307 protein-coding genes, 5 tRNA genes, 3 pseudogenes and 3 riboswitches are annotated in these 327,835 nt (G+C 63.1%); of the genes and pseudogenes, 163 read left to right on the top strand and 152 right to left on the bottom strand.

All coding sequences use genetic code 11. The features are described from left to right. Nucleotides 1-101: 101 nt before the first annotated feature. The 3 genes from ABID26_RS20405 to ABID26_RS20415 form a co-directional block, all read right to left on the bottom strand. The gene (locus ABID26_RS20405) at nucleotides 102-1,058 is read right to left on the bottom strand and encodes an HpcH/HpaI aldolase/citrate lyase family protein (RefSeq protein WP_292338810.1); all 957 of its coding nucleotides are present in this window, start codon (nucleotides 1,056-1,058) and stop codon (nucleotides 102-104) included. A 10-nt stretch (nucleotides 1,059-1,068) separates the two neighbouring features. Next, entirely contained in the window at nucleotides 1,069-2,259 is a 1,191-nt protein-coding gene (locus ABID26_RS20410) for an aminotransferase class V-fold PLP-dependent enzyme (RefSeq protein WP_354416182.1), read from the bottom strand. 121 nt (nucleotides 2,260-2,380) lie between these two features. Then, nucleotides 2,381-3,052 carry a response regulator transcription factor gene (locus tag ABID26_RS20415; protein ID WP_354416183.1) on the bottom strand — a complete coding sequence of 224 codons (672 nt, stop codon included), beginning with the start codon at nucleotides 3,050-3,052 and terminating at the stop codon, nucleotides 2,381-2,383. Between the two features lie 349 nt (nucleotides 3,053-3,401). Here ABID26_RS20415 and mgtE point away from each other — a divergent pair, with 349 nt between their 5' ends. After that, nucleotides 3,402-4,820 carry a magnesium transporter gene (gene mgtE, locus ABID26_RS20420; protein ID WP_126099567.1) on the top strand — a complete coding sequence of 473 codons (1,419 nt, stop codon included), beginning with the start codon at nucleotides 3,402-3,404 and terminating at the stop codon, nucleotides 4,818-4,820. 146 nt (nucleotides 4,821-4,966) lie between these two features. Next, nucleotides 4,967-5,353, top strand: a complete 387-nt coding sequence (locus ABID26_RS20425; protein ID WP_040969921.1) for a MerR family transcriptional regulator — start codon at nucleotides 4,967-4,969, stop codon at nucleotides 5,351-5,353. Nucleotides 5,354-5,368: 15 nt separating this feature from the next. Here ABID26_RS20425 and ABID26_RS20430 read toward each other — a convergent pair whose 3' ends face one another. Continuing rightward, nucleotides 5,369-5,845 (bottom strand): methyltransferase family protein, encoded by a 477-nt coding sequence (locus ABID26_RS20430; protein ID WP_126099568.1) that lies wholly within the window; start codon nucleotides 5,843-5,845, stop codon nucleotides 5,369-5,371. Further along, on the bottom strand, nucleotides 5,842-6,843 hold the full coding sequence (locus ABID26_RS20435) for a heparan-alpha-glucosaminide N-acetyltransferase (RefSeq protein ID WP_292301286.1): 1,002 nt from the start codon (nucleotides 6,841-6,843) through the stop codon (nucleotides 5,842-5,844). The genes ABID26_RS20430 and ABID26_RS20435 overlap by 4 nt, the downstream gene beginning before the upstream one ends. A 369-nt stretch (nucleotides 6,844-7,212) precedes the next feature. On the opposite strand from ABID26_RS20435, the gene ABID26_RS20440 reads away from it, so the two are divergent. The 6 genes from ABID26_RS20440 to cobO all read left to right on the top strand — a co-directional run bounded on the left by ABID26_RS20440 (nucleotide 7,213) and on the right by cobO (nucleotide 11,622). Next, entirely contained in the window at nucleotides 7,213-8,412 is a 1,200-nt protein-coding gene (locus tag ABID26_RS20440; RefSeq protein ID WP_292301284.1) for an MFS transporter, read from the top strand. 80 nt (nucleotides 8,413-8,492) lie between these two features. Further along, nucleotides 8,493-9,179, top strand: coding sequence for a gamma-glutamylcyclotransferase (locus tag ABID26_RS20445; RefSeq protein ID WP_126099571.1), 687 nt, complete (start codon nucleotides 8,493-8,495; stop codon nucleotides 9,177-9,179). 71 nt (nucleotides 9,180-9,250) lie between these two features. Beyond that, nucleotides 9,251-9,450, top strand: a riboswitch (cobalamin riboswitch). Between the two features lie 37 nt (nucleotides 9,451-9,487). Further along, nucleotides 9,488-9,667, top strand: a complete 180-nt coding sequence (locus tag ABID26_RS20450) for a CbtB domain-containing protein (RefSeq protein ID WP_095780832.1) — start codon at nucleotides 9,488-9,490, stop codon at nucleotides 9,665-9,667. A 15-nt stretch (nucleotides 9,668-9,682) separates the two neighbouring features. Further along, a complete protein-coding gene (locus ABID26_RS20455; protein ID WP_292301281.1) occupies nucleotides 9,683-10,483 on the top strand; it encodes a CbtA family protein in 801 nt (266 codons plus the stop codon). After that, nucleotides 10,476-10,997, top strand: a complete 522-nt coding sequence (gene cobU, locus ABID26_RS20460) for a bifunctional adenosylcobinamide kinase/adenosylcobinamide-phosphate guanylyltransferase (protein ID WP_292301279.1) — start codon at nucleotides 10,476-10,478, stop codon at nucleotides 10,995-10,997. The genes ABID26_RS20455 and cobU overlap by 8 nt, the downstream gene beginning before the upstream one ends. 1 nt (nucleotide 10,998) lies before the next feature. Beyond that, nucleotides 10,999-11,622, top strand: a complete 624-nt coding sequence (cobO, locus tag ABID26_RS20465) for a cob(I)yrinic acid a,c-diamide adenosyltransferase (RefSeq protein WP_292301278.1) — start codon at nucleotides 10,999-11,001, stop codon at nucleotides 11,620-11,622. A 111-nt stretch (nucleotides 11,623-11,733) separates the two neighbouring features. Here cobO and cbiB read toward each other — a convergent pair whose 3' ends face one another. Further along, entirely contained in the window at nucleotides 11,734-12,723 is a 990-nt protein-coding gene (gene cbiB / locus ABID26_RS20470) for an adenosylcobinamide-phosphate synthase CbiB (RefSeq protein ID WP_292301276.1), read from the bottom strand. Between cbiB and cobD the strand changes: the two genes are divergently transcribed. Next, nucleotides 12,722-13,777, top strand: a complete 1,056-nt coding sequence (gene cobD, locus ABID26_RS20475) for a threonine-phosphate decarboxylase CobD (RefSeq protein ID WP_292301274.1) — start codon at nucleotides 12,722-12,724, stop codon at nucleotides 13,775-13,777. The two genes, cbiB and cobD, sit on opposite strands and share 2 nt — an antisense overlap. Further along, nucleotides 13,774-14,283 carry a tyrosine phosphatase family protein gene (locus tag ABID26_RS20480; protein WP_292301272.1) on the top strand — a complete coding sequence of 170 codons (510 nt, stop codon included), beginning with the start codon at nucleotides 13,774-13,776 and terminating at the stop codon, nucleotides 14,281-14,283. Before cobD ends, ABID26_RS20480 begins: the two co-directional genes overlap by 4 nt. Here the strand turns inward: ABID26_RS20480 and ABID26_RS20485 are convergent. Beyond that, nucleotides 14,280-15,077, bottom strand: coding sequence for a creatininase family protein (locus ABID26_RS20485; protein ID WP_292301270.1), 798 nt, complete (start codon nucleotides 15,075-15,077; stop codon nucleotides 14,280-14,282). The two genes, ABID26_RS20480 and ABID26_RS20485, sit on opposite strands and share 4 nt — an antisense overlap. 61 nt (nucleotides 15,078-15,138) lie before the next feature. Then, nucleotides 15,139-15,522: a RidA family protein gene (locus ABID26_RS20490; RefSeq protein WP_126093247.1), complete on the bottom strand. Its 384-nt coding sequence runs from the start codon at nucleotides 15,520-15,522 to the stop codon at nucleotides 15,139-15,141. Nucleotides 15,523-15,775: 253 nt separating this feature from the next. Between ABID26_RS20490 and ABID26_RS20495 the strand changes: the two genes are divergently transcribed. The 7 genes from ABID26_RS20495 (at nucleotide 15,776) to ABID26_RS20525 (ending at nucleotide 22,769) form a co-directional block, all read left to right on the top strand. After that, on the top strand, nucleotides 15,776-16,780 hold the full coding sequence (locus ABID26_RS20495) for an ABC transporter substrate-binding protein (protein WP_292338823.1): 1,005 nt from the start codon (nucleotides 15,776-15,778) through the stop codon (nucleotides 16,778-16,780). A gap of 15 nt (nucleotides 16,781-16,795) precedes the next feature. Further along, complete coding sequence (locus ABID26_RS20500) at nucleotides 16,796-17,614, top strand: ABC transporter ATP-binding protein (RefSeq protein ID WP_126099581.1); 819 nt, start codon at nucleotides 16,796-16,798, stop codon at nucleotides 17,612-17,614. Continuing rightward, nucleotides 17,601-18,452: an ABC transporter permease gene (locus tag ABID26_RS20505; protein WP_354416190.1), complete on the top strand. Its 852-nt coding sequence runs from the start codon at nucleotides 17,601-17,603 to the stop codon at nucleotides 18,450-18,452. The genes ABID26_RS20500 and ABID26_RS20505 overlap by 14 nt, the downstream gene beginning before the upstream one ends. A 450-nt stretch (nucleotides 18,453-18,902) precedes the next feature. Further along, nucleotides 18,903-20,204 carry a cytosine deaminase gene (locus ABID26_RS20510; protein ID WP_292371202.1) on the top strand — a complete coding sequence of 434 codons (1,302 nt, stop codon included), beginning with the start codon at nucleotides 18,903-18,905 and terminating at the stop codon, nucleotides 20,202-20,204. After that, nucleotides 20,201-21,601, top strand: a complete 1,401-nt coding sequence (locus ABID26_RS20515) for an FAD-binding oxidoreductase (protein WP_435528593.1) — start codon at nucleotides 20,201-20,203, stop codon at nucleotides 21,599-21,601. Before ABID26_RS20510 ends, ABID26_RS20515 begins: the two co-directional genes overlap by 4 nt. Next, on the top strand, nucleotides 21,601-22,182 hold the full coding sequence (locus ABID26_RS20520; RefSeq protein WP_354416193.1) for an NAD(P)H-dependent oxidoreductase: 582 nt from the start codon (nucleotides 21,601-21,603) through the stop codon (nucleotides 22,180-22,182). Before ABID26_RS20515 ends, ABID26_RS20520 begins: the two co-directional genes overlap by 1 nt. Further along, the gene (locus ABID26_RS20525; RefSeq protein ID WP_292344141.1) at nucleotides 22,182-22,769 is read left to right on the top strand and encodes an NAD(P)H-dependent oxidoreductase; all 588 of its coding nucleotides are present in this window, start codon (nucleotides 22,182-22,184) and stop codon (nucleotides 22,767-22,769) included. Before ABID26_RS20520 ends, ABID26_RS20525 begins: the two co-directional genes overlap by 1 nt. A gap of 167 nt (nucleotides 22,770-22,936) precedes the next feature. Here ABID26_RS20525 and ABID26_RS20530 read toward each other — a convergent pair whose 3' ends face one another. The 5 genes from ABID26_RS20530 to ABID26_RS20550 form a co-directional block, all read right to left on the bottom strand. After that, the gene (locus ABID26_RS20530) at nucleotides 22,937-25,384 is read right to left on the bottom strand and encodes a GcvT family protein (RefSeq protein ID WP_292344139.1); all 2,448 of its coding nucleotides are present in this window, start codon (nucleotides 25,382-25,384) and stop codon (nucleotides 22,937-22,939) included. Then, nucleotides 25,381-26,562: a pyridoxal phosphate-dependent aminotransferase gene (locus ABID26_RS20535; RefSeq protein ID WP_292344137.1), complete on the bottom strand. Its 1,182-nt coding sequence runs from the start codon at nucleotides 26,560-26,562 to the stop codon at nucleotides 25,381-25,383. Before ABID26_RS20535 ends, ABID26_RS20530 begins: the two co-directional genes overlap by 4 nt. Beyond that, entirely contained in the window at nucleotides 26,562-27,461 is a 900-nt protein-coding gene (locus ABID26_RS20540; RefSeq protein WP_126099588.1) for a homocysteine S-methyltransferase family protein, read from the bottom strand. The genes ABID26_RS20535 and ABID26_RS20540 overlap by 1 nt, the downstream gene beginning before the upstream one ends. Beyond that, nucleotides 27,458-29,911: a GcvT family protein gene (locus tag ABID26_RS20545; RefSeq protein WP_354416196.1), complete on the bottom strand. Its 2,454-nt coding sequence runs from the start codon at nucleotides 29,909-29,911 to the stop codon at nucleotides 27,458-27,460. The genes ABID26_RS20540 and ABID26_RS20545 overlap by 4 nt, the downstream gene beginning before the upstream one ends. A 98-nt stretch (nucleotides 29,912-30,009) precedes the next feature. Next, entirely contained in the window at nucleotides 30,010-30,597 is a 588-nt protein-coding gene (locus ABID26_RS20550) for a helix-turn-helix domain-containing protein (RefSeq protein WP_126099590.1), read from the bottom strand. A gap of 250 nt (nucleotides 30,598-30,847) precedes the next feature. Between ABID26_RS20550 and ABID26_RS20555 the strand changes: the two genes are divergently transcribed. Beyond that, entirely contained in the window at nucleotides 30,848-31,552 is a 705-nt protein-coding gene (locus ABID26_RS20555) for a nitroreductase (protein WP_126099592.1), read from the top strand. Nucleotides 31,553-31,555: 3 nt separating this feature from the next. Here the strand turns inward: ABID26_RS20555 and ABID26_RS20560 are convergent, their stop codons facing one another. From ABID26_RS20560 to ABID26_RS20580, 5 genes are all read right to left on the bottom strand, one after another. Beyond that, nucleotides 31,556-32,998: an MFS transporter gene (locus ABID26_RS20560; protein WP_292344132.1), complete on the bottom strand. Its 1,443-nt coding sequence runs from the start codon at nucleotides 32,996-32,998 to the stop codon at nucleotides 31,556-31,558. 160 nt (nucleotides 32,999-33,158) lie between these two features. Beyond that, nucleotides 33,159-33,746, bottom strand: a complete 588-nt coding sequence (locus tag ABID26_RS20565; RefSeq protein WP_354416199.1) for a sarcosine oxidase subunit gamma — start codon at nucleotides 33,744-33,746, stop codon at nucleotides 33,159-33,161. Further along, nucleotides 33,739-36,732, bottom strand: a complete 2,994-nt coding sequence (locus ABID26_RS20570) for a sarcosine oxidase subunit alpha (RefSeq protein WP_292344131.1) — start codon at nucleotides 36,730-36,732, stop codon at nucleotides 33,739-33,741. The genes ABID26_RS20565 and ABID26_RS20570 overlap by 8 nt, the downstream gene beginning before the upstream one ends. Beyond that, a complete protein-coding gene (locus ABID26_RS20575) occupies nucleotides 36,729-37,022 on the bottom strand; it encodes a sarcosine oxidase subunit delta (protein WP_126099596.1) in 294 nt (97 codons plus the stop codon). The genes ABID26_RS20570 and ABID26_RS20575 overlap by 4 nt, the downstream gene beginning before the upstream one ends. 13 nt (nucleotides 37,023-37,035) lie before the next feature. Further along, nucleotides 37,036-38,295 carry a sarcosine oxidase subunit beta gene (locus ABID26_RS20580; RefSeq protein WP_126099597.1) on the bottom strand — a complete coding sequence of 420 codons (1,260 nt, stop codon included), beginning with the start codon at nucleotides 38,293-38,295 and terminating at the stop codon, nucleotides 37,036-37,038. Between the two features lie 206 nt (nucleotides 38,296-38,501). Between ABID26_RS20580 and ABID26_RS20585 the strand changes: the two genes are divergently transcribed. The 20 genes from ABID26_RS20585 to ABID26_RS20680 all read left to right on the top strand — a co-directional run bounded on the left by ABID26_RS20585 (nucleotide 38,502) and on the right by ABID26_RS20680 (nucleotide 60,937). Further along, nucleotides 38,502-40,991 carry a mechanosensitive ion channel family protein gene (locus ABID26_RS20585; RefSeq protein WP_292301242.1) on the top strand — a complete coding sequence of 830 codons (2,490 nt, stop codon included), beginning with the start codon at nucleotides 38,502-38,504 and terminating at the stop codon, nucleotides 40,989-40,991. Between the two features lie 154 nt (nucleotides 40,992-41,145). After that, the gene (locus tag ABID26_RS20590) at nucleotides 41,146-41,409 is read left to right on the top strand and encodes a hypothetical protein (RefSeq protein WP_126088656.1); all 264 of its coding nucleotides are present in this window, start codon (nucleotides 41,146-41,148) and stop codon (nucleotides 41,407-41,409) included. 201 nt (nucleotides 41,410-41,610) lie between these two features. Next, nucleotides 41,611-43,050 (top strand): UbiA family prenyltransferase, encoded by a 1,440-nt coding sequence (locus tag ABID26_RS20595; protein WP_292301240.1) that lies wholly within the window; start codon nucleotides 41,611-41,613, stop codon nucleotides 43,048-43,050. Between the two features lie 2 nt (nucleotides 43,051-43,052). Then, the gene (locus tag ABID26_RS20600) at nucleotides 43,053-44,405 is read left to right on the top strand and encodes an FAD-binding oxidoreductase (RefSeq protein WP_292301239.1); all 1,353 of its coding nucleotides are present in this window, start codon (nucleotides 43,053-43,055) and stop codon (nucleotides 44,403-44,405) included. A 122-nt stretch (nucleotides 44,406-44,527) separates the two neighbouring features. After that, nucleotides 44,528-44,962, top strand: a complete 435-nt coding sequence (locus tag ABID26_RS20605; protein ID WP_354416203.1) for an EamA family transporter — start codon at nucleotides 44,528-44,530, stop codon at nucleotides 44,960-44,962. Next, on the top strand, nucleotides 44,959-45,966 hold the full coding sequence (locus ABID26_RS20610) for an NAD-dependent epimerase/dehydratase family protein (protein ID WP_292301235.1): 1,008 nt from the start codon (nucleotides 44,959-44,961) through the stop codon (nucleotides 45,964-45,966). Before ABID26_RS20605 ends, ABID26_RS20610 begins: the two co-directional genes overlap by 4 nt. A gap of 27 nt (nucleotides 45,967-45,993) precedes the next feature. Then, complete coding sequence (locus tag ABID26_RS20615; protein ID WP_292301233.1) at nucleotides 45,994-47,463, top strand: aspartate aminotransferase family protein; 1,470 nt, start codon at nucleotides 45,994-45,996, stop codon at nucleotides 47,461-47,463. A gap of 8 nt (nucleotides 47,464-47,471) precedes the next feature. Further along, nucleotides 47,472-48,713 carry a hypothetical protein gene (locus ABID26_RS20620; RefSeq protein ID WP_292301231.1) on the top strand — a complete coding sequence of 414 codons (1,242 nt, stop codon included), beginning with the start codon at nucleotides 47,472-47,474 and terminating at the stop codon, nucleotides 48,711-48,713. Nucleotides 48,714-48,741: 28 nt separating this feature from the next. Further along, a riboswitch (TPP riboswitch) is annotated at nucleotides 48,742-48,858 on the top strand. 104 nt (nucleotides 48,859-48,962) lie between these two features. Further along, on the top strand, nucleotides 48,963-50,783 hold the full coding sequence (gene thiC / locus ABID26_RS20625; protein WP_292301229.1) for a phosphomethylpyrimidine synthase ThiC: 1,821 nt from the start codon (nucleotides 48,963-48,965) through the stop codon (nucleotides 50,781-50,783). Next, nucleotides 50,783-51,757, top strand: coding sequence for a glycine oxidase ThiO (thiO, locus tag ABID26_RS20630; RefSeq protein WP_292301227.1), 975 nt, complete (start codon nucleotides 50,783-50,785; stop codon nucleotides 51,755-51,757). Before thiC ends, thiO begins: the two co-directional genes overlap by 1 nt. Then, on the top strand, nucleotides 51,754-51,951 hold the full coding sequence (gene thiS / locus ABID26_RS20635) for a sulfur carrier protein ThiS (protein WP_126099614.1): 198 nt from the start codon (nucleotides 51,754-51,756) through the stop codon (nucleotides 51,949-51,951). Before thiO ends, thiS begins: the two co-directional genes overlap by 4 nt. Nucleotides 51,952-51,953: 2 nt before the next feature. Then, complete coding sequence (locus ABID26_RS20640; protein ID WP_126099615.1) at nucleotides 51,954-52,727, top strand: thiazole synthase; 774 nt, start codon at nucleotides 51,954-51,956, stop codon at nucleotides 52,725-52,727. Beyond that, complete coding sequence (locus ABID26_RS20645) at nucleotides 52,724-53,329, top strand: thiamine phosphate synthase (RefSeq protein WP_292301224.1); 606 nt, start codon at nucleotides 52,724-52,726, stop codon at nucleotides 53,327-53,329. Before ABID26_RS20640 ends, ABID26_RS20645 begins: the two co-directional genes overlap by 4 nt. Then, nucleotides 53,320-54,078, top strand: coding sequence for a hydroxymethylpyrimidine/phosphomethylpyrimidine kinase (locus ABID26_RS20650; protein WP_292301223.1), 759 nt, complete (start codon nucleotides 53,320-53,322; stop codon nucleotides 54,076-54,078). The genes ABID26_RS20645 and ABID26_RS20650 overlap by 10 nt, the downstream gene beginning before the upstream one ends. Nucleotides 54,079-54,221: 143 nt before the next feature. Beyond that, entirely contained in the window at nucleotides 54,222-56,783 is a 2,562-nt protein-coding gene (locus ABID26_RS20655) for a GcvT family protein (protein WP_354416207.1), read from the top strand. A gap of 89 nt (nucleotides 56,784-56,872) precedes the next feature. Then, a complete protein-coding gene (locus tag ABID26_RS20660; protein ID WP_126099619.1) occupies nucleotides 56,873-57,721 on the top strand; it encodes a DUF1194 domain-containing protein in 849 nt (282 codons plus the stop codon). A gap of 127 nt (nucleotides 57,722-57,848) precedes the next feature. Beyond that, nucleotides 57,849-58,190: a beta/gamma crystallin-related protein gene (locus tag ABID26_RS20665; RefSeq protein ID WP_126099620.1), complete on the top strand. Its 342-nt coding sequence runs from the start codon at nucleotides 57,849-57,851 to the stop codon at nucleotides 58,188-58,190. A 158-nt stretch (nucleotides 58,191-58,348) separates the two neighbouring features. Next, nucleotides 58,349-59,296: an ABC transporter substrate-binding protein gene (locus ABID26_RS20670; RefSeq protein WP_126099621.1), complete on the top strand. Its 948-nt coding sequence runs from the start codon at nucleotides 58,349-58,351 to the stop codon at nucleotides 59,294-59,296. Nucleotides 59,297-59,357: 61 nt separating this feature from the next. Further along, entirely contained in the window at nucleotides 59,358-60,134 is a 777-nt protein-coding gene (locus tag ABID26_RS20675; protein ID WP_435528594.1) for an ABC transporter permease, read from the top strand. Continuing rightward, nucleotides 60,131-60,937 carry an ABC transporter ATP-binding protein gene (locus ABID26_RS20680; protein ID WP_126099622.1) on the top strand — a complete coding sequence of 269 codons (807 nt, stop codon included), beginning with the start codon at nucleotides 60,131-60,133 and terminating at the stop codon, nucleotides 60,935-60,937. The genes ABID26_RS20675 and ABID26_RS20680 overlap by 4 nt, the downstream gene beginning before the upstream one ends. A 5-nt stretch (nucleotides 60,938-60,942) precedes the next feature. Here the strand turns inward: ABID26_RS20680 and ABID26_RS20685 are convergent, their stop codons facing one another. The 3 genes from ABID26_RS20685 to ABID26_RS20695 all read right to left on the bottom strand — a co-directional run bounded on the left by ABID26_RS20685 (nucleotide 60,943) and on the right by ABID26_RS20695 (nucleotide 62,866). Next, nucleotides 60,943-61,881: a GlxA family transcriptional regulator gene (locus ABID26_RS20685; protein WP_348628162.1), complete on the bottom strand. Its 939-nt coding sequence runs from the start codon at nucleotides 61,879-61,881 to the stop codon at nucleotides 60,943-60,945. 327 nt (nucleotides 61,882-62,208) lie between these two features. Beyond that, nucleotides 62,209-62,343 carry a hypothetical protein gene (locus ABID26_RS20690; RefSeq protein WP_095791071.1) on the bottom strand — a complete coding sequence of 45 codons (135 nt, stop codon included), beginning with the start codon at nucleotides 62,341-62,343 and terminating at the stop codon, nucleotides 62,209-62,211. A gap of 337 nt (nucleotides 62,344-62,680) precedes the next feature. Then, the gene (locus ABID26_RS20695) at nucleotides 62,681-62,866 is read right to left on the bottom strand and encodes a hypothetical protein (protein WP_040969852.1); all 186 of its coding nucleotides are present in this window, start codon (nucleotides 62,864-62,866) and stop codon (nucleotides 62,681-62,683) included. A 219-nt stretch (nucleotides 62,867-63,085) separates the two neighbouring features. Here ABID26_RS20695 and ABID26_RS20700 point away from each other — a divergent pair, with 219 nt between their 5' ends. Beyond that, nucleotides 63,086-63,985 (top strand): LysR substrate-binding domain-containing protein, encoded by a 900-nt coding sequence (locus ABID26_RS20700; protein ID WP_126099623.1) that lies wholly within the window; start codon nucleotides 63,086-63,088, stop codon nucleotides 63,983-63,985. Nucleotide 63,986: 1 nt separating this feature from the next. On the opposite strand, the gene ABID26_RS20705 is transcribed toward ABID26_RS20700, so the two are convergent. The 11 genes and pseudogenes from ABID26_RS20705 to ABID26_RS20755 all read right to left on the bottom strand — a co-directional run bounded on the left by ABID26_RS20705 (nucleotide 63,987) and on the right by ABID26_RS20755 (nucleotide 72,556). Continuing rightward, complete coding sequence (locus ABID26_RS20705; RefSeq protein WP_292301211.1) at nucleotides 63,987-64,952, bottom strand: alpha/beta hydrolase fold domain-containing protein; 966 nt, start codon at nucleotides 64,950-64,952, stop codon at nucleotides 63,987-63,989. A gap of 63 nt (nucleotides 64,953-65,015) precedes the next feature. Then, on the bottom strand, nucleotides 65,016-65,186 hold the full coding sequence (locus ABID26_RS20710) for a hypothetical protein (RefSeq protein WP_292301210.1): 171 nt from the start codon (nucleotides 65,184-65,186) through the stop codon (nucleotides 65,016-65,018). After that, nucleotides 65,186-65,371: a hypothetical protein gene (locus ABID26_RS20715; RefSeq protein WP_059187048.1), complete on the bottom strand. Its 186-nt coding sequence runs from the start codon at nucleotides 65,369-65,371 to the stop codon at nucleotides 65,186-65,188. The genes ABID26_RS20710 and ABID26_RS20715 overlap by 1 nt, the downstream gene beginning before the upstream one ends. Nucleotides 65,372-65,556: 185 nt before the next feature. Beyond that, nucleotides 65,557-67,658 (bottom strand): annotated as a pseudogene (locus ABID26_RS20720) (ASKHA domain-containing protein). Between the two features lie 10 nt (nucleotides 67,659-67,668). After that, the gene (locus ABID26_RS20725; protein WP_354416211.1) at nucleotides 67,669-68,646 is read right to left on the bottom strand and encodes a methyltetrahydrofolate cobalamin methyltransferase; all 978 of its coding nucleotides are present in this window, start codon (nucleotides 68,644-68,646) and stop codon (nucleotides 67,669-67,671) included. Between the two features lie 81 nt (nucleotides 68,647-68,727). Then, nucleotides 68,728-69,819 carry a methylenetetrahydrofolate reductase gene (locus ABID26_RS20730; RefSeq protein ID WP_292302383.1) on the bottom strand — a complete coding sequence of 364 codons (1,092 nt, stop codon included), beginning with the start codon at nucleotides 69,817-69,819 and terminating at the stop codon, nucleotides 68,728-68,730. Next, a complete protein-coding gene (locus ABID26_RS20735) occupies nucleotides 69,816-70,421 on the bottom strand; it encodes a methylenetetrahydrofolate reductase C-terminal domain-containing protein (RefSeq protein ID WP_126099628.1) in 606 nt (201 codons plus the stop codon). Before ABID26_RS20735 ends, ABID26_RS20730 begins: the two co-directional genes overlap by 4 nt. Next, on the bottom strand, nucleotides 70,414-70,716 hold the full coding sequence (locus ABID26_RS20740) for a virulence factor (protein WP_126099629.1): 303 nt from the start codon (nucleotides 70,714-70,716) through the stop codon (nucleotides 70,414-70,416). The genes ABID26_RS20735 and ABID26_RS20740 overlap by 8 nt, the downstream gene beginning before the upstream one ends. Before the next feature lie 233 nt (nucleotides 70,717-70,949). After that, the gene (locus ABID26_RS20745; protein ID WP_292302381.1) at nucleotides 70,950-71,465 is read right to left on the bottom strand and encodes a GNAT family N-acetyltransferase; all 516 of its coding nucleotides are present in this window, start codon (nucleotides 71,463-71,465) and stop codon (nucleotides 70,950-70,952) included. Then, a complete protein-coding gene (locus tag ABID26_RS20750; protein WP_126099631.1) occupies nucleotides 71,453-71,719 on the bottom strand; it encodes a type II toxin-antitoxin system TacA family antitoxin in 267 nt (88 codons plus the stop codon). Before ABID26_RS20750 ends, ABID26_RS20745 begins: the two co-directional genes overlap by 13 nt. A 54-nt stretch (nucleotides 71,720-71,773) precedes the next feature. Then, nucleotides 71,774-72,556, bottom strand: a complete 783-nt coding sequence (locus ABID26_RS20755; RefSeq protein ID WP_292302377.1) for a formyl transferase — start codon at nucleotides 72,554-72,556, stop codon at nucleotides 71,774-71,776. A 227-nt stretch (nucleotides 72,557-72,783) separates the two neighbouring features. On the opposite strand from ABID26_RS20755, the gene ABID26_RS20760 reads away from it, so the two are divergent. Further along, nucleotides 72,784-73,119, top strand: coding sequence for a hypothetical protein (locus tag ABID26_RS20760; protein ID WP_292302375.1), 336 nt, complete (start codon nucleotides 72,784-72,786; stop codon nucleotides 73,117-73,119). A 277-nt stretch (nucleotides 73,120-73,396) separates the two neighbouring features. On the opposite strand, the gene ABID26_RS20765 is transcribed toward ABID26_RS20760, so the two are convergent. The 5 genes from ABID26_RS20765 to ABID26_RS20785 form a co-directional block, all read right to left on the bottom strand. Continuing rightward, complete coding sequence (locus tag ABID26_RS20765) at nucleotides 73,397-73,972, bottom strand: DUF4893 domain-containing protein (protein ID WP_292302373.1); 576 nt, start codon at nucleotides 73,970-73,972, stop codon at nucleotides 73,397-73,399. Between the two features lie 128 nt (nucleotides 73,973-74,100). Then, nucleotides 74,101-74,538 carry a DUF302 domain-containing protein gene (locus ABID26_RS20770; protein WP_292302372.1) on the bottom strand — a complete coding sequence of 146 codons (438 nt, stop codon included), beginning with the start codon at nucleotides 74,536-74,538 and terminating at the stop codon, nucleotides 74,101-74,103. Then, nucleotides 74,538-74,888: a carboxymuconolactone decarboxylase family protein gene (locus tag ABID26_RS20775; protein WP_292302387.1), complete on the bottom strand. Its 351-nt coding sequence runs from the start codon at nucleotides 74,886-74,888 to the stop codon at nucleotides 74,538-74,540. Before ABID26_RS20775 ends, ABID26_RS20770 begins: the two co-directional genes overlap by 1 nt. A gap of 82 nt (nucleotides 74,889-74,970) precedes the next feature. Further along, complete coding sequence (locus tag ABID26_RS20780; RefSeq protein WP_292302371.1) at nucleotides 74,971-75,870, bottom strand: LysR family transcriptional regulator; 900 nt, start codon at nucleotides 75,868-75,870, stop codon at nucleotides 74,971-74,973. A 289-nt stretch (nucleotides 75,871-76,159) separates the two neighbouring features. Beyond that, nucleotides 76,160-76,789, bottom strand: a complete 630-nt coding sequence (locus ABID26_RS20785; protein WP_292302370.1) for a DUF1638 domain-containing protein — start codon at nucleotides 76,787-76,789, stop codon at nucleotides 76,160-76,162. 53 nt (nucleotides 76,790-76,842) lie between these two features. Here ABID26_RS20785 and ABID26_RS20790 point away from each other — a divergent pair, with 53 nt between their 5' ends. Beyond that, complete coding sequence (locus tag ABID26_RS20790) at nucleotides 76,843-76,977, top strand: entericidin A/B family lipoprotein (RefSeq protein WP_036258641.1); 135 nt, start codon at nucleotides 76,843-76,845, stop codon at nucleotides 76,975-76,977. Nucleotides 76,978-77,063: 86 nt separating this feature from the next. On the opposite strand, the gene ABID26_RS20795 is transcribed toward ABID26_RS20790, so the two are convergent. Beyond that, nucleotides 77,064-77,762, bottom strand: coding sequence for a corrinoid protein (locus ABID26_RS20795; RefSeq protein WP_126099636.1), 699 nt, complete (start codon nucleotides 77,760-77,762; stop codon nucleotides 77,064-77,066). Between the two features lie 271 nt (nucleotides 77,763-78,033). On the opposite strand from ABID26_RS20795, the gene ABID26_RS20800 reads away from it, so the two are divergent. From ABID26_RS20800 to ABID26_RS20825, 6 genes are all read left to right on the top strand, one after another. Continuing rightward, entirely contained in the window at nucleotides 78,034-79,608 is a 1,575-nt protein-coding gene (locus tag ABID26_RS20800; RefSeq protein WP_292302369.1) for a trimethylamine methyltransferase family protein, read from the top strand. Nucleotides 79,609-79,697: 89 nt separating this feature from the next. Next, nucleotides 79,698-80,390: a 4Fe-4S dicluster domain-containing protein gene (locus tag ABID26_RS20805; protein ID WP_292344114.1), complete on the top strand. Its 693-nt coding sequence runs from the start codon at nucleotides 79,698-79,700 to the stop codon at nucleotides 80,388-80,390. A gap of 98 nt (nucleotides 80,391-80,488) precedes the next feature. Beyond that, nucleotides 80,489-81,220 (top strand): dienelactone hydrolase family protein, encoded by a 732-nt coding sequence (locus tag ABID26_RS20810; protein ID WP_292302367.1) that lies wholly within the window; start codon nucleotides 80,489-80,491, stop codon nucleotides 81,218-81,220. Nucleotides 81,221-81,285: 65 nt separating this feature from the next. Continuing rightward, a complete protein-coding gene (locus ABID26_RS20815) occupies nucleotides 81,286-81,849 on the top strand; it encodes an RNA polymerase sigma factor (protein WP_126099640.1) in 564 nt (187 codons plus the stop codon). 2 nt (nucleotides 81,850-81,851) lie between these two features. After that, nucleotides 81,852-83,993, top strand: coding sequence for a vWA domain-containing protein (locus tag ABID26_RS20820; protein WP_354416217.1), 2,142 nt, complete (start codon nucleotides 81,852-81,854; stop codon nucleotides 83,991-83,993). A gap of 136 nt (nucleotides 83,994-84,129) precedes the next feature. Then, nucleotides 84,130-84,408: a hypothetical protein gene (locus tag ABID26_RS20825; protein WP_292338857.1), complete on the top strand. Its 279-nt coding sequence runs from the start codon at nucleotides 84,130-84,132 to the stop codon at nucleotides 84,406-84,408. Between the two features lie 13 nt (nucleotides 84,409-84,421). Here the strand turns inward: ABID26_RS20825 and bmt are convergent, their stop codons facing one another. Together bmt and ABID26_RS20835 are read right to left on the bottom strand one after the other, a co-directional pair. Further along, nucleotides 84,422-85,438, bottom strand: a complete 1,017-nt coding sequence (gene bmt, locus ABID26_RS20830; protein ID WP_354416219.1) for a betaine--homocysteine S-methyltransferase — start codon at nucleotides 85,436-85,438, stop codon at nucleotides 84,422-84,424. 106 nt (nucleotides 85,439-85,544) lie between these two features. Continuing rightward, nucleotides 85,545-86,402, bottom strand: coding sequence for a helix-turn-helix domain-containing protein (locus ABID26_RS20835; protein ID WP_292338859.1), 858 nt, complete (start codon nucleotides 86,400-86,402; stop codon nucleotides 85,545-85,547). 229 nt (nucleotides 86,403-86,631) lie between these two features. Here ABID26_RS20835 and ABID26_RS20840 point away from each other — a divergent pair, with 229 nt between their 5' ends. Further along, on the top strand, nucleotides 86,632-87,654 hold the full coding sequence (locus ABID26_RS20840; protein WP_354416221.1) for a fatty acid desaturase: 1,023 nt from the start codon (nucleotides 86,632-86,634) through the stop codon (nucleotides 87,652-87,654). A gap of 75 nt (nucleotides 87,655-87,729) precedes the next feature. Next, the gene (locus ABID26_RS20845) at nucleotides 87,730-88,575 is read left to right on the top strand and encodes a phosphate/phosphite/phosphonate ABC transporter substrate-binding protein (protein WP_354416223.1); all 846 of its coding nucleotides are present in this window, start codon (nucleotides 87,730-87,732) and stop codon (nucleotides 88,573-88,575) included. Here the strand turns inward: ABID26_RS20845 and ABID26_RS20850 are convergent. The 5 genes from ABID26_RS20850 to ABID26_RS20870 all read right to left on the bottom strand — a co-directional run bounded on the left by ABID26_RS20850 (nucleotide 88,537) and on the right by ABID26_RS20870 (nucleotide 96,274). After that, nucleotides 88,537-89,883 (bottom strand): M24 family metallopeptidase, encoded by a 1,347-nt coding sequence (locus ABID26_RS20850; protein WP_354416225.1) that lies wholly within the window; start codon nucleotides 89,881-89,883, stop codon nucleotides 88,537-88,539. The genes ABID26_RS20845 and ABID26_RS20850 overlap by 39 nt on opposite strands. An 18-nt stretch (nucleotides 89,884-89,901) precedes the next feature. After that, the gene (locus tag ABID26_RS20855) at nucleotides 89,902-91,419 is read right to left on the bottom strand and encodes an ArnT family glycosyltransferase (protein ID WP_292367305.1); all 1,518 of its coding nucleotides are present in this window, start codon (nucleotides 91,417-91,419) and stop codon (nucleotides 89,902-89,904) included. Between the two features lie 85 nt (nucleotides 91,420-91,504). Then, on the bottom strand, nucleotides 91,505-94,075 hold the full coding sequence (locus tag ABID26_RS20860) for a GcvT family protein (protein WP_354416227.1): 2,571 nt from the start codon (nucleotides 94,073-94,075) through the stop codon (nucleotides 91,505-91,507). Beyond that, on the bottom strand, nucleotides 94,072-94,533 hold the full coding sequence (locus ABID26_RS20865) for an endonuclease domain-containing protein (RefSeq protein WP_354416229.1): 462 nt from the start codon (nucleotides 94,531-94,533) through the stop codon (nucleotides 94,072-94,074). The genes ABID26_RS20860 and ABID26_RS20865 overlap by 4 nt, the downstream gene beginning before the upstream one ends. 163 nt (nucleotides 94,534-94,696) lie before the next feature. Next, on the bottom strand, nucleotides 94,697-96,274 hold the full coding sequence (locus ABID26_RS20870; RefSeq protein WP_354416230.1) for a trimethylamine methyltransferase family protein: 1,578 nt from the start codon (nucleotides 96,272-96,274) through the stop codon (nucleotides 94,697-94,699). A 204-nt stretch (nucleotides 96,275-96,478) separates the two neighbouring features. On the opposite strand from ABID26_RS20870, the gene ABID26_RS20875 reads away from it, so the two are divergent. The 6 genes from ABID26_RS20875 to ABID26_RS20900 all read left to right on the top strand — a co-directional run bounded on the left by ABID26_RS20875 (nucleotide 96,479) and on the right by ABID26_RS20900 (nucleotide 103,785). Continuing rightward, entirely contained in the window at nucleotides 96,479-98,410 is a 1,932-nt protein-coding gene (locus ABID26_RS20875) for a phospholipase D-like domain-containing protein (protein ID WP_354416232.1), read from the top strand. 95 nt (nucleotides 98,411-98,505) lie between these two features. Next, a complete protein-coding gene (locus ABID26_RS20880; RefSeq protein ID WP_435528595.1) occupies nucleotides 98,506-98,730 on the top strand; it encodes a hypothetical protein in 225 nt (74 codons plus the stop codon). Between the two features lie 93 nt (nucleotides 98,731-98,823). After that, nucleotides 98,824-99,984 (top strand): MFS transporter, encoded by a 1,161-nt coding sequence (locus tag ABID26_RS20885; protein ID WP_354416234.1) that lies wholly within the window; start codon nucleotides 98,824-98,826, stop codon nucleotides 99,982-99,984. Nucleotides 99,985-100,072: 88 nt separating this feature from the next. Continuing rightward, nucleotides 100,073-102,181 (top strand): prolyl oligopeptidase family serine peptidase, encoded by a 2,109-nt coding sequence (locus tag ABID26_RS20890; protein ID WP_292302348.1) that lies wholly within the window; start codon nucleotides 100,073-100,075, stop codon nucleotides 102,179-102,181. Between the two features lie 50 nt (nucleotides 102,182-102,231). Further along, the gene (locus ABID26_RS20895; RefSeq protein ID WP_126088701.1) at nucleotides 102,232-102,354 is read left to right on the top strand and encodes a capsid protein; all 123 of its coding nucleotides are present in this window, start codon (nucleotides 102,232-102,234) and stop codon (nucleotides 102,352-102,354) included. 51 nt (nucleotides 102,355-102,405) lie between these two features. Then, entirely contained in the window at nucleotides 102,406-103,785 is a 1,380-nt protein-coding gene (locus ABID26_RS20900; RefSeq protein ID WP_292302345.1) for an aspartate aminotransferase family protein, read from the top strand. A gap of 408 nt (nucleotides 103,786-104,193) precedes the next feature. On the opposite strand, the gene mmsB is transcribed toward ABID26_RS20900, so the two are convergent. The 3 genes from mmsB to ABID26_RS20915 form a co-directional block, all read right to left on the bottom strand. Further along, complete coding sequence (gene mmsB / locus ABID26_RS20905) at nucleotides 104,194-105,078, bottom strand: 3-hydroxyisobutyrate dehydrogenase (RefSeq protein ID WP_292302343.1); 885 nt, start codon at nucleotides 105,076-105,078, stop codon at nucleotides 104,194-104,196. Nucleotides 105,079-105,145: 67 nt separating this feature from the next. Further along, complete coding sequence (locus tag ABID26_RS20910) at nucleotides 105,146-105,514, bottom strand: four helix bundle protein (protein WP_126099656.1); 369 nt, start codon at nucleotides 105,512-105,514, stop codon at nucleotides 105,146-105,148. A gap of 27 nt (nucleotides 105,515-105,541) precedes the next feature. Next, the gene (locus ABID26_RS20915) at nucleotides 105,542-106,711 is read right to left on the bottom strand and encodes an isobutyryl-CoA dehydrogenase (RefSeq protein ID WP_354416237.1); all 1,170 of its coding nucleotides are present in this window, start codon (nucleotides 106,709-106,711) and stop codon (nucleotides 105,542-105,544) included. A gap of 138 nt (nucleotides 106,712-106,849) precedes the next feature. Here ABID26_RS20915 and ABID26_RS20920 point away from each other — a divergent pair, with 138 nt between their 5' ends. Together ABID26_RS20920 and ABID26_RS20925 are read left to right on the top strand one after the other, a co-directional pair. Next, nucleotides 106,850-107,455 (top strand): dimethylsulfonioproprionate lyase family protein, encoded by a 606-nt coding sequence (locus ABID26_RS20920; protein WP_354416239.1) that lies wholly within the window; start codon nucleotides 106,850-106,852, stop codon nucleotides 107,453-107,455. Continuing rightward, nucleotides 107,455-108,930 (top strand): cobyric acid synthase, encoded by a 1,476-nt coding sequence (locus ABID26_RS20925; RefSeq protein WP_126099659.1) that lies wholly within the window; start codon nucleotides 107,455-107,457, stop codon nucleotides 108,928-108,930. Before ABID26_RS20920 ends, ABID26_RS20925 begins: the two co-directional genes overlap by 1 nt. 260 nt (nucleotides 108,931-109,190) lie before the next feature. On the opposite strand, the gene ABID26_RS20930 is transcribed toward ABID26_RS20925, so the two are convergent. The 4 genes from ABID26_RS20930 to ABID26_RS20945 all read right to left on the bottom strand — a co-directional run bounded on the left by ABID26_RS20930 (nucleotide 109,191) and on the right by ABID26_RS20945 (nucleotide 111,725). Beyond that, entirely contained in the window at nucleotides 109,191-109,610 is a 420-nt protein-coding gene (locus ABID26_RS20930; protein ID WP_126099661.1) for a VOC family protein, read from the bottom strand. A gap of 191 nt (nucleotides 109,611-109,801) precedes the next feature. Continuing rightward, nucleotides 109,802-110,635 carry a helix-turn-helix domain-containing protein gene (locus tag ABID26_RS20935; protein ID WP_292302339.1) on the bottom strand — a complete coding sequence of 278 codons (834 nt, stop codon included), beginning with the start codon at nucleotides 110,633-110,635 and terminating at the stop codon, nucleotides 109,802-109,804. A gap of 83 nt (nucleotides 110,636-110,718) precedes the next feature. Then, nucleotides 110,719-110,889 (bottom strand): hypothetical protein, encoded by a 171-nt coding sequence (locus ABID26_RS20940; RefSeq protein ID WP_126099663.1) that lies wholly within the window; start codon nucleotides 110,887-110,889, stop codon nucleotides 110,719-110,721. 50 nt (nucleotides 110,890-110,939) lie between these two features. Then, complete coding sequence (locus ABID26_RS20945) at nucleotides 110,940-111,725, bottom strand: TSUP family transporter (protein WP_292302336.1); 786 nt, start codon at nucleotides 111,723-111,725, stop codon at nucleotides 110,940-110,942. Between the two features lie 107 nt (nucleotides 111,726-111,832). Between ABID26_RS20945 and ABID26_RS20950 the strand changes: the two genes are divergently transcribed. Further along, complete coding sequence (locus ABID26_RS20950) at nucleotides 111,833-112,264, top strand: TerB family tellurite resistance protein (RefSeq protein ID WP_126099665.1); 432 nt, start codon at nucleotides 111,833-111,835, stop codon at nucleotides 112,262-112,264. Nucleotides 112,265-112,279: 15 nt separating this feature from the next. On the opposite strand, the gene ABID26_RS20955 is transcribed toward ABID26_RS20950, so the two are convergent. The 5 genes from ABID26_RS20955 to ABID26_RS20975 all read right to left on the bottom strand — a co-directional run bounded on the left by ABID26_RS20955 (nucleotide 112,280) and on the right by ABID26_RS20975 (nucleotide 118,832). Further along, nucleotides 112,280-113,902, bottom strand: coding sequence for an ABC transporter ATP-binding protein (locus ABID26_RS20955; RefSeq protein WP_292302333.1), 1,623 nt, complete (start codon nucleotides 113,900-113,902; stop codon nucleotides 112,280-112,282). Between the two features lie 2 nt (nucleotides 113,903-113,904). Continuing rightward, nucleotides 113,905-114,768: an ABC transporter permease gene (locus tag ABID26_RS20960; protein WP_292302331.1), complete on the bottom strand. Its 864-nt coding sequence runs from the start codon at nucleotides 114,766-114,768 to the stop codon at nucleotides 113,905-113,907. Then, complete coding sequence (locus tag ABID26_RS20965) at nucleotides 114,765-115,712, bottom strand: ABC transporter permease (protein WP_292302329.1); 948 nt, start codon at nucleotides 115,710-115,712, stop codon at nucleotides 114,765-114,767. The genes ABID26_RS20960 and ABID26_RS20965 overlap by 4 nt, the downstream gene beginning before the upstream one ends. A 244-nt stretch (nucleotides 115,713-115,956) precedes the next feature. Next, nucleotides 115,957-117,435, bottom strand: coding sequence for an ABC transporter substrate-binding protein (locus tag ABID26_RS20970; RefSeq protein ID WP_292371197.1), 1,479 nt, complete (start codon nucleotides 117,433-117,435; stop codon nucleotides 115,957-115,959). 119 nt (nucleotides 117,436-117,554) lie between these two features. Next, complete coding sequence (locus ABID26_RS20975) at nucleotides 117,555-118,832, bottom strand: acetylornithine deacetylase/succinyl-diaminopimelate desuccinylase family protein (protein WP_292371196.1); 1,278 nt, start codon at nucleotides 118,830-118,832, stop codon at nucleotides 117,555-117,557. A gap of 259 nt (nucleotides 118,833-119,091) precedes the next feature. Between ABID26_RS20975 and ABID26_RS20980 the strand changes: the two genes are divergently transcribed. Both ABID26_RS20980 and ABID26_RS20985 read left to right on the top strand, forming a co-directional pair. Beyond that, a complete protein-coding gene (locus tag ABID26_RS20980; RefSeq protein ID WP_292301009.1) occupies nucleotides 119,092-119,523 on the top strand; it encodes a L,D-transpeptidase in 432 nt (143 codons plus the stop codon). Nucleotides 119,524-119,718: 195 nt separating this feature from the next. After that, nucleotides 119,719-120,561 carry a hypothetical protein gene (locus tag ABID26_RS20985; protein WP_145965080.1) on the top strand — a complete coding sequence of 281 codons (843 nt, stop codon included), beginning with the start codon at nucleotides 119,719-119,721 and terminating at the stop codon, nucleotides 120,559-120,561. A gap of 269 nt (nucleotides 120,562-120,830) precedes the next feature. Here the strand turns inward: ABID26_RS20985 and ABID26_RS20990 are convergent, their stop codons facing one another. From ABID26_RS20990 to ABID26_RS21025, 8 genes are all read right to left on the bottom strand, one after another. Continuing rightward, entirely contained in the window at nucleotides 120,831-121,817 is a 987-nt protein-coding gene (locus ABID26_RS20990; RefSeq protein WP_292301012.1) for a lipid A biosynthesis lauroyl acyltransferase, read from the bottom strand. Nucleotides 121,818-121,822: 5 nt separating this feature from the next. Then, the gene (locus tag ABID26_RS20995; RefSeq protein WP_292301014.1) at nucleotides 121,823-122,851 is read right to left on the bottom strand and encodes a zinc-binding dehydrogenase; all 1,029 of its coding nucleotides are present in this window, start codon (nucleotides 122,849-122,851) and stop codon (nucleotides 121,823-121,825) included. Nucleotides 122,852-122,889: 38 nt separating this feature from the next. Further along, nucleotides 122,890-124,161: a beta-ketoacyl-ACP synthase gene (locus tag ABID26_RS21000; RefSeq protein WP_292301016.1), complete on the bottom strand. Its 1,272-nt coding sequence runs from the start codon at nucleotides 124,159-124,161 to the stop codon at nucleotides 122,890-122,892. A 17-nt stretch (nucleotides 124,162-124,178) separates the two neighbouring features. Continuing rightward, the gene (locus ABID26_RS21005; protein ID WP_292301018.1) at nucleotides 124,179-125,366 is read right to left on the bottom strand and encodes a beta-ketoacyl-ACP synthase; all 1,188 of its coding nucleotides are present in this window, start codon (nucleotides 125,364-125,366) and stop codon (nucleotides 124,179-124,181) included. A 114-nt stretch (nucleotides 125,367-125,480) separates the two neighbouring features. Next, nucleotides 125,481-125,762, bottom strand: coding sequence for an acyl carrier protein (locus ABID26_RS21010; protein WP_027167184.1), 282 nt, complete (start codon nucleotides 125,760-125,762; stop codon nucleotides 125,481-125,483). Nucleotides 125,763-125,940: 178 nt separating this feature from the next. Continuing rightward, nucleotides 125,941-127,086 (bottom strand): slipin family protein, encoded by a 1,146-nt coding sequence (locus ABID26_RS21015; RefSeq protein ID WP_292301020.1) that lies wholly within the window; start codon nucleotides 127,084-127,086, stop codon nucleotides 125,941-125,943. 358 nt (nucleotides 127,087-127,444) lie between these two features. Next, a tRNA-Ile gene (locus ABID26_RS21020) sits at nucleotides 127,445-127,510 on the bottom strand. Between the two features lie 292 nt (nucleotides 127,511-127,802). Continuing rightward, nucleotides 127,803-128,351 (bottom strand): histidine phosphatase family protein, encoded by a 549-nt coding sequence (locus ABID26_RS21025; protein ID WP_292301022.1) that lies wholly within the window; start codon nucleotides 128,349-128,351, stop codon nucleotides 127,803-127,805. 173 nt (nucleotides 128,352-128,524) lie between these two features. Between ABID26_RS21025 and ABID26_RS21030 the strand changes: the two genes are divergently transcribed. From ABID26_RS21030 to ABID26_RS21040, 3 genes are all read left to right on the top strand, one after another. Continuing rightward, nucleotides 128,525-129,475, top strand: a complete 951-nt coding sequence (locus tag ABID26_RS21030) for an AEC family transporter (protein ID WP_126099678.1) — start codon at nucleotides 128,525-128,527, stop codon at nucleotides 129,473-129,475. Nucleotides 129,476-129,641: 166 nt separating this feature from the next. After that, nucleotides 129,642-131,099, top strand: coding sequence for an NAD-dependent succinate-semialdehyde dehydrogenase (locus ABID26_RS21035; RefSeq protein WP_292301025.1), 1,458 nt, complete (start codon nucleotides 129,642-129,644; stop codon nucleotides 131,097-131,099). Between the two features lie 102 nt (nucleotides 131,100-131,201). After that, the gene (locus tag ABID26_RS21040; RefSeq protein ID WP_126099680.1) at nucleotides 131,202-132,221 is read left to right on the top strand and encodes an aldose epimerase family protein; all 1,020 of its coding nucleotides are present in this window, start codon (nucleotides 131,202-131,204) and stop codon (nucleotides 132,219-132,221) included. Between the two features lie 45 nt (nucleotides 132,222-132,266). Here the strand turns inward: ABID26_RS21040 and ABID26_RS21045 are convergent, their stop codons facing one another. Beyond that, entirely contained in the window at nucleotides 132,267-133,187 is a 921-nt protein-coding gene (locus tag ABID26_RS21045; RefSeq protein WP_292301028.1) for a sugar kinase, read from the bottom strand. 156 nt (nucleotides 133,188-133,343) lie between these two features. Here ABID26_RS21045 and ABID26_RS21050 point away from each other — a divergent pair, with 156 nt between their 5' ends. Together ABID26_RS21050 and ABID26_RS21055 are read left to right on the top strand one after the other, a co-directional pair. Beyond that, entirely contained in the window at nucleotides 133,344-133,787 is a 444-nt protein-coding gene (locus ABID26_RS21050; RefSeq protein ID WP_292301030.1) for a FixH family protein, read from the top strand. Nucleotides 133,788-133,794: 7 nt separating this feature from the next. Beyond that, nucleotides 133,795-135,003, top strand: coding sequence for a cytochrome-c peroxidase (locus ABID26_RS21055; protein ID WP_292301032.1), 1,209 nt, complete (start codon nucleotides 133,795-133,797; stop codon nucleotides 135,001-135,003). A gap of 1 nt (nucleotide 135,004) precedes the next feature. On the opposite strand, the gene ABID26_RS21060 is transcribed toward ABID26_RS21055, so the two are convergent. Continuing rightward, nucleotides 135,005-135,457 (bottom strand): Lrp/AsnC ligand binding domain-containing protein, encoded by a 453-nt coding sequence (locus ABID26_RS21060; protein ID WP_292344084.1) that lies wholly within the window; start codon nucleotides 135,455-135,457, stop codon nucleotides 135,005-135,007. Nucleotides 135,458-135,621: 164 nt separating this feature from the next. On the opposite strand from ABID26_RS21060, the gene putA reads away from it, so the two are divergent. Next, nucleotides 135,622-139,230: a bifunctional proline dehydrogenase/L-glutamate gamma-semialdehyde dehydrogenase PutA gene (putA, locus tag ABID26_RS21065; RefSeq protein WP_292301035.1), complete on the top strand. Its 3,609-nt coding sequence runs from the start codon at nucleotides 135,622-135,624 to the stop codon at nucleotides 139,228-139,230. A 43-nt stretch (nucleotides 139,231-139,273) separates the two neighbouring features. On the opposite strand, the gene ABID26_RS21070 is transcribed toward putA, so the two are convergent. The 4 genes from ABID26_RS21070 to ABID26_RS21085 all read right to left on the bottom strand — a co-directional run bounded on the left by ABID26_RS21070 (nucleotide 139,274) and on the right by ABID26_RS21085 (nucleotide 143,382). Next, nucleotides 139,274-139,588, bottom strand: coding sequence for an antibiotic biosynthesis monooxygenase family protein (locus tag ABID26_RS21070; RefSeq protein ID WP_354416248.1), 315 nt, complete (start codon nucleotides 139,586-139,588; stop codon nucleotides 139,274-139,276). Nucleotides 139,589-139,637: 49 nt separating this feature from the next. Further along, complete coding sequence (locus ABID26_RS21075) at nucleotides 139,638-140,603, bottom strand: energy transducer TonB family protein (protein WP_292371194.1); 966 nt, start codon at nucleotides 140,601-140,603, stop codon at nucleotides 139,638-139,640. A gap of 128 nt (nucleotides 140,604-140,731) precedes the next feature. Then, nucleotides 140,732-141,169, bottom strand: a complete 438-nt coding sequence (locus ABID26_RS21080) for a hypothetical protein (protein ID WP_292344079.1) — start codon at nucleotides 141,167-141,169, stop codon at nucleotides 140,732-140,734. Between the two features lie 5 nt (nucleotides 141,170-141,174). Further along, nucleotides 141,175-143,382, bottom strand: a complete 2,208-nt coding sequence (locus tag ABID26_RS21085; protein WP_292344077.1) for a TonB-dependent hemoglobin/transferrin/lactoferrin family receptor — start codon at nucleotides 143,380-143,382, stop codon at nucleotides 141,175-141,177. A gap of 200 nt (nucleotides 143,383-143,582) precedes the next feature. Between ABID26_RS21085 and hemP the strand changes: the two genes are divergently transcribed. The 5 genes from hemP to ABID26_RS21110 are packed head-to-tail and all read left to right on the top strand — an operon-like array spanning nucleotide 143,583 to nucleotide 147,709. After that, entirely contained in the window at nucleotides 143,583-143,789 is a 207-nt protein-coding gene (gene hemP / locus ABID26_RS21090; RefSeq protein WP_292344075.1) for a hemin uptake protein HemP, read from the top strand. 50 nt (nucleotides 143,790-143,839) lie between these two features. Continuing rightward, nucleotides 143,840-144,901, top strand: a complete 1,062-nt coding sequence (locus ABID26_RS21095) for a hemin-degrading factor (RefSeq protein ID WP_292344073.1) — start codon at nucleotides 143,840-143,842, stop codon at nucleotides 144,899-144,901. An 11-nt stretch (nucleotides 144,902-144,912) separates the two neighbouring features. Continuing rightward, on the top strand, nucleotides 144,913-145,806 hold the full coding sequence (locus tag ABID26_RS21100; RefSeq protein ID WP_126099691.1) for a heme/hemin ABC transporter substrate-binding protein: 894 nt from the start codon (nucleotides 144,913-144,915) through the stop codon (nucleotides 145,804-145,806). Nucleotides 145,807-145,812: 6 nt separating this feature from the next. Next, the gene (locus ABID26_RS21105) at nucleotides 145,813-146,913 is read left to right on the top strand and encodes a FecCD family ABC transporter permease (RefSeq protein ID WP_126099692.1); all 1,101 of its coding nucleotides are present in this window, start codon (nucleotides 145,813-145,815) and stop codon (nucleotides 146,911-146,913) included. A gap of 7 nt (nucleotides 146,914-146,920) precedes the next feature. Next, nucleotides 146,921-147,709 (top strand): heme ABC transporter ATP-binding protein, encoded by a 789-nt coding sequence (locus ABID26_RS21110; RefSeq protein WP_292344069.1) that lies wholly within the window; start codon nucleotides 146,921-146,923, stop codon nucleotides 147,707-147,709. 282 nt (nucleotides 147,710-147,991) lie between these two features. Here the strand turns inward: ABID26_RS21110 and rirA are convergent, their stop codons facing one another. Continuing rightward, nucleotides 147,992-148,453, bottom strand: coding sequence for an iron-responsive transcriptional regulator RirA (gene rirA, locus ABID26_RS21115; protein ID WP_126099695.1), 462 nt, complete (start codon nucleotides 148,451-148,453; stop codon nucleotides 147,992-147,994). A gap of 211 nt (nucleotides 148,454-148,664) precedes the next feature. On the opposite strand from rirA, the gene ABID26_RS21120 reads away from it, so the two are divergent. The 3 genes from ABID26_RS21120 (at nucleotide 148,665) to ABID26_RS21130 (ending at nucleotide 151,105) form a co-directional block, all read left to right on the top strand. Then, complete coding sequence (locus ABID26_RS21120; protein ID WP_292344066.1) at nucleotides 148,665-149,960, top strand: DUF445 domain-containing protein; 1,296 nt, start codon at nucleotides 148,665-148,667, stop codon at nucleotides 149,958-149,960. Nucleotides 149,961-150,027: 67 nt separating this feature from the next. Further along, nucleotides 150,028-150,456: a phasin family protein gene (locus ABID26_RS21125; RefSeq protein WP_292344065.1), complete on the top strand. Its 429-nt coding sequence runs from the start codon at nucleotides 150,028-150,030 to the stop codon at nucleotides 150,454-150,456. A gap of 151 nt (nucleotides 150,457-150,607) precedes the next feature. Beyond that, nucleotides 150,608-151,105, top strand: a complete 498-nt coding sequence (locus tag ABID26_RS21130; RefSeq protein ID WP_127859867.1) for a MaoC family dehydratase — start codon at nucleotides 150,608-150,610, stop codon at nucleotides 151,103-151,105. 248 nt (nucleotides 151,106-151,353) lie between these two features. Here the strand turns inward: ABID26_RS21130 and ABID26_RS21135 are convergent, their stop codons facing one another. Beyond that, on the bottom strand, nucleotides 151,354-152,778 hold the full coding sequence (locus ABID26_RS21135) for an aminotransferase-like domain-containing protein (protein ID WP_292344063.1): 1,425 nt from the start codon (nucleotides 152,776-152,778) through the stop codon (nucleotides 151,354-151,356). 103 nt (nucleotides 152,779-152,881) lie between these two features. Here ABID26_RS21135 and ABID26_RS21140 point away from each other — a divergent pair, with 103 nt between their 5' ends. Further along, the gene (locus tag ABID26_RS21140) at nucleotides 152,882-153,745 is read left to right on the top strand and encodes a DMT family transporter (RefSeq protein WP_292344156.1); all 864 of its coding nucleotides are present in this window, start codon (nucleotides 152,882-152,884) and stop codon (nucleotides 153,743-153,745) included. A 16-nt stretch (nucleotides 153,746-153,761) separates the two neighbouring features. On the opposite strand, the gene ABID26_RS21145 is transcribed toward ABID26_RS21140, so the two are convergent. Genes ABID26_RS21145 through ABID26_RS21160 form a run of 4 tightly spaced genes read right to left on the bottom strand, consistent with a single transcriptional unit; the run spans nucleotide 153,762 to nucleotide 156,665 of the window. After that, nucleotides 153,762-154,805: a zinc-dependent alcohol dehydrogenase family protein gene (locus tag ABID26_RS21145; protein ID WP_292344061.1), complete on the bottom strand. Its 1,044-nt coding sequence runs from the start codon at nucleotides 154,803-154,805 to the stop codon at nucleotides 153,762-153,764. A 38-nt stretch (nucleotides 154,806-154,843) separates the two neighbouring features. Then, complete coding sequence (locus ABID26_RS21150) at nucleotides 154,844-155,323, bottom strand: DUF4262 domain-containing protein (protein ID WP_292344059.1); 480 nt, start codon at nucleotides 155,321-155,323, stop codon at nucleotides 154,844-154,846. Continuing rightward, nucleotides 155,313-155,963: a maleylacetoacetate isomerase gene (maiA, locus tag ABID26_RS21155; protein WP_292344057.1), complete on the bottom strand. Its 651-nt coding sequence runs from the start codon at nucleotides 155,961-155,963 to the stop codon at nucleotides 155,313-155,315. The genes ABID26_RS21150 and maiA overlap by 11 nt, the downstream gene beginning before the upstream one ends. Nucleotides 155,964-155,966: 3 nt before the next feature. Further along, on the bottom strand, nucleotides 155,967-156,665 hold the full coding sequence (locus tag ABID26_RS21160) for a fumarylacetoacetate hydrolase family protein (RefSeq protein ID WP_292344055.1): 699 nt from the start codon (nucleotides 156,663-156,665) through the stop codon (nucleotides 155,967-155,969). A gap of 327 nt (nucleotides 156,666-156,992) precedes the next feature. Here ABID26_RS21160 and ABID26_RS21165 point away from each other — a divergent pair, with 327 nt between their 5' ends. Next, nucleotides 156,993-157,676, top strand: coding sequence for a response regulator (locus ABID26_RS21165; RefSeq protein ID WP_126099704.1), 684 nt, complete (start codon nucleotides 156,993-156,995; stop codon nucleotides 157,674-157,676). Nucleotides 157,677-157,854: 178 nt separating this feature from the next. Here ABID26_RS21165 and ABID26_RS21170 read toward each other — a convergent pair whose 3' ends face one another. Together ABID26_RS21170 and ABID26_RS21175 are read right to left on the bottom strand one after the other, a co-directional pair. Beyond that, nucleotides 157,855-159,192, bottom strand: coding sequence for an ATP-binding response regulator (locus ABID26_RS21170; RefSeq protein WP_292301069.1), 1,338 nt, complete (start codon nucleotides 159,190-159,192; stop codon nucleotides 157,855-157,857). Nucleotides 159,193-159,198: 6 nt separating this feature from the next. Continuing rightward, nucleotides 159,199-160,386, bottom strand: coding sequence for an FIST N-terminal domain-containing protein (locus tag ABID26_RS21175; RefSeq protein ID WP_292301099.1), 1,188 nt, complete (start codon nucleotides 160,384-160,386; stop codon nucleotides 159,199-159,201). Between the two features lie 261 nt (nucleotides 160,387-160,647). On the opposite strand from ABID26_RS21175, the gene ABID26_RS21180 reads away from it, so the two are divergent. From ABID26_RS21180 to ABID26_RS21195, 4 genes are all read left to right on the top strand, one after another. Further along, nucleotides 160,648-161,148 carry a (2Fe-2S)-binding protein gene (locus ABID26_RS21180; protein WP_292301071.1) on the top strand — a complete coding sequence of 167 codons (501 nt, stop codon included), beginning with the start codon at nucleotides 160,648-160,650 and terminating at the stop codon, nucleotides 161,146-161,148. Nucleotides 161,149-161,255: 107 nt separating this feature from the next. After that, a complete protein-coding gene (locus ABID26_RS21185; protein ID WP_292344053.1) occupies nucleotides 161,256-163,604 on the top strand; it encodes a xanthine dehydrogenase family protein molybdopterin-binding subunit in 2,349 nt (782 codons plus the stop codon). 114 nt (nucleotides 163,605-163,718) lie between these two features. Beyond that, on the top strand, nucleotides 163,719-164,516 hold the full coding sequence (locus ABID26_RS21190) for an FAD binding domain-containing protein (RefSeq protein ID WP_292344051.1): 798 nt from the start codon (nucleotides 163,719-163,721) through the stop codon (nucleotides 164,514-164,516). Between the two features lie 202 nt (nucleotides 164,517-164,718). Next, the gene (locus ABID26_RS21195) at nucleotides 164,719-165,741 is read left to right on the top strand and encodes an acyltransferase family protein (protein ID WP_292344049.1); all 1,023 of its coding nucleotides are present in this window, start codon (nucleotides 164,719-164,721) and stop codon (nucleotides 165,739-165,741) included. A gap of 3 nt (nucleotides 165,742-165,744) precedes the next feature. Here ABID26_RS21195 and ABID26_RS21200 read toward each other — a convergent pair whose 3' ends face one another. The 3 genes from ABID26_RS21200 to ABID26_RS21210 form a co-directional block, all read right to left on the bottom strand. Continuing rightward, entirely contained in the window at nucleotides 165,745-166,230 is a 486-nt protein-coding gene (locus ABID26_RS21200) for an SRPBCC family protein (protein ID WP_126099710.1), read from the bottom strand. 70 nt (nucleotides 166,231-166,300) lie between these two features. Continuing rightward, nucleotides 166,301-166,810, bottom strand: a complete 510-nt coding sequence (locus ABID26_RS21205) for a GNAT family N-acetyltransferase (protein WP_245459932.1) — start codon at nucleotides 166,808-166,810, stop codon at nucleotides 166,301-166,303. After that, entirely contained in the window at nucleotides 166,810-167,607 is a 798-nt protein-coding gene (locus ABID26_RS21210; RefSeq protein WP_354416314.1) for a copper homeostasis protein CutC, read from the bottom strand. Before ABID26_RS21210 ends, ABID26_RS21205 begins: the two co-directional genes overlap by 1 nt. 238 nt (nucleotides 167,608-167,845) lie before the next feature. On the opposite strand from ABID26_RS21210, the gene ABID26_RS21215 reads away from it, so the two are divergent. After that, entirely contained in the window at nucleotides 167,846-168,301 is a 456-nt protein-coding gene (locus ABID26_RS21215) for an SRPBCC family protein (protein WP_435528596.1), read from the top strand. Between the two features lie 108 nt (nucleotides 168,302-168,409). Beyond that, complete coding sequence (locus ABID26_RS21220) at nucleotides 168,410-168,865, top strand: carboxymuconolactone decarboxylase family protein (protein WP_292344047.1); 456 nt, start codon at nucleotides 168,410-168,412, stop codon at nucleotides 168,863-168,865. Nucleotides 168,866-168,929: 64 nt separating this feature from the next. Here ABID26_RS21220 and ABID26_RS21225 read toward each other — a convergent pair whose 3' ends face one another. The 3 genes from ABID26_RS21225 to ABID26_RS21235 form a co-directional block, all read right to left on the bottom strand. Continuing rightward, nucleotides 168,930-169,361 carry a cupin domain-containing protein gene (locus ABID26_RS21225; protein WP_292344045.1) on the bottom strand — a complete coding sequence of 144 codons (432 nt, stop codon included), beginning with the start codon at nucleotides 169,359-169,361 and terminating at the stop codon, nucleotides 168,930-168,932. Nucleotides 169,362-169,488: 127 nt separating this feature from the next. Continuing rightward, on the bottom strand, nucleotides 169,489-169,722 hold the full coding sequence (locus tag ABID26_RS21230) for a hypothetical protein (protein WP_292344043.1): 234 nt from the start codon (nucleotides 169,720-169,722) through the stop codon (nucleotides 169,489-169,491). 106 nt (nucleotides 169,723-169,828) lie between these two features. After that, nucleotides 169,829-170,119 (bottom strand): hypothetical protein, encoded by a 291-nt coding sequence (locus ABID26_RS21235; RefSeq protein ID WP_126099714.1) that lies wholly within the window; start codon nucleotides 170,117-170,119, stop codon nucleotides 169,829-169,831. 204 nt (nucleotides 170,120-170,323) lie between these two features. Here ABID26_RS21235 and ABID26_RS21240 point away from each other — a divergent pair, with 204 nt between their 5' ends. The 7 genes from ABID26_RS21240 to ABID26_RS21270 all read left to right on the top strand — a co-directional run bounded on the left by ABID26_RS21240 (nucleotide 170,324) and on the right by ABID26_RS21270 (nucleotide 179,087). Then, a complete protein-coding gene (locus ABID26_RS21240; RefSeq protein ID WP_292344041.1) occupies nucleotides 170,324-171,481 on the top strand; it encodes a helix-turn-helix domain-containing protein in 1,158 nt (385 codons plus the stop codon). 495 nt (nucleotides 171,482-171,976) lie between these two features. Then, entirely contained in the window at nucleotides 171,977-172,591 is a 615-nt protein-coding gene (locus ABID26_RS21245; RefSeq protein ID WP_292344039.1) for an ATP-dependent DNA ligase, read from the top strand. A 263-nt stretch (nucleotides 172,592-172,854) separates the two neighbouring features. Further along, nucleotides 172,855-173,781: a porin PorA family protein gene (locus ABID26_RS21250; RefSeq protein WP_126099715.1), complete on the top strand. Its 927-nt coding sequence runs from the start codon at nucleotides 172,855-172,857 to the stop codon at nucleotides 173,779-173,781. After that, nucleotides 173,778-175,754 carry a sensor histidine kinase gene (locus ABID26_RS21255; protein WP_292344037.1) on the top strand — a complete coding sequence of 659 codons (1,977 nt, stop codon included), beginning with the start codon at nucleotides 173,778-173,780 and terminating at the stop codon, nucleotides 175,752-175,754. Before ABID26_RS21250 ends, ABID26_RS21255 begins: the two co-directional genes overlap by 4 nt. Beyond that, nucleotides 175,751-176,197, top strand: coding sequence for a response regulator (locus tag ABID26_RS21260; RefSeq protein ID WP_126099717.1), 447 nt, complete (start codon nucleotides 175,751-175,753; stop codon nucleotides 176,195-176,197). Before ABID26_RS21255 ends, ABID26_RS21260 begins: the two co-directional genes overlap by 4 nt. A gap of 21 nt (nucleotides 176,198-176,218) precedes the next feature. After that, nucleotides 176,219-177,109: a GGDEF domain-containing protein gene (locus tag ABID26_RS21265; RefSeq protein WP_189521155.1), complete on the top strand. Its 891-nt coding sequence runs from the start codon at nucleotides 176,219-176,221 to the stop codon at nucleotides 177,107-177,109. Nucleotides 177,110-177,767: 658 nt separating this feature from the next. Beyond that, the gene (locus ABID26_RS21270) at nucleotides 177,768-179,087 is read left to right on the top strand and encodes a tyrosine-type recombinase/integrase (RefSeq protein WP_292066384.1); all 1,320 of its coding nucleotides are present in this window, start codon (nucleotides 177,768-177,770) and stop codon (nucleotides 179,085-179,087) included. Between the two features lie 155 nt (nucleotides 179,088-179,242). Here the strand turns inward: ABID26_RS21270 and ABID26_RS21275 are convergent, their stop codons facing one another. Beyond that, nucleotides 179,243-179,647, bottom strand: a complete 405-nt coding sequence (locus ABID26_RS21275) for a helix-turn-helix domain-containing protein (RefSeq protein WP_354416257.1) — start codon at nucleotides 179,645-179,647, stop codon at nucleotides 179,243-179,245. Here ABID26_RS21275 and ABID26_RS21280 point away from each other — a divergent pair. Continuing rightward, nucleotides 179,646-180,311, top strand: a complete 666-nt coding sequence (locus ABID26_RS21280) for a hypothetical protein (protein ID WP_292066378.1) — start codon at nucleotides 179,646-179,648, stop codon at nucleotides 180,309-180,311. The two genes, ABID26_RS21275 and ABID26_RS21280, sit on opposite strands and share 2 nt — an antisense overlap. Nucleotides 180,312-180,345: 34 nt before the next feature. Here ABID26_RS21280 and ABID26_RS21285 read toward each other — a convergent pair whose 3' ends face one another. Both ABID26_RS21285 and traA read right to left on the bottom strand, forming a co-directional pair. Next, entirely contained in the window at nucleotides 180,346-180,558 is a 213-nt protein-coding gene (locus tag ABID26_RS21285) for a helix-turn-helix transcriptional regulator (protein WP_292066375.1), read from the bottom strand. A 129-nt stretch (nucleotides 180,559-180,687) separates the two neighbouring features. After that, nucleotides 180,688-183,657 carry a Ti-type conjugative transfer relaxase TraA gene (gene traA, locus ABID26_RS21290; protein WP_292066372.1) on the bottom strand — a complete coding sequence of 990 codons (2,970 nt, stop codon included), beginning with the start codon at nucleotides 183,655-183,657 and terminating at the stop codon, nucleotides 180,688-180,690. A gap of 173 nt (nucleotides 183,658-183,830) precedes the next feature. Here traA and ABID26_RS21295 point away from each other — a divergent pair, with 173 nt between their 5' ends. Next, nucleotides 183,831-184,157, top strand: a complete 327-nt coding sequence (locus ABID26_RS21295) for a conjugal transfer protein TraD (RefSeq protein ID WP_292066575.1) — start codon at nucleotides 183,831-183,833, stop codon at nucleotides 184,155-184,157. A gap of 1 nt (nucleotide 184,158) precedes the next feature. After that, entirely contained in the window at nucleotides 184,159-184,407 is a 249-nt protein-coding gene (locus ABID26_RS21300) for a conjugal transfer protein TraD (protein ID WP_292066367.1), read from the top strand. A 294-nt stretch (nucleotides 184,408-184,701) separates the two neighbouring features. On the opposite strand, the gene ABID26_RS21305 is transcribed toward ABID26_RS21300, so the two are convergent. From ABID26_RS21305 to ABID26_RS21340, 8 genes are all read right to left on the bottom strand, one after another. Then, nucleotides 184,702-185,553 carry a hypothetical protein gene (locus tag ABID26_RS21305; RefSeq protein WP_292066365.1) on the bottom strand — a complete coding sequence of 284 codons (852 nt, stop codon included), beginning with the start codon at nucleotides 185,551-185,553 and terminating at the stop codon, nucleotides 184,702-184,704. Then, nucleotides 185,550-186,692, bottom strand: coding sequence for a DUF4417 domain-containing protein (locus tag ABID26_RS21310; protein WP_292066362.1), 1,143 nt, complete (start codon nucleotides 186,690-186,692; stop codon nucleotides 185,550-185,552). The genes ABID26_RS21305 and ABID26_RS21310 overlap by 4 nt, the downstream gene beginning before the upstream one ends. Then, the gene (locus tag ABID26_RS21315) at nucleotides 186,686-187,033 is read right to left on the bottom strand and encodes a hypothetical protein (protein ID WP_292066357.1); all 348 of its coding nucleotides are present in this window, start codon (nucleotides 187,031-187,033) and stop codon (nucleotides 186,686-186,688) included. Before ABID26_RS21315 ends, ABID26_RS21310 begins: the two co-directional genes overlap by 7 nt. After that, a complete protein-coding gene (locus ABID26_RS21320) occupies nucleotides 187,033-187,620 on the bottom strand; it encodes a hypothetical protein (RefSeq protein WP_292066354.1) in 588 nt (195 codons plus the stop codon). Before ABID26_RS21320 ends, ABID26_RS21315 begins: the two co-directional genes overlap by 1 nt. A 520-nt stretch (nucleotides 187,621-188,140) precedes the next feature. After that, the gene (locus tag ABID26_RS21325; protein WP_292066352.1) at nucleotides 188,141-189,595 is read right to left on the bottom strand and encodes a class I SAM-dependent DNA methyltransferase; all 1,455 of its coding nucleotides are present in this window, start codon (nucleotides 189,593-189,595) and stop codon (nucleotides 188,141-188,143) included. Beyond that, complete coding sequence (locus tag ABID26_RS21330) at nucleotides 189,592-190,551, bottom strand: toll/interleukin-1 receptor domain-containing protein (RefSeq protein ID WP_292066350.1); 960 nt, start codon at nucleotides 190,549-190,551, stop codon at nucleotides 189,592-189,594. Before ABID26_RS21330 ends, ABID26_RS21325 begins: the two co-directional genes overlap by 4 nt. A gap of 1 nt (nucleotide 190,552) precedes the next feature. Then, the gene (locus ABID26_RS21335; RefSeq protein ID WP_354416262.1) at nucleotides 190,553-192,079 is read right to left on the bottom strand and encodes a restriction endonuclease subunit S; all 1,527 of its coding nucleotides are present in this window, start codon (nucleotides 192,077-192,079) and stop codon (nucleotides 190,553-190,555) included. Further along, nucleotides 192,079-194,817 carry a type I restriction endonuclease subunit R gene (locus tag ABID26_RS21340; RefSeq protein WP_292066345.1) on the bottom strand — a complete coding sequence of 913 codons (2,739 nt, stop codon included), beginning with the start codon at nucleotides 194,815-194,817 and terminating at the stop codon, nucleotides 192,079-192,081. The genes ABID26_RS21335 and ABID26_RS21340 overlap by 1 nt, the downstream gene beginning before the upstream one ends. A 226-nt stretch (nucleotides 194,818-195,043) precedes the next feature. On the opposite strand from ABID26_RS21340, the gene ABID26_RS21345 reads away from it, so the two are divergent. From ABID26_RS21345 to ABID26_RS21370, 6 genes are all read left to right on the top strand, one after another. Further along, nucleotides 195,044-195,739, top strand: a complete 696-nt coding sequence (locus ABID26_RS21345; RefSeq protein ID WP_292066342.1) for an HD domain-containing protein — start codon at nucleotides 195,044-195,046, stop codon at nucleotides 195,737-195,739. 177 nt (nucleotides 195,740-195,916) lie between these two features. Next, on the top strand, nucleotides 195,917-196,741 hold the full coding sequence (locus ABID26_RS21350) for a 23S rRNA (adenine(2030)-N(6))-methyltransferase RlmJ (protein ID WP_354416264.1): 825 nt from the start codon (nucleotides 195,917-195,919) through the stop codon (nucleotides 196,739-196,741). A 542-nt stretch (nucleotides 196,742-197,283) separates the two neighbouring features. After that, nucleotides 197,284-199,155, top strand: coding sequence for a ribonuclease H-like domain-containing protein (locus tag ABID26_RS21355; protein WP_354416266.1), 1,872 nt, complete (start codon nucleotides 197,284-197,286; stop codon nucleotides 199,153-199,155). Further along, nucleotides 199,140-200,189: an adenylosuccinate synthetase gene (locus tag ABID26_RS21360; protein ID WP_292066335.1), complete on the top strand. Its 1,050-nt coding sequence runs from the start codon at nucleotides 199,140-199,142 to the stop codon at nucleotides 200,187-200,189. The genes ABID26_RS21355 and ABID26_RS21360 overlap by 16 nt, the downstream gene beginning before the upstream one ends. Further along, nucleotides 200,186-201,250, top strand: coding sequence for a hypothetical protein (locus tag ABID26_RS21365; RefSeq protein WP_292066332.1), 1,065 nt, complete (start codon nucleotides 200,186-200,188; stop codon nucleotides 201,248-201,250). The genes ABID26_RS21360 and ABID26_RS21365 overlap by 4 nt, the downstream gene beginning before the upstream one ends. A 255-nt stretch (nucleotides 201,251-201,505) precedes the next feature. After that, nucleotides 201,506-202,663 (top strand): dCTP deaminase/dUTPase family protein, encoded by a 1,158-nt coding sequence (locus ABID26_RS21370; protein WP_292066329.1) that lies wholly within the window; start codon nucleotides 201,506-201,508, stop codon nucleotides 202,661-202,663. A 931-nt stretch (nucleotides 202,664-203,594) separates the two neighbouring features. Here ABID26_RS21370 and ABID26_RS21375 read toward each other — a convergent pair. Both ABID26_RS21375 and ABID26_RS21380 read right to left on the bottom strand, forming a co-directional pair. Further along, entirely contained in the window at nucleotides 203,595-204,164 is a 570-nt protein-coding gene (locus tag ABID26_RS21375) for a hypothetical protein (RefSeq protein ID WP_354416269.1), read from the bottom strand. A 325-nt stretch (nucleotides 204,165-204,489) separates the two neighbouring features. Next, a tRNA-Asn gene (locus tag ABID26_RS21380) sits at nucleotides 204,490-204,564 on the bottom strand. Nucleotides 204,565-204,782: 218 nt separating this feature from the next. Between ABID26_RS21380 and ABID26_RS21385 the strand changes: the two genes are divergently transcribed. From ABID26_RS21385 to ABID26_RS21425, 9 genes are all read left to right on the top strand, one after another. Beyond that, the gene (locus tag ABID26_RS21385) at nucleotides 204,783-205,043 is read left to right on the top strand and encodes a hypothetical protein (RefSeq protein WP_126099760.1); all 261 of its coding nucleotides are present in this window, start codon (nucleotides 204,783-204,785) and stop codon (nucleotides 205,041-205,043) included. 174 nt (nucleotides 205,044-205,217) lie between these two features. Beyond that, nucleotides 205,218-205,291, top strand: a tRNA-Cys gene (locus ABID26_RS21390). A 107-nt stretch (nucleotides 205,292-205,398) separates the two neighbouring features. Beyond that, a complete protein-coding gene (locus ABID26_RS21395; protein WP_292339036.1) occupies nucleotides 205,399-206,073 on the top strand; it encodes a protein-L-isoaspartate O-methyltransferase family protein in 675 nt (224 codons plus the stop codon). Between the two features lie 183 nt (nucleotides 206,074-206,256). Beyond that, a complete protein-coding gene (locus ABID26_RS21400; protein WP_292344036.1) occupies nucleotides 206,257-207,651 on the top strand; it encodes a TolC family outer membrane protein in 1,395 nt (464 codons plus the stop codon). A gap of 238 nt (nucleotides 207,652-207,889) precedes the next feature. Continuing rightward, entirely contained in the window at nucleotides 207,890-208,699 is an 810-nt protein-coding gene (locus ABID26_RS21405; RefSeq protein WP_292371193.1) for a PopZ family protein, read from the top strand. A 216-nt stretch (nucleotides 208,700-208,915) separates the two neighbouring features. Continuing rightward, nucleotides 208,916-211,699, top strand: coding sequence for a valine--tRNA ligase (locus ABID26_RS21410; protein WP_292344529.1), 2,784 nt, complete (start codon nucleotides 208,916-208,918; stop codon nucleotides 211,697-211,699). Nucleotides 211,700-212,060: 361 nt separating this feature from the next. Beyond that, a complete protein-coding gene (locus tag ABID26_RS21415) occupies nucleotides 212,061-213,278 on the top strand; it encodes an OmpP1/FadL family transporter (RefSeq protein WP_292304261.1) in 1,218 nt (405 codons plus the stop codon). A gap of 295 nt (nucleotides 213,279-213,573) precedes the next feature. Further along, a complete protein-coding gene (gene ilvD / locus ABID26_RS21420) occupies nucleotides 213,574-215,298 on the top strand; it encodes a dihydroxy-acid dehydratase (RefSeq protein WP_292304263.1) in 1,725 nt (574 codons plus the stop codon). Beyond that, a complete protein-coding gene (locus ABID26_RS21425; RefSeq protein ID WP_126099766.1) occupies nucleotides 215,285-216,112 on the top strand; it encodes a tetratricopeptide repeat protein in 828 nt (275 codons plus the stop codon). The genes ilvD and ABID26_RS21425 overlap by 14 nt, the downstream gene beginning before the upstream one ends. Nucleotides 216,113-216,122: 10 nt before the next feature. Here the strand turns inward: ABID26_RS21425 and ABID26_RS21430 are convergent, their stop codons facing one another. The 4 genes from ABID26_RS21430 to erpA all read right to left on the bottom strand — a co-directional run bounded on the left by ABID26_RS21430 (nucleotide 216,123) and on the right by erpA (nucleotide 218,036). Beyond that, nucleotides 216,123-216,407: a hypothetical protein gene (locus ABID26_RS21430; RefSeq protein WP_126099767.1), complete on the bottom strand. Its 285-nt coding sequence runs from the start codon at nucleotides 216,405-216,407 to the stop codon at nucleotides 216,123-216,125. 80 nt (nucleotides 216,408-216,487) lie between these two features. Beyond that, complete coding sequence (gene xth / locus ABID26_RS21435; RefSeq protein ID WP_292304265.1) at nucleotides 216,488-217,282, bottom strand: exodeoxyribonuclease III; 795 nt, start codon at nucleotides 217,280-217,282, stop codon at nucleotides 216,488-216,490. 7 nt (nucleotides 217,283-217,289) lie between these two features. Further along, nucleotides 217,290-217,682: a VOC family protein gene (locus ABID26_RS21440; protein ID WP_292304267.1), complete on the bottom strand. Its 393-nt coding sequence runs from the start codon at nucleotides 217,680-217,682 to the stop codon at nucleotides 217,290-217,292. Between the two features lie 6 nt (nucleotides 217,683-217,688). Continuing rightward, nucleotides 217,689-218,036 (bottom strand): iron-sulfur cluster insertion protein ErpA, encoded by a 348-nt coding sequence (erpA, locus tag ABID26_RS21445; RefSeq protein WP_292304269.1) that lies wholly within the window; start codon nucleotides 218,034-218,036, stop codon nucleotides 217,689-217,691. A gap of 90 nt (nucleotides 218,037-218,126) precedes the next feature. Here erpA and ABID26_RS21450 point away from each other — a divergent pair, with 90 nt between their 5' ends. The 13 genes from ABID26_RS21450 (at nucleotide 218,127) to ABID26_RS21510 (ending at nucleotide 234,452) form a co-directional block, all read left to right on the top strand. Continuing rightward, entirely contained in the window at nucleotides 218,127-219,344 is a 1,218-nt protein-coding gene (locus ABID26_RS21450; RefSeq protein WP_292304270.1) for a deoxyguanosinetriphosphate triphosphohydrolase, read from the top strand. Between the two features lie 62 nt (nucleotides 219,345-219,406). Beyond that, entirely contained in the window at nucleotides 219,407-221,164 is a 1,758-nt protein-coding gene (gene argS / locus ABID26_RS21455) for an arginine--tRNA ligase (RefSeq protein ID WP_126099772.1), read from the top strand. Nucleotides 221,165-221,267: 103 nt separating this feature from the next. Further along, nucleotides 221,268-224,984: an SPOR domain-containing protein gene (locus ABID26_RS21460; RefSeq protein ID WP_354416275.1), complete on the top strand. Its 3,717-nt coding sequence runs from the start codon at nucleotides 221,268-221,270 to the stop codon at nucleotides 224,982-224,984. A 134-nt stretch (nucleotides 224,985-225,118) separates the two neighbouring features. Then, the gene (nagZ, locus tag ABID26_RS21465) at nucleotides 225,119-226,138 is read left to right on the top strand and encodes a beta-N-acetylhexosaminidase (protein WP_292304824.1); all 1,020 of its coding nucleotides are present in this window, start codon (nucleotides 225,119-225,121) and stop codon (nucleotides 226,136-226,138) included. A 63-nt stretch (nucleotides 226,139-226,201) separates the two neighbouring features. Beyond that, nucleotides 226,202-227,002 (top strand): segregation and condensation protein A, encoded by an 801-nt coding sequence (locus tag ABID26_RS21470; RefSeq protein WP_126102672.1) that lies wholly within the window; start codon nucleotides 226,202-226,204, stop codon nucleotides 227,000-227,002. Further along, on the top strand, nucleotides 226,999-227,754 hold the full coding sequence (gene scpB / locus ABID26_RS21475; RefSeq protein ID WP_126099775.1) for an SMC-Scp complex subunit ScpB: 756 nt from the start codon (nucleotides 226,999-227,001) through the stop codon (nucleotides 227,752-227,754). The genes ABID26_RS21470 and scpB overlap by 4 nt, the downstream gene beginning before the upstream one ends. 179 nt (nucleotides 227,755-227,933) lie before the next feature. Further along, the gene (locus ABID26_RS21480; protein WP_059185404.1) at nucleotides 227,934-228,152 is read left to right on the top strand and encodes a twin-arginine translocase TatA/TatE family subunit; all 219 of its coding nucleotides are present in this window, start codon (nucleotides 227,934-227,936) and stop codon (nucleotides 228,150-228,152) included. Between the two features lie 82 nt (nucleotides 228,153-228,234). Next, nucleotides 228,235-228,939, top strand: a complete 705-nt coding sequence (tatB, locus tag ABID26_RS21485; RefSeq protein ID WP_292344526.1) for a Sec-independent protein translocase protein TatB — start codon at nucleotides 228,235-228,237, stop codon at nucleotides 228,937-228,939. Further along, entirely contained in the window at nucleotides 228,936-229,802 is an 867-nt protein-coding gene (tatC, locus tag ABID26_RS21490) for a twin-arginine translocase subunit TatC (protein WP_292300593.1), read from the top strand. Before tatB ends, tatC begins: the two co-directional genes overlap by 4 nt. Before the next feature lie 109 nt (nucleotides 229,803-229,911). Then, nucleotides 229,912-231,216: a serine--tRNA ligase gene (gene serS, locus ABID26_RS21495; protein WP_292300591.1), complete on the top strand. Its 1,305-nt coding sequence runs from the start codon at nucleotides 229,912-229,914 to the stop codon at nucleotides 231,214-231,216. A 4-nt stretch (nucleotides 231,217-231,220) separates the two neighbouring features. Continuing rightward, nucleotides 231,221-231,979, top strand: a complete 759-nt coding sequence (surE, locus tag ABID26_RS21500) for a 5'/3'-nucleotidase SurE (RefSeq protein WP_126099779.1) — start codon at nucleotides 231,221-231,223, stop codon at nucleotides 231,977-231,979. Continuing rightward, nucleotides 231,976-232,629 (top strand): protein-L-isoaspartate(D-aspartate) O-methyltransferase, encoded by a 654-nt coding sequence (locus ABID26_RS21505; protein ID WP_292338940.1) that lies wholly within the window; start codon nucleotides 231,976-231,978, stop codon nucleotides 232,627-232,629. Before surE ends, ABID26_RS21505 begins: the two co-directional genes overlap by 4 nt. Before the next feature lie 296 nt (nucleotides 232,630-232,925). Further along, entirely contained in the window at nucleotides 232,926-234,452 is a 1,527-nt protein-coding gene (locus ABID26_RS21510; protein ID WP_292300587.1) for a LysM peptidoglycan-binding domain-containing M23 family metallopeptidase, read from the top strand. Nucleotides 234,453-234,559: 107 nt separating this feature from the next. Here the strand turns inward: ABID26_RS21510 and ABID26_RS21515 are convergent, their stop codons facing one another. After that, complete coding sequence (locus ABID26_RS21515) at nucleotides 234,560-235,450, bottom strand: NAD-dependent epimerase/dehydratase family protein (protein ID WP_292300597.1); 891 nt, start codon at nucleotides 235,448-235,450, stop codon at nucleotides 234,560-234,562. A gap of 302 nt (nucleotides 235,451-235,752) precedes the next feature. Here ABID26_RS21515 and ABID26_RS21520 point away from each other — a divergent pair, with 302 nt between their 5' ends. Continuing rightward, nucleotides 235,753-236,382: a helix-turn-helix domain-containing protein gene (locus ABID26_RS21520; protein ID WP_292367296.1), complete on the top strand. Its 630-nt coding sequence runs from the start codon at nucleotides 235,753-235,755 to the stop codon at nucleotides 236,380-236,382. A gap of 10 nt (nucleotides 236,383-236,392) precedes the next feature. On the opposite strand, the gene ABID26_RS21525 is transcribed toward ABID26_RS21520, so the two are convergent. After that, entirely contained in the window at nucleotides 236,393-237,265 is an 873-nt protein-coding gene (locus tag ABID26_RS21525; RefSeq protein ID WP_292300583.1) for an ATP-binding protein, read from the bottom strand. Nucleotides 237,266-237,532: 267 nt separating this feature from the next. Between ABID26_RS21525 and yajC the strand changes: the two genes are divergently transcribed. The 6 genes from yajC to ABID26_RS21555 all read left to right on the top strand — a co-directional run bounded on the left by yajC (nucleotide 237,533) and on the right by ABID26_RS21555 (nucleotide 243,304). Next, nucleotides 237,533-237,871 carry a preprotein translocase subunit YajC gene (yajC, locus tag ABID26_RS21530; RefSeq protein WP_067000009.1) on the top strand — a complete coding sequence of 113 codons (339 nt, stop codon included), beginning with the start codon at nucleotides 237,533-237,535 and terminating at the stop codon, nucleotides 237,869-237,871. Nucleotides 237,872-237,926: 55 nt separating this feature from the next. Next, a complete protein-coding gene (secDF, locus tag ABID26_RS21535; RefSeq protein ID WP_292300581.1) occupies nucleotides 237,927-240,479 on the top strand; it encodes a protein translocase subunit SecDF in 2,553 nt (850 codons plus the stop codon). Nucleotides 240,480-240,606: 127 nt separating this feature from the next. Next, complete coding sequence (locus ABID26_RS21540; RefSeq protein ID WP_292300580.1) at nucleotides 240,607-240,996, top strand: Mth938-like domain-containing protein; 390 nt, start codon at nucleotides 240,607-240,609, stop codon at nucleotides 240,994-240,996. After that, complete coding sequence (locus tag ABID26_RS21545) at nucleotides 240,997-241,845, top strand: phytoene/squalene synthase family protein (RefSeq protein WP_292300578.1); 849 nt, start codon at nucleotides 240,997-240,999, stop codon at nucleotides 241,843-241,845. It abuts the gene before it with no gap. Between the two features lie 80 nt (nucleotides 241,846-241,925). Next, on the top strand, nucleotides 241,926-242,354 hold the full coding sequence (locus tag ABID26_RS21550; RefSeq protein WP_292300576.1) for a hypothetical protein: 429 nt from the start codon (nucleotides 241,926-241,928) through the stop codon (nucleotides 242,352-242,354). Beyond that, entirely contained in the window at nucleotides 242,354-243,304 is a 951-nt protein-coding gene (locus ABID26_RS21555) for a sterol desaturase family protein (RefSeq protein WP_292300574.1), read from the top strand. The genes ABID26_RS21550 and ABID26_RS21555 overlap by 1 nt, the downstream gene beginning before the upstream one ends. Here the strand turns inward: ABID26_RS21555 and ABID26_RS21560 are convergent. From ABID26_RS21560 to ABID26_RS21580, 5 genes are all read right to left on the bottom strand, one after another. Next, nucleotides 243,232-243,633 carry a type II toxin-antitoxin system RelE/ParE family toxin gene (locus ABID26_RS21560; protein ID WP_354416282.1) on the bottom strand — a complete coding sequence of 134 codons (402 nt, stop codon included), beginning with the start codon at nucleotides 243,631-243,633 and terminating at the stop codon, nucleotides 243,232-243,234. The genes ABID26_RS21555 and ABID26_RS21560 overlap by 73 nt on opposite strands. Further along, entirely contained in the window at nucleotides 243,605-243,907 is a 303-nt protein-coding gene (locus ABID26_RS21565) for a type II toxin-antitoxin system ParD family antitoxin (protein ID WP_292300572.1), read from the bottom strand. Before ABID26_RS21565 ends, ABID26_RS21560 begins: the two co-directional genes overlap by 29 nt. A gap of 70 nt (nucleotides 243,908-243,977) precedes the next feature. Beyond that, a complete protein-coding gene (gene trmFO / locus ABID26_RS21570; RefSeq protein WP_292300571.1) occupies nucleotides 243,978-245,387 on the bottom strand; it encodes a methylenetetrahydrofolate--tRNA-(uracil(54)-C(5))-methyltransferase (FADH(2)-oxidizing) TrmFO in 1,410 nt (469 codons plus the stop codon). A 362-nt stretch (nucleotides 245,388-245,749) separates the two neighbouring features. Then, on the bottom strand, nucleotides 245,750-245,890 hold the full coding sequence (locus ABID26_RS21575) for a DUF1127 domain-containing protein (protein WP_071096637.1): 141 nt from the start codon (nucleotides 245,888-245,890) through the stop codon (nucleotides 245,750-245,752). 49 nt (nucleotides 245,891-245,939) lie between these two features. Then, nucleotides 245,940-246,080: a DUF1127 domain-containing protein gene (locus ABID26_RS21580; RefSeq protein WP_071031999.1), complete on the bottom strand. Its 141-nt coding sequence runs from the start codon at nucleotides 246,078-246,080 to the stop codon at nucleotides 245,940-245,942. 234 nt (nucleotides 246,081-246,314) lie between these two features. Between ABID26_RS21580 and ABID26_RS21585 the strand changes: the two genes are divergently transcribed. Together ABID26_RS21585 and ABID26_RS21590 are read left to right on the top strand one after the other, a co-directional pair. Next, nucleotides 246,315-247,427: a DUF2157 domain-containing protein gene (locus ABID26_RS21585; RefSeq protein WP_354416284.1), complete on the top strand. Its 1,113-nt coding sequence runs from the start codon at nucleotides 246,315-246,317 to the stop codon at nucleotides 247,425-247,427. Beyond that, nucleotides 247,424-248,005, top strand: coding sequence for a GDYXXLXY domain-containing protein (locus ABID26_RS21590; protein WP_126099790.1), 582 nt, complete (start codon nucleotides 247,424-247,426; stop codon nucleotides 248,003-248,005). The genes ABID26_RS21585 and ABID26_RS21590 overlap by 4 nt, the downstream gene beginning before the upstream one ends. A gap of 51 nt (nucleotides 248,006-248,056) precedes the next feature. On the opposite strand, the gene ABID26_RS21595 is transcribed toward ABID26_RS21590, so the two are convergent. Together ABID26_RS21595 and ABID26_RS21600 are read right to left on the bottom strand one after the other, a co-directional pair. Beyond that, nucleotides 248,057-248,989: a COG3904 family protein gene (locus tag ABID26_RS21595; protein ID WP_126099791.1), complete on the bottom strand. Its 933-nt coding sequence runs from the start codon at nucleotides 248,987-248,989 to the stop codon at nucleotides 248,057-248,059. Nucleotides 248,990-249,318: 329 nt separating this feature from the next. Beyond that, a tRNA-Leu gene (locus ABID26_RS21600) sits at nucleotides 249,319-249,403 on the bottom strand. A gap of 344 nt (nucleotides 249,404-249,747) precedes the next feature. Here ABID26_RS21600 and tig point away from each other — a divergent pair. The 4 genes from tig (at nucleotide 249,748) to ABID26_RS21620 (ending at nucleotide 253,984) form a co-directional block, all read left to right on the top strand. Beyond that, complete coding sequence (tig, locus tag ABID26_RS21605) at nucleotides 249,748-251,247, top strand: trigger factor (protein ID WP_292300565.1); 1,500 nt, start codon at nucleotides 249,748-249,750, stop codon at nucleotides 251,245-251,247. A gap of 180 nt (nucleotides 251,248-251,427) precedes the next feature. Further along, nucleotides 251,428-251,952, top strand: a complete 525-nt coding sequence (locus ABID26_RS21610; protein ID WP_126099793.1) for a hypothetical protein — start codon at nucleotides 251,428-251,430, stop codon at nucleotides 251,950-251,952. Between the two features lie 229 nt (nucleotides 251,953-252,181). Then, nucleotides 252,182-252,562, top strand: a complete 381-nt coding sequence (locus tag ABID26_RS21615) for a c-type cytochrome (RefSeq protein WP_126099794.1) — start codon at nucleotides 252,182-252,184, stop codon at nucleotides 252,560-252,562. A gap of 603 nt (nucleotides 252,563-253,165) precedes the next feature. Then, nucleotides 253,166-253,984 carry a DUF2189 domain-containing protein gene (locus tag ABID26_RS21620; RefSeq protein WP_126099795.1) on the top strand — a complete coding sequence of 273 codons (819 nt, stop codon included), beginning with the start codon at nucleotides 253,166-253,168 and terminating at the stop codon, nucleotides 253,982-253,984. Between the two features lie 157 nt (nucleotides 253,985-254,141). On the opposite strand, the gene ABID26_RS21625 is transcribed toward ABID26_RS21620, so the two are convergent. From ABID26_RS21625 to map, 12 genes are all read right to left on the bottom strand, one after another. Next, nucleotides 254,142-254,615 (bottom strand): aminoacyl-tRNA deacylase, encoded by a 474-nt coding sequence (locus tag ABID26_RS21625; protein ID WP_126099796.1) that lies wholly within the window; start codon nucleotides 254,613-254,615, stop codon nucleotides 254,142-254,144. Between the two features lie 128 nt (nucleotides 254,616-254,743). Beyond that, on the bottom strand, nucleotides 254,744-255,136 hold the full coding sequence (locus ABID26_RS21630) for a cytochrome C oxidase subunit IV family protein (RefSeq protein WP_292300560.1): 393 nt from the start codon (nucleotides 255,134-255,136) through the stop codon (nucleotides 254,744-254,746). Between the two features lie 26 nt (nucleotides 255,137-255,162). After that, nucleotides 255,163-255,876 carry a heme-copper oxidase subunit III family protein gene (locus ABID26_RS21635; RefSeq protein WP_126099798.1) on the bottom strand — a complete coding sequence of 238 codons (714 nt, stop codon included), beginning with the start codon at nucleotides 255,874-255,876 and terminating at the stop codon, nucleotides 255,163-255,165. Nucleotides 255,877-255,886: 10 nt separating this feature from the next. Continuing rightward, nucleotides 255,887-256,591, bottom strand: a complete 705-nt coding sequence (locus ABID26_RS21640; RefSeq protein ID WP_292300558.1) for a cytochrome c oxidase subunit 3 — start codon at nucleotides 256,589-256,591, stop codon at nucleotides 255,887-255,889. Beyond that, nucleotides 256,588-258,357 (bottom strand): cytochrome c oxidase subunit I, encoded by a 1,770-nt coding sequence (gene ctaD, locus ABID26_RS21645; RefSeq protein WP_292300556.1) that lies wholly within the window; start codon nucleotides 258,355-258,357, stop codon nucleotides 256,588-256,590. Before ctaD ends, ABID26_RS21640 begins: the two co-directional genes overlap by 4 nt. Before the next feature lie 21 nt (nucleotides 258,358-258,378). Further along, the gene (locus ABID26_RS21650; protein WP_292300554.1) at nucleotides 258,379-259,257 is read right to left on the bottom strand and encodes a cytochrome c oxidase subunit II; all 879 of its coding nucleotides are present in this window, start codon (nucleotides 259,255-259,257) and stop codon (nucleotides 258,379-258,381) included. A 203-nt stretch (nucleotides 259,258-259,460) separates the two neighbouring features. Next, on the bottom strand, nucleotides 259,461-260,306 hold the full coding sequence (locus ABID26_RS21655) for a DUF3313 domain-containing protein (protein WP_292300552.1): 846 nt from the start codon (nucleotides 260,304-260,306) through the stop codon (nucleotides 259,461-259,463). Between the two features lie 336 nt (nucleotides 260,307-260,642). After that, complete coding sequence (locus ABID26_RS21660) at nucleotides 260,643-261,272, bottom strand: methyltransferase family protein (protein WP_292300550.1); 630 nt, start codon at nucleotides 261,270-261,272, stop codon at nucleotides 260,643-260,645. 103 nt (nucleotides 261,273-261,375) lie between these two features. Further along, the gene (locus ABID26_RS21665; RefSeq protein ID WP_292300548.1) at nucleotides 261,376-262,665 is read right to left on the bottom strand and encodes a HAMP domain-containing sensor histidine kinase; all 1,290 of its coding nucleotides are present in this window, start codon (nucleotides 262,663-262,665) and stop codon (nucleotides 261,376-261,378) included. 1 nt (nucleotide 262,666) lies between these two features. Further along, nucleotides 262,667-263,335, bottom strand: coding sequence for a response regulator (locus ABID26_RS21670; protein WP_354416317.1), 669 nt, complete (start codon nucleotides 263,333-263,335; stop codon nucleotides 262,667-262,669). 390 nt (nucleotides 263,336-263,725) lie between these two features. Next, nucleotides 263,726-264,487, bottom strand: coding sequence for a RadC family protein (gene radC / locus ABID26_RS21675; protein ID WP_292300544.1), 762 nt, complete (start codon nucleotides 264,485-264,487; stop codon nucleotides 263,726-263,728). 138 nt (nucleotides 264,488-264,625) lie between these two features. Then, a complete protein-coding gene (gene map / locus ABID26_RS21680) occupies nucleotides 264,626-265,453 on the bottom strand; it encodes a type I methionyl aminopeptidase (protein ID WP_292300542.1) in 828 nt (275 codons plus the stop codon). A gap of 218 nt (nucleotides 265,454-265,671) precedes the next feature. On the opposite strand from map, the gene ABID26_RS21685 reads away from it, so the two are divergent. The 3 genes from ABID26_RS21685 to ABID26_RS21695 all read left to right on the top strand — a co-directional run bounded on the left by ABID26_RS21685 (nucleotide 265,672) and on the right by ABID26_RS21695 (nucleotide 266,943). After that, nucleotides 265,672-266,067: a hypothetical protein gene (locus tag ABID26_RS21685; RefSeq protein ID WP_292300541.1), complete on the top strand. Its 396-nt coding sequence runs from the start codon at nucleotides 265,672-265,674 to the stop codon at nucleotides 266,065-266,067. Nucleotides 266,068-266,181: 114 nt separating this feature from the next. After that, complete coding sequence (locus ABID26_RS21690) at nucleotides 266,182-266,418, top strand: hypothetical protein (RefSeq protein ID WP_354416290.1); 237 nt, start codon at nucleotides 266,182-266,184, stop codon at nucleotides 266,416-266,418. Nucleotides 266,419-266,637: 219 nt separating this feature from the next. After that, nucleotides 266,638-266,943, top strand: coding sequence for a DUF982 domain-containing protein (locus ABID26_RS21695; RefSeq protein WP_292300537.1), 306 nt, complete (start codon nucleotides 266,638-266,640; stop codon nucleotides 266,941-266,943). 105 nt (nucleotides 266,944-267,048) lie between these two features. Here ABID26_RS21695 and ABID26_RS21700 read toward each other — a convergent pair whose 3' ends face one another. The 6 genes from ABID26_RS21700 to ABID26_RS21725 all read right to left on the bottom strand — a co-directional run bounded on the left by ABID26_RS21700 (nucleotide 267,049) and on the right by ABID26_RS21725 (nucleotide 275,124). Further along, nucleotides 267,049-267,735: an aspartyl/asparaginyl beta-hydroxylase domain-containing protein gene (locus ABID26_RS21700; protein WP_126099810.1), complete on the bottom strand. Its 687-nt coding sequence runs from the start codon at nucleotides 267,733-267,735 to the stop codon at nucleotides 267,049-267,051. A 100-nt stretch (nucleotides 267,736-267,835) separates the two neighbouring features. Next, nucleotides 267,836-269,323 (bottom strand): efflux transporter outer membrane subunit, encoded by a 1,488-nt coding sequence (locus ABID26_RS21705; RefSeq protein ID WP_126099811.1) that lies wholly within the window; start codon nucleotides 269,321-269,323, stop codon nucleotides 267,836-267,838. 11 nt (nucleotides 269,324-269,334) lie between these two features. Beyond that, entirely contained in the window at nucleotides 269,335-272,490 is a 3,156-nt protein-coding gene (locus ABID26_RS21710) for an efflux RND transporter permease subunit (RefSeq protein ID WP_354416292.1), read from the bottom strand. Nucleotides 272,491-272,494: 4 nt separating this feature from the next. After that, on the bottom strand, nucleotides 272,495-273,778 hold the full coding sequence (locus tag ABID26_RS21715; protein WP_354416294.1) for an efflux RND transporter periplasmic adaptor subunit: 1,284 nt from the start codon (nucleotides 273,776-273,778) through the stop codon (nucleotides 272,495-272,497). A 353-nt stretch (nucleotides 273,779-274,131) separates the two neighbouring features. Then, complete coding sequence (locus ABID26_RS21720) at nucleotides 274,132-274,311, bottom strand: hypothetical protein (RefSeq protein WP_354416296.1); 180 nt, start codon at nucleotides 274,309-274,311, stop codon at nucleotides 274,132-274,134. A 120-nt stretch (nucleotides 274,312-274,431) separates the two neighbouring features. After that, nucleotides 274,432-275,124, bottom strand: coding sequence for a hypothetical protein (locus ABID26_RS21725; RefSeq protein ID WP_354416297.1), 693 nt, complete (start codon nucleotides 275,122-275,124; stop codon nucleotides 274,432-274,434). Between the two features lie 212 nt (nucleotides 275,125-275,336). On the opposite strand from ABID26_RS21725, the gene ABID26_RS21730 reads away from it, so the two are divergent. Together ABID26_RS21730 and ABID26_RS21735 are read left to right on the top strand one after the other, a co-directional pair. Further along, nucleotides 275,337-276,062 carry a response regulator gene (locus ABID26_RS21730; RefSeq protein ID WP_126099815.1) on the top strand — a complete coding sequence of 242 codons (726 nt, stop codon included), beginning with the start codon at nucleotides 275,337-275,339 and terminating at the stop codon, nucleotides 276,060-276,062. Continuing rightward, on the top strand, nucleotides 276,059-277,306 hold the full coding sequence (locus ABID26_RS21735; protein ID WP_354416298.1) for an ATP-binding protein: 1,248 nt from the start codon (nucleotides 276,059-276,061) through the stop codon (nucleotides 277,304-277,306). The genes ABID26_RS21730 and ABID26_RS21735 overlap by 4 nt, the downstream gene beginning before the upstream one ends. Before the next feature lie 434 nt (nucleotides 277,307-277,740). Here the strand turns inward: ABID26_RS21735 and ABID26_RS21740 are convergent. The 3 genes from ABID26_RS21740 to phaC all read right to left on the bottom strand — a co-directional run bounded on the left by ABID26_RS21740 (nucleotide 277,741) and on the right by phaC (nucleotide 281,575). After that, nucleotides 277,741-277,815, bottom strand: a tRNA-Glu gene (locus tag ABID26_RS21740). Between the two features lie 431 nt (nucleotides 277,816-278,246). Next, entirely contained in the window at nucleotides 278,247-279,470 is a 1,224-nt protein-coding gene (locus ABID26_RS21745) for a YcbK family protein (RefSeq protein ID WP_354416300.1), read from the bottom strand. A gap of 269 nt (nucleotides 279,471-279,739) precedes the next feature. Continuing rightward, nucleotides 279,740-281,575 (bottom strand): class I poly(R)-hydroxyalkanoic acid synthase, encoded by a 1,836-nt coding sequence (gene phaC, locus ABID26_RS21750; RefSeq protein ID WP_292300522.1) that lies wholly within the window; start codon nucleotides 281,573-281,575, stop codon nucleotides 279,740-279,742. A 97-nt stretch (nucleotides 281,576-281,672) separates the two neighbouring features. On the opposite strand from phaC, the gene ABID26_RS21755 reads away from it, so the two are divergent. The 5 genes from ABID26_RS21755 (at nucleotide 281,673) to recJ (ending at nucleotide 287,823) form a co-directional block, all read left to right on the top strand. Next, nucleotides 281,673-282,080 carry a hypothetical protein gene (locus ABID26_RS21755; protein WP_189521177.1) on the top strand — a complete coding sequence of 136 codons (408 nt, stop codon included), beginning with the start codon at nucleotides 281,673-281,675 and terminating at the stop codon, nucleotides 282,078-282,080. Nucleotides 282,081-282,121: 41 nt separating this feature from the next. Further along, nucleotides 282,122-283,339, top strand: a complete 1,218-nt coding sequence (locus tag ABID26_RS21760; protein WP_126099819.1) for an LL-diaminopimelate aminotransferase — start codon at nucleotides 282,122-282,124, stop codon at nucleotides 283,337-283,339. A gap of 47 nt (nucleotides 283,340-283,386) precedes the next feature. Further along, on the top strand, nucleotides 283,387-284,700 hold the full coding sequence (locus ABID26_RS21765) for a homoserine dehydrogenase (protein WP_126099820.1): 1,314 nt from the start codon (nucleotides 283,387-283,389) through the stop codon (nucleotides 284,698-284,700). Between the two features lie 209 nt (nucleotides 284,701-284,909). Further along, a complete protein-coding gene (gene glpX / locus ABID26_RS21770; RefSeq protein ID WP_354416302.1) occupies nucleotides 284,910-285,893 on the top strand; it encodes a class II fructose-bisphosphatase in 984 nt (327 codons plus the stop codon). A gap of 142 nt (nucleotides 285,894-286,035) precedes the next feature. Beyond that, a complete protein-coding gene (recJ, locus tag ABID26_RS21775; protein WP_292371168.1) occupies nucleotides 286,036-287,823 on the top strand; it encodes a single-stranded-DNA-specific exonuclease RecJ in 1,788 nt (595 codons plus the stop codon). Between the two features lie 56 nt (nucleotides 287,824-287,879). Here recJ and ABID26_RS21780 read toward each other — a convergent pair whose 3' ends face one another. The 3 genes from ABID26_RS21780 to folE form a co-directional block, all read right to left on the bottom strand. Continuing rightward, nucleotides 287,880-288,851, bottom strand: a complete 972-nt coding sequence (locus tag ABID26_RS21780; RefSeq protein ID WP_292338977.1) for a patatin family protein — start codon at nucleotides 288,849-288,851, stop codon at nucleotides 287,880-287,882. Nucleotides 288,852-288,936: 85 nt separating this feature from the next. Next, nucleotides 288,937-289,395, bottom strand: a complete 459-nt coding sequence (hisI, locus tag ABID26_RS21785) for a phosphoribosyl-AMP cyclohydrolase (protein WP_126099822.1) — start codon at nucleotides 289,393-289,395, stop codon at nucleotides 288,937-288,939. Between the two features lie 184 nt (nucleotides 289,396-289,579). Next, complete coding sequence (gene folE, locus ABID26_RS21790) at nucleotides 289,580-290,206, bottom strand: GTP cyclohydrolase I FolE (RefSeq protein ID WP_127428147.1); 627 nt, start codon at nucleotides 290,204-290,206, stop codon at nucleotides 289,580-289,582. Between the two features lie 237 nt (nucleotides 290,207-290,443). On the opposite strand from folE, the gene ABID26_RS21795 reads away from it, so the two are divergent. Then, complete coding sequence (locus ABID26_RS21795; RefSeq protein ID WP_292300595.1) at nucleotides 290,444-290,890, top strand: iron-sulfur cluster assembly scaffold protein; 447 nt, start codon at nucleotides 290,444-290,446, stop codon at nucleotides 290,888-290,890. A 10-nt stretch (nucleotides 290,891-290,900) separates the two neighbouring features. On the opposite strand, the gene ABID26_RS21800 is transcribed toward ABID26_RS21795, so the two are convergent. Beyond that, the gene (locus ABID26_RS21800; protein WP_292344511.1) at nucleotides 290,901-291,806 is read right to left on the bottom strand and encodes a LysR substrate-binding domain-containing protein; all 906 of its coding nucleotides are present in this window, start codon (nucleotides 291,804-291,806) and stop codon (nucleotides 290,901-290,903) included. Between the two features lie 350 nt (nucleotides 291,807-292,156). Here ABID26_RS21800 and yidD point away from each other — a divergent pair, with 350 nt between their 5' ends. The 5 genes from yidD (at nucleotide 292,157) to ABID26_RS21825 (ending at nucleotide 297,563) form a co-directional block, all read left to right on the top strand. After that, on the top strand, nucleotides 292,157-292,510 hold the full coding sequence (gene yidD / locus ABID26_RS21805) for a membrane protein insertion efficiency factor YidD (protein WP_292300506.1): 354 nt from the start codon (nucleotides 292,157-292,159) through the stop codon (nucleotides 292,508-292,510). Between the two features lie 142 nt (nucleotides 292,511-292,652). Beyond that, nucleotides 292,653-293,462 carry a class D beta-lactamase gene (gene blaOXA / locus ABID26_RS21810; RefSeq protein WP_292300504.1) on the top strand — a complete coding sequence of 270 codons (810 nt, stop codon included), beginning with the start codon at nucleotides 292,653-292,655 and terminating at the stop codon, nucleotides 293,460-293,462. A gap of 166 nt (nucleotides 293,463-293,628) precedes the next feature. Further along, complete coding sequence (gene thrS / locus ABID26_RS21815) at nucleotides 293,629-295,602, top strand: threonine--tRNA ligase (RefSeq protein WP_292300502.1); 1,974 nt, start codon at nucleotides 293,629-293,631, stop codon at nucleotides 295,600-295,602. 83 nt (nucleotides 295,603-295,685) lie between these two features. Continuing rightward, nucleotides 295,686-296,627 (top strand): lysophospholipid acyltransferase family protein, encoded by a 942-nt coding sequence (locus ABID26_RS21820; protein WP_126099828.1) that lies wholly within the window; start codon nucleotides 295,686-295,688, stop codon nucleotides 296,625-296,627. Between the two features lie 144 nt (nucleotides 296,628-296,771). After that, the gene (locus tag ABID26_RS21825) at nucleotides 296,772-297,563 is read left to right on the top strand and encodes an outer membrane protein (RefSeq protein ID WP_292300499.1); all 792 of its coding nucleotides are present in this window, start codon (nucleotides 296,772-296,774) and stop codon (nucleotides 297,561-297,563) included. Between the two features lie 22 nt (nucleotides 297,564-297,585). Here the strand turns inward: ABID26_RS21825 and ABID26_RS21830 are convergent, their stop codons facing one another. After that, nucleotides 297,586-298,551, bottom strand: a complete 966-nt coding sequence (locus ABID26_RS21830) for a hypothetical protein (RefSeq protein ID WP_292300497.1) — start codon at nucleotides 298,549-298,551, stop codon at nucleotides 297,586-297,588. A 164-nt stretch (nucleotides 298,552-298,715) separates the two neighbouring features. Here ABID26_RS21830 and ABID26_RS21835 point away from each other — a divergent pair, with 164 nt between their 5' ends. Then, complete coding sequence (locus ABID26_RS21835) at nucleotides 298,716-299,300, top strand: nitroreductase family protein (RefSeq protein ID WP_292300495.1); 585 nt, start codon at nucleotides 298,716-298,718, stop codon at nucleotides 299,298-299,300. A 1-nt stretch (nucleotide 299,301) separates the two neighbouring features. After that, on the top strand, nucleotides 299,302-299,910 hold the full coding sequence (locus ABID26_RS21840; RefSeq protein WP_126099832.1) for a flavin reductase family protein: 609 nt from the start codon (nucleotides 299,302-299,304) through the stop codon (nucleotides 299,908-299,910). On the opposite strand, the gene ABID26_RS21845 is transcribed toward ABID26_RS21840, so the two are convergent. Then, nucleotides 299,864-300,601 (bottom strand): TetR/AcrR family transcriptional regulator, encoded by a 738-nt coding sequence (locus ABID26_RS21845; protein WP_126099833.1) that lies wholly within the window; start codon nucleotides 300,599-300,601, stop codon nucleotides 299,864-299,866. The genes ABID26_RS21840 and ABID26_RS21845 overlap by 47 nt on opposite strands. Before the next feature lie 141 nt (nucleotides 300,602-300,742). Here ABID26_RS21845 and ABID26_RS21850 point away from each other — a divergent pair, with 141 nt between their 5' ends. Next, on the top strand, nucleotides 300,743-301,417 hold the full coding sequence (locus ABID26_RS21850) for a methyltransferase family protein (protein WP_126099834.1): 675 nt from the start codon (nucleotides 300,743-300,745) through the stop codon (nucleotides 301,415-301,417). 12 nt (nucleotides 301,418-301,429) lie between these two features. On the opposite strand, the gene ABID26_RS21855 is transcribed toward ABID26_RS21850, so the two are convergent. Together ABID26_RS21855 and ABID26_RS21860 are read right to left on the bottom strand one after the other, a co-directional pair. Beyond that, the gene (locus tag ABID26_RS21855; RefSeq protein ID WP_126099835.1) at nucleotides 301,430-302,311 is read right to left on the bottom strand and encodes an HpcH/HpaI aldolase/citrate lyase family protein; all 882 of its coding nucleotides are present in this window, start codon (nucleotides 302,309-302,311) and stop codon (nucleotides 301,430-301,432) included. After that, nucleotides 302,311-302,769: pseudogene (locus ABID26_RS21860) on the bottom strand (MaoC family dehydratase); the annotation flags it as partial. The gene ABID26_RS21855 and the pseudogene ABID26_RS21860, both read right to left, overlap by 1 nt. 147 nt (nucleotides 302,770-302,916) lie before the next feature. Between ABID26_RS21860 and ABID26_RS21865 the strand changes: the two are divergent. After that, a complete protein-coding gene (locus ABID26_RS21865) occupies nucleotides 302,917-304,038 on the top strand; it encodes a DUF2336 domain-containing protein (RefSeq protein WP_126099837.1) in 1,122 nt (373 codons plus the stop codon). 3 nt (nucleotides 304,039-304,041) lie between these two features. Here ABID26_RS21865 and ABID26_RS21870 read toward each other — a convergent pair whose 3' ends face one another. Both ABID26_RS21870 and parE read right to left on the bottom strand, forming a co-directional pair. Then, complete coding sequence (locus ABID26_RS21870) at nucleotides 304,042-306,108, bottom strand: FUSC family protein (protein WP_126099838.1); 2,067 nt, start codon at nucleotides 306,106-306,108, stop codon at nucleotides 304,042-304,044. A gap of 145 nt (nucleotides 306,109-306,253) precedes the next feature. Continuing rightward, on the bottom strand, nucleotides 306,254-308,308 hold the full coding sequence (gene parE, locus ABID26_RS21875) for a DNA topoisomerase IV subunit B (protein WP_126099839.1): 2,055 nt from the start codon (nucleotides 308,306-308,308) through the stop codon (nucleotides 306,254-306,256). Between the two features lie 255 nt (nucleotides 308,309-308,563). Here parE and cpaB point away from each other — a divergent pair, with 255 nt between their 5' ends. The 9 genes from cpaB to ABID26_RS21920 all read left to right on the top strand — a co-directional run bounded on the left by cpaB (nucleotide 308,564) and on the right by ABID26_RS21920 (nucleotide 318,136). Beyond that, nucleotides 308,564-309,499, top strand: coding sequence for a Flp pilus assembly protein CpaB (gene cpaB / locus ABID26_RS21880; RefSeq protein WP_126099840.1), 936 nt, complete (start codon nucleotides 308,564-308,566; stop codon nucleotides 309,497-309,499). Nucleotides 309,500-309,584: 85 nt separating this feature from the next. Continuing rightward, a complete protein-coding gene (locus ABID26_RS21885; protein WP_292303263.1) occupies nucleotides 309,585-310,979 on the top strand; it encodes a type II and III secretion system protein family protein in 1,395 nt (464 codons plus the stop codon). 5 nt (nucleotides 310,980-310,984) lie between these two features. Next, entirely contained in the window at nucleotides 310,985-311,260 is a 276-nt protein-coding gene (locus ABID26_RS21890; protein WP_292303249.1) for a hypothetical protein, read from the top strand. 13 nt (nucleotides 311,261-311,273) lie between these two features. After that, on the top strand, nucleotides 311,274-312,488 hold the full coding sequence (locus ABID26_RS21895; protein WP_292303250.1) for an AAA family ATPase: 1,215 nt from the start codon (nucleotides 311,274-311,276) through the stop codon (nucleotides 312,486-312,488). Further along, a complete protein-coding gene (locus ABID26_RS21900) occupies nucleotides 312,485-313,903 on the top strand; it encodes a CpaF family protein (RefSeq protein WP_292303251.1) in 1,419 nt (472 codons plus the stop codon). The genes ABID26_RS21895 and ABID26_RS21900 overlap by 4 nt, the downstream gene beginning before the upstream one ends. A gap of 3 nt (nucleotides 313,904-313,906) precedes the next feature. Continuing rightward, the gene (locus ABID26_RS21905) at nucleotides 313,907-314,872 is read left to right on the top strand and encodes a type II secretion system F family protein (protein WP_126099845.1); all 966 of its coding nucleotides are present in this window, start codon (nucleotides 313,907-313,909) and stop codon (nucleotides 314,870-314,872) included. A 1-nt stretch (nucleotide 314,873) separates the two neighbouring features. After that, on the top strand, nucleotides 314,874-315,836 hold the full coding sequence (locus ABID26_RS21910; protein WP_126099846.1) for a type II secretion system F family protein: 963 nt from the start codon (nucleotides 314,874-314,876) through the stop codon (nucleotides 315,834-315,836). A 307-nt stretch (nucleotides 315,837-316,143) separates the two neighbouring features. Further along, nucleotides 316,144-316,617, top strand: coding sequence for a hypothetical protein (locus tag ABID26_RS21915; RefSeq protein WP_292303252.1), 474 nt, complete (start codon nucleotides 316,144-316,146; stop codon nucleotides 316,615-316,617). Between the two features lie 346 nt (nucleotides 316,618-316,963). Beyond that, on the top strand, nucleotides 316,964-318,136 hold the full coding sequence (locus ABID26_RS21920) for a GGDEF domain-containing protein (protein WP_292344509.1): 1,173 nt from the start codon (nucleotides 316,964-316,966) through the stop codon (nucleotides 318,134-318,136). Between the two features lie 11 nt (nucleotides 318,137-318,147). Here ABID26_RS21920 and gcvP read toward each other — a convergent pair whose 3' ends face one another. The 4 genes from gcvP to ABID26_RS21940 all read right to left on the bottom strand — a co-directional run bounded on the left by gcvP (nucleotide 318,148) and on the right by ABID26_RS21940 (nucleotide 323,612). Further along, nucleotides 318,148-320,958 carry an aminomethyl-transferring glycine dehydrogenase gene (gcvP, locus tag ABID26_RS21925; RefSeq protein WP_292344508.1) on the bottom strand — a complete coding sequence of 937 codons (2,811 nt, stop codon included), beginning with the start codon at nucleotides 320,956-320,958 and terminating at the stop codon, nucleotides 318,148-318,150. Between the two features lie 16 nt (nucleotides 320,959-320,974). Continuing rightward, nucleotides 320,975-321,343, bottom strand: a complete 369-nt coding sequence (gcvH, locus tag ABID26_RS21930) for a glycine cleavage system protein GcvH (RefSeq protein ID WP_292118198.1) — start codon at nucleotides 321,341-321,343, stop codon at nucleotides 320,975-320,977. A gap of 7 nt (nucleotides 321,344-321,350) precedes the next feature. Next, entirely contained in the window at nucleotides 321,351-322,451 is a 1,101-nt protein-coding gene (gcvT, locus tag ABID26_RS21935; RefSeq protein WP_292303255.1) for a glycine cleavage system aminomethyltransferase GcvT, read from the bottom strand. A 149-nt stretch (nucleotides 322,452-322,600) separates the two neighbouring features. Then, nucleotides 322,601-322,688: riboswitch (glycine riboswitch) on the bottom strand. 93 nt (nucleotides 322,689-322,781) lie between these two features. Next, nucleotides 322,782-323,612, bottom strand: coding sequence for a transporter substrate-binding domain-containing protein (locus tag ABID26_RS21940; RefSeq protein ID WP_292303256.1), 831 nt, complete (start codon nucleotides 323,610-323,612; stop codon nucleotides 322,782-322,784). 89 nt (nucleotides 323,613-323,701) lie between these two features. On the opposite strand from ABID26_RS21940, the gene ABID26_RS21945 reads away from it, so the two are divergent. After that, entirely contained in the window at nucleotides 323,702-324,265 is a 564-nt protein-coding gene (locus ABID26_RS21945; protein WP_354416311.1) for a DUF3011 domain-containing protein, read from the top strand. A 23-nt stretch (nucleotides 324,266-324,288) separates the two neighbouring features. Here the strand turns inward: ABID26_RS21945 and ABID26_RS21950 are convergent, their stop codons facing one another. The 6 genes and pseudogenes from ABID26_RS21950 to ABID26_RS21975 form a co-directional block, all read right to left on the bottom strand. Next, a complete protein-coding gene (locus tag ABID26_RS21950; protein WP_292303257.1) occupies nucleotides 324,289-324,717 on the bottom strand; it encodes a GNAT family N-acetyltransferase in 429 nt (142 codons plus the stop codon). Then, complete coding sequence (locus tag ABID26_RS21955; RefSeq protein ID WP_292303258.1) at nucleotides 324,717-325,526, bottom strand: molybdopterin-binding protein; 810 nt, start codon at nucleotides 325,524-325,526, stop codon at nucleotides 324,717-324,719. The genes ABID26_RS21950 and ABID26_RS21955 overlap by 1 nt, the downstream gene beginning before the upstream one ends. 1 nt (nucleotide 325,527) lies before the next feature. Then, nucleotides 325,528-326,400, bottom strand: a complete 873-nt coding sequence (locus ABID26_RS21960) for a cytochrome b/b6 domain-containing protein (protein ID WP_292303259.1) — start codon at nucleotides 326,398-326,400, stop codon at nucleotides 325,528-325,530. A gap of 100 nt (nucleotides 326,401-326,500) precedes the next feature. After that, nucleotides 326,501-327,178 carry a DUF1345 domain-containing protein gene (locus ABID26_RS21965; RefSeq protein WP_292303260.1) on the bottom strand — a complete coding sequence of 226 codons (678 nt, stop codon included), beginning with the start codon at nucleotides 327,176-327,178 and terminating at the stop codon, nucleotides 326,501-326,503. 25 nt (nucleotides 327,179-327,203) lie between these two features. Continuing rightward, nucleotides 327,204-327,671 carry a YaiI/YqxD family protein gene (locus tag ABID26_RS21970; protein ID WP_292303261.1) on the bottom strand — a complete coding sequence of 156 codons (468 nt, stop codon included), beginning with the start codon at nucleotides 327,669-327,671 and terminating at the stop codon, nucleotides 327,204-327,206. 65 nt (nucleotides 327,672-327,736) lie between these two features. After that, a pseudogene (locus ABID26_RS21975) lies at nucleotides 327,737-327,835 on the bottom strand (S-(hydroxymethyl)glutathione synthase); the annotation flags it as partial.

Here is a 327,835-nt window from a genome sequence, read left to right on the forward strand (position 1 = left end):
GGCTGTAGGCAAGGCCGCCACGCGGCACATGCACGCCGTGGCGAGCGAGCAGTTCCTTGGCCTGGTATTCGTGAATGTCCATTTTTTCCTCCCGGGGATTGTCAGTGCGCCTGCGCCTGGCCGGCGCGCTCGATCGCCTCGCTCACCACCAGCACGTTCCGCGCCATGCGCTCGGATGCCGCGTCGATCATCTTGCCGTCGAGCGCTGCCGCACCCTTGCCGAGCGCCTCCGCCTCCTTGAGCACCTCGAGGATGCGTCGGGCGCGCGTGACCTCCTTCTCCGGCGGCGAGAACACGTCGTTGGCCAAAGCGATCTGCGAAGGGTGGATCGCCCATTTGCCCTCGATGCCGAGCGCCGCGGCACGCCGGGCGGCCGCCTTGTAGCCTTCGGGATCGGAGAAATCGCCGAACGGCCCGTCGATGGCGCGCAGGCCGTAGGCGCGGCAGGCGACGGTCATGCGCGAGAGGGCGAAATGCCATTGGTCGCCGGGATAGTCGGGGTTGAGGCCACCGATGTTGACGGTGCGCGCCTTGTTGCTCGCGGCATAGTCGGCGACGCCGAAATGCATTGCTTCGAGCCTGCCGGGGGTGGCTGCGATCGCCTCGACATTGGCCATGCCGAGCGCCGTCTCGATCAGCGCTTCGAGGCCGACACGGGTCTTGAAACCCTTGGCCATCTCGATCTGGTTGACCATGGCTTCGACCATGTAGAGGTCGGCCGGCACGCCGACCTTCGGCACCAGGATCGTGTCCAGCCGATCGCCAGCTTGTTCCATCACGTCGACCACGTCGCGGTACATGTAATGGGTGTCGAGGCCGTTGATGCGCACCGAGACGGTCTTGCCCTTGGCGCGCCAGTCGATGTCGTTGAGCGCCTGGATGATGTTCTTGCGGGCGCGTTCCTTGTCGGGCGGCGCGACCGCGTCCTCGATGTCGAGGAAGACGAAGTCGGCGGCGCTGTTCGCCGCCTTGTCGATCATCTCCGGGCTGGAGCCAGGAACCGCCAGCTCGCTGCGCTGGAGCCTGAGCTTCTTGAGGTGGTTGATGGTGTGGCTCATCGTCTGCTCCTCACGCCGCCTCGGCGACCGGCACTTCGGCCGTGCGCCTGAAATGCTCGATCGCTGCCGCCACGCCGGAGCCCGGCGCAAGGCGCACGCCGCAATCGAGCAGCGCCATTTCGGCCGCCGACAGCGAAGCACAGACCATCACCTCGTTCAGCCAGCCGAGATGGCCGATGCGGAAGACCTTGCCGAACACCTTGTTGAGGCCGCCGCCGAGCGATGTCTGGTAGGTGCGATAGGCGCGCTTGACGACGTCGCCGCTGTCGATGCCTTCCGGCACCAGGATGGCGCTGACCGTGTCGGAGTGCCATTGCGGCGACTTTGCGCACAACTTCAGGCCCCAGGCGTCGACCGCCTGGCGCACGCCCTCGGCCAGGCGGTGATGGCGGGCGAAGATATTCTCCAGCCCTTCCTCGGCAATCAGGTCGAGCGAGGCGCGCAGGCCACGCAGCAATTGCGTGGCGGGCGTGTAGGGGAAGTAGCCGGCGTCGTTGGCGCGGATCATGTCCTCGAAGGAGAAGTAGCAGCGCTGGTGGGTCGCGACCCGCGACGCGGCAAGCGCCTTCTTGCTGACCGACAGGAAGCCGAGGCCGGCGGGCAGCATGAAACCTTTCTGCGAGCCGCTGACGGCGCAGTCGACGCGCCACTCCTCCTGGCGGAAGTCGATCGAGCCGATCGACGAGACACCATCGACGAAGAGCAGCGCAGGGTGGTTCGCGGCGTCGAGCGCGGCGCGACAGCCGGCGACGTCGCTGGTGACGCCGGTCGCGGTTTCGTTCTGGGTGCAGAAGACCGCCTTGATGCGGTGCGCCTTGTCGGCTCGGAGCTTCTCCGCATAGAGGTCGAGCGGAACGCCCGTTCCCCACTCGCAGTCGATGACGTCGACCTCGAAGCCGAGGCGCTCGGCCATGTCGACCCATAGATGCGAGAACTGGCCGAAGCGCGACATCAGCACCCGGTCGCCGGGGTTGAGCACATTGGTCATCGCCGCTTCCCAGGCGCCCGTGCCCGACGAAGGGTAGATGAAGACGCGGCCGGTCTCGTTCTTGAAGACCCGTCTGATGTCCTCGAACAGCGGCAGCGTGAGATTGGGGAAGGAAGCGGCGCGCATGTCCTCCATCGGCAGGTTCATGGCCTGCCGGACCTCCTCCGGAATGTTGGTAGGCCCTGGGATGAAAAGATGGGTGAACCCAGCCATGCGCGAACTCCTCCGATCGTTTGGGATGGTGGAGGAAGTTTCGTTGCGAGGGCGCCGAGCAACAACACCTTGCCGGGTAAGTTGTCGCCGCGCGTGGGTAGGGCTGACCTACCCGGTCGGCCTACCCGAATGGCGATTTGGACGTGCGGCGTTTCTCGTTCGCATAGAGCGCGACAGCCATGGCGCGGTTGCGCACGTCAAGCTTGTCGTAGAGATTCTTGAGGTGGTACTTCACCGTGTTCTCCGAGATCCCGGTCCGGGTCGCGATCTGGAGATTGGTCCAGCCATCGGACAGCACCGCAAGCAGCTCGCGCTCACGCACGGTGAGCTGCGACAGCGGCGTGTCGTTGACCTTGTTGATATCGATGTAGGGGATGCAGATCCGCCCATGCGCGACGGCCAGGATCGTCTCGAAGATGATCGGCGGATCGTCGAACTGGAAGCAGTAGCCTTGGGCGCCGAGGCGCACGCACTGCTTCAGGATGCCGATGTCATGGTCGTTGGAAAAAACCGTGATGCGCAGGTCGAGCTTGCGGTTCTGGACTTCCGCCAGGATATCCGCGCCGTCCATGTCGGCGAGTTTCCAGCCGATGACGGCGACGTCGAATTTGGTGTCCTCGGCCAATTCCAGGAATTGCTTGCCGCTCTGCACCGAACTCAAGAGCTCGAAACGCCCGTCGCATTCCAGCATCTCGCGCAGCGCCGACACAACGAGCGGGTTGCGCTCGGCGACGACAACGCGTACGCGCCGGTTGCCAATTGCTTCGTTCGTTTTCCGGGACTTGAGGTTCAAGGCCTGCCGATTGTCCTGTCGATCTTTATGCAGTTGCCGGTCCCTGCGGACCTGCATCATGACAATTCTGCCCCAATCGCAAAAGGGCGCTCTTTCCGCAGCGACATGCGCTGTCGCGCCGGCTGAAGTCGAGAATTGCCAGGCAGTCAGGTCGCGTCGAAGGCCTCACGCGGCATATTTCGCTGAATATTCCGCATGCTAGCGCAACGATTTCGCAAGACGAATCGCATCACGGCCCTATCTGCCGCATTGGCATAGGATTTCCCCGAAAAGCGGTTTCCACTTTCGGGGATCATGCTCTAGACCTTGATTTCGCACCCTTTCCGGATTCCTGTTGGCGGAGGCGCTGGTGGAAGCCCAGGACACAGAGACGACCGGCGCCAGGGCCGCCGACGAGCACCACGCCGATATCTACGGCGAGGACGGCGCCGTCCGTTCCTCCTTCCTTGCCCAGATCGGCGCGGCCATCGCCGACCGCGACACGTTGACCCTCAAGCGCGAGGTCGACGACCTGCATCAGTCCGAACTGGGCGATCTGCTGGAGGCGCTGCATCCCGAACAGCGCCGGGCCCTGGTCGAGCTGCTCGGTTCCGATTTCGACTTCTCCGCGCTGACCGAGGTCGACGAGGCTATCCGCCTCGACATCGTCGACAATTTGCCCAACGCGCAGATCGCGCAGGCGGTGCAGGAACTCGATTCCGACGACGCCGTCTACATTCTCGAGGATCTCGACCGGGAAGACCAGGAAGAGATCCTCTCGCAACTGCCCTTCACCGAGCGCATCAGGCTGAGGCGCGCGCTCGACTATCCGGAAGAGACGGCCGGCCGGCGCATGCAGACGGAGTTCGTCGCCGTGCCGCCGTTCTGGACGATCGGCCAGACCATCGACTACATGCGCGAGGACAAGAACCTTCCCGACCGCTTCAGCCAGATCTTCGTCATCGACCCGAGCTTCAAGCTGCTCGGCGCCATCGACCTCGACCAGATCCTGCGCACCAAGCGCGCGGTGAAGGTCGAGGACGTGATGCACGAGACGCGACATGCCATCCCGGCCACCATGGACCAGGAGGAAGCGGCGCGGGAGTTCGAGCAGTACGACCTGCTCTCGGCCGCGGTGGTCGACGAGAACGACCGGCTGGTCGGCGTGCTCACCATCGACGACGTGGTCGACGTCATCCAGCAGGAAGCGGAGGAAGACCTTCTGCGCATGGGCGGCGTCGGCGATGAAGAGCTGTCCGATACCGTGCTGGCCACCTCGCGTTCGCGCGTGCCTTGGCTACTCGTCAATTTGTTGACGGCATTCCTGGCGGCATCGGTGATCGGCCTGTTCGACCGAACGATCGAGCACATCGTGGCGCTGGCGGTGCTGATGCCGATCGTCGCCGGCATGGGCGGCAATGCCGGCTCGCAGACCATGACCGTCACCGTGCGGGCGTTGGCGACAAGGGATCTCGACATCTACAACGCTGCCCGCATCATCCGCCGCGAGCTGGGCGTCGGCTTCATCAACGGCATGGTGTTTGCGGTGCTGATCGGGACGGTCGCCGGGCTCTGGTTCCACGATCCCAACCTGGGCGGCATCATCGCGGCCGCAATGATCATCAACATGTTCGCCGCGGCACTGGCCGGAATTCTCATCCCACTGGTGCTTGACCGCTTCAAGATCGATCCGGCGGTGGCTTCGGCCGTCTTCGTGACCACTGTCACCGATGTTGTCGGATTCTTTGCTTTCCTTGGGTTGGCCACCTGGTGGTTTGGCGTTTCCTAAGAGAGTGCTACAATTGACTTTTACGTAAATGCCGTGCGACGTTGCCTTGGGATCATATGCCGATTCCGGCATGTGACGGGGTTTGATCGGAGGAAGGGCGACGCTTCTGCGTAGCGATGCCTGGACATTTGGGCGCGGGAGCGAGAATGCGGGAATATTACACGATCACCGAGCTGACGCGCGAGTTCGACGTGTCGACCCGGACGTTGCGATTCTATGAGGATGAAGGGCTGGTGCAGCCGATAAGGCGCGGCCGCACGCGGCTGTTCCGCCCCTCCGACCGGCATCTCATCCGCCAGATCATGCGCGGCAAGCGGCTCGGCTTCTCGATCGCCGAGATCCGGGAAATCATCCAGATGTACAAGGAACCGCCCGGCGAGGTCGGCCAGCTCAAGCTGATGATCAAGCGCATCGAGGAAAAGCGCGAGGACTTGCGCCAGAAGCGGCGCGATCTCGAGGAGACGCTTGCCGAGCTCGACCAGGCCGAGGAGTCGTGCGTGGAGCGTTTGGCGGAGTTGGGCGTCAATACCTGAGCGGGCCTTATCAGCTCAAATCCAGCGCCGTACTCTTTTGGCGTAGTCGCGATATTTCTTGCCGAACTTCGCCGCCAGCATCTTTTCCTCCTTCTCGATCGCCAGCTTCTGCGTCGCGAAGGCGGCGAGGAAGGCGAAGAGCAGGAACCAGGCGATGCCGGTGATGAAGGACACGCCGATCAAGAGCAGTGTGTTGGCGAGATACATCGGGTTGCGGGTGATGCCGAAGGGGCCCGACGTCACCAGATGGTCGGGCTCGGCATTGGGATTGAGCGTCGTCTTCGCGCGCACCATGGTGCGGATCGCCGTGACCCAGAGTGCGGCGACGCCAAAGAGCGCCACCCAGCCGGCGCCGACCAGGATGTCGCCAAAAATGTCGCCGATCCAGGGCAGCGGGTAGAGCATGCCGAGCACGACGCTGAGCGCGATCGCCACGACATAGATCACGGGCGGCCAGGGGATGATCCCATGCTTCGGCTGGGTGCCGGTCATTGTTGTCCTCCCTCCATCTTGCTTTCGGTCGCCGCGGTGCAGGTGCTCGCGAGATCCGCAAGATGCGATTTCCAGATCTCGGTCTGGTCGTTGCTGTAGAGCTTGTCGAGAGACCCTTCGCCCTTCAGCGTGGCCAGCATGCAGCCACAATAGCTGGAACAGAACGTCGTGTCCCGCTGCTGTTCGCAGGAGGCCTGGCAGGCTTTCAGGAAGCCCGCGTCCTTGTCCTGCGGCGGTGCCGGCATGACCTGCGAAAGCAGCCAGACTGAGCCGAACAGCACCGGCTGGTGGATAAGGTAGAAGGCGAGGCTGTGCCGGCCGATGAAGACAAGCGGATTGGACCAGCGGCCGGGCATCCAGGTCCCCAGGCGAGCGAGAAGGCCGGATGCTGAAGCGAGCTTGACGACCGCGACGCCTGCAAGCACCGCGCCGAACCATGGAAACAGCGGCACATAATCGTTCGAGCGCGGGTTGGTCGCCGACAGCCCGACCCACCACAGCGCCGGATGGTCGAAGAATTCCGACCTGGAAAAATAGGGCGCTGCGATCGCGGCCGCAGCGGCAATTGCAGTCAGCAGCGCCGGCAGCCTGAGAAACGCGAGGCCGAGCAGGCTTGCCAGCGCGATCTCATGCAGGATGCCGAAGAAGATGAAGCCGTCAGGCGTGGCGATATAGGTGACGGCCGAGATGGCGATCGCCGCCAGCGCGACCATGGCAAAACGCTTCCAGAAGCTCGGCCAGCGGATCTGGCGGCCATGCGCAAGGAACAGGCTGACACCGACCAGGAACAGGAAGGTGGAGGCGATGCAGCGCGCATAGAGCTTCCACCAGCCGAAGGCGGTCAGGCCGGGCGCGGTGTAGCCGAAGTTTTCGAGGTCCCAGGTGAAGTGGTAGCTCGCCATGGCGATCAGCGCGATGCCGCGCAGGATATCGATGGCGACGATGCGGCTGTGCTTCGGCGCGTCCTGAACGGCTTCGCTCGTCGTCTGAAGGCTCATGATCTCGCATCCGATTCAGTCGTGCCAAACGACTATCACGGTTCGAGCGAACAACAGAGGGTGGATCGGCGACTGCCGCTCCGGCCGTGTGGCGAGCCGCTTTAAGGTGTGTTGATATTCAGGTGATGCCGGCCTGCAAACTGCGGCCTTCTGCGCTTCCGGTGCTCACGGACCTGAATGTCCGCTCCGCTCCGGTTCTCGAAGGCCACTGTTTTCGGCTCGGCCTGACCTGAATCTCAACACACCTTAGGCCAGTAGCGGAAAGCCTTTGGCCGGCTTCGCTTTTCGGCTTCTCGGAGTCGGTTTCCTGCTACTGGCCGACCGCTGGTCCGGCCAGATTTGGCGAGCGATTCACTTTTCGGAGGGCCGATGTCCACCCATGTGCGCCATCCGATCTGGCTTCCGGCGCTGCGGCCGGCAGACGCGCGCACCTTCGCCTCGCTCTACGCGGTCGAATCCTTCGCCCGCGCCACGATCTCCAGCGTCATCCCGATCCAGGCCTACGAGATACTGCACAACGAGCAGATCGTCTCGATCCTCTACACAATCGTGTCGCTGCTCGGGCTTTCGGTGACGCTGTTCATTCCGATGCTGATCCGCCGCTTCGCGCGGCGCTGGGTCTACACGGCCGGCTGCCTGATGCTGGCGCTCGGTTCGGTTTTCTTCGTCACCCACACGCTGCCTGGGCAACTCGCCGGCATGCTTTGCCGCGTCATGGGGGCGAGCGCGCTGTCGATCACGCTCAACCTCTATATCATGGACCACATCCGCAAGACCGACTTCATGCAGGCGGAGTCGCTGCGCATGGCGTGGTCGATGTTTGCCTGGACCGGCGGGCCGACGCTCGGCATTTTCCTCTATGCGCGCTTCGGCATCTATGCCGCGCATGGCGTGGTCGTGGCCTTCGCGCTGGCATTGCTGGCGCTGTTCTGGACCTACCGGCTGGGCGACAATCCGTCGATCCGCCCCGGCAAGAGCCGGCCGGCCAATCCGCTCGCCAATATCGGCCGCTTCATCGCGCAGCCGCGCCTGCGTCTCGCCTGGCTGATCGCCTTCGGCCGCTCCTGCTTCTGGACGACCTTCTTCGTCTATGGCCCGCTGTTCATGGTGATCACCGGCGAGGGCAAGCTTGCCGGCGGGTTGCTGGTCTCGGCTGGCAATGCGCTGTTGTTCATGGCGATCTTCTGGGGCAGGGCGGGAAAGCGGTTCGGCGGCCGGCGGACCATGACCTTCGCCTATTTCGCGATGTCTGCCATGCTGCTTCTAGCGGGAGGTGTCGGCGCAGCCGCGCCGCTGCTCACCGCCGGCTTCCTGCTCTGCGGCGCGCTCTTCACCATCGCGCTCGACGCGCTGGGTTCCACCGCCTTCATGCGTTCGGTGCGCTCTTACGAAAAGGCGCAGATGGCGGCGGTCTACCGCACCTATCTCGACTTTTCCGAGTTGACGCCGCCGCTCGTCTATTCGGTGGTGCTGAGCTTCTTCGGGCTGGGCTCGGTCTTCGTCACGCTCGGACTGTTGGCCGCCTTCTGCGGCTTCGTCACCTGGCGCTATTTGCCGAAGTCGTTTTGACCGGATGGTCTTCCGCATTGTGGCGATTGTGCGGGCACCTTAAGCTCTGTTCGCATTGCCGGCTGGCCAGGGTTTCAAGCATGTCTGCAAGAACGATGTCGCTCACCGAGGAACTCGTCGCCCGCTGTTTTCGTGCGGTCGAGGATCCAGGGCCAGATCCTGATGCGCAGCATCTCTGCGACAGCGACTATGAAGCCATGCTCGACGCGTTCGAGGCTGAGCTTCCCGCGACCGAACCGCTATGGCTGTTGGGCTATGGTTCGCTGATCTGGAAGCCTGAAATCGAGCATGTCGAGGAGCGGGTCGCCGTGGCGCGCGGCTGGCATCGCTCCTTCTGTATGAAGATGACGCGCTGGCGCGGCACCAAGCAGAGCCCGGGCCTGATGATGGCGCTGGATCGCGGCGGGCAATGCAAGGGCGTCGCCTTCCGCCTGAACGGTGGTGAGCGCCGGCAAGCGCTGGACAAGCTTTTCCGGCGCGAGATGACGCTGAAGCCGACCAGCTACCACCCGCGCCTGCTGCAGCTTGCAACCGACAAAGGGCCGTTGCGGGCGCTCGCCTTCGTCATCAATCGCAAGGGCACGACCTATGCCGGCCCGCTCAGCGAAGAGGAGGTGGTCGAAAGGCTGGCGACGTCCTGCGGCCATTGGGGTTCGGGCGCCGATTATCTCTACAACACCGTCAAGAATCTCGAAGCGCGCGGCATTCACGACGCCCATTTGTGGCGATTGCAGCAGCTTGTCGCTGAAAGGATTGCCGGCTCCTAGCACGCCAGTGCGTGCCGCAATCGCGCTCTGAGGTGGCGGAATTTGGTTTGCCGGGCCCGACGATTCTGCCTATAGTCGGTCGTGTCGTCGGTTCCGTTTTTGGAGCCAAGAGGGAATGCGGTGAGGGTGGACTTTTTTGCCCAAAGCCGTGGCTGCCCCCGCAACTGTATGCGGTAGTCCTCTCCATAGACCACTGGGGATTTTTCCTCGGGAAGGTGGGGAAGGGCGCGGATCCGCGAGCCAGGAGACCTGCCGGCGACGGGAAAGTTGACTTCTATGCCCTCGGGTGGAGGGCGAAAGGACAAGACATGAATACCGCTTCCGTCTCTCTCGGCGCCTCCGTCTCCTCGCAGTCGCGCATTATGCAGCTGGCCTTGGCCGCGCTGCTCGGCATTTTCGTCGTCGGTTTCGTCGGCTTCTCGCATATCGATGCGGTCCACAACGCTGCCCACGACTATCGCCACTCGATGGCTTTTCCCTGCCACTAAGCTAGGTCCGACATCATGAACCTGTTTCGCAACGTCGTGTTTATCGCGGCGATCGCGGGGCTCGTGGCGGGCATCGCGCTCGCCTGCATGCAGGCCTACGCGACCGTGCCGCTGATCCTCAAGGCGGAAGTCTATGAAAAGGCGGGTGGCGGTCATCACCATGACCATGCCGCCGCTACCGCTACCAACAACAATGCGATGAGCTCGGCCGCTCCCGCGGACAACGCGATGAGCAGCGCTGCTCCGGCGCCGACGGAAGCGGCGGCTCCGGCCGAGGACGAGGGCTGGGCGCCCGCCGACGGCTTGGAACGCTTTGCCTTCAATGTGGTCGCCAACATCGTCACCGGCATCGGTTTCGCGCTGATCCTGGTCGCGGTCTCCGAATTCGCCGGCGGCATCGGCAACTGGCGCCAGGGCGTGTTCTGGGGCCTCGCCGGCTTTGCCGTGTTCACGCTGGCGCCCGGGCTCGGCCTGCCGCCCGAACTGCCGGCAATGCCGGCGGCCGAGCTTCTGCCGCGCCAGATCTGGTGGATTTCGACAGTGGCGGCAACGGCGGTCGGTCTTGGCCTGATCGCCTTCCGAAAGTCGCTGACGCTGGCCATACTGGCCGTCGTACTGATCGTTGCCCCGCATGTCGTCGGCGCGCCGCAGCCCGACAGCTTCGAGACGGCAATTCCGGAAGGGCTGCATCATCAGTTCGTGGTGGCGGTGACGCTCACCGACCTGGTGTTCTGGCTGGTGCTTGGTGCGGTCGTCGGCGTGGTGCGCGGCCGCTTCACCGGCACGGCGACTAGCCTGCGCGGCAGCTTTGCCTGATCGCGCCGAAGGTCGCCTGACCTTCATCATCGGCGGTGCGCGCTCCGGCAAGAGCGCGCATGCCGAAACTCTGGCGACGGCAACCCCTTCGCCCTGGGTCTACATCGCCACCGCCCAGGCCTATGACGACGAGATGCGCGAGCGCATCGCGCTGCATCGCTCGCGGCGCGGCGAAGACTGGGTCACCGTCGATGCGCCGCTCGATCTCACCGGCGCGATCGAGGCCTTGCCGGATCACCAGCCGGTGCTGATCGATTGCCTGACATTGTGGCTGACCAACCATATGCTGGCGGAACATGATATCGAGGCCGAATGCCGCCGGCTCTCGGATGTGCTGTCGCGCCCGCGTGGCCCATGGTTCGTGGTGTCGAATGAAGTCGGGCTCGGCATCGTGCCGGACAATGCGCTGGGGCGCCGGTTCCGCGACGCCGCCGGCCGGCTCAACCAGCAGGTCGCGGCAATAGCCGACAGCGTGCTGATGATGGTGGCGGGGCTGCCGCTCAAGGTGAAGTGACATGGCTGACGACAACACCACCGAAGACAGGGACGCCGAACGCCATCGCGCCAAGATGGCCAAGCGCAAGGCGGTGCAGGATGCCGAGGTGGCGGGCAAGACGATCGAGAAAGGGCTGCTGATCGTCAACACCGGACCGGGCAAGGGCAAGACCACCGCGGCCTTCGGGCTTGCGCTGAGGATGCTCGGCTACGGCAAGCGCATCGGCGTCGTCCAGTTCATCAAGGGCAAATGGCACACCGGCGAGAAGGACGCTTTCGCCGCTTTCGGCGACCGTGTCGTCTGGCATGCGATGGGCGAGGGCTTCACCTGGGAGACGCAGGACCTCAAGCGCGACATCGCCGCCGCCGAAGCCGCCTGGGCGAAGGCGCTCGAGTTGATGGCCAATCCCTCGATCAGCCTCGTGGTGCTCGACGAGCTCAACATCGCGCTGCGCTACGACTATCTTGACCTTGAAAAGGTGGTCGCGGCGCTGAAAGCGCGCCGCGAGGGCCTGCATGTCATCGTCACCGGCCGCAACGCCAAGCCTCTATTGATCGACGCGGCCGATCTCGTCACCGAGATGGGCCTGACCAAGCACCACTTCTCGGCTGGCGTGAAGGCGCAGCAGGGAATTGAATTCTGAAGCGCCATAAAGCGCGTCGCGCTGAAACGGATTCAGGCGACGCGCTTTTAAGTCTTTGTTTTGATGCATGTCGTTGTCCCAGAACCGCTGCACACTTCCGGGCGACATGCATTAACCGGCGATCGAAATGGTCAAGTAGATGATGAGGGCTGAAAGGATGCCGAACAGGCCGATCAGCAGCCAGTCGGCGACACGGTATAGCTTCAACGCCTGTCTTATGTCGGTGCTCTCGGCCTCACGGCGGCCGCCTTCGCCCATGAAGGCGTCCTCGACGATCTCGCCGCCATAGCTACGCGGCCCAGCCAAAGACAGGCCCAGCGCGCCGGCCATCGCGGCTTCCGGCCAGCCGGCATTGGGCGAGCGGTGTTTCCTGGCGTCGCGCCGCATCACCTGCCAGGCATTGCGAGGATCGGCGCCTTTGACCAGGAATGCCGCGAGCACGATCAGCAGGCCGGTAAGGCGCGATGCCGGCAGGTTGATCCTGTCATCGAACAGCGCCGCGGCACGGCCGAAAGCCTCGTGTTTCGGCGTGCGGTGGCCGATCATCGAATCGGCTGTGTTGGCGGCTTTGTAGGCGGCACCTCCCGCCAGCCCGCCGATGCCGGTCCAGAGGGCAGGTGCTACGATGCCGTCGGAGAAATTCTCGGCCAGGCTTTCGATCGCGGCGCGGGCGACGCCCGCCTTGTCGAGTTTTTCGGGATCGCGGCCGACGATGCGCGAAACGGCGATGCGGCCAAGCGTCAAGCCGCCGGTCTCCAGCGCATCGGCGACGTCCTCGACATGCTCGGCAAGGCTCTTCTGCGACAGCAGCGAGGAGCCGAGGATGGCCGCAAAGATGAGGCCGGTCGGGAAGATCAGCCAGAGCAGGACATGCAGCGTCAGTCCGATGAGGGCCGGCACCAACACTATGACCAGCAGCGCCTGGACGCCGCGGCGGCGACGCAATTCGTCGGAATCGGTGGCGCGGTTGAGACTGCGATCGAGAAAGGATATCAGCCTGCCGATCCAGGTGACGGGATGGCCGATGGCGTTGAACAGCCAGTCCGGATAGCCAAGGGTACGTTCAACGGCAAGTGACAGGAAAGCGATCAGGATCGACATGAAGCTTCTTGATGGAGCGATTGCTGCGGTGGATCACGGCGGATCCCTTGGCCGGGCGAGCGCGCTCTTCCCCCACGCGCCACGGCCTTTCGTCGATCTTTCGACAGGTATCAATCCGCACTCCTACCCGCTTTTCGAATTGCCCGCCACCGCCCTGTCGCGATTGCCCGAATCCGAGCGACTGCGCGAATTGGCCGAAATTGCGGCCAGGACCTATGGCGCGCCGTCGGCGGCGCATGTCGCGGCTGCGCCCGGCACGCAGATCCTCCTGCCGCGCGTCGCCTCGCTGGTGAGGCCGGGCAAGGCGCTGGTGCTCGGCCCGACCTATGCAGAGCATGCCAGAGCTGCCGCAATCGCGGGCCATGCGGCGGCGGAGGTGGACGATTTCGATGCCCTGGCGGATGCCGACCTTGCGGTGCTGGTCAATCCAAACAATCCGGATGGGCGAGTGGTCGAAAGGGATCGCCTGCTCGACCTTGCCGCGCGGCTTCGCGCCAAGGGCGGCCTGCTGGTCGTCGACGAAGCTTTCATGGATGTCGGGCCAACCGAGCAAAGTCTGGCTGGCCATGTCGGGCAGGGCGGCATCGTGGTGCTGCGCTCCTTCGGCAAGTTCTTCGGGCTCGCTGGCGTGAGGCTCGGTTTCGCGCTGGCCGACCGGCTGACGGTCGAGCGGCTGGATGCGCAGCTAGGGCCCTGGGCTGTCGCCGGTCCAGCGCTCGAATACGGTATCCGCGCGTTGGCGGACACCAAGTGGCTTTGCGACATGCGACGACGCCTGGCAGGCGATGCGAAGCGCCTTGACGCGCTCCTCGGCCGCTTCGGCATTCCCGTCGCTGGCGGTACAATTTTGTTCCGGTATTTGTCCTTGCCCGCCGTTCAAAGCCTGTTTTCCGCACTTGGCGAGCGTGGTGTGCTGGTCCGCCATTTTGCCGAGCGGCCGCAAGTCCTACGTATCGGTTTGCCGGGCAGCGAGGAGGAATGGCAGCGCCTCGAAGGCGCGCTTGCAGCCTGGGCCTCGCGGCGCGACGATGCGCCGAAGGAGACCGCACCATGATTCATGTCTGTTCGCTGTCGAAGGTGGGAGAGACGGTGGCGAGGACTGGCGCCGAACGGCTGCTGTCGCTGCTTGCGGCGGGCACCGAAGTGACCCGCCCGGCCTCCATACTGGCGGAAAACCATCTGCATCTGGTCATGCATGACATCGCCGTCGCGCAGGAAGGCATGACCATGCCGGGCGAGGAGCATGTGCGCGCGCTTCTCGACTTCGCCTATCGCTGGGATCGGGCAAAGCCGATGGTCGTGCACTGCTATGCCGGCATCAGCCGCTCGACCGCCTCGGCCTACATCATCGCGGCGGCACTGGCGCCCAAACGCGACGAGGCGGAACTGGCCAAGACGTTGCGCTTTCTCTCGCCGTCAGCGACGCCCAATCCGCGGCTGATCGCCGTCGCCGACACTTTGCTCGGGCGCGACGGCCGCATGATCGCGGCGATCGAAGCGATCGGGCGCGGCGCGGATGCCTTCGAAGGGACGCCGTTCGAGCTGGATATCCAGGCTTAAAGTAGCCAGTCGGCAAGCTTCGCCTTACGCACATCCCGGACGAGGTTGATAAAACCGTCGGCCTGATGCTCGGCCGTCAGCCGGCCCTTCTCGGCGGTCGCGATGCTGGCGTCGCCGACCACGCCGTTCGGATTGAGGTCGCTGGCGATCCAGGCGAAGGCGTGCGTGCCGGTGTGGCGCAGCAGGGCGAATTCCTTTTCGGCGCAGCCGACATTGGAGACGAAATTGTCGGCCTTGCCCATGTCGACGAGATCCGGCCGGAAGTGCAGCATCAGCGAGGTCTCGACATCGCCGCCGTGGATGCCGTGACGGTCCTCCAGCTCGGTATACATGCCGGCCGGGCGGCCGAAGCGCTGCCAGCTCGTCTTCACCGCCAGTATCTTTGCCTGCACGCGCAATTCGCGCGTTACGATGCCCATGATCTCCTCATTGCCGCCATGCGAGTTGACGACGATGAGTTTCCTGACGCCGGCTCGGGCGATCGACAGACCAAGCTCTGTCCATGCGTCCACCAGCGTGGTGGCCGGCAAGGTGAGCGTGCCGGGCGCGTGTAGATGCTCGTTCGACTTGCCTACCGCCTGGATCGGCAGGATGCGGATGTCGAGGTCGTCGGGCAGGCGGGCGATCACCGTTTCCAGCATGCCCGTCATGATCGAGGTGTCGGTCGAGACCGGAAGGTGAGGGCCATGCTGCTCGATCGCCGCCACCGGCAGCACCGCGATGGTCGCTTCCGCGTCGATCGAGGCGTATTCGGTCGCCCGGTAGTCGCCCCACCACACACGTCTCGTCGTCACTTTCGTCTCCCGATTGGCCTCATTGGGATGATCTAAAGCCCCTGGCGGTCGCGGGCAACCATCAGCCGGCCGCGAGCACCTCCACCTCGACCTTGAATTCCGGGCGAGCGAAGCCGGAGACGATCATAAGCGTCGAGGCCGGCGCCGGATCGGAAAACAGGCGATTGCGAACGTCCATATAGGCCTGCAGATGCGCACGATCGGTGACGAAGGCGTTGATGCGCACGACATCGTTCAGCGTCAGCCCGGCTTCGCTTAAGATTGCGGCTATGTTCTTGAAGCACAGCTCCGTCTGCGCCCCGGCATCCTCGGGGACGGCGTCGTCCGGACCGATACCCAACTGGCCCGAACACAGGACAATGCGCTTTCCCGCCGGGATTTCGACGCCGTGGCTGTAGCGGGCAAAGGGCGGCTTGATCGATTGGGGGGCGAGGTATTTGAGCATGGCATTCTCCTGTCCGCAGGCAGACTAAGGCCGGATTGACGAAACCTTCAAGATGCGGTGCATGCCACCCGGGCGATTGTGGACAGGCGTCCAAAAAATAGGCACGATGCCTCCCGTACAGCATGACCCGTCCGGTCTCGGCAATGACTGCCGCGCAAGCAGGCGGCCCAGGCGGTGGCATGTGTCTTGCTTCTTGAACAAATGGTGTCGAGCCCAGCGCGCAGCGCGCCGGAGCCAAGAGAGGGTGATGTTTATGCACGGAAAAGAAAAGATCCTGGCGGGTGCGATCGCGCTGCTTGCTGCCAGCACGCTGGGTGCCGCGGCCAACGAGAAAGTCACCTTCGGCACCAACTGGCTGGCCGAGCCGGAACATGGCGGCTACTACCAGGCGATCGCCGACGGCACCTATGCCGCCTGCGGCCTCGACGTGACCATCATGCAGGGCGGTCCGCAGGTCAGCGGCCGGCCGATGCTGCTTGCCGGCAAGATCGACTTCTACATGGGCGGCAACCTGCTCTCGGCCTTCGACGCCGTGCAGCAGGGCATTCCGATGCGCGTCGTCGCTGCCGATTTCCAGAAGGACCCGCAGGTCATCATGTCCCAGCCGGGGCAGGGGCTGGATAAGTGGGAGGATCTCAAGAACGCCGATCAGTACATCCTCGGCGACGAGGGCGCGCAGACCTTCTTCCAGTGGATGGTGACGGATCTCGGCTTCGACGCCGCCAAGCGTGTGCCCTACACCTTCAATCCGGCGCCCTTCATCGCCAACAAGAAGTCGATCCAGCAGGGCTATGTGACGTCGGAGCCCTTCGCCGTGCAGAAGCAGGGCGGTTTCATGCCGAACCAGTTTCTGCTCGCTGACAATGGCTGGGATACTTACGCCACGACCATCGAAGTGATGCAGGACACGATCGACAAGCGGCCGGAGGTGGTGCAGTGCTTCGTCGATGGTTCGGCCAAGGGCTGGTACAACTATCTCTACGGCGACAACAAAGCCGCCAACGACATGATCAAGAAGGACAATCCGGACATGACGGATGAGCAGATCGCCTTCTCGATCGAGCAGCTGAAGAAGTTCGGCATTGTCGATTCCGGCGATTCGGAAAAGCTCGGCATCGGCGCCATGACCGAAGCGCGCATCCAGAGCTTCTACGACAAGATGGTCAAAGCCAAGGTCGCGCAGCCGGACATCGACATCAAGAAGGCCTATACGCTCGCCTTCATCAACAAGGGCGTCGGGCTGGAGCTGAAGAAGTAAGGCGGCCTGCCTGACATGATCCAGGAGAAAGTGGCACGGAAGCAGGCATCGGGCGAAAGCCCGATGCTGCTTTCGCTGCGAAATGTCGGCAAGATCTTTTCCAACGGCGTGACGGCGCTGAGCAAGGTCGACCTGGCGATCCGGGAAGGCGATTTCCTCAGCCTGCTCGGCCCGTCGGGCTGCGGCAAGTCGACGGCGCTCAGGCTGATCGCCGGCCTGTCGACGCCGACCTCCGGCCAGCTCGACTGGCGCGGCTCGATCGACCGGTCGAAGATCGGCTTCGTCTTCCAGGAGCCGACGCTGCTGCCATGGGCGAGCGTCTTCGACAATGTCTGGCTGCCGCTGAGGCTCAAAGGTGTGTCGCGCGCCAGGGCCGAGCCCGCCGTCATGGAGATGCTGTCGCGCGTCCACCTTACCGGCTTTGAGAACGCGGTGCCGCGCGAGCTTTCCGGCGGCATGAAGATGCGCGTCTCGATCGCGCGGGCCATGGTGACCAGGCCGCGCATCCTTTTGATGGACGAGCCCTTCGCGGCGCTCGACGAGATCACCCGCTTCAAGCTCAACAACGACCTTCTGGAGCTTTGGCAGGACGAGCGCTTCACCGTCGTCTTCGTCACGCACAGCGTCTTCGAAAGCGTGTTCCTGTCCAGCCGCGTCGTCGTCATGGCCGCGCGGCCGGGCCGGGTTTACGGCGAGCTTGCCATTGAAGCGCCTTATCCGCGCGACGAGGTATTCCGGACCTCGCCCGACTATGCCGCGCTTTGCCGGCAGGCCTCGGACGTGCTGGTGAATGCCATCAACTCAACCGCCGGACCTCATCATGACGGCCACTGAAGACACCGCCCTCAAGCTCGATCCCGAAGAGGCGCGCCGCGTTCGCCAGGAGCGGCTGGAGCGGATCGGCAAATGGGTGCTGCCGCTTGCAATCATAGTGCTCGCGATCTGGCTGTGGGACCGCATCTGCGTCTGGAACGAGATTCCGCAATACATCCTGCCGCGTCCCGGCGTGGTGCTGCAGACGTTGCATGACGATGCCGGCCTGTTGTCCTCGTCTCTGCTGGTGACGCTTCGGATTACCTTCCTCAGCCTGCTGCTTGCCGTCATCGGCGGCGTCGGGCTGGCGGTGCTGTTCGCGCAGTCGAAATGGGTGGAGATGTCGTTCTTCCCCTTCGCCATCGTGCTGCAGGTGACGCCGATCGTCGCCATCTTCCCGCTGATCAACATCTACATCAACAACCAGACGACGAAGCTCCTGCTCTGCGCCTGGATCGTCGCCTTCTTCCCGATCCTGTCCAACACAACGCTTGGGCTGAATTCCGTCGACCGCAATCTGCGCGACTTGTTCAAGCTCAACGGCGCGACACGCTGGCAGCAATTGCGCTATCTGCGCCTGCCGGCGGCCATGCCCTATTTCCTCGGCGGGTTGAAGATCGCCGGCGGCCTGTCGCTGATCGGCGCGGTCGTCGCCGAATTCGTCGCAGGCGCGCAGGGGCAGTCGTCCGGGCTGGCGTCGCGCATCATCGAGGCCGGCTACCGGCTCAACGCGCCGCGCCTGTTCGCGGCGCTGATCCTGATCTCGCTGACCGGCATCCTGATCTTCCTGGTGCTGTCGCTGGTGTCGCATCTCATCCTGCGCCGCTGGCATGAGAGCGCGCTGAAGCAGGAGCGCTAGGATGAATGAGATGATTGAGAACAGTGAGGGGCTGCTTGGGCCAGAGATACGGCGAACAGCCGTGCGGAGACATCGCGAACAGTTTTGCACCGCCGCATTCTTCGGCGACCGTAACGGCATGGATCCTCGGGTCTGCGCGTCCGCTTCGCTCCCGCTCCGCCCGTGGATGACGAAGGACAAGAAAGCACATGCAAATCGCCAACGCTGGAGATTGGTAGGAACCCAGTTATCCCCGACGTTTGCGATTGGTGCCGGCATCCTTTCTCTTCGTCATCCTAGGGCGGAGCGGGAGCGAAGCGGACGCGCAGACCCTAGGATCCATGCCGTTCCCTTCGAGCTTAGCAGCGGTGCAAAACTGTTCGCGATGTCTCCGCACGGCCGTTCGCCGTTTCCCCGATCCCACCGCCCCCTTTGGGGAACGATGTTGCATAGGGCAGAGGGGGCTAGGCCTTGATACCAACCTCTGGTTCTTATCGCCTGGCTAACGTTCGGCTTCACCGGTCGCTCACGCTAGGCCTTGCCGCGGCTTTCGACCCGGATGGGTTTGCGCTGGTCGACATTACTATCGCCAATGGCAAGATCGCCGACCTTGCCGCGCACGACCGGGCAGTGGCCCCAGCCGACGCGATCGATCTCTCCGGCCGTATCGTGCTGCCGTGCTTCGTCGACTGCCACACCCATATCGACAAGGGCCATATCTGGCCGCGAAAACCCAATCCGGACGGTACCTTCATGGGCGCGCTCAACGCCGCAGGCGCCGACCGCGCCGCGCGCTGGAGCGCGGAGGATGTCGCGCGGCGCATGGATTTCTCGCTGCGCTCAGCCTACGCGCATGGCACCAAGGCCTTGCGCACGCATCTCGACAGCGTGCCGCCGCAGGAGGAGATCTCCTGGCCGGTGTTCGAGACGATGCGCGAGACTTGGCGCGGCAGGATCGACCTGCAGGCCGCCTGCCTGCTCGGCATCGAAGGCGTGCGCGACAAGGTCTGGTTCGAGCGACTGGCGAAGCGCGTCGCCGCGGCCAAGGGTGTGCTCGGCGTCGTCACCTACATGGTGCCCGACCTCGAGGAACTGCTCGACCGGGTTTTTGCGCAGGCGATCAAGCACGGGCTCGACCTCGACTTTCATGCTGACGAGACCGAGGACATTGCGGCGATCTCCTTGAAGAAGATCGCCGAAGCATCGCTGTGGAACGGTTTTGACGGCAACATTCTGGTCGGCCATTGCTGTTCGCTCTCGCGCCAGCCGGATCTCGAGGTGCTCGACACGCTCGACAAGGTGGCGAAGGCGGGGCTCGCCGTGGTGTCGCTGCCGATGTGCAACCTCTATCTGCAGGACCGACGCAACGACGGCACCACGCCGCGCTGGCGCGGTGTGACGCTGCTGCATGAGATGAAGGCGCGGGGCATCAAGGTTGCGGTGGCCTCCGACAACACGCGCGACCCGTTCTATGCCTATGGCGATCTCGATATGCTGGAGGTCTACCGCATGGCGACGCGCATCCTGCATTTCGACCACCCCGTCGGAGACTGGCCGCGAGCGGTGGCGGCGACGCCGGCCGAGGTGATGCGGCTGGAAGGCGTCGGCACTCTCGCCGCCGGCGGCAGTGCCGACTTCATCGTCTTCAAGGGGCGCAGCTGGACCGAATTGCTGTCGCGGCCCGAATCGAATCGCATCGTCGTGCGCGAGGGCATGGCGATTGAGCGTAAGCTGCCCGACTATGCCGAACTCGATGAACTGATGGTGGAATGATGGATATCGCAGCGCTAAAGCGCGATCTCGAAGGGCTGAAGATCGACGACCATCCGGCAATCGTCCAGCAGAAGAGCCGCGACTTCTACTGGTACAGCCCGGTGCTCAAGCAGCAGCTCGATCATGTCGCCGGCGACCTGATCGTCACGCCGAAGAACGAGGCCGAGGTGATCCGCGTGCTTGCCGCCTGTCACCGGCACGGCGTGCCGGTGACACCGCGCGGCAGTGGCACCGGCAATTACGGGCAGGCGATGCCGCTGTCGGGCGGTGTGGTGCTCAACCTCGCCGAGATGAATGAGGTCAAAACGATCGCGCCCGGACGCGTGGTGACCGGGCCGGGCGCGGTGCTGGCCGATATCGACAGAGCGACGCGGGCGCATTCCGCGCAGGAACTGCGCATGTCGCCGTCCACCTACAACACGGCCTCTATCGGCGGCTTCGTCGCCGGCGGCTCGGGCGGTGTCGGCTCGATCCGCTGGGGCGGGTTGCGCGACCTCGGCAATGTCATCCGGCTCAGGACCGTGACCATGGAGGCCGAGCCGCGCGTGATGGAGCTCACAGGCGAAGACGTGCTCAAGGTCATGCACGCCTATGGCACCAACGGCATCATCACCGAAGTCGAGATGCCGCTGACCGCCTCCTATGACTGGATCGACGTCATCGTCGGCTTCGACGATTTCATGGATGCCGCCGGCTTCGGCAACGACCTCGCCATCCAGGACGGCATATTGGCGAAGCTGATCACGCCGATCGCGGCGTCCATCCCATACGACTATTTCAAGCGGCACCAGAGATTCTTCCGGCGCGAGCAGAGCATCGTGGTCTGCATGATCGCGCCGCATGCCATGGATGCGTTCGTCGCCTTCGTCCGCAGCGGCAAGGGCGAGATCATCTTCCGGGCCGACCAGGAAGCCGATCTGAAGGGCCTGCCGCCCGCCTATGAGCTGACCTGGAACCACACGACGCTGCGCGCCATCCGCGTCGATCCGACCATCACCTATCTGCAGGCGCGCTACCCGTCGCCGGATCATCTTGCTCACGTCAAGGCGATGGTCGACCGTTTCGGCGACGAGGTGCCGGCGCATCTCGAATTCATCCGCTTCGACGGCGCGATCGGCGCGGCAGGCCTGCCGCTGGTCCGCTTCACCACGGAAGAACGACTGGATGAGATCATCCGCATCCACGAGGACAATGGCTGCTGGATCTTCAACCCGCACCGCTACACGCTGGAAGAGGGCGGCATGAAGCGGACCGACGATGTGCAACTCGCCTTCAAGCGCGAGACCGATCCACAAGGGCTGCTCAATCCTGGCAAGATGATCGCCTGGGAGAACTCGGATTACGACTACCGTTCCGGCAAGTCGTTCCTGTTCAAGGGGCTGCAAAAGGCGGGTTGATGAACGTCCTCGTGCTTTACGCTCATCCGGTGGAGACCAGCTTCAATGCCGGCCTGCACAGGCTGATCGTAGAGCGGCTCGCTGCGGCAGGGCATTCGATCGACGACTGCGATCTCTACGCCGAGGACTTCGACCCACGGCTGACGCGGACGGAGCGGCTCGGCTACCACGACCAGCGCGGGCCGACCGATGCGGCAGCCGGCTACGTCGAAAGGCTGCGCAAGGCCGAAGCGCTGGTGCTGTCGTTTCCGATCTGGAACTACGGCTATCCGGCGATCCTGAAAGGTTTTTTCGACCGCGTCTTCCTGCCCGGCGTTTCGTTCAAACTGGTCGACGGCAAGGTGCAGCCGACGCTGCATAACATCGGCAAGCTCGCCGCCGTCACCACCTATGGCGGCAGCCGCTTCCGCGCCATGCTGACGGGCGATCCACCGCGCAAGGTGGTGAAGCGCATGCTGCGAGCCACCATCAAGCCGGGCGCTTCCGTCTCCTATCTCGCGCACTACTCGATGAACCTTTCCACCGACCAGACGCGCAAAGCCTTCATGGCGAAGGTGGCAGCCAGCATGGACGTGTTCTGATGCGCGTGCTGGTGGTCTATTGCCACCCGGTGCCCGAGAGCTATTGCGCCGCGATCCGTGACACAGCCGTCGAGGTGTTGAAGGGGAGAGGCTGGGATGTGCGGTTGCTCGATCTCTATGCCGAGAACTTCAATCCGGTGATGAGCTGCGAGGAGCGGCGCTCCTACAATGACCGCGCGCCGGACGACCCAGCACTCGAGCCGCATTTCGAACATCTGCAATGGGCCGAGGCGATCCTGTTCATCTACCCGACCTGGTGGTACGGCCTGCCGGCGATGCTGAAGGGCTGGTTCGACCGTGTCTGGGCGACCGACATCGCCTTCAAGCTGCCTGCCGGCAAGGGCAGGATCACGTCGCTGATGAGGCATGTGACCAAGGTCGGCGTCATCACCACCTGCGGCGCGCCGACCTGGTGGAGCGTCGTCGTCGGCCAGCCGGGGCGCAAGACGATCCTGCGCGGCATGCGCGCGCTCTGCGCCACGCGCTGCCGGACGTTCTTCCTGGCGCACTATCTGATGGATTCCTCGACGCCGAAAAGCCGGGTGGCGTTTCTCGGCAAGGTAAGGGCGAGGCTGGAGAGGTTTTGAGTGCCGATCTTCCCTTCTCCCACTGTGGGAGAAGGTGTCGCCGAAGGCGACGGATGAGGGGTGTTCCAGGGAACGCCAACGCCTCGCTCCGCTGGAACACCCCTGATCCGTCTCGGCGCTGCGCGCCGATCCACCTTCTCCCACAAGGGGGAGAAGGAAAGCCTGCGCTACATCCTTACCCGTTCCGCCTTCGGATCGTACATTGGCTTCAGCGATGCTTCCGCCTCGAACCGTTCTCCGGCGATCTCCACCTCGTAGGATGAGGCCAGAACCTCCGCCTCGCTCTCGCCCGCGCACGGCACATAGCCCAGGCCGATCGCGCCGCCGAGATGGTGGCCGTAATTGCCCGAGGTGATCGGGCCGACGATCTTGCCGTCGCGCAGGATCGCCTCATTGTGGAAGAGCAGGGGCTCAGGGTCCTTCAGGCGGAACTGCACCAGCCGGCGTGACAGGCCGGCTTCCTTTTTCCGCAGCACCGCGTCGCGGCCGATAAAGTCGGCTTTGCTCATCTTCACGGCGAAGCCGAGGCCGGCCTCCAGCACATTGTCCTCGTCGGTGATGTCGTGGCCGAAGTGGCGGAAGGCTTTTTCGATGCGGCAGGAATCGAGCGTATGCAGGCCGCAGAGCTTCAGGCCGATATCGACGCCGGCCTCCGCGATCGCTTCGAAGACGTGGGCCGCCTGCTCGGTCGAGACATAGAGCTCCCAGCCGAGCTCGCCGACATAGGTGACGCGGTGCGCGCGGGCGAGGCCCATGCCGATCTCGATCTCCTGGAAGGTGCCGAACGGATTGGCCTCGTTGGAGAAGTCGTTCGGGCTGACCTTCTGGATCAGTTTTCGCGCATCCGGACCCATCAGGCAGATGACGGCTTCGGCGGCGGTCACGTCGGTGATGACGACGAACTCGTCGGCGACGTGCCGCCTCAGCCAGACGAGATCGCGCTGCAAGGTGGCGCCGGGCACGACCAGGAAATAGGCCGTGTCCGACAGCCGCGTCACGGTGAGGTCGCTTTCGATGCCGCCCCGGGCGTTGAGCATCTGCGTGTAGACGATCCTGCCCGGCGCGACGTCCATGTCGTTGGCGCAGAGCCGCTGCAGGACGGCACAGGCATCGCGGCCTTCGACGCGGATCTTGCCGAAAGAGGTCATGTCGAACAGGCCGACGCCGTTGCGCACGGCCAGATGCTCCTCGCACTGGTTGTCGAACCAGTTCTGTCGCTTCCAGGAATAGCGGTACTCGCGCTCCTGGCCGTCCCGGGCGAACCAGTTGGCGCGCTCCCAGCCCGCCACCTCGCCGAAGACGGCGCCGCGCGCCTTCAGATGCTCGTGCAGAGGCGAACGACGCACGCCGCGCGATGTCGCCATCTGGCGGTAGGGGAAATGGTCGGCATAGAGCAGGCCGAGCGTTTCCGAGACGCGCTCTTTCAGATAACGGCGGTTCTTCTGGAAAGGCTGAGCGCGGCGGATGTCGACCTCCCAGAGGTCGAAGGGCGCCTCGCCATCGTTGATCCACTGCGCCAGCGCCATGCCGGCGCCGCCGGAGGAGACGATGCCGATCGAATTGTAACCGGTCGCCATCCAATAGCCGGAGAGCTCCGGCGCTTCCCCGAGATAATAGCGGTCGTCCGGCGTAAAACTCTCGGGACCGTTGAAGAAGGTGTGGATGCCGGCGGTACCCAGCATAGGCATGCGGTTGACGCCCATTTCGAGGATCGGCTCGAAGTGATCCATGTCCTCAGGCAGCTGGTCGAAGCAGAAATCCTCGCGGATGCCGTCCATGCCCCAGGGTTTCGCCACCGGCTCGAAGGCGCCCAGCATCATCTTGCCGGCGTCCTCCTTGTAGTAGGCGCACTCGTCGGGCACGCGCAGCACCGGCAGGCGGGCAAGCCCTGGGATCGGCTCGGTGACGAGATAGAAATGCTCGCAGGCATGCAGCGGGATGGTGACGCCGTTCTGGCGCCCAAGCTCGCGCGCCCACATGCCGGCGCAGTTGACGACGATGTCGGTCTCGATCGTGCCCTGGTCCTCGCCTTGCGCCCAGGAGACACCGCTGACACGGCCGTTCCTGGTGTGGACCTTGGTGACCTTGACGTTTTCGATGACCGTCGCACCGCGCTGGCGCGCCCCCTTGGCCAGCGCCATGGCGATATTGGCCGGATCGCATTGCCCGTCGAGCGGCAAGTGAACCGCGCCGACGACGTCGGACACATTGAGATGCGGGTACATCTGCTTGACTTCGCTCGGCGAAATCTCGCGCACATCGACATCGAAGGCGCGAGCAAGCGAGGCCTGCCGGTAGATCTCGTGCTTGCGCTCCTCGGTCAGCGCGACGGTGATCGAGCCGACCTGGCGCATGCCGGTGCCGACGTCGGTCTCGGCCTCGAGCTTGACGTAGAGGTCGGCCGAGTATTTCGCCAGCCGGGTCATGTTCTGCGAGGCGCGCAACTGGCCGATCAGGCCAGCGGCGTGCCAGGTCGTGCCGCAGGTGAGCTGCTTGCGTTCGAGCAGCACGATGTCGGTCCAGCCGAGCTTGGCCAGATGATAGGCGACCGAGCAGCCGGAGACGCCGCCGCCGATGATGACGGCGCGGGCTTTGGATGGAACGGTTTTGGTCATGCGGCCTCGCGGCGATAGTTGGAAGCGAAGCGACGCACGCGAAGCGCTGCTTCCCGAAGGATGGGTTCAGGCTGGCAGAGGCTGATGCGGATATGACCGGCAGCGGCTTCGCCGAAGCTCGAGCCCGGCATGACGCCGACCTTTTCCTTGTCGAGCAGCGCCCAGGCGAATTTCTCATCGTCGGGCTCGACGGCCGAGATGTCGAGCATGACATACATGCCGCCTTCGGAGCCGTGCACGGTGACCTCGTTCGCGCCGCGTATGGCGTCGAGGAAAATGGCGCGGCGCGAGGCGTAGCGCTCGGCGATCTCCTTCAGGCCGTAATGGTTTTCCAGTGCCTCGGCGCAGGCGATCGAGATGAAGGCCGGCAGGCCGTAGGTCGTCACCAGGTTGAGGTCGGTCATCAGCGCGATCATCGCTTTCGGCCCGGTCAGCCAGCCCATGCGCCATCCAGTCATGCCGTGGCTTTTCGACATCGAATTGATGACCAGGGTGCGCTCGGGCATGCCGGGCAGCGAGCGCGGCGAGATATGCTCGCCGCCGCCGAGCGTCCAGTAGACCTCGTCCGACAGCAGCCAGAGGTCGTGCTCCTTGCAGATTGCGGCCAGCTGTTCGAGCCGCTCGCGCGAATAGACAGCACCCGTCGGGTTGTTCGGCGTGTTGATCAGGAGGGCGCGCGTGTTCGGTCTGAGCGCCGCGCGAATCATGTCGGCGTGCGGCTGGAAGCCGTCCTCGGACGGCGTCTCGACCACGGTGAAGCTGGCGCCGGCGGCGCTGAAGGTGTTGGGGTAGGTGGCGTAGTAAGGCGCCACGACGACGGCATGATCGCCGGGATCGAGCACGCCCTGCACGGCGGCGTAGAGCGCGCCCTGGCCACCAGCCGTGGCGATGATCTCGTCCGGTTCCGTCAAGATGCCGGTGCAGGCGGTGGAGGCCGCCGCCATCGCCTTGCGCAGGCGCGGAAGGCCGGGGAGAGGGGTGTAGTGATGGTTGCTGCCGCGGACGGCATTGACGCAGGCCTCGATCGTTTCCGAGGGCGTGTCGAAGTCATGGTCGCCGACCGAAAGCACGATGATGTCTTCGCCGGCTGCCCTGCGGGTCCAGGCGGCGAAGTGGACTTCCCAGCCATCCTTGCCCGAAGGCACGATGCCGGTAATGCGCTTTGATGGTTTTGGCATCAGGAAACTCCCGTGATCTGATGGCCGGCCTGGATGAGCCGGTCGCGCAGCGCGGCGATGTGGGCGGGGCCGACCTCGCAGCAGCCGCCGACGATGCCGGCGCCCGCGTCGACCCAGCCGACGGCCTGGGCGGCATAGGCTTGCGGGTCGAGGTCATGGCGAGCGTGCAGCACGTCGACCGTGCCGCCATGCTTGAGCGCCTCGACCGACGTGAAGCCGTTGGCATAGGCGCCAACGGGACCGCCGAGCGCGATCAGTTCGGGCAGCGCGGCTGCAATGGCCTCGGGCCGGCAGCAGTTGAGCAGCCGCGCTGCGACCGGCAGGTCGCCGAGGGCACTTGATGCTGCGGCAATGGTCTCGCCGCTGCGCAGGCGCGGTGTGCCGTGATCGGCAAGCGTCCACGACACCCACACCGGCTTGCCGCTTTCCGAGGCCGCGGTGACGGCGGCGCGCGCCTCTTCGGCAGAGGCCATTGTCTCGCACAGGAACAGTTCGACGCCGTCCGCCTGCTCGGCAACGATGCGGCGATATATGCCGAGCGTCTCCTCGAAGGAGATGGTCAGCGCCGGCGCATAGCTGCCGAACAACGGTGACAGGCAGCCGGCGATCGCGGCGTCACCTGCCTCGTCGCACGCTTGCCGGGCGAGTTCGATGCCCCGCTTCTGCAAAGGCTTGAACAGATCTTGCGCGCCTTCGCGCGCCAACCGCTCGGGCGTCGCCGAATAGGTATTGATGGTGATGACGCGGGCGCCCGCGCGGATGAATTCGGCATGCAGGTCGCGCACCAGGTCCGGCTCGTCGATCAGCACCCTGGCAGACCACAGCGGCGTCGGCTCAGACCTGCTGCGGCGCACCAGTTCCTGGCCCATGCCGCCATCGGTGAGGACAACCGACGTCATGCGCGCAACCTTTCATTCTTCGGATCCCAGAGCGGCTCGTCCTTCTGAACCACCGCCTTGAAGCGGTCGCCGAAGATCTCGACCTCGACCGCCGTGCCGGGCTCGGCGAGATCGGTGCGCAGCATGCCGAGCGCGATCGACTTGTCGACGCGATGGCCCCAACCGCCGGACGTCGTCTCGCCGACGATCACGCCGTCATGCCAGAGCGTCGACATATAGGGTGCGTCGCAATCGCCGGGGTTCTCGACGACTAGCGTGACGAAGCGCTTCTTCACGCCCTGCTGCTTTTCGCTGAGCAGCGCCGCCTTGCCGCGGAAGTCGGGCTTGTCCCATTTGACGAAGCGCTCCAGCCCGCCCTGCAAGATCGAATAATCGGTCGACAGGTCGCCTTTCCAGGCGCGGTAGCCTTTCTCCAGCCGCAGCGAATCCAGCGCATACATGCCGAACGGTTTCAGGCCGTGCTTCTGGCCGGCGGCCCAGACGGCGTCGAAGACCGTCAAAGTGTCGGCAACCTTGGTGTGGATTTCCCAGCCAAGCTCGCCGGCGAAGGAGACGCGCACCAGCTTCGCCCAGCGTCCGGCGATGGTGGTTTCCTGATGCGTCAGCCAGGGCAGCGAGAGATCCGAGTCGCAGACCTCGGCGAGGATCTTGCGCGAGTTCGGGCCGGCGAGGATTTGCGTGGAATACTCTTCCGTGCGGTCGGTCAACGTGAAGGCGGCGTCGGCCGGCATGCGCGACTTCAGCCATTCGAAATCGTGACACTGCGCCACCGCGGCGGTGATCAGCGTCATCTGATCCTCGCCATGACGCACCACCGACATTTCGGTGACGATGCGGCCCTTGTCGTCGGCGAAATAGACGAGGCCGATGCGGCCGGGTTTCGGCACGAGCCCGGTGACCTGCCGCGACAGCCACTCCGCTGCGCCCGGGCCTTCGAGGTTGAAGCGCGAGAAGCCGGGCAGGTCAAGGATGACGGCGGCGTCGCGCACGGCCAGGCATTCCTCGCGCACACGCTGCTGCCACGGTCCGTCGCGGCGGAAGGTGAGCGTCGATTCTTCCGAAATGTCGTCGCCGGGCTGAGCATACCAGGTGGCGCGTTCCCAGCCGTTATAGGCGTCGAATTGGCCGCCAAGCGCCTTGATGCGTTCGTGCAGCGGCGAATGCTTGCGGTCGCGCCCCGCCGGCCAAGCATGGCGCGGGAACTGGATGGCGTATTCGTTGCCGTAGATCTCCATGCCCTTGGCGACGCAATAGTCCGGCGCGGACGCGAATGACGTGAAGCGGCGCGGATCGCAGGACCACATGTCCCATTCGGTCTGGCCCTCGGTCACCCATTCGGCGAGCACCTTGCCGGCGCCGCCCCCTTGCGCGATGCCGAAGGTGAAGACGCAAGCCTCGAAGGCGTTCGGCACGCCGGGCATCGGTCCGATCAGCGGGTTGCCGTCCGGCGCATAAGGGATCGGCCCATTGATGACTTTCGACAGGCCGGCAGTGCCGAGGATCGGCACGCGGGCGACGGCATCGGCGAGATAATGCTCCAGCCGGTCGAGGTCGTCAGGGAACAGCTGGAAGGAAAAGTCCTCCGGCATCGGATCATTGTGGGTCGCCCAGTGCGCGCGGCAATTGCGCTCATAGGGACCGAGATTCATGCCGGTCTTTTCCTGGCGCAGATAATAGGACGTGTCGACGTCGCGCAGCAGCGGCAGTTTCTTGCCCTGTTCCTTGGTCCACGCGGCGAGCTCGGGGATTTCCTCGAACAATATGTACTGATGGCTCATCACCATCATCGGCACTTCGCGGCCGAACATTTTCCCGACTTCGGCTGCGCGGTAGCCGGCAGCGTTGACGACGATCTCGCAGCGGATCTCGCCCTGCGGTGTCGCAACCACCCATTCGCCATTCTCGCGGCGAACGCCGGTGACCGGGCAGAAGCGGATGATTTTCGCGCCCATGTCGCGCGCGCCCTTGGCGAGCGCCTGGGTCAACTGTGCCGGATCGATGTCGCCGTCGCTCGGATCGTAGAGCGCGCCCTTGAGATCATGCGTCTCGATGAAGGGGTAGCGCCGCTTGATCTCGTCGAGGCCGACGACATCGATGTCCATGCCCTGGTAACGGCCCATGCCCTTGGCGCGCTGGAACTCCTGCATGCGCTCCTTGGTGTGAGCCAATCTCAGCGAGCCGGTGACGTGGTAGTTCATCGGATAGTCTACCGCTTCGGCGAGGCCCCGGTAGAGCTCGGTCGAATAGCGCTGCATGTTCATCAGCGACCATGACGAGGAGAAGGTCGGCACGTTACCGGCGGCATGCCAGGTCGAGCCGGAAGTCAGCTCATTCTTTTCCAAGAGCACGCAGTCGGTCCAGCCCGCCTTGCAGAGGTGGTAGAGGGAGGAGGCGCCGACGACACCGCCTCCGATGATCACCACGCGTGCCGTGGTCGGCAAACCGGCCATTTTTTTCCTCCAAAGTCTCAGCGCTTCGCGCTTCGATTTTTGTTTTGGTGCATGTCGTTATCCCAAAACCGCTTCGCATTTTGGGTGACGTGCATTGTTCAATATACCGGCGGCGAAACCACCCAGATGACGACTGCCGGCTCGGCGCCAGGATTGCGCCAGCGAAACGGCTTGCCTTCGAAACGAAAGCTGTCGCCTTCACCGAGTCGGTGCCAGACGCCGCCGATCTCGATCTCGAAAACGCCCGACGCTACGTAGCCCGCTTCCTCGGTCGGACGGCGCGCTTCGGTCTTCAGCTCTGCGCCCGGCGCGAAGACCGAGCGCAACATCTCGAAGCTACCGCCGAGGTCGGGCGACAGAAGCTCCTCCACCAGGCCGGATTCGCTTGTGCCAAGCGAGCGGCGGCTGCCGGCGCGCACAACCACGCCGCGTTCCTTCTCGACAGGCACGTCATGGCTGAAGAACAGGCTGACCGGCACGCCGAAGAGTTCGGCGAAGGCCCGCAGGTCGCCGAGCGAAGGAACCGACAGCCCGCGCTCGACCTGGCTGACCCAGCCGACAGAGCGGCCGAGCTTCAGCGCGATTTCGGTGAGCGTCAGCCCGCGCGCCTTACGCAGCGCACGGATGTCGCCGGCCAGCAGCCGCTCCCCATTGTCCTGCTCCGATGTGACAGCGGTCGAGGCCAATCGTCTCTCCGTCTGAAATCTGGCGTGAAAAAATCTGAACAAATTTCATGAGACAGCAAACTCATGAAAAAATCAAGTGGATTTTCATGAACCAGAAGATTTGCTTGCGCGATTTTGGCGGTTGATGCAAAGGCTCGCCGACGAACGGCGAGTGGGGACGTCAGGTCGGGGACCAGTTAGTTATCAGTGTCTGCGGATGGTCGTTTCGGAAACCGGTTGCGGATTCCGGCCATGCGTGAAGGGACGGCCCATGCTGGAGAAGAATAGCCGGATCGCCGAGGATGCGGCGATCGTCGACGAGGCGATCGTTTCGCGCCGGTCCGTGCGCGCCTTTTTGCCCGACATGGTCGACGATGAGACGATCCGCGCCATCCTGACGGTCGCGGCGCGCGCGCCGTCGGGCACCAATATGCAGCCTTGGCGGGTCTATGTGACCAAGGGCGAGGTGAAGCAGCGCATCAGCGACGCCATCCTCAATTCCGGCATCCGCGCCGAGAAGGCGGAATGGGACGAGTACCGCTACTATCCCGACCAGTTCTTCGAGCCCTATCTCAGCCGGCGCCGCGCCAATGGTTTTGGCCTCTACGGCGCGATCGGCATCGGCCGGCGCGAAGTCGACAAGATGCGCGCGCAGCACGACCGCAACTTCGTCTTCTTCGATGCGCCGGTCGGCATGATCTTCACGGTCGACCGGCGGCTCAATAAGGGATCGTGGATCGACTACGGCATGTTCCTGCAGAACATCATGGTCGCGGCAAGGGGCAGGGGGCTGCATACCTGTCCGCAGGCGGCCTTCGCGCCTTACCACCGGCAGATCCGACCGGTGCTCGACATTCCCGACGAGGAAGTCGTCGTCTGCGGCATGGCGCTGGGCTATGAGGACCACTCGAAGCCCGAGAATGAATTCCGCACCGACCGCGCGCCGCTCGAAGATTGGGTGACGTTCGCGGAGTAACGGTTAATCCGTGCTCATATGCGCGCCATGGCCGCTGACATGGGCGCCGTCCTGCGGCGTGAGCCTGAGGTAGGCGAGCAGCGCGCAAAGCGTGATCAAGCCCTCGACAATGAACAGGATGCGATAGTCGTTGACGCCGGCCTGGCCGCCGCCGGCAAGCAGCGACAACAGCGCGGCCGCCAAGCCGACGCTGATCGCTACCGCCAACTGCCACAGGATGTAATAAAGCGCGCTGAAGCGCGCGAGCTGCTCCGGCGCGATGTCCGAATAGGCGAGATTGCCGGTCGAGGCCCACTGCACGGAGCGGAAGAGGCCGAAGACGAAGATATAGCCGAGCACGATCCACGCGGGCGTGCTTTCCTGCAGCAAGGCAAAACCGGCGACCAGCAAGGCGGCGATCGGCGTGTTGACGACCAGAACGCGCTTGAAGCCGAAGCGGTTCAAGATACGCGGCATGAAGAAACGCATCAGCAGCGACCCGATCGCGGCGACAAAGGTCAACGATCCGGCCTGCACCGCGCTCATGCCGAAACCGAGCTGGAACATCAGCGGCAACAGAAACACCACCGAGCTCAGCCCGATCGTGTCGAGCCCGCCGCCGGTGAGGAAGCTGATGCGGAAAGTGCGGATGCGCAGCAGGTTGAGATCGAGCAACGGATTGCGGGCGCGCAGGCAATAGAAGGCCGCGACGGTGAGGATGGCTATCGCCAGGACGAGTTCCAAGGCGATGCGGGCGGCCGCTGCGTCCTTGGCGGCGAGCGAGTCCATGCCGAAGACGAGCAGCGCCATGCCGCTGCCGACGAGCAGGAAGCCCGGAAAATCGAAAGGCGTGCGGACCGGCTTGGTGGTCGTGGGGAACAGCGAGGCCGCGAGCAGCGCGGCGGTCAGCGCGATCGGTATGTTGATGTAGAAGATCCAGCGCCACGAGACGTAAGTGGTCAGCGCGCCGCCGACGAGCGGCCCAACCAGCGGCCCGGACTGGCCGGCGAGCGAAATGTACATGTTGATCTTGAGCGTGCGATCGCGCGGGAAGCTCGACAGGATCACGACCTGGCCGAGCGTGCCCATCAGCGCGCCGCCGAAGCCTTGCAGCGCGCGCGAGGCGTCCAGCATCCACATGTTTTCCGACAGGCCGCAGAGCGCCGAGGCGCTGGCGAAAACCAACAAGGCAAAGCAGTAGACGTTGCGCAGGCCGAAGCGATCGGCCAACCAGCCCCCGAGCGGCATCGTGACGATGAGGCTCGCGACATAGACGGTGATCAGAAGGCCGAGTTGGCCAGGCGGGCGATCGAGGCTTTCGCCGATGCCGGGAAGCGCGGTCACCACGACATTCTGGTCGAGGCTGGTCATGAAGACGCCGCAGGCGACAGTCGCCGGCAACAGCATGGACGGCTCGCCCGCCGGAGCAAAGCGGGGCGTGGCCGTCGCCGAAATCTCTGCAGTCATGGGAGGGTATGGTCGAACTGGTTGCCTGAACGGACGCCTGCCGACAAGAGCCCGTGATTCCTACCTATCGTCTTCGCTGGCCCAAGGCTCAAGCAGCAGTTGTGGCCGTCGATAGTGCCAGACTACCCACTGGAGCAATCCCTGGTTTCCCCGGATTGCTTCAGTGCACCTCGTAGCCGACTTCATCGCTGGCGTGGCACAAGGCCTTCCAGAACGAGCGCGCGAAGGAGCGGAACACATAGATGTCGAACTGGTCGGCGCCGCTGCGCTGGATCTGGGCAAAGACATCGTGATGGGTGGTCGAACGGCCGGCTCCAAGCGGGAAAGCCGGCAAGGCGAAGTCGATGGCGAAGAATTTCGCCATCACCCATTCGGCCTTCGGCCCGGCGATGCGGATTGCGGTGCGGCCATGTGAAAGATCCGTGATCGTGCCGACGGCAGGCGTGATGACGCCAGCGAACGCTGCCGCCAGGCCCTCCGCCTCGTCGACCACGGTGAATTTTCCGGGCGCGAAGCCGAAAGCGGCGCGAAGGCCGCTGCTTACGCCGCCGCCGGCGCCGTCTGGCAAGGCAAGGCCGGTGACCTTGCGGACGGCATCGATCAGCCGCTTTTCCTCGCCTGGCCATGCCGCGAGCTGCAGGATCGAGCCAGGCCGCGTCTCGGACAGGATGACGTCGACGCCATGCTCGAAATTGCCGTGCGAGCCCGGGTGGTAGACCGGCTCGAGCGGAGATTGGCGCTCAACCATGCATGCGGCTCCCGTCTGGATCGTAGAAATGGTTGGAGACGATCTCGATCGGCCCGAACCGGTTGCGCAGCGGGTCGGAGACGAAGGCACGCGTGCCGTGGCGCGCCTTGCCATCCTTGACTAGGGCCAGCGCGATATATTTGCCGAGCGCCGGCGAATAGCAGCAGGCGGTGATATGGCCGATCGAATCGTGCGGATTGGCTTCATCCAGCTCCTCTACGATATGTCCGCCACCGTTCAGCGCCCGGTTGTCGAGCGCAATCACCCCGACCAACTCCAGCCGGTCGGGAGCGATCAGGCCTTCGCGATCCATCATGGCTGAGCCGATGAAGGGCTTCTTCTTCGACAGCATCCAGTCGAGATGCAGGTCGCGCGCAGTCGTGCGGCCGTCGATCTCGGCGCCGGTGACGTGGCCCTTCTCGATGCGCATGGTACCTAGCGCCTCGAGCCCGTAGGTGACCAGGCCGAACGGCTTGCCTGCCTCGATGAGAGCTTCCCACACCCGCGTGCCGTGGCCGGCTCCGGAATAGACCTCGAAGGCCATCTCGCCGGAGAAAGACAGGCGGCAGATCATCACCGGCACGCCGGCGATCTCACCATGGATGATGCCCATGAAGGGGAGGGTCGCATTGTCGACGGCGGTGCCGGTAACGCAAGAAGCGAGGATTGCCCTGGCTTTCGGTCCGCCGATCGCCGCACCCGCCCATTCGTCGGTGACGGAGGTGACGGTGACCTTCAACTCGGGCCAGATGACGTCGAGGAAATATTCCAGATGCTGCATCACCTTGCCGGCATTGGCGGTGGTGGTGGTCATCAGGAAGTCCTGCTCGCCGAGCCGCCAGGTGGTGCCGTCGTCGAAGGCAAGGCCGTCCTCGCGCAGCATCAGGCCGTAGCGGGCCTTGCCGACGGCTAAAGTCGAAAACATGTTGGTGTAGACGCGGTCGAGGAATTCCGCCGCATCCGGCCCTTGTACCGCAATCTTTCCGAGCGTCGAGACATCGACGATGCCTGCGCTCTCGCGCGTCGCCTTGGCCTCGCGGACATAGGCCTGCTCGACCGTCTCGCCGGCAAGGCCGTAGATCATCGGGCGATACCACAGGCCGGCCGAATACATGGTCGCGGCATTGTCGAGGTGCCAGTCATGCATCGGCGTCAGCCGCTCCGGCTTCAAGTCGCCGAAGCGCTCGGCCGCCAGCGAGCCGATGGAAACCGCCGTGTAGGGCGGGCGGAAGCGCGTCGTGCCGACTTCGGGGATCGGCTTGCCGAGCGCTTCGGCCATGATGGCGAGGCCCGGCACGTTGGAGTTCTTGCCCTGGTCGGTCGCCATGCCAAGGGTGGTGTAGCGCTTCAGATGCTCGACCGAGACGAAGCCTTCGCGATGCGCGAGCCGCACATCCTCGGCGGTCACGTCGTGCTGGAAGTCGACAAAGCTCTTGCCCTTGGCCTTGATCTCGAAGACCGGCGCCGGATCGGGATCGCCAGGGGCGGCCTCGACGACCGGCAGGGGCGCGGATGACGCTGTTCCGCCGGCGGCCTCAAGGCCGGCCGCGCGGCCCTCGGCGATGGCTTCCGCGGTCGAGAAGGCGCCGGTGAAGGCGCCGGCGCCGATCCAGCGCTGCGTCGGCCGCGGCGGTAGGAAGGCCTGCCTGCCCGGATCCCACACGGCCTTGGCGCCGGCCTGGCTGGCGAGATGGATGGTCGGCGACCAGCCGCCCGACATCAGCAGGCAGTCGGCATGGATGCTGCGCTCATCGCCACTGAGCGCTCCGCCCATCGCGTCGAACCGCTGCACCTTGAGGCCGGTGAGCGCCTTGCCGCCTTCGGTGGCGGTCACGGCATGACCGGCAAGCAGCTCGGCCTCGGCTTCGCTGGCCAGCCTGCTCATCTCGTTCGACACGTCGCTGCGGACATCGACGATGGCGACGACAGCGGCACCGGCCTTCTTCAGGGCAACGGCCGGGCGATAGGCGCTGTCGTTGTTGGTGAACAGCGCGATCCGCTGGCCGGGCAGCACGCCATATTCATTGGCGTAGCGTTCGGCCGCATGCGCCAGCATGACACCCGGACGGTCGTTGCCGGGAAACACCAGCGGACGCTCGAAGGAACCGGTGGCGAGAACCACGGTCCTGGCGCGGATCGCCCAATAGCGCTGGCGCGGCTCTCCCTTGGCCGCCACCTCCTTGTGGTCGGTTACGCGTTCGAGCGCGGCGAGCGTGTTGCCGTCGTAATAGCCCCAGACCGTCGTGCGCGGCAGCAGGCGGACATTGTCATTGCCCTCGAGCTGGCCGACGACGCGCCCCGCCCAGTCGGTGGCTGGCGCGCCGTCGATGGTTTCGTCCGACCAGTTGGCCGAGCCGCCGAAGCGCGCTTCGAGGTCGGCCAGGATCACGCGCGCACCCTGGTCGGCCGCGGCCTTCGCCGCCATCAGGCCGGCCGGGCCGGAGCCGACCACCAGCACGTCGCAAAAGGCGTTCATGCGCTCGTAGCGCGAGCTATCGGGCGCGGTGCCCGCCTTGCCGAGCCCGGCAGCGCGGCGGATGAAATGCTCGCAGAACATCCAGAAGCGCGTGCCCTTCAGCGGGCCGATCACCGGCCCCATGAAGGTCTTGTAGTAGAAGCCGGCCGACAGGATCTTGCCGCCGAGCTGGTTGAGCGCGCCGACATCCCAGGCGAGCGAGGGCGAGCGGTTCTGGCTGACGGCGACGAGCCCGTCATAGATCTCGACCATGGTGGCGGGGATGTTCGGCTCGCGAACGTCGCCGCGCAGCACCGTCACCAGCGCGTTCGGTTCCTCGACACCGGCGGCAAGCAGGCCGCGCGGGCGGTGGTATTTGAACGAGCGGCCGAACAGCGTCACGCCATTGGCGAGCAGCGCCGATGCGAGCGTGTCGCCGGCATGGCCGGTATATGGTGCGCCGTCGAAGGTGAAGCGGATGGTGCGCAGCCGGTCGATGCGGCCGCCGGTTTCCGTGCGGCGAGGGCTCACTGGTTGCCTCCCGCCTTATGGGCCGCGGATTTGTGTCCGCCACGGACGAAGGCGGTGCTCAAGATTTCATGGGTTACGGTATTGCGCACCACCCGCAGATGCGCGCGGCAGCCGCCGGAATGCTGCCAGATCTCATTGTGGTCGCCGGCCGGGTTCAGCCGGTCGTAGACATAGGCGTTCCAGGCGTCGAGGTCCTGTGAGGCCGGTTGCGGCCGCTCGCGGTTGCCGTCGCCCTGGTAGGTGAATTCGATTACGTCGCGCGGGCCGCAATAGGGACAGGTGATCAACATCTTGATTTCAACCCTAGTGCAGCCGAGGCGTCGCGCCCTGGCCTTTGTCGTCGATGATCAGGCCGCGATAGAAACGATCGAGCGTGAAGGGCGCGTTGAACTCATGCGGCTCGTCCTTGGCGATGGTCCAGGCGAAGCACCAGCCCGAGGCAGGCGTCGCCTTGAAGCCGCCATAGCACCAGCCGCAATTGAGATACATGCCGGGTAGCGGTCCGGTGGTGATGATCGGCGAGCCGTCCATCGTCATGTCGCAAAGCCCGCCCCAGGAGCGCAGCATGCGCACGCGCGCCAGCCCCGGGAACAGCGCCAGCATCTCGCTCATCACCTCGTCGACGACCGGCAGGCTGCCGCGCTGGGCATAGCTGTTGTAGCCGTCCAGATCGCCGCCATAGACAAGGCCGCCCTTGTCGGACTGCGAGATGTAGAAGTGGCCCATGCCGAAGGTGAGAACGGTGTCGACGATCGGCTTCAGCGATTCCGAGACGAAGGCCTGCAGCACGTGGCTTTCGATCGGCATATGCGAAATGCCGGCAAGCTGCATGACGCTGCCGGTGCTGCCGGCAACCGCAAGCGCTACCTTCTTGGCGCGGATCTCGCCGCGCGTCGTCGTCACGCCAATGACCCTGTCGCCGTCGCGCAGGAAGCCGGTGACCTCGCAATTTTCGATGATGTCGACGCCGCGCCGGTCGGCGCCGCGCGCATAGCCCCATGCGACCGCGTCGTGGCGCGCCGTGCCGGCGCGCGGCTGCATCAGTCCGCCGAGGACGGGAAAGCGCGCCGAACCCGAGACGTCCAGTGCTGGAACAAGCCGCTTGATCTGGTCGACACTCATCAGTTCCGCATCGACGCCGAGATGGCGCATAGCGTTGCCGCGCCTCGCATAATCGTCGAGCTGGGCCGGTGTGTGCGCGAGGTTGAGGCAGCCGCGCTGCGAGAACATGACGTTGTAGTTGAGGTCGTGCGACAGGTTCTCCCACAGCTTCATCGAATGTTCGTAGAAGCGGGTGTTCTGCGGCAAGAGGTAGTTGGAGCGCACAGCGGTGGTGTTGCGGCCGACATTGCCCGAGCCCAGCCAGCCTTTTTCCAGCACCGCGACATTGGTGATGCCGTGCTCCCTGGCAAGGTAATAGGCGGTCGAGAGGCCATGGCCGCCGCCGCCGATGACGATCACGTCATAGGACGCCTTGGGATCCGGCTTGCGCCAGGCCGGCTTCCAGTCCTTGTTGCCGGTCAGAGCGTTCTTGAGCAGCGAAAAGGCTGAATATTCCGCCATTCTTCCTGTTGTCCTTTTGGTGCGAGGCGGCAGACTATAGAGCAGGCGGGAAGCGCAAAGCCAAGATTACGCCATCGCTTTTCGACAGGCCGACTCCGATCCTCGGCATCGGTCCGCGGACGGAGACGGCTTGCCGCCCGGTATGGCGGTCTTTATCAAGGGCGGAATTTTCGAAGATTTTTCGGCCGCGAGTCGCCCGTCACGTCATGATTTTCCGACTGCTACGCCTGATCCTGGTCGCCATTGTCGTCGCCGCGGCGCAGCCGTCGTCCGGCGCGATGGCGCAGGCGATCGGCCAGGGCTCCGCGCAGCTCATCGCAGACCAGACCAAGGCTATCCAGGACCTGACGGCGAAGACCGACGGCCTGGAGAAGAAAATAGGCGCCCCCGACCAGGACGATGCCGGCCTTGTCGATATCCGCTTGCAGCTCGAGGATATTTCGCGGGCGGCGCTGAACAGCGCGCTCGCGTTCCGTTCGCGCCTCAACGACATTAACGGTCGCATCGAGGTGTTGGGGCCGCCGCCGGCGCAAGGCCAGCCGCCGGAGCCCGCGGTCGTCGCCAACGAGCGCGCAGCGCTCTCGGCCGAGAAGGCCGAGATCAATGCGGTGGTGGCCAGCGCGCAGAACCTGTCGATCCGCATCAGCGGGCTGGTCGACAAGATCGCCACCATGCGCAGCGAGCTTTTCCGCAGCGTTCTGACGAAACGCTATGAATTGACCGATGCGCTGAGCCCGCAGGCCTTTTCCGATGCGCACGACCAGTTCAGCGGCCTCTACAAAGCGGTGGCGTCCTGGCTCAGCTTCGCGTTGAAGTTCAAGTTCCAAGCCATGCTTGCGGCGACGCTGATGGCGCTGGCGCTCGCGGCGGTGCTGCTGATCGGCGGCAGGCGCCTGTTCGGCCGCATCTTCGAGGCCGATCCATCGGTCGAAGAGCCGTCCTACCTCAGCCGGCTTTCGGTGGCGTTCTGGTCGACGTTGCTGCCGACCGTGGCGCTCGGCGCATTCCTCGCCTCGACCGTGTTCTTCTTCAACTATTACAACGTGCTGCGCGGCGACATCGGCGAATTCCTCAACGCGCTGCTCGCGGTCATCGCGGTGGTGTTCTGCGTCAACCGGCTGACCAATGCGGCACTCGAGCCGCGGCTGCCGGACTGGCGGCTTATTCCGGTGGAGACCGGTCCGGCGCGCTGGCTGGTGCGGCTGACCACGGCCATGGCCGTGGTTCTCGGCTTCAATTACTTTCTGTCGGTCGTCAACGAGAAGATGGGTTCGCCGCTGTCGCTGACGATCGCGCGAAGCTTCGTCGCCACCGTCATCGTCGGCGTCATCCTGATCCTGATGGGAGTGCTGAGGCCTTTCAAAGCGCAAGACGGCTCGTGGCGACCGTGGCCGGCATGGCTTCGCCTCATTGCCATCGGGCTCGGCCTGTTCACCATCGCAGCGGCGCTGCTCGGCTATATCGGTCTTGCGCTTTTTGTCTCGATCCAGGTCGTGGTCACCGGCACCACCCTGGTCACCGCCTATATCGGCTTCCTGTCGGCGCGGGCGATCGGCGAGGAGGGCGGCTTCGCCGACACTTCGGTCGGGCGCTGGCTGTCGGCCAATTCGAGCTCTGAGGACACCGCGCTCGATCAACTCGGCCTGGTGGTCAGCATCGCCATCAACCTGATGATCGTGCTGGTGTTCCTGCCGCTGATCCTTTTGATGTGGGGCTTCCAGCCCGGCGACATCGAGGCCTGGGCCTACAAGCTGGCGACGGGCGTCACGATCGGCTCCGTCACGATCTCGTTCCTCGGCATCCTCACCGGCATCGTCGTCTTCGTCATCGGCTATTTCCTGACGCGCTGGTTCCAGGGCTGGCTCGACGGCTCGGTCATGGCGCGCGGCAAGGTCGACACCGGCGTGCGCAACTCGATCCGACTGGCGGTAGGCTATGCCGGCGTCGCGCTTGCGGCGTTGGTCGGCATATCGGCGGCGGGCATCGATCTTTCCAATCTGGCGCTGGTCGCCGGCGCGCTTTCGCTGGGTATCGGCTTCGGCCTGCAGAACGTGGTCTCGAACTTCGTCTCAGGCCTAATCCTGCTTGCCGAGCGCCCGTTCAAGGTCGGCGACTGGATCGTCGCCGGCGACATCAGCGGCACGGTCAGAAAGATCAGCGTGCGCGCGACGGAGATCGAGACGTTCCAGCGGCAGTCGGTGATCCTGCCGAACTCGAACCTCATCAACAACGCGGTCGGCAACTGGACGCATCGCAACAAGCTTGGCCGCGTCGACATCAAGGTCGGCGTCGCCTATGGCAGTGACGTCAAGCGCGTTCATGCCCTTCTGCTCGACATTGCCCGGGCCCATCCGATGGTGCTCAAGAACCCCGAGCCCTTCGTGCTCTTCGCCAATTTCGGCGCCGCTGCGCTCGAATTCGAGATACGGGTATTCGTGGCCGATGTGATGAACGGCAGCATCGTCCAGAACGACATCCGCTTCGCGATCTTCGATATCTTCGACGACGAGCACATCGAAGTCCCGTCGACGCCACGCGCCGTGGTCGAGACCAAGAAGCACGTATCGTGGCCGATCGACGACGACAAGATCGAGGCGGAATTTGCCGAGCGCGAGCGGCTGGAGGCGGAGGCCGCGGCCGAGCGCGAGCGGCTCGCCAAGACGAAGCGGAAGGGCCGCAAGCCCGATCCGGGTTAGCTTTTGTTCGCTTCCGAATCCTGCCGAAACCAATTGTGGCATGAATGCGGCATTCAGTTGCGGTTCAGGTTACATCTCATATAAGCTCTCACGCAAAGGGCGAGAATGCCTTGCGAAATTGAACAGAGGCGGTGTGGAAACACCGGAAGTTGCAATGTGGAAGTCTGTCGTTGCCGCCATCGCTTTCCTGGCCCTGGGCGGCTCGGCTTTTGCCGCCAGCGCGGTCAACAAGGACGCCCAGACACGGACGTTGATCGTGACCGAAGGCGGCGGCAAGACCGAGCTGGCGCTGGCCGCCGGCGAGACGGTGGAGTTCTGCCCGAATGGCTGCTTCGTCACTCTGCCCAATGGTGACCTCGAAGCGCTGACCGGCTCTGAAACGGTCGAGATCTCGGGCGGCATCGCCCGCATCAAGTAAGAACTCCCTTAAACACGATCGGCAAAGGCCGGGCGAATGTCCGGCCTTTTATCGTTTCCGATAGCCGCTGCTTAACGATAACACCGGAAATACCCCAGCACAGCGCGCTGCAACCGGGCGTTTTAACGTTCGCTCCGTCATCCCCCGTTATATCCGTTGCGAAGACGCCGAAATACGGCGTGGGGTGAGCAGGGCAGGGCAATGGACGCGCGGTCGGACAGGAACGCAATTCCGCTTGCGGTCGATCTCGATGGCACGCTGATTGCAACGGACCTTCTGTGGGAAGGCCTGTTCGTTCTGCTCAAGAAGAACCCGCTCTATCTTTTTCTGGTTCCGTTCTGGCTGACCGGCGGCCCGGCGCGGCTCAAGCAGGAAATCGCCCGGCGCATCGACATCGATCCGGCCTCGCTGCCCTACCGGGTTGAATTGCTGGAGCGGCTCCGCGCCGAACATGGGGACGGCCGCAAGATCGTGCTGGCGACCGGTACGCCGCGCAAATTCGCCGAGGCGATCGCCGCCTATCTCGGCATCTTCGACCGCGTGCTGGCAACGGACGGGCCGCACAATCTGACCTCGGGTAGAAAGCGGGCGTCGCTGGTCGCGGCGTATGGCGATGCCGGCTTCGACTATGCGGGCAACAGCGGCCACGATCTCAAGGTGTTCGACGCAGCGCGCAACGCCATCGTGGTGGCGCCGGACCGCAGCGCCCAGCGCTGGCAGGCGGCGCACGGCGCCGAGACCATGCCAGCGCCGAAGCCGACGCTCAAGACCTACGTCAAGATGCTGAGGGTTCATCAGTGGCTGAAGAATTCGCTGATCGCGGTGCCGATGGTGCTGTCGCATGAGTATTTCAACGTCAATATGATCTGGCAGTGCGTTCTGGCGTTCGTTTCATTCAGCGCCGTGGCCTCCGCCATCTACATCGTCAACGACTTCTTCGACCTTGCGCTCGACCGCAAGCATCCGACCAAGCGCAACAGGCCCTTTGCCAGCGGTGCGCTGTCTATCCCGTTCGGCTTCGGCGCCATCCTTGTGTTGCTCGCGATCGGCATCGCCACCGGCTGCCTGCTGCCGATCGAGTTCCTCGGCGTGCTTTGCGGCTACATGGTCGTCACCACGGCCTATTCGCTGTCTTTTAAGCGCATGTTGCTGATCGACGTGCTGACGCTCGCCGGCCTCTACACGATCCGCGTGCTGGCAGGTGCGGCGGCGACCGGCGTCGACGTTTCCTTCTGGCTGCTCGCCTTCTCGATCTTCTTCTTCCTGTCGCTGGCGCTGGTAAAGCGCTTCGTCGAGTTGCGCACGACCACCATCCCGGCCGGCGAGCGCATCGCCGGCCGCGGCTACCGCACCGAAGACCAGGAGATCGTCGCCCAGGCGGGCATGGCCTCGGCCTTCTCCTCGGCCCTGGTGCTGGCACTTTACATGGACAGCGTCGCGGTGCGCGAGCTCTATCCGCATCCGTGGGTGATGTGGCCTTTGGCGCCGATCGTGCTTTACCTGACCATGCGCGTCTGGATCCTCGCCCGCCGCGACGAGATGCATGACGATCCGGTCGTCTTCATCATCCGCGACTGGCGAAGCCAGATCGTCGTTGCCATCGGCTCGGCGCTTCTCGTTGCCGGGGGCTGGGGCTGGTGAGGATGGGCAGCGAACGCTTCGGCAGCTTCGGGCTGGCGACGCCGCCGGCACGCCGGGCGATCCCGGCCGACGAGGCCATTGCGCTGCTGAAGAGCGGCGCCGCCAAACCCGGCTCGCTCATCGGCTACGGCAATGGTCGCTCCTACGGCGACAGCTGCCAGAACGACGCCGGTATGGTCGTCGACATGCGGCCGCTCAACCGTATCCGTTCGTTCAATGCCGAGACCGGTGTGATCGAGGCCGATGCCGGGGTGCTGCTTTGCGACATCATCGTCCATGCCGCACCTTATGGCTTCTTTCCGGCCGTGGTTCCAGGCACGCAGTTCGTGACGCTCGGCGGCGCCATCGCCAACGATGTGCATGGCAAGAACCACCACCGGCGCGGCACATTTGGCTGTCATGTCGAATCCTTGACCTTGCTGCGGTCCGACGGCCGGATCCATCGCTGCTCCGACACCGAGAACGCGCGCCTATTCCGGGCGACGATCGGCGGCCTGGGACTGACCGGACTGATCCTGTCGGCGTCGATCCGGCTGATGCGGGTGCCCTCGCTCGACATCGTCGAAAAAGCGACGCGGTTTCGCGATCTGGGCGAGTTCTTCGATCTTGCCGGCGCAGCCGACCAGGCCAACGAATATGCCGTTGCCTGGATCGATCAGCTTGCGGGCGGCCACGCGCGAGGGCGGGGCCTTTTGTTCACCGGCAATCACGCCGAGCACGGCTCGCATGCCACCTTGCAGGCGGGTGGCCGGCTTTCGGTGGCCGTGCAGCCACCCTTCAACGTGCTCAACCGCCCGTTCCTGACCGTCTTCAACGCTGCCTATCGGTGGAAGAAGGGTCGCTCGTCCGATGCGCGTCATGCGGGCTACCAGGGCTTCTTCTTTCCGCTCGACGGCATTCGCGACTGGAACCGGCTCTATGGCCCGCATGGGTTCTTCCAGCACCAGAGCGTGGTTCCTGAGGCTGACGCGCGCCGCACTGTTCCGGCACTGCTCGAAGCGGCGCGGCGGGCCGGGCAGGGCTCGTTTCTCACGGTGCTGAAGCGATTTGGCGATGTCCGTTCGCCGGCGCTGCTGTCGTTCCCGCGGCCGGGCTACACGCTGACGCTCGATTTCCCCAACAGGGGGGAAAGGACATTGGAGCTGCTCGCCGAACTCGACCACATCACGGTCGAGGCCGGCGGGGCCGTCAACCCCTACAAGGACGCGCGCATGGAGCCCGAAACCTTCGCGGCATCCTTCCCGCAATGGCAGCGGCTGGAGGCGCTTCGCGATCCCGCCTTCATGTCGAGTTTCTGGGCGCGGACAGCGAAAAAGCTGAGCGTGAGGCGCGATATCGCGGAGGCAGCGGAATAGATAAAATTCGAGTAAATCTTGGTAAATGAAGCGTTAAGATCGAAGTTTACTGAAAATAGACATGTGATTTCACGAAATATTTGCAGGTTCGTAGTAGGACCGCTCAAGGGCGGGTGGCAACAATGAAATACATCGTCTTCATTCTCTTCACGGTCATGACCAATGCCGCTGCGCAGCTCATGCTGAAGCAGGGCATGATGTCGCTGGGGCCGATCTCATTCGACGGCGTCAATCCGCTCGTCAAGCTGCTGCAGATCGTCTTCAGCCCGTGGGTTTTCCTCGGGCTGTGCACCTTCGTCATCTCGATGGGCTCGCATCTCTACGTGCTGTCGCAGGTCGAGCTCAGCTTCGCCTATCCGTTCCTCAGCCTCGCCTATGTCGCGGTCGCAGTCTTTGCCTATTTCGTCTTCCGCGAGGATCTCAACGGCTGGCGCATCGCCGGCATTGCCTGCATCTGCGTCGGTACGATTCTGATCGCGCAAAGTGGACGAGGGCATGAGGACCAAACCGCTTCCATCACCTCCGACAAGGTCGGCACTAGCGAGATCCTTCGATGAGACATGTGATTTTCGGCGGCGACGGCTTCGTCGGTCGTCATCTTGCGCCCAAGCTCGCCGCCGACGGCGAGAACGTCGTCGTCGCCGACATCGTCAAGAGCGACCTGCCGCATTATCGTTCGGTGCGCTTCATCACTTGCGACGTCACCAATCCGGCGTCGGTCGCGGCGGTCGGGCTCAAGGCCGACGACATGGTCTACAATTTGTCGGCCAAGATGCTGTCGCCGATCCAGGTCCGCGCCAAGCGGCACGACTTCTTCTTCCCGGTGAATTTCCACGGCACCGGGCACATCATCCAGGCGATGGACAAGGCCGGTTCCTCGAAACTGGTCCACTACACGACCGACATGATCTACGGCCACACGGTGGTGCTGCCGATGACCGAGGATCATCCTGTCGCGCCGCTCGGCGAATACGGCCTGTCGAAGCTCAGGACCGAGGAGCTCGCCGCCGAGTGGCGCAGGCGCGGCATGTCGATCTCGCTGTTCCGGCCGCGCCTGATCATCGGCCCCGGCCGCCTCGGCATCCTGGAGAAATTGTTCAAGCTAATCGACTGGAATTTGCCGGTGCCAATGATCGGCTCGGGCAGGAATCCATACCAGTTCATCTCGGTGTTCGACTGCGCGGAAGCCGCCCGCGCGGCCTGGAAGGCCGGCGTGCCGAACGAGGCTTATAATCTCGGCTCGCTCAATCCGCCGTCGGTGAGAAAACTGCTCGGCGACCTGATCAAGCATGCCGGCTCGAGGTCGATCCTGCTGCCGACGCCGGGCTGGGCGGTGAAACGAACGCTCGACCTGCTCGATCTCATGAACATGCCGATCATGGATCCCGAGCAGTATCTGATCGCCGACGAGGAATGCGTGCTCGACGTGTCCAAGGCCGAGCGTCAGCTCGGCTGGGTGCCGCAATATCGCGACGAGGACATGCTGATCGCCGCCTACAGCGAATACCGCGCCAAGAAGGACGGCCACGCCGTCGCCACCGAACATGTGCCTGCCGAATAAAGGCGACGAAGGGGGAGATTTTTCGAGATGACGGTCATTGCCAAACCGGAACCGGGTGTGCGCGCGCTGGTCGATGCGCCGACGCTGTTGCCTGCTACCATCGCCAAGCCCGACCTGATCAGCGTCGAACAGGCCAAGGCGATGGATGTCGCCCGCATCACCGACCTGTTCAAGGCGCACCTCAACCCGGGCCAGCTACATTTCATGAAGCTGCTCGGCTTCCACAAGGTCAAGATCGAGCGTGCCGAGGGCATGTTCTACATCGACCAGAACGGCCGCGAGATCCTCGACTTCTTCGGCGGCTTCGGCTCGTTGGCCTTCGGTCACAACCATCCGCGCATCCTGGAGGCGCGCAAGAAATTCCAGGAGGAGAAGCGCCAGGAGATCGCCATCGCCTTCATGTCGCAATATGCGGCGGCACTGGCGCACAACATCGCCAAATGCTCGCCCGGCGACCTCGACATGGTGTTCCTCGGCTCATCCGGCTCGGAAGCCATGGAAGCGGCGGTGAAGCTCGCCGAGCGCGCCGCAGGCCCAAAGCGGCCCAAGGTCGTCTATGCCGAGAATTCCTTCCACGGCAAGACCAAGGGCGTGCTGGCGATCACCGACGGCCAGCTCTACCGCGCCGAGTTCAGGGTGGCGGACAATGCAGTGCGCATCCCCTTCGCCGACATCGACGCCGTCGAACGCCTGTTCAAGAGCGACCCTGCTATCGGCGTCATCGTGCTCGAAACCATCCAGGGCGGCGGCGGCATCATCCAGGCAGAGGCGCAATATTGGCGGAAGCTGCGCGCGCTTTGCGACCAGCATGGCGTGCTGTGGGTCGCGGACGAAGTCCAGTGCGGCTATGGCCGTTCCGGGCGTTTCTATGCCTTCGAGCATTACGCCGTCGTACCGGACGTGACGGCGCTGGCGAAATCGCTCGGCGGCGGCAAGGCCGCGGTCGGCGCCATGATCGCCAGGCGCGACGTCTACATGAAGGCCTATGGCACGCCAAAGACGGCGATGATCCATGCCATGGCGACGTTCGGCGGCATGGGCGAGGCCTGCATCACCGCGATCGAGGCGCTGAACGTGCTCTATGACGAGGGCTTGATCGACAACGCCGCCTCGACCGGCGAGTACCTTTTGCAGCGGCTGCGGACGCTGAAGGAAAAATATCCGAAGATCATCAAGGACGTGCGGGGCAAGGGCTTCATGATCGGGCTCGAGTTCCACGATTTCTCGCAGACACTGCCGATGGTGCTGCGTCCAGTGGTCAGCGTGCTCGACGACAAACTGAAGGGCTCGCTGTCGGGCTTCGTCGGCGCGCTCTTGTTGCGCGACTATGACGTGCTCGTCGCTTTCACCGAATACAACCGCAACGTCATTCGGCTCGAGCCGCCGCTGATCTGCCAGCGCGAGCATGTCGACCGCTTCGTCGATGCCTTCGACAGCCTGCTCTCGCGCGGCATCGTGGCCATCGTGAAGGATTTCGTGAATAGCCAGGTCCGCTGAGACAGACGATGCTGACCAGGCCGCCAGCCGCTCCCGCCAATCCGCTCGACCGGCTGACCGAAGCCGGTCTTACCTGGGGCGAGGGGGTTTACGCGAGATGGGCCGCGCCGATCGGTGCGGCCGCCTTCTCGCTCTACATCCTGCTCACTGCTGTGACGGCCTGGTTCATGCCGGACGCCAACTGGGATATGCTGCCTTATCTGGCGATCGCCGAGGAAGGCACCTATCCCGACCCGCAGGCGCTGCATGACTATGCCTACGGTGCGGTCAAGGCCGACGTGTCGGCCGGCGACTACAAGGCGCTGACCGACGATGGCGGCGGCTTTCGCAGCCACATGACCGAGAATGCCGCCGACTTCCATTCGCTGCTCGGCATGTACCGGATCAAGTTCCTCTACGCTGAAATCCTGTCGAGCCTCAGCCATGTCGTGTCGCCGGTCGAGGCGATGCGGCTGGTGCAGGTGTTTTCGGTGCTGTTGTTCGGCATCATCACGCTCGCCTGGCTGCGCTCGGAGGGCGCGCTGGCACTGGCGCCGGTCGCCGTCGCCGTCCTGATCATGGCCGATCTCGGCGACGCGGCGCGCGCATCGATGCCGGACCTGTTGTGCTCGGCGCTGTTCCTCGGCGGGCTGTTTGCCTTTGTGCGCAAACGCGAGGTGGCGACGGCGATCCTGCTTTTCCTGGCCTTCATGGCGCGTCCGGACAACATCGTTTTCCTCGCCATCTTCGCCGTGCTTTTGGTCGCCTTCCGGCAGAAGGCATGGGGCGCGCTCGCCGGTTTCGCCGCCTCGTTCATCGCCTATTTCGCCATTTCGCACTGGGCGCAGCATCCCGGCTGGTGGCCGCATCTGTGGTTCTCCAGCATTGAGCAGCACTACAACATGGACGGCTTCGAGCCGCCGTTCTCGGTGGCGGCCTATCTCAAGGCCTTTGCCGCCTCGGTGGTGCGCGCCGTCAACGTCAACACCTGGGTCGGCGTGTCGGTGCTGGCTTTAGCCGGCTGGTATGGGCTCGACCGCGCCGGCTTGCGGCTCGACCGCCGCGCCGGCATCCTGCTCGCGGCTCTCGTATTCGGCGTGCTGGCGAAGTTCACGGTCTTCCCGATCCACGATACCCGCATCTATTTTCCCAATCTTCTGCCGCCCTTCCTGCTGCTGGCCGCGCCGCTGATGGCGCTGTGGGGATCGGCAGCCAAGGGCGGTCGCCGCGCGCTGCAAGTCGAGCCGCAATCGCCGCCCGAACGCGCTTGACAAGACGGCGCGGGCCCGTTCAACTTGAAGCATTCACCAGGGGAGTCCCGGCAAGGGGCTGAGATACTGCTGGCTTTCGCGGCGCAGTGACCCGTTGAACCTGATCCAGTTCATACTGGCGTAGGGACGGTGCAAGCGCTTTGCGGGACTCCATGCCCGAAGACCTGTGTCGAGCAGGCAGACCAAAGCGTCCTACATCCTTCCGGCACAGAACTGGGTCTCCAATGCAGTTGAGCAAAGGAGCCTCAAATGAATGCCTTGACCCTCACCGTTTCGACGGGACCGCTGCCAGCCTCACGGAAGATCCACAAGACCGGCATTATCCATCCGCAGATCAGGGTGCCGATGCGCGAGATCAGCGTGCATCCGACCGCAGGCGAGCCGCCGGTGACGGTCTACGATCCATCAGGCCCGTATACCGATCCGGCGATCGAAACGAACATTGAAAAGGGACTTGTCCGGCTTCGCCGGGACTGGATCGCGGCGCGCGGCGATGTCGAAGCCTATGACGGCCGCCATGTGAGGCCGGAGGACAACGGATTTGCGACCGGCGAACGGCTGACGCCGGAATTCCCCATCCGCAACCGTCCGTTGCGGGCGAAAGCCGGCAAGGCGGTGACGCAGCTTGCCTATGCGCGCGCAGGGATCATCACGCCCGAGATGGAATTCGTGGCCATCCGCGAGAACCTTGGCCGCGAGATGCTGCGTGGCAAGCTGCAACAGGACGGGGAAGCGTTCGGTGCGTCGATCCCGGATTTCGTCACGCCGGAATTCGTGCGCGACGAGGTGGCGCGCGGCCGTGCGATCATCCCCGCCAACATCAACCATCCGGAGAGCGAGCCGATGATCATTGGCCGCAATTTCCTGGTGAAGATCAACGCCAATATCGGCAATTCCGCCGTCACCTCCTCGATGGCCGAAGAGGTCGAAAAGATGGTTTGGGCGATCCGCTGGGGCGCCGACACGGTGATGGACCTATCGACCGGCCGCAACATCCACAACATCCGCGAATGGATCGTGCGCAACGCGCCGGTGCCGATCGGCACCGTACCGCTCTACCAGGCGCTCGAGAAGGTTGGCGGCATTGCCGAGGACCTGACCTGGGAGGTCTATCGCGACACGCTGATCGAGCAGGCCGAGCAGGGCGTCGACTATTTCACCATCCACGCCGGGGTGCGGCTGCACTACATCCCTCTGACCGTCGACCGGGTCACGGGCATCGTCTCGCGCGGCGGGTCGATCATGGCCAAATGGTGCCTGCACCATCACCGGGAGAGCTTCCTTTACGAGCATTTCGAGGAAATCTGCGACATCGCCCGAGCCTATGACGTCTCCTTCTCGCTCGGCGACGGCCTCCGCCCCGGCTCGATCGCGGATGCCAACGATGCGGCGCAGTTCGCCGAGCTGGAGACGCTTGGCGAACTGACGAAGATCGCCTGGGCAAAGGACTGCCAGGTGATGATCGAAGGCCCCGGTCATGTTCCCATGCACAAGATCAAGCAGAACATGGACAAGCAGCTGGCCGTCTGCGGCGAAGCGCCGTTCTACACCCTGGGGCCGCTGACGACCGACATCGCGCCGGGCTATGACCACATCACCTCAGGCATCGGCGCCGCCATGATCGGCTGGTTCGGCACGGCAATGCTTTGCTATGTGACGCCGAAGGAACATCTTGGCCTGCCGGACCGCAACGACGTCAAGACCGGCGTCATCACCTACAAAATCGCCGCGCATGCCGCCGACCTCGCCAAGGGGCATCCGGCGGCGAAGGTCCGCGACGATGCGCTGTCGCGGGCGCGGTTCGAGTTCCGCTGGGAAGATCAGTTCAACCTGTCGCTCGATCCCGAAACGGCGCGCGAGTTCCACGACGAGACCTTGCCCAAGGAAGCGCACAAGGTGGCGCATTTCTGCTCCATGTGCGGACCGAAATTCTGCTCCATGCGCATCTCCCATGATATCCGGGCCGAGGCGCAGAAAGAGGGGATGGCGGCGATGGCGGAGAAATACCGCGCCGGCGGCGATCTCTATATGCCGGTGAGCGAAGCCGCGTCCAGCACGGCCGAGTCGTGATGAGAGTGCTGGTCAAGGGGGCCGGCGTGGCCGGCCTCACGGCGGCGTTCGAATTTGCGAACCGCGGCGCGTCGGTCACTGTTGCCGAACTCCGGCCTCAGCTGGGCGGCAATGCGTCATGGGCTGCAGGCGGCATGCTGGCGCCATGGTGCGAGCGCGAGAGCGCGGAGCAGCCGGTGCTGGATCTCGGACGCGGCGCCGCAGACTGGTGGGATGTTGTTTTGCCTGGCCAAGTGACGCGGGCGGGAACGCTCATCGTGGCTGCGCCGCGCGATGCGGGCGAGCTCGACCGCTTCGCAAGCCGCGCCTCGGGCCATCGTTGGCTCGGCGAGGAGGACATCGCAAGGCTGGAGTCCGACCTCGCCGGCCGTTTCAAGCGCGGGCTGTTCTTCCCCTGCGAAGCGCATCTCGACCCGCGCCGTGCGATGGCGGCGCTTCATGACAAGCTAGTCGCCATGGGCGTCGACTTCCGTTTCGCCACCGACGGCCAAGGCCTTCCAGGTTTCGAATGCGAGGTCGACTGCCGGGGGATCGCTGCGGACGATGCGGCGTTGCGCGGCGTTCGCGGCGAAATGCTGATCCTGCGCACGCCGGATGTCTCGCTGTCTCGCCCCGTCCGGCTGCTGCATCCGCGCTTTCCGCTCTACATGGTGCCGCGCGCCGATCACCATTTCATGGCCGGCGCGACGATGATCGAGAGCGACGAGGCCGGCCCGGTCACCGTCCGTTCCATGATGGAACTGGTCGGCGCGGCTTGTGCGCTGCATCCGGCCTTCGGCGAGGCGACGATCGTCGAAGCGAACGCCGGGGTCCGTCCAGCCTTTGCCGACAATTTGCCACGCATCGAATCGCTCGCAAACGGCGTCGCGATCAACGGCTTCTATCGCCATGGCTTCCTGCTTGCCCCCGCCATGGCGCGGCAGGCGGCCGACATCCTCTTCAATCCCGACAAACGCGTGGGAGCTTGCGCATGAGATTGATCGTCAATGGAGAAGCGCTGGACAGTGCCGCGGCAACGCTGGCGGCGCTGCTTGCCGAGCTTGACTATGAAGGCGATTGGCTGGCGACGGCCGTCAACAGCGACGTGGTGCACAAGGCCAACCGAGCAGAATTCCGATTGAACGACGGCGACCGGATCGAAATCCTTTCGCCCATGCAAGGAGGTTAGCCATGTTCGACCTTCTTGGAACCCAACTGCCTTCGCGCCTGCTTCTCGGCACTGCCCAGTATCCTTCGCCGGCCATCCTGGCCGAAGCGGTCAAGGCGTCGGGCGCCTCGGTGGTGACGGTATCGCTGCGCCGTGAAATGGCGGGCGGCAGGGGCGGCGAGAAATTCTGGTCGCTGGTTAACTCGCTCGGCGTGAGGATCCTGCCCAACACCGCCGGCTGTCATTCCGTAAAGGAAGCCGTGACGACCGCGAAGATGGCGCGCGAGGTTTTTGGCACGTCCTGGATCAAGCTCGAAGTGATCGGCAGCCATGACACGCTTCAGCCGGACGTGTTCGGCCTGGTCGAAGCCGCCCGCATCCTGTGCGAAGACGGTTTCACGGTGTTCCCGTATACCACCGACGATCTGATCGTCGCCGAGCGGCTGCTCGGCGCGGGCTGCAAGGTCCTGATGCCGTGGTGCGCGCCGATCGGTTCGGCGCTCGGGCCGGTCAACATCATGGCGCTGCGCTCGATGCGCGGACATTTCCCCGATGTTCCGCTGATTGTGGATGCGGGGCTTGGACGGCCGTCGCACGCGGCAACCGTCATGGAACTCGGCTTTGACGCTGTGCTCCTGAACACCGCGGTCGCCAAGGCGGCCGATCCGGTCGGCATGGCGCGCGCTTTCAGCAAGGCGGTCGAAGCCGGACGCGAGGCCTTCGGTTCGGGATTGATCGAGCCGCGCGATGTCGCCGTGCCATCGACGCCGACATTCGGCAGGGCGGTTTTTTCATGAAGCTCGATCCCTTCTACCTGATCGTCGACAGCGCCGCGTGGATCGAGCGGCTGGTGCCGCTTGGCGTGAGGCTGGTGCAACTCCGCATCAAGGACATGGACGAGGGCGGGCTGCGCATGGAGATCCGCAAGGCAAGAACCTTGTGCGCCCGACACAATTGCCAGCTCATCATCAATGATCATTGGCGGCTGGCGATCGAGGAGGGCTGCGACTTCGTCCATCTTGGCCAGGAGGATCTGCAAACCGCCGACCTTCCGGCGATACACGCGGCCGGTGTCAGGCTCGGACTGAGCACGCATGATGATGCCGAGCTGGAAACGGCCGTTGCGGCGGAGCCCCACTACGTTGCGCTCGGCCCTGTCTATCCCACCATCCTGAAGAAGATGAAATGGGCGTCGCAGGGGCTGGAACGGATCCGCGCATGGAAGGACCGGATCGCGCCTCTCCCGCTGGTCGCTATCGGCGGCCTCAACCCCGAGCGGCTCGATGGCGTTTTCGGGGCCGGCGCCGACAGCGCGGCCGTGGTCACGGACATAACGCTGAATTCCGATCCCGAAGCGCGCACCAGAGAATGGATCGAAAAGACGCATCAATGGCGCTGAACCGGGACCCGCATGTGCTTGTCGTCGGCGGATCGGATTCCAGCGGGGGGGCCGGTATTGCGCGCGATATCGAGACGATCTCCTCGATCGGCCTGCGGACCTGTCTCGCCGTGACCGCGGTGACGGTGCAGACACACCAAGCTGTGACGGCAATTCATCATCTGCAACCCGGCCTGGTCGCCGACCAGATGCGCGCAGCGTTGCGGACCAACGAGGTCTCGGCCATTAAAATCGGCATGCTGCCAGCCGGGCGGGTCATCCTGGCCGTTGCTGCCGTGCTGAGCGAAAATCCGCGGATACCGGCAGTGCTGGATCCAGTACTGGCGTCCTCGTCAGGCAGGCCGCTGGTGGAACCGAATGCCATCGACGTCATGAAGCGTGACCTCATGCCGCTTTGCCGTCTGGTTACGCCGAATCTTGTGGAACTGGCGGTGCTGACCGGTTCGGAATTGGCCGTGAGCGACGAAGACGTGCTGCGGCTGGGGAGGCGATTGCTTGCGGCTGGGCCGCAGGCGCTGCTCATCAAGGGCGGTCACGCGGCAGGGGCAAGATCAACCGACATCCTGTTGAGCCCCAACCGGGAACCCGTTCGCTTCGACATGCCTCGCCTTGCCGGATCGATGCGCGGAACCGGCTGCATGCTGGCCAGCGCGATCGCCGCGCATCTGGCCAAGGCGAAGTCGCTTGAGGACAGCGTGCGCGCAGCCAAGCAGCGTGTCTTCGAGAAGCTTATGGAGGCTTCCGCCTAGTTCCGGCGCAATTGCTGGCGCCTGGGGAAGCGCGTTCGTTCGTCAGGGTCGCTCGGCTCTTTCGCAATGTCGCAAACAGGCTTCAATCCTCCCACTGCTCCGCCTTATAGTCCGCCCGCTTTTTCACTTTGGAGTCGCGGGCCATGGCAGAGTTTCCGAAAAAGGCGAAGGTCGTCATCGTCGGTCTGGGTGGTATTGTCGGCGCATCGGTCGCCCATCACCTGATCGAGCGCGGCTGGAACGATATCGTCGGCATCGACAAGTCGGGCATCCCGACCGATATCGGCTCGACAGCGCATGCCTCCGACTTCTGCTACACGACCAGCCACGACTTCCTGTCCTGCTGGACGACGCTCTACTCCATCGATTTCTACGAGAAGATGGGCCACTACGCGCGTATCGGCGGCCTGGAAGTCGCGCGCGTCGGCGACGATGGCCGCATGGACGAGATCAAGCGCAAGATCGCTTCGGCCAAGGCCTTCGGCACCCGCGCGCGCCTGATCGAGCCGGCCGAGATCAAGAAGAAGTTCCCGCTGATCAAGGAGCATCTGGTGCAGGGCGGCCTGTGGGACCCGGATGCCGGCCTCGTCATCCCGCGCTCGCAGACGGTGGCCGGCAAGCTTGTCGACCAGGGTGTCGCCTCCGGCAAGCTCAATGCCTTCGCCAACACCTCGGCCAAGTCGCTGATCGTCGAGGATGGCCGCATCAAGGGCGTGGTGACCGAGCGCGGCACGATCGAGGCCGACTATGTGGTCGTCTGTACCGGCATATGGGGCCGCTTGACGGCGGCACTGGTCGGCGAGGACCTGCCGGTCATGCCGATCGACCATCCGTTGACCTTCTTCGGCCCCTACAACGAGTTCGCCGGCACCGGCAAGGAGATCGGCTGGCCGCTGCTGCGCGATCAGGGCAATTCGGCCTATATGCGCGACACCGGCGATCCCAAGACCGCCGAGGGCGGGCAGATCGAATGGGGCTATTACGAGGAGACCAATCCGCGTCTCTGCCACCCGCGCGACCTGCTCGAGAAGGACCAGGCGCGGCTGTCGCCGTCGCAGCGCGATCTCGACATGGAGCAGATCATGGCGCCGCTCGAGCGCGCCATGGAGCTGACGCCGATTCTCGGCGAGCTCGGCTACAATGAGGGCCATTCCTTCAACGGCCTGCTGCAGGTGACCACCGATGGCGGCCCGTCGATGGGCGAGAGCCAGAAGGTGAGGGGGCTGTGGTACGCGGTCGCCATCTGGGTCAAGGACGGCCCCGGCATGGGCAAGCTGATCGCCGACTGGATGACCGACGGCCGCACCTCGATCGACCATCACGCCATCGACTATTCGCGCTTCTACCCGCACCAGACGAAGGAAGAGTTCATCTGGGATCGCTGCACCGAGACGGCGATGAAGGTCTACAATCCGGCGGTTCATCCGCGCGAGCCGTTCTCCAAGGGCCGCAACGTCCGCCGCTCGCCGTTCTGGGAGCGCGAGAAGGAGCTGGGCGGCTATTTCATGGAACTGGGTGGCTGGGAGCGCGCCCACGGCTATGCCGCCAACGAGCATCTCCTGGAAAAATACGGCAACCGCGTGCCGGTGCGCGAGAACGAGTGGGACAACCGCCATTTCTGGCGCGTCTCCAACGCCGAGCATCTGGCGATGAGCGAGGATTGCGGCATCGTCAACCTGTCGCATTTCTCGATGTATGACGTCGAGGGACCCGACCATGTCGCGCTGCTCGAATGGCTGTGCGCGGCCAAGATCGGCGGCGACAACAATATCGGCAAGGGCATCTACACCCACTTCCTCGACGAGGAAGGCATGGTGCGGGCCGACTTCACGGTGATCCGCATGGCCGACCGCTGCCGGGTGATCGACGGCGCCGATGCCGGCCCGCGCGACTTCCGCTACATGCAGCGCACCGCGCAGGACAAAGGTTTTGATGTCACCGTTACCGATGTGACCGAGAAATATGTCACTATAGGTATCTGGGGCCCGAATGCGCGCACGACCCTGCAGAAGGTGGTCGAGGAACCGAACGGGCTGACGCCGGAGAACTTCCCCTTCGCCGCAATCAAGCCGATCCGCATCGCCGGCAAGGACGTCACCGCCTTCCGCATCTCCTATGTCGGCGAGCAGGGCTGGGAGCTGCATATGCGCTACGAGGACGGGCTTGCGGTCTGGGACGCGCTGCGCTCCACCGGCGTCATGCCTTTCGGCGTCGAGACCTATGCCAACACGCGTCGCATGGAAAAGAGCCTGCGGCTGCAGAACGCCGATCTCCTGACCGAATACAATCTGCTCGAAGCCGACCTCGCCCGTCCGAAGGTTAAGGAAAACGACTTCTGCGGCAAGGCCAAGCATCTGGAATACCGCGCCCGCGAGCACCAGCCGGCGATGCTCTGCACGCTGGTGATGACCGAGAACACCGATTCCAAGGGCGTCGCCCGCTATCCGGTCGGCATCATGCCCGTGCTTGATCCGGCAACCGGCGAGACGCTGGTCGACGAGCTCGGCCGCCGCTCCTTCACCACCTCGGTCGCCTACGGTCCGACGATCGGCAAGAACATCGCGCTTGCCTACCTGCCCTGGACGTATGCCCAGGAGGGTCGCAAGCTCAATGTGGAATATTTCGGCGAGACCTATCCGGTCGAGGTGGCCGGCGTCGGCTACAAGCCGCTTTACGACCCTGAGAACCTCAAGCCGCGAAGCTGAGCGCGTTCTCGTCTGAACACGCAAAAAGGCCCGGTCGACGCCGGGCCTTTTTACTTTGTTCATGCGCGATTATCGCCTACCCTTGCGTCATGTCCGCTTTCGGCCGAACAGGGCATTGGCTTTCCGGCGCCGCCGCATTGGCGCTGCTCGTTGGCCTGACAGCGCGATCAACCGCGGCCGAGCCGGTCGACGTCCAGCTGGTGCTGGCGGTCGATGTCTCGCTCTCGATGTCGCCGGCCGAACTCGAGATCCAGCGTCATGGCTATGCGGCGGCACTGACGCATGACAATGTGCTCAAGGCCATCGCCGACGGCGTCTATGGCAAGATCGCGGTCACCTATGTCGAGTGGGCCGGCACCAGATGGCAGCGGGTCGTCGTGCCATGGACGGTGATCGCCAATCGCGCCGATGCCGAACGGGTCGTCGCGCAGCTCAATGCGCATCCGCCGGACAGCGCGCGACGTACCTCAATTTCCGGCGCGCTGACATTCGGCAGCGACCTTTTCGCCGAAAGCGGTTTTCAGGGCACCAAGCGCGTCATCGACGTTTCGGGCGACGGACCCAACAACCAGGGCGCGCCGGTCGATATCACGCGCGACGAGGTGGTGAAGCAGGGCATCACCATCAACGGACTGCCGCTGATGACAAGGGGCGGTTTCAGCGGCGTCTTCGACGTCGACAATCTCGACCGCTACTACAGCGACTGCGTCATCGGCGGTCCCGGCGCCTTCATGATCCCGGTCAATGACTGGACTCAATTCCCGGAAGCGATCCGCCGCAAGCTGGTGCTCGAGCTTGCCGGTCCGGCCTCGCCGCAATGGGCGGCGGAAGAGGCGGCTCACCCGCCGGTCTTGCTCGCCGACGACAGGCCGGCCGCCGATTGCCTGGCCGGCGAAAAGATGTGGCGCAACCGCGGCTGGATGCTGGACAGCCGCTGACCGCCGGCAATGGCAGACCAGAGGGGGGCGACCAGAGTGGCGCGGACTTGCTTCCTCGCGCGGCACGATGGCAAAATATGGTGGGGCCGGCGCCATCGCGCAACGCGATCAAATGAGGAAGCATCACATGAAACGTTTGGCCATCCTGACGGCACTTGCGTCGACAATATTTGCCGGCAGCGCCAGCGCCCAATTTTACGGCGAAGCGGCCTGCGTGCTGTTCGAGAATGCAAACTTCCGCGGACGTTCGCTCGAAATGGGCCCCGACGATGCCGTCAATTTCCGGGGCGGGTTTTGGAACGATCGCGTCTCCTCGGTGCTCGTGCGCCGGGGCTGCACGCTGGTCGCCTATGAGAATTCAGAAAGGCGCGGCCGCTCGATCGAGCTCAACCGCAGGGTCCGCGATTTCGGAGGCTCCGGCTGGAACGACCGCATCTCGTCGGCCGAGTGCTATTGCGACCGATATTGAAGCCGGTGTCGTTCCTAGCGCGCGGCAGCACCGGTCCGGCGCGCAAGGCGCTTCCCCGCGCTGAGCTAGACCATGGTCCATGACCGATCCTGTTTCATTGACAAGCCTTTTGGGCTCTGTGAGACAATTTCTTCTCACCACATAAAAGGGGAACCTCAATGAACAGGACCAGCATTTTCGCGGCGGCTCTGACGGCTGTTGTCGGATCGGCGCCGGCCATGGCCGCCACGTCGCTCACCATCGGCATCAGCGGCTGGACCGGCTTCGCGCCGCTGACTTTAGCCAAGCAGGCTGGCATTTTCGAGAAACATGGGTTGAACGTCACGCTGAAGAAGGTTCCGCAGGCAAGCCGGCCGCTGGCGATTGCCAGCGGCGACCTGCAATGCGCGGCGACCACGGTCGAGACGTGGATGGTGTGGAACGCCAGCGGCGTCACCACCAAGCAGATCTTCCAGCTCGACAAATCCTACGGCGCCGACGGCATCGTCGTGCGCAACGACATCAAGACGGTCGCCGACCTCAAGGGCAAGAATGTCGCCTCGTCCGCGCCCGGCACGTCGCCCTATTTCCTGCTCGCCTGGGTGCTCAACAAGAACGGCATGTCGACCAAGGACGTGACGGTCGTCAACCTGGAGCCGGACGCGGCGGCGCAAGCCTTCCTCGCAGGCCAGAATGATGCCGCCGTCACCTACGAGCCCTTCATATCCGCTGTGCGCGGCAAGGCCGACCAGGGGCACATCCTGGCGACCACGCTCGACTATCCGATGGTTTTGGACACCGTCGGCTGCACGCCGGATTTCCTCAAGGCCAATCCCGATGCCGCCAAGGCGCTGGCCGACAGCTATTTCGACGCGCTCGACATGATCAAGAAGGAGCCGCAGAAATCCTACGAGATCATGGGCGCCGACGTGAAGCAGTCGGCCAAGGAGTTCGAGGACTCGGCCAAATACCTGAAATGGGCCGACCGCGAGGAGAACAAGCAGTTCTTCACCAAGGATTTCCAGGACTTTTCCAAGACCGCGGCGGAGCTATTGCTGCAGATGGGATTGATCAAGGAAGCGCCCGACGTGACGACGCTTGCCGACACCAGCGCGGTGGCCAACTGATCGCGCATTCCCCGATCGGCGGCGGCACGCCGCCGATCGCTCCTTTCAAGGGCTTTCCCTGATGCTGCGTCCCTTGCATCCCGTTCCGCCGGGCACTCGAACCGTGCTCGGCATCGCCTTCTTCGTGCTCTTCGTGGCGTTCTGGGCCTGGATTACGCTCGGCGGCCATGTGAACCGGATCTTCCTCGCCGACCCGCTGTCGATGTTGACGGACGGCTGGCGACTTTTGGTCGAGGACCGTTTCTGGCTCGACATCCTGATCACCATCTGGCGCGTCTTCGGCGGCTTTGTGCTGGCTTCGATCGTCGCCGTGCCGATCGGCATCGCGATGGGCGCCTGGAAGCCGGTCGAGGCATTCCTCGAGCCATTCGTGTCCTTCGCCCGCTATTTGCCGGCATCTGCCTTCATCCCGTTGCTCATCCTCTGGGCCGGCATTGGGGAACTGGAAAAGCTGCTGGTGATCTTCGTGGGCTCGGTCTTCCAGATCATCCTGATCGTCGCGGTCAAGGTCGGCAGCACAAGGCGCGACCTGGTCGAGGCGGCCTATACGCTGGGCGCGACCGACAACGGCATCGTCAAGCGCGTAATCATGCCGGCCAACGCGCCCGAGATCGCCGAGACGCTGCGGCTCGTGCTGGGTTGGGCATGGACCTATGTCATCGTCGCCGAGCTGATCGGCTCGTCATCGGGCATCGGCTACATGATCATCAACAGCCAGTCGCGGCTGGCGACCGGACAGATCATCTTCGGCATCATCGTCATCGGCCTGATCGGGCTTTTGTCCGACTTCGCCTTCAAGGCGCTCAACCGCCGGCTCTATCCATGGAGCCTGGCGTGAGCAAGCTTGTCATCGAAGGCGTCTCGCGGACCTTTGGCGGGGTGAGGGGCGGCCAGCCGGTGCAGGCGCTACAGCCTGTCGACCTCGCGGTCGCGGCCAATGATTTCATCACCATCGTCGGCCCGTCAGGCTGCGGGAAATCGACCTTGCTCAGGATCGTCGCCGGGCTGGAGGCGCCGAGCACCGGCCGCGTGCTGCTCGACGGCAAGGCCGTCACCCGGCCGGGGCCGGATCGCGGCATGGTGTTCCAGTCGTACACGCTGTTCCCCTGGCTGACGGTCGCCGAAAATATCGGCTTCGGCCTGCGCGAGCGGGGCATGCCCGAGCGCGAGCGCAACGACATCGTCGCTTCCTATGTCGATCTCGTCGGGCTGAAGGGTTTCGAGAACCATTGGCCGAAACAGCTTTCGGGCGGCATGCAGCAGCGTACGGCGATCGCGCGCGCTTTAGCCAACGACCCGGCGATCCTTTTGCTCGACGAACCGTTCGGCGCGCTGGACAACCAGACCCGCGGGCTGATGCAGGAATTGCTGCTCGGCATCTGGGAGCGGCGCAAGAAGACGGTGCTGTTCGTCACCCACGATATCGAGGAAGCGATCTTCATGGCCTCGCGCGTGATCGTGATGACGGCACGGCCCGGCCGCATCAAATCCGACGTGCCGGTCGAGCTGCCGCACCCGCGCCACTACACGCTGAAGACCAGCCCGGAATTCTCGGCGCTCAAGGCGCGGTTGACCGAAGATATCCGCATCGAGGCCATGCGGACGGCGCAGACGCAGCCCGCCCAAGCAGCCGCCACCTGACTGGCTCAAGCCGCCAGCAACTGCTTGCGGTCGACGCGTTCCTGTTGCGGCGAGCGGGCGTAGAGCTCGCGGTAGCATTTGGAGAAGTGCGAGGCCGAGACGAAGCCGCAGGCCACCGCCACCTCGACCACCGGCATCGACGATTGGATGAGCAGATGCCTGGCGCGGTCGAGCCGGATCTCGAGATAGTAGCGGGCAGGAGAACGGCCCATCTCGGTGCGGAAGAGGCGCTCGATCTGCCGCCGCGACAGATCGACGTGGTCGGCGATCTCGATCAGCGACAGCGGCTCGGAGAGGTTCGCCTCCATCAGTTCGATGATCGTCAGCACCTTGGAATTCTGCACGCCAAGGCGCGCCCGCAACGGCAGGCGCTGGCGATCGGTCGGACTGCGCACGCGGTCGGTCAGCACCTGCTCGCAGACGCGGTTGACGAGGCTTTCGTCGAAGTCGTCGCCGATCAGCTTCAGCATCATGTCAAGCGCGGCTGTGCCGCCGGCGCAGGTGTAGACGTTCTGGTCGACCTCGAAGAGGTCGGCAAAGACATTGGCCTTCGGGAAGGCCTCCGAAAAGCCCGGCAGGTTCTCCCAATGGATGGCGCAGCGCTTGTTGGACAGGAGGCCCGCAGCCGCCAGGATATGGGCGCCGGTGCACAGGCCGCCGACGGCGACGCCGCGATTGTACTCCTCGCGCAGCCAGGCGAAGGCCGACTTGTTGTGGTAGCGCTCGACATTGATGCCGCTGCAGACGATCGCCATGTTCGGCCTATCCGGCCCGGCCATCTTCCTGCGCTCTTCCTCCAGCGAGGTGTTGACGGCGCATTCGACGCCGTTCGAGGCGCGCACCGGCTTGCCGTCGATGCTGGCCAAACGCCAGCTATAGGCCTCGTAGCCGAGCATCCGGTTGGCCGAGCGGAGCGGGTCGAGCGCCGTCGCGAAGGCGATCATGGTGAAGTCGGGGATGAGGAAGAATACAAACGATCTCTTGATCGGGTGCTTTACGGCATTCACGGGAAACCTCACGCGGCCATGACGCGAACAGAATGTCGCGAACAGCATAGCGTCATCAGGAAAAACCATTCCTGTCAATCGGGTAGGCGGCTAAGTGAAGATTAAATTTGCGACACGGGTCGCAAATGGGCAATTGGTCCGAGGCCGGCGCCTCCATCCATGCAACGAAAGCCTGATGAAAATGAAAACGCCGCCTCGGCAAGGCCAGGCGGCGTTGAATTCCTTCAGCGCGACGGCAGCGAATACCGTCTGAAAGCGGCTGTCTCAGGCAACGAAGCCGAGGCGTGCAGCGGCCATGGCGCCGGTCTGGCCGGGCATGGTCTTGGCAAGACGCTGACGCTCGAGAGCGGTCGTCAGGTTCATTTCGCGGCGGGTGAACAGGCGGGCAAAGAGCTTCATCATCATCTCCATTTGGTTGCTCAGACGGGTCGCCTTCGCTTAATGGAGTGGGGCAGCTCGTTTTGGCTGGCTGTGATATAGGCTTGCTTCAGCCAAAACTAAATCGCAAAAACGAAGCGCTTGTTATGAAAAGCGACATCAATTGCGACATCTTTGGGCGACGTGCCCGAAATTTACCATTTTTTACAAAGCGTTAAGTGGGAGACCGCTGCGCTATGCGAGTGGTTCATATGCGTCATGCGCTATCGGCATGGCTGGAAAACTTGTTTGAATACAAACAAAAAGGCCTGCCGGTCTGACACCTCGGCAGGCCTTTAGTACTTGATACACACTTGATCTACTTTGCTCCGGCCCATGTTCCGACGCCGAGGCGCACACCGGTCTTGGCATCGGCGGCTTCCGGCCAGCCGATATCCTTCTGCAGTTCGATGGGCAGCGCATGGATTGCGCGTTCGGTCTGGTAGCGGGCGCGGGCCGCGCTGAATTCGGTCGCGAGCCGACCGATGGATGACAGGATAGACATTTCTTTCTCCTCTATGCGGGCTGGGAGGCCGCCCGGCAATGCGTTACGTCAGGTCTGTTTCAGCTTCATTTCATGTCGACTGCAGGTCTGTGTCTGGTCGTTTGATGGCTGCATTTGGCAGCATCCTGCATCGATCGAGTTGACTATGCGCCCGAACTGATGTTCAATCAAACGAAATGGGATGATCGTTTGCATCAGAAAAATTGAAGGCAAGCTCCAATGAACGCCCCGCTTAACCATCCTCTGCCGCTGCTCGACCTCGACGTGCTGCGCACCTTCGTGGCGATCGCCGAGACCGGCAGCTTCACCACCGCCGCCAATGCCGTGTTCCGCACCCCCTCGGCCGTCTCCATGCAGATCAAGAAGCTGGAGGACATCCTCGGCCGTTCCGTCTTTGCGCGCGACGCGCGCTCGGTGACGTTGACCACCGATGGCGAGATGCTGCTCGGCTATGCCCGGCGGCTGTTGTCGATCAACCGCGAGGTGGTGTCGAAGTTCATCATTCCCGACATTGTCGGCGTGGTGCGGCTGGGTTCCCCGGACGATTATGGCGAACGTATCCTGCCGCACGTCTTGAAGCGCTTCGCGCAGTCGCATCCGTCGATTGCCGTCGACGTCACCATCGACCAGAGCGTCAATCTGCGCCGCCGCATGGACGACCGCGCGCTCGACATCACGCTGCTCACCAATTCCTACAAGACCAGCGCGGTCGGCGCTGAGGTGCTGCTGACCGAGCCGATCGTGTGGGCCGGCGCCAAGGGTGGCTGCGCGCATCTGCGCGAACCGCTGCCGGTGTCGCTGTGGGAAGAGGGCTGCGCCTGGCGGGCCGGCGCCCTGGAAGCGCTCGGCCGCGAGGGCCGCAACTACCGCGTCGCCTATATGAGCGCCCATACGGCCGGCCAGCGCGCCGCGATCATGGCCGATCTCGCCGTGGCGCCGCTGCCGAAGTCGTTCCTCGGCGACGATATGGTGGAGCTAGGCCAGAAGGACGGCATGCCGGATATCGGCACCTACAACCTCGCCATGGTCGTGGCGCCGGACGCCAGCGCGCCGGTGAAGGCCGTCGCCGATCACATCCGCGCGACCTTCGAACTGTTCCGCGAAACCGGAAAATTCTGAGCTATTCGGCCGCGGGCGCAGGCCGCGCCGCGTAGGCAGTTCCGGTCCGGCGCGGTGCGTAGGCGCGTTGCGGTGCCGGTTCGCCTGTGAGGAAATCGACAATGCTGTCGCGTGCGCGCCGCGCTTCCGGCATCTCGATCAGCGGCCAGACGTGGAACATGCCTTCCTCATAGACCACCTCGACCTCGACGCCTGCGGCGCGCGCCCGTTCGGCGAAGATCAGATTGTCGGGGCTGAGCAAGTCATGCGAGCCGGTGAGCAGCAGCGTCTTCGGCAGCACCGAGAGATCGCCATAGAGCGGGCTGATGTGCCAGTCGGAGCGGTCGATGCCGGCGCTGTAGAGCCGGATCGCCTCGAGCCCGCCGGAAATGCCGAGCCACGGATCGCGGCGCTCCGCCTCGAACACCTCCGGATTGGACAGCGACATGTCGAGGCCGGGCGAGATCAGCACGTGGCGCGATGGGGCTGGAAGGCCTTTCTCGGCGCTCATCATGGTGAGCACCACGGCCATGTTGCCGCCGGCGGAATCGCCCATGAAGACGATGTCCTCGGCATCGGTCTGTTGAAGCATGCGCCGGTAGACCTCGCCGACCATGCCGAACATGTCATGAAAATTGTGCTCCGGCGCGATCGGATAGATCGGCACGGTGACGCCGAAGCCCAGCCGCTCCGCCATCTCGGCGATCAGCACCCAGTGATAGGACGTGATCTGAAAGACGAAGGCGCCGCCATGCAAATAGAGGATGCGCCGACGCTCGTCGGCCTTTGGCGCGATCTCATAGACGGGAAAACCGTCGACGCTGGTCTCGGCGATGCCCAGCCGTGCCTTCAGCAAGGCTGGCGGGTGATAGTCCTCGGTCTTGCGGGCGTAGGCAATCCAGCGCTGCAAATTCTCGGGGCTGGAAAAGGCCTTCTTGCGGCCGTGCCTGAGAATGAACGAGACGACGTGGCTTTTCAAACTGGGCATGCGGATACACGGACTTCGGCCGAGCCGACTAAGAGAATTCCCCTATTATCTGAAGATTGTACCTCAGTTAAAAATGTCAAGGTTCGCCGCGGGCACATCGGCGTGATGCAATGAGCGGCCGCCTCGCCGTCGACCCGGCAGCAGCGCGGCGCGCAGCTTGTTGTCGCCGGTCGCCGAGGCCGCCTGCCGGCCCCGGCGCCTGCCGAGCAGCTTGCATTTGTCGGCGAAGGTCATCAGCGCGGCGTGCCCAGAAGCAGCGCATGAAGGGCTGCCTGCGGGTCGCTCGGCGGCGAGGCCGGCCAGCCAATATCTTTCTGGACATGCGCCGGCAGGTCGTTGAGCGCGCGGATCGCCTTGTTGCGGGCGTGGGCCTGCCTGATGGTGACGCCAAAGCGGCCAAGATTATCGAACATCGACATTGTGGTTCCTCCGGAAGGTCGCGCCGGCCTGAAGACATTTCACGCCAGCCCTTCGATGGCGGCTAAATGCGCCCGACATGTTTCCAGCGGATTTCACGAAAACAGCGTTTCGGTTTCCGGATCGGGGCGATCCGGAAACATTTGCATGCAAATGAAATCGAAAGGCGTGTCGGTGAGAAGCAGGCCTACTCGCGGCCGCGGCGTGCCGCGCGTTCCTCACGCGAGCGCCGGCGTGGGGTGGCATCGCCGGCGGACCCATCCTCGCTCGCCGCCTTGCGCGGCGGCAGCTTTACCGCGGCGGCCAGCTTCGGGAACGGGTCGACCTTGTTCGGCAGCGCCATGGCGTAGACGAAGTGCTCCTGGAACTTCGGTTCCAGCGCCGTCTCGATCTTTTCGATCCTGCTCACCGTCTCCTCGATCTCGCGGCGGTAACCTCGATTGAGCAGCGCCATGCGCGCGCCGGCGCCGGCGGCGTTGCCGACGGCCGAGACCTTGTCGAGGTCACAGTCGGGGATCAGACCCAGCACCATGGCGTATTTCGGATCGATGAAGGAGCCGAAGGCGCCAGCGAAATGGATGCGGTCGACATGGTCGGTGTGCTGCTTTTCCATCAACAGCTTGGTGCCGGCATAGAGTGCTGCCTTGGCGAGCTGGATGGCGCGCACGTCGTTCTGGGTGATGGTGATCTTCGGCTCGCCCTCTTTCAGCACGTAGGAGAAGGTGCGGCCGTTGGGGACGATGCGCGGCGAGCGCAAGCTGAGCGATCCATCGACGACGCCGTCCTCGGAGATGATGCCCGACAGATACATCTCGGCGATCACTTCGATGATGCCGGAGCCGCAAATGCCGGTGACGCCCGTCGCCTGCACGCTTTCAGCGAAGCCCGGCTGATCGGACCAGAGCTCCGAGCCGATGACGCGGTAGCGCGGCTCCAGTGTTTCCGGATCGATGCGCACGCGCTCGATTGCGCCGGGCGCTGCGCGCTGGCCGCCGGAGATTTCGGCGCCCTCGAAGGCGGGACCGGTGGGGGAGGAGGCTGCAACCACGCGCGTGCTGTTGCCGAGCACGATCTCGGCATTGGTGCCGACGTCGACGATCAGCATCATCTCGTCCTGGCGGTGCGGGCCTTCCGACAACGTGACCGCGGCGGCATCGGCGCCGACATGGCCGGCGATGCAAGGTAGCATATAGAGGCGCGCGCCCTGGTTCAGCTTCAGGCCGAGGTCCGAAGCCTTGATACGCACGGCGCCGGAGACCGCCAGCGCAAACGGCGCGCCGCCGAGCTCCGTTGGGTCGATGCCGAGGAAGAGATGGTGCATGATCGGATTGCCGACGAACACCGCGTCGAGGATGTCATTGCGCTGGACGTTGCCTTCCGCGCAGACCTTGTCGACGAGGCCGGAAACGGCCTCGCGCACGGCGACCGTCATACCCTCGCGGCCGTCCGGATTCATCATCACGTAGGAGACACGGCTCATCAGATCCTCGCCGAAGCGGATCTGCGGATTGGAGGTGCCGGAGGAAGCGGCGACACGGCCCGAGAGCAGCGACACCAGATGCATGGCAATCGTGGTCGAGCCGATGTCGCAGGCGAGCCCGTAGGCCTCGTTCTTCAGGCCCGGCCACAGCGCGATGACGCGCACGATGTCGCTGTCGGCATCCTTGTGGATGGCGGCGGTGGCGGTCCAGTTGCCCTTGCGCAGGATGCCCTGCACCTGCGGAAGCAGATAAAAATCGAATTCGAGGTTTTTGAAGCCCCAGTCCTTCATCAAAGCGATCTTGAGCCGGTCGAGGTCGCCGAGCGGCTTGTGCATGTCGGGCTCTTCGATCTCGACATAGCACATGCGGATCGCGGTATCGCGGGCGATGACCCTTGTGTCGGCATCCTTGCGGATGGTCTGGGCATTGATGACCGTGTCCTGCGGCACATCGATGACGAGATCGCCGAGGATCTGCGTCGAGCAGGACAGGCGGCGGCGTTCGGGCAGGCCGCGCACACGCTCGTAGCGCTCTTCCTTGGCGCCCTTGGGCGAGATGTGGTCGTTGGACGAGACGATCTTGTGCTTGGCGAAATTGCCTTCCTGCACCTCGATCTGGCAGCGCCCGCAGGTGGCGCGGCCGCCGCACACGCTCTCGACATAGACGCCGAGCTGGCGCGCGGCGTCGAGCACCGGCGTGCCGACAGGGAACCGCCCGCGTTTGCCGGACGGCATGAACAGCACGAGCGGATCGGTTATGTTCGGGGGAGGGTTCATATGCAAATGCCTCCCTCTGTCGAAAAAGTCACAATCTCTACCTTATGCCCTCGCCATGCGGGCCTCCCGGCCACCGCGGCGGCGACCACCGGCAGCGGCGGCGCCGTCGCTGGGGGCGGTCACTGCCACCGGAGCCGCGACCGCATGGCCGCCTTCGGCCGGCTTGTAGTCCTTGTAGGTGCGAATCCAGTTGGTGCAGTTCTCGTCGGTGCCGTTCAGCACATTGGCGCCGCGCACGGCTTCCATTTCCTGCGGGCGGACCGGGTTCATGATGGCGCTCGTCATGCCGGCGCCGATCACCATCGGGATAAAGGCAGCGTTGATGCCGTGGCGGTGCGGCAGGCCGAAGGAAATGTTGGAGAGGCCGCAAGTGGTGTTGACCTTGAGCTCTTCGCGGAGCCGCCGCAGCAGCGCGAAGACCTGGCGGCCGGCATCGCCCAGCGCGCCGATCGGCATCACCAGAGGGTCGACGACGACGTCATGCGAAGGGATGCCGTGGTCGGCGCAACGCTCGACGATCTTCTTGGCGACGGCGAAGCGGACGTCCGGGTCCATCGAGATGCCGGTCTCGTCGTTGGAGATGGCGACAACCGGAACGTTGTATTTCTTGACCAGGGGCAGGATGGCCTCGAGCTTTTCTTCCTCACCGGTGACGGAGTTGACCAGCGGGCGGCCCTTGGCAACCTTCAGCGCCGCCTCGATCGCGGCGGTGACCGAACTATCGATCGACAGCGGCAGGTCGACCAGGCCCTGTACGATCTCCAGCGTCTGCACCAACAGCGCCGGCTCGGTCGCATTGGGATCGACGGCGGTGACGCCGGCATTGACGTCAAGCATGGTGGCGCCGCAGGCGGCCTGCTCAAGCGCATCCTTGATGACGGTCTCGAAATTGCCGGCCACCATCTCGGCGGCAAGCTTCTTGCGGCCGGTCGGGTTGATGCGCTCGCCGATCACGCAGAAGGGCTGGTCGAAGCCGATGACGATTTCTCGGGTCGCCGAGGCGACGATGGTGCGGGTCATGCGATCTCTCCGTCGGGATATAAAGAGTTCTTTATATCGTTATCTGATTTCGTTCAAGGCGGATGGTGATCGGCCACGCTTTCAGTGCGCGGTCTTCACCATGTCCACCTGGGTTTCGGTAATTTCGTCATGCAGTATGTGGTCGAGCCGCTCAGCGACCACCTGGTCGTCGCGGCGGATCTCCCGCTTCCAGGGCTGGCGGCCCTTCAGCACGCCCGATTCATCGACGATCTCCGCGACATACTCTTCCTGGCGGTAGGCCATCACATGGACGCCGGCGACGCCCGGAATTTCCTTCACTTCGTTGATGATGTCGATGCAGAGCTGCTTGCCTTCCTTCTTCTGGTCCTGCGCGCCTTCAAGCCGCTTGATCACCGCTTCGGGAATGTGGATGCCCGGCACGTTGGAGCGGATCCATTTCGCCGTCTTGGCGGAAGCCAGCGGCCCGACGCCGCACAGGACGAAGACTTTTTCGGTGTGGCCGAGGTCGCGCGCGCTCTGCATGAAGGTTCTGAACATCGGCACGTCGAAGCAGTATTGCGTCTGCACGAACTGCGCGCCGGCGGCTATCTTCTTGCCGAGATGGATCGGCCGGAAATCGTAAGGGGGCGCGAAGGGGTTGACGGCTGCACCCAGGAAGACCTGCGGCGGCGTGGTCAGCTTGCGGCCGGACAGGAACTTGCCGTTGTCGCGCATGATGCGGATGGTTTCGAGCAGCGACATGGAATCGAGGTCGAACACCGGCTTGGCGCCCGGCTGGTCGCCGGCCTGCACACCGTCGCCGGTGAGGCAGAGCATATTGGCGACGCCCATCGCCGCGCCGCCCAGCACGTCGCCCTGGATGGCGATGCGGTTCTTGTCGCGGCAGGCGATCTGCATGATCGGGGCATACCCCATGCGGGTGAGCAGCGCGCAGATACCCACCGACGACATGTGGCAATTGGCGCCCGATGCGTCGACCGCGTTGATCGCATCGACCCAGCCGTCGAAGATCTTGGCGCGGTTGTAGACGTCTTCGGGATTGGCGCTGTCTGGCGGATTGAGCTCGGTCGTCACCGCGAACTCGCCGCGCCGCAGCACGCGCTCCAGCCGGCCGCGCGACGTGTGGCCGGGCAGAGGATCGAGCGGCAGGTGGATGCCGGCCGGGTTCTCGTCGCGCTGGCGGGCGTTCATGCCGAAGCTCCTGGATTCTGGGTCGTTTCCCGCGCGGCGGCGGCCTGCGCGGTCACCCTGAGCCAGGCCGAGGTTTCGCGCAGCGACTGGTCGACCGGCTTCTGCACGGTGAGGATCTTGTCGCCATGCTTCATGTTGCGCGAGCCTTCCCAGGCCTTGACCCAGACGCAGGGCATGTCCGGCTCGACCTCGCAATTGCCATTGGCGCGCACGCCGCCGCAAGGGCCGTTGCGCAGTTGCTTCGGGCAGTTCATCGGGCACGACATGCCGGTCGATGACAGGATGCATTGGCCGCACATGCGACAGTCGAACATGAAGCCCTTGACGCGCTTCTCGACGAATTTCACCGGCGCCTCGACGCGGCCATAGCCGACACCTTTCCACAGCGGATGCAAGAGCAGGAAGACGTCGGCGAACCTGCTGTAGAACCATTCGAGCAATCGCGAATGGCGGATCGACCACAGACGCACCGCAAAGGTGCGCTGGACGCGCCGCTGCGGCGACACGTCGGCAGGCTTGTAGTCGGATTTCGGCGCTGCCTTCTTGACCAAAGTGGCCTGGGTAACAGCCGCCCCTTCTTTGACAGGAGTTGTCTCAGACATTTTCTTTCCCGCCAGCCTTGACCAGAGCGACCAGCCGCTCGCGGTCATATTTCGCGTCGAGTTCCTGGTAGGCCTTCTCGACCTCGGCCTCGATGTCGTCGCCGACCGGAACCGGATCGGCCTTGCGCCATTCGGCCAGGTAGTCGTCGGTGCCGCCGGCGCCGGTGCGCATGGCGCACATGTCGATCGCCTCGGTGAAGCGCAACGGCAGCTCGCGCTTGGCGTTCTGGCGGCCCCTGCGGACGATGACCTGGGCTGGGATATCGCGCCAATAGACGACGATCAAATCGGCCATGAATTCTCACTCCTCGATGTTCGGAGCATTGCCGCATGCGCCATGGGGCCGCTTGTTATGGGACGACGCGCGCGCCTTCAAAAGCGACGCTGCTTGTGCGGCAAAAGGACTGATGAATCGGCGATTGCGTTTCCTGCCAGATGATCAGACGCTGCACATACTCTCGAATGCTTTCGACCTAGGGCGGACTCGAGGTTGTTCCGGTTCGTCGAATGGGAAGCGATTTGGGTCCCTTATTCGTTTCCGAAGTCGCTTGCTCTCAAGTCGGCGATACGGACAATCATGCTTCGCTTGGGATCGAATGGAAGGTCTTCGAAATCGAAGCTGCGGTAAAAGTCTCTTACGGCGTCGTCGAGCGGATGGGTGAGGACACCGAAGCAGCCGATATCAGTGGAGTATCGAACCGCGGTTCTGAGCGCGAAGAGGAGAAGCGAGCGGCCGCAGCCCCGACCTTGATACCGACGATCCACGGCAAGTTGGCCGAGCAACACTATGGGGACCGGGTCAGGGCGATTGCGTTGCGCCGACTTTGGCAGATATGCCCGCTCAATCTGACCGGCACTCAGGGCAACGTAGGCGGCAATGAGACCGCTTGCGGAATCGCAGATGACGCTGGTGCGTGAGACGCCGTCCTGCTGATTGCGCCAGGCATGGCGGCGAAGCCAGTTGTTGAGCGACTCACGACCGCAATCGAAAGCGTCTCTGTCATCGTCCGCCGCGAGCGGTCGAGGCGGCGTCAGTCCTGCCATACGGGACGAGACGCAGCGAGCCTTCGCAAACCGGGTAGTGGTTTCGGCGGCGACTTTGCCCAGGCCTCGAACTTTTCCCAGTCGGCCGCAGGAATCGTTACTATGCGCCCGTCCAGCACCTCCATTTCGGCGGCTTCGACGGCCCTGCGGCGGATGAAGTCACTGAGATTTGTGTTGGCCTGATTTGCGGCCGCTTCAAGTATTTCGCGTTCGCCCAGCGTGACGCGCACGCTGAGGGGAGCCATATTGGACATCGTCAACCTCACCTTCTGTATGACAATAGCATACAATTCACTTGGCTAACAGGGCTACCAGACGCGCTTCGTCAGCCCGGTCCAGAGATAGAACCAGATCGTCGGGTGAAACCACTGCTTCGACGGCAGCCCCGGATCGATCGTCGCAAACTTTCCGGCCAGCGCATCGTTCACCGCCGCGACGCAGATATCGCGGGAAAATGCAGCCTGCCGCAGCGCGTAGCTGGCGATGGTGTCGCCAGGTTTTGGCTTGCCACGCGCCTGTTTCAACACGCCGCCCGTGTCGACGCCGGTATCGACCAGGTGGACAGTGGTGCCGAAATTCTCTCGATCGCCGGAAGCCAGCGTCCAGTAGCCGCCATTCATGCCGCGATACTTTGGGGCGATGCCGGCATGATAATTGAGCACCGGGCAGGGTATCTTCGCGAGTGTGTCTTTCGACAGCAGCCGGCAGCCGGCGAGCAGGACGACGCCCGGCTTGATGTTTGTAATTTCCTTGAGGCATTCCGGCCCGTTGGCCGAAGGCACATGGATGATCGCCTGGCCTGGGCGAGGCCCGGTCTCGAGTTTCTCCTCGGCAATCAGACGCGCGGCATGTCCGGCAAGGAAGCGCTTGCCGAGCCTGGTCAGCACCATGGTGCCGAGCTGGCCGATAGCGGAGATCCAGCCCTGGCGGCGGGCGCGGCCGAGCAGCAAACGCTTCTTGGACTCAGGGGTTTCGAGGATAACGCTGACGGGGCCGACGCGATCGGCGATGGCGTTGACGATCGCCCAGATATGCGGGCCGCCCTCGGTGACGACCACGATCGGTCGCGGACTGGATTCCGACGCTGCCATGGCAAGCCCCCCGCTTTCAAAGTCGGGCGCATGCTAGGGCGAGCGGGTTAATCCTTGGTGAGCCTGGAGCCGGCCAGCATGGCCCACCGACAACTCACACCGCCAGTTCCCACCCTCAAGCGATCCCATACGGGTTAGGCCACTTGAGCAGTCTGAGACTGGGAAATGACTAAATTTTAGTCATAGAACTTGAGGGATTTTCAATTAACGGATTGCATACTTTAACGATGTTCAAGTTTGCGCGGAAATATGAATTTTATAGACGCCTTGTCGGCATTCTGTATTGCCTGCTATTTGCAGGGTTCGCGATTGTACCGGGCGGCGTGAGAACGGCACATTGGTTAGAGCGCAATGCGGGACTTAAAGTCATGCTCGCATGCGGTGTAGCGTACATCGCTTTCATGTCTTTCTTGGTGTGGCTCATAAACAAGACGAATGAAGCCTACCCAACGCTGACACTTCCGCCAGCGAGCATCCTCCAGCCGCCGCCTATTGAAGAATCCGATTCGGCTACCGACGTGACCGTAGAAACTACCCTCAAATCGGCCGGGTTGGAGAAGTGACGTTTGTGCCCAATGCACCTAGCCCGGGCACATCGCATCGACCGCCCCTTTGATAGTCTGCTGGCTGCATATTGGCAGAGGACAGCCATGCAATATCTCGGCGTCACGAAACTCGCGGCCGAGCATCTCTGCCGCCTCTATCATATCGAGCGCGGCCGGTCGGCTGGGCTCCGACGCTGCCATGGCATGCCCCCCGCTCTCAAAGTCGGGCGCATGCTAGGGCGAGCGGGTTAATCCTTGGTGTGCCGCGACCTCAGTCAGACATGCAGGGTCCGGCTCAGCGCTTGAGCTCCATGATGTCGAGCTTCGATTCGTAATAGGGCGCGGGGAATTCGATCCGCCACTCGGTGGCGCTGTTGCGGAAGGCGTAGCCGATCTGGTCGCTTTCGGGGCCGCTGCCATAGGGCTTGGCCTTGTCGTCGTTGACCGAGAACGAGCCGAGATAGATGGCGCGCTTCTCGCCGTCGTCGAAGAAGCGGCCGGTGGTCCGCTGCGAGCCGCTGATCTTTCGCAGCCGCCAGCCGGAACCGTCGTCGCTCACCTTGCATTTGAACCAGCCATAGATGACGAGCGGGCTGATCCCGCCGGCCTTGATGGTGCGGCATTTCCAGTTGCCGGTCAGATCCTTGTCGGAGAAGGCGACCAGCGGCTTGGCAAGCAGCGCGTCGAGCTCTCTGACCTCGGCCGGATCGCCGGCCTTCGCTTCCTCCAGCGCGGCCTTGCGCGTCTCGCCATATTTGTCGAGCCGCGCCTTGTCGGCGGCGGTGATCAGCTTCTGCACCTCGCCGTCGGCATGGGCCGGCAGGGCGACGCCGATGAGGCAAAGGGCGGCAAGCAGCAGGCGACAGGTCATGATGCACTTCCCGGATTGGTGGCTGGAACAGTTGTTTTGTTTTCTGGCGCACAACTTACCCGTTCGCGGGCCACTGTCATCCGGCTAACCTGAAGCCACCGCCGTTTAGGCGGTGGAGCATTCACGCGTCAGCGCGGAGACTGGAGCTTGACCGCGATAGCGGCATAGATTGACGCGAACTCACGGGCAAGCTCCACAAGATCGGCGTTGCCATAGCGCTCGAACAACGCCTCCGGGATAGGCCAGCTGACACGCACGCGGTCCTTCGCCTCCAAGACCACGATCTTCAGCGGCACTTCCGGGAGCGCCGACGGATCGGCGCCCAACAGCCGTATCATATAGCGGGGGTGGAAGTAGAGGATCTGCCTCGTGCGCGCGATGCTGTAGCCGGCGCGCGCAACCAGCATCTGCGGGTCGATTTCGTGGATGATCCAGAGGTCCAACGCGGCCAGGATGGCACGAATGGTCTCAAGTGTGGCATCGAAATCCAGCGGGATTGTGATCGCGCGCTGGAACGCATGACCTGCTCCTGGCGGGCAGTGGTGCACTGTGGCACGGCCGCTCATCAGCGTGCGCCCTGCTCTTGCCTTGCCTGGACCGCATCGAGAACCCTCGCCGAATAGACTATCGCGGCACCGGCGTTGAGCGCCACCGCTACGCCGAGGGCCTCGGAAATTTCGTCCGGTGTTGCCCCATGTTTCAGGGCAGTGTCGGTATGCACCGTAATGCATCCGTCGCAACGGCTGGTGACGGCCACGGCCAGCGCAATTAGCTCGCGTATCTTCGGCGACAGATTGCCTGTGGATTCACCCGCAGCACTGAGCGTCTTGTAGCCCTTGAGCGTATCGGGCGAGAGTTTGCCAAATTCACCGATCCGGCTGACCAGGTCCCGGCGATAGGCGTTCCAGTTGATCATCATGGGTAAAACTCCGTTGCTTCGAAGTCTTAAGGTAACCGGAGTTCGCGATAGCTGAGAATTGCCGATCCCAGTTTAGGGCTTATGCATTTTCGTTTGGGACAGAGGCCCAAGGCGCCGACAGCTTGCGAATTCCTGCAGCAAGCACGCGCGCCGCCGCTTGGACGCGAGGCGTCGTGCGGGCGTCCGCATGGACACCCATCCAAATCTCGCGCTCGGGAACCGGCATCTTCAGCCGAACGAGGCCAGCCGCGCCGTCACCGACGAGGCTCGGCAGGCAAGCCAGGCCTAGACCCGCAAGTGCTGCGCGAGCCTGCGCCTCGCGGCTGTCGGTTCGCAAGACGATTTTTGCGGCATGTGCCACCTCGCCGAGCCAGGTCAGATCCGCGATCGGCCCAATCTCGGCGCGCATGGCAATGATCGCATGGCCCCTGAAGCCGCCATCGACCTCCGGTGTGCCGCATCGTTCGATGTATTCTGGCGCGGCATAGAGGCCAAAGCCCAATCCACCAAGACGGGTCTGGATCACCTCCTGCTGATCGAATCGCACGAAGCGAAAGGCCACGTCTGCCTCTCGCCGAGCGAGATTGACCGGACGCGGCTCACCGATAAGTTCCACCGAAAGGTCGGGATAGGTATCGGAAAGTTCAGTGCAGAGGGGTGCCAGCACCCTGGCGCAGAACCACTCTGCCGCCGTAATACGCACGACCCCGGTCGGACCGGCATCACGGCCCGAGACTGATCGCTCGATCGCCAGCGCTTCGATTTCGATACGCTCGAGCGCCGCGAGGATCGCCTGCCCGGGCTCTGTCAGCATGAGCGATCCGGGCAAGCGACGAAACAGCTTTACTCCCAGGCTCGACTCCAAAGCTGCAATGCGTCGCCCGACGGTCGGCTGCGTGGTCCGCAAATGACGGGCGGCCGCAGATAGCGAGCCATGCCTGGCAACTGCAAGAATGTATTTGAGATCGTCCCAGTTCAATTTTGTGCTTTGATATGGCAAGCTGCTGCTATTCTCCGATGATAGAACGGCGTGAGATTGGCTGTCACCAGTCTCACGCCGTAAAGCACCCAAGATCATCCGAGCCAGCCTGAAGACCGACGGTCGAACGGACCAAGATATAACAGAAGCGCTCAGCGAACCGCGCCTCTTTGCCAAAATTTAGAGCGTTGTTCCATCGTTCGCGGAAATGCCGGCCGCTCTATCTGTTTTGACGCAGGACGGAAAACCGTTTCACATTTTTCCTGGAATTGCTCTGGCGCAATCGCAGTCAGACGTCCGCCGCCGCCCGCGCCAGCCCGCCCGTCAAATCGCCATAGCCGGTCGAGCGACGCTCATAGGCGAGGCCGAGCAGGCGGGCGGCATGTTCGGCGACCTTGTCGAGCTCCGGATCGTCGGTCTGGGCGAGATAGACCAGCTTCTCGTAATTGCCGAAATAGTCCTTGATCAGTTCGGGATGCCGGTCGAGGCCGAGCGGCTTGATGAAGAAGGCGTCGAACTGGCGGCAGAGGAAGTCGGTCATGTAGAACGACATCATGTCGTCGTCGGCGACCTTCGCATAGGCGTCCATGCCCTGGTAGAAGGCAAAGCAGTGCGGGCCGGCCATGCGCTCGACGCCGTGCTTCTCGATGACGCGGTCGAGCAAGCCGCCGGTGCCGCAATCGGCATAGCCGACAAAAATGTGCTCGTAGCCTTCCGCCTTGGCCTTTTCGATCGCCTTGTCCATCGCCGGCGCGATTCGGTCGGGATAGAAATGGAACTCGGCCGGCAGGCAGGTCAGCTCGAGATGGTCGAGCTTTAGCTGTTGCTTGACGGCCAAAACTTCGCGCGCAATCATCCCGCAGGCGATGACGAGCAGCCTGTCTGTTTGATTCGGTTTCGTTTTTTGCGTTTTGACCAAGTCGGGCCGGCTTTCGCTGCGGGGCTTAATATCTGTCGAGGGAGACACCGTCCATGAAACTGCTACGCATCGCGCCGATGGCCATCCTTGCCTGCGCGCTTGCACTTACCGCCTGCGCCAACACCATCCGGGGCGTCGGCAAGGACGTCAAATCGACGGCAAGGGCGGTCAAAGACACTGTCAACTGATCGGCAACCTCGTCCATCATCTGGGAACAAAAAAGCCGCGCTGCAAGGCGCGGCTTTTCTTGTCGGTCCATCCTGATGCCCTGGGATCAGGCAGACGCGCGAACGTTGTGCTTGCGCTTCATGAAGTCCTTGGCGGTCTCGACCGCCACCGCGGCGTCGCGGCAATAGGCATCGGCGCCGACGGCCTTGCCGAATTCCTCGTTGAGCGGCGCGCCTCCGACCAGCACGACATAGTCGTCGCGGATGCCCTTTTCCTTCATCGTGTCGATAACGACCTTCATGTAGGGCATGGTGGTGGTGAGCAGCGCCGACATGCCGATGATGTCGGGCTGGTGCTGTTCGATCGCATCGAGATATTTCTCGACCGCGTTGTTGATGCCGAGATCGATAACGTCGAAGCCGGCGCCCTCCATCATCATGCCGACAAGGTTCTTGCCGATGTCGTGGATGTCGCCCTTGACGGTGCCGATCACCATCTTGCCCTGCTTGGGTGCACCGGTGGCGGCGAGCAGCGGGCGCAGGATCGCCATGCCGGCCTTCATGGCGTTGGCCGAGAGCAGCACTTCCGGCACGAACAGGATGCCGTCGCGAAAATCCTCGCCGACGATGCGCATGCCTTCGACCAGCGCTTCGGTCAGCACCTTGTAAGGCGCCCAATTGCGCTCGAGAAGGATGTGGGTGCCTTCCTCGATCTCTTCCTTCAGCCCGTCATAAAGGTCGTCATGCATCTGTTGCACGAGTTCCTCGTCGGAAAGCTCGGAAAGGATGATCTCGTCGTCGGACATTTTTTCTCGGGCTCCTTGCTGCTCGGAATGACTGCGGCAGCCTAAAAATCGATGCGCCAATACCTAACCCGCGAGGGCAAGCTAGCCATAGCTGATTTGCGACTTCCCGCAAAAGGAAAGCGACTGAAAAGTTGGCGCTTTTCTTGTCGATTTTGCGACAGGCGTTGGCGCTGGCGGGCCGTTTCCAATAGGGTGCATGGCTACGATCCGGCAAGAAGCGGCGCCAAAGCGGCCGCGAGCCAATTCAGGCCAATCTATAGGAAGAACGATCATGAGCGATAACGCGGCAGTCGAGCAGGAAGCGTCGGGCGGACGACGCGGACGCGGCGCCAGCGGCGGCGCGGCGGCCAGACGCGCAGCCCGTTCAGGCGGCGGTCCCGGCACCCAGCTCACCTACATCAAGCGCAAGATCAACGTCTATGAGGTCCTCAATGAGGAAGGCCTGGCGCTGATCGAGAAGAACACCGACACGGTGCTGGAAGAGATCGGCATCATCTTCCGCGACGACGCCGAGGCGCTCGCGCTGTGGAAGGAGGCCGGCGCCGACGTGAAGGGCGAGCGCGTGCATTTCCCGAAAGGGCTCTGCCGCTCGCTGCTCAAGACCGCGCCCTCGATCTACACCCAGCATGCGCGCAACCCCGAACGCTCGGTGCAGATCGGCGGCAACGCGACGGTGTTCGCGCCGGTCTACGGCCCGCCCTTCGTGCGCGACCTCGACGGCAATCGCCGTTACGCCACGATCGAGGATTTCCAGAATTTCGTGAAGCTCGCCTATATGGCGCCATCGATCCACCATTCCGGCGGCACGGTGTGCGAGCCAGTCGACGTGCCGGTCAACAAGCGGCACCTCGATATGATCTACAGCCACATCCGCTATTCGGATAAGCCGTTCATGGGCTCGGTGACGGCGCCCGAGCGGGCCGAGGACACGGTGGCTATGGCCAAGCTCGTGTTCGGCGACGACTTCGTCGAAAACAACACGGTGCTGACCAGCCTGATCAACGCCAACTCGCCGATGGTATTCGACGAGACCATGCTCGGCGCGCTGAAGGTCTATTCGCGTCACAACCAGGCCTGCATCGTCACGCCCTTCATCCTGGCCGGCGCGATGAGCCCGGTAACCGTCGCCGGCACGCTGACGCAGGTCTTGGCCGAAGTGCTCGCCGGCGCCTCGTTCACGCAGCTGATCCGCCCCGGCGCGCCAGTGCTGTTCGGCACTTTCGCGTCGTCGATCTCGATGCAGTCGGGCGCGCCGACCTTCGGCACGCCGGAGCCGTCGCTGGTGTCTTATGGCGCCGCACAGCTAGCGCGCCGGCTCGGCCTGCCGTTCCGCACCGGCGGCTCGCTCTGCGCGTCGAAGATACCGGATGCGCAGGCCGCTTATGAGAGCGCCAACACGCTGAACTCGACGATCCTTGCCGGCACCAATTTCGTGCTGCATTCGGCCGGTTGGCTCGAGGGCGGCCTCGCGTCCTGCTACGAAAAATTCATGATGGATATCGATCAGCTCGGCATGACGCAGAAGTTTTCCGAGGGCGTCGATCTGTCGGAAAACGGGCAGGCGATGGATGCCATCCGCCAGGTCGGGCCGGGCAGCCATTATCTCGGCTGCGACCACACGCAGGCGAATTTCCAGACCGCCTTCTACCGCTCCAACATCGCCGACAACAATTCCTACGAGCAGTGGCTGGCCGAAGGCGAGAAGACGGCGCCGCAGCGCGCCAACGAGCTCGCCCGCCGCTGGCTGGAAAGCTACGAGGCGCCGCATCTCGATCCGGCGATCGACGAGGCGCTGAAGGACTTCATCGCCAACAAGAAAGCCTCGATGCCCGACGCTTTCACGTGAAAGGAGCCCGAGTCAGGCCGGGCTAAAGTCGCCAACATCATTCATAAGGAAGTCTGGCGGAGCGCGTTCTCCGAACCGGAACGGAAGGGATGATTTTTTCGCGCGGCACGATTGAAGGGATCGCGGTTGCGCTCGCCGCCCATGGCCTGATTCCTCGCGGCGGTTTCCGTTTCGCGAGTGACGAAGCCGCACCTGCCGGGCTCTCCGGTGCGCCCGCCAAGTGCGCCCTCCTGGTCGGGCAGGCTGGCGCGGCACCCTGGCCGCATTTCCAGCGCTGGCTCGCGGGGCAGCCGCCGCAGGCCATCGCCAATCCGCTCGACACTTGGTCGCGCGCAGTGATCGGCGCGGTCGCGCAGGAATTCGGCGCCCGCATGGTGTCGCCTTCCGACAGGCCGTATCTGCCGTTCCAGCAATGGGCGATGCGGGCGGAGAGGCTGAAGCCGTCGCCGCTCGGCGTCCTCATGCATCCGCAGTATGGGCTCTGGCACGCTTACCGCGGCGCGCTGCTGTTCGAGGAGGAGATCTTCCTCCCCGAACCTCACCAAACGATTCATCTTTGCGACACATGCGCCGACAAGCCCTGCCTAAAATCCTGTCCGGTCGATGCCTATTCCGAGCAGCGTTTTGGCCATCATGCCTGCCTCAGCCATGTGCGCGGACCTCGCGGTGAGCCTTGCCGGGCCGGCGGATGCCTCGACCGCAATGCCTGTCCATATGGCGCTGCTTATCGCTATCCGCCGGAAGTGCAGGCTTTCCATATGGCGGCATTCGCGCGCCTGTAAGACGCCATCCGCACGAAATCTTGAACAGCGGGCTCCGGGATTGTCTTGCCGCATCGCCCCAGCCAGATATCTATCCGCGACGGCCGACGGAGAGCAGCATGGCGCGAGAAGAGATTGAGATCGAAACCAAAGACGGCAAGGCACGGGCGGGGCTTTTCCAGCCGTCCACCACGGCCAGGGCCGGTGTGATCCTCTATATGGACGCCTTCGGGCAGCGCCCGGTGCTCGATGAGATGGCGAAGCGGTTCGCCGGGCACGGCTATGCCGTGCTGGTCCCCGATCTCTTTTATCGCAATGTCCCCTATGGACCGTTCGATGCCAAGACGGCCTTCGCCGTGGAGGAAACCAAGACCAAGTTGATGGCGCTGGTGACCGGCACGACGCAGGAGATGACCATCCGCGATAGCGAAGCCTTCCTCAACGCGCTCACTGCCGAGGGCATCAGCGGGCCGGTTGGCGTCGTCGGCTATTGCATGGGCGGCGCGCGGGCGCTCAATGCAGCGGCGACTTATCCCGACCGGATCGTCGCGGCGGCGAGCTTCCACGGCGGCAATCTCGCAAGCGATGCCGCCGACAGCCCGTACCGCAAGGCGGCGTCGATCAAGGCGCGCGTCTATGTCGGCACCGCCGGCGTCGACCGCAGCTTTCCGCCGGAGCAATCGGCGCGGCTGGCCGAGGCGCTCAGGATCGCCGAGGTCGACCACACGATCGAGAATTATGTCGGCGTCGGCCACGGCTGGTGCATAAAGGACCACAGCGTCTATGACGAAGCGGGCGCCGAGCGCCACTGGAAGCGGCTGACGACGTTTTTCGGTGAAACGCTGCGATAAGTCTGCGGCAAAAAAATTCTTCCATAACCCCAAGGAATCGCCATTAGCCTTCGTCCAACGGGCAAATGACGGCGATGATGCTGGACGACAGCGAGGCCTCCGATGCCGAATTGATCGGGCGCGCGAGGGGCGGAGACAGGGGGGCTTTCGGCAAACTGCTCGAAAGGCACTATGGCTTCGTCTATCGCGCCGCCTATCGCTGGTGCGGCCGTAAGGCCGACGCCGAGGACATCGCCCAGGATGTCTGCGTGCGGCTCGGCCGCGCGATCCGCGACTATCAGGGCAACGGCGCCTTCACGACCTGGCTCTACGCCATGACGCTGAACGCGGCGCGCGACATGATGCGCAAGCGCGCACGCGATACCGCCAAGACCGAAGCCTTTGGCACCTATGCGCTGATTGCGGGAGAGGGCTCGGCGGAAAGCCAGGACCCGACCGAGGCGCTGTGGGCGGCGGTGCGCATGCTGCCGGACAAGCAGCGCGACGCGGTGCTGCTCGTCTATGGCGAGGGCCTCGGCCACGCTGCGGCCGCCGAGGTGATGGCTATCTCGGAAACGACGGTTTCCTGGCACATCCATGAAGCGAAGAAACGGCTGAAGGTGCTCATGCGTTCAGCCGGGGAAGTGTGACCATGGTCGACGACAACGAACTCGAAAGGCTGCGCGATCTCGCGGTGCCGGCGCCCGACGGCGAGGCGAAATCCCGCGCTTTCGCCGCCGCGATGCGTGCCTTCGACATGCAAGAAAATAATTCGACCGCCACCCAAGGAACGGCAGCAGGTCTTCGTCTCACGGAGCGAGCACAAAAGCTCTGGAGAGAGATCATGCAACGGAAACTCATTGCCACGCCGGCCATCACCGCGCTGGTCGCGCTGCCTATTGCCGGATATGCCGCTTTCGAGATGTTGAAGGAACAGCCGCCCGTCATCGGCGGCAACGGGAAGATCACCGAAACGGTGGCCGACAAGCCGGTGGCGCAGAAGCCAGCGGTCGAGCAGCCGGCGATCAACGAACCGCTGGCCGCGGCGCCCGCCAAGGAGAAGAAGGCCGACGCCGACAGCGAAAGGCGCGTCGAAGACGAGGCGCAGGTTGCGCCCGCATCGCCGCCGAAGCCGGCGACAGAGGTCGATAGCCTGGCCAAGCAGGAAATGGCGCCCGAGGCGATGCCGGCGCCACCGGCTGCGCCGGCAGAGAGCGGTCAACTCGCGTCCGGCGGACGCGCGAATGCTCAAGCGCCCATAGCGGCGATGCAGTCTGCCCAGGCGCCAGCCGGCGCAGCCGCCGATTCCAGGCTGATGGTGCAGCCTGCGCCGATGCCGGCCGATCAGTTGCAGCCGCAGGAGGAAAACCGCGACCGTATCGAGACCTTCAAGACCAATCCGGTGCACGAGACTACCCAGGATCCGGTCTCGACCTTCTCGATCGATGTCGACACTGCCTCCTATTCCTTCGTGCGGCGCTCGCTGAAAGAGGGCACTCTGCCTGACCCCGATACGGTTCGGGTCGAGGAGATGATCAACTACTTCCCTTACGACTGGAAGGGTCCGGACTCGGCCGCAACGCCGTTCAATTCGACCGTCACCGTCATGCCGACGCCGTGGAACGAGCGTACCAAGCTGATGCATGTCGCCATCAAGGGCTTTGACGTGAAGCCGGGCGAGCAGCCCAAGGCCAACCTGGTGTTCCTGATCGACGTGTCGGGCTCGATGGACGAGCCGGACAAGCTGCCGCTCTTGAAGTCCGCCTTCCGGCTGCTGGTCAGCAAGCTCAAAGCGGACGACACCGTCTCCATCGTCACCTATGCCGGCAATGCCGGCACGGTGCTGATGCCGACCAAGGCGGCGGAAAAGCAGAAGATCCTTTCGGCCATCGACAATCTCGAGCCGGGGGGCTCGACGGCCGGCGAGGCGGGCATCAAGGAAGCCTACAAGCTTGCGCAGCAGTCCTTCGTCAAAGACGGCGTCAACCGGGTGATGCTTGCCACCGACGGCGACTTCAATGTCGGCCAGACCGATGACGACGATCTCAAGCAACTGATCGAGAGGGAGCGCAAGACAGGCGTGTTTCTCTCGGTGTTCGGCTTCGGCCGCGGCAATCTGAACGACCAGATGATGCAGACCATCGCGCAGAACGGCAACGGGACGGCGGCCTATATCGATACGCTGGCCGAGGCCGAGAAGGTGCTGGTCGAGGATGCGTCCTCGACGCTGTTCACCATCGCCAAGGACGTGAAGATCCAGGTCGAATTCAACCCGGCCACGGTCTCGGAGTACCGACTTGTCGGCTATGAGACCCGTGCTTTAAAGCGCGAGGATTTCAACAATGACCGCGTCGATGCCGGCGATATCGGCTCCGGCCATTCGGTGACGGCGGTCTATGAGATCACGCCGAAGGGCAGCGGCGCCGAGCAGGTCGATCCGCTGCGCTACGGCCAGGCGAAGGTCGACAATGGCGGCGTTGCCAACGCGGACGAATATGCCTTCGTCAAGATCCGCTACAAGCTGCCGAACGAGAATGTCTCGAAGCTGATCACCACGCCGGTGACCGCGGCCAACGAGGTCAAGTCTTTCGACGAGGCAGGAAGCGACCAGCGCTTCTCGGTTGCGGTCGCGGCCTTCGGGCAGAAGCTGCGCGACGAGGATCAGACGGCGAATTTCGGCTACGACCGGATCCTGGAAATCGGCAACGCCGCCCGCGGCGCCGATCCGTTCGGCTACAGAGCCGAATTCCTGTCGCTGGTGCGCCTGGCGTCGTCGCTGGGAACCAACAAGTAGCGCCGCCTATTGAACAAAGGGCCGGCGGCAAATCCGCCGGCCTTTTGACAATCGTTAAATTGCACGGCTTTTCCGGAACCTCATCGCAATGCCCTCCTGTTAGTCAAAGCCGATAGAGGACTTTGAGGGGCTGGAATTGCATATCACCGGGAACGCGACACCGACGGCGGGCAACCTCCCGGCGCGAGCAGCATCCGCGCCATCCGCCGACTCCACGCGCATCAAAAGTGATGTCGACGCGGCCCGCAACACGGCGCTTTCCGCGCTCAACAACGATCGCTTCCGCGTGATGCTGGAGCAGATCATCGATCCGCGCTCGTCCGGCGCGTTGATGACGATGGGCGCCGACAGCAGCGACAGCGCCGCTACAGACCTCAATACCGCGCTGTCGCGCTACGCTGAAAACAGCGAATAAAGCAGGACCATTTTCAGGCGCGGCTGCGCCGGCGCTCGCGGCGGCCTTCGCCTGCGTCGCCTGCGCTCGCCGTCTTGTTGCGCATCGGGCCGATGCGCTCGACGATCGTCTCGACGGTCGGGCGCGCTGACTTTTCATGCGCGTCGAGCGCCTTGCGCATGGCGGCAAGGTGGGCGAACGAGGTGCCGCAGCAACCGCCGACGATCTTTGCGCCCGCATCGACCGCCAGCCGGACATAGTCGGCCATCAGTTCGGGCGTGCCGGAATAATGGATCTCGCTGCCGCGGAATTCCGGAATGCCGCAATTGCCCTTGACGATCACGGTGGCCTCCGGTTTCGCGTCGGTCATGTCGAGCAGCGAGGCCAGGATATCGGCGGCGCCGACACCGCAATTGGCGCCGACACCGAGCGGCGCTTGCGCCAGCCCGTCGGCGACACCATGGATGTCCTTCGGCAAAAGCCCCATCATGGTGCGGCCGGCGGTGTCGAAGGAACCGGTATAGGTGTAGGGCAAGCCGACGCGGATCGCCGCTTCCGCCGCGGCGCGGATCTCGTCGGGCGCCGACATGGTCTCGATCCAGGCGACTTCGGCGCCGCCGGCCTTGAGCCCTTCGATCTGCTCGGCAAAGGCATCGACCGCATCCTCGTAGGTCATGGCGCCAAGCGGCACCAGCAACTCGCCGGTCGGGCCAACGGAGCCGGCGACGATCACCTTGCGGCCAGCCTTGTCGGCGACAGACCGAGCAATCTCGGCGGCACGCTTGTTCAGTTCGCGCACCCGGTCCTGGGCGTGATGAAGCTTCAGCCGGTGGCGGGTGCCGCCGAAGGAGTTGGTCAGGATGATGTCGGCGCCGGCATCGACGAAATTCTGGTGCAGGCTGACGATGGTTTCGGGCGACGTCTCGTTGAGCAGCTCGGGCGCTTCGCCGGCCTCGAGGCCCATCGCGAACAGATTGGTGCCGGTGGCGCCGTCGGCCAGCAGCACGCCCTTTTCAGCAATCAGCGCGTCGATCGGATTGGTCGCGGTCATGGCTTTGGCTTTCGTATCCTGAATTCGGATAACGATATAAAGAAGTCTTTATATCCAGTCAACGAAATTGCGGCCGCTGCGGTGCCAACATGGTGGCCGGCGGCGCTCAGACAGAGCCTGAGGGGAAGGACATACCGGCCAGCTTCTGCGTGAAGCTCGCCGCCTCATGCGCGTTGACGTCGGCGGCGCGGATCAGATTGTCGAAATGGCTGGTCAGGGTGCGGATCGGCTGGGTGGCGCTCAGCACCAGATACATGTCGCCGACATAGATTGCTGCGCGGTAGGGCCCGAAGATCGTGTAGGGGATAGAATAGCGCATGCGGCCGTCATAGAGGAACAGGCGGAAGGTCGGGTAAAGGTCGTCGAGCAGGGTCGCCATGTGCAGCAATTGCTTGCGGCGCTCGTCCTCGGGGAAGCGGTCCCAGACGCCGAGGCCGCGCGCGAAGATCTCCAGCGTATGGCGCGGCATGCAGACTTCCATGTCGGTCTCGGGCCGCCTGTTGTAGTCGATGCGGTATTGGGTTTCGCCGGCCTGCGCCTCGCGGCTCTTGTTGGCGATGCCGGCCTCGTAGTCGACCAGCGCCTCGGTGCGCAAAAGGTCCGGAATGCCGGCGGGAACGTAGCGGATTTTCGTGCCGGCCGCCTCGGCATGCCATTTGGCGAGCAGGGTGCGGTCGAAGCCGTCGGGCGCTTCCTCGATCTCCAGGCTCTCGCGGATCTCGCCGGTGACGCCTTCGTCATGGCTCAAGCCCAGCAGCCAGTCGAGCGACACCTTGAACTCGGCGGCAATGTTGAGAAGCGTCTCGGCGCGGGGCAGGCGGGTTGAGGCGCCCGAAAGCAGTTGCGAGAGCGCCGAACGGTCGATGCCGACGGCGGTCGCGAAGGCCGACTGGTTCAAGTCGGAGCGTGTCAAGAGCAATTTCAGACGCTCCCGGAAGATCGTCGACAGATCACGCTTGTCCATCACTCTGCTCCTGGTCAAGGGAGGAAAAATTTGCGCCGGCTGGCATCACAGTTGCGGCACCAGCGGAAATGAATCCCCAAGTTTGTTTACAATGCATAACATGTGCCGTCAAAAATGCGCATTCGCAACAGTTTGTGCGCTTTGTCGCGTTGCGACAACGACAGGCTCCTGACACAATGCTGTCAGGAATCAAACTGGTTCCGGCGACTGGAAGGCAGTGGTCGATAGCATGACGAGCATAAAGACGAGCATTAATAAGAGACGCAGCAGCACACCGGCCGTGGAATGGCCGACGGTATTCCTCGCATTTTTCTGCTACGGCACATGGCTCGCCACCGGCTTGCTGCTCTGGCCCTCCCATCCGCTGCTGGCGCTCGCAGTCCTCGCCTTGATACTGGCGCTGCAATCCTCGCTGATGCACGAAGTGCTGCACGGGCACCCGACGCGCAACGCCAGGATCAATGAAGCCTTCGTCTTCCTGCCGATCGGCATGGTCTGGCCGTTCCGCCGCTTCAAGACGATCCATCTTCGCCATCATGCCGACGAGCGGCTGACCGATCCGCTCGACGACCCGGAAAGCTATTATCAGGCACTCTGGATGCATGAGGACATGCCGCCGGCGATGAAATTCCTGCTCAAGCTCAACAACACCATGGTCGGCCGCTTGATTCTCGGCCCGTGGCTGTCGTCGATCGGCTTCTTCATCGACGACGCCAGGCAGATCGCCGCCGGCGACAAGACGATCCGCAAGGCCTGGCTGCTGCATGCCGTCGGCCTGGCCGTGGTTGTGCCGATCGTGACGTTCGGCTTCGGCATCCCGCTGTGGCTCTACATATTGGTGCCGGTGTGGCTCGGCCAGTCGCTGATCTCGGTGCGCACCTATGCCGAGCATCAGTGGTCGGAACACCCGGAAGGGCGCACGATCATCGTGGAGCGGTCGCCGCTCTCCTTCCTGTTCCTCAACAACAACCTGCATTTCGTGCACCACAAGAGCCCGACGGTCGCCTGGTACAGACTGCCGAAGATGTTTCGCGATCGCCGCGAAGAATGGCTGCGGATGAACAACGGCTATGTCTATCCGAATTATTTCGCACTGATCAAATCCTTTGCCTTCAAGGCCAAGGAGCCGGTGGTGCATCCGGTGCTGCGCCGCGCGCCGGAACCCGGACGCGCCTTCAAGCCGCGCGTCAGGGCGCGTAATGTGAATGGACTTGGGATGGCTCCAGTGCCGGCTGAGCCGCCCAAGGAATAATTTCGACTTTCCGCGCCGCTTTTTTGCCGCGGGACGCAGGCGCCGATGGCCGCCTGTTTTTGGAAGCTATTTGTCATGAGTAAGTTCGTTGCGGCCCTGCCGATGTATGACTGGCCCGAGATGCGTGGCGAGGTCGACGCGCAGTGGGTGCCGCTCCGCGACGCCTTCCGGCAGAGGGGCATCGATGCGCCGGAGAGAATGGCACGCAGCAATCGCGACCTGCCGCCGGTGCCCGGTGGCATCCGCGACGGCGCCCGAAAGCTGATCGCGCCCGATCCGGCGACGCTGCCCCCGGACGAGTTCGATTTCCACCAGCTTTGGCTGAGCCCGGCGCTGCTCTTCGGGCAAACATGCTGGGGTCCGATGGAGCTTGGATTGGCCCGGCATGTGCAGGTGGTCGCCCAGCCAAGCTACGATGCAATCGAAGGCGGGCAGGGCGAGCTCTATTCCAGCGCGCTGGTGATGTTTTCGGATGGCGGCCCATCGGTTGCGTCGCCCGCGGACGGCAAGGCCGCCATTCCGCTCGATCTTATCCGCGGCAAGCGTTTCGTCTTCAACAATCCGGATTCGATGTCCGGGGTGCTCGGATTGACGCGCGACCTCGAGGCACTGGGCGAAGGTCTCGACATCTTCGGGTCGCGCAGCGAGAGCGGCGGCCACCGGTCGTCGATCGTCGCCGTCGCCGACGGCAAGGCCGACATCGCTGCCATCGATTGCCAGAGCTGGGCGCTGGCGCAGCGTTTCGAGCCGGCGGCGCGAGGCGTGAAGGTGGTCGGCTGGACGGCAAGGCGAAAAGGCCTGCCGTTCATCACCGCCAGGACAACACCGATGGACGTCGTTGCGTCCATGCGGGAAGCCATCGCCGGCCTTGGCCTGGAAGGATCAGTTGCCGAGCAGCCTTTCGTCGAGCGGGTAGGCTGAGAGCTTTTCGTTGCCGGTTTCGGTGATCAGGATCTGCTCCTCGATCTTGACGCCTTCGCGTCCGCCCAGCCGGCCGATGTAGCTTTCCGCGCACAGCACCATGCCGGCTTCGAGCACGCCGTCGGGCGTGTCGTCCGTCCAGTCGCTGGCATGCGGCAGGGTCGGGTACTCGTCCGCCAGTCCGACGCCGTGATAGAGCACGCCGTAGCGCGCCGGAAAGCAGTCGCCAGGCGGCACCGCCGAGCGCTCGGCGAGATCGCGGAAAGAGATGCCCGGTCGCATCAATTGCGTGTTGTGGGCGATCTGGTCGGCGGCGATGCGGAACAGGTCGCGCTGCTCGTTCGACGGTCTCCCGTCGCCGCAGAGCCAGGTGCGCGAGAGGTCAGCGCAAAAACCGTAGGGACCGATGAGGTCGGTATCGAAGGCGACGAGATCGCCGTCCTCGATGACACGCGAGGAGCATTCCTGGAACCAGGGGTTGGTGCGCGGGCCGGACGACAGAAGCCGGGTCTCGATCCATTCGCCGCCGCGCGCGATGTTGCCGCGATGCAGTTCCGCCCACAGTTCGTTCTCGGAAATGCCCGGCTTCAGCGCCGCTTCCATCTCGCCCATCGCCGCTTCGCAGGCGACGATGGCGCGGCGCATGGCAAGGATTTCGTCCGGCGATTTGATGAGGCGCGCATTCTCCATCACCGCCTCGCCATTGCCGACCGTGATGCCGCGGCGTGCAAGCTCGTCCACGCCTTCCGGATTGATGTGATCGACGGCGATACGCCGGTTGCCGCCGCCGTGCTCGGCAAGGAGCTCGGCGATTCCGGTCGCCCAGCGGCGGACTTTCTTGTCGGTCAGCTCGCCGCTGTAGAGATACATCCACGATACCGTGGGACGCACCTCGTCGACGATGCCGGCATGGTCCGACAGGTGCTCGCAGGAGAAATAGTCGAACAGCACCACCGGGCCTTCCGTCGCCACGTAACAGTGGCGGGTCGGATTATGCGCGACCCAGAGCTGCATGTTGGTCGAGTCGGTCGCATAGCGGATGTTGACCGGGTCGTAGAGCAGGGCGCCGGCATAGTCGCGGCGCTTGAGCTCGGCGCGGATGCGGTCGAGCCGGTAGCTTCGCATGGCCGGCAGGTCGGGAGCGGCAATGCCGGCCGCCGCCCATTCGGCTTCGGCCTGCGCGCCATAGCCCAACACGTGCTGGTTGAGCGCGGCGGCCTTCTCGCGGGAGGCCTCGCGCAGCGCGTCGACCGAACCTGGCTCGAACGGCATGATCTTGCGGTGGCGACCGAAGCGTAATTTGTCCATGCGGTCCCCCCGGGCGCTCTATTGCGCCTTGATCCTGCGAAGTCTGGTGATCGTGACCTGGCGGGTCGCCGGTGCGCTGCCAAGCAGTTGAGGCACCGCGATGCGCTGATGGACGGTGTCCATCACATAGCCGGCCTCGGCGATCCTGTCGAAAATGACAGAAGCCGGTTCTTCGTCATCCGCCAGGACAAGCACCGCAGGCTCGCGAATCGACTTGCCGAAATCGGGTATCTCGTCGTCAAGCACGATGAGATCGGGATCGACCAGGCGAAGATTGCCGATCCAGAACCAGTTTGAAACCACTGTACCGACGGGCCCGTCGGCGGTCAGCTGACGATGGAGCGAAGCGTAGTCGATCCGCACGATGCCGCCGCGGTTGTCGCCGCCATGGACGTGCATGTACCAGCTTGCCGGCAGCACCAGGATGGCGATCACGGCGCCGACGAAGACGATCGTGGCTTGCGTCTTCCGGCCTCTCTCTCCTATCACGTCCAGGCGCATGGCAAGGGCCGCCGGCAGCAGCACAAATATAGGCAGCATCCAGCGATCGCGAAACTGTGTGACGCCGCCGGCGATCACCACCGCCAACGTGATCACCACGGCAAAGCCAATCGCGCGCCAGAGCAGCTTTTCGGGCCATGGTCCAGGTCCGGATGGTGGTGCGGGTTTCTTGCGTGCCAGGAAAAACGCGACGGCAAAGACCGCCACCGGAAGCCCGGCAAAATTGAGTATCGCATTGCCCAGGCCGAGAATGCCGCGAGACAAGGTCTTCGTAGCGTTGCCACCCTCGGCGACGCCCAAGCCCCCGCTGTGGGCCAACAGGTCCCCCAGATGCGTGAGGCTCCAGTAGAATGTCGGCAGGCACACAAGGATCGCCACGACCACGCTGATCAGGAAACGACGGTCGAAGATCGCCTCCCGCGTTTCGCGAAAGGACAGAGCCGCAAAGAACAGCGCGGCAATGAAGATGACGATGTTGTATTTCGACAGCATCGCCGCGGCGGTCGCCAGGCCGAGCAGCACATAGGCGACTGCGGATCGCCGTTTCTGTACCTCGACCAACGCCAGGAGCAGCAGCGCCGAAAAACAAAAAACCGCGACCGAGTGGGTGAGTGCGTGCTGCATCTCCCACACGATCTGCGGAAAGAGCAGCAGGCCGAACATTGAGGCGGCGGCCGCGCGGTTCGAGTAGCCCAGGCGGCGCACGGCGGCGAAGCATGCGATCAACCCACCGGCCAGGAGGACGTATTTGACGATCTTGAGCGCGAGGATGTTGGTTCCGACCAGCGAAGTCGTGAGAATGCCGAGCCAGGTGTATAGAGGCGGCTGTGAGCTGCCATAGCCGGCCGCGAGGAACCGCATCGCCATCAATTGTTCGGCGTCGTCGACGCCGACACCCGTGCCGACGAAGTGGGACGAGAGCGTCATCACCACGATCTGGACGAGGCAGTATGCGAGGGCGAATGCGATCGCGGCGCTGAGAGGGCCGACCCGTTCGTCGCAGAGCCAGTCGGTCCATTTCTCTAGCAACTGCAAGGAAGTCGTCTTCTCATCTAATGCGTTGGTGGCCGGTTGCTAATATAGCCGGCCACCCACGAGATCCGAAAGAGGTGCAGGTTCCTTATGTGCGCATCTTCTCGCCGCTCGGGTCGAAGGGCGGCTCGACATTGATGCGGGCCGGGCGGCGGTGGCCGAGGATCTCGATCTCGAACAGGCCGGCGCTTTCGTCCTCGGCAAGGGCCGCGGGCACAAAGCCCTGCGCCATCGACTTCCGCACATAATGCGCGTAGCCGCCCGAGGTCACCCAGCCGACGACGCGCCACTCGCCGTCGACGATGCCGCGCACGGCGGAGGCGCCTTCGGCGGCCTTGGAGCCGCGGACTTCCTTGCCCGTCTCATCGAAGCGCGGCGCGCCATAGCCATGCGGCTTTTCCACCGTGCCGTAATCCTTGCTGACCTTGGCCCAGATCGGCTCGTCGCCCATCACGTCGGCGTCGGCCGCGTCGACGATGAAGGAGACGCGGCGCAGCTTCGGCCCCTCGGCCTGTTCCTTCGCCGACGCCTCACGGCCGATGAAGTCGTTCTTCTCGAGCTTGATGAAGCGGTCCATCGAGCCTTCGAAGGGGCCGTAGATCGGACGAAGTTCGCGGAACCAGGTCGGGAAGTTCTTTTCCAGGCGCATCGACAGCAGCGCGCGCATGCCGAAATCGACGATGCCGAACTCTTCGCCCGCGTCCTTGATCGCCTTGTACACCAGGCGCTGGTAGGCGGGCGCCATCCAGATCTCGTAGCCGAGGTCGCCGGTATAGGTGATGCGGTTGACCATGCAGGGCGCGCCGCCGACCGCCATCTCGCGGAAGTCCATGAAGCGGAAGGCCTTGGTCGAGACGTCGACATCGACCAGCTTCTGCAACAGATCGCGGGATTTCGGCCCGGCGATGGACAGGCCGACCAGCGTCTGGTCGAAGCGATGGATACGCACAGATCCGTCCTTCGGCAGGTGCTTCTCGAACCAGCGCATGTGATATTTCTGCGCCGCCGACGAGCCCCAGATCATGAAACGGTCCTCGCCGGTCTTGGCGATGGTGAAGTCGCCGATCAGCTTGCCGAACTCGTTGACCATCGGGCTTAGCACGATGCGGCCGATCTTCGGCATGCGGTTGGTCATCAGCCGGTTGAGGAAATCCTCCGCTCCGGGACCCGAGACTTCGTATTTGGCGAAGTTGGCGATCTCGGTGACGCCGACCTTCTCACGCGTGGCACGCACTTCCTCGCCGATCGGGCCGAAATCGTTGGAGCGATGGAACGAGACGATGTCCTTCGGCTCGGTGCCCTTCGGCGCGAACCAGAGCGGTGTTTCCAGGCCCCACGAGTCGCCCATGACCGCGTTGTTGGCGAGCATGGTGTCGTAGAGCGGCGTCGTCTGCGCCGGACGCGCGGCCGGCAGTTCCTCGTTCGGGAAGCGGATCGAGAATCGCCGCGAATAATTCTCGCGCACCTTGGCGTTGGTGTAGCGCAGGGTCGCCCATTCGCCGAAGCGGGCGACGTCCATGCCCCAGACGTCGAAGCCCGGATCGCCATGCACCATCCAGTTGGACAAAGCGAGGCCGACGCCGCCGCCCTGGCTGAAGCCGGCCATGACGGCGCAGGCGCACCAGAAGTTGGTCAGGCCCTGCACCGGACCGACCAGCGGGTTGCCGTCGAGCGCGAAGGTGAAGGGGCCGTTGATGATCTGCTTGATGCCGGCCTTCTCGATGCCGGGGAAATGCTTGAAGCCGATCTCCAGCGACGGCGCGATGCGGTCGATGTCGGGCTGCAACAGCTCGTGGCCGAAATCCCAGGGCGTGTTGACCGGCGACCACGGCTTGCAGGCCTTCTCATAGGTGCCGAGCAGGATGCCGTTGCGCTCCTGGCGGGTGTAGATCTCGCCCTTGAAGTCGAGCACGCCGATCATCTCGCGGCCGGTCGACTTGTTGAATGCCTCGACCTCCGGCATCGGCTCGGTCAAGAGGTACATGTGCTCCATCGCCAGCACCGGCAGCTCGACGCCGACCATGCGGCCGATCTCGCGCGCCCACAGGCCGCCGCAGTTGACGACATGCTCGGCATGAACCGTGCCCTGTTCGGTGATGACGTTCCAGGTGCCGTCGGCCTCCTGCGTCAGCTCGACGACGCGGTTGCGCAGCACGATCTCGGCGCCGAGCTTGCGCGCCGCCTTGGCATAGGCGTGGGTGGTGCCGGACGGATCGAGATGGCCCTCGACCGGGTCCCACATGGCGCCGACGAAATTCTTCTCGTCCATCAGCGGGAACATCGCCTTCGCCTCGGAAGGCGTGATCAGCTCGGTGTCCATGCCGAGATAGCGGCCCTTGGCGTGGGCCAGCCGCAGGAAATCCATGCGCTCCGGCGTATCGGCCATCATCACGCCGCCGGTGAGGTGCAGCGAGCAGGACTGGCCGGAGAGTTCCTCGATCTCCTTGTAGAGCTGGACCGTATAGGCCTGCAGCTTGGCGACGTTCGGGTCGCCGTTCAGCGTATGGAAGCCGCCCGCCGCATGCCAGGACGAGCCGGAGGTCAGCTCCGAACGCTCGATCAGCATGATGTCGGTCCATCCGGCCTTGGCGAGGTGGTAGAGCACAGAGCAGCCGACGACACCGCCGCCGATGACAACCGCTTTTACGTGGGATTTCATGAAGATAGATCCGTTTTTGAAGAGACTGAATCGAGTGAGCGGGGCGAGAAAACAAAGCGCAGATCGGGGGCGACGATGTTTTCGGCCAGCCTGCCATCAAGCGCGGCAAGGATGGTTTCACAGACGGAAGCACGATGTTTCAGGACGTCATGGCTCCAAAGGCGCAGGATCGAATTGCCTTGAGCACGCATGATGCCGTCACGACGGCGGTCGTATGAACTGTCGGCGTGTTGGTGCCCATCGAGCTCAACGACAAGCCATTTTTCGCGGCAAGCGAAGTCAGCGAAAAAGGGACCGATGGAAAACTGACGCGTAAAGCGATAGCCGCCAAGCTTGCGTGACTTCAGCTCAAGCCAAAGCAATGCTTCCGCCTGATTGCCGGCTTGCCTGAGGTTTTTTGCTCGCTGGGTCGTGCCCTGTTTGCGGCGACTACGCGTTTCACGGAGGGCTTCCCCCACTCCGTCGCCGCTTCGCGGCGCCACCTCTCCCCCCTCCGGAGGGAGAGGAAGGGCGCCAGCTGGAATCGCCTCGCGCCTTTCCTCTCCCCCGTCGACCGGGGGAGAGGTGTCGAGCGAAGCTCGACGGAGTGGGGGTCGACTGCTCATCAGGTCAAAACAATGATCAGAAATCTGTCGGCGCGCCGCCTTCGGCGCGGCGCTTCTCGACGAAGTCGTTGAGCTCCTCGCGGATCGCCGGATCCATGTAGGGCTCTTCGTAGGCGGCAAGGCGTTCCTTCCACACCTTGTTGGTCCGCTCCAGCGCCGTCGGCGAGCCCGCCTCGGTCCAGGTCTCGAAATTGCGCCAGTCGGAGACGATCGGCGAGTAGAAGGCGGTCTTGTAGCGCTCCTGCGTATGCTGGGTGCCGAAGAAATGGCCGCCCGGGCCGACAGACTGGATGGCGTCGAAGCCGAGCGCGTCCTCGGAGAGGTCCAGCGGGGTCAGGAATTCGGCCACCATCTGCAGCAAATCGATGTCGAGGATGGTCTTTTCGTAGGAGCAGCGCAGGCCGCCTTCCAGCCAGCCGGCGCCGTGCATCATCAGATTGCCGCCGCCCTGGATGGCGCCCCACAGCGAGAAGACGCTTTCATAGGCCGCCTGCGCGTCGACCGTGTTGGCGGCGCAGGTGTTGGAGGTGCGGTAGGGGATGTTGTAGCGCCGGGCGAGCTGGCCGCCGACGAGCTGCGCCTTCATATATTCGGGCGTGCCGAAGGCCGGCGCGCCGGATTTCATGTCGACATTGGAGGTGAAGCCGCCATAGCCGACCGGCGCGCCCTTCTTCACCATCTGCGCGAAGGCGATGCCGGAAAGCGCCTCGGCATTCTGCTGCACCAGCGCGCCGGCGATGGTGACCGGCGCCATGGCGCCGGAGAGCGTGAACGGCGTCACGATCACCGCCTGGCCCATGCTCGCCATCTGGATGATGCCTTCCATCATCGGCACGTCGAGCTTGAGCGGCGAATTGGTGTTGATGATGGTGAAGACCGACGGCTCCTGCATCAGCTGCTCGCGGCTGACGCCCCGTGCAATGCGGGCGATCTCGATGCCGTCGACATTGCGCTCCTTGCCGAGCGAATAGATGTGGAAGACCTTGTCGGTCAGCATGGCGAGGTCGCGGATGCATTCGAGATGCCGGACCGATGGATGGATGTCGATCGGCTCGACCGGATAGCCGCCAGTGCACTGCAAGATGTTGTGCATCTGCGTCAGGCGCAGGAAGTTGCGGTAGTCGGCCTGGTTGCCGGGCCGCCGGCCACCATCGAGGTCAGAGCAATTGGGCGCCGAGGCCATCATGGCCAAGATGACGTTGTTGCCGCCGAAGCGCAGATTGTGCGCTGGATTGCGGGCATGGAGCGTGAATTCCGGCGGGCAGTGCGAGACGAGATCGAGGATCATGTCGCTGTCGAAGCGCACGCGCTCGCTGCCTTCGCTCACGTCAGCGCCATGCGCCTTCATGATGCGGCGGGCTTCCTCATGCAGCACGTCGACGCCGATCTCCTTGAGCACGCGCAGCGAAGCGAGATGGATCGATTCCAGCTCGTCGTCGGAGACGAACTTCGTCGGCGTCAATGGGTTCTTCAACTGCCGGAAAGCAGGTTGCTCGAAGGCTGCCGACCCACCGGCGCGCTTCCCCGCACGGCCGCCGCGGCGGGCGCGATCTGTTGCCAATGCCGGTTCGGCGGGATGAAGAGCGGCGGTCATGAGAAGCCTCGTGAGGATGCGAAAGTGGCCGGCATAATGGACCGGCGGCAATCTCGCCGGTGAGGAGGCGGCGACCACTAGGGCGAGGGAAGCGACATGACGGAACGGGAGCCGGGTGCCGTCAGCACTGCAATGTGAGGGCCGTTACAGTTCTGTCTTTTACTTCTACTACACTTGTGCGTTGTGCATCCGAAGGGGGTAACGATGCCTGATGTCATCAAGGTGCGTGCGGCGACCAACAACGAGGTCGCGTTCCTGGCATGGGATATTGATGGGATAATCCCGGGCTGCCTTGGCTTCGAGATCGTCCGTATTTATCCGGATACCGGCGAGGAGCGTTGCCTGGCATCGTGGGTGCCGTTCAAGGGACAGCGCAACCCAAGATGGATTCCCCAGGACACCGGCGTGTGGCCTGTGCAGAAGACCTTTTGGCGCGATCTTACGCTGCGCCGGCGCCGCGATAGCCTCGATCTAAGACCGGAGGGTGAGAGGATCGCCTATCGAGTGCGGCCGGTCGGCGACATGAAACCGGGCCTCGATCCGGTGCCCGTGCGCCCAGACCAGGTCGTCGACGGCAAACCTGCATATGAAGGCGCACCGCGGCCGCTCGGCTATCTTGGGCAGGGCGCCACGAGCCCACCGGTCTTTCTCGGGCAGATGTTCGGCAAGGCCCGTGTCGCCTTCACCAATGGCGTGCTGTCGACGCAATGGATGTCGCATGCGCTAGCGGAAGCTGGCATCAAAGTCGGGCAGCGCGACAAGATCAGGGCGGAATTGCAGAACCCGGCGAGCAAGATACGGGCCTATCTTCATGGCGACGTGCCGAATGTGCTGACCAGCCTGCTGGAACGGGCCAAGGCCGAAGGCGGCACCGTCAGGCTTGCGCTTTATGAACTGGGCGACGACGAATTGTGCAAGGCGATCACCGACGCCAAGGATTTCGTCGAGGTCATTCTTTCCAATTCAGCCAAGGACCGGCCTTTCGATGCGCCCGAAGACGACAAATCCGAAGTCTGGGACGCCGGCAATGCCCCGTTCAGAAAGCGGCTGCGTGACGCAGGCGTGCCGCTCACCGACCGGCTGTTCAACAACAACCATATCGGCCACAACAAATTCGCCGTTTACCGCGACGCCCAAGGCAAGCCGCAAGCCGTCATGACCGGCAGTACCAACTGGACGTCGACCGGTATTTGCGGACAATCCAACAACGCTTTTGTCCGCGACGATCGGGCTATGGCGGAGGTGTTCAACGCCTATTGGGAGCGTATGAAGGCCGACGCCTTTCCGCCGCCGGTCAATGAAGGCGCGCCCGGTCATGTCGCGCAGACGCAAGGCGCGCCGTTTCGTACGGAAAACCACATACCGAACCCATTGAATGGTGCGACGGCGCCGTTGAATGGGCTTACCGTGTGGTTCTCGCCGAATGATCCCAAGCGCAACAAGAAGGACATTTCTGTCCTGCCCGTCGACCTCGGCGATGTTTTCGCCCGCATTAAGGCAGCGAAGGATGCGGTGCTGTTTCTGGTCTTCAATCCCTCGGTGCTCGGCGACAATTCGATCATCGACCACGCGGTCGCGGCAGCCAAGGCCAATCCGAAGCTAATCGTGCAGGGCGCCATCAGCGATGAAAGCGCCATGCCCAACTACGTCGCGCCGACAAAGGATCCGGTCACCCACAAGTCGAACAAGGACGGCAAGGCACCTTTCGTCTATCCGGAAAAGGTCTGGGAGTTGCCGAACGTCTCGATCGTGAGGGCGGCGAACCTGACCGCCGCCTCGATCGCCAGAGATTTCCAGGCGGAGGTACTCACTATCGGCCACGCCATTGTGCACGACAAGATTGTCATCATCGACCCGATGGCAGACAACGCCACCGTGATCACCGGCAGCCACAACCTCGGCTACAAGGCTTCCTACGAGAACGATGAGAACCTGGTGATCGTGGAGGGCGATAAGACGTTTGCGGCGGCGTATGCGGTGCACATGCTCGACATATTCGATCACTACAAATTCCGCGCCTGGCGCCGGACGATCGGAAAAGGCCCGTCGGACGACGACGGAATAGCGATCGATGACAAGTGGCTTAAACCCTATGTCGACGGCAAGAAGGGGGCGATCGCCCGGTATTTTCCATAAGGCGTGGTTGAGACGACGACGCGCTGACCTGTTGCCGCGACGCCGTTCGTCTGGCCGGTGCTCGTGGTCATGGGCGCTGTTACGGCGTCTACACCATGGCGCTGATCGAGCTCGGCAGCCGCTTTAAGGGCACGGCTTTGGTCGCCGGCAACGCCGCTTTCGCCTTGATGTGGGGCGTCGGCGGCGTCGTCGGCCCACCTGGCGCCGGCGCGCTGATGCAGGCGATCGGACCGGTCGGGCTGCCGGCGGTGATCGCCGGGCTCGACGCGCTGCTTGTGGGTTTCGGATCCTACCGCTCCTTGCAGCGCCGGCGCTCCTGACAGGTATTGGCTGGAGTATGCGCCTTCGCGAGCCGTGGGCCTTACGGCAATCGCCGACAACGGCTAAGGCTCCGAGCGATTGGAGCAGGGATGATGGCTCTGGCGAAATCAGAGACCGGCGAGAGGATGCAATGGGCGGCGATCACCGGCGTGATCGCGACGGTGTCGGTGTTCGCCATCGCGCAGGGGTTCTCCTATCCGCTGCTCAGCTTCATCCTGCAGCGGCAGGGCGTGTCGCCGGCCGTGATCGGCCTGTCGGCGGCGATGACGCCGGTCGGCTTCATCCTGTCCTCGCCGCTGATCCCGGGGCTGGCGCGCCGGTTCGGGGCAGGGCGCACCGCGCTCACTTGCGCCGTGCTGTCGGCGCTGGTGCTGGCGCTGATCGGCTGGACGCAAGACGTCTATTTGTGGTTTCCGCTGCGCTTCCTGATCGGCGTGGTGACCAATCCACTTTATGTGCTCAGCGAAATCTGGGTGATCGCACTGGCGCCGCCATCGCGGCGCGGGCGCGTCATGGGCATCTATTCGACCATCATCTCGGCGGGTTTCGCGGCCGGGCCGCTCTGCCTGCTTGCCGTCGGCACCGAGGGCTGGCCGCCCTTCCTGGTTGGTATCCTTGCCTTCCTCTTCTGCGGCGCCTGCCTGGCGGTCGTGGTCAAACGCCTGCCCAAGGTTGATCAGGCCGGCGAGAACGTTTCAGTGCTGGGCTTCATGCCGCTCGCCTGGCTGCTTCTGTCGGCGGTCGTCGTCGCAGCCGGTTTCGAGCAGTCGGTGCTGGCGCTGCTTCCCGTCTACGGCACGCATTACGGCATTCCCGAGGCACGCATGTCGGCGCTGCTGTCGGTGATGATTGCCGGCAACATCGCCATGCAGGTGCCGCTCGGCCTGCTCGCCGAAAGGCTGACGGCCCGCCTGGTGCGGTTCGGCTGCGTTTCGGTGACGATCCTCGGCTGCGTGCTGTTGCCGATGCTGATCGAGACGCCGCTGATCTGGCCTTGCGTCTTCATATGGGGCGCGGTGTCCTACGGCATCTACACGACGTCGATCATCGAGCTCGGCGAGCGTTTTGCGGGCTCGCCGCTGGTCGCCGGCAACGCCGCCTTCTCGCTGATGTGGGGTGTCGGCGGCATCGTCGTGCCGCCGCTCGCCGGTGGCGTGATGGACGTGATTGGCGCGGCGGGCCTTCCGGTGACGCTCGGCGCGATCTGCGCGGCATTGGCCGTAACGACCGTCTTTCGCAGGCGAGTGGTGTAGGCTGAGAAGCCGTCGAGCCTGCTCTTGAATGTTCGCTTGACGAACGCGATGTAGGCAGGACCTGCCAGACGAGATCCCGGAGACCTGCATGACCAGCCCGATGACGAAAACCCAGCCCGAATTGGCGGCCGAGGATCCCTTCCTCTGGCTGGAGGACCGCAACGGCAAGGAAGCGCTCGACTGGGTTCATCGCCAGAATGCGGTGACGGTCGCCGAATTGCAGGGCGACCCTTCCTATCAGGGCGCGTTCGAAACCGCGCTCGACCTGATGACCGCCGAGGACAATATCCCGGTCGGTGCGGCGCTCGCCGGCCATGTCTATAATTTCTGGCAGGACAAGACCAATGCGCTCGGCCTGTGGCGGCGCACAACGGTCGCTTCCTACAAGACCGACAAGCCCGAATGGGAGACGATCATCGATTTCGACCAGCTCTCGGCCAAGGAGGGCGTGAAATGGGTGTTCGGTGGCGCCAGCCGGCTCTATCCCGATTTCGACCTCTGCCTGCTCTCCATGTCGCCGGATGGCGGCGACGCCAGCGAGATGCGCGAGTTCGACATCGCGACGAAATCCTTCGTTGAAGACGGTTTTCGCGCTCCCGCCTCGAAGTCGGGTTTTTCCTGGCTGGACAAGGACACGGTGATCGTCTCGGCCGCGTTCGAGGAGGGCGACAAGACCCAGTCCGGCTACCCGCGCGTGATCAAGCTCTGGCGGCGCGGCACGAAGCTGGAAGACGCTACGCCGATCTTCGAAGGCGAGAAGCATCACCTTGCGGTCGGCGGCGGTGTCGAGTTCGATGGCGACAAGCGGCATGTGCTGCTTGGCAGGACCATCGACTTCTTCACCTCGCACAGCTTCCTGCGGCTGGCATCGGGCGAGAACCGGCGCGTTCCGCTGCCCGACGACGCCACCGACACGGCGGTCTTCAAGGGACAGCTCGTTTTCGGCGTGCGCAGTCCGTGGACGGCGCCCGACGGCACACCCTGCCTGCCCGACGGGCTCTACTCCGTGGATTTCGACCGCTGGATCGAAAATGGCACGTTCGGACCTTTGGAAACTCTATTGGAGCCGGCCCATCGCGTTTCGATCGCTGGGCTCGCCAGGACGCAGGACCGGCTGTTTATCAACCTGATGGACAATGTGCGCGGCAAGGTCGTCGTTTGCGATCGCACCGACAAGGGCTGGTCGCTGAAGCCGGTCGGCCTGCCCGGCAACGGCAATGTCGGCATCAGCCATGCCGAGCATTTCGGTTCCAGCGTCTCCTTCTCCTTCACCGATTTCCTGACACCGAGCTCGATCATCTGGTCGGACGACGATGGCGAGATGCTTCAAACGGTGAAATCGCAGCCGGCGCGCTTCGATGCCTCGCCTTACATTTCGGAGCAGTTCGAGGCGCGCTCGAGGGACGGTACGATGATTCCGTATTTCGTGGTGCGGCGCCGGGACCAGACGGGGCCGGCGCCGGCGCTGCTTTACGGCTATGGCGGCTTCGAAGTGCCGCTCTTGCCCGGCTATGCCGGCATCCGCGGCAGACTCTGGCTGGACAAGGGCAACGCCTATGTGCAGGCCAATATCCGCGGCGGCGGCGAGTTCGGTCCGGCCTGGCATCAGGCGGCGCTCAAGGCTAATCGCCAGAAGGCTTTCGACGATTTCGCCGCGGTGGCGGAGGATGTGGTCAGGCGCGGCATCACAACGGCGGCGCAACTCGGCATACAAGGCGGCTCGAATGGCGGCCTGCTCACCGGTGTGTCGTTGACACAGCGGCCGGACCTTTTCGGAGCCGTCATCATCGACGTGCCGCTGCTCGACATGCTGCGCTACACCGAATTGCCGCCCGGCGCCTCGTGGATTGCCGAATATGGCGACCCGTCGAAGCCGGAGGAGGCGGCTTGGCTTGGCGTCTATTCGCCCTATCAGCATGTCGCGGCGAATGCCGCCTATCCGCCCGTGCTCCTGATGACCTCGACCGCCGACGACCGCGTCCATCCCGGCCATGCGCGCAAGATGGCGGCGCGGCTGCAGGCCGCCGGTCACGGCAAGACGTTGTTCTTCGAAGAGACCGAAGGCGGACATGGCGGACGCGGCGACCGCCGCCCGCAGGCCGCGCAAACGGCGATGCGCTATGTCTTTCTGCAGCGGGCGCTGAGCACCGAACCGAAAAGTGGAAGCCGGTTTTCGGAAAATCCGGTGCTCGACTGAAAACGCGGTACAGCTTGAATTCGTGGCCATGGGCGGCTTAATGTGCTGCCATGGTTCGCATCAGCACATCAGGCGCCTTCGGGGTCGCGGTGACGCCGTCACCGCGCACGCTGCGTGCCGAGCTTTTGCGGCTGTGCGCCCGCATCGGCTATTCGCCGCCCGCCTTCCTCTGACGAATCCGCCCCGGCTGCTGCCGGATTGATTCAAGAGGAAAGATCAAACCCATGACCTATCAGAACTATTCGCTGAAGCAGCTTCAGCAGATCGATGCCGCGCATCACCTTCATCCCTTCACCGACCACAAGGAACTGCGCGAGGCAGGCTCACGCATCATCACCCGCGCCGATGGCCCGTTCATCTACGATTCGGAAGGATCGGAGATCCTCGACGGCATGGCGGGCCTGTGGTGCGTCAATGTCGGCTACGGCCGCGACGAGCTGGCGGACGCCGCTTATGCGCAGATGAAGGAACTGCCTTACTACAACTCCTTCTTCAAATGCTCGACGCCGACGCCGGTGCTGTTGTCGAAGAAGCTGGCCGAACTGGCGCCCAAGCATGTCGGCCAGGTCTTCTACGGCTCGTCCGGTTCGGAGGCCAACGACACGGCGCTGCGGCTCGTTCGCCACTATTGGGCGCTCGAAGGCAAACCGGAGAAGAACCGCATCATCTCGCGCAAGATGGGCTATCACGGCTCGACCATCGCCGGCACCTCGCTCGGCGGCATGGAGCCGATGCACAAGCAGCTCGGCGGCGCCGTGCCCAACATCGTCCATGTGATGATGCCTTATGCCTATGAGCTCGCGCTGCCCGGCGAAAGCGACCATGATTTCGGCATCCGTGCTGCCAAGGCGGTCGAGGACGCGATCCTGGAAGCCGGCGCCGACAAGGTCGCCGCCTTCATCGGCGAGCCGGTCATGGGCGCGGGCGGAGTAAAAATCCCGCCGATGAGCTACTGGCCGGAGGTACAGCGCATCTGCCGCAAATACGATGTGCTCCTGATGCTCGACGAGGTGATCACCGGCTATGGCCGCACCGGCGAATGGTTCGCCGCGCAGACGTTCGACGTGGAACCCGACACCATCACCACCGCCAAGGCGCTGACTTCAGGCTACCAGCCGCTGTCGGCACTGCTGGTCGGCGACCGTATCAGCAAGACGCTGGTCGAGAAGGGCGGCGAGTTCTATCACGGTTACACCTATTCCGGTCATCCGGTGGCCTGCGCGGTGGCGCTGAAGAACCTCGAGATCATCGAGCGGGAGGGCCTGGTCGAGCGCGTCAGGACCGACACCGGTCCCTATTTCGCGCAGGCGCTGCAGGAGCGCATCGCCGGCCACAGGCTGGTCGGCGAGGTGCGCTCGATCGGCTTGATGGGGGCGATCGAGATCGTCAAAGACAAGGCGACCAAGGAACGCTTCTTGCCGTCGGGAAGCGCCGCCGTCGTCGTGCGCGACCATGCGATCGCGCAAGGCATGATGCTGCGCGCGACCGGCGACACGATGATTCTGTCGCCGCCGCTGATCTGGACGCGCGGCACGATCGACATGGCCTGCGAGCGCATCGCCAAGGCGCTCGATCTTGCCGAGGCGGACCTACGCAAGCGCTGAGCGAGGCGACCCTGGCATCTAGGGGGCGAAGGAGCGTTGCGGAATGATATCCGTAGCGATCCTGTGCGCCCCCCTCTGTCCCGCCGGCGACTCTATGCCATCGCGGCAAACTGACCGAGGGGCGCTACCAACGATGTCTGCGAGAAGGGGCGTGTAAAGGCAAAAACCGCGCCCCAAAGGGAACGCGGCTTTGCCAGATACGCATGGCGTTTCGCTACGAGCGACTTGCGAAACTTACGGGCTCCGGTACGCGAGACCTGATCCGGAGCGCCGGGCGGTTGCGATGTCCGCCTCGCAGTCCGTTTTAAAGGCACATCGTTACCGGTGGGTTATCGAGAGCTTAAGCAAATCTAAATTTGCCGGCTTTGTGTCGAAAAAATCCGCTGATAAGCCTTTGAAAGCAGTTGTTTAGCTTTTATCGCCGCGCAGGAAATTTATGATGCCGGAAAAATCGACGCCGGCATTCCCTTGTGCATTGAACAGCGCGTAGAGCTGCGTCGCCTCGGCGCCGAGAGGCGTCACCGCGCCGGCGCTTTGCGCGGCCTCTTGCGACAGTTTCAGATCCTTCAGCATGAGGGCTGCGGCAAAGCCTGGCTTGTAGTCGCGGTTGGCGGGCGAGGCCGGAACAGGGCCGGGCACCGGGCAGTAGGTGGTGAGCGACCAGCACTGGCCGGAGGAAGTGGAGGCGACGTCGAACAGCGCCTGGTGCGACAGGCCGAGCCTTTCGGCCAGCACGAAGGCCTCGGCAACGCCGATCATCGAGATGCCGAGGATCATGTTGTTGCAGATCTTGGCGGCCTGGCCGGCGCCGTCGCCGCCGCAATGGACGATGCGGCCGGCCATCGGCTTCAGGATCGGCTCGGCGGCGGCAAAGGCCGCGTCCGAGCCGCCGGCCATGAAGGTCAGCGTGCCGGCGGCGGCGCCACCCGTGCCGCCGGAGACCGGTGCGTCGATCGACGGCAGGCCATGCCTGGCGGCAATCGCGTGCGCCTTGCGCGCCGATTCGACATCGATGGTCGAGGAGTCGATGAACAAAGCGCCTTGCTTCGCCTTGGGCGCGATGTCCTCGTAGACCGACAGCACATGCTTGCCGGCCGGCAGCATGGTGATGACGACATCGGCGTCCTTCACCGCGGCGACGGCGTTGGCCATCACCGTCACGCCGTGCTCTTTCGCGACGGTGAGGTTTTCCGGAACAAGATCGAAGCCGTTCACCGCATACCCCGCCTTTACGAGGTTGGCGGCCATCGGATTGCCCATGTTACCCAAGCCGATGAAGGCGATCGTCGTCATAGTAGTACTCCGTGATTTGGGCAGTAGGCAGTAGGCAGTAGGCAGTAGGCAGTAGGCAGTAGGGGGTCTATTCAGGTGCGAGCTTGATAATAAGCTGGCGAAGCATTTTTCCGATGGCTTCTGTGGCTGACAGCATATGATGGACCTCATTACGAGTGGCCAGGCCGATGCGTTCAGCGATCTGGAGATGCGTCTCAAGCTCCTTTAGAGAGCCTTGGGCTATCCTGAGAAACTGTTGGTAAGAGCCGGTGTTGTCTCGGCCGTAACCTTCCGCAATGTTTGCAGGGATAGACGTGGCTGAGCGGCGAACTTGGCTGGTCAGCCCATACAATTCCTCTTTTGGCCATGCCTTGGTCAAGGAGTAGGTCGCGACAGCCAAATCCATGGCCTGCTGCCAGACGATCAAATCCTTGTACGAGTTGATCTTGCCGGTCATCTTTCCCTACTGCCTACTGCCTACTGCCTACTGCCTACCAATCAGCGATCTCGCGATGATGACGCGCATGATCTCGTTGGTGCCTTCGAGAATCTGATGGACGCGCAGGTCCCGCACCAGCTTCTCGATGCCGTAGTCGTGCAGATAGCCGTAGCCGCCATGCAGTTGCAGCGCCTGGTTGGCGACGTCGAAGCCGATATCGGTGACGAAGCGCTTGGCCATGGCCGACCATTTGCCGGCATCCGGCGCCTTGCGATCGAGCTTCGCGGCGGCGGCGTAGAGGAAGATGCGGGCTGCCTGCAGCTCCGTCTCCATGTCGGCCAGCCTGAACTGCAGCGCCTGGAACTGGTTGATCTTCGATCCGAAGGCCTTGCGCTCGGCGGTGTAGGCGAGCGCCTTGTCGAGGGCCGATTGCGCGCCGCCCAGCGAGCAGGCGGCGATGTTGAGCCGGCCGCCGTCGAGCCCGGCCATGGCGATGCCGAAGCCGGCGCCTTCCGTAGCAAGCAGATTTTCCGCCGGCACCTTGCAATCCTCGAAGATGACCTGGCGGGTCGACTGCATGTGCCAGCCCATCTTGTGCTCGTTGGCTCCGAAGGAGAGGCCGGGCGCGTCCTTGGGCACGACGAAGGTCGAAATGCCCTTCGGCCCGTCGCCGCCGCTGCGCGCCATGACGACGTAGAGGTCGCTGTCGCCTGCGCCCGAGATGAACTGCTTGGCGCCGTTCAGGACATAATCGCCGTCGCTCTTCACCGCGCGCGTCTTCAGCGCGGCGGCATCCGAGCCGGAGCCGGGCTCGGTCAGGCAATAGCTCGCCAGCCATTCCATCGAGGTCAGTTTCGGCAGGAAGCGCCGGCGCTGCTCGTCGCTGCCGAAGCGGTCGATCATCGAGGCCGCCATGTTGTGGATCGAGATGAAGGAGGAAAAGGCCGGATCGGCACGCGCCAGCGCCTCGAAGATCAGCACCGCGTCGAGCCGTCCCAGCGCCGAGCCGCCGACATCGTCCTTGACATAGATGCCGCCGAGGCCGAGCGGCCCGGTCTCGCGGATCACATCGGCGGGAAAGTGCTTTGCCCGATCCCAATCGAGCGCGTTCGGCGCGACGCGGTCGGCCGCGAAAGCCTCCGCCATCTCCTGGATGGCGCGCTGTCCCTCGGTGAGTTCGAATTGGCCAGTGCCCGCATCGACTGCCGCGTCCATGGCGTGCTCCCTGTCGCTTCAGGCCTTGTGGCCTGTCGTTTTTGGCTTTGCGCAACAATCAATCTAGACCAATGATGCCGCCGCGCAACCCGGCCGCCCGCGGACCGGCTGTGCGTGGATTGATCAACGGAGCCGTGCGTGCCGACAGTTTCCGATCAGTTGCTGGACCGGTTCCACTTCTATCTCGACGGTGCCGACAGCGCGCTGGTCGCGGATGCGGTCGCGCGCATCGACTGGGACATGCCCTCCCGTCCGCTCGAACCGCGTCCGCTAAGCTGCCTCCGCCATCTCGACCGCATCGCAGAGGCTGCGCCGCAGGGCGCGCGGCTGCTGGCGCGGTTCGTGGCCGACCATCGGGAGGAATTGCGCTGGGGGCAGACTTACACTGCCACCGATTTCGGCCAGGCCTTCATCGACAATTACGGCTGGCTGGAGGTGTTCGGCACGCGCGGGTATTTCGTCAACGACGCAGTTGCGGCCGGGCTGCTGATCCTCGGGCCTGACATCGTCTATCCCGACCATCACCACACCGCCGAGGAGATCTACATTCCGCTGACCGGCAGCACCGAATGGCGCATGGGCGAAGGCTGTTTTCGGGTTCGCGAGGCCGGCGAGGTCATCCACCACGCGTCCAACGTCAGTCACGCCATGCGCACGGGCAAGGAGCCATTGATGGCGCTCTATATCTGGCGGGATGGGCCGCTGGCACAGAAGTCGATCATCGGCTCGGAGGGCAGGAGCTGATGGCCAAGGCAATCATGCTACAGGGCACAGGCTCGGATGTCGGCAAGACGGTTCTCGTGGCGGGGCTCTGCCGGGCAGCGAAAAAGCGCGGGCTGAAGGTCAGGCCGTTCAAGCCGCAGAACATGTCGAACAACGCCGCCGTCGCCGATATTCCCGGCGACAACAAAGCCGGCGGCGGCGAGATCGGCCGCGGGCAGTGGCTGCAGGCGCTTGCCTGCGGGGTGACCCCGACCGTGCATATGAACCCGGTGCTGCTCAAGCCGCAGAGCGATATCGGCTCGCAAGTCGTGGTGCAGGGCAAGGTGTTCGGCGAGGCGCGGGCGCGCGATTACCAGGCGATGAAAGCCCGGCTGATGCACGCGGTGCTGGATTCCTGGGCGAAGGTCGGGGAGGGCGCCGATCTCGTCATCGTCGAGGGCGCCGGCTCGCCCGCCGAGATCAATCTCCGCAACCGCGACATCGCCAATATGGGCTTTGCGACGCGTGCCAATGTGCCGGTGGTGCTGGTCGGCGACATCGACCGCGGCGGCGTCATCGCCTCGGTCGCCGGCACGCATCTGATCCTGCCGGAGGAAGACCGACGCATGATCGTCGGCTACCTCATCAACAAGTTCCGCGGCGATGTCTCGCTGTTCGACGAAGGCATAAGCGCAATCGAGAAATTCACCGGCTGGCACTGCTTCGGCGTGGTGCCCTGGCTGAAGGCTGCCGCGCGGCTGCCGTCCGAGGATTCGGTCGTGCTCGAACGCCTCGCCTCCGGCGAGAAGCGGGCGCTGAAGGTGGCGGTGCCGATGCTTTCGCGCATCGCCAATTTCGACGATCTCGATCCGCTCAAGGCCGAGCCGCAGGTCGAGGTGGTGTTTGTGCCGCCGGGCAATAAGCTGCCGGAGGATGCCGGGCTGGTGGTCATCCCCGGCTCCAAATCGACCATCGGCGATCTGATAAAATTCCGCGAGAATGGCTGGGATCGCGACCTCATCGCCCATCGCAAGCGCGGCGGCCATGTGGTCGGTATTTGCGGCGGTTATCAGATGCTTGGCCGGAGGGTAGCCGATCCGGACGGCATCGAAGGCGGCGTCACCGAAGCGGAAGGCCTCGGCCTGCTCGACATCGAGACGGTGATGGAGCCGGAAAAGACGGTGCGCAATTCAAGCGCGCGTTCGGTGCAGTTCGGCCTGCCGCTCGAAGGCTATGAGATCCATCTCGGCCGCACCACCGGTCCTGACACGGCGAGACCGTCGGCGATCATCAACGGCGTCGAGGACGGCGCGACCTCCGCCGACGGCAAGGTCATCGGAACCTACCTGCACGGGCTGTTTTCGGCCGACGCTTTTCGCGCCGCTTATCTTGAGAGCCTGGGGGTCAAAGGAGGTGGCATCGACTACCGCGCCGAGGTCGAGAAGGCGCTGGACGAGGTTGCGACGGAACTGGAGAGGCATCTCGACTGCGACGCGATTTTTGCGCTCGCGCGATAGACCTCTCATCAACACGTCTGAGATTGGCGAAAACGCTCATCGGGTCGTCATTCTATGGTGGAGCAAGGAGCGAAGCGACGCGCGCAGACCATAGAATCCATTCCGTGACCTTAAGGCGTTGCAACCGCGCAGAATTCTGCTCCGCTGCATTCCTCGGCGAAAGTAGCGGAATGGATCCTCGGGTCTCCGCGACGGAGCTTCGCCCGTGGATGACGAAGTTGGGATGCTTTCGCCAACCTTCAGCGTCGGTGCTGAGGGTTTCAAGCCTTCTCCCTGGCCTTCGGCCAATAGGTGCCGAAGGACCAGACATTGCCTTCCGGGTCGAGGCAGATGAACTCGCGGCTGCCGTAGTCGCGGTCGACCAATTCCTGAATGATCTGGGCGCCGGCCTTCTTCGCCTTGGCATAGGCGGCGTCGGCGTCATCGACGGCAATGTAGGTCGACTTGCCGCCACCGCCGCCAGGCTCGCCGACCATCTTGCCGTAGTCGTCGTCGCGGGCGGTGCCGAGCATGATCATCGAGGACCCGAAGGTAAGCTCGGCGTGATGGACGATGTCGCCTTCGCCGTAGCGGGCGCGCACCTCGAAGCCGAAGGCGTCGCACAGCCAGTCGATCATCTTGGCCGCGTTCCTGTAGCGCAGGGCGGGATAGATGCGAGGTGCTTCCGTTGCCGTGGGCATGACAAACTCCCTGATGACTTGATGGAAGCCAGTCTCAGGCAAAAGCATTCCGGCGTCTTGAAGAAATGTTACCTGCCGCAGCGGACGCTAAAGCGCGTCGCGATCTTTCAGATTCGCTCCGTGCGCTTTAGGTTTTTGATTTTACGCATGTCTTTGTCCCGAAACCGGTTCCCACTTTCGGGAGACATGCTTTAAGCCAGTGCGGCGAGTGCCGTCGGCGTTTCGCCGGCGAGCTGACGAAACTCGCGCACCAGATGCGCCTGGTCGGCATAGCCGCAATCGGCGGCGATGCCGGCCCAGTTGTCTTGTTGCCGCTTCGATAACGAAAGCGCACGGTTGAAGCGCACGATGCGCGACAATGTCTTTGGCCCGATGCCGATCGCTTCGGTGAAGTTTGCCGCCAGATGCTTGCGGCTCCAGCCGATCTCTCCGGCAAGCGCCGAAATCCGGGTGCGGCCGCCCGACGCGATAACAGCCCCGTAGGCCCAGGCGACTTCGGAAGAAAGCCCGTTGGCCTCCGCAAGCCGGCTGGTCACGAAACCCTCGGCAATGGCAAAGCGCGTGTCCCAATCCGGTGCTTCGCCTAGCCGTTCGCGCAATGCGATGCCCTCGAAGCCCAGCGCATCGTCGAGGCCGACCATGCGGTCCTTCAATTCGCTCATCGGCAGGCCGAAGAATCGCCTGGCGCCAAGTGGCGTGAAATTCACCTGGACGCAGCAGGAGCCGCCGAAGGATTCGATCACGACGGGGCCGGCATAGAGGCCCGCCGCGAAGCTGGCAAAACGGTCGTTGTCGCCGGGATTCCGGCCGAGCCCGATGGCGAAGGCTTCGGCAAAACTGATCACCAGCGGCACGGTGAGCGAGGCATATTCGACGATGCGGAAATGGCCGGGCCAAATCTCGCGATAGCCGCAGACATCGGTGACAATGCCCGCGAGCGAAGCGGCGGGTTTGCGCCGGACCATCTCGAAATGGAGGGCCGGGGACTGATTGTCTTGTCTATGGCGCTCTGTCTCGTCGGACATGGCTCAAGCCTAGCAGACCGTGCCCTCAAATCAAAAGCGCCCGGCAGGGCCGGGCGCTTCGAGTTGCCGGAGATTTGGTGTGCTCAGGCGCCGCGCATCAGGCAGCCGGCGGCAAGCACGATGTAGGCGATGAGCATAATCCACACCGACGCGAGAGGAATGAACGCAAGAAGGCCAAGAGCGGCAAGAAGGCCGATGATGGCGATGACCAACGAAATAATGAACACGATCTGGGTGGGTGCACTGAGATTCATGTCTGTCCCTCCAACATGATTCGCACGCACGAACTCTACCAGCAGGATCGTCACACACCAATGAGTTGGCGTAGGGGATTGGCCGGGTCGGCAAGCAGCTTCACTGCCAGCGCCACGCAGACGATCACCAGCAGCGGCTTGATCAGTTTCGCGCCGATCTTGATGGCGAGGCTAGCGCCGACGCGTGCGCCGAGGAACTGCGCCACGCCCATCATCAGGCCGATCTTCCAGTCGATAACACCGACGGCGGCGAAGACGACGAAGCCGCCGATGTTGGAGGCGAAGTTGAGCAGCTTGGTGTGGGCGGTCGCCTTGAGCACGCCGTAGCCGGCAAGGCTGACGAAGGCGAGCATATAGAAGGAGCCGGCGCCGGGGCCGAAGAGGCCGTCATAGAAGCCGACCAGCGGCGGAATGATGAGGCCGAACAGGAACGGCGAGAGGCGTTCGGCGCGGTCGACATCGTTCATGTTGGGTTTGAAGGCGAAGTAGAGCGCGATCGCGATCAACAGAACCGGCAAAAGGGCGCGCAGGAAGTCGCCGGGCACCACCGTCGCCAGCAGAGCGCCGACGGCGCCGCCGACGAGCGCCAGCAGCGCGGACGGAAGCTGGCGGCGCAGATCGACCTGGCCTTTGGCCGCATAGTGGATAGTGGCCGAACCGGAGCCGAACATGCCTTGCAGCTTGTTGGTGCCGAGGGCCGCGACGGGGGAGAAGCCCGCCAGAAGCAGCGCAGGGATGGTGATGAGGCCGCCGCCACCCGCAATCGAATCGACAAAGCCTGCCGCAAAAGCGGCGGCGGTGAGTATGAGGACGGTCTGGAGAGTAAGGTCGATCATCGGGCGGGGGGCTCTGCGAGGGAAGACGCAGCTTCCATCATGCCCGACCAGTTTGCGCAAGACCGATTCCACGCTAACAATCAGAGCGGAATCGCAAGGGGAGGCTTATGGCGATGGCGCTGCTGGACCAGATACGCTCGATCTTCGATGGCGACCCGGGCGTGCGCAAGGTGGCGGACGATCCGGTGCTGTCGGCGGAGCTTCTGATGCTGTTTCGCATGATCCTTGCCGACGGCGCGGTCTCGGAGAGCGAGATGGTCGCCTTCCGGCGCATCTGCAAGGAGGCCTTCGGCATCCCCGAAACCTCGATCGACAGTGTCATCGAATATCTCAACGATTTTGGCTACGAGACCAACGGCTCGCAGGCGATCGCCTTGTTCCGCGACCTCGACATCGAACGGCGCAAGCTGCTGGCACGCCATATGGCGGAGATCGCCAAGGCCGACGCCAAGCTTGCCGAAAGCGAGGTGAAGCTCCTGCGTCGCACGCTCGACCTGCTCGATATCAGCCCGGTCGATTTGGTGAAGCCCGCTGACTGAGAGCGAGCTAGCCGCTCAACCCTGTTCCTGCATGCGCCGCGCGATCGCGCGGTGAAGATCGGGCGCAGCCGCGACCAGCGCCTGTGCCGCTTCCGAGCGTGGATTGTCGAGCACGTCGGTGGTCCTGCCGCGCTCGACGATCTTGCCCTCATGCATGACCAGCACCTCGTCCGACATGGCACGGGCAACCGTCAGGTCATGGGTGATAAAGAGATAGGCGATGCCGAGCTTCTGGTTGAGTTCGGCGAAGAGGTCGAGGATCTGGGCGCGGATCGAGACATCCAGCGCCGAGACCGGTTCGTCGGCGACCACCAGCTTCGGGCGGGTGATGATGGCGCGGGCAATCGACAGGCGCTGGCGCTGGCCGCCGGAGAATTCATGCGGATATTTGTCCATGTCGCGCTGCCCGAGCCCGACTTGGTCGAGCGCATGCGCGACCATCTCGCGGCGCTCGGCCCGGGCCGGCTGCTTTTCCAAGAGATGCAGCGGCTCGGCCACCAGCTTCTCGACCTTCTGGCGCGGGTCGAAGGAGCCGTAGGGATCCTGGAACACCACCTGCATGTCCCGCCGCGCCGGCTTCAGCGCCGCCTCCGCCTTGCCGGTGATGGTCTCGCCGCGAAAGCGGATCGCGCCGGCCGTCGGCTTGTCCAACGCCAGGATCATGCGGGCAAGGGTGGACTTGCCGCAGCCGGAACGGCCGACGAGCGCCACCGACTGAGCGGGCTCGATGGTCAGGGAGACATTGTCGACGGCGCGGATCGGCTCTGCTGATCGGAACAACGATTTGCGCCGGCCCGAATAATCCCGGCTGACGCCTTCAACTTCGAGCAGCGGCTTTGACGAGCCGGCGAGGTGCGTCTTAGGCCGCGCCGGCACATGCATGGAAGCCAGCGCCAGCTCGCGGGTGTAGGGGTGGTGCTGTGCCGACAGCGTGGACGCAGTGTCGCCGGCTTCCATCACCTCGCCGCGGCGCAGGATGGTCAGGCGGTCGGCCATCTCGGTCACCACCGCGAGGTCGTGCGAGATGAGCAGCAGGCCCATGCGGTTTTCGCTGACCAGCTCGCGCAACAAGTCGAGGATCTGCGCCTGCAGCACCACGTCGAGCGCCGTCGTCGGCTCGTCGGCGATCAGGAGCTTGGGCTTCAGCGCGCAGGCAATCGCGATGACGACGCGCTGGCGCTGGCCACCGGACAGTTCGTGCGGGTAGCGCGACAGCGGAAAGTTTGCCTCAGGCAGGCCGACGCGGTCGAGCATTTTACGCGCGCGGTCCTCGGCCTCCGCGCGGCCTGCCTTGGTGTGCCAGCGGATACCTTCGGCGACCTGCTCGCCGATGGTCTTGACCGGATTGAGCGCCGTCATCGGCTCCTGGAAAACCATGCCGATGTCGTCGCCGCGCAGCGCGCACATCTGGTCTTCGCTCGCGCCGAGGAGGTCGATGCCGTCGAAAGTGACGCGTCCCCCGGCGCGCGCCAGATGCGGCAGCAGCCGCATGATCGTCAGTGCGGTCATAGACTTGCCGGAGCCGGATTCGCCGACAAGGCCGACCACTTCGCCAGGCGCGATGGCGAGGTCGACTTCCTTCAGGATCGGCGTCTCGCCGATCGTCAGCGACAGGTTCTCGATATGGAGCAGGCTCATCGCTACCGCCGCGATTTCGGATCGAGGATGTCGGCGATGCCGTCGCCGAGCAGGTTCAGCCCGAGCACGGTGATGACGATCGCCATGCCGGGAAAGATCGCCATCCAGGGCGCCGTCACCATGCGCGTCTGGGCGTCGAACAGCATGCGGCCCCAGCTCGGCATCGGCGGTTGCGCGCCGAGACCGACATAGGACAGCCCGGCCTCGGCCAGGATGCCGAGTGCGAACTGGATGGTGCCCTGGACAAGCAGCAGTGTCGCGATGTTAGGCAGGATGTGCTCGACAGAAATCTGCGTCATGCCCTTGCCGGCGGCGCGCGCGGCAAGAATGAACTCGCGCGGCCAGATCGCCAGCGCGCCGGCGCGGGCGACGCGGGCGAAGACCGGAATGTTGAAGATGCCGATGGCGATGATGGCGTTGACGGCGCCGGGGCCGAAGATGGCGGTGATCATGATCGCCGAAAGCAGCGCTGGAAATGCGAAGACGAGGTCATTGATGCGCATCAGCGCCTCGTCGGCAAGGCCGCCGCGCGCGGCGGCGAAGGCGCCGAGCGGAACGCCGATGCCCATGCCGATGCCCACCGCCACTAGCGCCACGGCGATCGAGTTGCGGGCGCCGACCATGATCATCGACAGGATGTCGCGGCCGAAATGATCGGTGCCGAACCAGTGCGCCGGCGAGGGCGCCTGCGTCCTGTCGGCGATCACCAATCTGGTGACGTCGTAGGGCGTCCAGACGAAGGAGAGGAGCGCAACCGCGGCCACCAGCAGCGTGATGGCGAAGCCGATCAGGAACGAGCGGTTGCGGAAGGCCTTGGCCAGAACCTCTGCAAGCGTTTCCTCGGGCAGGTCGACGCGCATGGTCATTGTCGGCCTCTCAGCCTTGGATCGACGACGGCATAGGAGAAGTCGACCAGCAGGTTGACGGCGATCACGGCGGCAACCAGGAGCATCACGACGCTCTCGACGACGATCAGGTCGCGCTGGGTGATCGCCTGGAACACCAGCCGTCCGAGGCCCGGCAGGTAGAAGACGTTCTCGATGATGATGGTGCCGGCAAGCAGGAAGGCAAATTGCAGGCCGAGGATGGTGAGCACCGGGATCATGGCGTTGCGCAGCGCGTGGCGCCAGAGCACGGCGCGGTAGGGCAGGCCCTTGGCGCGGGCGGTGCGGATATAGTCCTCGTTGAGCACCTCGATCAGTGCCGAGCGGGCAACGCGCGCCAGGATCGCCGCTTGCGGCAGGGCCAGAGCGACGGCCGGCAGCAGCAACGACTTAACCGCCGGCCAGATGCCTGCACCCCAACCTGGAAAACCGCCGGCCGGCACCAGCCGCAGCCACACGGCGAACAGATAGATCAGCATCAGCGCGAACCAGAAGTTCGGCACGGCGACGCCGAGCTGGGCGGCGCCCATGGCAAGCGCATCGCCGGCCCGGCCTTGCCGGCTGGCGGAAAATACGCCGACCGGAATGGCGATGAAGGTAGACAGCGCCAGCGCAATCAGCGCCAGCGGCAGGGAAACGACGACGCGTTCGCGCACGAGGTCGATGACGGGAACCGAATAGGTGTAGGAGCGGCCGAAATCGAGGCTGAGCAGGCCGCCCGCCCAATGCACGTAGCGCAGGACAAGCGGCGCGTTGAGCCCCATCTGGTTGCGCAGCGACTCGACCTGGTCGGCGCTGGCGTTGAAGCCCAGCATCAGGCGCGCCGGGTCGCCGGGCAGGATTTCCATCACCGCGAAAACCACCATCGAGGCCAGCACCAGCGTGATGGCCGCGATGATGAGACGTTTTACGAGGTAGGCGGTCATGGGAGGGTCGAACTTGCAGCCAGCGCGACGGACGGGTGAAGGTCGAGTTCCCGCCCACCCCCCTCTGGCCTGCCGGCCATCTCCCCCGCAAGGGGGGAGATCAGCAGTGTCCGCGTCGCCAACAACCATCCAACGTCGGCGAATGGCGAAAGCGTAAATGAAAGCTCAATCTCCCCCCTTGCGGGGGAGATGCCCGGCAGGGCAGAGGGGGGTGTGACGGAGCGCAAAGTTCGCCTTTAGGCCGTCAATCCGTCCACTTCACCTTGGTCAGATCGTTGGCCTGGATCGGTGCATTCTCCCACAGGCCTTGCAGCTTGGCGTCCCAGACGCCGACCTTCGGCAGCTCGTACAGGAAGCCGACCACGGCGTCGTCTGCCAGGATCTTCTGCGCTTCGCCGAGCAGTTGCTTGCGCTTGGCTTCGTCGGAGGTGAGGTTGAGGTCGGCGATGATCTTGTCGAAGGTCTGGTTGTCGTAGTTGAAGTAATAGTCCTTGCGCGAATAGATATCGATGTCGTTCGGCTCGGTATGCGAGACGATGGTCAGGTCATAGTCCTTCTTGGTGAAGACCTGATCCAGCCACTGCGCCCATTCGACCGGAATGATCTCCAGGTCGATGCCGACTTCGCGCAGCTCGGAGGCGATGATCTCGCCACCGAGTCGCGCATAGGAAGGCGGCGGCAGCTTCAGCGTTGCCTTGAAGCCGTTTTCGAGACCGGCTTCCTTGAGCAGTTCCTTGGCTTTGTCGACATTGTGCGGATAGAGGCCGGTGAGATCCACATAATCCTTGTTGGCGGGCGACATATGCGAGCCGATCGGCACGCCGAGGCCCGCCGAAGCGCCGTCGATGATCGCCTTGCGGTCGAGTGCGAAGGAGATCGCCTGCCTGACCTGCAGCTTGTCGAAGGGCGGCTTCTTGTTGTTGATCGAGAGGATGGTCTCGCCTTCGGTCGCGCCGATCACCACCTTGAAGCGCTGGTCGTCCTTGACCCGGGAGACGCTGTCCGGATCGAAGAAGGGAAAGGCCTGGATGTCGCCGGAGAGCAGCGCCGGCACGGCGGCGGCGGCGTCCGGAACGATGCGGAACTCGACCTTGTCGAGGAACACCGGCGCGCCCCAATAATTGTCGGCCTTCACCAGCGTGATCGACGAGCCCTTGGCCCAGTTCTGGAACTTGAAGGGGCCGGTGCCGATCGGCTTTTCCTTGTTGGCGTCGGCCGATTTCGGCGACACGATCACCGCGTCGCCCCAGCCCATATTGTAGAGGAAGGAGCCTTGCGGGTTCTTCAGCGTCACCTTGACGGTGGCCGGATCGACGACGTCGACCTTGTCGATCTGCGCGAACAAGCCCTTTTGCGCATTGACCGAATTGTCGGCGCGGGCGCGGTCGAGCGAGAATTTCACGTCGTCAGCGCTGAAGTCGCTGCCATCGTGGAATTTCACGCCGGTGTGCAGCTTGAAAGTGTAAGCCTTGCCGTCATCCGAGATGGTCCAGCTTTCGGCAAGGTCGGGTAGAACCTCGCCGTTCGGGCCGACGCGGGTGAGGCCCTCGAAGACATTGGCGTAGAGCACTTCGTCGATCGCGGCGGCGGCGCCGGCGGTCGGATCGAGATGCGGGGGTTCGAGCGGAATGCCGATGACGAGGTCGGTGCGCGCGGCAAAGGCCGACGTGGCGGCGGCAAGCGACAGCACGGCCGCGGCCAGAATGGTCTTCCACAATTTCATCGCTGAAACTCCCATGAGCTGAGATTTTGCGCAAACCCGCCGGATAGAAGCGTGATTTGCCTCGCGAGTAAATTGCGTTTCGTGCTGCCGGGCAGCGCCAAGGGAAATGTTTTTCCGGATCAGCCGGTCGTGCCGCGCAGCAGCACGTTGAGGCCGATCGCCATCACCTTGGCCGATTCCACCATGTCGGCGATGCCGACCCATTCGTCCGGCCGGTGGGCGAGATCGAGAATGCCCGGGCCGTAGGCAATGCAGTCGTAGATGTGGCCGATGCGGGCGACGTGCTTCTGGTCATAGGTGCCGGGCGAGATCACGTATTCCGGCTCGCGGTCGAAGATTTCCATGATGCCCTTCGCGACGGCCTTCACCACCGGCGCGTCGCGCTCGGTCATCAACGGCAGGACTTCCATCAGGTCGCGGATCTCGTAGTCGAATTTCTTCCGCTCGCGCTTCAACCGTTCGAGGATGCCGGTGACTTCGCCCTTGACCGTGGCCAGATCTTCCTCGAGCAGGAAGCGGCGGTCGATGGTCAGCCGGCAGGAATCCGGCACGTTGGGCGAAGGCAGTCCCGGCCGGAAATCCTCGGTCTGGCCGCCATGAATCGAATTGATGTTCATGGTCGAGCGCCTGGCGCCCTCGGGCACCACCGGCATGCGCGTCACCTTGCGGTCGAGCGCCGGGAAGAGTTCGTCCTCGAAGGCCTGCAGCACGGCACCCATATGGCGCACCGCATTGTCGCCGAGGAACGGCATCGAGCCATGCGCGATCTCGCCTTTGGTTTCTATTTCGGCCCACCAGACGCCGCGATGACCAAGGCAGATGCGGTCCTTGTTCAGCGGCTCCGGAATGATGACGTGGTCGACCTTCGGCTTCGAGAAATAGCCGAGCTTGGCCAGATGCGCGACACCGCCGAAGCCGCCGGACTCCTCGTCGACCGTGCCCGATATCTCGATGGCGCCGGGAAAGTCGGGATAGACCTCCATGAACGCTTCGGCGGCGACGACTGAAGCGGCGAGCCCGCCCTTCATGTCGCACGCGCCGCGGCCATAGACCCTGCCGTCCTTCACCAGGCCGGCGAAGGGGTCGACCGTCCAGCCTTCGCCGGCCTCGACCACATCGATATGCGAGTTGAAATGCACGCAGGCTCCGGGTGAGCGGCCTTTGAGCCGGGCGACGACGTTGACGCGCGGGTAGCGGTCGGTGTCGCCGGGCGTGCCTTCGGCGCGGATGAACTCGGTCTCGAAGCCGAGCTTCCTCAGGCGCGCGCCAAGATATTCGGCGCATGGCCGATAGGCCTCGCCGGGCGGATTGACGGTCGGAAAGCGGATCAGGTCGGCGGTCAGCGCGACCAGGTCGTCGACCCGGTCATCAATGGCCTTGAGGAGTCGTTCATTCATGCGGCGGATTGAAGGAGGAACTCGGTGCTTTTGCAAGCAACCAGTCGCTCATTGCCACACAACGGTCGCGTATGGCCCAAGACCGGCTAAACCTTCGGGCGTGCGTGTCGTGCCGGCAACTATGGCGGGAAAATCATTCAAATTCGCCGCATCGGATTGGCGGTTTCGTCAAGGAGTGTGTGGTACTTAACGCACCTGCCGGCAAAATGATGGAAAAGAACCACGTGATGGCAAGGGGCAATCGAAGGGGTTTGATCGCATGAAGAAGTCCGTTCTCATGGCAGCCGTGCTGGCAACCGCGCTGCTTGGCACATCTTTTGCCGGCCGGGCGGCCTCACTGGTCGCCAACATCGACGTTTCCACCCAGACGATGACCGTCAGCAAATATGGTCAGGTGCTCTACCGCTGGAACGTATCGACCGCGCGCAAGGGCTACTTCACACCGCGCGGCAGCTATCGTCCGCAGTGGACGGCCCGGATGTGGTACTCGCGTAAATACGAGATGTCGCCGATGCCTTATTCGGTGTTCTTCCGTGGCGGCTACGCCATCCACGGCACCGGGGCCGTGAAGTATCTCGGGCGTCCGGCCTCGCATGGCTGCGTGCGCCTGCACACCGCCAATGCCGCGACTTTCTACTCGATGGTCAAGGAAATCGGCTTCGGCAACACGCGGATCGTTGTCACCGACTGAAACGGCCGGAAAAGGCTCGCTGATGGCCGCAGGCAGCAATTGCTGCCTGCGGCCAGTCCTTTCGGGGCGTTGCAGCAATGTCTCACATGCTTCGAAAAACAACGGCTTACGCCGTCAACAGCATTGCCGAAGCTGGTTTGCATGACGCGGCGGTGGTAAATACGAAGCGTTAATTCTGGCTGCTTGGGGACTATGATGTATCGATTTCTTTTGAGCGCCGCGATCGCGGCAACGGCGACTTCGGCTTTCGCTGCGGACACTCCGGTTGTTCTGGACCAGGAACTCGCCCAACCGCATATATCAGGTTATGGCGAAGTTTATCTCGGCGGTATCTATTTCGCGACTCCCGGGGACGACGCAGACGGCACGACTGCCGGTGGCGCCGCTCGAATCAATTTCCCGATCGACGCCCGCTGGAACATCCAGACCGATGCGGTGATCGATTCGCTCTGGATCGAAGGCACGAACATCTACAGCTACGGCGGCGCGATCCATGGCTACTGGCGCGATCCGAGCTCCTATGCGCTCGGCGGCTTTGCCACGATCAACGGATATGGCGGCGATGAGTTTATTAGCGATGCGGATCTGTACACTTTCACCGTCGGTCCCGAAGCGCAGGCCTATTTCGGCAATGTGACACTCTACGGCCAGGTCTACTACGGCCAGTTGCGGGCAGGCGGCGCATCCGAGCATTTCGATAATTGGGGCGGCCGTGGCGTCGTGCGGTATTTCGCGCAGGACGATCTACGCTTCGACGGTGAACTCGGCTTCTCGCGGCTGTCCGGCTTTGGCGGGCATTTCGATACTGTCACGGCAGCGTTGCAGGCTACCTATCGGTTCTCGGGGACCCCTTGGTCAGCGTTTGGCCGCTATCAATTGGACCACCTGACATTCTCGGAAGGTTCGGGCAGCGTTAACATCCACAAATATGTGATCGGGCTGCGGGCAAGCTTCGGTTCGGATACGCTGCTCTCCGAAGACCGCAACGGCGCCACGATGGACACGTATCGACCCAACTTCACGATACCGTTCCTCTAGAGAGCATGATGCCGAAAAGTGTGGAGCGGTTTTCGGACGACATCATGCTCTATCTCTTTGATTTAGAGCCGGATTCAGATTTCAGGTCGACTCGACCTGAAATCATCCGGCTCTAGGATAGCTCAGCCAGTTCAGGTCGCCTGAAATCAGAGCCGCGAAGAGCGATCTTCGCGGCTTTTCCTTGCGCAGACACCGGCACTTTTGCCCTCGGGCTGAGTTGATCAAGTCGGGGAAACGGCGCTGAGCGTTTTGAGATACCACCCGAAGGCTCAACTGACCTCTTTGGCCCGCCCGCGTTTGCGGCGGCGTCCGCTCATCTCCCAGCGCTTGTGGAACCACATCCACTGTCCGGGATCCTCGCGCACCCAGCGTTCGACGACGTCGGCGAGCAACTGGGTGGTGGCTCGGACATCGACGCTGCCGCCTCCGGTGCGCGGCAAGGTCAGCTTGTCTTCGATCTCGAGGCGGAAGCGATTTCCCGGCAGCCTGACGCAGCGCGCCGGGTAGACATCGCAGTCATAGTGGCGGGCGAGCATGCCCAGCACCGGATTGCTCTGGCAGGAGCGGCCGAAGAAGGTCGTCTCGACGCCGTTCGTGAATTTCTGGTCGACCAGAACGCCGATATTGCCGCCGTTCTCCAGGATTGCCGCGAGGGCGAACGACGCGCCGGTCGAGGAGGGCAGCAGGCCCCCCATGGTCGAGCGGCGCGTCGAATGGATGTAGTCGGCAAGGTATGGGTTGTTCGGCGGGCGGAACAGCGCGGTGATGTTCATGCCGAAGGTGGCGGCGGCGACCGGCAGCAGCTCGAAATTGCCGAGATGGCCGGTGAACAGGATATGGGGCTTCTTCTCGCCGGCTATCTCGACGAAATGGTCGATGCCGCGAACCTCGACCCGGCCCGGCTTGGTGGCATTCGGGTCGAAATCGAAGAGGGCGTCGAGGAAGATGTATTCGGCCGCCAGCCGGGCCATATTGCCCCACATATCGGAAGCGATGGCCTCGATCTCGGCATCGCTCTTTTCCGGATAGGCTAGACGCAGATTGTTCACGGCCACCCGATGCCGCCCGACCAATGGCCCGATGCGGCGGGCGACGCGGTCGGCGAAGTTGAGCGCCCTGTCCGGCGGCAATAGGCGCAGGAGCCAGATCATCGACATGGCAAGCCGCGCCACCAGCCAGTGCTCCATCTGGCGCAGCCGCCGGCCGTAGCGGAACATGAAGTCCCGGCGGGCTTTCTTGAGCACCTTGCCGACCATCTGCCTTACGAAACGCGCAGGATGATCTTGCCGAAGACGTCGCGGCCTTCCATGCGCTTCAGCGCTGCATCGATGTCGTCGAAGCCGACTTCGGTATCGATGACCGGAGCAACGAGGCCGGCCGCCATCTTCTGCATGGCATTGGCCATGTTCTCCATGCGGCAGCCGAAGGAGCCGAGCAGCTTCAACTGCTGCTGGAAAAGCTGCATCAGGTTGATCTGCGTCGACACGCCGGATGTCGAGCCGCAGGTGACGAGACGGCCGCCGCGCTTCAAACACAGCATCGAGCCGGCGAAGGTGTCGGCGCCGACATGCTCGAAGACGACGTCGACGCCCTTCTTCTTGGTCAGCTTGCGCACCGCGCCTTCGAAACGGTCGTCGCGATAGTTGATGACATGGTCGGCGCCAAGCGCCTTCGCCTTGTCGATCTTGTCGTTCGATCCGACCGTGGTGATGACGGTGCAACCCATGCGCTTCGCCAGCTGGATCGCGGCGGTGCCGATGCCGGAGCCGCCGGCATGGACGAGAATGGTCTCGCCGGGCTCAAGCTTCGCGTTGTCGAACAACATATGCTCGACCGTGCCGAAGGTGACGGGGGCGACCGCGGCGCCGATCTCGGTGACGCCGGGCGGAGCGGACACCAGCAGGCGGGCCGGCAGGTTGATCTTTTCCTGCGCGAAGCCGTCGAGGTGGAAGCCGTGGACGCCGGAAACATGCTCGCAGAGATTGTCTCGGCCTTCGCGGCAGGCGCGGCAGAGCCCGCAGGTGCGCGCGCCGTAGATCGACACCAACTGCCCGGGCAGGAGATTGGAGACACCAGGCCCGACCGCCTCGACCTCGCCGGAGGCCTCGGCGCCGACGACCAGCGGCAGCTTGCGCTTGGCGAAGGCCATGCCGCGCCAGCCCCAGACGTCGATATGGTTGAGCGCCACCGCCCTTATGCGGAGCGTCACTTCGCCCAGCGAAGGCGGCGGGGGAGGCGGCAGGTCCACCGTTTCAAGACGGCGGTCCTCGATAAGTTGCAATGCGCGCATTTGGCCTGTCGGTGCTGTGGAAGCGGAAAAACGTCCGCTTAGACCGGTTCCCGCGCCATGACAAGGCAGGTGTTCTGGCCGCCGAAGCCGAAGGAGTTCGACAGAACCGTGCCGACTTCGGCATTGCGCTTCTTGTTCGGCACGACGTCGAGCACGATCGCCGGATCGGGATTGTCGTAGTTGATCGTCGGCGGGATGACGCTTTCGCGCATCGTCATCAGCGAGAACGCGGCTTCGACCGCGCCTGCCGCCGACAACGTATGGCCGATCATCGACTTGTTCGACGAGACCGGCACCGAGCCGATCCGCTCGCCGAATACGGTCGACAGCGACAGATGCTCCATCTTGTCGTTCTCCGGCGTCGAGGTGCCGTGCGCGTTGACGTAGTCGATCTCGTCCTCGCTGAGGCCCGCATCGGCAAGGGCGGCGCGCACCGTGGCGATCGCCGGCGAAGCGTCGGGCTTGGACCGGGTGCGGTGGAAGTCGTCGGCCTTTTCGCCGCAGCCGCGCATGATGCCGAGGATGGTCGCGCCACGGGCAAGGGCCGCTTCCAGCGATTCCAGCACCAGCGCGCCGGAGCCTTCGGCCAGCACGAAACCGTCGCGGTCCTTGGAGAAGGGTTTTGATGCCTTTTCGGGAATATCGTTGTGGGTGGAGAGCGCCGAGAGCAGCGAGAAGCGGATCAGCGCCTCGGCTGTGGCTGAACCGTCGGCGCCGATCGACAGCGCCTTGTCGCATTCGCCGCGCCGGATCGCCTCGACGCCGAGCTGGATGGCGGTGGCGCCGGAAGCGCAGGCGGTCGACAGCGTGATCGGCAGGCCGCGCGTGCCGAAACGGTCGGCGAGGCGGTCGGCGATGGAGCCGAACTGCGTGGTCTCGAAGATGTCGAGCTCCTTCAGTCCGCGAGCGACCCTCAGCAGCCTTTCGGAACCGCTTTCCTGCTTGTCGGAATTGTAGAGCGAGAAGCGATCGGCCCAATCGAGCTCAACCGGCGGCGAAGCGAGGAACAGCGGTCCGCCGAAATCTCCGGAATCGAGGCCAGCTTCCGATACTGCCTCCTGAGCCGCTGTCTCGGCCAATTCGTAGGTGAGGGGGCTGGCACCCTTGGAGCTCGAGGGCAGGAAATCGACCATGCCGGAGATGCGAGTGTTGAGGTGATCGACCGGAAAGCGGGTGATCGGATGGATGCCGGATCTGCCCGAGGTCAGCGCCGCCCAGTTGTCGGTCTTGCCGACGCCCAGCGAGGTGACGACGCCGATGCCGGTCACGGCAACGATCGGCCTGCCCATGTGATCGCGGAGATTGGCCATGTTTCTATTGCCTCGGTCTAAGCGGCTTTGATCAGCCCCAGCCCCTCGAATTGGTGATAGCCGATCGCCGTTGCAAGGACGGAACCGGGGGCGCCCTCGAATGGCCGCTCCGCTGTGGCATCGAAGACAGGGTAGGGGGTCTTGCGGTCGACGGCGAGCGCGGCAAGCGCAACCGCAAAGGGAAATTGCGCTTCCTTCATGTGGCCGGTCAGCGTCGAGAAGGCGCGCACGGCAAGCGCCGGATTCGCGTCGAACGCTTCCTTCTCGGCCGCGGTGGCGGCATGGGCGCCGGAGGTCCCGGAAATCGTCAGCAATTCGCCGGCGGGCAGCGCTGCCTGCTTCAGCAGCGCGGCGATCTCGGCATTCAGCTCGCCGCGCCGGCGCCTGGCCCGACCGGAAACCACGGGACCGAGCTCAGCGTAGATCTTGCGACCGCGGCTCACCGCGTGCTCGCGCTGTTCGAGCACCAGGAAGGCGCCGCCGGAGCCGGTCACCACGCCGCCGCCTTCCGCCCCCTGCCGCTGCCAGACCGGCCTCCAGGGACCGCGATGCAGATAGCCGGCGAGCTCGTAGCCCAGCAGCATGTCGGAATGTTCGGTCTGGAAGGCGCCGCCGACCAGGACATGCGTCGACTGGCCGGAGCGGATGCGCGCGGCGGCGGTCTCGACGGCTGAGACGCCGGCGCCTTCCTCGCCCATGAAGGTGCGGGACGAGCCGGTGACCTTGTGCACGATCGAGATGTTGCCGGCGAGCAGGTTGGAGAGCTGGGCGAGGAACAGCGTCGGCCGCAATTCCGTGGTCAGCTTCTCGTTGAGCAGCACGTCGCGGTCGTTGCGGGCCTCGGAGGCCGCGAGGATCGCGGTGTCGACAGCCTCGTCGCGCTCGCCGCCGCCGGCCGCCACCACCATGTCCATGGTAGTGCTGAGCTCGTCATTGCCCTTGATGCCGGCATCGTCCAGCGCCAAGCCGGCAACATAGGTGCCAAGCCGCTGCCAGGTTTCCATCTGGCGCTGGTCGCCTCGCTTGGCGATCTGCAGGTTCCAGTCGATCTCGGGCAGGGGATGGATGGTGTAGGGCGCAAAGCGCGTGGCGTCGAGCACCGGCTCAAGGCCCGGCTGGGTGAGCTTCTGCCAATGCGCATCCGGACCCTCTCCCAGCGAAGAGACAAGGCCGATGCCGGTGATGACGACGTCGTGGGAACTCATGAGCGGCTGTTGTGGGTCAGGTTGCTTTCGATTTTGCGGATGATCCTTTCCGAAAATCGGTGCCGATTTTCGGGGTCATGCGCCGGGCGCGTCAAGACCGCGACCGAGCCGGCATCAGGCGGCCTTGGCCGCGACCAGCGCGTCGATCTTGGCGCATAGGTTCTTCATGACGAAGTAGTCGTCGGTCGAGGCCTTGCCGTCATTGACCTCCTGCGTCCACTTCTCCAGCGGCACCTTGATGCCGAATTCCTTGTCGATGGCAAAGACGATGTCGAGGAAATCGAGGCTGTCGATGCCGAGATCATCGATGGTGTGGCTTTCGGGCGTGATGGTGTCGATATCGATCTCGCTGGTGTCGGCAATGATCTTGGCGACTTTCTCGAATGTGGTGGACAAGGGCTCTTCCTTCGGTTGCGGGCGGAATCTGTCCGCATCTTTGTTTGGGCGCTGTCTAATCGGTTTTTCCGGGCAGGAAAAGGCCTGATACGCCGGGCGCAGATGGGATGCCTGCTCTACAAACACAAGAAGGGCCACCGGGCGAACCGGTGGCCCTTCCCTTTGACGTCACGTCAGCTCAGTTCTCACGGAGCTTGACCAGGTCGTTCAGCAGCCCGCCCGTACCGTTGTGGACGGTCAGGCGCTCGACCTTGCCGGCGATGGCCTCGAGAGCCTCGAGCTCCTTCAGCCGCAGCATCACCGGGTTCTCGGCCATCACCTTGGCCGTGTTGAGGAGGGAACGCGTGGCGTTCGTCTCTTCGCGGCGGCGGATGACGTTGGCCTCGGCCTGCTTCTCGGCCGAAACCACCTGGTTGAGGATCTCGCGCATATCGCCCGGCAGGATGACATCCTTGAGCGCGATATCGCTGACCTCGACGCCGATCGCGGCCATGTCGGCACGCACCTTGGCGGCCGCCTCCTCGTCGACCATGACCTTCTTGTCGAGGATCTGGTCGAGCGTGAGCGCGCCAAGCGTCTTGCGGAAGGCGTACTGCAGGGCGCGGTAGAGGGCTTCGGAGAAGTCCTTCACCGTGCTCACCGCCGTCACCGGATCGACGACCCGGTATTCGGCGGCGATGTTGACGCGGATCGTCACGCGATCCTTGGTCAGCATTTCCTGTCCGGCGACATCGAGCGACTGGCGCTTGAGGTCGACGACCTTCACCTGGACCATGCGCCCGACGTTCCAGAAGGCGTGCACGCCCGCCGCAAGCGTGCGGGCGTAGACGCCGTCCACGAACAGCAGCCCGACCTGGCCGTCCACGACCGGATGCAGGAACATGTGTTCCGCCTTCCGGGCCTGGCCGATCCGGCGCATCAAGGCCGGATCGACGGCCAGATCGGCAGCCGTGTCGACGGACGTCACCTTCCACGGGCCCGCATCCGTCCACAGCACGAGCTTGCGGTCCGGAGTGAGAACGGCATGGAGGGCGCCGTCACGCTCGATGACGGCAATGTCGGTGCGCCCGGTGCGAACGACTGTGAAGTGACGCGCGGCCACGTCCGGGAGCTTGTCGAACAATGCCTTCTCGTAGGCCGAAACGAATTCCGGGTTCTTCAGGTCGTGCCTGGAGATTTCCAGGTTGCCGCGCCGGTTGGCGAGCCAATGTTCGCCCGGCATCAGGACAGCCTGGATCTCGCCCTTGTAGAGGGCGACGGCACGCTCATTTTCCTTCACGAGGACGCGCTGGCGTCCGAGAAGCTTTTCGAGAATGGTCTTCATTGTCTTTACTCCTGTCGGGCATGGCCCCATGCGAGGCGTCACGTCATGCGTCGAAGTGTCCTTTCGTTTCTCGTTTCCTTTTCCGGGCACGAATGATCCGGAGACCGGTGGCATCGCCAAGCGACGGGCCTTCGGGAGCGGATCGCGGGGCGGCGAAGCGGGCGCCGAAGGTCGAAGCCTCCTTTGCCGGCGTCGCCGCGCCTTGATCGTCACCGCGGGCCTGGCCGCGAGCCGATGGCGCAGGACATCGCGGGCCGGCGAGGCCGAAGCCCTGCCGTCCGTGAAATCCTCGCATTCCGGTCCCCGGACCGTTTTTCAGATAACACCGTAAAAGGGTGCCTTGGCTTATCAGGCCAAATGGAGAAGGATTCGAACCTTCGGCCGTCAGATTATGAGTCTGATGCTCTACCCAACTGAGCTATCCGTGTCGTGGGTGTGGGAATCGAACCCTGCCTCCGGGCCCAAACCCGACGCTCTCCATGAGCTACACCCGCAAGTCCCAACACTCCGAAACGGCTCCGTACACAGAGCGGCAAGGCCATCTGCGCGGGCGGAGGCGAAAGCTCCAACCGTTGTGCTCGCTTCGGTTTTCGTGACCGGGAGCGCGCCTATAGACCCTGCGACGGGTTGTCGCAAGCGGCATTGTCGCGGCGGATTTGCGGCTACTTTCGGCTGTGGCATTTCAGCCACAGCACTGAGTCGTGCAGGCCGACGCGTCAGAAGGTGACCCGGCCGAGCACCTTGAGGCCGTCGCCCTCCGGCGCCACCACCACTGCTTCGCCTTCGCGCGGCGCGACGCCGGTGAGCGCCTCGATGTTTTCCAGATGCGTGACCAGCACCAGATTGTCGGAGCCGGAGTAGCCGCGGATCTCCTTCATGATCGCCTCCATCTGAGCGGCCTTCTCCGCCGGATCAACTTTCAGCAGATCGAGCGGCGCGAACGGTTCCGGCTCGGCCTCGAAGGCGATGCGGGCGGTGTCGAGGCAGCGGCAGTAGCGGCTCGACAGCACGTGACCGATCGGGGCCGCGCGTGCCGCGAAAAGGGCGCCGATGCGGCTCGCCTGCTGCTTGCCGCGCTCCGACAGGTTGAGCTGGCTGGCGCAGTTGCCAATGTCGAAATTCGCCGGGTCGGTCGTCCCGGTGACGAAGGCGTGGCGAAGCAGCACAATGTGACCGCCGTCGCGCAGCAGCGCCCAGCCCGCGTCGGTCGCGTGGGCGAGGGTCGGAGCAGCAAGCAGGAAAAGCGCCAGGGCAAGTCGCAGCATGAGAAGTCCCTATGGCGGCCCGAGAACCGGGGCCATGACTGGCATATAGGGACCGCAAAGCGGGCTGAAAAACAAGCAGAGGGCCGGTGGAGTGGGCGGCAAGCGGTCCGCTGGCCGAGATTGCACGGCGATCGGGGCTCGCCTATCACGGGAAAAATGTCTCAGCCCCAAAAATGACTCCGCTCGTCGCAACCGTCCTCTTCGTCTTCAGTCTCGTCGCGCTCGGCTATCTCGCCGGGTTCACCGGCTATCTGAAGCCGGCGAGCGGCGAGGGGATCTCCGAATTCGCCGTCAACGTGGCGATGCCGCTGCTTTTGTTCCAGACGATGGTGAAGTCGGATTTCCACGGCGTGGCACCGTGGCCGCTGTGGGGCGCCTATTTCGCCGCGGTGGCCATCACCTGGGCCGCCGGCCATCTGGTCACGACGCGCATCTTCGGCCGCGATGCCCGCGCCGGCATCGTCGGCGGCGTTTCCTCGGCCTATTCCAATGTCGTGCTGCTCGGCGCGCCCTTCATCCTCGGCATTTTTGGTGCGAGCGGCTTCGAGGTGTTGTCGCTGCTGGTCTCGGTTCACCTGCCGATCATGATGATGGCTTCGATCGTGCTGTTCGAGATGTTCGGCCGTGGCGGCAGCGAACCGGTGCATCCGCTGCGCGTCATCAGGAATTTTCTCAGGCGGCTGTTCGTCAATCCGCTGATCATCGGGATATTGGCGGGGCTCGCTTGGCGCCTGACCGGCGCGCCGCTGCCGGCGCTGATCGGGCGGCTGGTCGACGCGCTCGCCGATACCGCCGGGCCGGTGGCGCTGTTTGCGATGGGCCTCAGCCTGCGACGTTTCGGCATTTCCGGCAACGTCCGGCCGGCGCTCGCGCTGTCGGCGCTCAAGCTCTTCCTGATGCCGGCGGTTGTTCTTCTCCTGGTCTGGCTGCTCGGCCTGCCGCCGCTGACGGCCAAGGTGGCCGTGGTCGTTGCCGCGCTGCCGTCCGGTATCAATTCCTACCTCATCGCCGTCCAGTTCAACACCGGCCAGGCGCTGGCGTCGAACCAGATGACCATCGCTACGGCGAGCGCGGTGCTCACCACGTCCTTCTGGCTGACGGTGGTGGTCCATATTTTTGGATAGCGGCCAAGGCCACCGCGCTCGCTTTTGCTGGCCCAACCCCTATATGCCATCTTGTGATTGCTTGCCGGGCTTTCCCTAGGTAAGAGCAATGCGCCAGCGTGCGGCCATGCACGCCATCGAATATCCAGAAAAACGGCCGATCAGCGCGCCGAACGGAGGCCAGACCATGCTTCAGAAAACCAGCCATTTCATGCGCCAGGCCAATCTCATCAACGGCGAATGGGTGCAGGCCGACAGCGGCCAGACCGTCGACGTCAACAATCCGGCAACGGGCCTCAAGATCGGCACCGTGCCGAAGGCCGGCAAGGCCGAAACCCGCCGCGCCATCGAGGCCGCCGAGGAAGCCTTCAAGACCTGGCGCAAGACCACCGCGCTCGAGCGCTCGAAGCTGTTGCGCAAGCTGCATGACGCCATGATGGACAATCAGGACGTGCTGGCCGAGCTTCTCACCATCGAGCAGGGCAAGTCGCTGTTCGAATCCAAGGGCGAGATCGGTTCGGCCGCGAGCTACATCCTGTGGTTCGCCGAGGAAGGCCGCCGCACCTATGGCGACATCGTGCCGTCGCCCTGGGGCGACCGCCGCATCCTGGTGACCAAGGAGCCGGTCGGTGTCATCGCCGCCATCACGCCGTGGAATTTTCCGTCCTCGATGCTCGCCCGCAAGCTCGGACCGGCGCTGGCCGCCGGCTGCACGGCGGTGGTCAAGCCGGCTTCGCAGACGCCTTATTCGGGCCTCGCCTGGGGCGCGCTCGCCGAGGAGGTCGGCTTCCCCAAGGGCGTCATCAACATCCTGACCGGCTCGGCCGGCGAGATCGGTGACGAGATCTGCGCCAACCCGCTGGTCAAGAAGATCACCTTCACCGGCTCTACCGAAGTCGGCAAGATCCTGATCCAGAAGTCGTCCGTGACCGTCAAGAAAGTGTCGATGGAGCTCGGTGGCAACGCGCCGTTCCTGGTCTTCGACGACGCCGACATCGATCGCGCCGTCACCGGCGCCATCACCGCGAAATACCGCAATTCCGGCCAGACCTGCGTCTGCACCAACCGCTTCCTCGTCCAGGCGGGCGTCTATGACAAGTTCGTCGAGAAGCTCGCCGCCGCCAGCAACAACCTCAAGGTCGGTTCGGGCCTGGAGGAAGGCGTGCAGCAGGGGCCGCTGATCGACGAGAAGGCGGTCGAGAAGGTCGAGGAACTGATCGCCGACGCGACGTCGAAAGGCGGCAAGGTCGTCGCCGGCGGCAAGCGCCATGCGCTCGGCGGCTCGTTCTTCCAGCCGACCGTGATTTCCAATGCGACGCCGAAGATGCGCTTCATGAAGGAAGAGATTTTTGGGCCGGTCGCGCCGGTGTTCAAGTTCGAGACCGAGGAAGAGGCCATCGCTTTGGCCAACGACACCGAGTTCGGCCTTGCCAGCTATTTCTACACCGGCGATCTCGGCCGCGCCTTCCGCGTCATGGAAGGGCTGAAATACGGCATGGTCGGCGTCAATGAGGGCCTGATCACCACGCCCGAGGCGCCGTTCGGCGGTGTCAAGGAATCGGGCCTCGGCAAGGAAGGCGGACATCAGGGCATCGAGGACTACCTCGACACCAAATATGTCTGCATCGGCGGGCTCGGGCTCTGACAGCTTACCCGAGGAGCAGGGCGGGCATGTTGCCTGCCTTGCTGGACGAGACAAAGCCGGCCAAAGTCCCCGGATCAACGAACTGACGTTTCGGGCACAGCGATGAAGGATGGCGAGGTCTTCGGCACGACGCAGGCGGGCGAGCCGGTTCGCCGTTTCACCATCCGCGGCGGCGGGCTGACAGCCAACATCATCGGGCTCGGCGCAATCGTCCAGGATCTGCGGCTCACTGGCCACGACGCGCCGCTGGTGCTGGGCTACGACCGTTTCGAACCTTACGAAACCGATCGCGCCTATTTCGGCGCCGTTGTCGGCCGTTTCGCCAACCGCATTCGCGACGGCCGCTTCACCATCGCCGGCAAGCGCTATCAGACGGAGCGCAATTTTCTCGGCAAGCACACGCTGCATGGCGGCACGGAAGGCTATTTCCACCGGCCATGGACCGTCTCGCTGCACGGACGCGATTTCGTGACGCTGACGCTGCACGATCCGGACGGCACGATGGGCTTTCCAGGGGCGCTGGACGTCACCTGCACCTACCGGCTGAAGATCCCCGGCACGCTCAGCATGGAGCTGACCGCGACCTGCGAGGAGCCGACGCTGTGCAACCTGGCGCAGCACTCCTACTTCAACCTCGAGGACGGCGGCGCGGGCGACATCCTCGACCACCGGCTTATGCTCAATGCCGGTGCCTATACGCCGGTCGATGGCGAGATGATCCCGACCGGCGTGGTGAAGCCGGTCGACGGCACGCCCTATGACTTTCGCCAGGCGCGGCCGCTGCGCATGGAAACGGAAGGCGAGCAGCTCCCCTACGACGTGAATTTCTGCCTCGCCTCCAGCCGCGGACCGCTTCACCAGGCGGCCTGGGTGCAAGGGGCCAATTCGGGCGTCGAGATGGAAGTCTGGACGACGGAGCCCGGCCTGCAGCTCTATATCGGCCAGTATGTCGCGCCGTCGTCGCCGGGGCTGGATGGCCGCCGCTACAAGCCGTTCTCCGGCTTTTGCCTTGAAGCGCAGGCCTGGCCGGACGCGCCGAACCGGCCCTATTTCCCCCAGGCCACGCTCTGGCCTGGGCAAATCTATCATCAGGTTACGGAATACCGGTTCCGCCTGCCTTAAAGTTTGACGCTATTGAAGCGATGTCTGCTTAAGCTTCGATACCGCTTAACTGTCGAACGCAGCTCTCAACGTCTCGAATGGAGCCAGCGCGCCGCGGACTTGTACGACCGCGGCGGCGACTTTGTGCGCGCGCCGAGCCGCATCGGCCGGGGCATGGCCGGCAAGCCTCGCGGCAAGATATCCGCCATTGAAGGAGTCGCCGGCACCGGTGGTGTCGACGGGCGTCGCGACGTGTACGGCCTCAACGGTCTGCGCTTCGCCGTTCATGGCAATCAACGCGGGCTGCTCGCCATTCTTGACGACGACTTCGCCGACCAGCTTCCCGAGCCTTTCTGCGGTCGCCTGCGGTGTCTCGTCTGCGAACAGCATCTGCTCATCGGGAAAAGTTGGTAGCGCGATGTCGGCGACGGCGAGCGCTTCCAGGATCGCAGCCTGCGCGGTTTCACGGCTCTGCCAGAGCCTGGGGCGGTAGTTCGGGTCGAAGGCGACGAGAGAGCCCGTCGAACGGGCGGTCGCAATGGCCGCAAGCAAGATTTTGCGTGCCGCATTGTCCAGAATTGCCAGGGTGATTCCGGAAAAATAGACAAGCGCCTGGTTTTCAAGGCTTTTTTCTAGCGCGACCGGATCGGAGGCGAGCTGTCTCGCGGCCGCGTCGCTTCGCCAATAGGTGAAGGCGCGTTCGGCTCCGGTGAGCGTGATGGCGTAAAGGCCGGGCCTGGCGCCGGCAATGACCGGGCTGTTGCCGATGCCGATACCGTTCTGGGCGAAGAAGCCGATCTGATCGCGCGAGAAGGGATCATCGCCGAAGGCGGAGACATAGGTCGCGGGCCGCTCCGGGCTCAGCGCATGTAGCGCCCACAGCGTGTTGAAGGTGTCGCCGGCAAAGCCCATGCGCCAGTTCGGTCCTGCCTGACCCGACAGTTCGAGCATGCATTCGCCGATCGAAGCAATACCATTGGCGGTCATGGGGCTCGTTCCTCCTGAAACGATGCTGCTGTAGCTTTTTGCAACCGGCAGCGCCATGCTTGGCGCAGGCGGAATTTTGCGCCAGAAGCGATTTCCCACAGGCGGGGCGGGATGCTGCGCGCAGCCCGTGACGTTATCAGCCGAAGAGGAACCGGTTTGGCATCGATATGGCGTTACATTCTTGCGGGTCTCGGTCTGGCTGCCCTTTTGGTCGGCATCCTGGTAGTCGTCTATCTGACGGCGCCGCACTCGGCGCCGGGTCCCGACACGTCGCGCTCGAAGAAGACGGCGAGCGGCCTGTTCGTCGCCAGCTTCGAGCCGGAACGCGGCGTCATCCGGCAAGGCGAGCTGCAGTCCTGGCTGCTGACGCTGAAAACCGCCGCCGGCGCCCCGGTGGAGGGTGCTGCGATCACTGTTTTCGGCGGCATGCCGCAACACAATCACGGCCTGCCGACCAGTCCGCAGGCGACCGACTATCTGGGCGAGGGACGGTATCGCATCGACGGCGTGAAATTCACCATGAGCGGCTGGTGGCAGCTGCGCTTCGCCATCTCGGCGGCGGCGGGTTCCGATTCCGTCGTCTTCAACATCGTGCTGTGAGCGGCCGATGAGGCGTCTCGCCCGCGTCGCAAGCCTGGCCACTCTGGCCGTGCTCGCTCTGCTTGGCGGCTGCGGCAAGCCTCAGTTCAGCGACGCCGAGAAGAAGACCATCGCCTCGCTGGCGCTGAACACGCTGCCGGCGCTTAAAGTGGACACCACGAACCAATATGCCGACATGCCGGCCGCAGCGGCGCTCGGATCGACGCTGTTCTTCGATGTCGGCATGAGCCGCGACGGCACGGTGTCCTGCTCGACCTGCCACAAGATCGACCGCCAATTCCAGGACGACCTGCCGCAGGCGGTCGGCGTCGGCCATACCAACCGTCGCACCATGCCGCTGGCCGGCGTGGCGCGCGATCCCTGGTTCTTCTGGGACGGGCGGCGCGACAGCCTTTGGGCGCAAGCGCTGACGCCGCTCGAAAACCCGCTTGAGCAAGCCGGCAATCGCGCCGCTTTCGCGCATTACATCAAGAACCGGTTCGGCGAGCGCTATGAGCGCATCTTCGGACCGCTTCCCGATCTTTCCACCGTGCCGGCCAATGCCAGCCCGCTCGGCACCGATGCCGAGAAAGCAGCTTGGAACGCCATGCCGGCCAGCCAGGCCGACGACGTCAACCGCGTCTTTGCCAATATCGGCAAGGCGATCGCCGCCTTCGAGCGGTCGATCGAGCCGCAACAGACGCGTTTCGACCGCTTCGCCATCGACCTCGCGACCGGCGCCGAGTCGCAAGGCGATGCCGCTTTCTCGCCGGAAGAGACCCTCGGGCTGAAGCTGTTCATCGGCAAGGCCAATTGTGTGACCTGTCACAACGGGCCGCGCTTCACCGACAATGCTTTCCACAACACCGGCGTGCCGCCGGTCAAGGATCTGCAGCCGGATCGCGGCCGTGTCGATGCGGTGGCTCAAGTCCAGGCCGATCCCTTCAACTGCTTGGGCAAGTTCCGCGACGGGGACGCAAGCGCCTGCCGCGAGTTGCGCTTCATGGTGAAGGACGGGCAGCAGCTGGTGCGCGCTTACAAGACGCCGTCGTTAAGGGGCGCGGCCACGCGTGCGCCCTACATGCATGCCGGGCAGTTTTCCTCGCTCGACGAAGTGGTCGCGCATTATTCGAAGGCGGCGCCCAGCGTCGAAGGCGTTTCCGAGGTCCATCCGCTCGATCTGTCGGACCGCGAGCGCGCGGCGCTGGTGGCGTTTCTGAAGACGCTGTCGGAGTAGGTTAGCGATCCTTGACCGTCTCCATCGCCACGAAGGTCGAGGTCTGGGCGACATGGGGAAGGGCGGAGATGCGCTCGCCGAGCACGCGGCGGTAGGCGGCGATGTCGGTGGTGCGGACTTTCAGGAGATAATCGAAGCTCGACGCCATCATGTGGCACTGCTCGATCTCCGATACCCCCTGCACAGCGCGGTTGAAGGCGTCGAGCGCTGCGGAGCGCGTGTCCGACAGCTTCACCTGGACGAAGGCGACATGGCCTTCGCCCATGCGTTCGCGGTCGATGATGGCGCGATAGCCCCTTATGTAGCCATCCTTCTCCAGCCGCTTCACGCGCGCTTGTACCGGCGTCTTCGACAGGCCGACCTTGGCCGCCAACTCCGACATGGAAAGCCGTCCGTCGCGCCCGAGCGCGGACAGGATGTTGCGATCTATGCGGTCCAATTGGTCTTCGATCATCGATATGGTAGTCTAAACGATGGGAATTTATCCTATATGATAGTTCAATCGAACTATCTTATCGATTTCTTTGGATCGATGGAAGTTGGGAGCTATGCTAGCTTGCGCCATTCGGTCCGGTGATCGCCAGACCGCACGCTCACGCTCGCTTTCATGGACCCGACATGCCGCTCGATGCCATCCGCCAGCAGATCCGCGCCAACTATTTGCCCGACGAAGACGAGGCGGTGAAGCGATTGTCCGCGACGGCCGGGCTTTCGGCGGAAGAGCGCAAGGCCATCTCGGCTCGAGCCGCCGATCTGGTGCGCGCGGTGCGCGGCTCGACGGATCCCCGGCTGATGGAGGTCTTTCTCTCCGCCTACGGCCTCTCGACTAAGGAAGGCGTGGCTCTGATGTGCCTGGCGGAGGCGCTGCTGCGCGTGCCCGATGCCGAGACGATGGACGATCTCATCGCCGACAAGATCGCGCCGCATGACTGGTCGGCGCATTCGGGCAGCTCCAGCTCCATCTTCGTCAATGCCTCGACCTGGGCGCTGATGCTGACCGGCCGCGTGCTCGACGAGGGCGAGGGCGGCATCGAAGGCACCCTGCGCGCCATGGTGCGCAGGCTGGGCGAGCCGGTCATCCGCAAAGCCGTTGCGGCGGCCATGCGCGAGATGGGCGAACAGTTCGTGCTTGGCCGCACCATCGCCGAGGCCGTCAGGCGCGGCCGGCCGATGACGCAGAAGAGCTATCTCTATTCCTTCGACATGCTAGGCGAGGCGGCTCGTACCGAAGCCGACGCGCTGCGCTACCACCGAGCCTATGCGGATGCGATTTCCTCGCTGGATTCCGGCTCGAACGGACCCGACATCCGCTACAATCACGGCATCTCGGTCAAGCTTTCGGCACTGCATCCGCGCTACGAGGTGGCGCAGAAGGACAAGATGCTGCCGGTAATGGCAGAACGGCTCCTGTCGCTGGCGCTCGCCGCGCGGCATTCGCGCATGGGCCTCAACATCGATGCCGAGGAGGCCGACCGGCTCGATCTGTCGCTCGACGTTATTGAACGCGTGCTGGCCGAACCGGAACTCGCCGACTGGGACGGTTTCGGCGTCGTCGTCCAGGCCTATGGCCCGCGCGCGGCCTTCGTCGTCGACTGGCTCTATGCATTGGCGAAAAAATACGACCGCAAGATCATGGTGCGGCTGGTGAAGGGCGCCTATTGGGACACGGAGATCAAGCGGGCACAGACGCTTGGGCTGTCCGGCTATCCGGTCTTCACCCGCAAGACCAATACCGACGCCTCCTATCTCGCCTGTGCGCGAAAATTGCTGTCGATGACCGACCGCATCTACCCGCAATTCGCCACCCACAACGCGCACACCGTGGCGGCGATCCTGTTGATGACGAAGGACCGCGATTCCTTCGAGTTCCAGCGCCTGCACGGCATGGGCGAATCCCTGCACGAGACGGTGCGCAAGGCTGAAGGGACGCGCTGCCGCATCTACGCGCCGGTCGGCGCGCATTCCGACCTGCTCGCCTATCTGGTGCGGCGGCTCCTGGAAAACGGCGCCAACTCCTCCTTCGTCCATCAGTTGACCGACGAGGAGGTCGAGCCGGAGGAGATCGCGCGCGACCCGCTGGAGGCGGTTGAGAAACAAGGTTCAGCCTCCAACCCGGCAATCGCGCGTCCCGCCGCGATCTTCGGCGCCAACCGACGCAATTCCAAGGGTTTCGACATTACCGACCCGGTGACACTTGCGGCCATTGATAGGGCGAGGGCGGAATTTGCCGGGGCAGACCGCTGGCATGCCAAGCCGGTCACGCGCGCCGCCGGCTACGGCAAGCAGCGCCAGATCGTCAATCCGGCCAAGCCCGACGAAGTCGTCGGCACGGTGCATGAGGCAGCGGCCAAGCAAGTGGCCACCGCCGTGCGCATCGCCGTCGGCGCGCAGCCGGCCTGGGCAAAGCGCCCGGTTGCCGAGCGCGCGGCGATCCTCAACCGCGCCGCCGACCTTTACGAGGCCAATGTCGCCGAGTTCTTCGCTTTGGCCACCCGCGAGGCCGGCAAGTCGCTGGCCGACGGCGTTGCCGAAGTGCGCGAGGCGGTCGACTTCCTTCGCTACTACGCGGCGGAGGCGGCAAATGCCGAAGCGGGCACCGAGGCGCGCGGCGCAATCGTCTGCATCTCGCCGTGGAATTTTCCGCTGGCGATCTTCACTGGCCAGATCGCCGCGGCGCTGGTCACCGGCAATTCGGTGATCGCCAAGCCCGCCGAGCAGACGCCGCTGATCGCCTTCCGCGCCGTCGAGATGCTGCGCGAGGCCGGCGTGCCGGAGGATGTCATCCAGCTTCTGCCGGGCGACGGCCCCTCGGTCGGCGCGCCGCTCACCGCCGACCCGCGCATTGCCGGCGTCTGTTTCACCGGCTCGACCGAGGTCGCCAAGCTCATCGAGAAACAACTCGCCGAGACCGCGGCGCCCGATGCCATGCTGATCGCCGAAACCGGCGGGCTCAATGCCATGATCGTCGATTCCACCGCGCTGCCCGAGCAGGCGGTGCGCGACATCCTCGCTTCCGCCTTCCAGAGTGCGGGCCAGCGCTGCTCGGCGCTGCGCGTGCTCTATGTCCAGAAGGATGTCGAGAAGAAGATGCTGGAGATGCTGAAAGGCGCGATGGAGGCGCTCACCGTCGGCGATCCCTGGCAGATCTCGACCGATGTCGGTCCGGTCATCGACGACGAGGCGCAAGGCTCGATCAGCGACTATTGCACGAAGAAGGGGCTGGAGGGCCGGCTGATCGCCAGACTGGAGACGCCGAAGAATGGCCGCTTCGTCGCGCCGCATGTCTTCCGCGTCAAGGGCATCGAGGAGATGGAGCGCGAGGTGTTCGGCCCGGTGCTGCATGTCGCGACGTTCGACGCCGACGATATCGATGCAGTGATTGCCGCCATCAACCGAAAAGGCTACGGCCTGACCTTCGGCCTGCACACCCGCATCGAGGGCCGCGTCCAGCATTTCGTCGACGGCATCCACGCCGGCAACATCTACGTCAACCGCAACCAGATCGGCGCCGTCGTCGGTTCGCAACCTTTCGGCGGCGAGGGGCTGTCGGGCACCGGCCCCAAGGCCGGCGGGCCGCATTATCTGCGCCGCTTCCGCAAGGGACCGGAGGCCGGCACCGAGGTGGGCGAAGGCCACAAGGTAACCGCCACCGAACTCGCCGACAATCTGCCGGACCCGGTGCTGGGCGGCTGGTCGACGCGGCCGGATCGCGTGGCGATCCTGAGGAAACATCTGCGCGGCAAAGGTGCTGCGGCGATTGCCGCCGCCGCGAGCCTCGATTTCGGGCAGGTCGACCTGCCCGGACCGACCGGCGAGGCCAACACGCTGTCGCTGGCCCCGCGCGGGCGGGTGCTCTGCCTTGGGCCGGATGCCGACACGCTGCTTGCCCAGACCATCCAGGCTCTAGCCGCCGGCAACGCGGTCCTGGCGGTAGCGCCAGGCGCGCCGGCGGCGCTGTCGGCCCTCACCGGCAAAGGTCTGCCGCTTGCGGCGATCGATGGCCGCCCGGACCCGGTCGAGGCGCGGTCGCTGCGCGTCGATGTCGTCGCCTTCTCCGGCACGCCGGAAGCGGCGCGCATCGTGCGCAAGGTGATTGCCGAGCGCGCCGGGCCGATCGTGCCGCTGGTCAGCGAAGTGCTCAACCCTGCGGCCTACGCGCATGAGCGCGCGGTCTGCGTCGATACGACTGCAGCCGGCGGCAATGCCAGCCTGCTCGCGGCCGCCTAGTCAGGTGTGGGAATTGTTGAAGGCCGCCGTGCGTTAGCGGCGGTCAGGCGCCTTCGACCACCGAAAAGCCCTCGAATTGTGTGTGGCCAAGATAATGGACCTTCGAGCCGCCGGCGTTGCGGTGGGCGGCGCGGAAATTCTCCGACTTCGTCCAGGCGACGAAATCCTCCTGGCTCGCCCAGACGGTGTGCGAAGCGAACAGCGTGTAGCCCTCGGTCTCGTTGACCGGACCGCGCAGCAGATGGAATTCCTTGAAGCCTTTCATGTCGGAGAGGCTGGAGTCGCGGTTCTTCCAGACGTCCTCGAAGGCTTCTTCCGAGCCGTTCTGGACCTTGAAGCGGTTCATGGCGATGTACATTGGGTTCCTTTCGAATGAACGAATTCTGACGTTTAGGATGGCGAAGGCTTTAAAAAGGGCCGATCCGCGCCTTGAACACCCAACTTGATTTTCCCGTCTCGGGTGGAATGGGAGGGAACGGGGCTTGCTTGCGCACCAGCGTCAAAGCGAATTGATCGAGCTCGGCAGACCCTGAGCTTTCGGCGAGCTGCAGGTCGCTGATGCTGCCGTCGGCCGCGACGACGAAAACCACCCTGGCATTGTTGCGAGCCTTGGCCTGGACCGATTTCGAAACGCGACGGTTGGCGCGGGCAAGCTTCTTCTGGATCTCACCGCTGTAGCGGGATTCCAGGGCATTGCCGGCGGCGGCCTGTTTCTTGCCCTTGCTGGCGACAACAGGCGCGTCGCGCGTATCGCCATCCGCCGTGCCGCCGGTTTCAATGGTTTGGTTTGGCCCTGCCGATGCGACTGGGGCGCTCGATGTCGCACTGGGGACCGGTGGCTGTTGAAGCTCGGCAGGGGGCGTTTCAGCGCTTTGCGGTTCGGTCGCGGGCGTAGGTTTGCTGTCGGCGGGGACACTCTGGTCGTCCTGGCGTGGGCTGGTGGCCGCCAAGATATCAGGCGCAGAAGTGGCTTCCTTGACGGCTTGCGGCGGAAGCTGAGGCGGCGGGGGTTCGCTTGCAGGTTGCTGCGCTTCGACTGGTGGAGCGGGCTGCGCGGCCTGGCGTTTCACTGGCTGCGGATCGGGCACCAAGGTGACATCCACGGCACCGGACGACTGGTCGTCCAGGGCGCTGCCGGTGACGTTGGTGCCGGACTGTTCGGTGCCCTCGGCCTGAATCGCGTCCATGGCGTCGAATGTTCCGGCAGGCGCGAGCAGGAACGCGGCCGCCGCAGCGCCATGGAGCAGGCCCGAAGCGATGATCGCCATCGGCCATTTGCGATGCCCGGCCGATTGCCGCGGCTGCATGAGCGGCTCGGCCGCCGTGATCGCCAGCTCACTGCCTGTGTCGGAGGGGTAATTGATGTCCTGCATGTCTCGCGCCGAGACCTGCCGTGCAGGGCATGTGATTGTCAAATCAAGATCGGTTGCCGCCCATGGCGGCAGACCGGTGGCAGGCCACGCAATGGCGTCTCCTGGGAGGGCAGGATGCAGTCCCACCTCTATGCACCGAAAGCGATGGCGGCCCTGGTCGACGTCTTCAAGCCGCGCATACAGGCCGCCGGCTCGACGCCGTTGCTTGCGCATTCCGTCGCGCTGTTGATCAGCACGCGGCTGAGCTTGCCGCAGTCGGCGCCGGCCAGGTCGAAGCGCGTGACTTTCGTCTTGCCGGCCGGCAGATCCTTGAAATCAAGCACGGCGAGGCGATCGACGACACCGGCCTCGTTGAACAGCGCGATCTCGAAAGCCGCCTTCGACAGGTCGGCACCGAGCGCGTTGTTGACGACGAAGGTCAGCCGGCAACCCTTGTCGGAAGGCTGCGCAGCGTTGAGCTCGAGATTGAGGGCCGGAGCCGGCGCGGACTGGGCCCACGCCGGCACCGGGCCGAGCGACATCGCCAGCGCCGAGGTCAAGAGACGAAGCGATGTCGTCAAGTTCATGGTTCTCAGCCTCCAAAGCGCATGGTTGCCGCCAGCTTCAGCGTGATGCCGGGTTCATAGATGACGGCGGTCGAGCTTCCGTTGAGCGGATTGGTGTATTTGACGTCGAACAGATTGTCGGCTCGGAAGTCGACCTTGAGATTGTCGGTCGCCTGGTAGCTGGCAAAGGCATCGACCAGCGTATAATCCTTGGCGATCGGATTGCCCTTGGGCTTGCCATTATATTGAACTTCGCCGCCGACCGTCAGCTTGTCTTCGAGGAAGCGGAGGCCAAGCTGCGCCGTCACCTGGGAAGAGGGGATGCTGGCAAGGTCGGCCCGCTCGCCTTCATACGAGATGGTGTGGCCGTTGATGATGGAGGCCGAGAGGCCGGCATAGCCCCAGCCGGCGTCGTAGACGCTTTCCAGTTCGAAGCCGTTGATCTTGGCCTTGGCGAAGTTCTGGTACTGGAAGCAGATCGGGATGCCCGGGCCGAACGGGCAGCCGCTGGTCGGGTCGAAGGCCGACAGCGTGACGCCGTCGATGTAGTCCTCGACATTGTTGTTGAAATAGGCGGCCTTGAGCCGCAGCGCGTCGCCGGCATCGAAGATGTCGTTCTGCTTGTAGTTGATACCGAACTCGATGGTCTTGCCGGTTTCAGGCTTGAGATTGGGGTTGGGCAGGAACGGGAAGGTGACGCCGGCCGGGTGATTGCCGCTGATCAGCGTCTCCTTCAGCGAGGGTGAGCGGTAGCCTTCTGCATAGGTGCCGTAGAATTGCAGGCCTGCGAGGCCGGCGCTTTCAAAGGGCGAGACGCCGACGGTGATGCGCGGCGACAGCCGGTCACCCGATGTCTCGTGGTCGGAGTCCTCCAGACTGTAGCTGTCGTAGCGTAGGCCGGTGATGACCTCGAGCCATTCCCAGGTCAGCTTGTCCTGGATGTAGGCGCCGGAGACGTTGCGCTTGCCCGACGGCGTGTAGAAGCTGTCGCCGCCGGCCGCGCCGCCGGTCTCGACGTCGTCGCCGACCCAGTCGCCGCCATAGGTCAGCTCATGCGCGATGCCGGCGGTCTCGAAGCGCGATGTGTTCCAGATATCGATGCCGGTCGTACCGACATCGAAGGTCGACAGCGAGCCGGCCGGGAGCACCACAGGAAGGCCGGTCGTCGGATCGAACCGGTTCTGCGGGACAAGCGTCGTCAGATCGAGAATTGTCTTGTTGTAGGAAGCGTTGATGTGGAGGTCGAGCCAGCTCCTGGCGTCGTCGGTGATATTGTAGCGGGCCGTGAAGGTGTTCGACTTGAGGTCGACATCGTTGGCCGGCACGCCGCCGCTCGTCTCCGTCCAACTGTCGCTGGAGCCGACCCAGCCAAGCTTCAATTCGCTGTTCTCGCTCGGACGAATGGTGGTCTTGAGCAGGCCGCTCAGCACGTCGAAGCCGGTGCCGGCGACGGTGTCGCCGCCGCCGTTCTTGTAGTCGCCGTAGTCGCGGTAGACGATGTTGCCCAGCGCGTCCCAATTCTCGTTGAAGCGGTAGGCGCCGCTGGCGCTGGTGGTCCAGCCCTTGCCGTTGGTTTCATAGCGCCCGGTGACGGAGGCAGCCCAGCTTTCCTCCGGCTTGAGGAAATCATCGGCGTCCTTGGTATCGAAGAAGACGATGCCGCCGATGGCGCCGGAGCCGTAAGTGTTGGCGACCGGGCCGCGGATCACGTCGACGGATTTGATGAGCTCGGGATCGACATAGAAGGTCGACTGCGTGCCATGGTCGGAGCGCTGGAAATCCTGCCTGGCACCGTCGACGATCACCGCGACGCGGCCGAAATCCTGCAGGCCGCGGATGTTGATGCTGGAGCTGACGCGCCGCGCGTCGGCCTGCACGGTGACACCGGGAACGCCGAGCAGCATCTCGTTCGGCGTCGTCGCCATGCGGCGCTCGAGCTGCTCCTGGTCGACGTGGCTGGCCGATGCCAGCGACCGGATCGCCGTCTCGCCGGTGCGGCTGATGACCAGGATCTTGTCGAGCAGAGTTCCTTCGGCCGCGCCCTTTTCATCGTCCTTCTTTTGATCGGCCTGCTGGCCGGTGGCCGGCTGCGCGGCCTGTTGCGCTTTCGCGGCCGGCACGCCGAGCGTGATTGCCGCTGCTCCGGCCATCGATATGGCAATGCCGCTTACCGTCGATCGGAAGCCTGGCCCCGCATCCGCCAGGCCCATCCGTCCCCAATTCACCAACCCCATGCCCCAACTCCAGATTTTCAGGCTCGATGCTGGCTGGCGCGGCGCTCGCTCGCTTTTTTGATCACGACCGGCGTCTTAAATGTTGACTCATTTAGTCCGGTAATGCACGACTAGTAAACATGATTAATCGAGTCAAGATTTGAATCGGCATTTTAAGAGGCGCCCGGCCAGGTGGCCGGCACAGGAAAGGACCGAACGAGATGAACACGTACAATCCCAACGACTTCCGCTATCGCGTCCGCCGTTCAGATGACACGCCTGCGCGCTTCGAGCGCGTGCCGATGGCGGTGAGGACGCTCTCCAGCAACACGCTCTTCCAGGGCGAGCACGAGATCGGCATCGAGCACCATGGCGCGCTCTACCGGCTGAAGATCACCCGCCAGGGCAAGCTGATCCTCAACAAGTAAGCACGATCTGCAAGCGGAATAGCGCAGACAAAAGTGGGCAGGTGGACGACATGGACCAGCGCGTGAAGCCGTCGCCGGAAGAGATCCGGCGTGCACGGGAAGACAATCCGAAGCTGCGCGAGCGCGATGTCGCAGCCCAACTCGGCATTTCGGAAGCGGAGCTGGTCGCGGCGCATTGCGGGCAAGGCGCCGTGCGCGTCGAGCCACGCGTCAACGATCTGCTGACCGGCCTCGAGGCGGTTGGCGAGGTGATGGCGCTGACCCGCAACGAGAGCGCCGTGCACGAGAAGATCGGCGTTTACGACAAGGTCGTCACCGGCAACCACAATGCCATGGTGCTCGGCGAGAACATCGACCTGCGCATCTTTCCGAAGGTGTGGGCGCACGGCTTTGCGGTCGAGAAGCGGGACGGCGGCGACATCCGCCGCAGCCTGCAGTTCTTCGATGTAGCTGGCGAGGCGATGCACAAGGTGCATCTGAGGCCCGCGTCAAACCTCTATGCGTACCAGAAGCTGGTGGCGAGCCTCGAATCGTCGAACCAGGAACCGACTGTCGCAATCGCCTCAAACGCGCCGGAAGGCGAGGGGGAGAACCAGGGTTCGGTTGCCAGCATCGACGATCTGCGCGACCGCTGGAGCCGGATGACCGACGTGCATCAGTTCTTCGGCATGCTGAAGACGCTGAAGCTCAGTCGCCGCGAGGCGATGCGCATGGTCGGGCAGGACTACGCCTGGCTGCTCGACAACGATGCCGTCAACGCCATGTTCCACCACGCTGCGGCAGGCGAGATGCCGATCATGTGCTTCGTGGGAAACCGCGGCTGCATCCAGATTCATTCGGGCCCGATCAAATCGGTGAAGCCGATGGGGCCGTGGATCAACGTGCTGGACGAGACCTTCCACCTGCATGTCAGGACCGACCAGATCCATGAAGTCTGGGCGGTGCGCAAGCCGACCAAGGACGGCCATGTCACCTCGCTCGAGGCCTATGACGCCAAGGGCGGCATGATCATCCAGTTCTTCGGCAAGCGCCGTGAAGGCGAGGGCGAGCGGGAAGACTGGCGTTTCCTCGCCGAGAACCTGCCCCGCATTCCCAACCCGACCGCTGCATGAGGCAAGGCCCAATGCGTGTTGTTTTCCGTTTCCGCCCGGCGCTTGCGCCGATGCTTGGCGTTATGCTTGCCGTGGCCATGCAGACAGCCAGGGCGGAAGAAGGCACGACCGTTTTTTCGGACACCTCGCGAATCGCCTCCATAGGCGGCTCGATCACCGAGATCGTCTATGCGCTCGGCGAGGAAGGCCGTCTCGTGGCGCGCGATTCGACCAGCAACTATCCCGAGGCGGCGGCGAAGCTGCCGGATGTCGGTTACATGCGCGCGCTGTCGCCGGAAGGCGTCCTGTCGGTCAATCCAACCGGAATCCTTGTGCTGCATGGCAGCGGCCCGAAGGAAGCGGTGGACGTGCTGAAGAAGTCGAGCGTGCCTTTCATCGAGGTGCCGGACCATTACAATCACGAGGGCATCCTCGAGAAGATCCGCATCGTCGGCAAGGCGCTGGGGGTCGAGGCCAAAGCGGAGAAGCTTGCCGCGGAGACGGATGCGAAGCTGACGGCGGCGGAAAAGCAGACGGCTGCGATCAAGGAGCGCAAGCGCGTGCTGTTCGTGCTGTCGACGCAAGGCGGCAAGATCCTTGCCGCGGGCAACGACACCGCGGCCGACGGCATCATCAAGCTTGCCGGCGCGGTCAACGCGGTCGAGGGTTTTTCCGGCTACAAGGGGATGACGGACGAGGCGATCGTCAGCGCCAAGCCGGATGTGATCCTGACGATGAAGGGCGGCGGACCGCCGATCTCGGAAGAGGAACTGTTTGCCAATCCGGCCGTCGCTTCGGCACCGGCGGGCACGAACCGCAAGATGGTCAGCATGTGGGGCGGCTATCTGCTCGGCTTCGGCCCGCGCACCGCCGAAGCCATCCACGACCTTGCGGTCGAGCTCTATGGCAATCAGGTCGCGGACTGAGCGGCGATGGCCGAACAGTCGATAGCAGGCGCGCCGAGCCGGGCGATGGCAGCCGATGGCGACCGCTCGGCGCGCGCAAGGTTTGTCATCGCGCTCTTGTGCGTGGCGCTGGCGCTGTCCGTTTTCCTGTCGCTGACGGCGGGCGCTTCCGACGCATCGGCCGTCCGCGTCATCCGCGACTGGGTCACTGGAGCCGTACCGGCGGATGCCGTGCTTGCGGCGCGCGACCAGCTCATCGTCTATGACATCCGCATGCCGCGCGTCCTGCTCGGCGTGCTGATCGGCGCCGCGCTCGCCGTTTCCGGCGCGGTGATGCAGGGCCTGTTCCGCAATCCGCTTGCCGATCCCGGCCTGATCGGCGTCTCCGCCGGATCGAGTCTCGGCGCGGTGGCGATCATCGTGCTCGGCACGACCTGGCTTGCGCCTGTCACGTTCGCCCTCGGCACGCTTGCCCTGCCGCTGGCGGCCTTCTTCGGCGGGCTGGCGGTGACGTTGCTGCTTTACGCCATCGCGACGCGCCAGGGCCGGACATCGGTCGCCACGATGTTGCTCGCCGGCCTGGCGATCGCGGCCCTTGCCATGGCGCTGACCGGCGTTCTGATCTTCATGGCCGATGACAGGCAATTGCGCGACCTCACCTTCTGGCAACTCGGCTCGCTTGCCGGCGCGACATGGCCGAAGATCGGCACGGTCGGACCGGTGATCGTGCTGGCGCTGGCGACGATGCCTTTCCTGTCGCGCGGCCTCAACGCGCTGGCGCTTGGGGACGCGACCGCGGGCCATCTCGGCATTCCGGTGCAGCGCCTGAAATACACGGCCATCGTCGGGGTTTCGGCGGCGGTCGGCGCGTCGGTCGCCGTCAGCGGCGGCATCGGCTTCATCGGCATCGTCGTGCCGCACCTGCTGCGCCTCGCGATCGGTCCGGACAACCGCTATCTTTTGCCGGCCTCGGCCTTGCTCGGTGCCTCGCTGCTGCTGCTCGCCGACGCGGTCGCCCGCACCATCGTCGCTCCGGCCGAACTGCCGATCGGCATCGTCACGGCGGTCGCCGGCGCGCCGTTCTTCCTGTGGATCCTGCTGCGCAAGCGCGGCGTCGTCGATTTGTGAGCTGTCCATGATTGAAGCGCGCGACATCTCCGTGGCGATCGGCGGCAAGCGCATCGTGTCGCAAGTCGATTTCGCGGCGCTGCCGGGCGAGATCTCTGCAATCGTCGGACCGAACGGATCCGGCAAGACGACCTTGCTCAAGGCGCTGACGGGCGAGCTTTCCTATAGCGGCACGGTTACCCTCAACGGTCGCGATCTTGCCGCGATGAAGCCGATGGATGCAGCGACGCTTCGCGCCGTGCTGCCGCAGTCGACCATGTTGTCCTTCCCGTTCACCGTGCGCGAGATCGTTCGCCTCGGTCTGATCGGCGGCCGCTCCGGCGTGCTGCCCGGCGAGGATGCGCGGCTGCCGGAGCGGGCACTGGCGCGCGTCGATCTCGAGGGCTTCGCCGGCCGTTTCTACCAGGAGCTTTCCGGAGGCGAGCAGCAGCGCGTGCAGCTTGCGCGCGTGCTCTGCCAGGTCTGGGCGCCGGTGCTGGAGGGCAGGCCGCGCTATCTCTTCCTCGACGAACCGGTTTCCAGCCTCGACGTCAAGCACCAGCTTATCATCATGAACATCGCCCGCGATTTCGCCCGCCGCGGCGGCGGCGTGGTGGCGATCCTGCACGACCTCAACCTGACAGCGATGTATGCCGACCGGATTTTCGTGCTGCACGGCGGCCAGCTGGCGGCTGCCGGCTCACCAACGGACGTACTGAACGACGAATTGATCGAGAAGGTGTTCGACTGCCGCCTCAAAGTCGGCGCCTTGCCGGCCGCAAACATGCCGTTCGTGCTGCCGCAATCTGCGGCTTAGGCCTGGCGGCGATGACGGTTTCCCGCCTTGGTCATCCACGGGTGGAGCGGGAGCGAAGCGGACGCGGAGACCCGAGGATCCATTCCGTTACATCGACCGAAGAATGCAGCGATCCAGAACGAGTGCTGGCGCTGCTGCTGCTAGTTCTGCGTCGCTGTGGGGCCGAAACGTCACGGAATGGATTCTAGGGTCTGCGCTGCGTCGCTGCGCTCCTTGCTCCGCCCTAGAATGACGAAGTCATGGGCGGCGGCGCCCCTCGAGAACCAAGCCGCCGGGGCTTGATCAAGCCGCCGGAGCGCGCTGTTCCAGCAGGTCGATACCGAGCAGGTGACGCACGTTCGGGCGCGCGGCAACGAGATCGGCGATCGTGTAGCGGGACAGCACGGCGAAGAAGGCGTTGAGTGCCTCGCGCAGCGCCGAATTCAAGGCGCAGCTGTCGACCAGCGGGCATTCGGCGGCGTCGTTCTCGAAACATTCAGCCATGGCGAAGCTCTCTTCGGTGACGCGCACGACATCGAACAGGTTGATCTGCTCGGCCGGGCGGCCGAGCCTTACGCCACCGTTCCTGCCGCGCACGGTTTCGACCAGACCGGCCTCGACCAGCGGCTGCAGGATCTTGAACAGGAACAGCTCCGAAACCGAATAGGCGGCGGCGATCTCAGGGATGCGGCTCAGCCTGTCGGTGTTCGCGGCGCAATACATCAGGATGCGCATCGCATAGTTGGTCTGGCGCGTGAGCCGCATGGTAGTCCTCGCGAAAACATTAGCTTGGGCCGAATATGGCCCATAGTTTGGAACAATTCCAGACTGGACCGCCACATAGCTGAATAAACGTGTCAACTTTTTGTGCATGCCGACGCGCAGGGCGGCTCGATATGCCCCAATGCGCTTTGAGCGAGCGTTTCGCCGGCGCGGGCACTAAATAAGTCCGGGTGCAAAGAGGAAACGGCGTTCCATGTCACAATCAGCTCAGGTGCTCGCGCCGGTTCGATTCGACGCCGATGCGCAGGCAAAGCTCTCAGCATTGCGGCGGACCAAGTTCATCGCCGCCGCGGCGCTTGCCCTATGCATCCTGGTCTTCGCGCTCGCCAAGTCTTTCGAGGGCAATTATCCATGGCTCGGCTTCGTCGCCGCGTTCGCCGAGGCGGCGACCATAGGCGGCCTCGCCGACTGGTATGCCGTCGTTGCACTGTTCAGGCGGCCGCTCGGGCTGCCGATCCCGCACACCGCCATCATCCCGGAGAACCAGCACCGCATTGCCGACAATCTCGGGCGCTTCATCGAGGCCAATTTCCTGGCGCCGGAGCCGGTGCGGGAAAAACTCGCAGAGGTCGACTTTGCCGCTTTGGTCGCCGACTGGCTGGCCGACGCCGAACGCGCCGCCGGCCTGTCGCGCTTTGTCGCCCGGCTGGTGCCGCAGGCACTTGCCGCGGTGGAGCAGTCCGGGCTGCGCGACTTCGTCACCAGCCGCATGCTGGAGCAAGTCGAAAGGGTGCCGCTGGCACCTTTGGCCGCGGAGCTGTTGACGGCGCTCACCGACGACCGCCGCCATCAAAAGCTGTTCGACGAGTTCACCAGGGTGGTCGGTCGTTTCCTGAACGACGAGAAAGCGCTGGCGACGATGCGCGAAAAGATCCGGGAGGAGCTGCCGTCGCTCTTCAACCTGTTTCGCGCCGACGCCTATCTATTGAAGAAGATCGTCGCCTCCGCCGGGTCACTGCTCGATGAGGTGCGGGCCGATCCCAATCATCCAATGCGCGCCGAATTCGACCGTTTCGCGCTCGCCTTCATCGAGCGGCTCAGGACATCCAAGCAATATGCAAGGCGCGCCGAGAAGCTGAAGCGCGATTTCCTCGGCCGGCCGGAGGTTCAGGCGCTGGCCGGCGACACGTGGGCAAGCCTGCGCCTGTTCATCGAGCAGGACGCCAACGCGCCGAATTCGATGATCCGCGAGCACCTTGCCAACATGTTCGTCGAGGTCGGGCGGCATCTGGCCGACGATGCGCAGATCAGGGCCGACATGAACCAAGGCTTCGTCGTGGCGCTCGCTTCCTTCGTCGAGAGCCAGAAGAGCGGTGTGTCCAAATTCATCGCCGACCAGGTCAAGCGCTGGGACCTGGCTCAGTTGACGCGGCTGATCGAGGCGAACATCGGCAAGGACCTGCAATATATCCGCTTCAACGGCATGGTGATCGGCGGCCTGGCCGGTTTGGTGCTTTATACGGCCGAGCGGCTGTTTCTCCTCAATTGACGCGGGCCGGGCGCGCACTATTCTCCCTAGCGGGCGCCGCAAAAGCGGCGGATCGGGAGGCGACGACATGGCAAGACAACCGGAATCCGATTCTTTCCTGGACATGTTCAGCAGGTTCGGCCGCGACCTGAAGCTGCCGAAGGTCGACCTCCAGGCGATCCTCGATCATCACCGCAAGAATCTCGAGGCTCTGGAAAAGTCGGCCAGGGCGAGTGCTGCCGGCGCGTCCTCCGTTCTGTCGAGGCAGCACGAGATGGTGCAGGAGGCGCTCGGTGAAATCACCCGGATGGCGCAGAACTACCAAGCCCCGGGCAATCCGCAGGAGTTGATGACAAAGCAGGTGGAATTCGCCAGGAGATCCTTCGAGACAACGCTGAAGAATGCCGGAGAGGTCGCTGACTTGGTCCGGAAATCCGGCACCGAATCGGTCGAAATCCTGCGTGACAGGATCAAGGACGCGATGGCGGAAATCCGCGCCGGCTACGACAGGAATTGAACCGGCGCGCGGCTCCGCGTTCTCTGCCTGCCGTAAAACCGTCAACTCTAAGAGTGAAATCGCGTCCTAGAGCGAAATCGTGGGGCCGCGAATTGACAGGAGCCGCCGGTTCATGGTCGGGAGTCTGGCAGAAGCCACCGGGAAAGCAGGAATGACGGAAAATCGGCCGAGAACGCCGCCGACCTTCGAACAGTTGCGGACAATGGCCGGCCAGGAGATCGGCGTGTCGGACTGGACGACGGTCGACCAGCAGCGCATCGACCAGTTCGCCGAATGCACGGGCGACCATCAGTGGATCCATGTCGATCCCGAGCGGGCGAAACGGCAGAGCCCGTTCCGCACCACGATCGCGCATGGCTATCTGACGTTGTCGATCATCGGCGCGCTGGCGCTGGAGATGGGCATCGTGCCGGAAAACACGCAGGCCGCCTTCAATTATGGGTTCGATAAGGTGCGCTTCCTGGCGCCGGTGAAGTCCGGCGCGCGCATCAGGCTGCGCACGACGCTGCTTTCCATGGAAGACCGCGGCCCCGGCCAATATCTGATGAAGGCGGCGAATACCGTCGAGATCGAAGGCGAGCAGAAGCCGGCGCTGACCGCCGAGACGCTGGTGATGATGTATGAGCGCCGCAAGCGGGCAGGCGCTTAGGAACTGCTGATATTCAGGTGAGGCCGGCCTGCAAATGGCAGTTTCCTGCGCTTCCGGTGCTCACGTACATTAAGTACGCTCCGCTCCGGCCTTCGCCGGCCGAAGCCCTCATAAATGTCTCCGCCCTATGAAGGCTACGGCCGGCGTAGGCCGGTTCTCGGAAACCACCATTTTCGACTCGGCCTGACCTGAATCTCACCAGTTCCTAAGGCGGCGGAACGCCGGGGTTCCGGTTTGGTAATCTCTTATCACTTTGATGCGGCTTTATGGCGGGAAGCCGCCGTCGCCTTTTCGAGCACCCTGAAGATGCGCTCATCCTCGCATTGGGCAACATTGAAGCGCATGAACCGGCCGGCGGTATGTGACAGGCTGAAGGCGTTGCCGGGCGCCAGCACGACATTGTCGGCCAGCGCGTGGCGGGCAACATCGGCGGCATCGATGTTTTCCGGCAGGCGGCACCACAGGAACATGCCGTTCGGTTGGTCGATCCAGGGCACGATGTCCATCGCCTTCAGCCTGCCGGCGGTGTCGGCCATGGCGCGTGCCAGGCGGGCACGCAACTGCTCGACATGTTTGCGGTAGCTGCCGTCCTTGAGCAGGGTCAGCACCAATTCCGAGGACAGGCGCCCGCCGCCGAAAGTGGTCGCGATCTTGAGGTCGATCAGCCCTTCCATCCGGTCGCGGGGCGCGGCGACAAAGCCGCACCTCACCGAGGCTGACAACGTCTTCGAAAAAGAACCGATCTGGATGACGCGGCCGAGCCCGTCAAAGGCCGCCAGCCGCGGCGCCGGCGTGTGCTCGAAATCGGCAAAGATGTCGTCTTCGATGATGGCGAGATCGGATTGGTCGGCGAGCTTCAGCAGCCTGTGGGCAACGACCGGCGAAAGCACCGCGCCGGTCGGATTGTGAAGCGCCGAATTGGTGATGTAGAGGCGCGGCCGGTGCTCGGCGAGCGCCTGCGCGAACAGGTCGATATCAGGCCCCGACGGCGTCATAGGGACACCGACGACCTTTGCCCGGTGGGCGCGCAGCAGCGCATGAAAATTGAAGTAGCAGGGGTCGTCGACCAGCACGGTGTCGCCCGGCTCGAGCAGGAAACGGCATAGAAGGTCGATCGCCTGCGTTCCGGATTCGGTGAGCATGATCTGATCCGGCGAAGCCTCGACGCCATGCGCCGACAGGCGGCGGGCGAGAAGCTGCCGCAGCGCCGGCAGGCCGAGCGGCGTGCCGTAGTCGGCAAGCGTCGCGTCGTCGGTGCGCGCGGCACTGCGCAAGGAGCGGCGCAAGGCGGCCTGCGGCATCCATGAAGCCGGCAGCCAGCCGCAGCCCGGTTTCAGCATCTCTTCGCCCGCTTCCAGCGACTGCCGCGAGACCCACAGCGGATCGACGGCGCGGTCGAGCCGCGGACCGATTTCGGACAGCGACAGCGGCGCGAGCGGGCCGGCGGCGAAGAAACCTGATCCAGGCCGCGAGCGGATCGTGCCTTCAGCGGCAAGCCGTTCATAGGCCTCCACCACCGTCGACTTCGATACCTGCATGGTGCCAGCGAAGGCGCGGATCGAGGGCAGGCGGGCGCCTGGCGTCAGGATACGCGCGGCCATCCGCTGCCGGATTGCCGCCATGACCGTCTCGACGAGCGTTCCGCCGCCGGCATTCGGGTCGGGCGTGTCCATCTGTACTCCCCTGAAGACCATTACAGTTTTGCAGAATTGTACTCCATTGTCTCTGGCGACACCATGCGCTGCGCCGGTACGGAAGCGCAAACGGAGCAGATGGATGGATAAGGGTCTGAGCGGCTGGCTCAACGGCTTTATCGGGGTGCTGATCTTCAGCGGCTCGCTGCCGGCGACGCGTGTGGCGGTGATGGATCTCGACCCGACCTTCCTGACCGCGGCCCGAGCCGCCATCGCCGGCCTGCTCGGGATCGCGATGCTGCTCGTGTTCCGCGAGAAGCGCCCCGAGCGAGCGGACCTGGTTTCGCTGGTTGTCGTTGCGCTGGGCGTGGTGGTCGGCTTTCCGCTGCTGACGGCGTTGGCGCTCAAACATGTCGCCGCGGCGCATTCCATCATCTTTGTCGGCCTGCTGCCGCTGGCGACAGCGATCTTCGGCGTACTGCGCGGCGGTGACCGTCCGCGCCCGGCCTTCTGGCTGTTTTCGTGCCTGGGCAGCGTGCTCGTCGCGGGTTTTGCCCTGACGCAAGGCGTCACCGCATCACCGGTCGGCGACAGCTTGATGCTCGCCGCCATCATCGCCTGCGGGCTGGGCTACGCCGAGGGGGCGGCGCTGTCGCGCAAGCTTGGCGGCTGGCAAGTGATCTGCTGGGCGCTGGCGCTGTCGCTGCCGGTCATGCTGGCGCTGAGTTTTGCGACGCTGCCGCCGTCCTTCACGAGCGTCGGCTCCGGCGCATGGATCGGCCTCGCCTATGTCTCGCTGTTTAGCATGCTGATCGGCTTCGTGTTCTGGTATCGCGGCCTGGCGCAAGGTGGCATTGCGGCCGTGGGGCAATTGCAGCTTTTGCAGCCTTTCTTCGGCCTGGCGCTCGCGGCGAGCCTGCTGCACGAACAGGTCAGCCCGCTGATGGTGATCGTCACGCTCGGCGTGGTGGCGTGCGTGTTCGGGGCGAAGAAATTTGCGCGGTAGGCGACAGCGCCAGCTTCTACTGGAACTTCGTCACCACGCCGATGCCGATGCCCTCGAATCCTCCCATCGCCATAAGTGCGGCCGGCGCTTCCTCGAGGCTGATTCTCTTGCCGACCAGAAGCTCAGGCTTCAGCTTGCCGGTGCGGATCATTTCCATCATCGCGGTATAGCGGTAGGCCTGCATGCCGTGGCTGCCCAGGATTTCGAGCTCGAAGGCGATCACCTTGTCCATCGGCACCTGCGGGCGGGCGTGCTCGCCCAGCATCAGACCGACCTGAACGTGGCGGCCGCGCCGGCGCAGATTGGCGATCGAGTTGAACGAGGTGGTCGGGTGGCCGAGCGCGTCCATCGACATATGCGCGCCGCCATTGGTGATCTGCTTGACCGCCTTGACCACATTCGGCGTCGTCGAGGCGTTGATGGTCGCCACCGCGCCAATCTTTTTGGCAAACTCCAGCTTTTCGTCCGTGAGATCGATGGCGATGACATTGGCGCCCATGGCGCTGGCGATCATGATCGCCGACAGCCCGACGCCGCCGCAGCCATGCACCGCCACCCATTCGCCGGGCGTCACCCGGCCCTGATCGACGATGGCGCGGAAGGAGGTGACGAAACGGCAGCCGAGGCTGGCGGCGGTGGCGAATTCCATGGAATCGGGCAGGCGCACGAGATTGGTGTCGGCGTGCTCGATGCCGACATATTCGGCGAAGGAGCCCCAGGCGGTGAAGCCCGGCTGAGACTGGTGCTCGCAGACCTGATGGTTGCCGGAGGTGCATTCGAAGCAGCGGCCGCAGCCGACGGCGAACGGCACGGTGACGCGGTCGCCGGCCTTCCAGCGGCTTACCTGCTTGCCGGCGGCGACAACGACGCCTGCCAGCTCGTGGCCGGGAACATGCGGTAGCGTGATGCCGTCGTCATGGCCCATCCAGCCATGCCAGTCGCTGCGGCAGAGGCCGGTCGCCTCGACCTTGATGACGACGCCGTCGGTCGCGGGCTTCGGATCGGGCACGGTCTGGATGGTCGGCGCCTCGCCGAATTTTTCGAAGACTACAGCTTTCATGGGAGCGCTTTCATGTTTCTCGGTTCAGAACGTGTCAGCTAATTTGGCGACGGAGGTTGGTCGAGAAGTGGCTGCCGCTTGCGAAACCACTCGTCGGCTTCGGCATCCCATGGCCAGATGCCGGAGGTTGTTGGAAATATCAGCTGCATAAGCCGGAAATCCCGGCCGTCGTAGAACCAGATATCCCAACCGAAATATTCGGGATAGTGGTCCGGGTGGACCGCGCCGAACTGGCAGTCGAAGCCACCACCCAGGAAACCCGACGCTCGCTCTCCGACGTTGAACCTCTCGCCGCTGCGCACGCGTCGGCAATACTCGTTGATGATGGTCAGCGAAAGCTCCGGCTTCAGCCCGATTACAACCAATTCAGGGACTTTGAAATTGTGCTCTATTCCTACCGAGTAAGCGAATGGCGGATGCTCGTCGTCCTCCAGCACATAGAGGATGTGGCAGCCACACGCTTCGATATCGGCGAGCGCCTTGGCTTCCTCCGCGTCCTTGGCTTCTCTATTCGGCATCGATCTGGTTCTGGGGCGCGGCCTTCTGAAAAGCCGGCAGCGCCATGCAGGCGGCGTGGATGCGCGAGATTTCCGGATAGGGCGCCATGTCGACGCCGAAGCGGGCGTTGTTGGTGACCTGCGCGGCGAGACAGATATCGGCCAGTCCGGGCGTATCGCCGTGGCAGAATGTGCCGGTCTCAGGCGACGAAGCCAGAATCTTCTCAAGCGGCTGAAACCCTTCGTTCACCCAGTGCCTGAACCAGTTGACGACATCCTCGTCGCCGGCGCCGAAGAGAGTGCGCAGCGAGGTCAGCACGCGCAGATTGTTCACTGGATGGATGTCGCAGGCGATCATCTGCGCCAGCATCCTGACGTGCGCGCGGCCCAGCGGATCCTTGGGCAGCAGCGGTGGCTCGGGCGCGATCTCGTCGAGATATTCGACGATTGCCAGCGATTGCGTCAGAAGGGTGCCGTCGTCCAGCACCAGCGCCGGCACCAGCCCTTGCGGGTTGACCGCGAGGTAGGCGGGCTCGAGATGCTCGCCATGGCGCAGATGATGCGGCACGTAGGTATAGCTCAGCCCCTTCATCTCCAGCGCGATCCGCACCCGATAAGAGGTGGAGGAGCGATAGTAGTTGTGGAGGACGAGGTCGCTCATCGCTTACGATCTCGGCTGGCCGATCGTGATTTCAATGGTGCCGACACCATCGACGCCGCCGGTGATTCTGTCACCCGCCTGAACCGCGCCGACGCCGGCCGGCGTGCCGGTGAAGACCAGATCGCCCGGCTGAAGCCCTACGGCCTCGCTGCAGATCGAGACGACATCGGCGACCGGCCAGATCAGCTCGGCGAGATCGCCATCCTGTTTTACGTCACCGTTGACGGCGAGCCAGATGCGCCCCTTTTCGGGATGGCCTGACTTTGCGACCGCAAGCAGCGGACCGCAGGGCGCGGAGCGGTCGAATGCCTTCGACCAGTCCCACGGCCGCGCCGCCTTCTTGGCCTGGTCCTGCAGGTCGCGGCGGGTGAGGTCGACGCCGACGCCATAGCCCCAGACATGGGCAAGCGCCTCGGCGCGGGGAATACGGAATCCGGCCTTGCCGATCGCGACGACCAACTCGATCTCATGGTGGAGATTTGAGGTCAAAGGCGGGTAGGGGATCTCGGCGCCGCTGTCGACCACGGCGTCGGCCGGCTTGCTGAAGAAGAAGGGCGGGTCGCGCTCGTCATTGCCGAGCTCGCGCGCGTGTGCCGCGTAATTGCGGCCGACGCAGAAGATGCGGCGCACGGCAAACCGCTCCGCCGAGCCGGCGACGGCAACCGAAGCGATCGCTGGCGGCGGAAGGACGAAGTCTGGCATGGGCTTTCTCTGCGTTGGCATGAATCTGCCCGCACATTCGGCCGATTTCGACGAGCGAGCAAGGCACTACAGCGCCGCGCGTCCTTTCGGATGCGCAAAGGACGCTGTAGCACTTTGATTTGGCGCATGATCCTTTCCGAACCGAAGGTCAGCGAAGCAAAAATCGATTCCGATTTTCGGGGTCATGCGCTAAGCCTCGGAAACCATTGGTCCTGTCGTTTTGCCGACACCGCGACTTCCGGCGATGTACTATTTGGCAATAATCTGGCCATGGTCACGGGACTATCCTGTGCCTGAAAAAACCGAACCGAAGTCCGAACCTATAAAATGACCGCCGTCAGCGATCGCGCCCGCTTCCTGATCATCGACGACCACCCGCTGTTTCGCGAGGCGCTGCACAGCGCCGTGCAGATGGCCTACCCGGATGTCGACACGGTCGAGGCGCGGTCGATCGCCGAGGCGATCGAACTTCTGGCCGACGCAAAGCCGTTCGATCTGGCGCTGCTCGATCTCAGCATGCCTGACGTGCATGGCTTCGAGGGACTGCTGCAGCTCAGGACCCGCTATCCGCGGCTGCCGGTGGTGATCGTGTCGGGGTATGAGGAGCCGAAGATCATTTCCGAGGCGCTGTCCTACGGCGCCGCCGGCTTCATCCCGAAATCGGCGCGCAAGAGCGATCTCGCCGCCGCCATCCGTTCGGTTATGGACGGCGCTGTCTATGTGCCGGAAAACTACGAGGGCCAGCCGCCGGACGCCGACAGCACCGACCGCGCCGACATGGTGCAGCGCCTGGCCAGGCTGACGCCGCAACAGCTGAGAGTGCTGCAAATGCTGCGCCAGGGCATGCTCAACAAGCAGATCGCCTATGAGCTGCAGGTGGGCGAGACCACGGTCAAGGCGCACGTCTCCGAGATTTTGCGCAAGCTCAACGTCTACAGCCGCACGCAAGCGGTGATCGAGGTGTCGAAGCTGGACAATGCGGAGCTGTTTCGCGACCAGGCGGGATTTTGAGGGACAGTCCTAAAGCGCGTCGCGATCTTTCAGATTCACTCCGTGCGCTTTGAGTCTTTGTTTTGATGCATGTCGTTGCCCCAGAACCGCGGCACACTTCTGGGCGACATGCATTAGGTTTTTGATTTTACGCATGTCTTTGTCCCGAAACCGGTTCCCACGTTCGGGAGACATGCCTTTAAGCCAGCAGATGCGCCAGCAGCGCGCGCAATTGCGCGGGCTTCAGCGGCTTGCGCATCAGCTCGATGCCGGCGGCGCGGGCGGCCTTAGCTACGAGCTCGGAGCCGTCGGCGGTGACGATCAAGGCGGGCACCGGGCGGCCGAGATAGTCGCGTACCTCGGCGATTGTCGACGTGCCGAGATCGCCGCCGTCGAGATGCTGGTCGGCGATGATGATGTCGGGCACCCAGGCGGTGTCGCCGAGCAGGTCGAGCGCATCGTCGGTCGAAGTGGCGGCGCGCACCAGGCATTGCCAGCGCTCGAGCAGCGAGGTCATGGCGCTCAGCACGTCGACATCGTTTTCGACCAGCAGCACCCTGGTGCCGAACAGGCCGTAGCCGCGCGGCCGGTCCAGGTCGGTGGCGGTCGCCGCCGGTTCAGCCGCCGCCATGCCGACCGGCACGTCGATGTGAAAAATCGTGCCGCGCGCGACCTTCGAGGAAAAGGTCACGGGGTGGCCGAGCGCGGCCGCCATGCGGCGCACGATGGCGAGGCCAAGGCCCAATCCGCCGGCCAGCCCGGCATCGACAAGGGTCGAGGTGCCGCGATGGAACTCCTCGAACACCGCCTCGCGCTGGTCGTCGGGGATGCCGCAGCCGGTATCGGCGACGTCGATGCGGATGGTGTCGCCGCGATGCCTGGTGCCGACCAGAACGCCGCCTGAGCGGGTGTAGCGCAGCGCATTGGAGAGGATGTTCTGCAGGATGCGGCGCAGCAGCGTGCGGTCGGAGCGCACAACCACGTTCACCGGCCGGAATTTCAGCGACAGGCCTTTCATCTGCGCCTCGGGCAGGAAATCCGAGCGCAGCGAGGAGAACAGCGTCTCCAGGCTGACGTCGACGATCTCCGGCTGCACCACGCCGGCGTCGAGCTTCGAGATGTCCAGCAGGGTGCGCAGCAAGTCTTCCATCGTCTCCAGCGAGCGCTCGACCTGGCGGACAAGCTTTTTTCCTTCCTCGCTGGTTTGCACTTCGGCCAGCGCCGAGACCGACAGATGCGCGGCGTTGAGCGGCTGCAGCACGTCGTGGCTGGCAGCGGCGAGGAACCTGGTCTTGGAAAGATTCGCTAGCTCGGCGTTTTCCTTTGCCGCGCTGAGCTCGATGTTCGACCGCTCGAGCCGGCGCAGCGTCGTATGCAACTCCTCGGTGCGTGTGCGCACCTGGTTCTCCAGCGAGATCGCGGTCTGGAACAAAGAGAAAGCGTTGACCTGCTGGTCCATCGAGCGTTCGACGCGGCTAACGAGCGCGGCGTTGATTTTCTTCAGCTTCTCGAGGTCGTCGATATCACGAAGCGGCATGGCAGTTCACTCGGCCGCCCGACGCTCACCGAAGGCGATGCCGGTGAAGGTCTGATTGAGATGCATCGAGCGGTACTGCTCGCCATAAGTGCCGAAACCGATGACGTTGCTGGTCCGATAGAGCTCGGAAATATCGCGGAAGACCTGGCGGTTGCGCGCGTCGAGCCGGCGCAGCACGCAGTCAAAGCCGAGCACCATGTCGATACCGCCGAGCTTGCGCTCGACATCCAGCAGGGCAGCGCGCGTAGCCTCGACCATGTTCTTGGGCTGAGCGATGGACAGAACGACGCCGTCGTCAATGGCGCAGTAGAAGGACAGCGAGCCGTCGGCATGCATGCGCTGGATCGAGCGGCAATAATATTCGCCGCCAACCTTCACCACGACAGGATGGGACGCGAAGCTTAAGGGTGTCAGCGCCTGCGGCACCATGCCGACGGAGGCGGCGTATTCCTCAGCAGCGTTGGTGGCGTTGAATTCGCGTACGATTCGATGATTGGGATCGGACGCCGTCACCACCAGCTTCTCGTCGGTGGGGATGAAATTGTCGGTCTTGAAGACATGGAAGGGGATCTCGGTCGCGACCAGCACGACGATGGCGCTGTCGGAAGCGACCTTGCCATTCGAGATCAGCCTTGTCGTTTCGAATTTCAGGTCGTCGCCCGCCGACCCGCCGATCAGTGGAATGTCATCCAGTCCCCAGTGGATGGCCGAGGTGACCGCTTCCTCGGCATATGAGAGCCCATCGATGAAGCAGAGCGCGAACACGCTTTTGGCCCGCTCCTGGCCGACGCGGCCGCGCAGCAGACGCCTCAGCGCGGCGACCTCGCCGGTGATACTGTCCATGCCGGAGGAAGAGATGTCCTCGACCATAGTGCTGACGACGGAGAACGAGGCGGACGGCAAAAGCAGGGCAAGGATATGTCCTTCCTCGAGCCCTTGCGGCGTGATCTCGCCTGCGGTCGAGCAGCCGGCATAGTCGAGCGACGGCGCGTGCAGCTTCAGCGCATGCGCAAGTGCCGCCGCGTCGACGAGGCTTTGGGAGAAGAAGAGCAGCGCGAAGCCGGCATCGACGGCTGCCGCTTCGGCCGCGATGGCCCTGGCAAAAGCATCTGGGTCGGGCTCATCCGTGGTGAGCGCCGAGAGGCCGCATGCATAGCGCGTGCTCGAACTGGCCAGCTTGCCTTCTCCTCCAATTCCTCCGACGCTGTCTTTATGCGTGTCTTTTTTATGCGTGCCAGGCACGCGCGCGTCGAAGGCATCTTTGCCTTCAATCCCGGTTTTGGCAATGGGCCGGTTGCTGCGCCGCACAGCGCTTTTGCCATGACCGAAAGTACAATGGAAGGTGCGCTGGCAGCGCTGTTTTGCCCGTTGTACGGTACGAAAATAGCGCACTGCCGAAGCACAAGCACGGCATCGGCAACGCGATGAACCAAGGTAGTACCCAGGGGAGGTTGCATGTCGGACGTGTCGTTGACGGTGAATGGCAGACGGGTCAGCGGGAGCGTCGAAGACCGAACGCTGCTCGTGCATTTCCTACGGGAACATCTCGGCCTCACGGGTACCCATGTCGGCTGCGACACCTCGCAATGCGGCGCCTGCGTCGTGCATGTCGACGGCAGAGCCGTGAAATCCTGCACGATGCTCGCCGTGCAGGCCTCTGGGTCGACCATCGTCACCATAGAGGGGCTGGCGAATGGTGCCGACCTGCACCCGGTGCAGGCGGCCTTCAAGGAGCATCACGGGCTGCAATGCGGCTTCTGCACGCCAGGCATGATCATGGCGGCGACCGACATGATCGCTCGCCACCCGCAAGGCCTCGACGAGGCCACCGTGCGCGCCGAACTCGACGGCAATATCTGTCGCTGCACCGGCTACCACAACATCGTCAAGGCGATCCTCGCCGCATCGCAAGCGATGGCGAAGGGATCGAAGGGCAAGGCTAAACAGGCAGCTTGATAGGGGAGTAAGGGAATAGGGGAGTAAGGGAGTAAGCCACTTGGCGCTTAATTCCCTACTTCCTTACTCCCCTACTGCCCTACTCCCCTAATTCCGGAGGAATTCTTATGGGTATCGAAGGTGTCGGCGCTCGCGTGGCGCGCAAGGAAGACAAGAGGTTCATCACCGGCGGCGGCCGCTATGTCGACGACATGGTGGTGCCCGGCATGAAGCATGCCGTGTTCGTGCGCAGCCCGCACGCGCATGCACAGATCAAGAAGATCGACGTCAAGAAAGCTCAGGCGATGCCCGGCGTCGTCGGCGTGCTGACCGGCAAGGAGCTCAAGGCCGACGGCATCGGCAACCTGATCTGCGGCTGGATGATCCATTCCAAGGACGGCACGCCGATGAAGATGGGCGCCTGGTCGCCGCTCGCGGTCGATAAGGTGCGCTATGTCGGCGACGCTGTCGTCATCGTCATCGCCGACACCAAGGGTCAGGCGCGCGACGCCGCGGAAGCGGTCGAGATCACCTACAAGGAACTGAAGGCGGTGGTCGAGGCGACCAAGGCGCTCGAAAAGGGCGCGCCGCAGGTCCATGCCGAAGCCGAGAACAACCTGATCTTCGACTGGGAGCTGGGCGACGGCAAGGCAACCGACGCCGCGATCAAGTCGGCGGCGCATGTCACGCGCATGAAGATCGTCAACAACCGGCTGGTGCCGAATGCGATGGAGCCGCGCGCTGCCCTTGGCCACTACGACAAGGCTGAGGACCATTACACCTGCTGGACGACCTCGCAGAACCCGCATGTCGCTCGGCTGGTGCTGAGCGCCTTCTACAATGTCGCGCCGGAAAACAAGCTTCGGGTGATCGCGCCGGACGTTGGCGGCGGCTTCGGCTCCAAGATCTACATCTATCCGGAAGAGATCGTCTGTCTCTGGGCGTCGAAGAAGACCGGTGTCCCGGTCAAATGGGTCGCCGACCGCACCGAAAGCTTCCTTTCCGACGCGCATGGCCGCGACCATGTCTCGACCGTGGAGATGGCTTTCGACAAGGATAACCGGATCACTGGCCTCAAGGTCGACACGATAGCCAATCTCGGCGCCTACATGTCGCTGTTCTCGTCCTGCGTGCCGACCTATCTCTACGCCACGCTGCTGTCGGGCCAGTACAACATCCCGGCCATCCACGCCAACGTGCGTACCGTCTACACCAACACGGCACCCGTCGATGCCTATCGCGGGGCAGGGCGGCCGGAAGCCACCTACGTCCTCGAGCGCATGATGGAGACCGCCGCGCGCGAGCTTGGCGTGTCGCCGGCGGAACTCAGGCGCAAGAACTTCATCACATCGTTCCCGCACCAGACGCCGGTGATCATGAACTATGATGCGGGCGACTATGGCGCCTCGCTCGACGCGGCGATGAAGGCCGCCGACTATGCCGGCTTCACCAAGCGCAAGGCGGACGCCGCCAAGCAGGGCAAGCTGCGCGGCATCGGCATGAGCTGCTACATCGAGGCTTGCGGTCTCGCGCCGTCGGCGGCGGTGGGTTCGCTCGGCGCCGGCGTCGGACTGTGGGAATCGGCGGAGGTGCGCGTCAACGCGGTCGGCACGATCGAGGTGCTGACCGGCTCGCACAGCCATGGCCAGGGGCACGAGACGACCTTCGCGCAATTGGTGACCCAGCGCTTCGGCGTGCCGATCGATTCGGTCTCGATCGTCCACGGCGACACCGACAAGGTGCAGATGGGCATGGGCACTTACGGCTCGCGCTCGGGCGCCGTCGGCATGTCGGCGGTCGCCAAGGCGCTCGACAAGGTCGAAGCCAAGGCCAAGAAGATCGCGGCGCATCTGCTCGAAGCGGATGAGGGCGACATCGTCATCGAGAATGGCGAGGTCAAGGTCGCCGGCACCGACAAGAGCCTGCCCTGGTTCCAGGTGGCGCTTGCCTCCTACACCGCCCACAACCTGCCTGCCGGCATGGAGCCGGGCCTGAAGGAAACGGCCTTCTACGATCCGTCCAACTTCACCTTCCCGGCCGGCTGCTACATCTGCGAGGTCGAGATCGATCCGGAAACCGGCCTGACGGAGATCATCCAGTTCGTCGCGGCCGACGACTTCGGCAATATCATCAATCCGATGATCGTCGAGGGGCAGGTGCATGGCGGCATCGCGCAAGGCGTCGGCCAGGCGCTGCTCGAAGGCGCGTATTATGACGCCAGCGGCCAGCTGCTGACGGCAAGTTATATGGATTATACGATGCCCCGCGCGGCCGACCTGCCGTCGTTCAAGGTGTCGACCTCGAACACGCCGTGTCCGGGCAATCCGCTCGGCGTCAAAGGCTGCGGCGAGGCCGGCGCCATCGGCTCGCCGCCGGCGGTGATCAACGCTATCACCGATGCGCTCGGCGTCGTCGACATCGCCATGCCGGCGTCGCCGTCGACCGTGTGGTCGGCGATCCACGCCAAGAAGCATTGAAAAGCGAATAGCGAATAGGGAGTAGCGAATAGGGACAGAGAGCAGTGCAGGTGGAGCAATTCTATTCGCTACTCACTACACCCTACTCGCTTTCTCCCAAAGGGAGAAAAAGACATGTATTCCGTCAACTACCACCGCGCCGCCTCAGTTGCCGACGCCGCCAAGCTGTTGAAGAGCGGTGACGCGAAGCTGCTCTCCGGCGGCATGACGCTGATCCCCGCCATGAAGACGCGGCTCGCGGCGCCTTCCGACCTGGTCGACGTATCGAGGCTGAAGGAGCTGCAGGGCGTCAAGGTGTCCGGCAAGACGGTCACGATAGGTGCCGCGACGACGCATTACGATGTCTCCGCCGACGAGAAGCTGAAGAAGGCCTGTCCGGCGCTCGCGCATATGGCCTCGCTGATCGGCGACCCGGCGGTGCGCTACAAGGGCACGATAGGCGGCTCGATCGCCAACAACGATCCTGCCGCCGACTATCCGGCGGCGTTGCTGGCGCTGGGCGCGACCATCGTCACCAACAAGCGTGAGATCGCCGCCGAAAAATTCTTCAAAGGGCTGTTCGAAACGGCGCTGAAGGACGGCGAGATCATCACGGCGGTGACCTTCACCGCGCCTGCCAAGGCGGCCTACGAAAAATTCCGCAACCCGGCCTCGCGCTACGCGATCGTCGGGGTGTTCGTGACCAAGGGCAAGGATGGGGTGAGGGCAGCGGTGACCGGCGCCGGCGACGACGGTGTCTTCCGCTCCAGGGAGATCGAGGCGGCGCTGGCGAAGAAATTCGACGCCTCGGCGCTCGACGGCCTCAAGGTGCCGGCGAAGGGCCTGATGAGCGATATCCATGCCTCTGCCGACTACCGCGCCAATCTGATCGCGGTTATGGCGAAGCGCGCGGTGGCCGCGGCCAACGCCTGAACGCTCTCAATCTGGCTGCAGGAAGGGGCCATCGGGCCCCTTTTTCTTTCGTATTCGCAATAACTTGGCAGGAATTACCTGAGAATTCGCGGCTTCGCACTTGCACAAGATTATCCCGCACTGCAAAATAAATGCGGCGGGAAACGAAGCGGTTCCGAGCACGGCTGTTCCGTGCCGGGGCCTCGAGTTGCGAAGGACGGGCATGACCGACATCTCCGCGACGGCCGGTGTCCTGCCGCGAGCCGCAGCCGACAGAGCGGCACGGACAAGGCTGGCCTATCTCGACGGCTGGCGCGGCCTGTCGATCGCGCTCGTGCTGATCGGCCATTTCTTTCCGGTTCCGGGAATCAACCTTGGGGTTCTCGGCGTCGAGTTTTTCTTTGTGCTCAGCGGCCGGCTGATGGGCGAGATCCTGTTCATCGAGCGCTTTCCGCTGAAGAAATTCTTCAAGCGCCGGTTCTCGCGCATCTATCCGGCGCTGCTGGTGTTCGTGATTGCCGGCATGGTCGGCCTTTCAGGTACCTTCATCGCCTTCAAATGGAAGGCAGCGCTGACGGCACTGACCTTCACCTACAATTATGCCGGCATTCTCATTAACCGCGCCGGGGCGCTCGACCATATCTGGTCGCTCGCCATCGAGGAGCATTCTTATGTCATCCTGGCGCTGATCAGCGTGGTGGTGTCGGGGCGCACCAATGTCGTGCGGCTGCTTGTGGCGCTGTCGCTGCTGGCGATGGCCAACGGCGCCATCTCCTACTGGGCCTTCGGCATGGACTACGAGACCAGCTACTGGCGCACCGACGTGCATATCGCCTCGATCCTGCTTTCGGCGGCGATCTGCCTGCTCAAGGCCGACGGACGGCTGCCGGCATTCTTCAGGAATCGGCATGTGGCGCTGGCGGCGGCCGCGGGCGCGGTCTTGCTGTTCCTCGATCCGGTGCCGACGCCCGTGCACTATCTGCTGGGAGTGCCGTTGCTCGCGCTCGCCGTCAACATGCTCGACTTCGCCGGCGGGTATCTCACCGGATTGCTGTCGTCGCGGCCGATGGTGATGCTGGGGCTGTGGTCCTATTCGCTCTATCTCTGGCAGCAGCCCTTCTACAAATTCGTCTATGATCGGGACGTCACACCGATCCCGATGCTGGCCGCGGTCTTCGCCTGCGCGCTGGCGAGCTACTACATCGTCGAAAAACCCGCCCGCGGCTGGCTCAACCGCAATTGGTGAGTTTCAGGCCCTGCCGTTCTTTTGTGCGGCGAGATAGCGACGAAGCCCGGCTTCGCCGCGCGGCGTCGTCCAGCGATGGTTCCAGGCAAAGGCCGGCCTGAGCAGTGGCGCCAGGAATTTGAGGATCGGCCTTTCCACGATGACCTGCCAGGTGAGCTTCACACGCGTTCCGGTTCCGGACGGCGACAATTCCGCTCGCCATAGGCCGTCGAAATCGCCGAAAGTCTTCACCACCACCAGACGGCCCGGCTCGAGCTCGGCCGCCTCGATGATGAAATTCAGCTCATAGGGCAGGGCGCCTCGCGCCCTGGCTCTCGCCCTCGAACCGACGACGCCCTTGCCCTTTTTGTCGAGGGGTTCGACCTCCTTATAGGCGTCGCCCCACCAGCGCGGCAGCAACTCGGCATCGGACAGCACATCCCACACTTCCTGCGGTGTCCCCTCCGGGATGTCCCAGCTCTCGTCAAAGCGAAAAACATTGCTCGGCATGACAAGGCCCCAAGCCAGCGAGCGGCTACATTAGCTCTGGCTTGTTTTCGGAGCCAGCGATGTTTGTGGTTCAGCCGGCGACGGGCTTGGCGTAGTAGCGCACCGATTTCTTGCCGCCATGGATCACGGCATCGCCGACCTCTGCGAAGCCAAGCGCCGCGTGGAAGGCGTCCGAGGCTGGGTTCGGCGGATCGGCATTGACCTCGCAGGTGACGATCGTGTGGCCGGCGCGCCGGGCATGCCCGAACAGATCCTCATAGAGCCGGCGGGCATGGCCACGGCCACGCGCCTCGGCCGCGACCACCACCCGGTCGACATAGACGAAGCGCGGATAACGCTTGCGGAACCAGAGAAAATTCGGGCTGTCGTAGCGGGCGTCCTGATCGAAGCACATGATGAAGGCTTCGAGCGCGCCGATGCGGCGCGTGTAGAAAGCCTGCCCGATCAGGAACGACAACCGCTCAGGCTCGAGCCAGGACAGTTCGGCGGCATGCTGGTTGTTGAGGGTGAGGATGGCGGGCTCGTCGGCGGGCAAGACGCGTTCGATCGGCAGCCGATCCTTCGACATCGTCTCAACCATCAAGCCCTCGCGGCCGCGATCGTTGCCGCCACCAGCGTTTCGTCGGTCACCGTGTTGCGGTATTCGCGATCGAGATCGGCGCCGCCCATGCCGACATGCGGGTTGCGGTAGCGCATGGCGCTCGGCACGTCGGCAAGCGCTGCGAAATGCATCTCGGTCAGTCCGGTCCGCAGCAGGACTTCGCCGATATTGTCGGGCGCCAGTCCGCCGCAACCGAGGATGATGATACGCTCGCCAGCCTGGCGAACGAGCTGCGCCAGCAGGTCAACGCCTTCCAGCGCCGTGTCGCGCTGACCGCTGGTCAACACGCGGCCGACCTTGCAGCGGATCAGCGCTTCGAGCGCCTCGGTTGGATCGCGCGTCATGTCGAAGGCGCGGTGGCAGGTGACGTTGAGAGGGCCGGCCGCCCGCACCAGCTCGCTCATGCGCGCCTCGTCGATGGCGCCGTCAGCGGTCAGGCAACCGACGACGCCGCCGGCCACGCCGAGATCGCGGAGCGCCCCGACATCGGTGAGCATCGATCGGTATTCCGCCTCGCTATAGAGAAAATCGCCGCCGCGTGGACGCACGATGACATGGAACGGGATAGTCGCGCGTTCGAGCGCGACGCGCACCGTGCCGAGGCTCGGCGTGATGCCGCCTTCGACCAGGCTGGCGCAAAGCTCGACCCGGTCGGCGCCGGCGGCCTGCGCGGCAAGCAGCCCATCGATGCCTTCGACGCAGATTTCGATCAGCGGCTGTCGGGCGTCAATCACAAGTGTCCATCCATGCTTCAATAGGGTGACCAGCCCTAGCATCGGGTCGGCTGCCGCGAAAGCCGCTTCGATCGGTCCAGCCATGGAGCGCTGCCACTTCTAGCAGCGCAAAGCCGGTTGACATCAATAACTCTATGGTTATAGATAAATCCATAGCTGATAGGTTATTGATCTGGGCGGTGAAGATGGGCCTCGTCAGACCCGCTCCTTAAGGCAGCAGCCTAGCAGCGCCATGTCTCCGCTAGGAGACATTGTTGGAGAACCGGACAAGGAGGATGCCGTGAATGACATCACAGAAAGACCGATGACTAACGAAACCAAGTCGATCCTTGTCGAGCGGCTGCTTCCGCACGCGGCCGACAAGGTGTGGCGCGCTCTGACCTCTCCGCATCTGGTCGCCGAGTGGCTGATGGAGAACGATTTTGAACCCGTTGAAGGTCACCGCTTCACTTTCCGCGCGAAGCCGATGCCCGGCTGGTCAGGCGTGGTCAACTGCGTGGTGCTGAAGGTCGAGCCGCCGCATCTGCTCGCCTACAGCTGGGGCGACGGAAGCGAGTCCGATAGCGGCTTGAAGACCATTGTTACCTGGTCGCTGACGCCTGAGGGGCCGTCCACACGGGTGCGCATGGAGCAGTCCGGTTTCAGGCCGCAAGACGAACCTGGCTACAAAGGCATGGGAAGCGGCTGGCCACGTATCCTGGAGCGGCTCGAACAAGTCGCGGCTGGGCAGGGCTGATATTCCCGGCATTGCGCTAGCCGTAACCCTGACAACAGCAAACCAGGCCTAATCCCCGATGCAGTGCGCATTTAGGGCCTGTGAAAACACGACCAAAGGAGACAGGTCATGGAAGCCAGATTGAAGAACCCGGTGATGCTCATTCCCGGCGCGCTGCAGGCGTTGCTGGCGCTGGACAAGTCGACCGAAGCCGCCGAGGTGCCCTACGTGACGCGCAAGCTCATCCATCTGCGTGCCAGCCAAATCAACGCCTGCAGCGTCTGCGTCGACATGCATGCGCGCGAGCTGAAGAAGGCCGGCGAGAAGGACGAGCGCATCTTTGCCGTGTCCGCCTGGCGGGAGACGCCTTACTTCACCGGCGCCGAACGGGCTGCGCTTGCGTTGACGGAGGCCGCGACGCGATTGGCCGACCGCTCGGACGCCGTGCCCGACGACGTCTGGGACGAGGCAGCTCGCCACTATGACGAGAAGGCGCTTGCCGCGTTGGTGATCCAGATCGCGCTGATCAACGCCTTCAACCGCCTGAACGCGCCGACCCGGCAGCCGGTGGGCGCCTGGGGCTGACATGGATGATCGGGCGTCCGCCTTGGGGCGGCGCCCGACCGCGGACAGCCGAGCCCGCTGCCGGCTACTGCTTCAAGATTGTATTCTTGCCGCCTTGTTCGATCTGGTCGATCACCAGGAGCTTCACCGGATCGGTGCCGATATTGGTGGCCTGGTGCCATTGCCCGATCATCTCGACGATGAAATCGCCGGTCTTGTAGGTGCTGCTGCTGCCGGTCTCGACATTGGTTACCTTGAGCGTGCCTGCCTCGACGTAGGCATAGCGCGGGAAGGGGTGCTTGTGCACCGGAAGCGTTGCGCCGGGCGCGATCTGATAGGCCGAAACCTGAACCTCGACGTTCTTCTGCGGCAGCGTGATCGGCTGGCCTGACGCGGTGGTCGTCTTGGAGGCAAGCGGCGTCACGACTACCGGCGTGGCGGCACTGTCCAGAGCGAAGGCGGCGCTTGAAGAAAGCGCTGCCGCCAGCAGCAGCGCCGATGCCAGGATGTTGCGCATGAATCCTCCCCGAAAATTGCGCGACCATCGCGCGACATGCATTCGCGCGCAAGTGCAACGGCGGTGTCTTTGGAAACGCGAGCCGTCTTCAGGCCAGCAGGCGAACAGCGCCGCCTCGAGCCGCTGATCACTTTTGGCCGGTTCCCGTGGCCTTTTGCCGGAGGGATTTGACCGCCTCAAGCAGTTCGCGCTCGCTGGTGTGAGCGTTTCGAAAAATGGCCACAACCATCACCGCCAGAATTTCGGCGGCCTGGTCCAAAGGATCGAGCTGTTCCTCTGCGCAGACCTGATTGAACACGCGTTCGCATACAGCCAGATCGAGAGGACTAAGACAGGTGCGATTGAAACGCTGACGCAGCATTTTAGCGACCCTTTCAGGCCCGCCGCCCGTGCGTTGCGGCGGGCCTTGTCACTGAGACTTTGAGCGATAATATGGTCAACGGAATTGTAGTAAGATCGCTCGGTATCTACGATTCCGTTGTCAATAGTCCCAAAATCTGCGCGCATTCGCGAGATCTATATTGCCCTGAAGTCATCAGCTGGTAATAGTCTTGCCGCTTGTTTTCCGGTATACGAAAGCCGCGCCGAAAGTCAGCCGCCTCCTTTGGAGTTCTAGTGCAACCGAGTTTGCTGGCGCTGACTTTCAAGCTTGCCAGTGAGCATCCGAGCTTTGCCGCAATGTCTTTCAATGGTTCGTTATTAACGTATCCATCAAGGATTATCTTGCGGCGAGCTTCTCCTTTGAGCTTCTCGTTCATTTCGTGGTCTCCTCAACATCGCTTTCACGATGCCGGATTCTATACGCACCGGTCTGAAGAGTGTCGTTATCGTCGCATCCAGAAACTTGTCTCGGGATGCATTTCTTATTGTAATCCAGCGTGATCGCCGATGCGGCCGACAGGCTTGCCAGATGCCGGGATACACCACATGATTGCGAGGGCATGGGCATACCGGAATCGGATATGGCACCACGCGCGATCGACGCTAAGAGGCAAGACGAGGCGCATGCTGGGCAAACGCCGGAGCGTGAGCGACGCCGTTGGCCACGCGACGTTCAGCCTGACAAGGAGGCCGCTCTACCACTCGCGCCGGCGCTAGAACCGTTGTCCTTTTCAACGCTCGAACTGGCGCCAGAAGATCAATTTGCCGCTTGGCAAGCGCATGTGGCACCGCTTGTCGAGGCCAAGTTGCCGGATAACAAATCGCTGGACGACGGCTTTCCCGCCGACCACACGGCTTGGAATCTTGGTGGCATGCTGATCGTTGAACAGCGCGCGCCGGCGCACAGTTATATGCGGTCTGCGGCGAAGCTTAGGTCCAGCTCGATCGATCATTGGTATGTCGTATTGCCACATACTGGCCGGTCATGGACGGAGGTCGATCGCCGCGTCGCGGAGGGCCAGCCCGGTAAATTGGAGATCAGATCTCTCGGCTACCCGTTTCGCGGAAGGACAACGGAATCCGAAAGTCTCTTTCTCTATTTGCCGCGTGATTTGTTCGCCGATGCGGCGGGGACCCTCGACGCAAACAACAATTCAATTCTGTCCGGCAACTTCGCCAACCTTTTGATCGACTACATCAACAGCATCGTAACAAGACTGCGCAATCTCACGGCGGAAGATCTGCCCCGCATCGTGCACGCGACACGCAGCATGATTATTGCCTGCCTTGCGCCGCCGGCGGAACATGCCGCGGCGGCCGAACAACTGGCGAGTGTCGCACTAATGGAGCGAGCGCGTCGATACGTCCAAAACAATCTGGACGCGGCTCGCCTGACACCGGATTCAATGTGCCGGGCGCTCGGCGTTTCGCGATCTCGCCTCTATCAGTTGTTCGAACCGAGCGGTGGTGTTCTCCATTACATTCAAAGCCGCCGACTTTTGGCAGCCCATCTTGCGCTTAGCGATCCGGCGGACAGCCGACGCATTGTTGAAATTGCGGAAGCCTTCGGGTTCAGTTCAGCGGCAAACTTCAGCCGAGCGTTCAGCAAGGAATTCGGTTACAGCCCCCGCGAATCCCGCAAGACGATGGTATTGCCGCGCCCCGCCCACTCTGTCTCGCTCAGCGAGCGCGAGAAGGCTGCTTCCTTTGAAGACTGGCTCAAGACGCTCGGAAGCTGAGCAGGCATCGCCGGCGGTTGAGATCGGCGACACTCCCGCATTCATTAGAATGCCACCTGGAATGCTCTTGGCTGCCAGGCAGCAATGCCGCAATTGGGCGAGGGGACTTCGGGGGCTGTCGGCAATCCAAATTAGCATGAGCCCTCGGAGGCGGCACAAAGTGATGCCGTGCGATACGCGAGATATGTACACCAGGATAAGTATTTGGATGCGAAGATAACGACAATCCGACCTTATTCGTAGATGTTCGTGATGGCTTAGCGGGGGCTCGGCACAGGCGGCAGGTTTCCAAGTTGGGGGGAACATCGGGACGCCTGTGCCGATCACGCCACCGCTATCCGTCAAAGATGGTGGCGTAGTTGAGTAAGCGTGCAAGGCCGGGGGCGGCCGGCTCGAGTTCATTCCGTTGCGGAATGGCTTAGCGGGGGCTCGGCACAGGCGGCAGGTTTCCAAGTTGGGGGGAATATCGGTCCGCCTGTGCCGATCGCGCCACCCTTGTCCGTCAAAGTGGTGGCGTCATTGAGTAAGCGTGCCAAGGTCGACGGCGGACGGCTCGAGTTCATTCCGCCGCAGCTGCCAACGCTTGTCGAGCAGCCGCCCGAAGATGAGGGGTGGGTTCACGAGGCCGAGCTCGACGGCTACCGGACGCAGATCATCATCGATAGGGGCGGCGTACATCTATACAGCAAGAACGGCCGGGACTGGACGGCAAAATACTGGCCCATCGCCCTGGCAGTCGAACTGCCATGCCGGGCCGCCATTCTCGACGGCGAGGTGATTGTGTCAGGCGAGCAGGGTACGCCCGATTCCCCTGTGCTGGAAGCTGCGATCTGGAACGAGCCGAGCCGGCTGGTGTTCGTCGCGTTCGACATCCTCCATCTCGACGGTCGCAATCTTGCCCCCTGGCCCTTGCTGCAGCGCAAGCAAGCGCTGCGTCAATTGGTTGAGCCTGGCGCCGGCAAGATCCAATACAGCGAGCATTTTGAGGGCGACGCGCTGGCGATCCTTCGCGCTATGGAGAAAACCGGGCTTGATGGCGTCATTTCGAAACGGGCCGATAGCCCCTACAGGAGCGGACCGTCGAAAACATGGCTGAAAGCCAGATATTAGCCACCGATTTCGAATTGCCAGGTGTGTGATCCCGCCCGAGCGCCCAACCAGCTCAAGGCGAAATCGTAGCACAATATTAGCTATGCTGCAGATAAGACAAGAGAATCCGCAAGGGGCAATAGATCCTTGATCTTGATCACCTAGTGGGAAGCAGATATCGTAGTACCGCTCGCAGATAGACTGAACGCACGCATGGAATATTGGTCGGCATAGGGGCGATCCGTGCCGAAACGCGATTGCCGTTGTCGAGCCGAGGAGCAACGATGGGAGCTGATGCCCCGCATCCATCGGCAATGGTGAACGCTCCGCCGCAGGTGCGGCGCTCGATACCTTTCCTGCGGGTCTTTGCGCCACCAGCGTTCTTGATCGTTGCCGCAGCGATTGTTCGATTGAGCCTTGGACCAGCCTTGGAGAGGCTGCCGGCAGACTATACCGGTAGCGTCATACTCGAATCGGACAGCCGCTTTCGGCAGACGCCGGATACGACCTTCTCCGCGTTCCACCAGCAGGGCCGTCGTGTCGACCAAGTGCTGAGCGCCACCGGCGACGTTGCCATCGTTCAGAGCCATATCGATTGGACGACTGACACCGGTCAGGTGAACTATCAAACCACCGGCCTTTATGGCGTTGATCGCAAGACCCGCCAGAATGTGGCGGGTTACGGCGACCTTAGCCGCAGCGGGCAATTCATGTTCCCGCCGCAGTTGAGGGGTGTCGCTGACGAGGTCTGGGATCCTTACTATGGCGGTCCACGACACCTGGCTTTCGATCGCAATGAGATGGTCGATGGTCTGGCGCTCGCAGTATACCGCTTCACGATTGCGGGCCTCGACGAGACGAAGACCTATGATTATCTTCCCGACGTACCCGAGCGCTTCGGGGTCGGGACAGACGGCGAAGGCTTTCTGTGGGTTGAGCCCGTCTCAGGTACCCTCGTCGATATGACGGATAATGGCCACAGCTTTTTCGTCGATCCGGCCACGGGGAAGTCGATGGGAGACTTTAGTGTCTGGCAGGCTAGGTATTCCGCGCAGTCCAAGGCCGACCTGTTCAGCGCGGCGACTTCGATCCGACTGCGTATATTGGCGGCGAAAATCTGGCTGCCCGCTGCCCTCCTAGCTCTGGCACTCGTTTGGTTGGGGATCGGTTTGCTGTGGCTTCGCCGCGCCGCGCCGCCGAGTGCGGAATGAGCATGCGACCGCATGTAGATCCGCAAGAGGCCTTGCCGATCTTGCGGCTCGGGATCTCACAAAAGCTTAGCCTGCTTTTTGCGCTCTTCGCTGCAATTCTTCTCGGCGCGACCGGATGGCTGGCCTTCAACCAGGGCAGGGCGGCGCTTGAGAGCAGCGTTGTTGCCGAGGTCCAATCGCGAGCTTTGGAAAAACAGGCCGCGATCGGGTCATGGCTCGACGCGCAGCTGAGCGAGCTGCGCGGGCTCAGCGAATCGCCTCACATTGTCGACGACTTCACCAAGCTTGCCGATCTTCCCGCGGATGCGACGCCCGACGATTGGGCTGACTTCCGCGACGATCTTGCGGCGCGCACCGGAGGGGGCGAGGACTTTGTCGCCCTTTTCGTGATGGAACCGAAGTCGGGCCGAGTCCTGACGGCGACGGATCCCATCGATCGTGACCGACAGGGCGCGGGCGAGCCTTATTTCACCAACGGCAAGATCCGCACTGGCCTGTACCTGGTGCCGGACCGTTCAAGGAACCTCCCCCTGTTGTCGCCGTTCTTGTCCACGCCGCTTCGTGCCCGCAACGGTGCACTTGTTGCCGTTCTGGTCGCCCGTCTCGGAACAGAGAGTTTGGCTAGTGCCGTCGATCGACGAGCGGGGCTGCGCGCGACCGACGAAGCATACTTGATCGACACGCATAAGCAGTTTGTCAACAGACCGCGCCTGCTGACCGACGCCGACGCGAGCAGCCTTACCTCGGACCGAAGCGTGGCGGCCCGGCTCTGCCTTGACCACAATGATGGGCTGGATCTGTCGAATGACTACCGCGGCGTTCCGGCGATCACCGTTTATCGCTGGATGCCGAAGTTTGGTTTGTGTCTCATCACAAAACTCGACAAGGCCGAAGCCTTTGCCCCTGTTTATCAACTCGGCCAGAGCCTTGCGATCGCTGGTGGCCTGCTTTTGCTGGTCGCATCGGCAGCGTCGGGATTGTTATCGCGAACCATCACCAACCCTATTCGGCGCATCGAGGCAGGCGCCAGACGCGTCGAGGCGGGTGAACGGGATGTGGTGCTGCCCGAGTCCTCGAGCGACGAGCTTGGCCGTTTGGCGCGTGCCTTCAATCGAATGACGACCGCGCTCAAAAGCCGGGAATCCGAGCTGCAAGCGCATGCTGCCACCCTGGAGCAGCGCGTCGCGGAAAAGACACGCGAGCTCGACCTGAGGGCAAGTGAGTTGGCCCGGTCAAACATCGAGCTGGAGCGCTTCGCCTATGTCGCCTCGCATGACTTGCAGGAGCCGCTGCGAATGGTGGCAAGTTATACCCAACTGCTTGGCAGACGTTACAAGGGAAGGTTGGATGCCGATGCCGACGAGTTCATCCATTTCGCTGTGGATGGCGCTGCGCGGATGCAGGCATTGATCAACGACCTGCTGGTCTACTCACGTGTCAGCACGCAGGGCAGCGCGTTCGAGGCGATCGATTGCAACCTGGTGGTCGAGCGCGCCTTGACGAACCTCAAAGCGGCGCTGATCGAGAGCGGCGCAATCATCCGAAAGTCCGAGCTGCCGAAAATCGATGCCGATCGATTCCAGTTGGTTCAACTGTTCCAAAACCTGATCGGCAACGCCATCAAGTTCCGTGGCGAGCGCGCCCCGGAAATTGAGATCGCGGTTCGACTAGACGGCCGGGAATGGCTATTTTCGATCGCGGACAATGGCATCGGGATCGATGCCAAGTACATCGAGCCGCTTTTTACCGTTTTCAAGCGCTTGCACACACGGGCCGAATATCCGGGGACCGGCATCGGTCTTGCCATTTGCAAGAAAGTCGTCGAACGCCACGGCGGTCGAATTTGGGTCGAGTCTGAGGTCAACCATGGCTCGACTTTCTTCTTCACGCTTCCCTGCCGGGATATAGAGGACACCAGCCAAGCACGGAAGGTGGCTCCAACATCTTCGACACCTCAAATGGATACGGTATGAACATCAGCTCGACTGAACGCGCCATCAACATCCTCCTCGTCGAAGACAATCCCGGTGACGCTAGGCTCACGATCGAGGCGTTGCGAGACGCAAAGGTGCGCAATGAACTCAACGTCGTGCAGGACGGAGTCGAGGCCATGTCGTTGCTGCGGCGGGAAGGGCGCTACGCCAACGCACCGCGTCCTGACCTGATCCTGCTCGATCTCAATCTGCCCCGAATGGACGGCCGTCAGGTTCTCGCCGAAATCAAGGCGGACGAAAACTTGCGACGTATCCCGGTTGCGGTGCTGACCACTTCGCAGGCCGAGAAAGATATCCTGACCAGCTATAACCTGCATGCCAACTGTTACATCACCAAGCCCGTCGACCTGGATGAATTTGTACGCGTAGTACGGGGGATCGAGAACTTCTGGCTCTCGATTGTGAAGCTACCGCCGGAGTAATGCGAGTTGAGCGAAAGCCCGTTGAACATCCTGCTCGTTGAAGACAATCCCGGTGATGCTCGGCTGATCCGGGAACTGCTCGCGGACGGCAGCGGCACGAGCTTCGTGATCTCTGAAGTGAATCGGTTGGCCCATGGCCTAGAGCAGTTCGCCGATCAGAGCTTCGATCTCGTATTGCTCGATTTGTCTCTCCCCGACAGCACGGGCTTGGATACGCTTCGGCGATTTCAGGCGACCGCCCCCGACGTCCCGGTCATCGTGCTGACAGGCCTCAACGACGAAGGATCGGCGATTCAAGCTGTTCGCGACGGCGCGCAGGACTATCTCGTCAAAGGGCAAATCGACGGGCAGCAAATCGTGCGCGCCATCCGCTATGCCCGGGAGCGCCATAGAATGGTGCTGCAGATAAGGGACCTGTCGCTTGTCGACGACCTTACCGGCCTTCACAACCGTCGCGGCTTCGCAGCGCTCGCCAGAGAGGTGGTGAAGCGCGCCGTCAGGACCGGAACGGGGTTGGTGGTGACCTTCGTCGATCTGGACGGCATGAAGCGCATCAATGATCGTTTTGGCCATGAGGTCGGTGACCGGGCGTTGATCAGGACCGCGGGGGTTCTGCGTTCCGTTTTCCGGGCATCCGATGTGATCGCCAGAATCGGCGGCGACGAGTTTATCGCGATGGCGGATGGCGTCGACGGGGCAGCCGTCGAACTTCTGCGTCGCCGCCTCACGAGCGCCGTGGAGGATCACAATCGCGAAGCGACGGGGGAGCCGGCGCTAGCCCTCAGTTTGGGCTTCGCCCACCACAATCCGACAGCGGAAACATTGAAATCTGTCGACGATTTGATAGCGGAAGCGGACGAGGCGATGTACGCGGATAAAGATAGCCGTCGGACCAAGGCGGCCCGGCAATAAACTCCCTTCCTCACCCTCGGGTTGGTTCCCTGCGGCATTTGAATCGGTACGCACGTTTTCCGCGACCTTGACGAACAGGCGTTCGAACAGCCGGCAGTCACCCAGCGTAGCCGGGTTCTGCCAGGCCCAAGCGGGCCGGACGAGGCACACCAGCAGCAAAGTAACGGTTGGGAACAGACGCGCCTCATGCCGATCAGTCACGACTGGTTGTGCACCAGCATCATGCGGTCAGTCTTTTGGGGAACAGAGAACGCTGGTGCGATAAGTCATCAAAAGGATCGTCTCCGATAGCCAGGGAGGATGGCGAGAGGCAAAGGCAGGAGTCGTTCCGTATTGCCCGAGTCGTTGCCCGGAGCAGCGATGCGCAAACTACTGAGAATGCGTAAAATCCGTAGCGCTTGGAAAAACTTGGCTCCCCGGGCCGGATTCGAACCAGCGACCAACCGGTTAACAGAGGGTTTCCAATGCGATTTACTGGATCAGCATGCGACAGCCTGAATTTCTAAAAATTCTTTGAATAACAACTAATTAGTGTTTCATCCCGTCGCGATCTGTCGCAGCCGGTATCGACAAAGCGCGTGGTTTTTTGTAGATTATTCTGTAGATCACTCACGGAACCCCGGGCAAACCGGTTGTAGCAAGATTGGTCGCTGGACAGATGCCGAAACTCGAACTCACCGACAAATTCTGCCAGGCCGCCAAGGCCGGTTCCGGCCGAAAAACCGACTATTTCGATACGACCGTCAAAGGTCTCGTGCTGCGCGTCTCGGCGGGTGGGCAAAAGACCTGGTTCGTGGTTTACGGGCCGCCCGACAAGCGGCAATGGTTGAAGCTCGGCACCTATCCCGAGACACCGCTCGGCACCGACAAGGGCGCTCGCCAGAAGGCCAAGGACACTCGTGCAAGCGTGCAAGAGGGCGGCGACCCTGTGGCCGCCAAGAAGGCGCACGCCGCCTCGATGACCGTCTCTGATTTGGTCGAGAGCTATCTCACCCGCCGGGCATCATCGCGGCGGTCGGTCGATGAGATCGCGCGCCGGCTGCGCAAGAATGTGTCCGGCTATGACGCTGACGGAAAGAAGGTCGAGAAGGCATCATCTGGCTGCATCGGCGAGGTGAAGCTCGCGGACCTGCATCGTCGCGACATCACCAAGGCGATCGACGCGGTGAAGGACCGGGGCGCGGCCGTCGAGGCGAACCGGGTGTTCGAGGACATTCGCGCCATGATCCGGTGGGGGCGCGGTCGTGGCGATCTGGACAGCAACTTGACCGAAGGTATGGCGAGGCCGACCGAAACGGTCGAGCGCGACCGCGTGCTGACGGCCGACGAGATCAAGACGATGTGGGCAGCCTTGCCCGAAGCCGACATGCGGGAAAGCACCCGCCGCATTCTGCGCCTGTGCCTGGTTACCGGACAGCGTGTTGGCGAGATCGCCGGCATGGAGCACGGCGAACTGGACTTGACACGCGGCCTTTGGACGATACCAGCCAGGCGCGCGAAGAACGGCCGCGACCATGTTGTCCCGCTGTGCGAAATGGCAATCCGGATCATCGGCGATCAGATCGCAGACGTGAAGGCGCTGTCGGAGCGCAAGGGCAGGGCGGCACCGCCTTTCGTTTTTCCTGGACCGGGCGCCCGTGGAGCCGTCACCGGCGCATCTGTCCCGAAGGCAGTGAAGCGAGAAGAGATCAGCAAACGCGGCGTGGCAATGATCATGGGCATTGCACCGTGGAGGCCGCATGACCTTCGGCGATCTGCTGCGACGGGCATGGAAGAAATCGGGATTTCGCCGTTCATCGTCGGGCAAGTGTTGAACCACGTTTCGGCGACCAAGAGTACGGTCACGTCGCGGGTATATGCGCGCTACGACTATATGAGCGAGAAACGGGACGCCTTGGAGCTTTGGGCCGATCGGCTTGCCGGCATCATTGCAGGCAAGGGCAACATCGAACCTCTGCGAGCGAAAGCAGTTGCATGAACCGGTCTGCGCAGTCGCCGTTCGACCCGAAACCTTCCTGCTGCTCGCCGAAGTCTTCGCGGCTGATCTTGATCCCTCTGACTGCCGCCGCAATCGAATGATTGTCGGCTAATGGACGCGCTTTGCCTTGCCTACCGGGAGCTACTTCACCGATCCTACGTCCTTTCGGAACGCCGTGACAGACGCACGCCGACACCACCGCCATTTTCAGGAATGAACTCGATGCCGGCATTCTCAAGCGTTTTTTGGAGGAGGTATCGCGTTCCTGTTTGAGGAACAGAACGGTCGTTTTCGAAATTGCGAATGGTAACAGCACTCGCGCCGGAGCGGGCGGCGAGATCCTCTTGCGTCCATTTCAGCAGCGCTCGTGCGGCGCGACATTGAGCAGAATCCATGTCGCAAACTGGTAATAACTCATGAAAATCGCAAGCTTTTTCGGAAAACGTTGACAGCGGCTTTCTAAAAACGATAATCCTTTTGTTTTTAGAAAGCGGCCGCACCGAATGCGCGAACACTCGATGCGGCCTCACCACAACCCAGCTGTTAGGAGCTCGGATCATGGCTGATTCCAACAATAGCATGAGTGCGTTTTTCGTCACCCGGCGGCGCTTGCTGGCGGGCACGGCCGGGGCCGCGGCGGCTTGGCCCTTCCATGGAAAGACGCGGGCCGCCGAACTGACGGACGGCAGCAGCGCGGCCGATCCTGCTCTTCGTCTGTGTGGGAATTGGCAAAAGATCCACGATGAGACACTGGCTCTGTGCCGCGAACAGCAGCGGTTGGAGACACACCTCGCCAGGACGGTCGGCTTTCCCTGCGCCAGGGTGCGGCTCGCCGACGGTACGGACGTGACGCTCCATTCCATCGAGAGCCTGAACGATACCTACTCTCCTGAAAACGAAGTAGAATGGGACAGGGCGCTTGCGGATTTTGCGGCACACCAGGCGCGCTGGGACGCTGCTGATGATGAGATCGGCTATTCGAGAACAGACGAACTGATCCGGCAATCGGAAACAGCCGAAAGCGCACTTCTGGATGATCTACCACAGACAGTGGCCACGTCCATCGAAGGCATCTTGGCCAAGCTCAAGGTCATCTTGCGTGACGGTGAGCACTGGGAACATCCAGACGATTTCCCCTGGCCGCATATCCGATCTGTGCTGGGTGACCTCTCGCGCCACCATAAATATAGATCCGGCGACGCCATGACCGCTGCTTCTCGATGAATGCCAGCTTTCCGCAGGGCTTGCAGCGCCCTCATCACAATTTGTCGCCCTGGTCTTGCGGACGCCATGAAACGGGATCGGTGATCCAGCGACTGATGTCGGATTCATGCCAGCCTGCGCCGTGGATACTGATCTGGATCTGGCGAGGGAACGTGCCTTCGGCGATCTTGCGATAGATCGTGGACCGGGACAGACCGGTCCGGGAAAGGACGGTTTTCAGGCGAATGATACGGTCTGGTTCGGGCATGGTCGTGCTGCCTCCTGGTGGCTGTTTGTGGCTGCTCCTGATCCAGAACGGACGGACAGCTACGGGCGCGCAAGAGGGTTTTGCGCGTCGTCGTAGCCCGACGTAGAGACGGCGGTTAATCGGACGGGTCTAGAGTCCGATGCCCCGGCCCCTGCCGAGGTCGATGCCGTGATTGAAGGCGAGTTCCAGGCCGAGACGACGGCCTGATTCGAAGGTGATGCCGAGGTCCCGCTTGCGGTTGGCGAGGATGGATTCCAGCTGCGGATCGCGTTCGAGGCTTTTGGCCATGTCACCCATCGCCGACCGCGTGGCCTTGTAGCCTGACATGTCGCCCGCCCGATATTGGCGCTGACTGGTCCGGTCGAGCTTTTGCCAACGTTCCACAAAGCGGTCGGCGCGGCGGCTCGGATCGGTGCGGATTTCGGTTTCAAGCTGGAGGGCGCGGATGGCGCGATTGACCTGGCCACCGCCGGCCTCGCGGGCAAGGGCAGGGTCCTTGACATAGACCGCCTCGGCATCGCGCCAGCCATGGGGCCGCACCTCGTCGAAGGCTTTTCGGGCGTCCGCCAGTTCGCGCGACAGCATCGGGCTGGCCTCGTTACCGGCACCCTCGTCGTTGAATATTGCGTCCACGGCGCGGGCATGACGCACGAGGGCATCGGTTCGGGCTTTCCGCAACGCTGTTCGCCCGTCCTCGGCGGTCTCTCTCGCCGGCGCTGCGGATTCGAGGCGCACTTCCTCTCTTTCCGGCCTGCGCGTGGCGTCGAAGTCGGGCGCGCGCTCTGCCGAAGGGCGCCGGCCATCGAACATACTGCGTAGCCGTTCAGGCACGACCTTGCGCACGATCTCGGCAACACGCTCGCGGAAAGTGATCCCCCGCCGCTCGGCGTAGCGCTGCGCCGGATCGGCGCGCTCATAATCCGATGCCATGTCCTTGGCCCGGTCGCGCGACAGGGTGCGGACGAGCCGGTCCTGATCGGCGAAATCGTCGCGGCCATAGTGCAGGTCCGTGCCGTCACGGTGCCGCGACAGCGCGACGTAGCTGCCATGGGCGTCCATGCCCGGCGTCGCCAGCACATGGGTGCGGTCCACGGTCATGCCTTGTGCCTTGTGGATGGTTGCCGCATAGCCGTGATCGATGCGGTCATAGTCCTTGAGGTCGAACGAGACGCTGCGCCCGTCATCGGTGCGCACGGTCATGGATTGCGCGCTGACCTGCTCGATCGTCCCGAGCGTGCCGTTCTTCACGCCAAGGCCGCGCTCGTTGCGTAGGAACATGACGCTGTCCCCACTCGCGAAGTTGCGCTCGCCGCGTTCGACCGTCAGGCGCACATCGTCACCGAGATTGCCGGCTTCACGTAACCGCCCGCGCGCTGCCTCGTTGAGGGCGCGAACTTCGTCGTTGGTGTGGGTGAGAATGATGCGGCTGCGGGCAGGCGATGCCTGCCGGTCGCGGTCCCAGCGGTCGATCAGATCGTTGCGTGCCTGTTCCCGCGTCTGGGCGGCATGGAGCATGCCATGAGTGTCAAAGGCCTGGATCGCAGCGCCGATTCTGCCTGTCGCCAAATCGCGCGTGGCGTCCCGCTGCCAGCCTTCCCGCTGGCGGCGCACCTCGCCGATCTCGACGCCGCCATGACGTTCGTGGACCGACCGGAACGCCGCACCCGCCTCAATGGCTTGCAACTGCTGCGGATCGCCGACCAGCACCACTTTCGCGCCGGCTTCGGCGGCATGGGACAGCACGCGCTCCAACTGGCGCGTGCCGACCATGCCCGCCTCGTCGATCACCAGAACATCGCGAGAGGTAAGCATGCCGCGGCCCTGCTGCCAGGCATGTTCCATGCTGGCGATGGTGCGCGACGCGATGCCCGATCCGCTTTCGAGATTTTCAGCGGCGATGCCGGAGAGCGCCACGCCCCGAACCTCATAGCCCGCCGCCTGCCATGCCTCCCGCGCCACGCCCAGCATCGCGCTCTTTCCCGTTCCGGCATAGCCCACCACGATCCCCAGATCGCGCCCGCCCGTGATATGCGCCAGCGCATCGGCCTGCTCGCCCGAAAGCACAAGACTGCGTTCCTCCGCACGCGCCAGCGCCGCTTCGCTATCCGCATCGTTTACCTCGTGGCGTTCCCTCCCGGCCATGCGTTCGGCGGCGCGGTGCAGGCGCTGTTCGGCCTCGATCATGTCGCGGGTGGTGAAACGGTCCTCGCCGCGTCCGTCCCTGCCGAGTTCAACCAGATCGGGCGCGCCGCGCACGGCGTCCATGACTTCGTTGAACTGGTCGATCCCGTCGCTGTGCCGATGCGCGAACATCGCCAAGTCGCGGCGCGTAAAGGTCGATTGCTGATGCGTGATGGCGTCGAGCGCCAAGGAGGGATTGCCGATGATGCGCTCGCTATTGCCGCGCGCGATCTCGCGATGCATCTCCGCGCGATCGGCCTCGATCCCCTGATCCTCGATGCGATGTGCGGGCGCACCGATCTGGCTTTGCGGCTCCAGCGCGATGCCCTGCGTTTCCAGACTGCGATGGTCGATGCGCGCGTCGATGTCGAGTTCGGCCAGACGCTCGTTGGCGACCTCGGCCCAGCGTTCGCGCCAGCGCTCCACCATCTCGGTGCGGTTCCAGTCCCGCACCTTCGGGCCGAAACCGTTCTCGTCGACCGCGCGCATGGTCAGCATGACGTGGGCATGGGGTTTGGGCATGCCGTCCTCGCCGATATCCCAATGCACATTGAGGTCGGCAATCATGCCCTGATCCACGAATTCGGCCTGCACGAAGTCGCGGGCGAGTTCGATGCCTTGGCGCTCCGTCATCTCGCGCGGAATGGCGAATTCGATCTCGCGGGCAAGCTGCGCGTCCTTCCTGGTCTCGAACGCCTCGACATCGTTCCACAGCCGTTCGCGGTCGCTCCATGCCTCCGGCGCGTTCTGCGGCAGCAGCACCTCGGAATGGACGACGCCGCGTTTGGCTGAAAAATCATGGCTGCGATCAAGGCGCTCGTCGCGTAGTCGCGAGGCCGAGCGGTAGGCGGCGGACGCCACCGCGCTGGAGCCGGACTTGCGGCCAATGACCTTGACGTGAAGATGATAGATCGCCATCGCGATCAGATCATTTGCACGGGCTATGCGCACGTCGGAACGACGTATAAGCGCGCCCTCCCTCAAAAAATTCTCGGGATGGACCAGCCCGTCCCGGGCTGCCTCGGCAACCCTGAAGCCTTGCGGTGGACGCTCGCCTATCATTGCCACATCGACAACCGATGGAGACAACCATGCGCAAACCAAGGGACTTCGACGCGGAACTGAAGGCATTGGAAGACAAGGCGCGGGAGCTCAAGACGCGAAAAGTGCAGCGACTTGGCGAGCTGGTTATCGCCACCGGCGCCGATCAACTCAGCAGCGACGAACTGGCCGGCGCGCTGGTCGCAATCGCCGAAACGAAAGACACCGCAAAGCTTGAGGCATGGGCCAGGCGTGGAGGGATGTTTTTCGAGAGCCGGCCCCGGCGAAATCCTCCGGCATCTCAGCGCAACCCTCGCAGCATTTCAGCGCAACCAGGCAGCACTCAATCGCCTACAGGCGGCACGGGCTCGCAATGACATGCGCACGTGGCAGGTCGATCGCCGCAAGCGCACCCGACATATGATCGAACTCGGCGCTCTCGTCGTCAAGGCAGGCATTGTTGATCTGACCGCCGATGATCGCGCTATCATCTACGGAGCGATGCTCTGGATCGCCGCCAAGTTGCAGAGCCATGAAGGCGATCATGCGCGGGACTCATGGGCCAGGAAGGGAAAGCAGGCGTTCGACGCGGACCGGCATGCGGAGCAAAAGGGCCAGCGAGCGTAGCAGTGTTTGGCACGCGCCGCGGGCGGCACAGAGACCTCAAATATCGTAGTGCCGCCCGCTTTGCGAAGTATCCTGCGGCAACAAGATCGCGACGGCTTACGGCATCCTGCCGCTGTCCACGGTGATATCGGCGGTCGCCGTCGCTTGGGCCTCGTATCGCTTTAACAAAGCGATCTGTGGGTAACGGATAACCATGACAGACTGGCCGGGTGGTCCTGCTCCACGAGCTCGTGACGTGGGCCCGCTAGCAACTGCGCTGATTGCGGTCGCCTCTTTCATGCTGAGTGACATCGGCTACGCCCTCTCAGCATCTTTCGGCGTCCGATCCGGATGACCGGCTGGTGTCTGGATTTCGACGTCACAAACTACGCAGCAGAAAAACCCGTTCGTCGTGGCCAGTTGGCTGGTTTGGGCATCTATCGATCCGTCGGCTTTCCTCGTCAACGAACGACTGTGATCGTCCGTCCGAAACCGTATGTATCGGCTAATGTTGGCTAGACCGACAAACAATGGCCGAAACCCAAAACCGTGCCCCTGTTCGGTGTAGTAACGGGATACTCCTTCGTCCAGGGCCAATTCGAGCGCGGTGCCCGCATCAATCAGATGGGCATATGTCGGGTTGCTGCGAAGGCTGTTCAGGACCCCCATTCCAGCATCCGCCACAACAAACTCGAAGCGGCCGGGAGACGCGCTGAAGACAACGTAGCCGGAATCGATACGTCCGCTATGGTCGATGACGTTTGCATAAAACTCGCCAATCGCCGCCGTTAGCTTACCGCCATAGTCGTCAGAAAATCCGGCCGATATCGCTGCCCGTTTGGCGCGCAGCACGAAGTCGGTCCATGCGAGCTCATCTCGCCGAAGGCTGTCGACCGAAACAAATCCCTGATATCCTGATCTTGGCTCAAACCAAGCATCCGTATCGCGCATGTTGCGCATAAGTTCGCGGTAGTTGTCCGCCGTTAGCCAAAGGGCGCCGCCATCTCGGTTTAAAATGTTTGGCTGCGTGTGCCGCAACTCTAAAAGCGGCCCGAGGCCATCGGCATTGATCGGCGGCAGGTCAGCCTCTGTGATCGTGCCGCTCTGCACTCCGAGGCAAATGTCATCTACAAGATCGAAGGTCAGCGTCTCGATTTTCCACCTCACGCAGCTTTTGCAAAAGGCCCATCGCAGCCGTAGTAGGTGGCTCGCAAAAAGGCGACCTGCTCTTCAACATTGTGGCTCAGAAGCTTGTCGACGGTCTCGCCGACAACGGTCGGCGCCCGGGGCCAGCGAAGCGCATTGTTGTCCAATCGTTCCGCGCGCTGGCGCTTCAAGGTTTTCATGAAAGCATTCGTCTCAATGTAGATGACCTGACGGTAGAATTTCCGCAGAAACGGAATGACCTTAGGATCGCCGCGAACCACGATGTCCAGTTCCCTACCGGAGGCCTCGGCTAGATCAGCGAGCCGATCCAAGTGAAACTGCGTTCTGAGCTTCTGACCTGAGCCGGTGATAAATTCGTAGGCGAGCGTCTCGATCTCAGAGCGCTCAGCAATAAATCTCGACCAGCGCTCAAAGTCCCGATAGGTCCGGCCGTTAGGATGGAGTGCGCAGGCCACCCCTTCACGCTGGAATTCTTCGAATGTGATGGCGATACGCTTTATCGCGTGAAGATCATCTGTTCGCGGATTGTCGAGCAGAAGACTGAAGTTTGGGGTCGTTACAAGCGCGATTCCAAGTTCCTTTATCGCCCTAATGATAGCGGTGCGCTGCTCGCCAAGGGTCCACCACGGTTCGATCCGATGATCGTGATTGACGCCGGTTAGAACAAGGTCAGCGGTGGCCTCTATGTTGTATGTCCGACACAAGGTTTCGCGCGTTTCGAAGTGAAGCTTCCCGTGTTTGAAATCGATGAGATCGGGCAAGCGCAAGGCGAACACTTTGCCCGCGAGCGGCGTCGTTCGACTGCTTCCATGGTAGATGAGCGGCACGATATCCGCGCTCAATTGGGCAGAACAAACGGCTGTACGTGGAATGTCCTCAAATCCAAAGCCGCCAACCTCCCGCATCTGCTGCACAAAGAGCTGCGGCTTGTGCCGACATACGCGCGTGCAATGAGCCGAATCCCCGCAGCAGAGTTGCAAACAATCGAAAATTGAATCACGGACCGAGAGGCCGCCGCATTCAGAGAAGTGCGGGCATCCAGGGCAACCCAATGCCATGGTGTTCCTATAGGGATCGTCTGTTAGCGACCGGACGATCACTTCATGGCTTCGCGTATCTGGACGATTAAGGTTCAGCACAGAGATACTTCTGCTTTCTTCGAGAGCTTGTGTACTCGGCCGACGACACCGTTCGCCGCGCCTCCCGATTTTTCAATTGCAGAAATTACGTCGCCAGCGGGATTATCAAATGAACCGACGACGCTATTGCCCCGGCGCAAACTGACCCGTCCACCCTTAGTCTCTACGATAAGTACTTCACCGTTGGCGACATTTACCCCGGCGGCAATCGACGCAATTGCGCGGCGCGGCTGGTTCGTGGGATTGACCGTGAACAAGCCGGGCGTCGCAAGCTCTGCTCGCTTCGTATCGACGTGCTTGCGGATCGTTTTCTTTGTTCGGTTTAAAAATTCGACCCCCATCAGATTACCTCCTCAAATAACGGACGATAGTATTTCGAACGACCCTGAGCGAATTCACGAATCACACCGCGGGCGGCAAGACTGGCAAGTCGATTGTTCCACGCCGTTGTGCTCTTGGTCTGCTCAGCTTCTCCAAATTTTTCCATGAGATGGTTGGCGTCAACTCCATTATATTCGTTCACCAAGTCGAATGTCATCTGTTGCTTTGGATCAAGGCTACCAATCAACTCCGCTCCCGAGACGTGTTCGTCGCGGTCCAGGCGGCAGCTCATAATCGCATCACCTTTAGTATTCGCGACAATCAGCAATTCATCCAAAATATCATCATTTATGTTCGAAACAACGGGATAATACTTTGATGAAAGGGTTCGCATGTACGCCTTCAGAGCGAATACCGATTCTCGGAGATAACTGGCGGTAGCCACATCGATATTTGTAAAGTCGAGGAATAGCGGTGTCGGCGCAGCCGGCTCGCGATCAATGGCCTTAACAAAGGCTGCAAAGGCAGCTTTGCCATTGATGGAGCCAGATAGTATGGGGCCGCTCCCAATGATTGCCATGTCCATTTTCATAATCGTCACCTTCATCACGTGTCTGGCGTGAGAATGGGATCGCTCACGCGCTATGTCAACAATTTTCTGAACTTCGGCTCGCTATGACCTCGATTTAGCTGACCGATCACTGCCTCGGTTGGTAACGTGACCTGCGCGGCCCGCACGAAGGCGAGATTTGTGTGCGTCGACCTAACCCGCAAGAAGCGATGAAGCGGCTGGAACAGCATTTCGTTTCCCGTGAGGGATGTTTATTCACCAGCTCACGGTTGTCAGTGTCTAGAAACCGACTGACGTCACCTTCTTTAAGCTCAAACCGATCCTGAATGCCCGTGCCAGACAAAGCTCGGCGCAGGCAGGATTTACGGATTGGAGGAGCGCCTGCCTCATTTGCTGAGGCTCGTCGAATTCTCCAATGGTGCTACCGCCAGCCTTGCCGAGATCTCGACGATACACCCGATGCCAATCGGAGGCTTTCTCAAGTCGAACTGGAAATGCCTCTCCCGCCTATTGAGCGACGATCGAATATAGGCGGGAAGCTGGCAATGTGCGGCAATCAGGTCTGTGTGCCGCTCAGCGCCGTCGCCACGCCGCGAAATCGGTCGATGGCGGTCTGAAGGCTTTCGACTATTTCCGCCGCAACCTCGTCGGGCGGCGGCAGCAGGTCTGGATCGTCGAGCGTATCGTCCTTCAGCCAGAAGATGTCGAGGTTGACCTTGTCGCGGGCGAGCAGGGTTTCCAAGGGGAAGCGACGAAAGCGCTCGGCTTGCTCCCGCTCGCGTCGGCGCCCGCTTCTATAGGATTCGATGAAGTCCAAGAGGTCGCTCTTCGCCATGGGCCGCTCTTTCAGCGTGAAGCGCTTGTTCGTGCGGAGATCGTAGATCCAGAGGTCCTTCGTGGCGGCCGTCTCCGAGGGCGGCTTCTTGTCGAAGAACAGGACGTTGGCCTTCACGCCCTGCTTGTAGAAAATCCCCGTCGGCAGGCGCAGTAGCGTGTGGAAATCGAAGTTTTTGAGCAATCTTCGCCGGATGGTCTCACCGGCACCACCCTCGAACAGGACATTGTCCGGAAGCACGACTGCGGCTTCGCCCTCGGGTGCGAGCACTGTCATTATGTGTTGGAGGAAATTCAGCTGTTTGTTCGATGTCGTCACGAAGAAATCCTGGCGATCGTAATCCTCGCGCTCGCTGTCGATCTCACCGTCATCGCGGACGATCCGGTAGCTCTGTTTCCTGCCAAAGGGCGGGTTTGTCAGGACGATTTCGTAGCTCTTGCCGCCCGCACCGAGCAGTGCATCCTTTGCCTCCACGATGGAATCGACACCGGTAATGCCATGCAGATAGAGATTCATCGCCGCCAGACGAACGACCTCGGGGACGATGTCGACGCCGGAGAACTTATTCTTCAAGGCAGAATAGACAGCGCGATCGCGGGCCTTCGGGTTCCGCTTCATGTGTTCCCAGGCGGCCAGCAGGAATCCTGCCGTGCCGCAGGCGGGATCATGCACAGTCTGATCTGGCTGCGGATCGACGACCTCGACCATCGCCTCGATGACGGAGCGCGGGGTGAAGTACTGACCCGCGCCGGATTTCACGTCCTCGGCATTGCGGGCGAGCAGCCCCTCGTAGATGTCGCCTTTCACGTCGACCGGCAGGCCCAGCCAAACCTCGCTGTCGATGAGCCCGACCAGGCGACGCAATTTGGCGGGATCCTGGATTTCGTTCTGAGCCTTCAGGAAGATGGCGCCGATTATGCCGCCCTGCTTCGACAGTGTTTCGAGAAGGCGCGTATAGCGAAGCGATAGCGCCTCGCCAGTGAGGTCCTTGATGTCGGACCAGCGTGCGCCGTCCGGAAGCATGGACGCCTCGCCGATCTGCGTCACCCGCTCCTCGTCCATCTTGAGGAACAGCAGATAGGAGATCTGGCTGATATAGGCCTGGTAGGAAACGCCCTGGTCGCGCAGCACATGTGCGAAGTTCCAGACCTTGGCGACGAGGGTTTGAGCGTTCATCGAATCCTTGCCTTGACCCTGTCGAGCAAATGTTCCCAAAGCATCTCGACCGCTCTGTCAGCGGAGACAGGCTCCTCGCGGCCTCCGGCCATCATACGTAGCATGCCGCCGGATTTCAGCATTAGTCCCTCGTCCGTGACCTCGACGCCGAACCATTCATTCATGGAGTTGCGAGGCGCCGAGGTGTCAGTGCTGAAGCAGATTTGGTCCCGACCGAAGTGCCCGCCGCCATGATAGACGGACCCTCCGGCTACCTCTGAGCCATTCAGAAATATGCGGACCGCGAAGGACTGAGCGTCTATACGTATGCGTCGGACAGTGATTTGCGTGTTCTCGGCTTCCAGATCGGCCCCTTTGGCCTCGAACAAACCCCACATGCGTTCGAACGACGCCTCAAGAAAATCGTCCTTGTCGAGATCCGTGAACGTCTTCGGCAGTCGGACGTCCGAGCGGCGAGGTGTTGAGATTTCAGAGTGCCGGGCAGGGGCGGCTGTAGGTTTGCCGGTTGTCTCAGCAGCCACCGACGTCCCTAGCGCCAATTTGATCCCTTTGACGACATCGACCCACGCCGCATCGCGATCGGGCCACAGCGAGACCGCTTTTGCGTCGGTTGGGAGCAGCAGAAAACGGGAAAAAGACAGCCCCTCGAAATGGCATGGCCGGCAGATGATTGATATCGCGCGGGCTTTCTTGGCCTGGTGGCGTTCGAGGGCTCGGGTCATTTCCCTCGCATAACAGTACTCGGAGGCAACAAAGTCGGCGCTGATCAGCATGAGGATCAGGTCCGCACCTTCGAGATGCTCCGAAATGGTGTCGTCCAGATGATCGCCCGGAGTGATCCGGCGGTCGTGCCAAACTGAAAGCAACCCCTGGCGACGCAGCGGCGAGAGGTGCGTCTCGAGTTCCTGTCTGAAGGATTCGTCGCAGTGTGTGTAGGATATGAATGCCGTTGCCAAGTCACTCGCCCTTCCGAGGTCCGCCGCGAGATTTGCGGGCGGCGGCGGGTTGAGTAAACGCGCCACGCGCGAGCATCGCCGTCGCCGGCTCGTCGTCCGGATGCTGTGGCACAAGGCGCCCTTCGAAGCCAGCCTTCAGGATGGATTGTTTCAAGTGCGCCGCGTCTGCGGCTTCGGCGTCGAGGACAGCGATTGTATCGGAATGAGCTGAAAGGGCGTCATGGACGCGACTTATAATTTCAGCGGCTTCGGCGGGAGGTGGCAAGGCCACCATCACTTCACGGATGTTGTCAAGATTGAGACCCGGTTTACCAGCACCGTAGGCCGCCGAGATGAGCTGTGACTTTCCTGCGCCTTCCGCCTGAAGCCAGAGAAGTATGAACTCCGAGGTCTCTGCCACCAATGGACGCAGGAGAGCCACATGCTGGTTTACATAAGCCTCAGGCAAATCTTGGATGACCCTCGCGCTCACCGTGACATTGGCACCGGTGATGGTCACGAGGACGTCGTCCCGCTTGACCAGCGTTCGCAGTCCCTCCGCCTTTGCAGGAAGCTGGACGAAGGCCGCGTCAGTGAGGTCGAGCTTACCGGAATTGATGTTTTGGGCGCGGACAAATATTGCCCCAGTATCAGCGTAGAATTCCTTCCAACCCCGCGAACCGCTTGTAACGAACTCTGTCAGGTCTCCGATAGTCGCCCAAGTCCAGCCTACTGGAAGCTCTGGCAGACTGGTCTTGTCAATAGGACGGGCATCGGCCGAGCGGCGTCCGCGCCCTTTCCCAAACATGGCCGCGCGTTCAGCTTTGATACGAGCGAGGAGGTCATGTCCGGTTTCGGCGACGGCGTTAGCGGCACGCCAATTTTCTGTCAGCTCTCCGGTCACGGCTGCCTTGAGTAGGGCGCGGTGGAAGGATTCGAGCCCTTTGCGTGCGTCCGTCAGCGCTGCCTCTCCTTCCGCGATCTCCGCGAACAATTCGTCAATACGGGTGACAATGCGTCGTTGTTCCGGAAGCGGAGGAACCGGCATCGAGGATCGACGGATGTAGTCAACAGGCACGCGAAGCTGGCCTGCGGAGCCGCTCATGTGACGCTGAGCCTGTAGACGGAATCGGCGACTAACCAACCAGTACCAGAGATAGCGCTGATCGACGGATTTCGGACGCAGGACGTGGAATTCGGTCGAGCCTGCGCCGAATTGGCTCGGCAGTCCCGAAACTGGCGCGACTTTTCCGTTTTCCATGCAAGGCGTAATCTTTGCAAAGATTACGTCTCCGTTCATGAAGCGAACATATCCTTTGGCGACGTCTTTCGCCGGCCGTCGCTGATTCAAAATAATGCGGCCAGTCTCTTCCGAGACGGCTGCCATCGGAACGAAAGCCAGTTCTTCTTTGTCCGGGATGTCCTGGAACGTAGTTAGAGGGTTTACCGGAGCCACCGCTTCTAGCGGTGCCCAGCACCACCCCTCTGGCAGTTCCCAAGCTGCCTCGGCGGCACACTGTCGATCTCGCCACGCCGCCACTGCTTCCATTACGCCACCAGCACTTCCGTCAGTTCATCGAGCATATTCGGTAACCTTGTGCCGAACAGTCCCCGCGCTCGCACGATTCCGCCCCTGGCAGCAAACTCCGGAGCCTCCATCATGTCCTCTGGCCGGATTTCGATATTCACGGCGAGGTGGTCGCGGATGGCAGCCAACCATGCCTTCTGCTCTTGGGAGTAGACTCGCCCTGCCTTCTCCTCACGCCCGAGCCACAGATTGAACCGTCCGGCGGTCAACGAGGGCAGGGGCTCCAGGGATTCGTTCTGCCCGAGCGCGTAGCGGACGAGCATGACGATATCGGCCAGCGTTCCGGAAGGACTGCCGCGCACCTTGTCGGCGGCGATACGCTTGTAAGCCCGCCAGATATCGACGGGCTCCAGGAGCCATGGAGGCCGCTTCAACGCTTCTCGCAATTCGTCCACGGCCTCGTAGGTCAGCCGCTTCTGCGCATACGGGAGACGGTAGAGGATCTGTAGGGCAGCAAGTTCATCGCGGCGCTCGTCCAGGAACCGTCGAAACCTTTCGACGGTGTCAGTGGCGCGCATCTCATCCCATCCCGATGACACCACGGCGTCCGTGGAAATCGTGTCTATCCGGATATCCGCCGCCGCCTTCACGTCCTTCAGCAGCTTGCGCAGCACCGGGTCATCAAAGATCTCGACCGCCCTGTCCTTGGCCGCCTCGCGCGCCTTGCGCTGCTCCGGTTCCGGCGCGTCCTGGCCCACACGAGCTGCCAGTGCGTCCGGATCGACAGCATCGAGCAAGCGTGCTGCCAAACCTGCAAGATCGACGCCGCCAGCAGCCCTTGTGATTGCCGCGCGATCCTTGTCGCCAATCCTGCGATCTAGGGCAGCTAGACGGGCCGCGAGGGTTGCGAAGGCGTCGTCGTCCCGCCGTCCCGAGGCGATCTCGTCGATCAGACGATCGAATCCTATAACCCGGTCACGCTCGAGCGGCTGCGACACTGTCTTGAGACTTTCTGAGACGCCGACGGCGTCGACCAGGACGAAGCGTGTCTTTGCTTCGGCATCCGGAGTGACCTCGCGCAGCTTCTCTGGCGAGATCGTGCGGGCGCCACGTCCCTTCATCTGCTCGAAATAGAGCTCGGAACGGACATCGCGCAGGAAGATCAGCGCCTCGATGGGCTTCACGTCCGTTCCGGTCGCGATCATGTCAACGGTGACGGCGATGCGAGGGTTGTAGTCGTTGCGGAAGGCGCGGATCAGCTGTTCGGGATCGGCCCCATCAGTCTTGTAGGTGATCTTCTTCGCGAAGTCGTTTCCCTTGCCGAACACCTCACGGACCAGCCCAACGATCTCCTCGGCGTGGTGGTCGTCCTTGGCAAATACCAGTGTTTTCGGAACCTCGTGGCGGCCGGGGAATAGTTCGGTAAAGAGTGTGTCACGAAAGGTTTCGAGAACCGTGCGGATCTGGTTGGGGACTAGGACAGTCCGGTCGATCTGGTCCGGCGTGTATGCGAAATCTTCCGACAGGGTCTCGTAGCGTTCGGCTCGCGTTCGCTTATCGCGGACCGGAAGGTCGTAACCTGCTTTCACGGTCGAGCCGCGTTCGCCGATTTCCGTCCGGATGCGGAAGATTTCGAAGCCGACATTGACGCCATCGACCACCGACCGCTCATAGGGATACTGAGCCACGAGGTTTTTGTTGAAGAAACCGAGCGTGTGAAGGGAGGGGGTCGCGGTGAGGCCGATCGTGAAGGCATCGAAGTATTCGAGCACTTGGCGCCACGTGCCATAGATCGACCGGTGGCATTCGTCGGTGATGACCAGATCGAAGCTCTCGATCGGGATCGAGGGATTGTAGCCGATCAGGCGTTCAGTCGCCGGGCCGGACTGTTCGAATGACGAAATCTCTTCGTCCGCTTCGGCAAGCTCCTTGCCGGTGAGCACTGAGTAGACGCGCTGAATAGTCGCAACTACCACCTGTGAATCCTTGTCCAGCCCCGCCGCGCCGAGTTTCTGGACGTTATAGATCTCTGAGAAGGATCTGCCTGTTCCCGGGGGCCGGTAAGCGAGAAACTCGTCACGGGTCTGGCGGACCAGGTTCGCTCGGTCCGCCAGGAACAGGATGCGCCGGAAGCCGGAATGCGCGAGCAGTCGATAGCTCAACGTGCAGGCAGTGAATGTCTTCCCGGCGCCCGTGGCCATCTGGACGAGCGCCCGCGGCTTGTTCACCGCCAGCGACTGCTCAAGGGCAGTTACAGCGTCTACTTGGCAGGCACGCAACCCAAGTGGATTGACTGGTGGCATTGACTGCAGCCGGGCACGAAGCGTCGTGGAATCCTTGATCCAGCGTTCAAGTGTCTCAGGACGGTGGAACGAGAACACGATGCGTGATGTGGAATCCGGATCGGCGTGGTCTCTGAAGATCGTTTCCGAGGAGGAGGCAACATACTCGAAACGTACCTGTCCATCCGACCGCACCAGATGGCTTGGCGCGCCCGCCATGTACCGCGCCGCCTGCTCCGCGAAACCTGAAAGCGTTGATCCTTCCGGCTTGGCTTCCACGACGCCGCACAAGATTCGTCCGACGAACAGGGCATAATCGACGGGACCGCTAGCGGTCTGGAATTCCCGGACGGCCACTCCAAGGCCCGCTCCCAGGTTCATCTCGGCGCGGGTCTGCACCACCCACCCACACAACGACAGACGCCGATCAATGTGGGATCGCGCCCTGTCTTCCGGATGAAAAGCCCCCTCGTTCATTTGCGCACACTATGATGTGCAACCGTTCGGCGAAAGCCTGATAAAATGCGGCAATTCAATGAGGAAGCGTTCGCCCTCCCAGGAAGGAGGCGTCAAAATCTCGATTGTGCCGGAAAGAGACCTTCGGAAGGTATGTCAGAAGCCGACCTTTCCGTATCGGCCGGAGTCGACTTCTTCCGGACGCTGGACCATTGCCTGAAACATCGACGCAAAGCATCTTGTCCAAATGCAGAGCTCGGTTATCAATTCGATTCGGGACGCTTTTTCCCCCTATGGCTCGCTTGCCGCCTCTCTCTTGCCGAAACTGGACAATGATAGCGACGGCTCGCATGATCTCGCGCATATCGTCCGAGTTTGGGGAAATGTGCAGGTGATTCAAGCTGAGGAGGGCGGGAACCTCGACGTTCTTATCGCTGCCTGTCTCCTTCACGATTGCGTTTCCGTCGAGAAGAATTCCCCGCTCCGCTCGCAGGCATCCTGCCTAGCGGCGACACGTGCACAGAGCCTGCTGCTTGATGAAAACTGGGAACCTCATCAAATCGAAGCGGTGAGGCATGCGATTGAGGCGCATAGCTTCTCAGCACGGATAGAGCCGAGATCGCTAGAAGCGCGAATTCTTCAGGATGCCGACAGACTGGATGCAATAGGTGCTGTAGGCGTTGCTCGTTGCTTTTATGTCAGTGGCCGACTGAGGCAAGCTTTCTACGACCTGTCCGACCCGGACGCGAAGGGCCGGCCATATGATGACAGCCGATATGCGCTCGACCACTTCCACACAAAACTCTTGAGTCTTGCTTCGGGTTTCAAAACGGTCACCGGGGTGCAGCTGGCTCGCATCCGTCACGACAAGATGCTTCGTTTCGTGGACGAATTTCGGAAAGAGGCGGGGATCGTTTCGCATCGAGGTTCTGCTGCAATTTGACGGTCAACATCCCGCGAGTTCGCTGTTCCATTCTTCGTTGGCGGCGCTAGACAGATGAAACCAACGTTGGCGTGATCGCGCCAGATCGGTTCGTTCCGACCTTCTCTAAAGCCGCCGTTCGATCTAAGACCCCTGGAGTAGTCTGTGGCTTATGCGAGGGAAAGGCATCGAAAGGGAATGAACTATCGACACGCGTTCCACGCTGGCAACCACACCGAAGTCTTCAAGCATGCCGCCTTGACGCTCATTCTTGAACACCTATTGCAGAAACCCGCCCCCTTCGCCGTGCTTGATACTCACGGGGGTATAGGCGTCTACGACCTGTGTTCAGATGAAGCTATGCGAACCAACGAACGTGATGCGGGCGTGAATAGGATTTTCGGCAGACCCCTTTTATCAGCGCCCAGGTATTTGAAAACTCTCGAATCCCTCAATGCACAGTCCCTGAGGCTCTACCCCGGCTCACCGGAGCTAGTCAGACAATCATTGCGGGAAAAGGACCGCCTTAACGTGTGTGAGCTGCATCCGGAGGACGGATGGCTGCTGAAGGAGCGATACCGCAAGGACCGTCGCGTTTCTGTCCATCAGCGAGATGGTTACGAAGCAATAGGGGCGATGCTACCGCCCCCGGAACGTCGGGGATTGGTCTTCATAGATCCCCCATTTGAGCGAAAGGACGAACCGGATCAGATCGCGGCTGCGCTTCAAGCCGGAAATCGCAGATGGGCAACTGGGATTTACGCAATTTGGTACCCCATAAAAGATGCTGTCTTAGGCGACTGTATCGCCGCCGCCGCAACTGCAGCGGGGTTTAATAGTGTCCTACGCACAGAATTCTGTCCGTATCGGCGTGACGGCGTAACATTAGCGGGTAGCGGTCTGATTATCTGCAATCCTCCTTGGAGAATCGACGACAGGCTCCGGGGCCTCTGCGAGGAACTCGCCGCGCTTTTGGGTGGCAAGCACAGTTCCTGGTCGGTAGAACTGGCGCCGGGCCGTTAGCTCAATCTTAATGAAGCCTGTCCGTCGGTTGAGGTTCGTCAGACTCGATTGCGTGGATCACTCCCATTAGATCTCGCCATTTATGGCACATTGCGAGATCCCCCCGAGAGAGCGCCCGGTTCGCCTTTGCATCCATGCGTTCAAGCGCACAATCGGACCCAAGCCGCATCATCAAGTTCGCACCTCGATACCAGGTAGAGCGGCTGAACCCGTAGTCGTGAAGGCGCGACACATCGTCGACAATCGACTCAATCGTCACATCGTACTTCCCAACCACGTATTCCGACTTCTTTCGCTTCATGGGTCACCGTGCATGTCACGACCGTATCGAATATCCTTTGTATAACGAATCGCCAATTATCGCCAAAAGGACCTGATAGAGGTAGCCTACAGCGGGGAAACAATCGGAGGATGCGGGTGCCAGCCATCAGGCCAACTGAGAGCCTAGTCGCACATGCGATGTCCGATCACGAGATCCTTCAAATGGCGCCCTTTACCCGCAACGCGACCAAATTCCTGGGCGCTGCCATGGATGCTGTGTGATGCTCGCTCGAACGCCAAGAACCAATTCGAGCGAGCGCCGGCCTGCCCTGCCTTTGCGCCTCAAGGAGCAACTAGCGCTTTGCAGCCAATACCCGGAGCGCGTGCTGTTTCTCGACATCGAGACAACCGGGCTGAGCCATCACTACGACGAGATCACCGTTATCGGGTGGTCCATCAATGGCCGAGCTTCCACGATGATCAAGGGGGATAGCCATCAACGATTGCGCGAAGATGCCAAGGATGCGCTTGCCCTCGTTACCTTCAACGGTATTCGGTTTGACCAAAGGTTCATCAGGCAGGAATTCCCCGATATCGCGCTGCCACCGCATCACATTGATCTGATGTACCTCTGCCGTCGCGTGGGCCTCACAGGGGGCCAAAAGGCGATTGAGAGAGAGCTGGGTGTTGCGCTGCGTAGCGAAATTGAGAATGTCGATGGCTTTGCTGCGGTCCTGCTCTGGCATCGTTACCTACGTGGCGACGTCGCTGCGTTGGAGACCCTCGTCCGGTACAATCGGGCGGACATAGCGGCCATGGGTGCCATCTTTGATCATGCTATTGACAGGCTTCAGATCGAGCCGGACCTGTTTCTGAAACGCGCAGCCTTTAAGACCTGGGCCGCGCCATCCGGATGGATCGAAATCCCGCAGTTCGGGCTCAGAACCGAACTGTCGTCCGCTCCTGACTTTGATCAGCTTCTCGCAGGTAGTCCGGCAGAAAGCGCTCGCATCGTTGGCATCGATCTTACGGGTTCTGAGGCTCGGGGCTCCGGCTGGTGCTTGCTCGAAGGAAAGAAGGCGACTTTCAAAACTGTCTTCACTGACGAAGAGATTCTCCGGCACACGCTGAGCAGTAAACCTGACCTTGTATCCATAGACTCCCCACTGTGCCTTCCGGCCGGGCGAACAAGCGTCGACGATGCCGACCCCGGGAGAGAGCGCTTTGGAATCATGCGGGAATGCGAACGGGAGTTGAAGAGGCGCGGCGTTAACGTCTATCCGTGCCTGTTACCGAGTATGCAGAAACTGACCGCGCGAGGCATCCGACTAGCGGAATCTTTTAGGAACCTTGGAGTTCCGGTTATTGAAAGCTATCCCGGCGCCGCGCAGGACATCATGCGGATTCCCAGAAAGGGAGCCGGTGTCGAATGGTTGAAGCTGGGTCTCGCCGATTTTGGTGTCATCAGCGATTTGACTGTCGCGTCTCATGATGAGCTCGACGCTATCACTTCGGCGCTGGTAGGCTCCTTTCATTGGGCTGGTCTCATAGAGGCCATGGGAACCTCCGAGGAGCCGCCATTGATCATTCCAAAGCTTGATGGCAAGGCCCATCCGACCATTATCGGCATTAGTGGTCCGATCGCCGCAGGAAAGACGACTGTCGCACGGGCCTTTGAAAAACTAGGTTTCGCGTACACGCGGTTCAGCCTCGTGATCGATGACGAGTTGAGGGCTCGAGGTCAGCCTCTGGATAGGAGTAATCGACAGGCACTGGGCAACGAAATAAATCGCACAGGCAAACAGCGCTGGCTAGCTGAGCGAACACTCTCCCGTGTCGGCGAGGCCTCAGCCGTCGTGGTAGACGGGCTCCGTTTTCCTGAAGACCATGCGTTCCTTGCAGAGCGTGCTGGCGGGAGCTATGTCCACGTATATATTGACGCTGACGAGAACATGCGTCGCGGGAGATACAACAAACGGGCTGTCGAAGGTGATTTCGATGCAGTAGCCGGTTCCGAAGTTGAGGGGCAGGTGGAATCCATGCGTTCCCTGGCGCATCGAGTGTTCTTGAACGAGGGGGGTATGGAGGACATAGGTCCATGGGCTGTGAAATTGGCTGCAGAGTTGCGGGATAAGACATGCCAATCTCCATAGTAGTAGGTGGCCAATTTGGATCTGAAGGCAAAGGGAAGGTCGCGCTCGAGATCGTGCGGCGCACCCGTGGCCCAGTAACCGTCGTCCGCGTTGGCGGGCCGAACTCAGGCCATACCGCATATGATCGCAATGGGAAAAAATGGGCTCTTCGGCAGATGCCTGCCGCGTGCATTGATCGCAATGTCGATGTTGTTTTTCCTGCCGGATCGTACTTGGATGTGGAGATTTTACTGCGTGAGATCGCGGACCTTGCCTATCCTGCGGAACGCATATTCATCAGTCACTTCGCCAACGTCATCACGGAGCAACACAAAGCTTGGGAGACGAACGCAGGACTGATTTCGGCAATTGGTTCGACGGGATCCGGAGTTGGCACTGCCGTTATGGCGTCCGTAGCCCGAGAGGCGGGAAATTTCCCCGTCAACGCTCTACACGCTCGGGACCATGGCCTACTCCAACCGTTTTTGCGCGATACGACAACTGCACTGCATAACGGACTCCAGCTCGATCGCAGGATCGTTGTTGAGGGCTCACAGGGGTTTGGCCTATCACTGCTCGATGGAGGCTATTGGCCGAAGGCGACGGCCCGCTCCACAACGGCTGCCGCAGCTCTGGCGGAAGCCGGCGTCAGCCCTCGACACGTTGACGACATCACACTGGTCATTCGAAGCTTTCCGATAAGGGTCGCTGGCGATTCGGGTCCTCTGCCTGGAGAGACCACGTGGGAGAAGATAAGAGAACGGTCTCTCCGCACGGACGATCTCAAGGAATATACGACTGTTACTAGGAAGCTGCGGCGGGTTGGCGAGTTCGATGGAGAACTTGTGCGAAGGGCCATCCGCGCAAATGCGCCGCATCGAATCGTGCTCAACCACATGGACTACGTTGGACCTGTACAGGATCTCGACCAGCCGACGAGTCGAGTCCGTAGCTTCGTCTCTGAGGTGGAGACGGCGATCAATCAAAAGATCGACTGGTTCGGCTTTGACCCCCTCTCAATCGTCGAGAGACCTGAAGTGACGTTCTCAAGATGACCAGTTCTACGCCTGAGCCCAAGCTTTTCAGCTGGACCGACGAAGAAGCAGATCAAATCGCAAAAGACGTGTTTGATCACGACCCATTTCACAAGACGCGGGGTAAAGTCGCACCTTCCTTGCTGTCGGCCGAAGACATAGTCGGGTACGTCGAAAAGACCGCGATGATCTCACCGTTTCATGCGACTCAGGAGAAGCTAAAGCACGCATCTTATGAGGACCGTATCGGCAAGAACGCGTACATTTACGACCGGAAGGGGATACAGCGAATCCCGGTGAAGGATGGCTGGCTTAGGGTTCCAGCCAACGAGATTGTTTTCGTGGAGAGCAGGGTCACATTCAGGCTACCGAGATACATAGCTGCTCGCTTTAATTTGCAGATCAAGCATGTGCACCGCGGACTCCTTCTCGGCACCGGTCCGCTCGTAGACCCCGGCTTTCGCGGTCGTCTATTGATACCGCTACACAATCTAACTTCTGAAGACTATTACATCCACGAAGACGATGGCTTCATATGGCTTGAATTTACCCGAACAACATACAATCAAGATCGAAAAATACAGTATGGATACTATCCAAAATACAAGGAAATATCAGATGGCTTGGAATGGCTTCATAAGGCTGCCTATGACCGCTATCTAGATCGTGAAGTCGCTATTCGAAGTTCGATCAAACCTTTCGTCGAACGAGTAGAGAAAAAGGCGACCAAAGCCTTAAGAGGCGTGAGATGGGTTCAGGGCGTTGGCGCGGTTGGAGCCTTATCTTTGATAATTACTTTCGGTATCATATTCATGAGCGAGATCTACTCGAACCGAAGTTTTATGCAGTCCGCCTACAATTTGCTTTTGTCACAGGGAGGCGAGCCAGTAAAAGCTGCCTCCGGCTTCGGGAAAGACATTTCTCAGTTAAGGGTTCAAATTGAGGACCTGCAGACCACGGTCAAAGCGACCAGATCGGATCTCGAAACGCGGATCGGAGCGCTAGAAATCGAAAACGCAAGCCTTCGTAAATTGTTACGCAACCAAGGCTCGCCGCAACGTCCGTCTGATGAGAAACTTTGATAGGGTTGTCCATCTTGCAGCATAGATACGCTGGCGATATCGGCGACTATCTCAAGCTATCCATGCTCGGGCATGTTGGCGCGGACCGCAAGCTTGGGGTCGTCGGTACGTATTCCTTTGAGGTGGCGGACCATTCTAGTATAGCGTTCGCAGCCTCTTATCACTCCGTGATGAGGTCGAGCGATCCATTAACCGCAGGTTTGACGGGCTCGGATTCTCCGCATTGGAGTTAGTAGAGCCAGCGAGGATTCCGACTTGACATCTGAAGGGGAAGATCCAGAAATACTTGCTTTGTCGACAGTGGAAGCTGCCAGGAGGGCTGCGTCATTTTTGAAGAAGCCTGACCCCTTCTCAGCAGACATCGCTCCATCGTTGCTGTCTGCGGACCATATCGAAAAGTATATTCAAAAGATTGGGATGATCTCTCCGTTCTATACGGGAGGAGGACGAAAGGCTCGCCTTAAGAAAGCATCCTATGAGGGGAGAATTGGGAGCAAGGCCTATGTCTTCGATCAAAACAGTAATGAGTTGATTCCAGTTCTAGTGCCGGACATGCCATTACTGATTCCGGCGAATTCGATTGTTTTTGTAGAATGTGACTTGGAGTTTAGACTGCCGAGATATATTGGTCTTCGTTTCAACTTGCAGATAAGACACGTGCATCGAGGGCTTTTGCTCGGGACTGGCCCCCTTGTGGATCCTGGATACTGGGGGAAGCTGTGCATTCCGCTGCACAATTTAACCAATGAGCCCTACGAGATCCCCATCAAGGAGGGGTTGATTTGGGTGGAGTTCACCAAGACCACCTCAGACTCAAAGCTAGGTCGGGTCACTCTAGCCGACGGCGAGAAACATTCCGAACACTGGGACATCGAAGAGTTCCTTAGGAAGGCTGCGAAGCCTCTGATTGAAGGAAAACCTAGCATTGGGATTCGAAGCTCAATACCAAAGATGGTGTCCATAGCTACGGATGAAGCGTATAGAGCTAGTAAGGCTTCGAATGAAGCGCTGGAAGCTAGTAATAAGGCCACCGAGAACGCGCTCGCGGCGCAGATGGAGGCAAAGCAGACTAAAGATTTGTTTAATCGGATTGGTTGGCTTGGAGCATTGGTTGCGGCCGTTGCACTTGTGACACTTTGGGCTACGTTCTATTTCGGGCTTCGGAACGATATAAACGCCGTATCAGGCAATGTGGCGCAAGTTGGATCGATCGTAACCGAGCTTCGGAGCGCGAGCGGTTCTCAAGAAGAGCGTCTTGCAACATTGCGTGCGATACAGGAAGAAATGCTGGACCGGTTGCGCAAGAGCGAGCTTGAAATAGCTTCTCTGCGGCGTGAAATTGAAGGGTATCGGAAGGGTCAGAATCCGTCGCCAATGCAAAGCACAGCGCCTCCTTTTCAAGATGCAAAATAGATACGCTGGGGATATTGGGGACTATATTAAAATTGGGCTATTGCGTGCTCTCGCCCCTAGTCGGCGACTTGGCATATTGTGGTACTTGTATCCTAATGAAGGCCACAATTCTGACGGGAGGCACACGGCCTATCTCTCCATGCCTGCGGTTTGGCGAAATCTCGATCCGGAGCTGTTCGATTTTCTCGCGGAAGTAGTTCCTTACGAAAGGTCAGTGCAGGCCATTCAAAGGGCTTTCGATAGCGAGGCGCGCTTTGTCGCTGAACCTGTCCCGACCGGACTGACAGCTCCTGAACGGAGCGCTCGGCGTCGGCACTGGTTTGAAACGACTCTTGCGCATTTGAATGAGTGCGACCTCGTCTTCGCAGATCCGGACAATGGCTTAGTTGGCGATGAGGCTTGGCGTCGGAAAGCCACAGGCTTCGGTAAGCAGATGCCTCTCTCGGAGGTGCGCGAATTGAGCGCGGGGCGGTGCGCGGTAATTTATCACCACAATAGTCGGTTCAAAGGCGGGCATGACGCCGAGGTGGACAGTTGGTTACGGGCTCTTTCGATGCCAGCGATCGCGGTGAGGGCGACTGCTTACAGCTGTCGTACCTTCTTTGTGGTCAATCCGGATACCGAGATCGTTGAGCGTACCCGCGCGTTCTGCGAAAGGTGGAAAGATCACAAGGTCCGTCTTCACGCGTCACGGGTCTAGGCTACTGAGTGCCAAAATCACCGCGCAGCCGCCCGGGCACCACCAGGTCCTGCAGTGGGCCGGAATCAGACTGACGGCTAGAATGCTGAACCGGATCGGAAAGGTCCCAAGCCCATTGGGCGCAATCCAATAAGGCCGGCGAGTTGATCGAAGCGGCAGATCTTGGATCACAGATTTTCACGATCTTACGGGTGTGCGTTCAGTCCATTTTCTTTCTCATTGCTCCCCGATCTACTGTTCTGCGGGGTCGGTGGTTTGCAAGCTCAAGTTTTGAACCCAGCGCCTACGGCCCTTTTTGAGCTCGTGTACAGCCAGAAACAGTGATCGTTCGTCGCGCAGCAGTGCGAGCGCCTCGGTCGTAAAGCGTGGAGAGACCCGAAGCCACACCGTCCAGCGTGGCTCGCCTCGGACCTTGTCGATGAGTCCCATGCCGGGGGGAGGGATGTAAATCGGGATCTGCCGACCGCGGTATTGACGATATTTGGGCGAGCCGTGTTCATCGCGTGCCTGGACGTCTTTGAGCGTCGCACGAATGTCGCCAGAGTACAGGTTGTTGCTATAGATTGTGACCTCATAGGTATCGCCCGCCCGTTCCTCCGGGTAGATGGATTTCCCGCCAACGGTGAGTTGCTCGGTGAACCGGTAGAGCGGATCGTCAGCATCGGAGTTCCAAGCTGATTCCGGCACATAGACGTTATAGTTGATGGCAGCTTCGACGCTCGCGTCCCAGCGCTCCAGTCTAATGGCGAGATGGGTGTGTTCTTCCTCGACCGTCTTTTGGCGCTTTGTTCTGCGGGGCATTGGATCATCCGCTTGCCTGATCAGTTCATTTGGTCGGCATAACGGCCGCTCAAGGCAAGAATCCGGTCGAACGACTCATACGACCAACGAAACATCGTTCGAACAACGGTCGCTGCTGCTTTTCGGGTCCGCTATCCGGACCAAAACTTGGTGAAAAGGCTAACTCGTTGAAAATGTCTGGCATGGCCAAGGGGAATCGAACCCCTGTTACGCTGATAGCGGCAACCATCCGAACAGGTCCATAGCGAAACCAGATTCTGTAGATATGCTGTAGATCGGCCGTTTTTCGCAGCTTTTTAGGGATCTACTAAGTCTTTGAAACTGTTGGCTCCCCGGGCCGGATTCGAACCAGCGACCAACCGGTTAACAGCCGGTTGCTCTACCACTGAGCTACCGGGGAACGGAGGCTCTGATGTGAGTGGCGCAGCCTATAGCAAACACCTTTCGGCTTTGCAAAGCAGCAATTCGCATTTTTTCTCCAGTTTTTCGTGCGGCCATTTGTGGCATCGTTTCGGCGTGCCCACATATGAACGGGTTCACACTCGCACGGAACAAAGCGGCCGGTTGTTGCCTTTGGTACCGACGGCTTCAGCCACGCAGATGGGATCTGGTTTTTGAATGACGGCAACTGACGACGATAGCGCCCCGGCGCGGAAGATCACGATCTTGGGCCGCGAATTCACCATGCCCCGCTCGCGGGGGGCGCGGATCGCGATCGGCGTGCTGCTCACCGTCGGCGGTATTCTCGGTTTTCTGCCGATTCTCGGCTTCTGGATGATCCCGCTCGGCCTGCTGGTCCTGTCCTACGAATTCGCGCTGGTGCGTCGCCACAGGCGGCGCTTCGTCGTCTGGTGGCAGCGCCGGCGCCGGCCGGACTGAAAGCTGACGGGAGAGACCCGGAAAGCTTGGAACACGCCGTCGAGACCGGCCGCAAGCGATCGGCAACCATCGTTTCCGATGACGCATGGGAAAGCGTCGGGAATGATTTTCCGGTGCTTGACGACCTTTCACCGCCAACATAATGAGTTCGCTCGGAACGCCGGGAGCATGGAAGGCCTCGTGGCGGAGTGGTTACGCAGAGGACTGCAAATCCTTGCACCCCGGTTCGATTCCGGGCGAGGCCTCCAAATGCCCGGGCTCCGGCGCCGTCGCGCCGGAGCGTCAGGTTCCGGTCGAATTGGCCCGCTGATTTCATGCGGGTAGCGAACTGGCGCGGAAGCGGATTGGTTGGGACATGAACGCTGATTTTTCCGAACGCCGCGTGAAGATGGTCGATGGCCAGATCCGCACCACCGACGTGACCAGCGCGCCGCTGATCGAAGCCATGCTTTCCGTGCCGCGCGAAGCCTTTGTCGGCGCCGGCCAACGCGATCTCGCCTATATCGACGAGGACATCCGTGTTTCCGGCGGCGCCAATGGCAGCGGCGCCCGCTACCTGATGGAACCGTCGCCGCTTGCCAAGCTTTTGCAACTGGCCGAGATCAGCGACACCGATTCGGTGCTCGATGTCGGCTGCGGCACCGGCTATTCGGCCGCCCTGCTTTCCCGAATCGCAAAATCGGTGGTTGCGCTGGAAAGCGACCCGGCATTGGCTGAAGCCGCGAAGTCGACGCTTTCGACGCTGAGTTGCGAGAACGTGACGGTGATGACCGGGCCGTTGCCGCAAGGTCATGCCGCGAAGGCACCCTATGATGTCATCTTCATTGGCGGCAGCGTCGAGGAAGTGCCTGCGGCATTGCTCGACCAGCTCGCCGAGGACGGACGGTTGGTTGCGGTCGAAGGGCAGGGCAACTCTGGCGTGGCCCGGCTATTTTTCAAGGCCGGGGGGGTTGTAACCGGAAGACGGGCATTTAATGCGGCAATTAAGCCACTACCGGGCTTCGAACGTGCCCATGCATTCGAATTTTAAGCGGTTTTGCCTTGCAGCGAAGGCGCTGTCGTGATCGCTTGCGCCTGAACAATCGTTGCTGATTTGCTTCACCGGACTTTCGGCGGGCAGTCAGCGGGGGAACGATAACAACGCGTCGCCGGCTGATCTGGAAGGAGAGGCTGCGTGGCGCGGTTCCCATGCAAAACGAATGAGGGATAATACGTGCCGCCCCTACACAAGACTTTTCTAGTAGCCATTCTCGTTTCGGCGACAGCGCTTTCGCCCTTGACCGCATCAGCAGAAACCATCACCGGCGCGCTCGCCAAGGCCTATCAATACAATTCCCAGCTGAACTCCGCCCGCGCCGGCACCCGCGTTACCGATGAAGGCGTTGCCATCGCCAAATCGGGCTACCGCCCGACGATCAAGGGATCGGCGAGCATCGATTACACGAGCAGCCACTCCAACAGCCTGGGTCAGACCTTAAACATCACTACAGGCAACTTTGGAGTTCAGATCGACCAGACGCTGTTCGACGGGTTTCAGACCAAGAACAATGTCGCCGCCGCCGAAGCGCAGGTCAGCGCCTCGCAAGAAAGCCTGCGCAACACCGAAGAGAACATCCTGTTCAACGCGGCAAGCGCCTATATGGATGTGATCCGCGATCGCCAGATCGCGGTGCTGACCGAACAGAACCTGCAGTTCCTGACCGAGCAGGCACGCGCCGCACGGTCGCGCTTCGAGGTCGGCGAGGGCACCCGCACCGACGTCGCTCAGGCCGACGCCTCGCGCGCCACCGCGGTAGCCCAGCTCAGTGCCGCCCGCGCGACGGCGCAGGCCAGTGCCGCGACCTACCACCAGATCATCGGCGACGAGCCGGGCAAGCTCAAGGCGGCCGCGCCGGTTGGGAGGTTGTTGCCGACGAGCCTCGATTCGGCCTTCACCGTTGCCGCCGCGGAGCACCCGGCCATCCTTGCCACGGAACATCTTGTCGACGCCGCTGCGTTTTCGGTGAAATCGGCCGAAGGGGCGCTTTTGCCGCAGCTTTCAGCCAGTGCCGGGATTTCGAGCCAGTACCGCAACACCACGCCCGGCGTTTTTGCATCGTCGTCGTCCGAAGGGACGACGAATTCGGCCAATATCGGCGCAACGCTCACCGTGCCGATCTATTCGGGCGGCCGCACCTCGGCGCTGGTTCGCCAATCGAAGGAATCGCTTAGCCAGGCCCGTATCGAAGTCGACGTCAGCCGCGACCAGGTGCGCCAGGCCGTGGCTTCGGCATGGACGCAATACACCGCGGCCCGCGAAAGCGTGGATGCCAACAGGCAGGTGATCGCCGCCGCGCAACTGGCGCTCAACGGCGTCATCGAGGAGCGCAATGTCGGCCAGCGTACCACGCTCGACGTGCTCAACGCGCAGAACGCCGTCATCACGGCCAAGATCAACCAGGCCAGCTCCGAGCGAGACGTCGTCGTGGCGAGCTACGCCATCCTGTCGGCGATCGGCCGGCTGTCGGTCGACCGGCTGGGCCTAGCGGTCACGAAATACAAGCCGGAAGAGCACTACAACGCCGTCAAGGACAAATGGATCGGACTGCGCACGCCGGACGGCCGTTGATCCTTCCTGTAAGCTTCCAAAAGCGCCGCGTATCCGATGGATGCGCGGCGTTTTTGCATTTGAAAGCCAACCGGTCGGCTGCTGGCGTCGGAGGCGGCTAATCTGTTGAAATCCAATGTCTCCCCAGATTGGGGATTCTCGGATGACGATCGGTCGGTTACGCTGTCGCCATTGATTCGAATTCCGGCCGGACCGGAATGGAAATCTGCAATAGGTCACAAGGGCGGCGGATGTGACGATGGCGACGGCAAGCAGCGCACAGCGCGAACCTTCCATGGAAGAGATCCTTGCTTCCATCCGAAGGATCATCGAGGACAGCGACACCGGCCGCAAGCAGCCCGCGACCGATAGCGGCGACTTGCGCCAGGACCTGCAGCCGACGGCGGCGGCGCCGGCCGCCGATGTTGACGCTTTCCGTTCCGAGCTCAACGCGGAATCCACCCCCAGGAAGCCGGTGAGCCTGGCGGAGATCCAGGCCCAGCTCGCGGCCTCCGACCCGGCGGTCGAGCGCGGCGAGACGCGCCCCGAGCCCGTGAAGACCGCGCCTGCGCCCACCACCCTGGCCGAAGTCGGGGCCAACGTCGCTGCCGAACCCGGCGCTCCGGCCGCAGCAGCAGGGACGCCGCAAAGTGCCGATACCATCGTCGCCGACTGGCGGCGCGAGATCGCTGCCGTTGGCGGAAGCTCGGTCAAAGCGAAGGTGGCGACTCGCCCTCCGGAAGCGGCGCCCGAAGTCGAGATCGACGAGGAGGATCTTGCCACGCCAACTGCCGAAACCGTGGTCCCCGGCAAGGTCTCGGGGCCATCCTCGGCCGATTTGCCGCCGGCCCGGCCGGCGATCCTGTCCGAACATGTGGGCCGTCAGGTCGCGGCGGCGTTCGGCGAGCTTTCCGATGCCTTCGCCAGCCGCGGCAAGAAGACCTTCGACGAGATGGCCGAGGAGATGCTGCGGCCGATGTTGCAGGACTGGCTCGACAACAACCTGCCGACGCTGGTCGAGCGGCTGGTGCGCGAGGAAATTGAGCGCGTGGCGCGCGGCGCACAGTGATTTCGCCAGATCGTTCGAGGTAAAAGGCGCCGCCATCGGGCGGCGTCTTTGTTCCGGCAAATGCAGCCTCGGGATCGTTTTGCGATGAGGCGCGGGATTGCCGTCGATCGCGGCAAGCCTATCTGGGCGAGGCGCGCCTATCCTTCTCGCGGTTGACTCGGCCAAGAGCTTCCGATTTACACCGGACGCTTGTTCCCGACAGTTCGGACTTCCTCCATGCTTGATAAAACCTACGACGCCAAGACCGTCGAGCCGAAGATCGCCAAAATCTGGGAAGAGGCCGACGCTTTCCGCGCCGGCGCCGGGGCGGAGGAAGGGGCGGAGGCCTTTACCGTCGTCATCCCTCCGCCGAACGTCACCGGTTCGCTGCATATGGGCCATGCGCTCAACAACACGCTGCAGGACATACTGGTGCGCTTCGAGCGCATGCGCGGCAAGAACGTGCTGTGGCAGCCCGGCATGGACCATGCCGGCATCGCCACGCAGATGGTGGTCGAGCGCCAGCTGATGGAAAGGCAGATCCACCGCCGCGACCTGACGCGCGAGGAGTTCATCGAAAAGGTCTGGGAGTGGAAAGCCGAATCCGGTGGCGCGATCTTCAACCAGCTGAAGCGGCTCGGCGCCTCGGCCGACTGGTCGCGCGAACGTTTCACCATGGACGAGGGTCTGTCCAAGGCGGTGCTGGAGGTTTTCGTCACGCTCTACAAGGAGGGCCTGATCTACAAGGACAAGCGCCTTGTGAACTGGGATCCGAAGCTTTTGACGGCGATTTCCGACCTCGAGGTCGAGCAACACGAGGTCAACGGCAATCTCTGGCATTTCCGCTATCCGGTCGAAAGTACGGTGTTCGACCCTGAGAATTCGAAGACGTTCATCACCGTCGCCACGACGCGCCCCGAAACCATGCTCGGCGATACGGCGGTGGCCGTGCATCCCGACGACGAACGGTTTCGCGATCTGGTCGGCAAGAACGTCATCCTGCCGATCGTCGGCCGAAAGATACCTATCGTGGCCGACGAATATTCCGACCCGGAGAAGGGCTCCGGCGCGGTCAAGATCACGCCGGCGCATGACTTCAACGATTTCGAGGTGGGCAAGCGCCACAAGCTGCCGGCGATCAACATCCTGACCGTCGAAGCCGCCGTCAAGCTCAAGGACAATGAGGACTTCCTCGCCGGTCTCGAGGTGACGCCGGAGCGCCAGGCCGTTTGGGACGAGCTCGACGGGCTCGACCGCTTCGTGGCGCGCAAGAAGATTGTCGAGTTGATGGAAGCCGACGGCTTCCTGGAAAAGGTCGAGCCGCATCGCCACACCGTGCCGCACGGCGACCGCGGCGGCGTGCCGATCGAACCGTTCCTGACCGACCAGTGGTATGTCAACGCGGCCGAGCTCGCCAAGCCGGCCATTGCCTCGGTGCGCGAAGGCCGCACCAACTTCGTGCCGAAGAACTGGGAAAAGACCTATTTCGACTGGATGGAGAACATCCAGCCCTGGTGCATCTCGCGGCAGCTCTGGTGGGGCCACCAGATTCCGGCGTGGTACGGGCCGGACGGTCGCGTCTTCGTCGAGAAGACCGAGGAAGAGGCGCTCGCCGCGGCGATCGAATATTATCTGGCGCTGGAAGGCCCTTGGAAGGCCTGGGTCGAGGACAAGCTGGAGAATTTCCAGCCTGGCGAGATCCTGACGCGCGACGAGGACGTTCTCGACACCTGGTTCTCCTCGGCGCTGTGGCCGTTCTCGACGCTGGGCTGGCCCGACCAGACGCCGGAGCTCAAGACCTACTACCAGACCGACGTGCTGGTGACCGGCTTCGACATCATCTTCTTCTGGGTGGCCCGGATGATGATGATGGGCCTGCATTTCATGGACGAGGAGCCGTTCCACACGGTCTATGTCCATGCGCTGGTGCGCGACAAGAACGGGCAGAAGATGTCGAAGTCGAAAGGCAACGTCATCGACCCGCTCGACCTGATCGACGAATACGGCGCCGATGCGCTGCGCTTCACCTTGACCGTCATGGCGGCGCAGGGGCGCGACGTGAAGCTCGATCCGGCGCGCATCGCCGGCTATCGCAATTTCGGCACCAAGCTGTGGAATGCGACGCGCTTCGCCGAGATGAACGAAGTCGCCAGGAACGACGATTTCTGGCTGAACGACGCCAAGCTCGCGGTCAATCGCTGGATCCTGACCGAGCTGACGCGGGCGGCCCGCGCGGTCACCGAGGGCATCACCACCTACCGCTTCAACGAGGCGGCCAGCGCCGCCTACCGCTTCGTCTGGAACCTGTTCTGCGACTGGTATCTGGAACTGCTGAAGCCGGTGTTCATGGGCACGGACGAGGCGGCCAAGGCGGAAAGCCGGGCCTGCGTCGCCTTCGTGCTGGACGAGATCTACAAGCTCTTGCATCCAATGATGCCGTTCATGACCGAGGAGCTGTGGGCGCAGACCGCGGGCGAGGGTAAGGAGCGGGAGTCGCTGCTTTGCCATGCCGCCTGGCCGTCGCCGGATTTCGAGGACGACGACGCGGCCGCCGACATCAACTGGCTGGTCGACCTTGTTTCCGGCATCCGCTCGGTGCGCTCGGAAATGAACGTGCCGCCGGCGGCGATCGCGCCCCTGGCGGTGATCGGCGCCAACGCGACGACGCGCGAGAGGCTCGAACGCCACGATCAGGCAATCAAGCGCCTGGCCCGTGTCGGCAGCATATCGCTGGCGGAAACGCCGCCCAAGGGCTCGGCCCAGATCGTCCTCAACGAAGCGACCATCTGCCTGCCGCTCGGCAGCTTGATAGACCTGCAAGCCGAGGCTGCGCGCCTGCAGAAGGAACTGGCCAAGGTGACCGAGGAGATCGCCCGCCTGCACAAGAAGCTGTCGAACGAGAAGTTCGTCGCCAACGCGCCGGAAGAGGTGGTCGAGGCCGAGCGCGAGAAGCTCGCCGAATATCGCGAGGCGCAAGAGAAGCTTTCGCTCGCCCTGACCAGGGTTCGCGACGCCGGCTGAGGGACAAGATTCGCCCCGTCGGAGAGCAGCTTTCCGGAGCGGAATCTCAATCGGAGATAGGCATGCCGTTGCGTTAATTTTGACGTAAACGGAAACTTTGCGCCCCATTGTTGCCATAATGTAACAATGGGGCCCATTTTCTCCCAAAATGGCCTGTTTTTGGGCTGTATTGAAAGGTTTTTGCAGCTTTTTCCTGCCATTTGATGCCTGTTAAGCCGCGATTAGGCTCGATTTCGCGGCCGGGCACCATGGCAAAAATGCGAGCTGTCAAGGTGTACGTGTACAACTCTTGAATTCGTAGTTGCGCCGTTAACCCGAATTGGTTCTAGCTTGCCCCACTGGTATTTCGGGGAGGGACTCCATGAATTTTTTGCGGCTCAAAGCACTGCTGGGCGCGGGGTGCTTTTCGCTAGCCTTGGTCGGAGCGGCAATGCATCCGGCGCATGCCGGCGGCCTGGAGCGCGGCGGCTACGACATTGACCTGCTGTTCGATCCGGCGCCGTTCGCGACGGAAGCGGAAGCGACCTTCGTGATGCCGGATCGTAAATACAAGAATGCACTTGGCCCAGGGGGACTCAATCTCGGTCTAGGTAGCACGGCCGACGGAGCTGAGGATTACTGGGTCCCTCGCATCGGTGCCAAAGTCCAGGTTGTGCAAGGCGTCGATTGCATGGTCGATTATTCGCAGCCATGGGGCGCGCACGTAGCCCCTGGTATGTGGAACGGCGCTGTTTCCAATATCGAAACCGATATCAAGAGCGATAACTACGCGGCCACTTGTTCGTATAAGATGGATGCGGGCAAAGGCCAGCTTCGGTTCATTGGCGGCGTATTCTACCAAGAGGTGTATGGCTTTAAGGAAAGCCTAATCGCGCTCATGCCCGTTGTTGCAACTGGCCGTGTCGATCTGTCGAGCAGTGGATGGGGTTGGCGGGCCGGCGTCGCTTATGAAATCCCTGAGATCGCATTGCGCGCGAGCCTAGTCTACAATTCGCAGGTCAAGCTCGACAACATCTCCGGTACCCTCACGACGCCGAGGGGACCCACGGGGATCTACGGTGAAAACACCTCCATGCCGGACTCAGTTGAACTGAAGTTGCAGTCGGGCATCGCACCTGGCTGGCTTGCCTTCGGTTCGATCAAATGGGTTAACTGGAGCCTGTTGCAGAGTGTCGCGATTTGCCCTCAGGGCAGCCAAATTATAGCCGCCTGTTTCACAGGTTCGCCGGTCGAGGTTACATCTCTTGATCTGATGTACCGCGACGGTTGGACGGTTTCGGGCGGCATTGGCCACAAGTTCAACGACCAGTGGAGCGCGGCGGGCCAACTTTCGTGGGATCGCGGTACTTCGCATGGCTATGGCTCGCAGACGGATACGTGGACGCTGGGCGGCGGCGTCGCCTACACGCCTAAGCCAAATATCGAAGTTCGGCTGGCCGGCGCTATCGGCGTTATGACCAGCGGTCATTCGGGCATAGTTGTCGGCGAGAACGGCTACGCAGCCGGCACCGACGCCAGCTACGACTTCGGCAACGATCTGGTCACGGCGATTTCGGGCGGCCTCAAGATCAAGTTCTAAGCTTCTGCAAATTTCAAGGGAAAAGGCCGGGCAGCGCCCGGCCTTTTTTCGTTGTGCAATCAATAGTCTGGCCTGGCTGCCCGATCCTATGTTGCAAATTCGCGTCGCAGCCGGCGCCCTTCACGATTGTGACGTTTTAGCAACAGTTTATGAACAACCCCGGCGCTAAAAGGCTAGCCGAGGGAACTGCCCATTTCCCGCCATAAACGCGGAGCAACCCGGATAGGTCCCGGGAATGCGTGCCAGGTTGGCGCGGCGAAGGGGGTAGGCCGCGGGGTGTGCGGCAAGGACGAGTATGGACGCCAGGGTGATCTCCAAGGCCAAGCTGCCCAGCCGCTACGTGACCGTTGGTCCGGCGCGCGCGCCGCACCGCTCGTACCTCTACGCCATGGGACTGTCGGCGGCCGAGATCGCGCAGCCGTTGGTCGGCGTCGCCAGCTGCTGGAACGAGGCCGCGCCCTGCAACATTTCGCTGATGCGCCAGGCGCAGGTGGTGAAGAAGGGCGTCGCGGCCGCCAACGGCACGCCGCGCGAATTCTGCACCATCACGGTCACCGACGGCATCGCCATGGGCCACCAGGGCATGAAATCGTCGCTGGTGTCGCGCGAGGTGATCGCCGATTCGGTCGAGCTCACCATGCGCGGCCATTGCTACGACGCGCTGGTCGGGCTTGCCGGCTGCGACAAGTCGCTGCCCGGCATGATGATGGCGATGGTCCGCCTCAACGTGCCGTCGATCTTCATCTATGGCGGCTCGATCCTGCCCGGCAGCTATCGCGGCCGGCAGATCACCGTGCAGGACGTGTTCGAGGCGGTCGGCCAGCATTCGGTCGGCACGATCTCCGATTCCGAACTGCTCGAAATCGAGCAGGCGGCTTGCCCGTCGGCGGGTTCCTGCGGCGCCCAGTTCACCGCCAACACCATGGCGACCGTCGCCGAGGCGATCGGCCTGGCCTTGCCCTATTCCTGCGGCGCGCCGGCGCCGTACGAAATGCGCGACCGCTTCAATTTCGCCTCCGGCGAAAAGGTCATGGAGCTGATCGCCAAGAACATCCGGCCGCGCGACATCGTCACCCGCAAAGCGCTGGAGAATGCGGCAACTGTCGTGTCCGCCACCGGCGGTTCGACCAACGCGGCGCTGCATCTGCCGGCGATCGCGCATGAGGCCGGCATAAAGTTCGACCTGTTCGATGTCGCGGCGATCTTCGAGAAGACGCCTTACATCGCCGACCTCAAGCCCGGCGGCAAATATGTCGCCAAGGACATGTTCGAGGCCGGCGGCATTCCGCTCTTGATGAAAACGCTGCTCGACCACGGCTATCTGCACGGCGATTGCCTCACCGTCACCGGCCGCACTTTGGCCGAAAATATGCAGCACGTTGCCTGGAATGACAGCCAGGATGTTGTGCGTCCCGCCAATCGGCCAATCACCAAGACGGGCGGCGTTGTGGGCTTGAAGGGCAACCTTGCCCCCGAAGGCGCGATCGTGAAGGTCGCCGGCATGTCGGAGCTGAAATTCTCAGGCCCGGCGCGCTGCTTCGATTCGGAAGAGGAGTGCTTCGAAGCGGTCACGCTGCGCAATTACCAGGAAGGCGAGGTCCTTGTCATCCGCTACGAGGGGCCGCGCGGCGGTCCGGGCATGCGCGAAATGCTGTCGACGACGGCGGCGCTTTACGGCCAGGGCATGGGCGGCAAGGTGGCGCTGATCACGGACGGACGCTTTTCCGGTGCTACACGTGGCTTCTGCATCGGCCATGTCGGGCCGGAGGCGGCGGTCGGCGGGCCGATCGGGCTCATCAAGGATGGCGACGTGATCTCGATCGACGCCGTGAAAGGCACGATCGAGGTGGCGCTGTCGGATGCCGAGCTCGCAGCGCGGGCGAAGAAATGGAAAGCGCGCGAGACCGATTATCAGTCCGGCGCAATCTGGAAATATGCGCAGACCGTAGGGTCGGCCCGCGACGGCGCGGTCACCCATCCGGGCGGTGCGAAAGAAACACACTGCTATGCGGACATTTGAGGTGTTGAGGTCATCTGTCTTTTCGGCACTGGTCGCGGTTGCGACCTTGGTAGCCGTCGGGCAGGCCATGGCCTTCGACGACAAGGTGTTCGACGACAAGACCGGAGTGAAGCCGCAGTCGAGCCCGTGGGCGGTGTTCCAGTTCGGTTTTTCCGCCTACAAAAACGGCCATAAGGACCAGGCGGTCGAGGCCTATAAATACGCCGCTGAGAACGGCCAGATCGGCGCCACCTGGAAGCTTGCGCGCATGTATGCCCAAGGCGACGGCGTGGCGCGCGACGACTACGCGGCCTTCAAGTTCTTCTCGGAGATCGTCGACCAGGACGTCGAGCCCGGCTCGCCGGAGGAAAGTTACGTCTCCGACGCGCTCGTCGCCCTCGGCGACTATCTGCGCAAAGGCATCCCGGGCAGTCCGGTCGAGGAAAACGAGGTCGCGGCGCAGGAATATTACATGCGCGCCGCCGCCAACTACCGCAATCCGAACGCCCAGTTCGAGATCGGCCAGATGTTCCTCAAGGGCGAGGGCGGCGTGAAGGCCAGCGTCAAGCAGGCCGGGCGCTGGCTGCAACTGGCAGCCGAAAAAGGCCATGCCGGCGCCCAGGCGACGCTCGGCAATCTGCTCTTCCAGAGCGGCAAGATCGTGCGCGGCCTGGCGATGATGACGGCCGCACTCGAGCGTGCTCCGCCCGCCGATCAGCCCTGGATCCGCAGCATGCAGGAAGAAGCCTTTGCCGCCGCCGGCGAAGCCGACCGCCGCACGGCGATCTCGCTCGCCGACGACATCCTGACCAAGGGCAACAACGGCGACCAGTGAGCGGCGGCTTTCAGTTGTCGGTAGGCTCCGTCGGCACCGTGCTCGGCGTCGAGGTCGGGTGCAATTTCGGCGCCTGGTTCTCGCCAGGGCAGTCGTCCTTCACCTTCGTCCAGGAGGTGTTGTTGAGAACCATGTCGCAGCGCGCGAGGTGACTTTCGCCGGCAACAGTCAGGCAGGCCGTTTCACCGACCTTGAAGGATTTGCCGTTGGCAAGGCATGCCTGGGCGAGCGTCGGCGCCGGCGCGGCGAACGCCAGCGCAAAGCCGATCGGGCAAAGAACAAATCGGATCGTCATTGAACCCCCGCAACAACCCGCATCAAACGCGCGATTTGTGGCGATATCAGGGTTCTGCGAGAGTTAGCTGAATAGCTTCTTCAGGTCGGCCGCAGGTCGAGATCGATCGCCACCGGCACATGATCGGAGGGTTTTTCCCAGGCGCGCACATGCTTTTCGACCGAGGCCGAGGAAAAGCGGTTGGCGGCTTCGGGCGACAGCAAAAGATGGTCGATGCGGATGCCGTTGTTCTTCTGCCAGGCGCCGGCCTGATAGTCCCAGAAAGTATAGACGTCGGAGGAGTCAGTGACGGCGCGCACGGCCTCGGTGAAGCCGAGATTCTTCAGGCGGCGGAAGGCTTGCCTCGTCTGCGGCTGGAACAGCGCGTCGCCGAGCCAGTTCTCGGGGAACCTGGCGTCGGCGTGCTCCGGAATGACATTGTAGTCGCCGGCCAGCACCAGCGCCTCCTCGAGCCTGAGGCGCTCGACCGCCCAGCGCTCGAGCCGCGCCATCCATGCCAGCTTGTAGGAAAACTTCCGCTCGTCATCGATCGGATTGCCGTTCGGCAAATAAAGCGAGGCGACGCGCAAGGCGCCTTTGTCGGTCGAAAAAACGCCTTCGATGAAACGCGCATGGTCGTCGGCATCGTCTCCGGGCAGACCGCGATTGACCTCGTCGAAGGGGAGCTTCGACAGGAGGGCGACGCCGTTGAAGCTCTTCTGGCCGTTGGTCTCGACATTGTAGCCCAGCGCCTCGATCTCGGCGCGCGGAAACTGATCGTCGAGGGTCTTGATCTCCTGCAGGCAGACGATGTCCGGCGCGCTCTCGGTCAGCCAGTGGGTGAGGTTGCCGATGCGGGCGCGAACGCCGTTGATGTTCCAGGTGACGATCTTCATGGGGACCTCAATCTCGTTCCGGCGCAAGGCGCTCGACGAGGCCGATCGTATTGCCTGCGGGGTCCTTTAGAAAGGCCATCCATTCGCTTTCCCCCGCCGGACCGAACCTACCCTCGGTGTCACGATGGACGAGCGCGGGCTGCGCGGTGAAGGGAACGCCGGCGGCCTTCGCCTCGGCATGGAAAGCCTCGAGACCGGCAATGTCGAGATAGACGGTGCCGGGCGGCACGCCGTCGGCAAAGAACAGCCGCACGGCCCCTGCCATGATGAAGGCGATGCCCGGCGGGTCGTAGCGCGCATGCACGCTCGTGCCGAGCACGTCTTGCCAGAAGGCAAGCGTGGCATCGAGATCGCGCCCGGCCGACAGCGCGACCTGGCGGACCGCGCCGATCGGAGGCATCGGAGGTCAGATGGAGAAACTGGTGCCGCAGCCGCAGGAGGCGACGGCGTTCGGGTTCCTGATCTGGAAGGACTGGCCCATCAGGTCGTCGACGAAGTCGATCACCGAGCCGCCCATATAGACCAGCGAGAGGTCGTCGATCAGGATCGTCGCGCCATCCTTCTCGATGGCGACGTCGTCGTCGTTGCGACTATCGACGAGGTCGAACTTGTAGGAAAAACCGGAGCAGCCGCCGCCTTCGACGGAAACGCGCAGCGCGGTCTTGCCGGGCTCGCCGGACAGGATCCTGGCGATCCGCTTCGCGGCGGCGTCGGTCATCTCGACCTTCATGGCAGTCTTGGCATCCGCGCCCATCGGCGTCACCTTGCTTTCGGTTTCCTATGATAGGTATGAAGCGGGCGCGGGCAAGTCAACCGGTGGGTGACACAGTCAACTGGTGGGTGAATGGGCAAGGATGCTCTCGACGATATCGGATTCGGCTACCGGCCGCGCGCCGTCTATGCCAGCGATCCGGCGCGTTCGCGCGGCCGCCTGTTCGATGAGCCGGAAAGCCCGACCCGCACGCCGTTCCAGCGGGACCGCGACCGCATCATTCATTCCACCGCCTTTCGCCGGCTGAAGCACAAGACGCAGGTGTTCGTCGCGCATGAAGGCGACCACTATCGCACCAGGCTGACGCATTCGATCGAGGTGGCGCAGATCGCCCGGGCCCTGGCGCGGGCGCTGCGCGGCGACGAGGACCTCGCCGAGGCGGTGGCATTGGTGCATGATTTCGGCCACACGCCTTTCGGCCATACCGGCGAGGAGGCGCTGAACGAGAAGATGTCCGGTTGGGGCGGCTTCGACCACAATGCGCAGTCGCTGCGCGTCGTGACGCGGCTCGAGCGGCGCTATGCGGAGTTCGACGGGCTGAACCTCACCTGGGAAACGCTGGAAGGACTGGTCAAGCACAACGGTCCGCTCACCGACGCGAGTGGGAAGGGGCTCAAGGGGCCGGTGCCGCAGGCGATCCGCGACTATTCGGAGCTGCACGACCTCGAGCTTGACCGGTTCGCCGGCATCGAGGCGCAGTGCGCCGCAATCGCCGACGACATCGCCTACAACACCCATGATATCGACGACGGCCTGCGTGCCGGCTTCCTGACGCTGGAAATGCTGGAGGGTGTCGGCCTGCCGAGTTCGATCCTCGCGGCAGTGCGCGCCCGCTATCCGGGGCTCGACGACGTACGCACCGGCCATGAGCTGATGCGCCGGCAGATCACACTGATGGTGGAGGATGTCATCACATCGACCGCCGCCAACATCGAGCGGCTGAAACCGGACAGCGCCGACGCGGTGAGGGCGGCGGGTGAAACGATCGTCACCTTTTCCGCCAGCATGGCCGCGGCCGAAAAGGAACTGAAGGCCTTCCTCTACAAGCATCTCTACCGGCATGCCGAAGTGATGCGCGTGCGCGCGGACGCCGAACAGATCGTCCGAGACCTGTTCGATGTCTATTTCGCCGACCCGCGCGCCATGCCGGACGGCTGGCGCGAAGGGCTCGACAGAGCGGAAGACCGCATCAAGGCGCGCAGCGTCGCCGATTTCCTGGCCGGCATGACCGATACCTATGCGCTCAAGGAGCATAGGCGTCTGTTTGACCATACGCCGGATTTAAGCTAGGGCGAGCCTCGATTTTGCCGGCCAAGAAAAGCCGGTCGCCTCTTAAAGCCCAGAGCACACAGATGAATATCTTCGCCGATTTCAACGCGCGGATCGTAAAAGCTGTCGAAGCCCTTGATCTGAAAGACAAGGACGGCGGAGCGTTGGATCTGTCGCGTATCGCGGTCGAGCCGCCGCGCGACGCCAGCCATGGCGATCTTGCCACCAATGCGGCGATGGTGCTGGCCAAGCCTACCGGCCAGAACCCGCGCGCTCTCGCCGAGAAGCTGACCGAAGCGCTGCGCGCTGATGCCGACATCGCGTCTGCCGATGTCGCCGGGCCGGGTTTCGTCAATCTCAGACTCAAGGACGGGTTCTGGCAGGCGCATCTCGCGGTGCTGCTCGGCGAAGGCCGCAACTATGGCCGCTCGAAGATCGGCGGCGGCCGCAAGGCCAATGTCGAATATGTCTCGGCCAACCCGACCGGCCCGATGCATGTCGGGCATTGCCGCGGCGCCGTCGTCGGCGACACGCTCGCCAATTTGATGGCCTTCGCCGGCTACGACGTGACCAAGGAATATGTCATCAACGACGCCGGCTCGCAGATCGACGTGCTCGGCCGCTCGGCCATGCTGCGCTACCGCGAAGCGCTCGGCGAAGACATCGGCGAGATCCCGCCAGGCCTCTATCCGGGCGACTACCTGGTCCCGGTAGGCCAGGCGCTGGCCGAGCAGTTCGGCCTCGGCCTGCTGGAGATGCCGGGAGACGAAGCGCTGGCGATCGTCAAGGACCGCACGGTCGATGCGATGATGGCGATGATCCGCGAGGACCTGGCGCTGCTCAACGTGCATCACGACGTGTTCTTTTCCGAGCGCACGCTGCATGCCGACAATGCCAAGAAGATCCGGGCCGCGATCGCCGACCTGACGCTCAAAGGCCATATCTACAAGGGCAAGCTGCCGCCGCCGAAGGGCGAGAAGCCGGACGATTGGGAGGACCGCGAGCAGACGCTGTTCCGCTCGACCGCCGTCGGCGACGATATGGACCGGGCACTGGTCAAGTCCGACGGCTCGTTCACCTATTTCGCCGCCGACGTCGCCTATCTCAAGGACAAGGTCGAGCGCGGCTTCGTCGATCTGATCTATGTACTCGGCGCCGACCATGGCGGCTACGTCAAGCGGCTCGAGGCGCTGGCGCGCGCGGTCGCCGGCGACACGGTCAAGCTCACGGTCCTGCTCTGCCAACTGGTCAAGCTGTTCCGCGATGGCGAGCCGGTCCGGATGTCTAAGCGGTCGGGCGATTTCGTCACGCTGCGCGACGTGGTGGAGGAGGTCGGCCGCGACCCGATCCGCTTCATGATGCTCTACCGCAAGAACGACGCGCCGCTCGATTTCGACTTCGCCAAGGTCACCGAGCAGTCCAAGGACAATCCGGTGTTTTACGTGCAGTACGCCTCGGCGCGCTGCCACTCGGTCTTCCGGCAGGCGAGCGAGCAATTGGGCGAGGCGAATTTCGATCGTAACCGGCTCGTGGCCTCGGTTGCGTCGCTGACCGATGAGGGCGAGATCGGCCTGGTCCGGAAGCTGGCTGAATATCCACGGCTGATTGAATCCGCGGCACTTGCGCTGGAGCCGCACCGGCTGGCATTCTACCTCTACGATCTGGCGTCGAGCTTCCACGCACACTGGAATCGGGGCACCGACAACCCAGACTTACGTTTTGTTAAGGTTAACGACCCACAATTGACGTATGCCAGACTAGGGCTGGTGCAGGCTGTTTCGGATGTTTTGACCTCCGGCCTGACGCTGATAGGAGCTGATGCGCCTACCGAAATGCGTTAGGTTTGACTAAAAAACCTGTCACCTTTTGCCCACATTGCGCTGGTAAGGGCCAACCCTGCGCGACGTCCATGGCGTCCGACTGTGTGCGAGTTCGGGAACAATAATGGCAGACAGAACCCAGCTGAAAGTAGCCGCAAACAACCACATCGCCGAAGACGATCCGTTCGCGGAACTGACCCGCATCATGGGTTTCGATCCGCGCCAGCCGGTCAGGCCGCAGACGCCAGCGGCCGCAAAGGCTGCCCCCGCAAACCAGGCTGCGGAAGAGGGCGATTTCGACATCGACCTCGAAAAGGAGCTGATGGGCGAATTCGACGTTGCCGAGGAAAGCGCGCCGGTCGTGCAGCAGACAGCTCGGCACGAGCCGGCCTACGGAGCCGCCAATGCCGCTCTCACCGACGACGAGCTTGCCGCTTCCTTTGAGCAGGATTTCGTCTTTGACGACGCTGTCGATCACGCCCATTTTGCCACGCCTCGTGCGCCGGAGCCGGCCGCCGACGATGATTTCGACAAGGCGGTCGCGGGCTCCTTGGAGGTCTCGCCGCTGGAGGACGAAGTCTCGCCTCTGGAGGACGAGGTCTCGCCTCTAGAGGACGACCTTTCCGTCGACCAGGAAATGGCGGCATCGCTGGATGAGGGCTTCCGGGTCGACCATCACGAGCCCGATGCGGGCCGTGGCGCCGTCGCCGCCGCCGAGCCTGCCGCTGTCGAGCCCGCCGTTGTCGAGCCTGCGGCCGAGGCGGCATTCGATGCCGATTTCGACAGCGCCGTTCAGATGTCGCTCGAGGACGAGCTGGCGTTCGATGACCGCGAGACCGGGCAGTCCGAGGCCGCTGACGTTCAGCCGGTCGAGGCTCACCCCGCTGCCGACCAGCCGATCGCCGACGGAGATTTCGACGGCGAGTTCGATCAGGTCCAGTTCGATCAGGCCCCATTTGACCAGGCGATGGCCGATGTCGACATGGATCTCGATCAGCCGATCCTGGAACAGGAACTGGTCGATGCCGAGCAGCCGGTGGCTGTCGAGGCGCCTGTTGAGGCAGCGCATTTCGCCGCTGATCCCGAGCCCGCCATCGATCCCGAGCTTGTTGCCGATCGCGAGCCTGCCGCGGATCAGGTCTTCGAAGACGATTTCGAGCTCAGCTTCCGTGACGCCCTTGCCGAGGAGCCGGAAGCTGCCGCCCTGGAGCCTGAACCCGTTGCTGACCACCGGGCTGCAACCGATCACGTGTTTGGAGACGATTTCGAACGCAGCTTCGGTGACGCCCTTGCCGAGGAGCCGGAAGCTGCCGCCGCGGAGCCTGAATCCGTCGCTGACCACCGGGCCGCAACCGATCAGGTCTTCGAAGACGATTTCGAACTCAACTTCGGTGACGCTCTTGCCGAGGAGCCGGTAGTTCCTGCTGTCGAGCCCGTGGCTGCGGCTGAGCCATCATTCGCGGAGCCTGCTCCGGCCGTATCGGCACCGGTTCCGCCGATTGCGGCAGTCGAGCCGGCCAAGCCGACTGCGACCTCTGCCGAGCGGAGCCTGGAAGACGAGCTCAACGCGCTGCTCGGCGCTATGACCGCACGGCCCATCCCGGCCGCGGCGGCTCCGGTCGCCCCCACTCCGGTCGCCCCCACTCCGGTCGCCAAGGAACCCGCTCCGGCGCCGCAGCCGGCCGGCTACACCGGCCAGCACGCTGCCGTGGCAGCCGATGATCTCGATTGGGATCTCGATGAGCACGAGCTTGCGCGGAGCGAGGAGACCGATCAGCCTGCCGATGCCGATGCCGATCTCGATGCGCTGCTCGCCGGCGAACTCGACCGGCAGGGCTTCGAAGACACGGCGGCTGAACAGAATGCCGAGCCGAGCATCGATTTCGATGACGAGGCTTTCGATGCAGCTTTTGCCAAGGGCATCGAGCAGGACGCGTCGGTCGCCGAACCGGCCCGGTCGTGGAGCCGCGTGACCCCGGTCGCCGCACCTGCGCAGGCCTCGTTCGCGTCGCAGCCGCCGACGGCCTCAGCGCCGCAAATGGCGGCTCCCGCCTATCGTGACGCGCCGGTGAAGGACTATTCCGCCTACGCCAAGCCGACGTTGCAGATGGCGGCGCCTGCCAATGGTGACGAGCCGGCGAAGGACTATTCCACCTACGCCAAGCCGGCCTCGGCGCCGCAGCCTCGCCATCAGGAGGAAATGCCCGATGTCGAGACGGTCGACGTGCCGGAGCGCGTCGTGGCGCTGGCCGACGATCTCGATATTCCGGAGCTCAGCTTCGAGGAGGATCAGCCGGCAGCGCCCGTCTATGACGATCTCGATGCCGAGTTTGCAGGCTTGCTTAGCGAGATGAACGCGACCGAGATCGCTCAGGCGCCCGTGCAGAGCCGGGGCTATGAGGACGATTCCTACAATGCCGGGTTCAAGACCGGCTATGATCGTCGCGAGCTTCGCGCGGAGACGCCCACCGCTCCGGCGGCCGCCTCCTATGCCGCGGCCGCGAGCGAATTCGATGCCGACGATTTGCCCGGCAGCCGCCCGGTTTCGCAAGCCGAGGGCTTTGCAGTCGACGAGCTCGACTACGATCCCGAGCTCGACGAGGCGATGACCGTGCCGGGCCTTGCCGAGCGCGAAGCCGCAAAGCCGCGCAGCCGCGGCTTCATGGTTGCCGCGCTCGTCGGCGCCGCGGTGATCGCCGGCGGGCTCGGCGCTCTTGCCTTCTCCTTCGGCGGCAAGGGCGGCAGCGAAGCGCCCGTAATCGTCAAGGCCGACAATTCGCCGATCAAGGTCAAGCCGGAAAATCCGGGCGGAGCCGTGGTGCCGAACCAGGACAACAAGGTCTATGACGCGGTGGCGAAGGGTGGGGCGGCCAAGCCCACTGAGCCTGTGCAGCAGAAACTGGTGACCAACACCGAGGAGCCGATCGACGTGGCGTCGAAGGAACCGCCGCAGAGCCGGATCGTCGACCTCTCGCCTGACGATACCGACGCAGCGCCCGGTACTGACGCAGCTGGCAATCCGAACGCCGCCGCGCCGAAAGCAGAAGCAGCAGCGCCGACTGCAGACGCCTCAGTGCCGGCTGGTGCCCAGGCGGCAGCGCCTGAGAGCGCGCAGCCGCCCGCTCCTGCGCCGAAGTCGGAAGACCGCATCGCCCAGGTGCTGCAGGAGGCCGACAAGGGGGCCAACAACGACGTCGTCGCCGTGGCACCGCGCAAGGTCAAGACCATGATGGTGAAGCCCGACGGCTCGCTGGTTCCGCGCGAGGACCCGGCTCCCGCGCCGGAAGTTGCGGCGACGGAGCCTCCCGATCCGGCGCCGCAGCATGTCGCTCCGGCCGGGCAGGGCGATGCCCAGCCGACGGGAACCGTCACGCCGGCCGCCGACCAGTCCGCGGATCAGGCCGATTCCGGTCAGGATGAGACCGCCAAGCCGGCGAAGCCGACTGCCGCGCCGAAAGCCGAAGCCAAGGTCCAGTCGGCCAACACGCCGGCGAAAGTGCCGGTGGCGCCGCCGCGCCCGTCCGACCAGCCGGTCGACATCGTCGGCGAAGTCAAGCCCGACAAGGTCGCTTCCATCGATCCGGCGGCGGCAGGCGGCGGCTCGTGGTCGATGCAGGTCGCCTCGCAGCCGACGGTCGAAAGCGCCCAGTCGACCTACCAGGACCTGCAGCGCCGTTACGGCAGCGTGCTTTCCGGGCGTACCGCCAACATCGTCAAGGCCGAGATCGCCGGCAAGGGCACGTTCTACCGCGTTCGCGTTCCGGCGCAGTCGCGCAACGATGCGATCAACCTGTGCACCAGCTACAAGGCGGCCGGCGGCACCTGCTTCGTGTCGCGCTGACCATCCCGAGCGTCCCAAAGCCGGCGCTGCCCTCAGGGCCGCGCCGGCTTTTCGTTGTGGACGGCTTTCGGCATTCGGGCGCTGCGGGGCAGGGGTGATTCCCTTTGCTTTCCCAAAGCCCTAAGCTTCCCTCTATGACCGAATCAAAATCCATGATCCTCGGCTGCGCCGGGAAATCGCTCGCCCCTGATGAAATCCGCTTCTACCGCGATGAACGCCCCTGGGGTTTCATCCTGTTTGCGCGCAACATCGGCGAGGCCGAGCAGATCCGCGATCTTGTCTCCTCGATGCGCGACTGCGTCGGGCGCCCGGATGCTCCGGTCTTCATCGACCAGGAAGGCGGCCGGGTGCAGCGCCTGCGGCCGCCGCTGGCGCCGAACTACCCTGCCGGTGGCGCGCTTGGCGCGCTTTGGCGCGACGATCGCGAGGCCGGCCGCCGCGCCGCGTGGCTGCTGGCGCGGCTGCATGCCTTCGATCTTTCCCGTTTAGGCATCACCGCCGATTGCCTGCCGGTGCTCGACGTTCCAGTCGAGGGCGCCAGCGACGTGATCGGCGCGCGCGCTTATGGCAAAGAGCCCAATGCCGTGATCGAGCTTGGCCGGGCTTCGGCCGAAGGCCTGATGTCGGGCGGCGTCCTGCCGGTCATGAAGCATATTCCTGGCCATGGCCGCGCCTTCGCCGACACGCATTTTGCGCTGCCGACGGTCGACACGCCGCTCGCCGAGTTGCGGCGACATGATTTCGCCCCGTTCAAGGCGCTCAACCACCTGCCGATGGCGATGACGGCGCATGTCGTCTACAGCGCCGTCGACCCGGACAATCCAGCGACGACCTCGGCCAAGGTCGTCAACGAGGTGATCCGCGGCGAGATCGGCTTCGACGGGCTCTTGATGAGCGACGACACGTCGATGAAGGCACTTTCTGGGGATTTCCCGACAAAGGCGGCCGCGATCCTTGCGGCCGGCGTCGATCTCGTCCTTCACTGCAACGGCGTTTTCGAGGAAATGTCAGGGATCGCGTCGCGCACGACGGCGCTCGAAGGCAAGTCCTTGGCGAGAGCGGAGCGGGCGCTGACCTATATAGAGAGCCGCGACGTCGCCGACGAAAGTGCGATACGCGCGGAATTCGCCACCTATTTCGAAGCGGTGGCCTGAACCGAAGGGAAAGAAAGGCAAGTGGCGGAAACATTGGACAGCAAGGCCGCGAAGGCCGCACCGATGGACCGTCTGTGGGCCGAGAACGACGATTCACGCCTGACAGGCGATCCGTCGCTGGTGGTCGACGTGGCAGGCTTCGAAGGCCCGCTCGACCTTCTGCTGCACCTTGCCCGCAACCAGAAGGTCGATCTGGCGCGCATCTCGATCCTGGCGCTCGCCGAGCAATATCTGGCCTTCATCGAGAGGGTGAGGGCGCTGAGGCTGGAGCTTGCGGCCGATTATCTGGTGATGGCGGCGTGGCTCGCCTTCCTCAAATCGAAGCTGCTGATCCCGAAGCAGCCGGGGGAAGAGGGCGAGAGCGGTGAGGAACTGGCGGCGGTGCTGCAATTCCGGCTGAAGCGTTTGGAAGCGATGCGCGATGCGGCCGCAAGGCTGGTCAACCGCAACCGGCTTGGCCGCGACGTCTTCGCGCGCGGCATGCCAGAGATGGTGATCGTGGAGAAGCGCAACGCCTATTCGGCCTCGCTCTACGATCTGCTGACCGCCTATGCGCAGCAGCGCCAGCGGCAGGCGATCAACAACGTGACGATCGCCAGACGCGCTGTCTGGTCGCTGAAGGACGCGCGCGACGTGCTGGCGCGGCTGGTCGGCACGCTGAGCGACTGGACGGCGCTGGACAGCTTCCTGATCCAATATCTGGCGGCGCCGGAAGAGAAACGCACGGCAGTTGCGAGTTCCTTCGCGGCGACGCTCGAAATGGTGCGCGAGGGCAAGCTGGAAGTGCGGCAGGACCAGGTTTTCGCGCCGATCTACCTGCGCGGGCGCGCACAAGGGGTCAAGGCAGTCGAGGTGGTATCATGAGCGAGCGCGCCAACGCTTCGGTCATCCCGTTCAAGGTCGAGGACGAGCCGGAAGACGAGATGGCCGAACAGGGCTCTGTTGCGAACCCCGCCGAGCGGCTGCAATTGTCGGAAGCCGTCCGCATGGCCGAGGCGATCATCTTCGCAAGCGCCGAGCCGGTGAGCGAAAGGCAGCTGGTGGCGCGCCTGCCCGAGGGCGTCAACATAGCGGCGGCAATGGCCGACCTGCAGGAAATCTACGCCAAGCGCGGGGTCAACCTGGTGCGGGTCGGCGACGCCTGGGCGTTCCGCACCGCCGGCGACCTCGCCTTCCTGATGAGCCGGGACTCCGTCCAGCAGAGAAAGCTTTCGCGCGCGGCGCTCGAGGTGCTGGCGATCATTGCCTATCACCAGCCGGTGACGCGGGCCGAGATCGAGGACATCAGGGGCGTCGAGACCTCGAAGGGCACGCTGGACACGCTCTTGGAAACGGAGTGGGTCAGGATGCGCGGCCGGCGCCGCACGCCTGGCCGTCCTGTGACCTATGGCACGACCGATGCCTTCCTCGATCACTTCGCGCTGGAGGAAATCCGCGATCTGCCTGGCATGGAAGAGCTGAAGGGCGCCGGATTGCTCTCGACGCGCATGCCGTCCAATTTCTCCATGCCGGTGCCGCCGGCCGATCCGGAGGCACCTGCCGAGGATGAGGATGCGCTGACCGATATCGACCTCGAGGAACTCGGGTTGCTCACACCGCGCGTCACGGAAGAGTGACCTTGAATTTGCCGCGAATGGCCTATTAGCTAGGGCTGCGCGGATTCGTAGCAAGGCGCTCACGCCGAAAGTGCGTGACATCCGCTAGCCATTTTATCAACTTCATTGCGGTTGTGTTTGAATCCCCGAGCGAAAACGCATAGATCATCGCCGAGGGAAAACATTCGAGAGAGATGGTTATGGGTTCATTTTCGATTTGGCACTGGATGATCGTACTGGTCATCGTGCTTCTGGTGTTCGGTCGGGGCAAGATCCCCGAACTGATGGGCGACATGGCCAAGGGCATCAAGAGCTTCAAGAAGGGCATGGCTGACGACGATACCGACGACAAGCGCACCGTCGAGCATCGTGCCGACGAGACCGTTTCGCCGGGCAAGGAAAAGGTCAGCAAGAGCTGAGCCCGGTTGTTGGTTTGTACATGCCGTTAGCCCAAAACCGCTCCGCGTTTTTGGGCGGCATGCACTAGTCGGAATAGATGCCATGTTCGAAGTCGGTTGGAGCGAACTGCTGGTGATCGCGGTCGTCATGATCGTGGTCGTCGGGCCGAAGGATTTGCCCAGCATGCTGCGGACCTTCGGCCGCACCGCGGCGAAATTGCGTGCCATGGCGGGCGACTTCCAGAAGCAGTTCAATGACGCGCTCAAGGAAGCCGAACTCGACGACGTCAAGAGTTCGATCGACAGCCTTCGGGGCCTCAATCCAATGAACGAGGTCCGCAAGCAGCTCAATCCGTTCGAGCAGGCTGCGGCGGATGTTCGCTCCGGCGTCGATACGATGATGAAGCCCAAACCGGCCGCCGATCCGGCGGCGCCGGCAGCATCGACGCCGCAGGCCGCCGAGCCGCTCAAAAACGGCGCGACGGACATGCCCGGCGTCAACGGGACCGAGGCGGCTGCGGCCGCGCCGATCTTCCCCGCCATGACCGATGCTTCCCTGACCGCGCCAACTGCGGAGACCGCCGTGCCGGCCCAGCCGGTAAGAAAGTCGGCGACATCGAAGGCGAAGACGGTATCCGCCAAGGCTGCCGGGGCGAAAGCCCCGGCGAAGTCCGCGGCTGCAGCGGCAAAGGCTGTAACGCCCGCCAAGAAGGTAGCGCCCAAGACCGAGGCCAAGCCCGCTGCGGCGAAGAAGCCGGCCGCGAAGAAGTCACCCGATGCCAAGAAGACGGCGGGAGCCGCCAAGTGAGCGTTTCGGATCAGGAAAAAGACGAGATCGAGAAATCGTCGGCGCCGCTGATCGAGCACCTTATCGAGCTGCGCCGGCGGCTGATCTGGTCGCTGGGTGGCTTCTTCATCGCCTTCCTCGTCTGCTTCTTCTTCGCCAAGCGTCTGTTCAACCTTCTGGTCGTTCCGTTCAAATGGGCGACGCAATGGGCCGGGCTCGACCCGCACAAGGTCGAGCTGATCTACACGGCGCCGCAGGAGTTCTTCTTCACGCAGGTGAAGCTCGCCATGTTCGGCGGCATGGTGATCGCCTTCCCGCTGATCGCCACGCAGATCTACAAGTTCATCGCGCCGGGCCTCTACAAGAACGAGCGCAGCGCTTTCCTGCCGTTCCTTATAGCGTCGCCCATCCTGTTCCTGATGGGTGCTTCGCTGGTCTATTTCTTCTTCACGCCGATGGTGATGTGGTTCTTCCTCGCCATGCAGCAGGTCGGCACCAACGACCAGGTGCAGATCTCGCTGCTGCCGAAGGTGTCGGAATATCTCAGCCTGATCATGACTTTGATCTTCTCCTTCGGCCTGGTGTTCCAACTGCCGGTCGTGACCAGCCTTTTGACGCGCGTCGGCCTGCTGTCGTCGCAGGCGCTGGCCGAAAAGCGCAAATGGGCGATTGTCCTTTCCTTCGTCGTTGCCGCGGTGCTGACGCCGCCCGATCCGATGAGCCAGTGCGGCCTCGCTATCCCGACCATCATTCTCTACGAGGTCGCTATCTGGTCCTCGCGCCTGATCGAGCGCAGCCAGGCACGAGACCGCTTGGCGCGCGAGCAGCAGGAAGAGGCGGGGAGTTCGGTCGCCGGCAAGACGCCGGACGCCTCGTCCACCTAAGCGAGGCCGTCCAAGCCAGGAAAATCGCGGCGTTGCGCTTACCCCCCGTCTTGCATCGATGACGGATGCGGTTTACGCCCTCGAACCTTACTTTGAGGACGGATCAACCATGCTTGACATCAAATGGATTCGCGAAAATCCGGTCGCTCTCGTCGATGCGCTGGTGAAGCGCTCGTGGTCGGCGGACAATGCGCAGTCCACGGTCGACGATCTGATCGCCAGGGATGAGGCGCGGCGCGCGCATCTGAGCGAACTGCAGGTCAAGCAGGAACGCCGCAACGCCGCCTCGAAAGAGATCGGCAACGCCATGCGTTCGGGCGACGCCACGCTCGCAGAAAAGCTCAAGGGCGAAGTCAGCGACATCAAGGCCTTCATTCAGAATGGCGAGGCGCGCGAGCGCGAGCTCGACAAGGCGCTGAACGACGCGCTCGCGGTGTTGCCTAACGTGCCGCTCGACGACGTGCCGGTCGGCAAGGACGAGAAGGACAATGTCGTCAAGCGCATCGTCGGCGAGGTGCCGACGCGGCCGAACTGGGTGAAGGAGCATTTCGAGATCGGCGAAGCGCTCGGCATGATGGACTTCGAGCGGGCGGCGAAGCTGTCGGGCTCGCGCTTCACGGTACTGAAGAGCCAACTCGCGCGCATGGAGCGCGCGATCGGCCAGTTCATGCTCGACCTGCACACGACCGAGCACGGCTATGAGGAAATCATCCCGCCGCTGATGGTGCGCGACGAGGTGCTTTTCGGCACCAACCAGCTGCCGAAATTCGAGCTCGACCTTTTCTTCACGCCGCATGGCGACGGGCGCCTCGGCCTGATCCCGACGGCGGAAGTGCCGCTCACCAACCTCGTGCGCGAGGAGATCACCGCGCATGAAAAGCTGCCGCTGCGCTACACGGCGCTGACGCCGTGCTTCCGCTCGGAAGCGGGCTCGGCCGGGCGCGACACGCGCGGCATGCTTCGCCAGCACCAGTTCTACAAGGTCGAGCTGGTGTCGATCACCGACCAGGAAAGCTCGCTCGCCGAGCATGAGCGCATGACTGAATGCGCCGAAGAGGTGCTGAAGAGGCTCGGCCTGCCGTTCCGCACGGTGACGCTCTGCACCGGCGACATGGGTTTTGGCGCGCGCAAGACATACGACATCGAGGTCTGGTTGCCGGGCCAGAACGCTTACCGCGAAATCTCGTCCTGCTCGGTCTGCGGCGATTTCCAGGCGCGCCGCATGGACGCCCGCTATAAGGACAAGGACGGCAAGGGCAACCGCTTCGTCCATACGTTGAACGGTTCCGGCACCGCGGTCGGCCGCGCTCTCATTGCCGTCATCGAAAACTACCAGAATGAGGACGGCAGCGTAACCATTCCTGAAGCGCTGCGACCTTACATGAGTGGCCTCGCCAAGATCGAATCGAAATGAGTCCATGCGCATCCTGCTGACCAACGATGACGGCATCCATGCCGAGGGGCTGGCGTCGCTCGAACGCATTGCCCGCGCGCTCTCGGATGACGTCTGGGTGGTGGCGCCCGAGCAGGACCAGTCCGGCTATGCGCATTCGCTCTCGATCTCGGAGCCGCTGCGGCTGAGGACGGTTGGCGAAAGACACTATGCCGTGCGCGGCACGCCGACCGACTGCGTCATCATGGGCACGAAAAAGATCCTGCCCGGGCCGCCGGACCTCATACTGTCGGGCGTCAATTCCGGCGCCAACATTGCCGATGACGTCACCTATTCCGGCACCGTTGCCGGCGCCATGGAGGGCGCGCTGCTCGGCGTCCGCTCGATCGCGGTGAGCCAAGCCTACTCCTATGTTGGCGAGGATCGCGTCGTTCCTTACGAGACGACCGAGGCGCTGGCGCCGGCGCTGCTGAAGAAGCTGATCGCGACGCCGCTGCCGGAAGGCGTACTGCTCAACGTCAATTTCCCGAACTGCGCGCCCGACGAAATCGAGGGCACTGTCGTCACCTCGCAAGGCAAGCTCGTGCACAGCCTGTGGGTCGACGAACGTCGTGACGGCCGCGGCCTGCCTTACTACTGGCTGCGGTTCGGCCGCGAGCCGGTCGAAGGCAAGAAGGGCACCGACCTCTATGCTCTGCGCAACCGGCTGGTGTCGGTGACGCCGCTGCAGCTCGACCTCACCGCTCATGAACTCCGCGACCAGCTGACCAAGGCGCTGTCATGACCATGACTATCGACGATCGCGAAGGCTTTGCCGCTTTCCTGCTCCGCCTGCGGGGCAGGGGCACGGCGCCGAAAGCGCTGATCGCAGCCTTCGAGGCGACGCCGCGGCGGGGTTTCCTGTCCGCGCAGTTCCATTCGATCGCCTGGTCGGAGGGCATGCTGCCGATCGAATGCGGCGAGGCGATCGAGGGCGCGGACCTGCAGGCGGCGGTGATCGCGGCTTTGGCCATCGAGCCGGGCAACCGCGTGCTCGAGATCGGCACCGGGTCGGGCTATAGCGCTGCGGTGATGTCCAGGCTCGCCGCGCGCATCGTCACCGTCGACCGCTACAAGACCTTGATCGAACAGGCAAAGCAGCGCTTCGAGGCGCTCGGCATCGGCAACGTCATCGCGCGCCAGGCCGACGGCTCCAACGGCCTGCCCAACGAAGGGCCGTTCGACCGCATCCTCGCCTGGGCGGCGTTCGACAGCCTGCCGCGATTCCTGCTCGATCAATTGTCGAGCGGCGGCATCGTCATCGCGCCCATCGGTCCGGAGGAGGGCGAGCAGGTGCTGGCCAAGCTCACCAAGGTCGGCAGCCGCTTCGAGCGCGAGGACATCGGCATGGTCAGGCTGCAGCCGATCCTGCGCAGCGTCGCCGCGGTGATCTAGCTGGGCTTGGATTCAGGTGAGGCCGGCCTGCAAATGGCGGCCTCCTGCGCTTCCGGCCTTCGCCGGCCGAAGCGCTCATGAGTGGCGTGGCAGTTAAATTAAGGCTACGGCCGGCGTAGGCCGGTTCTCGGAAGCCACCATTTTCGACGCGGCCTGACCTGAATCCAAACCCAGCTTCTGCGCTTTTCGAAATGTTTTAAGAAAATTTTCGCCGGATTCTAATGGGTTAACCGGCCAGTAACATTAACGCGCTTTAATCAGGACCAGTTTGTACCGGGTCTGTGCGGGTTAGTGCGATGCAATTCAGTGGTTTGAAGGCAAACGGACGCAATCTGGCGCGTGGCTGCGCCGTCCTCATGATCGCCGGCGCCGCGGCCGGGTGCAGCTCGCAGGCCATGCGCTTCAACGGTGTCGACGACGTTTTTACCTCGTCCACCAACAACCAGCGCGCCATCATCAACAAGCAGAATGCCGACCAGCCTTACCCGGGCGATACGGTCGCACCGGCGCCTGTCGACGGCAGCCACACCCAGTCGGTAAGCCGCTCCAGCCTCGAGCCGGTGACGTCCCAGCAGTTGCCGCCGCCCTCGCAGGCGGCCGCGGCGCCGGCCAAGCCGATGCGGACCGCCTCGGCCCCGGCGCTCGCTCCGGCTCCTGCGGCGCCGCATCTCGACAAGACGGCCACCGGCACGGTCGCGTCGGCAGCGAAGCCGTTCAAGACCGCCGAGCCCGATGCCGTGCGCAACGCAAGCGCTGCGCCGCACGCCACCGAGATCGTCGTCAGGGAAGGCGAGACGATTTCGGGCCTCGCGCGGCAATATCATGTGCCGGCGGATGCGATCATCAAGGTCAATGGGCTCGATCCCAACAAGGGCATCAGAACCGGCCAGAAGATCGTCATCCCGGCCTATGCCTATTCGAGCAAGGCCGAGCCCAAGGTTGCCGACGCCACCAAGCCTGTGAACACCCCGAAGCAGCCTGCCGGCGCGCCGGAGAAGGTTGCCGTGCTGCCCCAGCAGCCGAAGCTCAAGGACGGCAAGTCGGCCGCGCAGGTCGACGCATCGGCGGCCGCCAGCGGTTCGAAGAACGCCAAGCCCGCACAGATGGCCGAGGCAAAGCCGGCCGGCGCCGGCGGCACCTACACTGTCCAGCAGGGCGACTCCCTGTCCTCGATCGCGCGCAAGACCGGCGTCGGCGTCACGGCGCTCAAGCAGGCCAACGGCATGAAGGACGGGCTCTTGAAGATCGGCCAGACGCTCAAGGTTCCGGCCGGCGGCACCGTCGCCGCCGCCAACCCTGCAGCGACCAAGCCGTCCGTCGACCCGGTGACGACGGCGACGACGCAGCCGCCGGCAAAGACCACGCCGTCGCAGACGCTCGCTTCCTACACGCCGCCGAAGAAGGACGCCAAGGTCATTCAGCAGGCCGAGGACGACGATGCGGTGGCGCCGGATGCGACCGGCATCGGCAAGATGCGCTGGCCGGTGCGCGGCCGCGTCATCTCCGGCTTCGGTTCGGGCAAGGACGGCGTCGACATCGCGGTGCCGGAAGGAACGCCGATCAAGGCGGCCGAGAACGGCGTCGTCATCTATGCCGGCGACGGCCTCAAGGAGTTCGGCAACACTGTGCTGGTGCGCCACGAGAACGGCCTGGTCACCGTTTACGGCCACGCCAGCTCGATCGAGGTGCAGCGCGGCCAGAAGGTCAAGCGCGGCCAGGAGATCGCGCTGTCCGGCATGAGCGGGACGACGGACTCGCCTAAGTTGCACTTCGAAGTGCGCAAGAACTCTGCCCCGGTCGATCCGAGCGGCTATCTCGAATAGAACAAGAACAACTTGCGGGCCGCCTGACCTCCAGTCCGGCCCGCCGGCTTCAGCCCGCTCCGTCAGGAGCGGGCTTTTTCAGTTGCCGAAGATGCATGACGCACGGCTCAAAGATGATCTTGGAGCGTGTCGGCGATCATCTCTTCAAGGCTGCTGGCCTTCACGCCTAGAAGCGTCTCGGCGTCGGAGGAATCGACCAGCAGGGGGCTCTCGAAGAGGTACTTCATCTCGATGAGCTCATGCATGCCCAGCGCCCCCATCTCGGGGATGGAATAGGAGCGTGCCTCTGAAACCTCTCGTCCGAGCATTGCCGCGGTTTTCCGGATCAGCTCGCGGGGGGAGGCGTGTTGCGAGGGGACATGAAACGCCCGTCCCCATTCACCCGTGTAGCGGGAGGCGGCGACAAGCGTCCTGGCGACGTCCTTGGTGAAGGTCCAGGCATGAGTCGCATCGAGGTCTCCAATGAAGGCGACAGGCTTGCCCTCGATGACGGAGGGCAGCGCGACCAGTGAGAAGTAACTGATCGCGCCATGTCCCAGATAGTCGCTGGAGCGTATTTCGATCGCCGGCGCATTGGCACGGGCCGCCCGCTGCCACATGATCGTCCTGGCGGTCCCCTTCTTCGAACTCGGGTCCAGAGGCAAGTCAGAGCGAAGCGGGTTTTCGGTATTTTCGCCATAACCATAGAGGTTTCCGAGCACGATGAGCTTCGCGCCGACCGCTTCCGCCGCCTGCACGGCGCCGTCGATTATGGGGAAAAAGTCGGTTGGCCAGCGATGATATGCGGCCATGGCACACATGAAGATGGCATCGGCGCCTCGGCAGACACACGACAGCGCCGAGGCGTCCGTGGCGTCAGCCTGTACGGCCCGCACGTTCCGCAACGCATGCGAACCGACGCTTCGGCTTGTAAGGATGACATCATGGCCTTCTTCGCCAAGAAGGCGGGCTGTCTCCCGCCCAACCGGGCCCGCGCCGACAACAACATACAAACTCATGGCAACCTCTCTTCCAAGTTTGATGGAGAGGCCGGAGTACAAGTTCGCGGCGTTGAAAATCGCGCGCGAATTGCCAAATCTTGAACAGGTTCCGCCATGAATCGAGAGAGCATGTGTCCGCAATTCCTTCCGGCTCGACCCTGTCCGACGTAACGATGGTTTCCCGGCATGTTGAGGCGGGCGTCCATCTGCTGCCCCGGGCGCCACACCATCGCATCATGGTGCATGCAAGCGCGGCGACGCGCTCCTACTGCAATCAGGTTGGGCGATATTTCGTCAGGCGCGCCGGGGATATCGACCTGGTGCCGGCTGGCGAGGAGGGCGGTTTCGAGGCCGAAACCCCGTTCGACACGATGGAGATCGTCTTGCAGCCCGCCTTGATGGAAAGGGTCGCCGCAGAACTTGGGGGCAGGGCGCGAGCATCACGGCTCGACATCCGCCACCTGCTTCGTGACCAGCGCATCGAGCATCTCGCTCGAGCACTGCAGAGCGATCTCGCTGCAGACGCGCCGAGTGGCCCTTTGTTTGCCGAGGGCATCGGCGCCGCGCTTGCGGTGAGGCTGCTTGGCCTCGATGGCCCAGACGTAGTTCGAGTGAACCGGTTGTCGGACGCGCAGCTAAAGCGTGTCCTGGAACACATCGAGTCCGCTCTACATGAGCCGCTTTCGATCGATCGCCTGAGCCGGGTTGCCGGCGCGAGCAGCTCGCATTTGCGCACATGGTTCAAAGCGGCGATGGGCGTCACCTTGCATCGCTACGTGTTGCGACGTCGCGTGGAAAGGGCGTGCGTTCTGCTGCGGCGACGCGATCTCAGCACAAGCGAGGTTGCGGCATTGACGGGCTTCGCGCACCAGTCACATCTCGCGCATTGGATGCGCCGCGAGACCGGCCAGACGCCGCGTGACTTGCGACGGGCGCACTCGCCCAAGTGACGTTCACGCTTCAATCCTTGAGCGGCTTGCCGAGTCGGCCGGCGAGGTCCTGCGTGAATTGCCAGGCGACGCGGCCGGAGCGGCTGCCGCGTGTCGTCGCCCATTCCAGCGCGTCCGCGCGCAGGCTCTCGGGGTCGATGGTAAGGCCGTGATAGCGGACATAGCCGTCGATCATGTCGAGATACTCGTCCTGCGAGCATTTGTGGAAGCCGAGCCACAGGCCGAAGCGGTCGGAAAGCGAGACTTTTTCCTCCACGGCCTCCGACGGATTGATGGCGGTCGAGCGTTCATTGTCGATCATGTCGCGCGGCAACAGGTGCCGCCGGTTCGACGTGGCGTAAAAGATGACGTTGGCCGGCCGGCCCTCGACGCCGCCTTCGAGCGCCGCCTTCAGCGACTTGTAGGAGGTGTCGTCGTGATCGAAGGAGAGGTCGTCGCAAAACAGGATGAAGCGATAGGGCGCGGCCTTCAGCAGGCCCATCAGCTTCGGCAGCGTGTCGATGTCCTCGCGATGGATCTCGATCAGCTTCAAAGGCCGGTCGAGCTTGTCCAAGGCATTGACCCGGGCGTGCACGGCCTTGACCAGCGACGACTTGCCCATGCCGCGCGCGCCCCAGAGCAACACGTTGTTGGCGGCGAAGCCGGAAGCGAAGCGCTCGGTGTTGTCGAGCAGGATGTCGCGGACCCGGTCGACGCCGCGGATCAGGCCGATGTCGACGCGGTTGACCTTGCGCACCGGCTCCAGATAGCCGGGGTCGGCCTGCCAGACGAAGCAGTCGGCCAGGCCGAGATCGGTTTGCGGAACGGGTGGCGGGGCGAGGCGGGAGACCGCCTCGATCAGGCGGTCGAGCTTCTTGTTCAGGGCATCCAGGCTATCGGTCATTTCCGGTCTTTTCGCTTTGGCATCTCGCAACGTGAAGCGGGTCCATGATTGCGCACCAAGGACCAACTGCAAGCTTTTGTTGGAGCACGATCTTTTCGGGCCGGCTCCAAGCGGCTTCCGGCTGCGACGCTCTAGCACGCGCCAAACGGCTGGAAAAGCAACGGATTCGGCGGGTCGCGCAGTTGCATTGGCAACTTTACCGACTATATTCCGCCCAAATTTTCGCGGGGCCGCAGCGGCGGTATTTTACCATCCAGGAGTTTCTTGATGTTCGTCACACCGGCATACGCCCAAGGCGTCGGCACCTCGCCCGATATGTTCATCAGCATTTTGCCGTTTGTCCTGATTTTCGTGATCATGTATTTTCTGATCATCAGGCCGCAGCGCACGCAGCTGAAGAAGCGCCAGGAAATGCTGGCCGCGGTGCGCCGCGGCGATACGGTGGTGACCGGCGGCGGCTTCGTCGGCAAGGTGACCAAGGTGATCGACGACAATGAGCTGGAGATCGACCTTGGCGGCGGAACCAAGGTGACGGCGCTGCGCTCGACGATCTCCGACGTGCGCGTCAAGGGCGAGCCGGTGGCGAACCAGAACGCCAAGAAGTAATCATCACCTCGATGGCGGAACGCTGCCGCTTGTACGCCTGAACGGATAAGAACGAATGCTGTATTTCTCGCGCCTGAAGATGGTCCTGATCTGGCTGGCCGTAGCCGTCACAGTGATCCTCGCCGCGCCCAACCTGTTCCCGGCAAGCACGCTGGCGCAACTGCCGAACTGGGTGCCGAAGCGGCAGATGACGCTCGGCCTCGACCTTCAGGGCGGCTCGCACATCCTGCTCCAGATGGATCAGAACGATCTGATCAAAGACCAACTGGAGACGACGCGCGACGAGATCAGGACCCTGCTGCGCGAAGCCAAGATCAACTATACCGGGCTTTCCGGCGCCGGTCGCACCGTGCAGGTGCGCATCAGCGACCAGAGCCAGGTCGATGCGGCCAAGGCAGCGCTGAAACCCATTACAAATCCGGTAAATGCCGGTCTATTCACCGGCGGTTCCGTTCAGTCGATGACACTGGATGATTCAGAGCCTGGGCTGCTGAAATTTACCGTCACGGATGCCGGCCTCAAGTACCGGACCACGACGGCGTTGTCACAGGCAATCGAAGTTGTCGAACGACGCGTGAACGCGCTTGGCACGACCGAGCCGATTGTGCAGCGGCAGGGTGACGATCGCATTCTCGTTCAGGTGCCTGGCCTTCAGAACCCTCAGCGGCTCAAGGACATTATCGGCCAGACCGCCAAGCTGACGTTCCAGATGGTCGACACCTCGATGCCGGTCCAGGACGCCATGAAAGGCCGGCCGCCGGCTGGCGACTCGATCCTGTATTCTCAGGACGATCCTCCAGTTCCCTATTTGGTGGAGAACCGCGTCATCGTGTCGGGCGAAGACCTGTCGCAGGCGACCCCGACCTACAATTCGCAGACAAACGAGCCAGTGGTTTCGTTTACGTTCAATTCGCGAGGCGCCACCCGGTTCGGTCAGGCGACCCAGCAGAATGTCGGTAAACCTTTCGCCATCGTCCTCGACAATCAGGTCATTTCGGCGCCCGTCATCCGTGAACCTATCCTGGGCGGCACGGGGCAGATTTCAGGCAACTTCACAGCCGAGAGCGCCAACGATCTCGCCGTGCTGCTGCGCGCCGGCGCCTTGCCGGCAAAACTTACCATCATTGAAGAGCGCACGGTGGGGCCGGGCCTTGGTCAGGATTCGATCCATGCCGGCAAGATCGCGGGCGTGATCGGCTCGATCCTCGTCGTCGCCTTCATGTTCGTGGCCTACGGCTTCCTCGGCTTTCTCGCCAATGTGGCCTTGGCCGTGCACGTTGCGATGATCGTGGGGGCGCTGTCACTGCTTGGCGCAACGCTCACTTTGCCAGGTATCGCGGGTATCGTGCTCACCATCGGCATGGCTGTGGATTCCAACGTTCTGATTTACGAGCGCATCCGCGAAGAGCGACGAAATGGCCGCTCTGTCATCCAGGCGATCGACACCGGTTTCTCCAAGGCGCTGGCGACGATCGTCGACTCCAACGTGACGTCGCTGATCGCCACCGTGGTGCTGTTCTTTCTTGGCACCGGTCCGGTCAAGGGCTTCGCCATCACCTACGCCATCGGCATCCTGACCACGGTGTTCACCGCCTTCACCTTCACCCGGATGCTGGTCGCGATCTGGTTGCGCCGCGCCCGCCCGAAGGAATTGCCAAGGGCGCCGGTCACCTTCATTCCGCCGGGCACCAAGATTCCGTTCATGGGGATCCGCCGCTGGACGTTCGCCTTGTCCAGTGTGCTGTCGATCCTGTCGGTCGTCGGGTTCCTGACCATCGACATCAATTACGGCATCGACTTCAAGGGCGGCTCGATGATCGAGGTGCAGTCCAAGCAGGGCGACGCCGATCTCGGCGACATCCGCACCAGGTTGTCCGAGCTCAATATCGGCGAGATCCAGGTACAGCAGTTCGGCGCGCCGAATGACGTCCTGATCCGCGTCGGAACACAAGATGCCGGCGAGAATGCCGAGCAGACGGTTATCGACAAGGTGAGGGGCGAGCTCCAGGATCAATACGACTTCCGCCGCGTCGAAGTGGTGGGTCCGACGGTTTCCGGAGAGCTGGCCAAGCAGGGCACGATCGCGATGCTGATCGCGCTGGTCGGCATCCTGCTTTATGTCTGGTTCCGTTTCGAATGGCAGTTCGCGGTCGGCGCCATCGTCGCCACGGTGCACGATGTGGTGATGACGATCGGCTTTTTCGTCATATCCGGATTGGAATTCAACCAGTCATCGCTGGCGGCGATCCTGACCATCATCGGCTATTCGCTGAACGATACGATCGTCGTCTATGACCGCGTTCGCGAGGATCTCAGAAAATACAAGAAGATGCCGCTGCCGCAGCTTCTCAACAATGCAATCAACGAGACGCTGTCGAGGACGACGCTGACGTCGGTCACGACATCGCTGGCGCTGTTGGCGCTGGTGCTGTTCGGCGGCGAGGTGATCCGTTCGTTCACGCTGGCAATGCTGTTCGGCGTGGTGTTCGGCACCTATTCGTCGATCTTCATTGCCGCGCCGCTGCTGATCCTCTTCAAGCTCAGGCCGCAGGCCGCGACCGCCGAAGAGGAGCAGAAGCCGGCGAACGGCAAGGCCGTGACGACCTGACGCCGCCAGAGCCGGATGATTTCAGGTCGAGTCGACCTGAGATCTGAATCCGGCTCTAAATCAATGAGAAAGAGCATGATGTCGTCCGAAAGCCGCTCCACACTTTTCGGCATCATGTTCTAGACCCATGGCCAAAGGCATCGTCATCCGCGAGGCGCATTTCCCGGGCAGGGCGCCGATCGAAGCCTACGGCAATGGCGGCTTCCGCTTTGCCGACATGTCGCATCGCGGCTCGCTTCTGTTCCTGCCGTCCGGCATTCATGGCTGGGAGCCGGCCGATCCGCTGGCGCTGAAAGCTTCGGACTTCGACAAGCTGTTGGCTGAAGCCAACAGGATAGAGATCCTGCTGGTCGGCACCGGCAAGGATCTGCGGCCGTTGCCGGCGGCGTTGCGCGCCGCGTTCAAGGAGGCCGGTATCTCGGCCGATCCGATGTCGACGGGCGCGGCGGTGCGCACCTACAACGTGCTTCTGGCCGAGGATCGCGCCGTGGCCGCGGCGCTGATTGCCGTCGATTGAATGGCCGTCGGTTCAACCATCGTCGTGGACGCGGTGCGCGCCGCCGACCCTGACCGCTATCTCTCGGCGCTTTATGCGCCGGCCGGCAAGCGCGCCGCGCTGTTCGCGCTCTATGCGTTCAATGCCGAGATCGCCAGCGTGCGAGACCGCATCCACGAGCCGCTGCCGGGCGAGGTTCGGCTGCAGTGGTGGCGCGACGTCATCATGGCCGAAGGCGAAGCGGACGCAGGCCATCCGACCGCCGATGCGCTGAGGGCGGCGATCACCGCCTATCGTCTGCCGAAGGCGGCTTTCGACAACATGCTCGAGGCGCGCATCTTCGATCTTTACGACGATCCGATGCCGTCGCGGACGGATCTCGAAGGCTATTGCGGTGAGACGGCCGCCGCGCTGATCCAGCTTGCAGCGATGGCGCTCGATCCAACTGCCGCGCCGCGCTTTGCCGAACTGGCGGGCAGGGCCGGTTGCGCGCAGGCCATTACCGGCCTGCTGCTCTTGCTGCCGCTGCACCGCAGGCGGGGCCAATGCTACGTGCCAGCCGACATCCTGGTGGCAGCCGGGACAACACCGGAAGAGTTCGTCAAAGGCGAGGGCGATGCTGCCGCGGAGCGAGCGGTGGCGGCGATGATCGCGTTGGCGAGGGAGCATCTCGGCGCCTTCGAGAGAGGCGCGTCGGCGCTCCCCGTGTCGCTGCGCCCCGCCTTCCTGCCGCTGGCGCTGACACGCGCCTATCTCGACAAGATGGAAAAGGCGGGTCGATCTCCACTCGCCGACACTGCGACGCTCTCAGCCTTGCGCCGGCACTGGCTGCTCTTGCGTCATGCCATGCGCGGCTGGGCGCCCCTTTGACGTAAACGTCAATTGTGCTAGGGGTTCTGCCGCGTGGACTCGCGTCAAAGAAATGCGAGCCGCCGGAGGAGCCGCATTCCATGAGCCTGCCAGTCCTGGTCGTCCTTGTCGTGTTCGGCATCGCGCTGTCGGTCGCGGCCGTGCATTTCACCGGCGGCACGACGACCGCGACGCTTTCGAGCGCGGACCAAGCGCTCGCGCGTTTCGGCGAGGATTTTCCTGACGAAAAGCCCCATGCTGTGCGGCTGACATCGGACAGGCATGCCGCGTTCCTCGAGCTCGGCCCGCGTCACTGCGGCATCGTCCAGAGTATCGGCGACTGTTTCCTGACGCGCATCGTCACGCGGCACGACGTTCTCGCGCTGACGAGGGAAGGAAACGTTGTGACCCTCAGGCTGAACGACTTCACCTGGAAGGGCGGGAAGTTTGCCTTTGCCGACAAGGCTGACGCGCAGACGGTGGCAGCGATGCTGCAGGTTCACGATCAAACCCAAAAGGCAGCCGCGTGATGGACGACCATAATTTTCCGCAGGTCACCCAGCTCGCGATTCCGTTTTTCGTCACCGCGATCCTGATCGAGCTCTGGCTGGTGCGCACCGGCCGCGCCAAGGGTTCGTTCGAGACGCGCGACACGCTGGCCAGCCTGATGATGGGAACCGGCAATGTCGTCGCCGGCCTGCTGCTTGGCGTCGTGTCCTACTGGGCGCTGCTGCGGCTCTGGCAGTTCCGCTTCTTCAATCTCGGCCTGTCGATCTGGGTGTTTGTCGCCGCTTTCCTGCTCGATGATTTGCGCTACTACGTCTATCACCGCATCGCGCACCGGGTGCGCTGGGTGTGGGCCGAGCACGTCAACCACCATTCCAGCCAGCACTACAACCTCTCGACCGCGCTCAGGCAGAGCTGGACCGGTCTGTTCACCTTCATGTTCGTGCTGGAGGCGCCGCTGGTGCTGGTCGGCTTTCATCCGGCGGTGATCGCCTTCGTCTTCGGCTTCAACCTGGTCTGGCAGTTCTGGATCCATACAGAAACGATCGGCAAGTTGTGGGGCTGGTTCGAATTCATCTTCAACACGCCATCGCACCACCGCGTCCACCACGCCACCAATTCGCGCTATCTCGACGCGAACTTCGCCGGCACGCTGATCATCTGGGACCGCATGTTCGGCACCTTCGTCGAGGAACTGGAGGCGGACCGGCCGCGCTACGGCATCGTCAAGAACATCGGCACCTTCAATCCGCTGAAGGTGGCGTTCCACGAATGGATAGGCATGTTCGAGGATGCGCTGACGCCAGGACTGACGCTGAGCCAGCGGCTCAACTATCTCATCCAGCCGCCTGGCTGGAGCCATGACGGCTCGCGCGATACGTCGGAGACGCTGAAGGCGGCCTATGTGCGGAGAAATCCGGGTGAGGCGGGGAAGCCGGGGCTGCCGGCGGCGGGCGCAGAGCCGGCGGAGTAGTTAGGACGGTTCACCGCCTCCACCACGTAACAGCGCTTCATAATCGCCCCACCGTAGAAGATATTGACGATGTGCACGATGTCGCCTTCGACGACATAGGCGATGACGGCGGAATGTTCGAACGGGACAATCCTCAGACCCGGCACAATGTCATCGTGTCGGCGCCCGCCGCGAGGCGCGTTACCGATACTGTGACAGCGGTCCCTCATGCGATCGACGAAGCTTGTGGCGATGCGTTCGCTTCCGCTGCTCTCGAAAATGTAGGCGGCAATGGTGTCGAGATCGGATATGGCTGCTTCGCTAAGAACGACGGCGAGACGCTGGATCATCATTGTCTCGCGCCAGTTGCGAAATGCGGCTCTTTACCCTGTCGATCGCTTCGTCAAGCGGAACGGCAGGCCTTGTGTCCTCGAGCGAAGCCTTCACCCGCGCCCTGATCGACGCGATGCGCTCGGCATGCTCTTCCTCCTCGCGTTGGAAGGCGCGCAAGGCGGCGCGGATCACCTCACTCGCCGAGCCGAAGGAGCCATCCTCGACCTTTTCGCGGATCATGCGTGCCATGGCTGGCGTGACGGTGATCGACAGTTTCTCAGCGGTTTCCATAGCATGCCTCCATGCATAAGGTAGGACGATATCCTACTTTATATGGGGCGTCCAACCGGAACCGAAAAGCTTATTCTGCCGCTTGCGCCTGTGCCGGTAGCCCTAGCCACGCGCGGCAGTCCGCCAGCGCGCGCGCTGTGATCGCATGGCGTTTGGCGATGGTCTTTTCCTTGCCGCGCAGGCGCTTGCCTTCATTCTTCGGCGCCTCGACCGGCGGGAACAGGCCGAAATTGACGTTCATCGGCTGGAAGGAGCGTTTTCCGGGCTCGTCGTCCGAAACGATGTGGCCGCCGGTGATGTGGTTGAGCAGCGCGCCGAAGGCGGTGGTTGGCGGCGGCAGCGAAGCTGCCTGGCCGAGCCTCTCGGCGGCGGCGAAACGGCCAGCAAGCAGTCCGATCGCTGCGCTTTCGACATAGCCCTCACAGCCGGTGATCTGGCCGGCAAAACGCAGGCCCGGCCGTGATTTCAGCTGCAGCGACGGATCGAGCAGCGTCGGCGAGTTGATGTAGGTGTTGCGGTGCAGGCCGCCGAGACGCGCGAATTCGGCGTTTTCGAGCCCCGGAATGGTGCGGAAGATGCGCACCTGCTCGGCATGCTTCAGCTTGGTCTGGAAGCCGACCATGTTGTAGAGCGTGCCCAGCGCATTGTCCTGGCGAAGTTGCACCACCGCATAGGCTTTGACCGACGGATTGTGGACATTGGTCAGTCCCATCGGCTTCATCGGTCCGTAACGCAGCGTCTCGACACCGCGCTCTGCCATTACCTCGATCGGCAGGCAGCCGTCGAAATAGGGCGTGCCTTCCCACTGCTTGAATTCGGTTTTTTGGCCTTCAAGGAGCGCCGACACGAAGGCGAGATACTGCTCCTTGTCCATCGGGCAGTTGATGTAGTCCTTGCCGGTGCCGCCCGGACCGACCTTGTCGTAGCGCGACTGGAACCAGCAGATGTTCATATCGATCGTGTCGAAATGCACGATCGGCGCGATGGCGTCGAAGAAGGCCAGCGCATCGGCGCCTGTTGCCTCGGCAATCGACTGCGCCAGCGATGGCGCTGTCAGCGGGCCGGTGGCGATGATTGCCTGATCCCACTCCACCGGCGGCAGTCCAGGGACTTCCTCGCGCTGGATCGTGATCAGCGGATGCGCCTCGATCTTCGCCGTGACCGCATCGGAAAACCCGTCGCGGTCGACCGCAAGCGCGCCACCGGCCGGGACCTGGTGCGCGTCGCCGGCGCTCATGATCAGTGAGCCGGCGAGCCGCATTTCGGCATGCAGCAGGCCGACCGCATTGGTCTCGGCATCGTCGGAGCGGAAGGAATTGGAGCAGACGAGCTCCGCCAATCCATCGGTCTTGTGCGCGTCGGTGCCGCGCACGGGGCGCATTTCATGCAGCACGACTGAAACGCCGGCCTCGGCGATCTGCCATGCGGCTTCGGAGCCGGCGAGGCCGCCGCCGATGACGTGTACAGGATTTTTGCTCATGAGCGCCGAAATAGTCGCTTGGCGCGGCGAATGCAATTGCCGGATTCGACCCGGCTGAAGCGGAAGACTGCCTCCAAAAAGAACAACACCCGCCGGGGGAGGAGGTCCGGCGGGTGTCGTTTTTGGGGTCGATCCTCGGGAGGAGGTGAAGATCGACCATATTCGTCATTGCCGGGGAGGAGGTCGGCTTTGACGAAATTCCTTGCGCCAATTGAAAAGGGGCGGATCCTTTTTGAAAACAACGCCCGCCGGGGGAGGAGGTCCGGCGGGCGCCGTTTCGGTGGTCAACCTTTGGGAGGAGGTAAAGGTTGACCGTATCCGTCAGGGTCGGGGAGGAGGTCGACCCTGGCGAAATCCCTTGCTTAGACCGCCTTACGGGCGATCATCTTGATCTCGTCACGGACGATGCCGAGATCATGGAGCTGGCGGTTCGAAAGCCGACCCAGCTCGGAAACCGTCTCGCGGTAGACGCGCCAGTTACGGTAGCTGCGGATCAGGTTCATTGCCTTACTCTTTCAAAACTGGTTCGGACCATTCGCGGTCCGAAGCGGGTTAGACCGCCTTGCGGGCGACGTAGTGGATGTCGCTGCGGCTGATGCCGAGGTCGGTCAGTTCACGGTTCGACAGGCGGCTCAGCTCGGAAACGGTTTCCCGGTAGCGGCGCCAGTTGCGGTAGTTGCGGATCAGGTTCATGGTAGTGCTCGTTTCGTCTTTGGTTCGGATCATTCCGTTTGTGTACGAACAGAAAATAGGTGGGGTCATATCGGTTTAAAAGTGCGATTGGCGCATGGCAGCAATGCAAATTGTGCAATGCAACATTAACGGCCGTTCACGCTTGCGACGCAAAGAAGGCCGAATCGGAAAATGCCGCCGCGTCAACGGTTTGGCTGTTCCGGCTAAAAGAATGACCAAGCTCGGGGGAAGCGCATGGCGGGCTATGCGGCGAAGGTGAGCGCGGATATCGCCCGCTGGCGGGACGCGGGCCTGATCGACGCGGCGACGGCAGACGCCTTGGCGCGCGACGTGGCCGCCAACGAGCGCACCTCGCTGAGCTTCGGCTCGATCCTGGCGATGATGGCCGCACTTCTGTTCGGCGCCGCGATCCTGATCTTCGTCGCAGCCAATTGGGAAGCCATTCCGCGGCTGGCGCGCGTGGCGGCGCTGTTTGCCGTCATTCTCGGCGGCTATGTCGGCGGCGCATTCTTGAAGACACGCGATCACGCGGCGATCGGCGAGGCGCTTTGGATCGTCGCCGCCGCGGCCTTCGGCGGATCGATCGCGCTGATCGGCCAGATGTATCATTTGTCGGGCGACGAGGCCTCGGCGCTGCTGACCTGGTGCGCCGGTACGACGCTGGCAGCGGTGGCATTGCGCTCGAACCCGCTCACCGTCGCCTTCGTCGGCATCGCCGACGCGTGGTTGTTCCTCAAATGGGGCGGATTTTTCCGCCGGGCCGAGTTTCCGTATCTCTTTGCGGCGCTTGCGCTCGTGCTGTTTGCCATTTCTTTCTGGACACGCAGCCAGGCGGCGCGGCACCTGATCGTCCTGTCGATCCTGTTCTATCTCGTCCTGCTGGCGATCGACCACAACACACTCCAGGTCGCCATTCCGCTCGTGCTCGTCTCGGCGCTGCTGTTCGCGGCTGCGATCTTCGCAGCCGAACCTGTCGACAGGATCGTGCAACTCGGCGGCCGGCTGCCCTTGCATGCGCTCATCGGCTTTCTTGCCGGCCTGGCAATGGTCCAGTTCGAACTGGCCGACGAGGCGAGCTACAACAGCGGCTTTGCCATTGCCTCGGCGGTTGCGCTTGCCGGCATCGTCGCGGCGATCATGCTCGGCGGCCGCGAGAGCCGGGGCTTGCGCTGGGTGGCCTATGCCGGCTTCGCATTCGAACTCGCCATCATCTATGTGGTGATGCTGCAATCGATGCTCGACACGGCCGGCTTCTTCCTCGCCGCTGCCGTGCTGCTCGGCGTCCTGGCGCTGATAATCATCCGCGTTGAAAGACGCATGAGGGCGCCACGAGGAGCAGCGGCATGACCGGGAAACGACTGATCATCGCGGCATTGGTGCTGGGACTTGTCCAGGTCGGTTTCCTCAGCTGGATCATCGCCGGGCGCGCGGCCATCCTGCGCAACGGCAAGGAAGTCCTGCTCAAGATCGAGCCCGTCGATCCGCGCGATCTCCTGCGCGGCGACTATATTGCGATCGGCAACAACATATCGCGGATCCCGGTGAAGCTGATCGCCAACATCCCGCAAGGCAAGTTATCCAGCGACGACACCTCGATCGTGGTCCGGCTCAAAAAGGGTGCCGACGGCTACTGGCAGCCGACGGCGGCGTGGTTCGGCCAGGCGCCGGCACCGGCAGGCCCGGATGAGGCAGACATTGCCGGCCATGTCGCCGAGGGTTGGGGCCTTCGTGATCCGGAAGCGACGATCGCGCCGGAATACGGGATCGATCGCTTCTATCTGCCGGAAGGCGAGGGCATGGCGATCCAAACCGACATGCGCGTGCGGCCATTCGGCATCAAGCTGGCGCTCTCGGCCAACGGGACGCCACAGATCAAGGCGCTGATGGACGGTGACAAGGCGCTGTTCGAGGAGCCGCTTTATTAGGGTATATAGGCCGCGGCGCCAGCGCGACGGTTCGCCTAGCGATGGTCCCGGTTATCGCTGGACATCGCCTGTCTCGGCGATGATTTTGGGATAGGGACCGATCGAGATCGTGTAGCTGAAGTCCGCTACGCCTTTTTCCTGCTTGTGTGTCGAGGGCCTGCGCACAATCCAGTCATAGATGCCCGAGACCATGCAGCGGTCGATGGCGCAACTGACCACAATGCTGTCATTGCGGATCTTATATGCCCGTTCAGGCCATCGCTGGTAATAGTTCCTCTTGTCCTGAACGATCGAACTGAGGTTCGTCAACTTGCCATGATAGTCGACCGTGGGAGCGTAGGACGCCTGAACTTGAGCAAGAGCGAAATCGTTGTTGTCGCCATGATGCTCGATGAGATCCCTGACGAAGGCGACCGCAACGCTTTCCGGCTGTTGCCTGGCGTCGGGTGCAGGAGCAGGCGCGGGCGCAGGATTTGGTGTCGTTGACACCTGCGATGCATCTGCTGGCGACTGGTTCGCTGCGGCATTGGTCACACGCAACTCTGCCATTTCGCTGGCCGATAAGTACCTTATGTCATGCCTGTCATAGCTCGAAGCCAATTCCATCAGCTTGGGATCCACTCCCATCTCGATTACATAGGCTATGATTGCGGCCGTGCCGAACTGGACACGGGCCTTCGCTTCTTCATTGGACATCCCGTCAGCCGGTTTGAGGGACGGCCGATGAATGCCGATGGAGCCTGGCTCGGCAACACGGTGGACGCCACCCAAGAAGGCCAGTGAGCAGGCTGAGGCGCACTGCAATTGGCGAAGCTGAAGAGTATCCAACCCTGCCGCGCGGATCATGCGTCCCAAGCGAATCGCACTGCCGACGTTGCCGCCGGGGGAGTTGAATACGATCACCCTGGCCCTGCTGCTCGCAACCGCGTCGTCAAAGGCGTTCAGGGGTTCATTGGCGCCAAACTCACCGGAGACAACAAGCACTGGCTGCCGGCCCGGAGAGGAAGCCGACATGTACTCTAAGGCGTCAACCTGACATGTCGCTGCCGCGACAACCGACCCAGCCCCCAGAACCAGAGAAACTACGCGCACAAACTGACAGAGCCCCAACCTGCCTGTTGCAAGTAAGAACCTGTTAGCGGGCTATTTCAAGGGCATCGGAGCGCAAAAGCGGGATTGTCTTCGCGAGCGTATGCGCCTCGCTTGCGCCGCCAGGAGTTGATGCCTCCGGTCCTCCTTGCCAGACTTCGGGAGGCCCCTTTGTCCACTAATCTGTCGGGCGGCTCGCCACTCGAAGCTCGAAGAGCGAAGGGTGGTGCGGATGAAGGGACTCGAACCCCCACGCCTTTCGGCACTGGAACCTAAATCCAGGGCGTCTACCAATTCCGCCACATCCGCGTTCCCCGGCAATCCCATGTAGCCATCATTCTGTCAATGTCGGGGTCCAGATCACGGTCATTCGCGTAATCGCGAAGATGGTTGAAAATTAGCCTAGCCTGTGACAAAAGGCGTGTCGAATGTGACGGGACGCGACTATCCGCTTCTGCAGAATGTAAGAAGAAGTAGGAAAAACAAAGACTTCTTCACATTTTTGGAAGCGCAGTTCAGGAGAGTTTGAGCCGCATTAGCGGTCAAATCGCCAGGTTCCGTACGAAAAGCCATTTCCGGCAAGATTATACCGGCAGGCTGTGAACGGCTAAGAACCGTTTGGCAGCCTCATTGGTGAAAACAAAGGTTTTAGGATGCAGGTCACCGAAACGCTCAATTCCGGTCTCAAGCGCGAGATCAAGATCACCGTGCCGGCCGGTGACATGGAAGCCAAGCTCATGGCGCGGCTGAACGATGCCCGCGACAAGGTGCGGATCAACGGCTTCCGCCCCGGCAAGGTGCCGGTGCAGCACCTGCGCAAGATGTACGGCAAGTCGTTCATGGCCGAGGTCGTCAACGAGATCCTCAACGACTCGACCCGCTCGATCATCTCGGGCCGCGGCGAGAAGGCCGCCATGCAGCCCGAAGTGATCATGACCGAGGACGAGAAGGAAGCCGAGAAGATCCTGGCCGGCGGAGCCGACTTCGAATTCCGCCTCAACTACGAGGTCATCCCGGCGATCGAGATCAAGGATTTCTCCGACATCAAGGTGAAGCGTCAGGTCTATGACGTGCCGGAGACGGAAGTCGAAGACCAGGTGAAGCGGGTCGCCGAATCGGCGCGCAGCTACGAGCCCAAGGACGGCAAGGCCGCCGAAGGCGACCGCGTGAGCATCGACTATGTCGGCAAGATCGACGGCGAGGCTTTCTCCGGCGGCGCCGGTACCGATCAGCCGCTGGTGCTCGGCTCCAAGGAATTCATCCCAGGCTTCGAGGACCAGCTGATCGGCACCAAGGCGGGCGACGAGAAGCAGGTCACCGTCACCTTCCCCGAGAACTACCAGGCGGCGCATCTAGCCGGCAAGGAAGCCACTTTCGACGTCACCGTCAAGGACGTGGCGAAGCCCGGCGCGCTCGAGATCAATGACGAGACGGCCAAGAACCTCGGCCTGGAATCGCTGGAGCGCCTGCGCGATATCGTGCGCGGCCAGATCGAGAACCAGTTCGGTTCGATGACCCGCCAGAAGGTGAAGCGCCAGCTGCTCGACCAGCTCGATGCCGCCTATTCGTTCGAGGCGCCGTCGAAGCTCGTCGAGGCCGAGTTCAACAACATCTGGGCGCAGGTCAACCGCGATCTCGAAGCCGCCGGCCGCACCTTCGCCGACGAGGAGACGACGGAGGAAGAGGCGCGCGCCGAGTATATGCGCCTGGCCGAACGCCGCGTGCGGCTCGGCCTGGTTCTCGCCGAGATCGGCGAGAAGGCCGGCGTCACCGTGTCGGACGAAGAGCTGCAGCGCGGCTTGTTCGAGCAGGTCCGCCGCTTCCCGGCCAACCAGCAGCAGGAAGCCTTCGAGTTCTATCGCAGCAACCCCGAGGCGATCAATTCGCTGCGCGCGCCGATGTTCGAGGAGAAGGTCGTCGATTATCTGCTCGGCCAAATCTCGGTTGACGACGTCAAGGTCAGCAAGGAAGAGCTGATGGCCGACGACGAGGAGGCAGAGACCGCGACCAAGGCAAAGCCGGCGAAGAAGGCTTCCTCGAAGAAGGCCGAGGCCAAGGCAAGTGAAGCAAAGGCGGGCGAAGCCGCCGGCGGGGCCGAGGAGCCCAAGAAGAAGGCCGCGCCGAAGAAGAAGGCCGCCAAGGACGCCGAGTAAAAACGGCTCAATAACCTGATTTCGAAAGGCCGCCCTCGATGCGGCCTTTTTCGTTGCTGTTCTTTGTTGTTGCGGCGCGGCAACACTACCAACTTCAGATGAATGGCCGCTGCTGGCGATACCGAACGTTGATGATTATCTGCGCGATATCGCATTTCGCAGGGTCGTTTGGAGGCACAGGTGACAGTGGTATTCAAGTTGAGGGGCGTGGTGGTTGCCGCGGTGCTCTTGCTTGCCGCCGTCCGTGTGGTTCAGGCGGGGTCCGATCTCGGCAACTGGCGCGTCGATGCCGCCAGCGACGGCCAGGTGACGGCCTCGCTTTACGCCACCAACAAGCTGATCACTGGCAATGGGGCGCTGGGCTACAGTCCGGTGCTGACACTGGCCTGCCGGTCGGACGGCGAACCACGCTGGAGCGAATGGCTGCAGCTCAACGATGCGGTTTCGGCCAGCCGCAAGATCACCATGTCGGTCATGGTCGACGGCAGCAGCAAATTCGACGAGAGCTGGTCTGTCGGTCCGCGCGGCAAATTGCTGGTCAGGGAAGGCGATGACGGCATCAAACGGCTGGTTTCGGCGAGCCGGCTGTTGCTGTCATGGCGCTTTGGCCTGCTGTCGGGACGTGGCGAGGCAGATTTCGATCTCGCCGGACTCCCGGAAGCGGTCGGCCAGATTGCCGCGAGCTGCAACACCGATCCGCCCTGATCGTTGCCGTTGGAAGAGGTTCGCAATCTCGGCGTCCCTCATCATTCGCGTACGTCTTAAGCCTTCGCAAAAACTGGCTTTTTCTACCCATTGAGACGATTCTGTGGTATGTAGGTGCCGCAATTCCACTGAAGAGGCGCGGATATTCCGCTCTGCCGGTGTGGGCACGCCAGCGGGGCTGGCGTGGTGCGGATGGTCCGACGCAAACGACGATCAGGGAGGACGTGCCATGCGTGCAACTGCGTTTTTCATCGTCTTGTCCGCCACGACATTTTTCGCGAGCCCATCGCAGGCGCAGGATGCCGCCGCAGGCGAGAAGGTCTTCACCAAATGCAAGGTGTGCCATGTCGCTGACAAGGACCAGAACAAGGTTGGTCCATCGTTGAACGGCGTCATCGGGCGCACGGCGGGCACGCATCCCGGTTTCACCTATTCCGCGGCCATGATCGCGGCTGGAAAATCCGGCGTCAAATGGGACGAGCCCACACTGACAACGTATCTTCACGACCCCAAGGCCATGGTCAAAGGGACGAAGATGGCATTTGCCGGCCTCAAGGACGACAAGGACATAGCCAACGTCATCGCTTACCTGAAACAGTTTTCCAAGTAAGCAAGGCCTGCCAGGCCCCATTTGGTGGCCGCCTGCTTATTCCGAAGGAGGACGGTCGGCAACTGCGCTGCTGAATATCGCGTTCGGCGCCATCACGCCGGCAGCGCAAAAAATCCCAACAGCAGCAGAATAACTATGCCAAGGCCGAGTATGAGAAGCGTCCGCGTGTCCATGACGTTCACCTTCGCACTCTAAGAATACCGAAAAAGAACCTTCGGAGCCAGCACGCTGCTGCGGCCGACGTAAAGCGCGTCGCGTTGAAGCGGATTCAGGCGACGCGCTTTAAGTTTTTGTTTTGATGCATGTCGTTGCCCCAGAACCGCTGCACACTTCTGGGCGACATGCATTAAAGCGCGCGCAGCGATCTCTCGGGTCCGCTCCGTGCGCTTTAGCTTTTTTGATTTTACGCATGTCTTTGTCCCAAAACCGGTTCCCACTTTCGGAAGACATGCTTTTGGGCCGGCGCCGGCCAGCAGGCGACAAATCGGGCGCAACGGAGTATGTTTTGCGTCGGTGCAGGTCGCGGTTTGCGTGGCCAGCCATGCAGAGCGGTAGCACCGTGAGAACCCGCGACCTTGCCGGACCTGATCTGGAGGAACGGTCATGGCAAGCTTCCACGTGATTGCAGGTGCCAGCGAGACGCTGGAGCATACGAGAATTCGGAAGATCGGTGTATCCGACCTCTTCGACGCGCTCAGGCGCGGCGTCGAGGATTTTATGGTCAAGCCTTCGCATATCGTTTTTCTCTGCCTGATCTACCCGCTCGTCGGCGTCGTGCTCGCCGCCTGGACATCGGGAGCAAACGCGTTGCCTCTGCTGTTTCCGCTGGTGTCGGGCTTTGCGCTGATCGGTCCGTTTGCGGCGATCGGCCTCTATGAGATCAGCCGCAGGCGGGAAGCAGGGCTGGATGCTTCCTGGCGGCATGCTTTCGAGGTCAGGAATTCTCCGGCGTTGCCGGCGATCGCGGCGGTCGGGGTCATGCTGTTCGCAATCTTCATCACATGGCTTTTGACGGCGCAGATGTTCTACCAGTACCTCTTTGGCGCAGCTCCGCCGGAATCGATATCCAGCTTCATCAATGAGATATTCGCCACCGGACGTGGCTGGACGCTGATTATCCTGGGGCACGCCATCGGCTTCGTTTTCGCTGTCGTGGTCTTGTGCACCACGGTCATTGCTTTCCCGCTGTTGCTCGACCGGGACGTCGGCGCCTATGAAGCCATCCATACTTCGGTGCGCGCGGTGCTGGCGAACCCGATTGTAATGGCTGTCTGGGGGCTGATCGTCACCGTCGCCCTGATCGTCGGCTCAGTGCCTGTATTCGCGGGGCTGGCGGTGGTGCTGCCGATCCTCGGTCACGCCACCTGGCATGTCTATCGCAAGGTCGTGGAACCGCCGGCCACCCCCCGGCCGGCGAACTGAGCAGGTTCCCGTCATTGCGTGCCGGCGACGACGCAAGCGCCGTTAGAGCATGATGCCGAAAAGTGTGAAGCGGTTTTCGGGCGACATCATGCTCTACCTCTTTGATTTAGAGCCGGATTCAGATTTCAGGTCGGTTCGACCTGAAATCATCCCGGCTCTAGTAGGCCGGGTGGCTGAACCGCGCCTGACGCGCGCCCGTGGTCAGGTTGCGGAAATCCTTGCCGCTGACATGTACGAGCGTCTTGTGGTCGCCGCCCTCGAAATAGATATCGGCGGCGTCGCCGAGGCTCTCGTCCAGAATGACCGGCACATCATAAGCCGCGCCGATCGGCGGTACGGCGCCGATGTCGCAATCATCGAAGAGCGATACCACCTCGTCCTCGGAAGCGAGCCCGAGGCGTTTGTCCATGACGTCCTGCAGCTTGTTGAGCTCGATCCTGTGGGTGCTTGGAACCACCGCCAACGCATAGCCGAGTTCGTGGTGAACGAGCACGGACTTCGCCATAATGCCGCCGGGCACATGCGCTGCGATGGCGCTCTGTCTGCTGGTGGCGGTCCGATGGTGCGCGACGGTGTCGTAGGGGATTCCCTTGCCGTCGATAAAATCCCTCAACCTGTTTGCTATCGTCATCTCCGCCTCCTTTGCTTGAGTTCACGATGCACCCGCCAAACCAAAATGGATTGGCGGCCTTATTGTTTCATGGCACGGGCGTCCGTCGTTTCGGACCGGTTATGCTGCGGCTGGATTCAGATCGCGTGTCAGGGGCCGGGCCCGAAAAACGCGATGCGGGTCAACAGCGTATAGTCGGCCTCGAAGACCATCATCGTCACGAAAACGAGAACCAGTACCGGCGGCAGGATGATCGCATACATCATCGCCAGCCGCTCCCAGGCCATATGCATGAAGACGGCGACGATCAGTCCTGCCTTGAGCATCATGAAGATCAGGATCAGCGACCATCTGAGGTAGCCGTGGAGGCCGAAATAGTCGACCAGATAGGAGCAGGTGCTGAGAATGAACAGCCACGCCCAGACCACCAAATAGAGCTTGATCGGGTGTTCCTGATGCGTCTCCGCCTTGGCGACGGCGGCCGCGTCATGGGTGGGATGCAGTGCGTGTTGTCCGAGACCGTTTGCAGTTGCTTCAGCCATATCTGCCTCTCAACAAAGCCTGCCTCTCACCAAAGATAGAAGAAGGCGAAGATGAACACCCAGACGAGGTCGACGAAGTGCCAGTAGAGGCCCATGATCTCGACATTCTCGTAACGACCCCGGCGGCTGGTGAAGAAGCCGGGCCGCCCGGTGTCGAAGTCGCCCCGCCAGACTTTTCGCGCCACGATGATCAGAAAGATCACGCCGATCGTCACATGGGTGCCGTGGAAGCCGGTGATCATGAAGAAGCATGAGCCGAATTGCGCCGCGCCCCAGGGATTGCCCCAAGGCCGGACCCCTTCGGTGATGAGCTTGGTCCATTCGAAGGCCTGCATGCCGACGAAGGTCGCGCCGAGCGCTGCGGTCAAAAGCATCAGGATCGCGGTTTTGCGGCGGTCGCGCCGGTAGCCGAAATTGACCGCCATGGCCATGGTTCCGCTGCTCGAGATCAGAACGAAAGTCATGATGGCGATCAGGATCAGCGGGATCTCCGAGCCGCCGATGCGCAAGGCGAAGACTTCGCTCGGATTCGGCCATGGCACACGCGTGGACATCCGCGCCGTCATGTAGGAGAGCAGGAAGCAGCCGAAGATGAAGGTGTCGCTGAGCAGGAAGATCCACATCATGGCCTTGCCCCAGGACACGTTCTTGAACGCGCGCTGATCCGAGGCCCAGTCGGCGGCGATACCGCGCAAGCCGTCGGGGCGGGCCATTGGGCTGGAATGCGTCGTCTCGGCCATCGCCGGTCTCCTAGGTCAGCAGCCTTTGGCAAATGTCGATGAGCGTCGCCGCCCAACCGGCCAGGACGGCGAAGATGCCGAGCCAGACGAAAAGCAGGAAATGCCAATACATGGCGCAGAGCTCGACGCTGAGGCGCAGCCGCTCCGGCCGCGCGCCGTTCCAGGCGCCGAGGCTCGTCCTGCCAAGGCCGACCAGCCCGCCCAGTATGTGCAGGCCGTGCATTGCAGTGATCAGGTAGAAGAAACTGTTGGCCGGGTTGGATGCCAGCGAATAGCCGTCCTCGGTCAGCTCCCTCCATGCCGTCAACTGGCCGGCCAGGAAGGCGAGGGCGGTCAGTCCGGCCGTTGCAAGACCGAGCCTGACCATGTCGATCTGGCCTCTGCGCGCGGCGACGACGGCGCATTGCAGCGCGACGCTGCTCAGCACCAGCACGCCAGTATTCAGCCAGAGCAGGCGCGGCAGCGGCAGTGGCCGCCAGTCCGACAGGCCCATGCGCATGAAGTAGGCGCTGGTGAACAGCGAGAACAGGCAGCCGACGACGGCGAGGAAGACACCAAGGCCGATCTTGGCAGTGGGCAGGGCCGACCGGTCGAGGCCGACGAAATCCCCGGCCATGCCTTGCTCGAGCCAGGGCTTTGCCAGCAGCCGCTGATGCGAAAGCCACCATCCGGCAAAGCCGGCGATGACGAGCAGGAAGACCAGGATGACGCTCATGCCGGCTCCCTGGATGGGCCGAAAGAGCCCGGCACGTTCTGCGGGATGAAGTCCTCCTTGGCGCCCGGCACGCTGTAGTCATAGGCCCAGCGATAGACGATCGGCAGCTCCTTGCCGAAATTGCCGTGCGCAGGCGGCGTTTCAGGCGTCTGCCACTCGAGTGTGGTTGCCCGCCACGGGTTGCCGCCGGCCTCGCGGCCATGGCGGATGCTCCAGATTAGGTTGAACAGGAACACCATCTGGGCGAAGCCGACCATGAAGGCCATGATGCTGATGAACGAGTTCAGGTGGTGCGCCGACTCCGTCATGATGGTCATGTCGGTCAGTTCGGCGTAGCGCCGCGGAATGCCCATCAGGCCGAGATAGTGCATGGGGAAGAAGATCAGGTAGGCGCCGAGGAAGGTGACCCAGAAATGGAAGCGGCCGAGCGTCTCGTCGAGCATGCGGCCGGTGACCTTCGGATACCAGTGGTAGATCGCGCCGAAGATCACCAGGATCGGCGCGACGCCCATGACCATGTGGAAATGAGCAACGACGAACATCGTGTCGGACAGCGGCACGTCGACGACGACATTGCCGAGGAACAGGCCCGTGAGGCCGCCATTGACGAAGGTGACGATGAAGGCCAGCGCGAACAACATCGGTATCGTCAGGTGGATGTCGCCGCGCCACAGCGTCAGCACCCAGTTATAGACCTTGATCGCGGTCGGTATGGCGATGATCAAGGTGGTGGTGGCGAAGAAGAAGCCGAAATAGGGATGCATGCCGCTGACGTACATGTGGTGCGCCCAGACCAAGAAGCTCAGCGCGCCGATGGCGATGATGGCCCAGACCATCATGCGGTAGCCGAAGATGTTCTTGCGCGCATGGGTGCTGATCAGGTCGGACACGATGCCGAAGGCCGGCAGCGCGACGATGTAGACTTCCGGGTGGCCGAAGAACCAGAACAGATGCTGGAACAGGATCGGGCTGCCGCCATTGTGCTGCAACTGCTCGCCCATTTCGACGATCGCCGGCATGAAGAAAGAGGTGCCGAGCAGGCGGTCGAGCAGCATCATCACACAAGCGACGAACAGCGCCGGGAAGGCGAGCAGCGCCATGACGGTGGCGGTGAAGATGCCCCAGACGGTGAGCGGCAGGCGCATCAAGGTCATGCCGCGCGTGCGCCCCTGCAGCACCGTCACGACATAGTTCAGGCCGCCCATGGTAAAACCGATGATGAACAGGATGAGCGAGGAGAGCATCAGGATGATGCCCCAGTCCTGACCACCCGGCGTGCCGGTCATGATCGCCTGCGGCGGGTAGAGCGTCCAGCCCGCGCCCGTCGGCCCGCCCGGCGCAAAGAAGCTCGAGACCAGGACCAGCACAGCGAGCAGATAGACCCAGTAGCTCAGCATGTTGACATAGGGAAAGACCATGTCGCGGGCGCCGACCATCAGCGGGATCAGATAGTTGCCGAAGCCGCCGAGGAAGAGCGCGGTAAGCAGGTAGATCACCATGATCATGCCGTGCATGGTGATGAACTGGTAATAGGCCTCCGGAGTGATGAAGTCGAACGTGCCGGGAAAGCCGAGTTGCAGGCGCATCAGCCAGGACAGCACCAGCGCCACAAGGCCGATCGCCGTTGCCGTTGCCGAATACTGGACCGCTATGACCTTGGCGTCCTGCGAGAAGACGTATTTCGTCCACCAGCTGTGCGGATGGTAGAGTTCCACCTCTCCGACTTCGGCGGGCGGAACGGCATCTGCGGGTGTGACGTCGACCATGGGAGCGCCTCCGTGCCCTGCTCAGCGGGCCTCGAGCGTTTCGATTTTTGCCGCGACGTCCAAACCGGACGTCTTTCCTGACGGTTGGCTTGCCGAGCCTGTTTGCTTGGGCGCCGACAATTGCGCAAAGGTCTGCTGCTGGCCGAGCCAGGCCAGATAATCCTGCTCTGTGTCGACCATCACCACGCCATGCATCAGCGGGTGTCCCTGGCCGCATAGCTCGGCGCACAAGACCTGGAAGGTTCCGGTCCTGGTCGGGGTGAACCAGAAATAAGTGACCGAACCCGGGATCATGTCCATCTTGGCGCGGAACTCCGGGATGTAGAAATCGTGCAGCACGTCGACCGAGCGCAATAACACCTTGACAGGCTTGCCGACCGGCAGATGCAGATCGGCGGCCTCGACTAGGACATCGTCCTGGCCGTTGGGATCTTTAGGATCAACGCCCAGCGGATTGTCGGCGGTGACGTCGCGGGTGTCCGAAGTGCCGAGCTTGCCGTCCTTGCCGGGCAGTCGGAAGCTCCATTGCCATTGCTGGCCGATAACCTCGATATCGGCCGCCTCGCTTGGAACGTTGACGAAGCGGCTCCAGACGAACAGGCCCGGAACCAAAAGGGCGGTGACGCCGACGGCGGTGACGACCGTCAGCCACCATTCGAGGCGCTTGTTCTCCGGCTCATAGACCGCGCTATTGCCTTCGCGATGGCGGAAGCGAAACACGCAATAGGCCATGAAAAGCACGACGGCGCTGAAGACGACGCCGGTGATCCAGAAGCTGATGATGATGGTGTTGTCGATATAGTCCCAGTTCGAGGCAATCGGCGTCCACCACCATGGGCTCAGGAAGTGGAACAACACCGAGCCCACGACGATCAAAACGAGTACAAGCGCAATGGCCATGTCCCGTCCTCCGGTATTTCACAGGAGTGCGAAGCTTCCAACGGAATACCAAGCCGCATCATGCTCGATTTCCAGTTGAAATTCCAGAGCCGACTATCCGATGGGGACGATGTGGTTCGCGCTTGCAAACTTCGGAAGTCGGGCAAGCGCCTCAAATCAGCAGCAGGCCCTCGGCGGGGTTGCCGGCCGTCTGCCATCGGCGGTCATCGGGAGACTGCGGCGCCCCTGTCGGTCCAGGTGGGCGGCAGGCCAAATCGGGCGGCGACCATTCCCGGAATGCCGGGAGCCGTTCCGAACGCCTTGCAGGCGTCGTATTTCGGATCGCCACCGAGCGAGGCCCGGAGTCTTTGCATCGATGGTATCGCCGGCATTCCTTTGAACGGGTCCTTGCCCTTGAGCAGCATGCGGCTGAAGTCAGCGGCGAAGGCCGAAGAGAGGGAATACGCATCCCCCACTGCGGACACCCGAGCCCTTGTCGTGATTATGTTCGCACCGCGCGACCAGACCATGGCTGCCTTCTGCGAACGATCCTTGTCGACCGCCTCGGCCTCGATGGCCAGGCCGCCGAGGCCGATCGGTAGTCGAGGGATTGGAACCCCGAGCCCCGCCACCGAGCCGCCGAGCGACGCAACGATGGAACTCGCCGCTGCCGTACGGTTCGTCGCAACGATGTCGGTGACCGTTGCGTGGATGACGAGGTCTGCTGGCTGGCTCGGGGCCACGACCTGGAAGCGGTCGCCAAGGTCGGTGCAGAGTGCCCGGTCGATCGCGTTGGTGACCAGCGCCAGGTCTTTGGGCTCGAAGCCACGGCTGCCGATCTGCGTCGAGGTCGGTACAATGCGCACCGTCTTTGCGGCGAGCACCGGCGCCGAATCTACACGCAATTTCGCTTGCGTGAGGGTGCCGCCCGATGGGCTCATTCCGGCGTAGGAACCGAGAGACGCGCCCTCGCGCAAGGGCACGCTCGTGCAGGCGGACAACCATGAGAAGAGGGCCACGCAGAGCGCTGCTCGCGGCCGCGTTTCAAGTCGTCGAAGCTTCCAGATCATTGTCAAATCGCCTGAACCAGGTTCATGGTTCAGGCTTTACCGGCCCCAGCGTTAATGGCGGTAAAGGCAGTGTAAAGTTAGGTAAAACTTACGATCAGCCTCGATCTTCAGCCGGCGCATATGTCGCCGGCTGCCGGCAAAGCCAGTGGCCTTGCGGCCGCGGGGCGTTTGGCCCCGGGTAGTGTCCCTCTACGGCAAAGCGGACTGAGGCAAGTATTGCGACGCAGGCCCGCGGCAAACTTTCTCTTCAATGCGATCTGCTGTCTTCGCCTGATTTGCCTCAACAACCGCACGCAGGCTCGGGGAAACTGTTTCACCGGGCGGGCAGCCCAGCTATCAAAAGACGCGCAACATCGGTTTAAGCAGCCCTGCAAAGCGCAACGAATCGATGAGTTGGGACGCGGGGATTGCCAGGAGAAAGCAAGAACTGTCGATAGCAGTACGCTTCAGCGCAACTGGGTTGAACGTCACAGGCAATTGATGTGCGCCGTCGCCGGCGCGTCGTCCAAGGCGAGGAAAGAAGGCGGGAACCTCGTGGCAATATTCCCGGTAAGCATCGCCGAAAAGCTCGTCCAGGGCAGTCGATTCGCGGGCTGAGACATAAGCGAATACCAGATAGCCAAACAAGAAGTGGACGGCCGCAATCGCGAGTGAGCCGAAAGTCAGGCCGATGCCGGCAAGCCCCAGGGACGAAAAGAAATACAACGGATTGCGGGTGTATTTGTAAGGGCCGTTCGTAATGAGTTCTCGATTCTTGCGTCCGCCTATATACAGCGATGCCCAGCACCGCCCGGCGACACAAATGATGATAAATGCGGACCCCACAAACTCTATGCTTTGGCGAGGACCAGTCTCTGGCGGCCAAGCGCTCCGCGACAATAGGATCGGCATCAGAAGCAATGGGACGGCCAGCCAGAGGAAACGCATCCTCTTGCCCTGCTGAAACACCGCCGTGGACACCGACATTGGTCCGCTCTGTCGCATTTGAAAAACCGGGATCACGGCTCAGCTTTAGCGATGTCAGCGTTAATGGCCGTAAAGGCAGTGTAAAGTTGGGTAAAACTTGCGATCAGCCTCGATCGTTCGCCGCACTGCGCATCGCCGGCCGCCGGGGAATCTCCAGCATGATGGCCAAGCCGCCGACGTCCGGCAGCGATGCGTACACTCGCCCACCATGGCGCTCGATGGCCTGTCTGGCGATCGCAAGGCCAAGACCGTATCCGCCTCTCGGTGCCGCGTCGTTCCCGCGGGAGAATGGCTGGAAGATTCGTTCGAGTTCGTCTCGCCTGACGCCCGGCCCCTGATCCGCGACGCACACCTTGAGGAGGTCGGCTGTCGTCTCGCATTGCACGGTGATGTGCGAATGTTCGGCAGTGTATTTGACGGCGTTGCGAATGACGTTTTCCAGCGCCCGGCAGATCAGCTCGCCTTCGACCTCGGCAAGGAAGCTGTCGTCGACATTGGTGGTGATCGAAACCTCGCGTGCCTGGGCTTCGAACGCTGCGTCCCCCAGGATTTCGTTCAGGAGATCGATGACGTCCAGCGTCTGTGTCTTCAGCGGGAGACGGGAGCCGGCTGTCAGCCTGGCGAGAGTGAGCACTTCGCCGACCAGCGCATCGAGCCGTTCGACCTCCCGGTCCATGCGGTCCAGCATGGCATCGAGTTTCGCCGGACTCTGCCGAAGGACGCCCCCAACGGCCTGCAGACGTGACAGCGGGGAGCGCAGCTCATGGGACACGTCGTGGAAAAGTCTCTGCTGGGCATCCTGCAACTCCTGCAACCGCGCGGCGCTGGAATCGAAATCGTGCGCGAGCGCAGAGACCTCATCCTTCCGGCCTGCCATCTTGTGCCCGATGCGGACGTCGAAACGGCCGTGGGCGAGCGCGCTCAGGCCGTCGCGAAGGTGCACAACAGGGCGAATGAGATATCGGGCGAGCGCGGCCGCCGATATCGCGCTCGAAATCAGAATACCGAACGCCGGTACAAACGGACCAAGCTTGTCGAGAATGACACTGTATCGCTGAGGCACGAAAATCCGATAGCAAATCCCATCCTTCAGGACGGTTCTTGTCTCCGCCGTGCTCCTATCGGTACATGCGCCGGACTCCGCGATCTCGGAGATCGTAAGGCCGACTGGTACCGCATCCTCGCTTGTACGGGCAAAGCGCCGAACGGCATCTTCACCGTCCTTGGCGAGAAGGTTTTCAGTCAGGTTGAGGATGACTTCCCGCTTCTGACGTTCCAGTTTCGAAGCGGAAGGAAGTGTCTCAAAGAAGTTGAGCGTCAGGATTATGATCGCGACGGACGCGGCCAGCGTCAGCCAGGTTATCAGGAAGAACTTCTTAAACAGCCGGGGCATGTCAGTCCAAAAGAAGTTGATAGCCTTGGCCGCGGACAGACTTTATCCGTGACTGTCCATCCTCCCTGAGCCCGAGCTTCTGACGCACGCTGCTGATATGGACGTCGATGCGGCGATCGAACGGGGTCAGCGGCTTTCCAAAAGTCCGTTTCGAGATGTCCTGCTTCGATACCAGCTGGCCGGCATTGCGAGTGAGAACTTCGAGCAGGCTGAACTCCGTGCCGGTAAGCTCCAGCGGCTGTCCGTCCCATTCGGCGGTTCTGTTGCCTGGATGAACCACCAGCCGCCCGGCTCTTAGCGTGTCGATGGCCGCGCCGACCGCGGGCTGGTTCGCACGACGAAGGATCGCGCGCACCCTAGCCGCGAGTTCTCCTGGCGAACAGGGCTTCGTTACATAATCGTCGGCACCGAGGTTCAGGCCGGATATCCGGTCGATGTCATCGCCTCTCGCCGTCAGCATCAGCACGGGAACTTGGCTCAGCTTCCTGATCCTTTGCAGAACCTCGATCCCGTTCATTCGAGGCATCATGATATCGAGCACGATCAGGTCCACCGAGTTGCGCGCGGCGGCAGCAATTGCTGTGCCACCATCCGTGCCTGTCGCGACGTCATACCCTTCTTCGACCAGATATTCCTGCAGCAGCGTCGTCAACTCGACATCATCGTCGATGAGGAGGACCCTTGTTCATTCCACTCCGTCCGTCATTCATGCCGGCCACCCATAAGGCATAAACGCGCGCGGGCGGTGGGATTTTACCCAGCTTAACACAACTTGGGGAAGGCGGACGGCTCCGCTCCGCAGGGCACGCGACAGGGCGATCCCGAGCCCTTCCTCCCGGACGCCGAGCGATTTGCCCACGTGTTGCGCGCAGTCCCTGCAGCGCGCTGTCGCCGCATCCTTCAAACGAAAGCGAGCAGGGAGAGTCGCATGAGCATGACCATATGCGTAATTCGACGCGCCCTGCATTCGTTGCCGTCGTATCGTTCATTCGGTCAAGCACGCATGCCTGGCCAGATTGGCGCCATCGCAGGATGCGGCTTGATCGACGCCACACACGCCTCAGATCAGCAGCAGGCCCTTCATCGAGGCGTTGCCCTTGCGGCCGATGATGATGTGGTCGTGGACTGCAATGCCGAGCGGCTTGGCCGTATCGATGATCTGCTTGGTCATCTCGATGTCCGCGCGGGAAGGTGTAGGATCCCCTGACGGATGGTTGTGCACCAGGATGATGGCGCTGGCGGAGAGTTCAAGCGCCCGTTTGACCACCTCGCGCGGATAGACCGGCGTGTGATCGACGGTGCCCGTTTGCTGCACCTCGTCGGCGATCAGCCCGTTTTTCTTGTCGAGGAACAGGATGCGAAACTGCTCGCGGCTCTCGAAGGCCATGGCCGAGCGGCAATAGTCGAGAAGCTGCGTCCAGTTCGACAGCACCTCGCGGCCGCGCACTTCGCCGCGCGCCATGCGCTGGGCGGTCGCTGCGATGACCTTGAGATCGGTCGCCACTGCCGGTCCGATGCCTTTCACTTCCTCGAGCAGGGACGTCGGCGCGCCGAGCACTTCGGCCAGCGAACCGAAGCGGCCGATCAGCGCCTTGGCGATCGGCTTGGTGTCGACGCGCGGGATCAGCCGGAAAAGCAGGAGCTCGAGCAATTCATAGTCGGGCAGGGCATCTGCGCCGCCCGCAACGAAGCGCTCGCGCAGGCGGCCGCGGTGGCCGTGGTAGTGCGGCTTCTCCGCTGCTACGGCCTTTTTCTGTGATGTCTGCGGCGGTTCAGTCCAGGCTTCTGAAAAGAAGGCCCGCTCGTCGTCGACTTTCCCCATGGCCTGCCTATTCCCCCAGAAGGCTTCCCGCCGGGAGACTAAAGCAATTCCAGGAAAAGTGTGAAGCGGTTTTCCGTTCGGAAGCGCGGCAAAACAAGAAATCGGCCGGTTGTCGTTTCCGTGAAACGATGAACCGCCCTACGCCGGCAGACCGGGCCGGTCGAGCTTTTTCGGCGACAACGTGAAGATCTCACAGCCGGTATCGGTGACACCGATCGTGTGCTCGTACTGCGCCGAGAGCGAACGGTCGCGCGTCACGGCGGTCCAGCCGTCCGACAGCACCTTCACATGCGGGCGGCCGAGATTGATCATCGGCTCGACGGTAAAAATCATGCCGGGCCGCATTTCGACGCCTTCATTGGCCGTGCCGTAATGCAGGATGTTCGGCGCGTCATGGAAGAGCTGGCCGACGCCGTGGCCGCAGAAGTCGCGCACCACAGAGCAGCGCTCGGCTTCGGCATAGGTCTGGATCGCCGCGCCGATGGCGCCGGTGCGGGCGCCGGGCTTGATCGCCGCAATGCCGCGCATCAGGCATTCGTAAGTCACCTCGAGCAGACGCTCGGCGGCGCGCTTGATCGTGCCCACCGGATACATGCGCGAGGAATCGCCATGCCAGCCGTCGAGGATATAGGTGACGTCGATATTGACGATGTCGCCATCCTTCAGCGGCTTGTTGTCGGGGATGCCGTGGCAGACGACGTGGTTGATCGAGGTGCAGGACGATTTGGTGTAGCCGCGATAGTTGAGGGTCGCCGGCAGGGCGTTGTGGTCCATGCCGAACTCGAAGACGAAGCGGTCGATGGTCTCTGTGGTGACGCCGGGCTTCACCATCGGGACCAGCTCGTCGAGGCAGCGCGCGGTGAGGTCGCAGGCCTTGCGCATGCCTGCAAAGCCTTCCTCGCCATAGAGGCGGATCTGGCCGGTGTTTCTCAAGGGGGCCGTTGCGGCGTCGAGATAGGTAACCATTCTTGTCCGTTTTTGGGTTGGCTCCCGATGCGAGCCGATGCGGAAAAATTTCTCCAGATTTGGCACTGGATGCCGCAAGGTTCAAGGACGAAGTGCCCTCAACCGGCCGCCGCAGGGAATATTTGCTGGCGCAAGGTTGGCGCGTCAGGCTACCTGCCAAGCTTTCCTTTCGCCGTCCCATGGGGTAGGGCGGGTCTGGATACAGGAGATTTATGCCCTTGACGGCATCGGAACGCTCCAGATCGACGCTGCTGCCATTAAGGACCGCATGCTCGGCTCTGATGGCGCTGCTCGTGCTTGCGCTGGTGGGCTTCGCCCAGGCTGAAATCTCCGCCTCGACAGCCACGGCCTCGGGCAGCGCCGGCATCAGCGCAACGCGGCAGGGCGAAACGCTTGCACTGCTGAGGATCACCGGCAAGGCGCAAGCCGTCGAGGTCCGCGCCGGGCGGCCGCTGCCCATAAAGCTCGTGAGTGGAAACCCACGCGCGCTCCACCCGGCAGGCTATTTCCTTGTTGCTGGCCAGGCCTTGCCGGCGCAACCGAGCATCGTGCCTGTCTTTGCGGCCGCGCCGCTCTCGCACGCCAATCAGCCTCGGGCGCCACCCGCCGTCTGAGCCCGGCGGTCGCCGACCGCAGCTTTCACACCCAGACATTCCTTTGCGCCGCGACCTGGCGACGGCTATCGGCCGTCGGCCGGTTGCGTGGCGCGCCAATTCGGACATTTCTCGATGCAACGCATCAAGACATTCAAAACGCTCACGCGCGCTGCCTCGGCAGCCTCGTTTCTCACCGTCCAGGCAATCATCTGTGTCGGCACCGTCTACTGGGCCATCGCCGAAACACTTCGCATGGAGGGGACAGCCGCGATCGTGCTCGCCGTCATCTTCGCCGGACCGTCCGCCTATCTGCTGATGGTGGTCTCACGCATGGCCTATGAGGCGGAGACCGACCCGGCGAACCAGTAGACTGACTGGCATGCGGATACTTGTGACGGGCGATGCCGGTTGCATCGCCCTGTCAAACCAAGAGGTATATCGATGCACAAGGTGACAAGCGCCGATCTGCCGCACCAATGGTGGATCCGCGCACCGTACTGAGGTCACATTCCTGCGCCAGGAGATCCCGAAAGCAACTTTTCAGAACGAACGGCGTTGCTCCAACTGCGCCAGTTCGGGAGACAGGGAATGGACAGACTGCAATTCGAGGTGCCGGTGCGCATCACGCCCGCGCCAGGCCTGCCGGTCGAGGAAATCTACAGCGTCGAGCAGGCGCTCGACTTCCTCCAGGATTGGCCCAGGCGCCGTCAGGGCAAAGTCTATGACGCCGCCTTCAACGCCTGCTTCGGTGCAACGGTCGACGTGGCGGGCACCGAGGAAGCCTGCCGGGCATTCATGGCCTTCTGCCGTGTAAGCGGTCTGCTTGCCAGGGATATGATGCTGCCAGTCAAGCGCGGCGGCAGCGCAAGGGGGTTTCGCGAGGCGCGGATCTAAAGCGCATCGCGATCTTCTGGATTCGCTCTGTGCGCTTTAGGTTTTTGATTTTACGCATGTCTTTATCCCGAAACCGGGTCCCACTTTCGGGAGACATGCGTAGCCTCAACCACCGAAAGACACGCCCCTGTAGTGCATTCCCACCTGTACGCCGCGGACGATCAGGCGCGATAGGATTTCCATATCCAGCGGCATCTCCGGTCGCCATACATCAAGCAGCAACGCTATGCGCCCCTGGTCGGCGTTGTTCATGACCTCGTGCTCGAAAGTGTCGTCCCACAGCAGGCACTCGCCGTCGGCGATCCGCCTCTCCTCATGGTTGATCATCATGATCGTCGCCGGGCGGCCGTCAGGCTGTTTCGGGATGACCAGGCCGAGATGAAATCTCATAATGCCGCGAAAGGGGCCGCGATGGGCAGGGATGTGCTTGCGCGGCGCCAGGAATGAGACAGCCGCCGATTTGACCTCGGGGCATTCGGACAGCAGCCGGCTGAGGGTAGGCATGCGCGCGAGGTTCTGCGGGATCGTCATGTCATAGGCCTTGAGCACGAACATGCGCCAATCGAGGCCGTCTTTGGCCGAAATCTCGGCCTGCTCCGGCATGATGTCGTGGAAGCGCGGTACCCGGTTCAGCTGCACCGACAGCGCTTCGTCGCGAATACTCTGCCAGGCAGCCGCGAACTTCGCTGCGTTAGGAAAATGCGTGCTGATATCAAGAATCGCTGGTGCGTCTATGCGCTTTTCATAGATGCGACGGACCAAATCGGTTCCAAGATCGTAAGCGCCCGACATCTCATTACCTCGATGAGTTTATGATATAGTTGTGTGATTGCTTCCGGCCATCGCTCACGGAGATTTGTTTAGAGCGTTCAGACAGACGCTCGGCTTCGTATCACTGCGTGCTCGATGCCAGCCGCGGACCAGCGCCGACATCGACGACTTCAGGGCTAGTGCTGTCGATCGTGCCGTCCCAGCCGCCGCCGAGCGCCTTGTTGAGGGCGATGTAGTCGGTGGCGATCGACACCCGGCTTTGCAGCAAAGTGTCGTCGGCCGAGTAGGCCGATCGCTCGGCGTCCAGCACGTCGAGAAGGCTCGTCTCGCCGGCCTTGTAGAGCGTTCTTTCGAGCCGCGCGGCGTCGCCATAGGATTTCGCGGAAGAGGCGAGCTTGCCGTTCCTGATGCGCTCCTGCGACAACGAAACCGTGGTGTTTTCCACGTCTTCCAGCGCCGTCAGCACGGCGGACTTGTAGGCAATGAAATACTGGTCGCGCTGGGCTTTGGCGACGTCGACCGCAGCCAGCAACTGGCCGGCGTTGAACAGCGGCACGCTGAGCGTCGGGCCGAAGGACCAGCCGATGGTGGAGTTCTTGCCGAGATCGCCGAGCTTCAAGGCGGCGGTGCTGATGTCACCCGTCAGGCTCACGCTCGGATAGCGTGCCGCCTCGGCCTGGCCGACCCTGGCTGTGTACTGAGCGTACTGCCGCTCGGCCATGCGCACGTCCGGGCGGGTAAGCAGGATGTCGGCCGGAATGCCGGTCGGGATCGGCAGGCGCGGCGTCGGGATCTGTGTGGGGCGCTTCAGCCGCCCGACGAGCGTCGCCGGCGGCCGCCCGGTCAGCACCGAAAGACGATGCACCGCTTCGGCATAGCTCGCCTCCAGGCTCGGAACGTCGGCTTCCGTGCTGCTTGCCTGTCCCATGGCCTTGGCGACGTCGGCAGCGGTAGCCGTGCCGGCCAAAGCCATCGTGCGGGTGAGTTCGGCGGTCTGCCTTTGCGATGCGGCCGAGCGCCGGGCGAGCGCGATGCGGGTCTGGTAGCCGCGTGCCTGGACATAGTTGGAGGCAACATCGCCAACCAGGGTCAGCAGGGTCGAGCGGAGCTCTTCTTGCGAAGCGTCCAGGCCATAGCGTGCGGCCTCGACGGCTCTGTGGTTGGCGCCGAAAAGGTCAAGTTCCCAGCTGGCGTCGAACCCGGCCTGGTATTCGCTATAAACGGAATTCGAGCCCGAGGTGGTCGCGGCCGACTTGTTGCGCGTAGCCGACGCGGACCCGTCCAGCGATGGCGCCAATGCGCCCGCGCTTTGGCGGTAGCTTGCGCGGGCTTCTCGAATCTTGGCCTTTGCGGTGGCGACGTCGAGATTGCCGGCCACGGCTTCTTCGACCAGCGCGTTGAGTTCGGGATCGCGGAGCTTCAGCCACCATTTGGACAATTCCGCCGGCTTGGCCGGCTTTGTCCCCGTCCGGTCGCTCCAGGTCGCCGGCACGACCATCAAAGGCGTCCGATAGTCGGGGCCGACGACGCAGCCGGAAAGCAGAGCGGCGGTGAACACGGGCAAAAGCAGCCCCTTCGCGGTCCGCAGACCGCGTTCGAAACCTGTCATGTGAGGAACCCTTATTGCTGAGTGGCTGTGGCAGGCGTCCCGCCCGTATCCTGCCCAGAATCCTGCTTGGCGGCCTTACCCTTGAAGATGCGGCGCACCGAGACGAAGAGCAGCGGCACGAGGAACACGCCGATCACGGTTGCCGCGATCATGCCGCCCATCACGCCGATGCCGACCGAGTTCTGTGCGCCCGAGCCGGCGCCGCTGGCGATCGCAAGCGGCGTGACGCCGAGAATGAAGGCCAGCGACGTCATCAGGATCGGCCGTAGACGTTGTCGCGCCGCTTCCAGCGTCGCCTCGACCAGCCCCATTCCGGCCGCCTGCCGCTCGATGGCGAACTCGACGATGAGGATGGCGTTCTTGGAGGCGAGACCGATCGTGGTCAGCAGGCCGACCTTGAAATAGACGTCGTTGGTCTGCCCGAACAGGCTTGCCGCCGCGAGCGCGCCGAAGATGCCGATCGGCACCGACAGCATGACGGCGAACGGGATCGACCAGCTCTCGTAGAGAGCGGCAAGGCAGAGGAAGACGACGAGCGCCGAGATCAAATACAGCGACATCGCCTGATTGCCGGAAAGCCGCTCCTGATGCGACAGCCCGGTCCACTCGTGCGAATATCCGGCGGGCAGTTGCGCAACCAGCCTGTCGATCTCGTCCATGGCGGCGCCTGAACTCTGGCCGGCCGCCGCCGCGCCCTGGATTTCCACGGCCGCCGAACCGTTGTAGCGCTCGAGCCTGGGCGAGCCGTATGTCCAGTGGCTGGAGGCGAAGGCCGAGAACGGCACCATGGCGCCGCCGGAATTGCGGACCTGCCATTTGTCCAGATCTTCCGGCTGCATGCGGAAGTCGGGATCCGATTGCAGATAGACCGGCTTCACCCGGCCGCGATCGATGAAGTCGTTGACGTAGTCGCTACCCCAGGCGGTGGAGAGCGTGTTGTTGATATCCGCGAGGCCGATGCCGAGGGCGCTCGCCTTTTCCTGGTCGATGTCGATCGAGAATTGCGGCTGATCCTCCTGGCCGTTGGGGCGGGTGTTGGCAAGCAGCTTGCTCTGTGCGGCGAGACCCAGCAACTGGTTGCGCGTCTGGATGAGCGCCTCATGGCCGGCGCCATTGACGTCCTGCAGGTAGAAGTCGAAGCCGCTGGTATTGCCGAAACCCTGGATGGCGGGAGGGGCGAGCGCAAAGACCTGCGCATCCCTGATCTTGGAAAAAGCGCCCATGGCGCGGCCGGCGACCGCTTGCGCGGCGAGCGCCGGCGACGTGCGCTTGTCGAAATCCTTCAGCCGGACGAAGGCGATGCCGACATTCTGACCGGCCCCGCCGAAGCCGAAGCCGGAAGCGGTGAACACCCCTTCGACAGCGTCCTTCTCCTCGTTGAGGTAATGGTCGGTCACCTTGGCGAGCACGCGCTCGGTCCGGTCCTGCGTCGCGCCCGTTGGCAGCTGCACGCTGGTGATAAGAATGCCCTGGTCTTCTTCCGGCAGGAACGAGCTTGGCAGCCGGGCAAACATCCAGCCCATGGCGATGACGATGGCCAGGAAGACGACGAGGAAGCGCTTGCCCCGGTTGATGATGCCGTGCGAGCCGTCGCGATAGGCCGTCGTGCCACGGTCGAAGGCACGGTTGAACCAGCCGAATGGACCTCGCTGCGTCGCGTGATCCCTGGGCGACCGCAGGATCGTGGCGCAGAGCGCCGGCGTCAGCACCAGCGCGACCAGCACCGAGAGCACCATGGCCGAGACGATCGTCACCGAGAATTGCCGGTAGATGATGCCGGTGGAGCCGCCGAAGAAAGCCATCGGCACGAACACGGCCGAAAGCACGGTGGCGATGCCGATCAAGGCGCCGGTGATCTCGTTCATCGATTTGCGCGTCGCCTCTTTCGGCGGCAGGCCTTCCTCCTGCATCACGCGCTCGACATTTTCGACCACGACGATGGCGTCGTCGACGAGCAGGCCGATGGCGAGCACCATGGCGAACATGGTCAGCGTGTTGATCGAGTAACCGAAGAAGGAGAGCACGCCGAACGTGCCGAGCAGCACCACCGGCACGGCGATCGTCGGGATGATGGTGGCGCGCAGGTTCTGCAGGAAGAGCAGCATCACCAGGAACACCAGCACGATGGCTTCGGCCAGCGTCTTGACCACCTCCTCGATCGACAAGCGCACGAAGGGCGAGGTGTCGTATGGGTAGACGACCTCGACCCCTTGCGGGAATGTTGAGCTGAGCCGATCGATCGTCGCGCGCACCGCCTCGGCGGTGCTGATGGCGTTGGCGCCGGTCGCCAGATTGATGGCGACGCCGGCCGCCGGCTTGCCGTTGTAAAAGGCCGCCGTGGTGTAGCTTTCGGCGCCGATCTCGACCTTGGCGACGTCGTTCAGCCGAACCAGCGAGCCGTCGGTGTTGCTCTTCAGGATGATGCTGCGGAACTGCTCGGCGGTCTGCAGCCGGCTTTTTGCCGTCACCGTGGCGTTGAGCTGCTGTCCTTTGCGCGCCGGCAGGCCGCCGAGCTGGCCGGCGGAGACCTGGGTGTTCTGCGCCTCGATGGCGGTCGCCACGTCGCTCGGCATCAACGCATATTGGGCGAGCTTGTCGGGATCGAGCCAGATGCGCATCGCATAGCCGGAGCCGAAGAGCTGCGTCGAGCCGACGCCTTCGACGCGCTTCAGCGTGTCGTTGACCGTGCTGTCGACGTAGTCGGCAAGGTCGGTCGAGTTCATCTTGCCGTCGCCGGAGACGAAGCCGATGACCATCAGGAAGCCGGTCGAGGATTTGGAGACGGTAATGCCGTTGCTCTGGACGACCTGCGGCAGCTGCGACTGCACGAGCTGCAGCTTGTTCTGGGTCTGCACCTGGGCGGTGTCGGGATTGGCGGCGCTGGTGAAGGTCAGCGTGATCGAGGCCGAACCGGTCGATGTCGAGGTCGCCGTCATATAGTCGAGATTATCGATGCCGGTCATGCCCTGCTCGATGACCTTGGTCACCGAGTTCTCCACCGTCTGGGCGTCGGCGCCGGGATAGGCGGCGCTGATATTCACCGTGGTGGGCGCGATCTGCGGATATTGCGAGATCGGCAGCGACCGGAGCGCGAGCAGGCCGCCCAGCATGATCACGATGGCGATCACCCAGGCAAAGATCGGGCGGTTGATGAAGAAAGTCGACATCGCCTCAGTTCCCGGTTGCGTCAGACGCCGGTTGCTTGCCGGTGCCGGGGGCTTTGCCACCGGCCGGTTCTGTCGTGGCGGAGGTCTGCTCGCGATCCTTGATCTCGCCGGTCGCCTCGTCGATGGTCACCTCGACCGGCGTCGCGTCGCCGCCGGCGCGCACCAGTTGCACGCCTTCGACCACGACGCGGTCGCCGTCGCCGACGCCGGAATCCACCAGCCAATTGTTGCCGACGCTGTTGCGCACGCTCACGATGCGCGATTCAACCTTGCCCTGGGCATTCACCACCATTGCCGTCGCTTCGCCCTTGGGATTGCGGCTGACGGCGCGCTGCGGCACCAGGAAGCTGTTTTGGGCGACACCTTCCTCGACGATGGCGCGGACATACATGCCGGGCAGCAGCAGGCGGTCGGGATTGGGGAATTGGGCTCTGAGCGCGAAGGTGCCGGTGGACAGATCGACATTGGCGCCGGCGAATTCCAGCTTGCCGGTACGCGAATAGATGGTGCCGTTGTCGAGCTTCAGCTTGACGCTGACATTGGGCCCGCTGAACTTCAGTCGGCCTTCGTTGATCGCCTGGCGCAGGTTGAGCAGATTGGTGCTGGACTGTGTGACATCGACATTGATCGGGTCGAGCGAGCGAATGGTCGTCAGCACCGTTTCCTGGTTGGCGGTAACCAGCGCTCCAGGCGTCAGCGTGGATTTGTCGATCCGGCCGGCGATCGGCGCAGTGATCGAGGTGCGGTTGAGGCTGATGTGCGCGGTCTCGACGCTGGCCTTGGCGGAGGCCACGTCCGCCTGGGCCTGCTTCAGCGTCGCGGCAGCATCGTCGTAATCCTGCTTCGAGACCACGTTCTGCTTCAGCAATCCGGAATAGCGGTCGAACTTGGCCTGCGCGGTGGGAAGTGCTGCTTCGGCTTTCTGCTGGGCGGCGACGGCGCTGTCATAGGCTGCCTGGTAGCTCGCCGGATCGATGAGGTAGAGCGGCTGTCCCGGCACCACCTCGGCGCCTTCCTGGAACAGGCGCTGCTGGATGATGCCGTCGACCTGCGGGCGCACCTCGGCGATGAGGGAGGCCGCGGTGCGGCCGGGCAGTTCGGCGGTGATCGCGACCGATTGCGGATGAAGCGTGACGACGCCGACCTCGGGCCGGCCGACGCCGCCCATGCCTGGCGGAACCTGGCTCTTCTCCTGCGAGCAGGCGACCAGAAGAAGGGCAGAGCCAAGCACCACCAAAATTGCTTGTCGACGTGTCGGCAGGGAAGTTTGGTTAGATGGAATTCGCATGGTCGGCATCATCTTTCGCTGCTGTTTGCGATGGAGGAACGTTGCGGCACGATCCGATCCCTCGACCTGATCAAGAAGGGCATTGGTGACCGGGGATACGAGCAAAGCAAAGCGCCATCGAAGGAAGCGCCATTGGTTTGTGGTAGGTCCTTGTCGAGCAGTGCGTCGAAGCGGCTCATGTCGCGCTCGTTCCGGTCAGCCAATCGCACTCGACGGCAGAGTCAAGTGCTTGGCCGCATTGCCCACCGCCGGCAGTATGCCGATCAGCGGCGATAAGCCAAGTGTCTTGCCGGCCACCGGAATGGCTCCCGCGAATTGTCGTCGCGGCGACGTTTTCTCCACAGGAACGAGTCCTACGCGATCTTCTGATCATGATTTTGGACGTTTTCCGATGGGATCGGCAGCGAGAGGCGATAGCCGGCGAAACTCAAGCGGATCGCGCCTTTGATCTTGGCGATCGGCAGGATGGGCTGCGGAGCGTGCTGTCCGATGGGGAAGCTTGGGGCGACGGATGCGATCAGCCGCAGCATCATCAGTGCTTCCCACATGCTGGTTCTCCATGCGCTCGTCGCGACCGCGCGGGGCATTGCCAATTCGAAAAAAACCGGCCGGCCCGTGAACGGGTGAGTCAACGGGCCGGCCGGCGCAGCCGGTCAGAGTTGCTCGCCATTCCGGGGTAGGGGTGGCTGGAGCTGCCCGCCATGTTCATGCGGACCTCCGGGGCCGGCTGCATCGTCCGGCGGATTGCCCCATGGACCGGGGGGCGGGCCGAGCGGCCGATCCGCCGAAGCGAGGATTTCGATTTGTTCGGGCGTCAGCTTGCTGCGCAGCGCGGCAATGGCGTCCTTCAGCTTAGCGGCCGAAGCGGCGCGTTTGGTGACCTCGTCAGCCAGTCGCTCCTGGAAGGCGAAGGGGTCGCGCTGCGCCTGATCCGGGCCGCCGGGGGGAGGCGACCCACCTGCTTCAGGACCGCCGGGAGCGCCGGGGCCGCGACCGAACCGCGGCGGCGCCAGCACCGCCTGCAGCGCGCTGGTGTAGTCGCGCCAGGCATCGAGCTGCTCGGAGCGGATGCCGATGCGGGTTTCGAGCGCCGAAAGCCGGGCGGCAAGCATTTCCGGCGGCGGCGGTCCCATGCGGCGGAAGCCGAAACCCTCCGGCCCCTGCGGGCCGTGCCGCATCGGGCCATGCGGGCCGGGCCAGGGCATCGGGCCTGGGCCTGCATCGTCCTGCCGGGTGATCGCCGGCGCCTCGTCACCGGATGCCGAGCCAGGGTCGGGCTGGGCGGCCAGCACGGGATGGATGGCCGCGACCGAGAACAGGCCGAGCGCCAAAAGTCTGCTTCGCATGACGTGATCCTTTCTTCTCACGCTTCGGATGGCGGGAGGATAGGAAGCGTTTTTTGCCGCTTTGCTTCGGCGCGTTGCCGAAGGTTTCCGCAAAAAGGAGATTTGTTTCCGAATGTTTCCGTCGTCCCCGCGGAAACATTCCGTTGCAATTTTCCGTGCCGCTTGGCGGCGGCTCTCCCTATAATCCCAGGCATAAAGGCAAGCGGGCAGACATGCAGGCACAATCCCATATCCTTGTCGTCGACGACGATCGCGAGATCAGGACGCTGCTCGGGCGTTATCTCGACGGGCAGGGGTTCAGAGTCTCCGTGGCGGCCGACCGGCGCGAGTGCGAGCAAAAGCTCGCCACCGGCCAGTTCGACCTGATCGTGCTCGACGTCATGCTGCCGGACGGCTCCGGGCTCGACATCTGCCGCAGCTTGCGCGACCGCAAGCCGCATATTCCGGTCATTCTACTGACGGCGCTGAAGGAGGATGTCGACCGCATCATCGGCCTGGAGCTCGGCGCCGACGACTATCTCGGCAAGCCGTTCAATCCGCGCGAGCTCTCGGCGCGCATCCGCGCGGTGCTGAGGCGCTCCGCACCGGAAGAAGCCGCGCCGCCCAAGGTGCGCGTCTACCATTTCGCCGGCTACCGGCTGGAGCCCGACACGCGCAAGGTGGTGGATACCGACGGTGAGATCGTCGATCTCACCGGTGCGGAATTCGACCTGTTGCAGGTCTTTCTCGACCGGCCCGGGCGGCTGTTGTCGCGCGACCAACTGCTCGACCTGACGCAAGGGCGCGAGCGCGATCCGCTCGAGCGCTCCGTCGACGTGCTGATGAGCCGGCTGCGGCGGAAATTCGCCGATGCCGGCGAGGAGAACCTGTTCAAGACCGTGCGCAATGGCGGCTATCAGCTCACCGCGCGCGTCGAAACCGCGGAGACCGAACCATGAGGTCGCTGCGCAGGCGGCTGATCGTCCTGCTGGTGGTCTCGATCGTCGGCGTCGTCGGGCTCGCCACGATCGTCGCCATCAAGGTGCTGGGCGGGCCTTCCCCTGAACGGAGCATGGGGCCAGTCGCGCGCCAGATCCAGCTGATGGTGCAGCTGGTTCCTGGCCATCCGGCGGGCGCCGGCGCGGCCCCGATCACCGTCAGCGACCATCGCGCCGACGGTTTCGAGGACCCCAAGCACACGCAGGTGCTCAACGAAATCCTGCATCGCGACGGCCTGGACCTTTCGGCTATCGTCAGCCGCAATCCGGACCGGCCCGGCATGGTCGCCTCGGTCTCGCTGCCCGGTAATCGATGGATGATCGTCGACGTGCCGGACTTCGGCCCGCCGAGGGATGCCTGGTTCGTGCTCTCGGGCTGGATCATCCTCATCGTGCTCGGCGCCACTGGCGTCGCGATCTATTTCACAGCGGTGCTGGTGCGCCCGCTCGAAATGCTGGAGACCGCGGTCGGCAAGATCGGCCCGGACGGCGTGCTGGCGACGGTTCCGGAGGAGGGATCCGCAGAGGTCAGGGCCACCGCGCACGCCCTCAACCAGCTCTCTGCCAGGCTGAAAACCACCATGGAAAGCCGCATGCGCCTGGTCGCGGCTGCCGGCCACGACCTCAGGACGCCGATGACCAGGATGCGGCTGCGCGCCGAATTTCTCGACGAGGACCGCGAGAAATGGCTGCACGATCTCGACGAGCTCGACCGCATCGCCGACAGCGCCATCCGCCTGGTGCGCGAGGAGGTGAACCAGGACGCGGTGGAGGCGGTGGAACTGGACAGGCTGATCCGCGATATCGAGACCGAGATGACGTCCCTCGGTCATGCGGTGTCGATCGACCACCTCGACTGGGTCTCGGTCAAGGCCGGGGCGCTCGGCCTGCGCCGCGCGCTGCGCAACCTGATCGTCAATGCCGCCACGCATGGCAGGGGCTGCGTCGTCGCGCTTACCGCGCTGAACGGCCAGGCGGTTCTCACCATCGCCGACCGTGGCCCCGGCATCCCGCCGGACCTCTTGAATAAGGCGTTCGAGCCATTCTTCCGGGCCGATCCGGCGCGCACGCAGTTCATTCCAGGGGCGGGATTGGGGCTTGCGATCGCCAAGGAGATCATCGAGCGCTATGGCGGGACGATCAGGCTGGAGAACCGGCAGGGGGGAGGGTTGCTGCAGACGGTGGTTTTCGACGCCGTTTCCTAATGGAATCGGCGCCATTGAGGTTGCTTATTTGACCTGTTCAATCACCGGAGCCGGCGGTTTGTCAGTTGCTGGCGCCGGCGTGCAATCTTGCCCCTTGCACTCCTGGACAGGGTTGTCCTTCGGGGGCAGGCAATTTTGCCCCTCGCAGTGCACTGCCGGCTGTTCTTGCGCCGCTTCACCGCTTTGGGTAGCAGGCTGATCCTCAGCACGGACAGCCTGCAGTCCTGCCAGGCTGATCATGGCCGTGCACAAGAGCGCTATCCGGGCCAAGTTCATCTCCGCGCCTCCACGGCTGAGAGCGTGTATAATTCTACCCTTTCGGGTTGAGGCCGACATACTGCCACTTGCGAACGAGGTTAACGGCGTGTTTTCGCCTACACTCGATACAGATGATCTCGTGCCCGTTGTCGATTTCGTATTCTCGTGGAAAAATCTGGTACGCCCAAGGGGAATCGAACCCCTGTTACCGCCGTGAAAGGGCGGTGTCCTAACCGCTAGACGATGGGCGCGCTCAGACGAAGCGGCTTATAATTGCGTTGTTCGCAACCGGCAACCCATGCGCAGCCACATGCGACAACTTTTTTCAAGCGTGGCAAAAAGGACGATTTTGGCGAGTCATGACACGGTTTGCGGCGCCCAGTTGCTCGTGCATCCTTGGAGATTGGCTGGAACGCCACTCGAGGTCGTCATTCTATGGCGGAGCAAGGAGCGTAGCGACGCGGCGCAGACCATAGAATCCATTCCGTTACCTAGAAGCGTTGCAGCGGTGCAGAATTCTGCTCGGCTGCATTCTTCGGCCAAGATCACGGAATGGATCCTCGGGTCTTCGCGTTCGCTTCGCCCGTGGATGACGAAGTTCGGAGGGGCTTCGGCTAATCGCCAACGTTTGGCACTGCGAGGTTCGTCGCAACGAAGGCGGTGGGCCGCCGACTGTCGAGGCTCAGCCGTCACCACCGCCGCCGCGCCGGCGGCAGCGCCAGTTCCAGTCGCGCTCGGGGCCGACGTCGACGTGGATCGATTCGGTGTGGCAGTAGGTGCCGACGCCGCCGCGGCCGGGCATCGAGCGTACATAGCTCGCCAGCTCCCACTTGGAGACGCCGGGCAACTGGATGTCGGCGGCGGCGCAGTACATGTGCAGCGAGTTCTTGGCACCGTTGGCGCGGCGGTTGCGCGAGGGATCGCGATAGCCGGAGGTGACGACCATCTTGCGGCCGAAATGGCCCTCGATCGTCTTCAGCACGCGCACCAGCGACGGCTTGAGGCAGGCGACGTCGACGCTTTCGTTTTGCTTCAAGAGGCCGTTGGGCGCGAGCCTCGCCATGCCGGCGGCGGACGCCACCTGATAGGAGCCGCCGCCTTCGTCCTCGTTGAGGTCGACGTCGCTTTCGTCGTCGATGCCGGACTTGCGCTTGATCTCGAACAGCGCCGTCTGGCGCACGCCGGGCAAGGCATCGGCGCCGGTGATGTGGTTGCCGCTATCGTCGCCGAGGGACGCGAGCTGCACCGGCTTGTCGCCCGGCGTCGCGGAGGCGAGCGTCACGATCGGCTTGGCAGGCGGCGGCGTGGTCTTGCCCTGGGCGGCAGGCTGGTCGCCGGAGCGCGCGTTGTTGATCAGCGGCGCGGGCGCCGCGGAAGCCGGCGTGGTGCTGAACAGCGAGGCGAACAGGCCCTTCTTCGGCGCGGCGATCGGCTGCTGCTGAGGCTCGCCCGCCGTGACATAGACGCCATTGTTCATGGCTTGCGTGGTCGCCTGCGCTTGCGATGCGACCGCAGTAGCGTCGCCGGCAGCGACCTTCTCGGCGGCGGCTTTCGTCTCGTCGGTCGTCTGCGCCGGCTGTACCAGCGGTTGCGGCGTGTTGCCTGCAATCGTGTTGGCGCCGTCAGGCACGGCGACGGCGGGGAAAGCGGCGGCACCGGGCCGGGTCTCCGGCACATAAGCAATCTTTTCCGGCAGCGGCTTGTCGTCCTCGCTCATCACGGTCGATGCCGTCTCCGGGGTGGCCGACGCCACCTGCTGGGTCGAATCGGCCGAGGCCGCCGCCGTGGCGCCGGACGCCGCGCTCATCTCGGTGGCGGTTGAATTGTAGGCCGGCGTGACGACCGACATCGTCGGGTCGCCGGTCGAGGTGCAGGAGGCCAGAAGCACGGAGAAAAGCGCTGCCACAATGCTGCGGCTTTCCCTTCGCGCGAGACGCCAACCTGCTGGTTTCAAAATAGAATTCCCCCTCAGTATCCGGTCCGTTCATCATCGCCGTGGCGCTCCAGTGCCCCTGGCGACGACCTCCTGTTCCCGAACCGGAAACGGGATATGCGTCAATCCGCAAGCCTCGGATTTATGCTGCGTCTGAAGGCGAACCGAGGCTGCGAAAACGATTAACGCAACCATTTCGCCCTGTTTTGGCGGGCCGTCAACTCACCAGACATTACAGTCCGTTACACACGCACCTTGACATAGGTGCCCGGCGCATCGCCCAAGGTTTTCATACGCTTGCCCGGTTTGCGGGCCGGCACATGCACATTGTCCTGGCTTTCGATCCAGTGCTGCCAGTGCGTCCACCACGAACCAGCATGCTCGTGCGCCCCAGCGAACCAGGTGTTGAAATCGCCCACCGGTCTGCCGCCCGTCCAGAACTGGTATTTATGCGCCGCCGGCGGATTGACGACGCCGGCGATGTGGCCGGAGCCCGCCATGACGTATTCGACGTCGCCGCCGAAATAGCGCGAGCCGAGGAACACCGAGAGCGCCGGCGCGATGTGGTCCTCTTTCGTGGCCAGGTTGTACACGGGGATCGTGATGTCGGCCAGCGAGACGGTGCGGCCGGCAAGCTCCATCGTGCCGCGCGAGAGATTGTTCTCGAGATAGCAATTGCGCAGATAGAAGGAATGGTTGGCCGCCGCCATGCGGGTCGAATCGGCGTTCCAATAGAGCAGGTCGAAGGGCAGGGGGTCCTTGCCGCGCATGTAGTTGTTGATGACATAGGGCCAGATCAGGTCGCCGGAGCGCAGCATGTTGAAGGCGGTCGCCATCTTGGTGCCTTCGAGATAGCCCTTCTCGCTCATCGAGCGCTCGACCGCGGCAACCTGGTCCTCGTCGACGAAAACCTTCAGGTCGCCGGCATAGGTGAAGTCGACCTGGGTGGTGAAGAAGGTCGCCGATTTGATGCGGTGGTCGCCTTCTTGCGCCAGAAGCGCAAGTGCCGCCGCCAGCAGCGTGCCGCCGACACAATAGCCGATCGAATTGACCTCCTTCTCGCCGGTCGCCTTTTCGACCATGTCGAGGCCGAACTGCAGGCCTTCGCGGATATAGGCCTCCCAACCCTTGGCGCCGTGGCGCTCGTCCGGGTTGATCCAGGAGATGACGAAGACCGTGTGGCCCTGCTCGATCGCCCAGCGGATGAAGGATTTCTGCGGGTTGAGGTCGAGAATGTAGTATTTGTTGATCCAGGGCGGGCAGACGAGCAGGGGGCGCTTCAGCACCGTCTCCGTCGCCGGGTCGTACTGGATGATCTCGGCGACGTCGCTGCGGCCGATCACCTTGCCGGGCGTCGTGGCGATGTTCTTGCCGATCTCGAATGGCGCGTAATCCGCCTGGCGCAGCTTCAGGTCGCCCCTGCCGGCGGCGATGTCCTCGGCCAGCATCTTCATGCCGCGCACCAGGTTCTCGCCGTTGGAGGCGACGGTCTCGCGGAACAGTTCCGGATTGGTCAGGATGAAATTCGACGGCGCGATCGCGTTGGAGACCTGCTTGACGTAGAAGCTCGCCTTGTGGCGGGTGTGCTCGTCCAGGCCCTCGGCATGCTCGACGAGGTCCGCGGCCCAGCGCGAGGTGACGAGATAGGCCTGCTTCAGGAAATCGAAGAAGGCGTTGCGGCCCCATTCCGGGTCCTGGAAGCGCTTGTCGCCGCGCTCGGGCTTGACCGCGTCCTCGGGGGCTTCGGCGTTGGGGCTGACCCTCTGGATGGCGTTCGCCCAGACCGTCATGTAGCCGGCGAAGAGCCGCGTCTGCGCTTCCAAAGCGCGCTGCGGATCGGCCAGCCAGTATTCCGAGAGCTTGGAGAAGGTCTTGACCATGTCGACCACGGGCTCGGCGACATGGTCGCGCACCTCACCCTTCTCGCGCGGCTCGGCCCAGGCGGAGGCTGCCTTGCCGGCCTGCTCGATCATGCGCGCCATGTTCAACGCGAAACGCTCGGGGTCTTTCACCAGATATTGCTCGACGGTCGAAGGTCCGCCATTTTCCGCTTTGTCCGAATCGGGCGCTTTGGACATGGTTCGCGGGGTTCCTCCCGGAGCGTTTTCTTGACATATTACCATGGGACATCTGACCGGGTCCAACACGCTCTAACCCGGCTGCCAGGAAAACAATATGACGATTAATGTTGGCGGGACTTATTTTCTCGGCGTCGGTTCGATTTGCCGCATCGCTGTCGCGGCCGCGGTGCTGTGCGCGCCGTTGCTTACGGGCGGTTGCGCCACCAGCAACACCAACAATTCGGCGCCGACGGCGCTGACCGCGGGACCGAAGGACACCGGCTCCTATCCGAACCTCAACATTCGGCCGCAGGTGGCCGCCAAGCAACTGTCCAAGGAAGAGACCGCCGCCAGGCTCGGCGAGCTCAAGGCCGAGCAGCAGGCGCAGCTTGCCAAGGGCGGCAGCGCGAAACCAGCCCCCGACACGGCCGCGCTCAGCACGCTCGCCAGGACGCATGGCGACGACACGCTGAAGCAGATCGAGGCCAAATGCGATCCCGCCCTCGACCCTAACTGCAATTAGGTCTATATCGCGCGCCGAAACTTTCACCGTCTGGAACTCCAATGGAAGAATTTCACAAGGTCCGCCGGCTTCCGCCTTATGTGTTCGAGCAGGTCAACCGGCTGAAGGCCAGCGCCCGCTCGCGCGGAGCCGACATCATCGACCTTGGCATGGGCAATCCGGACCTGCCGACGCCGAAGGCCATCGTCGACAAATTATGCGAAGTGGTGCGCGACCCGCGCACGCATCGCTATTCCTCCTCACGCGGCATTCCGGGCCTGCGCCGCGCCCAGGCCGCCTACTACCAGCGCCGCTTCGGCGTGAAGCTCAATCCCGACACGCAAGTGGTGGCGACGCTGGGTTCGAAGGAGGGCTTCGCCAACATGGCGCAGGCGATCACCGCGCCCGGCGACGTCATCCTGTGCCCCAATCCGACCTATCCGATCCACGCCTTCGGCTTCATCATGTCGGGCGGCGTCATCCGCTCGCTGCAGGTGGAGCCCGATGACGGCTTCATCCCGGCGGTCGAGCGCGGCATCCGCCACTCGATCCCGAAGCCGCTGGCGCTGATCCTCAACTACCCGTCGAACCCGACCGCGTTGGTCGCCTCGCTCGATTTCTACAAGGACGTGGTCGCCTTCGCGAAGAAGAACGACATCATCATCCTGTCCGATCTTGCCTATTCGGAGATCTATTTCGACGGCAACCCGCCGCCCTCGGTGCTGCAGGTGCCGGGCGCGATCGACGTCTGCGTCGAGTTCACCTCGATGTCGAAAACCTTCTCCATGCCCGGCTGGCGCATGGGTTTCGCGGTCGGCAACGAGCGGCTGATCGCGGCGCTGACCCGGGTCAAGTCCTATCTCGACTACGGCGCCTTCACGCCGATCCAGGTGGCGGCGGCGCATGCGCTGAACGGCGACGGCGCCGATATCGAGGAGGTGCGCGAGGTCTACCACAAGCGGCGCGACGTAATGGTCGATTCCTTTACCCGCGCCGGCTGGACCATTCCCGCGCCCGCGGCCTCGATGTTCGCTTGGGCGCCAATCCCGGAGCAGTTCCGCCAGCTCGGCTCGCTCGAATTCTCCAAGCTGCTCATCGAGCATGCCGACGTGGCGGTGGCGCCGGGCATCGGCTTCGGCGAGCACGGCGACGACTTCGTCCGCGTGGCGCTGGTCGAGAACGAGCACCGGATCAGGCAAGCGGCGCGCAACATCAAGCGCTTCCTGGCCGCGACCGCCAAGCAGCCCAACAATGTTGTGCCGCTTTCGGCCCACCGATAAGCTTGCCGCACATCACACCGATCGATCTTTGAGGGGCGTCGCCGGACATGGCTGAAGCGTTGCGTGTTGGAATTGCCGGCCTTGGCACGGTGGGCGCCTCGGTGGCGTGCGTGCTCAACGAAAAGGCCGCCGAACTCACCCGCCAGTGCGGCCGCGACATCGTCGTCACCGCCGTCTCGGCGCGCGACCCGAAGCGCGACCGCGGCGTCGATCTCAGCGCCGCCAAATGGTTCGACGACGCCGCGCAGATGGCCGAGAGAGCCGACATCGATGTCTTTGTCGAATTGATCGGCGGCGACGAGGGACCAGCGCGGGCATCGGTGAAGGCGGCGCTCGAGGCCGGCCGCCATGTCGTCACCGCCAACAAGGCGCTCTTGGCCAAGCATGGCGTGCAGCTCGCTGAGATCGCCGAGAAGAGGGGCGTGCTGCTCAACTACGAGGCGGCCGTGGCCGGCGGCATACCGGTCATCAAGACGATGCGCGAGGCGATGGCCGGCAATCAGGTCACCCGCGTCTTCGGCATCCTCAACGGCACCTGCAACTACATCCTGACCCGCATGGAGGCCGAAGGCATCTCCTTCGACGCCTGCCTCAAGGACGCGCAGCGGCTGGGCTATGCCGAAGCCGACCCGACCTTCGACATCGAGGGCCACGACACGGCGCACAAGCTGTCGATCCTGACCAGCCTTGCCTTCGGCACGAGGATCGCCGCCAACGACATCTATATGGAAGGCATCTCCAACATCACCCAGGCCGACATCCGCGCGGCGGCCGAGCTCGGCTACCGCATCAAGCTGCTCGGCGTCGCCCAGCGCACAGACAGCGGCATCGAGCAGCGCGTGCACCCGACCATGGTGCCGACGGCATCGGTCATCGCGCAAGTGCACGGCGTCACCAATGCGGTGGCGATCGAGACCGACATTCTGGGCGAGCTCTTGCTCTCGGGTCCCGGCGCGGGTGGCAACGCCACGGCTTCGGCGGTGGTCGGCGACATCGCCGACATCGCCAAGAGCCGACCGGGCTTCCAGCACGGGCCGGTCTTCGGCTGGCCGGCGAAGGAATTGAAGCCCTACAAGAAGGCACAGATGCGCAGCCATGCCGGCGGCTATTTCATCCGCCTTACCGTGCATGACCGCATCGGCGTCTTCGCCGCGATCGCCAAACGCATGGCCGACAACGACATTTCGCTGGAATCGATCGTGCAGCAAGCAGCTGGGCCGGAAATCGAGGCGCAGAAGACGGTGATCCTTGTCACCCACGAGACGACGGAAGCCGCGGTGCGCAAGGCGGTCGAAGGTGTCACCAAGGACGGCCATCTGACCGACAAGCCGCAGGTGATCCGCATCGAGCGGGCGGAATAGCGCTAATTTTGATTTGACGCATGCCTTCGGCCCGAAACCGGTTCCCACTTTCGGGAGACATGCTTAGTCACAATTCGCCTTCAATCGATTGATATTACTGCAATTTCAAAAATTGCCAGGGCAAGTCTTGCCGTTGTCATGGAGCTTTGCCAGAAGAAGCGCGCCTCTGGCGGGAGGCCCGGTGCAGTACCAACGAGGAATGCCCATTTATGAACATGGCCCAGAACATCGCAACCGGCCTCGACCGTATCTTCACAATGGAAGTCGTGCGCGTCACCGAACGGGCCGCGGTCGCCGCCGCGAGGCTGCGCGGTCGCGGTGACGAGAAGGCCGCCGACCAGGTCGCGGTCGATGCCATGCGCCAGGAGCTCAACCGGCTCGCCATCAAGGGCACCGTGGTGATCGGCGAGGGCGAGCGCGACGAGGCGCCGATGCTCTATATCGGCGAAGAGGTCGGCACCGGCAAAGGTCTCGCCGTCGACATTGCGCTCGATCCGCTCGAAGGCACGACGATCTGCGCCAAGAACCTGCCCAATGCGCTCGCCGTCATCGCCATCGCGGAAAAAGGCAGCCTGCTGTTCGCGCCCGACGTCTACATGGACAAGATCGCCATCGGTCCGGGCTATGCCGAGGGGATCATCGACATCGATGCGCCGCCGGTCGAGAACATCGCCAACCTCGCCAAGGCCAAGGGCGTCGCGGTGTCCGACATCACCGCCTGCATCCTCGACCGGCCGCGCCACACCAAGCTGATCGACGCCGTGCGCGCCACTGGTGCAGCGATCCGGCTGATCGGCGACGGCGACGTCGCAGGCGTCATTCACACCACCGATCCGGACGAGACCGGCATCGACATCTATCTCGGCACCGGCGGCGCGCCGGAAGGGGTGCTGGCCGCGGCGGCGCTCCGCTGCACCGGTGGGCAGATGCAGGGCCGGCTGATCCTCGATACGCCGGAGAAGGTGGCGCGGGCCGAAAAGATGGGCATTTCGGATCCTAAGCGGGTCTATCGCGCGCAGGACATGGCACGCGGCGACGTCCTGTTTGCGGCAACCGGTGTCACAGACGGCAATTTGCTCGACGGGGTGAAGTTCGGCCGCACCTTCATTACCACCCACACCATCGTGCTGCGCTCGTCCTCGCGCACCGTGCGCGAGATCAGGGCGCGTCACCAGGATCTGGAAAAATTTTGATTCCGTGCAGCGTGGGCCCCTTCGACGCAATTGCGGACGGAAAACCGTTCCACAGTTTCCTTTAGTTGCCCGCTTTCCTGGAATTGCTACCGCCGTCGCATATTGATATCTGCCAAGGGATGATGTGCAGACGGCGCCTCGCGTGACGGGCGAAAGACGGTTCTTCCTCGATGTCAGGCAGTCGGCGACCGGTGTCTCCTGGGAGCATCGGCTGACCGAGCGGCAGGACATGGCTGCCTTGGCCATCGCGCAGGGCCATGGGGTGCCGGACATCGTCGCGCGGGTGCTCGCCGGACGCGGCGTGACGGTCGAGCAGACCGAGCGCTTCCTCGATCCGACCATCCGCGAGCTTTTGCCGAATCCTGCCTCGCTGACCGACATGGAAAAGGCGGCGGCGCGGCTGGCGGATGCCATCGTGGCCGGCGAAAAGGTGGCGATCTTCGGCGACTACGATGTCGACGGCGCGGCTTCGTCGGCGCTGCTGAAGCGCTTTCTTGCGCATTTCTCGGTGCCGTCCGAAATCTATATTCCGGATCGCATCTTCGAAGGCTACGGCCCCAATCCGGAAGCCATGCGCGAGCTGATCTCACGCGGCGCGAAGCTTATCGTCACGGTCGACTGCGGCACCAACAGCGCCGCATCGGTCGAGGCGGCCAGAGAAGCCGGCGCCGATGTCGTGGTGCTCGACCATCACCAGGTCGGCGGCGCGCTGCCGGCGGCGGCCGATGCGGTGGTCAATCCGAACCGGGAGGACGACCTTTCGGGGCAGGGGTATCTTTGCGCCGCCGGCGTGGTTTTCCTCTGCCTGGTGCAGACGGCGAAGGTGCTGCGCGAGAAGTTGCCGAACGCCGCGCCGGTCGATCTGCTTTCGCTGCTCGACCTGGTCGCGCTGGCGACGGTGTGCGACGTGGTGCCGCTTACCGGCGTGAACCGCGCTTTCGTGGTCAAGGGGCTGCAGGTGGCGCGCCAGCAGAAGAATGAGGGGCTGGCGGCCCTTGCGCGGGTCTCGCGCATCGGCGAGCCGATCAATACCTTCCATCTCGCCTATCTGATCGGGCCGCGCATCAATGCCGGCGGGCGCATTGGCGATGCCGCGCTTGGCAGCCGGCTTTTGGCCACCGACGATCCGGTCGAGGCCGCAAGCATTGCCGAGACGCTCGACCGCCTCAACCAGGAACGGCAGCAGATGGAAATGGAGATGCTGGCGCAGGCGCGCGCCGAAGCCGATGCCGAGCTTGCCGGCGGCAACGGTCCGGCCATCGTCGTCACAGCCAGCAACAGCTGGCACCCGGGCATCGTCGGGCTCTTGGCCTCGCGGCTCAAGGAGCATGCGCGCCGCCCGGCTTTCGCGATTGCCTTCAACGCCAACGGCATCGGCACCGGCTCAGGGCGCTCGGTCTCCGGTTTCGATCTCGGCCGGCTGGTGCGCGAGGCGGCCGAGGCCGGGCTGATCGTCAAGGGCGGCGGCCACGGCATGGCGGCGGGCATCACCGTCGAGCGGGCCAAGCTCGGCGCGCTCAGAGCCTTCTTCGAGGAACGCGCAGCGGCGGACGTGTTCCGGCTGCAAAGCGAGGAGAGCTTGGCGATCGACGGCGCTTTAGCCGCCGAGGGCGCGACGCTTTCCCTTCTCGACGCGCTGGAGAAAGCCGGCCCGTTCGGCGCCGGGCACATCGCGCCGGTGTTCGTGCTGCCGCGCCACCGGCTCACCGACGCGCGGCCGATCGGCACCAACCACATCCGCGCCGACCTGCGGTCGCAAAGCGGCGGCAACCTCCAGGCGATCGCATTCCGCGCCGTCGACACCGCACTCGGCGAATTCCTGTTCAAGAACAGGGGAAAGACCGTGCATGTCGCCGGTTCGCTGTCGGGCAATTACTGGAACGGCAACCGGACGGTGCAATTCCGCATCACGGATGCCGCGGTTGCTTGAAGCAATTCCAGGAAAAGTGTGAAGCGGTTTCCGTCCGGAATTGCGCAAAAGGAAACTCAGGCGAGCACCGTCTGCAGCCTCGTCAATTCGCTGATCTGCGACATCGTCGCCTGATAGCCGAGGCGGATCGCCTCGTCGGCGCGATGGAACTCGGTCAGGCCGATATGGCTGAGCTTCGGCTGCAGCGACATATCAGGCGGATCGCCGGCGAGCCTTGCGCGCGAAATCCGGTCCTGGATGATGTTGAAGGCCTCGACCATGATGCCGGTGATGCCGAGACGGGTCTGGTGGGGCTGATACTGAGGATTGACCTGGCCGGGACGCGGCGCGTCGTTCTCAATGACAAGCTCACCCGCGCTATGCTTGATGACCGCGGCGCGTCCGAACAGGTCGTAATGGAGGTTTACCGCCACGACGAGCGGCTGCTCATAGGCGCGGCAAACCGAGACCGGCACCGGATTGACCAGGGCGCCGTCAACCAGCATGCGGCCGTTGCAGTTCACCGGCTCGAAGACGCCGGGCAGCGCATAGGATGCGCGCATGGCGGTGATCAGCGACCCGTTCGACAGCCAGATCTCGTGGCCGGTGCGGATTTCGGAAGCGACGGCGACGAACGGCTTTGTCAGGTCCTCGAAACGAATGCCGGCCATGTGCTCGCGCAGCCGTGCATCGAGCTTCATGCCACCGAACAGGCCGCTGCCGCGCAGATTGAGATCGAGGAGCCCGAAGAGGCGCCGCTTGGTGAGGCTCCTGGCAAACTCTTCAAGCTCGTCCAATTTGCCGGCGATATAGCAGCCGCCGACCAGCGCGCCGATCGAGGTGCCGGCGATCATCGATACTTCGATGCCGGCTTCGTCCAGTGCGCGCAGCACGCCGATATGGGCCCAGCCCCGGGCGCACCCACCGCCGAGCGCCAGCGAGATGCCTGTCTTCTTCGCCGACTTCGGGTCGGGCACACCGCCGGACGATGCAGGGCCGTTGGCTTCCTGAACGTCAGGTTTGCTGCGCAATGACGCCCATTCGAGCATCATGATCTCCCCTTGTCCCGTATCCCTTCTACACCAAGGATGTTTGAGAATAGTGAATATGAGTGGTTTGTGAATATTGAATGGTTCACACCGGCTTCCGATACGTCTGGTCCGCATCGAACAGCGGCTTGCTGCCATCGTCGGCAAGCGTCGCCTTGCCGTCGCTGAGCCCCACCGTCCGATAAAAGCAGGAACGTCTGCCAGTGTGACAAGTTGCGTCGTGGCCCAATACTTTGACGCTCAACCATATCGCGTCCTGGTCACAATCCGTGCGCATCTCGACGACGTGCTGGAAATTGCCCGAGGTCTCGCCCTTCTTCCAGAGCGCATTGCGCGAACGCGACCAGTAGTGCGCGATGCCGGTTTCCAGCGTCAGCGCCAATGCCTCGGCGTTCATATGCGCGACCATCAAAAGCATGCGGTCGCCGGCGTCGGTGACGACCACGGTAACGAGGCCGGCGGCATCGAAGCGCGGAGAAAGGACGGTGCCTTCCTCCAGCGCCTTCTTGTCTGCTGGAGCTTTGGGAAATTGCACTGCCGACATCGGCGGTCCTTGTTTGATTTAAAGACGTGTTGATACTCAGGCGGGCCGGCTTGCACATGGCAGCCTCCCGCGCTTCCGAAGCTCACATACTCTAAGTACGCTCCGCTCCGGTTCCCGGAAACCACCACTTTCGACTCAGCCGGACCTGAACCTCAACCCGCCTTTGGGAGGTGATGGCCGGCGATCAGCTGCGGACCATGGTGACGAAGCGCACCTGTTCCTCCGGTGTGTCCCTGAAGACGCCGGTGAAGGTCGAGGTGAGCGTGGTCGAATCCTGCTTGCGGATGCCGCGCATGGCCATGCACATATGCTCGGCCTCGATCATGACCGCGACGCCGCGCGGGTTGAGCACATCCTGGATGACGCCGGCGATCTGCGCCGTCATCGCTTCCTGCGTCTGCAGGCGATGCGCGAAGATGTCGACGACGCGCGCGATCTTGGACAGGCCGACAACCTTGCCGTCCGGCAGGTAGCCGACATGCGCCTTGCCGATGATCGGCACCATGTGGTGCTCGCAATGGGAGTGGAACTTGATGTCCCTGACGATCACGAGATCGTCATAGCCGGCCACTTCCTCGAAAGTGCGGCCAAGTTCTTCGGCCGGGCACATATCGTAGCCATTGAACATCTCGCGGAAGGCCTTGGTGACACGCTTCGGCGTGTCGACAAGGCCCTCGCGATCCGGGTTGTCGCCGGTCCAGCGCAAAAGCGTGCGCACGGCGGCCTCGACCTCGGCCTCGCTCGGCCGGTCCGTGACGGGCTTCTCCATATAGGAGGAAGGGGGCATGAGTTTCTTGATGACGGCATCCATAAAAGGCGTCTCCCGTAGTCCCACTCAAAGGTGGGACGAGTTGAACGGACCACGACCTTTCGGGTGAAACTCGCCCGGTTTCCAGCCCGCAAGCGGCGTGAACAGATGAGCAATGACAATGGCTTGAGGTTGCCTTGTCGATGCCCGGCTGCCAGCATTATATATGCTCGTGCAGAGCGAAAGGAAGACGCAACAGCGGCAAAGCCTGTTCACTCGGCGGCGACGGATTGGAAAAATATGATCGACGATGTCTACAATGCGAAAATTCTGGGCTTCGCCGGAAATATCGCGCGGATCGGCCGGCTCGACCACCCCGACGCGACCGCTCGGGCGCATTCCAAATTGTGCGGCTCCACCGTCACCGTCGACTTGAAAATGGACGGCGATGTGGTGACCGATTTCGCCCATGACGTGAAGGCCTGCGCGCTCGGACAGGCCTCCTCCTCGATCATGGCCCGGCATGTGATCGGCGCGAACGCCGATGAACTGCGCGCGGTGCGCGACATCATGCTTAAAATGCTGAAAGAAAACGGCGCGCCTCCGGAGGGCCGCTTCGCCGACCTCAAATATTTGGAGCCGGTGCGCGACTACAAGGCGCGCCACGCCTCGACCATGCTGACCTTCGACGCGGTGGTCGACGCGATCGGCCAGATCGAGAAGAAGCGCGCCGGACAGGCGGCTTGATCACAAGCGCCTAAATCGCTCCCCTTGTCGCGGCGAACTCGCCTCTTATCCAGTCGGCAAAAGCCGTGGCCGGCTCGGAAAGATCCCGCAAATTTCTCGCCACCAGCCAGTAGGCGCCCGACGCGACGTCGATGTCGAACGGCTTGACCAGCGCGCCGGAGGCGAGTTCGTCGCCGATCTGCAAGAGATCGCCGAGCGCCACGCCATGGCCGAGCAATGCCGCCTGCTTCGAGAGCGAGGCGTCGGCGAGCATCGGGCCGCGCGCGGGCACCGCGTCGGCCGGCACTCCCGCCGCCTCGAACCAGCGCGCCCAGCTCTGGCGATTTTCCTCATGCAGCAGCGTGTAGCGGCGAAGGTCGACCGGCTTGTCCAAAGGAGGGCCGGATGCCAGCAGCGCCGGCGACAGGACGGGTGAATCGACGGTCGAGGCCAGGCGCTCGGCATCGCTGCGCGGCCACGAGGTCGCGCGCGGGCTGAAGCGCAAGGCAAGCTCAGGCTGGTCGCTGCGGAACTCGATCAATCTCGGATCGACGTCCAGGGAGACATCGATATCGGGACGCAACTGGCGAAAGCGGTTGAGCCGCGGCACCAGCCATACCGCGGCAAGCGAGGGTTCGACGCTAACGCGCACCATCGACTGCGCCGGCGTGGTCGCCAGTTCCGACAGCACCCGGTCGATGTCGTCGAAGCTCCTCACTAGTTGGTCGAGCAGCCGGCGGCCGGCATCGGTCAGTTCGACGCGGCGATGGAGGCGGAGAAACAGCGGCTGACGGAGGAAGGCTTCGAGCTCACGGATCTGCCGGCTTATCGCAGCCTGCGAGACATAGAGCTCCTCGGCCGCGCGGCTGAAGCTCAAGTGCCGGCCGGCGGTTTCGAAGCTTCTCAGCGCCGTCAATGGCAGCCGGCCACGCTTCATTCTCGCATAACCTCAAGTTATCCGATGCGGAAATTATACTCGTTTGAAGACGAAGGCCAGCGGCAGTCTAATCAGTGCCCAAAGGAGCACTGCCATGAACCAGTTCCTGGCCATTTTGAACGACGTCATGCGGATAGCCACCTTTCAGTGGCGTGGCGAAGCCTCGCGCAGCCGCTGTTGCCGTGATCATTCAGATGCTTCCTTGCATCATGCACCGTGGACCGACAGGCATCCCATCCGCCGCACCAGGCCATGATGGCAAAAGAACATTGCGTTCGGGGTCCGCAGCCCACATCTATCGCGCAGCGAAACACTGCGGAGTAAAACGGCTGGCTGACCACGATGGGCATATGCACAGCGCCCGGCCTATCCAGCGCGGGCGCAACTGGGCGGGACCCTGGCGCAAGACGCCGGGCCGTCTACTCGGCACGTCGCTCGTGCGTCTCTACCAACTGACGCTCTCCGGCTTCGTCGGCAACAATTGCCGGCATCTGCCGACCTGCTCCGAATACGCGCATGAAGCGATCGCCCGCCATGGCCTGTGGGCCGGCGGCTGGATGGCGCTGTTCCGGGTTTCTCGCTGCGGGCCTTTCGGGACGCATGGCATCGACCGGGTGCCGGAGACGCTTGCGGCGCGCTATGTCTGGTTCATGCCGTGGCGCTACTGGCGGATCGGCAGGAAAAGCCGTGAGGCCGACGGCTGATCGCATCGGCGTTTTCGCGGCTTCGTTTACGATCCGGTAGGGTTAACGACAGCCTGCACAAACACTGCGAATTTGAGACAAAATCGAGACAAGACGCCTCGCTAAGCCGCTCTCCGCAATTCCTTCCAAGAGTGAGCTTCGCATGCGCCAGATGGACCGCTACCCCTTCTTTATCGCCGTTATTTTGTTCCTTCTGGCTTGGATGCTCGGCCTGCCGATGCGGGCGCAATCGGCACCGCTCGAGGACATCCACTGCACGCTGATCCAGGATGCGACGAGCGGCGCGACGCTTTACCAGGATGGTGTGTGCGACCAGCGCGTCAGCCCGGCGTCCACCTTCAAGGTGCCTCTGGCGCTGATCGGCTATGATGCCGGAATCCTGAGCGACCAGCACACGCCGAGCTGGGACTACAAGCCCGAGTTCAACGCCGTGAAGCGCGACCGAAAGACCGTCGACCCGACGATCTGGGAACGCGATTCCATCGTCTGGTATTCGCGCGAGATCACGCGGCGGCTCGGCGCCGAAAAGCTTGCCGGCTATGTGTCGAAATTCGGCTATGGCAACAAAGATGTCTCGGGCGATGCCGGCACGGACAATGGGCTCACGCAATCCTGGATAAATTCCTCGCTCGAAATCTCGCCTGTCGAGCAGGCCGCTTTCCTGCGCCGAATGCTCGCCGGCAAGATGCCGGTGTCGGCGGATGCGCATGAGATGACCAAGGCGATCCTTCCGACCTTCGCTGCAGGCGACTGGACCGTGCAGGGCAAGACCGGCAGCACGGCGCTCGACAAGAACAAGCGGTCACTCGGCTGGTTCGTCGGCTGGGCCGAGAAGGATGGTCGCCGCATCGTGTTCGCCCGGCTGGTTGTCGACGCCAAGCGCGGCGACATGCCGAAGGGCTTGGCGACGCGGGCGGCGTTCTTGAAGGACCTGCCCGGCCTCATCAAATAGAACGGCTTGCGGCTTTACGGCGGCGGAAACTCCTCATAAAAGACTGCCGCCGGCCAGCGCCTATGTGATAGGCGCCTCCGGCCAACCCTCTGCATGCTCCAGCGCGTTCCCGCGACATGCATTTCACCACCCGCGCTCGTTTGCGGGACTGGATAGGAGAACTCTGATGCTGAATTCCGTTTCCCTGACGTTTCCCGATGGTTCCGTCCGCGACTACGACGCGGCGATGACCGGCGCCGGTCTTGCCGAATCGATCTCCAAGTCGCTGGCAAAGAAAGCCGTGGCCTATGCGATCGATGGCACCGTGCGCGACCTTTCCGATCCGCTCGGCAAGTCGGGCAAGGTCGAGATCATCACCCGCGACGACCAGCGCGCGCTCGAACTCATCCGCCATGACGCGGCACATGTGCTGGCCGAAGCCGTGCAGGAGCTCTGGCCGGGAACGCAGGTGACCATCGGGCCGGTGATCGAGAACGGATTCTATTACGACTTTGCGAGGAACGAGCCGTTCACGCCTGACGACTTTCCGGCGATCGAGAAGAAGATGCGCGAGATCATTCAGCGCAACAAGCCGTTCACCAAGGAAGTCTGGTCGCGCGAGAAGGCTAAGAAGGTCTTCGCCGAGAAGGGCGAGCGCTACAAGGTCGAGCTGATCGACGCCATTCCGGAAGATCAGGACATCAAGATCTACGCGCAGGGCGATTGGTTCGACCTCTGCCGCGGTCCACACATGGCTTCGACCGGGCAGGTCGGCAATGCCTTCAAGCTGATGAAGGTGGCGGGCGCCTACTGGCGCGGCGATTCCAACAACCCGATGCTGACGCGCATCTATGGCACCGCCTTTGCCGACCAGGCGCAGCTCGATGCCTACCAGACGCTGCTGGAGGAAGCCGAGAAGCGCGACCACCGCAAGCTCGGCCGCGAGATGGACCTGTTCCATTTCCAGGAAGAGGGGCCGGGCGTCGTCTTCTGGCATGCCAAGGGCTGGAAGATGTTCCAGAACCTGGTCAACTACATGCGCCGCCGCCTCGACGAGCATGGCTACCAGGAAGTCAACGCGCCGCAGGTGCTGGACAAGAGCCTGTGGGAGACGTCAGGCCACTGGGGCTGGTACCGCGACGCGATGTTCAAGGTGACTGTTGCCGGCGACGATACCGACGACGAGCGCATCTTCGCGCTGAAGCCGATGAACTGTCCCGGCCATGTGCAGATCTTCAAGCACGGGTTGAAGTCTTACCGCGAACTGCCCGTAAAACTTGCGGAGTTCGGCAATGTGCATCGCTACGAACCGTCGGGCGCGCTGCATGGGTTGATGCGCGTGCGCGGCTTCACGCAGGACGACGCGCATGTCTTCTGCACCGAGGAGCAGTTGGCCGCGGAGTGCCTGCGCATCAACGACCTGATCCTGTCGACCTATGCCGATTTCGGCTTCGACGAGGTCGCCGTGAAGCTGTCGACGCGGCCGGACAAGCGCGTCGGCACCGACGAGGCCTGGGACCACGCCGAGGCGATCATGAGCAACGTGCTGGAGACGATCCGCGCGCGCTCCGGCAACCGCATCAAGACCTCGATCAATCCGGGCGAGGGCGCCTTCTACGGGCCGAAGTTCGAATATGTGCTGAAGGACGCCATCGGCCGCGAATGGCAGTGCGGCACCACGCAGGTGGACTTCAACCTGCCGGAGCGTTTCGGTGCCTTCTATATCGGCTCGGATTCGGAGAAGAAGCAGCCGGTCATGGTGCATCGCGCGGTGTGCGGCTCGATGGAACGCTTCCTCGGCATCCTGATCGAGAACTATTCCGGCCATTTCCCGCTGTGGTTCGCGCCGCTGCAGGTGGTGGTGGCGACGATCACCTCCGATGCCGATGAGTACGCAATGAAGGTCGTCGCTGGGCTGAAGGCGGCCGGGTTGCTCGCCGAAGCGGACCTGCGCAACGAGAAGATCAACTACAAGGTGCGCGAGCATTCCCTGGCCAAGGTGCCGGTCATCCTCGTCTGCGGCAAGCGCGAGGCCGAGGAGGAAACCGTCAATGTCCGCCGGCTGGGTTCCCGCGACCAGGAATCGCTGAAGCTTGCCGATGCGGTGAAGGCTCTCGCCGAGGAGGCGGTTTCGCCCGATCGCAAGCGTCGCGCGGCTTGACTTACCAGCACGTCCTGAAATGGCGGTGGCCGGTCCACCGCCATTTTCATATGCCTGTCACGCCAGCCCTGTAACGAGCCGCCATGCTCAAATTGAAACTGCGGGAAAGACGGTTTCCCGAGCTCTCCTACGCCAATGCGCATCAACCGGTGCTGACGCGCTGGTTCATCCATTCCGTCGAGGGCCTGTCGGGCCGCGACCGCTTCGCCGTACTCTATGATTTCTGGCGCCGGCAGGTGGTGCCAACCGGCGACCGCGTGTTCAGTCGCATGCTGGAATTGATCGACGTCAAGGTCCGCAACGCCGTTCAGTGGCCGCCGGCCGAGTTGCCGGAGACACCGCTGGTCATCGTCGCCAACCATCCCTTCGGTATCGGCGACGGCATTGCGGTGCTGTCGCTCGCCGAACAGCTGGGCCGTCCATTCCGGGTCATGATCCACAAGGATCTGCTGAGGATCCGCGAGATGGAGCCCTATTCGCTGCCCATCGATTTTTCCGAGACGAAGGACGCGCTGAAGAACAACATGGCGGTGCGCCACGAAGCGGTGCGGTTGTTGAAGGAGGGCGTCACCATCGTCGTCTTTCCGGCCGGCGGCGTCGCCACTGCGCCGAAGGGTTTTGGCCGCGCCGTCGACCTGCCGTGGAAGATGTTCCCGGCCAAGCTCATCCAGGACGCCAAGGCGTCGGTCATTCCGATGCATTTCTCCGGCCAGAACGGCCGCCTGTTCCATCTCGTCAGCGGCCCGATGAACATGGCCGAGCGCGACAACCGCGTGGCGAAGTTCATCGGCAAGGCATCGCTGACGCTGCGCACCTCACTGCTCATCCGCGAGTTCGCCCGCCTGTCGGGCAAGGCGATCGAGGTGCGCATCGGCGTCGTGCTGAGATGGAGCGACCTCGAGCCGCTGCGCGACCGCAAGGCGCTGCTCGATCGCCTCTATCGCGCGGTCTTCGACCTTGCGACGCCGGCTGCGCAGCGTGGGCGCGTGCCGTTCCTGCCGAAGCGGATGCGCAAGGCGGCTTGACCTGCCAACATTAGTTGGCTTTCAAACGGACGGTACTTTAGCTTCTGCTTGAATACTTGGTGGATATTAATGCGACTGTAGCCAAACGGCCACAGTCATAGGTTGTGCGATTTGCTATCAAAGGTTTGGGTTTGGGGCAAATCGATGAATATTGCGAAGACACTTGTATTGACGAGCCTGGCCTTGGGCGCGTCAGTCTTCATCAACGTTGGTTGCGCCAATGCGGGCGATGCCACTCCCTCATGGAGTGGCGCATATATAGGCGCCAATCTCGGCTATGGCTGGGATTCGGGCAAGGTCGGTTTGTCGCCAAGCACTGATGTCCCGGAGCTGCAGGATTTCCTGGACGACATCATTGCTTCTGGCTCCTTTCCTTCGGCCATATCCCCTTCGGCTCAGGGTGTGATCGGCGGCGGTCAGGCCGGCTACAACTGGCAGCTGCCATCCGGCTGGGTTGTTGGCATCGAGGCGGATCTGCAGGCCTCAGGCATCAGTGGATCGAAGTCGGAAGCAAGGTTCCCGGAATTTTTCGACACGACAAGCACGAGCGTCGAAAAGAAGATCGATTGGTTCGGAACGCTGCGCGGTCGGGCAGGTTACCTCGTCGATCCGCAATGGCTCGTCTATGCAACGGGCGGTCTTGCCTTCGGCGAAACCAGCCTAAGCTACAGCGAGGTCGACGTAACCGCCGGCTGTATTCCTGATGCAACCATCTGCGGCGATCATACCGCCTCCGGGACACATGCCGGCTGGGCGGTGGGAGCCGGCGTCGAAACGATGCTGGCGCCGAACTGGAGCGTGAAGGCCGAATATCTTTACGTCGACCTTGGCAAGCGGTCCTTCACGGCTGCCACTAACACGCCGATCGATTTCAACGTGTCAGCCAAGTATCACGAACAGACGGCTCGCATCGGGCTGAACTATCATTTCGATTAAGAAGTCCTGACGCCTTGAGCCGTCAGTCCGCGCCTTCCTCGGGATCGATGGCGGACGATTCGTTCGCCACGACCTCGATTTCCTGGTTCTGACCGGCGACCACCGTGAAATCCTTCTGATAGATGCGGTCGCGGTTCTTGGCGATGATGGTGTACTGGCCCTCGGCCAGTACCATCGAGGCGAAGGCGCCGACGGCTTCCTTGATCGGATCGCCGGATTCGTTGAGCAGCGACCAGGAGGTGTCGGCAATGGCTTCGCCACCGGCCTCGCGCACCAGCTTCATCGTCATCTCGGCCGCGCGGTGCTCGACGGTCGCCTCCGTCAGCTTTCCAGCCTCGACGCGGATGTCGGAGCGGATCACGGCGTTGACCGCGCCATAGGTGGAGACGACGTGGTAGGTACCGGCATTCAGCCGCACCACCGTATCGGGTGCGACGTCGGGGGCGATCAGCGCGCGGTCGCCATTGGCCTCGGCCTGGCCCTCATAGATCGCGAAGCGGAGCTTCTTCGGCGGGATATGCGCGCCGCCCGACGTCACGGCGTCGAGCTTCAGGCCGCCGGCGTCGAGGACAAGGCTTTCGCGCTTGGCGTCCTTGCCGACTGTGATGCGCTTGGTGGCGCCGGCCCGTCCATAGGAGGCGTGGACAAGGTAGCTGCCTGGATCGAGCTGGAACACCGCCGTGCCGCCATGCGCGGACGCCACCATGGGCAACTTGCCGTCGCTGGCCGGCTCCGGCCTGAACACGCGCCAGACGATGCCGCGGGTGATGTCGGCGCCCTTGTCGGTCAGTTGCGCCGAAAGGGTGATCGCGCCGCCATTGCCGAGCGCAAGCGACCTCTCGCCCTTCGGCGTGGTATAGCTCGAAATGCCCGGCAGCTTGATATCGCCGACGTCGTTGGCGTTCTGGGCCAGCGCGAACGAAACCGGCACCACGAACAGCGCGGCGACGAGCCCGATCACGAAAAGGCGCAGAGTCCCCTCAAACATGCCTTGCGTTGAAGCCCAAGGCGGTGGCAATTTCAAGGCTCAAGAGCCTGCCGCGTCCCGCCAGGGCTCTTTATCCGGCGCATGATGCGTCATTGCCCGAGCCGCCCGACCTCCCGATGGCGCGCTTCAGCTCAAAATTGAATGTTTCTAGGAGACTTGCGTCCATGGCGTCGCCGATCATCGACTTCCTGCTGACCCGCAATTCCGCGCCTATACCCGACCTCAAGGAACCGGCGCCGAGCGATGCGGAGATCGCCACGATGATCGCAGCCGCCTCGCGCGTTCCCGATCACGGCCGGCTCGAGCCCTGGCGGTTCATCCTCTACCGTGGCGAAGCGCGGCTCGAGATCGGCAAGAAGCTCGCGGCGCTTGCCGAGCAACGCGAAGGGCCGCTGCCGGAGGGGCGCCGCAACCAGGAACTGGCGCGCTTCTCGCGCGCGCCGCTGGTGATCGGAGTGGTGTCGGTGCCGCGGGAGAACCCCAAGATCCCGCAATGGGAGATGTTCCTGTCGGGCGCAATGGCGGCTATGAATCTGATGATCGCGGCCAACGCGCTGGGTTATGGCACCAACATGATCAGCAACTGGTATTCCGACGTTCCCGAGGGCAGGGCGATCCTCGGGCTGTCGCCACAGGAGCGCGTCATCGGCTTCGTCCATATCGGCTCCTACCAGGGGCCGGCGCCCGAGCGGCCGCGGCCCGATCCGGCGAAGCTCTACGCCGACTACACAGGGCCCTGGGTCGGCTAAGATGTTCTACGAGCCTTCGAAGGGGCATGGCCTGCCGCACGATCCATCGAAGGCGATCGTGGCGCCGCGCCCCATCGGATGGATCTCGACATTGAACAGGGCCGGCGAGATCAACCTTGCGCCCTATTCGTACTTCAATGCGTTTTCGACGCGCCCATTCATCGTCTGGTTCTCATCGGAAGGCGCGAAGGACAGCGCCACCTTCGCCGAAGAGACAGGCGAATTCGTCGCCAACCTCGTCAGCCGCGATCTGGCCGAGAAGATGAACCGCACAGCCGTCGATGCGCCGCGCGGCGTCAGCGAGTTTGGCTATGCCGATCTCGCCATGGCGCCGTCGCGCCTCGTCGCGCCGCCACGCGTGGCGGAAGCGCCGGCGGCACTCGAATGCCGGGTTACGGAGATATTCCGGCCACGGGCGCTGGACGGCACGCAAACCAGCGCCGTCGTCGTCGCCGGCGAAGTCGTCGGCGTCCATATCGACGACGCCTATCTCAAGGACGGCCAATTCGACATCGTCAGAGCCGGCAATGTGGGCCGGCTCGGCTATATGGACTATGCCAGCGTCAACGAGATTTTTTCGATGCGGCGGCCGCGCTGGCCGAAGGATTAGCGCGGCGCGCTGTCATGACGGCGCGCACATAGCCAGGCTCGCCGATCCGGATGCTGCCGTCTGGGAGACCGAGGATGCGGTCGAGGGCGATCTCGTAAAGCCTGACGCGCTTCTCCAGGGCTTCGATGGCGATTTCCATGTCGGCATCGCTGCCGCTGGCGAACGCCTTGGCGATGACGTCGTGCGTGGCCATGCCGAATTGCATGACGATGTCGGCGACGCCTTCCGGGTCGAATGTGCGGAACGTGCCGTCCTTGACGCCTTGCCGGATGATCTCGACCAGCAGGGGCGAAAACGAGGCGCTGGCCGCCAGATTGATGCGGTGGAAAAGCACCAGGTTTTCCGGCCGAAACAGCGTCTCGAACAGCGCCCAGGCCTCCGCCGCGGTCTCGATCTTGGCCTGCCGCGATTTCGCGAGCAGGGCATTGAGCCGCCCGAGCGGATCGAGCGCCGGATCGGCGAGTATGTCCTGGACACCGGCGAGCGCCTGTTTCGCGAAGCGCTCGGCAAGGGCTTCCAGCAGCGCCTCCTTAGAGGGGAAATAATGATAGAAAGCGCCCTTCGAGATACCGGCGGCGGCAATCACGTCATTGAGGCTCGCCTTGTCGTAGCCATGGGTCAGGAACAAGGCCTGGGCCTGGTCGAGCAGTTCTTCTCGCCTGAGTTCCGGGTGCTTGATAACGCGTGGCATGGTGAACCTTCTGCACGCCGCGACCGTTCCCGTCCAGATGCCCGAGTGCCGATAAGGCTTGAGAACAGACCATTGGTCGGTATAATAGACCACTGGTCGGATTCGACCAATAGCGGCGGGCATGTCACGGAAGGTTGGGTCATGGTCTCGAAATTGGTTGTCCAGACATTCCTGTGGTTCGGCTTCATGGGCACACTGTTGTTTGTGTCGGCAGGCACGCTGCACTGGACCGGTGCCTGGGTGTACATTGTCGTGATGGTCGGACTAAGCCTTACCATGGGTGTGGCGCTTGCTCGGCGCGATCCGGGCCTGATGAATGAGCGCCTCCGCCCTCCGATCCAGAAGAACCAGACCGCGGCCGACAAAATATTGCTGAGCATATTGCTGCTCGGCATCTTCGGTTGGCTGGCCTTGATGGGGTTCGATTTCCGTTTCGGTTGGTCGCCGGTTTCCGCCTGGGTGCAGGCGATCGGCGCGCTGGTCCTGCTCGTCGGTATCTGGATCTGCTATCTCACGATGCTGGAAAACAGCTTCGCGGCGCCGGTCGTGAAGATCCAGGACGAGCGCGGGCAGCGGGTGATCACGACAGGGCCTTACAGCTACGTCCGCCACCCGATGTATGGCGGCGCCATACTCTATTTCGCCGGCACGGCGCTGCTGCTCGGCTCCTGGTGGGGGCTGGCATCGGTGCTTGTCTTCATCGTTCTGCTCGCAATCCGCACCTTCATCGAAGAAAAGACGTTGCGGACGGGGTTGCGGGGCTATGACGACTACGCGGCCCATGTGCGCTACAGGCTGATCCCGCTTGTCTGGTAGCAGGCCGGAAGATCAGGCGGAAATTCCTGCCGCCCTGGCGCGGGCCAGCAGCCGTTCGGCGAGCCGCAGGTGCGGCCGGTCATACATCTTGCCGTCGATGCCGACCACGCCGGGATTTCCCGCCGCCGCGAAGGCCGCGACGATCGCGTGCGATCGCGAGACCGCCTCGGCCGACGGCGTGAAGGCGGCGTTGATGACCGGCACCTGCGCCGGATGGATCGCCATCTTGCCGGTAAAGCCGTCGCGTTCGGCCTCGCGGCATTCGGCCTCGAAAGCGGCCATGTCGCGGAAATCCGGAAACACGGTATCGATCGCCGCGACCTCGGCCGCGCCAGCCGCAAGGATGGTCATCGTGCGCGCCAGGCGGAACACGTCGGTGTAGCGGCCGCTCTCGTCGCGCGCCGAACGTGCGCCTATCGCCGCCGACAGGTCCTCTGCGCCCCAGGTCAGGCCGGCAAGCCTTGCGCTTGCCCCAGCATAGCTCGCCGCCGCCAACAAACCGGCCGCCGTTTCGGTGATGATCGGCAGGATTCTTATGCTGCCGTCCGGCAGTCCGTTCTCCGCTTCGTGCACCCGAAGCTTTGCCGCCAGCTGCTGGACATCCTGGCCGCTGTTCGACTTCGGCAGCATGACGCCGTCGGGCCTCGCCGGGACAAGAGCCGCGAGGTCGTCGTCGGTCAGGCCGGTCGAGAGGTCGTTGACGCGCACATAGACGGCGGAACCGGTCTGCTGCCTTTTGCTTGGGATGAAGCTCGCCGCAATCGCCCGCGCCTGCGCCTTGTTGGCGGCGGCGACGGAATCCTCAAGGTCGACGATCACCACGTCGGCGCCGGCGGCAAAGCCCTTTTCCAGCTTCCGCTCGGAATCGCCCGGAACGAAGAGCAGCGAGCGCATCAGGCGGCCTTCTTCATCATCATCGCCTGCCTCGTGCATTTGGCGACGAGAACGTCTGCCTGGTTGTAGGCGCGGTGCTCGAATTCGACGATGCCGCGATCAGGCTTCGACTTCGACTCGCGCACCGAAACGACAGTGGTTTCGACCCGGATGGTGTCGCCGTGGAAGACCGGGTGCGGGAAGACGGTTTCCTTCATGCCGAGATTGGCGACGGTTGTGCCGACCGTGATGTCGTTCACCGAAATGCCGATCATCAGGCCGAGCGTGAACAGCGAATTGACCAAGGGCTTGCCCCATTCGCTCTTCGCGGCGAAGTCGAAATCGATATGCAGGGGCTGCGGGTTCAGCGTCATCACCGAAAACAGCATGTTGTCGCTTTCGGTGACGGTCTTGCGCAATGCGTGCCGGAAGACGTGGCCGGCGACGAACTCCTCAAGATAAAGCCCGGCCATGTCCGATCTCCTCCGCTTACGCTTGCTTGATAGGCGTTGGTCGCGGTTCCATCAAGCCGGTTAAGAAACATGGTGAACCGTTCGTAAACCATTTCCAGCCTACCGTTCACAACGGGGCCGGGGAACATTCCGGCAAGGGCGTAGCTGGTCGGCATGATTGTTTCGCATTTCCTAAAATGGATTGATACGGCAAGGGTTTCCGAGCGCGCAGCCGCCGCGAGCGCGCTGGCCCGCGCCTACATAAACTCCGACCTGCCGTTCGAGGATCGCTGCGCCGCCGAGGCGGCGCTGACGCTGCTGCTCGACGACGTTTCCGCCAAGGTCCGGCAGTCGCTCGCCGAAGCGCTGTCGATGAGCCACCACGCGCCGCCGCAGGTGATAGCCGCGCTGGCTTCCGACCAACCGGAAGTGGCGGCGCTGGTGCTGGCGCGTTCGCCGTTGCTTACCGATGCCGATCTCATCGACCGCGTCGCTTGCGGCCAGAAGGCCACCCAGAAGCTGATCGCCAACCGCCCCGTCGTCTCGATGGCGCTGGCGGCAGCGATCGCCGAGATCGGCGAACCGGAAGCCTGCGCCACGCTCGTCGCCAACAGCGGCGCCGATATTGCATCGCTGAGCTTCCGCCGCATGGCCGAACGCCACGGCCATCTGCCGCTGGTGCGCGAAGCGCTGATCTCCGACGCGCGTCTGCCTGCCGACTGCCGGCACATGCTTTTGGTCAAGCTTGGCGAGACGCTGAAGGGTTCGCCGCTGGTTCTGGCGCTGATGGGGGCTGCCCGCGCCGACCGCGTGATGCGCGACGCCTGCGTGAAAGCCTCCGTCACGCTGATTGAGGGCACGCGCGCCGAGGAGCATGCCGCGCTGATCGAGCATCTGAGGCTGCGCGGCGATCTCACCGCTGGTTTCATCATCCGCACCATCGCGCACGGCAAGGTCGACTTCTTCGGCTCGGCGCTGGTCGCGCTTGCCCAACAATCCGAGCAGCGGGTGAGGGCGCTGCTGGCCGGCGGTCACGACGTGGCGTTGCAGGCGCTGTTCCGCAACGCCGGCCTTGCCGGCGCCACGCACGGTATCATCCTGCGGGCGCTGAAGATCTGGCGCGAGGTTGCCAATGGCAAGCGCGTCGCGGGCGTCCAGGAAGTGAGCTGGCTGATGCTGAAGGATCTCGGCGGGCAATCGGCCGAGGGCGATCTTGCCGGGCTGGTGAAGTCGATCCACCTCGACGCGCTGCGTGAGAACGCGCGCGGACATGCGCTGGCAATTGCTGCAGCGTAGCCCTCAGCCGCGACCCTTCGCGAAGAAATCCGGATAATCCTCCATCGCCGCGGCGATGATGCGCAGCGAGGCTGCGACCTGCAGCATTTCGGGGCGGTCGCTGCGATCGGCGATGCTCGCCGCATATTGCCTCGCCACGGCAACGGTCGACGTCTGCGGTTCGCCATGTCTTCTGAACAGCAATTCCCGCGCCAGGCCGCGCAGGAAATTGCCGACCGACTCCACCGTCTCGCGCGGGAGCGCGGAATTCAGCTGCGCGCCGCGCAGCCGCAGCACTTCGAGCCCGACGGTGACGGCGGCGATGCTGCCGCCGAGGATGGGATCGCCCTTCCTGCCTGCCTGCTGCAACTGCGGCATCAACTGGTTGATCCGGTCATAGGCCAGGCTTTCGAAGGCCGAACGCCTGGGGATGCGCTCATGCAGGCAAAGGCGCGCCAGGTCCTCGCGCATCGCCTGCGAGATGCGCTCGACGGTGACCCAAGGGTTGGCCGGCAGCACGACGATGAAGACGGCGATGGCGATCAGGATGCCGACCAGGATCGACGCCGACCCGGCGAAGAACGGGCCGGGATCATAGGTCATCAGCTGGTGCGGGCTGAGAAAAGCCAAGAAATTGATGGCGAAGGCGGTGGCGACGCCGACATAGCGCGGATTGGCCATGCCGAGCGCCGCCGGCACCATGATGGGCACGACAAAGAGCGTGAACCAGCCGAAGCCGGGGAGCGCCGGCAAGGCGATCTGGCCGACAAGGAAGGCGAAGGGCAGCGCGAGCAGCGTTCCCCTGAAGAAACCCCAGGCGGACTGGACCGGATCGGGGCGCGCTGCGAACAGGCTGGAGACGACGGCGACGAGGATGACGGTGCCGGCGGTCTCCGACCATTTGGTCGTGAGCCAGAAGGCGGCCACCAGCAGCGTGGCGAGCGCGGCGCGCACGGCATTGCGCCAGGCGGCGTGATAATCGCGATGCACGACCAGCGCCGGCTGCTGTCGTTCACGGGACGACCTGGAAATCGGCGAGCGAAGCGCATCCAGGCCACGCATCACCTGCTTCAGCGCCTCCGCGAAATCGGCGGCGATGGTGAGGCGGGTGATGGTGCCGACTTTGTCTTCGCTGGGGTCGGTAGGCACAGGCGGCGCCTCTCTTGCCTTGCTCGCGATCGCATCGAGCCGCGCTACCCACGGGCCGGTGTCGTCAAGCGCCCCTGGCGTCGCCGCCAGTTCGCCGACCAAGGTCTTCAACTCGCCGCGCACCGGGATGAGCGCCGCGTTCTTCGGCGCGGCATGGGTGTGCAGCGCGCGCGCCGCCGAAAGCGCCCACAGGAGTTGCCCGATCGTGCGCCGCACCGGATGGGCGCGCGTGGCGAAGCTCGGCGCCTCGAGGCGCGCATAGGTGCGCATCTCGGCAAGCGTCTGGGCATCGCCGATAAGTTTGCGCTGGAGGGCGGCAAGCCCGGCCGGATCGCCGCCGGAAAAGGCGCCCGAGGCGTATTCGGCAAGATCGAGGATGCTGCGCTTCAGTCTCGAGATGATGGCGTCCGCCGCAAGTTTCGGCAGGATCAGTCGACTGGTGACGCCGGCACAGACGATGCCGAGCACGATTTCAGCGCAGCGTGCAATGGCGAGATCGACGACGAGATGCGGCTGCCCGAAGGCGGGCAGGCTGATGATCATCGCCGTGTAACCGGCAAGTGCCGCGCCATAGGCCTCCGGATTGCGCAGCAGCGAGGATACGAGCGTGCAGACGCCGATCCATAGCGCCAGCACCGTCACCAAAAGCCACGGGTTGGTACCGAACAGCAAGGTGATGCCGATCGCAGCAAGGCCGCCGGCGAGTGTGCCGAGCAGCCGGTAGAAACCTTTCGCCAGCACCATGCCGGCCACCGGCTGCGCGACGATGAACACCGTCATCATCGCCCATTGCGGATGGTCGAGCTTGAGGGCGTAGGCGGCAAACAGCGCGGTCAGCCCGGCCGAGACCGTGCGCAGGGCAAAGATCCAGTCCGAGCGCGTCGGTTGCGTCAGGCCGTTCAGCGGTATCCCGGCAAGATCTTTCAGCCGCGTCCAGGCCACATTCAAGTCTCCCTAAAGCGCGTCGCCTGAAACGAATTCAGACGACGCGCTTTAAGTCCTTGTTTTGATGCATGTCGTTGTCCCAGAACCGCTGCACACTTCTGGGCGACATGCATAGCGAAGCCTGTTATGGACCGGTCCGCGTTCAGATATCCAGCACGTCGGTCTCGGCGAACTCGGCGCGTTCCTGGATGAAGCGGAAGCGCGCCTCGGGCTTTGTGCCCATCAGCGCGTCGACCGCGTCCTTGGTCGCCGCCTCGGCTTCGCTCACATCGACCCTGAGCAGCGTGCGCTTCCTCGGGTCCATCGTGGTCTCCTTGAGCTGCGAGGCCATCATCTCGCCAAGGCCCTTGAAGCGGCCGATCTCGACCTTGCCGCGCCCGGTGAATTCGGTGCGCAGCAATTCGTCCTTGTGCGCGTCGTCGCGCGCATAGGCGACCTTGCCGCCTTGGCGGATCGAATAGAGCGGCGGCACGGCCATGTAGAGATGGCCGCCGCGGATCAGGTTCGGCATCTCCTGATAGAAGAAGGTGATCAGCAGCGAAGCGATATGCGCGCCGTCGACATCGGCGTCGGTCATGATGATCACGCGGTCGTAACGCAGGTCCTCGTCGCGGTATTTCGAGCGCGTGCCGCAGCCGAGCGCCTGGATCAGGTCGGAGATCTGCTGGTTGGCGGCAAGCTTGTCGTTGCCGGCGCTGGCGACGTTGAGGATCTTGCCGCGCAGCGGCAGCACGGCTTGGCTCGCGCGATCGCGCGCCTGCTTGGCCGAGCCGCCGGCCGAGTCGCCCTCTACGATGAAGATCTCGGCGCCGGCCGCGGCGTTCTGCGTGCAGTCGGCGAGCTTGCCCGGCAGGCGCAGCTTGCGCACCGCGCTCTTGCGCGAGACTTCCTTTTCCTGGCGGCGGCGCACGCGCTCGTCGGCGCGCGCGATCACCCACTCAAGAAGTTTTGAGGCTTCCTGCGGATTGTCGGCCAGCCAATGGTCGAAAGGATCGCGGATGGCGCTTTCGACGATGCGCATCGCCTCGATGGTCGCCAGCCTGTCCTTGGTCTGGCCGACGAATTCCGGCTCGCGGATGAACACCGACAGCATTCCCGCGGCCGAGATCATCACGTCCTCGGTGGTGATGACGGAGGCGCGCTTGTTGCCGATCAGGTCGGCATAGGCGCGAAGCCCGCGCGTCAGCACGTTGCGGAAGCCCGCCTCATGCGTGCCGCCCTCGGCGGTCGGGATGGTGTTGCAGTATGAATTGAGGAAACCGTCACCGCCGAACCAGGTCACCGCCCATTCGAGCGAACCGTGGCCGCCCTGCCTGTCGCTCTTTCCCGCGAAGACCTCGCGGGTGACCTGGAATTCGTCGCCGAGGGTCGCCTTGAGATAGTCCTTCAGGCCGCCGGGAAAATGGAACTCGGCCTTGGCAGGGGTCTGGTCCTTCTCCTTGATGAGCGACGGATCGCAGGTCCAGCGAATCTCGACGCCGCCGAACAGATAGGCTTTCGAGCGCGTCATGCGGTAGAGCCGCGCCGGCTCGAAGGCGGCGCCCTTGCCGAAGATCTGCTCGTCGGGATGGAAGCGGGTCTTCGTGCCGCGGCGGTTGTGGACCTCGCCGAGATGCTCGAGACCGCTGACCGGAATGCCGCGCGAAAAACGCTGGCGATAGAGCTGGCGACCGCGCGCGACCTCGACCTCGAGGTGATCGGACAGCGCATTGACGACGGAGACGCCGACGCCGTGCAGGCCGCCCGAGGTCTCGTAGACCTTGGAGTCGAACTTGCCGCCCGAATGCAGCGTCGTCATGATGACTTCGAGCGCCGGCTTCTTGAATTTCGGATGCGGATCGATCGGGATGCCGCGGCCATTGTCGGTGACCGTCAGGAAGCCATCAGCCGAGAGTTCGACGTCGATGAAGGTGGCGTGACCGGCGACCGCCTCGTCCATAGAATTGTCTATGACCTCGGCGAAGAGGTGATGCATCGCCTTGTCGTCGGTGCCGCCGATATACATGCCTGGGCGGCGGCGCACCGGCTCCAGCCCTTCCAGCACCTCGATGTCGGCGGCGCTGTAGCTCTCGCTGCCGTCACGGGCGGAGGTCGAACGCTTCGCCGCCTGAACCAGCGGATCAGCCGGACGCGAGGGCGCGCGCCCTTGCTGGGGCTGCTTTTCCTGATTGCCGAAAAGATCGCTGGTGTCGTCCATGCTGGCCATTAAGTCCGGTACTGCGAATCACTCCTCGATACTGCCACGCTTTTGGCGGGCGAACGAGTTCCTGTTCCGTTCAGGGATCAAAGTCTCTCTTATTCTAAAACCATTCGATAACCAAGCCGCCGGAAATAGGGCGGTCTCCATATGTTTGGATTCCTGATTCTTTAACAATGTCGCCTAGCGTGAGTGGCAACAAACAAAAGACCACGGGGCGTCAGGGGTTTCGTTGTGAGGGGCAGGGCCATAACCATGATCGGCATCGCCGCCGTTTTCGGCGCGATCTCGATCTTTGCCGCGGATTTCTGGGTCAAAAGCCAGGCGAGGGCCCAGTCCGAGCAAAAGGTGGCATCGATCGCCGCGCCGCAGGAGCCCAAGGTCGAGTTCAAGACCATCGTGGTGGCCAATGCTCCGCTGCGCTACGGCATGCAGCTCGATCGATCGCAACTCACCGAAATCCCGTGGCCGCAGGATTCCCTGCCGCAGGGCGCCTTCCCGACCATCGACAAGCTGCTTGCCGAAGGCAGTCGCGTCGTGCTGTCGCCGATCGAGGTCAACGAGCCGGTGCTGCTCACCAAGCTGTCGGGGCCGAACGGCCGCGCGACGCTCTCCAACATGCTGTCGCCAGGCATGCGGGCCGTCACCATCCGCACCGATGAGATCGCCGGCGTCGGCGGCTTCATCACGCCGGGCGACCGGGTCGACGTCGTGCTAACGCGCGACGCGGGCGAAATCCAGGAAGTGGCCAAGAACGCTCAAGGGGCATCCGGCTCGACGGTCACGTCCGAGATCGTAGTCTCCGATGCGAAGGTGCTTTCGGTCGGGCAGGGCGCGGACGAGCGCAAGACCGAGCCGCAGATCGCCAATTCGGTGACCCTCGAGGTGACGAACGAAGGGGCGCAGAAAGTCGCTTTAGCCCGCACCGTCGGCACATTGTCACTGTCCTTGCGGTCCGCCGCCGACGCCAGCGCCAGCAGCAACGGGCTCACCACCATCTCCTCCTTCGGCGGCTCGGTCGCCGCGAGCGCGGAGACAAGCGCTGCCTCGCTGGTCAACGCGGTAGCGAAGGAGCCGGAAGAGCCGAAGTTCAAGACGGTGATCGTGTCGCGCGGGACGAAGGTCGAGGAATACAAGGTTCCCTCCAAGCGAGCCGAGGGAGACGTCGTTCCTTCCAAGGAACAAGAATAATAGCCGGTGGGGACCGGCCGGGGACGTGACAATGCCTGTGTTGAATAAAGAATGGACAACGAGAGGGCTGCGCCTTCTGCGTGCGATGGCGGCGAGTGCCTTGCTGGCAACTGCCGGAATGCTTGCCTTTGGGGCGCCGGCCCAGGCAAATAACGACGTCGTCTACGTCTCGGCGACCAGTAACGCCTCGATCAAGGTCGCCAAGGGCAAGCCCAAGACGATCATGACGAGCGCCGCCTTCTACCAGATCGTCATCGGCGACCCGGAGATCGCCAACGTCAACCCGCTGACCGACAAATCCTTCTATGTGCTGGGCAACAATCTCGGCACCACGGGTATCGCACTGTTCGATCAGAACAAGCAGCTCGTCGGCACCATCGACGTCGAGGTGACGCTGGATACAGATCAGCTCGCAAGCACCATCCGCGCCAGCGTGCCGGATGCCAAGATCAGGGTCGGTTCGGCCAATGGCCGCGTGGTGCTGTCGGGCGAGGCCGAGGATGCGGTCGCGGCCGAGAAGGCCAGCAAGATCGCGTCGCGCTTTTCCGGCAACGAGGAAGTGATCAACTCGGTCAACATCTCGTCCTCGCAGCAGGTTCAGCTCAATGTCCGCTTCGTCGAGATCAACCGCCAGGCGGGACAGGATCTGGGCGCCAAATACGGCGCCAACTTCGCCTTCGGCATCGGCGGCCGCGACGTCATCATCGATCCAGGCACCGTGCCGACGGCCGGCACCGGCGAGATCATCGGCCGGCTGCTCTCCAACGGCGTTTCGATCGACATCGCCATCAAGGCGCTGGAGGAGCGCGGGCTGGCCCGGCGGCTGGCCGAGCCGAACCTGATCGCCCGTTCCGGCCAGACGGCGAGCTTCCTCGCCGGCGGCGAGTTCCCGATCCCGGTCTCCGAGGACAACGGCAAGATCAGCGTCACCTACAAGAAATACGGCGTCGGCCTGGATTTCACGCCGACCGTGCTCAAGGACGGGCTGGTGAGCCTCGACATCGCGCCGGAAGTGTCCTCGATCGACACTTCCGCCTCCATCGAAGTCAGCAGCGGCATTTCCATTCCGGCCTTCATCGTGCGTCGCGCCCAGACATCGGTCGACCTGAAGAACGGCCAGAGTTTTATGATCGCCGGCCTTCTGCAGTCGCAGAACGACATCACCACCTCGCGCCTGCCGGGGCTCGGCAAGCTGCCGGTGCTGGGCTCGCTGTTCTCCTCGAAATCCTATCAGCGGCGCGAGACCGACCTGGTGATCATCGTCACGCCTTATCTGGTCAAGCCGGTCGATCCGTCGAAGAAGATGGTCGAGCCGACCGACGGGACGCGGCCGGCAAGTCCGGCCGATTATTTCCTGAACAACACCGAGGAAGCGGACGCCTCGGCGCCCAAGCGCCCGGTGGCGCTGGCCGACGGCAGCGCGGCCCGTCCGGTGGCCGCCACGACGTCCGGCCACTTCCTCGATCTGCCCAAGGACTGAAGCCCATGCGCCCAGCACTTTGCATTGCTGTCATCCTCGCCGGCTTCGCCAGCGGCTGCACCAGCGATGACTACGTGCGCACCGAAGGCGTGACGCCGGCGGCCGGCAACGCGCAGGCGTCCAACACCGTCATGCAGATGGTCGATCCCTGGCGATACGGCGTCCAGAACACCAGGCTCCTGGTGCCGGCTCAGAGCACGAGCTCCACGACCAATGCCGCCGGATCGAAAGCCGGTTCGGAGTCGGCATCAACGACATCGGCATCAACGGCATCCGACTGATGGACTGACGACCATGGCATCCGGCACCAAGACCAAGAAGATCCTGCTCGTTTCCACCGACAGGACGTTTTCGCAGGACACGCGGACGGCTTTCGCCGCGTCCGAGGTCATCGAGATCTCGACCGTCGAGAAGAGCGTCAACGAACTCCGCGGCGAGGTTCTGGAGGCCGATTTCGGCACAGTCATCGTCGATATGGATGCGGCCAAGCTCGAGGAGATCGAGTCGCTGCAGCGCATCATGCGCCGGCTCGAAGGCCGCGTTCCGGTGGTCGTCGTCACGCAGGAATTCAACGCGGCGGCCGTGCGCATCCTGGTGCAGCTCAAGGTCGCCGACTTCCTGGTCAAGCCGATCACCACCGCCGACCTGGTGCGCTCCGTCATCCGTGCGATGCAGGGACCGGGGCGGGAGGAAAACACCGAGTCGCAGATCTACACCTTCATGCCGGCCGCCGGCGGCGTCGGCACCACCACGCTGGCGCTCCAGACAGCCTTCCAGTTGCATCATTCGGTGACGCGCGGCGCCTCGACATGCGTGGTCGACCTCAATTTCCAGCAGGGCGCCTGCGCCGAATATCTCGACCTCGAACCGCGCTTCGACATCACCGAAATCGAGAACCAGCCCGAACGCCTTGACCGGCAACTGCTGGATGTCATGCTCTCCAAGCATGCGAGCGGGCTCTGCGTGCTTGCCGCGCCAACGCGCCCTTCGGAAATGCGCTCGTTCAAGACCGATGTCGTCGTGCGCATGCTCGACCTCGTCTCGGCCTATTTCGACAATGTCGTCATCGACATGCCGCGCACCTGGTTCCCATGGACCGAGACGGTGCTGCTCGGCTCCAACAAGCTCTATATCGTCGCCGAGATGACGGTGCCTTGTCTCAGGCATACGCAGCGTCTTATCCAGGCCATCTATGAGACTGCCGGCCGGGAAGTGAAGCCCAGCGTGATCGTCAATCGCTTCGAGCAGAAGATGTTCGACAGCGGCATCAAGCAGGCCGACGTCGAGGACATTCTCGGCGAACATTTCGTCGGCGGCATCTCCAACAACTACCGGCTCGTGCGCGAGGCCGTCGACCGCGGCGTGCCGCTGCACGACATCGATCCCAACGCCAATGTCGTCAACGACCTGAAGAAGATCATCCTGCCGGAGGAGGCGGTGACGACGACGGCAAAATCGAAGTCGCTTTTCGGCCTCGGCAAGGGCCTCTTGAAGAGGAAAGCGGGATGAGTCGCTTCTCCACCCTGCAGAACCGCGACGCCCATCCGCAGCGGCCTCCCGAACCAGCGCCTGTCGCGCATCATGCCGTGGTCATTCCGACGACCCGCAAGCCGGCCGCGCCTAAGCCGGACCACGCGCCTGCGAAAAGCGCCAACAAGGTGCTCGACGCGCGCGTGCGCATCCACCGCATGCTGCTCGAGGAGATCAATCTCGTCGCGCTGGAGCGGCTGCCCAAGGACGAAATGCGCCGCCAGGTGCATGAGTTCGTTTCGGAAAAGACGCGCGAGGAGCGGATGGCGATCAATACCGCCGAGCTCGACGCGCTGGTCGACGACATCGTCGACGAGATGGTCGGCCTCGGCCCGCTGGAGCCGCTGCTCAAGGATCCGGAGATCAACGACATCCTGATCAACGGCCATCAGAACTGCTTCGTGGAAAAGCGCGGCAAGCTGCAGCAGGTCCACATCCCGTTCAAAGACGAAGCGCATCTGCTTCGAATCATTAACAAAATCGTCGCCGCTGTCGGCCGCCGCGTCGATGAATCGGCACCGATGGTCGACGCCCGCATGCTCGACGGCTCGCGTTTCAACGCCGCCATCCGGCCGGTCGGCGTCGACGGGCCGCTGGTGTCGATCCGCAAATTCTCCAAGAACAAGCTCGGCCTGCACAAGCTGGTCGAGTTCGGCGCCATCACCCAGAACATGGCCGAGGTGCTGGCGGCGGCCGTGCATGCCCGCAAGACCACAATCATCTCCGGTGGCACCGGCACCGGCAAGACGACGATGCTCAACGCGTTGTCGGCCTTCATCCCCGAGGACGAGCGCCTGATCACCATCGAGGACGCCGCAGAGCTGCAACTGCAGCAGCCGCATGTCGCGCGCATGGAGACGCGCCCGGCCAACATCGAGGGCCATGGCGAGCTCAAGCAGCGCGACCTGGTCAAGAACGCGCTGCGCATGCGTCCCGATCGCGTCATCCTCGGCGAGTGCCGCGGCGAAGAAGCCTTCGACATGCTGCAGGCGATGAACACCGGCCATGAAGGCTCGATGGCGACCATCCACGCCAACACGCCGCGCGACGCCATCTCGCGCCTTGAGCAGATGCTCGGCATGACCGGCATGCCGATGACGGTGCAGTCGATCCGCAGCCAGATCGCCAGCGCGCTCGACATCATCGTGCAACTGACGCGCCTGTCCGACGGCAAGCGCAAGGTGACCAGCGTCGCCGAGGTGACAGGCATGGAAGGCGACGTCATCCAGATGCAGGAGATCTTCCGCTTCGTGCGCACCGGCATGGAGGCAGACGGCAAGATCATCGGTCATTTCGAGGCGACAGGCATTCGCCCGCGCTTCCTCGAGGACCTGCGCAACATGGGCATCGAATTTCCGGGCAAATATTTCGAACCCGGCCGGCCGCAGGAGTAGCCGGTGCTCGAGGGGTTCAGCCCGATCTACGCTGTCTACGCCGCGGCGGCGCTCACCGGCATCATGATCGCCGAAGGCTGCTACCTGCTCTATGCCGGCCGCAGCGACAAGCGCACGGCGATCAACCGCCGCATGAAGCTGGCGGAGAACAAGATCAGCCAGGAGCAGGTGTTGATCCAGTTGCGCAAGGAGCGCGGCGTCGAAGGCGGCATGTCCCTGTTTTCCTTCGATCGCTTTCGCGCCTTGCGCACTCAGTCCGGCATGATCATGCCGCTGCCCAAGTTCCTCATGATCACCTCGGGCGTGGCTTTCGCTCTGGCGCTTGTTGCCGTCTGGTACGGCCTGCCTCTGCTGTTCGGCCTGGGCTTGTTCCTGGTGCTGTCGCCGGTCTTGCCGGTGATGGCGATGCGTTTTCTGCGCAAGCGCCGGCATAAGCGCTTCGGCCTGCAGTTGCCGGAGGCGCTGGAGCTGATCACACGCGGCCTCAAGGCCGGCCATCCGGTGCCGGTGGCAATCGCAATGGTGGCGCGTGAGATGGCCGATCCGATCGGCACCGAGTTCGGCGTCGTGGCCGACGAGGTGACTTATGGCTCCGATCTGGTTTCGGCGCTCAACAACCTGTTCGAACGGGTTGGCCACGAGGATCTGCCGCTGTTCGTCACCGCCGTGTCGATCCAGACAAGTTCCGGCGGCAACCTGCGCGAGATCCTGGATGGGCTGTCGTCGACCATCCGCGAGCGTGGCAAGCTGCGGCGCAAGGTACGCGCCATTTCGACCGAAGGCCGCATGTCGGCCTACATCCTCACCGCCGTGCCGGTGCTTCTGTTCACCGCCATCATGGTGCTCATGCCGCAATTCTACCGCGATGTGTGGGGGATACCGAAGACCTGGTACATGCTGGGCGGCTCCATCCTGTGGCTGCTGCTCGGGAACGCCATCATGTTCAAGATGTCGAATTTCAAGTTCTGAGATGGAAGACATCATCCGCTTCCTCGCCTCGCTCGCGCCGACATCGCTGATGCCGGTGGCGGTGCTTTTGCTGGTGCTGGGCGGCGGCGCGGTGGCCTGGCCGCTGGTCGTCGCCAAGGGCGATCGCAACGAAGTCAAGCGCCGGCTGAAGGTTGAGGCGGCCCGGCCTATCGAGCAGGCGGAGCCGGCGCCAAGGAAGAACGCAAACGCCGTGCGCGAGAAGGCGGTGAAGCGGGCGCAGGAATTCTACGCCAAGAGCGACCCGGAAAACGTCGCGCGGTTGCGCCTGAAGCTCATCCAGGCCGGCTATATGGAGCCGCGCGCCGTCGGCATGTTCTTTCTGATCCGTTTTGCCGCGCTGGTCGGCGCAGCACTTGGCGCGTTCCTGATCAACCACTGGGCGGCCAGCGCCGAGTCGACCGTGACCAGCCGCTGGACCTTCATCATCCTGTCGGGAGCGGCCGGCTATTTCCTGCCGGGTCTGGTGCTGACGCAGAAGGTGCGGGAAAAGATGCGCGAATATCGCAACGGCTTTCCCGATTTCATGGACCTGATGATCGTCTGCTCCGACGCCGGCATGAGCATGGAGGCCGGCATCGAGCGAGTCTCGAAGGAGCTCGCCAGGACCTATCCATCGCTCAGCCAGAACCTGCAATTGGTGTCGCTCGAGCTCAGGGCCGGCCGCAGCCTCGACGATGCATTGAAGGCGCTCGCCGACCGCCTCAGCCTCGACGAGGTGCGCTCCTTTGCAACGCTGCTGCAGCAGTCCAAGGAGCTAGGCACCAGCCTGTCGGGCGCGCTGCGCGTCTTTTCCGACGAAATGCGCCACAAGCGCATGTCGCTTGCCGAAGAGAAGGCGCATGCCTTGCCGGCCAAGATGTCGGTGCCGGTGACGATGTGCATCCTGCCGGTGGTGCTGATGGTCGCGATTATTCCCATCGTCGTGAAGCTGACGGCGCACTAGGGATTCAGGTGAGGCCGGTCTGCAAATGGCGGCTTCCTGCGCTTCCGGCCTTCGCCGACCGAAGCATCCATGACATGAGAGGTGGCGTAGCAGTTAAGGCTACGGCCGGCGTAGGCCGGTTCTCGAAATTCACCATTTTCGACTCGGCCTGACCTGAATCCAGGCACGTCTGACGCTGCCGGCGCTGGTTAACGCATCCTTTGCGCGCAACAAAAATTTAGCTGCATTTCGGCACTGAAGCTTAATCGCTGTGCTTTATGGTCCTTGCTGAAGAACGACCCGGCAAATCGGGCGATGGGGCAGGGGCATGTGTCACGGACTTCCCACGGCAGCGGCGGCGTTGGCGGCCGTCTTGATGATCACCGGCTGCACGACGAACGCAAACGTCGACACGACCAAGACCACCGCGATCCAGCCAACGGCCAAGGACATCAGCGCCAGCGACCTGGTGGAGGGCAAGGCGCAGTTCCGCGAGGCGAATTTCGGCCTTGCCGAGCAGCATTTCCGCAAGGCGGTGGAGCTCAAGGCCGACAATGCGGAAGCCTGGATGGGGCTTGCCGCCTCCTATGACGAGCTCGGCCGCTTCGATTTCGCCGACCGCGCCTATGCCCAATTGCTGAGGGTCGCCGGGCGCAAGCCGCAGATCGTCAACAATATGGGCTATTCGCAGCTCCTGCGCGGCAACAAGAAGAAGGCAAGGGTGCTGCTGCTCGAAGCCAAGGCCGGCTTGGCCGACCAGACCGTGGTCAATGCCAACCTGGCGCTGCTCGACAAGAGCTAAAGCCTATCGGGCTTGGATTGAATCGGCTCTGGCAGAATTCACCGGCTACTGGTCGAACGCCGTTTATGCGAAACGGGACAGGTTCCACCCTGTTTGTCGATTGGCGAAATCAAAGCACTCCGGGCGAATGCTGTTTTCGCGCGGATCGCCTCGTGCTCGTGAAAAAGAACTGTTTCAATATAAACCAAAAATTTCTAGTCTTCGCGTCTGCTAGATGCTGTAGTGGATGCTTTGTAAACCTTATCGGAAGGTTGGGTCGAAAGGTTAGCGGAAAACGGTATCGGCGGGGCGCCGTTAACCTAGAATACAGCGTAACCGACGACTCCCAAGAGGCTGCGGCTCAACAATGTTGGATTTTAGTTCGCTCCTGCTCGCGGCGGCGCTGTCGGGCACGTGCCTCAGCATCACCATGCTGGCGATCTGGTTCACCGCTCCGCGGGCGAGCTTCGTGCTGACGGTGGCGTGCGGCATACTCGTGCTCGTTGCCCATGTCGTCCTGTTCTGGCGCTACACCAAGGATGCCGACCCCCGGCTCTGCCAGATCGTGCTTGCGCTGCTGAGCCTCGGCTTTCTGGTCATCTGCCTGTCGGCCATGCAGTATCTCGGTTTCCGCCACTACCGTCGCGCCATCGTGCCGGCGCTTGCAGCCATGGCCGCCTGCGCCGCTTTCACCTATTTCGGTTTCGACGGCATCGGCTTCCAGATCACTTATGCGGCTGTGACGGCGCTGCTCGCGGCGATCGGAACGATGTTCTGGATGAAGGGCGATCATGATCGCCGGATCCTGCTCGTTGTTTCGTTCCTCAGCGGCGCCTGTGGCTTGTCCTTCGCGCTGTGCGGCCTGGTGCTGCTGGCACAGGGGCAATGGGTTCTCGGCGCCGCGCCCGACAACTGGGCGGAGCGGTTGAATTCCGTCGTCGCGGTCGCCTGCATGACCGGCCTCGGCGCGCTGACGCTTTCGCTGCACCATCTGCAGGCGCAGATCGAGCTCAAGGCCGAGACGATGACCGATCCGCTGACCGGCCTGATGAACCGAAGGGCGCTCAGCGAGCTTTACGGGGATCGCAGCTTCGGTCCGTTCATGGCGGTCGCGATGTTCGATCTTGACCATTTCAAGACGACCAACGACGTCTTCGGGCATCCCGTCGGCGATCAGGTGCTTTGCCGCTTCGCGGCGGTGATCAAGAAATACGGCCGGACCGGGGTCGACGCCTTCCGGCTGGGCGGCGAGGAATTCGCGCTCGTCATGTCGCGCATGACGCCGGAAAAGGCACATGACATGGCCAGCCGGATCGGCGTCGCCTTCGGCACCGAGATCGTTCCGACCCATCGCGGCCCGCTGCGCAGCAGCGTCAGCGGCGGCATGGGATTTGGCGCCGTAGACGGCCGAACCCTGGACGAGGTGCTGGCCGAGGCGGACGCCGCGCTCTACGTGGCCAAGCGCGGCGGCAGGAATCGCGTCGTCGTTCAGAAAAAGGCCGGCCAGCCCGACGCCGGGCCGACCTTGCGTTCTGCCTGAATCCGCTTCGGTTATTCGGCGGCGCCGAGATATTCCGTCAGCGGCGGGCAGGAGCAGACAAGGTTGCGGTCGCCGGCGACATTGTCGATGCGCGACACCGGCGGCCAGTACTTTGCAGCCAGATCGGCGTCACCCGCCGGATAGGCTGCCTCCAGCCGCGAGTAGGGATGGGTCCAGGCGCCGGCAAGCGCCTCTGCCGCGGTGTGCGGGGCATTGACCAACGGGTTGTCGTTGAGCGGCCATTCGCCCTTTGCCACCTTCGCCGCCTCGCCGGCGATCGCGATCATCGCCTCGCAGAAGCGGTCGAGCTCGCGCTTGGGCTCGGACTCGGTCGGCTCGACCATCAGCGTACCGGCAACCGGGAACGACATGGTCGGCGCGTGGAAGCCGTAGTCGATGAGGCGCTTGGCGATGTCGTCGACGCTGATGCCGGCGCTCTCCTTGAGCACGCGGGTGTCGAGGATGCACTCATGCGCGATGCGATCGCTCCTGCCCTTGTAGAGGAGCGGGAAATGCGGCGCGAGCCGGGTCGCCACGTAGTTGGCGGAAACGATCGCCGTCTCGGTCGCCTGCTTCAGCCCTGCGCCGCCCATCATGCGGATGTACATCCAGGTGATCGGCAGGATCGAAGCGCTGCCGAAAGGAGCGGCGGCCACGGCATGCGCCGAGTCTTCGGTGACATGACCCGGCAGATATGGCTTGAGATGCGCCCTGACGCCGATCGGGCCGACGCCCGGGCCGCCTCCGCCATGCGGGATGCAGAAGGTCTTGTGCAAATTCATGTGGCAGACGTCGGCGCCGATATCGCCGGGTCGGGCAAGGCCGACCAGGGCGTTGAGGTTGGCGCCGTCGAAATAGACCTGGCCGCCATGCTCGTGGATCAGGGCGCAGAGGTGGCGCGCGCCTTCCTCGTAGACGCCATGCGTAGAGGGGTAGGTGAACATCAGCGCCGCGAGGTTCTTGGAATGCTCGTTGGCCTTGGCCCTCAAATCGTCCATGTCGATACTGCCGTCCTCGGCGCAACGTACGACGACGACGCTCATGCCCGCCATCGCAGCACTCGCCGGATTGGTGCCATGCGCGGAGGATGGGATCAGACAGACGGTGCGATGGCCTTCACCGCGCGAGCGGTGATAGGCGCGGATGGCGAGCAGGCCGGCATATTCGCCCTGGCTGCCGGCATTGGGCTGCAGGCTGACCGCGTCGAAACCCGTGATCTCCGACAGCCAGGTCTCCAGGTCGCTGATCATGGCGCGGTAGCCGGCCGAATGGCCGGCAGGGGCAAAGGGATGCAGGTTGGCGATATTCCACCAGCTCACCGGCATCATCTCGGCGGCGGCGTTGAGCTTCATCGTGCAGGAACCGAGCGGGATCATGGCGCGGTCGAGCGCGAGATCCTTGTCGGCCAGCCGACGCAGGAAGCGCATCATGTCGGTCTCGGAGCGGTTCTCGTGGAAAACCGGCTGGGTAAGGAATTCCTTGCCGCGCGGCTTGCCGGGCATGGAGCCGGCTTCCACCGTGCCGGACTTGGCGCCGAACAGGGCCGCGATCGCCTCCAGGTCGGCTTGCGTCGAGGTCTCGTCGAAGGCGATGCCGATCTTGTCGGCATCGATGACGCGCAGCAGCCGGCCGGTCTTCTCGGCGGCGGCGGCTATTGCCGCGGCCTTACCCTTCACTTCCGCTGTCACCGTGTCGAAGCGGTGCGTGCCCAGGACCGTCACGCCCGCCGCCTTCAGCCCCGCCGCAAGCCGGTTGGCGAGGGAGTGAATGCGCTCGGCGATCGCCTGCAGGCCGGTGGGGCCGTGCCAGATGGCATAGGCCGTCGCCATGTTGGCGAGCAGCGCCTGCGCAGTGCAGATGTTGGAGGTGGCCTTGTCGCGACGGATGTGCTGCTCGCGCGTCTGCAGCGCCAGCCGGTAGCCCGGGCGACCCATGGTATCGGTCGATTGGCCGACAAGGCGGCCGGGCATCAGGCGGGTCAGCCTGTCGGAGACGGCGCAATAGGCGGCATGCGGGCCGCCAAAGCCCATCGGCACGCCGAAGCGCTGCATTGGACCGACGGCGATGTCGGCGCCGAGCTTTGCCGGCGCATCCGTCAGTGTGAGGGCAAGCGGATCGGCTATGAAGACGACCAGCGCGCCGGTGGCGTGGGCTTTCTCGATCGCCGCCTTGTGGTCGCCATAGACACCGAACGTGTCCGGCCAGGAGACGAGCAGGGCGGCGGTGTTGTCGTCGATCGTCTCGCCGTCGACCTCGATGCCGAGCGGCTCGGCGCGGGTGCGCACGACGTCGAGCGTCTGCGGGTGGGGCGCGCCGGCGAGCGCCACCTTGGTGCGCTTGTCGCGATGATGGCGAAGCGCGATGCCGACGGCTTCGGCGACGGCGGTGGCTTCATCGAGCAGCGAGGCGGACGCCACCGGCAGGCCGGTCAGTTCGGTCACCAAAGTCTGGAAGTTGAACAGCATTTCCAGGCGGCCCTGGCTGATTTCGGCCTGGTAGGGCGTATAGGCCGTGTACCAGGCCGGGTTCTCGAAAAGGTTGCGCTGGACGACCGGCGGCACAAAGACACCATGGTAGCCGGCGCCGATGAAGCTCTTCAGCACCGTGTTCTTCGCCATCATCTCCGACAATTCGGCCAGGGCTTCCGCTTCGCTGGCGGCCGCTGGCAGGTCGAGCGGCTGGTCGAGGCGGATCGATCTCGGCACGGCCTGGCTGATCAGCGTCTCGACGGACGGAACGCCGATCACGGCGAGCATCGCCCTGACATCGTTGATGCCGGGGCCGATATGACGGGCTGAGAAAGGAATAGGTGCTGCGGTCATTTGCAAAATCCTGATATCAGCCGATATGGGCTTTGTAGGCGGCCTCATCCATGAGGCTGGCGAGCTGGCTTTCGTTGGAAAGCTTCATCTTCCAAAGCCAGCCGTCGCCGGTCGCCGCCGAATTGACCAATGAAGGGTCGGATGACAGCGACGTGTTGGCTTCGGTGATCTCGCCGTCGACCGGCGCGTAGACGTCCGACGCCGCCTTGACGGATTCGACGACGACCGCAGTGTCGCCCTTGGCGAGCTTGCGGCCGATTTCGGGCAGTTCGACGAAGACGAGATCGCCGAGCTGCTCCTGCGCGTAGTCGGTGATGCCGACGGTGGCGACGCCGCCTTCGACGCGCAGCCATTCATGGTCTTCAGTGAAATAGGTGTTTGCCATCGGGAATTCATCCTTTGCGGTAGCGATGTGGCGTGAAGGGGAGCGAGGTGACGTCGATCGGGATTTTCGTCCCGCGGACATCGGCGAACAGTCTGGCGCCGGGCTTGGCCAGCGCTGTGTTGACGTAGCCCATGGCGACCGGGTGGCCTGTCGAGGGGCCGAAGCCGCCCGAGGTGACATGGCCTGCGGGATTGCCGTCGGCGTCGACCAGCGCCGCCCCGGCGCGCACCGGCTGACGGCCGTCCGGCTTCAGGCCGACGCGCTTCTGCGACGGGCCACGCTCGAGGATCGAGCGCAGCGCGTCGGCGCCGATGAAATGACCGGAGGCGCGGACCTCCTTGGGGATGGCCCACATCAGGCCGGCGCTTGCCGGATCGATCTCGGGTGTCAGGTCCTGGCCGTGCAGGCAAAGCCCGGCCTCGAGCCGCAGGCTGTCGCGGGCGGCAAGGCCGATCCATTGCACGCGCTCGTCCTTCAGCAGCTTCGCGACGAGATCGCGAGCATCCGCCTCCGGCAGCCCGATCTCGAAACCGTCCTCGCCGGTGTAGCCGGAGCGGCTCATGAACCAGTTTTGCTGGGGCTCGACACCATGCATGAAGAGCAGCGAGCCGGTTTCGATGCCGGCCCTCGCAAGCGCGGCCCAGGCGTCCGGTCCCTGGATGGCCAGGAAGACGCGGTCGAGGGGCTCGATCTTGGCGTCGAAATCCGCGGCCAGCGCGCTGAGGTGCTTTTCGTCCTCCACCGCGTTGCCGGCATTGGCAACCACCATGAAGCGACTGTCGCCGAGCCTGGTGACGATCAGGTCGTCGATGATGCCGGCCGCTTCATTGAGGAAGAAGGTGTATTTGGACTGGGAAATCTCCAGCGCGCCGGCATCGAGCGGACAGGCGCGGTTGAGAAGCGAGGCGGCGCCCGCGCCAACGACCTCGAACAGCTTCATATGCGAGATGTCGAACAGGCCGGCATGCTCGCGCGTGTGAAGGTGCTCCTTCATCACGCCCGCTGGATAAGTCAGCGGCATCGACCAGCCGGCGAATGCGCCGAAACGCGCGCCTGCCGCGTTATGCAAATCCTCGAGGGGTAGATGTTTGGTGTCTTCGTCCGTCATGTCTTCTCCAGAGTCGCACGCAATCGACCGCCACCGGCGGTCTAGTCCGTGCCCCTCTGTCTGAAGCCTGAGAGACTTGCGCCCCGTAACTCTGTCGGCAGCGCTTACACCTTCGGCGCGGGAAGATTCCCGACTTTCCAGAGTTGTCTTTCCCATTCACGGTTCTTTTTGCCTGAGAGATTTCGGGCGATTTCCCCTTCGGCGACAGCTCTCGCTGTTCTCTCCCGCAAACAGGTAGGACTCAGTAACCTGAATCCTCGACGCGCCATCCATAGCCCGTCGGCGACACCTTGTCACCTCCCAGCGACATCCAAATAAAGTGGCTTGAGGCTACTGCTTCGGCTTGGCCTGTTCCGGCTTGGCGCCGGTGTCGAAGCGCGACATCCATTTGAAGCCGCCGAACCAGTAGCGGCGGACCCCCGAAATGGTGCCGTCGGCGGTGCGCGCGCCGATCCAGTCGTTGACGTATTGGACGAGGCGGATGTCGTCGGGGCGCAGGGCAAAGGCTTCCGGCGTGCGCAGCAGCGGGCCGCCCACCAGCTTGAACTTCGCATCATAAAGCCTGGCCGCCATTTGCGGCGTCGGCGACGTGGCCACCATGGCCTGCGCATTGCCGCCGATGAGGGCGGCAAAAACATCGGTGGTGTTGTTGAACGAAAGGATTTCCGCCTTCGGGAAGGCCTCCTTGGCAGCCGCCTCGTCGGTGGAATTGGAGAGCACGGCGATCTTGTAGCCGGGCGCCGTCAACGCCTTGCTCGGCCGCTTGCCAAGGCTGGCAATGGAGGCAACCACGCGGATGTCGGCGGCGCCTGTCGGATTGGAGAATACTACGTCGCGGGCACGCTCCGGTGTGTTCGCGTAGCCGGCCGCGATCAGGTCGAAGTCGCCCTTCAGCAACCGCGCTTTCAGGTCGTTCCAGGGCACCTCGACCAGCTTCAATTCGACGCCGAGATCCGAGGCGAGCGCATTGGTCAGATCGACATCGTAGCCCGCGAACTTCCCGCCGGCCTTCTTGAGGATCCACGGCGGATTGATTGCAACGCCGACCGTCAGCGTCTTCTGGTCGATAACGCGCTTGAGACTGTCGTCGGCGCGAGCCGGCAAAAGAGTCAACCAGGCAGAAAGAGCAAGTATAATCGCGGCGATTATCTTAGCGCGCATGAATATAACCTCGCTGCTGGCCCCTCTGGTTGTCAGATTTACACAGAGGTGCCATTCTGTCGATAGCGGACCCTGACGGAGATTTGCAAATGTCGGTGCGGATGGCAGTTACCGGTTCGATGATGTTCCTGGCCTGCGCCTTCGGCAATCCGGCAAATCTGTCGCTTCTGCCTGATGCCGCGCAGGCCGCAGGCCCCAAACGCGTGGTCTGCTCAAGCGCGGATTATCGCTATTCCTATTGCGGGGTCGACACGCGCGGCGGCGTGCAATTGACCAACCGGCTGTCGAAGTCGCGGTGCCAGTACGGCAGAAGCTGGGGGTACGACGGCGGCGGCATCTGGGTGGACAATGGCTGCTCGGCGGAATTCCTGGTCGCAGGCTCCGGCCGCAGGCCGTCTCCCGGTGACGCGGCGGCGGCGATCATCGTCGGAGGCATTGTCGGCGCGATCCTCGACAGCAACAACCAGCACGGCCATCATTCGGACAATTACTATCCGAGGCCCAAGCCGCGCCGCGACGATCAATGGATCGACCCGACACCGCAATTCGACAAGGACGGCAATCCCAATTTCGATACGCACGGCAACTATCAGGGATGCCACGGCGTCGGCTGCATGGTGGATAATCCGGACGACGCACAGGACGACGAATGATCGCGCAGCCATCCGGCTGATGCCTATCGGGGAGCCATCGTCTTGCAAAGGATGATGTTGGAATGGCCCTCGGGCCATCCGGCGAATTCGGCCATGCGTTGGAATCCAGCCTTTTCGTAAAGACCGGGCGCCTGGAAGTCGTGTGTCGAGACCCAAATCCGCCGCGCGCCTCGAGCGGCGGCCCCGGCGACGAAGGCGTTCAACAACGCCTTTGCATGGCCTCGGCCGCGATAGGTTTCCTCGACCCACATCATTTTGAGCTCGGCGATCCCCGCCCAGGAATAGCCGGCGGCGACGCCGATTGCATGTCCGGCTTCGTCCCGCAACGCAAAAACGGGGCCCCGGTCGTCATCGCGGCCTGTGCGAAGCCGGTTGTCGCCGTTGAGGCGTTCCTCGATCGCGTTGAGTTCGGCCGGCGGAAGATCGTGTTCGGCCTGCAGGCGAGGGATCATCAAATCCCGCCATACCAGTCGTAGCCATTGTCCTCCCAATAGCCGCCGCGGCCGCCACCGATGGCGGTGAAGCTGTCGACCAGCTCTATTTTGTAGAGATATTTCGGCATCTTGTAGCCTAGCTGCCGCTCGACCCGCACGCGCAGCGGCGCGCCGTTTTCCACCGGCAGCGGCTTGCCGTTGAGGCCATAGGCCAGGATGGTCTGCGGGTGGCGGGCATCAATCAGGTCGATGGAGCCGTAATATTTGATATCGCCTGAGAGGCTCTGCTCGATCGTGTCGAGGCAGTGGAACATGACGTAGCGCGCCTCAGGCTTCACCACCGCCTGGTCGAGCACCAGCGACAGCGGCGTGCCGGTCCATTTGGCAATGCAGCTCCAGCCTTCGACGCAGTCGTGTCGCGTGATCTGGGTACGGCTCGGCATGTTCTGGAGCTGCTCGCGGGTGAGCGACAGCGGCTTCTGGACCAGGCCGGCGACCTCCAGGCGCCAGTCGGCGAAATTGTTGGCGAGAAGACCCTTGTAGGTGTCGTCGTCTGGCGCGGTGACGCCGTTCGGCCGCTGCGGCTGGCGGATATCCGCCTCGGTGAATTCCGGCGCCAGCGCGTCACGGCCGGCAAGCAGGCGCTGCGCCCGCCAGGTCAGGCCGTTGGCGTTTTCGAGAAAGCTGCGCAAGCCCCCGCCGATGCCGAGGCCGCTGTCGAAGGCATCGCAGCCCGACAGCGCGATGCCGGACAGTCCGAGGCTGGCCGAGGTCAGGAATTTCCTTCGGTTCATCTGGAACTTGGGGTTGATCTGGAATTTTGCCATGTCAGGCGCTCCTCTCGGCCGGCTCGTCTTGCTTCGCGGGCGGGTCGGTGCGGTACCAGCCGGTGATGATCGAGCGCAGCTCATTGATCGGGCCGGCTGCCAGGATCATCAGCATGTGGATGATGAAGAAGAGGACGAGCAGCACCATGACGGTGAAGTGGATGGTGCGCGCCGTCTGCCGGCCGCCGAGGATTTCATTGAGCCAGGGAAGCACCGAATTCATGCTCGGCGACATCGCAAGCCCGGTGACGATCATCAGCGGCAACAGCACGAAGAGCACGCCGCCATAGGCCATTTTCTGCAGCGTGTTGTATTCGCGCGTGTGGTGGAACTTCAGCTTCGCATGGTCGACGATGTCGCGCGGCAGCTTGCGCAGATCCTCGACACGCGGAGCGAGGTCGCGGCGGATATGGCCGTTGACGAGGCCGGTGATCAGCCAGACCAGCAAGGTGGCCGAGAGCACCCAGGCAAAGAAGAAATGCACGACGCGAGCGGTGCCGAGGTCATAATAGGAAGGAATCGTCGCCCAGGCCGGGAAGGCGCGCGGCGTCTCCTGTCCAGGCGGCCCGGACCAGCCAAGCACGCCGGTGGTGTCGAAGCGATGACCGAAGAGCTTCGTGAAGCCGCGCGGCCCATTGTCGGTATTCTCGGCGCCGATTTGGAGGATGGTGTTGTTGTAGGCGAAGCCCGATTCCTTGCCGATATAAAGCTGCGGGCGCGCGTTGAAGATCTGCAGGCCCGAAAGCAGCATGAAGAACAGCGCGAAGGCCCATAGCCAGTGGGTCAGCCGCGTCCAGCGCGACTGCCGGTAGATGAGGGTCGTGTCCTTCGCCTTCGCTTCGGTGGCGGGCTGGCTCGTGGCAGCAGAATCCATTCCGTCCTCCGGCCGCATGATCCAAGCGGCCCTTTCAGGTCATTGTCTTCCCCCCAATACGTCGCCGCACAAGGCAATGTTTCATGCGATCACGGATTTATTACGGAGCGCCCAGGCTGACCGCGAGATTGACCGCGGCGGCAACGATCACCGTGTTGAAGAAAAACGTCAGGATCGAATGGATGAGCACGACCTGGCGCATGTGCGAGGTCGTGATCGCAGTGTCGGCCGTCTGCGCGGTCATGCCGATGACGGTTGCGAAATAGAGGAAATCCCAACCTTCCGGCCTTTTGTCGCCGGGAAAGTCGAGTCCGCCGACCGGAATCTTCGTCTTGGTTCTCTCGTCGACCTGATCACCGCCCATCCAATAGACATGCGCATAGTGCAGGGCCGCCATGGCATGAATGGTGAACCAGCCAAGCGGGATCGACAGCATCGCGAACAGGATCTCCCACGGATGCGCGGCATCCTTCCGGTTGATGAGCTGGAACAGCGAGCCGATGGCGATTCCCACCACGAAGAGCGTGACGACAAAGATCAGCAGCACCGGCAGGTCGGTGGAGCGAGCGTTCTTGCTCAGATAACGTCCGGTGAGTTTCGGCATCAAGGCCAACACCAGAGCGATATAGGCGACGAAAAAGGCGTTGGCGCCGATGGAATAGGGGAGCGGCGCCTTGAACAACATGGCGACAAGCAGCGCGACGATGCCAATGGCCGCGGCTAAGGCGAATTCCACGTGCCGATACATAGGCGTGTTGAGAGATATATCGTCATCCATGGCCGGCCTCGGAAAGACCCTCGGATCAGTCCGGTGTGACGGATTTGAGCGCCCGCCGCAAGATGCGGTCGAGCTCGCCGAGAAAGTTCGACCTGTCCTTTGGCGTGAAGGCGGCGTTGTAGCCGCGGCTTTCGCCGGTCTCGCGCAAATGCTGCTTGAGATCGCGCATCGCGACAGCCATGCCGATGGTCTCTAGCGTGAAGGGGCGGCCGGTGGGCCCCAGCACATGCGCGCCGAGCGCCACCGTGCGCGCGGCAAGCGGGATGTCGGCCGTCACCACCACGTCGTTCGCCCTGGCATTCTCGACGATCCAGTCGTCCGCCGCATCCGCTCCCTTGGAGACGACGACGTTGCGGATCATCGGATCGCGCGAGGGTCGCAGGCCGCCATTGGAGACGTAGGTGACGACGATGCCATGGCGCTCCGCCACCTTCTCGACTTCGGCCTTGACCGGGCAGGCGTCGGCGTCGACATAGATGACGGGTGCGGGCATCGTCTCTCCAAACGAATATGGGGCCGGCATGTCAGCCAGCCCCATGGCAGAAATCACGGGACTTGTCAGGCCGCCAAGGCTCCCGACTTCTTCGCCGTCCAGGTGGCGATGTAGTCCATCAGGCCGGGGTTGAGGCAGTCATAGGGTTCGAGCCCGATCGACTT

The sequence above is a fragment of the Mesorhizobium shonense genome (assembly GCF_040545255.1).
GTDB classification, from domain to species: domain Bacteria; phylum Pseudomonadota; class Alphaproteobacteria; order Rhizobiales; family Rhizobiaceae; genus Mesorhizobium; species Mesorhizobium shonense.

What these genes read in the sequence shown, in the direction of transcription:
- ABID26_RS20405 (WP_292338810.1), bottom strand. Translation starts at nt 1,058, where the DNA reads ATGAGCCACACCATCAACCACCTCAAGAAGCTCAGGCTCCAGCGCAGC.
- ABID26_RS20410 (WP_354416182.1), bottom strand. Translation starts at nt 2,259, where the DNA reads ATGGCTGGGTTCACCCATCTTTTCATCCCAGGGCCTACCAACATTCCG.
- ABID26_RS20425 (WP_040969921.1), top strand. Translation starts at nt 4,967, where the DNA reads ATGCGGGAATATTACACGATCACCGAGCTGACGCGCGAGTTCGACGTG.
- ABID26_RS20430 (WP_126099568.1), bottom strand. Translation starts at nt 5,845, where the DNA reads ATGACCGGCACCCAGCCGAAGCATGGGATCATCCCCTGGCCGCCCGTG.
- ABID26_RS20435 (WP_292301286.1), bottom strand. Translation starts at nt 6,843, where the DNA reads ATGAGCCTTCAGACGACGAGCGAAGCCGTTCAGGACGCGCCGAAGCAC.
- ABID26_RS20440 (WP_292301284.1), top strand. Translation starts at nt 7,213, where the DNA reads ATGTCCACCCATGTGCGCCATCCGATCTGGCTTCCGGCGCTGCGGCCG.
- ABID26_RS20445 (WP_126099571.1), top strand. Translation starts at nt 8,493, where the DNA reads ATGTCTGCAAGAACGATGTCGCTCACCGAGGAACTCGTCGCCCGCTGT.
- ABID26_RS20450 (WP_095780832.1), top strand. Translation starts at nt 9,488, where the DNA reads ATGAATACCGCTTCCGTCTCTCTCGGCGCCTCCGTCTCCTCGCAGTCG.
- ABID26_RS20455 (WP_292301281.1), top strand. Translation starts at nt 9,683, where the DNA reads ATGAACCTGTTTCGCAACGTCGTGTTTATCGCGGCGATCGCGGGGCTC.
- cobO (WP_292301278.1), top strand. Translation starts at nt 10,999, where the DNA reads ATGGCTGACGACAACACCACCGAAGACAGGGACGCCGAACGCCATCGC.
- cobD (WP_292301274.1), top strand. Translation starts at nt 12,722, where the DNA reads ATGAAGCTTCTTGATGGAGCGATTGCTGCGGTGGATCACGGCGGATCC.
- cbiB (WP_292301276.1), bottom strand. Translation starts at nt 12,723, where the DNA reads ATGTCGATCCTGATCGCTTTCCTGTCACTTGCCGTTGAACGTACCCTT.
- ABID26_RS20480 (WP_292301272.1), top strand. Translation starts at nt 13,774, where the DNA reads ATGATTCATGTCTGTTCGCTGTCGAAGGTGGGAGAGACGGTGGCGAGG.
- ABID26_RS20490 (WP_126093247.1), bottom strand. Translation starts at nt 15,522, where the DNA reads ATGCTCAAATACCTCGCCCCCCAATCGATCAAGCCGCCCTTTGCCCGC.
- ABID26_RS20495 (WP_292338823.1), top strand. Translation starts at nt 15,776, where the DNA reads ATGCACGGAAAAGAAAAGATCCTGGCGGGTGCGATCGCGCTGCTTGCT.
- ABID26_RS20500 (WP_126099581.1), top strand. Translation starts at nt 16,796, where the DNA reads ATGATCCAGGAGAAAGTGGCACGGAAGCAGGCATCGGGCGAAAGCCCG.
- ABID26_RS20505 (WP_354416190.1), top strand. Translation starts at nt 17,601, where the DNA reads ATGACGGCCACTGAAGACACCGCCCTCAAGCTCGATCCCGAAGAGGCG.
- ABID26_RS20515 (WP_435528593.1), top strand. Translation starts at nt 20,201, where the DNA reads ATGATGGATATCGCAGCGCTAAAGCGCGATCTCGAAGGGCTGAAGATC.
- ABID26_RS20520 (WP_354416193.1), top strand. Translation starts at nt 21,601, where the DNA reads ATGAACGTCCTCGTGCTTTACGCTCATCCGGTGGAGACCAGCTTCAAT.
- ABID26_RS20525 (WP_292344141.1), top strand. Translation starts at nt 22,182, where the DNA reads ATGCGCGTGCTGGTGGTCTATTGCCACCCGGTGCCCGAGAGCTATTGC.
- ABID26_RS20530 (WP_292344139.1), bottom strand. Translation starts at nt 25,384, where the DNA reads ATGACCAAAACCGTTCCATCCAAAGCCCGCGCCGTCATCATCGGCGGC.
- ABID26_RS20535 (WP_292344137.1), bottom strand. Translation starts at nt 26,562, where the DNA reads ATGCCAAAACCATCAAAGCGCATTACCGGCATCGTGCCTTCGGGCAAG.
- ABID26_RS20540 (WP_126099588.1), bottom strand. Translation starts at nt 27,461, where the DNA reads ATGACGTCGGTTGTCCTCACCGATGGCGGCATGGGCCAGGAACTGGTG.
- ABID26_RS20545 (WP_354416196.1), bottom strand. Translation starts at nt 29,911, where the DNA reads ATGGCCGGTTTGCCGACCACGGCACGCGTGGTGATCATCGGAGGCGGT.
- ABID26_RS20555 (WP_126099592.1), top strand. Translation starts at nt 30,848, where the DNA reads ATGCTGGAGAAGAATAGCCGGATCGCCGAGGATGCGGCGATCGTCGAC.
- ABID26_RS20560 (WP_292344132.1), bottom strand. Translation starts at nt 32,998, where the DNA reads ATGACTGCAGAGATTTCGGCGACGGCCACGCCCCGCTTTGCTCCGGCG.
- ABID26_RS20565 (WP_354416199.1), bottom strand. Translation starts at nt 33,746, where the DNA reads ATGGTTGAGCGCCAATCTCCGCTCGAGCCGGTCTACCACCCGGGCTCG.
- ABID26_RS20575 (WP_126099596.1), bottom strand. Translation starts at nt 37,022, where the DNA reads ATGTTGATCACCTGTCCCTATTGCGGCCCGCGCGACGTAATCGAATTC.
- ABID26_RS20580 (WP_126099597.1), bottom strand. Translation starts at nt 38,295, where the DNA reads ATGGCGGAATATTCAGCCTTTTCGCTGCTCAAGAACGCTCTGACCGGC.
- ABID26_RS20585 (WP_292301242.1), top strand. Translation starts at nt 38,502, where the DNA reads ATGATTTTCCGACTGCTACGCCTGATCCTGGTCGCCATTGTCGTCGCC.
- ABID26_RS20590 (WP_126088656.1), top strand. Translation starts at nt 41,146, where the DNA reads ATGTGGAAGTCTGTCGTTGCCGCCATCGCTTTCCTGGCCCTGGGCGGC.
- ABID26_RS20595 (WP_292301240.1), top strand. Translation starts at nt 41,611, where the DNA reads ATGGACGCGCGGTCGGACAGGAACGCAATTCCGCTTGCGGTCGATCTC.
- ABID26_RS20600 (WP_292301239.1), top strand. Translation starts at nt 43,053, where the DNA reads ATGGGCAGCGAACGCTTCGGCAGCTTCGGGCTGGCGACGCCGCCGGCA.
- ABID26_RS20605 (WP_354416203.1), top strand. Translation starts at nt 44,528, where the DNA reads ATGAAATACATCGTCTTCATTCTCTTCACGGTCATGACCAATGCCGCT.
- ABID26_RS20610 (WP_292301235.1), top strand. Translation starts at nt 44,959, where the DNA reads ATGAGACATGTGATTTTCGGCGGCGACGGCTTCGTCGGTCGTCATCTT.
- ABID26_RS20615 (WP_292301233.1), top strand. Translation starts at nt 45,994, where the DNA reads ATGACGGTCATTGCCAAACCGGAACCGGGTGTGCGCGCGCTGGTCGAT.
- ABID26_RS20620 (WP_292301231.1), top strand. Translation starts at nt 47,472, where the DNA reads ATGCTGACCAGGCCGCCAGCCGCTCCCGCCAATCCGCTCGACCGGCTG.
- thiC (WP_292301229.1), top strand. Translation starts at nt 48,963, where the DNA reads ATGAATGCCTTGACCCTCACCGTTTCGACGGGACCGCTGCCAGCCTCA.
- thiO (WP_292301227.1), top strand. Translation starts at nt 50,783, where the DNA reads ATGAGAGTGCTGGTCAAGGGGGCCGGCGTGGCCGGCCTCACGGCGGCG.
- thiS (WP_126099614.1), top strand. Translation starts at nt 51,754, where the DNA reads ATGAGATTGATCGTCAATGGAGAAGCGCTGGACAGTGCCGCGGCAACG.
- ABID26_RS20640 (WP_126099615.1), top strand. Translation starts at nt 51,954, where the DNA reads ATGTTCGACCTTCTTGGAACCCAACTGCCTTCGCGCCTGCTTCTCGGC.
- ABID26_RS20645 (WP_292301224.1), top strand. Translation starts at nt 52,724, where the DNA reads ATGAAGCTCGATCCCTTCTACCTGATCGTCGACAGCGCCGCGTGGATC.
- ABID26_RS20650 (WP_292301223.1), top strand. Translation starts at nt 53,320, where the DNA reads ATGGCGCTGAACCGGGACCCGCATGTGCTTGTCGTCGGCGGATCGGAT.
- ABID26_RS20655 (WP_354416207.1), top strand. Translation starts at nt 54,222, where the DNA reads ATGGCAGAGTTTCCGAAAAAGGCGAAGGTCGTCATCGTCGGTCTGGGT.
- ABID26_RS20660 (WP_126099619.1), top strand. Translation starts at nt 56,873, where the DNA reads ATGTCCGCTTTCGGCCGAACAGGGCATTGGCTTTCCGGCGCCGCCGCA.
- ABID26_RS20665 (WP_126099620.1), top strand. Translation starts at nt 57,849, where the DNA reads ATGAAACGTTTGGCCATCCTGACGGCACTTGCGTCGACAATATTTGCC.
- ABID26_RS20670 (WP_126099621.1), top strand. Translation starts at nt 58,349, where the DNA reads ATGAACAGGACCAGCATTTTCGCGGCGGCTCTGACGGCTGTTGTCGGA.
- ABID26_RS20675 (WP_435528594.1), top strand. Translation starts at nt 59,358, where the DNA reads ATGCTGCGTCCCTTGCATCCCGTTCCGCCGGGCACTCGAACCGTGCTC.
- ABID26_RS20685 (WP_348628162.1), bottom strand. Translation starts at nt 61,881, where the DNA reads ATGATCGCCTTCGCGACGGCGCTCGACCCGCTCCGCTCGGCCAACCGG.
- ABID26_RS20690 (WP_095791071.1), bottom strand. Translation starts at nt 62,343, where the DNA reads ATGAAGCTCTTTGCCCGCCTGTTCACCCGCCGCGAAATGAACCTGACG.
- ABID26_RS20695 (WP_040969852.1), bottom strand. Translation starts at nt 62,866, where the DNA reads ATGTCTATCCTGTCATCCATCGGTCGGCTCGCGACCGAATTCAGCGCG.
- ABID26_RS20700 (WP_126099623.1), top strand. Translation starts at nt 63,086, where the DNA reads ATGAACGCCCCGCTTAACCATCCTCTGCCGCTGCTCGACCTCGACGTG.
- ABID26_RS20705 (WP_292301211.1), bottom strand. Translation starts at nt 64,952, where the DNA reads ATGCCCAGTTTGAAAAGCCACGTCGTCTCGTTCATTCTCAGGCACGGC.
- ABID26_RS20710 (WP_292301210.1), bottom strand. Translation starts at nt 65,186, where the DNA reads ATGACCTTCGCCGACAAATGCAAGCTGCTCGGCAGGCGCCGGGGCCGG.
- ABID26_RS20715 (WP_059187048.1), bottom strand. Translation starts at nt 65,371, where the DNA reads ATGTCGATGTTCGATAATCTTGGCCGCTTTGGCGTCACCATCAGGCAG.
- ABID26_RS20725 (WP_354416211.1), bottom strand. Translation starts at nt 68,646, where the DNA reads ATGACCCGCACCATCGTCGCCTCGGCGACCCGAGAAATCGTCATCGGC.
- ABID26_RS20730 (WP_292302383.1), bottom strand. Translation starts at nt 69,819, where the DNA reads ATGAACGCCCGCCAGCGCGACGAGAACCCGGCCGGCATCCACCTGCCG.
- ABID26_RS20735 (WP_126099628.1), bottom strand. Translation starts at nt 70,421, where the DNA reads ATGTCTGAGACAACTCCTGTCAAAGAAGGGGCGGCTGTTACCCAGGCC.
- ABID26_RS20740 (WP_126099629.1), bottom strand. Translation starts at nt 70,716, where the DNA reads ATGGCCGATTTGATCGTCGTCTATTGGCGCGATATCCCAGCCCAGGTC.
- ABID26_RS20745 (WP_292302381.1), bottom strand. Translation starts at nt 71,465, where the DNA reads ATGGCAGGACTGACGCCGCCTCGACCGCTCGCGGCGGACGATGACAGA.
- ABID26_RS20750 (WP_126099631.1), bottom strand. Translation starts at nt 71,719, where the DNA reads ATGTCCAATATGGCTCCCCTCAGCGTGCGCGTCACGCTGGGCGAACGC.
- ABID26_RS20755 (WP_292302377.1), bottom strand. Translation starts at nt 72,556, where the DNA reads ATGGCAGCGTCGGAATCCAGTCCGCGACCGATCGTGGTCGTCACCGAG.
- ABID26_RS20760 (WP_292302375.1), top strand. Translation starts at nt 72,784, where the DNA reads ATGTTCAAGTTTGCGCGGAAATATGAATTTTATAGACGCCTTGTCGGC.
- ABID26_RS20765 (WP_292302373.1), bottom strand. Translation starts at nt 73,972, where the DNA reads ATGACCTGTCGCCTGCTGCTTGCCGCCCTTTGCCTCATCGGCGTCGCC.
- ABID26_RS20770 (WP_292302372.1), bottom strand. Translation starts at nt 74,538, where the DNA reads ATGAGCGGCCGTGCCACAGTGCACCACTGCCCGCCAGGAGCAGGTCAT.
- ABID26_RS20775 (WP_292302387.1), bottom strand. Translation starts at nt 74,888, where the DNA reads ATGATCAACTGGAACGCCTATCGCCGGGACCTGGTCAGCCGGATCGGT.
- ABID26_RS20790 (WP_036258641.1), top strand. Translation starts at nt 76,843, where the DNA reads ATGAAACTGCTACGCATCGCGCCGATGGCCATCCTTGCCTGCGCGCTT.
- ABID26_RS20795 (WP_126099636.1), bottom strand. Translation starts at nt 77,762, where the DNA reads ATGTCCGACGACGAGATCATCCTTTCCGAGCTTTCCGACGAGGAACTC.
- ABID26_RS20800 (WP_292302369.1), top strand. Translation starts at nt 78,034, where the DNA reads ATGAGCGATAACGCGGCAGTCGAGCAGGAAGCGTCGGGCGGACGACGC.
- ABID26_RS20805 (WP_292344114.1), top strand. Translation starts at nt 79,698, where the DNA reads ATGATTTTTTCGCGCGGCACGATTGAAGGGATCGCGGTTGCGCTCGCC.
- ABID26_RS20810 (WP_292302367.1), top strand. Translation starts at nt 80,489, where the DNA reads ATGGCGCGAGAAGAGATTGAGATCGAAACCAAAGACGGCAAGGCACGG.
- ABID26_RS20815 (WP_126099640.1), top strand. Translation starts at nt 81,286, where the DNA reads ATGACGGCGATGATGCTGGACGACAGCGAGGCCTCCGATGCCGAATTG.
- ABID26_RS20820 (WP_354416217.1), top strand. Translation starts at nt 81,852, where the DNA reads ATGGTCGACGACAACGAACTCGAAAGGCTGCGCGATCTCGCGGTGCCG.
- bmt (WP_354416219.1), bottom strand. Translation starts at nt 85,438, where the DNA reads ATGACCGCGACCAATCCGATCGACGCGCTGATTGCTGAAAAGGGCGTG.
- ABID26_RS20835 (WP_292338859.1), bottom strand. Translation starts at nt 86,402, where the DNA reads ATGGACAAGCGTGATCTGTCGACGATCTTCCGGGAGCGTCTGAAATTG.
- ABID26_RS20840 (WP_354416221.1), top strand. Translation starts at nt 86,632, where the DNA reads ATGACGAGCATAAAGACGAGCATTAATAAGAGACGCAGCAGCACACCG.
- ABID26_RS20845 (WP_354416223.1), top strand. Translation starts at nt 87,730, where the DNA reads ATGAGTAAGTTCGTTGCGGCCCTGCCGATGTATGACTGGCCCGAGATG.
- ABID26_RS20850 (WP_354416225.1), bottom strand. Translation starts at nt 89,883, where the DNA reads ATGGACAAATTACGCTTCGGTCGCCACCGCAAGATCATGCCGTTCGAG.
- ABID26_RS20860 (WP_354416227.1), bottom strand. Translation starts at nt 94,075, where the DNA reads ATGAAATCCCACGTAAAAGCGGTTGTCATCGGCGGCGGTGTCGTCGGC.
- ABID26_RS20870 (WP_354416230.1), bottom strand. Translation starts at nt 96,274, where the DNA reads ATGACCGCCGCTCTTCATCCCGCCGAACCGGCATTGGCAACAGATCGC.
- ABID26_RS20875 (WP_354416232.1), top strand. Translation starts at nt 96,479, where the DNA reads ATGCCTGATGTCATCAAGGTGCGTGCGGCGACCAACAACGAGGTCGCG.
- ABID26_RS20880 (WP_435528595.1), top strand. Translation starts at nt 98,506, where the DNA reads ATGGCGCTGATCGAGCTCGGCAGCCGCTTTAAGGGCACGGCTTTGGTC.
- ABID26_RS20885 (WP_354416234.1), top strand. Translation starts at nt 98,824, where the DNA reads ATGGCTCTGGCGAAATCAGAGACCGGCGAGAGGATGCAATGGGCGGCG.
- ABID26_RS20890 (WP_292302348.1), top strand. Translation starts at nt 100,073, where the DNA reads ATGACCAGCCCGATGACGAAAACCCAGCCCGAATTGGCGGCCGAGGAT.
- ABID26_RS20895 (WP_126088701.1), top strand. Translation starts at nt 102,232, where the DNA reads ATGGTTCGCATCAGCACATCAGGCGCCTTCGGGGTCGCGGTGACGCCG.
- ABID26_RS20900 (WP_292302345.1), top strand. Translation starts at nt 102,406, where the DNA reads ATGACCTATCAGAACTATTCGCTGAAGCAGCTTCAGCAGATCGATGCC.
- mmsB (WP_292302343.1), bottom strand. Translation starts at nt 105,078, where the DNA reads ATGACGACGATCGCCTTCATCGGCTTGGGTAACATGGGCAATCCGATG.
- ABID26_RS20910 (WP_126099656.1), bottom strand. Translation starts at nt 105,514, where the DNA reads ATGACCGGCAAGATCAACTCGTACAAGGATTTGATCGTCTGGCAGCAG.
- ABID26_RS20915 (WP_354416237.1), bottom strand. Translation starts at nt 106,711, where the DNA reads ATGGACGCGGCAGTCGATGCGGGCACTGGCCAATTCGAACTCACCGAG.
- ABID26_RS20925 (WP_126099659.1), top strand. Translation starts at nt 107,455, where the DNA reads ATGGCCAAGGCAATCATGCTACAGGGCACAGGCTCGGATGTCGGCAAG.
- ABID26_RS20930 (WP_126099661.1), bottom strand. Translation starts at nt 109,610, where the DNA reads ATGCCCACGGCAACGGAAGCACCTCGCATCTATCCCGCCCTGCGCTAC.
- ABID26_RS20935 (WP_292302339.1), bottom strand. Translation starts at nt 110,635, where the DNA reads ATGTCCGACGAGACAGAGCGCCATAGACAAGACAATCAGTCCCCGGCC.
- ABID26_RS20940 (WP_126099663.1), bottom strand. Translation starts at nt 110,889, where the DNA reads ATGAATCTCAGTGCACCCACCCAGATCGTGTTCATTATTTCGTTGGTC.
- ABID26_RS20945 (WP_292302336.1), bottom strand. Translation starts at nt 111,725, where the DNA reads ATGATCGACCTTACTCTCCAGACCGTCCTCATACTCACCGCCGCCGCT.
- ABID26_RS20950 (WP_126099665.1), top strand. Translation starts at nt 111,833, where the DNA reads ATGGCGATGGCGCTGCTGGACCAGATACGCTCGATCTTCGATGGCGAC.
- ABID26_RS20955 (WP_292302333.1), bottom strand. Translation starts at nt 113,902, where the DNA reads ATGAGCCTGCTCCATATCGAGAACCTGTCGCTGACGATCGGCGAGACG.
- ABID26_RS20960 (WP_292302331.1), bottom strand. Translation starts at nt 114,768, where the DNA reads ATGACCATGCGCGTCGACCTGCCCGAGGAAACGCTTGCAGAGGTTCTG.
- ABID26_RS20965 (WP_292302329.1), bottom strand. Translation starts at nt 115,712, where the DNA reads ATGACCGCCTACCTCGTAAAACGTCTCATCATCGCGGCCATCACGCTG.
- ABID26_RS20970 (WP_292371197.1), bottom strand. Translation starts at nt 117,435, where the DNA reads ATGAAATTGTGGAAGACCATTCTGGCCGCGGCCGTGCTGTCGCTTGCC.
- ABID26_RS20975 (WP_292371196.1), bottom strand. Translation starts at nt 118,832, where the DNA reads ATGAATGAACGACTCCTCAAGGCCATTGATGACCGGGTCGACGACCTG.
- ABID26_RS20980 (WP_292301009.1), top strand. Translation starts at nt 119,092, where the DNA reads ATGAAGAAGTCCGTTCTCATGGCAGCCGTGCTGGCAACCGCGCTGCTT.
- ABID26_RS20985 (WP_145965080.1), top strand. Translation starts at nt 119,719, where the DNA reads ATGTATCGATTTCTTTTGAGCGCCGCGATCGCGGCAACGGCGACTTCG.
- ABID26_RS20990 (WP_292301012.1), bottom strand. Translation starts at nt 121,817, where the DNA reads ATGGTCGGCAAGGTGCTCAAGAAAGCCCGCCGGGACTTCATGTTCCGC.
- ABID26_RS20995 (WP_292301014.1), bottom strand. Translation starts at nt 122,851, where the DNA reads ATGCGCGCATTGCAACTTATCGAGGACCGCCGTCTTGAAACGGTGGAC.
- ABID26_RS21000 (WP_292301016.1), bottom strand. Translation starts at nt 124,161, where the DNA reads ATGGCCAATCTCCGCGATCACATGGGCAGGCCGATCGTTGCCGTGACC.
- ABID26_RS21005 (WP_292301018.1), bottom strand. Translation starts at nt 125,366, where the DNA reads ATGAGTTCCCACGACGTCGTCATCACCGGCATCGGCCTTGTCTCTTCG.
- ABID26_RS21015 (WP_292301020.1), bottom strand. Translation starts at nt 127,086, where the DNA reads ATGAAGACCATTCTCGAAAAGCTTCTCGGACGCCAGCGCGTCCTCGTG.
- ABID26_RS21025 (WP_292301022.1), bottom strand. Translation starts at nt 128,351, where the DNA reads ATGCTGCGACTTGCCCTGGCGCTTTTCCTGCTTGCTGCTCCGACCCTC.
- ABID26_RS21030 (WP_126099678.1), top strand. Translation starts at nt 128,525, where the DNA reads ATGACTCCGCTCGTCGCAACCGTCCTCTTCGTCTTCAGTCTCGTCGCG.
- ABID26_RS21035 (WP_292301025.1), top strand. Translation starts at nt 129,642, where the DNA reads ATGCTTCAGAAAACCAGCCATTTCATGCGCCAGGCCAATCTCATCAAC.
- ABID26_RS21040 (WP_126099680.1), top strand. Translation starts at nt 131,202, where the DNA reads ATGAAGGATGGCGAGGTCTTCGGCACGACGCAGGCGGGCGAGCCGGTT.
- ABID26_RS21045 (WP_292301028.1), bottom strand. Translation starts at nt 133,187, where the DNA reads ATGACCGCCAATGGTATTGCTTCGATCGGCGAATGCATGCTCGAACTG.
- ABID26_RS21055 (WP_292301032.1), top strand. Translation starts at nt 133,795, where the DNA reads ATGAGGCGTCTCGCCCGCGTCGCAAGCCTGGCCACTCTGGCCGTGCTC.
- ABID26_RS21060 (WP_292344084.1), bottom strand. Translation starts at nt 135,457, where the DNA reads ATGATCGAAGACCAATTGGACCGCATAGATCGCAACATCCTGTCCGCG.
- putA (WP_292301035.1), top strand. Translation starts at nt 135,622, where the DNA reads ATGCCGCTCGATGCCATCCGCCAGCAGATCCGCGCCAACTATTTGCCC.
- ABID26_RS21070 (WP_354416248.1), bottom strand. Translation starts at nt 139,588, where the DNA reads ATGTACATCGCCATGAACCGCTTCAAGGTCCAGAACGGCTCGGAAGAA.
- ABID26_RS21075 (WP_292371194.1), bottom strand. Translation starts at nt 140,603, where the DNA reads ATGCAGGACATCAATTACCCCTCCGACACAGGCAGTGAGCTGGCGATC.
- ABID26_RS21080 (WP_292344079.1), bottom strand. Translation starts at nt 141,169, where the DNA reads ATGAACTTGACGACATCGCTTCGTCTCTTGACCTCGGCGCTGGCGATG.
- ABID26_RS21085 (WP_292344077.1), bottom strand. Translation starts at nt 143,382, where the DNA reads ATGGGGTTGGTGAATTGGGGACGGATGGGCCTGGCGGATGCGGGGCCA.
- hemP (WP_292344075.1), top strand. Translation starts at nt 143,583, where the DNA reads ATGAACACGTACAATCCCAACGACTTCCGCTATCGCGTCCGCCGTTCA.
- ABID26_RS21095 (WP_292344073.1), top strand. Translation starts at nt 143,840, where the DNA reads ATGGACCAGCGCGTGAAGCCGTCGCCGGAAGAGATCCGGCGTGCACGG.
- ABID26_RS21100 (WP_126099691.1), top strand. Translation starts at nt 144,913, where the DNA reads ATGCGTGTTGTTTTCCGTTTCCGCCCGGCGCTTGCGCCGATGCTTGGC.
- ABID26_RS21105 (WP_126099692.1), top strand. Translation starts at nt 145,813, where the DNA reads ATGGCCGAACAGTCGATAGCAGGCGCGCCGAGCCGGGCGATGGCAGCC.
- ABID26_RS21110 (WP_292344069.1), top strand. Translation starts at nt 146,921, where the DNA reads ATGATTGAAGCGCGCGACATCTCCGTGGCGATCGGCGGCAAGCGCATC.
- rirA (WP_126099695.1), bottom strand. Translation starts at nt 148,453, where the DNA reads ATGCGGCTCACGCGCCAGACCAACTATGCGATGCGCATCCTGATGTAT.
- ABID26_RS21120 (WP_292344066.1), top strand. Translation starts at nt 148,665, where the DNA reads ATGTCACAATCAGCTCAGGTGCTCGCGCCGGTTCGATTCGACGCCGAT.
- ABID26_RS21125 (WP_292344065.1), top strand. Translation starts at nt 150,028, where the DNA reads ATGGCAAGACAACCGGAATCCGATTCTTTCCTGGACATGTTCAGCAGG.
- ABID26_RS21130 (WP_127859867.1), top strand. Translation starts at nt 150,608, where the DNA reads ATGACGGAAAATCGGCCGAGAACGCCGCCGACCTTCGAACAGTTGCGG.
- ABID26_RS21135 (WP_292344063.1), bottom strand. Translation starts at nt 152,778, where the DNA reads ATGGACACGCCCGACCCGAATGCCGGCGGCGGAACGCTCGTCGAGACG.
- ABID26_RS21140 (WP_292344156.1), top strand. Translation starts at nt 152,882, where the DNA reads ATGGATAAGGGTCTGAGCGGCTGGCTCAACGGCTTTATCGGGGTGCTG.
- ABID26_RS21145 (WP_292344061.1), bottom strand. Translation starts at nt 154,805, where the DNA reads ATGAAAGCTGTAGTCTTCGAAAAATTCGGCGAGGCGCCGACCATCCAG.
- ABID26_RS21150 (WP_292344059.1), bottom strand. Translation starts at nt 155,323, where the DNA reads ATGCCGAATAGAGAAGCCAAGGACGCGGAGGAAGCCAAGGCGCTCGCC.
- maiA (WP_292344057.1), bottom strand. Translation starts at nt 155,963, where the DNA reads ATGAGCGACCTCGTCCTCCACAACTACTATCGCTCCTCCACCTCTTAT.
- ABID26_RS21160 (WP_292344055.1), bottom strand. Translation starts at nt 156,665, where the DNA reads ATGCCAGACTTCGTCCTTCCGCCGCCAGCGATCGCTTCGGTTGCCGTC.
- ABID26_RS21165 (WP_126099704.1), top strand. Translation starts at nt 156,993, where the DNA reads ATGACCGCCGTCAGCGATCGCGCCCGCTTCCTGATCATCGACGACCAC.
- ABID26_RS21170 (WP_292301069.1), bottom strand. Translation starts at nt 159,192, where the DNA reads ATGCCGCTTCGTGATATCGACGACCTCGAGAAGCTGAAGAAAATCAAC.
- ABID26_RS21180 (WP_292301071.1), top strand. Translation starts at nt 160,648, where the DNA reads ATGTCGGACGTGTCGTTGACGGTGAATGGCAGACGGGTCAGCGGGAGC.
- ABID26_RS21185 (WP_292344053.1), top strand. Translation starts at nt 161,256, where the DNA reads ATGGGTATCGAAGGTGTCGGCGCTCGCGTGGCGCGCAAGGAAGACAAG.
- ABID26_RS21190 (WP_292344051.1), top strand. Translation starts at nt 163,719, where the DNA reads ATGTATTCCGTCAACTACCACCGCGCCGCCTCAGTTGCCGACGCCGCC.
- ABID26_RS21195 (WP_292344049.1), top strand. Translation starts at nt 164,719, where the DNA reads ATGACCGACATCTCCGCGACGGCCGGTGTCCTGCCGCGAGCCGCAGCC.
- ABID26_RS21200 (WP_126099710.1), bottom strand. Translation starts at nt 166,230, where the DNA reads ATGCCGAGCAATGTTTTTCGCTTTGACGAGAGCTGGGACATCCCGGAG.
- ABID26_RS21205 (WP_245459932.1), bottom strand. Translation starts at nt 166,810, where the DNA reads ATGGTTGAGACGATGTCGAAGGATCGGCTGCCGATCGAACGCGTCTTG.
- ABID26_RS21210 (WP_354416314.1), bottom strand. Translation starts at nt 167,607, where the DNA reads ATGCTAGGGCTGGTCACCCTATTGAAGCATGGATGGACACTTGTGATT.
- ABID26_RS21220 (WP_292344047.1), top strand. Translation starts at nt 168,410, where the DNA reads ATGGAAGCCAGATTGAAGAACCCGGTGATGCTCATTCCCGGCGCGCTG.
- ABID26_RS21225 (WP_292344045.1), bottom strand. Translation starts at nt 169,361, where the DNA reads ATGCGCAACATCCTGGCATCGGCGCTGCTGCTGGCGGCAGCGCTTTCT.
- ABID26_RS21230 (WP_292344043.1), bottom strand. Translation starts at nt 169,722, where the DNA reads ATGCTGCGTCAGCGTTTCAATCGCACCTGTCTTAGTCCTCTCGATCTG.
- ABID26_RS21235 (WP_126099714.1), bottom strand. Translation starts at nt 170,119, where the DNA reads ATGAACGAGAAGCTCAAAGGAGAAGCTCGCCGCAAGATAATCCTTGAT.
- ABID26_RS21240 (WP_292344041.1), top strand. Translation starts at nt 170,324, where the DNA reads ATGGCACCACGCGCGATCGACGCTAAGAGGCAAGACGAGGCGCATGCT.
- ABID26_RS21250 (WP_126099715.1), top strand. Translation starts at nt 172,855, where the DNA reads ATGGGAGCTGATGCCCCGCATCCATCGGCAATGGTGAACGCTCCGCCG.
- ABID26_RS21255 (WP_292344037.1), top strand. Translation starts at nt 173,778, where the DNA reads ATGAGCATGCGACCGCATGTAGATCCGCAAGAGGCCTTGCCGATCTTG.
- ABID26_RS21260 (WP_126099717.1), top strand. Translation starts at nt 175,751, where the DNA reads ATGAACATCAGCTCGACTGAACGCGCCATCAACATCCTCCTCGTCGAA.
- ABID26_RS21270 (WP_292066384.1), top strand. Translation starts at nt 177,768, where the DNA reads ATGCCGAAACTCGAACTCACCGACAAATTCTGCCAGGCCGCCAAGGCC.
- ABID26_RS21280 (WP_292066378.1), top strand. Translation starts at nt 179,646, where the DNA reads ATGGCTGATTCCAACAATAGCATGAGTGCGTTTTTCGTCACCCGGCGG.
- ABID26_RS21275 (WP_354416257.1), bottom strand. Translation starts at nt 179,647, where the DNA reads ATGATCCGAGCTCCTAACAGCTGGGTTGTGGTGAGGCCGCATCGAGTG.
- ABID26_RS21285 (WP_292066375.1), bottom strand. Translation starts at nt 180,558, where the DNA reads ATGCCCGAACCAGACCGTATCATTCGCCTGAAAACCGTCCTTTCCCGG.
- traA (WP_292066372.1), bottom strand. Translation starts at nt 183,657, where the DNA reads ATGGCGATCTATCATCTTCACGTCAAGGTCATTGGCCGCAAGTCCGGC.
- ABID26_RS21295 (WP_292066575.1), top strand. Translation starts at nt 183,831, where the DNA reads ATGCGCAAACCAAGGGACTTCGACGCGGAACTGAAGGCATTGGAAGAC.
- ABID26_RS21300 (WP_292066367.1), top strand. Translation starts at nt 184,159, where the DNA reads ATGCGCACGTGGCAGGTCGATCGCCGCAAGCGCACCCGACATATGATC.
- ABID26_RS21315 (WP_292066357.1), bottom strand. Translation starts at nt 187,033, where the DNA reads ATGGGGGTCGAATTTTTAAACCGAACAAAGAAAACGATCCGCAAGCAC.
- ABID26_RS21320 (WP_292066354.1), bottom strand. Translation starts at nt 187,620, where the DNA reads ATGAAGGTGACGATTATGAAAATGGACATGGCAATCATTGGGAGCGGC.
- ABID26_RS21325 (WP_292066352.1), bottom strand. Translation starts at nt 189,595, where the DNA reads ATGAACGCTCAAACCCTCGTCGCCAAGGTCTGGAACTTCGCACATGTG.
- ABID26_RS21335 (WP_354416262.1), bottom strand. Translation starts at nt 192,079, where the DNA reads ATGGAAGCAGTGGCGGCGTGGCGAGATCGACAGTGTGCCGCCGAGGCA.
- ABID26_RS21340 (WP_292066345.1), bottom strand. Translation starts at nt 194,817, where the DNA reads ATGAACGAGGGGGCTTTTCATCCGGAAGACAGGGCGCGATCCCACATT.
- ABID26_RS21345 (WP_292066342.1), top strand. Translation starts at nt 195,044, where the DNA reads ATGCAGAGCTCGGTTATCAATTCGATTCGGGACGCTTTTTCCCCCTAT.
- ABID26_RS21350 (WP_354416264.1), top strand. Translation starts at nt 195,917, where the DNA reads ATGAACTATCGACACGCGTTCCACGCTGGCAACCACACCGAAGTCTTC.
- ABID26_RS21355 (WP_354416266.1), top strand. Translation starts at nt 197,284, where the DNA reads ATGCTCGCTCGAACGCCAAGAACCAATTCGAGCGAGCGCCGGCCTGCC.
- ABID26_RS21360 (WP_292066335.1), top strand. Translation starts at nt 199,140, where the DNA reads ATGCCAATCTCCATAGTAGTAGGTGGCCAATTTGGATCTGAAGGCAAA.
- ABID26_RS21365 (WP_292066332.1), top strand. Translation starts at nt 200,186, where the DNA reads ATGACCAGTTCTACGCCTGAGCCCAAGCTTTTCAGCTGGACCGACGAA.
- ABID26_RS21375 (WP_354416269.1), bottom strand. Translation starts at nt 204,164, where the DNA reads ATGCCCCGCAGAACAAAGCGCCAAAAGACGGTCGAGGAAGAACACACC.
- ABID26_RS21385 (WP_126099760.1), top strand. Translation starts at nt 204,783, where the DNA reads ATGACGGCAACTGACGACGATAGCGCCCCGGCGCGGAAGATCACGATC.
- ABID26_RS21395 (WP_292339036.1), top strand. Translation starts at nt 205,399, where the DNA reads ATGAACGCTGATTTTTCCGAACGCCGCGTGAAGATGGTCGATGGCCAG.
- ABID26_RS21405 (WP_292371193.1), top strand. Translation starts at nt 207,890, where the DNA reads ATGGCGACGGCAAGCAGCGCACAGCGCGAACCTTCCATGGAAGAGATC.
- ABID26_RS21410 (WP_292344529.1), top strand. Translation starts at nt 208,916, where the DNA reads ATGCTTGATAAAACCTACGACGCCAAGACCGTCGAGCCGAAGATCGCC.
- ABID26_RS21415 (WP_292304261.1), top strand. Translation starts at nt 212,061, where the DNA reads ATGAATTTTTTGCGGCTCAAAGCACTGCTGGGCGCGGGGTGCTTTTCG.
- ilvD (WP_292304263.1), top strand. Translation starts at nt 213,574, where the DNA reads ATGGACGCCAGGGTGATCTCCAAGGCCAAGCTGCCCAGCCGCTACGTG.
- ABID26_RS21425 (WP_126099766.1), top strand. Translation starts at nt 215,285, where the DNA reads ATGCGGACATTTGAGGTGTTGAGGTCATCTGTCTTTTCGGCACTGGTC.
- ABID26_RS21430 (WP_126099767.1), bottom strand. Translation starts at nt 216,407, where the DNA reads ATGACGATCCGATTTGTTCTTTGCCCGATCGGCTTTGCGCTGGCGTTC.
- xth (WP_292304265.1), bottom strand. Translation starts at nt 217,282, where the DNA reads ATGAAGATCGTCACCTGGAACATCAACGGCGTTCGCGCCCGCATCGGC.
- ABID26_RS21440 (WP_292304267.1), bottom strand. Translation starts at nt 217,682, where the DNA reads ATGCCTCCGATCGGCGCGGTCCGCCAGGTCGCGCTGTCGGCCGGGCGC.
- erpA (WP_292304269.1), bottom strand. Translation starts at nt 218,036, where the DNA reads ATGGGCGCGGATGCCAAGACTGCCATGAAGGTCGAGATGACCGACGCC.
- ABID26_RS21450 (WP_292304270.1), top strand. Translation starts at nt 218,127, where the DNA reads ATGGGCAAGGATGCTCTCGACGATATCGGATTCGGCTACCGGCCGCGC.
- argS (WP_126099772.1), top strand. Translation starts at nt 219,407, where the DNA reads ATGAATATCTTCGCCGATTTCAACGCGCGGATCGTAAAAGCTGTCGAA.
- ABID26_RS21460 (WP_354416275.1), top strand. Translation starts at nt 221,268, where the DNA reads ATGGCAGACAGAACCCAGCTGAAAGTAGCCGCAAACAACCACATCGCC.
- nagZ (WP_292304824.1), top strand. Translation starts at nt 225,119, where the DNA reads ATGACCGAATCAAAATCCATGATCCTCGGCTGCGCCGGGAAATCGCTC.
- ABID26_RS21470 (WP_126102672.1), top strand. Translation starts at nt 226,202, where the DNA reads ATGGACCGTCTGTGGGCCGAGAACGACGATTCACGCCTGACAGGCGAT.
- scpB (WP_126099775.1), top strand. Translation starts at nt 226,999, where the DNA reads ATGAGCGAGCGCGCCAACGCTTCGGTCATCCCGTTCAAGGTCGAGGAC.
- ABID26_RS21480 (WP_059185404.1), top strand. Translation starts at nt 227,934, where the DNA reads ATGGGTTCATTTTCGATTTGGCACTGGATGATCGTACTGGTCATCGTG.
- tatB (WP_292344526.1), top strand. Translation starts at nt 228,235, where the DNA reads ATGTTCGAAGTCGGTTGGAGCGAACTGCTGGTGATCGCGGTCGTCATG.
- serS (WP_292300591.1), top strand. Translation starts at nt 229,912, where the DNA reads ATGCTTGACATCAAATGGATTCGCGAAAATCCGGTCGCTCTCGTCGAT.
- surE (WP_126099779.1), top strand. Translation starts at nt 231,221, where the DNA reads ATGCGCATCCTGCTGACCAACGATGACGGCATCCATGCCGAGGGGCTG.
- ABID26_RS21505 (WP_292338940.1), top strand. Translation starts at nt 231,976, where the DNA reads ATGACCATGACTATCGACGATCGCGAAGGCTTTGCCGCTTTCCTGCTC.
- ABID26_RS21510 (WP_292300587.1), top strand. Translation starts at nt 232,926, where the DNA reads ATGCAATTCAGTGGTTTGAAGGCAAACGGACGCAATCTGGCGCGTGGC.
- ABID26_RS21515 (WP_292300597.1), bottom strand. Translation starts at nt 235,450, where the DNA reads ATGAGTTTGTATGTTGTTGTCGGCGCGGGCCCGGTTGGGCGGGAGACA.
- ABID26_RS21525 (WP_292300583.1), bottom strand. Translation starts at nt 237,265, where the DNA reads ATGACCGATAGCCTGGATGCCCTGAACAAGAAGCTCGACCGCCTGATC.
- yajC (WP_067000009.1), top strand. Translation starts at nt 237,533, where the DNA reads ATGTTCGTCACACCGGCATACGCCCAAGGCGTCGGCACCTCGCCCGAT.
- secDF (WP_292300581.1), top strand. Translation starts at nt 237,927, where the DNA reads ATGCTGTATTTCTCGCGCCTGAAGATGGTCCTGATCTGGCTGGCCGTA.
- ABID26_RS21540 (WP_292300580.1), top strand. Translation starts at nt 240,607, where the DNA reads ATGGCCAAAGGCATCGTCATCCGCGAGGCGCATTTCCCGGGCAGGGCG.
- ABID26_RS21545 (WP_292300578.1), top strand. Translation starts at nt 240,997, where the DNA reads ATGGCCGTCGGTTCAACCATCGTCGTGGACGCGGTGCGCGCCGCCGAC.
- ABID26_RS21550 (WP_292300576.1), top strand. Translation starts at nt 241,926, where the DNA reads ATGAGCCTGCCAGTCCTGGTCGTCCTTGTCGTGTTCGGCATCGCGCTG.
- ABID26_RS21555 (WP_292300574.1), top strand. Translation starts at nt 242,354, where the DNA reads ATGGACGACCATAATTTTCCGCAGGTCACCCAGCTCGCGATTCCGTTT.
- ABID26_RS21560 (WP_354416282.1), bottom strand. Translation starts at nt 243,633, where the DNA reads ATGATCCAGCGTCTCGCCGTCGTTCTTAGCGAAGCAGCCATATCCGAT.
- ABID26_RS21565 (WP_292300572.1), bottom strand. Translation starts at nt 243,907, where the DNA reads ATGGAAACCGCTGAGAAACTGTCGATCACCGTCACGCCAGCCATGGCA.
- trmFO (WP_292300571.1), bottom strand. Translation starts at nt 245,387, where the DNA reads ATGAGCAAAAATCCTGTACACGTCATCGGCGGCGGCCTCGCCGGCTCC.
- ABID26_RS21575 (WP_071096637.1), bottom strand. Translation starts at nt 245,890, where the DNA reads ATGAACCTGATCCGCAGCTACCGTAACTGGCGCGTCTACCGCGAGACG.
- ABID26_RS21580 (WP_071031999.1), bottom strand. Translation starts at nt 246,080, where the DNA reads ATGAACCTGATCCGCAACTACCGCAACTGGCGCCGCTACCGGGAAACC.
- ABID26_RS21585 (WP_354416284.1), top strand. Translation starts at nt 246,315, where the DNA reads ATGGCGGGCTATGCGGCGAAGGTGAGCGCGGATATCGCCCGCTGGCGG.
- ABID26_RS21590 (WP_126099790.1), top strand. Translation starts at nt 247,424, where the DNA reads ATGACCGGGAAACGACTGATCATCGCGGCATTGGTGCTGGGACTTGTC.
- tig (WP_292300565.1), top strand. Translation starts at nt 249,748, where the DNA reads ATGCAGGTCACCGAAACGCTCAATTCCGGTCTCAAGCGCGAGATCAAG.
- ABID26_RS21615 (WP_126099794.1), top strand. Translation starts at nt 252,182, where the DNA reads ATGCGTGCAACTGCGTTTTTCATCGTCTTGTCCGCCACGACATTTTTC.
- ABID26_RS21620 (WP_126099795.1), top strand. Translation starts at nt 253,166, where the DNA reads ATGGCAAGCTTCCACGTGATTGCAGGTGCCAGCGAGACGCTGGAGCAT.
- ABID26_RS21625 (WP_126099796.1), bottom strand. Translation starts at nt 254,615, where the DNA reads ATGACGATAGCAAACAGGTTGAGGGATTTTATCGACGGCAAGGGAATC.
- ABID26_RS21630 (WP_292300560.1), bottom strand. Translation starts at nt 255,136, where the DNA reads ATGGCTGAAGCAACTGCAAACGGTCTCGGACAACACGCACTGCATCCC.
- ABID26_RS21635 (WP_126099798.1), bottom strand. Translation starts at nt 255,876, where the DNA reads ATGGCCGAGACGACGCATTCCAGCCCAATGGCCCGCCCCGACGGCTTG.
- ABID26_RS21640 (WP_292300558.1), bottom strand. Translation starts at nt 256,591, where the DNA reads ATGAGCGTCATCCTGGTCTTCCTGCTCGTCATCGCCGGCTTTGCCGGA.
- ctaD (WP_292300556.1), bottom strand. Translation starts at nt 258,357, where the DNA reads ATGGTCGACGTCACACCCGCAGATGCCGTTCCGCCCGCCGAAGTCGGA.
- ABID26_RS21650 (WP_292300554.1), bottom strand. Translation starts at nt 259,257, where the DNA reads ATGGCCATTGCGCTTGTACTCGTTTTGATCGTCGTGGGCTCGGTGTTG.
- ABID26_RS21655 (WP_292300552.1), bottom strand. Translation starts at nt 260,306, where the DNA reads ATGATCTGGAAGCTTCGACGACTTGAAACGCGGCCGCGAGCAGCGCTC.
- ABID26_RS21660 (WP_292300550.1), bottom strand. Translation starts at nt 261,272, where the DNA reads ATGTCGGTGTCCACGGCGGTGTTTCAGCAGGGCAAGAGGATGCGTTTC.
- ABID26_RS21665 (WP_292300548.1), bottom strand. Translation starts at nt 262,665, where the DNA reads ATGCCCCGGCTGTTTAAGAAGTTCTTCCTGATAACCTGGCTGACGCTG.
- radC (WP_292300544.1), bottom strand. Translation starts at nt 264,487, where the DNA reads ATGGGGAAAGTCGACGACGAGCGGGCCTTCTTTTCAGAAGCCTGGACT.
- map (WP_292300542.1), bottom strand. Translation starts at nt 265,453, where the DNA reads ATGGTTACCTATCTCGACGCCGCAACGGCCCCCTTGAGAAACACCGGC.
- ABID26_RS21690 (WP_354416290.1), top strand. Translation starts at nt 266,182, where the DNA reads ATGCAACGCATCAAGACATTCAAAACGCTCACGCGCGCTGCCTCGGCA.
- ABID26_RS21695 (WP_292300537.1), top strand. Translation starts at nt 266,638, where the DNA reads ATGGACAGACTGCAATTCGAGGTGCCGGTGCGCATCACGCCCGCGCCA.
- ABID26_RS21700 (WP_126099810.1), bottom strand. Translation starts at nt 267,735, where the DNA reads ATGTCGGGCGCTTACGATCTTGGAACCGATTTGGTCCGTCGCATCTAT.
- ABID26_RS21705 (WP_126099811.1), bottom strand. Translation starts at nt 269,323, where the DNA reads ATGACAGGTTTCGAACGCGGTCTGCGGACCGCGAAGGGGCTGCTTTTG.
- ABID26_RS21710 (WP_354416292.1), bottom strand. Translation starts at nt 272,490, where the DNA reads ATGTCGACTTTCTTCATCAACCGCCCGATCTTTGCCTGGGTGATCGCC.
- ABID26_RS21715 (WP_354416294.1), bottom strand. Translation starts at nt 273,778, where the DNA reads ATGCGAATTCCATCTAACCAAACTTCCCTGCCGACACGTCGACAAGCA.
- ABID26_RS21720 (WP_354416296.1), bottom strand. Translation starts at nt 274,311, where the DNA reads ATGATGCTGCGGCTGATCGCATCCGTCGCCCCAAGCTTCCCCATCGGA.
- ABID26_RS21725 (WP_354416297.1), bottom strand. Translation starts at nt 275,124, where the DNA reads ATGCGAAGCAGACTTTTGGCGCTCGGCCTGTTCTCGGTCGCGGCCATC.
- ABID26_RS21730 (WP_126099815.1), top strand. Translation starts at nt 275,337, where the DNA reads ATGCAGGCACAATCCCATATCCTTGTCGTCGACGACGATCGCGAGATC.
- ABID26_RS21735 (WP_354416298.1), top strand. Translation starts at nt 276,059, where the DNA reads ATGAGGTCGCTGCGCAGGCGGCTGATCGTCCTGCTGGTGGTCTCGATC.
- phaC (WP_292300522.1), bottom strand. Translation starts at nt 281,575, where the DNA reads ATGTCCAAAGCGCCCGATTCGGACAAAGCGGAAAATGGCGGACCTTCG.
- ABID26_RS21755 (WP_189521177.1), top strand. Translation starts at nt 281,673, where the DNA reads ATGACGATTAATGTTGGCGGGACTTATTTTCTCGGCGTCGGTTCGATT.
- ABID26_RS21760 (WP_126099819.1), top strand. Translation starts at nt 282,122, where the DNA reads ATGGAAGAATTTCACAAGGTCCGCCGGCTTCCGCCTTATGTGTTCGAG.
- ABID26_RS21765 (WP_126099820.1), top strand. Translation starts at nt 283,387, where the DNA reads ATGGCTGAAGCGTTGCGTGTTGGAATTGCCGGCCTTGGCACGGTGGGC.
- glpX (WP_354416302.1), top strand. Translation starts at nt 284,910, where the DNA reads ATGAACATGGCCCAGAACATCGCAACCGGCCTCGACCGTATCTTCACA.
- ABID26_RS21780 (WP_292338977.1), bottom strand. Translation starts at nt 288,851, where the DNA reads ATGCTCGAATGGGCGTCATTGCGCAGCAAACCTGACGTTCAGGAAGCC.
- hisI (WP_126099822.1), bottom strand. Translation starts at nt 289,395, where the DNA reads ATGTCGGCAGTGCAATTTCCCAAAGCTCCAGCAGACAAGAAGGCGCTG.
- folE (WP_127428147.1), bottom strand. Translation starts at nt 290,206, where the DNA reads ATGGATGCCGTCATCAAGAAACTCATGCCCCCTTCCTCCTATATGGAG.
- ABID26_RS21795 (WP_292300595.1), top strand. Translation starts at nt 290,444, where the DNA reads ATGATCGACGATGTCTACAATGCGAAAATTCTGGGCTTCGCCGGAAAT.
- ABID26_RS21800 (WP_292344511.1), bottom strand. Translation starts at nt 291,806, where the DNA reads ATGAAGCGTGGCCGGCTGCCATTGACGGCGCTGAGAAGCTTCGAAACC.
- yidD (WP_292300506.1), top strand. Translation starts at nt 292,157, where the DNA reads ATGCACAGCGCCCGGCCTATCCAGCGCGGGCGCAACTGGGCGGGACCC.
- blaOXA (WP_292300504.1), top strand. Translation starts at nt 292,653, where the DNA reads ATGCGCCAGATGGACCGCTACCCCTTCTTTATCGCCGTTATTTTGTTC.
- thrS (WP_292300502.1), top strand. Translation starts at nt 293,629, where the DNA reads ATGCTGAATTCCGTTTCCCTGACGTTTCCCGATGGTTCCGTCCGCGAC.
- ABID26_RS21820 (WP_126099828.1), top strand. Translation starts at nt 295,686, where the DNA reads ATGCTCAAATTGAAACTGCGGGAAAGACGGTTTCCCGAGCTCTCCTAC.
- ABID26_RS21825 (WP_292300499.1), top strand. Translation starts at nt 296,772, where the DNA reads ATGAATATTGCGAAGACACTTGTATTGACGAGCCTGGCCTTGGGCGCG.
- ABID26_RS21830 (WP_292300497.1), bottom strand. Translation starts at nt 298,551, where the DNA reads ATGTTTGAGGGGACTCTGCGCCTTTTCGTGATCGGGCTCGTCGCCGCG.
- ABID26_RS21835 (WP_292300495.1), top strand. Translation starts at nt 298,716, where the DNA reads ATGGCGTCGCCGATCATCGACTTCCTGCTGACCCGCAATTCCGCGCCT.
- ABID26_RS21840 (WP_126099832.1), top strand. Translation starts at nt 299,302, where the DNA reads ATGTTCTACGAGCCTTCGAAGGGGCATGGCCTGCCGCACGATCCATCG.
- ABID26_RS21845 (WP_126099833.1), bottom strand. Translation starts at nt 300,601, where the DNA reads ATGCCACGCGTTATCAAGCACCCGGAACTCAGGCGAGAAGAACTGCTC.
- ABID26_RS21850 (WP_126099834.1), top strand. Translation starts at nt 300,743, where the DNA reads ATGGTCTCGAAATTGGTTGTCCAGACATTCCTGTGGTTCGGCTTCATG.
- ABID26_RS21855 (WP_126099835.1), bottom strand. Translation starts at nt 302,311, where the DNA reads ATGCGCTCGCTGCTCTTCGTTCCGGGCGATTCCGAGCGGAAGCTGGAA.
- ABID26_RS21865 (WP_126099837.1), top strand. Translation starts at nt 302,917, where the DNA reads ATGATTGTTTCGCATTTCCTAAAATGGATTGATACGGCAAGGGTTTCC.
- parE (WP_126099839.1), bottom strand. Translation starts at nt 308,308, where the DNA reads ATGGACGACACCAGCGATCTTTTCGGCAATCAGGAAAAGCAGCCCCAG.
- cpaB (WP_126099840.1), top strand. Translation starts at nt 308,564, where the DNA reads ATGATCGGCATCGCCGCCGTTTTCGGCGCGATCTCGATCTTTGCCGCG.
- ABID26_RS21885 (WP_292303263.1), top strand. Translation starts at nt 309,585, where the DNA reads ATGGCGGCGAGTGCCTTGCTGGCAACTGCCGGAATGCTTGCCTTTGGG.
- ABID26_RS21890 (WP_292303249.1), top strand. Translation starts at nt 310,985, where the DNA reads ATGCGCCCAGCACTTTGCATTGCTGTCATCCTCGCCGGCTTCGCCAGC.
- ABID26_RS21895 (WP_292303250.1), top strand. Translation starts at nt 311,274, where the DNA reads ATGGCATCCGGCACCAAGACCAAGAAGATCCTGCTCGTTTCCACCGAC.
- ABID26_RS21900 (WP_292303251.1), top strand. Translation starts at nt 312,485, where the DNA reads ATGAGTCGCTTCTCCACCCTGCAGAACCGCGACGCCCATCCGCAGCGG.
- ABID26_RS21910 (WP_126099846.1), top strand. Translation starts at nt 314,874, where the DNA reads ATGGAAGACATCATCCGCTTCCTCGCCTCGCTCGCGCCGACATCGCTG.
- ABID26_RS21915 (WP_292303252.1), top strand. Translation starts at nt 316,144, where the DNA reads ATGTGTCACGGACTTCCCACGGCAGCGGCGGCGTTGGCGGCCGTCTTG.
- ABID26_RS21920 (WP_292344509.1), top strand. Translation starts at nt 316,964, where the DNA reads ATGTTGGATTTTAGTTCGCTCCTGCTCGCGGCGGCGCTGTCGGGCACG.
- gcvP (WP_292344508.1), bottom strand. Translation starts at nt 320,958, where the DNA reads ATGACCGCAGCACCTATTCCTTTCTCAGCCCGTCATATCGGCCCCGGC.
- gcvH (WP_292118198.1), bottom strand. Translation starts at nt 321,343, where the DNA reads ATGGCAAACACCTATTTCACTGAAGACCATGAATGGCTGCGCGTCGAA.
- gcvT (WP_292303255.1), bottom strand. Translation starts at nt 322,451, where the DNA reads ATGACGGACGAAGACACCAAACATCTACCCCTCGAGGATTTGCATAAC.
- ABID26_RS21940 (WP_292303256.1), bottom strand. Translation starts at nt 323,612, where the DNA reads ATGCGCGCTAAGATAATCGCCGCGATTATACTTGCTCTTTCTGCCTGG.
- ABID26_RS21945 (WP_354416311.1), top strand. Translation starts at nt 323,702, where the DNA reads ATGTCGGTGCGGATGGCAGTTACCGGTTCGATGATGTTCCTGGCCTGC.
- ABID26_RS21950 (WP_292303257.1), bottom strand. Translation starts at nt 324,717, where the DNA reads ATGATCCCTCGCCTGCAGGCCGAACACGATCTTCCGCCGGCCGAACTC.
- ABID26_RS21955 (WP_292303258.1), bottom strand. Translation starts at nt 325,526, where the DNA reads ATGGCAAAATTCCAGATCAACCCCAAGTTCCAGATGAACCGAAGGAAA.
- ABID26_RS21960 (WP_292303259.1), bottom strand. Translation starts at nt 326,400, where the DNA reads ATGGATTCTGCTGCCACGAGCCAGCCCGCCACCGAAGCGAAGGCGAAG.
- ABID26_RS21965 (WP_292303260.1), bottom strand. Translation starts at nt 327,178, where the DNA reads ATGGATGACGATATATCTCTCAACACGCCTATGTATCGGCACGTGGAA.
- ABID26_RS21970 (WP_292303261.1), bottom strand. Translation starts at nt 327,671, where the DNA reads ATGCCCGCACCCGTCATCTATGTCGACGCCGACGCCTGCCCGGTCAAG.